We start from the raw sequence: 461,373 nt of genomic DNA, 5'->3' as shown, positions 1-461,373 counted from the left end.
GTCAACAGGTCCCGGACTCTGAATCGGTTCAGAGCCACTCCAACCCGCATCGTGATCCGTAGCTGCGACAGCGTCTCCCACGAGGGATGTGCCTCAATCCGTGTCATCCATGGTGCTTCCGGAGGCGTCCTCACCAATTCAAGATTCGTCTTCCCCGAACCCTCTGCACCGAGCACCGCAAGCTCCGTCCCCGTCATCGTCTCTCCCTCCCTCTTCTTATCTGCAACGAGTTAGATCTCGTGTTAGCGCTGAACCAGAAAATCTGTAAAGAACACATCCATCACCTTCAAATCAGCGTTATGTTCTGCCAATGCAGCTTTCAGTTCGGTCTTCAACTGTTCCTTTCCATCGACAGCCAGCAGACGATCCGCCGTCTGTCTTCCCAGTACCGTCAGCATCGTGTCTCGCACCGACGCCACCGCGTCACTGGCCTCCTTGTCCTCTTTAGGCTTCTTTTCCTTGGGCTTGGCTTCTTTGCCTTCTGCAGCGTCAGCCACACGCAGGGTCATAGCCACCCGCAGGTACGAGCTCCCACCCGCATCCGCCAGGTTCACCAGTAGCGGTTCCAGCACCATGGCGTGTGTCGTAGTCGGGGCGCCGACCTCCGCCTTACGGGCCGAGCCTTCGCGCCCCGGCAGCCGGCCTGTCCGCACCAGGTAGTACACAGCGCCGCCAACACCCAACGTAGCGACAAGAACTCCCACCACCACAGCGATCAATAAAGGAATGAGTGGAAACTTAGCTGCCACCGGAGCCGCCGCCAAAGCGGGAGAGGAATCCGGAACAACCGTAGAAGAGGCACCGGCAAGAACTGTAGGTGAAGTAGCCATGATGCCTGGAGAGATTGCAAGCGGGTGGCCAGTCCAACGTCCGCAAACATTAGCGATTCTTCAGGATCGCCACCGTAAGGCTCAGCCCGGAGCCCGCGATCTATGTAAATACAGAAAAAGATCAGTCGAGGCGGCCAGCCGGTAGAACCCATCTTCCAGGTCCCGCACCCGCTAAGCCGCCTCAACACGCTTTGAAAAATACTATCGAACCATCGCAATCACGTCCTGCGAGATCGTATCGAAGGTCGTCACCGTCTTCGAATTGGCCTCGAACGCTCTCTGCGCAACAATCAGATTAGAGAACTCTGTCGAGATATTGACGTTGGACTGCTCGAGCGTACTGTCATCCACGACACCGCGCCCACCAGTTCCGGCAACACCGGCAACCGCCTGCCCCGAGGCCCCAGTCGTCTGGAAGTTATTGCCCCCCACCGATACCAATCCCTGCACGTTGGCAACATTCGCCACCGCAACCTGGCCTATCGTCTGAGTATTGCCGTTGCTGAACTGGGCCTGAATCACGCCGCTAGGGTCGACAATAAAGCCCGTATAGTTCCCGCTCGGAAATCCATCATTAGTTTGCGCTCCATTGCTGTTCGCGGACGCCAACTGGCTAATCAGCGGGCTTGTACCACCGCCATTCAGGTTCCAGTTGAAGCTGAGATTGCTGGCTCCATCCGCCAACCCAGTAAACGTAATTGGACCCGGAACCGTGCTCACGGGACCAAGGTTAGTCCAGACAACCTGATTGGCTCCCGCGTTATCGGTAGTAGTCGCCCCTGGTGCTACACCCCAGACCGGAGCGGCACCTCCGGTAGTGCCAGTACCCGAGATAGAGGTCACCTTCTCCAGATTGCCGTTCGAATCAACGACAGTGCTTCCAACCGTAACTGCAGTAGAAGTCGGCCAGGTTGGCGTCGTCGGCGTCTGCGGCGGAATGAGATTGCCCGATGTATCGAAGCTTAGAGTGCCGGTGGCATTCGCTGATCCGGCGGCATCGCCAGCGGGCAGTGCCACAGAGTAGCTCCAGGTGTTCGTACCGGTCTTGTCATAGGTAATTGTTGCCTGATGGCTCTGACCAAGCGAGTCAAAGATCTTCACCGGCGTCGTAAACGTTGTGCCTACCGTAGCTCCCGAGTTCAGGTTTGCGGTCACCGAGATATTCTGCGTTGCTTGAGCTCCTTCAGTAGCGCCAACAGGAAGCGTGATCGGCTGCGGATTGGTGTTCGTGTTCACCACGCCGGCCGTCGCCGGATAGCCCAGCACAAACTGACCGTCCTGCGTAGTCAAACTGCCGTTGTTGGCCACGGTGAAGTTCCCCGCTCTGGTCAGAGACTGCTGACCGTTCTGCTCCACCAGGAAAAAGCCATTTCCGTCCAGAGCCATATCGCTCGAGTTCCCATTGGCATCCGGCAGAAGCGTTCCCTCACTGAAGTTCGTAGTCGTCGAACCGACCTTCGTTCCCGATCCAACCTGAATCGGATCGCCCGCTCCGGACTCTCCAATCTGCTGATGAAACAGGTCTTCAAAAGAAGTTGTCTGCCCTTTGTAGGCCGTCGTGTTAAGGTTCGCCAGATTGTTTCCAATCGTGTTCAGCGCCGTTGAATCAGCTTCCAATCCTGACAGTGCAATCGAAAAATTTCCCATCATCTTCTCCTTGATCTTGCCTGGTTACACTTCGCTTCATTGTCATATGCGGTCTGCTGCAGAGATGCGACCGCTCTACCAAGTTGTGCAGTTGATCCCCAACTGAGTTGTTATGAGCCCGAGCCAGACCCCGAAGACGAGGGAGCCGGAGACGAGGGAGCAGACGGAGACGAGGGCGCCGACGGAGACGCTACTGTCGAGCCTGGGTTGACGGTAAGATCGATGTCGTTGAGCAAAGCAACAGAGTCTCCATCTCCCAGTTGTGTCGTCTGGTTGAGCTGGATCAACTGCTGTAGGCTGTTTACCTGCGTCAACTGCGTAATGTATTGGTTTGGATCCGTCGGCTGCGTAGGATCCTGATTCTTCAACTCGCTGACCAGCAGAGTAAGAAAGTCCTGCGCTGTGATGTTCGACGAATCAGCGGAACTGCTGCTGGCCGATCCGCCATTTAAAGTTGGGCTGGATGCCGCAGCCTTCGGTGTCGCCTGTGTTGCCGTCTTCCCTGAAGCCATCGCCGACGATACCGCTCTTGCCGACGATCCTATAGGTGCAATCGAGTTCATCTGTGACCAATCCATCTCTCTATCTCCTAATCTCAATTAGTTTTTTGAAGTTAATCCCGCTTGTTTACGCTCTGACACTCAGCCAGCTTCCACCGCCTGGATATGCAGCCGGCGGCAACGTTGCATCTTCGCCAACTCCGTGCAACCCCTGGTAACCCGCAACATCGTCTGTTACTTCCGCTGTCGCTCTAAGAGGACCCCGTCCTTGCTCTCCTCCTTCATTACTTCTCTGTGGCGTCTGTCCGCTGCCACCACTCTCTGTTCCAGCCGGGTAGCCTCGTGGCTCCGCTCCCGCGCTCGCCGTTGGATGAACGACAACCGTATTCACCGCAACCTTCTCGGATTGGAGATAGGCAGTCAGCGACGGCAGCTCCCGATGCAACATCTCCTGGCTCGCCGCCGACGCCGCCGACACCGATGCGTTCACCACGCCGCCATCGGCCATCTCCGCCCGAACCTTCAACCACCCATGTGTTCCATCCGGAATACCAACCTCAAGCGCCGTCGGAGTCGCAGATAGTGTTCGCGGCATTGGCTCTGAGGATCGTGCCACACTACCCGAGCTGTCCTGTTCTCTCAGCCCATTCGACGAGCCACCGGTTGAGGTGCCGCCTCCGCCGCCAGACAGCTTCGTCAATCCCGTGACCACCGACGTCGCCGCTCCTGCCGTAGCGTCAGCTCCTGGTGCCGGTATATGAACCGTTGTCACAGGAGGTTCGCCAGTTAACCGCGTCTTCGCATCACTGTCACCTCCCGCATTCTCCGATACCGCCTGCAATCTCTCTTCCTTAGCATCAGGTTTAGCGGGCGCAGTCGGGTCGCCCGGAGCTGCCACCGTCTCACGATCGGAAACAGGGGTCTTCGTGCCATGCGCAGTATTCTTGCTGCTTGCCAAACCATCTGCAGCCGCAGGCGCGGCGCCAGACAATGTACCTCCAGACAAGGAACCAGCACCCGGGCCGACTACATTCTTGCCACCCTCAAGGTTGACTGCAACATTTGACGTCGCAACAGGCATAGCAGGCGCAGCGGTCGCAACCGGCAAAGCAGACGCCGCAACTATATGTGCCGGAATCGGATTGGCCGCCTGAACGACCACCTGGGCAGCAACTCCGTGCGTCGACTTCATCTCATCAGCTGTCGGAGACACTGTGGCTGCCCCGTTCTTCGCACTCACAGCCGGCTGGGTAGCATCTCCCGCTTGCGTCTTCGTTGCTGTCTTCTTCTCGGGAGCGACCTCTTGCGTCCGGGTCGTTGCCAACGCCTCTCTCTGACTCGCTGGCGTCTGGACCAGAGGCAGCTGAATCTGATTCCCTACCGCCTGCTCCGGTGGTATAGCTCTCTCCGTCTGCAAGCTGGCAGTCGGTGCAACCTGAGCGACTACCGCTGTCTCTGTCTGGTTCTCTTCCGTGTTCCCGACCGGTTCGACAACCTGCGTCTCTGCCTCTTCCGCCTTCTTCTGAACTTTTGTCCCCACCACTATCCCTGGATGCGATGGCGCAGCCTTTGCGACGTTGATGTCTTTGCTCTCGGCCTGGGCTGGCGTCAACTGGCCAGCGAATATCTTTGCCTTGGCACCGGCCGTTAGGTCAGGCGCATCAACCAGGTTCTTCGTAGTTGGTTCCGTCTTTACATTCGACGTCTCGGGCAGTGTCGCAACCTTGGAGTCTCTCCCTGGATCGAGGGAGAGATCTCCACACGAGCATCCAGAGTCTGCGCAAACGTAGGCCCCTCGAGTTTCTCTACGTCGTGGGCTGCCGGTTGCTTACTGGTCTGCTCTGCACCCATAGCCATCAGAATCGCCGTACTCATCATCTCGGTCCTCGTCCATCTTCTGCGATTGGTGCAAATGCAATCGACGTTCCAAACACGCCGCGAAATAATTAGGAGGCCTTCATCTGCTCGCTCTCTTCTGCTTTCTCGTTCGCGTCGGTCCATCGCCGTCGCGACAGAAAGAGATCATCGGAGGAGGATTGCACCCTTCTGCCCGCTTCAAGCTCCGCCCGCGCCTCCATCTCTTCAAAGACTCGTTTCATCTGCTCCTTCCTCAACCGGCTCGCGACATACTGTTCTCGAGCCGCATCACTCAGCTCCTGGCGCTCCACACGAATCTCTTCCAGCTTCCGCCGCCTCCAACCCGCGGTCTCCTGTTGGGTCTCGGACATCATCCAACCCACACGATCACCCGCGGTCAATGCTTCACGCCCATCGATACGGGCCGCCTGCGCCACACTTTGCTCGACCGAAACCGCCTGCTGCGCCTCGCGAACTGCTGTGGTCAACCGGTGCAACTCGGTCGAATGCATCTGTTCGACTGCGGTATACAGATTCATCAATCGCTGTAGGGTCTCTAAACGCGTCGACATTCTCTATAGCTCCATCGCATTCAGCCGTGCCAGACTCTCCTGCATCGTCACGCGCTCGTCGCTTCCCTGTTCAAGAAATGCGCGCAGCACAGGCATCGCCCGCATCGCCCGGTCTAGGTCCTCATCGGTCCCTGCCTTGTAAGCTCCAATGCGAATCAAATCCTCCGACCGAGCATGAGCCGCCAGCAGTCTTCGCACCGTCGAAGCCTGTGCCCGGTGCTCCGGCATAGTCACCGCGGGCATCAACCGGCTCAGTGAATCCAGCACGTTTACAGGCGGATACCATCCACTCGCCGCCATCGACCGCGACAGCACCACATGTCCATCCAGCAGCGATCGCACCGCATCCACCACCGGATCCTGCTGGTCATCGCCTTCCATCAACACCGTATAAAACGCCGTGATACTCCCATTGCGAAAGTTCCCTGCGCGCTCGACCAGCTTCGCCAGCTTTGCAAACACCGACGGCGTATACCCTTTACTCGCCGGAGGCTCTCCCGCCGCAAGCCCCAGCTCTCGTGCTGCCATGGCATACCGCGTCAACGAATCCAGCACAAGCAGTACATGCTTCCCTCGGGCCGCATAGAACTCCGCCACCGAAGTCGCCGCCATCGCCGCCCGCATGCGCAGCAACGGACTCTGATCAGACGTCGAAACCAGCACAACCGATTTTTACGCCCTTCCTCCCCCAGCGAATCCTCTACAAACTCCCGCACCTCACGCCCGCGCTCCCCTACCAGCCCGACCACCGTAAGGTCAGCCGCCGTGTTCCGCGTCATCATCCCGATCAACGTGCTCTTGCCCACACCCGAGCCGCCAAAGATCCCCACTCGCTGCCCGCGCCCAACCGTCAACATCCCGTCCAACACGCGAAGCCCCGTCTGCAGCGGCTCTCGAATTGGCTCACGCTCCATCGGGTGCGGCACCGTACCATCAAGAGGCCACATCTCTACCGCCCTCGGCGTCGGCAGACCATCAAGCGGAGCCCCCAACGCGTCGACGATCCTTCCCTCCATCTCCGTTCCCACGGCTATCTGCGGCGTCACACCCATCGCAAGTACAGCGTCACCGTATCGAATTCCCTGCGTCTCCTTCAAAGGCATCGCCAGCACATGCCGTCCGCGAAATCCGATTACCTCAGCTCTATGCCTCTGCCCCTCGCTGTCGACAATCTCGCAGCACTCTCCCACCGAACACAACGGACCCTCTGCCTCCACTGTCTGCCCATTCGCCTCCACCACGCGTCCACTCCAGCGCCAGGCCGGCCGATTTGCCAACTGGGTCATGTAAGTACCCAGACCGCTCGAAGCCATGTCCGCCGCTTTCTGTGCGTCATTATTCATGCCGGCCTCTGCTGCATCAGATCAAAAAGCCTCGCTCAATCTCCTCCAACTGCGCGCTCACGCCAAGCTCTACTCTGCCAACGTTGGTTTCGAGCACACATTCCCCATCTCCCAGCCGCTCATCTCCCACCAACTTCAGGGCGGACTCCTGATTCGCAGCAAACACTCCATGCCACATCTCGACCTCGCCCACCGGCACGCGCAGCACCACCGTACTGTCTTTTGCAACCTTCTCGAGCGCTACTCTCACCACACCTTTCAATAAAAGTGGATCCAGCTTCGCCTCACGATGCAGCACCCGTGCAGCGATAGCCAGCGCCAACCGAACGACCTCACCCTCGACTCCAGCAAAATACCTCGTCCGCTCCTGGAGAAACCCCTCTTCAACTTTTTTGAGTCGCGAGCGCTCCGTCGCAATCCTCTCCTCAAGCTCGGCCTCCCACAAAAGACGAGCCTCAATCATCGCCTCACTCCGCGCTGTTTCAACCTGTGCGGACATCTGCTCCGCCTGTGACCCCAGTTCCCCGTCCAATGCCTCCTCTTCCTTCAGCAAAGTCTGCGCGTCAGCGATCTTCTCCTCTACTACGACCTCTTCAACGGGCTCTGGCCGATCCAACGGATAAAACTCAAGCCGCGACACGCTCCTCGCACCCGACTTCATCAACCTCTCGGGCAACTGCATTCCAGCGCTGCGACCTGCATCTGCCCCAGCGTTCTCAGACGGCGAGATCATCATCCACCTCCATCTTCAAGATCATCCTGCCCTCGCTCTCGAGCTGCCTTGCCAGTGCCAACAGCTCCTGCTGCGCAGCGTTGACGTCTCTCATCCGCACCGGTCCCATCACCTCCATGTCTTCTTTCAGCATCTCGACCGCACGCGAACTCATCGCCTTGAACAGATGAGCCTTCACGTTGTCCTTTCCACCCTTCAGCGCCATCGCAAGCACCTTCTTGTCGGCAGAACTTACAAACTCGCGAATACTTTCAGCCGGCACCGTGCAAAGATCTTCGAAGACAAACATCAACTCACGTATTCCGATAGCCACCTTCGGCTCGTTCTGTTCGATCTCTTCCAAAATTCCGCGACTTTCGCCCTGGTCCAGCCGGTTCAACAGCTCTGCGACTGCCTTGAAGCCCGAGTAAGACTTCCGTCCACTCGAACCCATCTTCTCCATTCGCTTGTGCAACGCCATCGCGACCGTCTGTGCCATCTCCGGCGAGAACTGCCGCATCTCCGCCAGGCGCCGGACCACATCCACTCGCATCGCGCCCTGTAGATTCATCAACACCGTCGAGCCTCGCTTGGCATCCAAATGCGCCAGCACCAGCGCCACCGTCTGCGAGTGTTCATTCTCCAAGAACTTGCTCAGGTGTTGTGCGTCCATATTCTGCAACATCGCCATGTCGCCATTCGTACGCTCGCGAATCTTCTTTACCTGCTGCAGCAGCTCTTCCGCTCTGGTCGCCCCAAACGCCTCTGTCAGCAACTTGAGCGCGTAGTCCGGACCGCCGCGAACCATGTACTGCTGCGTCTCCAGCAGGCCGTAAAACTCCGTCAGCACCTGCGTCAACTGGGCTGCCGGAACGTCTCCCAGCCGTGTAATCTCCTCGGTCACCCGGCGCACATCGTTCTCAGAGAGACTCTGAAAGAGCGTCTTCGCCAGCTCATCTCCGATCGCGACCATAAGGATTGCGGCCTTCCGCAGCCCTGGAATATCCGCCGGAACAAACCCCGACTCCGGTGTCAACAGCAACGGATTCTGCCGCGTCGTCTCTGCCCCTGCAAACTGCATCGCTGTCCCCATTACGACCTCTCCTCAGACGTTCCAATCCATGCCTCAATCAACCGCGTACTCTGTCCCGGTTCCCGTCGAATGTGCTCCGAAACCTGCTCAAAGATTCCCTGCTGCAGCTGGTAAGTCTTGTTTCTCGCCCGCGGCAGCTCTTCCGGCGCTTCACTCGATGCCAATAGTTGCTCCTGGTCGGCCGCGCTCATCCCAGCGTGCCCGGTCTCGGCGGGTAGCAACATCGGTTCACGCAAGGTCGCAGTCATCTGGGTCGCCACTGGACGCAAAACAAACAGCACCAGCAGTACGCCGCAAAGCCCAATGACCCCCGTTCGCATTAGTCCTGGCTGCGTGTGCAGCAACCCGCGCACCTGCTCCATCAACCTGTCCATCGTGGGCGGCTTCACCTCGGGCGCGTTCGTGCTGAAGCTAACGTTCTGCATCACCACCTGGTCACCGCGCCGCGCGTCGTATCCAACTGCGGCCTGTGCCAGTTCCTCCAGCCGATGCATCTCCTCCGCGCTCCGCGGCTTCCACACCATATGCTCCAGCTTGCCCGCACCTTCGGTCATGCTTCGATCGTTCACTACCACCGCAGCCGACACACGTCGCACCCGGCCCGGCCCCTGCTCCGTATGCACCAGATGTTTTGTAACCCCGTAGGTTCCATTCTCTTGATGGATGCTCTGTCCCTGAGCTCCGTTCTGCTGCGGATACACCGGCAGCGACTGAGCCTGTTTCTGCAGCAGCGGAGGCGTTCCCGGTGCAACCGCCGCCTGCGATCCGGCCACCGCACCCTCAGGCGACGCGCCCGGCGAATTACTTGCTGTTCCAGGAACACCCGAAGGCCCTCCCCGTCCTGTCGATACCTGTTCGCTCTTTTGCATACTCAAGGTCGCCACTTCGGTCGGATCGTAGACCTCATCGGTCCGCTCTTCGCTGCCTTCGTCGTAACTCACATTCACCGTAGCCCGCACATTGTCGCGTCCAGCAAGCGGCTCAAGCATGGCGACCAGCTTCGCCTCCATCGCCTGCTCCGCATCGGCCTCGGCCGCACTGCTCGAACGCGGCTTGAAGTTCACTCGCCCATCGGCATCCACCAGCGTCACCTGGTCCGGACTCAGATTCTCCACCGAACCGGCAACCAGACTGCGAATCGCATCGGCCTGCTCCGGATCAAGCGCATCGCGCTTCAACTTCAACACCACCGAGGCCTTCGCCACCTTCTCTTCCGCTGTAAACAAGGAAGGCTGCGGCAGCACCAGGTGCACACGGGCCGACTTCACCACTCCCAGCGTTCCAATCGTGTGTTCGAGCTCGCCTTCCAAAGCGCGCTGATAGTTCACCCGCTCATCGAACTCGCTACCTACCCAGTTCGGCTTATCAAACAACTCAAAGCCAAGTCTCCCTGTCTGCGGCATTCCTTTCGCAGCAACCTCCATCCGAGCCTTATCCAACATATCCGCCGGGACCTGTATCCCTGCACCATCCGCTGTTGTCTCATACGGGATTCCCGCGGCCGCAAGCTCCTGCGAGACCTGCTGCACGTCCTTCCCATCGAGTCCGCTGAACAGCACCCGCCAATCCGGACGCCCCGCGAACCAGACCATCCCAGCGCACACAGCCGCCAGAAAAACTCCAGCCGCAATCAGCCACGTCCTCTTCGCGGCCGGCATCGCCATCAGCCGCTCGCGCATCGCCGACGCCATCGCCTGCGCCTTCTCGAGTGGAGTCCCGGCAGCCACACCAGCGCCGGCTTGTCCTGCTCGTTGAATTCCCGACCCGCCAACCTGTTCTGTCTCAGCCATCTCGCTCCAGCGTCTCTCTGAACCCTAAGTTCTTAAAACTGCATGCCCATCATCTGCTGATAAGCGCCTACTGCCTTGTTTCGCACCTGCAGCGCCAGTTCAAATGCCATATTCGCCTTCTGCGTTGCAATCATTGCGTCGTGAACCTCAACACCGGAGCCATTCAACAATCCGGTCACGGCCTCAGACGCCTTCTGGTCGAGCTTCGTCGTCTCCTTCACCATCGACTGCAACACCCCCGCAAAAGGCACGCTGCCCGCGCCGCCTGCGTTCGACGTCGCGACACCCGCATCACTCAGGAAGCCATCATCGAGGCCTCCGATCCCTACTCCGCTCATCACTCCGGAACCAACAGGCAATCCGACCACAATCCCTCCTCCGCTTCTTATCTCTTCTATGTCTTCGTGCCGTGCACGATCGCTTTACTTCAAAAGATCAAGCGAAGAGTTGAAGATGCTCTTCTCCGCCGTAATCGCCGACGCATTCATCCCATACGCCCGCGTCGCTCCCATCAGATCCACCATCTCTGTCAACGGGTTGATATCCGGATACGCCACGAATCCATCTGGCCCTGCATCTGGATGCGCCGGGTCATACCGTTGCAACGGCTTACTTGCATCTGCGATCACACCAGTCACTTCAACTCCGCCTGGTGTCGGATTAGCAGCCGTCAGATCATTGCTCAAGCCACCGCTGATCCCGCCGGTGTAGATATTTTTGAAGCCGCTCCCAGCGCCAATGCTCGATCCGCCACTCAACTGGCTCGCCATCGAGTTCTGAAATGTTCCCCCACCCTGGGCTTCGAACACCACATGGTGACGCTGATATGGCCCGCCCTCAGGCGTCCGTGTCGTCTCGGCGTTGGCCATATTCGAAGCCACCACCTCAGCTCGCACTCGCTCGGCCTTCAGCGCCGAACCACTTACATCCATCACTCCGAAGATATTCATGGCTTATTTCGAATCCATATGAATTGCACTCATCACCGACGAAAACTCGCCCTTCAGAAGCTGCGTCCCCAGCTTGAACTGCATCTGCGCCTTGGCCAGCTGCAAGCCCTCGCGGTCCATCGACACGTTATTTCCATCCGGCCGTGCCACCAGGCCGTCCACGTCCTGCATCGGAGCCTGCACTCCCTCAAGACCAGCCGCGCCCGCGCTGTCGTTCAACTGCTGCGCAAACACCTCTTCGAAATCGAACCCCTGCGTCTTGAACCCAGGCGTATCGACATTCGCCATATTCCTGGCAGTCACCTGCATCTGCTGACTGGTCAGATCCAGATACCGTCCCAACGCATCGCCCATCGCTGTCGTCGTCTGCATATGTGCTGCACCTCCACGCCATGACATATGCAGTCGTACGACCAAACAAAAGCGCTCTCAAATGAGAGCGCTCTTATCAATCTCCAACTCCGAATTGTCCTTCAACTCAAGTCTGCCTGGAAACTGTACGCAATCGCGATTACCTAAGAACACAGTTCGAAATCGTAGCTTATCTTCTACCGCGCAAAAAGTGGCTGCTAAAAAGCCACGTTCACCACGCCTCTCACCGCGTCTTCACCACCAAAACAGCACAGCGAAAAACCTATATTTTCCCAGAAACCCTTAAAAACAAGGGTCCCCAGCTACAAAAAAATATTCACCTTACTCTCCCGATCCAGCGCAACCACCACCAACTCCGAGCTGCTCTTTCTAACTCCAAGCCTCTGGACCTAGCTTCGAGTAGCTCGTCGAAAGCGAATCTCGTCCTCCCCAATCTCCATCTTGTCCCCTGACAGAATCGCGCCACGCTCGAGCACATGCATCAACTCCCGCACATTGCCTGGCCAGTTATGCTCATACAGCTTCGCCTCCGCCTCGGCTGTCAGCCGCTTGCGTGGCATCTCCTGACCCATCTGTTCCAGAATGTGCTCAGCAAGCAACCGAAGATCCTCCATCCGATCCCGCAGCGCTGGCACCTCCACCGGAAAGACAGCCAGCCGATGGTAGAGGTCCAACCGAAACGTTCTCTCCGCGCCAGTGCTCGTAGCCAGCTTCTCCAAAGGTTGATGCGTCGCCGCGATCACTCTCACATCCACACGCATCGTCTCGTTATCGCCAACCCGCTGCAACTCGCCACACTCCAGGAACCGCAGCATCTTCGCCTGAAGCGCCATCGGCATTTCACCAATCTCATCCAGAAAGAGCGTTCCCCCATGCGCTGCTTCAATCCGTCCGGTTCGCGACTGCACTGCCCCCGTAAACGCACCGCGCGTATGCCCAAACAGTTCAGCTTCCAGCAGAGCCTCAGGGATCGCGGCGCAGTTCAACACAGCAAACGGCTTCCCGGCGCGCTCACTCAAGCGATGCAAAGCTCGCGCCACAACTTCCTTCCCGGTTCCCGTCTCTCCTTCGATCAGCACCGTCGTTGACCGGGGAGCCACCAGCCGAATCAACCGCGTCAGTTCGCGCATCGGCTCGCTCGCACCGATCATCTCGGGCAACATCGCCTCGTTCTTCGCTGCAGGGCGCGTTGTCTCTTCCCGTCCAAGCAAAACCGCAAGCGCCTGCCGCGTCGACTCTAACCGAACCTGCTCTTCTCTCTCCCGCGCCTCATCCTGGTCAATGTCTTTTTTCATCGGGGACGGCATCCGAATCGGCGCTTTCGTTGCCGCACCAGATGCAGCTGCCGAAGCCGGCGAAGGCACCGAAACCGGAGCGGCTGCCCACGCCGCCGTATCGTTCAACGGAGCGTTTTGTGCCTCCCTCAGCGCATGGAGCAGCTCATTACGCCGCGGACTCCGGGCTCCCCCATCCACACCACCGTCCACCCGGAGCAGTTCCATCGCCGGATACATCATTCGGATGACGCTCGCAAACTCGCCCACCTCAAGATCCGGCAGCCAGCTATCCACCAGCAGCGCCTCCGACCGCGCGTCCTCGAGCTGCGCCATCGCTTCCGCTCCTCCACTCGCCTCGCGAACCTGCCACCGCAGTCCCGTCAGAGAAGTACGAAGCCGTTGCCGCAACCCCGCATCCGCACTGGCCAATACCACCGTTCGCACCGCAGCCACCTCGGCCGCATCCATGTTCAACACCGACTCCCGTCCCATACCCATCGCCGTCACCCTATCCTCTCGTCGTTCGTCTCCGCCTTCACCTGTTGCAACACAGTCCGCATCGTTCCAACCGTCTGGTTCAATCGCACACACTCTTTCAACGCCTCACGAATCGCCTCCAGCATCGCATCCGGCTCTCCGATCATCTCGCCCATCGCCAGCCTGCATTGCAACACCGTCAGCGGCTGGCAAAGGCCGTGCAACGCGACATCAAGGCGCTCCACAAGCTCCGCGCGACCTGCCTCTTGCACTAGCTCACGCACCGGCATACGCCGCACTCACCGGAAGCACGCCAACCCGGCCGACACTCTTGCGACCGCCACTCATCCGGTAGCCTTCTCCACGCACGGTCTCGATGACCGAGTTCCCAAGGTCGCCATCTGCGCTCGCCGCCGCCAGCTTACGCCGCAGATAGTTGATATACACATCCACCACATTCGTCCCGGCATCGGGAGACATCTGCCACACATCCCGCAGCAACTCACTCCGGCTGCAACACTGCCCTCCCCGCTTCAGTAAAAACTCCAGCAGGCTGAACTCCTTCACGGTGAGATCCACCAGCTGTCCGTTGCGCATCACCTTGCGCTCCATCCGGTTCAGTTCGACGTCGCCATGGCGCAGTACCGGATCGGCAAATTGCTCTCGCCGTCGCATCAGCGCCCGGCAGCGCGCCGTCAGTTCATGAAAGCTGAAAGGCTTCAGCAGGCAATCGTCCGCTCCAAGGTTCAAACATTTAATCCGCTCCTCGACAGTGCTGCGACCAGTCAGCACCAGCACCGAGGTCTCATCGAAGCGCCCGCGCATCTCAGCCAGCACCTCGATCCCATCTTTTCGCGGAAGACTCAGGTCCAGCACGATCAAGTCCGGACGATGTTCTTCCGCATGCCTCAACCCCGCCTCACCATCACCCACCCAATCCACCTGGTGTCCCTCCAGCTTCAGACCCTTCTGGAGGAACAATCCCAGTGCTGCGTCATCTTCCACAATCAAAACTCGCATTTCGTATCTCCCAAGGCACAGTCAAGGTGTTCAGGTCATCCACGCCAACCGAAATCACATTACTGTTTCGGTGTCGTGTTATTACCTTGGTGTATCCGGCTCGTCCTGACAAGACTTCTTCGCGATCTTTTGTGTGGCCAATTTCAAAACGGGAATCCCCGTATTACCTCGACAAAAATCGCTCCACCCGTGACGACACAGCTTCCGCGTCACAGTTCATAATCAAGTGCGCGCAGCTTCCCGCCGAAATATACGTCTCCGCCCCCGCAGCCTTCGCCCACTCCAGTGCAGGCTGCGGAGTCACCATCCGATCCTCGGCCGCAACAACCACTAGAAACTTCACCCCCACTTTTCGCGCAACCTCCTCAATCGTTCTTCCATGTAGCACATCGTGATGCATAATCGCCTTCGCCTGCCACACTCTGTCATTTGCATCCTGTCGTTGCGGCGACTCCACCATCTTCATCCACTCAGCAAACCGCCCCCGCGGCACCTCGGCGTTCCTATACTGTGGTGCGCTCACCATCAGCGTCCCGATCGCATTAGCAAGCTTCAACTGTGGCTCTGTCGCATACCGCCCATGCATGTACTCGGGGTCCGCCTCAATCGCGTCGATCACGATCTGTTTCGACAGCAAATCAAAACTGGTCACCTGCGGCGTCCCCACAATCGGCACCGCAAGATCCACAAACTTCGGAAACAGTACCGCCCAGGCAAACACCTGCTCTCCGCCCATCGACAGACCCACCGCCGCATGCACATGCCGCACATGCAAAACCTCTGTCAACACGCGATACTGCGCCCGCACCATATCCTCCATCGTGAAAACCGGAAACTCCGGCCCATGCTGCCGCTTGCTATTGGACGGCGACGAAGAAACCCCATCCCCGAAAGCATCGAACGCCACGCCGAAGAACCGCGACGTGTCCACCAATCGATGTCCCGTCTCCTTTTCCCCGAAGAGCGGCACCAGATCTTCACTTCGCCCATTCAGCCAGGACGGCATCACCACGACATTTGATCCATCAGCGTTCATCGCACCGAATGTGCGGTATCCAACCCGACAATCCAGCACCACCTTTCCGCTCTCTAGAGGACACCTTCCCAGCTCCGCAATCCTCTGCGCACCCTCCTGCGACCACCCCACCGAGACCATCAGCGCCCACACCATCGCTAACCCAAAGATTCGAGTCCAACCTTCCTTAATCTTCATGAAAGCAGCATATCTCTCGCTCTTGCCTCAAGCCGCGTGCGACCGCTTCGAATACCTGCCGAAATAAATCTTCAAACCACCTTGCAATTCGCTTTTTATTCGCTACAATCATCGGCATGGCAATTACACGGCGACAAAAAGAGGTTATCGACTTCCTCTCCAGCTTTACTCAGAAGAACGGCTACTCGCCCTCCTACGAGGAGATCGCCAGCGGCCTGGGTCTCAGCTCACTCGCCACCGTCCACAAACACATCACCAATCTCCAGAACAAAGGCCTCCTCCAGCGCGCGCACAACCGCAGCCGCTCCATTGATGTGCTCCCTGTTCGAAGCGGCAGAAAGGGCTCAGACCGTCTGCCTTTGCTCGGCCGCATCGCCGCCGGCAAACCCGTCGAGGCTATCGAAAGCGCCGAGAGCATCTCCCTCTCGGACATCATCGGCAACCGCGAAGTCTTCGCCCTCGAAGTACGAGGCGACTCCATGCGCGATGAACACATCGTCTCCGGCGACTACGTTCTCGTCGAGCGCACCCGCACCGCGCGCGAGGGCGAGATCATCGTCGCTCTCATCGACGGCTCCGACGCAACCCTCAAGCGCTTTTACCGTGAAGGCAGCATGATCCGCCTCCAGCCATCCAACACCGAGATGTCCCCCATCTACGCCCCGGCCGCCAATGTCAGCATCCAGGGCAAGGTTCTCGGCGTCCTCCGAAAGTACGCATAAATTCACAGACGCCCTCCTGCCACACTGCTTCCTCCCTCTCAGATCCCCCGTCTAAACGTCGACTCTGCCCCACCGCCACGTCTTTACCGTAAACTTTTTCCTGGTCGACGGAACCGCGCAGCGTATCCCTGCGTAACCACACTTCGAAGACTCATATCACCGGCACCAACGGGAGCAAGCAATTGGCTACGCAGCGTAAAAACAAACGAAAAACATGGCTTTGGGTCGGCCTCAGCGTCGTCCTCCTGGTCGTCGTTCTCGGGGTGGTCGCAGCTGCCCGCGGCAACACCACCAAGTTCGAGCCCTCGCAATTAGCCAAAGCAGAGCGTGGAGACATCGCCCGCTCCGTCGTCGCCACCGGCAAGGTCCAGCCCATCACCAAAGTCGAAGTCAAATCCAAAGCCTCGGGCATCGTCACTCGCCTCGACACCGACATCAATGCCCACGTCCACCAGGGCCAGGTTCTCGCCCAACTCGACCAGCAGGAGATCCTCGACCAGGTGGCCGCCCAGAAAGCCCAGCTCGCCGCAGCGGAATCAAACGCCCGCGCCGCAGAGGCCTCCATCCAGTACGACAAGGTCAACGCCGAAGCGCCCGACCTCCCCATGTACAAGCACACCTACGATCGCAACCTGCAGATGTCCAAGGAAGGCGTAGTCTCACAGCAAGCACTCGACGACGCCCAGCAAAAGTACCTCTCTGCCGCCAACACCCGCGACAAGGCCGTCTCCCAAATCACCGTGGATGCCTCTAAACTCCGCCAGGCAGAAGCACAGGTAGCCCAGAACAAGGCGTCTCTGAAGCAACTCGAAGAGCAACTCGGCTACACCACCGTCATCTCGCCAATGGAAGGCACCATCCTCTCCCGCGACGTCGAGATCGGCGACGCCGTAAGCTCCATCCTCGTCCTCGGCTCTACCGCCACTCTCGTCATGACCATCGGCGACACCACTCAGGTCTACGTGCAGGGCAAGGTCGACGAGTCCGACATCGGCAAGGTCTACATGGGCCAGGCCGCCCGCATCAAAGTCGAGTCCTTCAAAGACAAGACCTTTCTAGGCAAAGTCACCAAGATCGCGCCCCTCGGCGTCGAAAAAGATAACGTCACCACCTTCGAGGTCCGCGTCTCCATCGACAACCCCGGCGGCGAACTCAAAGCCAACATGACTGCGAACGCAGAGATCCTCCTCGAAGAGCACAAAAACGTCCTCACCGTCCCCGAGCAGGCCGTCCTCTACGACAAAGACCGCAATGCCTCCGTCGAGATCCCAGATCCCAAACAAAAGAACGGCCGCAGAAAGGTCGATATCAAGGCCGGCATCTCGAACGGCACCAAAACCGAGATTCTCGCCGGCCTCAATCCTGGCGACACTGTCATCCTTCAGCAATAAGCCATAAGGCCAGCGACACCAACTCAAGATCGCCACCGAGCGAACAAAGATCTGTAACGAGGCACCATCTAAACCACATGACCCAGAGTCGACCAAAAGGAACGCCCATGAAGATCACAGTCTTCGCCTCCACCGCCGCAATGCTCACTCTCGCCGCAGCGACCGCCTTCGCTGCCGACGGCAACTTCGAGCGCACCCTCAGCGCCGGCAGCTCTCCCAACGTCTCAGTCTCCACTGGCTCCGGCCAGATCCGTCTCCATCCCGGCTCTGGAGATCAGGTCCACATCGTCGCACACCTCCACTCCAGCCACGGTTGGATGAGTGGCGGCTCCGACACCGACAGCCGCATCCAGCAGATCATCAGCAACCCGCCCATCGTCCAAAGCGGCAACGACATCACCATCGGCGAGCGCCACAACAACGACCTCTTCCGCAACATCTCCATCGACTACGACATCATCCTCCCCCGCGCCTCCACCATCAACTCCACCACCGGCTCCGGCGATGTCGACATTCAGGACGTGGGAGCCTCCGTCAAAGCGCAGAGTGGATCCGGCAACGTCCACGTCCATGGCGTACAGGGCATGACCACCCTCGGCACCGGCTCCGGAGACATCGAACTTCAACAGACTGGCCCCGGTGACGTCAAGGCCGAGACCGGCTCAGGCAACATCCAGCTCCACGGCCTCAACGGAGCCCTCAAAGCCAGCACCGGCTCCGGCGACATCACCGCCGAAGGCCAGCCCACCAGCGACTGGAAGCTCTCCACCGGCAGCGGCAACGTTCATCTCACCGTCGGAAACGCCCACTTCAACCTAGACGCCGACACCGGCTCCGGAAATATCAGCGTCGCTCAACCCATGACGATGCAGGGCAGCCTCAACCGCCACCACGTCAGTGCGGTCGTAGGCGGCGGTGGCCCCACTCTCCGCATTGGCACCGGCTCCGGCGACATCCAGATCAAGTAGTCCTCCCAAAAAACAAAAGACGGTGGCCGCGAACCCAACCACGGCCACCGTCTTCTTATTTAACACAATCGTCTGTTAAGCGATGATCGCCACCCGCCCTGTCTCCAGATCATAGACCCCACCCGCTACCCTCACTCCGTTCTCCTTCACCGCCTTCGCGATCAACGTAGAACTCTCCCGCACCAGCCTCGTCTGAAACACAACATTCGCCTTCACTGCCTGAACCACGTCTCCATGCGCATCACGCACCGCCGGCATCAGGTGTTGGTAGAGCACACTGATCTGCCCCGGCACCTCTTTGCCCTGCACTGCAGCACTGATGGCCCCGCAGTTCGAGTGCCCCAGTATCAAAACCGCCTTCAGCCCCAGCACGGCAACGCCGTACTCCAAACTAGCCATAATCTCCGGTGTCACGACATTCCCCGCCACCCGCGTCACGAACACATGCCCAATGCTCTGATCGAACAGTATCTCCACCGGCACACGCGAATCGGCGCACGAAAGCACTGCGGCAAACGGCTCCTGCTTCAGCACAGTCTTCTCCTGCAGGATCTTCAGGTCCTCCGGAAACGACGTGATCTTCCCAGCCATGAACCGCTCGTTCCCCGCCATCAACTCATGCATTGCCGTCTCGCCCGTCATTCCCGTCTGCGCTGACGCCGCCCTGCCAATCCCCGCTAGCTCCGCCATCAGGCCAGCCGCAGTCACTCCCGCAACAAACTGCCTGCGCGTCCACTCTCCATCAATCGCTCGTCGCATAGTGCCTCCCAATGCCAGAAAGCTTATACCATCGGCATCGTTTACCCTTAAACCATGCCCCTAGCATCCCCTCCCCGCCTCATCGTCTTCGATCTCGACGGCACCCTCATCGACTCCCGCGTCGATCTCTGCAACTCCGTCAACGCCACTCTCGCCCACCTCGGCAAGCCCACCCTTCCCGAAGCCGTCATCTCCGGCTACATCGGCGACGGTGCCTCCATGCTCGTCCGCCGAGCCATCGGCGACCCCGAAGGCGACCCTACCGATGAGCAATACGTAACCAATGCACTTACATTCTTCCTCGACTACTACCGCATCCACAAACTCGACCACACCTACGTCTACCCCGGCGTCTTCGGAGCCATCGAAGCCATCCGCGCCACACACCCAAAGCTCCTCATGGCCGTCCTCACCAACAAACCCGTTCATCCCTCCCGCGCCATCTGCGATCACTTCGACCTCTCCCGCTTCTTCTTCCAGAACTACGGCGGCAACAGCTTCCACACCAAGAAGCCCGACCCCCACGGCCTCGAAGCTCTCATCTCCGAGGCCTCCAGGCTCGCCGGCCAAACCATCACCCCCGCCGAAACCATCATGGTCGGCGACACCGACATCGACGTCCTCACCGCCCGCAACTGCGGCGCCCGCAGCATCGGCTGCACCTTCGGCCTCAAGCCCCACTCCCTCGAGGACGCTCCACCCGATCACCTCGCCCACTCCCCCGCCGACTGGCTCTCCTACATCCTCACAAATTCTCAGCAAACCTTTTGACGCCCTCCCCGCGGCTTGCTACTCTCATCACCACCCATGGCTGCCGCCGCAAACCCGCTCGCCACCACCTGCTGCATCATCGGTGGCGGCCCCGCAGGCATCATGCTGGGCTTTCTCCTCGCCCGCGCCGACGTGCAAGTCACAGTCCTCGAAAAGCACAAGGACTTCTTCCGCGACTTCCGCGGAGACACCATCCACCCCTCCACGCTTGACCTTCTCCACGAACTCGGCCTGCTCGAAAAGTTCCTCACGATTCCACACTCCCAGGTCGCGGCACTCTCCGCCACCATCGGCGGCCAGCGCTTCCCAATCGCCGACTTCTCCCACGTTCCGACCCGCTGTAAGTTCATCGCCCTCATGCCGCAGTGGGACTTCCTCAACTTTCTCTCGAGCGAAGCCAGCCACCTTCCCGCCTTCACCCTGCGCATGGGCTGGGAAGCCACCGGCCTCATCCAGCAAGACGGCGCCACCATCGGTGTCCGCGCCAACACACCCGACGGCCCGGTCGAAATTCCAGCCACCCTCACCGTTGGCTGCGACGGCCGCCACGCCATCTCCCGCGAAGCCGGTCATCTGCAACTCCAGGACGTCGGCGTCCCCGTCGATGTTCTCTGGCTCAAGATCGCACGCCAACCCTCCGACCCCGAAAATGCACTCGGTTACATCAACTACGGCCGCCTCATCATCCTCATCAACCGCAACGACTACTTCCAGGTCGGCTACATCATCGCCAAAGGCACCTTCCCCGCCATCCAACAGGAAGGTCTAGCCGCCTTCCAACAAAGCATCGAGCGCATTGTGCCCTTCCTCGCCGGCCGCACCGCCGAGATCGACTCCTGGGACAAGGTCAAGCTACTCACCATTCAGGTCAACCGCCTTTGGGAGTGGTCCTCGCCCGGCCTCCTCTGCATCGGCGACGCGGCCCACGCCATGTCTCCCGTCGGAGGCATCGGCATCAACATCGCCATACAGGACGCCGTAGCCACCGCCAACATCCTCACCGAAGCGCTGCTCTCCAACACCCTTAGCCCGCACAATCTCGCCCAGGTGCAGCACTACCGCCAAAACGCAGTGCGCAACACCCAGCGTGTACAAGTCGCCGCCCACCGCATCCTGAACCGAGTCCTTCGCAACCCCGGCCCCATCCAGCCGCCACTCGCTCTGCGCATCCTCACCGGCATCCCAGGCTTCCAAAGCCTCCCGGCCCGCTTCGTCGGAGTAGGACTACAACCCCAGCACATCAAAAACTTCTAACGCCCCTCCTGATGAAGCAGACGAACCCTGACCAGGCAAAATTGCGGATGCCCCCATGTCTCGATTTTGAGACATGGGTTTCAGCCACGCTCATATCTCTCACCTCAAGCAGGAACCCAAACCCAACCTCTATTCAAACCCGCGATTCCAACTCGAAATCACACGCGTCTCCCGCTCCCACCCCATCACACTCACGCTGCCTGTCCCCAACGCCAGCAGACTCCCACCCGTAGCAGCCAACCCAACCCATCGCGCCGCCAGAATCCGCAAAATATGCGCATGCGCGAACAGCGCCACCTTCCCCCTTGCGGAGCAGCCGCCAACGCACGAGCAATCACTCCATCCGCACGCTCCCCCACATGCTCCACCGCCTCGCCGTCAACAATCTCGTTCTTCCACACCGACCACCCCGGAATCTCCGCCTGAATCTCCTTCGTCGTCTTCCCTTCATACACGCCGTAGTCCCACTCCTTCAAACCGTTCTCCACTACAGCCCGATCTCCAAATCCGGCAATGGCGCAGGTCTCCCGCGCCCTCTGCATCGGGCTTTCAAACACCGCATCGAACTTCGTCCCCTTCAAATAATCCCGCAACTCCTCCGCCCGCTTTCGTCCATGGTCGGTCAGCGGAATATCCGTCCGGCTCGTATGCGCCCCACTCAAACTCCACTCCGTCTCTCCATGCCGCACCAGCCACAACTCAGTTCCCACACTCATCCCAGCCTCCATTTGCTCCTAAAAAATTTACCTTCCCGAATCAAGCGTCATCTCGACCGAAGCGGCGGACAGTCTCACCGTCCGCTGCGAAGTGGAGAGACCCCCGTATTTCGCCTTTGTCTTTGTTGCTCTTCTCACTCTTCACAACCTGCCCTCTCAATAAACTATCCTATAAAGATGGACTTCCAGCTCTCGACCACCTACAAGCCCCAGGGCGACCAGCCCCGCGCCATCGCCGAGCTCATCTCCGGCATTCACGCCGGAGAAAAGATCAAGTCCTCCTCGGCGTCACCGGCTCCGGCAAGACCTTCACCATGGCCAAGGTCATCGAAGACCTGCAACGCCCCGCCCTCATCCTCGCGCACAACAAAACCCTCGCCGCCCAGCTCTACCACGAGTTCAAAACCTTCTTCCCCAACAACGCCGTCGAGTACTTCGTCTCCTACTACGACTACTACCAACCCGAAGCCTACATCCCCGCCGGCGATCTCTTCATTGAGAAGGAATCAACCATCAATGAAGAGTTGGATAAACTTCGCCTCGCCGCCACCCGCAGCCTCTTCGAGCGTCGCGACGCCATCATCGTCTCCTCCGTCTCCTGCATCTACGGCCTCGGCTCGCCCGAAGCCTACTACGGCATGTTGATGCTCCTCGAAAAAGGCCAAAAGATAAAGCGCGAAGACATCACCCGCCGCCTCGTCGAAATCCTCTACGACCGCAACGACGTCGACTTCCGTCGCGGCACCTTCCGAGTTCGCGGCGACATCATCGAGGTCTATCCCACCTACGACGAGAACGCCTACCGTATAGAGCTCTTCGGCGACGAAATCGATTCACTCTCCCAAATCGACCCCCTCTTCGGCACCGTCAAACAAAAATACTCCCGCCTCCCCATCTATCCCAAGTCCCACTACGTCGTCCAACCCGAGCGCAAAACCACCGCCATCGCCTCCATTCTCGAAGAGATGGAGTGGTGGGAAAAGAATTGGAAAATCAAGGCCGCCTAGTCGAATCACAGCGCATCCACCAGCGCACCCGCTTCGACCTCGAGATGATCAAATCCGTAGGCTTCTGCCACGGCATCGAAAACTACTCTCGCCACTTCTCCGCCCGTCTCCCCGGCGAACCCCCACCCACGCTCCTCGACTACTTCCCGCAGGACTATCTCCTCTTCATCGACGAGTCCCACGTCACCGTCCCACAACTCCACGGCATGTGGCACGGCGATCGCAGCCGCAAACAAAATCTCGTCGACTACGGCTTCCGCCTCCCCTCCGCAATGGACAACCGCCCCCTCCGCTTCGAAGAGTTCGAATCCCGCACCGGCCAGATCATCTACGTCTCCGCCACCCCCGGCCCCTACGAGCTCACAAAATCCGCAGGCGTCGTGGTCGAACAGATCATCCGCCCCACCGGCCTCATCGACCCCGTCGTAGAAATCCGCCCCATCAAAGGCCAGATCGACGACCTACTCGCCGAGATCCGCGACCGCACCGAAAAAATCAGCGCGTCCTCGTCACCACCCTCACCAAGCGCATGTCCGAAGACCTCGCCAGCTACTACACCGAAGTCGGCGTCCGCTGCCGCTACATGCACTCCGAGATCGAAACCCTCGAACGCATCAAGCTCCTCCGCGACCTCCGCAAAGGCGAGTACGACGTCCTCATCGGCATCAACCTCCTACGCGAAGGACTCGATCTCCCCGAAGTCTCCCTCGTAGCCATCCTCGACGCCGACAAAGAAGGCTTCCTCCGCTCGCAGGGCTCTCTCATCCAGACCATCGGACGAGCCGCCCGCCACATCGAAGGCCGCGCCATCCTCTACGCCGACAAGATGACCGACTCCATGCAGCGCGCCATCAACGAAACCGACCGCCGCCGCGAAAAGCAAGTCGCCTACAACGAAGAAAACGGCATCACCCCCGCCAGCATCATCCGCCCCATCGAGATGGGCCTCGCCGGCATCCTCAAAGCGGACTACGCCGACCTCACCGACGAAGCCGAAGGCATGCCCGACTTCGCCACCCAACAAGAACTAGACGTCTACATCGGCAAACTAGAATCCGACATGCGCGAAGCCGCCAAAAAATTCGAATTCGAAAAAGCCGCCAAGCTCCGCGACACCGTCAAAGAACTCCGCACCAAAGAGTTCCTCTTCAGCTAATCCCTAACCATAAACTTTTGACATTGGACAGACCTGGTACACCACAACTTTTGCTCCCAGTGAAACGTCCATCACTGTGCGGGAGAAATCATCTGCAACAAGAAGCATGCACCCTCTCGAGCATCGAAACCTGCCGCCTTCGCTTCGAAAGAAAGAGTCTATGAAAAAACTCGCCCACGCCCTGGTTAGCGCCTTGTTCGTAACTACTCTGTCAGCGTCCGCATTCGCGCAAGCCCCCATCGAGCGTCAGCCGCCGCCGCCTCTCCCAGACCAGCAGCAGGCGCAGCCTAATCAGCAAAACCAACCATCCTATCCGCAGCAAAACGATCCGCAGCAGGGCGACCCCCAGTACCAGCAGCAGCCCGGCCCCCTGACCAACAACAAGGCCCGCCGCCCACCATTGCGCCCCAGCAGCTCGACCAGCTCGTCCAGCGCATCGCCCTCTACCCCGATCCGCTCCTGGCCCAGGTCCTCACCGCCTCTACCTTCTGGAACGAGATCCCCGACGCCGCCACCTGGGCCCAGCAGCACAACTTCATGACCGGCGACGACCTCGCCCAGGCCATCCAGGCCGACAACCTCTCCTGGGACCCCAGCCTCCTCGCCCTTCTGCCCTTCCCAAACGTCCTCGACATGATGGCCCGCGACCCTCAATGGACCGGCACCCTCGGCAACGCCGTGCTCAGCCAGCGCCCCGACGTCATGGATGCCGTCCAGCGCCAGCGCCACCTCGCCCACGACTACGGCTACCTCGTCCCCAACTCCTACGACAACGTCGCCGACAACGGCGGCTACCTCGAAATCCAACCCATCAACCCCGCCTACTACTACGTGCCCGTCTACAGTCCCGCAGTCGTCTTCTACCGGCCCCGCCCCGGCTTCATCATCAGCACAGGAATCCGTTTCGGCCCCGTTGTCACCATCGGCCCTGCCCTAGGAGCCTACGGCTGGTACGGCGCAGGCTTCGGTTGGGGCGGCCACGCCATCATAATCGACCACCACCCCTGGACCCGCACCTACTACAACCGTAACGCCTACGTTCACCCCTATGCACATCCCTACGTGCACCCATCATCCGCTCGCGTAGAAAACCACGCCCACTACGAAGAGCACGGCGGCGAACACCACCACTAAACTCCACCAGCTAAAAAACATGTCCGGCAGCCATCCTCTGCCGGACATGACTTTTGCAATTGTTTGCCTTTGTTTTTGCTTTCACTCTACCCCAACCAAAAAATGTCATCTCGACCGAAGCTGGTCACAGTCTCACCGTAAACAGCGCAGTGGAGAGACCCCCATATTTCTCCTTGCCGTTGCCTCTTTAATTTCCAATCAGCAATTCCTTGCTACTCTATTCTCCAGTTCCGAACCCAAAGCAGCAAAGAGCCAACCGAGGGAAATATGATCATCGTCAACGACGAGTACGTCACACTCGACACCCCCAAAGGCCCGATGCGGACCCACATCGTCCGCCCCGCCGCGCCCGGCCGTTACCCCGGCATCGTCTTCTACTCCGAAATCTTCCAGATCACCGCGCCCATCCGCCGCACCGCCGCCATGCTCGCCGGCCACGGCTACATCGTCGCCATGCCCGAGATCTACCACGAGTTCGAACCCGCCGGCACCATCCTCGCCTACGATCAGACCGGCTCCGACCGCGGCAACGTCCTCAAGACCACCAAAGAGCTCTCCAGCTACGACGCCGACGCCCGCGCCGCACTCGACCACCTCAAATCCCGCCCCGACTGCACCGGCCATCTAGGAGCCATGGGCATCTGCATCGGCGGCCACCTCGCCTTCCGCGCCGCCATGAACCCCGACGTCCTCGCCACCGCCTGCTTCTACGCCACCGACATCCACAAAGGCTCGCTCAGCAAAGGCGGTGACGACTCCCTCCAGCGCACCGCCGACATCAAAGGCGAGCTCCTCATGATCTGGGGCCGTCAGGACCCGCACATTCCCCTCGAAGGCCGCATGGCCGTTCTCGCCCGCCTCAACGAACTCGAAAAGAAGTTCAGCTGGCACGAGGTCAACGGAGCCCACGCCTTCATGCGCGACGAGGGCATCCGCTACGACCCCGAACTCGCACACAGCCTCTACGGCCTCGTCTTCAACTTCTTCCACCGCAAACTAGGCGAAGGCGACCAGTCCGCACAACCCACCGCCTCCACCGAAACCCGCCACTAACAAGTCTCGAGGAAACCTACAGCCCAAACCTCTGCCGATAAGTACTGGGAGAGACCCCGTGTGCCGCTGGAAGACCTCGCGAAAAAAGCAAGATCCTGATACCCCACAGCATCACTGACCTCTCGCATCGAGCGATGTCCTCCCTCAAGCAGGCGCTTGGCTGCGGCGATTCGCAGCTTCTGCAGGTAGATCAAAGGCGTATCACCCGTAGCTTGCTTAAACCGCCGAACAAAATTCCGCAAGCTCATCCCGACGCTCTTCGCTGGATCCTCAAGCGGAAAGTCCTTATGAAAATTTCGGTGCAGCCACTCTTGCGCATCGGAGATCGTTCCATCGGAGTGTTCCGTCTTCAGATGAACGATCGCGTAGCCAGACTGCCATGCGCGCGGTGTCTCGATCAACATCGCTTTCGCGCTCTGCATCGCGACCTCATGCCCGCAGAATCGCTCCACCAAATAGAGGCTAAGATCAAGCGCAGCGTTCAGGCCGCCGCCGCAGTAAAAGTTGTGGTCCTCCGTGACCATCAACTCCGGCATCCATCGCACCTTGGGATACTTCACACGGAACCGTTCCGCGAGGCTCCAGTGTGTCGTGGCACGCTTGTCGTCAAGTAGCCCCGAGGCCGCGACCAGACCCACACCCGAGCACACACTCGCAATAGCAGCTCCACGCTTATGCCACTGTTGCAACCACGGCACCACTACTGCATTGCGCTCAACCACGTCCTCTACGCTGAGTCCTGTCGACGGAATGAAGATCAGGTCGGTCTTGCGGATCTGTTTGATCGATACAGCTGGCGTGATGTGGATCGGCCCATCGCAACGGACCGCGCGTCCATCGACCGACGCCGTCGTCACTCGAAAGCGAGAGACTTGTTTCTGTCCCGCGAATCCATTCCACAACGTTCCCGCGTGACGAAAGACCTCCATCGGACCAGTAGCGGTAGAGGAAAATGTTTCGTCGAGAAACAAAACCGTGACATCTTTGAGACCAGTCATTTGCAACCACCTCTCGGATGGCCGAATCACCTACGTAGAATGGCATATATGCCGCCTTGTAGCAAGGCGCATTCCCCCGTACCTTGAGAACATCCAAAGCAACTTCCTGCTGAGGATCTTAAGGAGAAGAGTATGAAACGTTACGTCATTGAACGTGAGATCCCACAGGTTGGAACTCTCGAGCCGGAACAGTTGAAGCAAGCTGCCGCCAGGTCAAACGACGTACTACGCAAGCTTGCACCGGACATTCAGTGGGTCGAATCCTTTGTTGCGGCAGACAAGACGTTCTGTATCTACCTCGCCAAAGATGAGGCAGTCATCCATCGGCATGCAGAGCTAAGTGGCTTCCCTGCTTCTAGGATCACCGAGATTAGCAAAGAGTTCGACCCCACAACTGCTTCGCAAAGTTAGCAAAATTCAAAAGTGTAGATGTAGATGCAGAGTAATCATTACCTTCGTGTCCGCTCGTTACTATCCCTATTTGGGGATTCGCAATCACTGCCACACTCGCACCAATCTCTTCATTTTAAATTCTGCAGCATTGCCCAGGGCCAATGAGTCAAATGACTAAGTCGAAGGACTGAAACGAAATGAATCGCTATCAACCCATCAACGTTTTGCAGGTACAGCTTGTCGAGATGGCACGCTTGTCACAACGCGTTCTCGACTATTCGATCAAAGGGTATCAGCTAGGCTCTCCGGAGTTCAGCCGCTCCGTACGCACCACCGAGCGCGAACTGGAACAGCATCACCAAAGAATCAAAGAGATCTGCCGCAAGCTCGCGACTCGAAAGGTGACCGATTCTTCAGACTGCCGTTTCGTGCTCATTGCGCTGCGTCTCAGCAGCGCTCTTCTCACTACCTCCCGTGCAGCGGTTCAGATCGCACAAGACACGCCTTCCTTCTTCGAATGCAGTCGCATGCCCAAACACGCGGCACTGTGCAATCTCGGAGACCTTGTGAACTCCCTGATGCGGTTGTGCATCGTCGCTCTGTTCAAGCAGGAACTCAGATACGCCGAAGCAGTTCTTCAAAGTCAGGCGGTATGGCGACGGTGCGAGCTGGTCTTCGATAGCATGTGCGAGGCCGACCATCAGACCACCGACGAACAAGATATCTTCGAGCCCGCCATCGCACGCAGCCTTGGCACAGTCGCAAGACAAACTCACGACATGGCCGATGCAATCCTGTTCTGGCTCAAAGAGAGCGATCGCGAACTCTCCTTCGAAGCCAATGGGCACGACACCCTGAACTCTCTGTTTCTTGGTAGTTGGATCGCCGCCGAGAGCCTCCCCAGACTGCCACGACTCTCGCTGCTCAACTGAAGGGCCGATTTCAACCGACCGAAATCCTGTCAAGCCCCTGAACCGCCAAACCCCGCGTCAATCCAGCACTTTCGCGTGGCGTATGAGTTATAGTCAAACCGCTATACTGGATACAGAACATAGCGAAAGCCCCGGGCACCCACCGGGGCTTTCGACTTTAAGCTCCTAACTGCTTTAGAAAGACGATTTTGCCTCTAACCTGTTTGGAATGAATAGTTTGCAGCCTGTGGAAATCGCATGTACTTGAAACAAAGTAGTTTACCTAGACCACCCCCAGGGGTACCCCGCGTGAAAGGAAGATCACCCAGAACTAACGCCAACTCACCGCCAGATGCCAGCGCATCTTCCGGTCCTGCGTCTTCTCGAGCACGCACGCATACTCCAGCAACTCCGAGAGAACTTGCTCCCCTCGGTCCCCAATTGCTGCGGATCAGCCTCCAGCGTTCGAAGCAGCGCACGTACGGTCTTCAGTCCATCAGCAGGCGAGTACCACTGCGGCGGAGGCAGCCGGCGAAGCAGCTCCTGGTTCCCCGCACCCTCTTCGATCAGCAGGGACATCGAGTTCTCATCCGCCGAAAAGAATTCAATCAGCGGCCGAACTCCAAGTCGCAGAGCCAGACATTCCAGAGCATCCTCATGCCGTGCCAGCAAGCGCCCGTTCACGAAGATATCGAAGCCAGGGTCTTCGCCCTCGACCACAATGTACATGGAAGCAGCCATTCACCCAAGTGTACCCTGCAAAATCCCAGCAGAAAAGTATCAGCGAAGAGACAGCATCGTCTCTTCCTCGCCCATCTTCAAAGCGAGAAGCATCCCCGCACCAGCCGCAAGCAGCACCACTCCGCTCACAACCCGAACCGTCAGCTCAGGCCGCATCAGCGCATAACTTTCCAGCAAAGTCAGCAGCGAAATCACCAGATACCGCGCAGCAAACCGTACCGGAATCATCTCCCTCAGCAACCAAACCAGCAACACCACCTCCGCCACATCCAACAGAGACGAAGGCGACACCACCGACGCCAGCCCGCTCAATCTCCAGACCAACTCCTTCCGAACCGCACTACAAACCACCAGAAACACACCATTGCTCAGACAGACAACCGCAAGCGCCTCCGCCAAACCCATCTCACGGAACAAACGATAGAGCCACACGCTCGACAACCCAACCAAAACCACCGCAAGACACACCGCCCCCTGCATCAACCGCCCACGAAGCGATCCAGAGAACTCAAGCGGCAACAGCAGCAGCAACCCACCGAGTCCCACCAAAGCCGGAACAAGAAACCTCCGAGCCCCGCGCTCCTCGTCTCCAGCCGCAACCACCATCACCACAACCACAGGAACCATCGCAAACAACGCCGACCTGCTGATCTCCGGCACACCCACTCGAGCCCACTCCCCAACCACCATGGGAACCCCAAAGAACCCCAGCCCAGCCGCCGCCACCCGCAGCCCAGCCCTCCCAAACCGAACCCGGCCCCGCACAAACAAAAACGCAACCAACCCAATCAACCCATAACGAACCCCTTGCAACTCAAGCGCAGGCAGACCGTCGGCTCGAGGAACGACCCAGGACGTAGCCGACAAGATACAAACCGCTGCAAACGCAATCCACACGCGTCCAATCATCTCGCCTCTCACCCAGAGACAGAAAGACCGCGCGAAGTGCGCGGTCTCTCCGTCCGTTACGAAGCCTTACCGATTGCCGCCGCCCGAAGGTGGTGCACCGGAACCAGAGCCCGGCCGACGACCGCCGCGACGACGTCTTCCGCCACCCGGCCGCCTCTGTCCACCAGGTCCATTCGGCCCCGGTCCTGCGCCCGCCTGAACCGGAACAGCGCCCTCCGCGCGATTGAAGTTAGGCTCGTCCGTCGACTCGTCACCATCATCGTCGAACTCCTCACCCTCATCGTCGCTCCCGTCAGCATCCCCGACAACAGCATCCTGACGACCCTGTCCGCCGGCGGCACCGGCAGCCACGCTGCCCCCATCCGTACCAATCTGACCAGGCTCAGGAAGACCAAGCTTCGCGCGCTGCTCCCGCAACACAGCCTTCCGCGAAAGTTTGATCCGGTTCCCTTCGATCGCCAGAACCTTCACCAGGATCTGATCGCCTTCGCGAAGTTCATCTTTCACTTCCTTCACGCGATGCTCTGCAATTTCGGAGACATGAAGCAGGCCATCGGTTCCGGGGAAGATTTCGACAAACGCTCCAAACTCAGCCAGACGAACAACCTTACCCAGATAGGTCTTCCCAATCTCAGGCACAGCAGTCAGATCGCTGATCATCTGGATCGCGCGAGCAAGACCATCCGCATCGCTCGACGCCACATTCACGCGCCCAGTATCGTCCACGTCGATCTTCACGCCCGTAGCATCAATGATGCCGCGAATCACCTTGCCTCCCGGTCCAATCAGATCGCGGATCTTATCGGTAGGAATCTGCAACGTATGAATGCGCGGAGCGAACTGCGACTTCTCCTGATTTGCACCCGAGATCACAGCATCCATCGTATCCAGCAGGAAGAGCCGCCCCTTACGCGCCTGCTCCAGTGCCTCGCGCATAATCTGCGGAGTGATCCCCATGATCTTGATATCCATCTGCAGCGCGGTGATTCCGTTACGCGTACCCGCGACCTTGAAGTCCATATCGCCATAGTGATCTTCCGCGCCGGCGATATCCGTCAGAATGGCGTAGTTATCGCCTTCCTTCACGAGACCCATCGCAACGCCCGCGACCGATCCCTTGATCGCGATACCAGCCTGCATCAGCGCAAGCGACGCACCGCACACCGTAGCCATCGAGGACGATCCATTCGACTCCAGGATGTCTGAAACGACACGCAGCGTATAAGGCGACTCATCCTCAGCCGGCAGCACAGCTTCAATCGCGCGCGAAGCCAACGCACCGTGACCGATCTCGCGCCGGCCCACACCAGACATACGACCGACTTCACCAACCGAGAACGGAGGGAAGTTGTAGTGGAGCATAAAGCGGCGCTTCTGCTCTCCCTCATAACTCTCAAGCCGCTGCGCATCGTCTGTAGTACCCAGCGTCGCACTCACCAGCGCCTGCGTCTCACCGCGAGTAAACAGAGCCGAACCGTGGACACGCGGAAGCACGCCAACCTCGATGTTCAGGTCGCGAATCTTATCGAAGGCACGATGATCCGGACGAATCCGATCCTTCAAAACCTGGTCTCGGAAGATCTTCTCGCGCAAAAGCTCATAGTACTTGCTGAGCTTCTTCGCAGCGGCTGCATCACCCTCAGGCAGATCCTTCTTCAGGTCATCCTTGATCGTCTTGACCAGAGCATAGCTCTCGAACTTCGGATGCTTCTCCGTATCGAGGGCGTCTTTCAACTGCGAACCAACCTTTGCAGTCAGCTCATTCAAATACTCGTGATCGACTTCCACCTCGCTGACGGTGCGTTTGGTCTTACCGGCGCGAGCAACAAGGTCTTCAATCGCCGCACAGATCTTCTTGATCTGCTCATGAGCAAACTCAATCGCATCCACCACACGGTTTTCAGCGACTTCCTTTGCGCCCGACTCGATCATCACAATGCCGTCCTTCGTCCCGACGACCATAATGTTCAACTTGCTCTGCGCCCGCTCGGCATATGTAGGATTCACTACAAACTGATCGTCGATCAGACCAATTCGCACCGCACCAACCGGGCCGTGAAAAGGAATATCGCTCAACGCCAACGCGCAACTGGCACCATTGATGCCAAGCACATCGGGATCATTCTCTTTATCCGCAGAGTAGACGAAGGCAACAACCTGGGTCTCATTGCGAAACGCCTCAGGGAATAGCGGGCGAATAGGGCGGTCGATCTGACGGCTCGTCAAAATCTCCTTCTCACTCGGGCGCCCTTCGCGCTTGATGAACCCACCAGGGATGCGGCCGCCAGCGTAGGTAAACTCGCGGTATTCAACTGTGAGCGGGAAGAAATCGATTCCCTCTTTCGGATCGGGGAGGCGGTTGCCGTCGCCAGAACTACGTTATCGCCGCTTGAGGTGAGCGCCGCGCCGGGGCTTGCTTCGCCATGCGTCCGGTCTCGAATTTAATTTGCTTGCCGCCGGCAAGCTCAACTGTCACATCCTGTTTCATGTTGCCTCTCTTCTCTCGTGTTCTGTCGAATAAATAAGCTTGAATCGCGTCATCCGCTGATCGGGCGCGAAAAAGCGCAGCTCGACGCTGGCGACTAGGAAGCCGCCAGCAAGCTGCGCTGGAATAGGTTGTTCATGGACCAACACCCGCGTGAGTGCAAAATCATGAGTGCGGCACCGCGGCGTCCCATCGTCAGCAACCCCACCGACAAGGTCTTGCGAGACCTTGCACGAAGTTGGCAGCCGAATGAGAACGGGCCGTGTATGCTCCCATAGTTTGAACGGTTTCTCCGGGGATGGTGCGGTTACTTGCGGATTCCGAGTTTGCCGATGACCTCGCGATATCGGTCCGCGTCACACTTCTTCAGATAATCAAGCAAGCGACGACGCTTGCTCACCAGCATCAGAAGCCCGCGACGTGATCCGTGGTCCTTCTTGTGTGCCTTGAAGTGTTCCGTCAACTCGCCAATACGCTCGCTCAAAATAGCGATCTGAACCTCTGGACTCCCGGTATCTGAGTCGTGCGTGCGGAACTTCTCAATAATGTCTGTCTTTTTAGCGGATGCCAACACAGCTGTTTCTACTCCTAATCTTCTTTCTAATTCACTCTTAGTGTCCACATAAGGATAGCACCGCTGGCGAAACCGGGCAATCGAGGGCCGCCAGCGATGCGAAACGATTTTGGAGGAACTTTAGGCGATATGTTTCTTCAAAAACTCGACCGAACGCTCCCGTGCCGGCTTTGCCGACGCGGCGTGGTAACTGCTCGGATCAACGTCACGGTTAAAGGCGTGCCCCGCACCTTCATAGACGAAGATCTCCACCTCAGGATGAGACGAACGAACTGCCTCTACCTGATCCTGCCCAATATGGCTATCGTTCGCTCCAAAGTGCAACATCACCGGGCAGCTGGGATCTTCTTTCGCTACCGATCCAATCCCACCCGCATAGTAGCCGACGCAGCCGGAAGGCTGCATTTCATAGTCTTTGCCGCGCGTTGCCACCAGCCAGCTAGTCAACCCGCCGTAACAATAGCCGATAACACCAATCTTCTTGCCCGCCTGCTTCGCCCACTGATACGCCGCAGCCACATCCATCAGCGTCGTCTCGGGCTTCAACATGCCATAGAAGTTATAGGCCCGCTTCATATCCTCCGGCTGGTACGTCAGCTGTACGCCAGGCTCGAACCGGTCAAAGATCGCAGGCGCAACCACGAGAAATCCATCTTTGGCATACCCATCCGCCACGCTGCGGATATGGGCATTGACGCCAAATATCTCCTGCACAAGAATCAAAGCCCCGATTGCTTCCCCGCTGGGCCTTGCAACGTACGCTCCCAGCTCATGACCGTCTTTTGCTTTTAGCTTGATCCACTCACTCATAACTCCATCATATCCAATCCATCGAGCTACCTTGCCATCGTGGGTTGTCAAATAAAGGTAAAAGTCACTCTTTAGAGCTACGGAATCTTCAAGAGAGATCCTGCTGCTTCCCGTCTTCTATTTGCTCTTGGATTCTGCGTAGCTTTTGATCTCTCGCGTCCAACGAAGAAATCGAAACAGTTGTTTTTTTCTTTCCAGAACAGGTTCCAGAAATCGAGCGCGCGCACGGTATCCGCACGTTGGCCCGAATAGGTCTCCAGTCTCCATCGCAGATAGGGACTTCGCCACGGTCTCAATCTGTTACCGCGCGTCGCGTTCCAAAGAAATCTAACCTCTTCGCCCATCGGAGTCCTCAAACTAAAGTATAGGCACTCCCCCAAAGATGTTCTGTCGTTGCCTGTTCTTTTTGCTGTCACCCCGAAGATGTTCTGTCGTTGCCTGTTCTTTTTGCTGTCATTCCCGAAGGGACCTGCGGTTGCGGCTGCGGTTGTCGTAAACATTTGCCGTTGCCTGTTCTTGTTCTGTCGTTGCCTGTTATTTTGTTGTCATCCCCGAAGGGATCTGCGGTTGTACTAAGCATTTACCGTTGCCTGTTCTTTTCTGTCGTTGCCTGTTCTTTTGTTGTCATCCCCGAAGGGATCTGCGGTTGTCGTAAGCATTTACCGTTGCCGATTCTTTTGTCTTCTCTACCGTCCAACCCCCGGCCATGACAACTACTTTTGAACTCAGGCAAAACTCAGGCAAAAGCGACAGTTGCACAGCTCAAGAGCAATCACAGGCAACCGAGGAGCCCTGCAGCTTCTGTCAAGCCCAAAAACTCCCAACTCCAGCCTACACAGTCACATACGCGTGGCGCACTAGTCATACCATTCAGCTATACTTAACTAAGAGACATTGTGCGAAGCCCGACAGGATCCGGGCTTCATCTCTCCGACGCGTTCTGGCACCCAGGGCCTACTCTTCGGGATAGAGGAAAGTCCAGACCTAACCTTCCTCGATGGAAGACTTTAGCACTAAATCAGTACCCCGGGGGTGGCAGTACAAAGGCCGGCCCGAACTCGAAGCCGAGAGGAGTCAGTAAGACGTGACAGCACAAATCGCTCTACCCGCGACCTTCAACGACTTCCTCGGCAACAGCACCGCCATCGAACACCTCCGCACCGCCATCGCCGCCGGTCGCCTCCCTCACTCCCTCATCCTCGCCGGCCCCAGCGGAGCAGGAAAGTACACCCTCGCCCTCATGCTCGCCATGGCCGTCGACTGCCAGCGTCAGCCCCGTGATCTCTGGTCCAACGGTCAGTCGCTCGCCAGCTTCTGCGGCGTCTGCCACAACTGCACCCGCATCGCCTCCGCCGCCAACCTCGAAGAAGAGATCGACAAGGCCGTAGCCGCCCGCGAAGAACTCCGCGAGACAGACAAAAAAGACACCCGCGTTCTCGTCCAGCCACACCCCGACGTCCTCATCGTTCCACCCGACCCCCGCAGCTGCTCATCAAACTCGGCCAGATCCGCACCGTCATCCAGCGCTCCCACTACCTCCCCAACGAGGCTCCGCGCAAGATCTTCATCCTCACCGCCGCGAACATGATGAAAGAAGCCGCCAACTCCCTGCTCAAAGTCCTCGAGGAGCCGCCCGAGACCGTCCACATCATCATCCTCGCCGAGAACCCCGGCGAACTCCTCCCCACCATTCGCTCCCGCTGCGCCACAGTACGCCTGGGTGCTCTACCAGTCGAGCAGATAGAGATGCTCCTCACCGACCGCCGCCCCGACGTGCCGTCAAAGCAGCGCACCCTCATCGCGCGCCTCGCCCAGGGAGCCGCCGGCAAAGCCCTCGGATTCGACATCGAAGCCTACACCGCCTCCCGCGCCGATGCCCTCCTCTTCCTGCGCAACGCCGCCGCAGCCAGCTCCGGCTCCGCAGAACCCGACCACACCGCCCTCTTCAAGATGACCGAGACCTACCGTGCCGGAGCCGAGGGCCAGCAAAAACCTCAGCCCTCCTCCGCAGCCTCTCCCTCCTCCTCGAAGACCTTCTGCTCCTCGGCGCAGGCACGCCGGAACTGCTCCGCAACACCGATCTCCGTCCCGAGCTCGACCGCCTAAGCTCCACCCTCAACTTCGCCTGGATCGAATCCGCCTCCCGTGCTCTCGATCAAGTACAAAGCGGTATGCGCCGCAACCTCCTCCGCAGCCTCTCCCTCGACGCCTTCGCCGGGCAACTCGCTGCAAGATGAACTATCCCATCCCTCCCCGAACAACCGAGCGCCTCACCTCGAGCCCAAAGGACATATCCCGCGCAGCCGAGATCCTCCGCAACGGCGGCACCGTAGCCTTCCCCACCGAAACCGTCTACGGCCTCGGCGCCAACGCGCTGGACGCCTCCGCAGTCGAGCGTATCTTCCTCGCAAAAGACCGCCCCCAGTGGGACCCCCTCATCATCCACGTAAGCAATCGCACCATGCTCGACGAAGTAGCCACCGTCTCCGCAAAGGCAGAGCGCCTCATCGAAGCCTTCTGGCCCGGCCCCCTCACGCTCCTCCTCCCACGCACCAGAAAAATCTCAGACGCCGTCACCGCTGGCCGCCCTCTCGTAGGCGTCCGGATGCCTGCCCATCCCCTCGCCCACGCGCTCATCGAATCCACTGGCCATCCCCTCGCCGCCCCAAGCGCCAATCGCTTCGGCCGCATCAGCCCCACCACCGCAGCTCACGTCCTTCAGGATCTCGACCACCGCATCGACGCAGTACTCGACGGTGGCGCAACCAGAGTCGGCGTCGAATCCACAGTCCTTGACCCCGACCAATCCCCGATGGTCCTCTACCGTCCTGGAGCCATCACCCCCGCAATGCTCGAACCCATCGCCGGTCCCGTTACCATCTATCAGCCGCCACAGCAGACAACCTCCGAACCTCAAAGCCAGCCCTCCCCTGGTGTCGGCATCCGCCACTACGCCCCCGCGCCCGTCTCATCCTGGCCGACAACGAAAACGATCTGCAATCCCAACTCGCCGCAACCCTCGCAACCAACAGCGAACGCATCGGCGTCATGCTCCCCCTGGGCTGGACCCTCACCAACACCTCCGTAGAGATCTTCCGCTGGAATCTGATCGAAGACACCACGTCTCTCGCTCAAACTCTCTTCGCCGGCCTGCATGAACTGGACGCCCGCGGCGTAGCCATCATCCTCTGCCCCATGCCGAAACCTGAAGGACTTGGCCTCGCCATCCGCGACCGTCTGAAAAAAGCCGCAAAATCAGAGTAGAGTCCTCGTTTTACACCGCACACCAGCCGTATACTCCATCCATGCAGAACTCGGAGATCGAACTAAAGTTTCCCGTCCCTGATCCAGAAGCTCTCCAGACCCGCCTCTCCCAACTCGGTTTTCATCTCGTCACCCCCGCACCTTCGAGCACAACACCCTCTACGACACCCCCAACCGCGAACTACGCGCCCGCAAAGAGATCCTCCGCCTCCGCCAGTACGGCAGCCTCTGCACCCTCACCCACAAGCGTCTCCCCGACCAGCAGGACCCCGTCGACACCACCCGCTACAAGATTCGCGTCGAGACCGAAACCATCGTGGCCGAATGCGAGGCCATGGCCGAAATCTTCAAGCAGCTAGGCTACCTTCCAGCCTTCATCTACGAAAAGTACCGCACCGAGTGGTCTCATTCCGCAGACCCCGGCTCCGACATCACTGCCCATCTCGTCCTCGACGAAACCCCCATCGGCACCTACGCCGAACTCGAAGGCCCCACCGCCTGGATCGACCAGACCCTCGCCGCACTCAGCATAGACCCGGACACCTGCCTCACCGACAGCTACGGCAAGCTGTTCCTCGACTGGAAACAGCGCACCGCCAGCCCCGCCGAACATCTCACATTCGCCGAAATCAGCTCTCCCGTACTCTCCTTCCACTAAAGCCTCTCCCGCCTCCGCCGATACAACCTCTGTACCCGGAGGTTCTCCTTGGCAATCCCACTTCGCTATTCGCGCCCCCTTCTTCTTGCCGGAAGCGTCGCCCTCTGCGTTGGCACTGCCTTCGCAGGCGATGTCCACCGCGCAATCCTCTCCCGCACATCCCCAGCCTATCCAGAGCTGGCACGCCGCATGCACGTCGGCGGCAAGGTCGTCCTTCTCGTCTCCATCAAAGCTGACGGCTCGGTTTCAGGCACCAAGGTAGAGTCAGGCCACGCGCTCCTCGCTCCCGCCGCACAAGACGCCGTCACTCACTGGCGCTTCGCTCCGAACCCGGAGGCTTCCGAGTCCGAGATCGAAGTGAACTTCAACATCGACGGACAGTAGACGAAAGCTTCATCGCGGCCGAACCGCCGTCGGGATCAAATCCTGGCGGTGACACTTAACCCTGAAAATAATCTCTCCTTCAACTTTGCTCCGAGGTCCTCATGCAACTGCAGTCGAAGATGTTCCTGATGACTGGCGCTATCGTCGCCACTACCGTTCTCAGCGCATGTATCGCCCACCGATACATCGAAGAGGCCAACGCTCTCTCGAACATGGTCACGGAGAACCGCATCCCCGTCATCATGTCCAGTCGCGACATCCGCTCCCACTTCACGGACACCGTTCGTCTGCTTGAGTCCTACATGCTCTTCGGCATCGACGCGAACGCTTCGGCTACCTACCGCAACGCCCGGCGCAAAGAGTTCGAGCAGGCCGAAGCATCGCTGGTCCAGCTCCACCAGCAGACCTCGCACTTCGACCTGGGCTCCGATGCCCCGCGGCTGATCGCCCTCGACACCGACCTCGCAGCGCTCAAGACCCTTGAAGAGAAGGTCGAAACTCTGAACGAATCGAAGACCCCGCAGGGCTCGGCCGCAGCCTACGACACGCTGCAGAACCAGATCCTGCCCCTCGAAAATACCCTCTTCTCCAACATCACCGAGATCGCCCAGTCCCAAACCCGCCTCGCCAACGAGGAGCAGGCCCACCTCCGCGAAGCCAACCACTTCACCCTCATCATCCTCTGGCTCGGCACCATCATCGCCTCTCTCATCGGCATCTCGGTATCGGTCTATCTTGCCCGCAAGATCACCTATGCCCTCAACATGGTCATGCACCGCGCCGATGCCATCGCCGCCGGCGACCTCAGCGGTCAGCCACTGGTTCTGGACGCTACCGATCAGACCGGTGCCCTCGCCAACGCCGTCCAGAAGATGCAATCGAACCTCGCCGGCATCATCGGCACACTCGCTCAAACCGTCGGCACCATCACCGGCAGCGCCGCCACCATGGGCACAGCCAGCGATCAGATCCATCGCCGCATGGACCAGCAAAGTCAGCAGACCCAACAGGCCGCTACCGCAATGCAGGAGATGTCCGCCTCCATCGCCGAGGTCTCCCGCCACACCCAGTCCGCCGCCGAGACCGCCCGCAGCGCCGCCGAAACCGCCCGCGAAGGCGGAACCATCGTCAAGCAGGTCCTCGGCAGCATGCACTCCATCGCAACCGCCGTCAGCGACACCTCCGCCACCGTCGGCCTCCTCGGCGACGACTCGCGCCGCATCTCTCAGATCGTCACCGTCATCGATGAGATCGCCCGCAAGACCAACCTGCTCGCCCTCAACGCAGCCATCGAAGCCGCGCGCGCCGGCGACCAGGGCCGTGGCTTCGCCGTAGTCGCCGGAGAGGTCCGTCGTCTCGCCGAATCCACCGCCCAGGCCACCGGCGAGATCGCCAGCATGATCCAGGGCATTCAGGACCGCACCCTCACCGCCATCGCCAGCATGGAGAGTGGCACCGGAACCGTGCAGCAGGGCGTCATCACCACCAACCAGGCCGGCGAGGCTCTCGAGCGCATCATCGGCATGGCCGAACGCGTCGATCGCATGATCGCACAGATCGCGATAGCCGCCTCCCAGCAGACCGCCGCGGCCGACCAGTCCAGCGCCAGCCTGCATTCGATCCACTCCCTCAGCCACGAAAATCTCACCGAGATGGCCACAACCGCAGCCGGAATTGAATCGCTCCGCTCCACAGCAGTCACACTCGAACAGCAGGTCGACCGATTCAGCCTCAGATCAGCACCCGACTCCAGGCTCGTTCGCGTCGGCAACAACTCCGAGCGTCACGCCACCTTTCAACCCGCATAGCCAAAACGTCGCTCTCCAAAAAGAAAGGCCCGCCAACAGCGGGCCTCTTCTTTGAAGCACCATCACTAGAAGATCTGGAAATTCACCTCAACGTTCAGCTCAACCAGAACAGGCCTGCCGTTCTCCATCGCCGGCTTGAACTTGTACTGCCTCACCGCTTCCATCGCCTTCTCATCCAAACCCATACCGACGCCGCGAATCACGTGAACGTGGCTAGGATTGCCATTCGTATCAACCCAGAGATTAACCAGAACATTCCCTGCAACCTTAGCCTTCCGGGCCTCTTCAGAGAACTCCGGTTCAACCGAGAAGATCAGCACCGGAGCAGAAACACCACCGCCAATCCGTCTCGGTCCTCCTCCCGTATTGCCGCCTGACCCCGGCCCGATCCCCGATCCGTTGCCTGAACCAAGTCCCGTGCCGCTCCCATTTCCCATCGACATACCTACCAGCGGCGAGTTCGCCACACCAATCTGGGGAATGCTGGTTGCCATCTTAATGTCTTTCTGCATCTCGATCGTCGGGTCAATCTTGATCTTCGGCTCGACCAGTGGAGGCTTGCTCGGCGGCACAATCTGCGTATCCGCAGCCTTCGGCGGCGTTCCCTTCGTCACCGGGGTAGGCCCACGCTGTCCGCCGCCTCCACCCATCGCCTGAGCTCTCGGCGGTGCCTGCGGCGGTACGGAAAGGTCGGTCAACTGAACCATCCTCACCGGTGCGGCGAACTGAACCTTCTTCGCCAGCAGAAACGCGATCAGCAGAATGATCAGTCCATAGATCACCACTGCAGATGTAGTCGCGATAGGGTTCTGCTTGGTCTTCATCCTATCAACAACAGCAATCGGCTTCGACTCAAGCACCAACGGCGGCAGCTTTACCGGGAAAAACACATCCCGCACGCTGTTCCAAAGAGAAGCAAAGACGCCCTCTTGCTCGATAATCAGATCGTTCTCTGCCGGCCTCGAATCAAGGTGCAGAGGTGTTTGGTCCGACCTGCTGAAAGCATCCCGCAGGTTCGCGAAAAACGAGGACCACATGGACCCATCGGTCTCTTCGTTCAAATTCGGGGCATTTGCCGGCCGCAGTGTCGGGCCTTTTTTCTCCGGATCTATCTGCGGTGGTGGTGTCAATAAACTATTCGCCATAAGCTTGCTTCGCCTCGGTGCAGTAAGCCGCGGCCTCCGCACACCACTTCCAAAATATTGCCCGCCTCAACCTGCTTCTTTTCTTACGTGCCAGATGCCAGGTCGGTTCTCTTCCCGGCTCTGGCTAACATCGCCTGGTCATTAAACATTCTACAAACATTCACCAACCGGCGCTCATTCTCTTGGACGCACGCCACCATGCGAATGTCTCCCTGGCATCCTATGTACCATCCCTCCTCGCCGTCTACAATAGAGGTTTGCCACAAACCGCAACTTTGTTATCAGTAACCAAGAGGACCGAATGTCGGAAGCAACCCAGGCAAAACCCGAGCTCAAAGCGTCGAAGTCGACGCCGAACCTCCCCAATGGCGGGAGAGGCGACGCACCAGATCCGGCATCGAAAGCGCTGAAGTCCACGTTGAATCTGCCACAGACGACCTTCCCCATGAAGGCCAATCTGCCCCAGAACGAGCCCGCCCGCCTCCAAGCGTGGCAGCAGAGTGACTTATACGCGCAGATCCGTGCCGCCCGCACCGGCCAGCCAAAGTACATCCTCCACGACGGCCCTCCCTACGCCAACGGAGCCATTCACCTCGGCCACGCCCTCAACAAGTGCATCAAGGACTTCGTCGTCAAAACCAAGACCATGGCCGGCTTCGACGCCCCCTACGTCCCCGGCTGGGACTGCCACGGCCTCCCCATCGAGATCAAGGTCGACGAGCAGCTGGGCCGCAAAAACTCGAGATGGACCCCATCGCCGTCCGTCGCGCCTGCCGCGAGTACGCGCAAAAGTACGTCGACCTCCAGCGCAGCCAGTTCGAGCGCATCGGCGTCTTCGGCCGCTGGAACGACCCCTACCTCACCATGAGCTTCGGCTACGAAGCCAGCATCGTCGAAACCTTCTACGACTTCTTCGAGAAAAAATTCGTCTACAAGGGCCTCAAGCCCGTCTACTGGTGCATCCACGACCGCACCGCGCTCGCCGAAGCAGAGGTCGAATACGAGCAGCACACCTCGCCCAGCGTCTACGTCCGCTACGCCCTCACCAGCGACCCGGCCCAGATCGACCCGCGCCTCGCGGGATCTGACGTCTACACCGTTATTTGGACCACGACACCCTGGACCCTCCCAGCATCCCAGGGCGTAGCCTTCAACCCGCACCTCGAATACGTCGCACTCAGAGCGAGAATCTCCGGTCGGGAAGAAACCCACTCGTCCATCTACATCGTCGCCGCTGATCTTGCAATGCAAGTCGCAGTTGCATGCAACCTCACTGATCTCGAAACTCTCGCCAATTTCAATGGCAGCAAACTCGAGCACGCCACCTTCCAGCACCCATTCCTCGATCGCTCGATCCTGGGCGTAAACGCCGACTACGTCACCGCCGAGCAAGGCACGGGCGCCGTCCACACCTCACCAGCCCACGGTGTCGACGACTTCTACACCGGCCAGCGCTACCACCTCCCCGAGATCCAGTACGTCGACAACGCCGGCCGCCAGCGCCACACCGGCACAAACGGCGGAGGCGGAGCCGCCCAACCCTACGAAGACCTCACCGTCTTCAAATCCAATCCCGTCATCATCGAGCTCCTCAAAGAAAAAGGCGCACTCCTCAGCGACACCACCTTCGAGCACTCCTACCCCCATTGCTGGCGCTGCCACAACCCCGTCATCGTCCGCGCCACCGAGCAGTGGTTCATCGGCATGGAAACCCCGATGATCACCGACGAAGGCACCCTCACCACCTTCCGCCAGCGCGCCCTCGACGAGATCAAAAAGTCGTCTGGGATCCCGCTTGGGGCGAAGAGCGAATCTCCAACATGATCGCCACTCGGCCCGACTGGTGCATCTCCCGCCAACGCATCTGGGGCGTTCCCATCGCCGTCTTCCTCTGCGACAAATGCGGCGAGCCACTCAACGAACCCGCCGTCAATCAAAGCATCGTCGAGCTCTTCAAAAAGAGGGTGCCGACGCCTGGTACAGCCACGAACCCGCATCTCTTCTCCCTGCCGGAACCGCCTGCGCAAGCTGCCATCACCATGAGTTCCGCAAAGAGATGGACATCCTCGACGTCTGGTTCGAATCCGGCGCAAGCTGGCACGCCGTCCTCGACCTCGAACCCGAACTCCACTCCCCGCCGACCTCTACACCGAAGGCGGCGACCAGCATCGCGGCTGGTTCCATTCCTCACTCCTCACCTCCGTCGCCGTCCGCAACCACGCCCCCTACAAGATGGTCGCAACCTCCGGCTGGACCCTCGACGAGCAAGGCCGCGCCTTCTCCAAATCCCTCGGCAACGGCGTCGATCCCGTAGACATCGCCAAGCGCCTCGGTGGCGAGATCATCCGTCTCTGGGTAGCCTCCGTCGACTTCCGCGAAGACGTAGCCGCCAGCGAAAACCTCATGCAGCGCGTCAGCGACAACTACCGCAAGCTGCGCAACACGCTGCGCTTCCTCCTCGGCAACATCCACGACTTCAACCCCGCGACCGACGCCATCGCCTTCGCGCAGCTACAGCCGCTAGACCAGTACATCCTCGCCCGCACCGCCGAGCTCGACGCAAAGATCCGCGCCGCCTACGACGACTTCGAGTTCCACCGCGCCTATCACGCCCTCAACGAGTACGTGAACACCGACCTCAGCGCGCTCTACCTCGACGTCCTCAAAGATCGCCTCTACACCTTCGCCCCAAACCACCCCGGACGCCGTAGCGCGCAAACCGCACTCTGGCGCATCGCCGAAACTCTCACTCGCCTCATCGCCCCTATCCTCAGCTTCACCGCCGACGAGGTCTGGGCTCTCCTTCCGCAATCAGCAACGCGTGAGCCCAGCGTCCACCTCGCGCTCTTCCCCAATCTCACCGACCTCGTCCCAGGCAGCACGCGCCAGATCGAAGAAGACTGGGACCAACTCCTCACCCTCCGCGACGAAGTCCTCAAAGTCCTCGAAGAGGCGCGCACCGCGAAGACCATCAGCAACAAACCCTCCGAGACTCAGATCGTCCTCGGCTGGCTTAATAGCGTCGCAGAAAAACCCAACCCAGTCTTCGAGCAATACAAATCCATCCTCCCCGAGCTCTTCGGCGTAGCCCAGGTCGAAATCTCGAACGCCATCGTCACCGAAGGCAACGTAGAAAAGGGAGCCTTCTACGTTCAGGCCAAACCCGCCGCAGGCTCGAAGTGCGAACGCTGCTGGCGCTTCACCGAAGACGTAGGCCACGAAGCCAACTACCCCACCGTCTGCCTTCGCTGCGCCGACGCTCTCGAAGCCATCCACTTCCCACCCTACGACGCACCACCCAGCAACTCAACGGAGCCGCAAGCCTGATGTCCTCACCGAACAAGACGACCTACGAAGCCGCAACGCCGGCCACCGCGAACGAACCACGCGACCGACGCAGCGTTGCGCTCGCTATTGCCGCAGCAGTCGTCATCCTAGACCGCATCACCAAACGAATTGTCGTCCAGCAACTCCCCAACGGCCAGGCCCACACCGTTATCCCCGGCATCTTCCGCATCACCGACGTCCACAACACAGGCGCCGCCTTCAGCATGTTCGCCGAATCCGCCTCGCCCACCACAGTCCGCAACATCCTCGTCGCCTTCTCCGTCATCGCCGCCATCGTCCTCATCGGAATGCTCTGGCGAGCCGGCCGCGCCCTCACACTCAGTTCCGTCGCTCTCGCACTCATCCTCGGCGGAGCCGTCGGCAATCTCTACGACCGCATCCGTTACAGCTACGTCGTCGACTTCCTTGAAGTCCACATCGGCAACTACCACTGGCCCGACTTCAACCTCGCCGACAGCTGCATCGTCATCGGCGCCTGCCTCCTCCTGATAGAAATCTTCCGCCCGCAACCAACCGACTCCTAAGCCCCACCCCTATCCCCACTCCCTATGAATGACCAGATCACAATTCGCGGCGCACGAACCCACAACCTCAAGGGCATCGACGTCGACATTCCGCACAACGCCCTCACCGTCGTCTCCGGCGTTAGCGGTTCCGGAAAATCCTCGCTCGCCTTCGACACCGTCTACGCCGAAGGCCAGCGCCGTTACGTCGAATCCCTCTCCGCCTACGCCCGTCAGTTCCTCGAGCGCATCGAAAAACCCGACGTCGACCACATGGACGGCCTCGCTCCTGCCATCGCCATCAAACAAAAAATCAGACTCGCAACCCCCGCTCCACCGTCGCCACCGCAACCGAGATTTACGACTACCTCCGCCTCCTCTACGCCCGCTGCGGCACCGTCACCTGCCTCCACTGCGGCGGCATCGTCAAGCACGACACCGTAGACGAGATCATCACCACTCTCTTCGCCCTGCCCGAAGGCACCCGCACCTACGTTATCTTCCCCATCATCCGCGCCGAACTCAAACTCGAGCCGATGCAGATCGCCACCCCCGACGTCGAGGTCGAAGCCCCCAAGCCCAAAAAGACCGCCGCAAAGAAATCCGCGAAGTCCACAAAGCCCGCAGCCATCGAGACCCTCACCCTCACCGACGCACTCAAAGACCGCCTCACCGAACTGCGCCGCCGAGGCTACAACCGCCTCTACCAGCCCTCGGCACTTGAGCCTGACCAGCCCGGCAAAATAGTAGAGTTCTCCACCCCCGAATCCCTCCTCGAACTCGACTTCACCCAACCCATCTTCGTCCTCATCGACCGCCTCACCATCACCCCCGAAAGCCGCGCCAGAATCGTCGACGCCATCGAAACCGGCTACCGCGAATCCGGCGAAGTCCAGTTCCACACCCTCCCCTCCCCTAAAGCCGTCATCTCGACCGAAGCGCAGCGAAGTGGAGAGACCCCCGCATCTTCTCTGAATACCTCACCCAACTTCCGTTTTTCCGCCGCCTTCGAGTGCACCACCTGCCACCGCGCCTATCGCGAACCAGAACCACGCCTTTTCTCCTTCAACAACCCCTACGGCGCATGCCCACGCTGCCAGGGCTTCGGCAACACCATCGACTTCGACCCCAACCTCATCATCCCCGACAAATCGAAGACCCTCGACGAAGGCGCCATCGCCCCCTGGACCACCACAAAATACCGCCCCCACCACGGCGAGATGAAGCGAGCCGCCAAAGCCGCCGGCATCCCCACCGACGTCCCCTGGTACGACCTCACACCCGCCCAACAATCCTTCATCGAAGACGGCAACGCCACCTTCCCCGGCATTCGCGGCTTCTTCGCTGCCCTCGAGCGCAAAAATACAAGCTCCACGTCCGCGTCTTCCTCTCGAAATACCGCGGCTACGCCCTCTGCCCCGACTGCCGCGGCCAGCGCCTCCGCGCCGAAGCTCGCGCCGTCTTAATCAACAATCAGAACATCTGTGAAACGAGCGCCCTCACCATCGCCGCCGCGCAAACCTTCTTCGACAATTTGCAACTCTCACCGGCACAATTAGAAGTAGCCGGAAAGATCCTCGAAGAAGTCCGCCAACGCGTCCACTTCCTCCATCAGGTAGGCCTCGACTACCTCACCCTCGACCGCCTCAGCTCCACCCTCTCCGGCGGCGAAGCACAGCGCATCCAACTCGCCACTTCCCTAGGCTCCCGACTCGTCGGAGCCCTCTACGTCCTCGACGAGCCCAGCATCGGCCTCCACACACGAGACACCGCCAAGCTCATCGGCATCATGAAAGACCTACGCGACCTCGGCAACACCATCCTCGTCGTCGAACACGACCCCGACGTCATCCGCGCTGCCGACCATCTCCTCGACCTGGGCCCCGGAGCCGGCGAACTAGGCGGCCAGCTCCTCGCCGCCGGCACCGTCGCCGAAGTCACCGCAAACCCAAACTCCATCACCGGAAAATATCTCTCCGGCCGCCTCACCATCCCCGTGCCCAAACACCGCCGCGAACCCGGCCGCGAGCACCTCAAACTCACCGGCGCCCGCATCCATAACCTCCGCGGCGTCGACATCGACATCCCCCTCGGCCTCCTCTGCTGCGTCACCGGCGTCAGCGGCTCCGGCAAATCCACCATTGTCCATCAGGTCCTCTATCGCGCTCTCATGCAGTCGCTCGGCCAGACCGAAGGCGCAGACCCCGCGCACCTCTACCGCGAGCTCACCGGCACCCACCACCTCAACGACGTTATCCTCGTCGACCAGTCCCCCATCGGCCGCACCCCGCGATCCAATCCAGTTACATATATCAAAGCCTTCGACGACATCCGCGCCCTCTTCGCCGCCCAGCCCGACGCCAAGCGCCGAGGCTTCGGCCCCGGACACTTCTCCTTCAATGTCCCTGGCGGCCGCTGCGACGTCTGCGAAGGCGACGGCACCGTCACCGTCGAGATGCAGTTCCTCGCCGACATCGAACTTCCCTGCGAAGAATGTAACGGAACACGCTACAAATCCTCCATCCTCGACATCCGCTACAAAGGCAAGAACATCCACGACGTCCTCAACATGACCGTCAAGGAAGCCCTCGTCTACTTCGCCGGCCACCCCAAGATCGTCGACAAGCTCTACGTCCTCGACGAAGTCGGCCTAGGCTACGTCCGTCTCGGCCAATCCGCCACCACTCTCTCCGGCGGCGAAGCCCAGCGCGTCAAGCTCGCCTCCCACCTCGCCACCGCACGCAGCATTACTACGCGCAGCACCAACGACACTGCCGCTAAAGCCCGCAGCCGCACCCTCTATATCCTCGACGAGCCCACTACCGGCCTCCACTTCGACGACGTCGCCAAGCTCCTCGCAGCCTTCCGCAAGCTCATCGAAGGCGGCGGCTCCCTCCTAGTCATCGAGCACAATCTCGACGTCATCAAATCCGCCGACTGGGTCATCGACATGGGTCCCGAAGGCGGCTCTGGCGGCGGCCAGATCGTAGCCACCGGCGCCCCCGAAGAGATCGCCGCCAACCCGCGAAGCCACACTGGCCACTGGCTCGCCCCCGTACTCGACCTCGCCACGCCAAGACCCGAACCAGAGCTCCAGACCACCGCCTAACCCACAAAACAAACTTGACGTACGCGCAATCCTAGGAGACATTTGTTCCCTTCGACAAACTTTGCTTTCTTGCGGACCCAACGAAACACAATCTCAGCAGCAGTCCCTCGGAAAGCAGTCGAAGAGAAGCTTTCGAATCGAGGGACCACGAATGCCCAAATCGACAAAAGCCTCGTCCGCTAAGATTCCAACCAACAGCAAAAGGCTCGCCGATCACTTCACGGAGCCTCGTCCATCCGTAGCCGACCGTGAGGACGCCGGAAAACGCCTGCGAACCACCGTGCCAAGGGCCAACCTCGCGGAGCATCAACTCCCGAAGAACCGCAAAGATCCTGTCGCAATCCTCGAGGCCCAGGCAAAGACTCGGCTCCAGGAGCTCATCCCCGTCCGTTACGCACGGATGCTGCAGTCGCCCTTCGCGTTTCTGCGTGGCACAGCGGCCGTCATGGCTCAGGATCTCGCTCCATCGCAAGTCACTGGCCTTCAGGTACAGCTCTGCGGCGACATGCATGTTTCAAACTTCGGCGTCTTTGCCTCTGCCGAACGCAGCCTCGTCTTCGGCATCAACGACTTCGACGAAACGATTCCCGGGCCGTGGGAATGGGACTTGAACGGCTCGTAACCAGCGCCGTCGTCGCCGGTCAGTTTATAGGAAAAGACCATCCAAGCTGCGAAGCCTACAGCCGAGCAATCGTCAGCTCCTATCGCCAACGGATTCGCGAATTCGCAGAGATGGGCTATCTGCCACATGGTATTCCGTCATCCACGAGGACGACATCCTGGCCGCAGCGCCACCAAGCCGGCTGGACAAATGGAAGAAAGGCATTGAGAAGGCGAAAAAGGGTCACACCTCCAGGTGCTGGAGAAGATGACCGACCTGGTCGACAACAAGCAGCGAATCGTCGAAAACGCTCCGTTCGTAGTACGCGAGACAAAGACAGAGAACGGCATGCCTATCAGCGAAGCTCTTGGAGTATTTCTGGAACAATATCTCGCCTCATTGACCGAGGACCGAAGACAACTCGTCTCGCGCTATCAGGTGGTAGATGTCGCCCGAAAGGTGGTCGGTGTTGGCAGCGTCGGGACACGTTGCTGGATAGGCTTCATGCGAGGCAAGGACGAAGGCGATCCCCTCTTCCTCCAATATAAGGAAGCCCAGGAGTCCGTACTCGCGCCCTACCTGAAGGGACCTAAATTCCACAACGAGGGCCTCCGCGTAGTCTCCGGACAGCACTTGATCCAGGGCTCTCCAGACATTCTTCTGGGATGGGGATTCTTCAACAAAACCAGCTTCTACGTTCGTCAGCTACGGGACATGAAGGGCAGTTACGAGTTCGACCCCGCGACCACGAGCCACAAAGGGATGGAAGCGTACTGCGGTTTGTGTGGTTGGGCCCTTGCCCTGGCGCACGCCAAATCGGGAGATGCCGCAACCATCGCAGGCTATCTGGGCAAGACCGACGAGATCGATGAAGCGCTGACAAAATTCGCCTTTGCTTACAGCGAACAAAATGAACGCGACTTCGACAAATTCAAAGAAGCAGCGCGCACCAAGCGAATCAAAGTCTCTGACGTCGCCTGACCGCTCTAACTTCTTCGTCTTTTCGCACCCAAACCGTGATTCGCCTGCTATCGTGAGCCGATGAGAAAGAAGAAAACGACAACCGCCAACGCGATTCGGCAAGCCGAACTGATCCTGAAGCTGTATGAACTGCGGCGAGAGACGGTCATGCGGGAGGCGCGCTCCTATGTAGGCGGCGAGTTTCTGCCCGCATCCGCCAGTGAATTTATTCAAATCGTCAGCGCAGGAGACAGGCACAGTAGCTTCGTTCTCCAAGTGTATGGATACTGGCAGATGGTCGCCGCCTTCGTAACAAGCGGCGCTCTCGATGCGGACCTGCTCTACAACACCTGCCCCGAGATGTACTTCCAATACGCCAAAGTTCAACCCTACTTGGCCCAGTTTCGCGAAGAGATGAACCTACCCGAGTTCTTGATAGACGTCGAACACCTTATAGAAGGGTCACGAACGGGCCGCAAGCGCCTCGAAGCCATGCAAAAGAACCTGGCAGCCCTCGCCGAGGCACGAAGCCGTCCTCCAATAAAGCCACGCGCGAAGAAATAGCTCCAACCCCAAAAAGCACTGTCCAACAACGAAGAACCCTTCATGAGGACAGCAGCAGCAACCTCTATGCCGAGGCATAGCAGTTATCGCAAGCAGCCTTTACTTGAGCGCCCGAGAGACTTCCAAGTTGCCCGAGATTCGGAAGCTACTGCACGATGGCTGAGTTTTGACAATATGACGTTATGATGTTTTTATGTCGGTCGCACGGGATTCTCTTCTCTATTCACGCGTCGAGACGGTCCTGGCTAGCGAGATCGTTGATGGAGCCCTGAGGGTCGGCGACCAGTTGCCAACTGAAGACAGTCTCATCGCCCGATTTGAGGTCAGCCGCATTACGGTTCGTCGGGCTATTCAGAATCTTGTGAGCCGGGGTCTCGTCGAGATTCGCCGTGGCAAAGGCACGTTCGTCGCTGCGCCCAAGTTCACGCAGGAGCTTACAGAGCTGAGCGGATTTGTCGAGGATATGCACGCACTTGGCCGCAAACCAACCGCCCGCGTGCTCGGTAGTGAGATCGTGGCTGCCGATACGACCGTGGCAAGTCATCTCGCGCTGACTAAGGGTGAGCGCGTCGTCAGAATCCGTCGGGTGCGACTGGCGGATGGCGTCCCCATCTCCTTCGATGAGACCTACCTTCCTTTGGAGATCGGCAAGAAGATCATCACCAACAATTTGAAGGTCGAGCCTATCTTTTCGCTCCTTGAACGCAAATATGATGTTCCTCTGATCGAGGCCGAGTACAAGTTGGAAGCCGTGGCAGCCGAAGCCGAGGTCGCCGCCGCGCTACGCGTGAAGCAAGGTAGCCCGATCTTCCGCATTGAACGAACCTCGTACTCGACGGGCAATCGGCCGGTCGATTACGAGAAGCTGTACTACCGAGGCGATCTCGTCCGCTTCGTCACACGCCTGGCCCGAAAGATTTCGGGATGAGCCAGCCTATGACGGCTCATCCCGCGATCCTGCACTGCACTCGAAAACCGCTAGCTCTTCCTCCTGAGATAACCGTCGATCGCCAACGGCCCCGAACCACCGAGGACGAGCGCCGCGAGGCAGGCAAGGTAGAGCAGGTTAGTCTCGTAGCCCGGTGGTCCGAGCTGGGCATGACCGGAGGTCACGTTTATGAGCTTGATTGAACTGAACCCATAGGGCAGATGGACGGTAAAGATTGCGACGAGCAGAACTGCAGCCATCGGCAAACTAGCAAGCGGGACGAGAGCTCCTAGTAGAACGGCGAGTCCTCCGAAGACTTCGACCAGAATGGTAAGCCATGCCATGAGATGAGGCGCGGGCACACCGATTGCATGCAGGATTGCGGCGAAGACTTCAGGTCCCCTGGACAGCTTGGCGAAGCCGTGCTGCATGAAGCCATACCCAACAATCAGCCGGAGCGGAATGGGTGACCAGCGAGATACCGAAGTTCTATTTAGGAAAACAAAACGGTCGCTGTGTGCCTGTTCCCGTGGTTTGCGAATGTCATTCATGTTCAATTGCTCCTTTTTCTGAAAATCACCGCTGTGGGCTGGACCACGCAAAAGAAGATTGCGGGTGGGGCGAGATCTCCCCTACGTCATTATGACGTTATAATGTTATGATGGTTACACAGATGAATGCAAAATTCTTCTATCGACGTATCGGCCTCGCTCTCTGCAACCTGGAATCTGCAAGATGAACGATTCGGCTAAGGTGCATCGACCTTCCTTCAAGGAAGCACTGCGTTTCTGGTTCAAGTTGGGATGGATTAGCTTCGGTGGCACAGCGGCTCACATCGCCATCATGCACGACGACCTGGTTGAGAAGAAGCGGTGGATCAGCAACGCCAGCTTCCTCCATGCGTTGAGCCATTGCATGATCCTGCCCGGACCAGAGGCGCAACAGCTCGCCATCTATATCGGCTGGAAGCTGCACGGCAAGCGAGGCGGAATTGTTGCGGGGACGCTCTTCGTTCTGCCCTCCATGTTCGTGCTGCTGGCGCTGAGTGTGATCTATGTCAAATTTGGCAACCTGGCGTGGATAGCTGCAATGTTCAACGGCCTGAAGCCCGCCGTCATTGCTCTGGTGGTGATCGCTCTCCAACGAGTTGGCAAAAGAGCTCTGAAAGGACCTGTGCAAAGTGCCGTCGCTACGGTTGCGTTTGCGGGCATGTTTTTTTGATATTTCGCTGTTACTCGTGATGCTCAGCGCTGTTGTTCTTGGAATCGTCCTGGGGAAAATGTGGCCCGGCCTTCTTCACAGACCGAGGGAAGCAGCCGGCGAAGAGAACGACGAAGCGGGCTACTATATCAGCCTAAACTCGGAGACCCTAGAGGCTGGGCCTCTGCTGAAGCCAGCCGCGAAGCTGACTGCAATCGTCCTGCTGCTGTGGCTTCTGCCGCTGCCAGCCTTCTACTTCTTTGTTGAGGACTTCCGCTTTTGGAAGAGCTTGGGGCTGTTCTTTACGAAGACCGCATTCGTGACCATCGGCGGCTCGTACACGGTCATTCCGTACATAGCACAGGTTACCGTGTTGAAGCTGCACTGGCTGACCAGGCTGCAGATGATGGACGGCTTCGCGTTGGCCGAGACGACTCCGGGCCCTCTGATCATCGTGGTGGCTTTTGTTGGATTCATGGCCGGGTACAACCAATTCCACGGCTCACTCTGGATGGGCACGTTGGGCCTGCTGCTAACAACGTACTACACCTTTCTACCGTGTTTTCTCTTCGTATTTGCCGGCGCGCCGCTAGTGGAGCGAACGCAAGGCAAGCCGACGATTCAGGGCGTCTTGGGATTAATCACTAGTGTCGTAGTCGGTGCGATCCTTGCCCTGACACTCTTCCTGGGGAAGGCTGTCATCTTTCCCTCAGGAATCGTGGCACTCAGACGGCTTGATGCAATCTCTCTGGGCTGGGTGATCCTTTCGTTTGCACTACTCTGGAGATTTAAACTTAATGTCATTCACCTGATCCTGCTGAGCGTTGGGTTCGGCTTGATCCGCTATTTGCTCGGTCTATAACAGGATCGTGCATTGTTCCCAGTTTGGTCGACAACTCGGAGTTTACACCAGCGATGAGAGGCGTCCGCCCATAAAGTTTCGTAGCAGTATCCAGCCGCACCCCTCTTGACTCGTCTGTTATCCTTAATTCAGAGAAAGCTGTCGAAGCCCGGCCATTCCAGGTCGGGCTTCCGCGCTTAAGCAGACATACAAAGTCCAGACCTAAACCATCAGGATCGAAGACTTTGCACACTTTCAGGGTAGGAGGGAGAGTACCACCGATGCACCAGACAAGGCACAACCAGCGAACGGCCGCCGGTCCACTCCAGCGAAGCTCTACTGCCATCCCCCAACTAATATCTCGACTGATACTTTGCGCTCTAGTCCTCGCATCCGGGTCCGCCCACGCACAACTGCCGGCAGGCTCCATCGACACCACCGCCGCTCCCAAAACCGCACCCATCGACCCCGCCCGCGCCCAGGCCAACGACGCCCTCGACAAGCAGGACTACCCCACCGCCCTCAAAATCCTAACCCCACTCGCCGACAAGAATCCCAACGACGCCCACCTCCTCTACGACCTCGCCTTCACCCAGGACGCGCTCGCCGAAACTCCAGCCCAGACCACCGCCGCCGAGCAAACCTACCGCCGCGCCATCGCCGCCGACCCCAACTACTTCGACCCCCACCTCGCCCTCGGCCTCCTCCTCGCCCGCGGTGGCCGCCTCACCGACGCCCACAGCGAACTCCTCAAAGCCACCACCCTCACCACCGACAACCCAGCCCTCAAAGGCCGTGCCTACAGAGCCCTCGCTCGCATCGACCAGGCCGCCAACCCCTCCGCCGCCAGCGACGAACTCCTCTCCGCGATCAAAATCACCCCGGAAAGCCCCGACGACATCCTCCTCTCTGGCGAACTCGCCGAGGCCTCGGGCGACGCCACCGCCGCCGAACTCGCCTACCGCCGCCTCCTCGCCGTCGACCCTCAGAATCACGACGCCACAGCCGCCCTAACCCATCTCCTCCTGCACCAGCAGCACCCCGACCAGGCCGAATCCCTCCTCACCGGCGCCCTGGCCAAGGATCCCGACAACCCCACCCTAAACGCCCAGCTCGCCAGCCTCTACGAGCAGCAGGGCAAAACCACCCAGGCCATCCCTCTCGCCGCCAAACTCCACGCAACCCATCCCGATGACGCCGCTCTCACCCGTCTCCTGGCCCGGCTCTACAGCCGAAATCAGCAGTACGACCAGGCCGCCCCCTCTACGCCTCGCTTTTAGCCAAATCCACGCAAGACCCCACCCTGCTCGACGACAGCGCCGACGTCCAGATTCACCTTAAAAACTACGCCGAAGCCGAAGCCCTCCTCAAGCGCGCCATCGCCCACCCCGAAGCCTTCCCGAATCAGGACGATCTAGCCCAGGCCGCCAGCCATCTCGCCTTCGCCGCCTCGGCTAACAACGATCCCACCAGCACCTTGCAAGCTCTCGCGATTCGTGATAAAGTGCTGCCACAGTCGCCGTCATCCTTGTTCCTGGCGGCAACTGCGCACGACAAGTTGCACCATACCAAACAGGCGACCGACCTGTATAAACAGTTCCTCTCCGTGGCAAACGGCCAGTTTCCGGACGAGGAGTGGGAGGCCCGCCACCGTCTCCTCACCCTCGATCACATGAAGTAGGCAAGCGCTCCCTTCGAGGTGCGTTATGAAATCGATCCTTCGTTTCGCTCTCCTTCTCTCTCTGCCATTGCTTCTATCGTTTCCCACTACCTCCCGAGCCGCCTCCGTCGACGACAATCTTCCCAATGCCCAGGCCCTCATGCAGCTCGAGCTGCGAGCCCAGCAAGCCAATCCCCGCGATCAGTGCTTCCTCTATACCGAACTGGTCCACGTCATGACCGAGATGGCGGGCAAACAGATGCTCAACGGCGACGTCGATCAGGCGACGGCGACCCTCAAGAAGGTCAACGCCTACGCGATGCTCATCCACATGGATATGGCCAGCAACTCCAAGCGCCTCAAGAACGCCGAAGAGTTGATGCATCACACCTCCTACCGCCTCGGCGAGTATCTCCATAAAGCCTCCAATGAAGATCGTGACACGCTGCAAGCCACCCTCAAGCAGCTCGACCAGGTCCACGAAGAACTTCTCGCTCAGGTCTTCAAACACTAGGAACAAAACACTAGGAACCGATGCTCCGCAGACTCTCGTTCGTTCTCCTCCTGCTCTTGCCTGCTCCGCACCTTCACGCTCAGCGCACCGAGACCGCCCTCTCGGAGGGCGAAGTCGAGCAGCTCCGAGAGGTCGCCTATTACCCCAGCGACCGCGTTCTCGTCTTCATCAAACTCCTCGACGCCCGTAACAAATCCATCCAGGATCTCTTCGCCCACCCCCGTAAACCCGGTCGCGAACAAGACACCCATAATCTCCTCGAGGAGTTCACCTCCATCGCCGACGAGCTCAATGACAACCTCGACGACTACGGTCCTCGCCACCGCGACATCCGCAAGGCCCTTCCCAAGCTCGTCGACGCCACAGAGCGCTGGTCCTCCAACCTGAAGTCTCCACCTGACAACGAAACCTATAACGTCTCCCGTAGACTCGCCCTCGAAGCTATCCGCGACCTCCACGACCAGGCCACGCAACTCATCGAAGAGCAAAAAGCCTGGTTCCTCGCGCATCCTCCGCCCAAAGAAAACAAAAACGCTCCCATCGACCTGCCTCGCTGATAACCGGTGTGGTCTGCTTCCTTGCCGATCGTCCGCACCCCTTATCTCGCAGGAGCCTGCGCAACCGCACTCGAGCAAGAAATATCGTGTGTGTCGCGTGGTCGTTCTGGCATAATTCACTGACTTTCCCGTCCCACATTCAGAGTGTCGAATCATTCTGGAGCCACGCGGGAGAACACACCGGGCCCATGCACCGAACAAAGACGATCTCTGCATCGGAGCCCTATGAGCAACATCAACGGCAAAGTCTACGCGATGAACATAGTCACTCCCATGAAGCCATGGAAGACGTGGCTGCTTCGCTTGCTGTTCTTCATTCTCTGGAATATCAAACCTCTGCAAAAAGACCTCATCAATCTCTCTTCATCGAGTTCGCTCGTTGGGTCATCGTCCCGCGTCGTCGTTTTCCCTTCCTCGAACACGGACAAGCACAGGAAGATCTTCAGTACGACTACCTGCTCTTCTTCAGCAACTTCAACGGCACCTGGAACCAGTACATCGACGCCTTCTCTTCTGTGCTCAGTCGCGGACTAAACCTCATCTGGCGATGGAGCGAGAAGTTTCCAGGCTCCGTCCCCGTCACACCCTTCAAGGAATACATCGCGCAAGTCCAGTTCGACACCGACTACTACTACACCGCCTATCCCTACGCCACCGCGAACGATCTCAAGGCCGCTCACATCGTCCAATCTTCTCTCGATCAACTAGCCGCCCAGACACAAACTTGCACCCCACAACAGTTCGCCGAAGCCTACCTCCGATTCGTCCTGCAGGTCCAGGCACATCTCGGAAATACGGGCGAGGCGCCGGTCGTCTCATAACAAAAGCGAGAGCAAGCACCATGCCCAACCAGAACGGCAAAGTCTACGGACTCACGATCCTTTCGCCCATCATTGACGACGAAGAGGCAACGCCCTCTCACGACCTGCAAATCCGAAACTACCTCGCCAAACTTCCCACCGACGAAAGAAGCCCATTCGCCCTCGCACCCGCAACTCATCTAGCCCGGCTCGTCGTCATGGACGACGTCATCTACGTCGGCATGCCCGCCTGCGAGGAGCACCTCAAGTCGAAGTACCTCATCTTAGAATCGAACTGCGACGGTGATCTCACCAGCTATCTCACCGGCCTCGCCACCGCCATCCCCGAGCACCTCGACGCCATCTGGAGCCACTGCATCGGCTACCCCGGCGCAGCGAACCTCCAGGCCTTCCTCGACTACATGAAGTCCTGCCAGATAGAAACCACTTTTTCTTCGCCGCAGTCAACGACAAATCAGTTCCCGAAACCCTCCGGGCCTTGCAAACCCAACACGCCGCCGCAGACTTCATCGCGAACCATCAGGGCGCCGACCCCGCACTCCTCCAATCGGACTTCAATAAACTCCTAGCCGACCTCAAGGCGTTGCCAGTTCAAAAGCCCGGCGCAATGGCTCCCGACCGGGACATCAAGACCGGAGGCCGCAATGAGTAACCTCAACGAAACCGACATCCAGGGCTTCGTTCTGCGCGGCTACAACATGCCCTTCGCGCGATACCTCTTCCTGCACTTCGAAGACGCGACCCGCGCTGCCACCTTCATTCACCGCCTCATGAGCGAAGTCACAACCGGTCAGCGTTGGGATGCCGGCAAACCTCCCAGTACTGTCAACGTAGCCTTCACCCACCGCGGCCTCTCCGCTCTCGAACTGCCCGATGCCACCCTCCTCAGCTTTCCCGTCGAGTTCCAGCAAGGCATGAAGAAGCGCGCAGCCATCCTCGGAGACACCGGGCGCAACTCTCCCGACTCCTGGGACGAAATCTGGCGCGACGATCGTGTCCACGCATGGCTCGGCGTCAACTCATCATCTCCCGAAGCCCTCAACGCCCGCTGCGCCGACATGCTCACCGTGATGCGCGAGACCAACGGAGCCATCCTCCTCGACGCGCAGGACGCAGCTTCATTGGTCGTCAACGGCGTCTCCACCACGAAAGAGCATTTCGGTTACACAGACGGATTCGGCAACCCCGACTATCTCGGCGTCGAGCGCAAATCCCAGCCTGGCCAGGGCAAGCTGACCTCGAACGGCGCTTGGGCTCCTCTCGCTACAGGAGAACTCCTCCTGGGCTACGCCGACGAAGCAGGCGAACTCCCCGTAGCGCCCGTGCCCCACATCCTCGCCAGCAACGGAACCTTCATGGTCTACCGCAAGCTCCACCAGAACCTCGCCACCTTCCGCGCCTACCTCGACGAGCACGCCGCTCTCTACGCAGGAGGCAAAGAAAAACTAGCAGCGAAGTTCATCGGTCGCTGGCGAGACGGCACGCCCATCGAACTCTCTCCCGATACCCAGGACCAATCCATCACTCAGGACCCCACCCGGAGCACGAACTTCACGTTCGCCGCAGACCCCGAAGGCACCCGCTGCCCAGTCGGAGCGCACATCCGTCGCGTCAATCCACGCGACGCCTTCGGCTTCGATGGCAAACTCATCAATCGCCGCCGCATCACCAGACGCGGCCTTCCTTACGGAACATGGACCCCCGAAGATCAGCACGTCACCGACACCGAAGAGCGCGGCGTCATCTTCATCGCCCTCAACGCAAACATCTCGCGACAGTTCGAGTTCGTCCAGCAGCAGTGGATCAACTACGGCAACGACGCGCGTCTCGGCAACGAGAAGGATCTGCTCATAGGCAATCACACCGGCCACGGCAGATTCTTCGTACAGGGAGACACCACCCCAGCCAATCCGCCATTCATCTGCAGCGACCTGCCCAACTTCGTAGAGCTGCGCGGCGGCGACTACTTCTTTCTTCCCAGCATCACCGCACTCGGAATGATCGGCATGGGCCTCGTCGATCCCCGTTAGTCCCACACTCCACCTCCCATCGAGAGATCTTTGCGCTTGTCTGTTTTGCGCCGCCATCCTGAGCAAAGTGGCTCACGGCAATTTGTGAGCCACGCAGTCGAAGGAGCCCTGTTCTTGTCTTTGCTCTTGCCTTTGCTTGTTCATAATCCCTCTCACCTGTGCAAATCCGTGTAAAGCTTTTCGTTCTTGGACGGGAGTGCTTATAAAATCGTTCCTGTGCGGAGGGTTCGTCTCCACACAAAGGACAAGCCCTGAACCCACCGAAGCATCCCGGCCCCTCACCCCTGCGACAGTTTCTGCAGATCTTCTCATCGTCCGCAACTCCCTCCCTCTTCCCCCCACACGAGATTCACCAATCCCTCGCACCTCCTCTCAAACCTCGCCTTCCCAGAAAGCCGCGCACAGCAAAATCAAACTCCGCCGCCACCAACTCGCTCGTGGCCGTCTTCGAAGAGCAGTACCGCGAACTCCGCCCCCGCGCTCCCATTCCACCGCTCGACATCCGCTTCCGCCGCTTCACCTCCCTCAATACCACCATCCGCCTTCGCGAAGGCCGCCTGCACGTCCGCCTCTCAGACCTCCTCGAGTCCGCACCCGACTCCATCCACCACGCTATCGCCCACATCCTCCTCGCCAAGCTTTACAAGAAGCCCATCGCCCCCGCCCACGCCGACCGCTACCGCCGCCACGTCTCCTCCGAAACCATCTCGCGCCAGGCCGAACACATCCGCCAGACACGCGGTCGCAAGCGCCTCTCCACCCCCACCGGCCATCACTACGACCTCAACGAAGTCTTCGAGTCCCTCAACACTCGCTTCTTCCACGGTCTGCTCGGCCGACCCACTCTCACCTGGTCAGCACACCACGCCCGCCGGATGCTCGGCCACTACGACGCCGCCCACAACACCATCGTCGTCAGCCGGGTCTTCGACCGCCCCGACACACCCCGCTGCGCCATCGAGTATCTCCTCTACCACGAGATGCTGCACCTCAAGCACCCCGTCCGCGTCAAAGCCGGTCGCCGCTGCGTACACTCCCGCGAGTTCCAGGCCGAAGAGCGCCTCTTCCCCGAGCTCGATGCCGCCAAAGCCTACCTCAAGCGCCTGTAAACAAAACTCGATCTTCACGCAGCCGCAGCCCACCGGCACAGCCAGATCGAATCAGTCCTTGCACGCCTGAGCCAACAATCGCGGCGGAAACGGACTATCCGGTTTTGCAACGATCTTCGTTGCGGTAATCACCTTCTTATCGAGCACCGCTACAACAAAATTCCAGCCCCCTTTGGACATATCGTTCAACCACACCGCTACCAGCGTGTCCGTCTCATGCAACACCGGCAATGGCAGCGTGACATTGCTTTGGCCGGAAACAAACGGTATGCCAAGCTGTTGCAACTGGCATAAATCGTCTTTTCCAACCACGACGTTCTCAAAGTAAGGCTGTCCTCCTCCAAACTCCTGCGGAATCACCGAATAGAAAGTATTCGTGAAGACACAGATGTATCCGATCGTCGCCACCACGAAGACCGCAACTGCCATCACCAGGGAGAATCGTCTCAAACTGATCTGCGGCGCAGGCCGCTCCGCCGTCTCGCGGTCGAACAATCGTGCCGCCACATAGACCGACACAGCCGCAATCAGAACAGGAAGGTAAACCGCCAACGTCACAAGCAGCGACGCAAGCAACCGCTTGGAGACGCTGCCTCCCGGATTCGTGATTCTCCATACCTGCCAAACCGTGCTCTGCCCCATGCTCGGATGTGTCTGGAAGCAGGAAAAAATCGAAGCGCTGAGAAGCAACATCAGAGAACCAACAAACAAGATCGCAATATGTCCGAGCGAAGACAGCCTCCGCACCGTCTGCTCATGGCGCGTCGCCATCGACCACGCGACAAAAAACGCTGGAGACGCCAATAGCAGATACGTGAACAGCACCACGATCCCAGTCAGCAGCAGCTTGGGTTTGGCAAAGGAAAAATCCACGATCCCAAGCCCATGCAGATACGTGTTAATCGCGATCGCACCCGTCGCATACGCGAACGCGGCCAGAATCGTGATGACCTTGGTCGCCTCGCCAAGATCGAAGTGACTCCATATCTCTCCCACCGCCGGTATCTTCTCAGGCTCCGTCATCCACTCCGTCGCAAACAACTCACTCTGCAAGATTCTAACCCGGAAATTACCGCCCTATGCTAGACTTCCGCCCTCTCCACAATCCGGCCCCAGCACCTGCGTTAAGCCACATCAACATGAGATCAACGGTGAATTCACCAGCAAGAAAGGCTATCCGTGGATCTTTCAAAACGCGCAACAGCTGAGTTCTTCGGTACCTTCTGGCTCGTCTTCGGCGGCTGCGGCAGCGCCGTCCTCGCAGCGGCGTTCCCCAACCTTGGAATCGGCTTCGTCGGCGTCGCTTTAGCCTTCGGTCTCACCGTCCTCACCATGGCCTTCGCCATCGGCCACGTCTCCGGCTGCCATCTCAACCCGGCAGTCTCCATTGGCCTGGTCGTCGGCAAACGCTTCGCCCCCTCTGATCTCCTGCCCTACATCATCGCGCAGGTCCTCGGCGCCATCGCCGGCTCCGGCGTCCTCTACCTCATTGCAAGCGGCAAACCGGGCTTCTCTCTCGCAGCCGGCTTTGCCTCCAACGGCTACGCCGACCACTCTCCCGGCGGCTACTCGCTCCTGGCGTGCTTCATCGCCGAGGTCGTCCTCACCGCCTTCTTCCTTCTCGTCATCCTCGGAGCCACCGACGAGCGCGCGCCCAAAGGCTTCGCCCCCATCGCCATCGGCCTCTGTCTCACGCTGATCCACCTCATCAGCATCCCCGTCACCAACACCTCGGTAAACCCCGCCCGGAGCACCGGCCCCGCCATCTTCGTCGGAGGCTGGGCGCTAAGCCAACTCTGGCTCTTCTGGGTAGCGCCGATTCTAGGAGCGATCCTGGGCGGCCTGATCTCCACCGCCTTCTTCGCCGCCCCGCAACCACCCCTCCGCGACGAGATGGCCCGCGACAAACCCTAGATGCCCACTGCGCGTGGAGCGGGCGTTCGCACGCCTCTTAAAGCTTCGCGTGGCCCTCCCGCTGATCGGAATCATTGTCCCCGACCAACGGGAGGACCACGCGAAGCGGTATACAAGTCACGAAGTGACCGCCCCGCGCGCAGCGGGCCCGTCCGGCAGGACACAAACTCCTACCAACTCACCGTTTCGCCTTTCAGATCAGGTTCGAGGATCGGCAGCCAGCTCAGGAGCCCACTGCACCTTCTTCGCCTTCGCCACACCCATAAGCACAAATCCAACTACGACTGACCCCAGCGCAGCCACCTGCGCATTGCTCATGCCCCAGTACAGTCGAGGATTCACCCGCACAAACTCCACCAAAAACCGCCCTATTCCACTCAGCATTAAATACTCGCCAGTGATCGTGCCTACCGACAGGTTCTTCGTGCCGCGCCGCCACAACCACCATGCCATTACCAACGAGAAAATCAGTTCATACACAGGCGTCGGTTGTACCAAAGCATCTGGCGGAGTAGGCAGCACCAGCGCATTCTTCGCCATATGCACGCCCCACGGCAGGGTCGTATTGATTCCGTAGTCACCATCGCCTGAGAGCAGACAGCCTATCCGTCCCACGCCATAACCAATCGCAGCCGCCGGAGCAGCAAGATCGAGCATCCGCAGCGGCCCCACCACTGCGCCCTGTGTGCCTTCAAGAGGCCCCTTGAACCTCGCCATCCTGCCCTGCCACATCAACATCGCGATCCCGGCCAGCATCCCGCCAAACCAAGCAAACCCAGCCTGAAACCAGTGCAGAAAGTCCATCACCACTGCAAACGGACGATGCCACCCCGGCGCAATAATCTGCCGATACGCCGCATAAAGATCAGCCGGATTCTGCAGCTCATGCCAGGCCTTCGCACCCAGCACTCCAGCGATCACCACTAACGCCACCACGTTCAGCGCATCGGCATCCACAGTGTTCCGAACAAAATTTTTATGCAGCACCACCGTCGCCGCCACCGCCGCCAGCCACAACAACAGCCCAAACGTACCCAGATGAATCGGGCCAATATCGATATAGGGAAACATAATCCTCGCTCTATAAAAGTATAGCGGCCTTTGCCTCAGCCCCTATTCGCGTTAGCCTATCCCTTATGTCCTCAAGCACGCCCGTCTTCCCCCCGCCGCAGAGATGGAGATTCTCTTCACCAAACAACAGATCGCCGAACGCACCCGCGAAATTGGAGCCAAGATCTCCGCCGACTACAAAGGCCAATCCATCGTCCTCATCGGCGTACTCAAAGGCGCAGCCATCTTCCTCGCCGACCTCGCCCGCGCCATCCAGGTCGACAACACCTTCGACTTCGTCGCCGTCTCCAGCTACGGTCGCGCCCGCGTCTCCTCCGGCGCCGTTAAGCTCATCAAAGACATCGACAACCCCATCGAAGGCAAGCACGTCATCATCGTCGAAGACATTCTCGACACCGGCCTCACCCTCAGCTACCTCCGCGGCCTCATGCTCCAGCACAAACCGGCCTCGCTAAAGATCGCATCCTGCCTCGACAAACCCGAGCGCCGCCTCGTCCCCATCGAAGCCGACTACGTAGCCTTCAAGATCCCCAACCAGTTCGTCATCGGCTACGGCATGGACTACGCCGAGCGCTACCGCGGAGTAGAAGACATTCGCATCTTCCCCGCCGAAGTAGCCGGCCACTAGCCACAAAATCCCCGAACGGCTGACGATCCCAGCCATTTGGGCCTTCTCTTCACTACAAAGACAGCCGCACGGGTCAGCGCCGTAGCAGAATCTCCCTTCCGCGCCCTACTCCCGATCCAGCGTCCAGATAGTCAACGTCGCAGTGTTGTCATCGACCGCCGCCAGGATCGCCTTGTCTTCGGTCGTGCGCACAGCTAAGCCGAACGACCCGCCCTGGGCCGGATCCACCGGGATCTGCTTCACAAACCTCCCGTCCTTCGTAAACTCCACGATCTCGCTCGGCTGATTGGGATCAGGATTGATGCCATCGTTGTTCGTCACCAGCAGGTGGCCATTCGGAGCCATCGCCAGTCCCAGCGCCCCATGCAGATGAACATTGTCCTGGTAAACGATCGTTCCCAGTCCACCATCCGTGTGACGATCCGCGGCGTCCCGCACTGCAAAGACGGCGTTGTCTCCCGTCGAAGCAACGTACAGCACGTCGCGCCGGTCGTCATACACCAGACCCGTAGGCGACACAAACAGAGTCACCGGATCACCGCGATGGATATACCCCGAAGCAATCGTCTTCGCACTCAGCAGCGTCAGGCCGCTCGAGCTTACTTTGAAGTCCAACCGGACCACCGTCCCGGTCAGATCATTGGAGACAAATGCAATTGCCGTGTCTCCACCATCGACCAGAGCCATGTCCCACGGCCCCTGTATCTCCGCATTCGTTATTGTCTGTATCAGCTTGCCCTGATTATTGATGACCAGCAGGGACCCCGGCCCTGCCGTTGCTGCCGTGCCATCCACCGTCGGCGAGTTCCCGACAACTACAAACCCATATCGCAGCGTTCCCAGCGCCGTAGAAAGCCCCAGCGGTTTTTTACCCTGGAAGAACAGCGTCGGAGATCCACTCTTCGGTACCCTGACGATCGTCGTTCCCGTACCCTGCTGGTTCATGCTGTTGTTGAAGTTCGAGACCAGAATGTCCCCACGCTTCAACGGTCCGGACCCTGTCTGAAAATCGTCCCCAACAAACGCAACCCCGTACGGATTCACATCCCCATTACTCGGTACCGTCGAAACACTTCTCACTGGGCTGGGCAGAAAGGCGTCCTCGCTGTCACGATGTTGCGCGAGTCCCATTCCAGTCGCGCAGACCAGCAGCGTAACGGCGGTAAGAGTTTTGCTCCAACCAGTCACACTTCCCTGGCGAAGCGGCGGCGCATCGGTTTCACGGTGCGAGAAAGATTCGTAGATTCGCATTTCGTTGTACCTCGAAGCGAGATAGTTCTGCCTCGAGTGAGACCATCTCTCAGCAGCAAACGAAACGATAGCCCACCCACATCAGCAATGTCCGTCGACAGCATAACTAATGACAAACTCTTTACAGCTCCATGACACATGGAACCTTTGCGTTTGTGTAAACGCCTCCTCAAAGAACATTTACCCAGGCACCCCACAGTCGCAGTGCTGTTCAAGACACTCGAGAAGGGCGTTGATCCTCAGGGTGCATCCTCACAGCTGTGAAGGCTTCAATTGGGAGAGTAAACGAACCGGACAACCCGATTCTTACTCCAGCATTCATGATCGCGTTCGGTGCAAGTCGGATACAACTGTCCCCACGGCACCGCCAGCGCAATCCGATTCTCCGCTATGCCCTTGCGTATCAGCACTCGTCTCACCCACTCCGCTCGCTGTCTTGAAAGATTCAGATTGTAGCCCTCCTGTCCGTCCGAGGAGGCGTAGCCGTCAATGTAAAAGCGAGCGCTCGGATGATCCTTCAACCATTGAACATTCTCATTTAGGGTGTTCGAGTCCAAAGGACGATCAAAGACATTCACCGGGAACATGATCTCGTGCACGTTCTGGTTGAAGGTCTGTTCGTCGGGGCCAAACAGAGCCACTCTCGGCTTTCCCCAGTAGTCAACCCAAAAGGCAACATCAGCGGACGAGGTACCTCTCTGTGCAAAGATCGCGATACTGCTCCAAAGCAGCATCGTGACCGGGACGAGAACAAGTCGGCATTTCATGGGTAAACCTCCATTCGGTTGTGATGCGCCTGTTGTGGTGCTCTTTGCCAAACTAGGTCGGTGGGGATTATCGACGCCCGTTATTGCGAAACTAATCAATCGGAACGACCGCGTATATTAGCAAAAATAACAGCGGCGTCTCCGAGACAAAATAACAGCGGTGTTTCCGGGACAAGAAATTCTCGCCGACACCGAGTCCCTGGCGGAGACGCTAAACACCACTGTTCAACCACCGAACGCCTAGCCCGGTTCCCTTCATTCACAATCTCGCCAATCTCGAGAGCGGCCAGGAGTGTCGTTCACAGATCTTTTACCAACGTCAGCGTTACTTGGCGCAGTGCCAGGTCAAGATACAGAAGACCCAGCGAGATCGCAGATGCCCTCGAACGCTGCAATCGCTCAAATCAATCCCGCAAAGTCAGCTTATAGGTGAGGCGTCTTTCAGCTCACCCTCAAGTGAGCTCAAGCGAACTAAACCATCCCAAATTCCCTCGCCAGCAACTCATAACTCCGCAGTCGCTTCTTCTGCTCCCACACAATCGTATTCAGGATCAGCTCCCCGATCCCCAACTCCACAGCCATCGCCTCCAGCTGTTCCCGCACCAACGCAGGCGTCCCCACAAAGTACCGCGGCCACTCGCCCTCCTCCTGCGGCATATCGTCTAACAAGTACAACTCACGCGCCGCATCCTCGGGCGACGCCACCGGTCTCCGGTCCCCCTGCCGAATCCGCCGCTGCAGCAGCCGCACGCTCGAAAACAGAAACTCCGCCTCCTCCTGCGTCTCCGCGCAGATCGCGCCCACCGCCACCGTAGCCTCCGCCTCATTCCGATAAGTACTAGCAGTAAAGCCCCGCCGATAGGTCTCAATCGCCGGTCGCGTATTTACCGGACTGAAGAAATGCGCAAACGAATAAGGCAGCCCAAACTCCACCGCCGCCGCCGCGCTCCACATACTCGACCCCAGCATCCACACATCCGGCCCACCCGGCATCTCCGGCGAAACCCGAATCCCCGCAAACGGATGCGCCTCTGGAAACCGACGCCCTAGAAACGCCAGCAGCTCGCTCACCTGATCCGGAAAATCATCCAGCATCTTTGTCTTCCTGTCCCGCTTCAGCGCCAGCGCCTCTATCGGCCCACCACCCGGAGCACGCCCGATCCCAAGATCCACCCTATCCGGATACAGCGCATGCAACATCCGAAAACACTCCGCCACCTTCAGCGAAGTGTAATGCGGCAACATAATCCCACCCGACCCAATCCGTATCCGCTTGGTCTCCGCGCCAATCCGAGCCAGCATCACCTCCGGAGCCGTACACGCCAGCGTATCCATCGCATGGTGCTCCGACATCCAGAATCGCCCATACCCCAGCCCATCCACCAGCCGAGCCAGCTCAATCGAATTCGCCAATGCCTGCCCCGGAGAACTTCCCGCCGGAACCGGCGACTGATCCAACACCGAAAGACTCAATCTCTTCTTTTCATGACCCATCTCTATTGGATGATCCCACAGCAGCCCGAGAACCACCCCGCTCAGAAGAGTGCTCCTGATTTTGACATCGTCTCAGCCAACTCTGCCATCATTTGCGCGAGATTTTGCGGCATCTCAAGGCTCCTTTCAAGTTAGGAGCCTCCTGTGAGCGTAGCCACGAACGCGATCCAGCTTGTCGGAGATCTTTCCTCGAACTCTTCGGCCCTCGGCCCCCAGACGAAACGTCCTCCTTCGATGCGTCCTTCAAACGCCTGCGCATCCCTCTATCACTCTGCCGGATCGCATTCGAAGACGCTGCCCAGCAACGCGAACTGCCTATTCTAAACTGGTGGGAAAGGCTGGGAGAGCACGCCATCTCTTCCTCCCGTCAACGCACTCACCGGCCCAACCCGATTAAGAGAATCTCCTCAAACCCACCTTTGACCCCTCTACCCGCCGGGATCGGCGACTGATCCAACACCGAAAGTCGAAGTTTTTCTACCTTGCCTACACTCCCCGCCTTTGATGTTGAACCGCTCAAATCGAATCCATCCCCCGAAAATCTATTTCGCCTTTTATTCGCTAAAATAAGGCATCGAATCACCCAGCGATTCGACCTCGTCCTGAATGAACATCCAGCAAAAACTCGAGATCCTCGCCGACGCCGCAAAGTACGACGCCTCCTGCGCCAGCAGCGGAGCCAAACGGAGCGGCAACGGCCAGGGCATCGGCCACTCCGACGGCATGGGCATCTGCCACTCGTACACCCCCGATGGCCGCTGCGTCTCTCTCTCAAAATCCTCCTCACCAACTTCTGCACCTACGACTGCGTCTTCTGCGTCAACCGCATCTCCTCCGACATCCAGCGCGCCCGCTTCACCCCCGAAGAGGTCATCACCCTCACCCTCGACTTCTACAAGCGCAACTACATCGAGGGTCTCTTCCTCTCCTCCGGCATCATTCAGTCGCCTGACTACACCATGGAGCAGCTCATCCAGGTCGCCAAAACCCTCCGCCTCACCCACCACTTCGGCGGCTATATCCATCTCAAAGCAATCCCCGGAGCCAGCCAGCTACTCATCGAACAAGCCGGCCTCTACGCCGACCGCCTCAGCGCCAACATCGAACTCCCCACTCAGCAGGATCTCATCCAGCTCGCTCCCGAAAAACTCCACCATCATCGAATCCACCATGAACCAGATCGCCACGCGCAAAGACGAGGCCGACGAAGACCGCCGCAAATCCCCCAGGCCCCAAAGTTCGCATCCGCCGGTCAATCCACCCAGATGGTCATCGGCGCCACCCCTGCAACCGACCGCGAAATCCTCACCACCGCCACCCACCTCTACGGCCACTACAAACTCCGTCGCATCTACTACACCGGCTTCAGCCCATACCCCGCCGCCGACGCCCGTCTTCCATTAAAACCAGCACCCATGATGCGCGAACATCGCCTCTATCAATCCGACTGGCTCATGCGCTTCTACGGCTTCAACGCCGCCGAGCTAACTTCCGAAGAAAGCCCCTCCCTCTCCCTCACCGAAGACCCCAAAACCACCTGGGCCAAACTCCACCCCGAGTTCTTTCCCGTCGACGTCAACGCCGCCCCCGCGAATCCCTCCTCCGCGTTCCCGGCATCGGTTACCGCAACGTAGAACGCATCCTCAGCATTCGCAAATATCACCAACTCCTTCTCGACGACCTGAAGAAGCTCCACGTCCGCACAAAAAACGCCCTGCCTTATCTCATTACCATCGATCACATTCCTCGGCAGCAACCTGCAACCGAAGAATCGCAACTCACCACACAGCTCGACCTCTTCACCCCCATCAGCGCACTCACCGGCTCCGTCTAATGAAGCGAATCCCCCTCGAGCTCGACTTCAACGCCTGGCGCGAAGCCGCTCGCGAAGCCCTCCACCTCGGCTATCGCCCCGAAGAACTCGACCTCCAGGACTCCACCGTCCCCACCACGCTCGACCTCACTCTTGAGTTCTCCGAATCCCCAACCGGCACCCCAATCCCCGCACCACACACCTCCAAAGCCTTCCTCGAATCCGCCAGCATCGCCGCCGTCCACCGCGATCCCCATCGCTGGAACCTCCTCTACCGAATCCTCTATCGCCTTCAGACCAACCGCAACCTCCTCAAAATCTCCGTCGACCCCGACATCGCCGAACTCGACCGCCTCGAATCCCAGGTCCGTCGCGACCTCCACAAGATGCACGCCTTCGTTCGCTTCCGCATGGTGCTCGAACCCGGCGACCCCAGCGGCCGCCCCATCGTCGTAGACGAGTCCCTGCCCAACGAACCAGGACCACATCACCTTATCCTCGCCACGCCCACCCCCTTCGGCCTCAATCACACCGAACTCCCACACTGCGACCCCGATCCGCACGCAACCCCCACGCCCTCCCAGCCCGACACCTGCGAGCACTTCATCGCCTGGTACCAGCCCGACCATCGCATCCTCCCGCTCGCCGCACCCTTCTTCGCCGAACGCTTCAGCATCATGCGCTGGACCATACTCACCCCTGACGCCTCCGTCTCCTGGGACCCCTCCACAAAACAACTCGCCTTCGCCCCCGGCCTTCCCCGCGAATCCGCCCCCGCCGAAGACGAGCTCGAGGACCTCTGGCGCTCCTACTACTCCAGCATCTACAACCCCGCGCGCCTCAACCCCGAAGCCATGCGCAGCGAGATGCCCGTACGCTATTGGAAGAACCTCCCCGAGATCTCGCTCCTCCCCGACCTCATCACAAAATCTCAGACCCGAGTCTCCGCCATGGTCACTACGCAAAAACAGCAACCCTCCGCCCAGCCCTTCGTCCCCGAAGACCACACCCTCCCCGCCCTGCGAGCCGCCCTCCCCACCTGCAAAGGGTGCGACCTCTACAAACACGCCACTCAGGCCGTTCCCGGCAGAGGCGGCGCCCACGCCAGGCTCCTCCTCGTCGGCGAGCAGCCCGGCGATCAGGAAGATCAACAAGGCGAGCCCTTCGTCGGCCCCGCCGGCAAGATCCTCGACCGCGTCCTCGCCGAACTCAACATCGACCGCTCCAAAATCTACCTCACCAACGCCGTCAAGCACTTCAAATTCGTCCAGCGCGGCAAACTCCGTCTCCACCAGAACCCCCGCATGTCCGAGATCAACGCCTGCCGCCCCTGGCTACTCGCCGAACTCGACTCCATTCACCCCCACGTCATCCTCTGCCTCGGAGCCTCGGCCTCCAAGTCTTTACTTGGCGGCACCTTCACCCTCATGCGCGACCACGGTAAGATCCTCCAAACGCCATACGCCAATCAGGTCATCGCCACCATTCATCCCAGTGCCGTCCTCAGAGCCCGCGACAAAGACTCCGGCGAGCAACTTTACAACTTCCTCCGCGACGACCTCGCGCTAGCCTGGCACATCTCCCTCAAAACCAACTAACTCCTCAGCACCACCAAAACCACGCTCGTCAGCACCACTAAAACCATCCCTCGTCAGCACCACGAAAACCATCCTCGTCAGCACGACAAAAAACACGTCATCTCGACCGAAGGCGGCGCACTTTGCCGCCGTAGTGGAGAGACCCCGGTATTTCGCCGTTGCAGCCGTCGAAGGGCCCCGAGCCTCCCTTAAACCAGCCCCAACCCCCGTATGATAGAAAGTAACCCGGCGCGATCACCGTCCCCCGCCGAAGGAGTACTTTTTGAACACGCTGTCCATCACCGATCCCCTTCCCCGCGGCCCAGAGCACTTCGACGCCGAAGCCTTCGCCGCCCACACCCTCTCCTCCCCTCACAACCTCGCCGCCGTCCTCGACCACACCCTCCTCAAGCCCGACGCCACCCGCACCCAGGTCCTTCAGCTCTGCAACGAAGCCGCCCAACACCGCTTCGCCTGTGTCATGATCAACCCCACCTGGGTCTCGCTCGCCGCCGCCGCCCTCCAGGGCACCGGCATTCCCGTCGGCGTAGTCATTGGCTTCCCCTCGGCGCCACCCTCTCCGTCTCCAAGCGCGAAGAGACCGCGCACATGCTCAAACACGGTGCCCACGACATCGACATGGTCCTCAACGTCGGCCTCCTGAAATCCGGTCAAACCTCTGACTACGAAGCCATCCGCCAGGACATCCACGGCGTCGTCGAGATCGCCCATGCCGCCGGAGCCATCGTCAAGGTCATCCTCGAAACCTGCCTCCTCACCTTCGAGGAGAAGCTCCGCGCCTCCGAGCTAGCCCTCTCCGCCGGAGCCGACTTCCTCAAAACCAGCACCGGCTTCTCCACCGGAGGCGCCACCGCCGACGATATCGGTCTACTCCGCGGTGTAGCCGGCATCCGCGCCGGGGTCAAAGCCTCTGGAGGCATTCGCTCCCTGGCCGACACCACCACTATGCTCCGCGCCGGCGCATCCCGCATCGGAGCCAGCGCCAGCGTCAAAATCGTCAACGAACTCGCCGGACACGTCACCGACCCCGCCACCTCAACACCCACCTACTAAATCCATCGCGTCTCATAGCAACGGAACCCCTGAAGACGTAGCATGGGGATCCCTAATGAGGCGTCTAAGGAAAGGCGTCATCTCGACCGGAGCAACGAACAGCCTCATCGTTCGTTGCGCAGTGGAGAGATCCCCGTATTTGCCTTTGCAGTTGCAGCTGCTGTTGGAGTTGCACTTGCAGCTGCAGTTGTCGTTGCCCTTGCACCCGCTGTTGCAGTTGCAGTTGCGGCTGCTGTTGCACCTGCAGCTGCCGTCGTTGCCCGTGCCTTTGCCGTTGTCCGCCCTTCGCCGTCATCCTGAACGAAGTGAAGGATCCCGACACAATCCACCCACCCCTACCGTTCGAACCTTCCAGCCAGAACACTCAACGTCTCCCCTGCCACCACAGAAAACCTCCTCGCGACCGCCGAGGGAGGCCCCAATCCACTGTCAAGCCCCTAAACGTCCCATCCCATTCAAAATCATAAACATAGACGTGGCGTATCAGTTCTATCATCTCCGTTATAATGGAGATAGTATTCAAAAACACGACCCCGGTCACCGGGGTCATCTCGTTCTACACACAAAGGAGGATCAACCCCTAACCCTTTTGGAATGACGATTCTGCAGCTAAACCTCCTGCAATGAAGTTTTTGCGAGTAGCGTGTCTTTGCAAATCAAACAAAAATAAACTACTTCCACAGCAAGAATGTGGGGGTACCCCTCACCGCCAGAAGCGGAGGAACAACTCGAAAGAAGCCGCAAGAGACAGCACACTACCCGCCTCCGGCAGAACAATCCACACCATTCAGGCTGGTCGTCAACATCGACTCGCAATCCCAATCGTGCACTCCCCAAACTCAACCTCACCCGGTAATATCAACGCAAAGCAGAATGCCTTCCCCCATCAAACCGAACGCTCCACCGGCCGGCCAGGAAGCGCCCGCACCCCAGCACCCCTACGAAGGTGACTACCGCCCCCGACCCCGCAGCTCTTCCATTCCCACGCCGCCGACCCCAAAATCCGCGTCGAGCCCCTCCAGGTCGAGTTCCTCCACAACCTCGCCGACGCCCTCAACACCACCCTCGACCTCAACACCCTCATGCACCGCGTCGCCGACCTCGTTCGAGCCGTCATCGATTACAAAATCTTCGCTATCCTCCTGCTCAATGACCGCTCCGCCGACCTCCGCATGCGCTTCCAGATCGGCCACTCCAGCGAGATCGAACGCATGCGCATCAAACTCGGCCGCGGCGTCTCCGGTCAGGCCGCACTCCAGCGCAAATCGCTCCTGGTAGAAGACGTCACCACCCAGGAGAACTACATCGACGCCAACCCCATCGTCCGCTCCGAGCTCGCAGTCCCACTCGTAGTCAAGAACAAGGTCATCGGCGTCCTTGACCTGCAGTCCGAAACCATCGGCTACTTCACCATGGAGCATCAGCGCCTCCTTGAACTAACAGCCTCCCGCATGGCCATCGCCATCGAGAACGCCCGCCTCTACACCCGCGTCTCACGCCAGGCGCAAACGCTCTCGGTCCTCAACGACATCTCGCGCGAGATTACCAGCATCCTCGATACCGACGACCTGCTCGAACGCATCGGTCAGCTCCTAAAACGCGTCATCGACTTCCACATGTTCAGCATCCTACTGTGGAACGACCGCACTCAGCTCTTCGAGCACCGATTCTCCTCCCGCTACGGGGAACGCGTCACCCGCGGACGAACCATCGCCCTCGGCGAAGGCCTCATCGGCACCGCCGCCGTGCTCCGCGAGCCCATCCTCGCTCCCGACGTCCGCAAGGATTCCCGCTACGTAGAAGCCAATCCCGAGGTCCGCTCCGAACTCGCCATCCCCCTCGTCTACAAGGGCGAGGTCATCGGCGTCCTCGACCTCGAGCACACCCGCGTCAACTACTACAACGATGACCACCAGCGCACCCTCTCCACCCTCGCCTCGCAGGTCGCCATCAGCATCGCCAACGCTCGCCTCTACCAGCGAATCCACGAGGAAGAACAGCGCATGGAGCGCGACCTCGACATGGCCCGCCAGGTCCAGCTCCGCCTCATGCCCTCGCACCCACCAAAGCTCGAGCGCGCCGAGATCGCCTCCCGCTTCGTCGCCGCCCGCTCTATCGGGGGCGATGTCTTCGACTACCTCGACTATGGCTCCGGCCGCATCGCCATCGCCGTAGGAGATGTCAGCGGCAAAGCAGCGCCAGCCGCACTTTACGCCGCACTGGTCAGCGGAATCCTCCGTTCCCTCGCCCCACAACATCTCTCACCCGCGGCCATGCTCGCCGCCCTCAACGACCAACTCCAGGAGCGCAAGCTCGACTCGCAATACGTCACTATGCTCATGGCCGTGTGGGATGACAACAATCAGACTCTCCAGATCGCCAACGCCGGCTCCGTTCAGCCTCTCTTCGTCGCCGCCAACTCAGACATCAACAAACCTCCCAGCGTCCGCACCATCCAGGCCGAAGGCTTTCCCTCGGCCTCTTCCCCAACGCCGAGTACGAAGAGTTCACCCTCTCCACCCGTCCCGGCGACCTCATCGTCTTCTTCTCCGACGGCATCGTCGACGCCATCAACGGCACCGGCGAGATGTTCGGCGACGAACGCCTCACTCAACTCCTCAAGTCCCAGCACCAGCCCACCGCGCAGTTCACGGTCGACGCCATCCTGCAGGCCGTCACCGATTTTCAGGCCGGCACTGCCCATTTTGACGACGAGACCATCGTCGTCCTCCGCGCCACCGAGCAAACCACCTGAAGCCGACCAGAAAAGGTATACCCGTCACGAAGTGACCGCCCTCCGCGCAGGAGGCCCGTCCGGCAGGACAAACAATCAAACAGGAAAGAGGCCTGCATCGAGCAGACCTCCCATCCTCTCTTCAATCACGCTGCATTTCAGGCAAAGCTACTGTCGTCTCCACCGCCCGACCCATCATCGCCAAGGTCGCCGCCATCGTCGAATGAAGCGTCATCACTCGAACTATCCGAATCGAAGCTGGCATCATCGCCAGAACCAGAGTCATCAGACCCATACAGCGAATCCCGATCGTTTGAGGACGCATCCGAACCGCCACGCGATCCAAAGTCCCGATCCTCCCGCTGCCCGAGCGATCTCTCATCCGCCGAGACATCGCGCCCGCCACGATCATCGCCATAGTAGTTATTGACGATCTCCTCGGTCGGACGCTGCCCTCCATCGAAGCCGCCCAATCCCTGGCCGCCGCCGTAGCCCCCTCATGCCCGAATCCATGCATAAGCGACTCCACGCCCTCGAACGCCAGCGCGCCCGCTGCAACACCAGCAGCGGTCTGCAGCGCGCCACGCATAAACCCGCCGCCCTGCGGAGCACCATATTGAGCCGGTGGAGCCCCATATTGCACCGGAGCAGAACCATACCCGCCCCCACCGGAGCGTACGGCGGATAAGCCGGCCCTCCCTGTTGCGAATAAGCCTGCTGTGGCGGAGGCGGCGGTGGAGGCACCGGCTCCTCATTTCGCCCCAACAAACTTCCCAAAAAACTCGTCGCATGCTTTGGCTCAGGATGCTGTTGCATCTGCTCGATCTGCGCCTTCGCCTGCGTCAGTTGTGCCTGCGCCTGCTCCAACGCATACTTCTGCACCAACACCGTCTGGGCCAGAATGTACAACGCGTCCGGATTCCGTCCCAATCCCTGCTGCAGCATCTGCTCAGCGTCTGTATCTTTCTCTGTAAGCTGTGTCTTCTGAATGCGATCGATTAGACCACCAATCATGTCCTGTTCTTGAGGAGTCATCTCTAGTCCTTTTCCGTTATCCTGCACAAACTGCCTTCAGCGCTGCAAAACCAGGCGCCGCTCAACGCTATCGACTGATGGACGAACAAATACGACGAAGGTCGTTGTCGCACATCGATTCACCTCTCACATGGGATGCTCCGCAATCCTCTCGAGTCATCGGTACGCAAAACAATTCATCCTAGTTCCCCTCGCACCTGGCCCACTACGAGGATGATGAGCGAAATGTCAGAGACGAACCTCGCGTCCAGCTAGGTCCGCGATATGGCTTGAGGGTTCAACATCCAAGGAAACCAGCCCGATTGCGGCAAACAACGGCAATTCTCTGGATCTTGCTTCGGACTCCTCATCGATGGTCTCCCACGGCACAAACCCGGTTCGTTTCTGAAGGTTGCTGCTCAAGCGGAAGAGGCATGCCCCGTACTAAGAAGTTGCTCCTTAGCACCTCGTTATGGATCGTGTGTCCACTTCTTCGTCTCACGACTCCCAAAAGCATTTAAGCTAGAGCAAATGTCCTCCTCATCGACCACGCAAACGATCCGCCCAGCCCGCACCCTGCAAGGATCCCTCCTCCTGCCCGGCGACAAATCCATCTCACATCGCTACGCCATGCTGGCCGGCATTGCAGAAGGCACCACACGCCTCTCCAACTTCTCCACCGGCGCCGACCCACACTCCTCCCTCGCATGTATGGAAGCCCTCGGTGCGAAAGTTGTCCACAAAGAAGACAAGACCATCGAGATCACTGGCACCGCCGGCAAATTCCGACAACCCTCCGCACCCCTCGATTGCGGCAACTCCGGCTCGACCATGCGTATGCTCGCCGGCCTCATTGCTCCTCATCCTCACACATTCACCCTCATCGGCGACCACTCCCTGACCCTCCGTCCAATGGAACGCATCCGCAAACCCCTCAGCCAAATGGGAGCTAAGATCGATCTCGTTGAAGGCCACGCTCCTATCACCATCCACGGCGGCCCGCTCCACGCAATCGACTTCGACACGCCCATCCCCAGCGCGCAGGTTAAGACCGCCGTCCTCTTCGCCGGCCTCCAAGCCAACGGCACCACCAGCCTCACCGAATCTATCCGCACTCGCGATCACTCCGAACACGCCCTCCGAGCCTTCGGCGCTGCGCTCAACCGGGAGACCGCAGCTTCAGGAGATGTCGCGAAGCTAAGCATCCCCGGCAATCAAACCCTGAAAGCGATCGACGCCACCATCCCTGGCGACATCTCCTCCGCGGCCTTCTTCCTCTGCGCCGCACTTCTCTTCCCGACTCCAACCTCATCCTGGACGGAGTCGGCATGAACCCCACTCGCGCCTCCCTGCTGGACGTCATCACCTCTCTTGGCGGCAAAATCAAGGTCCTCAACGTCGAAGAGCACCACGGCGAACTCGTCGGCACCGTTCAGGTCAACGTCTCGCCCAACGGGCTCCGAGGCATGCACATCGGCGGAGCCCTCGCCGCACAGATCATCGACGAACTCCCCGTGCTCGCCGCCATCGCCCCCTACACCAGCGACGGCATCACCATCCGCGACGCCAAAGAACTCCGCGTCAAAGAGTCCGACCGCATCGCGCTGGTCGCCAAAAACCTCCGCGCCATGGGAGCCGAACTCACCGAACACGAGGACGGACTGGTCATTCCCGGCAACCAACGGCTTCACGGAGCACAAATCGACTCCGGCACTGATCATCGCATCGCCATGGCCTTCTCCATCGCCGCCCTTCGCGCCACCGGAGACACCGAAATCCAGGGCGCTGAATCCGCTGCCATCAGCTTTCCCGAGTTCTTCGCTCACCTCAACGATCTCTGCAAGCGCTGAGCCATCGTCAAAACGGCAACTTGCTAAGCCGACTTCAATCCTCCAACAGGTCCATGCAAACATCCCCAGGCGACTCCCGCGCCATCATCATCACCGAGATCGAGCAGTTCGGAGGTGCCGAGCGCAGCGTCCTCGCGCTCTCCCGCTGGCTTTATCAACGCCACCGCCGAAATCACATCGTCACCTACTTCGATCGCTGCAACTTCGCACAATACGCCACCCATCCTCTGCAGGTCATCGAGCTCAAACCCTCATCTGGAGCACGCAACAAGATCGCCGCCCTTCGCACTTACTTCAACCAGCACCCACCAAACTCACCCAAACCACTCGCATCCGGCTATCAACCTGCCCTTCACGCAACCCTCGCTGGACAGCGCGCATTTCACACCCTCATGCACGACACGCCCTCACTCTTCGGAGATCAGGACAACCGTAGCCTCTCCACAAAGCTTCGCATCGCAATCTCGAATCGCATCATCGGCTACGGCCTGCGCACCGGCGGCAACACAATCGTTACCAGCGAATACCTTCGAAGCGAATGTCATAAGGACTTCAACATCGACGCAAAGATCGCTCGCATGGGTGGTCTCAGCACCCAGACTCAATCCCCTCCTTCCCACCCCGTAAACGACCAACTCCGGATGTTCTCCGTCTGCCGCATCGAGCCCAACAAGCGAATCGACTGGATCATCCGCGCCCTCGCCGAACTGGAGCGCGCCGACCAACCGCTCTCAACTATCATCGATTGGAGACTCGATCTCGCAGGCATGGGCTCTCTCCTCCCCGCCCTGCGCAACATGGCGCAGACTCTCGGTATCGGCGACCGCATCCACTTCCACGGCTTCGTCCCCGATGACGATCTCGAGCGTCTCTTCGCACAGACTCACCTCTTCCTCATGCCCGCCGTTCAGGGCTACGGAATCCCCGCCATTGAGTCGCTACACCGCGGCATCCCTGTCCTGCTCCATCGCGAATCAGGCGTCAGCGACATTCTGCTCGACACCCCTTGGGCAACCGTCTTCAGCGGAGGTGAAGAAAATATGACCCCCGCTCTGCGCTCTGCGATCGACGGCATCCTTCAAGGCAAACATCACGCGGTCATGCAGCCGCATCTTCCCTCAGAAGACGAGTGGGCCGAACGCGTTGCGAAACTTTGCAATTGGCTGTAACTGAAACCGTTACATTTTGTAGCGGCCCATATCATCGTCGTTCAGATTCTCGAGCCACCGCCGCATCTCCTCAGCGTTCACATTCGGCGAGCCGCTGGCAGCCTGCTTCGAGTTCTCGAGCACTGTACGGTTGACAAAGATTGGGCAATCCCATCGCAGTGCCAGCGCAATAGCATCCGACGGCCTCGCATCTATCGCAACAGTCTCGCCCTCATGATCCATCCAGATGACCGCAAAAAACGTATCATCCCGAAGCTCCGACACTACAACCTTACGTACCTCAGCATTCAGCCCACGAGCCATGTTTTGCAACAGGTCGTGCGTCATCGGGCGCGGCGTAGCGGTCTTCTCCAACTCCAGCGCGATCGCATTGGCCTCGAAGATTCCCACCCAGATCGGTAGAACCAGATCGCTCCCCACATCTTTCAGCACAATGATGGGCATATTTGTGACCGGGTCCATCATGAGCCCGCGAATCTGCATCTCCACTTCATCTGGAGCCTGTACGGCGGATTGAACCGAAGAAGGATTCATCAGTTAAGCACCACAAAATCCGAAGCCCGTTGTATCGGCATAAAAGGCACAGAATCCGCATCCGCGATCGCCTCGCCCACGAGGCAATTGGGCAGCGTCTGCGTAATCCGGACAGGCAGATAGCTCCCAATCGGAGGCTGAGCCTGCACGATCTGCGCCGTCGAAAAGTTTACAGTCTTGTTCTGCGAGCTGCGTCCGACTACCTGGTTCCGTGAAGGGTTATAGCTCTCCACCATCACCTCCTGCACCTCACCCAAGTGCCGTCCATAGTGCTCTCGCTGAATCTCCCGCTGCCGATCCATCAAAATCCGCAGCCGCTGCGACTTCACCTCATCCGGGATACTATCCGCCATCGTCACTGCCGGAGTATTCGGCCTCGGCGAAAACTTGAACGCAAACACCGCGTCATACTTCACCTCGCCCACCAGCGTGATGGTCTCCTCGAAGTCCGCGTCCGTCTCGCCCGGAAAGCCCACAATCATGTCGCTTGTAATGCTGATGTCGCGCTTGGCCGCCTTGATCCAGCTCATCCGCTCGAGATACCACTCCCGCGTATACTCCCTCGCCATCGCCTTCAACACCGCAGTCGAACCCGACTGCACCGGCAGATGAATATGATCGCAGAGCGTCGGCGTATCGTCGATCGCCTGCACAATATCTCGCGTAAAATCCCGCGGATGTGACGTCGTAAACCGCACTCGCCGAATCCCCGCAAGCTCTCCCACCGCAACCAGCAGCTCTGCAAACGACATCCGCCCCGAAGGATCACGATAAGAGTTCACATTCTGCCCAAGAAACTGAATCTCCGTGAACCCAAGATCCACCATCTTCTGCGCCTCGACCAGCACAGAAGCCGCGGTCCGGCTACGCTCCTTGCCACGCGTATAGGGCACCACGCAATAAGCGCAAAACTTGTCGCAACCTTCGATGATCGTGATATATCCACGATGCGGATTCGACCGCGCCGTAAACTCCGTCTCAAACGTCAGCTCTGTTTGCCGGTCATCGAGCCCTGTAATCCGCTCCTCCCCCGCCTCCAGCCGCCGCAACATCTCCGGCAGATTCCGATAAGACGCCGACCCCGCCACCATCGACACATACGGAGCCTTCTCGAAGATCTTCTCGCCCTCCTGCTGAGCGACGCACCCCAGCACAGCGAACTTCTTCCCCTCACCCTGCAGCTTTTTGTACTCATTCAGCCGGTGAAACACCTTCTGCTCCGCCTTATCGCGAATCGAGCAGGTGTTATACAGGATCAACCCAGCCGCATCCTCGTCCTGAACGCGGGCGTAGCCCTGCTGCTCCAGCGTCCCGATGACCTTCTCCGAGTCATGGGCATTCATCTGGCAGCCAAACGTCTCAATATAAAAAGTCTTACTCACCCCTACAGTATAGCCGTTCGCTAAGTCTCGACTGACAAGGGTTTGGTAGGGCGCGCCAGGTACACCCGAACCTTCAATCCCGCTTGCCGCCAGGAGATTTGAAGTTTTGTGAAACGGCCTGCTACTTAAGCGTCAATGGGCACCTCGCCGTGTGCCCATCTCGCCTCTCGAAATCGAATCAGAGGAATCAGATCTCGCTACACTTCTTACAACTGTCGCTATGCTGCACCATCGCGTTATAGGTCCACAAAAGGTCCGCACGGCTGCCGCTTGTCCTGCCCTTCCCTAACGTGATTACGCACTCACGGGCGGCCTTCAGAAAACTACGCGCAAGCTCCATGCCTTCAGCGCACGCCGATCTCTTCTCAAGATTTGGCCAGGAGGAGAGGAGTTGACTTTGGTTGAGTGACATCTGCTATAACCTACCCTTTCAATTTGCATTACCATTCTGTCGTTAGCGGAGCCACGATGGCCCTCTACCTATGGTGAGTGTCGACCGCAGAACGTTTCCTCGATCTTTTCTTAGACGCAAGCGCTCATCCAATTTCCGAATTTTTCAGAGCTCACGATCCTGACTTTTCACGTCGGATTCATTCAACGACGGAGCGTGTCATCGGCTTTGCTCGACCGCCTGCGCAGCCCCAAACAGGTGCCAACTAACATGCGGAAGCTAAGTCCGCTTTCTACGTCTAAGTTGTTGAAAGTTTGGTAGCGCCAACGGGGATCGAACCCGTACTCTCAGCCTTGAAAGGGCCGCGTGTTAACCAGTTACACCATGGCGCCAAAACACGAAGTTGCAGAAGGAAAGGATTGGTAGCGTCAACGGGGATCGAACCCGTACTCTCCGCCTTGAGAGGGCGGCGTGTTAACCAGTTACACCATGACGCCAGAAACCAGACAGGAGAGGAACTTCTCCACTGCGATATACAGATTATATCAGCTAACGACGCTGCTGAGCGACCCCCGCCCCTCTGAAAAAGAAGCCCTTACAGCCCCAGCTTCTTGACCTCGTCGTTGTAGTACTTGCGGTACAGGATGTCCCACTCCTGCGACCCTTCCACGATGATCTTCCGCTGCGAAGCGATCTTCTGCCGTGCCGCTGCATCGATCTTCGTCTCCTCCATCAACAGCTTCTCCAGGGCCTTCCGAGCCTCCTGCCGAATCGTATTTCGATCCTCCAGAAAGTCGACCTCGGGAATCTCCGCCAGAGTATCGGCCACTGTGTGGGCCAGCTTATTCAGCTTGTCGCGCGAGATTCTCACAGCACCGCCTTGTACTTGCGGGCGAGTTCGTTCTTCACCTTCTTGAACATCTCCGGATAGCTCGCGCCGGTCTTGCGCATATCATCCTGAAAGGCCTCAAGGATCACGCGAACTTCATCGTTGATCCGGTCTTCCAACGCCAACTCCTCCACCATTCCCGCAGCGACCCGTTCGTTGACCAAAGCCGGCTTGTCGGTGTGGATCATCTTCTCGGCGACCAAATGCTTAACCGTCTGGCGCGCCAGGTATCCAACGTAATCTTTTGAAAAAATCATTTGACTTTCCTTCGAATATACCACGCGACACGTCGTATCCAGCGTCGATACTTCACTTACGTTTGGGTGCCGGCTTATGCGGACAACTCTCTGTATTCAGACATGTATCCGCCAGCCGCAGCCGCTCCACCGGGCGCCCATGGAGCAGATGTTTGTTCACAATCTCCTCCATATCTTTCGCATGAACAGACCCATACCAGACCCCGTCCGGATAGACCACCACCACCGGACCGTGCTCGCACTGGTCAAGACAACCAAGCTCGTTGGCGCGAACCTGCCCCTTCAACCCGGCATCCTTCACCGCTTCTTTGAAAGCCGATTTCAGCTTCCCACCTCCCCCGTTGCTGCAGCTTGGTCGCGAAGCGCTCTCGTCCCGCTCATTGGTACAAATAAAAACGTGGTGCTTGAACTTTGCCAATCCCGAATCCCTTCCAGAAGCCCTTTGCCGAGCGTGCCGTGGAGTCTTTCCCGTGCGATACACCGGCGTTTCTGAGACAATAACTATCGAATGCAACCTGACAATCTTATCTCGCTCAAAGACGACATGGTGGCCTTCATCGCCGGCCACGGCATGCGTCGCCTCAACGCCTACGTCACCGAAGACGTCCCGACCGTCATCTTCGAAGAAGAAAACCCCGACGGCTGGAAGGACTTCGTCGAGCACGCCAAGGCGGCCGGCTCCCCTTCGTCACCATGAGCGAAGTCATCCTCGAAAAATCCGACGTTGCCATCCTGCTCGAACAGCTCCGCGACCAGACCTTCCCCGACGAGAACTCCGAAGAGATGGACGACGCCGAGTATCTCGTCAACCACGTCGGCAAAGTTGGCTACCTCCAGCTCGGCTTCGCCCACCAGGGCGTCATGTTCATCTTCGAGGTCGCGACCGACTGGTACGACAGCTTCCAGAACCTCATGGAGACCGTCACCGACCTCGGCGGCATCGTAGTCGACGACAGCGACGAGTAAACAAAACCAATGTCCACCGCCCAGCTTGGGCTGCCAGCCTGGAGTACTCGCTCCGCAGACGAGACTGCCGTTCAAAAGCTCGTTCACGCCCTTGGCTGCCCGCAGGCAATCGCTCAGATACTCGTCTCACGCGCCATCTCCGATACCGCAGCTGCCCAAACATTCTTCACCCCAACCCTCGACGATCTCCTGGATCCCATGCTCATGCTCGGTATGGAGACCGCCGTCGCCCGCATCCAGCGCGCCGTCCGCTCGAGCGAGCCCATCCTCATCTATGGCGACTATGACGTCGACGGCACCACCGCCACTGTCCTGCTCAAGACCGCCATCGAGCGCATCGCCCCCAAAGAGACCCCCGCCACCGTCACCTATCACGTCCCCCACCGCATCCGCGAGGGCTACGGCATGCAGAACGGCGTCCTCGGCCAGGCCGCAGCCTCCGGCGTCCGCCTCGTCATCAGCGTAGACACCGGCATCCGCGCCTTCGCAGCAGCCGAAGAAGCAAAGGCTCTCGGCATGGACCTCATCGTCACCGACCACCACCTCCCCGACGGCGCCATCGGCATTCCGGACGCAGTCGCCGTACTGAATCCCGCACAACAAAACTGTCCCTACCCCTTCAAACATCTCTGCGGAGCAGCAGTAGCCTTCAAACTCGCCCATGCTCTTCTGCTCGCCGCAACGGAGACCGAAGAGCAGCGCACTAAGCTGAAACGCGGCCTGATTCCCTCGTTTCTGAAGCTGGTCGCCATCGCCACCATCGCCGACTCAGTCCCCTCGAAGGCGAAAACCGGGTCATCGCGGCTCTTGGCCTCAAAGAACTTCGTAACCCTGTACAGCCTGGCCTCCGCGCACTCATGCAAGTGGCGGAGATCCCCATCAATCGCCCCCCACCGCCACCGAAGTAGGCTTTCGACTCGCCCCACGCATCAACGCAGCCGGACGCATGGACATCGCCGGCGATGTCGTCGAGCTCTTCCTCACCAAAGATGCAGCCCGCGCCACCCATCTTGCAGAGAAGCTCAACCGCCTCAACGACGAGCGCCGCGCTACCGAAGCAAAGGCTCTCGAAGCCATCGAAATTCAACTCGCCGCCCTGCGTGACACCCTCGGAGAATACCTCGCCGAGTGCATCATCCTCGACGATCCCGAGTGGCATCGGGGCGTCCTCGGCATCCTCGCATCCCGCGTCGTCGACCGCACCGGCAGACCCGCCATCGTCATGACGCACGAAGACGGACACGCCCACGGATCCGGCCGCTCCATCGCCGGTTTCCATCTGCTCGATGCCCTCAGCGCTGTTCACGAACCAGTGTCTGAATCAGACGCCCCGCTCTTCACACGATTCGGAGGCCATGCTCACGCCGTCGGCTTCTCCATGCCCTCCGACCGCACGAACCTCCTCCGGGAGCGCATGCAGCGCTACGGAGTCTCCCGGCTCACCGCTGAAATCATGACGCCTCCGCTCGAATGCGACGCCGAACTGCTCCTCAGCGACCTCACGCAGAGCTTCTATGACTGGCTCACCCGCTGCGAACCCTTCGGCATCGGCAACCGCGAACCCATCTTCCTCACCCGCGCACTGACCCTCTGCGCACCAGTGCGATTCATCAAAGAAAGACACATCTGTCTGCAACTCCACAGGCCTGGCCATACCACGCGCATCAGCGCCCTTGGCTGGAGCCGTACCACCGATTGGCCTGCCCGCTGCACTGAAATGGCTCTCGACACAGGCTCACTGGTGGACGTCGCCTACAGGCTGAAGGCTAAAACCAACCCCCGGTTCCCTGGACTGGAGCTCGAATTAGTCGATCTCCGACTCACCTGATTCGCTGCGTCGTGCCCGTTAACTACCTTATCCTCAAAAGTTTCTGGTCCGATCTGACTCCATGCAGCGTCTTATATACTGAACCTTCGACTGATGCCTACTACCGAGACAAGACGCCTGAATCCTGTAATGCTGTGGGGCATCTTCCTCGCCATCATTATTATCGGTTTCATCATCGTGCGCTCGTCGACCCGCGACCTGATCGGAGTCCGCGTCGCAGTCGTTGACCACCAGAACATCGTCAGCTCCGTCTCAAACCTCGGCAAGGTCGAGCCCATCGAAGAGTTCCCTGCCTCCGCGGCTGCCCCAGGCGTCGTCGAAAAGATTTACGTCCATGTCGGCCAGCAGGTCAAAGCAGGCCAGTTGCTCCTCAAGATGGATGACGCCGACGCCGTCGCCAAAATCGCAGCCGCGAACGCCGCAGTTCACACTGCCGAAGCGACTCTCCACGACATCAGCCAGGGAGGCTCGCAGGACGAGCGCATAGGACTCTCCGGCGATCTCAGGCACGCCGAGCAGCAGCAGCAGCAGGCCGCAAAAGATCTTGCAGCATTCAAGGCCCTCCAGGAGAAGGGAGCCGCCTCCGCCAGCGAGGTAGCCTCCGCCGAACAGCGTCTTCTCACCGCCGAAAGCTCCGTCACAGGCCTCCAGGCACGCAGCACCCAGCGCTACGGTGCCACGGACCGTACTCGTGCACAAGCCCAGCTTGCAGATGCACGCGCTGCACTTGCCGCCGCCCAGGCCGCTTATGCTAACGACAACATCCGCGCTCCATTCGCCGGAACCGTATACTCGATTCCGGTCTCCGCCTACGACTTCGTTCCTGCTGGAGAAAATCTACTCGATCTCGCCGACCTCAACAGAATCCAGGTCCGCGCCTACTTCGACGAGCCCGAGATCGGCAAACTCGCAGTAGGCCAACCCGTCAAAATTGTCTGGGATGCAAAGCCCACTCAGACCTGGCACGGCCACATCAGTCGCGCTCCCTCTACCGTCATCACCTACGGCACACGCAACGTAGGCGAGTGCATCATCGCCGTCGACGACGCACGCGGCGACCTCCTCCCCAACACCAACGTCACCGTCACCGTTACCACCTCGCAGCGCTTCAACGTCCTCAGCGTCCCCCGCGAGGCCCTCCACACAGAGGGCGGAGATTTTGTCTTTCGCGTAGTCAACAACAGGCTGGTCCGCACCCCGTTCAGGTAGGAGCAGGAGTCAATCTCACTCGCCTCGAGATCGTCAGCGGACTCACCGAAAAAGATACGGTCGCCCTCAGCGCTGTCAACAACCGTGAACTTACCAATGGGCTTCCCGTCAAAATAGTCGAGTAGCCATGTCACTGTCACCTTCGAGACGCTTGTTTCGTCTTCACTACGCCCTTCTATTCACTCTCCTCTTCTCGACATCTTTTCTCGTCGCCGACGAGACGCAGGCCAACGCTCTGCTCCAGCAAGGTCGCGTCGATGACGCAGCCGCCATGCTCCAGGACCTTCTCGCCTCCCAACCCGACAACGCCCACGCCCACCAGCTCTTCTGTCGCGTCTACTATGCCCAGGACAAGGCCGACCAAGCCATCCACGAGTGCGAACTAGCCGTAGCCAATGCGCCTGACAGTAGCGAAGACCACATGTGGCTCGCCCGCGCCTACGGAATAAAAGCTGCCCACGCCAGTCCCTTCTCAGCGCTGGGCCTCGCCATCAAAGTCCACAACGAGTTTGAGCGCGCCGTACAGCTAGACCCCGAAAACTTTCAAGCCATGAGCGACCTTGGCGAATACTACGTTGCAGCCCCCTCCTTGATCGGTGGCGGCCTCGATAAAGCCCAGGCTCTCGCCGCAAGAATGCAGCCCAACTTCCCTGCTCAGGCTCACCGTCTGCTGGCCCTTGTCGCCGAAAAGAAAAAGGACATCCCAGCCGCTGAGGCCGAATTTCAGGCGGCCGTCGCCGCAGGCAAAACAACCGAGGCTTACATCAACCTAGGCGACTTCTACAAACGTCAGAATCAGCCAGACAAGATGCTCCAGGCCATCCAATCGGCCCTCGCCGCTGACCATCGCAGGGCCCTCCCTGGTCGATGCTGCCAGCACCCTCTCGGAAGCCCATAGTTCGCCGCAGCTCGCCATCAGTCTGCTTCGCACCTATCTCGCTTCCTCTGGAAAGACCGATGGCGCCCCCGCATTCAAAGTTCACCTCCAGCTGGGTGGGCTTCTTGCTCAGGATGGAGACGCCGCCGGAGCGCATGACGAATACCTCGCAGCTCTATCCCTCGCATCGAACTATGTACCCGCCCGCAAAGCATTACAGGGATCATAGAAAAAAGGCGATACCATGATCTCTAATCGGTCCTAAGGAATCTCTCAGCAAGTATGATCCGTCTTCTTCGCCTATTGATCGCGTGCTCTGCTCTGGCCGTTGTGGTAACGCCTGCCATGGCGCAGATTTCGTTTACCAGCGCGATAGGTCTGGCACTGAAGAACAGCCCCAAAGTCCTGACCGCCCAGGCAGACGTCGACAAGGCAAGAGCCGCCCTGGAAGAACTCAAAGACGCCTACATCCCGAATGTTGTCGGCGCATCGTCCATCGGCCCTCCCTCTTACGGATTCCCTCTCGGCCAACCATCCATCTACAACCTCGCAACGCAGTCTCTCGTCTTCAGTTACTCGCAACGCGACTTGGTTCGCGGCGCCAAGGCCTCGCTCGATGCAGCAACCCTCTCCCTGAAGGACGTTCGCGAGGCTGTCGCGGAGGATGCGGCCGTCACTTACCTCGCACTCAATCGCGACCTTCAGCGTCAGGCCGTCCTCCATCAGCAACAAGGCTTCGCGGACCATCTCGTAACGATCGTTCAGGACCGTCTCGCCGCCGGTCAGGACACTCCCATCGATCTCACCACAGCCCGCATCACCGCCGCTCAGATCCATCTCGCCCGTCTTCGTATGGACGACGATGCCGCCGCAGATCAGGCTCATCTGGCACGCCTTCTAGGTTTACCTCCGCAAGGGATTGCAACCTCCGGCAGCAGCATTCCAGCACTGGACGAGGACAAGCCCGCCGACATCACCGCAACGCTGGTCGGAACCAGCCCCGCGGTCGAATCCGCCTACGCGAATGCACGTGCGAAACGCGAAATTGCATTCGGCGAAAACCGTTACCTCTGGCGACCGCAGATCGTTCTCGAGGGCCAGTACAGCCGCTACGCGAAGTTCAACAACCTGCAGGACTACTACTTCCGCTTCCAGCAGAACAACGCCGCCATCGGCGTCCAGATCACTATTCCCTTCTTTGACGCCGCCCACAAAGCTAAAGCCCGTGAGGCAGACGCAGACGCAGCCCACGCCGAGCACGAAGCCGACTCGATCCGCGATCAATTCTTCGACTCCCGGCTCAGGATCCAGCACGCCGTCGCAGAGCTAGTCGTCCGCGCAGAGATCGCCACCCTCGATCAGCAGCTGGCCCAGCAGAATCTCGACGTCCTCACCGTTCAACTGAGCACCGGCAATGGAAACCTGGCTGGCACGCAGATGACTCCCAAAGACGAGCAGACCTCGCGCATCGCCGAACGGGAAAAGTTTCTCGCGGTTCTAAATGCCAACTTCGAACTGCAACAAGCTCGGATCAACCTCATGCGAGAGAGTGGCGAATTGGAGAGCTGGATCTCCGCCGCCCTTCAGGCCCAACCCGTCACTCCTGCGAAGCCCTAAGCGAAATTCGCGAATATCTTTTTGTAATGAATCGTCTGGCTGCCTCCGGCATCGTCGCAGATACCTCGCATCAAACACAGAAAAGCCACTTAACCCTTAACTGAATGGTAAAATCGAGTTATTATTATGCCTCTCAAGACACTGTTCCTGAACCCGCCCTCCTTCGAGAAATTTGACGGTGGCGCCAGCTCCCGCTGGCCCGCAACCCGCGAGATTGAGTCCTACTGGTATCCCGTCTGGCTCACCTATCCTGCAGGCATGCTGGAAGGCTCCCGTCTCATCGACGCCCCGCCCCACCACATCAAGTGGCAGGAAGTCGTCGAAATCCTCAAGGACTACGAGTTCCTGGTGCTCTTCACCAGCACCATGGGCTGGGACGGCGACCAGAAGATGGCCGAGGTCATCAAGCAGACCTACCCCAGCATCAAGATCTCCTTCGTCGGCCCCCGGTGACCACCTCCCCCGACAAAGCCCTCAACGAGTGCCCCGCCATCGACTTCATCTGCCGCCGCGAGTTCGACTTCTCCGTCGTCGAGTACGCCAACGGCAAGCCGCTCAACGAGATCCTCGGCGTAAGCTACAAGGACAAGGCCACCGGTAAGATCCTCCACAATCCGGACCGTGCACAGGTCACCCCGAGCAGCTCGACGAGATGCCCTGGGCCACCGAGATCTACCACCGCGACCTCGACGTCACCAAATACAACGTCCCCTTCCTTCTCCACCCTTACGTAGCCCTCTACTCCACCCGTGGCTGCCCCGCCCAGTGCACCTTCTGCCTCTGGCCCCAGACCCTATCCGGCCACGCCTGGCGCAAACGCTCCACCGACGACGTAGCTGCCGAGATGAAGCAGGCCAAAGAGCTCTTCCCCCACGTCAAGGAGTTCTTCTTCGACGACGACACCTTCAACATCCAAAAAGCTCGCACCATCGAACTCTGCGAAAAGCTCAAGCCCCTCGGCCTCACCTGGTCCTGCACCTCGCGCGTCACCACCGACTACGACACCCTCAAAGCCATGAAGGAAGCCGGCTGCCGTCTCCTCATCGTAGGTTACGAGTCCGGCGACCCCCAGATCCTCAAGAACATCAAGAAGGGTGCCACCGTCCAGCGCGCGCTCGACTTCACCCGCGACTGCCACAAGCTCGGCCTCGTCATCCACGGCGACTTCATCCTCGGCCTTCCCGGCGAGACCCGCGAATCCATCCGCAACACCATCGACTTCGCCAAGCAGCTCGACTGCGAGACCATTCAGGTCTCCATCGCGCACGCCTTCCCCGGCACCGAGTTCTTCGACTACGCCAAGGACAACGGCTTCATCACCAACGAAGCCATGAACGACGACGGTGGCCACCAGATGGCGCACATCGAGTACCCCGGCCTGCCCGTCGAGTACGTCATGGAGATGGTGCACAAGTTCTACGACGAGTACTACTTCCGCCCCAAGGCTGCCTTCCGCGTAGTCTGGCAGGCCATCGTCAACCGCGACGTGCCCCGCCTCTACACTGAAGCCAAGTCCTTCATGGAGCTTCGTTCCAAGCGCAACAAAGCCGTTCGCGCCGTCAAGGAAGCCAACGCCGCCAAGGCCCAGGAATCCGTCAGCATGAACGCGTAACCATCCTGTCTTCGCAGCATCTAAAAAGGCGGTCAGCATACTAATGCTGGCCGTTTTCTCTTAGCCTTTTACCAAACGGATCGCCCAGGAATGCAACACACCCTCACTCCCCGCCGCTGGCTCGTCCTCATAGCCGTCATGCTAGGCGCCTCCATCGGCGACGCTCTCCTCGGCATCGGCATGAAACAACTTGGCCCCGTCTCCCTGAATCATCTCGGCGCGCTCTTCTTCGCCCTCAAAAGCCCCTGGATTATCTCCGGCATCCTGGTCCTGCTCGGCTTCATGGCCTGTTACATGACCGCTCTCAGCTGGGCCGACATCACCTTCGTCCTCCCCGCCACCGCCTTTGGCAACGTCATCGTCACCATCCTCTCCCGCTTCTGGCTCCACGAGCATGTCTCCCGCTCTCGCTGGCTCGGCGTAGCCCTCATCGTCATCGGCGTAGGCTTTGTCGCCAACGGCCCCTCCCGCACCGAATACGCCGCAGTAGAAGTGGAGGTCCTCCCATGAACCCCGCCACCCTCCACACCTGGGCCACCATCTTCACCGTCGTCCTCACCGCCACCGCAGGCGACATCCTCATTGCAGGCGGCATGCGCAAGCTAGGCGACCTCGACGACATCCGAGCAAAGTCCGGCTTGATCGGCGCGGTCAAAGCGGTCCTCTCGAGTGGCATGTTCCTGCTTGGAATCACCTGCATGGCACTCAGCTTCTTCTCGCTCCTCTTCGCGCTCTCCGGAGCAGATCTCAGCCTCATCGCACCCGCAACGGCCTCCCTCACCTTCATCACCACAGCCGCGGCAGCAAAGTTCTTCCTCAAGGAAAACGTAGACCGCCGCCGCTGGATCGCCGCGCTCTTCGTCTGCGCCGGCGTAGCCCTCCTCGCAAAATAGCCCCTTCTAAAAGCGTGCAAAGTAGTATGTCCCATCCGACCAACGGGAGGCCATCGAACTCTCCCTGGCCGAGAAAAGGTACACGAGTCACGAAGTGACCGCCCCACGCGCAGTGGGCCCGTCCGGCGACATCTCGTTGACAGTTACTCCCGGCCAAACCACCGCATCAACCCACTAGCCGGGATCTCCGGCGCCATAAACCGCATCGCATCCCCCACCACCGCCCCCGCCGCCAGCCGCCCACTCCGAACCCCACCCTCCATCGTCGAAGGCCACTCCGTCGCAGTCCAATCCCCCGCAAGAAAAAGCCCCGGCCACTCCGTCTCCTGCTTCGGACGAAACTGATCCAGCCCCGTCGTAACCGAGAACGTAGCGCGAGCCTCCTTCAACACCCCACTCTTCACCAGCTTCGCCTGCCTCACCGCAGGAAAGAACATCTCCAACTCCCGCAAAGCCGAAGAAAGAATCTCCTCCCGCGACATGCTCAATTGCGCCTTCGACCCCGCAATCACCAACTCGACATAGCTTCCCTTCTCCTTCGCATACCGCCTAATTCGCGACTTGTGAAAGAACCACTCAATCGTCGTATCCAACAGCCAGGCATGGTCAAGGTCGGTAATCTCACGGTCATACCAAAGCAGAATCGACGTAAACGGAGAGTGCATCTGCCGAGCCATCTTCAACTCAAGATCGCCCTTGGTCTCCTCAAACCGTCCAGCGTACTCCTCGTTTACTCGAACCGCCGGCAGCAGCTTCTGCGTCTGCTCGAACGGAAGCGCCAGAATCACCGAGTCTGCGGTATAACCCACATCCGCCGTGTTGACGCGCCAACGTTCGTCCCCCTCCTGCAGCAACCCCTCCACGCTCGCCCGAAGCCGCACCGTTCCCCCATGCGCCTCGATCATCCGCGCCTCAGCCGCATAAAACTCACTCAGCGGAACCGTAGGTATCCCCAGCCGTCCACCCGTAGACGACTTCACAAACAGCTCATGAAACACCTTCCCCGCGTACCGCGTCGAGCAATGGGCCGGACGATCATTCAACGTCGCCATCACAATCGGACTCCAGAAATGCCGAATCGAAAGCTCCGTCTGCTTTGTTCGCTTCATCCAATGCTCGACGCTCTCCGCATCCTCAGCCGGATACCCGCGAAAAAACTCCATCAGTCCACGCGCAACCCCGATCTTGTCCTTCCATCCCAGCATCGACATACTTGCAAAGCTGGGCGCGAAGTGGAACGGCGCTGGCAGATCGCTCGTCACAATCGTGCTGGCGTTACCATTCGGTTCCAGAAACGTCTGCTCGTCATACCAGCGAATCTTGCCGGCAATCCCAGCCTGCTCACAAAGCTCAATCAGGTTCGTACAACATCCCAGCAACACATGCTGCGAGTCCACTACCTCCTCGAGCGCAGGATGTTCATAGGAGTAGGCCCTGCCACCCACGTAAGGCTTACGCTCCAGTACGGTTACAGACTTACCCGCCAGGGCCAACGCACTCCCCGCAGCTAAGCCGGCGGCCCCGGCTCCAACTACAATCACATCGCTATGTTCCGCGTCCTTCACGAGACCATCCGGTTGCGCACAGCCATCCCCATCCCCCGTGCCAGAATCAAGAGCTTCTTGGAGGTCGGCATACTGACGCGTTCCGAAAACACATCGTAGTTCTTCGCCATAATCCGCTCAAGCAGTCCCCTGTAAATCGTTACCAGCACCCAAAGCGCCGCGCGGCTATCCTTATCGATCAGGGGCATCAACTCCTCCGCCGCAGCGTAATAAACCAGCGCCCGCGCAGCCTCCTGCGCCAGCAAACTCCGCACCGCCTTCGTCTCAGCCTCTCGGCGAACCACCTGCAGCAGCTGCTTCACCTCAACCCTGCCCGCAGTCAGATCCTGCAGCGGAAGGTAGATCCGCCCACGTTCCGCATCCTCGCTCACGTCCCGCAGAATATTGGTCAGCTGAAACGCAACGCCGGTCTTCTCCGCCAGCAACTCGGCCCGAGGATCGCTATACCCAAAGATGCGAATGCAAACTAGCCCCACCACCGAAGCCACCAGGTAGCAGTAGCGATACAACCCCTCAAAGTCCTCGTACACCTGCAGCGTCTGCGTCTTATCTGCAACCGTTTCGGTTACAAGCACTACATCGGCCTGCGACTCCTCAAGATCCATCGTCGTGCCCCGCACCAGGTCCTCCAACAGCGCATCCGGAATCGCAAACTTCTTCTGCGTATCGTTCAACGCCACAAAGACCGGATCATCCGACACTCCGCTCCGCCGCGCCTCCCGCCACGCGCCCAGCCACTCCGACATCACCACGCGCCGCTCCACCACCGGCATCGTCTCCTCATCGGAGATATCATCAGCCCGACGCATAAACGCATACACCGCGCACATCGCATTCCGCTTGTTCTCCGGCAGCACGCGAAACGAGTAGTAAAAGTTCTTCGCCTCCCGCTGCGCAATCCCCGTGCACACTGCATAAGCCTCAACAATCGTCACGAAGCCATCCCCGCGCTCAGCTTGCCCACAAGCGCCTCGATCAGCAGACCAGCCTTCCGCGTCTTCGACACCACCGGCCTTCCGCGCAGCACATCGAAATCCTGCCTCGCAATGCCGTTCAGAATCGCCTCTCCCCCTTGCGAAACAGATCCAGCACCACCTTCAACTCCTTATCCACATGCTCGCTGATCTCCCCACCCTCCAGCAGCATCGCCCGCGTACGCACCACCAGCTCCTGCATCATCCCGCGAAACTCCGGCGTAAACACCCGCCCTTCGATCTGCCCCTCCTCCACCCCAAACCGCAGCATCGACTCTGCGGGAACGTACCGCCTCCCGCGCTCCTTATCCTCCACCACGTCCTGCCAGAAGTTTGCCAGCTGCAGCGCCGTACAGACCTTGTCCGACATCAACGCCCGTGCCTCATCCGTATACCCGCACACCCAAAGCACAAGCCTTCCCACCGGATTCGCCGAGTAGTGCGAATACTCCAGCAACTCCCCCAGCTCTCGTACTCCGTCTTGTACTGATCCATTCGAAACGCATGCAGCAGATCCAGAAAGAGCTGCCGCGGCGGATCGCATTCGCGAATCGTCTCACGCAGTGCCACAAACACCGGATGCATCGACCGCTCCGGCGCGTCGTAGCACTCCTCCAACATCGTCCCCCAGCTATTCAGCAACCGAGTCGCCACCGCGCGATCCTCCACCTCGTCCCCCAGGTCATCCGCCACCCGGCAATACGCGTAGATGCTCTCAAAGTGCGGCCTCACCTTCGCCGGAAGAAAAATGTCGCCACATGAAAGTTCTCGTAGTGCGATGTCGCCAGCTCCCTGCACCAGGCTCGCGCCTCCGCGAGCGTCGGCCTCTCCAGCGGCGTCAGGTACTCTAGCGGAGCCCCCAGCAGCGCGTGCTGTGTCGCAGTCGTCTCGCTCACCGCGGCCCCCTTCCGGAATCACCGCCGTCTTGATATCCCTTGCGCTTCCATTCCGCTGCATCATCCTCGCAAAGACCGCCGGCACCTCTTCCAGCCCCGCCCGCCCAGTAATGTACTCCGCGCACTTGAACCGCCCACTCGTCACCAGCTCAAACGCCGTCCTGCAGGTCGCCGGCGTGTGGTGAAAACTTGCCTTCAAGGTAATGTCCCCATAGTGCAGCCGGTTCGTATCCAGCTTCACCTTGGTCCCGCTCGGTGGACCACCAAAAAATTCACGACTCCGCCCTTCCTCACCATATCCACCGCCCACTCCCACGTCCCCGGAACCGCTACGGCCTCGATAACGATATCCGCGCCTCTTCCCGCGGGAGTCAGGGCGCGTGTAGCCGCCACCACATCCTGCACCGCACCCACATGAACCACCTTGCGCGCGCCAAACAACTTCGCCGCCCCTATCTGGTCCTCGCGCTTCGCCACCGCAATCACCTCTACCCCTGCGATCTCCGCGGCGTTCATAAACATCAGCCCAATCGGCCCCGCTCCGATCACCACCATCGTGTCCCCGGCCTTCGCTCCACTCTCCTCCAGCCCGCGCACCACACACGCCAGCGGCTCCGTCAGCGCGGCAAACTCCAGCGGAACCCCTCCGGCACTATCAACGTATTTTTTTCGACGATCCGCGCCGGAATCCGAATAAACTCCGCGTAAGCCCCGTTATTGAACAAAAGATCTTCACACAGATTCTGCTGCCCATGCCTGCAAAAAAACAGACATCGCACGGAGCCGAGTTCAAAGCCACCACCCGGTCCCCGACCTTGAACGCCCCCACCCCTGCCCCAACCTGCTCCACCACACCCGCCAGCTCATGCCCAAACAGAATAGGCGGGTTCAGCATCTTGGCATGATAGCCTCGCCTGTAGACCTTCAAATCCGTCCCACAGGTCAGCGCAGCGCCCACCCGCACCACCAGTTCTCCGGCGCCAGCCTGCGGTATAGCCACGCGTTCCAGCCGCAGATCTTCCTTGCCGTACAACACCGCCGCCGTCATCTCAGCTTTCACTCTTCTATCTTCTCATTCCCACCTGATCGGTGCACATTAAGCTATTCCTCAAATCCTTCAAGAACATGCAATCCTCCCTGTAACCTCTGCATCTGATAATCTGAGCCACATAAACATGCCCTTTGTCTCCCCAGAGATCTTCGCCAAGCAAAGACTTGCCTCGATCCAGGACTACTCCATCCTGTCCTGGCGCGCCGTCGTCAATCTCTTCACACGCCCCCGCTATCTCGCCGACATCTACACCCAGATGGACTACATCGGCGTGGGCTCCATGCCAATCGTCGTTCTCACCGGCTTCTTTACCGGCTGCGTCCTCGCCCTCCAGTCCGCCACCTCACTTGAGGCCTTCGGCTCCGTCAGCCTCACCGGCAACCTCGTCGCCCTCTCCATGGTCAAGGAGCTGGGCCCCGTCCTCACCGGCCTCATGGTCTCCGGCCGCAACGCCTCCGGTATGGCCTCCGAGATTGGCTCCATGAAGGTCACCGAGCAGATCGACGCCATGCGCGCCCTCGGCACCGACCCCGTCCGAAAACTTGTCACCCCGCGCCTCTACGCCACCATCTTCATGCTCTTCTTCCTCACCATCATGTCGGACGCGTGCGGCATCGCTGGCGGCGCTCTCATCAGCATCGCCCTGCTCGGACTCAACGGCTCATCCTATTTTCACAACTCCTACCGTGCTCTCCAATACGGTGACGTCGTCCAGGGTCTCGCCAAGCCCCTCTTTTCCGGCTTCATCATCGCAACCGTCGGCTGCTACTTCGGTATGAACACCAAAGGCGGCACCCAGGGCGTCGGTAAAGCCACCACCCAGGCCGTCGTCGTCTCCTCGGTCTTCATCATCGTCGTCGACCTCCTCGTCACTCGAGCCATGATCGGCGTCTTCGGCAGGTAAAAGGCGGAAATCCCACATCATGACGGCATACCTCGCCCAATCCGGCTCCGCAACCCTCCAGGAATCAGACTCGCAGGAGCCCATCGTAGTCGTCGACGACGTCTCCATCATCTTCGACGTAAAGCCCGTCCTCCAGAACATCTCCTTCACCGTCCAGCGCGGCGAAACCCGCATCATCCTCGGCCCCGCCGGCGGCGGCAAATCCGTCCTCATGAAGCTCGTCAACGGCCTCCTCAAGCCCGACACCGGCTCCATTAAAGTCTTCGGCGAAGACGTCTCCACCATGCCCGAGACCGATCTCTTCAAACTCCGCAGCCGCATCGGCATGGTCTTCCAGGAGTCAGCTCTCTTCGACTCGCTCTCCGTAGGAGACAACGTCTCCTACCGCCTCCACGAAGATCACGTCCCCGAAGAAGAAGCTCACACTCGCGTCCTCGAGGCCCTCCGCTTCGTGGCCCTCGAAAACACCATCGAAAAGTTCCCCCCGAACTCTCCGGAGGAATGCGCCGCCGCGTCTCCATCGCCCGCGCCATCATCACCAACCCCGACCTCATCCTCTACGACTCCCCCACCGGCGGCCTCGACCCTATCACCTCCACCACCATCATCGACCTCGTCATCAAGCAGCGCGACGTCACCCAAACCACCTCCCTCGTCATCACCCACCGCATTCAAGACGCCTACCTCCTCGCCAGAAGCCGCTTCAATACCAAAACCGGCAAGGTCGAACAGATCCCCGACAACGGCATCGACGACAGCACAAAATTCCTCGTCATCAACGAGGGCAAAGTAGTCTTCGACGGCACCACCGAAGAGCTCGTCCACTCTAACGACCCCTGGCTCAAGGAGTACCTCTCCTGATCTGCCTTTGATCGAGCGGACCTTAGAAGCGACTACCGTTCAACCGTTGTCCTGGTGAGCCGCCTTCGGAATCAGCATCTTATTCTCCGCAAACACCGCATCATGCGCCACTGAGCACGCAATCGCCGCACGAAACCCACAGTGCACATCGGCAAAGATCGTATGCTCCCCACGCACCGCTTCAATGAAGGAGCGAGCCGACGCGAGCGTTGGGTCCTCCGAATGAGCAACCACAACCTTCTCGCCCGGGCCACGATACGGCATCTCGCCCTGAGTGGAGTACGACGCCCCCGTCACCACACCACGCTCAACGACGGTCTTACCCTCAGCTTGATCGACAGCCGGTTTCTTCAATCGATTCTTCTCGTAGTAAATCGTAGCGTCTTCGATCGTGATCTGCACGCTGCCCTCCGTGCCATAGATCCAGAACTCACACCCAACCTTCGCATTATCCGTGATCGAGGAGAACACCAGCCGCCGCCCCTGAGAGTAGTTAAAAACCGATTGCACATTATCCCCAACCGTACGTCCATCGTGATACCGGCAGATGCTGTTGGTCCCGATCACACTCTCCGGCTGTTCGCCAAAGATCCAGTTCGCCATATCAATATGATGCGAACCGAGTTCTGTGCCCAACCCTCCGGAGCTCTCGCGATACAAACGCCAGTTGATCAGCCGCTCCAGCTTTCCATCAGGATCAGGCGAAGGAACGCTGCGCCGCCAATCGCCGTTGCGATGCCAGTAGGCGTAAACGTGCGTCGGCGTTCCAATCTCGCCTGCTTGCACACGGCGTATCGCCTCCCGCACCCACGAGGCGTAGCGATACTCGTGGCCGATCTGGAAGAGAACCTTATTGCGCACCACCGCGTCGAGAATGTTCTGATTGTCTTCCACCGTAAAGCCCAGCGCCTTCTCTCCATAGATCGCTCGACCTGTCTTTGCAGTAGCAATCACATGTTCCGCGTGGCATGCCACCGGCGAGGCGATCATCACGGCGTCGATATCGTTGCGCGCCAGCAACTCGTTGTAGTCGGTTGTATGTCGCACCTCTTTGCCAGCCAGGCGATTCACCTGCTCGTAGCGCGGAGGATAGATATCGCAGATTGCCTCAACGGAAACTCCGGGCACACGCAGGAACTGGCGAAGATTCTCCTGCCCTCTGCTGCCCGCGCCAATGACGCCGAGTCGAACAGCTTTGACCGCCGGCGCCGCAGCGCGGGCGATCGTGGTTGAGGCAAGAGCGGCAGCAGAGGCGGATTGCAGAAAATCACGACGGTTCATAGTTGGCCTTGGAGCGAGTTCAATTTAGAGAGCACAATGCGTTCGGTCCACCGGGCTTGTCCAATGAAAGGTGGTGCAACGGGCAGCTTCCGCGTCGCCGGACACGATCAGTGCGTGAGCATCCGGTGCAAAGGTCTTGAGCGTGGCAACACTCTGCTCCGGTCTTTCGACAAAGACAACGTTCGAGAGCGCGTCGCTGACAGTCGCCGAAGGAGCTACAACGCTCACCTGTATCCTGCCTTCCACCGGGCGCATCGTGCGTGGATCCATGATGTGGCAATAACGATGACCACCCAGCGTGAAGTTCTTCTGACTGCAATCTGCGCTCGAGAGAGAGGTATCACGCAGCATAATCACCGATAGCGTCTTCTTCGAAGGCAAAGGCCCCGGAACGACGATACGCCATCCAGTCTTATGCGGCGGGGCGCCCAACGCGTACACGGTGCTGCTGCCCGCCGAAAGCATCGCTGCCGTAATGTGATCGGCACGCAGAATGCGAACCGCCGCATCCACAGCAAAACCCTTGCCGATGCCGCCTGGATCAAGCTCGATCCCCGGTGAGGTGAACTGCACGGTGCGGGCAGCCGCATCTACCTTCACCTTCTCCCAACCCGTTACAGCACGAAGATCTTCAAGCTCTGCGTCCATCGGAATACGTCCATCGTAACGGAAAAACCCCCAGGCTTTCATCAGGCGACCCACCGTAATATCGAAAGCCCCGTCGCTGGCTCGGCTCCAGTGCTCGGACTGCTGCAAAAATCCAGCATCTCCGGGTCGGTGGTCACCGCGCCAGCCCCGGCGTTCTGATTGATCCGCGACAACTCGCTGGAATCGCGATAGTTCGAGAGCAGTTGCTCAATACGGTCGATCTCGTCGAAGACCTCCTCGGACGTAGTAGCCGCAACCGTAGGGCTCGCGCTGTAAAGGTACAAAGTGAACTCTGTCCCCATGGCAGGGTGCGTGGTTCGAAACAACCTGGGCTGCGCGGGCGCAGCCTCAACCGTCAGTGGTGTCAAGCTCAGAGTTATCGCAAGCCACGCGATCGCCAACCGGCACTTCATCTCTTGCCCTTCTTCCACTCCTCGTAAGGGATCCTCGGAATATTCAAGAACGAATCCCGCGTCTTCACATAGGCTCCCAGCCCATTCATCCGGCCAATCGCATGCAACTCCTCCGACAACACATAAGGCCCAGCCGGGTCGACAAACTTGTCCTCGATATAAATCGATACCACCCGCCCCAGCACAATACGCGACCGCCCAATCTCCATCGTCGTAAACTCTCTGCACTCGAGCGCCGCATGAGCCTGCGCAATCCTCGGCACCTTCACCACCTGCGACGGTACCGTAGTAAACCCGGCCATCTCCAGCTCATCAAACTCCGCCGGAAAATCCGTTGCGCAGATGTTCATCTGCTGCGCGATATCCTCGGTCACCACATTCACCACAAACTCCCCGTTCGCCGGATATTTCGCGCCGTATCCTTCGCCACAAAATGCTCCGAAGGACGATTCGTCACACCCATCCCGATGATCGGCGGATCAGTGCAGAGGTAGTTGTACGAGCTATAAGGCGCAGCATTCATCCTGCCCTCTTCATTCATGCTCGTCACCAGCGCAATAGGCCGAGGCGCAACCAAACCGATCAGCAGGTTATAGGTCTCACGCGCCTTTATCTTCTCAATATCAAAAATCATCTTTACTCCCTGTACCCTTCAGCAGCCTAGCACCGTCGCCATCCGCTGTACTCACAATGGCCGCTCTTCGTCCTTGCGGCCGCCGTTGCTGTGTCTTTTGACTTTGTCGTTCTGGTTGTCATGCCCGAAGGGATCTGCGTTGACTTTGCAGTTGCCGTTGCTGACCCTGAGCGGTCTTGCCCTCCTTGTTGTCATCCCCGAAGGAAATCTGCTGTTACCTTGGCCTTTCCACACCAAAAACGTCATCTCGACCGAAGCTGTTCACAGCCTCATCGTGAACAGCGCAGTGGAGAGACCCCGCATTTGCCCTTGTCTTTGCTCTTGCTTTTTGCCTTTACGCATCAAAAGCGGCATCTCGGCACTGGCAACTGTCGTTGCATTTGCCTTTCTGGTTGTCATCCCCGAAGGGGATCTGCGGTGCCTCTGCTGTTGTTATTGTCGTTGTCGCTGTTGTTTCAGTTGCTCCTTTTTGCCGCACGCCAAAATAGCCGAGTCATCCTGAACGTAGTTGCTCACGGCACTTTATGAGCAACGCAGTCGAAGAACCCCCGCATTTCGCCTTTGTCTTTGTCGTTGCGCGTTCTCTCCCACCCCCAATAGTTGTCATCCTGAGCGTAGTTGCTCACGGCACTTTGTGAGCAACGAAGTCGAAGGATCCCTGTATTCGTCTTTGCCTTTGCTGTTGTTCTTCGTCATAAGCCTGTAGCGGACCGCTGGGCAGCCGACTTCCGATTCCCTGCCTAAACCGAAAGAACCCAAACTGAATCCCGCCTATCCCAACGAAAACCTGTCAAGCCCCGAAACAACGAAACCCCGCGCCAGACAAGGAGATTCGCGTGGCGTATGAGTTACCTCAAACCAGATAAACTTGAAGTAGAGATTTGAAAGAGCAGGAGGCGACACGCGGCCATACCTTCATCTCTTCGACCGACTGCAACTCATTTATAATCAATATTTTGCAAGTAAGTCCTTTCGTTGGAATATTTTACAGACAGTACCCCTGTCCAAACTATTCCAAATAATAGACTTACGCCCAAGATACCCCCGAGGGGGAGGGGAGGGTCGTCGCTTCAAGAAGGAACTTCGGCCGCCAGCGCACGAGCCTGCATGGAAAACACCACAGCAGCCACGCTCCGCACCACAAATTCACCACAACATGCGCTCGGCCCACTCGCAACCCACACAAGAAACGCCCGTAAACCAGCCGAAGCTGCTTCACGGGCGTGCCAAATCTGCGATGAAAAAGTGGAGAGAACCACCAGACAGCCCTCTCCCAACGACAACTTAGTAAGGCCGATAGTAACCAGGACCGTAGTAGTAGCCTGGAGGCGGCGGAGGAGGAGGGTACCGACGACGGAACTGTGGACCCGCTCCCACCGGCACTCCGGCACCCAGCCGATTCAACTCAGCCTGGGACACAGTCGTAATATCCGCCGGCTGCGTCAGATGGAAGACAAGAATAGCCTCAGGCGGCAACGCAGCCTCGCCACGGCCCGAAGCTGCCGACACGCCAAGGCCAGCCACGCCGCCAACGCCGGCACCAACCGCAGCCCCAACGCCGCCGCCGGCAACACCACCGATCAGCGCGCCAACCGCGCCCAACCCAACCGTGTTCCCTACCGTACTCCCGGTCTTATCCACCCCCTGGTGCCACCAGAAATCCGTAGCTATCGGGTACACCCTGCCCCCCAACGAAACAGAATTGAGCTGCAACTTCAACTCGCCCTTGCCCTTCAACTCGCCCGCAGTATGCACCGCAACCACGGTTCCCTGAATAGAAGCACCCCGGGGAATCGCAATCGCACCGCCAGCCACAACGTCGTTCAGAACTACTCCATCAAACGCGGTCCCCACCGTCGTGCTCTTGCTATTCATCCCCTGGTTGATCCGAACCCGGAGGTTGGTTCCAATCGGCACCACCACAGCGTCTCCACCCTTCTGCGCCACATACGGTCGCGGCGGAGGATACTGCGAGGGGTATGGCTGACCATACCCCTGATACTGTCCAGGCTGCTGCTGTCCCTGATAAGGCGGTGGATATTGGCCGCCCTGCTGCGGAGCGCCATAAGCGGGCGGATACTGACCACCCTGTCCCCCCTGATAAGGGGAGGGTACGGACCGGCCTGCTGCGAACCCTGCGGCGCAGCAGGCGCATTCGGACTGGTCGGTGCGGTAGCCCTCTGCGGCTGCGGAGGAGCAATCGAGCCATCGGATTGGAGATTCGGATTCGTGCCCAAGGACAGGTCCTGCTGCTGCGAAGAATTGCTGTCAGCAACCGCCGGCACCGCACCGACGATCAACTGATCCACAACCTTTTGAACCCCGGCCGTGTTCGAAACCAAGTGGTCCGCCAGATCACGCAACGGCTCATCCCGGACCGTGCCACTCAGCGTCACTACACCGTAAACAGTGGTCGAAGTAATCGCCTGATCGGCCAACTCCGGCGCGCCGGCCAAAGCCTTCAAAACGTTTGCTTCAATTTGGGCGTCGGGTACGGTCGCCGGCTTGGCCTGCGCTAACCCTACACCCCCTCCAACGCCAGAGTCGTCATCAAAAATACCGTCATCGCGAACTTGGAAAAAACTTGCGCTGAATCCCCTGACACATACGCCCCTCCGCTCCTCCGGCGCGGCACTTATCGCCACGCGAATATCCTATTGATGCAGACTCAGTTTTCGGAAAAAGTTACGCTGAATCCCTCGATGCAGATGGGGGAGGCGTTCTTAAGTGCCAATTCGAGCCTGTTTGACCTTGGATAAAAGTAACGGTATATTCAAAGAGCGGGGTGGAGCAGCCCGGTAGCTCGTTGGGCTCATAACCCAAAGGTCGTAGGTTCAAATCCTACCCCCGCAACCAAAGAACTTATTGATGTCCAAAGGCTTAGGAGATGATGACTCCCGAGCCTTTTCTTTGAATAGCCAATAAGCTGCCAACAATTTCCGCATTAGTCTCTTTTTCGAGCTTCGCAACTGCTTCGTTGACGGCTCTCTCAATCTCCGCACCTACATTCTGTGCAGCCTCAAGGTTCCGACCCCATTCAGGTTGACCGCCGTACACGTCCAAGGTGAAGGAACCCGTGAGCGCGTGTCCTATCCGCTCTTGGATCGTCTTCAGTGGGACGCGGAGGGCGTCGAGCACTGCCACGTTGAAATGACGGAAGGCATGGAACCCTGCCTGCGGTATTCCCAGAGACTTGAGTAGCGCCGTCATCTTCCGACCGCGATACACGTTCATGTCCCAAGGTCTGCCGCTGCTCGAGGAGAACAGGAAATCATGCCCCTTCCCTCTCTGCCGTGCGATCTGCTCCCACAGAAGAGAGATAAGCTGCGGTGATAGCGCCAAGCTACGAACAGAGTTGTTCGTCTTCGGTGCCTGTTCCTTGCCGAGCCAAACGGACTGATTGACGGTCAAACGTTCGCCGTCGATATCAGTCAGCCGTAACCCCGCAAGTTCGCCAGACCGCAATCCAGTCTCCGCAGCCAACCAGTAGAAGACACGGTGCTCACCTTCGGACGTCACAATGATTCTTGCGACATCAGCCAAGGTGAAAAACTTCGCCCTCTTCTTTGGTCTGCGGGGTAGCTTTGGTTTCGGGAGCAGAGCATCCACGTACTTCTGTGCAAGAGCGGCGTTCCATATAAGGCTCACCGTTCCCCAGTAGTTGCGGATGGTCTTAGGGTCAAGACCTTCTGCCATGCTTGCCGCGACGAAGCGTTGGAGATCGCCCGCGTCGATTGCCCGCATGTCCTTCCGCCCGAAAGCTGCCTTAAGTCTTTTCAACGTACTCCGTGCGCCTGATCTGGTTGAGGGCTTCGACAGGGATAAGTAATCACGTTCCCATATCTCCGCGAATGCCTCGAACGTTGCTGACTTCCGTTCACTGATCGGTGACGATAGGGGCATGGAGCTGTGGAAACCGCTTCGCGCTTCCCACAGCGCCATGCCCCCGACGGCGACTATCTGAACTCAGAGATGCTGATGGGCCCCGGTAATTTTGAGCCAGGAGAAATGTTAGTCTTCGACCAAATCTAACCCTATGGCTGAGGAGGATTTGGATGAGGAAGAGACGGTTCACGGTAGAGCAGATGATTGGTGTGCTGAAGCAGGCGCAAGTAGGCGTTCCTGTCGCGGAGGTGATCCGCAAGGCGGGGATTAGCGAGCAGACGTACTACCGGTGGAAGGCGAAGTACGCTGGCCTAGAGGTGGACGAAGTTCGCAAGATGGCTCAGTTACAAGAAGAGAACCTGCGTTTGAAGCAGCTTGTTGCAGAGCTAACGCTGGACAAGACGATGCTGCAGGATGTGCTCTCAAAAAAATGGTGAAGCCTTCGCGGCGTGGGCCGATGGTGGAGCGGCTGGTTGGAAGCTACCTGGTAAGCGAACGGCATGCCTGTCGTGTTCTACGCGTCCCTCGAGCGACCTACCGCTACCGAAGCTGTCTCGATCCACGGACTGAACTGCGGATGAGGATCCGCGAGATCGCTCAGGCAAGAGTGCGTTATGGATACCGCAAGATCCGCGTGCTGTTGAACCGCGAAGGCTGGGATGTGGGCAAGTACTTGGTGTACCGGCTGTACAAGGAAGAAGGACTGACGCTGAAGAGGATGAAGCCTGCCGGGAAGCGGAAGGCATCTCGAACTCGTGAGGATCGGATCAAGCCTACGGCTCCGAACGAAGCCTGGAGTATGGACTTCGTGATGGATCAGCTGCAGGATGGAACGCGGTTCCGCGCCTTGACGATCGTGGATGTGCATACGAGAGAAGCTGTAGCGATTCAAGTAGGACAGAGCCTGAAAGGAGACGATGTTGTGCGGACACTGAACCAGTTGAAGCTAGACCGTGGCGTGCCGAAGGTGCTGTTCTGTGACAACGGCAGCGAGTTCACCAGTCAGGCGATGGATCTATGGGCTTATCGCAACAGCGCTAAGATCGACTTCTCCAGACCAGGCAAGCCAACAGACAACGCCTTCGTTGAAAGCTTCAACGGAACCCTGCGAAGTGAATGTCTGAATATCCACTGGTTCCTCGATTTGAAGGAGGCAAGACACCTGATCGAAGCATGGCGGCAGGAATATAATGAGAGTCGTCCTCACGCAGCTCTCGATGACAGGACGCCGAGCGAGTTCGCCAGCCAGATCGCGGCTAGCCGCGATCTGGCTGGAACCTAAACAGGTCGAAGACTAACTCTGACCTTGGTACAGGAAAATTAGGCCCTTCACAGAACGCGCTACACTAACTCCTCACTGGCACAAAAGATCGGGCAATCCAAATAGTTCGGCTGCCAGCGTCCGTTATCTCCCTTGCAGATAAACGGCGTAGAGAGAGCGTGGAGCATGCGTGATTTCTTTGTGCCTGTACCTTGGTAAAAGTAGCGCGGATCCTGATGCAGGATGGTGGGCAGGATAGCGCCGCCGACCATGATGTCGATCAAACCGTTGGCATAGTGGGCGCCGAAACGCTGAGCATATGCTTCCCCGCCCTGCCTGAAGTGGTGGGCGTTGTCCGCCTGGTCGAGGCCCGCCAAGAAGGCGGACCCGAGGACAGTGATGGGTCCGTCGTGGTCTTGAGAGCGAGTCTGAACTTCAGCTTCGGGGTGAGTGGCACGGCGTTGCGATCATAGACCGTGTAGAAGTTGGGGATGAAACCCAGGACGCGCTGCTTCTCCTCAGCCTTTTCCTGCTCTCCGGCGAGCTCTTCAGTCGAGAGAACTGCGTTTACCGACGTTACCGCTGCTGCAATCCGCAGCCGGATGCCCGTCAGGTCCATATATTGACCTGGCTGGAGGATGACTTCAGGCGAGTTCCAGTCGGCGAATCCGCTGGCGCTGACGGTGATACGGTACGGCATTTCCGGATTGAGATGGTCGAGTTGAAAGAAACCGCTATCGTTAGTCTCCACGCGTTGGGGATCGGAGAGCGACGGGCCTTCAAGAGCGACCGTAGCGCCCGGAACGGTGCCATCATTCACATCGGTCACTGTACCGATGATCGTTCCAGTCTGCGGTTCGGGTGCGGAGATCTGCGGGGTTCCCGCTACGCTGGTGACAGAAACACCGAGAATAAGGAAAAACAGGTAATGCTTGACAATCAACTGGCATCTCCAGTCTTTTTGACATCGTGTTAGTGCAGGTGCTCGATTTTTCACGCGCGGCTCGAGTCTTGTGGACGTCTTCAGCACATTTCTTCCTCTCGCGGCGCACGACACTACCTTTGCGAGTTAACGCTGTTTGCGACGCATCATTGAGGCGCCACTAAAAGCGTCGAGCGGCCGAACACGCGAATGGTCCGTCTCGTGCCAAATACTGCACTTCTTGACCGCAGATCTGCCGAACATCAGGTTGATCGATGTCATGATCTGCAGCGATATGGCCACGAATGCGACGATCAATACTTGCCAGTCCAGTGTCATCATTTCTCGATACCTCACGACGCCGTATTGCAAGGCAAGGGTCACTTGCGACTGATTGAAACCAGAGACGACCAGCCGACGAGGACTCACAGCATTTGAACTGCATGCTGTCAGAAAGCTGACGGTGCCAAATGGAAACCCCTTCGCGTCGTCTTCGACTTCTCGTGATAGTAGTCCACGAACGCAAGTGCGCCAATTACATAAAGCTAGTAGCTACGAGGTTAAGAGCATCTGACAGAGGCTATCTTTCGCGAGTTAACCGCTCCTGCAATTCCTCATTGGGACCAGCTAAAGGAAACATCGAGTAACCAACAGGTCTTGGGTGAGAGAGATTCTTTGCCTGGTTGCAGAACTTCCATCGTCTGGTCGTCCGATATGAGCATCGCATCGAGAACTTTCTTGCAATGCTCTACCTAACCTCGTCTGATCCTGCTAAGGAATTTATGAAAAATGTCAAACTGCTACAGCCTCCCCGGCAGTGCTGCTGGCACTGAGTGAAAATTTATGCTGCCACCGAGTACGATGAAATCCTCGCGTCCGGTGCAACCCATGTTGCCACTTGAATGACGCGGTCTCGGTTGCCAAATCCCGCTGTCCGAGGCGGCATCGCGACTCCGATCGGGGCAACGGGTCGTCAGGTGCGGTTTGCCCGTCATCCGACCGCAACCCAGGGAGTCGGATTCATTCACAGGCTCACCGAGTGCCTCGGCTATGAAGCTCTCATTGAGATTCGCGGTAGCTGAAACTTCTCGATGGAACCGTAAAAGGACCTCGGGTTCGTGTAGCGACCTCATGCCTCCGTGGGGAGGCGCATAGGGACAAGAAAGTTGCTGGCGAGAAGGTAGGCGAATAGATGTCCGAGAGGTGGCGCGCGACGCAGCTCACTTGCCGAAACCCATCCATTGGTCTCATTCCACTCCCACCCGTTAACGGAAGCACTCTTCAACCATTCCCGCAGATCCGCAGCGGTCATCGGATAAACGTAGATGCGAACATTCTGGGCGAAGAGACGTGAGAGAGCCTCCAGAAGTTTGCCTTCGAGATTGCCGTAAAGGTCTTCGAACGCTCGAATCACCAGGGAAAGACCTCCGACGAAGCGTACAGGGGCCTGCGTATGACGGTTTACGAGAGCTGTCATGTGGTAGAGCTCGGGTTTACGAAAAAGCAGTACGTCGCCGCCAGCGGCGAGAAGCGAATCGATGCGACGAAGCAATTCGGGAGTTTCCGGGGCTGGTTCTTCCGGCGTGAGCGGAGCAACGGTTAGGCAAAAAAACCAGCGGGCGCCGATTTTGTTTCGCTAAGGTCCCCTTGAAGCTCTTGAGATGCCGAAGCCAATAATCGCAAATGAACGTGCGAGTGAACGGAATCGGTGTGGCCAAAGGATCCCGGTGCAAGCACAATGGCTTTCTTGTAGAGAACCTCGGTCGGGGGAACAGCGGGGCCCTTGGTTGGGAAAAATACTGCCTCGGCGAGTCCGTCACGAACCAACTGGACTAGCAGGGCTCGGTGATCCCAACTCTCAAATGCCGGCCCGTGAAGATCCACGTAGTCGATCTCGATTCGCTCTGCGACGACATCTTGTGCCAGGCATTCCAAAAATGATTCTTTGATTTGTACTTCATAGAACGCGGCATAGATGAGGTTGACTCCCAGAATACCGATGGCTTGCTGCTGGAGGACATTGGAAGGATCGCGCATATTGATGTGCAGCAGGACGTCGTTCGGAGGACCACCGGGCTGCAACTGGAACCGGAGACCGATCCAACCATGTGCGTCGTTGGTTCCGGCGAAGTTACGGGCGGAGACGGTATCAACAAAGCAGAAGAACCGAGTCTGTGGCCCACGAGTCTTGCTTAATTGCGTGAGAAGCTGGGTCCATTCGTTATCCAGCATCGCCTCGAGTCTCTGTTTAGATACGTAGCGCGACCCGGAGCCGTAGAGGTCATCGCTGACTTCCTTATCGTAAGCGGAGATGGTTTTAGCCACGGTGCCGGAAGCTCCTCCCACGAGAAGGAACCAACGCGCGACTTCCTGTCCGGCGCCGATTTCGGCGAAAGAACCGAAGGTGGATGTATCAAGATTAATAGTGAGCGCTTTGTGGTGAGTGTCGAGTTTTTGAGTGGAGGGCATAGCCATCACCTCGTTGAATTGGGCTACCTAGAGAAATGAAAGAATGCGTTTTTACACATCAATGACAAGAGGCTTATCCCAACTGAAGGCCACTCTTAGGGTGGACTGGATTCGGCCGACGAGGACTGAGGCTGAGGAACTTCGGCGGATGATCTCGTTTTTGAACAGGCAGCTTAGAAAGAAGCATCCTTATGTTACCTCGTGGTTTTTATCCCGGGGCGTCGCGCGTGTGCAACCTAAGGCCGCTCTTTTTAGCCTTTTCTCAAGCGACTTGGCCATAGATCTGGGAACCTCCAATACACTAGTTTATGTTCATGGCAAGGGGATCGTGGTGAACGAGCCGTCCATCGTAGCCATTAACAAGCGGTTCACGGAGGATTGTTATCACATCGAGACCTCGCAACATCTTCTTGGCGAAAGGTGGCCGCGTGATGCCAACGTCGATCTCATCTTGCGAAAATGCCGCTTCTGTTGAGGCGGACTTGAAAGAGCAGTCTTACTCCAGGAAGAAGCTCCTTGTACTGCCTTACGATGCTCGGAAGGAACTAGCGGTGGCAACGCTGCAGAATCCGAGGGTCAGAGTCCCAATTTCTCCGTGGGCTGCAAGTTGTGCAGCCTCAGCTGCATGATCGGACTGTTTCAGTGTCCGCAAGGTCTCATGACAGAAGACCGCTCCCTGAGGGGTCAGTCGTACCGTCCTGCCTGAAAGCGCAAGGAGTTCGATGCCAAGCTCCCGCTCCAGTTGAGTCAGTGTTTTGCTGATCGCAGGCTGCGAGATGTGCAGGAAACAGGATGCTTCCCGAAATCCCTTCTGTTCAGCTACAGCAGCAAAGTAGCGAAGATGCCTTAGCTCCATTGATAACCCTTGAATATCATTGCGATGATTTGTGGTGATAGATGGAATCACCATCTCGACGACTTTACTCCTCCAAGGAACTGGCAACAAAAGGCATGAGACACGCCAACAATTTCAGCAACGAAAAACGCGCTAGTGTTTCCTAATCTCCAGTGAGTGACTTTCCACTTGGACGGATAGCCGGTTTTACGTCTAGGTGGACTGGATTTGTAAACACTGGCCGACTTCACATTACGTTTAGAAGCATGTTCCAATCGTGCATTTGCGCGATCAGAGTATTCTCGATCCGCGCCGTGAGGTGCTGAAGAGGGCGCGTAAGGGCCAGAGGATTGTCGAGCAGACTCGCGGATCACTTCCGCTGTACTCGCTTTGCGGAAGTAATCCGCACGCCGGTTACAGTGAGTTGGCTTGGCTATTCGTGTCAGCGCCATGCCAACAAAATACAGGAACCGAGCATACCGCTCTCCAGCGGGGCCGGTCCTAGGAAGCCTCTCTTCGCGGCACAATCGGCAGCCTCGTTGCGCGCCACGCATGAAATTCATCAACCAGGTCCGTCGCGCGCCAGAGTCCGAGTCCGAGATCCTGCAGAGCTGCGGCTGCGAGGCTTGAGATATAGTCTTCGGAACAGAACACGATTACCCGGAGATCATGATCGGTCGCGACCGGCAGCCGCGCGCTGGAGGCCGGGTTGAACCGCCACTCGAGCACGTTACGCTCGACAATCAACGCGCCCGGAATACTAACCCTCGATCGCGCTGGCCCTCGGGACGAATATCGACGAGTATCGCCTCTGTCTTGGCCGCGTCATACGCCTCATCCGGAGATAGCCGTCGCAGTCGGCCAAACGAGCCGCCGCCAGCATTTGCTCAACGCTCAAGGTACCGGGCCGGTTTGTGGGTTTACCTCTCTGCACGTTCCACTCTTGATGAACTCTACGCCTTCCGCTCCGCGGGCTCCAAACATAAATTCATCGTGCCTTAAGGCTGGATGTGCTATCGTGTCTCGATAACGAGGTTCGATAATGAAAGGCGATACGGATAACCGCGATCTCTACTCCGGCATGATCCGTCTTCACATCCTGCATCACGCCGAGCATGAAGCCATCTTCGGAGCAGGCATGGCAGAAGAGCTTGCCCGGCACGGATACAAGATCAGCCCTGGGACTCTCTATCCGATCCTCCATGGCTTAGAAAAGCGCGGCTATCTGAAGTCCGAGGAAGAACGGTTCGGCAGGACTGCCCGACGCCTCTACCGGATCACGGCTTCCGGTCGCCGAGCGCTCAAAACAGCGAAGCTTCGGGTTCGCGAGCTTTTGGAGAGCTCATTGAAGGCAAATAGTCCATTCATTCGAGATTCCCGGTGGATCCGTGGGATTGGTATTGGCAGCTTCCTCGTAATTAGTGCGTCGGCTTTGGTTTTGGCCCAGTCCCCGGTCGCAGCTACTTCCGTGGCAGACCCTGATCTCACGATCGTTCAAGTTGTTCAGGATGCCCAGCAGAACTACCCCGCGATCCATGTCTCCGAACAGGAGCTCAACGCGGCTGTGGCAAATATTCGGTTAGCGAGAACTTCCTATCTTCCACGCCTCGATGGGATTGTGGAGATCAACAGGGCCACGCGAAACAACGTCTTCGGTACGCTCCTCCCTCAGAGTATTTTGCCAAGCATGTCCGGGCCGGTCATCGGGACCAACAATGCCGGGTCCGTCTGGGGAAGCGCCACTGGACTCTTGGTCAATTGGCAACCGTTCGACTTCGGCCTGCGACACGCCAAAGTGGAATCGGCGGCGGCAGCGCGTGACCGGGCAAATGCAATTGTGCAAAGAAGCCAGCTTGAGGTCTCAAGCGCAGCGGCGGATGCCTTCTTGACGGTTCTCGCGGCTGGTCACGCTCAAAATGCTGCCCAGGTTGCCGTCGATAACTGGGAAACCCTTCGGAAGAGTATCCATGCACTTACGACGTCGGAGTTGCGTCCCGGCGCTGACGAATCGAGAATCGAGGCTGAGAAGGCGGCTGCGAATACTCAACTGGCCCTCGCGACCGAGGCGGTCGAAATGGGCCAGGCGACCCTCTCCAAGTTTCTCTCGAAGCCCGATGGCATAGCGAGACCACTCAGCTCCTCCCACCTCGTTGGCGAGGTTCCTTTGGGCGCAGAGGACGATGCGGATTTTCATCCAGAAAATACTCCCGCCAGGTTGGAGCAACATGCGGTCGTCTCTCAGTCGGCTTCGGAGCTTCACGCCACGGACCGAAGCTGGGTTCCGCAGTTCAACCTTGAAGCAGCGGGTTATGGGAGAGGCACCGGCGCAGAGACAACCGGACAGCGCTTGGGTGGTGCAAATGGTCTCGCTCCAACTGTAGGAAACTACGCTGTCGGTCTGAACATTACCTTTGGCTTTCTCGATTTCGCCAGCATCCACGCTCGCGAAGTTTCCCAGGCTGCCACCTTAAAGCGGAGCAATCTCGCGAGACGTTGGTGGGACGGCAACTCCAGGAGCGGTTCGCCCAGGCACGAGCCGCCCTGCGTGCGACGCGCAGCATTGCGAAGAACACTCCCATTCAGGCGGCGGCGGCTCGAACCGCTCTCGCGCAGGCCACTGCTCGTTATAAGGCTGGTCTCACTTCGATCGATGATGTGGCGCAGGCGCAACGGCTTTTGGTGCAGGCAGAAATGGACGATTCGATCGCACGCCTGAATGTCTGGCGCGCGTTTCTTCAATTGCAGTCTATACGTGGCGATCTTCAGCCTTTCCTTCAGGCAGCTCAGTAATTCAGGTGGTCATTTGACATGCGTCTTGTCCTCGCAGCTCTGGGTCGTCCTCTCACCGTCATCGTGGCGTTGATCGCAATCATCGCCGGGTTCTTCATGGCGGTTGGGAGAATGCGCATGGACATATTTCCAGAAGTGGGAAATCCTGTGATCTACGTCGCGCAGCCCTACGGCGGCATGACACCCGCTCAGATGGAAGGGTTCCTTACCTACTATTACGAGTACCACTTCCTCTACATCACCGGCATTCAAGCGGTAGACAGCAAGAGCGTCCAGGGCGCTGCTCTGATGAAGCTCACCTTCCGTGAAGGCACAAATATGCAGCAGGCGATTGCCGAGACCGTTGGCTACGTCAATCGCGCTCGTGCCTTCATGCCGCCCGGTACGGTGCCGCCCTTTATCACCCGCTTCGATCCTGGGAGTGTTGCCGTTGGTCTCCTCTTATTCACGAGCAATAACCACACGCAAGGCGAATTGCAGAACATCGCTCTGAATCAGGTGCGCCCGCTGTTTGCGACGCTTCCCGGAGTATCTGCACCGCCTCCTTTTGGTGGCAACCAGCGAACGATAGTCGTTACGCTCGATCCCGACAGGCTCAAGCAGTATGGTGTGTCGCCTGAACAGGCAATCGCAGCAGTAACTAGCGGCACGGTCGTATCGCCCTCCGGCAATCTCTACGACGGAACCCTGAACCGCATCGTTCGGACGAACTCCACACTGGGGCCCGAGCTGAACGACTTGATGGCGGCTCCCATTCATCCGCGTTCTGGAGCCAACATTTACTTGCGCGACATCGGAACCATCGAGAATGGGACGGATATCGTGACGGCCTACGCTCATGTCGACGGCCGCCGTACCGTCTACATCCCGGTGACGAAGCGGTCGGATGCATCTACGCTGGCGGTCATTCAAGCCGTAAAAGCGGCAATCCCCAGCTTAAGAAAGTGATGCCGGATGATGTCGATGTGCAACTGGCGTTCGACCAATCCGGTTATGTATCGAACGCAATCAATGGCCTCGTCAGAGAAGCGGCACTCGGCGCGATCCTGACAGGACTCGTTGTCCTCTTGTTCCTAAGAGATTGGCGCGGCGCATTGATCGTCGTAGCCAACATCCCCTTCGCTCTTTTCACGGCTGTACTCCTCTTATGGGCCACAGGCCAGACGATCAACATCATGACCCTCGGTGGACTCGCATTGGGGGTAGGTGTCCTCGTGGATGAAGCAACGGTCGAAGTAGAGAACATCCATACGCAGCTCCTGCCAGGTGTCTCTCGGGCACGAGCTGTTCTCGAAGCCTGCCGCCGTACCGTGCTGGCCCGTCTGCTTTCGATGCTCTGCGTTCTGGCGGTATTCGTTCCATCTTTCTTCATGAATGGAGTCGGACGGCAGCTCTTCGTTCCGCTGTCTCTTGCTGTCGGCTTCGCTATGGTCGCGTCATACTTTCTGTCGAGCAGCCTGGTTCCGGTCTTTGCCACCTGGATCATGAAGGAATCGCATAAGGGAGAAGAGAGAGAAGGCAGCTTCGGCAGGTTGAGAACACGTTATGAGCGGTATCTAAACTTTGTGCTGGATCGTCGGTGGCCCGTTATCCTTGGCTACTTCGCGATCTCTGCACTCATTCTCATTTTGGTTGCGCCCCGCATCGGGAGCGAGATATTCCCGGACTCCAACGGACCTGTCCTGCGAATGCGGCTGAAAGCGCCTATTGGCACGAGGATTGAAGAGACGGAGCCTATGGTGATTCAGGCTCTGGATTTGATCCGCAATACAGTCGGCAAAGATAATGTAGAGATTACCTCTGACTACGTTGGCGTTCAACCTTCAAGCTACCCGGTGAATCTCATTCATCTCTTTACGAGTGGCCCGGAAGAGGCTCTGGTACAGGTCCAGCTTCGGCCCGGCCATCCCGACGATGAGAGGTTACGAGAGGATCTTCGCGCCGCATTCCACAAGGAGATGCCAAACCTGACGATTGCATTTGAAGGGGGAGACATAATCTCGCAGGTCATGAGCTTCGGGTCGCCGACACCCATTCAGATCGATGTGCAAGGTGTCGACATCGATCAGGACTACGCCTATCTGGCAAAGGTCGAAGCCGAATTACGGAAGCTCGACTTCCTGCGGGATATTTCCATCGTTCAGCCCCATCTTTACCCTACTGTCGAGGTGATGGTAAACCGCGATTATGCCGGGCAGTTCGGTCTAACGATGGCTGATGTAACGAACTCTCTGACACCAGCGACTGGCTCCTCGCGATTCACAGCGCCGAACTACTGGCGCGATCCCAGGACGGGGAATGCATTTCAGATCCAAGTACAGCTACCTTCAAATCGAATGCAAGGTCTAGGAGCACTCTCTGCGTTGCCGCTGATGCGCGATGGACAAACTCAGCCGCAGCTCGATCAGGTTGCCAAACTTGAGTATGGAACCATGCCTGAGATGATTGAACGATTGAGCGGACAGCGGATCGTGAGCGTAACGGCAAACCTTCACAGGATACCCCTTGGCGAGGCTGAGAAGCGCATCAGTGCGGCGTTGAAGAATCTGCCCGCAGCTCCGAAAGGCTCGGTCGTTGCGGTGCGCGGGCAAATCCCCGCCCTCGAAGAGACAACCTCTGGTCTCCGCACCGGACTTCTTCTTGCCATCGCTGCAATCTTCCTGCTGCTCATGGCAAACTTTCAGTCTCTGCGACTACCTCTCGCGATACTTTCCACGATTCCTGGTGTCCTCTGCGGTGTGGTCCTGATGCTCCTGTTAACAGGAACCACACTCAACATCCAGTCCTTCATGGGCGCGATCATGGCAGTCGGCATTTCGGTCGCCAATTCCATTCTTCTTGTCAGCTTTGCAGAGCAGGCAAGACACCAGAATCAAGATGTCGAGACAGCGACCCGGACAGGAGCGACAAGCCGCATCCGGGCCATTCTCATGACAGCAACGGCAATGATATGCGGCATGATTCCTATGGCAATTGGTTTTGGAGAAGGAAGCGCGCAATTGGCTCCTCTGGCTCGGGCCGTGATCGGTGGACTCACCTTCTCTACGTTGACGACTCTCACTGTCCTACCGGCCGTCTACGCGCTGCTACAACGTAAAGCGTCTACCACGTCGAATTCACTCAATCCCGAAGATCCATCGAGTCGATACTATGTCCATCCATAAACGCGTGTGCTTTTTGCTTCCGCTGGTGTGCTGCCTGCCTGCCTTCTCCCAAAGTTCTGCGCATGTGGAGATGGCGAAGGTGGAGAGCCGCTCCTCGGCTCGAACGGTTCCTCTGACTGCGAAACTCGCTCCGTTCTTGCAGACCGATATTGAAGGCCGCTCCCCTGGCTATGTGGAAAAGGTGCTAGTTGACCGGGGCAGCCCGGTCCACCGGGGTCAACTGCTGGTTCAGCTCTCTGCGCCGGAGATCAACTCGCAAACTTCTGCCTCGGAAGCGAACCTCCATCAAGCCGAAGCTGAGGCAGCACAGGCGGAGGCTCAGGCGGCCGCAGCCGAAAGCACAGCAGCGAAGCTTCAAGAGGCAGCCAAGACCCCCGGTGCTGTTGCCGGCAACGAATTGCTGCAGGCTGAAAAGCAGCGGGATGCGGCACTGGCTCTGGTCGATAGCCGGAAGGCTGCGGTACGAACCGCAAAAGACCGTCTCCAGGCGAGTCAGGCAACGGAGTCATATCTCCGCGTGACCGCCCCATTCGACGGAATGATTACCGATCGATTTGTTAATCCGGGAATGCTCATCGATGGTGGTCACACTCCGATGCTCAAGCTCCAGCAGGTCGCCCATCTGCGGTTGATAGTGCCCGTGCCTGAGACCTATACCGGCTCGGTCGTGAAGGGTATGTCGGCGGTCTTTCATGTTCCGGCACGTCCCGGAAGAAGCTACACAGCAAAGGTGGCACGCATCCCGAATGCGCTCGATCAGCAGAGCCGGGCAATGATGGTCGAGCTAGATGTGTACAACAAAGACGGGAGCCTGGCTCCTGGCATGTATCCGACGGTCGATTGGCCGGTCAGTGCTGGAGAGAATCTTCTGTTTGTTCCTGCCACGAGCGTCGTTACAACGACCGAACGAACCTTCGTTATTACTCAAATCAACGGTAGAGCGCACTGGGTTGATGTGCGAAAGGGGCCAACTGCTGGAGAGAACGTTTCTATTCGAGGGCAAATCGCTGTTGGCCAGGAGGTCGCCAAGCGGGCTTCTGATGAGATTCGCGAAGGAACGCCACTCAGATAGCTGAATCTCACTTCGATGAGCGAGAGGTATGGAAAATGGGCTTGGCAGAGATTTCCCGACGCAGGTTTCTTGTAACAGCGGGTGCCGTAGCGGGAGTCTCGGTTGTGCGCCCGCAGTCGCTCTACGGTTCGTCGCCCTCACCGCTCGCCCAACCCGATATGCCTGCTGACTACACGCTCAACATCGCGACGAAACCAATCGAATTAGCTCCCAAGCACATCGTGTCAGTAACTACCTACAACGGTCAGTTTCCGGGTCCTCTCCTGCGCTTGAAAGAAGGCCGGCGGGTCACGGTCGATGTACACAACGACACCGACGTTCCAGAGCAGCTTCATGGCATGGGCAGGCTATTCCGCCAGACGCAGACGGTGCGGCAGAGGAAGGAACGCCATTCATCCCTCCTCATGGAAGCCGCAGAATTTCGTTCGTTCCAAAGCACTCTGGCTTTCGCTTCTATTTAGGCAACGCCGCGCCTGCCGTAGCGGTCGTTACTGCACTTGCCAGTCTGGCTTGCTGTCTTCCCGTGGGCATTGCGGCTTTGCTCGGAAGCGTGGGCCTTGGCCTTGCGTTTGAGCGCCACCGCCCCTGGCTCATCGCATTGAGCGTGGTGTTTCTTGTCTTGGGTGCCTATAGCCTCACCCACACAGGCCGAAGCTGTAGACGATTCCCCAAAGCCCTCACAATTCTTTTCTCGGTCGCTGTAGTTGTCGTATTTGTTATCGCTGCGTTTCCTGAGTGGGTGGCCAGCATGATGCTGAACCTGAGATAGACTTCGCATCATGGTACCGACTCCTGGAGGTAGGCGACCCTGGCGAGTTGCCGGCGTCCATACTGACGGGATGCAGATGAGCTAGAACGCTTTCTCTGGGCGGTTCACGCGTAATCGAACAGGGACATGAAGCCATAATCCATGTGAAGCTGCTGGTGGCAGTGGAACAGGGTTAAGCCAGGGTTATCCGCGGTGAAGTCTATCTCGGCTTCCTGATATCCCCCAACCATCACTACGTCTTTCAGGACTCCCGAAGTCGGTTGCCCGGCAATCTTCGTCAACTCAAGCGTGTGGCGATGAAGATGAATTTACGTCGGATGGTCTTCACGCTGGGACTCCCACGTTTGCCATGACCTCACGAATCGTATCTTCAATCCACTGTTGCGGTGGGAGACCCTGTCTTTTACCTAGCACAACATATGTCCTGCATCCGACGCCGAAGTGCGGCGAGTGGCGCGCCGCAACTTCTACGTCCAGGCCGTTCACTCGAATGGATGGTGATCCCAGGAAACGAGTCTGCGTCGCCAACTCGTCACTGTTGACTTGAAGCAGTTCTACCGCGGACTGTACGCCGATATTTTCCAGTGTTGCCTGCACCTGCCTCAGAGCAGGCAGGTAGTTTGGACAACCTGCAAATCCCAATACCTCGACTTCATCCGGGCTTCTTTCTACCGGAGAGCGTTGTTGATACACAGCAAAACACGGGGCATCCAGGTTCCGTGCCTCCAGTCTCGCTCAACGATCGTTCGCACCTCCCGCGCAACGAAAGAAGCTATCTTTTCTGGACCGCTTTCTTACACTCTGGATATCCCTCGCAATGGCTGTCGGCGTAAGCATCGGCCACTTCGTTCCTAACTCGGCGGCCTTCGTCAATCGATTTCAGACCGGCACGACCAATATCCCCATCGCCATCGGGCTCATCATCATGATGGAGGGTGCTGGCGAGGGTGCTGAAACTGGATTTCGCGTATTTCCCAGTGTTTTTGAATGCCTAAGGGTCCTGTAGTTAGCCACCAACGCCAATAAACCATTTAGTTACAATTACTTAGCATAACTGTCACGACGGGGGTCAGCGGACATATTGGTAACGAGAAACGCGCTACTGTTTACTGATTTCCAGTGGGTGACCTTCCACGTGGACGTGTAGTCGGGTTTCTATGAGCAGTCATTTACGTCAGGGGTTTTTTGTTTTTTTCTTCATAGCGTTATTGTCTCTTTGTCTTTGCTGCTGTTGGTTATGGTTGTTCCGCGTTGTTGTTCTCCGCCGTGTTTCTATTCGTACTTTGAGTGAGCCGTTTGGCTCTGTGTCGGTTGGAGTCAGTCGGAGAAGTCGATGCTGCCAGTTTTCGGACGGCCTTACGAAGGCCCACGCCGACACGCAGTCACCGCGATGCGGGGTTCAGCAACAGGGAACATGATTCGGATCCTCAGGCAGCTACTGCATAGAACGGGAGGTATGGCTCTTGCGTGACCCAGATGCGATGAAGCAGTACTGCCAACTTGCCGGCGACGGCGACGATGGCACGATTACGGGACTGTTTGCCTCCGCGCGAAGCCAGATGCAGGCCCCACTGACGTAAGGTCGAGTCTCTTCCATGCGGCCCGAGAACATGATTGGCGCACTCGACCAGCAGAGACCTGAGGTAGATATTGCCAGCCTTGGTGATGCCGAGTTGCGGGTCGTGGTCCCCGGATTGGCTGCGTCTCGGCCGCAGGCCGAGGTAACAGCCGACATCCCGACTTCGCTCGAAGCGTTCCTTGCTGCCCAGCGTCAGAACGTACGTCAGTGCCGTGAGCTGGCCGACGCCATAGACCTGGATCAGCGCCTGCGTCTCTGGGTACTCCATCTGCGTGAGTCGCTTGATGGTACGGTCGTACTGCTTGATCTTTACCGTCATCGCAGCGATCTGTTGGAGAACCGGGCCGAGTGCCTGAGCCAGACCTGGCGGCAGCACGGCCATGCAACGCTTGGCGAAACACAAGGTGGACGACGCTGGCAGAGGGTAGCCGCAGGGTTTCGCCAGCCCGCGCACTGAGTTCACCGCCGCCATCCGCAGACCAACGATCAGGTTGCGGGCACGGATCAAGGTCAGAGCTTCCTGTTGAGCAACCGTGCGATGACAGATCGGGCGCAGGATCTTCGGATCGAGCCGTGCGTAGCGAGCGATCTTCTCGGCGTCCACTGTGTCGCTCTTCCGATCACTGTGCGAGATCGCCCGCAGCTCCCTCACGTTCGCCACGATCACCTCGTGGCCCATCTCCTGAAGTTGTTCGCTGACCCAGATCGAGTACGTTCCAGCCTCCATTGCGATCCGGGCCTTAGCTAAATCGGTAAACCACTTATTGACCCCCGAGGGTGTCGTTCGAAACCGCCCCGGTCAACCACTTCTCCATCTTCGTTGAGCGTGCAGTAATGGCTCCAGACATCCCCAAGATCGATCCCGATCGTCATCCCTACCTTGGTGATGCTGCGTGGAACTTCCGCGATGAAGTGTTGCGATGGCTTTTTCATGGCATAGTCTCTCCGATTCGAAGGACCTGCTCATCCCATCTGTGGGACAAGTGCAACCGGCACCCACAATCCTCGGGAACCACTTCTCCTAGTAGCCGGTTGTTCGTCCAAGTGGACTGGATTTGTACACACTGGCCGACATTTCGGTACTAATCGGCTCTTTGTTGAGCGCATTGGCGATTTATCACTCCCGGAGATTCAGGTGCACTACTTCATGGTGCCGGTCGGTACGGTTGGAGAAATTTCCTGTAATCGGTCCCATAATGGACCTTCGAAACCTCAGGATTCCGAGCCACGGGGTGTCTTGGCAGAGAGAAGTAAATGCTGGAGGCCGCACGCCATGAGCGGCAGTACGGCCGCCTCTCCCTAATTGGAGAATCGCTCTACGCCATACTTAGTTTCCCTGCATCTGCATCTGATGCACCTTGTAGTCGCTCTCGACACTGAGGCGTCTTACAACCGTAAGCCCGTTGGGGCCAAGTAGAAACGTGGTGCCTGTTTCATTGTTAGTCACCCGATGTCTCACGTCCTTGACTGTGGCGAGTTGAGTCGGAGCAGAAGCGGCGATATCGATCACCTGGTAGTCACGCCCAACTGCAGAGACGTACTTGAAGGGTTGGCCTGTGACGAGAAGGCCGCTTTCTCCCAAGGTTTCAGCCGAACTGAGATCTGTCAATGTCGAGATCACGCGAAACACAGGCCTCTTGGCCTTCCGTAGATCGAGCACGGCTTCCTTCTGACCGTCACGAAAATACACGAGTTCAGCATTGTTGCCGAGAGGACGAATGAAATCAAAAGCGCCCTCTCCTGATAAAGGCGTGCTCAACACCAGCTTGATGCGAGCCGGATCCGTAACATCGAAGACTGATAAGCGAGCGCCTTGCTGCTGCTCGACATAAAGATACGTGCTTCCTGCATTGTCGGAGTGAAGAAAGAGTGAATTGCCCGGTGCCTGCGCCTGCTCCGGAAGATCACGGGCCTGCATGACTACCAGTTCCTTCGACCTCGAGTGGATCTCTGCCTCTGCTGTTGATGTTAGGACTGCTGCCGCGACAACTAAGCCAATTGCGAGTGTGGATTTGATGGTGTTGTTCATGGTGTTTCTCCTTTTCGAAATTCAGTGTCGAACCTCAGAGGCCGTCATGTCCAAGTAGTAAAAGTGATGCGGTATAAGCGTGGGGATTTTTCGGAATCGATGTCGAAACGCTGCTTATACGGCATAACAATTAGCGAATTCCGTTGGCGCAAGTTTCGCCCTAATGTCGAAACATGACTACACGGAACGTACCAATCACGACAATCGCAATCATCGGCGGAGGGGTAAGTGGAACCCTCACGGCATTTCACCTAGTTCGGCAGAAAACGCCGGCACGTGTGATTCTCATCGACCAGCGGCCTGATTTCGGGCTTGGCCTGGCTTATTCCACTCCGAGCCTCCGCCACCTGTTGAATGTTCCCGCGGGGAAGATCAGCGCACTTCCCGATCAGCCAGATCACTTCCTCAATTGGCTTCGTAAGAATCATGATCCGGCAGCAACTGAGAAGACTTTTGCTCCACGAGCGGTATTTGGGCGGTACATCCAGTCTCTCCTGAAATCTACGAGGCAGCTAGAACAGGAGATCGCAACAGTCGTTGATGTCCGTCAGCAAGACTCCGGCGCCGTGCTTACGTTGGATAACGGATGCGAGCTACGGGCCGACCTGATCGTTCTGGCAACCGGAAACTTCGACCCCGCTCCTCTTCCGGGAATCACGAAGGCCGCCTCCGATTCGGGTTTGTATCGCCACAATGCATGGGCCGCGGAAACGTACGAGGGATTGCATCCCGAGGCGCCTGTTGCTCTCATCGGAACAGGTCTGACCGGGGTCGATGTCGTGCTGAGGCTGCGTGAACTCGGACACCGCGGAAGGATCATTGCCATGTCTCGTCACGGCATCTTTCCGAATCGGCATGACGATTACATACCCCTGAGTTCAACTGCAATTCCGTCAGATACGCCGACCACCTGTGTCGCGTATCTCCGCGCTCTGCGCGCTGCAATTCGCGGAGGTGCGGAGTGGAGACCCGCTATCGATAGCCTCCGGGAGACGACCAACGAACTGTGGCTTCGCCTGCCGATCGAGGAAAAGAAGCGCTTTCGCCGCCACTTGCAGCGCAGATGGGATGTTGTACGCCACCGCATGGCGCCGCCGATTGCCGACGTCATCGAATCCGAGCTTCGGAACGGCACTCTGGAGATCCGCGAAGGCCATCTGAAAGCCGTCGATGCCTCTCCTGCAGGCGCCTGCATAACTGTTCTTGCACACAATGACAGTGAGAGCTTCTATGCAGATCGAGTGATCAACTGCACTGGACCGAGCATGAACTACCGCAGCATCCCTTCAACTCTTCTCCAAAACATGTTCAACAAAGGACTCGTAGCCTCCGGTCCTTTAGGAACTGGATTCCATTGCTCGAAGGATGGAGCGGTCATCGACGCCGGTGGTCACCCTTCAGAAATCATCTTCAACCTTGGCCCGGGCCGCCTCGGCGATCTTATTGAGTCCATCGCGGTTCCTGAAATCCGTCAGCAGGCCGTTGAGCTTGCCTCGACACTTGCTGATCGCATCAGGTCGAAATACATAATTACTGAAAAGACGAAGACAGGATGTGCAACACCGGAGTCAACCGGAGAGTTGGTAGCAGCATGACCACCGCAGCGGTCACCAACGTCAGAGGCACTGAGCGGGCGGTGACATCGTGGCTGGCATCCACTGGTTGGGCTATCGTTCTCGGAGCAGCCAGCGGCTCGGCCTGTGTCGCAATAAGGCTCTTCTTTCGCCTTCTTCAGTGGGTCTTTGTTCAGCAGACGGGAATGTTACCCATCGCGGCAGCAACGTTGCCTCCCGCGCGTCGTATCTTGACCCCGATCATCGGAGCGGCGTTAGCGACTCTTGTGGGCTGGATGATGCGGAGGTCGGCACCGGATTTGCACTTTGAAGAATATGTGGAAGCCATTCGTCTCAGAAATGGCCGAATTCCTCTTCTTTCGACGGTTTGGCGGACTGCCTCCTCTGCCTTTTCCGTAGCCACCGGCGCGGCGATCGGGCGGGAAGGATCGATGATCCAATTTGCCGCTGCAATCTCCTCATGGGTAGGAGAGCGATCTCCCTTACGGAATCTGTCGTTGTCGCGGCAGGTAGCCTACGGGGCTGCAGCCGCGGTCGCGGCAGCTTATCAAGCGCCGATCGCCGGAATATTCTTCGTCACAGAGATTGTCCTGGGTGAGTGGGCCTGGAGCGACATTCCTCAACTGCTCTTGGCCTCAAGCACTGGTTGGCTCATTAGCCGCCTTTTGCTGGGTGCTGGCCCTCTCTTCCCGGTAAGGGGATCATTGCCGATTACGCACGATCTGCTTTGGGTTCTCCCTCTGGCTCTTGTTCTGGGTGCAGTTGGCCCGGCCTATCAAAAGCTTCTTCATTTCTCTGGAGTAGCGAAACGTCTGCCCTTCGCACTGCTATGGAGCGGCCTTGCAGTGGGTGTTCTCGCTCTAATCGACCCCAAGGTTTGGGGAAACGGGGACGCCGCACTCCTCGGAATTTTGCAGGATAAAACAATGCTCCTTGGAATCGCCGGTGTGCTTGCCTGTCGCCTGATCGCTACAACGTTCTGCGTGGGAACAGGCACGGTGGGAGGAGTCTTCACTCCTACCCTCTTTGCCGGTGCTGCTCTCGGTCTCGCGGCAGGTCACTTATTGCACAATCCGGAGCCGTCGATATTGGCTATCTGCGGCATGGGATTCCTGATGGCTGCTGTGACGCACGCCCCTTTAATGGCAGCTCTGATGGCGGTAGAACTTACCGGGCAATGGCACCTTCTGGCGATCATTCTGCCGTGCAATCTGTTCGCCTCGTTGATTGCTCGTACAATCTCGCGTGAGTCCCTCTACGCCATTGCCAGCCCGAAGCCAGCGCAATGAAAGATTAGGTTTCGGCATAGACTCTGGTCCTCGCGCAGATGCCGGCTTGGTTGGAATGTGAGGGGAAACAGGAGGCGAATAGGTCATGATAGAGAATTTCCGCATTCGAGTATTCAGGGCAGTCGGACAGCATTTAAACTTCAGCCGGGCCGCAGAAGAACTGTTGCTCACGCAACCTGCAATCACCCAGCAGATCAAGGCGCTTGAAGAGGAGTTCGGCGTACCTCTATTCGATCGCGGGGGTGGACATATCGCGCTGACAGCCGGGGAAAGGCGCTGATGCCCTTTGCAGAGAGAATGAAGGAGCTCTCCGACGAAGCCTTTGCCGCGGTGGCGGAGGCATTTGGACAACATGCGGGCGAACTGGCTCTGGGGGCCTCCCAGACCATCGGTCAATACCTCCTACCAACGTTCGTGGCTGCATTTCGGCGCTCAAACCCTAAGGTTAAAGTCACGGCTCGCAGCGGAAATACAGATGAGATGCTCGAAGCCCTCCTCGCGCGAGAGATTCAGCTGGCGCTCATCGAAGGTCCGGAACAGCGGAAAGATCTCCATATAGAACCGTTCATGGAGGATCACATGGTACTGGTCGTCCCCGCAACTCATGGATGGGCCAATCACGATATTAAGGTGGAGGATCTGAAGAGCGAACCTTTACTAATGCGTGAATTTGGCTCCGGCTCAAGAAGAGTGGTGGAGCAAGCGCTTTCGAAGGCCGGAGTGAAGACGAAGGATCTGACGATTAGCATGGAGCTCGACTCGACCGAAGGTCTGCTGAACGCGGTAGAAGCCGGCCTTGGAATCACCTTCGTCTCGAGGTGGGCGGTCCGAAATCAGCTCTCTCTAGGAACGCTAAAGGTCGCTAGAGTGCAGGGGTTGAAACTGTCGAGGCGATTCTCGATGGCATATCCTGCGGGTCCAGAACCAACAGGTATCGTCGGTATCTTCCGAACATTCTTGCTCTCTCAGGCAATTGAAATGGCGCCAAAAAGGATAGCCAGAACAAATGCCTAGTTACAACAGGCCAAGCGCTCACTGACCTTGAGCTGGGCTACGCTTTGAGGGATCCCATACACGCGCTAGTGCTACTGATTTCCGGTGGGTGGCTTTTCACTTGGGCGAAAAGTCGGCAACTTGGACACTTGCCGGTTTTTCGTCCCCTTGGCTGAGAATACTGACTAGGAATGATTCAACTCGGATCCACGTTGATTCTCCTAGACATTTATGACTACATTTCTGCTTTTCTTGCGCAAGGGAAGCGTGACGATATCAGCAACGCGAGGCTGCAAAGTGACGACAGTACGACGGAAAAAGCGAGAGCCAAGAAGACGGAGAGCCTTAGGGTTATCGAGCCTAACGTTGCACCAGCAAACATCGCCACCACCGCTGCAATTCGCCGCTGCAAATGGGGATTGGTTCCGCGCGCCAGGGACGAATCCGCAGCAATGCCCGTGATGGTCAACGTCAACACTGTCGTTGTCAGGTCTGGGACGGCTAACTTACGTACGGCGGCATTTCTCATCCCCATCGCTATGGCAGTGAAAGCGATCATCGCGTAAAGCCGCAGGAGATGCGGAGATGAAACGGCATTATAGCCAAGTGCGGCCAGAGTTGCCCCGACTAAGAAAACAATCTCCAACGCAAAAACCAAACTCGCCGCACGAAACTGCGCCACTGCGTTTGCGCCAGCCATGATGCGACCGCCAACCGCGGCGCCTGCAAGAAACCCGCAGAGAGCAGTGATTGAACGGGCCAAGGACACCTGAGGTACGCCCGTACTCGCAAATGCAAGAAGAACGATGTTTCCCGTCATGTTTGCTGTGAATACGTGACCGAGAGAAAGGAAGCTCACTGCATCGACAAGACCGGTAACGGCGGTCATCCCAAGCAGCGCATATGGGAGGATTGAGTCTGCAGTCAGCGCTTTCCACATAAATCAACACCTCTGCTCGTCAGACTAAAACTTGTAACCGGTCCACAAAGCCCAGTAGTTGAGGTTGCGCCCAGGTTGCGTCTCCTTCAGGAAACTGCCCGCATAAAAGATTCCGTAGTCGCCTTGAAACCATAGGTGACGAGTCTTCTGCCAGCGAATCTGCGTGCCCGGCCTATGTCCAACATAACGCGCCTCGCTTGCATTGCCGGCACGGATCAGGCTTCCCGGTACGTTGTAGACGCCATCGTCAAGACTCTCTCGCCACTGCACGATCCAATCAAAAGAGGCAGCGACGTTGTGAGGCAGTGCCATCTCGACGTGAGGATGAACATCTATAAAGTTGATTGGGCCGGGTCCGGTCGTAGCCAAGACGCCGAAGTAGTCACCCTTTGGGAAGAGAGGATTGAACGTGCCCAAAGTACTCGTGGATGGATGATCGCCGCTTGAGACGTCGGCCTTCACGCTAAGACGCGGCTTCAATGGCGTACTTGTAAATCGATAGCCGGTTTCTGTAGCAACCGTCCACGCTCGAATATTTCCCGAACCAAACGTGCCGAACTGCCACAGAGCTTCATTGTCAAAATCCCAACCGGGCCGCTCGGTCGCAATGGGATGCGAGAGTCGCCCGCCGAAGGAGTGACGTACTTCCTGAGCGATGCCCCGTTGAAATGTGGCTTGCTTTCTATCCAACCCCAGGTAGTAGAGTTCTACTGACGTTTTCGGCGCGGGTCGCGAAGCATAAACGCCCCAGAAACCTACCTGGTGGTTTGGCTGATCGTCAAAAAACCCAAATTTGTCCAGGCGTGGACGCATGGCGAATCCATCCACCAGCCATTCATTGATTTTGCTTTTGACCAGGAAACCAGCAAAACTCAGGCGGACATTCGGTCCCTCGCGAACGTCGATAAGCCGTCCGGATCCGTACTCGAGCTCCTGTATTCCGGCCCTCACCTCGACCGAGTTCTGACCTTCTGCGGTTCCAACCTGCAGGAAGGCGGCTTGAAAGTCGAGCTTCTTTTCGTCGATCGGACGCGGGCCACCATTCCGGAAGGAATTGATACCGCTCTTAAAGTCGACAAACGTGCGAACGTGCTTTCCGGAATGGATATCGAAACCCAGCATGTACCTTTCATTCAGGTATTCATTCCAGTAAGGAGCCTGTCCCCAATAATCGTTGCCTATCTGCTCCCAAACTTCCCTGGCTTCTCCGCTGATCGTCATGAACCAATCATTGCTATCGCCTCGAAGCCGGATAAATTTGAGCGGGTCCCAGAAATCCTGACGGTTGGCGGGATTAGCCAGAAAGCTCCAGTCTTCGTCCTCACGCAATAACTTGATGCTCCTGTCAGGCGAGTCCGGGATGGCAGAAGATACGGACTGTGCCACTACAGGAGTTCGTGTTACGAGCAACACAACTGCCGCCAGCATGGGAAAAATCGCATCAAGGTGTTTGCTCAACATCATTATTTCGGTTTTTCCGCGACCGAGTGGATCTCAGCAATGTATCCGCCTGGGAATTGGACAACTGCAGAGGTTCGCTGATCGGCTGTGTAGGGAGCAACCAGAATCTCGACCCCGGCAGCCTTGGCCTTCGTTAGCGTATCGGTTAGGTTCGGCACCTCATACCCCGTGATTTCCCGCCCATATGGATACGGAAGATGGCCGTCCGTCACGAACACGACTAGCTTCTCGAAACCCGATTCGATCCGAATGCGCCGATAGGTTTCGCCCGGCTTCCCGATCTCAATGCCGCGAGCATGTCTATCATCAGAGACAACCCTGCCGTGACTGAACGCAACATAGCTTGCCACGAATGCAGTTGCACGATCGGCGGACACATAGACACGGTTTTCCGGAATGGTTTGAAGCGCTTTATAGGACGGCGCGGTCGTGTGCCAATAGAGCTGCGTGTTCACGCCGCCCGGCCACTGGATAATGGCATCTCGTCCGATTGGGTCATTGAATGAAGTCACAAGAACGTCGGCGCCTGTCGTGCGAGCGGCCTGGACCGCGGCATCGAGATCGGTCACGAGGTAACCCGTTCGCTCTGCGCCAAACGGATACGGAACCGGAGTCTTGAACCCGAAAACCGACAGGGTTCCTACGGGTGTCAGCACCAACTGGGACATGGTGCTGCTCGGAGTTGGCGTCACGGTGAAGACGCCCTGTTTGGATGTGGTCCCGCCGAAGGTAGCTACGAGGCTGGCAACGAAGCGATCGAAATCCTCGGGCGCGACGTAGACGTGGGCCGTATCGTATTGCGGCTCCACGGTCACGTTGGGTGTCACCGTAGCCGCGTCGGCGACTGCCAGGGCGGTGCCACGCATCGGGAACAGACGAGCACTTCCTGTACTCAGAAAAATCGCGATAGCAATCACGCCAAAGGATCTAGTGATACGCATTGTGTTTCCTTTCACGAGGGGTCAATATCACACGATGTTGGCTCGAAGCTCTTATGGCACGGTGAGAACTCTTTCAGTCCGCGTGAGGCTGGTCCGCGTGAGGCTGAATTGATACAGATTGCACATTCGCTCGCTGATCCCAATGCTTACCCACGAGACAAACGGATGCAGCATGTGTCACGCTGACATTTTTCGTAAGAACCCAACCGCCGAGCTGTTCTCCGAGCACCATTCCCAGGAGGCCGAGCAGAGCGACGATTGGCGGGGCCGGACTCTTTACGCGAATCACTCCGTACAGAATGCCGACAAACAAACCCGCAGCAAATGAAATGAGCAGTACCTTCATCAGTTGCTCTCCCTTCCAGTTCTTCAGGCCATTCTTTCGTCCGGTTGTGATTTAGAATGCGAAACAGTCGCAGCCGAGACTCCAAAGCCCGGATTTTCCGAAAACACGGACGTGCCCACTTGGGCCCTCCTCCGCGTGACTCAGCCCCGAGTGCTGGCAAAAGGCGGAATGAGAGGCTCCAGCCAGTGATTTTGAAGCCTTGGCATAGCCGCCATAGTGCGCGACGGGCGACCAGTCAGGACTGACTGGAAGCTCGGGAGGAGCAAGGCTTGCGTGCTCTTCAGTGGCGTACACAACCCTGCCACCGACAATGGTCAGCAGCGATTCGAGATCTTTGATTTCTTCCTCCGGGATCGAAAAATAATCGGCAGAGAGAACGGCCAGATCAGCGAGCTGCCCAGGAGCAAGCGCTCCCTTCTTACCATCTTCTGTTGAAAACCAACTGCTGCCCATCGTGTAGAGCTTGAGTGCTTCCTCCCGATCGAGCCGATTTTCTTCTGGATACAGACCAAGACCGCCTATGGTCTTGCCAGTTATAAGCCAATACAGGGAAAGGTACGGGTTGTAGCTTGAGACACGCGTTGCGTCCGTACCCGCCCCAACTGGAACACCCATCTCGAGCATTCTCCGAATTGGTGGTGTGCGTTTGGCTTGCTGCGCCCCGTATCGCTCGACAAAGTACTCACCTTGGAACGCCATACGGTTCTGCACCGCGATGCCGCCGCCAAGCGCTTTCACACGTTCGATATTGCGATCAGTAATCGTCTCGCAGTGATCGAAGAACCAGTGCAGGCCGTCAAACGGAATCTCTCGATTCACTTCTTCATAAACGTTCAATGCTCGCTCGATCGTCTCGTTGTATGTCGCATGTATGCGAAATGGCCAGCGATTCTCTACGAGATGTTTAATGACTGCTCTCAGCTCGCTTTCCATCACGGGAACCATGTCCGGCCGCGGGACAAGAAAGTCCTCGAAATCTGCGGCGGAAAAAACGAGCATTTCCCCGGCGCCATTGACGCGATAGAAATCATCGCCATCCCCGGGCTTTGTCATTTTGGTCCAGCTCTGGAAGTCGGCCAGTTCCTGTTTCGGTTTCTGCGTGAAGAGGTTGTAAGCAAGCCGGACGGAAAGTTCTCCATTTCGGTGCAGTTCGTTCACAACGCCGTAGTCGTCGGGATAGTTCTGAAAACCGCCGCCCGCATCGATCACACTGGTAATTCCAAAGCGGTTTAGCTCACGGAAAAATAGCCTTGAAGAGTTGAGTTGGTTATCGCGTGATAGCTTCGGACCCTTCGCGAGAGTGGAGTAGAGAATATTTGCATTCGGGTTCGCGATAAGAAGACCTGTGGGGTTCCCGTGACGGTCGCGTTGAACTTCACCGGCCGGAAAGTCCGGGGCATTCTTGTCATAGCCCACAGCACGAAGCGCCGCTCCATTCAACAGCGCTCTGTCGTACAAATGCATCACGAAGACCGGTGTGTCCGGTGCAACTGAGTTGATCTCATCCAGCGTTGGCATGCGGCGTTCAGCGAATTGAAACTCCGTCCACCCGCCGATAACTCGGACCCACTGCGGAGCGGGCGTCCGCTCCGCTTGATCCTTCAGCATGCGCAGAGCATCGGAGAGCGAAGGTACACCATCCCAGCGCAGCTCCATGTTGTAATTGAGGCCGCCGCGGATCGGATGCATGTGGGAATCGTTGAGGCCTGGAATGATGGTTCGGCTCTTTGCATCAATCACTTTGGTCGCAGGGCCACGCAGCCGTAAGATATCTTGCTCGTTGCCCGTGGCGATGATCTTTCCGTCAGTAATCGCGAGAGCTTCAACAAATGAAGGAGTGGAATTCGTCGCGATCTTTGCATTGTGCAGGATAGTGTCCGTTGCCATAAGATTTTCCTCACAGAATTTTGGTGCCAGAGGGCAAGAAGACTTTTGCCCTCTGCACGCTCCTACTTGTGCGCGCCAGCGGGCGCCGCGGGAATTACGTATTCAGGGAATTTCGTGGCGGGAGCGCCGTGCACCATCGTGTATGCGTACTCAACGCCTATCCCATAAGCTCCGTAATGGTTCTTCACAATGTCCATCACGGCATCGTAAGTATCCCTGTTAGCCCAGTCCCGCTGCCACTCCAGCATGGTTGAGAGTGACGTCACGGGCTTCGCTCCCGCCTGGATTACACGCTTCATAGCATTGTCATGAGCGAGTTGACTCACGTCGCCGCAGCAATCCTCCAGCACGTAGACCTCGTAGCCGTCGTGGATCGCTTGTATCGTGGGAAGCGCCACGCAAGTCTCCGTCCACAGCCCGGCAAGCACGATCTTCTTGCGTCCTGTCTTTTCAATGGCGGCTACGAAGTTCTTGTCGTCCCAGGAGTTCATAAATGAACGCTCGATAGGCTCCTGGTCGGGAAAGACGGCTCGAATCTGCGGCCACAAGTTGCCACTGAAGGACTTTGTTTCAACTGTCGACAGTACGACTGGAACATCAAACACTCTGGCGGCCTTCGAAAGCGCCACAGTGTTGTTGATGATTCCCTGACGATCGAAATTGCTTGTTCCAAATAGCATTTGGCCCTGATGGTCGATCAGCGCCACGACGCAATTGTCAGGAGTCAAGAGTCCCTTTTCACTCAGTTTTGGACGACCGTTGTTCTGAACCATGACTTTTCTCTCCTCTTAGAGGTAAATGGATTATGTAAGACGTCTCCGCCTTCAACACATCCGAAAGGTGGTTACGCCGCAGCTAAACGTGTTGTTGTGTTGAAGAAATTTCGCTTTCTTCGATATAAGATCGAAATCACTTTGTACTTTGTACTACGAAGGGGATACCAGGAACCAAATGGATACCTGGTCACCAAAACTGAAATGAGCGCTAAACAAATTGTCAGCAAGTGTCCGATCGAGGAACTGCTCGTCCTGATTGGCGGCCGCTGGAAACCGGTCATTCTCTGGTGGCTTATGGGCAGCGAAAAGCCGTTCCGGTTCACAATCCTCCGGCAAAGCATGCCTCGAATCTCGCAGAAGGTATTGACGCAGCAGTTGCGAGAACTTGAGCGGGACGGACTTGTCAAAAGAGAGATGTTCTCCGAAATGCCTGTACGCGTCGAATACTCGCTGACCGCGTTCGGACGAAAGCTCCTGCCTGTTCTGCAGGAGCTCGATTCCTGGGCTCGGAAGCATCTGCTTTAGACAAGAATGAAGGCAAGCAGATTGCCCAGGGGAGGCCATTGCCTCGGAAAATCTAACCCCATGAGCGTTGGTATGCATGCAGACTCCTGCACAAGGGGGTAGTTTACCGCTTTACGGTCGCACCGGGCAAGTGGGCGTTCCATACAGCTCCAGCTTGGTCGCCTCGGGAGGAGTTCCACCTTACACTTACGGGGGCACTCCGGTGGAGTGCCTGGCGTTTTCTCTGAACACCGCAACAGGAGTCGTTACTGGAACGCCAACCCAGGATGGAAAATTCGACTGGGACTTTACAGTGACCGACTCCGTGGGCGACACGACCAACCCGGAAGCGGGTGTATGGTTACCGTCACGTCGCCGCTGCCGACTGCTTGTGTAATTCCGCCAGCGGAACCGCGATATCCGGAAGCCAGTTTCGTGGAACGGCTTTATTGCGCCGGACGGCAGCGTGGTTTGGATTAATGCGCACCTCGACGCGAAGAACGGGTGCCCCGCTGAACCCGGCTGTTGAGGAAGATCTGATTCAGGTCCACGCGGTGGCGGAGGATCTAACTTCACACAGGTTCCTGGAGCGGCACTGGGCAGGGAACCTGTCTTCAGTAACCGCGAACCGGGAAAGCCGGCATTGACACCTGGAGCGCTTTCGACCCTATCGGACGCGCTCCATTCTTTTGTTACAGCTTGGAAAGTGATATTTGGTCTGGGTTGATCCGTCGGGAGCGGTGGTGCAGTGGCTCATCACAACTCTTCTTCTAGTCCCGCTTCATAGTGGTGAGTGACCTTAGCTCCGCCAGTTCCGAAATTGGCGGAAAACGGGGTTACTGAGATGGGTACGCGCGTATCTCATCATGGCCAGGAGACACCCTTCCACACTACAGGCCGGATACAATGACGCAGACTTCTTCATCCACCAACTTTTCCCTTGAAGTCAGACGGCGGACCATACATTTGAGCAACTGAATCAAATTTGCCGAAACCTGTTTTTCAAAGAGTCTACCCCGGAATGCTATCCCATCCTCTTCTGTCCCAAACTGCTGGCGGGGGCCAGATATTGGAGCAATGGTCGACGCTGCCGCCAGCCCCATGGAAGAGGATGAGGGCAGCGGTCCCGGGACGGGTAGGCATACGAGGAGGGTTTCAGTCGCTTGTGAGCCTCAAGACTGAAGGGATCCATCAGTTCTTACAGCGAAGGACCGGATTTCCTCAGTCGCCGTTCTTCTGAACACCGGGCCGTGTAAAAGGCCAATCTCTCGAAGGATATACGCAAGCACAAATCCATCAGCTCCACAGGTGTAATATCGCTATTCTTCTCAGCACTTTACTTTGGGTTCGAGCCGGCATGGCTGCCGCCACCGCTCGAACCTCCCGATGCTGAAGCGGCTCCGCTGTGCGAATGCGCCCCTTCCTGCGACGAAGACCCTGTGTAAGGCCCCGATCGCGACGCGGAAGAGAAAGACGAACTGCCGCTCAGGACAGGCGATCCGGCCTTCAGAGTTACCGGCCCAACGTTCGCACCATGGGCGGACGCGCCCGGCGATAGAGAAGGCGAAGAAGCATACACTGGCATGCTTGCGGATCCATGCTGATCCACATGATTCGAAATCTTGTTCAGGTTCCCAAGCGATCCCCTCGGAACCCCCAACCCTGCTGAGTTCTTTTGAAACACAAAGTTTCCTGGCTTGTCTTCTTTGGAAAAAACTATCGGCTTGTCACCGGCGAGCACCAGCGAAGATGGAGCTGCGCCGTCTCCAGGCTTCTGCGGAGGAGCAGGCCGCAGCGGCGAGCGCCCAGGATTTTGAGCGAGTGTACCAGCCGTCTGCCCACTAGTGACCACTATGTTGTTCAACCCGTTCCAAACGCCGCCCGGCTGCCAGCCCCAACCGTACCCCGGGTAGAAGGACCACGTGCCCGAATGATATGGCAACCATCCCCATGGATAGGGCGAGACCCAGGAGTAACCCGCCCCAGGATATAGCGCCCACACCCCGTTTTGATAGGGATTCCAGCCTGCGCTAACAAGATAAGGCTGCCAGAAACTACCATACCCCCGCCGTTGATAAAGCTCCCATAGTAGTTGAGGTCGCTCAGACCATAAGAGGATCCTGAACCGGCGAATGTATTGGCTCGCGAATATCGCGAGTGGTAGTCGTTCGACTCCTTATCCCAAGCGTCATAGAGATCTTGATCGATCTTCTTCGCGACAGTGACCTGATCGGCGCTTAGCGTCAGCGATTGTTTTTTGGTGATCAAAGTTGTCTCTGAACCGCGCTCCACCTCGACGCTCCCATTGAAGACGGACAATACCGTTTTCTCCCCTCGACAGTCATCCGCAGATGTGTCGCCGGCGCAACCGTCATCTTCATGTCGCAAGCCCAGAGCAGAAACTCATTGCCCTTGGTACTTTCGAGATTCACATAGACTGTCCCCCTTGCCACGTTAACCTTTGAGGCTTTCGCTCCAGAACTGCGCAGCGCCAGCAGCGGGAACTCGACCAGCGAATTTGGGGTTACGTGCAAAGTGCTGTTGTCTTCGAACTCCACCTCCGCGTAACCCTCGCCCGTCCGCAGTTTCTCGCCTTCGACAATAGGCATATTTGGCATCGTCGCCTCAAAGCCATTGCCCGTCTTGCGATCCAGTTGCAGCGTGCCTTTCACATCGCTCAGTCGGACGATCCTCACATGCGAATCACCAGGAAGCGCCCCGTTGCTGTCCCCCACTATTTTCGCCCCCGGCACGGAACTCGAAACTGCAGTTTCACTAGCCTGTGTCCCAACCACTCCACTTTGCGCTCCTGCCGCAACGCAGACTGCCATTGAAGAGCCCATTGCGAGGAGTAACCGGCATCCGGATCGGATCTTCATAAACCGCCTCCAAACCCACACCATTTGCAACACCAGATGCCCGAAAGTATACGTCCGCAGGGCCACAATAGCTTCATCATTCTTCAAAGGAACCTGCACTTTTCAATGCGGGAGCACATGTCGAATCCCGCATGAACTAGCACAGCAAAATCCAACAATGGAGGAAAGGGGGAACCCCTAGAATGAGCAAAAGATCATAATTGAGTTGCATCGATTGAGATCATACGTCCCCCCAATGGAGTTTTGAGCAATCTCTACCAAACCGGACACCGGACTTGCCGAGAGGCTGACTTTGCCGGAGCTTCGTTCAAGTCGCCATTAGCCTAGCTTCCGCCTCGTAGAGCATTGGTGTAGCTTGACAGCTGAAGCTTTGACGTCGCTGGGAGAAAAAGTAGTGTTTGGCGCCGAACCACAGGTTACATGGACACTAGGAGAGAAGAAGGAGTTCGAGGAGCATGCATCTGCTCGGTTGCGAGCCTACATCTCGTCAGCCCTAGAGCAGCGGCGGCCCTCTGGATCAACATCTTGATCATCATTCCGTTCCTTGCTGGTCATCGGCTTCACAATCACTGGAACTTCGCCCGATATCTACTCTTCACAGCGATGGCTCTTTTCCTTTGGTTCGTACTCAAAGCTGGCTCGGTGTGGGCTTCTTGGCAGAGTTCTCGTGAGACAAGACGGGAGTTCGAGGATTCGGACAAAAGTGCTCGGAAGCGTTGACTAGGGAAGGTCACTGCCTCAGGTGAAGTGCCCTGGAAACGGGGTTTCCGGAAACTACAGGTACAGTCCACTCTGTTGCTCATCAATTGCCTCCAAATCGCCTTGTCACTCGTCAAGGCATGGCCTAGGGAGAGTCTGCACAAGTTCTGCATCGCTTGCCTGATTGATTAATCTGATAGCTGCGAGGAGATTGCGATGAAGCAGCAGAGTCTGTCGAGTCAGGGTGTGTTTGAGAAGTACGGGCGGAAGAGTCGGCGGGAGTTGTTTCTGGACGAGATGGAGCAGGTGGTTCCATGGTCTGCGCTGGAAGCCCTGGTACGACCGCACTATGCGAAGGCGGGCAAGGGACGGCAGCCGGTAGGGTTGGCGATCATGCTGCGGACTTACTTTGTGCAGCAGTGGTTCAATCTGTCGGACCCTGGGGTGGAAGAGGCGTTGTACGAGTCTGCGGCGCTGCGGCGGTTCGTTGGCGTGGACCTTGGGATTGCGCCTGCGCCGGATGAGACGACCATCCTGCGGTTCCGTCATCTGCTGGAGAGGCACGAGCTGGGCGGGTTGATGCTGGATGCGGTGAACGTGCATCTGGATGCCAGGGGCATCCGGATCGCGACGGGCACGATTGTCGATGCGACCATCCTGCATGCGCCTTCGTCGACCCAGAACGCGAGTGGCGAGCGCGACCCGGCGATGCACCAGACCAGGAAGGGCAACCAGTGGTACTTCGGCCTGAAGGCGCATATCGGCGTGGACGCGAGGGAGGGCATCGTCCACTCTGTGGCGACGAGCGCAGCCAGCGTGGCGGACTGCCACATGTTACCGGAACTGCTGCACGGCCAAGAGCGTAAGGTGTGGGGCGACGGCGGCTATCAGGGCCAGACCGACGCCATCCAAGAGGCCGCTCCGAAGGCACAGGACATGACCTGCAAGCGGACGAAGTTCAAAAACTATGTCGACGAGTTACAGAAAAAGAAGAACCGGAGTAAGTCGAGGGTGCGGGCCAAGGTAGAACATCCGTTCCGGATCCTGAAGCGCATCTTCGGCTTCGACAAAGTGAGATACAGAGGCATCGCGAAGAACCATCACCGCCTGTGCGCGAACTTCGCGCTGGTGAACCTGTACCTGCACCGCAAACGTCTGGCAGTCCTTGGGCAGTAGTGCGCCTGGAAGCCCCGGAAAACGGGCGGATGCGCGTTCCAATTAGCCCTCCAACAGCATCAAACCAACCAAAACCCGCGCATCTTCCATGCCCACTCCCTGACCCCAGAAAGTCAGACGCCTACGCAGAGGTTCCCTAGGTTAGATCCATGACGCCACAAGCCGATCCGTTCGTTCGTCGCGTCAATTGGCCGCGTGTCATAGGGGCAGGCCTGGCGGCAGGCCTCTTCATCAACATCTTTGTGTATGTCGTCACCGTGTGCTGTTGAATGACGCCTGGATGGCGGCATTTGGCGCATTGGGAAAAGTTCACACGGGCTGGAGAGCGTTCATCCCTGCGAATTTCTTCCTGGACTCCTGATGGTATGGTTTTTCGCGCGACTCCGATTGCGTTACGACGAAGTACCAAGGTGCGCCTTGAAGTCGGGGTCAGCAATGTGGGCAGTCTTCTGGTTCATTCCTATGATGTCGATTATCCCAATGAATCTTTTCCCAACAGGTAGCTGGTCTTTGTCATCGCCTTAGGCTTTGTTGAGGTGAATCTGGCAGCGTCGCTTGGCTCGTGGCTTTACGATAAAGCGTAAGCTAGGTTGCCTCGCGAACTCAGCGGTCTGCATTCGTTTGATCGGGCAGGAGCGAAAGTTTTCTGCAACTCGCACGATCCTCGGAAATCCCATGAACCCCTCAACCCGCCTCGATGAGTGACTCGTCCATCGAACGGAATGCCCTACGTAGCGCATTTGCCTCATCACACGGAGCTATACCTGGTTATGCCAGCGCGGCAATGGGATGAATGACGGGCGGCTACAGAGATCTCGCGCAATGAGAACTTTTCGTTCAGCGGAAGAACGACAAGAGGAGGACACACAATATGGGTAATCCAGGAATGCTTGGAAGACGTACATATTGAAGGCGGCTGCAGCCTTCGGCGGACTATAAACATTGGCTGTGATCGCACCCGCTGTTTCAGAAGCAGTTCAAGAGAGTGAGATTCGGGCTGTCGCATCGCCGGATCTAAGACTTGAGGATATTCCAGCCGGTCCAAATACCAAGCTCACGATCGAGCGCCTCGGGCAGATCGCCCTTTTTGGCATCAATCTTCCTTGCATCCAGAACCGCATCGACCCTGAGACTTTTGAAAAACTGGCCGAAGGATATTACAAATATGACCACGATCCCCCCGCTGCGTGGCGCGATTCTATTTGGCCACGTGAGAACTTTTCAAGAGGGATCGACGTTGAAGGATTTAAGCCGCTCGCAGGGACGGGCAAGCCGTGGATCGCGAGGACTGGGACTATTGACCCTCTTGCAAAGCGTGGTCCACACTCACCAAGCCTCTGATCGTCGTTACGCACGGCGATACGGAATATGGCCCATGAGCTTTTTCTCTTTGCAGATATTCGGATTGCTTCAGCCGACACTCGCTTCGTTTTACGATGAGAATACACGTGGACGCCTTCCCGGAGGAGGGTAGGCTGGGGAATGCCATGCGCTACATCCTGACCGGAGATCATTGGAGCGCCGAAGAAGCATACCGTATCGGAGAAGTGCAGAGGGCAGGTCCGAATGCAACGGAAGCGCTCGAGGCTGACATTCGAATCGCGAACAATATTGCCGATGCGGGCCGCTTGGCATCAAGACCTCGTTGGCGTCTGCTCACCTGGCGATTGATCAGACTGAGGAAGAGGTTTTGTCAAAACTCGATGCGCACCTTTTCCCACACGCAGGACTTTCTAGAAGGCCGGAAGGCCCGAAAGCCGGTCTACCAGGGAAAATGAGGACGAACTTAAAAACATGCGACCGCTCGGTCTCATACGCTTCCAGTCCTATGGCTGATCAATCGCTTGGCAAAACTGCATATCTTCCATGGGGACTTCGATTATCACTTTATTCGAATATCGATGGTTATCATTTACTTCTTTTTCGGGTATCAGGTCCTGATCCCAGTTGTTGACTTCGAATGTCAGCTCGAGCGTGACCGGCAGGCCCAGAGGCAAACTTATTACTCCTATGACGGACCGCACGGAAATCTTGTTCTCTCCAAACACATCTCGAAGAAGCGCCGATGCTGCATCCGCGACGATGGGCTGGTTAACATCAGTGTGTGCGGATGCAGCCAGGTAGACTCTTACGACAATGCCCAGCGTCACGCGATCCAGAGATCCCAGATGCTCTTTCGCAGCGGATAGAGCATTCAGGGTCGCGGTTCGCAGAGCATCACGGCCAGCATCTGCATCGAGCTCCTTGCCCAGGCGCCCGACGTATGGAGGCTTGCCATCCTTGATCGGCAGCATTCCACTAAAAAAGCAGGCTGCCTGACTGGACCGCCTCGACGTATGCACCAAGCGGGTGGGGAACACTAGGAGCGCAATCCCAAGTTGCTGCAGGCGACGCTCCGCGCTGTCCGGCTGCGGATCTGCCCCTCGGATACTGAGTTCGTGTGCAAGGGCAATACGTGTATTGTGCATTCTTGTGTTGAGGCCGTTGCCGGCACTTCGGACGTCTTTCGAGGCGAACTCGATACGTCCCTGCGATCGCACCATCTTCATCGTCAATCCCTAGACTGGCGCTCGCTAGCGCGCTCTGTGCAGCCGGGGGCACCGAGATTTCCTTAGCTCCCTCTGCCGTTGCCTCCACCAAGAAGTGTCGCGTGAATTGGGCGCGATCGCGGTCTATGTACAAAGTGTTTCCCACCCAAGCGATCGCGAATCATAGGCGACATCTTTGGGACAGGTGTCTCTGTAGCAGCAAAGAGCTTTTTGTCTGCAGGTTATAAAGCCAGACCTGCTCAGGATCGCCGGTGGCAATGCCGTTGGTCACAATCGCAAGGGTTCCATCCGCAGAAAAGCGGCCATAGTGCGCGCCGAGATCGACAAGGTTTTGCGGATAGGTAGTGGCTATTGCCTCATTTGACATCTCCCCAACAGGCGGCGACGTGCGCAGGCCGAAAGCGATCTCATCAGAGAAAGGCTGTGATCGTGTATCCGCCCGGCTCCAAACGGGCAAAGGCGTCACGGCCGTCTTGCGAGGTGAGCTCGTGTTGATCATTTAGATTGCCTTGGGCCGAACCTATCGTGACAATGACCCATGGAAGAGGCTGGCCATCTGGACTGTAGACGTGGCCACCGATCCTTGCATCTCCGGTGTCGCTCTGCCCCGCGGCGATAAAAACGGCAGAGACCAAACGGAGCACAAACAGAGTTTTTATCGTCATCATAGTGCGACCCCTCAGCACAATAAAGCTGATCTGCGAATTCACTCGATCTACCGTTTTGTTCACTGTAGGGCCTGCCTCAATCCTTCTCCCGGATGACGGGCAACACGGAACTTACCAGACAAATCCGCTGCCGCCGAATGGCAAGGAAGCGCGTCGCTTGGACCGTGAAGTCCCGCAGAAATATTAGATAGGCGTGATTCTGTCTTTCCACGATTGCGATTAGGCACCTTTGGAGGGGCCAGCAATCGTAAAGCCTCCGGCTCTGCCGGAGGATACTTACTTTGTAAATTTCGAAGCCGCACTTTTCCGATACTTCACTCGTTCGAGATGTGGCATGATTTCACCGGAGGTGTCTTGTGAACAAAAAGCTTTGTTTCTTGTTTACTGTAGTGACGGCTGTTCCCGTTGCTCTACTCGGACAGGAGAAATCGCAAGCTCCGGCCGCTCCACCAGTGAATCCGATTACCGCAAGCGAAAAAGGTCTCTATTCGTTTGTGAGCAACGCGGTAATCGGTGCGGCTCAGAAAATGCCGGAAGAAAATTACTCCTTTAAACCAACACCGGACGTGCGCAATTTTGGCCAACTGGTTGGTCATGTGGCCGACGCTTCTTACATGTTCTGCTCGCAAGCCTTAGGTAAACCGAACCCCATGAAGGACATCGAAAAAACGAAGACATCAAAGGCCGATCTCGTGGCAGCAGTAAAGGACGCGGTTGCGTACTGCAACAAGGCGTTTGACAGCATGACCGATGTCAAGGGCAGCCAGATGGTGAAACTGTTCAACTTAGACATAGCGAAGCTCACTTTGTTCTCGCTAAATACGGCGCACACGGATGAGCACTATGGGAACATGGTGACCTATTTGCGGCTCAAAGGAATTGTGCCGCCGACCAGCGAAAATCCGCCCGCACAAAGGCCAAAGTAGATATTCACCATCGCCTCTGCGCCTATTAGCTCTCGATTGGAGTAGGAACATAGGCTGGCCAGATGCTGCTGGCGACGTAGGGGACATAGAGTGCTCTACTGAGGGGCTCGGTAAGAGCAGTGCCATAGTGTAGTGCGAGAGCGGGAGCGGGAGCCGAAGTGTTGCGCCGCCCGCGTATGGACTAGGCGGAACGGCTCACCATCCCTGTCCTTGAATTTTGAGAATTCGACTGGTGACCTGACCGCCGCGATTCGTGAATGTGAATCGGTGAAGCTCGTTTTCCACTGTTGTCAGCCATTCTGCGGGTGCGACTATATGTGTTTCAAGTGAACGAAAAGGCAACTTTTCGGACATCCATGATAATCGCGGCCGGCCAAGTCAGTTTGGTCGATACTGCCGCCAGTTCTACGCCAGTTGCATCTGCACCTCTGTCCAATAACGTTGCTACGATCAGCGTATCAACGCTCTCGGCCGGGACTCACAATCTTGTGGTGACCTTTGGCGGAGACAGCCAGAATGCGGCAGTCACAAGTACCCCTTTGCGCTAACTGTCACTCCATTACCGGTCACGGCAAGCGTCATCGGCCTGTCGTTGCAGTATGGGCAAACCATACCGACCATTACTGGAACACTGAGTGGCGTCCTCCCTCAGGACGCAAACAACGTAACGGCTGTCTTCACGACAACCGCGACCGCAGCCTCTCCAGTAAGCCAATATCCAATTTCGGTAACCCTTATAGGGTCGGCGGCAGCCGACTACACTGTTACGCTTGCCGCCGGTCCGGGCAGCATCACAATTGGAAAAGCCGCCAGCACCGTCACGCTTACCTCATCCAGCCTCACGCCATTCCTCGGGACACCCGTCACATTTACAGCGCTGGCGGCTTCGTCCACCACGGGCACGCCTAGCGGAACCATTAGCTTCTACGATGGCACCGCTCTGCTGAACACGACTCCGATCGCCAACGGTTCGGCCCCTATACATCCTCTGGCTTGGCAGCAGGTGCTCATAGCATCACCGCCGTCTACAGTGGAGATACCAACTTCACAACCAGCACCTCCACAGCAGTAGTCGAGACCATCGCCTCCTCGCCGGACTTCACTCTGACGCCGACCGGAGCATTGGCACAATCCGTCACCTCTGGGAAGTCTGCAACCTATACCTTTGCGCTGCAATCACAAGGTGGAACCTTTACCTCCCCAATCACGCTGACGGCTTCGGGTTTGCCGGCCGGTGCGACGGCTGTCTTCACACCTGCCACGATCGCTCCTGGAGGCAGTTCGGCCACCGCCAGCTTGACGATTCAAACCGCTACGCTCAATTCCACAAGCACAGCAACGTCTCCGCCTGCACGAGAGCAATTACTCCCAATCAGCGCCGCGTTATTTTTGCTGCCATTCCTGCGAAATAAGCGTGTCCGAGCGAGATTTGGGCCGATGCCACGTACACTGCTTAGCGTGCTGATTCTCCTGATTGCAGGTGCAGCTGCCCTGGGCCTGACTGGCTGCGGCAGTGGCAACCACGATCCGGACTCGACTTACATAATCACTGTGACGGCATCTGCGGCCGGCACCCCCAACACAACCTTGCAACACACGGCCACTGTCACGCTCATAGTTCAATAGTGTCGTCATAAAGGCCTGTTATGCAACTCTGCTGCTGTCTTCCACCCCGGCTTCTGGTCCGATAAGCCATAAAGGAGACTCGAGTGAGCCATACCCGAGGAACTGTTCGAAGAGGTCCAATAGCGTTTGCTCATCAAGAAAACGATGCAGGGGGACTGAGAGATTCCGCGTACTGCTCGCATAGGCTTCATCGAATCACTCATCTGTTGCTCCTCTTTCTTTTGCAACGCTCTGGTCTGGTCGTTCGGGATCGTTCGTGGAGATATCAGAGCGTCAGATACATGATTTGGACCCACCGCTTCGCTGTTGATGATGCCATTGCCCCATACGGCGCCGAGATCGGCAAACGGCTCTCCGCGACGGCCTCTTGGGCGGATTTTCCCGCGGACTTCAATTCTCAACGCGATCGCGCGAAGTGACCAGCATGTCCCGAAATTTTCGTGAGGTCCGCTTTGTTGCCGGGCGGGCCGTGCCCCCAACAATCTTGGTGTCATTGCCGGCCAGCAATAGGATTTTGTCGGCGGCAATCTTGCCGCCGATTTTGCCGGACCGTACTGGGGTCGTCGAGATAGGGATTTATCCAGTTGAAAACAGGTCACCCATCTGAACCACGTTGGCCCTTTCAAAATGAATGTACATGTCAGTGTCCGTATGCGCGGCAGGAACGTTGACCTCGTGCCCTGCAGGTAAGAGATTGTTTGAGGAAGGCCTGGATCTCGAGTTCCTAAAAGCAGGATTCTGCTCTGGACAGTGGACCTCGGCCAAATCAAGCGCCAAAGTCCATTAATGAATAGTCATCTTTGGCTACGCCTTCACAGTGCTATCAAAAGACATAGGTAGTCGTCTTAAAGGAGTAGAGACAACTAACTCGTCAGTAAACCGCAGCCCTTAGTCGTCCCGACGAAGAGGTAGCATAATGTCCAACTGTATATTACCGCTGAAATTTATGACCAAGCAGGACAGAAGACAATTGAACAGCTTATCTACTGCTGTCTGTGGAATCTGGAGGCTTACTTGAGAGAGGGTTGCTGCGCTCGGCAGTGTATGGCTGGTTCGTCGACGAGGCCTGTCCTTTGTGCTCGGCCTTTCCGTTCTTGTATTCGCCGTCGCCTGTCTGCTCCTGTGGCCGGGTGCTCGTTAGGTCCGCACTCTCCACATCGAACGCGGCAGTCAGGGGCGCCGCGCCGCCGAGTTCATAAACAAATGATCAAGCCATCTCTGGAGAAAATCGATGAACGCCCTTATCCGTCCGCTCGTTGTTGCACTTTCACTGTTCTTCGCGTCATCCACTTTCGCCCAGCACCAAACCTTCACCGCTAGCCCCAAAACGAGTGACGTGAGCTTCACGCTCGGTGGCTCTGAGCACGAAACACATGGCACGTTCCGCGTGCAGAACGGATCGATCGACTTCGACCGCACCAATCCGAAGTTATCAGGTTCTGTAATCGTAGCGGCTGGAAGCGGAAGAACCGGAAACGATTCACGTGACAAAAAAATGACGGACACCGTGCTTGATGCGCCTCACTTCGCCGATGTCTCCTTTACTCCCCAGAGCTACCAGGGCACGATCGCTCCTGCTGGCGATTCGACGATACAGGTCACCGGCACCTTTATTCTGCACGGCACAGCCCACCAATTAACGGTTCCAATACAGATCCACATCGATGGAGCAAACTGCACCGCCAAAACTCACTTCATCGTCCCTTATGTCAAATGGGGATTGAAGGACCCGAGCGTCTTCATCCTCAAGGTTGCGAAAGAAGTTGACGTCAATCTGACGCTTGTCGGACAACTTTCAAACTGAACCGCTACGCTAAGAATACGAACTCTTGGAGAGAACATCCCACCTAACGACTAGGCGGGCTCGCCTCGCTATCAGAACCGTGTGTACTTGCGCCGCTCACCTCGCAAATATCGACGTTATTACCAAGCAAGGATATTCGACAATGATGACTCGAAGACGCTTCACACAGCTTACAGGCTTGGCCGCGGGGTCCGTCCTTCTGGACGCGAGGTCCGGAGCGACGGCCCCGGACGTAACGATTGAGATCGCTCCGTACACGCTCGAGGCCTCGCCTAAACACCACTTCCGCACCATCGCGTACAACAGTCAGATTCCCGGCCCGCTTCTTCGCATGCGCCAAGGGCAGGAACAGACAGTCGAGGTGCGCAACCTCACTGCCGATCCCGAAGTGCTCCACTGGCACGGTCTGTTTCTTCCTTCTCAGATTGACGGAGCCATGGAAGAAGGTACCCCAATGATCGCTCCAGGAGACACGGTCCGATACACCTTCAAGCCCGATCCGCCCGGATTTCGTTGGTTCCATACCCATACCTTCGCCGGCAAGAACCTTAGCAAAGCGCAGTATGGAGGTCAGCACGGCTTTCTCATGATCGAGTCGCGCGAGAATGCGGGAAACTACGACCGCGAGGTCTTTATCGGACTCCATGATTGGGGGGGCATTTTGCCGGAGGCGACGACGGCTACATGAATCCCGTCTACGATGTGTCGACCATCAATGGGAAGATGCTGGGAGCCGGCGATCCGGTGCGCGTAAAGCAGGGCGAACGTGTTCTGATACACGTTCTCAACTCGAGCCCAACGGAGGTCCATTGGATTGCGCTTCCGAGTCATAGCTTCCATGTGATTTCGCTCGATGGCAATTCGGTACCTCAGCCGCACACCGTCTCAATGCTGCGTCTCGCGCCCGCTGAAAGGGTAAGCGCTGTTGTCGAGATGAATGCGCCAGGCGTTTGGGTGCTTGGAGAAGTGCGAAAACATGTTCAGGAAGCCGGCATGGGAATTGTGATCGAGTACGCTAGCGCCGCTGGTGAGCCAGTCTGGACACAGCCCAACGACCTCATCTGGGACTATCACCAGTTCTCAGCTTTGGGCGGGGCCAACCAGAGCGGAGACGAGGTCGTTCCCATCGCTCTCGATTTTGACTCAAAGTTCCAGGGGCACGGCAACGAGGAACTTTGGAGGATCAATGGGAAGTCATACCCGAATACCGACGAACCAATCCTCAAAACGGGGCAACGCTATCGACTCCAACTGAAGAATTTGAGTGCAGACGATCATCCGATGCATCTGCACCGCCACACCTTTGAGGTGCGTAAGGTCGGTGGAACCTCCGAGATGCACGGCTTGAGGAAGGATGTTTTGCTTGTCCCGGCGAAGAGCACAGCTGAGGTCGAGTTTGTCGCGGACAATCCGGGAAGGACACTTTTCCACTGTCATCAACAGGATCACATGGATCGAGGTTTCATGATGGTATTTCGATATGCGTAGCTCTTTGCAAGTCGTTCAGAGAACTTCTTACTGGTGTAGCCTTCTACTAATCCTGGCTGTTTGCTTGTTTTCAAGTGAAAGGGTTGCACACGCTCAGGGGAACTACGAGATTCAAGTGTACGGTGCGGACACGGTCCCTGCAAAGAACCTGATGGTGGAGTTGCACTCGAACTATACCGTGTCCGGCCAAACCAAGACGATCGACGGGGTGTACCCAACCAACCACCAGGAACACGAGACGCTTGAGTTGACAGAAGGGATCACCGACTGGTCGGAGATCGGTTTCTACGTCTTCACCAGCGAGCAGGATGGACGCGGAGTCCAATGGGTAGGAGACCATATCCGACCGCGAGTGAGGGCGCCCGATAGCTGGCATCTCCCTGTAGGCCTCAGTCTTTCGACCGAGGTTGGCTATCAGAGAGCGGTCTATTCGCCGGACACCTGGACCTGGGAGATCCGCCCTATCATCGATAAAACCTTAGGGCGCTGGTATCTTGCCTTCAACCCGGCGCTTGAGCGTACATGGCACGGTCCTGACATAAAACAGGGACTCGCCTTCTCGCCCGCCGTCAAAGTTGGTTACGACTTAACTCGTCAGATCAGTGGCGGTCTCGAATACTACGCCGATTACGGCCGCATTGGAGCCTTCGATGCTCTGCACTACCAACAGCAGCAGATCTTTGCAGTGACCGACCTAAACATCTCTCCAAAGTGGGAGGTCAACTTTGGCATCGGCGTAGGTTCTACCGCCGGAACCGACCATCTAATCGTAAAAGGAATCCTCGGAAGACGCTTCAACTGGGGAAGAAAATCAGCGGTTGAGTAGACAATCAGATACGGACCTCCTCATAGAAGGAACCGACCTTCGTACCGTAATGCGTGAAGAGATGCGATTAGCAGGTCTCGCTCTTAAAATTACCCTATTGAAGTTCGCAATTTGGAATCCAATGGTCCATCATAAAAACTGAGCACTCAAGGTCGTCGTGCCGAAGGATTACGAAGTAGATAGGTGTCCATCACCCACCCATTTTTCTCCCGTGCCGCGCTTCGAGCCATCTCGATGCTCTCCACCTTTTCGGTGAGTCTTCCAGATAAAAGGATCTCTTTATCGCTACCGACGTATGCCCCCAGTAGATCTCCACCTCCTCGTTTGGCACGTCCTTGAACGAGCACTTTCCGTCCAGCATCACAACAACGTTCTCAGTGTCGGAGAATAAACCAGCCGATAGCTGACGCCCCGTCGTAATACAAATTGACTCCCCTATACCATTCAGACTGATCTTGTGGCGTGCTGCCAAAGCTTGAATGCTGGTAATCCCAGGGATAACTTCGTAATCGAAATGAACTCGCCCTCGACTAATAATCTGATCAACTACCCGAAGTGTGCTGTCGTAAAGTGACGGATCTCCCCAGATGAGAAAAGCGCCACACTCATCCTCTTGCAACTCATTTTTGATCAGCGCTTCATATGTTAGCGCCCGCTGCTTGTGCCACGCTTCGACTCGCGAGGTGTAAGAAGCGATGGACGGATCGCGTTCCGAGTCCACGATTTCGATGGTTCTATACGATGGCTCGTCGATATATCGGTCGCATATATCTTTTCGAAGCTGCATAAGATCGTTCTTCGCTTCCCCTTGCTGGTAACAAAGAACACGTCAACCTGGTTCATAGCCTTGATCGCCTGGACTGTAACGTGTTCTGGGTTGCCTGCGCCGATTCCAATGATGTATAGCTTTCGCATATTGACATTCCTTTACTAATTGATAAAGTGCGATCGACGAACAACGCGCTCCACCCATCGATAATGGGCGCCCAAGCTCAGAACGTGTTATCGCGTTGTTCGATTGCGATGAACCAAACGATCAATTTCCACAATCACATCTTCAACCGTCTCGACGGTTCGAACGAGGTGTTTGACGGGGTGCTTCACCATGATCACCGGGATTTTAAGCAATTGTGCGGCTTGAATTTTGCTATATGTTGCGGCCCCACCACTATTTTTGGAAATTATGTAGTTGATCGAATAGTCCCGCAATAACTGCAGCTCTTCGTCAAGACTGTATGGTCCGCGTCGCAGGAGAATCTCATGAAGGTCGGGCAGCGGCCCTGTCGGCTCCTCGATGGCGCGAATCAAAAACCAAGCGTTGTGACATGCAGCAAACCGATCTACCTCTTGCCGTCCAATCGACAGGAATACGCGTCCCTTCTTAGAATCAACAACTCTAGCCGCTTCCTCAAAATCTACGACTTCATGCCAAATATCTTTCTTGGTTTGCACCCAAGGCGGACGGGTGAAAGCAACCAACGGTACGCCTAAGCTGGCACACGCAAGCTCAGCGTTACGGCTGATCCGGGTGGCAAAAGGATGGGTCGAATCAACTACCATCCTGATGTCCTCTTTCACCAGGTAAGCGCCGAGACCATCAACACCGCCAAATCCTCCAACTCTGACAATGCCTTCAGGACGCTTAGGCGCGCTCACACGTCCGGCCAGTGAATAGATCGCCAATAGGTCCATTCTCTGTGCGAGACGCGAAGCAAGCTCATTTCCCTCTCCGGTTCCTCCAAGAATCAGGACACGCAGTACGGGATTTTGAGATCGACCGAGCGCGCTCTCTATTCCATCCGATGTTGGATTAACTCCAGTCAAGTTCCGCATCCCATCTTTCGAGCCGCGATTGATCAATCCATGTCCGAGGACACTTGACTCGCGCCCCGGTCTGTCTCCGAATTGCGCTCCCTGGAGAAAGAATAGAGATAACTCTCCCCAAAATCAGGGCGGCTAAGAGATCGCCCAACCAAGATCAGAGCGTTTTTATCTACCCCTGATTTGGCAACAATTTTTTGGATAGTGCATAGCGTCCCTCGCAATATCATTTCGTCCGGCCAGCTGGCACGGAACACGACAACTACTGGGCAGTCTGCACCGTAGAGCGGTGATAGCTGAGACGTTACTATATCAAGGTTCATGATGGAGAGGTGAATCGCCATTGTTGCGCCTGATCGACCAAGAGTTACGAGATCTTCGCCATGGGGCATTGCAGTAGACCGAGTCGAGGTCCTTGTCAGAATTAAGGTTTGGGCTACCTCAGGAAGCGTCAGTTCTTGGTTGAGCGCAGCGGCGGCGGCGGCGAATGACGGAACGCCGGGGGTGACGTCGTAAGGAATTCCAAGGGCAGTGAGACGACGGATCTGTTCCGCCATCGTGCTCCAGATCGAAAGATCGCCTGAGTGGATTCGAGCGACGTCGAGTCCCTTCTCATGAGCTGAGGATATCTCCGCGATTATCTCATCTAGGTTCATCTCTGCCGAGTCAACGATAAGAGCGTCAGGTGGTGCATGTGCCAGTATCTCTTTCGGCACTAGAGAGCCTGCATATAGGCATACCGGGGAACGACGAATTAGATCCCTTCCCCGCAGCGTCAGTAAGTCGGGCGCGCCCGGACCTGCTCCAATAAAATGAACTGTCATGGCAGAACCGCCACCGCACACGTGCAAAAACGTCCCGTTTGGCGGGGCAAAATAAGACGAGCCATGGGTCCCAGAGAAGCCAACGCAGAGGCCTCCGCAACACTGGCGGTCCCAACTTTTGATGCAGCCAAGGGCGACCGGCTTTTTATTCCGCGAACCTGCGCAAGAACGGTCGCTGGAAACAGCATAAGCCGCAGTTTCAGAGCGGCGGCGACATCCTCCCCGATACTTGAGCAACGATCCAACGTTGCTAGGATGCTGCAGGGAGCGATTTCACCCACACACCGTTGGATGAGCTGAATCACATCCGAGGCTGTCGCACGAGAGGAGCAGCCAATCCCGATCGAACAACACAAATTCATCATTTCACCACCGACCATTGGGTAATAGGCATCATATGTCGCCATCCAAGCACGCCGCCGACGGGCTCTGCTCGAGCTACGAGGATTCGCACAAGTTCGCCGCCGTACAGTCTTTGCTGGGCCGCTACTGCCGTCTCACTTTCGATAGTTACCGCGTTCGCAACGATTCGGCCGCCTTTGGAGAGTTTGTCCCAGCAAGCTTGGAACAAGCCGTCCCCACTGATGCCGCCTCCGATAAAGATCGCGTCTGGTGATTGCAAGTCTCCGAAAGTTTCGGGCGCACTTCCCTGGATTACCTTTAAGCCCGGCACACCAAGCCTCTTGGCATTGGTTAAAATTCTAGCGGCCCTATCTTCGCGTTCTTCAAAGGAAATGCACGAGCATGAAGGGTGAGAACGCATCCATTCGATACCAATCGTTCCAGTGCCGGCACCCACATCCCATAACTGTTGCCCCGGTAGCGGGGCGAGATGTGCAAGCGTAACGGCACGAACTTCACGCTTTGTCAGTTGCCCGTCTGTTACATAAAAATCGTCGGAGAGTCCCGGAACAATCGATAAAGCTCTCGTCTCAGGATCCGCGACACAGACGACCGCAATCAGGTTCAAATCATGGCACTGTTCTACCGACCACGCTTCTGCCCGGTCGTCGCGACGTTTCTCTGCAGAGCCGCCCAGATATTCGAAGACGGTGAACTTACTCGATCCATAACCACTGTCGGTTAGAAGTTGCGCGACAGCCGAAGGAGTGGTGCCATCTTCAGAGAAAAGCACCAACCGCTGGCCCGGATGGAGGTATCTGTAAATTTGCTCGATCGGGCGATTGACCAGTGATACCAGGACCGTCTCGGAAATTGGCCAGCCGAGACGGGCACAGGCAAGGGAAAACGCGGAGACGTGCGGTATAACGAGAAATTCGGCGGGATCCAACTCCCGGGTGAGCGTCACACCAACCCCAAACAACATAGGATCGCCACTGGCTAAAACCGCTACTTTACTCCACCTTCGATGGTGTGTCAGAATCTCGTGCACCGCCGGGGCCATAGGGGATGGCCACGCCACCTGCATTGCACGCACCGACGGAACATGGGCAAGATGGCGAACTCCGCCATAAAGGACCTCTGCAGACTCTACAGCTTGTTTCGCTGCTGGACTGAGGCCACCCCAACCATCTTCGCCGATCCCGACGATCGATAACCAGCGCTCCCTAACATCTGATCTCGCAGTTCCAAGTCGAGTAAGCAGCATGGTTGGCTAAACTCCATAGGTTCGCGGAGTGTAGATCATCTCCCGATGATCCGACAACGCAAGGTTGCGAGTGGTAGAGGAGCCTACGAGAATGAGCGTCTGCATATCAGCCAGGTCGGGGTCGAATCGTGCGAGATCTGTAATCACGATTTTCTCATCAGGCCTGCCGACAGCGTGGGCGAACACCACCGGCGTCTCGAGAGATCTGTACTTTGAGAGAATTGCTTGTGCTTCTGCCAACTGCCACTTTCGCTCAGAAGAGATTGGGTTGTAGATAGCCAACGCAAAATCAGCGGAAGCCACTGCGTGCAGCCTCTTCACAATAACTTCCCAAGGTTTCAAACGGTCCGACAGCGAAAGAACGCAAAAGTCGTGGCCGAGGGGAGCACCAACTCTGGCTGCCACCGCCTGCATAGCCGATACCCCAGGAACGATGCGGATGTCTAGAGAACGCCAAGCCTCCGGCCCCTGATCGACCGACTCCAACACAGCAGTGGCCATTGCAAAGATGCCTGGATCGCCAGACGAAACTACGCATACGCGGCCGCCAGACTCGGCGAGGGAAAGTGCATGCTGTGCGCGCTCCGCCTCTACCTTGTTGTCAGATCCGAAGCGACGTTGACCGGATCGAAGTGGAACGCGATCCAGATATCGCTGATACCCTACCAGATCGGTTGCCTCAGCCAATACTTGCTGCGCCTCCGGCGTAATCCAATCGGTTGAACCAGGTCCTAGTCCAACCACCGTTATCTGTCCGGGACCAGCCACTGCCTTATCGGTTTCATCCGGTCGCGAATCAGGAACGAGGATAAGCGAAAAATAAGGAACATTAGCAGAATCCACATCACTGAGTTGAACTATCTGTTCCTGCCTCATCGTTGCGCGTTCAATATAGAGGGCCTTATTTAGGATCCCAGCTCTGGACAAGGCGTTTTTCACCTTCGTGAAGTTGCGTCCTAACTTCATTATCGCGAATGCGCTCCAAGGATTTAGCCGGGCGACCAACGCATCTTCTGAAAGGGTTGCAGGCAGTATAGTCAGATCTGAATCCCTTCTGACGAGAGGAGTCGAGAGCCTCGCCGCAGCCGCCATCACGGACGGGATTCCGGGAATCACCTCGGTAGAGAAACGGTGAGCTAGCCGGTCGTGAAGATACATGAAAGAGCCATAGAAAAATGGATCGCCCTCACAAAGAACCGCGACGTCTCGACCATTATGAAGATGAGCGGCGATTTGCTCAGCCATGTCGTCATAGAACTGAGCGATGATTGCCTCGTACCCGCCTGGGTGGTCGGTCGTCTGCGTTGTGATCGGGTAGATCATCGGCAACTCAATCTGCTCGAGCGTCAACTCTGAACTTACGATACAACGCGCGTAGCTCTGGCCGTGCTTGGCCGTCGGATAAGCAACAACGTGAGCTTGCCTGATGATGCGTAGAGCTTTGAGAGTAATAAGCTCTGGATCGCCAGGTCCGAGTCCAACACCGAATAGTTGTCCTGGCATTGTGCTCTCGATCATTCTTCCTCACTTGCCAAAGCGTTAACTGCTGCCGCGGCGATAGCGCTTCCACCGCGACGTCCTCGAATAGTCAAATAAGGGAGATTCAGGTGATTAGTCTCGAGCGCCATTTTCGACTCCGCAGCGCCGACGAAGCCGACTGGGACACCTATGATAAGGGCGGGAGCCGCCGCGCCCGCTTCGAGCATTTCGAGCAGGTGGAACAAAGCCGTCGGTGCATTTCCGATCACGACGACAGAACCGTCAAGTTTGTCGCGCCAAAGCTCCAGCGCTGCGGCGCTGCGCGTAGTCTCGAGTTTCCTTGCTAGTTCGACCGTACGCGGATCACTCAGCATGCAGATCACTTCATTGTCCTTTGGAAGTCTTGATCGGGTGATTCCATTTGCCACCATATTTGCGTCACAAAATATGGGCTTTCCAGCTAATAGCGCCCGCACTCCCACTTCAGTTGCGGTCGGTGATGCGGAGACATATTGCGGCAGATCCGTCATCCCACATGCGTGAATCATCCTTGCGACAACGCGAGCGAGGTCTGGTGTAAAAGCGGATAGATCGGACTCAGCCCTGATAATCTCAAAGGATTCTCGATAGATATCCTGGGCGTCTTTCTTATAAATCATCTTCACGAAAAAACCTCAGTGGGCATTTCTGCCTGATATGCCGCCACATTGTCGACGGCAGACTCAAGCGAACAGTTTGAAGCAATAAATTGCCCGTTGATCCGCAAACTGTAGCCCAAGGAACTCGCTATCAGTTCAGCGGTCGCACCATTTCGCATCGCGCATTGTTTTTCACATCCTGAAATGTTGACCGTCCAGCCTGGTTGTGCGCAGCGGCCGGCTAGGCGACGCGCCAATAAAGATGCATCGCGTCTCACATCAGCCAAAGAAGCATCACAGCCGGTACTGCCCGCACAAGCAGCGACCCCCCGATATCCATCTTTACCATCACACGATAGACCAACGGCCGCAAGCTTCGCAGTAATCTGACTGATCGAACTTTCAGGAATAGATCCAAAAACGACACCTCGCCATGGAGCCAACCTAATATCTCCATCCCATCTCTTTGCGATTGAGGCCATAGACTGTGTCTGTTCTGCGGTTAGTCGTCCAAGAGGAACCGAAGGAACCAAGTTTACGAAACTCCCTAGCTCGCATGTGTAGACTCCTACCGGCATTCCGCCAACGTCGCTTAAACCGTGGGGAAGGGGGCATGCCACGAGAAAATCAGATAACGCGTCGAGCAATCGATTCACTGCTCTTGGGACTGACGCGATTTTCCTTCCCCTTGCAGGCATCTCAAATTCTTTTGCGATCTCGACGCACATCTTTGCAGCCTCGAGGATGCAGTCCACGGCCCCGTCGACTCTTACGCCGAAGCCGGACAGGGTACCTCCGATAGCGAAATGAAACAGAGGCGTGTTGTCGACGTTCATCGCTCGTACGGCGAGATCATCGCAGTCGCGACCAAACCAGCGCCCTCCCCCATCTATGGCAAAACTGAACTTGGGAGGTAGACAGGCCATCACCTGATCTGCGACGAGACGACGGTCTAATTCTCGAACGAACGGCTGAGTATCCAAGATCTCGCCTAAGCCTAATCCGGCGAAGGGGCTTGCCACTATATTTCGGACCCGGTCATGCAGGGGCGATGGAATAAAGCCGGCGAGTTCGAGACCGTCAACTAAGGATCTGAGATCTTTAGCCTGAATGGCCCGCAGTTGAATATTTGATCGTGAAGTGATTTCGACGTTCCCGTCCGCGAACGAGGCGGAAAGTTCTGCGACAGCGGCAAGTTGGCTTGGAGTAATCATTCCTCCCGGCACTCTTATCCGAATAAGTAGACCGTCTTTGGCCTGGACGGCGTGAAGAATTCCAGGGCAGAAACTCTCTCCAACTCTCATCATGCGACTTTCTTTCTTGACTCGCCGTCGCAAGGATCGTCGGGAAACACAGCCGTAGCGAATAGGCTGTGGCCACCCGGCCTTCCCTCGGAGGCGTGTGCATTGTGCCCGACTTGGGCACTGTTTTCGGCAGGTCTTCGGACTTACAGGCTGCCTAATCGCTCCAGCTTCCCAGTCAATTACCAGACCAGTGCTCTTGTTGGAGCTTTCGTTCCTGATTACCGCTGCGGGGCAGCTCCGGGTTCTCACCGGATTCCCTTTTGGTTTGCTTCTCTGAAGCAACCACCGGAAACAGTTCGAGTATAGATCAGATAAATATTCCGGACAACGCGATGAATTTGCGTAAAGCAACAGATGTCAACGCTTTGTTGGGGTTGTGTTTGGGGTTGGTGGCCCGGGGCAGAGTCCAACTGCCGACCTTCGCGTTAGGAGTGCGCTGCTCTATGCAACTGAGCTACCGGGCCACGTTTCGGTAGTGTATCGCGTAGGTTGTTGGTGCTGCAGTGGTAAACTTGAGGGTGGAGAGTTTATGCCTGAGATACAGCGTCGACGTGCGGTAACGGTGAACATTGGTGGAGTTCGGGTTGGGTCGGATTCTCCGGTTGTAGTGCAGTCGATGACTAACACGGATACGGCCGATGTCGAGAGTTCGGTGCAGCAGATTGCGGCGCTGGCGCGTGCCGGCTCGGAGATGGTGCGTGTGACGGTCAACAACGACGAGGCGGCGAAGGCTGTGCCTGCGATCGTTGGGGAGCTGGCGAAGAAGGGCTGGTCGACTCCGATCATTGGCGACTTTCACTACAACGGTCACCTGCTGCTGAAGAAGTATCCCGAGACCGCGAAAGCGCTTGCGAAGTACAGGATCAATCCTGGCAATGTGTCGATCGGGCGGAAGGATGATGACAACTTCCGGACGATGGTTGAGGTTGCAGTCGAGCATCAGAAGCCGGTTCGGATCGGTGTGAATTGGGGTTCACTCGACCAGGCGCTGCTGACGAAGATGATGGATGAAAATTCGAAGAGTGCCAGTCCCCTTCCCGCTCGCGACGTGATGATGGAGGCGATGGTGGTGTCGGCTCTGGATAACGCGGCGGCCGCGGAGCGCTACGGGTTACGGCGAGATCAGATTATTTTGTCGGCGAAGGTGTCGGGGGTGCGGGATCTGATCGATGTTTATACCGAGTTGGCGAAGCGTTGCGACTATGCGCTGCATCTTGGGCTGACTGAGGCGGGGATGGGGATGAAGGGCGTGGTGGCTTCGGCTGCGGGTCTGGCTCCTTTACTGCTTTCGGGGATCGGGGATACGATCCGGGTTAGTTTAACTCCGACTCCAGGTGGGGACCGGTCGGAGGAGGTTCGTTGTGGACAGCAGATTCTGCAGTCGCTCGGGATTCGCAGCTTCATGCCACAGGTGACCAGTTGCCCGGGGTGCGGCCGAACTACTTCGACCTACTTCCAAGAGCTTGCGGAACGGATTCAGGGCTATCTTGTGGCCTCGATGCCGGAGTGGAAGAAGCAGTACCCGGGCGTCGAGGAGTTGAAACTTGCGGTGATGGGTTGCATCGTCAACGGGCCGGGTGAGTCGAAGCATGCCAACATCGGGATCTCACTGCCGGGTACGTTTGAGGAGCCTAAGGCTCCGGTTTATGTGGACGGCAAGCTGTTCACCACGTTGAAGGGCGATCAGATCGTCGAAGAGTTTCAAGTGATTCTCGATGAGTACGTCGAGAAGCGTTACGGCCGGGTTCTGGTCGAGGTCTAAACTCCTTCTTTTCTGGTCGATAGCTGCTTCCGGCGACTTACCACTTCAGCGTCTTCGAGGGCTGGGTACCCCTCCCCGGGTGGGTATTTTGTACGTAAAATATTTGTATTGAATAACTTGCAAGGTGGCGGTGTCTGCAAAATATTCATAACAAATGGCTTGCGCCTAAAATACTCATTATCAATAGATTAGCCCCGGATAGTCCCGGGCTAATGTGCTTTTGCTCTTCGCAATCCTTCTTCTAATCAGTATAGCTTTGGGGACGGAACTAATGTGCTACGGGTAAGTCTATGTTTTCACACGGCTTATGGAGTTTGAGGGCTTGACAGCTATTGATGGCCGGTCGGAACAGATGCTCCGGTCACAGATTTGCTTTTACGATGCCGCTCGCCCACTGACTATTCCAGTCGATCGACTAGCTCATGCTGGTCACGTGTGAGCAACGGCGCCATTGTTTCGAAGATACCGTCGTTTCTGACCAGTTTATGAAAGAGTATGCCGGCGACATGCGCCAGGATGACCCCGAAAAAGGCAAAGGCCAGGTAGTGGTGTGCACGCCATAGTAGTGTATGCAGGCTGGGACTGACCGGCAGGATTGGCGGCAGATGCACACCGCCGAAGAGTACGACAGGATAGGCTGCAGCGGACAACATAGCCCAGCCGATCAGCGGCATGCCGATCATCAGCAGGTAAAAGATGTACTGCGAGGAGATCGCAGCCAGCTTTAGCGGCTCCGGCAGGTCGGCGGGCAGTGAGGGCGCACCGTAAATGATGCGCAGTGTCAGACGAATAAGTGCCAGCACCAGGATGGCGATACCGAGCGGCTTATGAATCTGGACCAACGTCAGGTACTTGCTGGTAATGGTCGAGACCATACCTACACCGATAAACAGCATGGACAGAATGCAGATTGCCATGAGCCAGTGAAGTAATCTCTGCGGCGCGGTGAAGCGTGTGCGGCTTGTTGTCATTGCCTGGCTCCTGTCGCGTTTCGCGGGTAATCCGAAGCTTCGGCGGTACGGCTGTTGTACGACCGGGAATACGCTGCCGAGCGGGCAGCCGGGAATGGGTCATCCGAAGTAGTGATTCCGTCCGGCAGTACTGTCGGGTCGTAGTTGATGTCGCGGCACGGGCCGTCGGGCTCTGGCTCGATCTGCTGTACCGTCATTGTTCCAACATTGACCGTACGACGATCAGCAGGCCATGCGTTGTTGGGGTCCGCAGTTGGGTCGCCCGGGCTGGCAACGGTGACTATGAGGTTCCAGTGTTGAGCGCCGGCGGCCACACGCTGCGTGATCTCCTGCTCAAGAAAATCGAGACCGCGCTTGGCCAACTCCTCAGGCGTAATAGAAACAGGTTGTGCTGCTGGGATCAACGACCAGCGGATCGGATGCTTCGCGCCGGATCCATCGACGAACAGAAAGGAGTTGAGACTGTTGTAGCGCTCCTCCGCATAGCTCTCGGTCCATTGGTCACTCTTTGCCCAGGGCAGAAACGTAGTGAACTCCGGATTTGCGCCGATGAAATTCTTCATTGCATCGGGGTCCTTGCTCCCGGAGGCAGTCAGGAGATCGTAGAAGGCCTGCGGAGTCGAAACGGGAAAGATCGGCGCATTGATCATGGCGCTGCGCCATTGCTGCCCATCCGGCGTGGTGATGAGGATGCCGAGGCCGCGCACACGTACCATTGCGTCCGCAGCATCTGGATGCGGAGTGCCAAGGTTGAACCGCCCCACAACCGGATATTGGCCCCGGACGAAGACCGGTGCTTTGGAGAGTGCCGAGCCTTCGCCGTTTGCCTCAAACGTGCCGGTGAAGCAGATACCTTTGGCGTGGTTGCGGCGATGACCCAATGCCGGGCCGCCCGGAGGAGCCAACCCCGCTACCAACTTTTCGGGCGTCAGCCGGTGCGGTGACAGCCATCCAGCCGTGTATGCGAAACCAATCGCGGCGATTCCCACCACCGCGGCAATGAATACGAACGGCCAAAGCCGAAAAGCCTTCGGCGATTCAGAAGACTGAACCATTCGAACCTCGTTTCTTGCAGCTATGTTCTCAAAATCAATACCATCACGATGTTGCCGGAGACCTCACGCACTTGACGAAGTGCGTACGGCTCGTCGTCTGGCTCTGGCGATTTGAGACACGAATTGAGAACTAGGATACAAGCCGCGGGAACCCCCTCAAAATGGACTTCTTGCCTGGACAAAGTAAAAGGGGCAGCCCATAAAGCACGTCACCGCTTTTTCGGTCGCTAAAAACTTTGAGAGAGAACCGTCGATTAATGATTCCTTAATTTACTGATATTTTTGTGCTACTTCGCGATGCAGACTTAGCTCGAGGCCCTCTTTGTAGCGACGATCAAAGCGGTGGAATAAAATCGGCTCCTTCTGGCGCAGGAGCGGGTGCTCGTCTGCGTCGAGAAGGGCCTTTCGCTTAGCGAGGTCGTACCGGGAGCCCGCTGGTTTGGGCGAGGGTAGACTGCCTGATCTTCCATGACAGCTCAGCGTAGATGGTGTATTTCAGGACAACAGCCTGCCGGAGTGAGAAGTTTGGGTCATGCATACGTTAGCTCCCGGTGTCAGTGAGGCGCTGTTTCTTGCGGAGCTCGGATAGCGGGTAGAAGGTGCCGCGCCAGATGACGCCGCCTTGCTTGAGGGTGGTGAGCATGGAACGGACGATGGAGGACACGATGAGTGCCGCGCTGACTGGAAAGAGGACGGCGTACGCAGGGGACACTCTGCTCTTGCGACTGGATAGGACGTAGAGCAGTGCTACGGAGGCGAGAGTAAGGATCGCCGAAGCGCGGGTATTTGGGAGGGTGAGGAAGACGACGGGAGCTATGCAGAAGACTGTGATCCAGAGGCAGGAGAGAAGGACGACAGCGGGGTTGTAGCGGAAGATGGCGAAGAAGTTTTTCGTCATGCCGTTGAGAATGCCGGAGACGCCGCTGGCCCAGTGAACGCTGACCAGTCCTGGGCCGCTGGCGATGCGCTGACGGAAGCCTTCGCGTTTGATTCGGGTGCCGAGGGCGATGTCTTCGACGATCTCCATGCGGAGGGCTTCGTAGCCGCCCAGTTGTTGATAGACGGGGGTGCGGAGAAGGTTGAAGGCTCCGACGCCGACTGCATCGCGGAGGGCCTTTGGGTCCGAAACGCGCCAGAGACGGACTGCCCATAGGCCCATGACCTGAAGGTAGCTGAGGAGCATGCCTTCGCCTGCGGATTTGACGATGGCGGTGGGGAGAATGACGAAGTGGTCGGCCTGGGTGGCGACGGTGTGGGCGAGAGCGAGGCGGAGGGCGTGGGGGTGGAAGAGGATGTCGGCGTCGGTGAAGAGGAGATAGCCTGGCTGGTGGAGGGAGATGGCGTGGCGCGCGGCGAAGGCCATGGCGTGGGTTTTGCCTAGCCATTCCGGGGGAGTTCGGTGATGTGGAGGGCCGTGAGTCTGTCTGGGTGTTGCGTAGCCAGGGCGTTGATGGATGAGGCGGTGTTGTCGGACGAACGGTCGTCGACGGCGATGATGTGGAGGTTGGTGTAGTCCTGCTGAAGAAGAGAGTTCAGGCATGCGCCGATATGTTTTTCTTCGTTGCGGGCGGGAACGATGACGGTGATGGATGGGTTGTTGGGCGGGGTTAGATTGTGCTCGGGCGCGGTGAGATCCGGGATTCGGCGGAGACCGAGGGCCGCGGTGAGGGCCTTCCAAAGCCAAGCGAGGGCGATGAGCCAGGCGGAAAGGGTAAGAGTGTAGTGGAATGCTTGGGTCACCTGTTCTCATGCTACTTGATGGATTGGCTCAGAAGGAGAGTGAGGCGATCTCGCTTCGCGCGGCTGTTGGGTCAGGTTGCGACTGCGGTCTGTTCGGAGTGGAGGGGAGGGGCGTAGCGCGAGCCGATGGAGAAGATGACTGCGGCGAGGAGCAGGGTGATAAGGGTGGAGCCGAGGCCGAGGTTGAGGGTGGAGCGGTCGCTGACGGCGCCGATGATGCGCGGGGAGATGGCGTCGCCGAGGGCGTGGATGATGAAGAGCTGGCCGGCCATGGCGGTGGCGCGGATCTCCGGACGGACGGCGTTGAGGGTGGCCGCGTTGACGGGGCCGGTGCCGAGGAAGATGAGGAAGATGGCTGCGCCGAGGCCGTAGAGCGTGAGGGAGTGGGGGCCGAAGAAGCAGAGGAGAGCGGGTGGGACGGCGATGGCCGCGCTGATGGCGGGGACGAGGTAGAGGGCCTTGGAGTTGGTGCGGGACCAGCGTTGGGCGATGGTGCCGCCGGTGATGGTGCCGCCGAGGCCAGCGGCTACGGTGATGGCTCCCATGATGTACGCGGCGGACGATTGACTGCGGCCGTCGATGCGCTGGAGGAAGGAGGGCATCCACCAGGAGATGCCTCCCAGGGAGAAGGTGACGGCCGCGTAGCCGAGGATGGAACACAGGTAGGCGGGGTTTTTGATGAGGGAGAGGATGGTTCCCTTTTCTAACTTTGCCTTGCTGTGTTCGCTTGCGGCTGAGTCTCCGCTGGCGCCGCGTGCGGGCTCCTTCATGAAGAGGGCTATGAGGATTGCGAGAAGGGCGGCGGGGATGGCGGAGACGATGAAGGACATGCGCCAGCCGTAGTGTTCGCCTATGGTGCCGCCGACGAGGTAGCCGAGGGCTGCGCCTACGGGGATGGCTACGTTGAAGATGGTGAGAACGCGGTTGCGCTGGTCGGGCGCATAGTAGTCGGCGAGGAGGGAGGGGGCGAAGATGCCGAAGCTGGCTTCGCCTACGCCGAGGGCAGCGTGGCGGAGGTTGAGCGAGTCGTAGGAGTGAACGGTGGCGGTGAGGAAGTTGATGGCGGCCCAGAAGAGGGCGGCGATGACGATCATGGGCTTGCGGGGAAGCGGTCACCTAGCCATCCGGTGATGGGCGAGGTGAACATGTAGGCGATCATGAACCAGAAGGTGAGGGTGCCGATGTGTTCGTCGGTGAGATGGAACTCGTGTTTGACCTGCTCCTGAACGCCGGGGAGGATGTAGCGGTCGATGTAGTTGACGAAGTTGAGGGCGGTGAGGAGGACGAGGGCGGTGGTGGCTCCGGCGACGGAGGGCGCGCGGGCGGGTTTGGTGGTGGAGGCCATCTGGTGTCCGCTTCTCCGCTGGGAATCTTTCTCTCGGGAAGGATAGCAGGTGGGTTTTGGTGAATTTTTTTGGCGTGGTGGAGGGTGGTTTTGTTTGGGGATATGGGGAATTTTGGGTGTTTTGTGGTGGTGAATTGATGGTGAGGATGTGGTGTTTTGTGTGGCTGATGTGGTGTTTTGGCTGGCGCTTTTTCGGGGGTGAAAAATGCGCCAGCTTTGCGAGATTTATTTTTGCGGGGTTACTTCGGGCGGGACTCTTCGCGGGGATAGGTGGCGGTGACTACGGTGGAGATGCCGCCGCGGGGGCGGAAGTCGCCGACGATGACGGCCCAGACGGGGTTGCAGGCTTTGACGACGTCGTCGAGGACCTGGTTGACGATGTTCTCCTGAAAGATGCCGAGGTTGCGGTAGGTGAAGAGGTATTCCTTGAGGCTCTTGAGCTCGAGGCAGCTCTCGCGGGGCATGTAGCGGATGGTGAGGCGGCCGAAGTCGGGGAGGCCGGTCTTGGGGCAGACGGAGGTGAACTCGGGGTCGTCGACGAGGATCTCGTAGGCCTTGAACTGGTTCTGCCAGGTCTCGATGGGGGGAAGGTGACGTCGAGGCCGGACTTGGCGTGGTCGTCGGTGTAGCCGGTGGTGTGCGGGTTCGGGAGGGTCGCGGTGCTCATGGTTCTATTTTAGCTTGTTTGGCGCGGGTTTTTGTTGGGTTTGGTGCTAGTCAGCGTCGGCTGGATTGTGTTGCGTGAGAGGGGTTGCGGTGGAGCGGAGGGTCCAGGTGCGGCCGTTGTGGCGGAGGTCGGTGAGGGTGAGGGGGCTATGTCGATGCGCCAGAAGGAATGGAGTGGGGCGTTGAGGGTGTGGAGGATGGCTGCACGGATGACGGCGGGGTGGGTGATCGCTATGGTGTGGGTTTGCGTGTCGGCTGCTTCGGGTAGGAGAGTCGTTAGCCAGTTCGTAATGCGCGTTATGAGATCGGCGATGGATTCGCCGTTGTGCGGGGTGGAGTTGGGGTCGGAGAGCCATTGGGCGATGGAGGCGGGGTCTTCGGCGTAGAGGTCGGCGAGTGTGCGGCCTTGCCAGGTGCCGTAGGCGATGTCTCGGAGTTCGTTGGTTGGGGTTGCGGCGAGGTTCAGGGCTTTGGCGGTTTGCTGGGTGCGGAGTTCGGGGGCGGTGAGGATGTGGTGGGCGCGGGGTGGTTGCCAGTTGATTGCGGCTAGTTTAGTGAGGGCGGATTGTTCGAGAGGCTCGTCTGCGGGAAAGGCGGAGTGGCGCTGTGCGGAGGTGGGAGCGTGGCTGATGAGGGTGAGGCGAGCGGGCACGTTTTCAGATTCTCCATAAATGATGGTAGTGGGTCAGTTTGAATCTGCCCTGAGATATGCCAAGAATCGCCAAATTCGCACTTGACATTGACCGAAAACCCACTACCATTTGGTTGTGGATAATCTGGGTACAACATTTGCGGCTCTGTCTGATCCAACCCGACGGGCGATGATCGAACGACTCTCCCATGGGCCTGCATCTGTGCATGGATTGACGGAACCGTTTGCACTCTCGCAGCAGATGATTTCAAAACATATTGCCTACCTGGTGCGGGCGCGGATTGTGATCAAGACGAAGCGTGGACGAGAGAGTGTGTGCAAGCTTAGGCCAGAGGCGATCAAGACAGTCAGCGACTGGGCGATTAGCTATCGCCGATTCTGGGAAGAGAGTTTCGACAAACTGGATGTAGTTGTAAATCAAATGAAGAAAGAGGAGGTCAGAGATGACACAAAACACGGTTAACGAAATTGAGCGGATGGTTGTCACACGAGTTTTTGATGCCCCACGCGAGTTGGTTTGGAAGGCGTGGACAGACCCGAAATACATCATGCAGTGGTGGGGACCGAAGGGCTTTACTGCGCCGGTTTGTCAGATGGATTTTCGCGTTGGAGGAAAATTGCTCTGCTGCATGAAGGCGCCGGATGGGCAGGAGTTCTGGAATGCAGTTGAATACCACGAGATTGTTCTGCACGAGAAGATTGTTTCCGACATGTACTTTTCGGACTCGAAGGGAAACAAGGTTGACCCTGCGACATTCGGAATAGAACATGAGGCCATAGACGGTGCGCACGACGTGACCATCTTTGAGGATCTCGGGAACGGCCAGACGAAACTCACCTTCATTGGAAACGAACCCATGGAGAGCGCGAAAAATAGCGGTCAAATGGAGGGCTGGATCCAGATACTCGATAAACTTGCTGCGATTGTTGCGGAGCTAGCGCAGGCGAAATAAGAAGTTGAAGTTCTGACGATCGTCATGCGCGAGATACAGCTGAGGCTAGCGGCGAAGGCTTTGTTAGAACAGGCTTCTCGCCGCTCGCCCGAATAGTCGCATTTCGGATAAGTGATACTTGGCTCAACTGTTGACTTCAGGCCAATGCACGCAATATAAAAGGCGCCCACTTTGCTGTAGGTTGTGGTTATTCGTATCACCACCCACCGAAAGGAGCGGCGTTATGAGCCAAGAGAAATATATCGGCATGGACGTCCACCAAGCAACGATCTCGGCTGCAGTCACAGATTCCCGGGGAAGTTGATCATGGAAAGTATTCTGGAGACGAAAGCGGCCACGATCCTTGAGTTCCTCCAAGGGCTACACGGAAGTTTATCGGTGACCTTCGAAGAAGGAGTCTCTGCGGCCTGGTTACATGACCTGCTGAAACCTCACGTCACCCATCTCGTGGTCTGCGATCCGCGCAAGAACGCCCTGTTGAAAGACGGCAGCAAGAGTGACCGAATCGATGCGCGAAAGCTGGCGGAGCTGCTGCGTGGCAACCAGCTCACGTCGGTTTACCATGGCGAGCACGGGATGCGCACCATAAAAGAATTAGGTCGCAGCTACCTAACCATTACGAAGGATCTCACACGAGTCATGAATCGGATCAAAGCCCTCTACCGAAGCTGGGCCATTCCCTGTAGCGGTACCAGCGTCTATGCACCGCGGCATCGCACAGAATGGTTAGACAAGATCCGGAACCCGGAGTTCGTCTCCGGGCCGAACGGCTCTATCAGCAACTGGATCTGCTGCAACCAGTGCGTCAGCAAGCGCGACGCGACTTGCTGACCGAGAGCCGCAAGCATCATGCCGTGAAATTGCTTCGCCAGATTCCTTCGATCGGTCCGATTCGTGCAGCCTTGCTGGTTGCGCAGCTGCAGACGCCCCACCGTTTCCGTAGCAAGCGCCAGCTGTGGGCTTACAGTGGTTTCGCGCTGGAGACCCACGACAGCGGCGAGTATCGCTACGTCCGAGGGAAACTGCAACGAAACCGGGAGCGCATGACCGTGCGTGGCCTGAGTAACAACCATAATCCCGATGTGAAGAATCTCTTCAAAGGGGCTGCGATCTCCGCTAGCACTCACCCTGGCCCCCTGTACGATTTCTATGTTGCTCTTCTTGAAAAAGGAATGCGACCGACGATGGCGCGTCTCACCCTGGCACGCAAGATTGCCAGCATCACTCTAACGATTTGGAAGAAAGGAGTGGATTTCGACGCCACACAATTGCATCGGCAAGAAGCTTGAGCGTCTCTGATAAGGAGGCCTTTCCATCTCCGGCCATTCTCTTAGGTGGTGGTCGGTCGGGTTCTCGAGACGCTCGGTTCGAGGTGAGTATCAGTCAATGAGTTCGGCCTTGTGTGCTTCGGCACCGAGTCACTAATGCACGCTATGCCTCCTCGGATAACCAGAAATAGCGATAGGCCACGAGCCTCAAATAGAACCATGGTTGACATTCAAATACCAGGTCCGCTTGCCCAAGTCTAAGACTCGATTGGCGTCGTCACCACCGGAAGATGCAAGCCACGGAATGGCAAACAAGCCAAGACAAACCTCTCGAGCGAATCGAGGGGCACGTTCACAGGCAGTGGGCTGGATCTCGAGACAAAAATCTTCTCGGCGTCCGGTCGAGGGAGAAACTTTTTCTTGACATCCCTTTTTATAGAACTCATCGAGCGCTCGCTCAGACAGCATGGACGGAATTAGTACCGAGAAACGCCGTTGTTGTCATATGCCCGTAAGGAATGAGCAGCAATGAAGCGCAGGTAAGGTTTTAAATTAGATTCGTCCGTAGCATGCGCTTGACTTTGGGGATAGTGGGACATAGGGTTGAGGTAGATTTTGATGAGGATGGAAGAAGCCGGTGAGAGTCCGGTGCGGTCGCGCCACTGTGATTGACCTGTGGTTTCGGGTTGAGAGCCAGACGTTCCTTCCTCGTTCGAATAAGCAGTGCGTGGGACGCACGATCCCTGGAGGTTTTACGATGGCTCAATCCGTATTTGGTTCCGTCTCTCAACCGGTCTCGCTTCCTGTTGTTCCGCTGCGTGAGATTTTGCCGTATGCGGTGTTTGGCGGGCTGGTGTTGTTGCTGGCGATTTACTTTGTCGGCGCGGAGCAGGGTGCGACGTCGATGTTCCGTGGGACGGCGGTGCATGAGTTTTTGCATGATGGGCGCCATCTTCTCGGCTTTCCCTGCCACTAGAGCGGGTTTTGCGTTGAAGGAAAGCGCAGGCAATCGCAGATACAAAGACGAAATGCGGGGGTCTCTCCACTGCGCTGTTCACGGTGAGACTGTGAACAGCTTCGGTCGAGATGACGAGTCACAAGGGTTTGTCGATGTTCAAAATGCCTGTCTACAACTGCAGGGGAACCGCTCTGGGTAACAGACCGCGATGACTCGAACTCTGCTGCTGCGCGGGATGGTGGTGGGCGTTGTTGCGGGCCTGCTGGTCTTCGCGTTTGCACGTTGGATCGGCGAACCGCAGGTGGAGCGCGCGATTGCGTTTGAGACCAGCATGGATAAGGCGCGAGGCGAGGCTCCTGAGCCGGAGATGGTGAGCCGTCGCGTGCAGAAGAGTGCTGGTTTGCTGACCGGTGCGGTGGTGTACGGTGCGGCGGTAGGCGGATTGTTTGGGCTGGTGTTTGCGTTTGCGTATGGAAGGCTTGGGGAGTTGAAGCCTCGGGCGCTGTCGGCGGTGCTGGCTGGGCTTGGGTTCGTGGCGATTGTGCTGGTGCCGAATTTGAAGTATCCGGCGAATCCTCCGGCGGTGGGGAGTGCGGAGACGATTGGAGTGCGGACGGGGGCTTACTTTTTGCTGATTGCGGTTTCGATTGCTGCGATGGTGTTTTCTTTGCAGATGAGGCGGCGATTTGCGAAGAGGTTTGGAGAGTGGAACGGTTCCCTGCTGGCGGCTGCGTTGTTTGTTGTGGTGGTGAGTGTGGTGGCGCACTTTTTGCCGGAGGTGGATGAGGTTCCGGCGGGTTTTCCGGTGACGCTGATGTGGAAGTTTCGAGTGGCGGCACTGGAGATTCAGGCGGTGTTGTGGGGGGCGCTGGGGTTGGGGTTTGGGTGGTGGGTCGAGCGGGAGCAGGGACGCTCTCGACTAGAGTGATCGAGGCGTTGAGTAGTTTTCTGAAGCGGATATTGCGTGGCACAGAACTCAGGTTGTTCGAATCGGCGCCGCGGGGACGACGATCTCAACGAGTCCGGTCGCGACGTCGTAGACCAAACCGGAGATAAGCCACTTGGCTGGCAGTGCGGGAATTGTCCGGAGCAAGGCTACATCGCCAGCGACTGCAGCGCGGGGATCTGTGACCGCTTTTGCCTGCAGGTCCCCTTCTTGAATCTGAAAAAAATGCGCGAGCCTGGCAGGGTCGCCGGTAAGGCGGGTGATGCCGCAGTCGGTGTGCTGAAGGACGATGAGGTGAAACTCGCCGCCCGCTGCAGGACTCTGTCTGATAACCTCACCGATTCGTCCGAGGAGACCCAACTCCTCTAATACGGCCGGAGTGATTCGACCGCCGATATTACGAATCACGAGAGCCTCGCCTGGCTTGAGTCCAAGGATATGGACAGGATCGACACGCATATCCACGCAACCGATGATGGTTGCCTTTAAATTCGGCGTAGCCTGCGGGAGTGAGGGCATCAGCGTGCCCGCAGCAGACTGCTGAGCAGCAAACTCTTTGTTGCGTTCCAGCATGGAGTCGAGAGTGTTCATGCTGCTTCTCCTTGAGTGGGCGCGCGGTGGAGTGCGCTGATTGGCGAGGTGACGGCGAACGAGAATCCTACGGAGAAGGACGCTTATGACACGCGCGCTCCGTATGTGCCGCTGAAGGTAGCTTGGTTGAAGCCGGAGGATCTGGCGCCGGTTGCGGTGTTTCTGTCTTCGGATCTGGCGGCTATGGTGACGGGTGCTACTTATGATTTGACGGGTGGGGATAACGCTAATAATCAGAACTGAGGCGGGTGTCCCGCCGGACGGGCCTCCTGCGCGGAGGGCGGTCACTTCGTGACTTTTATACCGGTCTGGGAGGATTAGGTGCGCTGGTCCTCCCGTTGGTCGGGTGAGGGTCTAGTTGCGGCGGCCGAGGGTTGGGCGGTCGTCGGTGCTGGTGGATGGGTTGTTCGGGTTGTTGGGGTCGTTGTTGCCGTTGCCGCTGGCGGTGCGGCGGAGCGTGGGCTTGTTGCCGCCTTTGCCGTCGTTGATCTTGCGCTTGTTCTCGAGACGGGCGAGGCGGGCCTTGACGTCGTCAAACTCAGAGGTGGTGACCATGTAGTCGGGCCGCGCGGGGAGGATGGTGGCGATCTCTTCTTCAGAGTGGCCGATGCGGTCGGGGGTCTGGGGGTGGTCGGCGAAGACCTTGGCGAGGGTGCCGGGTTTGTGCTTCTCGAGGGCGTCGAGTTTTTCGAAGAACTGGACGAAGGCCTGGGGGTCGTAGCCGGACTTGTACATGTACTGGACGCCGAGCCAGTCGGCTTCGGCCTCGTCCATGCGGGAGAACTGGAGGAAGCTGAGGGGAATGGCGAGCTGGACGGCCTCGTAGATGCCGTAGCCGGTCCAGGAGCCCTGGGTGAAGATGATGAGCGGGATCGAGCCGATCTGCGCATAGTTCATCTTGGTCATCTGGCGGGCGGCGTGGTGGGCACAGACGTGGGCGGTCTCGTGGGCCATGACGCCGGCTAGCTCGGCTTCCTCGTCGGCGGCGAGGATGAGGCCGGAGTTGACGTAGAAGAAGCCGCCGGGAAGGGCCATGGCGTTGATCTCGTCGGAGTCGATGACCTTGATGGTGAACGGGACTTTGCAGTCGGAGTTTTTGACGATGTTCTGGCCGACGCGGTTGACGTACTCGACGATGACGGGATCGTTGACCATGTGAGCGGATTTTTCGATCTCCATGGAGTACTGCTTGCCGGTGCGGATCTCCCAGTCGGTGGAGTACCAGTTGGCGAGGCCGCGGCCGCCGATGTTGCGGGCGCCTACGGCGTTGACGTCATCTTCGCTGCCGGGCTTGATGTTGGTCTTCATGTCCTCGCCGGGGGATGGGAGGCGGTCGGTCTTGTTTGCGGCCTTGACGGCAGCCGCGGCGTCTTTGCTCTCTTTGGGGGTGGCGGTGGGGTGGCCGGGGATGGGCTTTTCGACGGGGACGTCGGAGGGGATGGTGGCCGTGACGGGTGGAGTAGATGTGGTGTCGGGCGCGGTTTGGGGCGCGGTCTGGGGCGATGGAGTGGAGGGAGCCTGGCTGGCGGGGGTGGTCGTCTGAGTCTGAGCGTACGCCGCAACGGAGAGGGTAAGGAAGGCGGTTAGGCCAAGGTGCGTGACGGAACGCATTGGGGGTCTCCTGGTGGGCCGCTTCCCTGCTGACCGGACGCAGCTCGACGTGTCTTAGACCATAGTATGCGCCTTTTGGTGAGCGGAGGCGAGGGTCAAAGGTAGATCAGACAGCCTCGGGCTTCCAGGTCTTTGAACCAGGATGGAGTGGTGAGGGTTGTGACCCAGCGGAGGTCCAGTTTTTCCAGCTTTGGCAGGTGGGCGAGGGATTGGGGCAGGGTTTGGAGGGGTTGCCTCGGAGATCGATCTGGCGTAGCTCCCGAAGGTGGCCGATGGTGGTGGGGAGGCTGTTGAGATGGTTGTTCCGGAGGTGGAGTTCGCGGAGATGGGAGAGGTTGCCGATTGAGGCGGGGAGTTCGGTGAGGGCGTTGTCGGTGGTGCGGAGTTCGACCAGGCCGGGTAGGTGGGAGACGCAGTAGGGGAGGAGCGTGAAGGCGTTTTGGCTTACGTTGAGGTACCGGAGTTTTTTGAGATTTTCGAGGGAACGAGGGAGGGAGGTCAGGCGGTTGTCGTGGAGGTAGAGGAAGTCAGAGAGGCTGACAAGCTCGCCGAGGGTGTCGGGTAGGCTTGTGAGTTGATTGTGGCCGAGATCGAGGGTGCGGAGGTGTTTGAGGTTGCCGATTTTGTCGGAGACTTCGGCGAGATCATTGTCGGCGAGGATCAGGGTTTCGAGGTTGGTTTGTTCCCACACGTGCTCGGGTACGGAGCCTAGGTGTTTTTTCCAGAGATTGAGATGTGGCGCGGAGGTGCGGGGCACGGAGATCATGATAGCTCTCGTACCCATGCCACAACGACGGATTCTTCTAGAACATGGCGGATTTCGGGGACCAAAAACGATAGAGGCAACAGCAGATTCCTCCCCCGTTCGACTACGTTCAGGGTGCGGAGTGACAACAACAGGACTGGCCAGAGACGAAATACGGGGATCTCTCCACTGCGCGGTTCACGATGAGACCGTGAACCGCTCCGGTCGAGATGACGATTCTTTTTGGGGGAGTGTTGGGGGAGTGTATGAGAACAAACAACGGCAAAAACAAGAACAACAGCAAACGAGATGCCGGTTCTCGGATATGCGGGTTCTTCTGGTTCGACAAGTTCGGGCAGAAGGACAAGCTGCTATTTTGCAGGGTCGAATAGTTCCTTCAAAAACTCGAGGATGACGCCTTTTGTCTTACCAGGTGTTGTAGGATGTGCCGTCGGAGGCGGTTTGCTGGGCTCCGCTGTGGACGTCGTCGATGCCGGTTTCGGTCTGGTCGAGGCTGATGTTGGTGTCCTCCTGGACGGGGAGCCAGGTGTCGGAGCGGTGGGTGAAGGGGTCAACGGGCATGGACTTGAGATAGCCGGCCTGGACGAGGTCGTCGAGAGCTTGGGGGCTTTGGCTTTGTCGACGGTGTAGGAGTCGATGGCCTGGCGCATGGTGTGGAGGTCCTCTTTGAGGACGGCCTCTTTGGCGTTGCGGATGTTGCTGGTGTAGGCGGGGATGGCGATGGCGGCGAGCAGGCCGATGACGACCATGACGATCATCAGTTCGAGGAGGGTGAAGCCTTGTTCGGAGGAGACGGGGGCGGCACCCGGTGTGGCTTCGTCGATCCCACCCTTCGCGGTGAGACTGCGAAGGATGGGGCACCCGGACTGGTGTGGGAGAGAAGCAGATTGCTCCCCTTCGACTACGCTCAGGGTGCGGAATGACAAGAAAAATGCCTGGCGCGATGACAACGATAAACCGTCGCGCGATGACAACGACAAGGTACGGCGGCGTGACGGCCGGGGAGTGCGGGTGGTACGGATTGGGGGAGTGGCTACCATGTGGAGTACTTCGTTCCGTCGAGTGCGGTTCCGGTGCTTTTGCTGTGGACGTCAAAGACGTTCTGGCCGCCGAAAGAGTCGGAGTCCGTGTCGTCCTGGTTGGAGCGCAGGCCCCAATCGGTGTTGTTGGTCATGGGGTCGGTGGGGATCTTACGTAGAAATTTTACCTTTTTCCCCTGGGCGGCGGTGACTTCGACTCCGTCGACGAGGGTTTGCAGGTCGGGCGGGTAGCCGAGAGAGTCAGCTTTGATCTGGAAGGCTCCTTTGTCGGCGGCGTCTTTGTAGTGGTCGATGGCGTCGCGCATCTCCCAGAGGTCTCGGCGGAGTTCGCGCTCCTTGGTGCGTTTGACCTGGAAGCGGGCGATGGGGATGGCGGCGGAGGCGAGGAGGGCCACGATGGCTACGCAGATGATGAGTTCGACGAGTGTGAGGCCAGACTGGGAGGTAAGCGGCTGGCGGGCTGCCGAGGTTAGAGCCCACGTCCGAGATTCAGGACGTGGGGCAACCGCGTTGGTACAGAGTCTCACTTGACATGCACCGTGGCCTGCGAACCGACGGCCGGAAGATTGGCCTGCGCGCTGTTGAGAGCGCCGACTTTGACGAGCGAAAGGGTGGAGTCTCCAGGGGCAATGGCCTTGAAGGTGAGTGTGCAGAGGCTGCCGGTTCCGCTGACTCCTGCCGTGTTCGGAGGACGAATGGAGGAGATGGCGACGAGGCCTTTGTCCTCGCGGTGGACGAGAGAGACGGCCTGGCCATCTTTGCTGAGAAAGTCTCCGGCGTCTACGTTGACGAGTTGGAGCAGAGCCGGATTGAACTGGAGTTGGAGGGGCACGGAGAAGACGTCGTGCCCGTTGCCGAGCATGACGGCGACCTGGAAGGTGCTGCCTACGGGCTGGGTGGACTCGGGCGGTACGACGGTGAAGCTGATGGGGGGTCCGCCCGTGGTTGGGGGTGCTGGTGTCTGGGCTGCAGGAGCCGGCGCTGGCGTTGGTGCTGCAGGAGTGGTCTGCGTCCCCGGGACATAGTTGGGAGGGGGAGGCGTGGGCGCGGCCTGCTGGCTTAGCTGCTGGACCATAGCGCTGGCGGCGTTGGCAGCGCTGGTTGGTGTCGGGGCGTTATGCGGTTTGATTCCGTTGACCGGCTCGGAGTCGCCATCGTTCATGGACGCATCGCGGCGCAGCTCGATCGACTGACCGGTGCCGGTGTCGATGGGGCGGACGTTGGCGCGGGTGAGGACGGACTCGCGGACGATGTGCGGGATGATGATGAAGACGATCTCGGTCTTGTCGTTGATCTTGTCGCGGGAGGTGAAGAAGTACTTGAGGATGGGCAGCTCACCGACGCCTGGGGTGCCGTTGATGTTGAGGCTGTCCTGCTTGGTAATGATGCCGGCGAGGAGGCTGGGTTCTCCGTCCTTGAGGGTGATGACCTGTTCACTGGAGCGCTGGCCGATGACGGGCTCTGTGACGCCCGAGATGGTGACGTCGGAGGCGTGAGAGAGCACCTCGATCTTCATCTTGAGGGTGACTTCGCGGTCGTAGTGGACGGTGGGTGTCATATCGATGTTGACGCCGACGTCGAGGTAGGTGAACTGGGTTTGGACGCCGATGCTGGCTACGCCGGTGGAGACGCCTGCGTTATAGGAGCCGGTCGCGACGGGGATCTTCTGGCCGATCTTCATGGTGGCGCGCTGTCCGTCGGTGGCGCGGATGCTGGGGTTTTGAAGGATGCGGGTGTCCGCATCGTTGAGCAGGGCGTTGAGGGTGCCACCGCTGATGCTTACCGCGAAGTTGTTGGCGTTGAGGTGGGCGAGAGTGTTGAGGGTGAAGTTGGAGGTGGTAGTGGTTCCGGTGGTGGTGGTGGTGCTGGTACTGCCGCTGGTCGTGGTGTTGGGATTGGCTTGCGGGGTTATGGTGATCGACTGTGGAAGGGTGATGCCGAGGTTGTGTTCGACGTTCTTGTTGACTTCGAGGACTGCTACATCGACGACCACTTCGGGGCGGGCACGATCGAGGTCGTTCAGGAGCTTTTGCGCGAGGAGGAGCTGGTCGGGCGTGGCGCGCATGACGATGGCGTTCTGGCTGGGAACGAGGTAGATCTTGACGCTGGGGTCGAGCAGATTGCGGATGGCGATGACGACTTCGTTGGCGTCGTTCTGCTGACTGGCGTTGGTGAGATAGAAGGTCTGGACGGCCTGCTCGTCGAGGTCGGTGCGCTTGGTGCGCGAGTTGGTGGCGACGAAGATGGTGTTCGGCGTGATGGCCTTGTAGAAGGTGCCGGAGATGGTGCCGACGATGCGGAGGGCGTCCGAGAGGGTGACGTTGGTGAGGTCGACGGGGATACGCTTGGAGCTGTAGTCGGGGTCGAAGAGGACGTTGAGGCCGGCTGCCTTGCCGATGGCCTCGTAGATAACTTTCACGTCCTCAACCATGTGGAGGGTGATGGGATCGTTGGAGACGGGTTTGAGTTCGACGGGACCGGCGATGGAGCTGAGGGTGCTGAGGGTCTCGTTCTGCCGCGACATCTGCTCTTTTGCCTGCGGGGTGTTGTCGCGGTCCGATTGTTGTTGCCTTTGAATGCCATCGATCTCCTGCTGCGCGGCCTGATTGCCGGAGTCGATCTGGAGGGCGCGGGTGAACTGGGCCATCGCACCGGTGATGTCACCGCTCTGCCGGAGGACGCGACCGCGATCGACGTGGGCTACGGCGGCCTGGAATCGCATGCGATCGAAGTGCTCTGTGAAGCGGAGGTCTTTTGGCTTTTTGAGTACGGCTTTGTGATAGTCCTCGTAGGCGGTGTCGAAGTCCTGGCGCGCCTCGGCGTCCTGGCCGCGCTTGTCCCAGGTTGAGGCTGACTGGGCGTGGACGGCTGTAGCGCTGAAGCTCGCAATGCCACAGAGGAGCAGAGCAGGGAGCACGCGACGAAGAGAGTTGGATAGTTTGCTGATTGATTTGTACACGCGACCCATGCTGCTTCCGTTTTCGTCCTTTACACCGTGAAGAATATGGCGTTTGCCGGAGATAACGCCCGCCGGGAAGATTTTTCCGGCTTCGGCGCTGCCTGTGGGGGCCGTGCCTGCCAGGCTGCTGCGCTCGGGTGAGTATAGCATTCGCTCCAAAGTCGACCTCGTCAATAAGTGGGTGGGTATCGGGGATGGTCCACGGTCGTTTTGCGGCACGGCTCGCGGCTGGAAGACTGGGCAGAACTCATGACGTCAAAGCAGGACTGACGGACAAGACTGTGGTTAGACGCGCGTGGCTTCGGCGGGTGAGGGCTGCGTATGAACCGAAAGTTGCACGCGTGTTAAAGTAAGAGATTGCATGGCACGTTCTATGTCCAACACGACAGCCGCCCACCAGCCAAAGCCGGTGGTGAAGGAGAAAGACCGCGACCCGGTGGCGGCGGGGAAAAGAGATGCCGCGTTCAACCGGTCGGCAAGTTTTAACTACTTTTTGACGGACAAGTTCGAGGCTGGGGTCGCTCTGCGTGGGACCGAGGTGAAGTCGATCCGCGAGGGGAAGGCTAATCTGAAGGACGCGTATGGGCTGCTGAAGGACGGCGAGTGTTTTCTGTTGAATGCGCACATCGGACCGTTCTCTCATGGAAATGCGATGAACCATGATTCGCTGCGTACCCGGAAGTTGCTGCTGCATAAGAGCGAAGTGCGGAAGCTTGAGGGTATGACGAAGCAGAAGGGATTTACGTTGATCCCGACACGACTTTATTTTCGTAATGGGCGTGTGAAGTGCGAGATTGCGCTGGCCAAGGGCAAGCAGGAGTGGGATAAACGGGCCACCGAACGCAAGCGCGAGGCCGATAGCGAGGCCAAGGCCGCGGTCGCGAGGAGCCAGCGAAGGTAGTTCTACTTTCGTTGTAGTTTTACTTCCAAAGTGATCAACATGCAGTCGGGTTACGATAGACGCATGGACACTAAGCTGATTTTTCAGGATGCCGCCGGGTTTCAAACGCCGATGCTGGCTGTCTTTGCCGTGGATATCGCAGTCGGCAAAGATGCGGAGCCCTTGGTGGCTTTATTGACGACCTCGGATGCGGTAGCAGATGCGGTGGCGAAGGTTCTGGCTTCGGGCGAGTTCAAAGGGACGATGGGCGAGACGTTGTTGCTGCATGCTCCGAACGGGTTGAAGGCGGAGCGGCTGCTGGTAGTGGGGCTGGGAAAGGCCAAGGGGCTCTCTGTCGATGCGGTTCGGAAGGGTGCAGGGACGGCTGTGCGTGCGGCCAAGCCGCTGGCGGTTCGGGAGCTGGCGATTGCATTTCCTGAGGACCATGCGCTGGACGACGAGCATCTGGAGACGCTGCCCTGTACGCTGCTTTCGCGCGTGCTGGTAGAGGGCGCGGAGCTGGCGGAGATGGACTGGGATACTTACCGGAGCGAACGAAAAGATCGTTCGGTGAGGTTGCTCTCGGTGGTCGCGAAGGAGGCGGAGAAGTCGACCCGGGCGGAGATTCAGGAGGGCTTCGATGCGGGCGTAGTTGTGGCAGCGGCGCAGAACTTTACGCGGTCGCTGGTGAACGAGCCGGGCAACGTGCTGACGCCGACGGAGCTGGGCAAGCGCGCGGCGGCGATGTGCGCGGAGGTCGGACTGCAGTGCGAGGTGCATTCGACGGCGAAGCTGCTGGAGTTGAAGATGGGTGCGTTTGCCGCGGTGGCGCAGGGTTCCGAGCAGCCTCCGGCGTTGATTGTGATGACGTATGAGCCGAAGCTGGCAAAGGGTGAGGCGTTGGCGAAAGATGCTCCGGTGCTGGGGCTGGTGGGGAAAGGGATCACCTTCGATACGGGCGGGATTTCGATCAAGCCGGGCGATGGCATGGAGAAGATGAAGTACGACATGGCGGGGGCAGCGGCGATGATCGGCGCGATGCGGGCAATTGCGCAGATGAAGCCGAAGGTGAAGGTGATTGGAGTGGTGTGCTCGGCGGAGAATATGCCGGATGGCAAGGCTTATCGGCCGGGCGATGTGGTGACTGCGATGTCGGGTAAGACGATTGAGGTGATTAATACCGACGCTGAGGGCAGGCTGGTGTTGGCGGATGGTCTGCACTATGCGAAGACGCTGGGCTGCACGCATCTGATTGATGCGGCGACGCTGACTGGCGCTTGTGTGGTGGCGTTGGGGACTTTGAATGTGGGATTGTTTTCAAACGATGAGGCGACGTGGCAGAAGTTTACGGATGCGACGAAGATCTCTGGGGAAAAGTTCTGGCGGCTTCCCTGCACCGATGATTACAAGGACCAGATCAAGAGCCATATCGCGGATATGAGGAATACTGGCGCTAATCGGTGGGGCGGGGCTATCTCGGCGGCGATGTTCTTGAAGGAGTTTGTGGGGGAGACGCCGTGGGTGCATCTGGATATCGCTGGGTGTGCGTGGAATGATGAGAGTAAGCCCTGGATTGCCAATGGGCCTAGTGGGGTTGCAGTGCGGTCTATTTTGGAGTGGGTAAGAGGGTATTCAAACTAGGAAACGATTCTACGCTGCCTCACCACCCGAAAATGGTAGAGTCCTGCTCCTCAAGTGCGAATGCGCTTGCGAAAGGATTCAATGAATGTATTTGATTAAAACAAACTGTGCGCATGGTCATCGTATGACTGTGCTCGTTCCTACTCCCCCGCAAACTATTCAGTGCGCGGTTTGTCCGCTAATCGTTCCGTTGAGACTGCACTCTTCCGCCGAGCCATGGCGCTTGAAGTTTGAGTTGAAAAGACAAATACGGGGTCTCTCCACTGCGCTGCTCACGATGAGACCGTGAGCAGCTTCGGTCGAGATGACGATCTCTTGAGGTTCGTTGGGGAGAAGAAGACAATAAGGAGAACAAGGCAATAAGGGAGAACAAGGCAATTTGTGTGAATTGCAGTTACATAACTGGTGGGGCTTCGATGCCCAGGTAGTCCAGGGCGCGGGTCATCTCGCGTTGGGCTACTGCGGCGGTGGCCAGGAGGAGGGATTTGCGGGTGGGGTCGGGCTCGTTGAGGACGTGGTGGCGGTGGTAGAAGTTGTTGAACTGCTGGGCTAGCTGGAAGGCGTACTTGGCCAGGTAGGCTGGCTCGGCGGTGGCGATGCATTGTTCGATCAACAGGGTGAGTTTGGAGGCGAGGAGCCAGGTCTCCCAGAGGCTGCTTCCATCTTCGGTGTCGAGGATGTTCGACAAGTCTAGTGTCGCGATTGCGGCCAGGGATGCGGCTTCGGTGGTGTTGGCTTTGCGGAAGATGTTGGCCGCGCGGACGATGGCGTACTGGACGTAAGGGCCGGTCTCGCCTTCGAAGCTGAGGGCGTCTTTGAAGTCGAAGGCGATGGTGGTGTTGCGGGTGAAGCGGAGCATGAAGTAGCGGAGTGCGCCGACTGCGATCTGTGTGGCGATGGTGAGGCGCTCGGCGGGTTCGATCTCGGGGTGGCGGGTGTCTACCTCGGACTTTGCGGCGGCGATGAGGCGGTCGAGGAGGTCGTCGGCTTTGACGCCGAAGCCCTTGCGGCCACTGACTTCGATGAAGGGCTTTTTTGATCTTCTTCGCTAATGGTGTAGCCGAGTTCGACGGCGCATCGGGGGTGAGGGCGACCATCTCGTAGCTGAAGTGGGTGTAGCGGTCGGCGGCTTCGGTGTAGCCCATGCCGCGAAGGGCGGCGATGACGTTGTTCTGCGGGTCGTTCTGGCGGGAGTCGATGACGTTGTAGATGGCGTCGGCTTTGCCGAAGGTGGGGTGCGGAGTATCGCCGTGGGTGGTGGAGATCCAGCAACAACGATCGGGATATTCGCGAAATTTTGTGTAGCCGAAGTCCTTGCCGGGGAGGAGGCCGAACTTCCAGAGGTGATAGGCGATGTCCTTGCCGACGTAGGTGACGGTGCCGTTGGAGCGGACGATGACCTTGGCGTCTTCGTCGGGGAGGCTGGAGGCAGAGGGGGTGGTATTTGTGGAATCCGACATCTCAGAGTCGAGATGTGGGGCACCCGTTTCATTGCCGGCGCGGCGCATGACGTAACAGCCTTTGTTTTTGCCGGCGGTCTCGAGGTAGAGGACACCTTTTTCGAGCATGAGTGTGCGGGCCGCGTCCCAGAAGTGGAGGGACAGGATCTCGCTCTCGCGGGGGAGGAAGTCGTACTCGATGTTGAGGCGCTGCATGGTCTCGAGGTGACGGCGAAGGACGGCGGTGGAGATGAGGTCGGCTATGTCTGCGGTGTCGTTCTTGCCGAGCTCGAGGGCGTGGAGGGTGTCGAGGCGGATCTGCTTGCGTGCGTCGACGTGTTCGGCATCGGCGGCGTACCACTGGGAGACTCGGGCGTAGAGATCCCAGCAGTAGAAGTCGATGCGCTGGTTGGTCTCGAGGAGCTCGGTGAGGAGTTCGCGGGTGCTGGTGAGTGTTTTGCCTTCGAGGTAGACGAGGCCTACGACTACGTCTGCGACCTGGACGCCGGTGTTGTCGATGTAATTTTGAACGCCGACTTCGTAGCCGGTTTTGAAGCGGTCGGGACGGAGGAGGCGCTGGAAGGTGTCGCCGAGGATGGCGTTGCGGAGGTGGCCAATGTGAGCGGCTTTGTTGGGGTTGATGCTGGTGTGCTCGACGAGGCGGAAGCCTGGGCCGCCGATGTCGGCGTGCTGGTCGTCGGCGATGCGGCGGACGGCGGCGGTGCGGTCGAGGCGGATGTTGAGGTAGCCTGCGCCGGCTACTTCTACGCTTGCTACGCCTTCGAGCGTGGGGAGGACGGTGGTGAGTTCGGCGGCTAGCTCGGTGGCGATGGCGCGGGGGCTTTGCGGAGGCGCTTGGCTAACTCGAAGGCTACGGGCAGGGCTAGTTCGCCGAGGGCGATGCTGGGGGGCTGCTCGACTGCGAGGTTCGTCAGGGTGACGTCGTATTTTGCGAGGAGGATGGCCTGGATGCGGGCCAACAGGGATTGCTGGATTGTGCGGTACATGCTTTGAGGGTCACCACTTCGGAAGATGGTGCCAGTTTACTAGAAGCGTGTCCTGCCGGACGGGCCCACTGCGCGTGGAGCGGCCACTTCGTGGCGGGTATACCGCTTTGCGTGGTGCTCCCGTTGGTCGCGAGTTGATCTCGTGCCGACCAGCGGGAGGATCTGGGAAGCTCATGCTGCCAAGGCCGGTATACATGTTACGAAGTGACCGCCCTCCGCGCAGGAGGCCCGTCAGGCAGGACACTCGTCTCTATGGCATTTCGACGGGTAGATCTTCGATCTCCTCGAGAAGGGGCTTGTGGTTGTGGATGCGGATGCGATGGGTGAGGAAGACGATGCCGCCTGCTCCAGTAACCGAAAGAAGCATCCAGACGTGGATGGCAAGACCGAAGACAGCGGACTGCGACATGGAGGCGCCGTGATTGACGAGCGAGGTCTTGACGGCGAGTTCGAAGGGGCCGATGGCTCCGGGAGAGCTGGGAATGAGGTAGGAAAGGTTTGCGAAGGAGACCGAGAGCCATGCGGCGATGTCGTCGACGGTGAGACCGAGGAGACGGATGGCGGAGAGAAAGATCATGCCTTCGCAGGTCCAGATGACGACAGACTGGAAGAGCAGGAGGAGCGAGCCGGCGACACCGAGGCGGCCGGTGGCGTCGAGGGCGAGGGTGATCCAGTGTTCGACTTTTTGAGCAGCGGGCCAGCCGGGAAACGGGCGAAGAGGCGTTGCACTGGAGACTGCAGGCTGCGGGCAGCTACGAGGAGGATGAGCAGGCCGATGGCTGAGACGGCCAGCGAGATATTTGCGATGAGGCGAAGGCGCGGCGTGGCGATGCTGCCTACGGTCGAGACAAAGAGGAGGACGAGGACGAAGATGTCGAGGAGCTTTTCGAGGATGACAGTGCTGAGGATGACGGAGGGCGCGGTGCCGAGGTCGTCGGAGTAGGTGAAGATGCGCATGATGTCGCCGATGCGCAAGGGGAGGATGTTGTTGGCGGCGAGCGAGGTCATGAGGACGCGGGCGCAGACGGCAAGGTGGGCATGGAGCGAGCGGCCGTTGCGTGGCATCATCTGGCTCCAGCGAACGCAGCGCAGGGTGTAGCTGGCGGCGGTGAAGCCGAGGACTCCGAGGATCCACACCGGGTGCACGGCGCGGAGGGCTCGGAACCCGTGCAGTGGAATGTTATGGAAGGTATACCAGAGGAAAAAGGCGCTGATGAGCAGGCCGGGGATGGTCTTCAACAGATTGCGGCTGTTGGCGGCTGCGCTCATGCGGGCAACCAGAGGGACGGCAGGCGAAGGCTCGTCGCGAGGGAGAGATGAGAGGGAAAGGGACGATGAAGCATGCAGCTTCGATTGTATCGTCTGTGTTATCGATCTCTTACGATGTCGCAGGAACAATGCGTCCGGTTGGAATGGTTAGACGGAGACGGAAACGAAGACACTGCGGAAGGCTTCTTCGTCCTGCTGTGAATTCTTCCTGCGTTGAGGGTCGGGTTCGGCATGCGCCTCGACGCGGGAGATCACATCGCCATCATCGCTGGCTGCGAAGCTGCTGAGCTTGCGGCGCACTGCGGCCGCGGCTTTCCTGGCTTCCTGGGTTTGCAGGGTGGATTGAGTAGAGCCCAAAGCAAGCTGGCTGACCGGATTGCTGTGAATGTGCATGACGTGCTCCCTCTTTGAATTGTTCCCTTCGTTCGGGCTGACGACCTTGCCCTTGTAGTGCAATCGGAGGACCAACTCGCAGGAAGGCGTGATGAGCGCTTTCTAAGAATGTGTTTGGCGTTTATTTCTTTTGAGTTGGGAGAGATGTAGGCTGAATCGATGTTCTGACGTCTAAACCTGGAGGGAGTTGACCTCGTTGAGAGATGGGTGAATCTACTTCGCGATGAACTGCATACCTTTGGGCCAGGGCTTCGCAGAACGCAAAAATTGATGGCATGCGATAGAAATAAGACCGCGGCGGGAGCAAGAGGTATTTGGCTACATCACTAGCATCACAGCTCTCTTCGGTAGAACTAGAACTCGAGCAGTACCGGCGGGAACGAAGCCTTGCGGCGGCGCTGGTGACTGTGCTGACGTTGTTTGCGTTATTGATCCATGGCTATCATCCGTATGCCGAGGACGGCGGTATTTATCTGCCGGAGATCAAGCGACTGCTCGATCCGAGGCTGTATCCGTACGGGGCCGAGTTTGTGGTGGGGCACCTTCGGTACTCCGTGTTTGCGCCGTTTGTGGCTGGCCTGGTGCGCGAGTCGCGCTTGAGCCTTGAGATGGTTCTGCTGCTGGTGCACCTGGCGAGCTTCTGGGTGACTTTGTTTGCGGCGTGGCTGCTGGCAGCTCGTTGCTATGGGTCGCGTGAGGCGAGAGGCGGTGCGGTGGCGCTGCTGGCGGTGTGGCTGACGATTCCGATTGCCGGGACGTCGCTGATGCTGATGGATCCGTACGTGACGGCGCGAAGTATCTCGACCCCCTGTGCGCTGCTGGCGCTGGTGGGAGCGCTGCAGTTTTTGTCGCCGCAGTTTGAGACGGAGGGAGAGCGGCGGCTCGGGTTGACGCTTTGTTGCGGAGCGCTGGTTGGGGCGGGGATGATGCATGCGCTGATGGGCGCGTATGCGCTGGGATCGGTGCTGGTTCTGGGCGCAGCGCTGTCTGTGAGCCGACTGGTGCGGGTGTGGGGGACGGTGGGACTGGGTCTGGCGGCGGTGTTAGCGGCGGCGGTGGTGCAGTTGTTGGCTCCGGTGGAGAGCGCGGCCTACCAGAGGGTGATGCTGACACGGAGTTACTGGTTTCTTAGCCAATGGCACTGGTACGAATGGGCCGGGCTGGTGGCGCCGCTGATGATTCTTGCAATCGTAGCCATGGGACGAAGCCGTACGGTGGATAGTGTGGGTGTGGGGCTGGCGCGTGCTTCGATGGTGTCCGGAGGGACGGCGATCGCGGTGGTGCTGCTGTTTGCGCGGGAAGGAGCGGTGGTGCACCAGGTGGCGAGACTGCAGCCCTTGCGGATCTTTCAACTGGTGTACGTGGTGATGATTCTGGTGGCGGGCGCGACGCTGGGGGAACGGGTGTTGCGGCGACGAGCGTGGCGGTGGGTTGGTGTGTTCTCTGTGCTGGCGGCGGTGATGGTGCTGGCCGACCGTGAGACGTTCCCGGGTTCAAAGCACCTTGAGCTTCCGGAGGCTCTAGTGCGGGCGGCTGGGGGCGAGGGAAATGGATGGGAGCAGGCGTTTCTCTGGATCCGAGAGAATACGCCGAAGGATGCGGTGTTTGCTCTGGACGCGTACTACACGGTCAGGGATGGCGAAGATGCGCAGAGCTTTCGCGCGATTGCGGAGCGGAGTTCGCTGCCGGATTCCAAAGATGGAGGAACGGCTTCGAACAGACCGGAGCTTACGGAGGAGTGGTCACAGGGAATGGCTCTGCAAACCGGGCTGGGCAGGGGTGTGGATAGGAGCCGGTTTGCGGCGTTGAAGGCGATTGGCGCGACCTGGGTGGTCCTTGCGAGAGATGTTGCGACGGGGTTTGGTTGTGCTTACGAAGATGAGGCGGTGAAGGTGTGCCGCCTGCCGTGACGAGTGGCAGGCGGCTACGGCTTCAGTTCCCTGCCGGGGTTGGTTTGGCGGGGGTGGGTGCGGTGGTGAGGACGACCGTCTCCTGGTCTTTGTTTTCGAATTTGGAGTAAAAGCTGCGAAGGCCGGCGTACTCGTCAGGCATGAAGACGATCTCTGCGAGGAAGTAGTCGCGACGGATGGTAAAGCTATTCGGGGTGGACTCTGAATTCAAGCTATACAGAGCAAACTTCTGGAAGCCCTCCTTGTCGGTGGCAGGGAGAGATTCTATTTTGAAAGATGGTGGGAACTTGATGCGAACAGCATCTTGATTGGTGCGGGAGTATGGGAAGTAGACGGGAATCTCTCGTTTCTCGTGGGGGAATGCGGGTTTTGCGTTGACTTCGAAGATATCTGCAGGAATGAGCAGGCGTTTGCCGGTGGCGGATCCGACGGCTCCCTTGAAGGAAAGGTTAACCACGAGGGGCTGTTCGTAGTCTTCGAGCTTGTCGATGGAGGTAACTTTGATGTCGGCTCCGGCAGGCATGAGGCGTTCGACGTTGGTGCGGAGCTCGCGTTTGAGGCTTTCGTCGTCGCCAGTGAGGGCGCGCTGTCGCCAATGAAGAGCGGGAGATCCCAGGTAGGTCATCTTTAGAGTGCCGGAGACTTCGCCGTGTTCGTCCATGGTCAGGTCGGCTATTCGTGTGGTCTTCGAGTAGAGATAGGTCTCACCCGGAGTCTCCACTGAACCTGCGCCACTGTCCATTTGCCGAAGGCCACTTGTCTGGCTGTGCTTCCACTCGAGATGCTGGTAGGGGCAGTAGCGAGAGCCTGGGTCGAAGAACTGGTCCTTGCCGTCTACGTTGACGATTGCTAGGTCGTCGTCAAGCTGCGACATGCTGAGGTAAGCACGGTAGAAGAGACTGCGGTCGCGGCTGGTGACGACGGCGAGATAGGCTTTCATGCCGGCAGCACGGGCCATGGCGACGAACAATGCGGTGAGCTGATCTTTATTGCCACGCTTGCGCGTCCAGATGTCGTCGGTGGAGTGCACCTCTTTGAGGCCGAGGGACTTCTCTTCGGTGCTGGAGTGCTCGCGGGTGAAGCTGGTGTTTTCGATCTTCATTACGGCGGCGTAGATCTTGTGGAGCTTCTGATCCTGCGAGTCCGCGGGGAGGACGAGGTCGTGAACGGCCGCGGTGACGATGGGTCCGGGCCCGATGAACTTGTCGCGAAGCTTCGCCCAGTGCTTGCCTTCGTTCTTCCAATACTCGTCGCCGGTGCGATAGGGGAGTAGTAGAAGAGGACGCGATAGGTGAAGCTGGAGATGGGCGGCATGTAGTCCTCCTCAGGGGTGGGAGGAACATCATGCACGTTGAGATCGAAGATGTACTGGCCTTCGTCGAAGGATCTGGCGGGAAGCTGAGTTTCTTTTAAATCGGCGCCTGGCGGAAGAATCTTGGTCCAGGAGATGGTGTTGGTGAGTTGCCCACCGTCTTCCGACGAGACGAGTTGTTGGCCGGTCGGCCTCCAGGAGTAGTGGGCTTTGCGGGTGTAGAGGCCGGATTGGATGTACCACTGGGGGGCTCTGAACCAGTTGTCGTCGAGACGCAGCTTGTAACGGTATTCGATGATGCTGCCAACTTCGACGTCTGGCAGGGTGAAGACCTTGGCCATGAAACGAACGCCCTGGGTCTTTTCTACGAGCTTCTCGTAGGGTTTGCCTGTGAAAGGGATGATGGTGCCGTCGGGGTGAATGGTGCGACCCTGGATGTCGTCGATGACCGTGGAGGCTCCTTCGCTGGCGTGGGCGTAGGCGAGTTCGACGTTGGCGTGTTCCTTGCCGCGCTCGGTGAGGACCTTGAGCCGGACGTAGGTGCTGAACATGTGCAGCTTGTCTTCGGTGGTCTCTTCGCGAAAGAGGTAGACGGCGGCGGCTCCGGGGACCTGGGGCTGCGAGGTCATGGAGAGCTCTTCAGCGGTGGGAACGGTCCACTGTGCGCGAGCGATGGGTGTAGCCAGGAGAGCCAAGGCAGAGAGAAGAGTGATGCAGAGAGTGCGGCGTGAAGTGTAGTTCATGATCGAAGTAGTCCTTGTTCGATTGCTTCGTTGTGCGGTAGCTGGGCGTGTTGCTTGATCGTTTTCAGTTGCGATTTTTTACTGCTTCTTGAGTACGGCTTTGTTTTGTTCGTCGGCTGCTATGACGCCGGAGAGCTTTTGGACGTCGGGATATTTGTCAGCGGGAAGAGTGACTTCGCGGACGGTGTAGGTGCGGGTGTAGCGGAGGGTGTGATCTTTGACGATGCTGGAGCTTTCGTAGGAGGCAAAGCCCAGGTCGAGCTTGACGGGATCGGGAATCTCGTCGACGGCGTAGCCTGAGGGCAGCTCAATGGTGTAGTCGTCCTGCTCCTGCATGGTCTCGCTGAGGTTGATGGGGATGTCGTGGCGTTCTTTGCGGTCGGCGTAGAGATGCTCGCCGCCGAGGACGCGGGGACGGATCATGAGCAGAGGACCCATGGGCTTTCCGAAGCGATCGGCGGTGAGGAGTAAGTGGTCGTGAGGTCTTTGTTGAGAGCCTCGGCGTTCTGCACCTTGAAGTCGGAGACGGTGAAGGTGGTAAAGTCCTGGCCGAGGAGGCGGTCGAGGAATTGGGTCTGCTCCTTGGCGTCGCCGCTGGTGTAGAGATCGCGGCGATGTTCGGAGAGGTCGCCAAAGCGCTTCTCGGTGACGGTGCCCTTGAGCGAGCCGTCGGGTTGCAGTTGGAAGGTGCCGGTGCGACGGATGGTGTTGAGATCGGGAGAGAGGACCGGAAACTGAATGATCTGGCTGTCGGGGCCTTCCATCAGGACGCCGTAGCCTCCCTGGAGGTTGTGCTCGAGCTGGCCGAAGGCAGTCTTTTCCCAGGTGGGGTCGAAGATGAGATAGCGGCGGCCGGACTTGGCGGTGACGACGCTTCGGAGTTTTGGCGAGTTGTAGCCCTTGGGAATTTCAATGCCGGCGATCATGTGGTCGCCGAAGATCGAGGGTGCATTTGGGTCGACGACTCCTCGACGATGGTCGACCATGACGAGAGCGCCGTGGACGCCCACGGTAGAGAGCATGGAGACGAGCAGGGTGGCTTTGTCTTTGCAGTCGCCGTAGCGGTTGCGGAAGATGTCGGCGGCGTAGTGGGGCTGGTAGCCGCCGATGCCCATCTCGATGACGAAGTAGCGGACCTGTTTTTGAACGAACTCGGCGATGGCCTCGGTCTTGTCGTAGAAGTCGGTCTTGTCGCCGGCTAGTTCTTTGGCTTTGGCGGTGATCTCGGGTGTGGCTACGAGGCGATCCTTCGAGAGTGTCTGGTACCACTCGCCGATGCTTTGCCAGGTGCCTTCGGTCGGGGCGGGGATGGTTGGGCCAGTGTAGTGGACGGTCATCCGGCCCTCGAGGGAGTACTCTGACGGGCGGAGCTCAACCTGATCGAGGTCGATGGGCGGGACATCCTTCATCTCCCAGCGCCAGCGTTGATGTTCGAGGTCGATCGGAGGGAGTTCCCTGCTATGCGCCCAGACGGTACCGTGAGTGAATCCGGGTGGGAGCTCGAGGGTGAAGCTCTGGTTGAGGCGGGGGAGTTCGCTTTGGAAGAGCCAGGTCTTCTCGGTGAGGTAGGGATGGGTGCGCTGCTCGTACTCGTAGGCGACGACCCCGCCGGGATCGCGGCCGGGAGCCTCTGCGGCCCGGACCTTGAGGTCCATGAAGAGGTTGCCCTGGCCGGGATAGCCGAACTCAACCTGCTCGTTGTCTTTGACGGCGTACTCGTGACCGTCGCGGCCGATGCTCCAGACGTGCATGGAGAGAATTTTGGTGTCCTTGTCGAAGGGGACGGCGATCCTGCCCTCGTCGCGACCTTGGGGGCGAAGGATTTTAACGACGCTGCGGAAGTGTTCGGTGGCGCTGCCGTCGGCCGCTACGGTGTAAGTAGTGTCTTCGAGGAGAACGACTGCGTTGGTTTCAGGCGGATAGGCGGGGATCTTTTGCTGGGCGGCGGTGCGAACCCAGTCCGGGACGGTGTCCGGCCGGGAGGCTAGCGCTGGGATCGCGCTGAATGGGAGGAGGCTCAAAGCTGAGATTTGGAGAAGGAGTTTACGCAATTGCTCTGCTCGCGGGTTCGTTCGTCGTATCGTTCGTAAGGTCACGGGTCTTCGATACACCATTTCGCCCCACCGTCGTTGTAGCAAACTCCGGCTGTGTGACAGGAATTATGTATGTTCGAGAGTTATACGTGGGCCCGAGAAGCAGTTCAAGGGAATTCAGAGATTTATACGGTACGTCGAATGGGTGATATTCGATTCGGCATTGGCCCAAAGAAGCTGTCCTGAAACTGAAGAAGGGGCACGCGAGGTGCAACAGCAGAGTCCTTCCCTTCGACTACGCTCAGGGTGCGGAATGACAAGAAAAGAACAGACAACGGCAAGAAAAGCTTGCGGCGCTGGTTGCTGGCTGGTTCTTCGTTCGTTCGTATCAGGCGGGGTGGGTGTAGCTGTTTCCCTGCAGGCGGGCGCGTGCTCTTCGGCGCAGAGCAGAACGAAGGATGACGGCGAGGAGGAAACAGACGACAAGGGTGGAGATGACCATGAGCCATTGGTAGTCGGCGAAGAGCATGTTGAGCTGGAGCCACAAGGAGAGCGAGCCAACACGGTAGACGTCGTTGCCGATGCGGTAGGACGAGAAGTGCGAACTGTGCAGGACGCTTACTGACTGGGAGATGTCGGAGGATTGGGATGCCTGGAGGAAGGTGGAGATGAAGTTGGGGATGACGTCTTTGTCGTGCAGGGCGATGACGACGACGGATTGCTTTGAGCCGCTGGGCCACTCGACGCCTTCGATGAGTGCGTCGGGGAGGCTGCCGGCGGTTTCGAGCTGGCCGGACTGAATGTGGTCGGAGCTGCGGACCTTCCACCAGGCGTGCTGGAGTTGGGCGAAGAAATCCTGGGTGTCCTGGATGTGAAGGCCGCTGCCGTCGACGCTGACGGGGAGTGAGGGATTGAGCCGGTTGATGGCGGATTGATCGTCGACCGTGCCGAGGACGAGGTAGTCCTTGTGGGCGTCGGGCCGCATGCCCTCGGCGTTGGTGACGGTGACGTTGGGAACCGGGTAGCCGGTTTGAGCGCCGAAGTGGGCCATGAGAGTGAGGTAGAGCTCGATCTCTTCGGGGCCTGGGGTGTCGGGCAGGACGACGGCGGTGTCGGAGAGGTCGGCTTTGCGGGTGAAGGGGTAGCCGGCGTTGGCGAAGATCTCGAGATTTGGCAGGACAGCTAAGTGAGGAATGTCCTTGAGGTCGAGGTAGGAGTCTTTGAGGATGGAGCCTTGCAGGTTCGAGGCGGTGGGGTCGGGGCAGTCGGGTCTTTTGGCTAGTTGGAAGAAAAAGCGCAAAAGGATTGAGTTCGAGAAGGGACGCATGTCCGAGACGGGGAAAGGGACGATGCGCGTGGGAGAGGCTTTGTCGCTGTGCGATAGCGGGGTTGAGTTGACGTAGGCGTCGTTGAGATAGACCTGGAGCGAGCTTTCCTGTGAGAGGGGGATGCCGTTGTAGCGATATCCGAGATGAAAGCCGAGGTTTTGGCGGGTGCCGTAGAAGAGGTCGGGCGGGAGGCGCAGGTAGATGGCCACGGGATCGGAGCCGTCAGTCTGGAGGCTGGAGGTTTGGAGGTCTCCGATGGGTGTGTTCTTGTCGGTGCTGAGCCAGCGGGGTGCGTCGTCGGCTTCGCGGGGCGCAGGCATTTTGATGGCAGCGATGCGGACGCGATCGCCAGTGAGGAGATCGCGCTGGAGGGTGAGCGCGAGGGCTGCGCTGAGGACGTCGGCGTCGGTCTCGCCGGTAAGAATGAGGAGCTTTGAGTAGGGGTCCGAGGGATTGGGCCGCATGAGGATGGTGGGGCCGGCGATGGAGTTGATCTGGAGGGAGGCGGGAAGAGACGAGGCGCTCTGGCTAATGACGATGGCGTTACCGGCGGGGATGGCTCCGACTGAGATTGGGAAGCGGATGGGGCGCGAGTCTGCGAGGATGCCGAACCATGAGGCCAGGATGCCAGCGGCTTGAAGCGCCTTCGGAGATGGTTGACCGAGGAAGACGATGGGGATGACCGGATGAGGATTGACGAGTGGCTCGTAGAACGGCGCGGGGAGGAGCTTGAGATCGTCGTGTAGCTGACTGAGCGTTCCGGTGAACTCGATGGTGGAGTTGTTGTCGATGTGAGTCCAAAGGGTGGAGTGCGTGGGGTCTTCGCACTGAGAGGCGTAATGGCCTACGAACTCAAAGGTGAGCTGGTTGTCTCGTGTCAGAGCGTCGACCGGCAGCGTGACGGTTGATTCGAGCAGGTCGCTGCTCTTGGCGGGAGCGGTATTTGTAACTGTTGCGGTGGCTTGAGTAACCTCGGTTGAGTGTGGGTCAACGACGGGAAGAGTTGCGAAGAGGTTTCCGTTCAGGCTCACTTTGAGATGGCTGAGCGATGGGATGAGGCCTGGAGAGGGGTGGTAGCGAAGATGCATTGTTGCTGTCCTGACGACCTGCGTCCGGGGTAAGGAGAAGTGAATCGTGTTGAAGGCGTCGAGGCCCTGCATAACGATGGCTCGGGGGACGCCCAGGTCAGAGAAGTTGACGACGTTGTCGAAGGTGTCGGGCGGGGGTGAGGCCGGTGGTGCGGCAACTCTTCGAATGAAAGGTGGCTTTGGCGGCGGAGTGGGCTCCGGGGCTGCACTTCGGGTGTGGATTGTGGAGTGCTTGAGTCGTTCTGGAAGGAGAATCGAACGGCATGAAACGGGTGGACTTGGGCGGAGAGGACCGACGAGCTCAGCAGGATCGCCAGGACGAGAAATGGCGCGACACTGGGTGCTAACTCTCGGTTGGAGGATGGCTCCTTGGCCTTTGCGCCGCTGCGAAATGTTCGGGCGAAGCCGTGGCCGGCGAGTTGGACGATGTGGCGCAGGCTGGTCAGTGGCCTGTCGGCCTCGCGGGCCTCGTTCAATCCAAGCCAGGTGTCGGCGCGGGAGTAGAGGACCATGGTGAGAGCCTCTTCCTGCTGGAGGGTGAGCGGGTCGAACTGCGCACGGAGGGTGCTGCCTTCGATTCCGACGACTGTTGCGGGCAGGGTGGCGTTGCCGTCGAGAACCGGCAGGGTCAGTTTGAGGGCGTCGCCGACGTGGGCGGTGAAGGCGCGCTCCATGCGGACACTGAGACCGCCGCTGGACATGTCGCTGGTGACACCGCGGACGATGGCTCCGCTGGGGAGTTCGACGTCTGCGGGGACAGACATGGGGAGGCGGACGGCCTGACGGCGCTGGCGGCTCTCCCATGCGACGGAGGTGGCGACGCCGAGGATGACCATGTTGAAGCAGGCCCAGAGCAGGTTCATCAGGATGGTGCCGGCGTGGCCTCCGTCGTACATGTCCGCGATGAAATGGAGGGGCGATGGCGTTCCGGCGCCGGGAAACTGAATGAATCTGGGGATGGCGCAGAGGATCCCCAAGGCGTTGAGCGCTGAGAGAAAGAGGAAGGGCTGGGCGATGCGCGAGTCGAAGAACCTACGCGTGACGACGCCCCCTTCGCGGTTACGTCGAAGTTGCCGAATTTGGGATTGATGAGCGCGAGCACAGTGGGGAGAAAGATGTAAGGCGCGAGGACTGTCTCGTAGATCTGGTTCCAGAAGGAGTGGCGATGCTGGCCCTGGATGCGGGAGTTGGCGATGTTCGCAAGGACAAGGTGCGGGAGGGCGTAGGCGAAGATGAGCAGCCAGTAGCCGGGGAGATTGACGTGTCCGAAGATGAGATAGACGAGCGGCGCGGTGAGAAAGATGAGTCGAGGCAGAGCGTAGAGGAAGTGCGTCATCGCGTTGAAGTAGCAGAGACGCTGGGCTGCGCTGAGTCCGCGGGCGAAGAGTGGGTTTTCGGTGCGGAGGATCTGGACCATGCCGCGGGCCCAGCGAATGCGCTGGCGGATGTGGCCGCTGAGGCGTTCGGTGGCCAGGCCTGCTGCCTGTGGGATGTTGATGTAGGCGGTGTTCCAGCCGTTCCTCTGCATGCGGAGGGAGGTGTGGGCGTCCTCGGTGACGGTTTCGACGGCGATACCGCCGATCTGGTCGAGAGCGGAGCGGCGGAGGACGGCGCATGAGCCACAGAAGAAGGTCGCATTCCAGAAGTCGTTGCCGTCCTGGACGATGCCGTTGAAGAGCTCGCCTTCGTTGGGGATGGTGCGGAACTGGTCCAGATTCCGCTCGAAGGGGTCGGGCGAATAGAAGTGGTGCGGAGTCTGCAGCATTCCGAGCTTTTTGTCGCGCAGGAACCAACCCATGGTGATCTGCAGGAAGCTTCGGGTGGGTACGTGGTCGCAGTCAAAGATTACGACATAGGGTGCGTTGAGTTGGGCGAGGGCGTGATTGATGTTGCCTGCCTTCGCATGCTGATTGTCGTCGCGCGTGATGTAGCCGATGCATGCGTCTTCGGCGAACTGACGAAACTCTTCGCGTTTGCCGTCATCGAGGATGTAGACGTTGAGTCTGTCTGCGGGCCAGTCGATGTTGATGGCGGCGAGGGCCGTGTACTTTACGAGGCTGAGCGGCTCATTGAAGGTGGGGATGAGGAGATCGACGGCGGGCCACTGAGTGATTTCGTCGGGCAACGAGACAGGCGTGCGGCGCAACGGCCACAGCGTTTGGAAGTAGCCGAGAAAGAGGACGACGAAGGCGTAGATTTCGGCGAAGAGCAGGAGGCAGATGAAGAAGCCGTCGAGAACGCTCCAGGTCGAACCGGGATCGAGGAAGAATTTGAGGGTGGTGGAGACTCTCCAGAAGCCGTAGCGGAAGGTGGAGAACATGGAGGCCAGCATCAGCGTTAGCGTGACGAGGTAGGAGCCCGAGCTGCGGTCCATCCAGATGACCAGAGCTACTGTGAGAATGCCGAGCACGATCTGCTGGGGCCAGGTGAGTTCGAGGATGCCGGTGAATGCTAGAAGAAATACTCCACTGACAAGGATGAGAAAGCGTAGGGCTTTGTAGAAGAGAGCGTCACCTGATTGAAGTTGATCGAAGAGAGGACCCTCCCTCATCGTTCGCTCCAACGAACGTTACGGAAGCCGGCGGTTGCCGGTGCGGCGACGGTGCGGAGCCAGGTGGCGAGGTTCAGATAGTCTTCGGCGACGGGTGCGTCAGGCGCGTAGTCCACTACGGTCATGCCCTCGGCCAGAGCTTCGCTGACGGACTGTGCGCGGCGGATGACGAAGGGGAGGAGGCGGTCTCCTAACTGCCGGCGCATCACCTCACGGACGTCGAGGTGCAGCGGCAGCGAGGTGTCGAACTGATTGAGCACGTAGAAGGGCTGGAGAGGGCGACCGTCGCCGTCGTTGACACCGCCGAAGAACTTTTCGACGGTTTGCAGGCTGATGACGGAGTTCATGTCAGGTGCGACGGGAACGAGGATGGTCGGGCTCATGCGGGACATGCGCCGGACGATCCAACTGGAACCCACGGTGAGGTCGAGCAGAATGCGGTGGGCGCCGCGGCCGTTGCTGATGATCTCCTCGGCGAGCAGCTCCTGCGCCTCGTCGTCGGTGGTCTTGTGGTCCACGTCGTAGCTGACGAGGTAGATGGGAGCGTCGGTGCTGCCGCTGGGTGGGGAAAACGTGCGGACGGTTCCGTGACGAAGTTCGCTGGCGCCGAAGTAGAACGGAAGCAGGCCGTGAGAGGTGGTGTCGGTGAGCAAAACTTTCTCTCCCATGGAGGAGAGCGCTCGGCCTACTGTTGCCACGAGGCTGGTTTTGCCGACTCCGCCAGCGAGAGAGAAGACGGCGAGGACGGGGTGCGGGTCTCCTTCTGACGCACGGGTGCGGCCTCGGGTTGATCCTGTCCGGGCTGCTCGAAGACGCCCTTGAGGGCGTACCAGCGGGCGGCCACGCGCTCCCTAGAGTGTTGGAGAGTGTCGGCTACGGAGGATTGAGAGGTTGGCGGCTGTGGGGCGAGCGGCTTTGGAGTGACGGGCTGAGCTGGTGGAGCGTAGAGCCAGGCCGGGCCGGCAGGATCCGATTGGAAGGCTGGGCGTGCAGAGGCCAATGGCGCGGGCTCAGGCGACGGATCTGCGGAGGGCCGGCGGGGCGGTTCGGATGGATCGTGCGGCTGCTGATAGTCGAAGTCGTCCTGGGCTCGACGACCACGTGTGGAGTCGGAGGGTACCAGCGCTTGAGAGAACGGCGAGACGGGTCTTGGGGGTGTAGCAGAGATCGGCGGCGCAGACCGAAAGGCTCCCGATAGCCTGGGGCGGGCGGGTGTACCTGGGGAAAGATTTGACGAAGAATCCCGTGGGGAATCGAGGGGCTGATCGACCGATGGCTTCGGAAGATCCTTGGTAGACGGAATGCGGGGATCCGGGTTGGGTGACGACGCAGGTTCACTTTGAGAGGTCGGTGACTCGGCGCGTTGCTGAGGATCGGTGCGACGTTGACCCAGGAGTGGGGCCGCGCCTTCGTTTGAGGACGAAAGAGGCGATGGAGCGGGCTGTTCGGAGATCGGCTTCATGTCCTGGGATAAAAGAGGTGCAGGCACAGCTCGGTTTTGCGCAGGAATCGAATGTCTGATTGGATCAGGAGTAGTGTACTCGGCTTGAGAGTCATCGGGGCCGCGATAAATCTGGCGGACACCTGATGCTTCGTCTGGGCGATAGCCCTGGGGGCGGCGTGGGGTCATATTTTGCTTAACGAAAACCCGCGGTTCTGGCTGTGTTGGATCGCTGCTCAAGGGCGATTCCTGGGAAGAACCAGTCGGTTGGCGCAGTGCCGCGTCAGTGGCCTGGCGAAGATTTGGCTGGGGGCCGGCGGGTTTGAGGATTGAGCGTGAGGAGAATAGGGGTCCGAGATTCGGCCGGGAAGCTCTGGACTGTCTTCGGCTCTGCGTCGAATCTCGGAGTCTGCGTATCGAGCAGCCTGTCGCTGGGCGGAGGCGTGGGCCTCTGCGATCTCACGTTCTTCGCGTCGGGCGGCCGCTTCGGCAACGGCGGCGACTTCAGCGCGGCGAGCGGCTTCCAGGCGTTCGGCTGCGGCTGTCCGAGCGGCTTCTTCAGCCTCGCGCAGCGCGCGCCGCCTGTGGGAGTCGGAGTCTTCGGAATAAGGATCGAGTGCGACCTTCGATGCGTTGCGTGCAGCTGCATCTGCGGTTGCAGCTGCGTCTTCGGCTTCGGCCTGAGCCAGTAAGGCCTGCTCCCGCACTTGCTCGGCGGCGCGATGTCTGAGCTGCGCACGGTACTCACGACGGGAGGCCGAGAAGTCGCGATACTTGGCCCCGTGAAGATTTGCCCAGGAATAAAGTACAGCAACATCTTCAGGTGTTTCTGTTACTGCGAGATCCTCGACCTTGTCGGTGATCTTGTCTGTGCCGCGAGAGTCCATAGCTCTTGGTCCTGTGAGTTCGGTGAAGCGGTTTCTTTTGGTTTGAACTGCGCCGGTTCGCTGCCAGCTCAATAATGTGGTTGCACCTGTTCCGATGCAATAGCCTGAGGCTACTGTGGGTGGTACCCCAAGTCAATGAAACCATTGTGCGACTTAAGTGTGAGAATCCAATGGTGGCGCGGGTTTTCAGCATCAGTCTTGGCCAGATCTGGGTGAAAACTGTCTTCCCGAAATGGAACTTTCGGTTTCAATTCCGAAAAAGTCACTAACGGAACGTGATGTGCTTGGGGACCGTGGCCGGGGTAATCGAGTCGTGGCTCTGGCGGGAGTGTCTCCTTTTGCTTCAGACGCTGTGACGAGAGCCGGTAAAAGCTTGCGCTGGTGCTGGTTGAAGGCAATGTCCACCCGTCTATTTATTGGTCCAAATGTGCTAACTTGGTAGTGTGGTTTGAGAGCGTAGCTCAGTTGGTAGAGCATCGCCCTTTTAAGGCGTTGGTCCTGGGTTCGAGCCCCAGCGCTCTCACCATAAATATCCTATAATCAGATATCTAACCTTTTCTGGATGGTCGAACTCAAGAGATCGTTCCAAACCATGAAGAAAGAGTTCGGTGGCTCCCAAGGACCGGGGCCCCTGGGTCGTGGCGAGTTCTGGGCGATCCGCAGAATTTTCCAGCGTCAACAACTTTCAATCCTCGACTTTTTCGGTAGAAGGGCTCAAGTAAGTTGTTGAAACACCCGGTTACAACCGCCTTCGGCGCAAGCACAATCGTCCTGCTGACCCTGCTGGAACCATTAGCGTCCCCTTTGCACACCGAGTTTTACCACTTGACGGGATCAGTCAGTGCGTTGCTCGTCCCAGTATTGCTAAACTTCGCCGGGGTGTGGCTGGTGTTGTCTCTCCTGCTCGTGTGGGGAAGCAAACATCCACGATTCAACACATGGGTGTGGAGCTGTTTAGGGATTGCCCTCAGCTGGATGGTGTTGAAAGACTGGTGTGCCTTGCGAGGAGGAGATCCTGTTCCGGGCATTGCCAACCTTGCCTTTGCCGTTGTGGTTTGCATGATCGTTGTTGCGGCAGCGGCCTGGCGTTCTCGCGTTCAACCGATTCTGCATCATGCGAAGCAATTGGCGATACCGATACTCGGATTTGTAGCGCTGAGCGGGATAGTGATTCTTGCGCAGGCGATGTTGTTCTCATGGCAGGCTCGTCATCTGAACGCCCCTCGCCCCCTGCATCAGCGAACGGGAAGCACCTCTTCTTCTCATCATCACGGGCGAATCATCTGGATTCTCTTTGATGAACTTTCTTATCGGCAAGTCTACGAGCATCGTTATCCTGGCCTCGAGTTGCCTGCGTTCACCCAATTGGCTCGTACCTCAACCGTTTTCACACATACTGTCCCTAGCGGACTGTATACCGAACAGGTACTTCCTTCCCTGATCGCAGGACAACGATACGATGGCGTGCGGGTCTCTGTTGCCGGCTGGCCTCTTGAGGTGCATGACCGATCTACGGAGACGTGGGGTACTTTAGATCCTCACAAAACAGTCTTTCAGGACGCGCTTGATGCGGGTTACACCACGGCGGTGGCGGGGTGGTACAACCCCTATTGCCGCATTCTGCCTGAGGTTCTCGACCGGTGTTTCTCGATTAGTCATATAGCTTTGCCCGGCGGTATGTATCCGGACCAAAGCATCGGCTGGAATAGCGAGCAGCCGATAATAAATCATTTTGTAAATCTTGCCAGGCTTGTGCATCTGCTTCCGCGTCAGAACGCTCCTTCGGCCGAGCTCAGACTCCATCAACAGGACTACCAAGAGATTGTAGCTGCGGGAGACGAACTTCTCCGAGACCCATCGGTCGACTTCATTCTGCTACATATGCCTATCCCGCATCCGGGAGGAATCTACAATCGGCATACGGGTAGTTTCGAGGTATCTCGCCCAAGCTACCTTGACAACCTTGCACTGTGCGATGTGTACCTGGCGCATGTCCGGCATGAACTGGAAGAGAATGGCAGCTGGAACGACTCGACGCTGGTGATTATGGGTGATCACTCGTGGCGAGTCAGCTTGTTCTGGGCGAAGGCCGCGGGGTGGACGGAGGAGGAACGCATTGCTTCAGACAATGTTCGATTTGACGACAGGCCTGCTTATATCGTGAAGCTTCCTTCACAAACTACTCCTGCACGAATTGACGAGCCGTTTGATTCAATACGAACTCGAGAGCTCTTCGACAAGTTATTTACGGGACAGATCACTACACCCGAGCAGCTTAAGTGATCGATGATGTCCTCTATCAGTATCGGCAAACGCTTACCTCTACTGATCGGAAGACTTGATGATTGCCGGTGATCCACGTAATGCCGTTCGATGAACGCTGCTGGGCTTGCTCCGCCGATGGTCCCACGGGCAACGTGAATCAATACAACTCAAATGTTTCCTGAGAGAGTTCTCAATGACCGGCGAGACGGCAGACACAACAATTCTTTAGATCACACATGCCGCCGCACCTGTTGGACGACGGGAGAAGCAGGAGTGTACTCTTTCTGCAAGCACAAGGAGGTCTATGCAGCGTCGTGAATTCGTTCGTGCTGTCATCTCGGTAGGACTTTTGCCGAAGGCACTGCTTGCCCAGCAGACAGCGACGCCTGACCCGCCACCTCCGGCCCCCGTCCCGTGGACGTTGGGGCTGAATCCCAAGACCCCCTGCCTGTCACGGAAGGGGCCGATGGAATCGCAGAGATTGAGGCGAACTTTTTACTCCGGCTCAACTTGCGACGTTCACGCGGCTCTGCGATTTACTGCTGCCACCGCTCGGTAATAAACCCGGCGCGCTTCAAGCAGGAACACCGATGTTCCTCGACTTCCTGATTGGCAGCTCGCCCGAGGCGCGCAAGAAGCTGTATCGCGACGGCCTGGACTGGCTAAACGCAGAGGCAAAGGCCAGGTACAAGATGACGTTCGCGAAGTTGAACGCGACCCAGGCGGATGCGCTCATCAAGCCTTGGCTGCGCACCTGGATGACGGACCATCCTCCGACGGAGCCGCACGCAGACTTTATCAACATCGCACATGAAGACATCCGGACTGCGACCATGAACTCGAAGGCCTGGGACGACGCCGGCGCGGCTGCCGGGCAGGACTGGGTGACGGGAGGACTCTACTGGTCTCCAATCGAGCCGGATATGGCGGGCCTGGGCGCAACTTCTACACACCTTCCGCCGCACGTATTGGCCGTCCCCAAGGCCGCGCACACCATGCCTACCTACCCGCGTTAGAAGTGAGTGACTCCTAGAAAACATAATGACAGACACAACATTCGATGTACTAATTGTCGGGTCGGGACACGCTGGAGGCATGGCTGCCAAGATCCTGACGGAGAAGGGCATGCGGTGCCTAATGCTGAACGCGGGCCCCGTGGCCGACGTAGCGAGAGACTCACAGCGCAAGCCAGCATACGATCTGCCGTATCGCGGCTTCAAACCACCAGGGCGGCTGGAGCACGTCTTCCAGGCAAACGAGTTCAACGCGAACGTCTGGGTGGATGAAGAAGAAGTTCCATACACGTTCGATCCCGCTACTCCGTACAACTGGGTGCGGGTGCGATTGTTTGGCGGCCGGTCACTCTTCTGGTCGCGTCAGTCGTTCCGTTTGAGCGACTACGAGTTCAAGGCCAAGTCGCATGACGGGTTCGGCGAAGACTGGCCTATCAGTCTCGCCGACCTGGCGCCTTACTATTCGCGTGTGGAGGAGATCTTCCAGGTGGAGGGTGCGCAGGACGGTCCGCCACAGATGCCGAATGGCAACTTCGTTCCTGTTGACGATGCGTGGTCGGGCTCCATGCAGCGGTTTATCAAGGCTTCGCAGACGTATAACATGGCGGTCTGCCAGCAACGCCGCGCCCGAGGCCGCGACGGTCTGGCGAGTTCTGTGAATCTTCTGCTGCCAGACGCGGAGCGAACCGACAAACTGACCTCAATCGCCAATGCGGTAGTTCGGCAGATTACGGTTGATCCGAACACCGGCCGACCAAATGGGTGCCACTTCGTTGACCGTCTCTCGCGCCGGGAGATGCATGTGAAGGCGCGCGTGGTTGTGTTGGCCGCGGGGACGCTTGAGAGCACGCGCCTCCTGTTGAACTCCAATCTCTGCAATTCGAGCGGCGTAATGGGGCACTTCCTGATGGACCAGATCTACGGACCGGGCGTCACCTGCTCGGTGCCTGAGGCGCGGAACGGTAAGGCAAGCGAACAGTTGATGGGCGGCTCAGCAATCGTGCCGCGTTTCCGAAACATCACGACGAAGTATGACAAGTTTTTGCGCGGCTACGCGTTGAATGTGACCAGCCGCATGGGTGGGGTCGACCCACGCAACTTCGCGGCCTATGGAGCGGAGCTGCAGCAGAAGGTGCACGAATACAACGGAAGCGGCTTCTACATTACCGTGATGGGCGAGGTACTCGGGCGCTACGAGAATCACGTCCGCATCGACAAGGAAAAGGTGGACGCGTGGGGTATTCCGGTGTTGCGTATTGAGACCAGGTATACCGACAACGAGTTCAACATGGCGAAGGATGCAGTCGAAGTTGGCTGTTCAATCGCAGACGCGGCTGGATTCGAAGTGCTTTCGAAGAATGTCGTTCCCAATCCGCCGGGATACAGCATTCACGAGGTCGGCACCTGTCGCATGGGCGATGATCCAAAGAAGAGCGTGCTGAACAAGTGGTGCCAGAGCCACGATCATAAGAATCTGTTCGTCGTCGATGGAGCCAGCTTTGTGAGTGGGGGTTGGCAGAACCCTACGATGACTATCCTGGCGCTCTCGATGCGCGCTTCCGAGTATCTCGCGAACGAGATGAGCAGAGGAGATGTCTAAAGGAGACACCAGCGGCGGGCAGGCTTAGGCCGTTGGTTTATCTGGAGGCGGAACGACGGCACAGAAGTCTTCGAGGAAGCGGTGCGTGTATTGGCCGATGAGTTGTTCGATGCGTTCGGCTGAGTCGGCGCGAACGATGAGGCCGGCATGGTGATGGCGATTGAGACGGTAAACGATCTCGGGCGCGTCGTAGCTGCCGGTGTCGGGGTGCTCCTGTCGCGCGAGGCAGATGACGCTGCCGGCGTACTGGTGTTTTAGATTTGGCAGGGTGTACTCCATCTTGAGAAGCGTCGCCACTTCGATTCTCGCCCACTCGACCCAAGGGTTGATGCCGGAGGCAAACTCGACGACATCGGCGATGTGTGCGCCGCCCACGCGGGCTGCGGTTTCGAGGAAGTAGAAGCTGCCGTCGGCATGCGACTTGATGAATTCGGTGTGGGTGACGCCGGAGACGAGACCGAGGGATTCAATCACCTGTTGGTGGATTGCGTCTAGAGCCAGCGCGTCGCTTGATTCCCTGTCCAGGGCACGTGTGCTGAAGATGCCTCCGTGGTGCATCGTCTGCATGGGAGGCTTGCCGTATTTGTAGGGTGCGCCGAAGAGTATCTTGCCGTTCCAGGTGATGCCTTCCATGTGAAAGATCTCGCCAGGGACAAAGCGCTCGAGGACGTAGTGGGACTGGAGGTCGCCTAGTTCGTCGAGGATGGGCCAGAGGTCGTCAGGCGAATCGACCTTGCGGATGCCGATGGCAGAGGCGTTGGTGCGGGGCTTGAGCAACCATGGTCCGGGAACGCTGCGGAGGAAGGAGTGAAGATCGTCGTAGTTGAAGACTCCTGTGAACTCAGGAACGGGAACGCCGTTTTGCTTCGCGCTTACGCGCATGGCCAGCTTGTCGCGGAAGTTTCGGGTAAGTGATTCTCCCATGCCGGGGAGGCGCAAGTGTTCGCGCAGAAGGGCTGCGACTTCGAGGTCGAATTCGTCGAGCGCAACGATCCGGTCGATGTGGTTCGTGCGTGCCAGGTACGTGACGGTGTTCAGGACCTGCTCGGGAGTGAGCTTCTCCGGCATGGTGATGAGCTTTGTCAGTGAATCGCGGGGCCAGTCGGCGTGTTCGAGGCTGTCGACGGTGAGAAGGAGAACGTCCGCGCCGAGACGCGCAGCCTCTTTCATGAAGAGCTGCCCTTTTTCGTAGGTGCTGATGCAGAGAATCGTGGGGTTCCGTTGCGTATCAGTCACACTGGGCTCCTGTGATCGGTAGGAACAGATGCCGGTCGAACAGTCTGCGGTTCGGTTAGACTACCTGCTTTTTTGATGCGAGGAACTAGTTTGCGGCGGGCTCCTCGGCGAAGGTTTGTTTTATACCGTCCTCAAGCCCTGTGAAGGGCGCGGTGTATCCCGCGGCGCGGAGACCGGAGATGTCGGCCTGGGTGTAGTGCTGGTAGCGATCTTTCAGGTCACCCGGAAAGGGGATGTATTCGATGTTTCCCTGGCCGTGAACCTGCATGAGCGACTCGGCGACGGCCTTGAAGGTGCGGGCTTGGCCGGTGCCTGCGTTGACGACAGCGTGGATGGTTTTTTTGGGGCTTTCCGGGAGGAGGCCAGCGAAGAACATGTTGATGCGGGCGAGGTCTTTGACGAAGACGAAGTCGCGACGCTGTTCGCCATCGGCATAGCCGCCTGAGCCCTCAAACATGCGGATGGTTCCGGTATCTTTGAGCTGGCGGGTGAAGTGGTGGATGACGCTGGCCATGCGGCCTTTGTGCTGTTCGCGCGGGCCGTAGACGTTGAAGTAGCGCAGGCCGACGACGGTGCACTTCATATCGTGAAGATGACGGCGGACATAGTTGTCGAAGACGAGCTTCGAGTAACCGTAGACGTTGAGGGGCCGCTCGTTGGCCGGGAGTTCGGTGAAGTTTGTGCTGGCGCCGTAGACCGCGGCCGTCGAGGCGTAGACCAGTGGAACCTTACGGTCGACGGCAAAGTGCAACAACTCTTTGGAATAGGTGAAGTTGTTGTCCATCATGTAGCGGCCGTCGTCTTCGAGGGTGTTCGAACAGGCGCCCTGATGGAGGATGGCGCGAACTCTGGTGTTCTCAAAGTCGCCGGCTTTGAGTGCGGCGCGGAACTCACGCTTGTCCATGTAGTCGGCGTATTCAGCTCCGGCGAGGTTGAGGAACTTGGGGCCGGTGAGGTTGGGGGCGGGAGCGAAGTTGTCCACGAGCAGGATGTTGCGCTCGCCTGCGCGGTTGAGTTGATGGATGAGATTGCTGCCGATGAAGCCTGCTCCGCCGGTGACAATGATCACTTCTGGGTCTCCTCGCTCCCGGCTGGGTTTGCCGTGAGCTTTTTTACGATGTTGGTAGTGGAGAAGCCTTCGACGGTGGGGACGATCTCGACTCGTCCTCCGTAGGCGATCACATCTTCGTGACCGACCACGGTCTCGACGGTGTAGTCGCCGCCTTTGACGAGGACGTTGGGCCGCAGTGCGCGGATGAGTTCGAGGGGTGTGTCTTCTTCGAAGAGGACCACGGCGTCGACTGCGGCTAGGGCAGCCATGACGCGAGCGCGTTCTCGTTCCGAGACGATGGGACGGGTTGGGCCTTTGAGGCGGCAGACCGAGGCGTCCGCGTTGAGGCCAAGGACGAGCTTGGAACCGAAGCGGCGGCAATCTTCGAGCAGGGTGATGTGGCCGACATGGAGGAGGTCAAAGCAGCCGTTGGTGAAGACGATGGTCTCGCCGGAGGAACGCCACTCCGCTACGCGGAGTTTGATGCGATCGAGGTTGAGGATCTTTTCTCCGGCGGTGAGTCCGGAGCTGGGAGTGAGGGTCGCCACTAATTCGTGGGCGGCGATGGGTACTGTGCCTACTTTGCTGACCACGATCCCGGCGGCGAGGTTAGCGAGTTCTACTGCGGTTTCGATCTGCAGTCCGCCTGCGATGCCGGCTGTGAGGGTTGCAATGACGGTGTCGCCAGCTCCTGAGACGTCGAATACCTCGCGGGCTCGCGCGGGCGAGTGATACACGCCTGTACTGCCTTCCGACGGCAGGCGCAGGACCGTGATTCCCTTCTCGCTCATGGTGACGGTAAGGAATTTGAAGTCGTGTTCGGTGACTAAGGCCTGGGCTGCGGCGAGGAGTTCGTCGGTGTGGTGAGAGGGGATGCCGGTTGCTGCGGAGAGTTCGCCGAGATTCGGACAGACAGTGGTCGCGCCAGAGTATTTGCTGAAGTCCGGGGTCTTGGGGTCGACGAAGACGGGGATGCCGGCGGTGCGTGCGGCGCGGATGACGGACTCGCAGAGCGAACGGGTGAGGGCCCCCTTGGCGTAGTCGGAAAGGATGACCGCGTGGACCTTGGCGACGAGCTCGATGGCGCGTTCCTGAAGCCGCTGGGCTTCGACTGCGGGGACAGGGTCGCGGCTCTCGATGTCGAGCCGGAGGAGCTGCTGCATACGGCCTACGATGCGGGTCTTCGAGATGGTGGGGAGTGAGCTTGTGACGACTCCGACGGCGTTGATGCGGGCGCGTTCGAGGATTGCGGCTAACTCTGTCTGCTCGGAGTCGCTGCCCCAGAAGCCTGCGAGAAAGGTCTGACAGCCGAGTCCGGCGAGGTTCATGGCTACATTGGCGGCTCCGCCGGCGCGCTCGTACCGCTGAGCGTGGCGGATGACCGGAACCGGGGCCTCGGGGAGATGCGCTCGACCTCACCGTGGATGTAGCGGTCGAGCATGATGTCGCCAACGACGAGCACTTTGAGTTGGCTGAAGCCGCCCTCAAGCAGGTTCAGGATCGAATGAAGTTCCGGCAGCATGAACGAAAAAGATCTCCCGCGAACATCATCGCATCTTTGCGAAGTTGAGTGCTCTCGGTTAACCAAGGATGGCGCGAACCTCGGTGATCACCTCGTCGACCGTGATGGAGGTGAGGCACTTCTTTTTCGACGATGCAGGTTTCGAGGCCGCAGCCCCAGCAGTCGGTCTGATGGTAGATGACGCGGTGTTGTTTGCCATAGGGGAACCAGACGCGGGGCTTGTTGCGGGCGGCGAAGATGGCGACGCACGGGGTTTGGACGGCTGCCGCGAGGTGCATGGGGCCGCTGTCGTGACCGATGAAGATTTGAGACTGGGCGAAGACAGCTGCGCTCTCGCGCGGGGTGAGGATTCCGCAGAGATTGATGACGGGTTTCGAGGAGTTTTGCTTCCAGCCGTTGGCCGCGAAGTTGCTGGCTTCGGCCTCTTCAGGGGCTCCGCAGAGGGCGAGTGCATGGTTGGGATAGAGACCGGCGGCGTGTTGCAGGAGTGCACGCCAGTTTTCCCGGCCCCAGTCCTTCGATTGGACTTTGGTGCCTACGCTGACCGCTATGACGGGCAGGCCTGCGGCTAGGGCGAGAGCTTCAGTGGCGCGGGCGCGCTCGGCTGAGGTGAGGCGGAGGTCCCAGCTTGCGGGATCGTCGAGTTGAGGGTCTCCGAGTTCGGCGAGATTGCGGGTGAGGCGCGCTCCCTCTGGTTCGAGAGTCTGGGTTTGCTGGTCCCAGCGGCTTTGCTGCATGTCTTCGGTGAGGGGGACGCCGATGAATCGCTTTATTCCGCAGAGACGGAAGAACTTTTCGTCGCGGCGTGCCGACTCTACTCCTCGCGCAGACCCCATGTAGACCAAGACCTCTGGACGCCAGCGCAGGAGTTGCCACCATAAGGCAACTAGCTGGCTTGGGTTGCGCATCCCGACGGCGTAGCGGAAGTAGCCTTGGACGAGGCCGCTGTTGTCGAGGATGGCAGCGGCAGGTGGGGCCTTGACGTTGACGGGAAAGTTGGTGAGGATGCGTCGTTCGGCCTGCGGGAAGGCACGGGCTGCGAGGTGCAGGGCGGGAAGTGCGATGAGGGTGTCTCCGAGACTGCCGAGGCGGTAGATCAGGACCCGTTTTGGGGAGGTTGCCATTGTCTCTGTCTAGTCTGCTTGGTTCCGGGAGTTACGGCAAATAGAACGAAAGGGGAGGAGGAGCCTGTTAGCCTGTTCGAGCGAGGAACGCCGGTTTGAACGAAGCGAATCACTTGATTTTTGTCTCGATTGCTGCGTATCGCGATCCGCAGCTGGTTCCTACGATCGAGGACTGCATCGCAAAGGCTCGGCACCCCGAACGGCTGCGATTTGGTATTTGTTGGCAACACGACCCGAATAGCGACACGCTTCCCTTTCGTAACGATGACTGCTTCAGGATACTTGCCGTTGACTGGCGCGAGAGTAAGGGAGCCTGCTGTGCGCGCTCCGAGGTGATGAAGCTGTGGCGAGGCGAAGAATGGTTTTTGCAAGTGGATTCGCACTGCCGCTTTGCGTGGGATTGGGATGCGAAGCTGCTCGACGAGGTAGTGCAGACAGAGAGTGCGAAGCCTATTTTGAGTACGTACGCTTCGCCGTTTACGCCTGGAGGCGATGAGGTTTTGGTCGAAGGGCCGCTGCAGATGGCCTTTCAGGGCTTTACCGAGGATGGCATTCCGCATATGAAGCCCATGGCGATTGCGGATTGGCAGAACCTGACGAGGCCGCGACGGGCGCGTTTTTTGTCGGCGGGTTTCTTGTTTGCCCAAGGCCCTTTTGTGGAAGAGATTGGATACGATCCCGAGTTGTACTTTCTAGGGGAGGAGGCGGCGATGACGGTGCGCGCCTTCACCAGCGGATATGACCTGTTTCACCCGCAGGAGACCATCGTATGGCACGACTACGGCAGGCCGGCGGCGCCGAAGCACTGGGGCGATCACGTCGAGGATAAGGCCCTTCGTCCGTGGCATGAGCTGGACTTGCGCAGTAGGGAGAAGGTGCGGGGTCTGCTTGCGGGACAGCCTGTGGAGAGCTATGGATTGGGATCGACGCGAAGCCTTGAGGAGTATGAGGCTTATGCAGGACTCTCGTTCAAGCTGCGAAAGGCTCAGGATTACACGGTGCGGGGTGGAGAGCCGCCTAATCCCGAGGCTGCCGCCGACTGGGCCGGGCAGATATTTCCGTGGATGGTCCGGATCACGCTTGACCGCGCGGCGCTGCCGCCTGCGGCACTGGACGATCCCGAGTTCTGGTACCTCGGGGTCCGAGATGAGAGTCGCGTTGAGATCTATCGTCAGGATATTCCGCAGTCGCAGCTCGCTACGCTTCCGGGCGGCGAGCCGAAGATTGTTCTTGTCTGTGAGTTCGAATCCGGGACGATTCCGGCATTCTGGACCGTTTGGCCGGTGAGCCGATCACTGGGATGGCTGAGCAGGATTGAAGGCGATCTGGATGAGGAGGACTACACGATCGTCCTCAAAGACGACACTGAATAGAATATGTGGCATACCTGTTGCAGGGCCGTTGAAGGTTGGCGATCCTGAATGCGGCAAGTCTTTTGTTGGTAGGAGGGCCTATGCTCGACGCACTTTTGATAACCCGGATGCAGGACGAGATGACCGCGGCCCTGCATGAGACAGAGAGCGAAGTGGCGATCCAAACAGGCGCTGATGGGTTGATGGCGCTGGCGATGGGGCAGCACCGGGCTAACTTCGAGCTCTGGCATGAGGAGGATAAGGCTCGGGTTCCTGGCGTACCGGACGCGGAGATCGTGAGGGTAAAGCATGCGATCGATGCATTGAACCAGCGACGGAACGATCTGGTGGAGAAGATGGATCTGTGGCTTATTGACCGGCTTGAGCAAGATCCGGTTGCCCCCTGCATTCGGAGACGCCGGGGTTGATGATTGATCGACTCTCCATTCTGGCGTTGAAGATCTATCACACGCGGGAGGAGGCGCGCCGGACGAGCGCGACCGCGGAGCATCGTTCCCGCAACGTGGAACGTCTGGCTCTACTCGAGCAGCAGCGGGAGGATCTGGCGGGCTGCCTGGATGTGTTCTGGAGTGAAGTGTTAGGGGGCAAGCGACGGTTTAAACTCTATCGGCAGATGAAGATGTATAACGACCCTGAGTTGAATCCTGCGGTCTATGGTCGAGGGTAGAGGTTGCAATAGGTTCAGAGAACATGGACGGTTTCAGTTGCAATGTACTGACGTGGGGTTGACCTTACGGCCAGGTCTGCGTATAAAACCGACACGAGAACAAACCAAATTGAGCACCCGTTAGAATGGGAGAGCTCAGAAACGCCTTAGGCGACAGGAATGACGATGGCTCAGATAAAGACCGCAACTGCACCCGCAACAAAGCGTGCTCCACGCACACTCGCTGGAACCATCCCTCAGACGAACGATACTGCCCGCGCGCAAGTGGTGGCGCACTATGAGGCTGCGCTGCGGCTGATGCAGGATGGTAAGTATGATAAGGCCCATGCAGCGTTCGACAAGATGCTGGCTGCAGGCGCAGGCGAGCTGAGCGACCGGGTCCGCATGTACTCAATGGCTTGTGCGCAGCAGATGACCAAGGGAAAGAATGCCTTTTCCAACTGCGAAGAACAATATGACTACGCCGTCTCTCTGCTGAACGATGGACACTACGAAGATGCCCGGGAGCACTTCAACCTGATCCTGAAGGAAAATGAGAAGGCGGACTATGCCTTTTACGGTCTGGCGGTGCTGGCGAGCATGACGGGGGATTCGCATCACTGCCTGGAACATCTGACCGAGGCGATCCGACAGAATCCGCGGAACCGAATCCAGGCGCGGGCTGACTCGGACTTTCAGGATATGGCCGACGATCCGCGCTTTACGGAGTTGCTCTATCCCGAGGTATAACCACGAACTGCTCCAGGCCTACAGCGCTTCGTTTAAACTTGTGTAGGAGAACCTGCGCATGTCGTTGCGAAAGTTGACCGAATCGAAAGAGAAAGACCTCCGGGTGGTTGCCATTGGCGGCGGCACTGGGTTATCGACCCTGCTGCGGGGACTGAAGCGGTACGTGATCACTCCGGAGCGCAGGAAAGGGATTCGGCTGGAAGATTCCCGTGGGGTTGTGAGACCTCAAGTGGCGCCCTGCCCCGATGCGGGTTGCATGATCCGGGAGCTTTCGGCTGTGGTCACTGTGACTGACGATGGCGGCTCGTCGGGGCGACTGCGCGAGGACTTCAAGATGCTTCCTCCAGGGGACATCCGGAACTGCATGGTCGCGCTCTCCGAGGATGAGCACCTGCTGTCGAAGCTGTTTCAGTATCGATTCGAACATGGCGATCTGGAGGGGCATAGCTTCGGCAATCTCTTTGTGGCCGCGCTGTCGCACATCACCGGAGACTTTGCCCAGGCGGTGCAGATGTCGTCGCAGATTCTTGCTGCGAGGGGAAAGATCTTCCCTTCTACGAACACAAACGTAACCTTGGCGGCGGATATGGACGATGGGTCCCTGGTGCGGGGAGAGACCAATATCACGGCGAGTAAGCACAGAATCGTGGAGCTGCGGCTGGAGCCGGAGACGGCAGACCCACTACCACAGACGCTGGAGGCGATTGCGAACGCAGACCTGATTACTCTCGGCCCAGGGTCGCTCTATACGTCGCTGATTACGAATCTGCTGGTTCGGGGCATTCCGGAAGCGCTGGCGGCATCGCGTGGGACTAAGGTCTTCGTCTGCAATCTGATGACACAGGCGAATGAGTCGCTGGGGCTGACCGCTTCGCAGCACATCGAGAAGATCATGCAGCATGCGGGTGGGCTTAATGCCCCTATCTTCGACTATGCACTGATCAATACGGGTCATATCTCGCCGCTGCGGCTTGAACAGTACGCGCGTGAGGGGCAGCAGCCCATCGAAGCCGATCTGGAGGGGGTGAGGGCGCTGGGAGTGGAGCCGGTAACGGGTAACTTTGTTCATGAGGGAGACGTGCTGCGGCATGACTACGACCTTCTGGCTGAGGGGCTGCTCACGCTGGGGCTGGAGCGCTCGGTGGCGGTTGCGGGGCGTTAGGCAGGCACCCCTCCCCATACCTAAAAGTATGCAAAGTCTTGAAAGATAAAGATTTGTGGCTGGACTTCGATCTCGTTTTGTCCTCCTCAGGTTTTGAAAATGAAATGCCCCGGCTTGTCGCCGGGGCATTTTTCGTTCTATATCCAATATAGCGAGTGGAAGGAAACTCGTGCGCCACGCGCATGTTCCTGTCTGGCAAGGAGTTAGGGTGCTTTGGGGGTTGACAGGAAAACGGTGCTTAGGCCTCGGCCATCTACGCGGAACAGGCTAAAGAAGCTGTCCTGCCGGACGGGCCTCCTGCGCGGAGGGCGGTCACTTCGTGACTCGTTTACCTTGTTGTGGTTAGTGAACGATGCTGGTCCTCCCGTTGGTGGGAGAAAGAGGCTCCCGACTAACGGGAGGGCCAGCATAGATCGTAGCTGCAACAACAGGTCGACCCGTCCCGTCCGGCAGGACATAGTCTTCAGACAGCTTCTTAGAGGGTGGCGATCTCGACCAGGGGGCTGCCGGTGGCGACTCGAGGGTTCGTTTGAGTTGGCCGCAGGCGGCGTAGATGTCGCGGCCGCGGGGCTTGCGGATGAAGGCGGGGATGCCTGCATCGCGGAGACGCTTCTGGAACGAACCGACGTCTTGTGGTGTGGGTTCGTGGAAGGGCATGTCGGGGCCGGAGTTCCAGACGATGAGGTTGATTTTGGCACGAAGATTTTTCAGTAGCGCGATCAGCTCGTCGGCGTGTTGGCGCTGGTCGTTGACGCCTCCCAGGAGAACGTACTCGAAGGTGACGCGCTCGCGGGGGCGCAGCGGGACGGTGGAGATGGCTTCGAGGAGCGCGGCGATGTTCCATTTGCGGGTGATGGGCATGATGGACTCGCGGACGACGTCGTTGGAGGCGTTGAGGCTGACGGCGAGCTTGGGGCGGACCGTTTCTTGCGCGAACTGTTCTATACCGGGGAGGATGCCGGAGGTGCTGACAGTCATGCGGGATTCGGGGATGCTCATGGCACCGGCGAGGAGGCGTACGGCGTCCATGAAGGCGGTGTAGTTCAGGAAGGGTTCGCCCATGCCCATGAAGACCAGATTGATTCGGTCGCGGCCGACTTCAACGTTGTGTCGGTTGAGGACAGCGGCGACCTGGCCCGCGATCTCACCGGGGGTGAGGTTGCGGCGGATGCCGAGTTTAGCGGTGAGGCAGAATTGGCAGTTGACGGCACAGCCTACCTGGCTGGAGATACAGATGGTGGCACGCTTGTAGTCGTCATCATCGTGGGCTGGGTGCTCCTCTTCCTCGGCGGCCTGGGTGCCGTCGCCGCGTTCGCCTCCGTCTCCCCCGGGCATCCAGACGGTTTCGACGGTTTCGCCGTCGGCCATGCGGACCAGGTAGCGCTCGGTGCCGTCGATGGAGCGGGCGGTCTGGAGGAGTTCGGGAAGACCTGCGGTGTAGCCAGCGGACCTGAGAGCGGAGCGGAGGGATGCCGGGAGGGTGGTGATTTGGTCAAGCGAAGGGGTGCGCTGGGCGTAGAGGGCGTCATAGATCTGGCGTGCCCGATAGGCGGGCTGGCCTAGGTTCTCCACCAGACCGGTCAGCTCCTGGAGGGAGGCGCCAAAGAGCGGTTTTTTCTCAAGTTTTGGATTAGAAAGTGCTTTTATATTATTCATTTGTAATTACTTGAATATCGCGGCGGTTCCAGCACCCATGGATTTGGGCTGAAAGGGACGAGCGTTTTGGGCAGGATCGAGTTCGTCGGGATCCTTCGCTCCGCTCAGGATGACAGCAAAAACTGTTTGTTCCGCTCAGGATGACAGCAAAACTGTTTGTTCCGCTTAGGATGACGGCAAAAACTGTTCGCTCCTCGCTAGGATGACTGCAACGACGGTTTGCTCAGGGTCAAGAAGACGGCGCTCCGCCTGGATTGATAGCAAAGGGTTTAGGTGTCTCGAACCCTTGTGGCGGGCCGGAGCATCTATATAAGTCTACTCCGATAGATAGCAAGGATGGCGCAGGTGGCGCTGTGAAACAATGGAGTCTGAAGGAGTCTCATGTCTGTAACGTTAGTAGATGATGCCGCAATTACGAAGACTGCCACTCGCAACATCAGGAAGACTGTGTTGTCGAATGGCCTGTTGGTTTTGACCGAGAGCATGCCGCATGTGCGGAGCGTCTCGATGGGAGCCTGGGTGGGCTCTGGTTCGCGAGACGAGACGGCTGGGGTCAATGGGATCTCGCACTTCGTCGAACATATGGTTTTCAAGGGCACGACCTCGCGGTCGGCGCAGCAGATTGCCCGGGAGGTAGACACGATCGGAGGCAATCTCGACGCGTTTACCGGGAAGGAGACGGTCTGCTTCAACATCAAGGTGCTGGATGAGAATGTGCCACCGGCGCTGGATGTGCTGTCGGACCTGGTGCTACACCCGACCTTTGCTCCTGACGATGTTGAGCGCGAGAAGGGTGTGATTCTGGAAGAGATCAAGATGGACGAGGATAACCCGGACTATCTGGTGCATGAGGTGTGGACGCAGAACTTCTGGAAGGGCGATGCGCTGGGACGGCCGATTCTGGGAACGGTGAAGACGGTTTCGAGCTTCGATCAGCAGACGCTGCTGAACTTTTATGCGGGGCAGTTTACTCCGCGCAATATGGTCTTTTCGGCTGCGGGAAACCTGGAGCATGATGCCTTTGTGGCCCAGGTGGAGAGGGAGTTCGGCTCGCTGGCCGCCAGCGGGGACGCTGTACCGGAGAAGGTCGACGCTCCTCGGGCGACGCCGCACATTACGTTGAAGAGGAAGAAATCGCTGGAGCAGGTGCAGTTGTGTCTTGGGATGCCGGCGCCTCCGGTGAATGATTCGCGGCGGTATGTGGTCTACCTGATGAATACGATGCTGGGCGGCGGGATGAGTTCGCGGCTGTTCCAGACGATTCGCGAGGACCGGGGATTGGCTTATTCGATCTACTCGGAGATGAACCCGTTCCGGGATACCGGATCGCTCTGCGTGTACGCTGGGACCTCGGTGGACAAGACGCAAGAGGTGTTGCAGCTTACCCTGCAGGAGTTGCGACGTCTGAAGGAAGAGACAGTCAGCGAGGTGGAGTTGAAGCGGGCCAAGGACCAACTGAAGAGCAATATGGTGATCGGGCTCGAGAGCTCCGGCAGCAGGATGGCGAATCTTGCGCGTCAGCAGATGTACTTCGGACGATTTTCCGGCGTGGACGAGATCATGCATGAGATCGAAGCGGTATCCACGGTGGAGGTGCAGGAGTTGGCGCAAGAGTTGTTCAAGCCGGAGACGATGGCATTGACGCTGTTGGGGAATCTTGGCACGATGAAGATCGAGCGGGAAGATTTGGCCTGCTAGGTCTCTCTCCTGATAGAGTTTGTTCGGTGGTCGAGATACAGAATTTGCCGAAGTTTGAGGAAGACGATGAACGCACGGGACCGATTGCGCGCAGGGCTAGAGGGACGAACCAAGGAAGATGGATTTACGCTGATCGAACTGCTGATCGTGATGTCGGTGATGCTGATCCTGATGACGCTGGCAGTGCCGCAGCTGCTGAAGCTGAGGAAGCAGGCACAGGAGACCTCGGCGGTGCAATCGCTGCGGACGATCGGACAGGCAGAGCTGCAGTACAACTCGGCTTATCCGGCGAATGGATTCTCCTGCTCGCTGGCTACGCTGGGTGGGGATCCGAAGTCGGGTGCTCCGACGGCACAGGCGGCACAGCTGATTACGCCGGATCTGGCGAGCGGACAGAAGGCCGGGTATACGTTCGCAATCACCAACTGCACGAAGGTGACGGTGAACAATCAGGACATGTATACGTCGTTTGAGATTACGGCGGTTCCGAACTCGATTGGAAAGACGGGTGACCGCGGCTTCTGCACGGACGAGAACAATACGATCCGCTATGACCCCGCAGGCGGCACTAACTGCACACAGCCCATTCAGTAATGCTGGCGAAGGCTGTTTTGTTCGCGTCGTTCTGCTGCGCTCCGCTGCTGTTTGCGCAGGAGAACGACGCGTTGGTGCGTAAGGTCGATGATCACTATAACCATCTCAGTTCCCTGCGCGCTCATTACACAGAGAGCTACGCGGGGATGGGCATGAACCGCACGGAAGAGGGCACGTTGCTGCTGAAGAAGCCGGGGCGGATGCGGTGGAGTTACGCTGCGCCGGTGGGTAAGGTGTTTGTGCTGGATGGTAAATTTGCGTGGTTCTATACGCCTGGCGATGCGCAGGCAACGCGGGTGCCTGCGAAACAGTTGGATGACCTGCGGTCGCCGTTGCGGTTTTTGCTGGGGCATACACAGCTGAAGAAGGAGTTGGATGACCTGGCTGTGGTGGCGGATGGAGCGGGGTTTCGGATCTCGGGTGTGCCGAAGGGGATGGCGCAGAGGGTGAAGCTGCTGTCTCTTTGGGTGACGGCGGCGGGGGCGATTGAGCGGATGAAGCTGGAAGAGGTGGATGGGGCGGTGACGGAGTTTACTTTTTCCGGGATGCAGGAGAACGTACGTGTGAAGGACGCTGACTTTGCTTTCGTTCCGCCGGATGGGGTGAGTGTGGTGGAGGGGCTGCCGCCGATCTAGTGATGGCGTGGATGTCCTGCCGGACGGGCCTCCTGCGCTCAGTCACCCCGCAAACGAAGACCTGTTTGCGGGGACCCCGATTCGGCGGTCACTTCGTGACGGGTATACCCCTGCGGTTGGCGCTCCCGTTGGTCGCGACTTGAGATTCGCGTGGGATCAAAAAAGCAGATTAAAACCAGATGTAAATCGAGTTAGCGAAGCGGGACAACACGGGTTTCCCTGAGCAGACGGTAGTAAAATCATGACAATCTTCAAGTCGAATTTGTCGTTGAACGCGCATGCGAGATGCGCAGAAAAGTAGAGATAGATTGTGAGCCATGCTGTTTCAGTGAGTCGCCTGAGTACCTCGGATTTTCATTCGGCTGTTGCTTCGCTCTCTCCTTCGGTTGCAGTCTTTGATTGCGATGGGACCCTGTGGTCTGGCGATGCCGGCTCTTCGTTTATGAAGTGGACGATCGAGACGGGGCTGGTTTCGCGTGAGATGACGGACTGGATCGACTCCCGGTATCGCGGGTATCTGAAGGGCGAGGTCTCTGAGGTGGCCATCTGTGGGGAGATGGTGCAGATGTACCAGCGCCTGCGCGAAGACGAGATGCGGCGGGCGGCGAAGAACTTCTTTGCCGGGCAGATCGAGCGGAATATCTTTGCCGAGATGAAGGAGCTGGTGGAGGAGCTGCGTGGGAAGGGTGTGGAGATCTGGGCGGTGAGTTCGACCAATAACTGGGTCATTGAAGAGGGAGTCAAACGCTTTGGGATTCCGGCGGAGCGGGTACTGGCGGCGCGCGTGCAGGTGAAGGACGGCGTGGTGACGGATGTGATTCTGGATGTCCCGACGGATGAAGGCAAGGTTGCGTCGCTCAAGCGGGCCGGAGTGACGGCGCCGGATGCGGTGTTTGGGAACTCGGTCCATGACGCGGCGATGCTGGCTATTGCGAAGCGGGCGTTTCCGGTGAATCCGAGTGCTGCTTTGGTGGAACGGAGCGCGCGGGAGGGCTGGCCGGTTTACTATCCGGCGACGGTTCGACCGGCCTAAGTAAAGTGAATGGAAGCTTTTGTGCCGCGAATGTCGTCTAATCTGTAGTCAGGTGAGAGAGCCGATTCGCAAACTCGAGGAGCATGTTGAGGCCGCGGTGCAGAAACCACTCCGATTGGTGGTGGCGGCGTTGATCTTGCGTGGGGATGCGGGCGAAGGCGGACGTGGGGTGGAGGTACTGATCTGTCAACGCAAGCCGGACCAGCCGATGAGCCTGAAGTGGGAGTTTCCCGGGGAAAGATCGAAGCCGGTGAGACCTCAGAGGATGCCTTGGCTCGCGAGCTGAATGAGGAGTTGGGAATCACCGCTGTTATCGGCCGGCGGGTGGCGCGGGTGAGGCACAAATACCGCAATGGTGGGGCGATCGATCTTCAGTTCTTTGTGGTGCGGGAGTTCGATGGGGCGCTGGAGAATCGAATCTTCAATGACATGCGTTGGACGCCTTTGACGGATCTGCCGGGATACGATTTTCTGGCTGCCGATTTGGGGTTGATTCGGGATTTGTCTGAAGGGAAGTTGTTGTAGGGTGGCCAGTGCTCGATTCGTGTCGAACGCGGAAGGGATACTACGAGTACAAGCAACACCAAAGCCAGGAACAAAAGCAAAATGCGGGGTCTCTCCGCTGCGGCGGCAAAAGCGCCGCCTCCGGTCGAGATGACGTAGTTTTAGGGCTGGATAGGAAAAACAAAACCGGCGTCCATAGCCGTGGAGCGTATTCCAGACCAGGATGAGCGTCTGAGGGGAAGTTGTTGTAGGGTGGTCAGTTCTCAATTGGTGTCGAACGCGGAAGAGATACTACGAGTACAAGCAACACCAAAGCCAGGAACAAAAGCAAAATGCGGGGTCTCTCCGCTGCGGCGGCAAGAGCGCCGCCTCCGGTCGAGATGACGTAGTTTTAGCGCTGGATAAGAAAGACAAAAGCGACAGCAGCGGTTGATGCCGCGATTCAGCCGTGGAGCGTATTCCAGACCAGGGTGAGCGTCTGAGGGGAAGTTGTTGTAGGGTGGTCAGTGCTCGATTGGTGTCGAACGCGGAAGAGATACTACGAGAACAAGCAACACCAAAGCCAGGAACAAAAGCGAAATGCGGGGTCTCTCCGCTGCGGCGGCAAAAGCGCCGCCTCCGGTCGAGATGACGTAGTTTTAGGGCTGGATAAGAAAGACAAAAGCGACAGCAGCGGTTGATGCCGCGTCCTAGCCGTGGAGAGTGTTCCAGACCAGGATGAGCGAGAGCGATGTGACGATAATGACGGTCGTCCAGGCGATCACGTTGAACCATCGCTTGTTGGTGTATTTGCCCATGAGGTCGTGCTTGTTGATCAACTTCAACATGAAGACGAGGACCAGGGGCAAAAGAACGCCGTTGAGTACCTGAGAGAGGATGCTGAACTTCACCAACGGGAAGTTCGGGATCAGGACGATGGCGGCGCCGGCGAAGAGCAGCAGGCTATAGAGCCAGTAGAAGAACTTTGCTTCGTTGAAGCTCTTGTCCACACCACTCTCGAAGCCGAGGCCTTCGCAGACGGTGTATGCGGTCGATAGGGGCAGGATGGAGGCGGCGAAGAGGGACGCGTTGAAGAGGCCAGCCGCGAAGAGGATGAACGCGTATTGACCGGCTAGAGGCTTCATCGCTCCGGCGGCGTCCGAGGGATCGGCGATGTGGCGGATGCCGTGGGTGTAGAGGGTTGCGGCGCATGCAACGACGATGAACCAGGCCACGATGTCGGTGAAGATGGAGCCTACAATCACGTCCAGCCGTGAGGCCTTGTACTTGCGAACGCTGACTCCTTTTTCGACGATGGAGGACTGCAGGTAGAACTGCATCCAGGGGGTGATGGTGGTGCCGATGACCGCGACTGTGGTGTAGACGTAGTCCTTGTTTGACCAGACGCTGCGCGGGGGCAGCTTGACGGTTTCGACGAGGGCAAGGTGCCAGTCCGGACCGCTGAGTACTCCGGTGATGATGTAGGCGATGTAGAAGACGCTGGCGATGAGGAAGATCTTTTCGACGCTCTTGTAGTCGCCTTTGACGACCAGTATCCAGACGATGAAGGCGCAGACGGGAACGCTCGCGTATTTGGAGATGTGGAAGAGCTGCATGCTGCCCGCGATGCCAGAGAACTCGGTGACGACGTTGGTGAAGTTCACCGCGATCAGCAGGATCATGATGACGAAGGTGATGCGGAGGCCAAACTCCTCGCGGATAAGGTCGCTGAGGCCTTTGCCAGTGACGACGCCCATGCGGGCGCACATCTCCTGCACGACGATGAGGGCGAGGGTGATCGGGATCATCGTCCACAGGAGTGAGTAACCAAACTGCGCCCCGGCTGCGGAGTAGGTGAGGATGCCGCCGGCGTCGTTGTCCACGTTGGCGGTGATGAAGCCAGGGCCGAGCACGGCAAAGATGAGAATGAGTCGGGTTCTCCAGGTGCGCCAGGGGCTCATTACCGATCCTTGTGGATGAGTTTGGTGGAAGTATGTGTTGGTCGGGAGAACCTACGCGCCACTCTTATCAGGCTAACTCATCCTGATGCTCGTCGTTGAGGGAGTGGCGATCCTTTTGAACCTGGTATCTAGCTTGCACCTGCTTGTGATAGCTGGTTTCGTTCGGTTTGCACCAGGCGGTGGAGCTCTCTTGCAGGGGCTTCAAGGGAGCTGTCTTCTGCCGTTTTCACGTTGAACCGAATGTGGCGAGGGTTTTTTGAGGAGAAGAGGATGACGCTCTTGGGATTCATGACGAGCGCGGCCTTTAGCATGAGGTGGGCGAGATCCTCGGGGTTACTGAGGTCTGCGTTCGTCGCTGCAGACCAACGCTGGCGGAGCTGTTCGTCTTCAGCCAGGGTGCGATGAAGCGAACGGAAGTTGTCGGTAAGGGCGCGGTGATGGATGCGGAAGGGCGATGCCGTGCCAGCGTCTACTTCGGGGTCGAGAACGGACCACTCGTACTGCAGTGTGTGGCAGTAGGCGGGATGTTCGGCGAGGAGGGACGGAATCTTGTCGGCGCTGCTGCCTATGCCGAAGGAGCCGATGGTTCCTCTTCGCACCTGCTCTTCGAGAAGGCCTAGGAGGACTTCATCGCGCAGGTCGGCTGCTGTGACCTCGTGAAGCAGCCATAGGTCAATGTGATCGGTGCGCAGCGCGGCAAGGCTCTGTTCGAGTGAGGCTTTGGCTTGCTGCGGCGTGAAGGTGGCCTTCTCGCTGGTGCGCGTGGCGGCGTTTGCGGCTTGCGCGAGACGATGCTTCACGCTGGGAAGATTTTTGATGAGAGGGCCGGCTACGCGACGGGCGAGCGATATCAGGGGCGATTTTTTTGCGGGGGAATTCCGTACTTGGTGGTGACGGTGATCTGGTGGCGATGACGTTGGAGGAACTCGCCGAGGCAGCCTTCGGCTTCCCCATAGCCGTACATGGGAGCAACGTCAAAGTGGCGAATGCCCGCGTCGTAGGCTGATTCCAGGATGGCGAGGGAGGCGCGGCGTCCCATCGCCCCCATCAAGCTCGAGCAGCCGAAGCCCAGGCGAGTTGTGGTGCGACCGGTGTCTCCGAGTGGGATCTGCGCCATTGTTCTCCGTTTGTTGTTTGCTGAAGAGCTTAGCTGAGATGATCGCTGAGCCGCAGGGCCAGGGCGAGGACAGTGTGGGTTGGGTTCGAGAAGCCGGAGTTGGGAAAGACGGCCGAACTGCAGATGTAGGTGTTGGTGAGTCCGAAGAGTCGGAGATCTGTGTCGACGATGCCGGTGGCGTCCGAGGTGGACATGCGCATGCCGCCCATGTGGTGGTTGCTGTCGTCGCAACGGGCGAGGAAGTTTGGGTTGCCGGACATCAGGTCTTCGTTGGGGATGATGCGGGCGACGTCGGCGAAGACGCGCTGGGCGATGAGGACGTACTGCCGGATGGTGTTCAGTTCCCTCTCGGAGATCTGCCAGTCGAAACGGATTCGCAGAAGGCCGAGGGGGTCTCGCTGGTCGGTGAGGGTGATGCTGCTGCGGGAGGTTGGCTCCTGCTCGCAGTGGACGCGAAGGAAGATTCGGACCTCGGGGGGCTGTAGGCGCGATGCTGAACCTTGTAGCGCCAGGCCTGGTGCGCGAGCATTGGCAGATGGTTGGTTGTATGACGGAGGTTGTCGCGGGTGACATCGCTCAAACGTCCACGCATGAGGTTTCGGACGGTTGTTTTCGCCTGGCCGCGGGCTTTTCCAGTGTCCTCAAACGACATGGTCGACCCGATGTTGAGGGTGCCGTGCGCGGCCTGCGCCTGCGGCAAGAGGCGTAGCTTGGGGAGATATTTGAAGCCGTGCGCGAAGATGGGATCGAAGGTGTCGTGGAAGCGCTTCGGGTCGAGCGGTTCGACGGCGGCGGCGTTGCAGTCGATGTGATCCTGAAAATGTTGACCAAGTAGGCCGGAACGATTCCAGGGGAGGCCGTCGGGTCGAGGTTGGAGGAAGAAGCGCGAACTTTCGATTCCGCCAAGCGCGAAGATGAAATGCGGGGCGCGGAAGATGGCTTCGATGCCGGTGAGGGTGCTCGTGCGAAGGCCGATGGCGGAGGTGCCTTCGGTGATCAACTCGACTGCGCTGGCGTGGAGCCAGAGATGGATGTTGGGGTGCTCGCGGAGTGTCTTGTGATGGAGGCGGGCGAAGTTCGGCTCGGGACACCAGCGCGAGAGGTAGGCTTCGAGATCATCGAACTGGGTGAAGGGGAGGCGGAGATCTTTCCAGACCTCGGCGTCGCTGCGTTCGACTTTGGCTAGTCCCTCGAGGGCGAGGGCGCGCTCGTAGAAGGAGGTCAAGGTGGACTTATGGAATGGCCAGCCGCTTTCGGGAACGCCGGGACGGGGAGTGAAGTCGAGGGCGTCGAGCTCGAGAATCTGGCCTCCCCAGCGGACGGTGGTGCCTCCCTTACGCGGATGCGGCCGGTGTGGATGCCACGATGCGGAAGACCTGCGATCTCGCTTTCATAGAGGGACTGGGAGGAGTCTTCGCGGGTTGCGCCGCCGCCTTCGAGGAGGAGGACTGTCTTGCCCTTGCGGGCTGACTCTACGGCGAGCGTGATGCCTGCGGCTCCGGCGCCGACGATGCAGAGGTCCGCAGTGAGAACCCTGGGCGACTCGTGAAGAAGATCGAAGATCACCGACTGCCCGCGTGCGCTGTTCTGGCAGAAGGCTTGATTTTTTCCTTGATCTTTTCCTTGATCTTTTCAAGGATCGATTGTGCTCGCTCTACGATCAGTTCGACCTGCCGGTCGTTATAGTAGCCGTCGCGTGCAGCGCGAATGCAACCGGCGGCTGCGATGCGTTGACGCGCTGCCTCGTCGGGCAGGTAACGGCGGATCTTCGCGGCTAACTCCTCGAAGCCGGTGAAGAAGACGGCCTCTTCGTCTTCCTTGAATCGCTGCATGTGCCCGTCGGAACGCTCGGCGAGCAGGAAGCCTCCGCAGCCGGCGATCTCGAAACTCTTATGAACGAATTCGTCGCAGTTGGAGTGAGTGATGAAGCTGAGGTTGATTTTGGATTTCCAGATGCCTTCGCGGTACTCGTCGCGAAAGAGTTCGCCGCCGTTGAAGAGGGCTTTGTAGGCGCTGGGCTCCATTGCGCGGCCCCACTGCCGGGGGTTGCCGGAGATTACGACCGAAAAGCCGCATTCGCGCCATAGCCGGGTCAGGGTCTGGGCGCGGTCATCGTAGGGAGTGCCGATAAAGGAGACCTCGCGGTTTCTGTCGGCGTCGGACCAGCCCTCGGGCGGCGGGAATTGCAGCGTGGGTTCGTAGGCGGTTTGAATTTTGATGACGTCGCGCGCGCCTCGTGATTTGTAGTCGAGGATGTTCTTGTCGCGCTGGACGACGTGAAGGTCGTAGTGGGGGATGTCCTTCATGTACATGCGCCAGCCTGGATCCTGGCGGGTTCCGAAGGGGTTGTCGATCATGTAGCTCACAGTCACGATGTTTATGGCGCGCATGCGATCGAGCGTCGCAGGACGTATGTAGAGGAGCTTATCGGTCCAGAGAAGGTCCGGCTTTTCCGCTTGTGCGACCTGTATGAGTTCTCGGTTCAGCCGGGCAACTGAAGGCCCGATGACAAGGCGTTGATTTACTTTGCGAAGGATCGGATTACTGGATTCGTAGTCGAAGACGTTGAACGGAATGACCTGATGGCCGAGGCGTTCAAGGGCCCAGAGGCGATAGAGAGACGTATCGTTTGGTGAGAGGCCGGTAGCGTACAGAATCTTCATGCGGCACTGCGTTTCCTTTAGATTTGCCTGCTGTCTGTTCTAGTGACTTGCTCTTAAAAGAGCAATCACCTGTTCGGCGTGGATGACACCGGCGAGATGCTTCTCGTTGTCTATGACCGGCAGGGAGCGCAGATTGTACTTGTCAAAGAGCTCGGCTACTTTGCGGCCGTTGGCATCTACGTTGCAGGTGACGAGATGGCTGTGGGGCAGATCCGTCAGGGGAGTGCCGGCCGCGGCAAGCAGGAGTTGGACCAGAGGAACTAACGCGGTGATTTTCTCGTCTTCGTCGAGCAGGTAGATATCGGTGATCATGTCGACATCTCCTTCGAAGTCACGTAACGCTGCAATCGCCTGATCGATGAGAGCTGCCGACGGCAGGGCGATGTACTCGGTCGTCATTCGGCCCGCGGCAGAGTCGCCGGAGAACTCGAGTAAGTCTTCGACCTCCTGGCGCTCCTCCGGGTCCATCTCTCCGAGGATGGCTTCGGAGCGCTCGTCGGTGAGCTCTGAGAGGAGGTCGGCAGCGGCGCCGGGATCCATCTCTTCAACGATGCCTGCGATCTGTTCGGAGTCGAGCGACTCGATCAGTGCCTGCTGCATCTTCGGCTTGACCTCCTCGAGGGCCTCAGCCGCAACCTCCTCATCGAGCGAGACAAAGAGAGCGTGGCGCTCGGCAGGGGCGAGCTCTTCGAGGATGTCCGCGATGTCGGAGGGGTGCATCTTCGAGAGGCGATCCTCCTCGATTTTGAGGCGGACACGGCGAGCGGGGTCGCGATCGATGAGGTCGACGAAGTCCCACGGGATGACGCTCGCGCCGAAGCGAGAGGCGATACGGTCCACCGAGGATGACGGGAGTCCTTTCAGCAGACGGCGGACGGCTCCGCGCATACCCACCTCGACCTCCGCAATGCGCAGGGAGAGATCGGGAGTGTCTTCCTGGCAGTTCTCCCACACCAGATCAACGTCGTTGACACGGACAACTTTGTGGCCGTGTACATCGATAATCTGCTGATCCAGCAAATCGCGTTCGAGCAGAAGAAAGCTCTCATCCTCCGGTAGTGGAGTGGGTTGCGCGGATTCGCGGAGCTGCATGACGCCGTCGGGACTGAGTTCGAGTTGAGAGATCAGGACCAGGGAGGGCTTGTCACTGCGCCTCGACGATGCTAGTTTCAGGACGATACCGTGAACGTGCGCGGCGTCGACAGAGGGCGCCACGGCTAACTCGCGGACGTGGCCAAAGGTGCCCCCTTGGGCGTCCGCAACGGCCGACCCCATTAGGGCTGAAACGCTCGTCCTTTGGTTAGCATGCTTGGTCATAACGAGTTACGGGATGCGTTCTCAAACATACCTTGTAATCGCATGTTAGCCCACCTTGCGGTCGATAGTTTGTCGGAAAGAGTCAGCCTGGTCAACCCCGGAGGCCGAAAATGAGTCTGAAATTACACAGAAGATTCGGGGTAACCTTGACATTCAAGAATTCCACAAGCAAACTGCCATCATCGCTGTTGTCTGACGTTGACGACTGGCATACCAGCACTGCAAGGACTGCTTTGGCCGATTCAACGACAAGCCGTGTCAGCTTCACCCTGGATTCGTCTCTTGACAGCGTTAACAAGATTGAGCAGACCGCCGAGCAGTGCGCGCAACGGGCTGGCTTCGACGAAGATACTGTTCCCCACATCGCCATGGCGGTGCGCGAAGCAGCGGTTAACGCGGTGCTGCATGGCAACTCGTACGATACCAGCAAGCATGTGGTGGCGTCGTTTGAAACGACTTCAGACTCACTGATTATCCGTATCTCGGACCAGGGCCCCGGGCTCGATCCAGACAAGATTCCCGACCCCTCGCCCCGGAAAATATCCTCCGCGGCTCTGGTCGCGGTATCTTTCTCATCAGGGCTTTCATGGATGAGGTAAACTTTCGGCAGTTACATCCGGGCACGGAACTGACACTGATCAAACACCGACCACCCGCGCAGTCGGGGATCTAAGGAGAACACTAGACATGAGCATGAAAGTAAAAACTCGCCAGGTAGATGGCATCACCATTCTGGATCTCAGCGGCCGCATCACTCTTGGCGAAGGCAGTGTGACGATCCGCGACGCCGTGCGCGATGTTCTGGCGAAGGGTTCCAATAAGATTCTGCTCAACCTTGGCGACATCAGCTACATCGACAGTTCGGGCATCGGCGAGCTGGTCAGCGCTTTTACTACCGTCAAGAACAGCGGCGGCGAGTTGAAGCTGCTGAACCTGACGAAGAAGGTACACGACCTTCTACAGATCACCAAGCTCTACACGGTATTCGACGTCAAGGATGACGAGGCAACTGCAATCTCTTCCTTCACCAAGTAACTAACATTGGCTGCACTAAAAAGCCGTCGCGAGATGCGACGGCTTTTTTGTTGGGCCAGGTCAGTTCGCTTCGTCTACTTCGAGAAGTCGACCTTCGGCGCCACACTGTTCTCTGGGTTGCCCTTGAAGTACTCGTCGCGATAATGAAAGCCCGCGATATTGGCCCAGATACTTTGAGGAAACTGTCGAACGTAAACATTGTAATCCTCAAGTGTCTTGTTGTATCGCTGACGTTCGATGGCGATGCGATTTTCCGTGCCGGCCAGCTCATCTGTGAGGCGAATGAATTGTTCGTTGCCCTTCAGGTTGGGGTATTGCTCCTGGAGTCGAAAGAATGGTCCCAGGGCCACGTCGAGCTTGGCGTTGGCGTTGATGTTGCTCGCGTGGTCGCTACCGGCAGCGAGAACACCGGCGCGGGCGTTGGCGATGTTGGTCAAAATCGTCGATTCTTCGGCGACATATCCCTTCACTGATGCGACAAGATTGGGAATCAGGTCAAGTCGGCGCTGCTGTACGACGTTAACCTGTGAGAACGCCTGATTGACGGCCTCATTCTTCTGGACCAGCGTGTTTTTGGCGCCGATGTAGCTGCCTCCTACAAAGAGCAAAACGACGATGAGAAGAGCTACAACACCAAGTACAACCCATAAAGATTTCATGTTTCCTCAATTTCCCTTCGTCTGAAATTTCGATGTCCCGTCAGATGGCGTCTCCGGCTGTACTTTATCACTGGAACCGGCCTCTTTTGCCTTTCTTTACAGCTAGCTGTTTCCATTTGCGTTCTTAAAAGTCTCCGCTGGCTCCGCCACCTCCCGAACTGCCGCCTCCGAAGCCACCAAAGCCTCCGCCACCACGGTCGTCGTCGCGTCCCCGGCCACCGCCAAAACCGCCCCCTCCGCCTCCCATCAGATTGCCCAGGAGAAAGAAGATCAAGCCCGTGTTGCCGGTCTTGACCAGAAAGAAGAGGATCAGCAGGATAGCGCCTCCGCCGATAATGACCTGCGTGAGGCTTATTTGAACAGGTTGCTGTTGACGATGGTACTGATGAACGGGTTGAGCGAGATTCAGGGTGACCCCGGCGTCCGTCGCGATAATGCCGGCGATCTGCGTCACTCCGAGCGGGATTGCCGTGTTGTAGTCGCCCTGCTGAGCCGCTGGAACCATCGAACGGCCTATGTCTCCAACTTTGGCGTCGTTGAGGATGCCCTCGAGACCATAGCCAACTTCGATGCGTCCGCGTCGCGGGGTCATCACGAAGATCATCAGAACGCCACGGTCTGTTCCCTTTGCACCGACCTTCCATTTATCTTCAAGCGCTGTAGCAAACTCTTCGATCGGCTGGTCGCCGTCGAGGCTTTTGACGGTAACAACTGCGATTTGGGCATGGGCCTGACGATCAACCTGGGTGCAGAGGTTCTCAAGGCTGGATTTGGTCGAGGGAGACAGAACGCTGGCAAAGTCGTTGACGTAGCCGGTCGGCGCCGGCAGCGTGTTCACTGACTCCGCTGTCCCCACGACCGACGGCGCGAAGATTATGAGAACGACGGCCAGCCATCGCGAAAGATAGTTCATCGATCGTCATTCTACCTCGTGACGGTTCATACCGTTGATGAGTGCGGAACGACAATTCAGGTTACTTGCGTAAAAAGAGGGTGCACATGGCACCCTCCACCGCCAGAACCGAAAAACAACCGTTATGACGCGGGACTAGCTGATTTGTTGGCGCCGTGTTGCGGCATGGGAACACCTTTTTCACGGGCGAGCTTATCGACCATCATGCTGTGCTCATGAATTACTTTCGTTGCGTTATTGACCGCATTCTGAAGTGTCGGATCCGTTGTGCTGGCGGCTTCCTGACGAAACTCGTGCAGGTCCTTATGATAGTCCTTCACCATAAAAGACAGGTACTCCATATCGAAGTCATTCCCTGACAGTCCATTAAGTTTGTCATATTCCGCTTGGTCTTCCTTGTTCAGGTTTGTCGGGAGTCTCACGCCCATGGAGTCAGCGATCGGTGCCATATCGTTGTTCAATTTGGTGTGATCGTCAACCATCTTTTGGCCGAAGGCCTTCACATCGTCGCTGCTTCCCTTCTCAGCCGCAAGCTGGCCAAGCTTCACCTCGGCCATACCTCCCTGTGCAGCCTTCCGTAGGAAGATCTTGTCCTTCATCGTCTGGCCGACATCTCCGGAGTTCGTAGCTGAATCCTGCATGGCGGTGGCGGCGGCAGGCGCTTGCTGAGCTCGATTCGGCTGCGTCTGTGACGCTGGGGGACTCATAGGATCGGACTGCGCTGGAAGAGTTGCGGGATAGAGAATTGCTGCACTCAGGACCAGGGTTTGAGGGAGTAGGTTGCAAGCTGAATTGAGTTTCATGATTCTGCTCCAGGAGCGGACGATTATTTCACTCGCGCCGCAGATGCCATTGTTGTGTTGGGTGTATACGGCGGATTTATGGTTGCCTCTCCAGGCGCGGGGACGCTGTATCCTGTCAATGGAGCTTCAAATTAATGACGCAAAGTACCATCCAGCCTCCCCATGCTCGTCAAGAACCTACGCCCACAACGCTGCATGGACAGACCCTCGAAGACAACTATCGATGGATGAGGGATAAGTCTTCGCCCGAGGTGCTGGCTCACCTCGAGGCGGAAAACGCTTACACGCTCTCTGTGATGGCGGGAACCGAAGGCCTGCAGAAAAAGCTTTATGACGAGATGCTGTCGCACATCAAAGAGACGGATGTGTCCGTGCCCTATCTGCAGCGTGGGTGGTTCTACTACGTGCGGACAGTGGAAGGGAGTCAGTACCCGATTCATTGCCGGAGACGAGCGACGGGACCGAAGTTCGACGAGTCTCAACCGGAAGAGATTGTGTTGGATGTGAATCTGCTTGCGGTGGGTCAGCCGTTTATGTCCGTGGGCGGGATGAGTGTGAGTCCGGATGGATTCAAGCTGGCGTACTCCACTGACAACACCGGCTTCCGTCAGTACACGCTGCATGTCCGGGATTTGAAAACCGGCCTGGATTTGCCAGGTACTACGGAGCGAGTTGGGTCGATCGTCTGGGCAACGGACACGATACTCTTCTACACGACCGAGGATGAAGTCACCAAGCGGCAGGATCATCTTTTTCGGCACTACCTGGGGGACGCGGCGACGAAGGATGTAGTTGTCCACGAGGAAAAAGACGAGCGCTTCAACCTGGGAGTAGGTAAAACCCGAGACGGAAAATATCTGCTGATGGAGGCCGGGAGCCACACCACCAGTGAGTGCCGCTTCCTCGCAGCTGACTTGCCCGTCGGGGAGTTACAGATGATCGCTCCACGTATCGACGAGCAGGAGTATTCGGTCGATCATCGCGACGGACTTTTCTACATTCGGACGAATGATGTTGGGAAGAATTTTCGAGTTGTGACTGCATCTGTCGAAAAACCTGGGCGCGAAGACTGGAAAGAATTTATCTCACTAGATGCGGAAGCTCCGCTTGAAGATTTTGAGGTATTTCATTCATTCTACGCCTCTTCGCGAAGAAAGATCGGTCTACCGACTTTGGCCGTGACCAAATTTACGGCCGGAGGAGGTGTTCAGGAATCCAAGGAGATTGAATTTCCTGAGCCGGTGTATTCGGCGGGAGCCCATGCGAATCGTGAGTTCGAGACAGAGGCTTTTCGATACAGTTACACGTCGCTGGTTTCGCCAGCCTCGGTGTATGAGTATGACGTTCGGCTGGGCACTACGGAGTTGCTAAAGCAACAGGAGGTTCCGGGAGGATTCGATTCGGCTCGCTATGCTTCGGAGCGAGTCTGGGTCGAGGCGCCAGACGGGGTGAAGATTCCGGTATCTGTTGTTTACCGACGCGAGTCGTTTGCCCGGAATTCGACGAATCCTGTCTACATTTATGGGTATGGATCGTATGGCTATCCGCTTCCGATCGGGTTCAGTTCGTCGCGTTTGTCGCTGCTGGACCGCGGTGTGGTGATCGCATATGCCCACATTCGTGGTGGTGGCGAGATGGGAGATTCATGGCACGATGCTGGCAAGATGATGGTGAAACGCAACACATTTAACGACTTCATCGCTGTGACCGAGCAGTTGGTGGCGAAGGGGTATGGGGCGAAGGGCCGTGTTGCTATTGAGGGGGAGCGCGGGCGGATTGCTGATGGGAGCGGTGGTCAATGAGCGGCCCGAGCTCTTTCGGGTGGTTCTGTCGCATGTTCCCTTTGTAGACGTGATGAACACGATGCTCGACGCTAGCTTGCCGCTGACTGTGGCGGAGTATGAGGAGTGGGGAAATCCGAACGAGGCGGAGGCTTTCGAGTACATGCGATCTTACTCGCCGTATGACAACCTCAGGGTCGGAGAATACCCCGCGATGTTGGTTAAAACGAGCCTGAACGACTCTCAGGTGATGTACTGGGAGCCGGCGAAGTATGTTGCCAGATTGCGAACGCTGAAGACGAATGACACCCCGCTGCTGCTGCACATCAACATGGATGCGGGACACGGCGGTGCTTCGGGGCGATACGACTATCTGAAAGAGATTGCGTTCGACTATGCGTTTTTACTTAAGCAGCTTGGAGTGGCGGACTAGGCTCCGTCTTTTCCGTGAAGTCGATTCGAGCGTTTGCGCAGCACCCAGGTGGTCATGCACCGGTAGTCCTGCACGATGGTAGTTTTGAGTGGATCCACCATGACGGCGTCCAACTGCTGCGTCAACTGCATCAGCATGGCCTCGTCGACCAGGAACCACTCGGATCCGTCGTTGATGCGGTAGATGTGGGGTCGCAGCTGCTTGAAGTCCATGCCGATGCGCGAGCCCAGGCGACAGAAGAGCATGCCCCCTGGACGAAGAACTCGCCATAGCTCCTTGAGCATCGCGAGAAAATGAGATTCGTCGTGCGCGAAGTGGAGCACCGAGCTACAGATGACCACGTCAAAAAGGTTATCTGGAAGGTTTATCTGTTCGAGTTCTCCCACCACGAAGTTGCTTGCTGGAAGGGTTGGGGCTAGTTCGGCTGCAAGCGCTCGCACGTGCGCTACCGCTTCGGCATTTGCGTCTATTGCAAAGATCTCGCAACCCTCTCTCAGGAGATGCACGAGATTCCTGCCGTATCCGCAGCCGGCGTCGAGGACACGCATATCGGGAGCAATGTTGCCTCGCAGGATCTGGTCAAAGACATAGATATCGATCTGTCCGAACTGCTCCTGCACGTTCATTGCAACTTTCGCAGCTTCCACTTTTTCTCCGGCCGTCAGGATCTTGAATTGTTCGTGGTTGTGAACATCAACCTTTTTACCTTGCGGTTTACACGTGGATGACGCTACGACTCTGCCGAAACAGACTCTTCGATTTTGTCGCCTTCTCCGGGGGCGAGGAAGAGATTTGTTTCGAGGCCGTGTTGGCGGGTGTAGAGGTCGTAGTAGCGGCCTTGCAGCTTGTATAAGGAGTCGTGGGTGCCGCGTTCCACGATCCTTCCCTGTTCAATGACGAGGATCTGGTCGGCGCGGCGAATGGTGGAGAGGCGGTGGGCGATCACGAAGGTGGTGCGGCCCTGCATGAGGAAGTTGAGACCACTCTGGATGAGGGCTTCGGACTCTGAGTCGAGCGAGCTGGTGGCTTCGTCGAGGATGAGGATTCGCGGATCGGCAAGGATGGCGCGGGCAATCGAGATACGCTGGCGCTGACCGCCGGAGAGCTTGACGCCGCGTTCCCCGACGATCGTGTCGTACTGTTCCGGAAAGCGCTCGGCGAACTCGTCGACGCGGGCGATGCGACTGGCCTCCATCAGCTGTTCTTGAGTAGCCTGTGGGCGGCTGAAGAGGATGTTCTCTCGGATGGTGCCGTCGAAGAGGAAGGTCTCTTGCAGGACGACTCCGAGCTGCTGGCGATAGCTGCTTAGGCGGATGGTCGCCAGATCGATTCCGTCGATAAGGACCTGGCCACCGACTGCGCTGTGAAAGCCGCAGATGAGCGAGATGATGGTGGACTTGCCTGAACCTGAGGAGCCTACAAGTGCCGTGACCGTCCCGGGCTTTGACTCGAAGCTGATGCCGTGGAGAACTGGCTTGTCGGTCTCGTAGGCGAAGGTGACATTTTGAAAGGCCACGTCGCCGTGGATGGGATTGATGACGACGGTGCGGCTGGGTTCGCTGTCTTCTTCGCGTTCGTTCAGGATCTCGGTGGTACGGTCGAGGCCTGCGAGGGCTTCGGTGAGTTGGGTGCCGATAGAGACAAGCTGAACGACGGGCGCCACCATGAAGGCGAGCAGCATGGTGTATTCCACGTAACCGCCGACATCGAGGCGATGGGAAGCGATCTCTTTTGCGCCGAGGTACATGATGAGACCACCGACAACTCCCAACACCATTGTGGAGGATAGGGTCATTAGAGATTGAGCGGTGATGGAGCTGATGACATTCTTGAGAAGCCGTTCGACGCCGCGAGCAAAGACACGGGCTTCGCTTTCTTCGGCGTGGTAACCCTTGACGACGCGCACGCCGCCAAGCGATTCGGTGAGTCGGCCGGTGACCTCGGCGTTGATCTTAGAACGTTCGCGGAAGATCGGCCGAATCGTCTTAAAGGCCTTCTGCAGGATGAGGCCAAAGACGAGCAGGATGCAGACAGTGAGCAATGTCATCCGTCCGCTGATGCGAATCAGGATGCAGAAGGCGATGATTGCGGTGAGAATTCCGCCGACGAACTCGAGCAACCCTGTGCCAACCAGATTGCGGACGCCTTCGACGTCGGTCATGATGCGGGCGACTAAGGTGCCTGTTCGGTTCTCGTCATAAAAGGCTACAGGGAGACGTCCGATGTGTTGTTGAACACGGGTTCGAAGCTCTGAGATGAGCCGCTGGCCGGCTGTGGAGAGAAGTTGCGTGAGGGTGTAAGAGGTGACTCCCTGCAGGAAGGTGGCGGTGGCGACGATCCCGATTATCCAAGGCAGCAGGTTCAACTGATGCTTGTACATGACGTTGTTGATGAGATAACGCGAGGAGACCGGCAGAGCAAAACTGCAGAGACGGTTGACGATCATCAGCAAAAAACTGCCAGCCAACAGCCACCGACGCGGCTTGACGAGCTTCCACACCTCTGGCATCACTTTGGTCAGCTTGGGCTTGGGACGCGATGCTGTGAGATCGGCCGTGGTAGCTCTGCCGGTGCCGCGGGAGGGGCGATCTACGGCTTTCATACCGCCGCCAAAGCTGGATGGACCGAAGGAGGAGGACATAGCTAAGTTGAGTTTACGCTGGAGGGGATGCTATACGAGGCGAGCGCGTCGAGCTGAGATGAAAGAACGGACACAGAACAGCACGTAGATGAGGCAGAAAAGACAAAGTGCGCCCTTCTCTTCGACCGCGACAGGGTGAGGAAACGAGGCTCCACGGGAGAGCCTGATCGTATCGATGGCGGAGGGGATCATTCCCAGAAAGACCAACAACGCTACCGTGACGGAGATGTGCATCCAGAGCATTCGCCTTTTGGAGTCTTCAGTATTCGCCATGACTCCGAAGAGGACAAAGAAGATGCCGATGCCGCTCGGAATCAGCGCTGTAGGATGAGCGCTACCCGTGGTGACGTAGCCGGTGATACCAAGCAAAATGAGCAGGACGCCAAATGCGATAGTAAGCTTTGCCATGAGGTGGAACTCCTTGATAGAACGCAATATCAGGATACTCGAATGGCTTGGCTGATCGTCCACGACGGGCCGTAGGGCATTATTAGGCACCCAGAACGGAGCTGAGCACCAGTCCGTGAATCGCGAATTCGTATTTAAGGGGAAGCTGGATAGAGAAAGATACCCAACCTTAACGGCTGGGTATCGTTGGCGAGGGTATTTCCACTATCTTGGACCATTCATCAGGTGCGAGGTTGCGGTTTCATATCCACGGCGGAAACCCTCGCGATATTCATTCCGCGCGCTCGAGGGCACGTGCGGATGACGATACTCGTCGCGATTATTTACGTCGGGACGACGATGATTGTCGAAATCCTTATGGGCTCCCTCAATGCCATCATGGTAGCCCTGACGTTGAATATCGCGGAACTCCTGCGGTGGAGCGTCCCATCCGCCCGGTCCCTGACCGTAGCCTGGTGCCGGTTGGGGGTACGACTGAGCAAACACGAAACCCGGAGCCACAAGTGCAATAGCAAGTGCTGGAATAGCGAATCGACTAATCTTCATTTGAACTTTACCTCCGTGCGTATTACGCACAGATATTCAGATGAGGAATCTCGATCTCTTGTTGTCTGTGGGCTAGGCGGCACTCTTTCTGATTGCAGCCAATACATCTTCCGGCTTCCAATCGTTGGTGGGGTACCAGTCGACAATCTTGCCATCTTTACCAATGAGGACTGTTGATAGCGAGTGAGTAAGAGATTTGTTGTCACCGGGAGTGACACCGACGTTGAAAAACTGCGTCATCGCCGGCAACTCTTTTTCTGGTGGGGCAGCGAAGTCCCAATGAAGAAACTTTTCGTTGGTGTAGTTGCCGGTGTAAGCGCCGCCGTAGCTGCGAAGAACCCTGGGTGTGTCGTAAGTGGGATCGAAACTGACGCTGATGAGATGGGTCTGTTTGTAGAGGGCTGGGTCAGCGGCAAGAGCCTTGTCGATGTCGGCGAAGTTGTGGCTCATGCGGGGACAAAAATCTGCGAGCTGGCAACGAGTGTAGATGAAGGTCATCAGCACGACCTTGCCCTTGAACTGGCCGAGGCTAATTGTACGGTCGCTCTGGTTGAGAAGCTTGAAGTCGGGAACAACATCGCCCGCGGTAGGAACGTGGTAGGAGATGGGAGGTTTGTAGTCGGGGCGGCCCTGCGCGATGACGACGATATCCGCGAGACGAACATTTCCATAGCTGTCGCCCTGCTTGTCGGCCAGGACCTTGGCTGTGATACGGTCGCCGGCGTGGAGCTCATTGACGATGCTGGGATCTGCGAGCTTGTAGTCCATGATCATCGCCTCCATGAAGCCGGGAACCTGCTCGCCATCGAGTGTGACGTGCGTGGCGTCGGTGGAGACGACTCTGCCGCGAATGGTGAAGGTGTTTGCGGCAGAAGCTGGTTTGGGTGCCGTGGACGACATGTCTTGATGACAGCCAGAGAAGAGAACAAGGAAGATAGGGAGAAATAGCGACTTGCGGGACACGGGCAAACTCCTGAGTCAATGATAATGGCTGAACTGTGAGATGACGCAGGGGGCGATAGATGGAGCGAACTGAACAGCCGGCGCCTTCTCTCAAGTTGATGCACTTCGGGCTGATGCTTGCTGGTCTTGGGACAGCATTGCTGGGACCGATTCTTCCTTTGCTGGCGAAGCAATGGGAGATGGTGGACTCTCAAAGCGGGCTTCTGATGACGGCGAAGTTCTGCGGCGCGTTTCTTGGTGGAGTGACGGTGTCACAAAGGTTAAGGTGGAGTCTGCTGGTGGGGCTGTTTGCGGGCGCAGCAGGATTCGGCGGCTTCGCGCTGTCTCCGTCGATGATCCTCGGGTGCATGGGTTTGTTTGTGGGTGGATTTGGGCTGGGGCAGATCATTACTTCGATCAACATTCTGGCTGGCCGCAGATTCACGGCGCATCGGGGTTCCGCTTTGTCGCTGTTGAACTTCTCGTTCAGCCTGGGAGCGATGCTTTCTGCGCTTCTGGCGGCATGGCTGTTGCCACACTTCGCGCTGAGGGAAGTGCTCATGGGATTCGCAGGACTGTTTGTGATGGGCCTGCTGGCGCTTTGGATGCAGATGCGTGGAGAAGTTTCGGGTGATGAAAACTTCGACGCTGTGTCGATAGAGACTGGGCCGCCGCAAATTGGATTGGGCGGAAGAGTCTATCTCTACTTCGCTGGGTTGCTTGTGCTCTACGGCGGGTTGGAGACGTGCTTGAGCGGATGGCTGACGACGTTCGCACTGCGGTATGGCAATAAAACGCTGGCGGTTAGCGAGTATACGACGCTGCTGCTTTGGATGGGACTCACCTTCGGGCGTCTCGGGGCCGCGGCCGTGATGTTACGTGTGGGAGAGAAGACCGCGCAGCGATGGAGCTTAGGCCTGGCTGCGATGTTTACGGCAGCGCTAGCGATGGCGCATTCTGCCGGGTCCATTGCGGGATTTGCTGTGGTTCTCGGGCTCAGTCTGGCACCGTTTTTTCCAGCCACCTTTGCGCTGCTGATCGCGGAGCGGCCAACGGCGCGGCAGGCGGGAATCGTGGTTGCGGTTTCGGGGCTGGGGGCGGCGGCGTTGCCATGGACAATGGGGGTAATTTCCACACGGAAGGGATCGCTGCAGCTAGCGCTTGCCCTGCCTTTTGTGGCGGCCCTGGTTCTGCTCGCGATGAGTCGGTTTCCACCACGGACGCGGCAGGGTGCGGACTGATTCCGGATCTGCTTTTCCTGTGACGGTGGGCGTATAACCGAAGGATGGATGGTCGTGGACTGCTGCCGGATGGGATTGCTGAGGCGTTGGAACAGGGTGCAGTCGTGGTGACGGGTAACCAGCGGGCAGCACGCGCTATTCGGCGTGGATGGGATCGGCACAACAGTGCTTTGGGACTTACAAGCTGGACGTCCGCAGCTGTGATGTCGTGGGACGCATGGCTTGCGACCATGTGGCATCGACTGTTGGTAGACGGCCAGGTCGCGGAGATGATGTTGAATCGGTCACAGGAACACGTGGTGTGGCGAACCATTCTTGAGGCCGACGATGAGCTGGCAAGTCTGCGAACTGTAGACTCGCTGGCAGTAATGGCGGCTGAGGCTTGGCGCCTGATATGCGATTACGATGGACAACTACGCCTGCAGGAAGCTGTCGGCAACTCGGATACACGGTCGTTTCAGCGATGGGCGCACACGTTCGAACGTCTTTGCCAGGCTGAGAGGTTCATCGCACAGGCCCAGCTAGAAGACAAGCTGCGTGAGGAACTCGAAAAGGGTGTCGCGAGAATCGGGTTCTCGGAGCTCACTGCGGGCAGGGTTGCCCTGGTGGGATTTGATCAGATGACTCCGTCACAAAGTGTGCTGGTGGAGGCCCTACTCTCGACAGGAATCCACGTGGAGGAGCTGCGGCTAGCCATTCCTGCGGAGCGACGCTTACTGGTAGAAGCAGAAGATGACCAGGAGGAGTTGTTTATCGCGGCTCGCTGGGTGCGGAGATTTCTCGAAGAGAATGCCGGGGCTACTGTCGCTGTAGTCGTGCCTGGGCTCGAGAGCGAGCGCAGACAGATTGATCGGGTGCTTCAGGAAGTATTGGCGCCAGAGCTCGAAGACATTCGGGCGGACAACCAGATTGGACCTTATGAGTTTTCACTTGGCGTTGCGCTGATCGAGATCCCAATGATTTCCATCGCTTTCGATCTATTGCGGTGGTCATCCGAGCCGTTGCCGGTGGAGAGGGTGAGTGGCTTGCTGCTGTCGCCTTACTTCGCGATGCGCAGTGGAGAGCGAAGTGCACGCGCGGAGTTCGATGCCTTTGAACTCCGTAAGGCGCGAATGCTGCGACCAGAGGTCTCGCTGCATGGACTGCTCGAGTTGATGGGTCGATCAAAACGCAGGTCTAAATTTCCGCAACTGCTCGGTACATTGCGAGCGACAGAGAGACTTGCGGATCGACTGCAAGGGCTCGATGCACGTTCGCATGCGGAGTGGGCAGAAAAGATGCGGGAGGTTCTGACAACGGCTGCGTGGGGCTCTTGGGGCAAAGACTCCAGTGTCGAGTTTCAGACGCGGCGCAAGTGGGAGAGTGCCCTCGATGAACTCGCGACACTGGACTTCGATGGCGTACCTGTAGACTTTGCGCAAGCACTGGGAGCTCTTGAAAGAATCGCTCGCCAGACCATGTTTGCGCCAGAGTCACGACAAGCTCCCGTGCAGGTGATGGGTCCGCTTGAGGCTGCAGGAAGCACATTTGACGCGGTGTGGTTCTTACATGCGGGCGAGCTTAGCTGGCCAATGCCAACCGTCAGTAGTTCCCTGCTTCCCTGGCATCTGCAACGTGAATTGGAGATGCCGGGAACAGATGCACGGCTGGACAGCGAACGCACGCGTAGGATCACGGAGCGGATTGCGGCGAGTGCGAGCACTATCGTGTTCAGTTACGCAAAGGAGTTGGCGGAGGGGAACCAGCGGCCTTCGCCGTTGCTGCTCGGGCTCAGTCAGGAGACCATTAGAGCTGCGGAGCTTGTAGAGCGTGAGCCGCAGCGCTTAATTGTTGAGTTGGAGGAGATCGCGGATACTGCTCAGGTTCAGGCATTGCCGGACCGAGTGCTTCGCGGCGGCGCAAAAGTTTTGGAACTGCAGGCGGCATGCGGCTTTAGGGCGTTTGCTGAGAAGCGATTGTGGGCGACAGAGCTTGAGTCGATCGAACCCGGCATGGATGCGAGAGAGAGCGGTACGGCGGTACATAAGGCGCTCGAGATATTTTGGGACGAGGTGAAGACGCAGGACAATCTGCGTTCGATGTCCACGGAGGAACGCAATGAGGCGCTGGCGTGGTGTGTCGCTCAGGCATTAAAGAAGCCAGCAGAAGCGAGCGCGACCGATTGGGACGAGGCCTATATGGAGGTCCAGAGCGAGAGGTTGCACAGACTTCTGTCAGGGTGGCTTGAGCTGGAGTTGGAGCGAGGACTGCCCTTCGAAGTGAAGCTCAGCGAGAAAGAGCTTAAGGATGTCCGCGTTGGCCCGCTACGCCTGAGTGTGCGGATGGACCGGGTCGATTTAGTAGAAGGCGGCGAGGTGCTGATCGACTACAAAACGGGTCACGCTTCGCCCAGTGACTGGCTGACGCCAAGGCCCGACGCTCCACAGCTTCCGCTCTACGCCATTCTCACGGAAGCGGATAAGTTGCAGGGGGTCGCATTTGGCCTGGTCAGGGCAGGTGAAGGTCGGGGTCTAAAGGGCTACGCGGTAGGTGACGGTGTTCTACCCAAGCCAAGCAAACTAAAAGACGCCCCCACACTCGAAGATCAGGTGGATCGGTGGAGAGAGGTGCTGGTGGCGTTAGCAGAGGAGTTTTATTCAGGCGACGCGCGCGTGAGTCCAAAAACGTATCCGGGAACCTGCGCTCACTGCGAACAGAGGATCTTGTGCAGACTTGACGTCTCGCTACTTGAGGAGGAAGACGAACAAGAGGAGGGCTCTGGGGCGGGGGTGAGCCGTGGCTGATCTGTTTGTGGTTGCAAAGAGTGACGATCTTCGAGGGGACACTAGCACCAGCAGGCGAACACCAGACTGGCAGGAGCGAGAGCGAGCCCTCGATATTCGACGATCGTGGATCGTAGAGGCGCCGGCCGGGTCGGGCAAGACGGGTCTGCTGATTCAACGCCTCCTGAAGCTGCTGGCCGATGAGAGTGTCGAAGATCCTAGTCAGGTTATGGCCATCACGTTCACGGTAAAGGCGACGGCAGAGATGCGGGAGCGCGTAATCGCTCAATTGGGGAGCGCTTCTCAAGGCGAGCCCCTGACGAGCGATCCCGACTTCGATCGCGAGACCCGTGCCTTGGCAGAGATGGTGCTCCGCCGCGACGCTTCCCTGGGATGGGAGTTGCTGCAACATCCACGCAGATTGAATATTCGCACGATCGATTCAGTATGCGGTGAGGTGGCGCGATTATTGCCGGTCCTCTCAGGCGCTGGAGGACGGCAGATCCCGGTCGAAGATCCGACGTTGATGTATCGCGAAGCGGCGAGAACGACATTGATGCAACTGGGTGGCAATGATGCGGAGTTGGACGCTGCACTGCGCACAGTGTTGTTGCATCGCGATGGCAGTCTTCGCGACTGTGAGCGGCTATTGATGGAGATGCTTCCGTTGCGCAACCAGTGGGGAGAGTTGGTACCGCTGGGAAGAGAGCAACTGGACGACGTTTTTCTGGATCAAGCGGTGCTGCCCAAGCTTGAGCTGGCGCTGGAGCAGGCTGTCTGTGCCGGACTAACGCGGTTGTCGCTTAGTGTGCCGGCGGACATTCTGCAGGAACTGGCCTCGCTTGCGGGTGAGATGGGGCATGCGGAAGGTTATAGGGGCACTCCTTCTCCGATTGCCATGTGCGCCGGGTTACACACCATGCCGCAGGAGACTGCTGAAGATCTCGAACACTGGCGGGCCCTGATTCATCTACTCACGACACAGGAATCGAAGTGGAGGGCAACCGCAGCTCGAAACCATTTAGGCTTCAAAATTGAAAAAATCATGCCGAGCGGTTGAAGCTTCTGGTGCAGCAGCTGCGGGATCGCGATGACGTGCTCGAAGCGATCAAGAGGGTGAGGAACCTGCCGCCCGTTCGATATCCGCAAGAGCAGTGGGTCGTGGCGAAGGCGCTGTTTCGTGTTTTGAGCAGGGCGCTGGTTGAGTTGCAGCTAATCTTTGCGCGACGAGGAGAGTGCGATTTTACGGAGCCTGGACTGCTGGCGAAAGTCGCACTGCAACGGGATGGTGCCGTCTCTGATTTGAACAAAGCATTGGGAATGAGTTTGCAGCACCTGCTCGTAGATGAGATGCAGGACACCTCCACAGGTCAGTACGAACTGATTCAGCTACTCACACAGAGATGGGACGGGCACAGTCAGACGGTATTTCTCGTAGGGGACCCAAAGCAATCGATCTACCTCTTCCGACAGGCGCGAGTAGAGCGGTTTGTGAAGACGATGCAGACGGGACTTCTGGGCGATCTTCCGGTTGGAAGACTCCGATTGACGGCGAACTTCCGTTCGGAGAGCGACCTTGTCGAAGCATTCAACGATGATTTCTCTTTGCTGTTTCCCCGGACGATCAATACCGCGAACCCCGAGGATGTGCCATATGTCGAGGCACAGGCTGTACGCGGACCTTCGCGAAGTGGCTCGCCTAGTCTGGCGTGGCATGCGCGTGTGTTGAGCTCGGAAACTTCGGCTGAAACGACAAAGAAAACAAAGCGGCGGCAAGCCAAGCTGGAGGCACAACAGGTCCGAGCGATCATCGAGGATTGGAGAGGCAGGCCGCTGCCTCAGGGGCGTAGTGAGCCATGGAAGTTGGCGGTACTGGTGCGAAGTCGCAATCTACTCGCCGACATCGTGACGGAACTCCAGGATGAGTCGAAGGGAGCTATTCCGTTTCGTGCCGTGGATATAGAAGCACTGGGTCAGAGGCAGGAGGTTCTCGACCTCTTTGCGCTGACCAGAGCCCTGATGCACCCGGCCGATCGCGTGGCGTGGCTCGCAGTCCTGCATGCCCCGTGGTGCGGCCTTGGGCGTGGCGATCTTCATATGCTCTCGGGCGCGGATGATCCCGACTACTCTGAGCGATGCATCGGAGATCTAATCGCAGAGAGACTTGACCTGCTGAATGATCAGAGTCGTGCAAGGCTGATGCGCGTCTGGCCTGTGTTGCAGGCAGCAGAGGAGAAGCGGTCGGGGTTGAGTGCAGCGCAATGGGTAGAGAGGACCTGGCGATCGTTAGGCGGAGATGTGTGTTTGAAGCCCGGCGAGCTGGCCAATGCACGAAGGTATTTACAGCTTCTAGATGAGATGGAAGAGGACACCGGAACGTTTGACATCAGTCTGCTGAAGCGCCGGCTCGATAAATTGTTTGCTCAACCAGCGGCCGGAGGTTGGGCGGTCGATTTGATGACCATCCATAAGTCGAAGGGCCTGGAGTGGGACGTCGTGATGGTGCCGGGACTTCAAAAGAAAGATCCTGCGGATCGTGAGAAGTTGCTGACGTGGAGTGAGATCGATTCCGGCGATTCAGAAGCTGCGCACATCATGCTCGCGCCGATTGTGGGTCGCGGTGAGGGTTCAAGGGAGCTGAATCTCTGGTTGAAGGGGATCGGTAAGGCAAAGGAGGCCGCGGAGAGAAAGCGACTCTTCTATGTCGCATGCACGCGAGCACGGGAGGAGTTGCATCTGTTCGCTTCTCCCGAAGCAACGGCGAGGGGGAGGTTATGCGTCCTCATGGGAGTCTGCTGGCTACTGCGTGGCCCGCAGCGGAGCGACACTTTACTGCGAATGCGCCATACTCGAAGAGCCCCGGCGAGATATTCATGATGCTTCCGCAGTCTCAAGAAGAAAGCTTCATCGGTGAAATTGCAGCAGGCGCTGACGAAGTTGTGCGACCCGTGATGCTCCAACGCTTTCCAATGAAATTCAGCCCAGAATCACGATTTTCGGTGAACCAAACGCTCTCCTACGGTGAGGATGCGATCAAACCAGGACCTGCGCACTTCGAAAGACCCGAAGGCTCGTTCGAGGCTCGCGCATTTGGCAACGCCGTCCATGCGTTCTTGGAGATGGTTGCAAAGAGGCTAGCTGGTACGAGCGTTGAGACCATACTGCCCGAAGTGGCGGGATGGACGCAGCGAATTGCGGCTGTGCTACGGGGAGATGGGCTCCAGCCGGACGTCGTCCAGCGGCTTGTCCCACGGGTGAAGACAGCGCTCACCAATATGCTGCAGGACGACGAGGGACGGTGGGTGCTGAGCCAGCACAATCAAGCGTCGAACGAACTCTCGCTGAGCTCGTGGAGCGGTACTCGCAACAGTGTGCGATTGGATCGGGTATTTCAGGGTGGGGCAAAACCAATGGAGACTGGAGCCGGCTATCTTTGGATCATCGACTACAAAACAACGACGCACGGCCGCGAAGGAATTGACGAGTTTCTTGCCGAAGAGCGGATGAAGTACGCGGACCAGATGAAAGTATATGCACGAATGATGAGCAACCTCGTTCAGAGCGGAGAGCTGCGAGTTGGCCTCTACTATCCGATGATGCCAAAACTCGTCTGGTGGGAACCTGACAAAGACTGACACTGGATTTTATGGACTAGGGGATGCTGGTCGCGGGCAGAACCGGATCTCTCGAAATCAAATGTAGGTGAGAGGCGTGGAAATTCTGTCCATCGCCCAAACCTAGAGTGCGGTGCTGTTATGACGGACGTCGGCTCCGCGAACCCAGAAGATGACGTCTTCTGCAATATTAGTGGCGTGGTCGCCGACACGTTCCAGGTTGCGAGCGATGATCAACGCGTTCAGCGACTGGGGAGTGAGTTCGGGTTTTTCTTTGATGAGCGAACTGAGCGCGTAGAAGGCTGCATCATTCATCTCGTCAACTTGATCGTCGAGTCGGAGAACGGATTCAGCTAGTTCAGCATCGCCTTCGATGAAAGCCTGTAACGATTTGCGAACCATTGCGGAAGAGAGCGACGCAAGCTTGGGAATATCGACCGGAAGATCGATGTTGGCGAAAGCACCCATCTCTCTTACGCGCACTGCAATGTTGACAGCCTGGTCGCCTACGCGTTCGAGGTCGGCGTTAATCCTGATTACTGAGAGGATAAAGCGAAGGTCGATGGCCATTGGTTGCTCCATAGCCAGCAAGTCTAGCGCCATCTGATCGATCTCGCGTTCGAGACGGTTGATGGAGGGCTCGGCGCGGAAGACAAGTTCGCAGATCGAAAGATCGCGCGACCGGTAGGCTTCAATGGAGCGTTGAATCGCTTGCTCCGCCATTCCGGCCATGACTAACAGTTTTTCCTTAAGTTCGTCGAGGCTCTGATGAAATTTGACTCGCATCAACCGAACCTCCCGGTGATGTAGTCCTCTGTTCGCTTGTCCCTCGGATTTGTAAAGATCTTATGGGTGGAGTCGAACTCGACCATCTTACCGTTGAGGAAGAAGCCGGTGTTTTCGGCAACGCGGGCTGCCTGCTGCATGTTGTGCGTCACAATGACGATCGTGTATTGACTCTTGAGCTGGAAGATTAGATCTTCGATCTTGGAGGTTGAGACGGGGTCCAGTGCAGAGGCGGGTTCGTCCATCAGCAGAACCTCTGGATCGACAGCAAGTGCGCGTGCGATGCACATGCGCTGTTGTTGGCCTCCGGAGAGAGAGGCGCCGGATTTCTTTTTGAGATCGTCCTTGACCTCTTCCCAAAGCGCGGCCTGCTTGAGCGAACGCTCAACTGTCTCATCGAGTATGCGGCGGTTGCGGAAGCCATTGAGTTTGAGGCCACTGACGACGTTGTCGTAGATGGACATGGTCGGGAAGGGATTGGGGCGCTGAAAGACCATGCCGACGCGGCGGCGGATCTCAACCGGCGAGGCATCGTTGTAAATGTCGATGTCGCCCATCTTGACCGTGCCAGTGGCGCGGGCGATGGGATTGGTCTCGTGCATGCGGTTGAGGCAACGGACGAAGGTGGATTTGCCACAGCCGGAAGGACCGATGAGCGCGGTGGCGTGGTTGGCCGGTATATGCAGATTGATGTCCTGCAAGGTATGCGTCGTTCCGTACCACGCGTTCAAATCCTCAACTAAAATGCCGACTCCCACTAGCTTCCTCCCTTGAGTACGCCGCGGTTGGCAAAGATGCGGACGAGCGTGACCGAGACCATGATTAAGACGATGAGAACGAGCGAACCGGCCCAGGCAAGACGATGCCATTCGTCATACGGCGAGATCGCGTAGACGTAGATCTGCAGAGGCAGGGCGGCGATAGGTTCGCTGAGTTTGAAGTTCCAGAATTGGTTGCCGAAGGCCGTGAAGAGTAATGGAGCAGTCTCTCCGGCAACGCGGGCGAAGGCGAGCATGCAGCCGGTGATGATGCCAGGCGAGGCAGTGCGCAGGCTGACCGAGATCGCGGTCCGCCATTTGGGAACGCCGAGGCCAAGAGCTGCCTCGCGAATTGCGTGCGGCACCGTGGCCAGCATCTCCTCTGTCGTGCGCGTAATGGTCGGGACCATCATGATGGCGAGGGCCACTCCGCCCGCCAGAGCGGAGAAGTGTTTTTGCTGAATCACGATCAACGAATAGATCGAGATGCCCATGACGATCGACGGAACGCCATTTAGTACGTCGGCGGTGAAACGGACTGCGGTGGCGAGAGTTTTGCCGCGACCGAACTCTGCAAGATAAACGCCAGCCGCGATGCCGATGGGGATACCCATCAGACTCGCAAGGAAGAGGATGATGCCCGAACCAACGATGGAGTTGGCCATGCCGCCGCCTGCCTCACCAACCGGAGCAGGAATGTGGGTGAAGAAGGCAACATTCAGCGAACTCGCGCCCTTATAGATCAGGTAAAAAAGGATAGCGACGAGCGGGAGGATCACCAGGACAGTTGCGAGGATGCAAAGGCCGGTGACGAAGTAGTTAGTCGCGGTGCGCCGTGCCTTATTCCTGCGCATGGATTTCGACTCAAAGTCCATGGGGCGGGGCGGATTGCTCAAGGGTTGAGTACTCATGTCAGTTCACCCGCGCCGGTGCGTTGCGTGTGACCGCCCAAACCATCAGCCGTGCGATGGCGTTCACGACGATGGTTACCAGGAAGAGAGCAAGGCCGATTTCGATGAGGGCGCTGAGATAAAGATCGCCGGTGGCCTCGGAGAACTCGTTGGCGATGACGCTGGCCAGCGTGTAGCCGGGAGCGAAGAGCGATTTGCTGATATCAGGGTGATTGCCGATGACCATGGTGACGGCCATCGTCTCCCCGAGAGCACGGCCGAGACCCAACATGACGGCGCCGACGATGCCGATGCGGGAGTTACGCAGGACGCCAATGCGAATCATCTCCCAGCGGGTGGCTCCCAGGGCAAGTGCAGCCTCGCGCTGGCTATTGGGAACCGCGTTCATGATGTCGCGGGTCAGCGAGGAGATGATCGGAAGGATCATGATGGCGAGGATCATGCTGGCGGTCAGAAGGCCGACGCCGAAGTTGGTGCCTTCGAAGAAGCCGGTCCATCCCAGGATTTTATAGAGAAAGGGGCCGATGAGATCACGCATGAGCGGGACAAGGACGAAGACCGCCCAAAGACCGTAGACGACACTGGGTATGGCTGCCAGCAGTTCGGTCAGGAAAGAGATCGGGGCTCGAAGCGGACGAGGGCACAGCTCCGTAAGGAAGACCGCTACGCCAAGTGCCAAAGGGACAGCCATACATAGAGCAAGGAGCGAAGTAGCAAGTGTGCCATAGATGAAGGGCAGCGCACCAAAGTCGCCCGAAACCGGATCCCACGCCTGACGCGTGAAGAACTTCCAGCCGAACTGGATGAGGCTCAACCGGGAGTGAATGACCAGAATGACGAAGATGAAGAGGACGATCGCGAAGATGCTGCAGGCGCAGAGAAGCATAACCGCGGCGAAGCTATTATCAGCGAAGCTGCCGCTTCCCCGCTTGCTGAGGAAGTCTCGAATCGGAGACAGGGTCGTACCAACCGGAGTTGGCGTCGCATCCGCTGCAGATGCCGCAGGAGGCTCTGGCAGGGGCGACGGCACAGGCAGCGGAGAGCTTGATTCTCTTTCGGGAGTCATACGAGTAGAAGACACAATCCTATTTTCCTGACGGTTGACTCTACGGATCGACTGTATCGAGCTTACTATCCTGAAGCTGGGAGAAAAAGATGCCGCACGTATCTCGATGCGAAACCCGTGCGGCAGAGTAACTATTTTACGTTCGCGATGCTTTTGCGAACCATATCCTGCACTTGCTTTGGCAACGGAGCATAGGTCAGCGCAGCCGCTTCGCTTTCGCCATGGTCCAGCATCCAGCCCAGAAAGTCAGCCAGCGCTTTCGCTTTGTTCGGGTCGGTGGAGTGAGTCGGGATCAGCAGCCAGGTAAAGCTGGCGATTGGGTAGGAATCGGCGCCTGCAGCGTTCGTGATGGAGACACGATAGTCGGCCGGCATCGTCTTGGAAGTGGCGGCAGCAGCAGCGGTCACACCAGCAGTCGACGCCTTGAGAAACTTGCCTGAGGCATTACGTACTGCGCCAAAGCTCATCTTGTTCGTCTCGGCGTAGATCAGTTCGACATAACCAAAAGAGTAAGGCGATTGGCGAACCATGCCTGCAACGCCCTCATTTCCCTTTTGGCCAATACCAGTCGGCCACTTTACCGAGGTGCTATGGCCTACCTTGCTCGACCAGTCGGGGCTCACCTTTGAGAGGAAGTCAGTGAAAATAAATGTTGTTCCACTTCCGTCCGAACGATAGACGGGCAGAATCGATTTGTCCGGCAAACTGATTCCCGGATTATCTTTCGTGATGCGCGGGTCGTTCCACTTGCTGATTTTGCCGAGATAGATATCGGCAATCACGTCTGAAGAGAAGTTGAGTTCCTTGGCAACGCCCGGGAGATTGTAGACCGGTACTACCGCACCAAGCACCGTGGGGATGTGTATCACCTTGATCTTGGCATCCTTCAGCTGTTGATCGGTCATTGGTCCGTCGGTAGCGCCAAAATCGACCGTGCCTTCCGACACCTGGCGAATACCGCCGCCGGAGCCGATAGACTGATAGTTAATTTTCACGTCTGGGTGCAGCGCGCTGTACTCACTAAACCACTTGGAGTAGATGGGATACGGGAAGGTCGCCCCGGCTCCGTTGATGTTCTGTGCGTTGGCTCCGATAGTTACAAGTGCCAGTACGCCTGTTGCGATGACTTTCAGTTTCACTCGTCCCCCTAGGCTTAAGTGCATCGATCTATCAATCAGTCAATACATCTCATAATGAGTGTGAGCGGGAATTGTTACGGGGAGGTTACATCGTAGTGAAAACGGCATTATTCCACTAAATTCTGAGCCTTAGGGAGTGTGAATATAAAGTTGCTGCCGGCGTTGAGCTCGCTTTCTGCTCGAATGGATCCACCATGAGTCTGCACCATGTGTCGTGCAATCGCGAGGCCCAGGCCAGTCCCCCCAGACTCCCTCGAACGCGCTTTGTCTACTCGATAGAAGCGCTCGAAGATGCGGGCGAGATGTTCCGAGGCAATTCCAGGGCCAAAATCCCGCACACTGAACTCGACCGCCTCAATCGGATCCGACACTTCCCGGGACGAGACGACAACCTTGCAAACGGGCGCGTTCCTAGCCTGGCCATACTTGATGCCATTCTCAATGAGGTTGCTGAGAACCTGGAGGATCGCATCGGTGTCGGCAAAGACCTCGGCGGTGGAAACACTGCCGATCTCAAGAATCGACTCGGTATCCTGGACCAGGCCGCTCATCGCCTGCACGGCATCCCGCACTAAAATGTCGGCTGGGATCGGGGCCGGGTGGAGTTCCTGTTCAGAAGATTCGACCCGTGCCATCACCAATAGATCTTCAGTCAGGCGGTTCATGCGAGTTGCGTTCTTCAAAATGATGGTCAGAAACTCTCGCGCCGACTGACTAAGCGAAGCCTCGTGGTCAAGCAGTGTTTCGACGTAACCCGTGATCGACGTTAGAGGGGTACGCAGTTCGTGCGAAACATTGGCCACGAAGTCGCGCTGGGTTCGTTCGACCTGTTCGATGCGGGTAATGTCGTGCAGAACGGCTACGGCTCCGCCACCGGGCATCGGAGAGACGTTCACTTCAAAGATCCGCCCGGGCAGAAGTGAGGTCGAGCGGCCATCGCTCACCACCCGCTGTTCGAGGGCGGTCCGAACGCAATCCAGAATCTCCGGGTCGCGGATCGTCTGGACCAGCGCATGTCCGATACGGATCGCGCTGCTAAAGGACGCGCCTGGAATCAGTTTCTGCATCCGTTGATTGGTCCACTGAATGCGGCCTGCGGGATCGACGGCGACCACCGCATCCTGCATACTATCGATCATTGCTTCGAGTTCGTGTCGACTTTCGGAGGCCTCGCTGAGCGAACGGTTCACGAGATCGGAGGAAACCGAAATGGCACGTGCCAGGCCATCGAAATCGCTGAAGGCGGGTTTGATCTCTCCGACCTGGCGCTCGGGAATCGCCGCGGCCGAATTTTGCAGGAGCGTGACGTCCTGCCGAACCGAACGTGCCAGAAAGAATGCACTGCTGCCGGCCCATGCAGTAACAAGTACACCGGCGATTAACCAGTGATGTGGGAGCGAGGAGATCCCCGCTAGCGCAACAAGTAGCAATGCGGCCGCAATGCGAAGGAAGACCGAAAGAAAGACACCACGCCTCACGAGTTGCCCCCCGATTAAGCCTGTGCCGCCTTCGGAATCTCGAATCGATAGCCCGCGCCACGCATGGTCTTCAGATAGCGTGGCGTCTCGGCGTCGGCCTCGATCTTTTCGCGAATACGCCGGACATAGACGTCGACCGAACGCGGCGTCACGAAACGAGCGTCGCCCCATACTGCGTCAAGAAGATGATCGCGGCTAAAAACTCGCCCTGGATGGCGGGCGAGATAATCCAGAAGCCGAAACTCCGTAGCGGTCGTCGTTACCAGTTCACCGTTGACACGTAGCTGCATAGCGCTGGCGTCGATCTCCACGTTCTCGAACTTCAGGACGGAAGGGGAACTCGGCCGTTCGAAGCGCCTTAGCACCGCTTTTACCCTGGCTACAAGCTCGCGGGTGGCGAAGGGCTTGGTGATGTAATCGTCGGCGCCCATCTCCAGACCGTGGACGCGATCGTTCTCGGCCGCACGTGCCGTCAGGAAGATGATCGGAACCACGCTGAGGGTAGGATTCTGACGGAGCCGTCGGCACAGGTCGAGACCGTCGCCGCCGGGTACCATGATATCCAACAGAAAAAGTGCGGGCGGCTGCCGTTCGGCGTCTGCAAGTATTTGATTGATAGCAAGATACGGGCGAACTGTGAAACCTGCACTCTCGAGATGGTACTGCACCAGGCGAGAGATATCCGCATCGTCTTCCAAAACAAAAATCGTCTGACTCACTTCGTAAACCCCTGTCAACTCGCGACTTGATTAACGTCAGGTTAGCGCACCCCGGTCGGGGGATTGCTAACGTACGATGAATCATCCACAGTAAACCGTATGAAGAGTACGTTCGTATACTCTAGAGTAATTCTACGTGTCGTCGACGGTCACAACTCCATGAAGCAGAACTCCAATCTCGTCCTTTGCGTGGATGACGAACGAATCGGGCTCGAGGTTCGGAAGATCCTGCTGGAACGGGCTGGATATCGCGTATTGACCGCATCGGATGGACCGACTGGGCTCGCTCTCTTCTCCACCGAACCCGTGGAAGCGGTTGTGCTGGATTATTCGATGCCGGGCATGCACGGCGGCGAGATCGCTATGCAGATGCGTCAGGTCAAGCCCCAGGTTCCTATTCTTCTGCTCTCGGCCTACATTGGGCTGGCTCCCGAGGTGACTGCTGTCGTCGATCTGTATATGACCAAGGGAGAGGGTGCGCCAGTTCTCCTGGAAAAACTGGGCAGCCTGCTGCAACCAGTCAGTTGACCTACCCCTCAAAGCAAGGTACGAGATGAGAGGACTGTGAATCTAAGTCAGTTCAACAATATTTTGAGGCAGGTATTCGTTTTGCCTGTCGTGGCGTTGCTGGTGGTCGCCGGTGCGCTCTATGTTCAGATCCGCGGATCGAATGTCACCGTTAACTTGATCCAGGAATCGGATGCCAGAATCTCCCAGGCGACTCTTCTTTCGAAGCTGATTGTGGACGAGGAGTCGGGCCTGCGCGGATACGAAACCACGGGCGACACGAGGTTTTTACAGCCGTTTTATGAGGCTGAATCCCATCTGCAGACCGAGATTCAAAACCTCGACAACATGGCCGGCGCAGACGCCGATCAGAAGCATGACATCGCCGACTTGAAAGACGAACATCAGACTTGGCAGGACGCGTTTGCCCTTCCCGTGATTGCGACAGTCCGTGGAGGAGGACAGACCAACGACGTGGATCTGAATCTTCACGGAAAGGTGCTGATGGACAACGTTCGTCACGACCTTACCGACATCATTCAGAAGGCTGAGGCCAGTCGCGCCCGGCGCATCGCACTGTGGCATCGCCAGGTTCATTCTCTGCTGCTGGTGTTGCTCGCGCTGGCCCTTGGAATGGGGGTGTTGATTGGGCTTTTCACGCGAAGCCGTCTCCATGCCGTCTCCGCAGCCTATCGGGGTTCGCTCGATATTCTTGGACGCCGCGCGGAAGAGCTCTACCAATCTGAACAGCAGCTCCGGACCACCTTGGAATCGATCGGCGACGGGGTCATCACCTGCGATGCTGAAGGCCGCATCCAGATGATGAATCCCGTAGCAAGGGAGTTGACCGGCTGGAGTCAGACCGAGGCCGATGGACGACGACTCGAAGAGATCTTCCGCATCGTCAACGAGACGACGCGTGAACCGGTAGAAACACCCGTCGCGAAGGTGAGACGACTCGACAGAATCGTCGGCATGGCGAACCATCACACCATTCTCCTGCGCAAGGACGGCTCTGAACTCGATATCTCCGACAGCGGCGCGCCCATCCGCGACAAAGCCGGGAACACGATCGGCATCGTCCTCGTATTTCGCGATATCACCATGGAGCGCAAGACGCAGGAGGCCCTGATTGCGAACGAGAAGCTGGCCGTTGCGGGCCGCCTCGCCGCCACCATCGCGCACGAGATCCATAACCCGCTCGACTCCGTCTCGAATCTGCTGTATCTCATGCGCAACGGCGCGTCTCCAGAGGAATCGGTCCACTTCATGGATATGGCCGAGCAGGAGCTGACGCGAGTCACTCAGATCAGCCGCGCCATGCTTGGGCTGTATCGTGAATCGAAGGCTCCTGTCGTCGTCGACCTCAAAGAGATGCTCGAGGAGATTCTGCTTTTGATGGAAAGGCGCTTAAGCGACCTTGGCGTCACGACGACAACCGAGATGCCCGAACCCATCGAAGTATGCGCCTTCCCCGCCGAACTGCGCCAAGTCTTCACCAACCTCATCACCAATGCAGCCGAAGCCGCTGGTCAGGGCGGCCAGGTAAAAGTCAGCATCGTACCGCAATGCGCAAGTGTCGGAGCGAACGGACAAAAGCTGCAACCTGGGGCGATCATCACGATAGCCGACGATGGAATGGGCATTCCAGACCATGTACAGCCACACCTGTTCCAGCCTTTTTTCACCACTAAAGGAGAGCACGGGACTGGGCTCGGCCTTTGGGTCAGTCGCGGAATCATCAATAAACATGGGGGCGCCATCTCCGTCGCCAGCGACACGAGCGACGCGTCGCATGGCACCAGAGTTAGCGTCTTCTTGGCAACCGATCCCATCATCAACGCTGGCGGGGATTAGCCTCGCGGTCGAGGCCACGACAAGAGGACCGATCCGGTCACTAGAGCGCCCGCAACTCCTCTGACACGACGGCCCCGGCCCTGGCGCACGCGGCATGATCGACATCGTAGTGTGTCACGAATCGTACCGAGTGCGGCCCAATGGCGCTGGCCAGCACTCCTTTCTGCTTCAGACCCGCAACGAAACCCGCGGCATCGCCGCCGTTAGCCTGATCTATGCCACGCAGCTTGAAGATCACTATGTTGGTCTGGACCGCATCCAGATCGATCTCCGCCTTACTTGGCTCCGCGGCCACCGCATCTGCTAGAAGGCGAGCATTCGCGTGATCTTCCTGCAAGCGCTTAGGCATCTCATGCAAAGCGATCAGCCCTGCAGCCGCAATAATACCCGCTTGCCGCATGCCTCCGCCCAACGCCTTGCGATAGATCCGCGCTTCTTCAATCGCCTTCTTGCTGCCGAGCAACATGGAGCCGACCGGAGCACCCAAACCCTTCGACAGGCAGAACATCACGGTATCGAATCCGCTGGTGAGCTTCGCCACGCTGAGTCCCAGCGCAGTCGCTGCGTTGAACACTCTCGCCCCATCGAGATGGACTGGTAAGCCGACTTCGCGAGCGCCTGCCCATACCTCTTCGAGCACAGACAGCGGCGTCACCGTACCGCCGGCCATGTTGTGTGAGTTCTCCAAGCTGATCAACGCAGTTTGAGCGCGATAGTAGATCTTCGCGCCAATCGCTGGCTTGATGTGGTCCCACGTCAGGATGCCTCGCTCTGCTGCGACTGTCCGCGCCTGGCAGCCCGAGAACGCCGCCATCATCGCCATCTCCCAATCCAGCACGTGCGATCGCGCCTCGCAGATGACCTCCTGTCCATGCTGCGTGTGCAGTCGAATCGCAATCTGATTTCCCATCGTTCCCGTCGGCACGAAGATGGAAGCCTCGCGACCAAAGACCTCCGCGGCCTCCTGCTCGAGGCGGTTGACGGTTGGGTCTTCACTGTAGACATCATCGCCGACCTCCGCGGAGGCCATCGCCTCGCGCATGGCTGCGGTGGGGCGGGTAACGGTGTCGCTGCGCAGATCGATCATGATCTTCGTTCTCTCCTCTATTTGTGTGCTTTGATTTGTTATGCCGCCGTAGGATCTAGCAGCCGGCTAAAGACTTCGTTGGAGATTAGGCGGCCCCGCGGAGTCAACCGAATCCTGCCAGTGTCGAGTTCGAGCAGACCTGCATCGCGAACCTCTATCAAGGCAGGCATCGTCTGCTCCAATAAGCTTTCACCAAACTGACTCTGTAATATGCCGAGATCGACCCCTTCGTTAAGACGCAAGCCGAGAAAGAGCGACTCCTCAAAAGCCTCGCCAGGCCCGACGACATCGACCTGACCGTTCGTCGCGTCCTGCTCCGATTCAAAAAGACGAAGTGGCTTCGCCGCCGATCCTTGTCCGAGGTAACGTTCCAGATCGCTGGTGTTGGCAAATCTCACCGCATCAGGACCAGCAAGCAGCATCGAGTGAGCATCGAGCCCAAAACCGATATAAGGCTGACGCTTCCAATACTTTAGATTGTGACGGGACGGATATCCAGGCCGTGCAAAGTTCGAGATCTCGTACTGTTGCACACCTGCCTCTCGCAGCATGTCGCACGCATGCTGATACCACTCCGCAGCCTGATCCTCGTCAGGCACGGCCGACGCACTATAACGACTTCCCTGCTCCAGCATCTCGCGTCCAAGCCGCGAATCCTCATCCACCTCAAGCAGATAAACGCTGATATGTGGCGCCCCGCTCGCGATCGCCTGCTCCACCGAGTACTGCCAGCTCTGCGCTGTCTGGTGTGGCAGTCCTGCGATCAGGTCAACATTGATGTCGCGAACGCCAGCAGCTGTCACCCTCGCAATCTCTGCGTAGCACTGCTGCCGCGTGTGGAGCCGGCCAACGGCTGTCGTCTCCCGGTCAACAAACGATTGAACCCCAAAACTGATTCTGTTCATCCCCTGCCGCAATAGCTCGTCCAGGGTCCCATCCGCGAGCTGCCCCGGAGCACATTCCAGAGTGATCTCCGCATCAGTGTCGAGGTCGAACTCACCGCGCAAATGCTGAAATATCTCCCTAAACTGTTGTGCCGAAAGCAGGCTAGGCGTCCCTCCGCCAAAGTAGAGCGTGTCCACAGCGCTGGGCAGCGACGCTCCGATCCTTTCTGCAGCCGCATGTGCCCCGCGAATCTCTACGCAAAGGCGATCCACATAATGCTGCATCCGTTCTGTGCCGAATGCATCCGAAGCGAAGTTGCAGAATGTGCACTTTGCCTTGCAGAACGGAACCGAAATGTAGACGCCGACAGGTCCAGCCATTAGTGCGGAATACCCTCGCTCCAATTGTTTCATGCTTGGTCCTTCTCGTGGACGTAACCAAACGAGCACAAATGGCTCTAACGTTACAGAGGTTCAGTACCATGTCGCAGATTCGATCCTTCGCCACCTCCGTCCTTTCGCTTTTCGTCCTCGCCACTCCGATCTCCGCTCTCTCGCAGGCTGCTCCGTCGAACCGCACGCCGGTTTTGGTGGAGCTCTTCACTTCGGAGGGTTGTTCCAGTTGTCCCCCGGCAGATGCGCTGCTGGCCAAGCTTGACCGCGATCAACCCATTCAAAACGCTGAGATCATCGTCCTCGGCGAGCACGTCGACTACTTGGACAACCTCGGTTGGCACGACCGTTTCTCATCGCACCAGTACACGGAGCGTCAAAGCCAGTACAGCGCCCGCCTCGGCGTTGACGGCGTCTATACCCCGCAGATGGTCGTCGACGGAACCGACCAGTTCGTCGGCAACGACACCACCCGCGCCCACCGTTCGATCGCAAGCGCTGCACAGAAATCCAAACTAAACCTGTCGCTCTCCCGCCCCGTTGTAGACGCCCGAAAGATTTCAGCCTCTGTCTCGTTGCCCGCATCCTCGGCATCTTCATCGCACGGCGAACTCTACGCCGCCCTGGTCGATCCGACGGACATCACCGACGTTCGCAAGGGCGAAAATGGTGGTCGCAGACTTCAGCACGTCGGCGTCGTGCGGACCCTGCAGCGTATCGGCTCTTTGAAAGATCTGGGCGCCGCCCCTCTTAACTTCAGCCTCAACGCACCCGTAGATGCGAACCTGGGCAACATGCGTGTGGTGGTCTTCGCCCAGCAGAACAATCAGGGCAATGTTCTGGGCGCAGTGGTAACAGACCTAAAACCCTAATGGAACGTACACTTCCCGAATCTGCGGATGACCTTTAGCATCTAAAATAGAAATTGCACATGGCCGACGAGCAGAAACCGAAGGATTCGCAGGAACAGACCGCGAAAAAACCGTCCCAGGACGATGAGGTCGCAGGCAAAGCCTACGACGCGCGTCTGATGCGCCGCCTTCTGACATACCTCAAGCCCTACAAGCTACAGACCGGCCTCTCCGCTCTCACCATCTTCTTCAAGGCTTCGACCGACGTCATGGGGCCGTATCTGGTCAAGGTCGCCGTTGACACCTACATGACCGACACCCCTCCGGCGAAGCTCTCCTGGCTCGCGCGCCATCTCAGCTCGCGACCCATGACTGGTATCACGCAGATCGGTTGTCTCTACCTCGGGGCGCTGCTTCTCACCTACGTGCTGGAGTTCGCGCAGACTTACATGATGCAGTGGACCGGCCAGAAGATCATGTTCGATCTACGTAGCCAGATCTTCCGACACCTACAGCGAATGCAACCCTCCTTCTTCGATCACAACCCCGTCGGCAAGCTCGTCACCCGCGTCACCTCGGATGTTGACGCGCTCAACGAGATGTTCACATCCGGCGTGCTCGCCATCTTCGAGGACATCTTCGTACTTCTCTTCATCGTTCTCATTATGCTGCGAATGAGCTGGCCGCTCGCCCTGCTGGCGCTCTCAGTCATCCCGGCGATTCTCTACGTCACAAAGATCTTCCGCCGCCACGTCCGCGACAGCTACCGCCGCCAGCGCGCCGCCACCGCGCGCATCAACTCCTTCACGCAGGAGTACGTGTCCGGCATGTCTATCGTGCAGCTCTTCAACCGCGAACGCCGCGCCTTCAACGACTACTCCTCCGTCAATGCGGAGAACAAGCAAGCCTGGACCGATGCTATCTTTGCCTACGCGGTCTACTACCCGGTGGTCGAGTTCCTCAGCTCTACCGCAATCGCCCTGGTCATCTGGCGGGGTGGCACCTCAGCCCTCCATTATCTTCAGGCGACACAACTCCACGAACTTCAGCCTCTCCTCCACGCTCTGCCAAAGAGTGGCAGCGTCGTGACCGTCGGCGTTCTCATCGCATTCATCCAGTACGCGCAGCGCTTCTTCCGGCCTATTCAAGATCTCAGCGAGAAGTACAACATTTTGCAAGCCGCCATGGCAGCCAGCGAACGCGTCTTCAATCTGTTGGATACCCAACCCACCATCGTCTCCCCAGCTTCTCCAATCGCTGGCGATGACTCTGGACGCGTCGAGTTTCGCAACGTCTGGTTCACCTACCAAAAGCTCGATGAAGCGCAATGCGTCCGCGTCTCAAGCGCCACCGAGAATGAACTTAACACCTTCGCCGATATCGAATGGATCCTTCGCGGCGTCAGCTTCACCGTCGAACCAGACGAAACCGCAGCCATCGTCGGCCACACCGGCGCCGGTAAAACAACCATCACTGGCCTCATGATGCGCTTCTATGACATCCAGCGTGGCAGCATTCTGGTCGATGGCGTCGACGTTCGCGAACAGGACCTGAAGAAGCTTCGCCAGCGCTTCGGCGTCGTCCTGCAGGATCCATTCCTCTTCACCGGCACCATCGCGGACAATATTCGCCTCGGCTCTAAGTGGATCACCGACGAACATCTCGAGCTCGCCGCGGACGAGGTTAACGTAGGCGACTTTATCCGCTCGCTGCCCTTGCAATTTGCCGAGCCAGTGCGCGAACGGGGCGCCACGCTCTCCACCGGCCAGAAGCAGCTCATCAGCTTCGCCCGCGCCCTCGCCCACTCGCCCCGCATCCTCATCCTGGACGAAGCCACCTCCTCCGTCGATACGGACACCGAACTCCGAGTCCGCCTCGCGCTCTCCCGCATGATCACCGGGCGGACCTCGATTCTCATCGCGCACCGTCTCTCTACTATTCAACGCGCCGACACCATCCTGGTCATGCACAAAGGCCAGCTCCGCGAACGCGGCACCCACCAGCAGCTTCTCACCGAACGCGGCCTGTACTGGAAACTCTATCAACTCCAGTATCGCGATCAGGAGCTAGGCACAGGCAGCGACTCGGTTCCGCTCGAACCACTCAGCGCTGACTAGTCTCCAGCGGGCAACTCCTCTGCAAGGATCTTTGTAGACATCCGGTTTGCCCACTCGACAACCGGTCGCCAGTACGCCTCTGTCGGAAAGTAGACCGGCCCATCGTGTGCAAATCCAGAGACGATGATCAGTTCCCCACTCTCTCCACAAGCCTTATGGACTCGCTTCGCCATGGCCACCGGAAACAGCTGATCCCTATCACTGTGGACTACCAGAACCGGCATCGTTATTTCATTCAACTGACGAAGGTTGTGCCAGACATCGGGCATCGCATAAGTCATCCAACGCCGAAAGCCCATCGCGAGCGCCGCCTCGCGAAGCGTCGAATACCCCTGGCAAAGAATCACACCATCAATCTTGAGCCGTGGTGCAACAGCCAAAACCACGCCGCTTCCAAGAGAAAAGCCCAGCAAGAATATGCACCGGTGCCCGCGATCCTTCAACTCCCGGTAAGCCGCAATCGCATCTTCTTCGCAATGCGCCACGCTCACTCTGCCGGAGCTAGCGCCATACCCGGAGTAATTGAACACGAGCGATGAAATTTCCATTGCCTTCAATAGCTCCTGAACGCCACTCCAGTACTCGACCTGCTCCCCGATCCCGTGGCAGATCAGAAACACAGGTGCGTCATCGCTCGCTCGAACATACACAGCGGACAGTTTTCTGCCGCCGCTTCGAATAGTCAGACGCCCCTGGTCGAAGGCAAACGCATCGAGCAAACGTTTCATCGAGCCATTCAGGCGGTCTCTTCGAAGAAACACCAGTCCGACAAGATCCAGCGCAAAAGAAAGAATTCGGTCTCTCATCTTTCCGCCGCCTTCAAGCAATCCTCCACCAACTTCTTCACCCGTCTCTCTCGCGCCTCTGGGCTTTGATATAAAAGATCGCCAGCAAGCTGCTTCGGCGCTGGGTCGCCGTCAGAGCCTCCCATCCGCGCCGCGCCGCCGGACAGCTTCGAAACGCCACCTCTACCACCGGCGGCAACACCTTCTCTCCCTCCATCGCCAACATAAGCCGCTCGCCCATCTGCTCCGCCCGTCTCTGCCGCGCCTCGTGACTCTTCACCGCATTCAACCACTTGCCCACCTCGTATTGCATCGACTCACTCTGTTCCCCATACCACTTCGCCAGCCTCTTCTCCCGCTTCAACAGCTTCTCGAACTCCGCAGTGGCCGCCGGCTCACGTTCCTCAAGATCAGGTTCGATCGCAACCTCCACCATCCCGCCGACGGTTGCGCGTGCAGCCTTCTGCATCTTCTTGTTCACCAGAACGTAATGCCCACCCCTCACCGCATCGCCAAACAAAGAAGTTCGAAAGATCTCGCCCCCAATCTCCACCTTAACCCGCAGCCGGACCATCTTCTTCCATGCCTTCTCAACGTCGAACGGCAGCCACACGATCACCCATCCCAGCCCGTTACTGGCCAGCTCCAGCACCGCCTGAAACCTCTTGGTTGCACTTAAAGCCATGCAAACGCCTCCAGAAAAATCTACACTGTATCCATCGTCACGAACCCCAACCCGACCATCTTGCTCACCGCAGGCGAAGCCAGTGGCGACCACTACGGAGCCCAGCTCCTCAACGAACTTCGCAGACGTCGCCCCCGGCTCGCCAGTTTCGGCCTTGGCGGTAAAGAGATGGAGGCCGCCGGCTTCAACCGCATCGTCCGCGCCGAGGACGTCGCTCACATGGGCATCACCGAAGTCATTCGGCACATGCCATACATCTACGGCGAGTACCGACGCCTCGTCGACGCTATCAAAGAGCGCCGCCCCGACGTCGCCATCCTCATCGACTTCCCTGACGTCAACCTCCGCCTGGCCCGCGAACTGAAAAAACTCGACATCCCAGTCCTCTACTTCGTAAGCCCACAACTCTGGGCCTGGAAGCGTCGTCGCCTCCGTTGGGTCCAGCAGCGCGTCGACCGTATGCTGGTCATCTTCCCGTTTGAAGAGAAGTTCTACCGTGCCCGAGGAGTCGACGCCGCCTTTGTCGGTCATCCCCTGGCGGAACTTCCCTCCCCACCATCACACGTGAAGATTATGCCAGGCAACATGGGTTGAATCCTGACAAACTATGGATCGCTTTGCTGCCCGGCTCACGAACGAAGGAGGTTAGGCTGAACCTGCCGACCATGCTCGACGCAGCCGCCGCCCTCGGCAACGGCTACGAGTACATCGTCCCTGTCGCCTCCACGCTCAAACGCGAATGGATCGAACGACTCATGACTTCGGGAGGACAACGGAGAGAGCGTATCGGTGGCCCAGGTCGGCTAGCACTCCAACACCTCGTCCCTGACGCCCGCGAAGCCCTTCATCATGCCCGCGCCGGGGTCGTCGCCAGCGGCACGGCTACCATCCAGGCCGCCTTAGTCGGAAACCCCTTCCTCGTCGTCTACCGTGTCTCCCCGCTCACCTTTCGGCTGGCGAGACGCCTCATCCATTACCCCCGGAGATCCCCGCCCCACCTGACGCGGACGGCAACCTTCCCATCGCCATGGTCAACCTTATCGCCGGCCGCCGCATCGTGCCGGAGCTCCTGCAGAACCGCTTCACCGCGGAAAACGTGGCGGCCGCCCTACGCCCCCTGCTTCCCGACACGCCCCAGCGCCAGCAGATGATCGCAGACCTCGCAGAAATTCGTCACATCCTCCGTCCAGACTTGAATTCAAGCTCGATGCGGCAGGTTTGCGATGCCGTCGAAGAACTTTTGTCTCGAAAAATGCCCGTTGGTGGCCCAAACGTAACTGCAAGCGTCTAATCAATCGATCGCTGTACCATGATGTTTTGAGGAATCTTAGCCCGCATGTCCTCCCTCTTCCGCATCCTTCGAACGACACCCATGAGAGTGCTCTCTCTCTGTCTTCTCACGGCGGCAGCCTGGGCTGCTCCGGTAAAGCCGCAGCTGCAGATTACCGGCTACCTCATCAGCGCGGACCTTGACCCCTCCGTCAACCGCCTTAGCGCCACCGCCGACGTCACCTTCACCGCCCTCGAAGACCTCACAACCCCCACCTTCGAGCTGAACAACGGCCTGCAGATCACCAAGGTCACCGACGCCCAGGGCCATTCCCTCGAATCCGAGCGCCTCACCAACAACAGTACCGTTCGCTTCACGCTCTCCACGCCGCTCGCAAAGGGCGCCAGCACCACGTATCACTTCGAATACTCCGGGACCCTCAAAGGCGCGGACACGAGCCCGGTTGAAGGCATCAAGCTCGCCTCCGTCGAAGATCCCATCAGCATCCTGCTCTACGCCGGGCGCTGGTTCCCCATGACGGGCCTCTTCACCAACCGCTTCACCGCCGAGATGCACATCCGAGTCCCCTCCGATGAGCGCGTCGTGGGGTCCGGCAGCGGGGTCGCCGCATCGAAGAGCCTCCCCGGCAACCGCACCGAGCACACCTTCAAGTGGGCAAAACCCGGCTTCCCCGGCACGATCATCGCAGGCAGGTTCCTTGAGCCCATAACCGCGGGCAACATGCGCGTGTACGTAACAGAAAAACACAAAGAGCATGCCCATGACTTCGCCAGCCTGGCAGAGCGCGAATATCTCTTCATGTCGGGCACCTTCGGCCAACCCGAATCTACCCACATGAACCTGGTGGAACTTCCCGACGACGCAGTCTCCGCCGCCTGGGCCCCCGAGATAGCCGCCATCGCCGGCAGCCGCATCGCTGCCCGTAACGAGCAGCGCCTGCTCTCCAACACCCTCGCCCACCAGTGGTGGGGCAGCCAGGTCTCGCCCGCAACGATGAACGATGCCTGGATCACGAACGGCATGTCTCGTTACGCTGAGCTGATGTATCTCGAGGACTCCTCAGGCAAAAACGCCTTCCAGTCTGCCATCACCGACGTTTCCGCCGGCGCTCTGGCCTACGACACCGAGCCCCTCACAACCATCGGCCGCCTCGACCCCTTCTCCCCGCAGTTCCAGTCCATGACCCTCGAGAAAGGCGCCATGGTATTTCACATGCTTCGCTGGGAGATGGGTGACGACGTCTTCACCAAATTTCTCCGCACTATCCTTTCGCAGTACACCGACAAATCCATCCATACCTCCAACGTGAAAGCCATAGCCGAAAAGGAATCCAGCCTCCAACTGGAACCCTTCTTCGCCCAGTGGCTTGACGGAACCGGAGCCCGGCCTTCGCCGACAAATACTCTGTCTTCCGCCTCGGCGACAACAAGGGCTTCCGCACCATTGGCGCCATCACTCAGGACCTGGACCTCTTCCGCATGCCGATCGAACTTCGCATCGAAACCGACGGTAAAACAGAGATTCGTCGCGTCGACGTCTCCGGCTCTGACTCGCAATATTCCATCGAAACCTTCGGTCGTCCCCGCCGCATCAGCATCGACCCAGACAATTGGCTCCTCAAGAGCACGCCCGATCTAGCGGTGCGAGTCGCTGTCCTCCGTGGGCAGGAGCAGGTCGCACAGGGAGACCTCACGGCCGCCCTCATCGAATATCAAAAGGCTCTCGACGCCAACAAGAACAGCTCGCTCGCGGCCTACCGTATCGGCGAAATCTTCTTCATGCAGCGCAACTACCAGTCCGCCGCCAACAGCTTCCGCGACGCCCTTCGCGGCGACGGCGATCCCAAATGGGTTGAGGTGTGGAGCCACATCGAACTGGGCCGCATCTTTGACGTTACCGGACAACGCGACCGCGCTGTCAACGAGTACCGCCTCGCCGTCCAGACCAACGACAACACCCAGGGTGCGGTTAACGAAGCCCGCGCTTCCATGCAAAAACCCTACAAACGAGAACAGACCGAAAACTAGCGGAGCGAATAACATCGCTTGGGAAGCATCGACCGCTGCGCCCCTGATGAGCTCCGCATTTTATCTGCACTCATCGGGCACGGAGCCTCGAAGATCAGCATCGACAAGCCTATTCGTACCGCAGCGCCTCGATAGGATCCAGAGCAGCTGCCTTCATCGCCGGAATCATACCGCTGATCGTGCCGACGATGATGAGAATTACCGTTGCGACTAATACTGTGTTTGGAGAGATCAGGAGATGGATATCTCCGGCTTCCGCATTTGACGCCAGGGCACTATAGAACGTAATCCGCCCGACTCCTTTTGCCACCGCATAAGCCAGTGCGATTCCGCCAACGCCACCAATCCCGGAGATTACTAACGCTTCGGCGAGAAACTGTAACAGGATATGACGCTTGCGTGCGCCAAGAGCTTTCTCAACGCCAATCTCACGCGTTCTCTGCTGCACACTCACCAGCATGATGTTCATCAAACCGATGCCTGCAATTCCCAGCGTCAGCGCGCCGATAAATGACAGCAGGACTTGCAGCCCCAAAGAGATAATTCGGAACTGCGTCAGTTGTTCCATGATATTGGCCACGAACACAGCGCGCCGATCGCTCGGCCTGTAACCGTGCGCGACCGCGAGGGTCTTGCGTAGCGCCTCCTCCACCATCTTTGGGTCGCCTTTGTAGTCCAGCCAGATGCCGTCGAGGTATTTCGTGTCCTTGATATCGCTCATCGTCGTCAGCGGGACGTTCACTTGACGGTTGATGTCGCTGTCGTCGCCCTCCTGCATCTTCGGCGTCATCACCCCGACTACTTCAAAACTCACGCCATTTAGCCGGATCTTCTCGCCAATCGGGTATAGCCCCGAGAATAACTTTGTTTTCGCCTCCGACCCGATTACGGTAACGTGCGCCCGCTGCTGCACATCAGCTTCCGTAATGGGCCGCCCCTCGGCCAGGTCCAGCCTTTGAATCGACTGCAAATCCGGCGTGATTCCGGTTACATCCCAGCTAAAGCTATGCAGATCGTTCTGCACCGGCACAGTTTTATCCACTGTAGGCGCGACGCGCATCACCCCTGGAACCGTCTCCTGAATTTTTTCTACATCCTCCTGTGTGAGCCGAACCTGCACCCCCGCCTTCGAGCCGCCCGCCTGCTCGCTGGTTCGTCCCGGAATACGCCGATCATGTTCGTACCAAACTGAGCGAAGATATTCTCGAACGCCTGTCCGAAGCCGGCGCCGTACGCCAGCAGTAACACTACCGTGGCGATGCCCCATGCCATACCCACAATCGTGATCGTCGTCCGTCGGCGATTGTGTCTCATCGCCTCGATAGCCTGTCCCAGGATGTCACTCAGCATGGTCTTATTCCTTTCGCAGGGCTTCCACAGGAGCTAGCATCGCGGCCTGTCTCGCCGGATAGAGTCCAGCCACAATTCCGCACAAGGTCAACGTGCCCATCGCCATCGCCGCCGACCAGGGCACAAGGCGCGGGGGATCGAACCCCATGTCATTATTTCCGACTACCGAACCGAGCGCTGCCATCAACGCCGCGGCGCCGATAATTCCAATGAACCCGCTCAGTGCCGTCAGCGTCAGGCCCTCAAGAAAGAACTGGAAGAGGATGCTTCGATTTGTTGCACCCAGTGCCTTTCGGAGGCCAATCTCTTTCGTTCGCTCAGTCACCGTCACCAGCATGATATTGATAATCCCCACAGCTCCAAGTGCAAGCGTCACAATGCCGACCCCACCCAGAAAAACATCCATCGCAGTAAAGATCAACCCCACCATGCGGTTCGATTTGATAGTGTCCCACTCCTCGAAGCCCTCTTTCCGGACAGGATCAAAGCCATGCCGAGTCGCGATGATCCTGTGCACCTCAGACTTCGCCGTCTCGTTCAACTCTTCTGTCAGCGGCTGGTACTGGATTTGAGAGATCGAATCCTGCGGGATATTATCTCCAGTAATCGGAAAGAACTCCTGCATCGTTGTCATTGGAATGTAAATCCGCTGATTCGGTCCATCGTTGTTGCCGCGCCCTACCTTCTTCGCCACCCCAATCACTTGAAACCGGTATCCATTCAATGTGATCACTGCGCCGAGCGGGGCCGCCCCGGAAACAGAAGTCCAACCATCCTCTGTCCCAACACAACCACCTGCCGTCGCTCGGCCAGATCCTGCTGGTTCAAAAATCGTCCCTGAGCGATGGGCAGATTCGCGATCTGCGGATAGTTCAGTTCAACCCCCAACACCTGTCCGCCCGCACTCGAAAAATCGCTTACCTGCTTCAGATCGCTGCGATTGATGATCGAGGTCACATTCCGAACGTCGGGGGCCTGGGCGCGAATCGCCGCCACATCGCTCATCGTCAGCTTGTATGGCCGCATACCCACATGCTGCTCTGGCAGCACCGGAATCGTTCCGCCCCACATCATGATTACATCAGTGCCAAGCTCTGCGAGCCCTCTACGCTGCCCTGAGCGAAACCCCTCGCCCAGTCCAATCAGCAGCAAAAGCGAGGCCACCCCCATGCAATGCCAAACATCGTCAGGAAGGAACGAAGCTTGTTGGCACCAATGGACCGGAGTACCTGAGCGAAGATATTGAAAAGAGCGCGCATAGCTATGGTTGGACGAAGACTACCCGTAGTTGTCTACGTAAAGTCGAGCAAACCAGTTCCCTTCCAGTAACGAATAACCGTGGCAATCTTCGCTCACACAGAAAGGGATAACTGCAACAAAAAGCAAACTACCGCGCTGCCGGAATATTTTTAATGAGCGCAGGCTCATCGGGATCCGCCTCCGCCTCTGCTGCAAGTCCAAGCATAGATAGAAACCGACTGACAGCCTCTACAATGGGCTTCAGGGCAGCCGCCGGATACAACAGGCGTACCGTCGGAGCTACTACCGCATCACCCCTAACAAGGTCGCCCCGCAACGCAACGCACCGTTCCGGCCTATAAACGCAGGACGCTAGATCGGTAATACTCAGCGCATAACTGGGCGTACATAAAATCGTCCTGGGCGGCGCCATCCGATCAATCATGCTGAAGATCTCAAGCTTCGACTCCAGTTCATCTGGCACAAAGTCCACCGCAATATCAGCTGTGCGGACAGCGTCCTCGACCGTCGAGGCCAACTCCAGACTGCCTGCCGCGAAGCGTTTGCTCAGATCGGAGTACTCGGCCTCAGCCCGCCACAGATTGGCCGGCATCACATCTTCCAACACAACGTCGAACCCTGCGGCAGCACAAGCTAAAGCGAAGCTGCGGCCAGCCGCGCCGGCCCCGATGATCGCAACCCTGCGAATCTCGAGCAACGACTGGCCCGCAGCCTCTTGTGTCACTTCTTGCTCGCGACAGCGGTGATCACAGACTCATAGCTCGGCTCTGCGCCTTTGATATGGTCGGACACGCGCTGGCGCTCTTCCTCTGTCAAGGACGGCAGCACCGCGAGAATGCGGCGCAACGTTACTGAGATGTCGTCAACATAGTTCATAGTGCGGATTGCTTCGCCGGAGAGAGGCATGCTTTGGTGCTCCTGAGAATTTAGATACCCTCCCAGTCTAAACGTTCGCGCCGAGCTCTGCCCGTTTCGAACCCTCTTCCACCGGCTTTCCCGCCTCAACACCCTCCGTTGGCTTCTCCCATCCATCGCGATCGGTCATCGCCATCAACTCCGCAAGCTGATTCGCAAAGTCCGGATGCACCGCGTTCAGGCCATACCGCCAACTCCAGTTGCCCGCGCCAGCCGAAGGAGTGTTCATCCTTGCCTCGCTGCCGAGATGCAACACATCCTGCATCGGAAATACACAAAGATTCGCCACAGAACGAGCCGCCGCACGGATCATTGCCCACACAATATCTTCGTCGTGATCCATCTTTTGCAGATAAGTTTGCACATTGGTACGCTCGACATTGCTCACATCATCCCGCCACCAACCCAGGGTCGTGTTATTGTCGTGCGTCCCCGTGTAAACCACCGTGTTCGGGACATAGCGGTGGGGCAGGTAGAGATGTGCCCCGCGATCCGAAAACCCAAATTGAAGAATCCGCATCCCCGGCATGCTGAAGTGCTCCCGCAACTCGTCCACCTCAGGGGTGATTAGCCCAAGATCCTCCGCGACAAATGGGAGATCGCCAAAGACCTCCTTCAGCCGCTGAAACAGTTCATGCCCCGGAGCCTTCACCCACTGCCCGTTGATTGCCGTCTCTTCCTCTGCCGGAATGGACCAGAACGCCTCAAATCCGCGAAAGTGGTCCAGCCGAATCACATCGTATAGAGTCAGCGATCGCCGAATCCGTGCCACCCACCAATCGAATCCGCGCTCCTTCAGCAGACCCCACTTGTAAAGAGGATTCCCCCACCGCTGTCCAGTCACCGAAAAGTAGTCCGGCGGTACACCCGACACCCGGATCGGCCTCAGCTCTTCATCCAACTCGAACATCTCAGGATGCGTCCACACGTCGGCGCTGTCGTAGTTCACAAAGATCGCAACATCACCCATGATGCGAATTTTCCGCTCCGCACAATATCCCCGTAGCCCGCACCATTGCTCGTTGAAAAAAACTGAATGACCTGTTCAACCGCGAGTTCGCGTCCGTACTCGTTCATCAACTTGCTCAACGCATCGCCGTTACGCCGCGCATACTCCGCCGGCCACTCATGCCAGCTCTCATACTCATGCACACGCCGCAGCACGTTGAACATCGCGTAGTCCTGCAGCCATGAGCTATTGTGCTCGCAGAACCTCTGAAAGCTTGCGCGCCTGTCATCCGGCGCATGATCCAGAAAATTACCCGCCGCCTCTTCAATCAGCGGCAGCTTCAACCGGAACGCCGCGTCAAAGTCCGCAGGCCCATCATGCCCCGGCAAGCCCACGATCCGTTCCCTCGCAATCCACCCGTCATGCACCAGCATCTCCAGGCTAATCAGCAGTGGATTTCCCGCAAACGCCGACAGCGCCGAATACGGAGAACTCCCGTATCCTGTCGGACTCAGCGGCAGTACCTGCCACATCCTCTGCTTCGCCGCGGCCAGAAAATCCACAAACGCATACGCGGCCGGCCCAAAGTCCCCTATCCCGCCGTAAGAGGGCAACGACGTAACATGCAGCAAGACTCCCGACAACCGTTCCTGATTGCTCACTTCCCCACTCATCCAGGCCCCCTGTTGTAGCTCCAACCTATGATGCCAGAAACCTATACGCCGACGTAATCGACAGCACAAGACCTAAAAGGTGTTCGATCGAAATATTCGGCGCGGCACGATGAGCATGGCCGCCACCAGGCCGACCACACCTCCGATCATTGTCTCCCAAGCCCTCGACACACGCATGGGCAAACGAGTGATCTCCCGTTGCGGCCATCGTCACGATAAGCGTAAAGGCGAAGGCTGCACACGCAATGTCGTACCACTCCGGGAGCGCCACGGCATAGATGATCATGGCCACCGCCGTCGCCACCCAGATCATAATCGGCAGATGATCGGCCGACGGAAGACACGCCAGCCCTGACGGAACCCCTGTGATCGTTCCAACGATTCGCCCTCGAACCCGCTCGATCGTGCCAGCCCTCGAACTCGCTACAACGTAGGTTGATGCCGTGATCGCGACGACGCGGTCTGTCGCGGCGATTGGCCAGCGTACCATTGCACAGATTCGGTCGAAAGCACCATAGTGCAAAACACAAATGCCCCAGAGGTTCTTCTCCCTGGGGCATCTCAAGTATTGACTAAGAGGCTAGTTTCCAGCTGGCAAACCCGGCTCAGCCTGCCTCTTCGAGAGCCGGACCGCGCCGCCCTTCTCGTACTTTTGTGTCAGCTCGCCGATGTACACGCGGAAGATCTCCTCCCGCTGCTCGTTGAGCAGCTTATCTCTCGTTGCATTGAAGTTCTTAGCGATGTCGTCGGCTGTCGGTTCCTGCTTGTCGATCACGCTAAGAACAACTACAACCCGTCCCGCATTGATCGGTCCTGAGATAGCGCCCTTCGGCAGCGAGAACGCTACCGAACCCGCGCCACTCATCGCGCCGAGATCCGGAACCTGACCATCCTTGCCGACCAGATCGCTCGTCTTCAACGGAACGTTCATCTCGGCCGCGGCCTTCTTCAGATCGTTAAGCACCTTCGCCCGTTCGTCCAGTTTGTTCAACTGAGCGCTCAGCAACTGAGGTACCTGCTGTTCGCGATAGTCTTCAAGAACGTGCGACTTGTAATCCGCAAACTCCGGGGCATGCGCGGGCTTCACATCAGTTACCTGGAACACCGCAAATCCATCGCCTGTGGCAACCGGAGCGGGATCCGCACCCTTCACCACCGAGAACGCCTGCGTCAGCAACGCCGAACCATCCGCCAGTCCGGCAATCACGCCATCTTTGGCAACATAATCAGTCGTCACCGCGTGCAGTCCCTTGGAGGCAGCCGCCTTCTCCAAACCATTTTTCTTCGCATCCGCAGCCAGTGTCGAAGCGAATGTTTGCTCGGCCGCGCCCGCCCTCTGCTGTTCAAGCACCGGCACAATCTCGGGCTTCACCTCGTCCAATGGACGGAGATGCGCCGTCTTCTTCTCCTCTACTTGTAGGATGTGATACCCGAACTGCGTCTTGATCAGATCCGAAGTCTGTCCCGGCGCGAGTGTGAACGCCGCCTTATCAAACTCCGGTACCGTCTTGCCGCGATCCAGCCATCCCAGCTCCCCGCCCTGCGTCTTACTGCCCGGGTCGTCCGAATTCTTGCTCGCGAGATCCGCGAAGTTTCCGCCGCCTTTGATCTGCTTGAGAATGTCCTCAGCCTTCGCCTTTGCAGCGGCATCCGTCTTCGCATCAGAGCCGGCAGGAACGGCGATCAGGATATGGCGAACCTTCACCTGCTCCTTCACCTGGTATTGGTCCTTGTGCGCGTTGTAGTAAGCCAATACATCCGCATCTGAAATCTGAGGCTTGCCACCGGGCAGATTCGACGTGTCGAACGAGACATACTCAATCTTCCGCGTCTCCGGAACAGCATTCGCATAGCGCGCTGCGTTTGTCTTGAAGAACGCCTGCAACTCCGAGTCCGACGGGTTGATCGTCTTGCGCACATCATCCGACGAGATCACAGCGTAGTCGAACTTCACTTTGGTCCCATCGACTTTGTAGGCTTCGCGCACTGCGTTATCCGAGACCGAAACCCCTCCCGTGATCAGCGCCTGGAGACGGTTCAGCTCCATATCGCTCTTCACCTGCGACTCAAAATCCCCACGAGTCGTCTGGAACGCGCTCTGTACGAAGTTAATGTAAGCGTCATCGCCAATATATTGGCCGTTGGGAAACAGATACTGAGCAAATGGTCCTGTCTGCAACTCGCGGCGCAGATCCTCGTCGCTCACCTGAAGGTTCATCCTGTCCGCTTCATGCTTCAGGATCGCCCGCTGCACCAGGATCTGCCCGGCTCGCGGCAAAAAGTAAGGCAGCAACGCATCAGGAAAATGCTGCTGCTGCAGCTGTCGGCTCGCCAGCTGATTTACCTCAACCGTCTTAATCGGCGTGCTCTCCCCAAAGACACGTCCAAAGACCCCAGGCTGTTTGACCGTCGCATACACCGAAGCATCGTTCGTCGTGGCGTTGTCAAAGATGCCCGGCACCAGCGTAATCACCATCGTGATCACGGCAAATCCAATAATGACGGCGAAGATAATCTTCGTGATGCGGTTGTCCTGCTGCAGAATACGAATCATGCTTGACTAAAACCTTCACTTCGCGCGAAAGCCGCTTCCCTGCTGGGAATCGGCTGCGTGCCCGGATTTTGCGTGACCTTGCGGGAGGTCTTTCGACCAGCGCCACGCCGGTTGCAGGGCAAGCGACAAGTATAAATCACCAGCCTTCGGAATTCATCTCCCTTCCCCACCTAGGCCACTTTGTGTCCACCCTTGGACAATCTTTCCACTCGTGGACACCCGCACGTCGGGAGAGGGCATCCACAGCCCAATGAAATGATAAAAACAGGCATTTTCTCCCGTTTCTCCTCTGGCAAGACAATTGCTAAGTCCCTCATAATCATCTCTCCGAGGATCCCGCATGAGCTCGTTCTTTCAAGATCTGAAGATTGCCGTTCGCCACCTGTCAAAGTCGCCCGGATTCGCCGCCACCGCCATTCTGATGCTTGCTTTAGCGATCGGTGCAACCACAGCAATCTTCTCTCTCGTCGAAGGGGTCCTCTTGCGCCCACTTCCCTTTCCAGAACCCAGCCGCCTTGTCGTCCTCTCGGACATCCTCAAAGGCCTGGACGTCGGCGGTAACGGCGAAGCCGGTGTCACTGCCCCCGATATTCGCAACTACACCCGCGACACTCACAGCTTCATCAGCCTCGGCGGATACCAGTCCACCAGCTACGAGCTCTCCGGCGGAGGCGAACCCGCCAATGTAAACGCAGCAAGAATGAGCAGCGGCGTCTTCCCCGCCCTCGCGGTCCAGCCACTCCTCGGGCGGGTCTTCACCCAACAGGAGGACGAGCAGCACCAGCAGGTCATGGTGCTCAGTTACGCAACCTGGCAAAGCCGTTTTCAGGGCGACCCCAATATCCTTGGCCGCAAAGTCCTCCTCGATCGTAAGCCTTACCTGGTTATTGGCGTGATGCCCCGCAACTTCGAATTTCCCCTCGTTCCCGGCCACCTCAACCGTAGCGAACTGTGGGCTCCCATCAGCTTCGAACCGCAAGAGCTCGGAATCGGCGCTATCCCGCCTTCATGGCAGGATTCAGCATCATCTCAATCATCAGGCCACTCAACGACGAGATCGTCGAGGAGGCTCGCCCTCTCATCCGAACCCTCTTCCTCGCCGTCACAGTCGTTCTATTGATAGCCTGCGCCAACCTCGCCGGTCTTCTTCTGGTGCGCTCCATTCGACGCCGCCGCGAGATTGCCGTCCGTCTCGCACTTGGCGCTTCGTCTTCCACCCTGCTCTGGCAGGCCATCCTCGAAAGCCTGGTCCTCAGCGTATCCGGAGGCGTCATTGGGCTTATTCTCGCCGCCGTCGCCCTCCATCTAGGCATTCAAGCATTACCCGAGACGCTGCCACGCATCAATGAGATCGGCCTTGACTGGCCGGTCGTCGCCTTCGCCCTCGGCCTTGCAGTCGTCACCGGCATTCTCTGCGGCCTCGCCCCAGCCTTCGCCGCCATCCGCACCAGCGTCAACGACACCCTCAAAGAAGGCGGCCGAACCGGCACCTCAGGCGGCGGCCACGCCAGGCTCCGCTCAGCTCTGGTCATCTCGGAGATCGCCGTCGCGCTTGTCCTCCTCGCTGCATCCGGGCTGCTGCTCCGCAGCTTCGAGAAGATGCGTCAGGTAGATCTGGGCTTTCAGCCGGATCATACTCTGGTGGCCAATTACAGCCTCCCCAAAAAACAATATGGAAACCAGACAGCCGTCAATGAGTTCGGTCATCAGCTTTTGGCGCGTCTGCAGGCCCTCCCCGGTGTCAAAGCCGTCGGCTTTACTACCTTCCTCCCAGCAAGCGGAAACAATTCCAGCAGCGCCTTTGTCGCTGAAGGACATGTTCTACCAGCAACTGCGGGAGGGCTCGATCTAGGAACCTCAATCGGGTTGCGAGGTGATTACTTCCGGGCGATGGGGATTCCACTCCTCCATGGCAGATTTTTCACACCGGATGACAACGCCAACCAGCCACCCGTCGTCATCGTCAACCACATGCTGGCCCAGCAGTCCTGGCCAAACCAAAACCCCTCGGTAAGAGGTTTCGCATCGGCACAGAGACGATGAAGACACCGTGGGCGGTGGTAGTCGGCGAAGTTGCAGATGTGAAGGAGAACTCCCCCGACCTTCCCCTGAAGCAGCAGTACTACATACCGGACGAGCAGGAGGCAGAGATGGCCGGATCACTCGGATCTCCCACCGACATCGCTGATAATGGCGGATACATTGTATTGCGAACAGCGATGGCACCCGAGCAGATGGAAAACCTGCTGCGTTCCACGGTGCACTCTATCGACCCGCAGCTTCCTCTCACCCAGGTTCAAAGCATGGAGCACGCCATCTCGGACTCTGAAGCTCCGCGCCGCTTCAACACTGCGCTGATCACGTCGTTCGCCTCGATCGCCGTTTTACTTGCCATCCTCGGTATCTACAGCGTCATCGCGTTCTCGGTCGCACTGCGGGTACAGGAGATGGCCATTCGCATGGCCCTCGGCTCGCAGCGCTCCGGTATCTTCCGACTCGTCGTTCTCTCCGGCGCGAAGCTCGCACTCTTCGGTTGCGGAATAGGTCTCGCAGGAGCTGTTGCTGCCTCTAGGTTACTGCGGTCCTTCCTCTTCGGTGTGAGCCCCTTCGATCCGCTTGTCCTTACCCTCGCCACAATCTCACTTCTGCTGCTCGCCTTGGTGGCCTCACTGCTTCCCGCCAGTCGCGCAGCATCCGTAGACCTCACCGAGGCTCTACGATCTGAGTAGCTCAAATGGCCCTCTCTTCAATGGAGAAGGCCGTTGAACACCTTGCAGCGCATAGCAATGACAAACGTCATGACGTCGAGCGATGTGACTGACGTAACTACTGCTTGGCCACGTTAGCGGGACTCGATCCGGCCGTGGCAGGCATATACACGATCACTTCACCGGGCCGCGTGTAGTGCAGCTCTTCGCGCGCCTGATGTTCAATCGCGTTCGGATCACTTTGCAGTCTGCCTACATGCCCCTTCAACAGATCGTTCTCCCGTTGCAGGCTACGCAGCTGGCCGTCCAGGCTCTGGGCATCATTACGCTTCTGCTGATACACCGTCAGCCCGTTCTGCCCAAAGATAACGTGGTATCCCATCGCCACCGCGAGCACCGCCGCCGCGCCGGTAGCGACCTTCCGCCACCCCACTCGGGCAGATTTCGACAGGGGCACGATCGCACCTGACCGCTTCGCACCCATACCTGTTGTATTCAAACGAGCCATCTCAAATTCCAGTACAAACTTCACATCATTTACCGTCAAGCGGAAAACCTAATTTCAACCAGCACGTACCTACTTCATTATGCTTCGCCTGCAAGACATCTCAAAAGAAAGCAAATCGTCCCATAACAACCTGAACCGAAAAACTGCACGAACCTGAGCCTCCTTGTTATCCTTCTGATGGAGCATGCGGATTCTTTTTGCCATCTCGACCCATCGTTTCCTTGCTCACGACACAACCAGTACCTCGGTCTTTCACCTCCAACTGGCTTACAATCGAAGAGCCGAGATCGCCTCTCACCGGCCTTACAACGTGTCAACCGGGCTCACACAGAATCCGTCATAAGGGCCTGATCTAAAAATTCGACATCGCCGGGACGAGCATCAAAGCAACTTCATCAAGCATCACCAGCGCGAAAGGACCCTCCAGCATGCAATCCGCTACATCCTCTCAACTCGATCTCACTCGCCACTCCGGATCGCTTCAGGAGTCCCTCTCCGGCAATGTCATCCTCACTGTCGCAGCTAGCGCCTTCGTCGGCATCTGCGCTCACATCTCTCTGCCGCTCCCCTTCACGCCCGTGCCGCTCACTCTGCAGAACATCGCGGTCATCCTCGTCGGCATGCTGCTTGGCCCCGTCGCTGGCTTCTCCGCGATGGTCCTCTATCTTGCCGAAGGAGCCATGGGCCTTCCCGTCTTCACCCCCACAGCGTCGGCGGCATCGCGCATCTGCTCGGCCCCAACGCGGGCTACCTCTTCTCCTACCCTCTCGCCGCTGCCACCGCCGGTTGGGCCGTCCGCGCCATGCAACGCATCACAACACGCTTCCGCGCCGGCCTCGTAGCCGCCACCATCGCAAGTGCACCCATCTTCCTCCTCGGAGCAGGCTGGCTCTCGCATCTCCTCCACACCAGCGCCGCAGCCACCTGGACCATGGCCGTCGCCCCGTTCCTTCCCGGTGAAGTCGTCAAGATCACCGCTGCCGCCGGCATCTTCAGCTCGCTCCAACGCTGGCGTCAGTCGTAACCTTAGCGACCCAGCCGCAAGCATCCAACCGCAGCGCAACGCCTCTTTACTCCCCTTGCGCATCACACAGGCATCACGAACACCGAAGGAAGCATCATGACCACCGCCACCACCGCAATCCAGGAAATCAGCATCGCCCACAGCCCCGACTCCGACGACGCCTTCATGTTCTACGGCCTCGCTACCAACAAGGTTCGAGTCCCCGGCTTCAAGTTCACCCATACCCTCACCGACATCGAGACCCTTAATCACCGAGCTATCAACGAGGCCTTCTACGACGTCACCGCCATCTCCTTCCACGCCTACCCCTACTTGCAAGATAACTACACCCTCATGTCCTGCGGTGGCAGCGTCGGCGAAGGCTACGGCCCCATGATCGTCGCGCCCCGCAAGCTCTCTCTCGACGACGTGAAGAAGACCCGCATCGCCGTCCCCGGCACCCTCACCACCGCCTACCTCACCCTCAAGCTCCTCGCCCCCGAGATCGAAACCGTCACCGTCCCCTTCGACAAGATCATCCCCTCTGTTGTCGCGGGCGAGTTCGACGCCGGCCTCATCATCCACGAAGGCCAGCTCACCTACGCCAACGACGGCCTCATCAAGCTGCTCGATCTCGGCCAGTGGTGGCGCGAACAGACCGGCCTCCTCTCCCCTCGGCGGCAACGCCATCCGCCGCTCCCTCGGAGCCGAAACCCTCCTCACCACCACCAACGCCCTGCGCGATAGCATCCAGCACGCGCTCGACCACCGCGAAGAGGCTCTGACCTACGCGATGCAGTTCGCCCGCGACCTCGATCCCACCCTCGCCAACCGCTTCGTCGGCATGTACGTCAATGAGCGCACCCTCAACTACGGCGAAGACGGCAAAGAAGCTATTCGCAAGCTCCTCGCCATGGGCTACGATCGCGGCATCATCCCCCACCGCGCCAAAGTAGACTTCGTCGGCTAGTCTAAGGTTTGTAGCCGCTCGAGCACCAACCGCGGCGAAAATACTTTCGACCAACTCACAGCTTGCAGCCAGTGTTTTACGCTGCAAGCTGTGCTATCTTTAACAAGTCGGCTGATTGAGTCCTGCCTGAAATACCCATGCAAAGACTCTCACCGATCTCCTCTCCAGGAGCAAAAAACAAAAGGACGCGTAGCTCAGTTGGTAGAGCATTCGACTCTTAATCGACTGGTCGTAGGTTCGATCCCTACCGCGTCCACCATTTTTCTCCCAACCTTTCAAGATGCATAAGCCTTATAGCAATATGAAATAGCTCTGTCTTGAATTTCGGTCAAATTGCCCCAAATAACCCGGGCTCTTCGCATTCCGGCATGGATCTCGATAGAATTCGCGACCTCCTTCAGCCCTGCAATCACATTTCTGACCAATTGCGATCAAACGGATTGTGAGATCGCGATCGGTTGAGGCCGCGAGTCGCACAGACTCTCCATATTTCCAGGAGAAGTCGATCTTTGCCTCTTCAAACGAAGTGAAGAGTGGCTTGCGGACAACCTGAAAAGCGATCGTGTCCTCGGGTTTCGGTGGGACTGACGCTTCTTGCGTTCTGACAGGCTTGAACTCAGCCGAACCAAGCGCCACGCGTGCCGACTTGTTTCGCCACGTCGTCGTGGAAAGGCACTTCGGGTGCCACTGGAAGGAAACTGGCCGAAGCTACCACGCACGTTCACAACCCGAACGCAACGCCTTACGCCATCGCGAGAGGCGCGATAGTCCTTGCAGGGACTTCTATTGTCCCGTTGTCCTATAGGCGAGAATCGAGGAGCCTGAGGCGCTTCCGTTCATATTATTCGACTGTAAAAGAAGTTCGAAGTAGGGCAACGATCCATTTTTCTGCCTGATCTTTTCTAGGAATGGCGAGAGGCGGGAATCGTCAAAGATAAAGTCGGCGGCTGACTCAGTTCCTGCCATCGAAGTTCCTTCGAGGAGCAGAACGGATCCCGAACCCTCGATGTTCGGACGTAAGGCAATCAAACCGTAGATACGATGAACCGGGCCAGTCAGATCCGCTTCGTAGCGAGACAGTTCATTGTTCTGAGGAAGACGATTCAGAACCAGGAAGCGTTGATTCTGATGATCGTGAACAAAGATGAAGTTCATCTTGTCCTCGAAGAGCTGTACCCAAGGTGTTCCCTCTTTTGAGCCGAGCAGGATGACTGGTCTGTTCTTCAGATCGTTTGGACGGAGGTCGCGGGCGTAGCGCAGCTGTATGCGATTGGGCGCAGCGCCAGGAAGTTGATAGAGCTTGGTGACGATGTCGAGATCCACGATGGACGTGTAGCGCCTGGACGCTAACACCTTTGCGATCTCTACCGTCGTGCCGGCGGGAGGAGCGACGTGGGTGCGGTAGTCGCCGCTTAGATATTCGGCGAGATTGACATTTGTACTGGTGAGTGTCTGAAGACTGGTGAGCCCTGTGTCCGACGCGACGACCAGAGGCGACTGATCGGGTCCGAAGAAAGCGCTCCAAAGAGGGTGCTTCGGTACACTCAATGCGACCGCGGGAGCGGAGTGTGCGCGAAACAGAAGAAAGACGATAAACATGCATGCCACCAGCAGAGCGCTGCCAGTTGACCAGAATAGAGGACGGTACCATTCCGATACCGGTGCCGAGCACATGAGCGCGGAGCGATCATCGGCGCTTGACGAAGACGCAGAGACTACGCGAGATTGCTCGGGCGCGGTTACTGATTGAACTTCGAAGAGAGGCGTGTAGCCACCCTTCGGAATCGACAACCGTATGGGCTCGCGAGCACCCTCTTCGTTGAAGTACTGCTCCAGCCTTTGACGAAGCCGGCTCGCGTGAGAGCGCACAATACCGTCAATGGATGGGTCATAGTTGGGAGGTCGCTCGAAGAGTGCTTCTCCGATACTCTGCTCATTGATCTCGTCGGATCGTCCCTTCAGCGCCAGCTCACAGAGGTGTGTCAGGAGACTGCAGAGCCGGGGCGATCGTAGGAACGCGGGAGAGCCAACGATGCGCTCGACCAACTCCCATCGCGGATCGTTTTCAAGCGTTTGATTAACTTCGAGTTGAAGAGGTTGGTTGCGCAATTCACCGGCCAGTCGAAGCTTTGACTCAAGTACACACACGCGCGATGAATACGATGTAAACGCGAGTTCTGGCGTTGGAATTGCGGAAAGGTCTGTTAAACCGACTCCCTGGAAACCATCTTTAATAGAATGTAAATCGTTCAAAACATTGCGCATGCGCCGTTTAACATTTGCTGTTGCGGCGAATTGACTGAGAGAGTGCCAAAAACTTGGCTAGAGTTCGGGTCATCGGCCCGACCGAGCATCCCTGACCTGCCCCACTTAGGAGCCAATCGCATGTGCAGCAATTTTTCCCACTCTCAGAGTCGAAGACAGTCGCCCTCTTCCCACAAAAGATCATGGTTAGACGGAGCAATGTTCCGTTACGCCCTGGTGATATTCCTGCTGCTGTCTGTGTTGCCGGCGATGGCGCAGTTTGACTCTGCAAGTGTGCTGGGGGTGATCAAGGATCCCAGCGGAGCAGGCGTCGGATCGGCTTCGGTGACGCTTCTTAGTCCGTCGAAGGGTGTTGGAACGACTCGGCAGACGGATGAGAACGGAAATTATGAGTTCACGAACGTGCAGGCTGGCGAGTACACGATTTCAGTGAAGGCTTCTGGATTCGAGAAATCGGACACGGACCGATTTACGGTTACGGTGGGAGCAAGACAGCGCGTTGATCTCTCGTTGAAGATAGGTGCGGACAGCCAGACGGTTACGGTGTCGGATGCCGCGACCCTTCTTGAAACCGACACCAGCGATCGCGGCGAGACGGTTCAAACTCGTGAGGCAGTCACTCTTCCGTTGAACGGCCGCTCCTACGCTGACCTGTCGACGCTGGTTCCGGGTGTGCGCAAGTCGCTACTTGAGACCTTGTCCGCTCCGCCCCGCGATGCCTCCTACAACGTCAACGGCCAGAACTCGATGACGAATAACTTCCAGCTCGACGGAATCGACAACAACGCGTACCAGACTGCGAACCAGGGCTTTTCCAATGAAGCTGTCATTCCCTCACCTGACGCGGTGCAGGAGTTCAAGGTGCAGACCGACAACTACAGCGCGGAGTACGGCCGGGCTGGAGGCGCAATCATCAACGCAACGATTCGCAGCGGAACAAACAACTTCCATGGAGTCATCTACGACTATCTCCGCAATACTGATCTAAACGCATACGGCCCATTCATCGGATCCGGCGTGAAGCCGACGCTGGTGCAGAACCAGTTCGGCGCTACGCTGGGTGGTCCGATCAAGCGCGACAAACTGTTCTTCTTCGCTGACTATGAGGGACTGCGCGTTGTGAATCGTGCAATCCAGACCGCCGTTGTCCCCACCGTAGCGCAGGCAAAGGGAGTCTTTACCGACGCGGCAGGCAATCCGATTGCTCTGAGCAACCCCATCACTGGTGTGAAGTACCCGAACGGCGTGATCCCAGCCTCGGACCAGAGTCCGTTCGCAGCAAAGGTGCTGAGCATCCTGCAGGCAGATGCAGCCCCCAACACACCCGTCGCCCCCGGCGGCCAGAACTTCACCTCGACACCCGCCAATACCAACAATGGAAACAAGGGTGATGTCCGCGTGGATGCGTACATCAGTCCGCGGTCGACCGCCTTTGCACGCTATAGTCAGAGTTCGTCGGTCGTCTTCCTGGCGCCGAATATTCCTGGACTGGCTGGAGGAAACAGCAACGGAACCCTATACGCCTATACGCGCCAGATAGCCGGCGGCTATAACTTCTCGCCCACCTCGAACTCAATTCTGCAGCTTCGGCTGGGCCTTACCTGGACGAAGAGCGGCAAGGCACCCGTCAACATCGGCGCCGACAATCTCTTGGCAGACTTCAACATCCCTAATATCCCAAGCGATCCCAGCGTAAACGGCGGTCTGAACAGCCAGGCTGTCACGGGGTTCTCGCAGTTCGGGCGGCAGACCACGAATCCGCAGTTCACCAGTCCTTACGTCGCCAATCCAAAAGTCAACTACGGCTTTCTCAAAGGGCGCAACAGCTTCAAGGTGGGCGCCGAATACGGCTACCTCAACGAGGCTATCTCAGACTTCCATCCGCAGGACGGAGAAGACTTCTACGCGGGCCAATTCAGCCGTAACGCTCCAGGCACTGCGAACGGCAGTTGCCCCCTCCTTCCCCAACCCCAACCAACCCCCATCCCGTTCCGCCGCTAGTATGCCCCACCGATTTCTCGCATCTGCAGGCATATAACCTTGCCGACTTCCTCGTCGGTGCACGCAACAGCTATCAGCTCAACAACCTCGCAACCATTCAATATGAGCGTCGCTGGTATATGGGTTACATGCAGGACGACTTCAAGTTCAGCAACCGGCTCACCTTCAACCTCGGTCTACGCTACGAATTGGTAACGCCGAACTGGGAGCAACACAATCACCTGGCGAACTTCGATCCCACCAACAACACTCTGGTACAGGCATCTGGTGGTTCGCTGTACAACAAATCTCTCATCAATCTGGATAAGAAAGATCTGGCGCCCCGCTTCGGCTTTGCCTTCCAGGTCGATCCGAAGACAGTCATCCGCGGCGGCTATGGAATCGGGTACATGCACTACTTCCGTTTTGGCGGTGAGAGCACGCTTGGCTACAACGGTCCCTACATCGTCGATGCAACGATCAACCAGACTCCGCCAAATCTAGCGGCTGGCAAGACGCAACCGCTCTGCACGTCGCTGACGCAGAACCCCAGTACCTGCTTCCGCACCACGCAGTCGGGCTACCAGACCAACTTCGCTTCGGCGCAGAACTTTTCCACGCTGGCTGCGCAGACCCGTTACATCCCACGCAACTTCGAGGCGGCTTACATGCAGGCCTACCACCTCACCGTGCAACGAGAGCTGATGAAGGACACGACCCTTGAGGTCTCCTATGTCGGAAGTCATGGAGTCCATATTCCCGTCCTCGCTGACTTCAACCAGGGTTCGACTGAGCCGGTAAGCTGCAACACGATTGCTGCAGACTGTCTCTCGCAGCAGGCTCGGCGGCCAATCGCAAACTTCACCAACATCCTGACCGCACTCCCGCAGGGTTACCTCATCTACAACTCACTCCAGACGAAGCTCGAGCGGCGGTACAGCAACGGAGTCTACCTGATCAACTCCTTCACCTGGTCGAGGGCGTTCAACAATGCTTCAGCCGATCTTGAGACCTTCGGTGGTGACTCGGCGGTGGTCAATCTCTACAATCCGGCGGCAGATCGTGGACCGTCGAGCTACGACCAGCCTTTCAATGACATCTTATCCATCATCGCGGACCTTCCCTTTGGCAAAGGTCGGATGTTCGGCCAGGGTGCTCCCGCGTGGCAGCAGGCGACCCTGGGCGGCTGGCAGGTGTCGGCGATCAATGTGGTCACAAGCGGCCTACCGATCAACCTGACCTACGCTCCAACGTCACAAGTTGTGGTCTCGAGCACCAGCGCGGCGTATGCAGTACGCCCAAACCTGGTCAGCACAGAGAAGGCAGTGTATGCGCCGAAGTCGAATTGGAAGAAGGGAGCCAGCACGCTCACTGGAACGCTGCTCGCGAGTCAGGTGACTGTGCCAACACCGAGCCAGTACTTCGGCAACTCGGGACGCAATAGCCTGAGAGGACCTGCCTTCGCCCAGATGGACCTCGCTCTTCACAAAACCCTTCCCCTCTGGTCGGAGTCGAGCAAGCTTGAGTTCCGCGTCGAAGCCTTCAACGTCTTCAACTCAACGAACTTTGAGTATCCCGACAGCGCCGTCACCGATGGCGGAAGCTTCGGGGCTTACAGTTCAGCCGTCGTCTACCCCTCCCGTCAGGTGCAGCTCGCACTGCGCCTCTCCTTCTAAATTCCTCCTCAGGAAAGATCCGGTCCAGCACCTACGACCCGCTGGACCGGACGCCCTTCTTCAAAACACAATGGAGACACCTCTTTAATGAACGCTCATCGATCCACTGCCCTGTGTCTTACAGCTCTCGTCATGGGACTGCAGACGTTCGCCTACGCACAGACTGCCTCTGACAACAGCATCCGCATGAACCAGGTTCAGATCGTCGGCTCGCACAACAGCTACCACGCAGGAATCGCTCCCAGCGAATCCAAGCTTGTGAAGGAAAAGAACCCCAAGCTCTATCAAGCCTTTGAATACCGCCATCGTCCTCTCGATCAGCAGTTGAACTCAGGCATTCGCCAGATCGAATTGGACATCTATGCCGACAGCGCAGGCGGACGCTATGCCCATCCGGGAGGTCCGGCAGCTGTTGCTGCGGCTGGTCTACCGGCTGATCCCGCGTTCGACCCACAGGGAATCATGAGTAAGCCCGGCTTCAAGGTGATGCATGTGCAGGACCTCGATTACCGCAGCACCTGCCAGCCGTTCGTCGCATGTCTGCAGATCGTTCGCACGTGGTCAAAGGCCCATCCGAAGCACGTGCCCATCTACATCCTGCTCGAGACCAAACAGACCGATCTCCCCCGCAGTATCACGCTCTCCCCACCGAGAAGTTCACGTCATCGACCTTCGACGCGCTGGATGCCGAGATCCGTTCCGTCTTCTCTTCCGGCGAGATCATTACGCCTGATCAGGTTCGAGGAAGACACAAGACGCTGGAAGAGGCGGTACTCCAGAACCAATGGCCCACGCTCGCGAAGGCACGTGGAATGGTTGTCTTCTTGATGGACCAGCGTCCCGTAGGCCCTGTATATCTCGAAGGGCACGACTCCCTCCGTGGCCGTGTGATCTTCACGAACGCAGTGCCTGGTCAGACGGACTGCGCATTCACCGAAGAGAACGACGGAACACAAGAGACCATCACAGAGCTAGTCCGCAAAGGCTACCTCGTTCGCACTCGCACCGACGCCGACACGAAGGAGGCTCGAACCGGAGAGACAGCTCGTCGCGATGCGGCACTGGCAAGCGGCGCACAACTGCTCAGCACAGACTATCCTGCGTCTGAACCTTCGCAGTGGACCCAGTACTCCGTGAGCCTTCCCAACGATGCAATCGCTCGCTGCAACCCGGTGAATGCACGAACTGCATGCTCTGACGCAGCTCTAACCAGTGCGAACGACAACTAAAACCAAACGTATATGGCAGAGCGAGACGATGGAGGTATCAAGAAAACCCTTGCTGTCTTTTCGCTCTGCTATGAAGGGACGTTCTCCCCGGCTGTTTAATGGAGGTAGTCTTTCAGCTGGCAGCATCGCGCAGCAGTCGCACTAGCGTTCTTCGCGATGCAGCAGTACCCACAAAGTGGACACCAACGCCATCGCAGCGAAGGTGCGAGGGACTTTGCCGCTGAAGAGAAGGCGAAGAAGATATCGCAGCCTCAATCGGTCCGAAATGCCTTTGTAAGTAGCCCTAACGAAGGAACCTCAGGCCGACAAACAATTGGTGGCTGTGTGGACGCCATTTCCCCAGCCTTTGATCACTCCCTCTTCCCGCATGCGAGGGAGTCCGGGGAGTGCCCTTTTCGACCGATTTATGCAACCGGGTAAAGTGGCAGATCCGGATGTATAACTTCTGACCTCTCAGTATTCTTGATCGAAGTGAATAAGACTACAGTCTGTTGTTCCTGAACACATCCGGGGTCAAACTCATTAGCGGGTCCGAAACGCCAATGCAGGTCACGACCACATGCGGGCACGACCACAACAGTCCAACCCCGTTTGAGTCCGTCGTTGTGACGAAGAGTCGTGAACAATTCATCCTGCCCGATGCAGCTATTATGTCGGCTACATGTAAGCTACCGATCCATCAATTCCAATGTAAAAGCTGCTGCTTGAAAATCTCCACGCAGGTCGACATCAACGCCATGCTGCATCCAAAAGGCGCCACTGGCAACTGCCGGGGAATTTCCGGACAGTTTCCCGTCGAGCGCCTCGATGCGATACATTGCGTCGATCTTCAATCCACGAAGATAAATTCTTGGAAAGGGATATAGCATCTGGCTGGAGTGCAGAAAAGCGAAAACGACGGCATGTCGTTGATCTTCCGACACCGATTCAGTCACGGACTGCTCACTTCCATTCTGTGGTGAGATCAAGCGGTAGAGCGAGCCTCGCTGCACGATCTCCCGAATCTGTTTGTACTGGGTCACCATCTTTTTCGCAGTTGCAAAATCCTCCGGCTTCCAGTTGTTCAGATTTGAACCGACACCGAGCGATCCCTGCATGGAGGAGAGAAAACGGTATTCGAGTGACACAGTTCTCTGATTGACCCAGGTCGGCGAGTCCGTGACCCACGCCATCATCACGCCTGGAGCATAAGCGTAAGTGAATCCATCCTGTATCAAGAGACGATCAAACGCATCGGTATTATCGGACGGCCAAACTTCGTCCGTGTAATGCATGATTCCAAGGTCCACCCGACTGCCACCTCCGGAGCAACTTTCAATCTCAACATGGGGATGTTTCGTGCGAAGCTCATCGAGGATGGAGTATAGATTTTGAATATAGGCGATGTAGACCTTCTTCTCGTCCTCGGGCGCCACCGCGGGCCAGCCCGGTTCGGACCAGTTACGGTTGTAATCCCACTTCAGAAATGCAATGTCGTTTTCCCTTAGCAGCTTATCGAGAAACTCGAAGACATATTCGCGCACATCCGGACGAGCCAGGTTGAGCATCAACTGATTCCGTCCCTCGGTTCGCGGCCGACCGGTGAAGTTCAACACCCAGTCAGAATGTTTGCGATAGAGATCGCTATTCGGATTGACCATTTCTGGCTCAACCCATAGCCCAAAATCCATATGGAGAGAGTGGACCTTGTCGATCAGCGGCTTGAGGCCATGCGGAAACTTCTCCGGATTCACGTACCAGTCTCCGAGACCGGCGCGGTCGGTAGAGCGTTGACCAAACCAGCCGTCATCTACGACAAAGCGCTCGACGCCGATGCTCGCTGCTTTCTCCGCGAGAGCTTCCTGTCCAGCCTCATCCACCTTGAACTCCGTCGCCTCCCAGGAGTTGTACAAAACGGGACGAAGCTTCGGACCAGGTGCGTGCGGCAAGATGCTCGAGATCTCGAAGCGGTGTAGAAGTCTTGAAGCCCCTCCGATGCCGTCATGCGAGTACCCAGCATAAAAGTCGGGTGACTGCAGGTGCTCCCCAGGGGCCAGAAGATAGCCAAAATCAAAGCGATTGGGGCCTCCTGTCACACGAACTTGCTGTGCAGCATCCTGTTCAATGCTGATCTGCCAGGAGCCACTCCACCCCAGAGCGCCAAACCAAACCTCGCCGTGGTCCTGATCATTTGAGCCGTTCCGATCGATAGCAAACCATGGGTTGTTCTGGGCACCCGTCGATCCGCGACGGCTCTCGAGAATTGTTTTTCCCGGCTGAATGATTTGCTCGCGGAGGTTCCATTCCCCTGCCCAACGACCGGTGAGGTAACGCAAGCGGTAATCAGTGCCGCGCGGCAGGTTCCACGTGCCCGAAGCAATCTCCTCAACTGTGAGCGGAGCGGAAGTTCTGTTCTGTACTTGTGCCGACCGCCTCAAAACGCCCGTAGTTGCCTCGATCTGATACTGCAATTCGACATAGACCTCCCGCGAGACATCCTTCAACAGAATAGTGAGTTGGCTTCCGTCTATCCGATGCGAGACATACTGCAGAACCACGTCTCTATTTCCATCCGGGAAAGTAACCTTCAGGTCAGGCTCAACGTAAAGTCCTCCTCCCCAGCCAACGAACTCTTGTTGCGTCGTGTTGCTCGAAGACTCGAAGGAAGATAGGCCAGGATCAGAATGCGGCATTGCGAAGGCATCCGCAGTACTCAGACGTTTTCCCCAATAAATCGCCTGTAGTTGTTTCTTTTCGTTAATTCCGAGCACATAGGATATATCGCCCGCATCAATGCGAAAGACCTGCGTCTGCCCATCAAAATGAATCAAAGCTGCATTCGATTGCCCTGCCGCAAACAGGGGACGGAGCGCGCCCACAAATACCATGCAAAACAAGACGATGAAGCGAAGCCTGAGTTCGGGCATTGCCCCACCACAGAGAGGTTCCGTTTTAGTCCCTCGTCCAATCTTCGCCGTTATCGCAGCATTCATTCGTCGCTCCATCCAATTGTTTGAACAGTTGTATTACAAAGACACTATCGCTTTGTGTCTTCCTAAGCTCTCTTTGCTTCGGAAGGACAACTCCGTCAACCGCACTATATGGCCTTGCTCTACCCGGATCGACAGCACGGTTCTTCCGTAACGGACGTCGCAAGTCCCACCCATTTTGCTCGAAATCGCCGCAGAGATTAGTCGGTTCGAACGCCAACGCATGTCCACCTGGAAGCCTCCCCGAGCACAAAGTCCGCTGACCCGTCCATCTGGCCACGCTATCGGCAGGGCTGGTAAAAGATGTAGGAAGTCACCTTGCGATTGCAGCAGCATCTCGGCAAGACCGGCAGCTCCAGCAGTATTGCCGTCGATTGCGAAGATATTTTCTGTAGCGCCGGCAACGCCACCGCGAGAGTAGGTCAGGAGATTGTCCTCGGTCGCTTTGCCGATGAGGCCAACCAAGTGAAGATGTGCCGCCTCTCCATCCCAAAGTCTGGCATAGTAGTTCACGAGATTGGCGCGGCTCCACTCTGTGTCCTCCCAATCCGGTTGATTGATACGCCTCTCCAGAGTGACGCGCGCAGCCTTGGCGAGCGCAGGGGTCTTTTCTGGGGAGATTTGGTTCTCCGGATAGAGGGCAATCAGGTGTGAGGTGTGCCTATGATTCGGCTCAGCCTCTTCAAAGTCTTCCAACCACTCCTGCAACTGACCATAACGCCCAATCTGGAATGGAGGAAGCCTCTCTTTCGCCCGTCGAAGCTCCATGCCGAAGCTAGAGTCGACTGAGAGCCTCGCTTGAATTTCCAGGCAGATACTAAAGAGCGCATAGACGAGGACACGGTCACAAGTAGGTCCCATCGATTCGCTGCAGTCAGCGCCTGATGGAGTGCGAAATGCATTCTCCGGTGAGTCGGATGGTCCAGTCACCAGCCAGCCATGTTTCGGATGTTCCACCATATATGCAGTGAAGAACTCAGCGGCCTCCTTAAATACCGGATACACGCGTTCGCGAAGGAACTTCAGGTCCTGCGTAAAACGGAAGTGCTCCCACATCTGGAGCGCGATCCAGATGCCTGACGTGACGAAGATTCCCCATCCCAACCCCCAGCCGGGTGCGGTATAGCCCCAGGGATTTGTAACCACATGACTGACCCACCCATGCACGCCGTAAAGACTCCGTGCAGTGCGCCTGCCTGACCCGACCATCTGCTCGATCAGGGCGAAGAGTGGAAGCTGTGACTCCGTGAGGTTGCCGACCTCGGCTAACCAATAGTTTTGCTCGGTATTGATGTCCAAGTGAAAGTCGTCAGTCCACCCCATACTCGAAGCAAGTCCATCGTTCCAGATTCCCTGCAACGCAAGTGGAAGAGATGAGTTCGCTCGCGAACCGGCAATCGTCAGGTAGCGCCCATATTGAAAAAAGAGCGCACACAATCCAGGATCGCTGACCCCTGCCTCCAACGACCGCCGCCTCTGGTCGGTTGGAATTCTTTTAGCTCCCGCTCGAGATCCCAGATCGATCTGAACACGACGGAATAGGTTCTGATGGTCCGCGATATGATTTCGACGGAGTTCTCCATAACTCTTCGAAGTGGCTCCCTGTATCGCCTCAGCGCAGTCCATCTCCGGAACGTGCCCACCATAGCTGGTGGCAATTGCGACGATTAGCGTCACGGCATCTGCGTTGTCGATCTGAAGATGCTCTTCTCCGCACGCGACCACCCCTCCCACAGGAAGCAGACGGACGCAGCATTCCACCTCAACGCCTTGCTCCCCGTCACTGTGCATCAATTCGAATGCATGACCTCGAAAGATAAGCGTGTCAGATCCGGACCGAGTGACCTTTCCTGGTAACTTGATACTCTCGAACATCATTTTGAAACTGACTTGCCCAGGGGTTTCGCTTCGGAGGTTTACGACAAGTACACCGTCTGGATTTGAAGAGAACGTCTCTCGCATAAAACGATTCCCATCAGCCCGATACTCTACACGAGCAACTCCCTCGTCCAGATCGAGGGAACGCCTGTACTGACTTGGATCACCGCGATGAGCCACTTCTAAAATGAGATCGAGCAGCGGGAGGTTAGTGCCAAACGAACTCGGGTGGCTGAGAAGACACTCTTCACAGAGCTTTCGCCCCTGAACATAGTCCCCTTGGAACAGGAGTGCGCGTATCTCATCAAGATGTGTCGCTCCCCGTGGATTAATATCGGATACGCCTGGCGCGCCGGACCAAACCGTTGACTCAGTCAAAGCGATCCGCTCCTTCGTGACGCCCCCGTAGACCATCCCGCCAATCCTTCCGTTCCCGATAGGAAGGGCCTCGAGCCAACGTCTCGCTTCGCCGCGGTACCAGAGGACCTGATCAGTCACCGCCTCCTCTCCGAATGCAAGGCGCGCGTTGACCGGAACGGCCGCGAGAGCCAGACCGCCCCGGACAAATTCCCGTCTAGTAGGAGACATGGGCTCTCTCCGCAGAGCTACTAAAGCCTCTGCCCGCTCGGGTACCTGCTCGATCAGAATCGGCAAATCCGATGCCTCTCATCAATTGTGGGATTGACTGACCACGTGAGTCTCGGTAGCCTCGGCATGAGCGCAAGACAAAAGGCCTGTGCGGCGAATGCGAAACCACCGTAAGATGAGCCTTGTGGTTTGTGGCACAACTTCTGACCCGATGAATAGCGCACCCAGATCTGCCGGAATCAAAGACATAGCTCGAGCACTCGGGATCTCGATTGGCACGGTCGATCGAGTCCTGCATAACCGAACTGGCGTCAGTTTGAAGACCAAAGCCCGTGTGCTTGAGACGGCCGAGAAATTGGGCTACAAACCCAATCTTGCCGCGCAGGCGCTGAAGCTCAACCGTACGATCGAAATTGCAGTCGTTCTTCCCAAGCAGATCTCTCATTTTTTTGATCCTTTGCGCGCAGGGATACGCTCCGCTGCCGAAGCCACCGTCGGCATGCGCGTCAAGGTCACCTTCCATGAGTATCCGCGTTTGGGACAGGGGGATCGTGAGTTGCTCGAGAGCAGGCTCAAGGAAAAATGCGACGGCATCATCTTTACCCCAGGAAATCCGAGGAAGCTTGATCCGATCATCAATCGCTTGACCGCGCATGGCACCGCGATGCTCTGTGTTGCCAGCGATGCTCCCTCCAGCGAGCGTATCGGTCTCGTTTCTGCGCACGCCTATACCAGCGGTGCGTTGGCGGCGGAACTCCTGGCTCACAAGCTCGCGCGGAAAGCGCATGTAGCGACCATCACTGGCGAACTTACGACTCTCGACCACGCTGACAAACTTCGCGGCTTCGCAGCTACCCTTGCCATGCTTGCTCCTCATCTCAGCTTGCTTCCGGCGATCGAGTCGCATGAACGTCCCAGGGAAGCGTATCGCCAAACAATTGCGCTGCTCCGCGGTGAAACGAAGCCGCAAGGCCTGTACATCAGCACGGCGAACAGCCTTCCGGTTCTCCAGGCGCTGGAAGAGGAAGGCCTGCTTGGGAAGATTCAGGTCGTCACAACCGATCTGTTCCAGGAGTTGGTCCCTCTGATCGAGACGGGCAAAATTCTCGCAACGCTCTATCAGCGCCCTTTCACTCAAGGAAAGGTCGCATTTGAAAGCCTCGTCGCCTATCTTCTCGAAGAGAAAAAGGCCTCTCCTATGATCCGTCTCGCACCGCATATTATCTTTCGCAGCAACCTTCCTCTCTTCACCGACCGTTTGGACGACCTGACAGACACGTCGCAGTCTTAGGCCCGGTAACTGTTGTTTCCCGCTGTCCAGGCCTATTCTATTTCCCGCTCTCGGGAATGAAACGAATCGCGCATCCTCCACCCGCGGCCAAATGCAAGATCAGCTGATCCGCTCTGTGCACAATCTGTTTTTTGATCGTGACATGCTCGGGATGATCCCCTGCATCAGCCCCGTCCTGATAAATCTCGGCGATATATCGTCCGCTACCGAGAAAGTTTAGGGGCACATGGAGGTCGCGTGATGTCCAGTTGGTAATGCTGCCGAGATACCATTCGTTGCCGTGACTCCGCGCGATCGTCACGAACTCTCCTGGCTCGCCATTGAGAACATGCATCGAGTCCCATTGCGTCGGAACTTCACGAATAAATTGAAAAGCAGGCTGATCAGCGTAAGCCTGAGGGCTGTCCGACACCATTTGAAATGGAGTCTGGAAGACGACATAGAGCGCGAGTTGCTGCGCTCGAGTGCCCATCACCATAGGGCTCTCATCGCGGGCAAGAAAATCGTCTTCTGTGGCATTAGTGAAACCGCCAGGTGTGTAATCTAAGGGACCGGCAATCAAGCGGGTAAATGGAAAGACGGTTCGATCCACAGGACTATCGCGTCTGCCGACTTTGTTGTTCTCGGCTCCCAGGACGGCTTCGTAGCTAAGCACATTCGGATAAGTTCTTTCGATACCCCAGGGTTTGCTGGCTCCATGGAAGTCCACCATCAGGTGATGTTCCGCGGCTTCGCGAGCAACGTCATAGTAGAACTTTATTCCTTCCTGATCGTCTCGATTGATGAAATCGATCTTCACGCCGGCGACTCCCCAGCTCTCAAAAAGCGGGAACGCTTCCTTCATCTGATCCATCACCGAGGTGGAGTAGAGCCAGATCCAAACCCTGACGTGCTTTGCGGCGGCGTAGCGCACCAATTCGGGCACATCGACGTTACCGCGCAGCTTGGTGATGTCGCGTCCGTCGGCCCAACCTGCGTCAAGCAGCATGTAAGGAAAGCCCGACTGTGCAGCAAAATCTACGTAGTACTCCATATTCTTCGTGCTATATGCCGACTTTCCATCCGGTCCGATGTCCCCTGCCCACCAATTCCAGGACGCTTTTCCAGGGTGAATCCAGCTTGTATCCTCTACCCGATTCTGTGGGTTTAGGTCTGAAATGACATTAGATTCCATGAGCTTGCCAGGTTTGTCCGCCACTAGCAGGACGCGCCACGCAGAGTGATGTGGCAAGCTCGCTATCAGCGCTAGGCTCGGATCATCAAATCGCGGTGAGAGTTTCGAGACAAACCAATGGCCTGCCCAATTTCCAGAAGGATTCGTCACGTACATCCCGGGATTGCCTTCAAGATCTGCCTCAGTTAACGTTACCCATGCCACACCAGGCAGGTGCATGAGCAACGGCATACCGATCAGAAAGCTACTTGATACCCCTCCCTGGTTACTAAAGGCTGTAGTGGGCAACTTCACGTATTCGCTCTCATAACTACTGCGATAGTTTGGAAGCGCAAGCGCCCAGGTAGTGGCATCAGTACTAACGCGAAACTCTGTGTCCTCCTGTTTCACACGCAGGTCTTTGATCGTGTCTTGCGCAGGTAGAACATACCGAAAAGCAATTCCATCGTTATAGGCTCGCGCTTCAATCACGAGGGACCTCTTCGGTTCGCTCCCTTCGACCGCGCGCAACTGCACACTGTTATATAAGTCGTGAACGTGGCTGACCTTGCCTCCGATCAGGCTATAGTCATCACTTCCCTTTGAGGGAGTGCTTTCGGCGATCTCTACCTCGCTTCCCAGAGCAGGCTGCCCGGCCAGTTCCAGCGCAAGTGAGGATGCATCAATTACATGTTTTCCTCGAAAGTCGACAGAGTAAACCAGCTTGCCACTCGATCCCTTGGATTCCTTTCCGGCAACTGTCGCGAACCGAATAGCGAGCTGCTGATCGGGAGAAGAAAGAATAACCGGGTCCGAGTCCGCAAATCCTTCAAGATTGCAAATCAACATGAGGGTTGACAAAACGAGAGACCCGCTTTTCAAACACCGACGCATAAGGAATAGCCTTTCCAGAAGAAGACGAGATCGCGTCAGTATCGAACTCGATCGCATTACAGAGGGTTGAGGTAAATCAAGGTGAAGGAAGCTACGAGTTGTAGCTCCCTTCACCCTTTGGAAAACAGGATTTACGTGCGCTGTCGCGATGAGCCTAGAAGGCGTATTTCAATGACAACTGGAAGAAACGGGCGTCCGGTGTATTGTTTTGGAACGTCTTCTGGCCAGTGATCTGCCCACCACTCGGATTGTTGCTGGTTGTCGCTGGATTGGCGAACGTCGGATGGTTTAGGACATTGAACCCGTCAGCGCGAAACTGGAGGTACTGCTCGCGCCAGATCGCAAAATTCTTGAAGATAGACATATTTACACCGTAGTATCCAGGCCCGTAGATCTGGTTGGACTTGCCGCCCAGATACTGAATTGCGGTCGCAGTATCTGTAACCGGCGCAGTGATATGGCTCCCGGACAACGGGTTCGCAAATGCGCAAGGGTTGTACCAGTTTGTGCGATTCTTTACCGATTTCGGACATGGAATAGGAAGCCCATTGGCGTCCGTAAATGCAGCAATATTTGAAGCATCTGGAGACCCTCCGGACGAGAAGGCATCACGCACTACGTTTGCCCGCCTACCATCCGTCGCGCCGGCCGGTCCAGTGTTGTTCGCATAGACAGTGAAAGGCGTTCCGCTCTGAGCGACCCAGGTCAAGCTTGACGACCAGCCACCGACTATCTCATCGGCCCATAGGGAATGGTTCAAATAGGCGCGTCCTCTACCGAATGGGAGAGCATAGTTGCCGTTCAGAGTGAAGCGATTGCGGACGTCATAGACCGAGTTCGTGAGCTCATCGATGATCGGGATGAGAGCTCGTTGCCGATCGCCGATGCCACTTGAGAGACCACCGGCAGACCCAGTGTCATCCATCGTGTGCGCCCAGGTGTATGTGGTGAGAAAGCTCAGGCCGTGTGAAACGCGCTTTTCTGCTTTCGCCTGCAGCGAGTTGTATGTGCTTACGCCACCGTAATGGATTGTCCCTATCCCACCTAGATCGGGGAAAGGCTGGAACTGCTGCGTGCTAATACCTGCCGGATAGAGCGCACGAACCGCATTTGGGTCGACGTACGTACCCAGATGCCGCGAGGAGTTTCCGACGTAACTGATGGTCGCTGCCAGATTCGGAGTCATCTGACGTTGAAACGACAGGTTGTAGTTCATCGTGTACGGCGTCTTGATCTTGCTATCCACAGCGTGGAAGCCGGGCGAACTGACAGCGTTCAGAATGCCGTTCCCAAGATAGGCTGACATGCCGCTTTCCAAAGTGATTCCGTTCGAAGGGCAATTCCCCAAAGAGCATGATTTGGGGTTGATATTGATCTGGCCTCGGAAGGGAAAGTTATCGCCTATGTTAGTACCGCCATTGCTCTCCAACCCTCCATAGAAGATACCGTAGCCCGCACGGACCACCGTCAGTGGATCCAGTTGGAACGCAACACCTACTCGCGGCGCGAAGTTGGTCAACTGAGCGCTCGTCAGCCGCGGATTATCTACATACTGAATTCCTATACCGTCTTTCGCCAAAATACCTGGGTATGCGTTACCGAGTGCGACCGTATTTTGGATCTTTTTGGGTAAGATCACCGTACCGGACCCGGTCCCGATTCCGAGCGAACCAGGAATGAAGTTCTCCTGACTTCCGGAGTTCTCCTTTAGCGGTTCGTAGTAGTCGTACCTTACGCCCAGATTAAGCGTCAACCTTGGATTAAGTTTCCAGTCATCCTGAAAATATACGGAGTCGTACCACTGCGCGTCATTCACATTGGGCGCGCTCGAGATCGCCCCGGTGTTCATCTGGTCGGCGAGAAAATCTGCGATACCAGAACCGGTTGGATTGCTCACCGTAGGATCACTGGTGTACAGCCCGGTAAAGTAGTAGTTTCCAAGATTGGATGGTGCGTATCTGTAGAAAAACCGGATAGCCTGAAACGAAACTCCTACCTTCAGGGAATGATTTCCTAGCGTCTTTGAGACGTTATCGAGTATCTGGTAGACATTCTGAGACTCGTTCGACGTGCCCTGAGATCCCCAATTGGCAATGCCGTAGACTATCCCCAATGGCAGCCCGCCTTCATTCGGCGTGAAGGGGATGCCCCCAAGACCGAGAGTGGGCGACAGGTCAACATTCGCATTAGGCTGCAGGAAAGAGAATCTGCCTGCATTGAAACTGAACCGGAACTCGTTGGTAAGAGTCGGACTGAAGATATGAGTCTCGCTCCCTACAAAGTTCTGGGCCAGGTTCACATCGTATTCGCCGCCGTATCCGCTTCCGTCCAATGGATTGCCAAGCGGAAGACCGTTCTGAGCAATCTGGTGCACATAGCTGTATCGAACGTACGCCTGGTCTTTTGCACTGATGTTCCAATCAAGGCGCTGGTCCCACTGAAACGTGTCGTTGTGGGTGGGCACATTGACAACGTAATTGTTGAACGTCTTCCCGCCGTTAGCATTTGGCGATGGATAGAGCTTAAGAATATTTTGCGCGACTGGATTGATCTGGTTGGCACAAAACACATTGTTCTGGCCGTTGCACGACAACTTGTTGGCTGCTCCTCCTCCTGAGTTCGGCTGATAAAGCTGAACGCTTTGTCCGTTAAGATTTGCGTTGAGTAATTCGGAGAAATTACCTTGCCGCATCAGCGCAGTGGGCACGCTAGATGTGCCAGGATTGCTCTTGGCGATGCGGTTCGCCTCGAGATCACCGAAGTAAAAGAGTTTATTCTTCCAGATTGGAAACCCGAGCGTCGCTCCGAATTGGTTTTCGTGGTAGACCGGAATCGTCAACGCATTCCAATCTTTGGCATCGAAGATCGTGTTGCGGACGTACTCCCAAACGCTTCCATGAATCTGATTCGTCCCGGACTTAATGCTCGCACTTAGGACCGCGCCGGCCGAATGTCCAAATTCAGCGCTGAAATTACTCGTCTGAAGGCTGAATTCCGACAAAGCATCCGGCGGAGGTCGAATGATGTAGCTCGATCCGTTCAGAAAGTCGACAAGATTAGTGTTGTTATCGACTCCATCCAGGATGAAGTTATTCTGTTCCGCGCGCTGTCCGTTCGCCACAAAGTCGCCCGTGCCTGAACCCCTGGTATTCCCAAGTGGTGGGGCGACGCCGGCAGTCAATTGAGCGATGTATACAAAGTTGCGACCGTTCAGAGGGGTATTGTTGATGGTCTCGCTGCTGATGACCTGAGCGACTCCGCTTGTCTGCGTCTCAAGGAGAGGCGGGGCCTCCGTTACCGTCACAACCTCGGATACTGAACCAAGCTTGAGAGATATGGCCACGTTCAACCGCTGCTGCGCGTCAAGGTGGAGATTCTCCTGTTTGGTCGTCTGAAATCCCTTCGCAGTCGCGCTAACGATGTAATTGCCAATCTTCAGAGGAGAGAACACATAAACACCGCTGCCATTCGCTGCTCCTTGCAGCACCAGCCCTGTGTCGATGTTCGTCACGGTAACCCGTGCACCCGGAACGGCCGCTCCTGAACTATCTTGTACGACTCCGGTAATCGCCCCCTGATCGACCTGGCCTATTGCGCTTCGTGCGCAGCATACGAGCGCACAAAAACTTAGGAGCAGAATCAAATAATGTGCACCCCGTTCAAGAATCTTATGGAATCCGGTCATCGTTTTAGTGTCCTTTCTAGCTATAAATCTCTCTGTTCCTGCTTCCATTGGCCCCTCAAAAGCGGAACGCGTCACAGATACATTTGCATTCATAAGTTCGAAGCAAAACTCTATTGTGTACGTTACCGGAAAACACACTATTCCTCATTTCTAAACGCTGTCAAGAACTATTTTCACATCTATGCTTCGGTCGCTGTTTGTCGGACGTTATCGCATATTTTGGATTTCATTGCTGTCACTGCGTGTACGTTAGCCTCAATGCACCATCACTTCAGTTAAGGCTAATCGCTGCGCGGGTCAGAATCCAGCGTCCAAACGCTGGTACCCCGCAGGTTTCGATTCGGGATTGATTCAGATTGAATACAGGGTCCATCGCGAGGCGGGATCATTTAAGCCCGCTTGAATCAAGTGCCGTCTTACTCCCTGGGGACAGTAAACTCGCTTCAATCTTTTCGAGCGTCCGCCCCTTTGTCTCAGGCACGAATGCTAAAACAAAGATCGCCCCCAACATGCAGATTCCCCCATAGCCCAAGAAGGTACCAGAGCTCCCAAGTTTTCGATTGATCAAAGGGAACGTATAGGTCAGCGCAAATGACGCGATCCACAGTGCGCACACAGCGACAGACACCGCTTGTGAGCGTATCCGGTTCGGAAAAATCTCGGAGATCAAAACCCAGGTGACGGGAGCCAGTGTCAACGCATAACACGCAATCGCACTGAGAGTGAGAACAAGAATAGCGCTACTGTGCCATCTTGCGTGGTACGCCATTGCGGAGAGCAAATGTGAAAGACCGATGCCGATACACCCGAATAACATCATAGGTCGGCGCCCAACGCGATCGACAATCAGCATTGCCAAAACCGTGAAGACCAGGTTTATGGCTCCTGTGATCACGATGTTCAGAAGGATGTCGTTGTCACCGTAACCTGCACTCCGATACACCTCGGCAGCGTAGTTGAATAGGATGTTGATGCCTGTCCACTGCTGGAGTACGGCAAGAGCTACGCCGATTAAGACAATCCTGCGCATTCCTGCCAGATAGAGTTCCTTCCAGGAGGTTTGCATGCCTGCTTCCAACTGCAGGTTCTTCTTGATGGCAGGAACTTCACTCAACGCATAGGGTAACCCTCCAACACGTTTCAAAACCTCATATGCTTCGTCGTCGCGCCCCCTCGCCAGCAACCAGCGAGGGCTCTCAGGAATAAAGAGCGACATGACTGTAAACACAACTGCGGGCACTACGACGGCACAGAACATCCAGCGCCAACCATACTGCACATTCCAGGTTTGCAGAAAGGCAGTGCGGCTTATGTGGTCAGGAATCGGTCTCGAAATCTGCCAGTTCGCAACTTGTGCTAGCAAAATGCCTACAACGATCGCGAATTGATTCAGACTGACGAGTCGGCCTCGTACGGAGGCCGGGCTGATCTCAGCAATATATAGAGGTGAAATATTGGAACTGAGCCCGATTGCAATACCGCCAACGATTCGCCAAAAAATAAACGTCGAAAAAGAGTACGACCAACCAGTCAGCCCTGAAGAGATGGAAAATAGGATCGCGGAGACCAAAAGCAAACGCCTACGGCCAAAGGGGTTTCCCAGATACCCGGCAGCCAATGACCCCAGAAAGCAGCCGACAAGCGCGCTGCTGTTAGCCCACCCAACAAGTTGTTCCGAGTTAAGGTGAAAATACGCTTCGTAGAACTGACGCGCCCCACCGATCACGACCCAGTCATATCCGAACAGTAACCCGCCCATCGCGGCGACAAGTGTGATGGTCCACAGATATGGAGTTTGTTCCGCCGGCGATATCGGAGCGGCTGCATCGAGAGGGACATGGGCGGTCTGCATGGCTTAATTCACTGCCGCTTCCAGAGCTGCCAACAGATCTGCAGCCCCGGCGTGATTTTCATCGAGGCGGCGCACTTCGGTCAATAACCTGAATCCCTGCTCTGTCTGTTCGAGTCCGAGTAACGCCTGGGCGCGAAGAAACTTCGCTGAAATCTCCTGCCGTCTTAACAAGTCTTCTTCAAAAAGCAGCATAGTAGGCAATGAGGTAGCGAAGTAGTCGATCTTAGGAACTTGATGTTCCAGGTCCACTGAGTAGTCGTAAATGCTCTTTAATATCTTCCGCGCCTCTTCGTGTCGCCCGAGACTGACAAGAGCCTGCGCGCTCCAATAGGTTATATCCGAGATCGAGTGGACCTGCATCTGTTGAAAGTCCCCGCGGTGCCTCGCAGCGCGCTCCCAGTGCAATTTCGCTTTGGTTTCGTCGAGATTTGACGCATGCGCTACACCGAGCCAATAGTCAATCATGCTCAGATTCATCAACAGATGCTTGGCCTCACTGAGGCTATGTGGGATGTTCCACGCTGCCTCAAATCTCCGAATCGCCGTGGATGTCTCTCTCTCCGCCAAGGCCTTCTGGCCAAGCAGTACATTTGCGCGCACATACTGCGTCAGCACTGATCCTTCTCCGCCCTCCCAAGGCTGAAATCTACGCGATAGCAGAACCTTCAAGGCGTCTTCAGGGCGACCAACCTGGTTATAGAGAGAGGCTAGTTCGACGGATAGATCATCTCGCCACGCCACTAGCTCCGGCACTTCTTCGAGAGCAGCGAGCCGATGCTCAGGACTTTCACCCGTTCGTTTCAGCAACTGATCTTGTTCATAGACGATACGGGCGTCTGTAGGAGCAAATCGTCGTGCTTGAGAGAAGGCAGCACGCGACTTCTTCTCATCTTTGCAAACGTTGTAATATGCGAATCCAAGGTTGCGCCAGACAGTAGGGAAGGTAGGATCAAGCTCCGACGCCCGCTCCCAATGGGATTTGGCGTCTTCATGACGTTTCTTGTCGTACAGCAAATTCCCCAAATAGTACGGCGCTCTCGCGTCGTTCGAATTCTGCACAACTGCGGCTTCAAGGAGCGCGATCTCCTCCAGGCGGCTGGGAAACACATATGCTGCATCCGCGGTGGAGGCTAACTGATATGTCTCGGCACTATCTTCGTTGCGGCCAAGAAGAGCAAAGGTGTGGGCGAGCGCATAAAGCAGGATAGCGAATGATCCGTCCTTCGCTTTTGTAGAACAGGCGGAAAAGGCAACTACCGCATCCTCCAGCAGACCGCTGCGCAGCATGTCGAAGCCCAGGTCCAATCGTTGATGACCATCTGACGGGACAATGCCCGTTGCAAGATACCGACTCCAGTTATCGAGGGGATCGAGTTCACAAGTTAGTTTGAGGAATGCTTCAGCTTCCGCCTTCCTACCCAATCGCCGCAGTACGACAACTTTAAGATTACGCGCGTTCAGGTTGTCCACGTCTGCTTGGAGTGAGCGCTCAATATGATCCAACGCCTGCGTCCACACCCGACGACTACTATCGATCTCGGCCAGCCTGTGGTAGCCCGGCCCTCGCCAGGCAACATTCCACGTCGACTTGTAGAAAGCCTCGTATGCTTCAGAAATCCTTCCTTGATAGCTAAGCGCCAGTCCAAGGTTGTAGTGCGGCTCGCCATCATAGGGGTTCGGGTTGCGAGCAGTCAGACGGGTAATCGCAGTGCGGAAGCAGTGCTCTGCCGTCTTAAACTCACCACGCCTCAGGTGCCAACGCCCCAACGCAAGGTTCGACCGGCTATCCCCGGAGTCTCGCCGGATTGCCTCACGCCAATATCCTTCAGGGCTTCTTGTAGCGTGACGATACTGCTCTAGATGCAGCCCTGTCAGGTAAAGTTCATCGCTTGATTGAATCTCTTCTGGCAGAGGAGGCTCCTCGGCAACAGTGGGCGAAGGAGCCGCAACAATCTCTGAGGGAGCATATCGCAGGACTACATTCTCGCCAGTTTCGTCGTTGACAATAAGCAAAAGCTCCAAGTCTTGTTGATCATCGGCAACAGAGAAACCCGTGTGCAGCGCAGACACAGGGTTCAATGCGCCTGACCAGGATGAAATCTCCTTCCCATCAATTCTTAGAGAGACTATCGCCTTGGGCAACTCGCGAGTGACGAGGAGATGGACCAGCACCTTGCCACACTCTCTCTCCACGCGAACCGCTGCATCGAGATTCGCCAGATCAGGCACTCCGATTTCGCGAAGAGGATACCAATACTGACTGAAGACCTTCGTCTCCCCCGGGGCCAGGAAAGAGAAGTCAGGCTGGTTATCGGTATAGACTCCGGCCATCAACTCAATGTAAGGTCCATCGGAATCAGTAAGGCTGCGATCCCATGCGTAGCCAAACTCATGATTCCCCCATGTCCACTGCTTCTTTCCAGGAGCGATGTGGTGATTGGCCACATGAACCATTCCGGCTTTGGCAGCGTGGTCATATCCGCCAGCAAAGTCCCCTTTCGAGCTTGCGACCATATAACTCGTCGGAACAGGGATGTTCGAATACCAGCTCAAATCGTTTGGCGGATATGACCCATCCGGCACAAAATTCGTGGGCTTCTCGTCTTCGGGAACTCCATGGGCAGCGCGCAGCTCATAGTCAATTCCGTAGTAACAACCCTCGCTGAGCGGAAACTCGGTGACTGCCCGCTTGGCATGGTCGGCTACAAATCGCACATCTTTTGGGAAAAAGGATTGATACTTCTCGTGCACTCGTGTCGCAACGTTGGCCCACCATAGAAAGGTCTGAGTATCTTGCGTCCGATTGTAGAGACGGACGCGGAGCTCGAGGTAGGCTTTGCCTGGTCTCAGGCATACTCCGTGCATCCCCTTCATTCGCGCCATGGGATCATGGTCGCTACACCAGATCGTTACAGATCCATCCGGATCACGCTCAATTGTTACTTCAACCGGCATGAACGTCGCGGGCCGATGGTGCTGAGGCCAGTTGAACTCTACGCCTCCCGAGATCCAGGGGCCTGCGAGACCAACCAAAGCTGGCTTAATCACATTCTGACGATAGAAGAAATCGTAGCCAGTGAGTTTGTCCAAGCCGACATGAATGCGACCGCCAATCTCGGGCATAATCATGAGCCGTATAAACTCATTCTCGATGTGAACTGCCTTCCACTCGCGGAGTTGTGGCTCTGTGTCAACGCGATCAATGACAGGCAAAGGATACACACGCCCGCTGCTGCCCTGATACACACGCTTTTCGAGGAACAGAGGATTGAGGTCCGGTGCGGCTGGCATGTAAGACTGGATCATCACTGGCTCTTCCCATGCCTTTACAGCATCTTTTTCCGTCAGCGGCGCGTCTGGTAACTGCAACCGCACAGAACCCTGCCCTTCGCCAGTGATGTCTCCGTCCACAGTAGAAGCTTTCTGTTCTGCCATATCCTATTCCCCGATAACGTGCCGACTGCGTAACCGGAGTGCGGATCAAAATCCGGCTAGCGCGTTATGAATCTTACTTTATAAAATACGTTTACGTTACCGCAACTCAAACTCTAGGCAGCTAATTCTGCATTGTCAAGAAGAGATGTCGCCATCCGGCGTGTCTGAACATTATTCGATTGAACTCTGAGCAACATAGGAATTTGGCGTAGTCGGATCTACGAATCAAAGTCGACCTGTAAATGAGGTCACTGGACCTGTGGCTTTCGTGCTCGTACACGCTATTTAGCATCTTTATTCGTGACACAGACCGTTGAGGACGTACTTCTGACTCGTTACCTGGGAACCCGCGCCCCCGGTTTGCCCCAACACCTCCGCGGCCGCTCCGGCGAAATGTCCCGCTGCGGACTGCCCAGCAGCTCAAACCCGACCATTAACTTCCGGATTGTCGCCGGTCTCAGCAGCGGAGGACAGAAGTGCGCGTGGAACTGCTATTCACGGTGCTCCTTCCCATCGCATGGCGATGGATGTAGTCCCATCGAATATGGAAACGGGAATCGAACACTTGGTCATAAGTTGCGGTCACCATCTGCAAAATAGACGCGAACTCTGACCGCTCCCCATCAGTCAAATCCTGCACTCGAGCCACATGCCTGCGGGCAGAACCATCACTTCAGATCGCTTCCCTCTCGCCCGAAGCGCTGCAGATGACTCTGCAGCGCTTCCTTGGCATTTTGCAGCATGCAGCCCACTTCTGTTGATCGACTCGAAAACGAAATGCTTTCGGTCGCTATCGCGGCTCCGCTATTCCCACTAAATCTCCGACATCAGCGCCATTGTTGGCGGAGAAGACTAGGTTCACGTTGAACGTTGCAGATTTGGCGCATTTGGAGAAATCAATCGGAACATCAACAACAGCATGACCACCGGGTGCGATTCCGTTCAGTTCAATCGGCAGCTGGCCATTCACCTTTGGATGACAAGTACCGTCTCCACTCGCTTGTGTCACCGAGAAGGCATTGATCCGGCTGTCTGCAGCGCGGCCAGTGCCCGAATTGGTGAATGCAATCTTCCAGACGCGCAGATTCTCTCCACCTGTTTTGCTTGCAATCACTCCCGTCAGCGTTGGGGATTCTACGGTTGGCGCAATAGCAATGCGATCCAGAGCCGGCGCATAACCAGAATCGTTGCCGAATTGGATCGTATTGGATCCAGCCTGCAACTGGACAGGAATCACCGTGCTGGCTGGCAGACTCCAGCTACTTCCATTCAAATCCAACTCCGTGTTGGCACCACCGTTGACCGAGATGAAGAACGAGCGCGGCGCGGCTGTGAGATAGTCAACTTCCATCAGATAGGTACCAGTCTTGGAGACGTTGACTTGAGTAAAGGTCACAGTGTTCCCGGTGCCGCCACCGATGTTTCCCGCCTCGCCCGCGCCGGAACAGTACTCGCAATAGGGCGGAGTGACAGTGCCTGCCAGCGTGGCGTTTTCCGCCTCAAAAGTCGTCGAGTTCGGAAGCGGAGGAGCTCCAGAACCATCTCCACTAATGACGATGCGGTCCATGTCCGGCGGATAGCTAGCCGGACTTCCGAATCTAATACTGTTCATCCCTTGATTCAGAGCAACTGAGACTGTCGTGCTGGACGGGAGAAAAAAGCTGCCACCGCCCGCATTAAGAGTTTGAAGAGGTCCTCCGTTCACTTGGTAGATCAGCGACCGTGGACCCTGGGTCAACGAGTCGATCTGCATCTGATAGACGCCCGTTTTGTTCACTGCGACGTTATTGAAAGTCACCGCATTATTCCAACCCAGCGCAAGACCACCCACCTTTTCTCCGCCGGAGCAGGCTGAACAAGCCGCAATAACAGCAGTGCCACTCAATGTCGCTGCCTCGGCCTCATAGCTTTGCGATGCAGTTGGTCTGGCGTGTCCTTCACCTGTAACCTTCAGAAGTCGCACACCGTGACCCAGGATCGTCGTATCGAAGCCGCGATCTGGGCTTCCCAGTTCGATGTGGTTCCACAAGTCGCGAACCCGGCTCGCGTGAGCGAAGCCGATACTGTTCCACGGGACGGCAACTCGGGATGGGAACGCGTTCAAGTTGAACACGGCCACGTAGTAGCTCCCATCCCCCATGTCCGACACCCACACTGGTGTATCACCACCCAAAACCTGCTTGGCTGGGTGCGCAGATTGATCGATAGCAATTACCTCGTCATTTGTCAGAAGCTGCTTCCCAAAAGCATCCAGAGTCGTCAGGTCGCCACCCAGATACATTGGCGCATTCGCCATCGCCCACAGGGTGGTTATCGATCGACGCTCCTCATAGCTCAAGCCTGAAGTCGTGTTGTTCATGACCTCCAGCGAATCAAGGTCATTCCACCCTACCAAGGGGCCAGCAGCATTCTGCCAACCCACAAGATCGTAAAAACGCCAGGAGGCCATGGCCCAGTTCGTAATTGTGGAGCAGTTTCCTTCGCAGTCGATATCGCCTTCAATTCTGCGTGCATTCGCGAACTGTTGCCAGATACTCAGGTAATCCTGGTCAAGTGCCCACGAGATAGTGAACCAGATTCGCCGACCGCTCTGTGCAATTGCCTTTGCCCAGGCCGCCACATCCGCCCGGTTGTCGATTGAAAGGTCATAGCTATACGAGCCCGGCGTCACGGCATCCAGTTTGATCGCGTCTATACCCCACGAAGCGAAGAGATCTACGACGGAATTGATATATTCCTGCGCTCCCGGCTTCGTGAAGTCGATCTTGTAGTGGTACGGCGAGGTTCCAGGAGCACCGAAGGCATTCCCGGCGGTGTAAGGGACGGCCAGAATGTCCTGAATATGGTAAGGCGTACCAAGAATTGGCGAGTTCGCAACCACCGCTGGATATTCCACCCCGGGAATCCAATAGATGCCGGCCTTCTGCCCGTTGGCATGGATGTGCGCGACGAGCGCAGTGATATCGGGGAAGATCGTGGAATTCGGAATCGGGCGCCCGTTTGCATCGAAGCTCCCCTGCCAGCCCGAATCCATGTTGATGTAGTTGAAGCCATGAGCCTGAAGCCCGGAAGCGAATAGTGCATCCGATTGAGCAGCCATATTTGCCTGAGTCAGAAAGTTGCTCGCGATCGTCTGCTGACTAAAGCTGCTCCAACCTTGGTAAGGCTTTTCGGCAATTCCAGGCGTCTGAGCGCGCCCATGTAAAGCACATCCGAAAAAGACTCCCACACAAATTGCAGCGCGGACAATCCGCGAGTATTTACTTCGTGCCACGCCGTACCGGCATTGCGGGTTCGATATCTTTGATTCAATCAACCGTGTCACTCTCGCCGTCATAACGTCTCTCCTTATTGCTCGATTGAAGCGCGAAGCTTCACGAGGGTGATCGCATCTCAGATGCGTATTCTCTGCAAAAGCGTTAAGCGCAATACAATGTGTAGGTACACGATGTAACGTTCACAATTACGTATTTACGTCGTAGTGTAAATAACGTGAACGTTACCGCTAAACAAAGTGTCACAGACGGTTCCTTTCTGTCAAGATATTTTTGAGTACGAGCTACGATGAAAGCTGAATGACTATACAGACGAACGCCGAACAAACACTTTCGCTTCAAAACGACGTCCTGCAGGTACGAATTCTTCCAGCCTTTGGCGGTAAGATCACGTCTCTGCGCAGTACGCTCACGGGAGAGGAGTTTTTATTACCACCGTTGAAGAGCTACCATCAAGTCAGGTCGGCAGCAAACTTCGACGAGAGTGACGGCGGTGGCTTTGACGAGTGCCTTCCGAGCGTTGCAAGTTGCGGGAGCATTGCGGACGAAGCCCCAGTACCCGACCACGGCGATCTATGGCGGATCAACTGGAATGTCGACTCTCACGACGAGAGCATTGTCCTTCGCGCCGGTGCGACGTCGAGGCCGTTAAGCCTAACCCGACGCGCCACCTTGCAGGACTCTTGTCTCGTTCTCGAGTACGACCTTTTAATTCGTCTGACTCCCCTACGACGTGGCTCTGGTCCGCCCATCCGCTATTCCGAGTCGACGCGGGAGACCGTATCGTCCTACCGAGCGAGATCGAAGAGGTCGCGGTTGAGTATTCAGCTGTCGATCTGGTCATGCGAAATAGTTCCGCCCCGTGGCCTCGAGCGCAGTCGTCCTTGGGAACTGTAGTGGACCTCAGCAGAGTTGGAGAGAAGGATGGAAGAACGGCACACAAACTCTTTGCCCGCATGGGAAAGTTTGGCTGGGGCGCACTCTACCGGGAAAAGGTCGGCCAAGGGCTCGTCGTTCGGTTCGATCCAAACACCCTCCCCTTCTTAGGCATGTGGATCTGTGCAGGAGCATGGCCCGCAACCGGAGTCGAGAAGCAATACACCGTGGCGCTCGAACCTACTACGTCAAACGTCGACTCCCTCGCGTCCGCTGTGCATAACGGCACCGCACGCAGCCTTGGACCTCGAGAGCGATGTAGCTGGAAACTCGAGATTCAGCTTATCGGAGCGTCTTTGTGTCTTAGTTTCGATGACTTCTGTGCAACCGTAAGCTCTATCTCATCCACTCCAGCACCTGCCACAAATTAGCCGAAGCCGTCGAGGTCGTTCCTCCAGCAAGCGTGGGTGAAATCGCACACGCATGCTGTTGCCCTTCGAGCCAGACCAGAAAACGTGACTGACTGGCACCTGCGAGCCGCGATTGATTGATCCACATGTAGTAGGCCCCCATGTTCGCGTCGATAAGTGAACCTTCCATCTCCCGTAGTAGTCAATGCCTGACCTGAAACTCGTAGACCTCGACCCCGGGAACTTCATTCACCTGTACGCTCGACCGCACGTCGTGGGTACAGGAGCATCATGATCGAAGACTTCGATGGTGAGATTGGAAACCTCTTGCTTACCGATAGTGTAGCGATCAGCGAATTTAAGTCTTAGCTTAGCGAGTTGCTGTCACTAAGACTTCCACTCCAGGAACGACCATATCAAGGAGGACAGCATGTGGCGCTTCCAGCAATTTTAGTGAGGAGAGCTGCTCTTGCCGAGCAGATGGGCTGACCGTCTCGTGGCTCTCAAGAGAACCTAGAGCCGACAAGCCAATAGTCGCAGCCATACTTAGATTGCGCGAAACCGACACAAGTTCCGCGGTCAATGCAGACTGCGGCAAGTATCGCTGCAGCACGGCATCGTTGTCACGCCAGAGAGTGAGCCACTGCTTCGCCTGTTGCCAGTCCGATGACGCGGCCTTTCCAATCGCGATGCGATTAGCCACGTCACGGAATTCGCGAGCGCAATCGCTCTCTGGGGGCACAGCGTCAACCATTCGATTCAACGGAGTAAAACTATCGTAGGTCCCCAACTCCTCGCGAGCGTATTCTTTTGGCGGTTCGACCGCACTAGCCAGCACCTTTAGCGAGGACAGATCCCCATCGCCTATCATGCGCTGTAGCATTCGCTCGCTGATGGAGCGGTAAGTTTGGCCATAATATTCGAGATCTCTTGAGACAATCGCAAGCCGTCGATACATCGAGTCGATGTCATTCGTTTCCTTCGGCGACCACAACCGCTCGGCGATGGCTGCGGTGCGGGGCCAGATGCGACTGCCTATCGTTTCCGGAGTCACGTACTCTGTCCACATAGCCGCCTCACCGCCCATGATGTTGCTTTGCTGCTCTGGAGTCAGTTTGACGGCCCCGCTCTCGAGTGGATCAACCGCATAGTGCTGAGATGCCGGCTCGTTGAGGTCGAGGTAATAACCCGCGGAAAGAATGCCACGATTGCCACGCAGCGCGGCCTGCGCAAGGGAATCCTGTCCGCGCCATGACTGGATCACGACGTCCTTGGGCGTATCCGGCTGCAGCACTTCATCCCAGCCGACTGCAATCTTCCCGCGCTTCGTGACCAACCTTTGAACACGACCAGTGAAGTAGGCCTGTAAGGCAGCAGTATCCTTGATTCCATGCGCGCGCATGTATTGCGTAATGCGTGAGTTTGCTTGCCATTCCTTGCCATTGCACTCATCGCCGCCTATATGGAAGTAGGCGTCCGGAAACAGCGCTGTCATCTCCGCGATGAAGCGGTCAAGAAACTCGTAGGTGGCTTCGCGAGTCGGGTCCATCGCCGGATCGAAGATGCCCCACTTACGCTCGATCCGATATGGGCCTTTGCCGCTCGCCAGATCCGGGTATCCGACGAACCACGAAGTGGCGTGGCCCGGCATATCGAACTCTGGGATGACGCGTATAGCACGGTCGCGCGCGTACTCGATGATGTCGCGGATCTGGGCCTGTGTGTAATAGAGGCCATCGGATCCCTTTTGTTGTAACAGTGGGAAGACTTTGCTCTCTACGCGAAAGCCCTGGTCTTCGGATAGATGCCAGTGAAAGACATTCAGCTTCACAGCCTCCATTCCATCCAGCGTCTGGCGGATTACATCGAGCGGCATGAAGTGCCGTCCTGCATCAATCATCAAACCGCGCCAAGCAAAACGCGGCCTGTCCTCGATCGTCATCGAGGCGACGACGAAACTCTGCGGCGACGTCTGCACCAGCTGAAGAAATGTTTGTAGCCCATGCAGAACGCCGAGCGGGGTCGGAGCGCTTAACAGCACTCTGGCTGGCGCGATCTCGAGGCGGTAGGACTCGTCCTCTCCGAGCTGTTCAACCTCTGCACTCGGTTCTGCTGTCCTTATGACGAACTGAGGCTGATTCACAGAGGAAGCGGGCCAATGAAGGATTCCGGTCTCGCGTGTGAGATTGATCAGGAAGCGGTCGCGCGCCCGCTCCAGTCGCGGTTCGGTGTGGCCCTGGAAGACAATCTGAAATCCGCCATCGATCGGAAAGCTGCCCGTACCCTCGACCACATGGGCTGGCAGCGGCATGATGGACAGTGGTGTGTCTGCTTGCAACGGTGAACCGCCAGCTAAAAATGCACAAGCAAGCACTACTAAGGACATCCGTGCTGACGGCATTCGTATCGCCTCCGGGTTTTTGTGATGCGGAGCTTGCGCCGGTCTGAGTCAAGCAGCCGGAGAAATACTGGCTGAACCGCACTGAGGGATTCCAACCAGCCTGTTTCCTTCTCTCATCTTGTTTAGAAGACAAATTTTCCGGCGAGTTGAAGGATGCGCGCGTTGTGCGCTGCCGTCGCGGTCAGGAAGGGGTCGGTCGAACAGCTCGATGGAGCGGTGTAGCAACTTGTGGACGAATTGATCGTACTCCACTGAGTATGGTTGAAGACGTTGAATGCCTCCGTACGAAACTCGAAGTGCATGGACTCTCGAATAGCAAAGTTCTTGAATAGCCCCATATCGAAGTTCGTGCGAGACGGGAGGTTGAGAACGTTGCGGCCGGCGTTGCCATAGGTGAGCCCTTGAGGAGCGGCAAAGGCTTCGCTGTTATAAAGCCGTGGCCCCTGCCCAGCGGGATACTTGACCGCGACTTTGCCGTGTATATTCCCAATGATATCCGGATAGGTTCCGGCATTATCCGTGTAGGCCTGATTGGTCAGGCTAAAGGGCGTGCCGGTTTGAAAGATGGTGAGGTCGGAGACCTGCCATCCTCCGAGAACCGAGTGCAGAAGTCCGGGTTGGGTGAAGAGGGGAATGTCATAGACCAGACTGACTGCAAGGCTGTGGCGTTCGTCGAAGTTTGAACTCGCCCTGCTCTGGCTAAGGTTGTAGCTGTTGATTACTTCAGTCCCTCCATACGCGCCGTTCGAACCTTCGTCGATGGAGTGACCGTAGGTATATGCCAGGCTGCCGTTCAGCCCACCAAAGTACCGGCTGACACCGATCTGGAGAGCGTTGTAGCTCGAACTGACGGAATTGGTCGAGTTATTGATTCCACTCAGGCCACCATAGGGCCGATAGGGAGCAGCGCCATCGAAGAGACCGCATGCGACGATCAGATGGTTCAGGACATTTCCGGTGACCGGCTGACCGTTCACTGTGCCGCTATAGGGGTGGGACCGGAGAAGCTACCCGTGATACTTCCACAATCTGCAGCAGAGATCGACTGGCCTGGGCCGTACGGGTTCTCAGCCGCTGACAGGGGCCTTAGCTGATTCAAGTCAGACCAGGTGGGCAGATGCCTGGCAACACTGCCGACATAGGCTACCTGCAATACCGTATGGCTTGGCAACTCACCCTGGACCGCCAGATTATATTGCTCGACGTACGGCCACACAGCGTGGGTTGGGATTGCGAACACGCTTAGCGGGAACTGTACTCCCCTCCGCCCGCGTTGGTGTAACCGGTGAAGTTGTACTTGTTCGGAGTTTGTACCACTGGGGCGGAACCCTCCAGAGACTCGGAGTTGCTCTCGTTGCCATTGGTGTGTTCGAAGAAGATGCCATAGCCGCCCCGGACTGACAGCTTTCCGTTGCCGAAGACGTCGTAAGCAAATCCAAGGCGCGGTGCAGGATTCAAGAGGTGCCCGCTCATACAGCCCGAATAGACCCCATTTTTGCCACAGGAGACCACGCCGTTGAAGATGTTTCCGGTGCCCGGCACAATCGCTCCCACCTGCTGTTGCGTGGATGTGAGTACCCCATCGACATCGATCGTTGGTGCGTTCGAAGGGCTCCATATCGAAGGCTCGAAGTTGCCGGACTGGTTACTGATGTCGTGATAAGTGCCGAAGAGACTCAACCGAAGACCAAGATTGAGGGTCAACTTCGGAGTCAGGCGCCAGTTGTCCTGGATGTAAGGCTCAACGATCTTGTACCGGTTGTAGTATTTCGGCTGAGCCGAGGTCTGGGAGAACTGGGCGATCTGGCCCGTCAGCAGGTCGGCGAAGGCATTCCCGGTGGTCACGGCCGTTGCAGAGGTGTTGAAGGTAAAGGTCCCCTGATTATTTCCTGTAGAGGGCTCGTTCTTTTGCGCAGCAATCGTGCTGACGCCGAAGATGAGGGTATGGCGGTTGAGAGTTTTGGTGAGGTCGTCGCGGTAGCTATAGGTGGGATTCGAGTTCTGCCACGGGAAGTAACCGGTATTGACTGTAAAGCCCCCGCCATAGGCGTTCCCAATGAGGATGATCGAAGGAAGCACTCCGCCGTAGCCATTGTTGAAGAAGCCATTGCCGGTGAAGCCGCTACGATCGATACCTTTGCTGACATTGGTGAGAGTGATGTGATCGGTGGTGTAGTCGGCCACAAACTCGTTGACCAGCGACGGCGTGGCAGCATAGGTAAGGCTGGCCACCATATCGATGCCGGGGCCGGCGAAGCTGTTTTGAACGGTGGGAAATGCGTTCGTCTGAAAGGTTGGAGAGGAACTCACCGTAGACCAGGAGTCGTAGATGAAGCGATAAAAGCCGCGCAATTTTTCGCTGAAGACCTGGTCGATGCGGAAAAGCTCTTCTCGGTTGGTGGTCAACTGAGCGGGAGATGCAACGTAGTACGGAGATCCGTTGACCGACGTGTTTGCCGCGGGGATGAGTGCCAGCAAGGCGTTCCCGTTGGGATCGACGGGCACCTGATTGTTCGGGTAGGGGTTGCCGGTTGCCGGATCGATCGGACAATCAGCGGATGGACAAAGGTCGGAAAAGTTTCCGGTACGCTCAGCATCGGAGGGGACGGCCTGATTAAAGTCAGTACCCGGCACATTCTCGTGGCGAAACTCCTGAGAGAAGAAGAAGAAGGTCTTCCTCACCGCGGGAGTGTAGAAGTGCGGTATGTAAACCGGCCCGCCGATGGTGTAGCCGTAGTCATGTTTTTTATAAGTTGGGACCGACGTTTGGAAGTAGTTGCGCGCATTGAAGGCATCGTTGCGGAGAAACTCGAATGCCTCGCCGTGAAGACGGTCTGTACCCGACTTTGTCTGGGCCTGCACAGTACCCGATGCGTTACGGCCATACTGAGCGCCGTAGTTCGAGGTCAACACCTGGGTCTCCGCAATGGCGTCGACGTTGGGGTAGACGTTCAGAGTAGCGTTGCTGCCGTTGTCCATGATGCTCGCGCCGTCGAGCTCCCAGTTGTTGTACTGAGGGCGGCCGCCATTCATGCTGTATTCGACGCTGCCGGCAACTCCGGTCTCACCTTCGTCCTGGTTGGTCTGGTTGACAACACCGGGGGACAGGGTGACGAGCTGGCTGAAGTTACGGCCGTTCAACACGAGCTGCGTAATCTGCTTGCCCGTGATCGTGAAGGAAATCTCAGGCGACTCCGTCTGCACGACGCCCAAGTCGCTGCCGCTTACCTGGATCTCGGCAGTTACGGCTCCAACCGTGAGTTGCGCGTCCACCCGCTCCTTACGCGCGACGCGGACGATGATCCCGTTGGCAGAATATTTCTCGAACCCCGGGGAGGTGACCTGCAGATTGTAGGTGCCGGCCTCAAGACCGGGCAGAGAGTACTCGCCAGCCGCGTTGGTGGCGGCCTCGACGCTGGTATTTTGGGCCACATTGGTGAGTGTCACCTTGGCATTCTGGATAGCCGCACCGCTCTTGTCCTTTAACCGAACCGTCGATGGAACTTGATTGCTGCGCAACCAGTAACGCTGGGAAGAGAAGGCACAGCGCAAAGAGCACATAGCGAGAGACATTCGACGGAGACGTCTTCCCTGACTTCCGGGCGGTGTCGAATGGCGAGTGAGAAAGAGCGAATAGCACGGTTTGATCACAGGAATGAGAACGTTGGGACCACATGACTAAATGCCTCCGTGAGCACTCAGGAAACGAAAAGAAGTGGCAGTTCTAGAAAAAGATTCCCTTTGCGATGCGTTGGCAGAACTGAATGTGCTTATATTAGAACGATTGAATACCTTGTCAAGAAAAAGTTTTTCATTTATTCATTTCCACCTGGATTGGCATGTGTCATAGGCAGGTCTTCAGTACACTGCCGCAGAAGGCAGAAACCCATTGAATCGCTGCAAAGGATTTCGATCTCTGTTGTTACTCTGCTTCCTGTATGCAGCACAGGCCCGCGCTCGCGGCACAGAGCAAGCTTCAATCGCGGCGACGCCAGAAGCTGTGCCCGCCTCCGTAGAAAACTCCGCCAGCACCACTGCAGATCCTGCATTGCTCTTCCGTCAAGGCATGCAGGCCATGCAAAGCGGCCAACTTGGTACCGCTGAACAGGACTTTCGACGAGTGATTGCTCTCGACCCTAAGTCGAGTGCGGCCCACGTCAATCTAGGCGTCGCCTATATGCGGGAGCGGCGATGGGATGATGCTCTGGTCGAACTGCATCAAGCGGAATTGCTCTCTCCTCACGTGCCCGGTATTCCACTGAACATCGGTCTTGCCCACTATCGCAAGAACGACTTCGACGCGGCCATCAAACCCTTCTCCGAAGCCCTACAGCGTGCGCCCGATTCGCTTCAGGCACGGTATTTGCTGGGGCTCTGTTATTTTTTTACGAACAAGTACAAGGAAGCCAGCAATACCCTCACGCCGCTGTGGGAGCAAGAATTCACGAATCTGAACTATCTCTATGTTCTGAGCATAGCGGCCAGTAAATCGTCCAACCCGCCCCTGCAAAAGAAGGCCTTCGATCAGATGTTGGCGATCGGCCAGAACACGCCAGAGTTCCATCTCTATGTCGGGAAGGCTTGGTTGGCCGAAAACAATACCGAAAAAGCGCTAGAGGAATTCCGCGCCGCCGTAGCCGCTCGCCCCGACCTTCCCCTGGTCCATTACTTTTTGGGGCGCACCTACCTCGAGCAGCATGCTTATCCTCAAGCCGAGACTGAATTACAAAAGGACGCAGCCCTCGAACCCGACTTTGCCTACAACTACGAAGATCTTGGTATTTTGTACACCCAACTCCATCAACCGGCCAAAGCCGAACGCAGTTTCCGACAAGCTATCGAACGTAACAGCGCGCTCGTAAACTCTTACTTCGGTCTCGCCAAGTTATATCGGGATGCCGCCCGCTACCAGGAAGCATTGGAGATGTTGGACCATGCCGAAGCGCTGGCGCCGCAAAGCGCCAGCGTGCATTACGCCAGGGGCAAGGTTCTGGCACGCCTGGGCCAGTCCGCGAACGCTCATCAAGAATTCGATACGGCTGCGCAGTTGCTGAAGTCGTTCAACGATCGCCTGCAACAAGACCCTTCGGGTGACCGGTCCGCCGACGCGCAGGATGCCGCGCAGCAATAATTTCTCCAGATTATGAGTCACGACAGGATTTCATTCCTGAGGAACGGTGCTGTAGTGTCAAGAAAATCGATTCGCCAATCACAAGGAGCGAAAGGATGCCATCCGCGGCTTCTACAGAGCGCGCTCGAACAACTTCCGTTACACTCGGCAACAGCTACCGCAGATTTTATAATCGTATGGGGTCGCGCCGTTTGCCAACTCAAAATCACTACACGAAGCGCATCACTCTCGCCGACGTTGCGCGCGTCAGCGGCTTCTCTATCTCCACCGTTTCCCTCGTGCTCAACGAAGCGCCACTCTCACGTTATGTTGCTGCTAGCACCAAAGAGCATATCCGCGCCGTCGCCAGCAAACTTGGCTACCGTCCAGACGCGGCGGCCCGCTCACTGCGCAGCCGCCGAAGCCACACTATCGGCATCCTGGTTTCCGACATCTCCGATCCGTTCTGCACGCTCATCCTGCAAGGCATCGAGAAGGCACTCCATCCGACGACCTACCTTCCAATCATTATGATCGCGCACAACCAGCGCAAGCAGTTTGGACGCCATCTTGAGATGATGATTGAGCACCGGGTCGAGGGGCTGATCCTTGTCGCCAACTGGCTTTTCGGTGAATTCGACCAGCTCGCCGACTTTCGGAAGAGCCAGATTCCCATGGTAGGTGTGGGCCGCGACCTCACTGCAAGCCGCGTTCGCTCTTTACAGGTAGACAACGAGGCTGGTGGATACGCCGCTGCGCAGCATCTTTATGATCTTGGCCATCGTAAGATCGCCGTTCTCCGTGGTCCTTCCGAACTGGCCGACAGTGATCGTCGCTGGAACGGAATCCAGCGCTTCGCGGCTGAAGTCGGACTACCGCTCGCTCGTGAACGCGTCGGACAACTTCCGGCAGCCGACGACCCCACATCCGGCTTCGAGGGAGGCTATCGGCTCATCTCAGCGATGATTGAACAGGGAGCCGAGTTCACTGCCGTCATCGCCTTCGACGATCTGACTGGACTGGGCGCAATTCGGGCGCTGCGCCAGACGGGACGGCACGTACCCGAGGACTGTTCCGTCATCGGCTTCGACGACATTCCCCACGCCGCCGTGAATACACCCGGCCTCACCACTATCCGCCAACCAATGGAGCAAATGGGAAGCCTGGCAGCCAGGTGGGTGCTCGACTCGCTCGCTGACACAAAGCCGTCCCATGCCGCAGTGGGGACCACTTCCCTCTCCGGCACTCTGCACTTGTTGCCTCCAGAGTTGGTCATCCGCCAATCGACGGCGAAACGGCTTGTGCGGTCGGTGCCTGGAAGGCGGGTCGCTGTTGCGGCTCAAGGGCGGACGCGAAGAAAAAAGAATAGCGCGGCTTTCTGTTTGATCCGATATCTTTATCTGATTGCAATTATTATTCAAACGTTCTAATATTCGTTCGTCGTCCGCATCGATGTCAGAGAGCGCGACTCCCTAATCGTCAATTTTCATTCGATCTCTTGCCTGAATCTCGTCTGAAGTGAGTCGCGGAAGCAGACGCAAGGAAAATTTCTGGAGGTAATAAGGAGCATGACTCTGCGAGCGCGCACGATTAATTGCCTTAAGGTGTTGAGCCGCCTATTGGTCATAGGCGTCTGGCTTGCTGCATCCCAGGGGCAGCACACGCCGCGGCAAGCAGTCCGCTCTCTGAGGTACTGCTTAAGTCTGGTTGGGCGGTTCAGTCGGATTGCAAGGTCCACGGCGTGGGCGCAGAACTCTCCATGCCGAATGCGCGAACCGAGGGTTGGTATCCCGCAAGTGTTCCTGCAACAGTGCTTGCGGTTCAGGTTACGGCAGGCGAATTTAAAGATCCCTTCGTAGGTACAAATTTGCGTTCGATCCCGGGAACGTCTTACCCACTGGGAGAAAACTTCTCGAACCTTGACATGCCAGCGGACAGCCCCTACCGCTGTGGCTGGTGGTATCGCAAGACCTTCCACGTTGCTGTTAGCGAACGAGGAAAGACGATCTGGCTACGCTTTGGCGGCATCAATTACCGCGCCGACATCTGGCTGAACGGCCGGAAGATCGCCGACTCAGTTCAGGTCCAGGGTGCCTATCGTACGTATGAATTCGACGCCACCAAAGCCATAAGGCCAGGTGAAGAAAATGTGCTAGCCGTGGAAACATTTGCCCCCACTCCGACCGACCTGGGCATCAACTGGGTCGACTGGAATCCGTGCCCGCCCGATAAAGACATGGGTCTCTGGGGGCCCGTTTCTTTGGCGACAAGTGGACCTGTAGCGGTCCGTTCGCCAATGGCGACGACCCACTTCACGGATGCCTCCTTGCAGACGGCGGAACTTACAGTCCGCGCCGAAGTCAGCAACGCGACAGACCATCCAGTCGAAGGCCGTCTCGAAGGAACGGCCGCCGGCATACCCATCTCGCAACTCGTGCGCCTGGCTGCGGGCGAAGAGAAGACAGTCTCGTTTGCGCCAAGCGACTTTCCACAACTCCGGATCGAACACCCGCGGGTATGGTGGCCGGCGGACCAGGGTGCGCATCCGCTCCAGACCCTGACTCTTCGCTTCCTTCTGGATGGCATGGTTTCCGATGAGCAGTCCAGCCGCTTCGGTATACGCGAGGTTAACTCTGAGCTGACCGCAAAGGGATACCGCTTGTTTCGCGTCAACCAGCGGCCCATTCTTATTCGTGGTGCAGGCTGGTCGCAGGATATGCTGCTTCGTCAACAGCCCGAGCGGCTTGCCGAAGAGTTTCGCATGGTGCATGACATGCACCTGAATACGATCCGTCTGGAAGGCAAGATGGAGACCGACGAGTTCTTTCGCCTGGCCGATGCGCAAGGAGTTCTGGTGATCGCGGGCTGGTGCTGCTGCGATCATTGGGAGCACTGGGATAAGTGGACGCCCGATACATTGAACGTCGCTACGGCTTCGCTGAAATCTCAAATCCTGCGCATCCGCAGCCATCCCAGCTTGATTGCGTGGTTGAACGGAAGCGACAATCCGCCGCCCGCGAACGTCGAGACGGCCTACCTGAAAGTTCTCGACCAGACGCATTGGCCAAATGCCATCGTGTCTTCGGCCAGCGCAACACCAACCAGCGTGAGCGGTCAGAGCGGCGTCAAGATGACTGGCCCGTATGATTTTGTTGCGCCTTCCTATTGGCTCGTCGATACCAAGTATGGCGGGGCCTATGGATTCAACACCGAGACCAGCCCAGGTCCAGCAATTCCCTCCCCGGATAGTCTGAAGAAGATGTTGCCGCCTGATCATCATTGGCCGCAGGACGCAGTGTGGGGATATCACGCGGGCGGCGAAGGCTTCCAGAATATTCACGTCTTCAACGACGCAATGTCCGCAACCTATGGCGAAGCAAAGACCGCGGCGCGCTATAACCAGGTCGCCCAGTCTATGGCCTTCGATGGCGAGCGTGCGATGTTCGAGGCCTATGGCCGCAACAAGTACAACTCAACCGGCGTTATTCAATGGATGCTCAACAACGCCTGGCCTTCGAGCATCTGGCACCTCTACGACTACTACCTCGATGCAGCAGGGGGATACTACGGGACAAAGAAAGCGTGCGAGTTGTTGCATGTGCAGTACTCCTATGATGATCACAGTATCTATGTCGTCAACAGCCTCTACAAGGCTGCGCCAGGTCTAACCGCAGTTGCTCATGTGTATGACATCAACTTGAAAGAGTTGTTCAGCAAATCCACCGCTCTGGATGTCGGCCCCGATAGCTCGATCAAAGCATTCGACATCCCGCAAGAGGTCTTTCAAACTCCATCCACCGTGTACTTTGTTCAGCTGGAGTTGAAGAATGCGAAGGATACGGTTGAGAGCAGAAACTTCTACTGGGTGCCGGCTAAGCTGACCGAGTTCGACTGGGCAAAGACTACTTACACACACACACCGACGAAGATATCTGAAGACATGACAGCGCTGCAGAGCCTGGCACCTTCACGCGTCACAGCGACCGCGCGAAGCTCGGGGACGATGGTTTATCTGCACGTATCGAATCCGTCGAAGGCACTGGCCTTTCAAGTTGCAGCTGAGCTCGATGATGCCAAAGGGGCGAAGCTGACACGCATTACCTGGAGCGATAACTACATCGAACTGATGCCGGGCGAAGAGCGTGACTTGACTGCACTGCTGCCTCCCGACATCCTCTCCCACGTCGATTTGAGCGGGAAGTCTGGATTGAAGGTGAAGATAGAAGGGTGGAATGTAGAACCGGTGAGCATCGGCCCTCAGCTTACTCCCGAGAAGCCCGAGCCGGCTTTGTAACCCCAGTGTGCGACGCTTCATCAATAAAGGGAACAAGAGCATGATCCCAACTGAGTTGCACCGCGACGAACAGACGGTCACGCTGAAGCGCAGTCTGCGCTATCGCGACCTCATCCTCTACGGCATCATTTTGATTCAACCGACAGCGCCGATGCCGGTCTTCGGCGTCATCTACCAGGAGTCGCGCGGGCACGTTGTGCTGGCTATTCTGTTTGCGCTAATCGCCATGCTGTTCACCGCGTACAGCTATGGCCGCATGGCGCGCGCCTATCCCAAGGGCGGCTCTGCGTTCACCTACGTGGGCGAAGAGCTGCATCCGGCTCTCGGCTACATGACCGGCTGGTGCATGGCCATGGATTACATTCTCAATCCATTGATCTGCACTATCTGGAGCAGTAAAGCCGCAATCAACTTCATTCCGGAAGTCCCTTACATTCTCTGGGTGCTCTTCTTCGCAGGACTCTTCACCATCCTCAACCTGCGAGGCGTCGAAACCTCGGCGCGCATCAACTCCGCTGTTGCAGCAGGATTAGGCGTTGTGATCATTCTTTTTGTGGTCGCCGCCGTGCGATACATCTTCCATCTGCATACGTCGTCATTCGCGTTCTATATGAACCCTATCTACGATAGAAGTACCTTCTCTACTCACGCCGTCTTCCGTGGCACCTCGATCGCTGTGCTTACCTACATTGGCTTCGACGGGATCTCGACCCTTAGCGACGAGGCCCACGATCCAGCCCGGACTATTCCGCGTGCAATCATTCTCACCTGCTTCATCACTGGTGTTCTCGCTTCCATCGAGGTCTATCTGGCACAGTTGGTGTGGCCACGCGGCGTAGCCTTCCCTGATCTTGACACGGCCTATGTAGCGATCGCGCAGCGCGCCGGAGGTCCCTTTCTATTCGCATTGATGAACGGTGCGCTTCTGATCGCAACCATCGGTTCCGGCATGGCGTCGCAATTAGGAGCGGCACGGCTCTTGTTCGCCATGGGGCAAGACGGAGCCTTGCCGCGCAGGTTCTTCGGCGCGCTCAATCCCATTCGTCGCATCCCACAGAACAACGTTCTGCTGATCGGCGCGATCGTCCTGGCGGGCGCGCTGGCCATGAGCTATCAACTCGGAACTGAACTGCTGAACTACGGCGCTCTACTGGCCTTCATGGGTGTGAACGCCGCATCTGCGGTACTAGCCTATCGCGCCTATCGTGACGATGGTACGAACCCATTCTTTCCCATTGTGCTTTCTCTCTCCGGCTTCGTAGTTTGCTTCTTTTTGTGGCTCAATCTCGGCGCAACGGCGCGATGGGCGGGCACCGTCTGGGCTACGCTGGGTATCGCTTTGTGGCTACTCCGCAGACAGCAGATGACCGGAAGCACGCAACTCCGCACGCGCTCATGAGGGATCGGATCTCAAAAACGGCAGGACAAAATCGCCTGGGAGGTAAGTTGGCACAGTTCGATATAACGTTGGCCGGCGAGATCACGATGGACTTGTTGATGTACGGTTTGCCGGAAGAGCTTCCCGTCGAGCGAGAATTTCTCGCCACCAGCATGGCTCTGACGCTCGGCGGTTCCTCTGCCATCACCGCACACAACCTCGCCATCCTCGGCAGTCACATCGGCTTCATCCCGCAGCTTGGTGCCGATCCGTTCACGGATCTTTGTCTGCAACCTCTTCTTCGTGCAGGCGTAGACCTGTCGCATGCCGTCGCTCCGAAACCAGAGATCGGCACCGGCTTGACCGTGCTGCTACAACATGAACGCAGTCGTCGCGCCCTTACCTACTCGGGCACAATTTCTGATCTCCGCTATGAAGATCTCGACCTTGCCTATCTTGCCTCTGGCAGACACTTTCACCTGTCGTCGTTCTTCCTCCAACGCGGACTACGCGACGACGTGCCAAAGCTTTTGGCCACAATGCGCCAAGCTGGCCTGACTACCTCGCTGGATACCAATGACGACCCGGAGAATTTATGGGAGGGTCCAATCACAGAGACCCTCGCCCATCTCGATATCCTGATGCCCAACGAACGAGAAGCCTGCCGGCTGGCGAATGAGTCCAATCTGGAAGATGCGATTAGCAAGCTGTCCGAGATGATTCCTATGCTGGTCATTAAACGCGGAGCCGCAGGTGCCTTGGTCATGCATCGAGGATTACGCTTCGAAGCCCCCGGGCATCCCACAGAGGTCGTTGATGTCATAGGCGCCGGCGACAGCTTCAACGCCGGATTTCTCCACGCGTTCGTCCACGGCGCCGGGGTGAGGGACTGCCTTGCATTGGGCAATGCATGCGGGGCCTACTCCACAACAGCAAGCGGAGGTGCCCAGGCGTTTTGCGTGCCACAACGTATGCAGGAATTTTTCGACGACCTCGGCGTCGCAGCGCAGATCGTTTCATGACACAAAAACGGACGATCGCAATGTCGAAGTGTCTCAGGTGACGTTATCGGTGAAGAAGGAGCGCTCGTGGGCCCTCTGGTCTCAGCGTACCTCATTTCAAGATGCTGCTATCAACTGTGACGATTCGCCCTCACTGCGTCCTCGGAGAAGCGTTCGGTAAAGATTGATCGTCTGCTCCGCGATCGCCGACCATGCAAAGGTCTCTTCCACACGTTTGCGGCCCGCCTCGCCGAACAGTTTCGCCTTCTCAGGATCAGCAAGAAGATCGGAGATCTTTTCCGCAAGATCACGCGAGAACTTCTCAGGATTCGAAGGAAACGTGGTCGCAGGGTCCTGCTCGAACGGCACAAGGTAGCCCGTCACACCGTCCACCACAACCTCCAGAATTCCGCCCGTAGCGCTCGCCACAACCGGGGCGTGGCATGCCATCGCCTCAAGATTGATAATGCCAAATGGCTCGTAGACAGATGGGCAACAAAAGACAGCTGCGTTGCTGTAAAGCTGAATCGCCTCCGGCTTTGTCACCATCTTCTCGATCCACACCACGCGCGAGTTTATCTTGCTGACCTCCTCAATCTTTTCGCGCATCTCGGCCGCAATCTCCGGTGTATCCGGCGCGCCGGCGCAAAGCACTACCTGTGTCCCCTTCGGAAGATGAGGAATCGCTTCGACAAGATGCGTGACGCCTTTTTGCCGCGTGATCCGACCAACGAACAGAACATAAGGCATAGCCGGATCAACTCCATACTTGATCAGCGCTGACGTATCCGCAGTTTTCTGATACTCCTTCAGATCTATACCGTTGTAGATAACGTGAATGAGTTCCGGCTTGATCTCAGGGTAGGCGCGGAGAATATCTTCTTTGGTGCCGTTTGAGACGGCGATCACCGCATCCGCATCCAGGATCGCGGTGCGTTCCATCCACGAACTCATCGCATACCCGCTACCAAGCTGCTCCGCCTTCCACGCACGCAGCGGCTCCAGACTGTGCGTTGTCAGTACAAACGGAACGTCAAAGAGTTTCTTTGCAAGAAAGCCCGCCATCGCCACGTACCAGGTATGCGTGTGCACGATATCGATGGTTGCAAGCGACTTCATTTGGACAAGATTGAGACTCAGCGTTTCGAGCGCCGTCTTGTACTTCTCGTTAGTTCCTCTGGCGATCTCCGACCACGGTTCCGCGCCGCGGACATGAAGGTTCCCTTCATCAAGGAACTGTTTGCCCCAGCAGTGAACTTCGACATCAATCGACTTGGCCAACTCCCGGCTGAGATATTCAACATGAACTCCGGCGCCCCCGTAGACATTGGGTGGATACTCTCGTGTCATTAGACCAACTCGCAAGCGAAGCCTCCTCGTTCGATCTCAGCCAAAACGTCGAATCGAACAGAGACACATCATACGCAAATGCATCCAAAAATTCTGCAGGATGCCTTCAACGCGGCGACCCGCCCGAGTGATTTTGCATTATCGCGCCGTCACAGTCGCCTACCTACATTCCCGTCCTTGATTGAGGGTCAAGATGCCCAACTCTTGGGAGACGGGTCGAGGTTTGATCGTGCTTCCTCAACCAGAGTTTCCGCTGTGCTCAATAGGGAGCCGAACTCCGGATGTCTCCTCAAAACGCTCAGCCAAGGGTCTGAAGTTAGAGTGGCGGGTGCGCAGACGAAGCCGGACTGCGCCGCCCGCCTCAAGGCTCTTACGGCGAAATCTGTCATCCTGAGCCGGGCGTAGTGACGTGCGAAATAAACGGCGATTTCGGGTTCGCGAGCCGTATCCGCCGCCTCCATAAGATGGACTGCCTCATCCGTTCTGCCTTCAAGAACGGCCAGCAGCGAACTCATGAGAGCGTTCATCAACTTGGATAACGGCATACTACCCAGCCGTTCACGCAGCAGGGTAATCGCCCGCTTTCGATTACCCAAGGCCGCCCAGGCCGCCGCGTCGAGATAGTATGCAGCGCGTCCGCTATAGTGCTCTATGGCAGACGCATATTCTCCAGCAAGGAACAACGTGTGAGCAATGCTTGTGACGAGAGCCGGATCTAACTCAACTCCTCGTCTGTGCGCTTCAACCGAATCTAGAAGCAATCCTCGAAAGCGAAACACCTGAACAAGGCTAGTGAACGATTCCGTCTCCCCAGGATGGCGCTCCAACCGTTCAAGGAGTCGACCCATAGCCTTATCCGCATGTCCAGTGTCTACCTGCACCAGGGTGTAGAACTGATGAGCGCACGCCAACTCCGGATCGAGGGTGAACGCTCGCTGAAATGCGGCATGTGCCAGCTCCGAATTCGCCGAAGAGTTGCCGCTGAATTTATCAAGGAACCAGCAGCACCGACCCAACCAAGCCCAGGCAGGGGCAAAGCTTGGATCTGCGGCCAGGCAGGTCCAGTACAGATCGCGCGCGAGATGCATTGACTCCAACGAGCGTTGAGCAGTCAACTCTTTCGCGCGCATAAATTTCTCATAGGTCGGTTGCGCAATGCCTGGCTCACCCGTCACTGCCAGTTCAAATCGATAGCCATGCTTCGAAACCGTGCGAATCGCGTCCCGCCCAACAATTTTTCTCAGGCTCACGATCGTGTTGGTAAGGTTCGTTTCACTCACATGGATAGATGGCCACAGAGTGTTGATCAACTCTTGTTTGCTTATAAGGCGTTCCGCCCTCCGGACCAGACAGAGGAGAGCATCGAAGGCTTTGGGCTGGAGTTCGACTGGAACCCGAGCTCTCTTCAGGAGCCGCTCCTTCGGGTGTAGCTCGAAATCGCCGAACCGGTAGAAATCGTCAACCGAACTTTGATTGTTCTTTGAAAATCCGTGTGTCATAAGTGGAATGTTCAACGTGGAAACAAGCCTACACTGCTCGCATGAGCGAGAACGGAACACCAATCATTCATTCTCTTCCCCGCCAGACCAGGATATTCGGGATGGCGAAACATCGGCGGCCCATAAACCAGCGGAGCATCAAGCTTCGCATTGTTGTCCTCTGTCTTCTGATGTGTGGATTTGGCTGGCGTCCGGATCTGGCGTCTCCCCTAACAGCCCAGGGAGTGTCAGACGCCGCGCCACAGCCCGCTTCGGTACGAGACGGACAACACGACTTCGACTTCAACATTGGCGTATGGCACACCCATATCAGGCGAGTCCTTGACCCATTCTCAGGCTCGTCCAAGTCGATCGAACTTAATGGAACGGTCACAGTAAGGAAGGTTTGGGATGGTCGTGCTCAATTGGAGGAGATCGAGGCCGACGGCCCGAATGGGCATTGGGAAGGGCTCACTCTGTTTCTTTATAACCCTCAGTCCCATCAATGGAGCCAGTCGTTCATCGATAGCAAGATGGGCGTCCTGACTGCGCCGTTGATCGGTTCGTTCAAAGACGGACGTGGCGAACTCTTTTCTCTAGACACCTTTCACGACAAATCAATCCTGGATCGAGGGGTGTGGTCTAACATCAAGCCTGGTTCCCATCGCTTCGAAGAGTCGTACTCGAACGATGGTGGTGCGACCTGGGTGCCTGCTTTCATTGCCGACCTGACACAGGAAACACAATCGGCGGCCCCGGACGTTCTCGACCCCGCTGCGAACAAAAATGAAAAAATCTCAACCGCCGCAGAGGACGGCCAACACGACTTCGACTTCGATTTCGGCACCTGGAAGACGCATTCTTCCCGTCTTCTCCATCCCCTGACGGGATCGACGACGTGGGTCGACATGGACGGTGCTACGGTCGTCAAGAAAGTCTGGGATGGCCGCGCCAATCTGGCGGAGTACAAGGCGGATGGTTCAGCCGGTCACATCGAACTCTTGTCCCTTCGTTGGTTCAACCCAACTACAAACGAGTGGAACTTGGACTTCGCAACCCCTACCGTTGGCACGCTGGGTATTCCCGGCGTTAGCGAATTCAAAAATGGGCGTGGCAACTTTTATGACTACGAGTTGATCAACGGCAGATCCGTAGTTGTACGATTTTCCATCTGGAAGATCACCCCTGACACAGCACAATCCGAACAAGCGTTTTCAGGCGACGGCGGAAAGACATGGGAGGTCAACTGGATCAATAAATACGAACGGGAAACTGAAAAATGAAGAAGCACTCGCCCGTCATCCGTCGTCTCACCAGCGCACTTCTCGACCGCAGGCCAAAACAGCACCGGAGTCACCCAACAGACTCAAATGGCTGGCAACCCACTGGATGTGGCTCGCCGCATCCAGATGGGGACACGAAGCGGGCTAGAACGTGAACGCAAGGCCAGCCTGAATCGTCCGAGGTGATTGTGCAAGGAACAGAGTTTGCCCATCCGCCGACAAGAATGGTCGATACCCTTGTGCTAGAAGATTTGTGACGTCAACGGTAGCCTCAAGCCCAGGCGGTAACAGACTTCCCAACCGTAATGTCTGCCGCAGATAGCAGCTGAGGTATGCCTGATCGCTGAACGGAGCATAGGGATCAACCGCAGTCACCAATCGTGTCGGCTGCCAGCGATATGCCGCTCGAACCGCTGTTCCACTGCGGAGCACCCGGCCCCTCAAAGCGACCGTCGCAGTCCGAGCGTTCACCGGCGCCAGATCAGATCCAGTTCCGGGCAGACCGACCGCAGCCCCATCTTTTGCGCCAAGCGCCGCACCGGTGCCGTACGCCACCGCAACCCAAAGATTCGTGGTCAGCGGTTCGGTCATCATTACATTCAGGCCCCTGACGTTGTAGCCAGCACTCAAAAATCTGAAGTTCCCCGTCGTCGAATCGGCGATGATCCCACTGGCGCCATTCTGTCCAGTCTGCGCAATATCAGCCGCTGTCAACGCACCGCCACCAGAAACCGCCACCCTATTCAGGGAATCACTGTAATACGCAACCTGGACCATTCCGCGGCCAGTCTTCCGACCAACCGTAAACTCCTGATGCAGTCCACTCTCGGTCTGGATCTTTCCCTGGTAGATCGCAGCAACAGGTAGCTCGCGCTTCACCGTATCGAGCCCAGCAAACGACTGCAGATCCTGCGACGTAGCCATTCGGTAGCCGAAGTTCCAGTTCTCGATCGGGTGCGCCGTAACCTTCAAGAACGGTCGCGATCCGGAGGCATAACCAGAGGTCCGGACAACGTATACTGTACCTCCAGCCTCCACGTCGATCAGGTCCCCAAACTGCATCTTCTGCCCGCTGGCCAGCTGCATCACTTCCAGCCCAGACGAGCCGCCCGGCCCCAGCACCTCCGGATGCACCTGATAACTCAACACCGTCCGTGCCGCGCCCCCATCCCAAGCTGCATTCCATATCCGGTCGCAACTTCAGTGGATTGCCCAACAGACGGCGCCCCCGGTTGGGTCCCGATATCCGCATGCAGTGTCAAACCAGCGCCGTCATCGAGTACTCGGTCGAACGCAAAAACATTGTGAATTCCGCTACTCCCGAAGCCGCCATCGCCGGCTGTAACCTCGGCGCGCACCCTTTCAGCACGCTTAGGCGTCTCTCGAGCGCTGGATGAGACCATGATCACGTCCCCATCTTCAGTCAGCCGAAGGATCGGACGATTAGCCACCGATCGCAAAGTCCACTTCCAATCGTCACCCGGTTCGTCCGCCTTACGACGCTCTGCCGGAAGCCACGCAGTCGATTCGAAGAGAGTACTTAGAGTTAGATTGACGACCGCCTGAGCTCCGGACTGAAGCTGCAAGTTGCCCCGCATTGCCGGAACAAACAGCGCCGCACTCGCGCGTACCTCATATTGGCCGGGAAGCAGATGCGCAATGAAATAGCGTCCATGCAGATCTGTAAACGCAGTCCCGGCCATAGCAGAATCCGCCGCTATGACTTGAACCAGAGCACCCAGCTGCGCCACACCCTGCGCGTCGCGAACCACCCCCGAGACGGCCGCACTTTGGCCCACAGCGACGCCGACGGCTGCAGACAGCAGCATCAGCGACAGAAGCGCGATCTTCACCTGGGGTCGTTGCACAGTAAAACCGTCCTGCGCGTCGAATGGCTGTCCAAATCATCCCGCACCCAGAAAAGTTAGGGGCGGCGTTACAGAGTGCGATGTAACCGGTTATTACGAATTGGCGTCTGTATAACCATGTTCCCGTTCTAAAGCCGCACCTGTCTAATCTACGTTGAACGGCGCAGATTCTGCGATCTGCTGCTTCGTTATTCCATCGTTTACTTTGATGTTGACCTTATACTTACCGGGCTGAAGACTCGCCAGCGGCAAACTCTTTTCAATCGTAACCTGATCCGCGTTGGGGTTGGTCTTTGACGTCAACTCCTGCGTCTCAAGAATGGACTTATTCGTCGCCACATCCAAAATCTGATACTCGATCGTCGCACCATTCTGCTTACTCTTCTCATCGATCCCCAGGTTATAGACCTGCATCCAGAAGTTCAGATTCTGCGCTCGATGAAACGTAACCGGCACCCCAATTCCAGTAGGAACGCGGGGAGTAATGTGTGTGTCGCCAATAATGAAGTTCCCAGCGCCAATATCCTTCGACGGCACTCTCTCCATGGAAGAAGCCAGAATCAGGGAAGACGAAGCAAGCCGGTCATCGTCGTAGGCTGGCACGTTCAAACTGCGTTGCCACCTGCCGATATGGTCTGGATTGTTAACGTCCTTGATCACAATATCGATCTTGTACAACCCAGGACGCAGCGGCAGCGACTTCCAATAGACCGACTGATCGGCTCGTTTGCGCGCAAGCAATTCGCTCGGCACCTGAACACTGACCGTATCTTCGAAGGTCTGTATTGCCTTGTGATTCAGATTCGAGACGCGTCCCAGGATGTTCACCGTGCCCATCGCGACGCCGTCTTTATTTGTGAACGTAATGTCGCCGTTTTTGATCTGCAACGTTACAGGAACCAGAATCGTATCGTTGGTAACTTTCACGTAGTCAGTCCGTACATCAAATAGAAATGGCGGCCCAGTCAAAATCTTCGAAGTCGTCATAAACGACTCCAGGTCCTTGAACTTGATCTCCGGAGGAGCCATTAGCTTTGCGAATCGATCCAATCGGTCGAACTGCTTGCTCTGGTTTTGAGAGGATAATGGTCCTGCACCAAGCTGCTCCAAACCACCACCTGAAAATCGGTCTGCCTGTTTCGACTGTCCGGTCTGCTCATAAAGTGTCGCGCCAGCACCTGGGGTGTGCTTCAGAGCATCTTTCTCGGAGCGATCAATCGTCATGTGATAGTCGCCGCACATGCAGGTATCGACAAATTCGATATCGATATTGTCCCCGATACCCGCCAGATAACGGTAGTGCCAAATCTCGAAAGGAAATGTAGAGGTATTTCCGCCGCCTTCTTCCATAGGGCGCTCGTAGCTTCCGCCGCTCGGATGCGAGTCGATATTATCGGGCTTCCCATAAGCAATGTAAATATGACCGCGATCAGTTCTCCAGCCAGGCTTGCCGGCGGCAAAGTGGTCGTTCGAATAAGCGATGCGCGCGTAGTGTTCCTCGCGAAACTCGTTCTCCGGCGAGTCAGGATTCGGATTGCGTCGTAACCAGAAGTTCTCAATAAACTGGTCGCGCTCCTCGTCGTTGCTCAAACTCTTGAAGGCCTGCAACTCCTGGTCGGTGATGATCCAGCGAACGTCCTCATCCACCCACTTCTTGTAAACACCCTTCAACTCGGCCTTCAGCGCCTTCTGCTGGTCACGCTTCTCTTTATCGCTCAGAGGACGCTTCAAAGGATCCGGCTTTTCTACCGTTACCGGTCCTTTCGTCACGCCGTCAGTCTGTGCGGGATCGCTAGGTGTTTCCTGGGCAGACAAAACATGCCCCCCATCAGAATCAACAAAAATAGGGCCGTGCTGGATACCAAGCGCCGTGAGGTCGTCATAAAAAAGGGGTGCACTCCTGTTACCAACCAACTTACCAACCAACATTGTAGAGCGGTTACATCTTCGTTACAAGAGGAGACTCCAGACCGCCCCTGATATCATCCTCGTGTTCCCGTGCAAGCCCATAAGTCTCGTCTACAGGATAGTTGCAGGCTTTTGCACAATTTCTCGTAAAGTGATCTCACTCAGGTTTTGGAAGGTTTACGGAACGCTATTTCTTGTGCTTCCGTACTATCTTTAGCAAGCACCGACTCCCAACCGCCTCTGCGCTGCCGCGGAGGTGCGATAGAAAGCGGCAATGAGCACAAAGAAAATCCTCTTGATCGTAGTTGCGGTCCTGGTTCTTGCAGGCATCGTCGTCGGCACCGTCCTTCATGGGCAGGCCAGCGTCACCAAGGTCTCCACCGGCAAGGCCGTGCATCAGGATCTGGTCTCCATCGTCAACGGCACCGGCCAGATCAAGCCGAAGACTTACGTCAACGTCGGCGCCACCGCCTTCGGGCGCATCACCCACCTCTATGTCAAAGAAGGCGATCACGTGAAGGCGGGTGCGACCCTCGCCACGGTCGAAAGTGTTCAGCCCCAGGCCACCGTCGCAGCCCAGCAAGCGACCATCGCCTCCTCCCGTACCGACATCACCAGCTACATCGCCGCGGAAAAGACCGCCGAAGCAAACATCGCCCAGGGAAAAGCCGATCTCGAGCAGAAGAAACTCGACTTCGGCCGCGCCGAGTCCTTGTACAACGAAAAACTGATCGCAAAACAGGACTTCGACGCTAAGAAAGCCGCATACGACATGGCTTCCGCCACCCTCGCCCAAAGACAGGCAGCCCTTGCGCAAGCTACCGCGCAGACTGAATCGCAACGCGGCCACATGAATCAGGCAGTCGCCAGTCAGCGTGCGAACTTCGACGCCCTCGACAAAACCATCAGCCGCGCTCCCTTCGACGGCCTCGTTACCAACGTTCCCGTGCGAGAGGGCGAAACCGTCGTCGTTGGGATTCAGAACGCTGGCGGATCCACCATCATGACCCTCGCCGACATGTCCGTCATCACAGCCGAGGTCAAGGTCGACGAAACAGACATCGTCAACGTCTCCCTGAATCAGCCCGCCGATGTCTCGGTCGACGCGCTGCCCGGTCGCGTCTTCAAAGGCCACGTCACCGAGGTCGGCGATCAGGCGCTGCTCCGAACCACCGGCCTCTCGACCACACAGAGCACAACAGGTACCGAGGAAGCCAAGGACTTCAAGGTCGTCGTCACCCTCGACCAGGCATCCGACGATCTTCGTCCAGGCCTCTCCGCTACAGCAAAGATCACCACCGCCCACAAGCCGAACGCGCTCATCATCCCCATTCAGGCACTTGTGCAGCGTGATCCTGCCACCGAAAAAGCGCTCGCAGCCAACGCAGGCAAATCCAGCGTAGTCTCCGCTTCCACCTCCAGCGCTCCTGATCGCAAACCTCAGCCGGTCCAGGGAGTCTACGTGCTCCAGACAGACCACAAAAAACGTCGTGCGGTCTTCGTTCCAATCACCATCGGGGTCACAGGAGCCACGGATATCGAGGTCCTCAGCGGTTTGAAAGACGGTGATGAAATCGTCACGGGACGCTATCGAATCCTGCGAACCCTAAAGAGTGGAACTTCCGTCAAAGTAGACAACAGCGTTGAAGCGCCTGGCGACTCCGAGAAATCATAAGAAAAAACCTGAAATACTGGAGAAAAGCCTTAAAATCGTTGTTCTCGGAGTGACTCAGTCAATACCGCGGAACCATCCCACCACACCAAACGTACTATCCTGAAAAACGTAGGAGCACGGAGAACCGGATGGCCATCGAAACTGCAGTCGAATCCAACCTAAGCACCAGCAACGCCTCCGGACCCACCCCGGAGACGTCATCGTCACCGACAATCTCTGGAAGACCTACGAGATGGGCGACCAGCAGGTGCACGCCCTCCGCGGCGTCAACCTCCGCATCCGCCACAATGAGTACGTTGCCATCATGGGCCCCTCCGGCTCCGGCAAGTCAACCCTGATGAATCTCATCGGTTGTCTCGACTCACCGTCCCAGGGCCGATACTGGCTCAACGGCCATGACGTCTCCGAGCTCAACGACGACGAACTCGCCCGAATTCGCAACAAAGAGATCGGTTTCGTCTTCCAGACCTTCAACCTGCTCGCCCGCGCCACCTCGCTCCACAACGTCGAGCTGCCTCTCATCTACAACGGCACACCAGCCGCTGCACGCACCGAGCGAGCAAAGAGTGTCCTCGAGTCGGTCGGCCTTGGCACTCGCATGATGCACAAGCCCAACGAACTCTCCGGCGGTCAGCGTCAGCGCGTCGCCATCGCCCGTGCTTTGGTCAACAAACCCTCCATCATCCTCGCCGACGAACCCACCGGCAACCTCGACTCCAAAACCGGTGACGAGATCATGGCCCTCTTCGACGACCTCCACGCCAAAGGCAACACCATCATCCTTGTCACCCACGAGCCCGACATCGCCGAATACGCCCATCGCATCGTCACCATCCGCGACGGCGTCATCGCCGGCGACCATCTCTCGACGCGCATCCGTAACTAACTGCAGCATCAGTTGCGACAAATATTCAAACCCGCACGCTGACATCCGCACCCAGCTCATTCCCCGTCTAAAATGGAATGATGGCAAAAGCGTTTCGTCGTTCGCGCTTCCTTGGAGCTCTCGCTGCCACTCTTCTGGCCGGTCCTCTGCTTCACGCGGACCCAGCGCGCTTCGACCTGGCTGGGCCAAAGGTAGACGTTCACGTCACCCGTTCCGGCAAAGTTCTGCCCATCGCCCAGGTTCCCAACCTGCAGCCTGGCGACAAGGTCTGGCTCCGCGCAGACCTGCCTCCAACGCAATCGGTTCACTACCTCCTGGTCGCCGCCTTTCTGCGCGGAACCACAAATCCTCCGCCAGACAACTGGTTTTTGAAATCCAGACCTGGAATAAAAAGTCCGCGAAGAGGGCGTCACCATTACCGTCCCCGCCGAGGCCCAGCAGGTAATCCTCTTCCTTGCGCCCGAAACCGGTGGCGACTTCAGCACCCTGCGCTCCGCCGTCCGCGGTCGCCCTGGCATCTTCGTCCGCGCGTCTCAAGACCTCATCGAGGCCGGCTTCGAGCAGGCCCGCATTGAAACCTATCTCGCCGCGATCCGCCGTGTGCCGCCCGAAGACTCCAAAGGTCTCGCCGAACACTCTGATCTTCTCTCCCGCACCCTCAATCTCAAGCCCAACGGAGACTGCTTCAAACGCCCCGTCGACATGCAGGCCGCCTGTCTCACTCAAGCCGGAAACCAAAGTCTCCTCGATGATGGCCATGGCCAGACCATCGCCGACGCGCTGAACGAGGGAACCAGTGCCGACCTCATCAACCAGGCGAGCTACACCAGGCTTGCAGGCGGCGGGAACTACAGCCCCTACGTCGGGGCCATCGTGGACCTCATCCGCATCACCAGCACCCTTCACACCGCCAAATATCAGTACATTCCCGCAATTGCCTTTCCTGATGGCGATGCTCTCAACCTTCGCCTCAACACCCCACCCTCCTTCAACAACCCCAAATCCGTCATCGTCATCGGCCTTCCTGCAATTCAGGCTTCGGTCCCCCCACCCCTCCGCGCCTCCAGTCCTGACAGCGTCTCCTGCCTGCTCAAACCCGCTGTCATTCTTCCTGTAGACGGCGCGCCTCTTGTCTACGCGACCACGCTGGCACACGATCTCGTCCTTCATATCGATGGGCCCAACGGCGGCACCGATATTCCGGTCAAGCCGGACGCATTTGAAGGCGGCCTCGTCCTCTCCCACGCCCCCGCGCGGAAGCCCCTGTCCCTCGAATCGAACCCAGACGCAAACTCCGACCCTGGACAAAACGTTAATTCCAACTCAACTCCTGAATCCCAACCGGCGGTAGCTGCCTCTGTACCCGCAGCGCATCAAAACACGAACACCGTCACCGGCACCATCACCGGCTTTTGGGGCTTCGACGCCTTCAAAGGCCCCACCCTTCAGCTTCAGGACACCCCGGGAAAAGATTGGAAGCTCCCCGACGATGACGTCTTGATCACAGGCCGCGAAAACCATCTCATGCTCAGTTCCACCGGCACCGCATGTGTCGACACCATCTCCCTCGACACCAGCGCCGGTAAATTGGTCGAAACCAAGTGGAAGCCAGCGGGCAAACCTGCCGCGGTCGACGTAACCATCCCACTCAAATCCATCGACCCCGGTGCCCTTCACCTCGCCATCAAGCAGTTTGGCGACTCGAAGGCGAGCACAGTCGCCGCAAAGACTTACTCAGAACCCGCCCGTCTAGCCTCGCTCGAGTTCCACGCCGGGGACACCACGGCAGACCTTACCGGTTCCAGTCTCGATCAGGTCAAGCAGCTAACCATCAACGACCTCACGTTTACCCCCGCTCCGCCAAGCACGCCTTCCAATCAGGACACCGCGACCCCAACTCCAGCACCTCCTAACTCCGACACTCAACTCCGTCTTACCCTGCCCCCTAACAGCCAGGCACCCAAGCTTCGCGTCGGCGAACACCTTACCGCCAGCTTGTCCCTCAAAGACGGTCGCACCCTCACCCTTCCCGTCACGGTCTCGCCACCACGGCCCTCCGTTACTCTCATCAGCAAGAACATCGGCCAATCGAGCACGACGCCCATCCACCTGGCCGACCAGGACGATCTGCCGGCCGACGAGCAACTCACCTTCTCCCTCAAGTCAGTTGTGCCCTTTCCCCGCTCCGGCAAGATCGAGATAGCGAACGCCGACGAAAGTCTGCACACCACCCTGAGTGTCTCCTCCGGCAACCTGGTACTGCAAAATCCGCACACCATCCTCGCCACCCTGGATCCCCTCAAGGACTTTGGCTCCTCCGCTTTTGGCCCACTCCGCCTTCGCCCCGTCTCCCTGGACGGAACCACAGGCGACTGGCTCCCGCTCGTCACTCTCGTCCGCCTCCCAACCTTCAAAGACCTTCACTGTCCCGCGGACACCACCCAACCCTGCACCGTCACCGGTTCCAGCCTCTATCTCGTAGACGCCATCGCCACCGACCCCGAGTTTACCTCTCCCACCACTGTCCCGGAAGGCTTTGTCGGTACCGCTCTCACGCTCCCCCGCCCTGCAAAGACCGGCTTCTTTCTCCGCCTGCGCGACGACCCCACGGCCGCGAACACCGTAACCCTTCCGATCCTGCCTCAATCGGCGCCCACCACCGCACCCAACTCCCCAACTGCCTCGGCCAGCCCTAGAGGCCCCATGAGAAATTAGCAGACAAGTTTGCCAGGGAAAATCTGTGTCAAGCCCCCAAATCAGGCAACCTCAGTCCCCACAACAACATGCGGCTGACGTATCAGTTTCACCCAAACCGCTATACTAACTACAGTGCATAAGAAAGCCCCGGCCACAACCGGGGCTTTTCCATTTAACACTCTAACTCTTTTATTTAGACATATTTGGCCGTAACCCATTTTTTTAGAATAATTTACAGAGAGCTAAAATCGCAAATACATGATTACAAATAACTTAAGATGGGTAATGGGGGAGGGGGCCCCCCAATTCCCTACTTGACCTCATCCCGCAGCGCCTTCTGCACCTTGCTATGTTTCACGCTGTACGTAAAGTAGATCACCAGCCCAAATGCGAGCCAACCCAGCACCACCACTTTGGTCAGCGTCGGCAGAGTCCACACCAGGTAAAGCGCACTGACAATGCCCAGGAACGGCACCAGCGGAACCAGCGGTGTCTTGAACGGTCGATGCAGAGTCGGATTACGCCTGCGCAGAATCCAGACTCCAGCGCAGACAATTGCAAACGCCAGCAGCGTTCCCATGTTCACCAGCTCGCTCAGCCGGCTGATCGGCAGCAGCGCGGGCATAAACGCGACGATCGCGCCCACCACGATGTTCGAGATCCACGGCGTACGGAACTTGGGATGGATCACCCCGGCCCACTTCCACAACAGGCCGTCCCGCGACATCGAATAGAACACCCGCGACTGACCCAGCAGCATCACCAGCATCACCGTAGACAGACCAAACACAGCACCAATCTTCACCAGAATGCTGCCCCACCGGACGCCGGTCACATCGATGCCGACGGCCACCGGATCGCCAACATTCAACGCCCTGTAGTTCACCAACCCGGTCAGCACACCCGACACTACGATGTAGAGCAGAGTACAGAACACCAGCGACCCCAGGATGCCGATCGGCATATCACGCTTCGGATTCTTCGCCTCCTGCGCCGCCGTCGACACCGCATCGAAGCCGATATACGCAAAGAAGATCGAAGCAGCACCAGCCGTAATACCCCCGATCCCAAAGGCCCCCGGCCCCTCGCTTGGCGGTATGAAAGGAGTCCAGTTCGCATGAGCCTGCGCAGGATGCTTCAGGATGTACCCAATCCCCAACACCAGAAAGACTCCGACAACACCCAGCTTCACGATCACAATCGCGGTGTTCAGATTCGCCGACTCCTGAATCCCGACGATCAGGATCGTCGTAATCACCGTGATCACCAGAAACGCTACCAGGTTGAACACGCCGGTGACATGCGGCAGCGCCGAAGCGTCGATTCCTGCAGGAAGTGCCATCAGAGTCTGCCAGCGATCGTGGTACAGGTACAGAACATTTCCCGGAGTAGTCGTCAGTTGCGGAGGAATATGAATATGGAAGTCCTGCAGCAGCCCCACAAAGTATCCGCTCCAGCCCGAAGCCACCGTCGCCGCGCCGAACGCGTACTCAAGCACCAGGTCCCAGCCAATGATCCAGGCCACAAACTCGCCCAGCGTAGCGTATCCATACGTATACGCCGAACCTGCGATGGGAATCAGCGAAGCAAACTCTGCATAGCAGAGACCTGCAAACGCGCAAGTGATACCGGCCACAATGAAGCTAAGCATCACCGCCGGCCCGGCATGTTTCGCAGCTGCCTGCCCGGTCAGAACAAAGATGCCCGCGCCAATGATCGCTCCGATTCCAAGCGTGATCAGGTTCAGTGGGCCCAAGGTACGTTTCAGTCCGCTTTCGCCCTCATCCTGCGCCTCATGCATCAGACGCGAGAGAGGTTTGGTTGCCAGCAACTTCGCCATTGATTCGAGTTCTCTACTTTCCTGAAACTTTCGCTACCCTTCGTTTGCCGTCATCTCAACCGGCTGAGACCGTGGCATCCGAGTCCATACCAGATAAACAGGTATCCCCAGCAGAACGAGCACAAGTCCTGGCCAGGTATATTGAGGTTTGTAACGCAATAGTACTGCACAAATCCAAAGCGCCATCACGATATAGAGCGCCGGCAGCACCGGATACCCAAACGCCTTGTACGGCCGCACCGCATCCGGCCGTGTCCGCCGCAGTACAAACAGACCCGCAATCGTCATCACATAGAACACCAGCACAGCAAAGATCACATAATCCAGAAGCTGCCCATAGCTGCCAGAGAGGCACAACAGGCAGGTCCACGCCCACTGCACCCACAGCGAGTTCACAGGCGTCTTCGACCTCTCGCTCAGCCTGCCAACCGATTTGAAAAACAGCCCATCCCGGCTCATCGCGTAGTACACCCGCGCGCCCGCCAAAAGCATCCCGTTCACACACCCGAAGGTCGAGATCAGAATCGCAGCCGCCATCAGCTTCGCGCCGTAGCCAGCAAACGCCTCCTCCATCACCGCGGTAGCAACTCTGTCTTCCGATGCAAACTGAATCCCCCGGCCCACAATCGTCGTCGCCGCCGCATCGCCCGCCAACGGCAGCACACTCAGATAAACGAAGTTGCACAGCACATACAGCAGCAGCACAACACCCGTGCCAATCGCCAGCGATAACGGCAGATTCCGCTTTGGATTCCTGATCTCTCCCGCCGTGAAGGTAACGTTGTTCCAGGCGTCCGAGCTAAACAGAGACCCCACCTGCACCACCGCCACCATCGTCAGCAGTCCAACATAAGCCGTCGGGCCACCCACACCGACCTGCACCGCATGCAACGTGTGCCATCCGGCCCCTGCCCAAAAATTATGCCACCCCGCACCAAAGTTCGCGGTCACCGCAACCGAATTCTTCGCGAGCACACCGACCAGCACCACCGCCGCCAACGCCAGCACCTTTGCAGACGTGAAGACATTCTGCACCGCTGCGCCCATCTTTACACCAAACGTATTCAGCAGCGTCAGCAGCGTGATTACCACAATTGCCGACAGGTTCGCCGTATTTAACCCAATGTCCATGTTGCCCAGCACCATCGGTCCCAAATGCCACGGTGGAACATGTCCGATATGCCAGATCCAGTTCTGCGCACTCACACTTGGAAAGAAGACTCCGAGAAACTTCCCGAACGCGACGCCCACGGCGGCAATCGTCCCCGTCTGAATCACGAGGAAAAGAGTCCACCCGTAAAGAAAGCCCCACAGCGGCCCAAGCGCCTCACGCAGATAAACGTACTGTCCACCGGCCTTCGGCATCATCGCCGCCAGTTCCCCGTAGCTTAGAGCGCCGATAATGGTCATCGCCGCGGTCACCAGCCAGGCCAAAATCAGCAACGCCGGCGATCCCAGCCCGCGCGACATATCTGCCGACACAATGAAGATTCCCGACCCGATCATCGAGCCCATCACAATAGCGGTCGCCGAAAACAATCCCATCCCCTGCACAAACTGAGGAGCCGACGACGACGTTCCCTCGCCTTCAGCCGTCAGCACAGGAGTGTCAAGTTCATTTTTTCACAAGATTCACGTTCGTCTGTTCTACCGCAAAACATCGAGAAAGTCTCTCGCCACTTTCTCAACCGACTCCCCTCAGCAATCAAAGCACTGATCACCGCAACCGAATCTGCCCCGGCATCGATCACACTTCGCGCATTTGCTCGCGTAACTCCACCAATCGCAACAATCGGCTTCTTCGTCAGCGTCCGCGCCAGACTCACACCCGCCAACCCAATCACCGGCTCCGCATTCAGCTTCGTCCCTGTAGCAAACACCGGCCCCACGGCAACATAATCCGCAGAACTCAGCTCCGCCTCTCGAACTTGCTCCTCCGTGTGCGTCGAAATTCCGACCCAACGCTGCGCCCCCACAACCCGGCGTGCATCCTGAGGCGACAGATCCTCCTGCCCTACATGAACTCCGTCCCATCCAGCAAGCAACGCAAGATCTGCCCGATCATTCAAAATCAATCGACACTCATGTCCAGCCATCGCGTCCCGAATCAACGCGGCAACCCGCAAAACCTCCTGCGCCCCCCCGTCTTGTTGCGATACTGAAGCAGTCCAACCCCAGCTGCCCCTAGCTCCTTCGCAAATCGCGCAGCCGTCAATCCGCGACCCACTAGGAAACCGTCGTCGACAATCGGATACAAGCGTGGCAGCCAGGTCCCCACCTAGCTGTCCTTCTGCCGCTCGAAGAACCGCTCCATAAACTTCGTATCGAACTGTCCTGACCTAAACTCTTTATCCGCAAAGATCTTTTCGTGCAGAGGAATCGTCGTATGAATTCCCCGAACCACAAACTGGCTCAGCGCCCTCTGCATCTTGTTCATCGCATCTTCGCGATCCGATCCATGGCAGATCAGCTTCGCAATCAAGGAGTCGTAGTAAGGAGGTACAAACCCTTCAGCATATTGAGCAGTATCCACCCGTACCCCGTTACCGCCAGGCAGGTTGAAAGCAGTAATCTTCCCGGCGCTGGGCGTAAACTTCTCCGGGTGCTCCGCATTGATCCGGCACTCAATCGCATGCCCGCGAATCTCCACCGGCCGCGTAATAATCGAAGACAACTTCTCGCCCGCCGCAATCCGCAGCTGCGCCTTCACCAAATCAATCCCCGTAACCATTTCGGTTACACAATGTTCCACCTGGATCCGCGTGTTCATTTCGATGAAGTAGATCTTGCCATCCTCATCCATCAAAAATTCGATCGTTCCGGCGTTCCAATAACCAATATTCTCCAGCGCCCGCTTGATCGTCTTACCCAGTTCCTCCCGCAACTTCGGAGTGATCATCAAACTAGGAGCCTCTTCAATCAGCTTCTGATGCCGACGCTGAATCGAACACTCACGCTCGCCCAGGCTCATTACATTCCCATGTTCATCCGCCAACACCTGGAACTCGATATGCCGGGGCCGTTCAATGAACTTCTCCATGTACATATCGCCGTTGCCGAATGCATTCGCTGCTTCAGTCGACGCTTGTTGATACATCCCCGGCAGCTCTTCTTTGTTGCGGCAGATGCGCATCCCGCGTCCACCACCACCCGCGACCGCCTTCAGAATCACCGGGTACCCCACATCCTTCGCCCACTCCAGCGCCTCATTTTCGTCGGCAATCACGCCATCCGAACCCGGCAGAATCGGCACCTTCGCTTTCTTCATGGTCTGCCGCGCCGTGGACTTCTCGCCCATCATCCGCGTCACCTCTGGCGGAGGCCCTATGAACTTGATATTCGAAGCCCGGCACACCTCAGCAAAGTTTGCATTTTCGCTTAGCAAGCCATATCCAGGATGAATCGCATCAACATCCGCAATCTCAGCCGCCGAGATCACCGCCGGCACATTCAGATAGCTATCAGCCGAACGCGGTGGTCCAATGCAGATCGCCTCATCCGCAAACCGCACATGCAGCGAATTCCGATCAGCCTCGCTATACACCGCAACCGTGCGGATACCCATCTCCTTGCAAGCGCTGATCACGCGCAGTGCAATCTCCCCACGATTGGCAATCAATACCTTACGAAACATAAACGCAGATGCCTTCCATCGAACTTTGCTGACGAATCGCCAATCTCCTACCGCGCCTTGATAGCAAACAGTGCCTGTCCGTACTCCACCGGCTGTCCGCTCGCCGCGATTCGCTTCACCACTTCGCCGGCCACATCGGCCTCAATCTCATTCATCAGCTTCATGGCCTCAACGATGCAGAGCACCTGCCCCACCTCCACCTGATCGCCAACCTTTACAAATGCAGGCGCCCCCGGCGACGGCGACTCATAGAACGTCCCCACAATTGGCGACTTCACCTCATGTAGCTTTTCCTCAACCTCAGCAGCCGGAGCAGCAGCGGCAGCTGCCACAGGGGCGGCCGCCGCGGGCGCAGCCGCAGCAGGCGCCAACGCCATCAATCGGCTCAACTGCGCCATGTCCAACCCACCGGCAGGAGCAGCAGCAGGCTCACCCGCAAACTTGATCCGCACCTTCAAGTCGTCCTGCTCCATATCGAACTCGGCGATCTCATTCGCCTTCAAAAACTCGACCAGTTCGCGCAGCTCATTCAGCTTATTTCCGTCCATCATGTCTCTTCCCGTGCCTCTTCCGGCACCATGTCTTTTTTAGAGCTCTATCCAGGCCTTCACACTGGGCGTCAAAACTTCTCCGCCATTAGCCGTCACCAAAACCATATCTTCGATGCGCAAACCGAACCGTCCCGGCATATACACACCAGGTTCGATTGTAATCACCATTCCCTGCTCTAACACCTGCGTCTGCTTCGCCGCAAGCCTCGGTCCTTCATGAATCTCTAACCCAACACCGTGCCCGGTAGAGTGGCTGAAGTACTTATCCAGCTTCACCCTCCGCAGAACACTCCTGGCCGCTTCGTCCACCTCTCCGGCAGTCACTCCCGGAGACACAGCGGCGACGGCAGCCTCCTGCGCTTCCAGCACAGAATCATACACGTCCCGCTCATCCGGCAACGCCTTGCCCATGTGTACAGTACGGGTCATATCGCTGCAATATCCGTCGAGAATAACACCGAAGTCCAACGTCACGAACCCCTGCTTCGGCAGCTTCGCCCCCGTCGCGTGACCATGCGGCAGCGCCGATCGCTGTCCACTCGCGACGATCGTATCGAACGACATCCTCTCCGCACCCGCGAGCCTCGCCGCATACTCCAGCGTCGCCGCCACCTCCACTTCGCTCAGGCCCGCTTCCAGATAGGTCAGCATGCCCTCAAACAAATCACAACCTACCAGCGCCGCGGCCCGTATCCGCTCTATCTCGTCAGCGTCTTTCACCTCACGCATCCCGGCCACCACTGGCCCAATCGCCACAAACATCCCCCGCCGCACCTTCGCCGAGAGCGCTTTTCGCATCGTCTCCAGAGCCGCCACCGTCGTATGCGTCGCGTCAAATCCGCAGCGCCTCACTTCTGTAGCCTCCAGCCACTCACAAGCCGCCACTACCGCCGGCTTCTTCGCGATCACGACCTTCGTCCCCGCCGCCTCCACCCGCGCCTGCACCGTGTACCGCCCATCGGTAAACAGCGTCGCGCGTCCGCCCACCAACGCCAGCACCGCGCTCGAACCAGTAAACCCGCACAAATAACGAACATCCGGCAGATGAGTGATCAAGATCCCATCAACGCCAGCTGCCTTCGCCGCAGCCCCGGCTCTTTTCTTTCTCAGACTAAAATTCATTACCTCTGATTCTACCCAACTCCAGATCGACCACCCGCCTTTGGTCATCCCCGCTCCACCCGGTATCATGGAGTATGCCCGGCTCTCAATCCGCTCAGCCGTCGCGCTTTACTCGACGCAATTTCCTCATAGGCTCAGGGACCACCGCCGCAGCTCTGGCTCTCTACTCCGGAGAGATCGCTCGCCACGAAGTCGACGTCGTTCAACGCCCCATCGCCATCGCGAATCTCCCCTCCGCCTTCCATGGCTACCGCATCGTTCAACTCAGCGACATCCACCTCGACGAGTACACCGAACCCTTCTTTCTCGAGCGCGTCATCCGCAAGGTGAACACACTCACCCCAGACCTCGTCCTTCTCACCGGCGACTTCATCACCCACGGCTCCATCACCTTCATAGCCGGCAAACACGCAGCCCACCGCTGCGCCGAGATCATCGCTACCCTCACCGCCCCTCTGCGCTACGCGATCCTCGGCAATCACGACGTAGCCGTCGACGCCCCAATGGTCATCCAGGCTCTCTCCACCCGTGGCACGCCAGTTCTGGTCAACCAATACCTTCCCCTGGAACGCAACGGCGCTCGTCTCTGGCTCTGCGGCGTCGACGACCCCGGCACCAGCACTCCCGACCTCGATCTCGCCATCCCCACAAAACCCGACGGTCCCGTCATTCTCATGGCCCATGAGCCCGACTACGCAGACACCGTCGTCGCCCATCCCCGCGGCCCGCTCGTCGATCTCATGCTCTCCGGCCACGCCCACGGCGGCCAGGTCCGTCTGCCCTTCCTCGGCCCGCTCATCCTGCCTCCACTAGGCGAAAAATATCCGGAAGGCCACTACCGCTTCAATCAGATGCAGCTTTACGTTAACCGCGGTATCGGCACCGTGGGTCTGCCCATCCGGCTAAACTGTCCTCCGGAGATCACGGTCATCACACTCCAGCCGGCCTGAGCCACAGGCGCCGTCCCGCACAGACGATTCGAAGTTTTTCAAGTCCCGAAGGCAGTAAAAAAGATCATCACGACTCCCAGTCCCACCAGTGCCAGCGCCCCCACGAGCCTCCCCACCACGCCATACCAACGCTTGCCCGCTGCCGACCAGCAAAGCTGGATCGCAAACCAGAACGCGGCCACCGCAACAGCGCCGAAGAGGATAACGTATCCATCGATGTGCAACGCCAGCAGTTTGATCAATCCGTCTACCGCGCCCTCGCAACTGGCTTCTTTGCTTTGGCATCACGGCAATCGGCGCCGGTGGCTTCACGCCGGACTTCTCATCCATCCAGGCGTCCAGCAGCGTCTTCTTGAATCGCCACCGATTCCCCAGCTTGAACGCGGGAATAAACCCTTCCGACGCATACCGGTACAACGTGTCCCCGCTGATCCCCAGGTACTCCGACGCCTGCCGGATGTCCATCACCTCACGCACCGTTGCCTGTACCGACACAGCCATCACAAGTCTCCGTTGACCAAAGCAGTGCAAAGTGGATGCCGGATGCAGAGCAACACCCAGCACCCTCTTTGTACCCCCTTTTGTCTACCGGCACAACAAAAATCTCCTTTGTTAACTGGAAGCTAACGGCTGTAACCCCTTCACCACCGCCAGTAAGTCCTCCCCGACCGTTCTCGTCTTGGCAATCGCGTCCGCCAGCGGAATATCCGTGATCTCGGTCCCCTTCAGCACCACCAGGCGGCCAAACTTACCCGCATGCACCAGATCAATCGCCGCCACGCCATATCGCGTAGCCAGCATCCGGTCGTAGGCCGACGGTGTTCCTCCCCGCTGCGTATGCCCCAGGTTCACGCTGCGCGTCTCATACCCCGTCCGCTTCTCAATCTCCTCCGCCAGCGCCTGCCCAATTCCACTCAGCCGCACATGGCCAAACGAGTCGACAGAAGTCCCGTGAGTCGCCTGCCCCGTCTCCGGAAACTGCGCGCCCTCGGCCGCGACCACAATCGAAAATTTCTTCCCATGCTCGCGCCGATACTTCACCAACCGGCAGACCTCTTCAATATCGATAGGCACCTCCGGCACTAGAATCACATCCGCGCCGCCGGCAATGCCCGCCGTAATCGCAATCCATCCAGCATCACGCCCCATCACCTCGCACACCATCACCCGGTTATGCGCCTCCGCGGTCGAGTGCAGTCGATCCACCGCTTCCGTAGCAATCCCCACAGCCGTATCAAACCCGAAGCAGGCATCGGTCCCGTTCAAATCATTATCGATCGTCTTCGGCACGCCAACGCACTTCACGCCCTTTTCGCTCAAAGCCAAACTGATCGACTGCGTATCGTCCCCGCCCAGCGCAATCAGAGCATCGAGCTTATGCTTTCCCAGTACCTCAAGACACTTCTCAAATCCACCTGGAATCTTCTTCACATTCGTTCTCGAAGACCGCAGAATCGTCCCGCCCCGATGCAGAATCCCGGAGGTCGTCTCGAGCGTAAGCGACATCGTCACATCATCCAACACGCCGCGCCACCCCTCCATGAAGCCGACAAACTCATCCCCATGATGCAGAATTCCCTTACGCACTGCAGCCCGAATCACCGCATTCAACCCAGGACAATCTCCGCCTCCCGTCAACATCCCAACCCGCATCGCAATCTCCTTTACACGTCAGCGAAATAATACCTCAGTTAGCCGCATATCCTGGCCAGACCATGGCGTCGTTGACCGCCGAAAACCTCCATTCGCCCATTTCCACACTTCCCGACAGGCAGGATCACCACTCCGCGTCAATCGGCATCAAAGTTACTGCCATGACCTTCTTCTCCGACTCGCAGGAAACAGTCTCTCGCTTCGGTGGCTACATCGACGAGCTACAAGATTTTTCCGGAGCAGTGGCGTCCCCTTCGGTGTACCGGACGACTTTTTCGCCTTCGCCCGCAGGGTCCAAAAGGACACCCAGCTTCGCGGCGACCTCTCCGTTCTGGCTAAATCGTTCATGGAGAGGGAGAGCCATGTCTCCCTCCGTACTGTCCTCACGATCCTTGCCGTAGCCAGCGGCGGCCCTGACGTCGCCACCTCGGACCGCGAGATCAGCACGCCGGTCAACCTCATCATCGACTTCCTCATCAGCGTGGGAGGCTGCAGTCGAATCAGCGCCGAACACCCCGACAGCCCCTGTTCAGAATCTGCTGTCGATCCTGAGGGACATTCTCTAGCGCTCGACCGCTCCTCCACGCGCCATCCACCCTTCGTAACACATCCCGACACCTTTATCTCCAACACCGCTCCGAGCGAAGGCGCTGAAGAACTGATCCTCCAGCCGATCTTTGCTTCCTCACTCGATCCGATACCTGCCGACTCCCACGACAGCGTGAACATTCTCACGGAATCGCTCACCCGGCTGGAACTCAATAGCCTTGAGGTCAAGTTCTACCTCGACTCCATCGACCAACGGATTAGCCGGATGGAGCCGCGACTCGAAAACATCCCGTCGCTTGTGCTGCCCGCTGCCCCGCAACACGCCAGCCAGAACCTCACCCCCCACATCAGAGACATCAATGATGCAAAGTTCTCCGCCGCCGTTCTGCCACCCGCACACCAAAACGATTCTGACCTGAACCAGGAGCCCGTCAAAGCAGCACCACAAAACGGGAAAGAAGTGGAGTCGAACCAGGCAAACGAGTCGAAATCAGAACCGGAGCCAAAGAGCGACAGGCAACCCAACAAACTTCCTGAAATTTTCACTCAGCCCTGGACGAGGTCCAGACAGCTGTTCTCCTCCGGCAAACCATACATGTTCCCCATTCTTCTTCTTTGCGCGGTGCTGATTCTTGCGGGTCTGGTCTACCGGCGTCTCGGGCGTGACACCGCCCAGGCAACCGCCGCCCCCGTCAGCGAGACTCTTCCATCCAGCGCAGATTCTCCACCTCTCGAGAACCAAAAACCTTCAGCAACCTTCACCACAGACCCTTCAAACGCCAACTCGAACCGCGCCGCGAAGAACGATCAGATCTGCAATCCGCAATCCGCAGTCACAGTCAGGCAGTCCGGCACAAGTACACCTGGCTCCTATGCCCCCTCACCGCCTTCAACCTCCCCGTATAACGAGAGCTCTGCAGCGGTAGCCACGAACACCACCTCTGCCCCCCGAAGCCCCCGAACCGGCTCCAGTAGCGGCAAGTCGCTTGAGTCCCACGGCGCTCTCCAATCGCCGGGTCAACGTATCGTCCGGGGTAATGGCGGCGAATCTGCTCTCCGCGCCAAAGCCCGCGTATCCAAAGCTCGCTAGTCTTACGCACACGCAGGGCAATGTCGTTATGCAGGCCATCATCTCGAAAAAAGGAACCGTCGAGAACCTGCGCGTTATCAAAGGACATCATCTTTTGCGAGGTGCTGCAACCAGCGCAGTGCGCACCTGGCGCTTCCGGCCCTACCTGATTAATGGAGTTCCAGTCGAAGTAGCAACTATCGTCAGTGTTGACTTCGCGCGGCAATAGGTCGCACTCACCGCCACCAATCCGACCGCACCTCTAACCCACTCACCACTTCAGTCGGTCTTCCTGGCTCAGGAGCCCACAACCGAATCCTTCGTTCCTCCGCAATCTCCAGCATCCGCGTAATCGGCTGCCGCCACGCATGCAGCGCAAGGTCGAATAACCCCCAGTGGATCGGCATCATCAATCCCCTGCCGCCGAGCGCTTCAAACGCTCGACCCGCCCCGTCGGGCCCAAGGTGAATCCCATCCCACAACGCATCAAACGCCCCAATCTCCAGCATCGTAAGATCAAACGGCCCATACGCCGCGCCAATCTTCGCAAAACCCTCCCACCACCCAGAATCCGCGCCAAAGTAAACGCTATGCTTCGCTCCCTTCAAGACAAACGCCGACCAAAGAGTCTCAAACCGATTGAATAGGCTTCTCCCGGAAAAATGACGCGACGGAACAGCCGTGATCTCCACTCCACCCACTGAGACACTCTGCGTCCAATCCAGCTCCGAGATTCGAGCAGAATCAACCCCAAACGCCTGCAACAGCTCTCCCACTCCGAGCGAAGTCACCCACCTCGCCTCACGCATCGACGCCAGCTGCGACAATCCTCGAATCGTAGCCTCCCCCAAGTGGTCATAGTGGTCGTGCGACACCAGCACCACGTCCATGGGCGGCAACTCTTCCAGACGCATGGGCGCAGCAAAAAATCTCTTTGGCCCCGCCCATCGCATAGGCGAAGCCCGCTCATCCCATACCGGATCCACCAGCACCCGCAGCCCATCAATCTCCAACAGCATCGAAGAGTGCCCCATCCAGGTCACCCGAAGCCCACTCGCGGGAGCCGCGTTATACACCGAAACATCAGTGTGGAACGGCCCAGGCGCCCTCACCGGCACCGTCTCCGCTTTGTTCATCAAATAATGTGGCAGCACCTTGAAGATCGTACTCAACCCACCGATCACCGTAGGCACCGGATTCAAAAACCTCCGCCCCGCCTTGTTCGCCCGCCGCAACACCGTCGTATCGCCGGATACTAAAGTCCCCAAATCAAGCCCCTCTCCAAACCCCTAAGGCAAATAGTAAAAGGGATTCGGCAGCTTCACGCTAATTTCCGCTCTGGGATCCCCATTCAAGTCACTCCACTGGTCCCCCACGCTCATCACAATCCGATACCCCGCGTCCACAATCTTCTTTCGCTCCTCGCTCTTGTATGCGACCGTAGCCATCGTCTTCTCGGCGCCCTCTCGCAGCGCAAGCCCCTTCCAACCAAGGTATCCCGCGGCCTCCAGATTCCTCGCCGTCGCAGCCTTCTGCTCCCCAGGCCTCCCAGTAATAAAGAAGACCTCCAGCCCCGCAGCCCGTGCTTCGTTGAACAGCCGAAGCGTCCCCGGTATCGCCATATCCGCCTGTGTTGAAACCGCCCACTCATTGAACGGCACCGAGATGAATCCGTAGTCCTCCCGCTTCATCTCGCAGTAGTTCGTCAGCGAAGTCTCATCAATGTCCAGCACCAATGCCAGCTTCTTTCCGTTCTTCTCCGCAGCGATCAGCCTCTTCAACTCAGCCTCCGCCCGCTTGGTCTGCGCATCCAGATCCGCCCAGTAGCACCCACCCGTCCCCACACAATCGGCGTAATCTTCCAGCCGATATCGCGCTACTCCAAAATTCTCCATCGGCTCAGCCGCGACCACCATCGTCGGATCAGCCGCCGCAGTCTCCGCCGTAGCCACTGCAGCCTCTACCGTTGGCCTGGGTCCCACCTGCGGCCGCAAACTGGCAACTTGCTTCCCCGCCGGCACCGCACAAACTGGTGGCCCCATCTGCGCCAGACAAACTCCACCGGCGAGCGCCACTACACCAACGACGCGCAACACGCCAGCTCCTACATCACCCAGCTCACACCTTCGATGCAGTCGCCTCATCCGCATAGAAATCTCCAATCTCCTTCGCGTACTTCTGCTCCACCACCCGCCGCTTCAACTTCATACTAGGCGTCAGCGTTCCGTCCTCCACGCTCCACTCCTCAGCAACCACGCTCATCCGCTTCATACTCTCAAAATTCGCCAGCCCCATATTCACCTTATCTACGATCTCCTGGTAAACCTTCACCACTTTCGCATCCTTCACCAGAGCCGCATGATCACCAGCCGTAATTCCCTGCCCCTTCGCCCATCCCTCAAGCGCCGCAAAGTTCGGCGAAATCAGCACACACGCAAATTTGTGCTTGTCTCCCACAAGAGCCGCCTGCGCCACCAGAGCATTCGCCTTCAACTTATTCTCAATCGGCTGCGGAGCAATCAGCTTCCCACCACTCGTCTTCAGCAGTTCCTTCTTCCTGTCCGTAATCGACAGATACCCATCCTTATCGATATTCCCAATATCACCCGTCTTGAACCACCCATCTGCTGTAAACGCCTCCTTCGTCTCCTTCTCCTTCTTCCAATACCCCACAAACACCGAAGGCCCCCGCACCTCCAGCTCGCCGTCCTCCGCAAACCGGCACTCCACATTCTTCAGCGCCTGCCCAACCGTCCCAATCCGATGAGCCTCCGGATAGTTCACCGCAATCACCGGCGAGGTCTCCGTCAACCCGTACCCCTCAAAGATCCGAATCCCCACATCCGCAAACCACCCCGCCGAATCCATCCCCAGCGGCGCGCCACCCGAGATAAACACCTCCGCCCGCCCGCCAAACGCCTCGCGAATCTTCGAGTACACCAGCTTGTTCGCAATCTTCCAGTTCAGCGAACCAGGCGTCTTCCCCACCAATATCTCCGCCCGATGCTTCTTCCCCACATCCACCGCCCAGCGCAGTATCTTCAACTTCGCAGGCGACGCTGCCGACTTCCCCTCCACTGCCTGCCGAATCTTTTCATACACCCTCGGCACCGCGAGAAGCACCGTCGGCCTCACGGCCTGCATCGCCGCAGCGAGTTGGTCGAACTTCGGACAATAAGCCAGCTTCACCCCATAACTCAGCAGCGCATAGTCCGTATGCCGTGCCGTCACATGCGACAGCGGCAGAAACGAGATGCAGCTATCCTTCTCCGAAAATCCCATCTTGCCCGTCGAGAAGTTCACATTGCTCGTCAGGTTTTCGTGCGTCAACATCACGCCCTTCGGCTCCCCGGTCGTTCCCGACGTATAGATAATCGTCGCTAGATCCTCCGGCTTCACCGTCTTCAACATCGCATCGAAGCCCGCATCCCGTTGCTGCTTCGCCTTCGCCCCCTCCATCAGCGCGCCAAAGCTCTCCGCATTCGGAAACTCGCCCGCATCCATCATCACCACATGCTGCAACTCCGGCAGTTCCCCCGCAGCCGACAACTTGTCATACTGCTCCCGCGACGACAGCACCGCCACCTTCGCTCCCGAGTCCCGCAACATATATCCAATCTGCTCCGGCGTCAGCGTCGGATAGAGCGGCACATCCACTCCTCCAATCGCCAGCGTCGCAAAATCCGTCACCGGCCACTCCCACCGGTTCTCCGACAGAATCGCCACGCGATCGCCCTTCCCCACCCCCATCCGCGAAGCACATCCGCCAGCGCCCGAACCCGCCCATAAAGCTCATCCGACGTAATCGGCTTCCATGCCCCATCCGCACCCTGCCCCATCATCACGGCCCGACTGCCCCGCCCCGTAGCCCGCTTCAAAACATCATTCAACGTCGAAAAATCAAACATCATTCATCTCCAAATCTCTTTTGTTGTCATTCCGCACCCTGAGCAAAGTCGAAGGGAGAGGAATCTGCTTTTGCCACCAGCCGCGACCTTTTCGCCGCAGTCGCCACAACCATGACAGACGTTCATCTCGCCTGAATTCCACTCAGCAGCACATCCATCACCTGCGCAGCTGTCGCCCTCGAATCATAGATCCGTCCCGTAAACACAGCCGAACTCAACAGCTCATCAATGGCCCCGAACATACAGTGCGCCACCACGCCATCGGAAACATCGCGCCGAAAGATCCCCTCCTGCTGCCCCCTCCGCACCACCTCGCGAACCACCTGGATGTACTTCACCAGATGATGATGCGAAAACTCCGCGATAAACCTCGCACTCTGCCGCACCTCGGTCTGCATCAACACCGCCATGCTGCGATTCACAGCATGGCTCTCCAGGTGAACCTGCGCGATGTACTCCAACTGCTCCCGGGGTCCGTGCAGCGTCTTAAACTCCTCCTCCACCTGCCGATGAAACTTATCAAAGGTTGAATCGATCGCCGTCCGCAGCACGTCATCTTTACTCTTGAAATAAAGATAGATCGTCCCATCCGCCACCCCGGCGCGTTTTGCGATCGCACTCACCGGCGAGCTGAAGTACCCATGCTCGGCGATGACCTCCACCGCCGCATCCAGAATGCGTTGATATTTTTCGCTTCCGGGTCCCGTTGCCGGCACCTCTGCCTTGATCGAATCAGGCCTCGTCTTCTTCGCTAATCGTTTCAGTCCAGGCCTCAAACCGGAAATCTCCGGTGCCGCCACTCTAATGAATCCACACGACTTTGCCAAGAATGAATTGCGATTCATTTACCTAAATGAATCTTTATGCATTCGCTTCTTTCGCTAGAAAAACTTCTTCAGATAGGTGCAGGTACCTGAGCTTCTTCGAACGCGTAACAAATATCAAAACAGCCCTCTGCCATTGTGCTTTCATGCTTTTACCCAAGCTCGCCGTTGCGCTCAGCATCGCCGTGGTCTCAGCGAACCCAGGCACGAATCCATTGCAATCTTCTGATCTGCATTTCAGCGCAGAGGATGTCGACGTAAAGGACGCCGTCCCAATCTCTGACGAGATCTGGTCACTTCTGAAAGAAGACATCGATGTACGAGACCAACTACAGCGTCAGAATGCTCCGCTAAAGGATCCAAAGAACTGGTTTTCCGCTGCAGTTGTTCACCTCCATAAAGCGAACGAATACGATCTTGTCGTGCAGGGCGAAGGTCCGATGATGGGAGCAAACGTGACCGAATTCTGGGTATTCGCGGAGACGAAACGCGGCCCTAAGCTAGTTCTCAAGGCCCCCGCTCATGACTTGTTGCTCCGAAACCATGTATCGAACGGCTACAGGATCATCGAAGCATCTGCGGTCACCGCCTTACGCGTCTCTACTTTGACCTACACATTCGATGGAAATCATTACGTGTTAATTCAGAAATAATCGCTGCTGCGGTGCCATCCTGATGTTCATACCCCAGCAGCCTAAACCTGCGGACGCGGAGTCAATCGGACGAACGCCGCCGCACGTGCAGGCCAATCCGCCAGCATGGCCTGCCCAAGCCCACTCCCCGACTCCTTCACATGCTCGACAATCAACGCACGCAGACTCTGCTGCGCCTCGGCTACAATTGCGCTAAACGGCTCTGCATCAATGAACTCCGGATGATACCTCAACCCCGACACGAAGGAACCATCAGCGTCACAAACCCAAGCCAGGCCGCCCGTCATTCCAGCACCAAAGTTGATCCCTACCCGGCCAAGAATCGCCACCACACCACCGGTCATATATTCGCACCCGTGATCTCCAACCCCCTCAACTACAGCAATCGCACCGGAGTTACGAACCGCAAACCGCTCTCCCGCTCGCCCCGCCGCAAACAACTTTCCAGACGTCGCGCCATAGAGAGCGACATTCCCAAGAATCACATGGTTCCCGCTATCCTTCGCCGCCAAACCCCGCGCCCGAATCACAAGCTCGCCGCCCGACAGACCCTTCCCGACAAAATCGTTCGCCTGTCCCTCGAGCACCAGCTTCATCCCATCCACCGCGAACGCGCCAAACGACTGTCCTGCCGTCCCCGTCAGGTTGAACGTGATATCCGCAGCAAGCTCTCCCTGCGCCCGACGCAAAGCCAACTCTCCAGCCAGCCGTGAACCAACCGCGCGATCAGAGTTAGCGATCTTCGAGTCCACCAAAAACGGCTCTCCAGCATCCACCGCCGCCATTGCTGGCGCAACCCACGCCTCATCCAGCGGAGGCCCCGCCACCGGCTGCGTATTCCGCACACCCATAAACCGGCTCGGCCCATCCGACACCCTCGCCAGCATCGGCTGCAGATCAAGATTCCCATCGAACCGAACCTGCTCCAACAGATCCGAGCGCCCGATCGCCGCCTCAATCGAAGGCAATCCATACCGAGCCAGCAGATGCTGCAGATCCCCCGACATCTGCTCGAAGAAGCGCACCACATGCTCCGGCTTGCCACGGAACTTCGCCCGCAGCTCCGGCTTCTGCGTCGCAATCCCCGTCGGACAAGTATTCAAATGACACTGCCGCGCCATATCGCAGCCCAGCACCACCAGCACCGCCGTGCCAAACGCATACTCATCCGCGCCCAGCAGCGCCGCAATCAAAATATCCCGCGCCGTAGCCAGGCCGCCATCGGTACGCAGTCTCACACGTCCGCGCATGCCATTCTGCATCAGCACCTGCTGCGCCTCTGCAAGTCCCAGCTCCCACGGGTTCCCCGCATACTTGATGCTCGAAAGCGCAGCCGCACCAGTCCCGCCAGTATTCCCAGCGATCACGATGTAGTCCGCATAAGCCTTCGCCACACCGGCAGCCACCGTACCCACGCCGCAGCCCGACACCAACTTCACGCCAATCGCAGCCCGCGGATTCACCCGCTTCAAGTCATAGATCAGCTGCGCCAGATCCTCAATCGAGTAAATATCATGATGCGGCGGAGGCGAGATCAACGCCACCCCCGGCTGCGCATGACGCAACCGCGCAATTAATCCACTCACCTTGTGTCCAGGCAGTTGTCCACCCTCGCCAGGCTTCGCCCCCTGCGCCACCTTGATCTCAATCTCCTCAGCGTGCGCCAGATACTCCGCCGTAACGCCAAACCGCCCCGACGCAATCTGCTTGATCTTGTTGTTCAGGTTATTGTTCCGATTACTACTGAAGGACACATGCACCGCAGGCGCTCCCACCGCAGCTTCAGCCACAGCAACTCCTCCGCCCGACCGCGCAGCAAGGCTCATCCCTCCACCCGCATCCACCCTCTCCGCGCCCTCAGGATGCAACCGATAGACCGCCGAGTCCTCGCCGCCCTCACCCGTATTCGACCGGCCGCCCAGCATATTCATCGCAGCCGTAATCGTCTGGTGAGCCTCCGGGCTCAAAGACCCAAGCGACATCGCACTAGCCACAAATCGTTTGCACAGACTCGCCGGCGTCTCCACATCACTCAACGCCAGCTCAGGCCCAGCCGGACGAATCTCCAACAGATCCCGCAACACCGCAGGATCACGAGCGATCACATCCCGCGTATAGATCGCAAAGGCACCCGCAGGGTCCGCAGGCTGCGGCACATTTCGCGCACTCCCCACCACCGACTGCAACGCCTTCACCGTAGGCGGCTGCCACGCATGAGGCTCCGAGACATCTGCCTTCCGGAATCGCACCCAGCCATAGTCCGGCAACTCAGCCGAAGCCACAGTGCCAGCCTCGCCCGGTGTCCACGTCTGCCGCAACTGCCGCTCCACCTCAGCGAATCCCACACCAGACAACGGAGCCGGCGTCCCGAAGAAGCACCTTGCCACCACACTCGAATGCAACCCCAGAATGTCGAACAGATGCGCCCCGCGGTAGCTGTCCACCACCGAGATCCCCATCTTCGACATCACCTTCGCAAGACCCGCATCAAGCGACTTCATCATCTTCCGCTCAGCATCCGCCGCATCGGTGCCAGCAGGCGCAAGACTCCTGCCTGTCTCGAGCGCAAGCCACGGACAAACCGCTCCCGCTCCATAACCAATCAGCACGGCAGCATGATGAATATCCCTGCAGTCTCCAGCCTCAACAGCAAGCCCAGCCAGCGTACGCAGCCCGGCATCCACCAGCGCATGATGCACCGCCCCCGTAGCCATCGCCATCGGAATCGGCAACCTCTCCGCACTCGCACTGCGATCGGAGAGCAACAGAATCCGAGCGCCCTCGCGCACCAGCTTGATCGCCTGCATGCACAGCTCATCAAGCCCCTGCGTCAGCGTCTTCTCCGCACTAAACACCGCCTGCAGCTCCGTCAGCTTCAGCTCTTCCTTATGCGGATATTCCCCTTCCGCAGCGCCTCCACATGCCCCAAAGTCAAAAAGGGAGAAGGCAGCGCAACTCCCGGCAGCGGCGCATTTTTATCCAGCAGGTGAGGCCATGGTCCAAGCCGCGTATGCAGCGACACCACGCAGGACTCGCGCAGCGAATCGATCGGCGGATTCGTCACCTGCGCAAACCTCTGTCGAAAGTACGCATAGATCGGACGCGGCGACCGGGCCAGAAACGCCAGCGGCGTATCATCCCCCATCGAGTACACCGCGTCCTTCCCCTCCAGCGCCATCGGCTGCAGAATCATCTTCACGTCTTCGCGCGTATACCCAAATCCACGCTGCACCGCAGCCAGCGCAGTTGAATCCACCACCGGCGCATCAACACCAATCAGCGGAGTATCTTCAACCAGCTTGGCGTACGTCGCCCCCGCATCGAACAACTCCAGCAACTCTTCATCCTCATAAACCTTGTGCTTCTCCAGATCCACCAGAAGCATCTGCCCCGGCCCCAGCCGTCCGCTATGCGTCACCTCTTCCGGATCGAGATCCACCAACCCCGCCTCCGACCCCGCAACCACCAGCCCCGCGCTCGTTATCGCAAATCGACAAGGCCGCAGCCCATTCCGATCCAGCGCCGCACCCACCACACGCCCGTCACTGAACGCAAGCGCCGCAGGGCCATCCCACGGCTCAGCACAATCCGTGTGGTATCTCAAAAGAAGACTCATGATGCCCATCCGTCGCCGGCGGCAGCAGCATGCGAACCGCCTCAGCCAACGTCCTGCCATTCTGCGACAGCAGCTCCACCGCCTCGTCAAGACTCGTAGAATCCGTCCCATCCTTCGTCAGCACCGGCTTGCACTCCACCGGCAGCGTCGAGTCGCGAGCGTCCATCCGCGCCCGGTTTCCCCACACCGTATTGATCTCGCCGTTATGTCCCAGCTTCCGCCCCGGTTGCGCCCGATGCCACGTCGGCAGCGTATTCGTAGCGTACCGCTGATGAAACACCGCGAACGGCGTAACGTAATCCTCCGAAGCCAGATCAGGATAGAAATCCCGCAGAAAAACGCCCGTACACATCGCCTTATAAACAATCGTCTGCGACGACATCGAGCACACATACCCCGTCACATCGCCCTGCTCATGCGCCCGCTCAAACTGCTTCCGCGCCAGATACAGCCGCCGCTCCATCGTCTCCGGTTCCGCATCCGCACCGTCGACAATCAGCACCTGCCGAATCTTCGGCATCGTCTCCAGCGCCGTCTCCCCCAGATACTCCGTCCGCACAGGCACATCGCGCCAACAAAGAATCTCGAAGTCATGCGAAAGCAGACAACGTCCAAGGACCTCCTCGGCACGCGTCTCCGCCATCGGAATCAGTAGCATCCCCACACCCAGCAGCTGCCTGTCGCCAAGCGATAGATTCGCAGACTTCACCAGCAACGACCGCGGAATCGCAGTCATCACCCCAACCCCGTCGCTGCTCTTCCCATCAGCCGCCGTCGCCCCACGATGCGCCAGCCTGCCCAGCGCCGTCAGCGCCTGCTCCAGAATCACATGCGAAGGCAAAGCCTCTACCGAAGCAACAAAACCCACACCACAAGAGTCATGGTCAAAACGCTCGTCAAGCAAGGACGGCGAAACCGGGGAAGACACACCCGCATCTCGGCGAGTTGGGTTCAAACTAGCTGCCAGGGACCGTTCCATGCTTCACTATACGTTGCACCCGGCACCGAAATCCCGGCTGCAACCCTTCCTTTTTGTGGGGCGCTCGTCAACGAGAGAGAAGACAAAGCATCGCATGTATAAATATACACAAATAATGTATATTTATACATACCGGTTCATCTAACAAATTGAGCCACAATTGACGACTTAACTACGGCAACACAGGTACAACAAAACTCATGAAACAACAGCGTCACGCCGTAATTCGAGAGTTGCTGGTAAAGACTGCGGTCACCAGCCAGGACGAGCTACGTCGAAAACTGGCCGGACGCGGATTTCATGTCACTCAAGCAACATTATCGCGCGATATTCACGAGTTAAAATTAAATAAAGGACCAACCGGCTACTCTCTTCCCAACGGCAACGACTCCGACGAAGACGCACTCCCCGGCATCCGCGAGGTTCTCGAAAGCTTCGGCCTCGAGGTGCGCCAGGCCATCAACCTCCTCGTCCTCGTCACCACCACCGGAAGCGCTCAACCCATCGCCGCCGGCATCGACTACGAGGACTGGCCCGAGGTCATAGGAACCATCGCAGGTGACGACACGGTCCTCATCATCTGCCCGGACGAAAAACAGGCCAGCCTGTTGAAGACAAGAATCGAAGGCTACCTTGGCTAACGCAACAGCCCACTCCACCATGCTCAACATACCCGAACGACCCGCCGTCCGCATCACCGCGCCTCGCACTGCCATCGCCGGTATCGGCGGCTACGCGGGCGGCGAGCTCGCGCGCCTGCTCCTGCATCATCCAAAGTTCCGCGAAACAGCGCCCACGTTTCTGGGTCGCGCCGGAGAACCAGAGTCGTCAAACGCCCTCTACCTCGAAGACATCCATCCTCAGCTTGCACTCGCAGGAAACCATCACGCACACGAGATCCTTCCCTTCACCTGGGAGCGCATCGTCGACGCCGGAATCGAAGTTTTATTCCTCGCCACCCCGCACGAGCAATCCCGCGAGTGGGCTCCCGAAGCGATCGAGCGCGGCATCAAGGTCATCGACCTCAGCGGCGCATGGCGTCTCCAGCACCACGCCAACCGCGAAGTCTACAAGCTCAAAGACACCAACGCAGACCACGCCGCACAGCTTCAATCAGAAGCCGTATACGGCTGCCCCGAGCTGCATCGCGACGACATCCGCAAAGCCCGTCTGGTCGCCAACCCAGGCTGCTACGCCACTTCCATCATCCTCGCGCTCGCACCGATGGTCCAGGCTGGCCTCGTCGACCTCGACCACGGCATCATCTGCGACGCCAAGTCCGGTGTCAGCGGCGCAGGCAAAGCACCCACCGCCAAAACTCACTTCATGTATGCAGCCGACAACCTCTCCGCCTACGCAGTCTTCGGCCACCGCCACACCGGCGAACTCCTCGAGCAGCTTCACATCACGTCAGATCAAATCCAGTTCACCCCGCATCTACTACCCATACCGCGCGGAATCCTATCCACGATCTACCTTCGCCTCAAAACCAAAACTGAAGCAGCCGCAATCAGCACCGTGCTCCAGAACTTCTATCGACATAGTCCGCTGGTTCGCCTACGCAACACACCGCACCTGCCGGAGATCCAACACATCGTGCGCACCAACTTCTGCGACCTCGGCTTCGCACTCGCCGCCGACGGTAGACGTCTCATCATGGTCTCCTGCCTCGACAATCTTTTAAAGGGCGCCTCCGGTCAGGCAGTCCAAAACCTCAACCTGATGTGCGGATGGAATGAAGAGGAGGGCTTGCTGTGAGATTTGTCGTCAAACTGGGCGGTGCCGCTCTCGAGGACAAGAAGATCCTCCACGCCTGCGGCAAAGCCATCGCCGACCTCGTCGCCGATGGAAATCAGGTCGCCGTCGTTCACGGTGGCGGCGTTCAGCTAACCCGCACCCTGGCCCTCATGGGCAAGAAGAGCGAGTTTATCTCCGGCCTGCGCATCACCGATGCCGAGACCCGCGACGCCGCCCTCATGGTCCTCGCCGGCCGCGTCAACAAATCGCTCGTAGCCGCCGTCGGCTCGCACGGCCAATCCGCAGTCGGCCTCTCCGGCGGCGATGGCCACGTCTTCCGCGCACGCAAGAAAAAACCAACCCCGACCTCGGCTTCGTCGGCGAGATCGCCGCCATGGACCCCAAGTGGCTCGAGGCCATCTGGACCATGGGCGCAGTCCCCGTCATCTCCTCCATCGCCCTCGGCTTCGACGGCGAGTACTACAACATCAACGCCGACGAGATGGCCGCCGCTTGCGCCATCGGCACCAAAGCCGACACCCTCGTCTTCCTCACCGACGTCCCCGGCGTCAAAGGCGCAGACGGCAACGTCATGCGCTGGCTCACCCTCGCCCAGATTCCAGCCATGGAAAAGGCGCAGGTCGTCTCCGGCGGCATGCTCCCAAAACTCAACGCCTGCCGCGACGCCCTCACTCACGGCGTCAAACGCGTACGTATTCTTCCCGCGGAAGCGGCATCTTTACTACCTGACCTCGTCTCCACACGGGTCAACGACGGAACGGAGGTCATGGTCGCATGAGCGCAGCACCCAACTTGCAATCCATCCAGGCAGCAGAGAAGAAGCTGCTCCTCAACACCTACGAGCGCAACCCTATCCTCTTCGTCAGCGGACAGGGCGTGCATCTGCGCGACGAAAACGGCAACGACTATCTCGACCTGCTCAGCGGCATCGGCGTCTGCGGCCTCGGCTACGCACACCCCGCCATCGAAGAGGCCATCGTTCGCCAGTCGAAGCGCCTCATCCACACCTCCAACCTCTTCTTCCACGAGCACACCGCGGAACTCGCCCTCCGCCTCACCGAGATTACAGGCCTCGACCGCGTCTTCTTAACCAACAGCGGCACCGAGGCCTGGGAAGCTGCCCTCAAGCTCTCCCGCGCCAACGCCGGCCGTCTCCGCGCAGCAGGCCGCAAGATCGGCACGCGCTTTCTCGCCCTCGAGCACGGCTTCCACGGCCGCACCATGGGCTCGGTCGCCACCACAGCGAAAGAAAAATACCGCGAGCCCTTCATGCCCGTCATGCCCGGCGTCGACTTCGTCCGCTTCAACGACGTAGCCGACCTCCGCGCAAAGTTCTCGAGCGAAGTCTGCGCCATCTGCATAGAACCCATTCAAGGTGAAGGCGGCATCCATCCCATCTCGCAAGAGTTCTTCGCCGCCGCACGCGAGCTCTGCGACACCACCGGCGCCCTCCTCATTGCCGACGAGATCCAGTCCGGCATGGGCCGCACCGGAAAATGGTTCGCCTACCAGCACTACAACATCCTCCCGGACATCACAACCGTCGCCAAGCCCATCGCAAACGGCATCCCCATGGGCGCAATGCTCTGCACCAACGCAGCCGCCGAGGCCATCACCCCCGGCATGCACGGCACCACCTTCGGCGGCAACCCACTTGCCTGCGCCGTAGCCATCGCCGTCATCGACACCATCAAGCGCGACAACCTCCTCGCCCACATTAACGAAGTCGGCGCATACTTCCACGACCAACTTACCCAACTAGCCAAACGCCACGACTGCATCACCGAAGTCCGCGGCAAAGGCCTCATGCTTGGCATCGAAATCAACTCCGCCGACCTCGCCCAGCGCGTCGCCGCCCAGATGCTCGAGCGCCGCATCATCATCAATCGCACCAGTGAGACCGTCCTCCGTCTCCTCCCGCCATTCCTCTTAGAGCGGCAACACGTCGACACCGCCATCAAAGCCTTCGACGAGATCTTCACCGCAGCACTCGCCGGCGCAGCACCGGCAGGAGACAAAGCCCATGGGTAGCAAAACCGTCATCATGAACACGAAGTCCGAAGCCGAAGACTTCGCCCCCACACGCGCACACGCTACCCTCGGCATCCAGTCCGACACCGCCTTCAGCGAAGCCTCCAAGCGTCTCCACGGCCGCGACCTCTGCTCCATCTCCGACCTCACCGTTCAGGAGATGGCCGCCATCATGGAGCTCGCCCACGCCGTCAAAGCCAACCCCGAAGACTTCCGCCACGCCCTCGACGCGCGCCAGATGGTCATGTTCTTCGAGAAGGCCTCCCTCCGCACCCGCCTCACCTTCGAGACCGCCATCAACACCCTCGGCGGCAACGCCATCTTCGTCGACCAGACCCAGTCCCCTCTCGGCGAGCGCGAGTCCCTCTCCGACATGGCTCACAACATCGAGCGCTGGATGTCCATCATGGTCCTCCGCACCTACGCCCACGACACCATCACCGAGCTCTCCGCCTGCTCCAAGATCCCCGTCATCAACGCCCTCTCCGACCTCGAGCACCCCTGCCAGGCCATCGCCGACTTCTTCACCCTCGAAGAGCGCTTCGGCTCCGCAGAAGGCCTCCACTTCACCTACGTCGGCGACGGCAACAACGTCTGCCACTCCCTCATGCTCACCGCCGCGCAACTCGGCTCCCACTGCACCGTAGCCACCCCCAAAGGCTTCGCCCCTAAACTCGAGATCATCCACAAAGCCCTTGAGATCGCCGAGACCACCGGCGGCAGCATCACCCTCATGCACGACCCCGTCAGAGCCGTCACCGGAGCCGACGCCGTCTACACCGACGTCTGCACCTCCATGGGCTTTGAGCACGAGGCCACCAAGCGCGCTCCCATCTTCAAGCCCTATCAGGTCAACGAAGGCCTCATGGCGCAAGCCCAGGCCGACGCCGTCTTCATGCACTGCCTCCCCGCGCACCGCAACGCCGAAGTCACCGACGCCGTCCTGGACGGCCCCCAATCCGTAGTCTTTGATCAAGCCGAAAACCGCATGCACGCACAAAAAGCCATCCTGCTCATGCTCCTCGGCGGAGCCAAGCGCACTTCCAGTAGCCGCAACCGCGGAACCCAACCCCGCAAACGCAGCTAAGCATGAGAAATGACATTCTCATCCATCACGTTTCATCTGTTTCATGGGCCGCATTCAGGCTACATCCTGTTTCTGGCTGTCTCTATTTTTCTTGCCGTTAGGTCGTGGTTTGTCGACATCTTCATCGATGAAAGTGAATCAGCTCCCTCCAATGTCGCTCGGGAGAGCCACGGACTAAAAGCAACTAAAGTGACTCGCCCAATAATGTGTGCGGTCTTTCTGCTTATGGCAGGCTTCGCTATTTGGAAAATGTGGCAACCATGATTCGAAAGTCTTTACGCCCTGTTCATGTCCACCGCCACCTAGAACTGATGAATAATTTTTCAGAGTATCTGCTCAACTATTGAGGTCTTCGATCACATGTCCGTAATACTGGAAACCCTCCCCCTCGGCCAAAAAGTCGGTATCGCCTTCTCCGGCGGCCTCGACACCAGCGCCGCCCTCCACTGGATGAAGCAAAAAGGCGCGCTCCCCTACGCCTACACCGCCAACCTCGGCCAGCCCGACGAAGCCGACTACGACGAGATCCCCCGCAAAGCCCTCGAGTACGGCGCCGAAAAAGCCCGCCTCATCGACTGCCGCGGCCCGCTCGTTCGCGAAGGCATCGCCGCCCTCCAATCCGGCGCCTTTCACATCACCACCGCCGGCGTCACCTACTTCAACACCACTCCCATCGGCCGAGCCGTCACCGGCACCATGCTCGTCACCGCCATGAAGGAGGACGACGTCAACATCTGGGGCGACGGCTCCACCTTCAAAGGCAACGACATCGAGCGCTTCTATCGCTACGGCCTCCTCGTCAACCCCGACCTCAAGGTCTACAAACCCTGGCTCGACGCTGCCTTCATCGACGAACTAGGCGGCCGCGCCGAGATGTCCGCCTTCATGACCAAGGCCGGCTTCGGCTACAAGATGTCCGCCGAAAAAGCCTACTCCACCGACTCCAACATCCTCGGCGCAACCCACGAAGCCAAGGACCTCGAACTCCTCACCACCAGCATGAAGATCGTCGCCCCCATCATGGGCACCGCCTTCTGGCGCGACGACGTAGCCATCAAACCCGAACAGATCACCGTCCGCTTCGAAGAAGGCTTCCCCGTCGCCCTCAACGGCAAAGAGCTCTCCGACCCCGTAGCCCTCATGCTCGAAGCCAACAGCATCGGCGGCCGCCACGGCCTCGGCATGAGCGACCAGATCGAAAACCGCATCATCGAAGCCAAGAGCCGCGGCATCTACGAGTCACCCGGCCTCGCTCTCCTCTTCATCGCCTACGAGCGCCTCATCACCGGCATCCACAACGAGGACACCATCGAGCAGTACCGCGAAAACGGCCGCAAGCTAGGCCGTCTCCTCTATCAGGGCCGCTGGTTCGACCCCCAGGCCATCATGCTCCGCGAAGCATCCCAACGCTGGGTCGCCAAACCTGTAACCGGAGAAGTTACAATCGAACTTCGCCGCGGCAACGACTACTCCATCCTCAACACGACCTCACCCAACCTGACCTTCCACCCCGAGCGCCTCACCATGGAAAAGGGCGAATCCACCTTCTCCCCCGCGACCGCATCGGCCAGCTCACCATGCGCAACCTGGACATCACCGACACCCGCGCCAAACTAATCACCTACGCCCAATCTGGCCTAATCACCCTAAGCAAAGGCTCCGAAATGCCCCAACTCAACAGCGGAAGCACCAAGGAGTAACTACCATCGCCGAGCTAGACAGCTCTTTATCCTTTGTAGTTATTCTTGCTTCTCGGTAACCCAAGGCTTCAGCCTTGGGCCTGTCGGAAACTCACCACAAACCGGGCTTTAGCCCCTGGGGTAAGCACTAAAAGATGCCCGGTCCACATCATTCCCGCACGATCTTTTCAACCATAGCCTTCGCGGCTCTGTTCATCTTGATTGCTGCAACGTATGCGCTCTTCCACGGCTATTTTGATCGAGGACACTTTGAAGTAAAACAAGCAGAATGGTCCTCCGCAAGACAGGTTGCTCTCGTGACGAAGCGCTCAGACAACGATGCGCTGAATGGAGATGAAATTTTCGTGGTGATCGAGAATCATCTCCTTTCTCTGTCCGAACTGAGGCGTGCGCTTCATAGTGACGCAGTCATTTTTGGAACTGACCGAGACTGTCTAAAAATCGAATGGCGAGATTCAACACACTTGCTTGTAAGGTGCGACGGCGGTTCGATCACGCAGGATCAAATAGACGTTCAAAAGCAAAAGAAAGACGGCATCATCATCTCTTACGCGAACATCGCCACCAAAACTGCAACGAATTAAGTGAGAGGTTTTAGTTTTCGCTACTGAGGCATTTTTAAAATGGCACAAGAGCAACAATCCGCAAAGATGTGGTCCGGCCGCTTCCGCGAACCACTCGACGCCACCTTCGAATCCTGGCAGCGCTCCTTCCCCTTCGACTGGCGCCTTGTCCCCTACGAAGTAGAAGCCAGCATAGCCCACGCCCGAGCCATCCAAGCCGCAGGCATCCTCACCAGCGAAGAGCTCCTGCAAATGGAAGAAGGCCTCCGCGCCGTAGCCAAACAGCAAGCCGAACAAGGCCAAGCCATCGTCACCGCAACCCCCAGGCCGAAGACGTCCACCACTACGTCGAACTCGAACTCACCAAACAAATCGGCGACCTCGCCCTAAAGCTCCACACCGGCCGCAGCCGCAACGAGCAGATCGCCACCGACATGCGCCTCTTCGTCCGCGAAGCCATCGACAACACCGTCGCGGGCCTCACCGCATGGCGCTCCCGCCTCGTCAACCTCGCCGAATCCGCAGGCGAAGCCACCATGCCCTCCTACACCCACCTCCAGCGCGCCGAACCCGTCCTCGTAGGCCACTGGCTCCTCGCCTACGTCAGCATGATCGAGCGCGACGCCTCCCGCCTCACCGACGCCCGCAAGCGCATGAACCTCTGCCCCCTCGGCTCCGGAGCAGTTGCAGGCGCAACCCTCTCCCTCGACCGCACCATCGCCGCCCGCGCCCTCGGCTTCGACGCCCCAACGCCCAACAGCATGGACGCCACCTCCGACCGCGACTTCGCCCTCGACTTCACACAAGCCCTCGCCACACTCGGCATCCACATCTCCCGCTTCGCCGAAGAGCTCACCCTCTACTCCACCGCCGAATTCGGTTTCCTCGACCTCCCCGAGCGCTTCTCCACCGGCTCCAGCGCGATGCCGCAAAAGAAAAACCCCGACCTCACCGAACTCATCCGCGGCAAATCCGGCCGACTCTTAGGCGCAGCCACCACACTAGCCACCCTCATCAAGGGACTCCCCCTTGCCTACAACAAAGACCTGCAGGAAGGCCAGGAGCCAGTCTTCGACGCAGCCGACACCATCGCCGGCATCCTAAGCGTCCTCCCTGCCTTCACCGCCTCCCTAAAATTCCGCTACGACACCATGAAGACCGCAGCCCACTCCGGCTACCTCAACGCCATGGCGGCCGCAACCTACCTCACCGACAAGGGCATTCCCTTCCGCAAAGCCCACGAGCACATCGGCAACGCCGTCCGCCTCGGGCTCGAAACCAACCGCGAACTCCAACAACTCACCCTCGACGAACTCCGCACCATCTCCCCCGCATTCGCCGAAGACTTCTTCTCCGCCATCACCCTGGAAGCCACACTGGACTGCCACGACGTCATCGGCGGCACCGCCCGCCCCCGCGTCCGCACTGCCCTGACCGAAGCAAAGACCCGACTCACGGAGCACGCGTGACGACGAAGCCGGTTCAATCTCTCGCTTCCCCAAAGATCCGTCATCTCGACCATCCAGAAGCCCGTCATCTCGACCATCCAGAAGCCCGTCATCTAGGCCATCCAGAAGCCCGTCATCTAGGCCATTCAAACCTCGTCATCTCGACCGAAGCGACTCACAGTCTCACCGTGAGTCGCGCAGTGGAGAGACCCCCGTATTCCGTCTTTGCCGGGTGCCCCAGATCTCGATTTTGAGATCTGGGCCTTCGCGCGAAGGCGCGAACCGCACTCCTCAATCCTCCGCACCGAACGTTTTGATCAAACCATCCAATACTCTGCGAAAATAAAGTAAGGAGCCGAACACAGTTGCCGACTACTCCCCTGATGACCGTGAGTGAATCCACCTCCTCATCCCGCCTCCGCGTAGGCGGCGCCACCGTGCGCAAAGCCAAGCTCCCCGACGCCGTCAACATCTTCGACCTCGTCAACTCCCTCTCCGGCGACGGCACCCTCCTCCGCCGCAACTACGCCGAAATCTGCGAGAACATCCGCGACTTCGCCGTAGCCGAATCCCCCATCGAGGGAGACTCAGGCGGTGTCTTCCTCGGCTGCGGCGCTCTCCACCTCTACGGCCCCCACCTCGCCGAGGTCCGCTCTATCGTCGTCAAGCCCGAAGCCAAGGGCCAGGGCGCAGGCGGCCGCCTCCTCCGCGCACTGCTCGAAGAAGCTGAGGAGCAAAAGTCACCGCCGTCTGCCTCTTCACCCGCATCCCCGATTTCTTCTTCCACTTCGGCTTTCGCGTAGTAGACCGCACCACTCTCCCCGACAAGATCTACAAAGATTGCCAGACCTGCCCCCGCCTCTACGCCTGCGACGAAGTCGCCATGGTCCGCGGCCCGTTGCCAAAGATCGCCGTCCTCGGCCCATCACGCATAGCCCAGCCAGAACTAGTCAAGCTCCAAACCGGCGTAATCCCACAAGCAGAATAGAGCGGTTCTCCTACTTCCGACCAACGGGAGGACCAAGCAATTTATCGCGCCCAGACCGGTACACGAGTCACGAAGTGACCGCTCCACGCGAAGTGGGCCCGTCCGGCAGGACATTTTTCGAGCATTCCAAAAATAAATCTCAAAAAGGTGGCGTATTTTCCAGCGCTCAAAAACGAACTGCTAATTCACCACGTTTACCACGCTTAAACACCACGTTTCACCACCCAAAGCACCACGCAACGCACCCGCTTTTCTCAAAATACCCTGTAAAAACCACAAATCACCATAGCCAAAAAAATCTCACCAGGCGTGATAAAAACCATCCCGCTCCGAAAGCTGAACCTCCGTCCTAAACAACTCACTCAGCCGCGAAGCGGTCAGTAATTCCTCCTTCGATCCATCCGCAATAATCCGCCCATCCCGCATCATCAAGATACGGTCGATCTCCGGTGGAATATCCGCAATATGGTGCGTAATCAGCATGATCCCAGTCCCCTGTTGCGCCAGCCTCCGCAACAATCCCCGCAACTCCGCCTGAGCCGCCAGATCCAGCGCATTCGAAGGCTCATCCAGCAGCAACATCCCCGCTGACCCCACCAATGCGCGGCCAATCATAATGCGCCTCTGCTGCCCCGCCGACATCTCCCCCACCAGCTTCTCCGCAAACTCCACCGCATCAATCTGCCGTAACACCTCCTGCGCATGAGTCCGCATAGCCTCCGTCACCACAAGGTTCGGCCACAGCGTACTACTCGAAAAAAACCCGTAACCACTGCATTGCGGCCCGTAGTCTGCAGCGTCTGCTTCCCCGGCAGCTCCGGCGAAACCACACCCAGCCGCTTCTTCAACTCCGTCAGATCCCAGCGCTCACGCCCAAAGATTCTAACCCTCATCTCCGGCTGCACCAGCGGATAACACTCGCACGTAATCGTCTTGATCAGCGTCGACTTCCCACACCCATTCGGGCCAAGAATCGCAATGTGCTCCCCTGCATTCACCGACAGATTTATATCGTGAAGGACAACATTCTCTCCGCGGGCCACATTAACATGGGCAAGATGCAGAAACGGCTCGGTTGAGTTCCCTGGCATAGCTCTAGAATATAGAGGACCGCGCACAACTTATGTCTCTCTCAACCAATCCTTATGTTCCACAGCAAGGTTCGTAACCCTGCATCCGTTTTGGCATCTGAGAAAAGAACGAATCCCGAATTCAACACACAGAAACAAGCGGAGAACCAATGGCCGAAGAATCGAAGCTTTCCGATGAGCGAATAGCGTACGCTCTGCTCCGTATCGCGGTCGGCGTTAACCTGATGATGCACGGCGTAAGCCGCATGATCACAGGCCCGGGAGAGTTCGCCGCGAAACTCGTGATGCAGTTCGGCCACGCCCAACTTCCCGCATGGAGCGTATGGTTCTTCGGTCTGATCCTACCCTCGATTGAAGGTCTTTTAGGCTTTCTCATTTTGACCGGCCTCAGAACACGAGCCGCACTCATTGCCGCAAGTCTCCTCATCGTCGTGCTGACGTTTGGATCCGCACTTCTGCAGGACTGGGCCACCGCGGGAACTCAACTGACCTATGCTTTGGTCTACTCCGTATTGATTTTCCTGCACCGGTACAACGGATGGTCGATCGACTCCTGGATGGAGCGGCGCTAGCCTCTTCTTTCCACCATCAATCGAACTCCATCTTTCGGCCGCAGGCTTATAGCAGGATTAACCGCGATCTGAGTCGGTGCTCCAGCTGGCAGGCCAAGTCTCCAGTCCCGCACTATCGTAGCCAGAGACAGCACTCCCTCCATCCAGGCCAATCCTTCGCCGATGCACTGACGGCTTCCCGCCGCAAACGGAAAGAACGCGAAGCGCGGACGCGACCTGACAGTCTCCTTCTTATCCACTGCAAAACGCTCAGGATCGAATCGGAGTGGATCGGGATAAAAACGCTCATCGCGGTGAACGACGAACTGAGGCGCGATAAGAACCGCTCCCTTGGCAATTGCATAGCCGGCGATTTCGTAGGATTCGACACAGCTGCGGGCGATCACCCAGACCGGCGGATAGAGCCGCATAGTCTCAGAAAACACCTGAGTAGTGTAAGGGAGACGAGAGTAGTCGGCTGCTGTCGGCGCACGATCTCCGAGAACCATACGCGCTTCTTCACACAGACGTGCCTGCACCTCCGGGTACTTGGCGAGCAGCCACAGCGCAAAGCTCAGTGCATTCGCAGTGGTCTCGTGCCCCGCAAGCATAATGGTCAGACACTCATCATGCACCTGCTGGTCCGACATGCGGCCGCTGGAGCCTTCCGTATCCACCGCCTCCATAAGCATCGAGAGTAGATCGCCGCGATCTCCCGGCGATCTGCGGCGTTCCTGGATCATTCCATAAATGATCGTGTCGAGGTCCGCCTGTCCCTTCCGGATCCGCTTCATAGCAGGCAGCGGTAATCGTTGAATCTGTTCGGAGAAGGGCAGAATCGCCAGCGGAAGAAAACCCATAAACGCATCTACCGCAGCCGAAACCTTCTTCACCTCTTCGTGCGACTGAACGTCTAGATCGAAGAGGCACTTGCCGACAATCCGCAACGCCAGCTCGAGCATATCGTCGTGCACATCACGAATCGAACCGTGCTTCCAACTCTGTGAAATCGCGGCAGCATTCTCTCCAATCACCTCTCCATAGTTCGCTATTCGATGACGTAAAAACGCCGGCTGTGCAAGCCTTCGCTGACGCATGTGCAGCGGCTCTTCACTGGTCAGCAGACCTTCTCCCAGAACAGTCTTTGACCGCTGCATTACGATCCCGCGATGATGCTTGCCCGCATCCTTGATTAGAAAATCCTCGATAAGCTCAGGATGATTCAGCTGATAGATATGCCGGCCAAAGACGGTGTAGTGAACAAGGTCTCCATAACGCCGCGCAGACTCCACCATTGACTCGACTGCCGTTTGCCGAAACATGCGGCCTGTCAGGAAGCGGGAGAGAAAGGAAGGGCCGGCAGGATACCTCTTCGAGCGCCCTGGATGAATATCGAGTGCAACTTCGGTCATTCGAGCCCCTGATCGAGTGTAGCCCCCAGCTAATCGGAACCGCGTCATCTGGCCGATAGGTCTTTGATCCGCCGGAATAAGCGGTTTTACGACTTTCTTATCCGTGACATGATCCACTCACATAAAGCTTTCCTCGAGACTCGTACACATAGAAACATGAGCCGCATCGCCACAGTTTTGATCTTGCTTGCCGCCGCCGCTCTCGAAGCAGGCGGCGACGCTCTCATTCGTGCAGGCCTTCATACGAACGCTTCCAGGCCCCGCATTCTAATGTTCGGAGCAGCCGCCATCGTCCTCTTTGCGTATGGCTGGACGGTCAATGCGCCCCCATGGGACTTTGGAAAACTCCTCGGCCTGTACGTTGTCTTCTTCTTCGCAATCGCCCAACTGCTCTCTTGGCTAGTCTTCAAACAGGCTCCCTCAACAACGATCCTTATAGGAGGAACGTTGATCGTTGCCGGAGGCATAGTCATCTCGCTTGCCAAAACCTAAACATCTCAGCCATCACGAACACGCAGAAGAAAGTAGTCGACTCAGCTAATCGCGACTACATCCCCTTCAGAATCGAACCCACGATACCACCAACCACACCACCCTCAGCAGCCTGCTGCGCGCGCTCCTTCGGCAGATACTCCTGAATCTGATGTGCGAGCCGCGAAATAGGCAGAGTCTGCAGCCACACGCGGCCAGGACCAGTTAGCGCCGCAAGAAAGACACCGTCTCCGCCAAAGATCATGTTCTTGATGCCAGGAACGCGCTGGATCTGAAACGCAACGGTCGACTGAAACGCGCCCACGTGGCCAGGATGAACGCGCAGCGTCTCGCCGGCAGCAAGATCTTTGATGACGAGCTCCCCAGATAGCTCAAGCCACGCAATGCCCTGTCCACTGATCTTCTGCAAAAGAAAGCCGTCGCCTCCGAAGATCCCGGCGCCAAGCGACTGCTGAAAACCAACCCCTAGCTCGATCGCGGCGGTGGCGCAGAGAAACCCATGACGATGAACGAGGTACTCATGCCCCGGACCAACCTCCACAGGTACGATGTGTCCCGGAACTCGTGTCGCGAACGCAACCTCGCCGGGACCGCCAATCGCTCTGTACTCAGTCATAAAAAGCGACCCACCGCCGGCGACGCGCGCGATAGCGCCAAAGAAGCCGCCGCCGCCCGCGTGCTGAGTATGTGTAGTCATCTGAACCGAAGCAGTTATCCACGAGAGCTCCCCTGCTTCCGAGATGACCGCGTCATTCGGGCCGAGGGCGAACTCGAGAACGGGCATAGTAGTGCCGAGAATACGACTTTGCATAAGGTCTCCTGATAACTTGACGCAACAAGTATACGTTGGAACCTTCCTTCGTCCGCGCAGTCCTAGCCTGGTTTAAGCGAAAGCCCGGCACGAAACAGGACCTTGAGAATGCGGATCGCAGCGCTCATACTCGCTCCGACATTCCCTGAAACTTTGGAGGTTCCCCCATGCGTTTACGGTAATCGACTGGAATCTCCCGAATGCGAAGTTTGTTCTGAGCAGCGCGAATCTGCATCTCAAGGTTCCATCCGTAGGTCAGCTCCGACATCTGTAACTCATCTAGTGACGTTCTACGAATCGCACGGAAGGGCCCCATGTCGGTATAGTGCACCTTATGAAAGAGACGCAAAAGAGTGCTGACCAGATGTGCAGCGAAGATCTGCGAACTAAGCATAGATCCCGCCTCACGCGTGCCGCGAATGCGCGAGCCGAGAACGAAGTCCGCATCATCGGCTTCTATCGGCGCCACCAGTCTCGGCAGGTCCGCGATAACGTCGGATCCATCGCCATCCATATAAACCAGAATAACGCTCGTGGAAAGTGCCGCCTCGCTGCCCGCTTTACACGCCGCGCCATATCCACGCGGAGATTGAACGACGCGCGCGCCTGCAGCCTCCGCAACCGCGGCAGTCTCATCTGAGCTCCCGTTATCGACTACGATGCATTCGGCAATGAGTTGCCAGGGCATCTCGGAGACAACGTGTCCGATCGACTCGGCTTCATTCAGCGCGGGAATGATGACAGAAATTGTTGGTGGCATCCTGATTCTTTACGTCAAGTCAATCCTGAACTGGAGTGCGTATGGATCCTTCTAACGAAGACCGACGTACACTTCGATCTGTGCCTTCTCCGGATCGGCCGAACGCTGGTCGTAAACCTCGTAATCGGCACGAAAGGAGCGCGCGCCACCTAATTCACCGGTGGACATCGACCCGATCCGCTCCCATATCTCCGGAACGATCTGCGTAACAAGCCCTCTGTTCGACGTGACAACTGCGTAGCGGCCTCCGGGAACATATTTCGCGACTAACTTCGCGGGTATGTTCTGGATGGAAGAAACAGGCAATCCAAGAAGGTAAGTGTAGTGGCCGTCACGGCCGGTTTCATAATCGGTATACACCGCGATCAGATCAATACCAAGCTTGTTTGGAATCTTCGCGGCAAGATTATCTCGCAGTAGGGTATGCCAGATCTCCCCGATCTTTCCCTTGCCATTCTTCTCAGCCGCATTATGCGTGCGCGCCGCTACGCCTATCACGTAGAAGCCGCAGTGGCGCTGGATATTCATCGCATCCTCTCTGTGTTTCGCAGGTGCGATTATAAGGGGTTGCCGCAAGGGTGCAAGATCAATCGTCAAAGACTCCAGCGAAGTCCGCAATTGACACACGCCGGCGGCGGAGCGCTGGTCAGAAGACCCTCGCGGAAATGTTGATATTCAGCCCCATTCCATATCTCCCGAAGGCCACTCTGCGTGGCGTCGCCTAGCGTGAAGCTGCCATAACCCTTCATGCTGAAAGGTGCAATGCAGCACGGCAGCACGCGGCCGTTAGCCGTGATGTACATCAGCGACCACGGCCGACGGCATAGGGACCACGGACTATCTGAGCGCTGCATCTTGATTGACTCGCCAGGATCGACTGCGCCTGATGCCGAGAACATCACGCCCAACTCGCGGGCAACCGATTCAGCCTCACGAATCAAAGCCTCCTCGCGCTCGGTAGTATGTTCAAACAGAGCCGATTCCGCACGCGCAAGAGAGTGTGCATCCATCGGAACATCGAAGAACACCAGCCGCTGCAAATAAACCTCGGTGACTCCTATCGAGTGGGCCAGGCGCACAAAGTTAGGAAGCTGATCCACCGTCTCCCGTAGACCGGTTAGCCATAACGACACGCGTGGCTTGGCAGCATCGAGCTCGCGCTGCAGCCGCGTGAAGTTCTTGACGTTCGCAACAATCTTGTCGAAGAAGTCCTTGCCCCGAACCATCTGAAAGACCTCGGATTCAGCGGCGTCAAGCGATACGCGAAGTTCATCCAGACCCGCTTCGATCAGCGCCCGCCCGTTTGCCTCCGTCAGCAAGGTTCCATTCGTGTTGAATAAAACATAGACGTTCCGGTCCTTCAAATACTTCACGCGCTGAGCAATGTCTTTGACCAGCATAGGCTCACCGATGCCATGCAGCACGACGCGCGCAATATTCGGATACTGATCGATCAGCGAAGTGAAAAGCTCCCACGGCATATCGGCCTCGGGCTCCAACTCTTCGTAGGTGCGTGGGCAGGTCGTGCACAGCAGATTGCATCGGTTCGTCGTCTCCAGATAAAGACAAACCGGATCCTGCGCAGCCACTGCAGCAAGATGTGCATCTGCCTCAGGCTTCTCGAAGTACCGGCGCATGCGGTTCTTCTCCTCCTCAGCTTGCTGAGCCGCTGGGCTAAGCCTCTCCCTGTCATGAAGCAGGTCGTCGGGAGGAAGAATCGGAAGGAGTGTACTCATAGAGATTCGCTCGCTACTACTGGTTGGACGAACAAGCGTCGATGAATAGGCCACCGTCTAAAAACTAGCTCGATTATGAACGCCGCAAAGACCGAAACGTAGATAATTTTATTAACAAGAAACATCTTAGGTCCAGGTTCTGCCAAAGCGGTCGTGTACAAGTAGAAGAAACCCAGAACGTAGGTAAGGATTGGCAGGTTCGGCATTAAAGTGAAAAACGGAACCAGCCAGACGATGTACCAGGCATAGTGCGGAGAGAACAAAAACATCAATGCTGAGGCGAGTCCAAACGCAGGTGGAAGAAAACCTGCAACCCCGTCAGAAGCGAACGGCCTTTTACGGTCGCTCCCGCGAGAACCCGCGATCCGCCAGCACCACCAGACGATCCCAGCGAACACCGCAGCACAAAAAACGAAGTAGGCCCTCGCGGAAATACCGTGCAGTCCAGGGACTTGTTGCGCAAGCTCTAGCAGGAAGTATCGCGCACCTGTCGCCAGGCCCTCTTCTGCTACATAACCTCCAAGAAATCCGAATACGAGAAGGCCAACGCTCGAATAAGCCGCATAGCCCAGCGCTACAACGGTAACGACAGCGGCAGGCATCTTGAAATCACCGCGACGATAGAGCGCAGGGAGCAGCACGAGCGGGTAAAGCTTCAGCAGAATAGCGACGCCGAGAAAAATCCCTGTCAGGACTGAATGTTTCCGAAAGCGCGCCAGCAAAGCGAGCCCAATGAACGCCATCGCCGCAGAATCAAGATGGCCCGAGCCGGCGATCTCCCACACCAGCACCGGACACCACGCATAAAGCAGCGTCTGCTCGCGACGAAAACCCAACGAGTGAAGCAGGGTCACGAGCGCATACATCGTAATCCCTTCGAACAGGACTACCACGACCTTCATGAATAGAACCGTCGGAGAGATCCAGGTAATCAAATAGAAGAGTGCCTGCGCCGCGGGTGGGTAGATAGTGTGGGCATAGTCGCGCCGGTTGATCTTGTTGAAGATGCTCTGATAAGGATCGCGCAGAAAAGCGAGTACAGCATCCCCAGGGACATAACGATACGGGCTGAGGTGGGCATGTTGGACCACACCATCCCACACATACCGGTAGACATCGCTCGAAAGAAAAGGCGGACCCAGCAGCGCAACCAGACGGCACGCAATCGCCACAATCACAATAATAGGAAACGTTAATCGATCCACCGGCCGGGTTAGTACTAGCAACGCCGCGCCGAGATAAAGAATGCAGGACCACCCTGACACGCCGGAAAACCCGATCGTAAAATGGTCGTACTCGCTGACCAATTGTCGCGTCAGGAAGAACAGAGCAATCCCTATCAGAATCAGTGCAGCGTTGGTCTGCCATGCGCGAGCAACGGACCAGTGCCCTCGAACACCAGGCCCGGCCGCAACGCTTGCGGCGGATTTCGCGGCACGGTCAGTCGTTGCAATCATCAACCTTCCTCTCCCTGCGATCGCAGCATACGAAGGTAAGCGCGAGTATGTTCAGCCCGATATCCTGAAACCGTGGCAAAAGCCGGCAAGGCGTCGCCAAGCAGTTCGGCACTCAGCAATTCAAGCGTCTCTCCGTCGTCTACGTCGTACCAAAGAGGCAGAACGACGACCTCCATGCCAGCCTCTTTCGCCGCAGCAACCGTCTCCGAAAAAACAGACGGAGTACTCCACGTAATCCCGGCGAAGAGTTCGGGATGAGCCCGCTTAAGTCCGATCAGATAGTAGCCACCGTCCACCGCCGGCCCAATGACAATGCGATCGCCCTCCCTCTGCAACTCCGCCATGGCCCGTTCAAATGCCGCCCTCGGCACGGTAGGCGAATCGGAGTCGATAAGACAAACACTGCCGTAGCCGCAGGAAAGAAGATCCTGTGCTGTCGCAACAAGACGTTCACCAAAACCGTCGCCCCGCTGCGGGATAAGGGCAAAGTCAGCAGGCAGGAGAGTGTCAAAGAGAGCTTCATCGCCCACCGGAGTATAAGAGATTACGCCAGCCGCACCACCCAACACAGCAACCGCAGCAATATTTTCGGCAGTGTCCTTCAGAAAACAGATGTTCAGATCTGCAGCCTGATCCGGCGTAAGAGGAGGCGAAAGGCGCGTCTTCACCTTACCGGCCCGCGGAGCCTTCGCCATCACTGCCAAAGCCGTCTGCCCGGCTCTTACGGCGAGCGGCTTCCCAGGATCGAGAATCGGGTAGGAAATCGTTGATGGAGTCATAGAACTAAACCGTCCCCATTTCGGCCGGCCGCGCCAGCCATTTGGAATCGATCAAGGTCAGCGCTTTTTCGCAGACCGCGTACTGATACCAGCCATCATATTGCAGGTCGACCTCGCCCCACGGTTGCGAATGAATCAATGAGGAAAAATCCGGCGCCGTCATCACATCAGCCTGTCGCGGTTCGCGATATCTTCCGGCGGGGCTGTTGGTCACCTTGGAGAGCAGCCACATGCAGCCAAGCGGTATGCGGGTGCGAAAGCCCGAGGTAGGTTCCGCAATAAAGCAGCGTCCTCCTGGCCGCAGAACCCGGAAGATTTCACCCAGCACAGCCGCCCGGTCCGCCACAATCAGAAAAAGCCGCGAGACAACAATTGCGTCGACAGAGTTGGAATCATCCGGAAGCGAGTGGGCGTCGCCGTGCGCGAAGCTGCAGTTCTGAAGACTGCGACTGGCAGCCCTGGACTTCGCTCTCGCCAGCAACCTGCGTGAAAGGTCGACACCGGTGGTATGAATCTGTGGATACTCCTGCGAGAGTCGACAGGCATAAAATCCTGGGCCGCAACCTAGCTCAAGAACCCTGGTATCAGGAGCCGGCTCTCCAGAAGGAAAAAGCGCTCGACTGATCTCCGGTGTGTGATCGCGAAACAGGTACTCGCGGCAAAGAGCGTAAAACCACGAGCAGCTCTCAAAAAGGCTGTCCGGCTGGTGCGCAGGAGGATGCGTAAAGGTTCGGCCGGGCATTTCGCAGTCGCTTGTTTCCATTCTTGGCCCTGTCATGGTTTGAACGTGCGCTTCGGTTGAGAACTCCCCGGTTGGTGATGGCTCAGATGACAGATGCTTAATCGCCCGGACAGCCCAACGTTCTGTTCCCGGGTGGTTTGATGCGCATCTCCCTCTAAGGTTACGGCCGCACGAAAGCAATAGATGCCCGATCCAGCTACAAACAGCAGCCACCTGGCAGACAACTGGTGCGGAAGCCCGCCCCACGCAATCGAAAATTGTATGAATTTTGTTGACCGCAGAGAACGTCAGACTCACAAATCCGGACATGGGCTCTCGGACCGACAGACCCATAACGCAGTTCCACCACGGCGCACCCTCTGAAGCCAAGGGCAAACCGTGGTGGGATGTGAGCTTTACCTCTACCGAGTTTTACTCCTACCTCAACTCAATTCCGCGCGGACAACCTAAGCAACATCGCTCCAATCGAGAATCACCTTCCCCGAATTTCCCGAGCGCATCGCCGCAAAGCCATCCTCATAGTCACGCCAGTTCATCCGATGCGTAATCACTCCCGAAATATCCAGCCCACTCTGAAGCATCACGGTCATCTTGTACCAGGTCTCATACATCTCTCGCCCGTAGATACCGCGAATCGTAAGCTGGTTGAACACCACTTGATTCCAGTTAATCGAAATGTCTTCCGAAGGAATCCCGAGCATCGCAATCTTCGCGCCGTGGCTCATGTTCGCGAGCATATCCCGGAACGCGTTAGGATTTCCCGACATCTCGAGCCCCACATCGAAGCCCTCCTGCATATGCAGCTTCTGCTGAATCTCCTTGAGCGGTGTAGCCCGAGGATCCACTGCAAGAGTCACCCCAACCTTCTCCGCCAGTGTCCTGCGATACTCATTCGGGTCGGAGATCACCACGTGACGAGCCCCCGCATGCCGAGCCACCGCCGCCGCCATAATCCCGATCGGCCCCGCCCCCGTAACCAAAACATCCTCGCCAAGCACCGGAAACGCCAGCGCAGTATGCACCGCATTACCCAGCGGATCGAAGATCGCCGCGATCTCATGCGGCACCCCTGCACTATGAATCCAGATATTCGACATCGGCAGCACGATGTACTCCGCGAACGCCCCATTGCGATTCACCCCGACACCCAGCGTAAAAGCGCAAAGATGCCGCCGCCCCGCAAGACAGTTGCGGCAGCGCCCGCAGACCACATGCCCCTCGCCGCTCACCAGCTGCCCAATCGGAATGTCGTTTACGTTCGACCCGACCGCCACAACTTCGCCGACAAACTCATGTCCAATCGTCAGCCCCTTCTTGATCGTCGAACGGGCCCACGCATCCCATTCGTAGATGTGCAGGTCGGTGCCGCAGATGCCGGTAGCCAGAACACGAATCTTAACGTCGTTGATGCCCATCTCAGGCTCGGGAACGTCTTCGAGCCAAAGGCCGCGCTCTTCGCGGCTTTTCACTAATGCCTTCACTTGGGGAACCTTTCCTGTTGCGTCTCAGTTAAATCGCAGCCTCGGCAATGACGGCCAGCAGCTACCATTCTAGTCTGCACCCGATCGCTCGCCAGCACACCACCAGCCATCAGGCTATAAGATTGAGGTGACGTGATACTTTCACAAGACTCACAGCGGAATGCCGCTCCATCTGATCCAACTCAAGCGAGACCCATGCTCTTTCCCACCGATGACCTTCGCATCACCTGGACCAAAGTCGTCCTCCCGCCCGTCGCCCTCGAAGAAGAACTCCCCATCACCGAAGCCGCCTCGGCCACCGTTTACAAGGCTCGCACCGAGATCATCAAAATCCTCCACGGCGAAGACCATCGCCTCCTCGTAGTCGTCGGCCCCTGCTCCATCCACGACACCGGAGCCGCCCGCGAGTACGCCGAGTTGCTCAAATCCGCCATAGTCGAGCACTCCCGCGAACTCTGCATCATCATGCGCGTCTACTTCGAGAAGCCCCGCACCACCCTCGGCTGGAAGGGCCTCATCAACGACCCCTACCTCGACGAATCCTTCAAGATCAACGACGGCCTCCGCAAAGCCCGCCACCTCCTTCTCGACCTCGCCGGGATGGGCGTCCCCGCCGGCACCGAGTTCCTCGACATGATCTCCCCCAGTACGTCTCCTCGCTCGTAAGCTGGGGAGCCATCGGAGCCCGCACCACCGAAAGCCAGGTCCACCGCGAACTCGTCTCCGGGCTCTCCTGTCCCGTCGGCTTCAAAAACGGAACCTCCGGCAACGTCCAGATCGCCATCGAAGCCATCCTCTCCGCCGGCCAGCCGCACAACTTCCTCGGCCACACCAAACACGGCCAGACCGCCATCTTCGTCACCAAAGGCAACCACGACACCCACATCATCCTGCGCGGCGGCCGCAACACCACCAACTACGACGCCGCCGCCGTAGAAGACACCTGCAAGCAGATGGAAAAAGGAGGCATCCGTCCCCAGGTCATGATCGACTGCAGCCACGCCAACAGCCACAAAGACCACACCCAGCAGTCAAGCGTCGCCAGCAACGTAGCCGGTCAGATCGCCGCAGGCGACAATCGCATCATGGGCGTCATGCTCGAAAGCAACCTCGTCGCGGGCGCGCAGAAATTAGTCCCCGGCAAACCCCTCGTCTACGGCCAATCCATCACAGACGCCTGCATCGACTGGCCCGAAACCAAACTCGCCCTCGCCGAACTGGCCGCCGCAGTCCGCTCCGCCCGCAACGTCTCCAACCCGGCCAAAGTATAAACTCTGTCACAAAACCCTCACGCAAAACCGCACACGAAGTCTTGCCGCGAATCCTGCTGCAAAAACATCCACCCAAAAAATATCTTTTCATCCTGAGTGCAGCGCCCCCATTTGTCTTTGCCGTTGCTTGTTCTTCCCTCGCACCCGCACAAAGAGGCGTCATCTCGACCGAAGCGGCTCACAGTCTTATCGTGAGGCGCGCAGTGGAGAGACCACCGTATTTCGCCTTTGACTTTGTTCCTGCTCTTGTATCTGCTTGTTCTCTCTTCCCACCCCAAACCCCATCCTTTCAACCAAAGAAGAGGAACCCGCTGCAACCCACAGATTGAGCGCGACCCGGATCTCGGTTAGCATTTGAAAAGAATCAACGAGGGAGTAGAGATGAGTCGCCGCTGCTGGTGATCCTCTTCGTCTCGGTCCTCGTGCCCTTTCATCCAACGACACAAAGAAAGGACACACCGCAGCACATGATCCGATCGAAGCTCCTAATCTCTGCAAACCTGATCGTCCTCGCCGCCTCCCTCTCCGCGCAACAGCCCGCCGCGCCGAAACATCAGGACACCGAAGTCTATGAACCGGTCCCTCCGATCGTCACACCGGGCATCACCGACTCCGCGCCTCCATCTGACGCGATCGTTCTCTTCGACGGCAAAAACCTCGACCAGTGGGTCTCCACCAAAGACAAATCGCCAGCAAATTGGACCATCGCCGACGGCATCCTCACCGTCAGCAAAGCGCCCGGCTCCGGCAACATCGAAACCAGGCGAACCTTCAGAAACTACCAGCTCCACATCGAGTGGAGAATCCCCGAGAACATCACCGGCACCGATCAGGCACGCGGCAACAGCGGCGTCTTCCTCGCCTCCACCGGCACCGGCGACGCCGGATACGAGCTCCAGATCCTCGACTCCTACAACAACAAGACCTACGTCAACGGCCAGGCCGGAAGCATCTACAAGCAAGCCATTCCCCTTGCCAACCCAAACCGCAAACCCGGCGAGTGGCAGACCTACGACATAATCTGGACCGCACCAACCTTCAACGCTGACGCCACCGTCAAGACTCCCGCCTACGCCACAGTTATCTTCAACGGCGTCCTCGTCGAAAATCACTTCCAACTAAAAGGCGAGACCCTCTACGTCGGCCAGCCCTTCTACAAAAAATACGACACCGCCCCCATCAAACTCCAGGCCCATGGCGACAAAAGCAAGCCTATCAGCTTCCGAAACATCTGGGTCCGCGACCTCAAATAGCTCTCTTACTTAGAACCGCGCCGCACCAGCGACACCGTTCATTCCTCCTCGTCGCAAACCCTCCTGTAGATTGCGCGGTCCTACCGGCATCCGTTTACCAACAAGCGACAACCCGCACATAGCCTCATGACAACTCCGCCTTTACGCCATCTATTTTTGGTTCTGAGCAGCAGACGTCCAATGACATTCCATGATGCCGTCACAATCAACCGTCGCGGCACACCAACATTCGTGCGGGTCTACGACATCCTTCTCCTGCTGACGATCCCTGCCTACCTCTTCCTGAACCTATTCACCCTGCACAACATTCCTCACTACATCGTCAGCGACGACGGCCTCTTCATCCTCGACGGGCTGCGCATGGGTGCAGGCCAATGGATATACCGCGACTTTTTTCAGTTCAACGCCCCCGGTATTGACTACGTCTTCTTCTTCGCCTTCAAACTATTCGGCGCACGAGCATGGGTTCCAAACCTCGTCACTCTTCTGCTCGGCACCTCTCTCTCCTGGATGACGCTTTATCTTGCCCGCCGCATCATGCCTCGTAGCTGGGCCGATCTCACAACCATCCTCTTCGTGGTCTTCCTCTACGGTAGATGGCTCGACGCCACCCATCACTGGTTCAGCCTCTTTGCCATCCTCCTTGCCATCACAGTAGTTCTGCCAGACTGCTCTCCATCACGCATAGCCATAGCAGGTGCCTTGATCGGAACGGCCGCCTTCTTCACTCAAACCGCCGGCGCTGCAGCATGGCTTGCCTTTGCGGTCACGCTCTTCTATGAGCACACATCCGCAGCCATGCAGCCATCGATGCTTCGAAAACAAGCCAGCCTGTTCCTCCCCGCCGCCCTCGTTTGGTATCTCCTGAGCGCACAAACTCTCAATCACGTCGGCTGGCATACGCTTTGGTACTTTCAATTCACCTTTCCACAACGCTACGAGCTTCGGGTGGATGACAACCCCATCGCAGTCGTCCTGCGCCTCTTCCCTCACAAAATCTCCTTCCTGCAAATTGAGAACGTCGTCTTCTATCTACTTCTTCTCTGTACAACGCCCGTGGCGCTCTGTGTCCTGCTCTGGAAACGCCTGCGAAACCAGGCAGAGCTCCAGGCAGGCCAAATGCCCATCCTCCTGCTCGCAACCGTAGGTTTCCTCCTCATGGCAGAGGTCGTCACCCGTCCCACGTGGATACGTCTTTACGCGGTGTTTCTGCCTTCTCTCATGGTCCTCTTCGCGATGCTTGCTTTACCGTTGCGCACGCGGCCTCGTCTAAACCGTCTCCTCATGCTGGTGTTGTTGTCTGCCGCCACCCTCTCTGCCTTCCGGCAGACAAGCATCAATCGCGCCATGTACAGCAGCATCACATCGCTGCCGGCCGGAGAAATCGCACTCCCGCAACTGGACACCGAAGAGCTCCGATTCCTGGCTCAACACACCCACCCGGGCGACATGTTTTTTCAGGCATTCGCCGTTTACCTCTACCTGCCTCTCGCACTCCACAGCCCCGTCTACATGGACTATCTCCGGCAGTCTTCCGTGACCAGACCCGAGTTCCTGGCAAACGCGGTCCGCGCGCTCGAGACAAACCACGTCCGGTACGTCGCACTCCGCCCGGCATCAGACATAACCTTTAGCCACGCCGAAAGCCATCATCTGGATCCGCTCTACTCCTGGGTGGAAGCACATTACACGTTCGTCCAACGCTTCCCTAACAATGAGGAGCTCTGGGAGCTGCGCCGCTAAGCCGCCTTCGAATCCAATCGGCAAGGCAGTCTGACTCCAGCGCCTCATCCACACGCCACATCTCCCATCTCATTCTGCTAGCATCGAAGTCTGGCCCACATAAATGACTGACTCCCCGAACTCCGAATCACCCGTACGCGTCCGCATCGCTCCCTCCCCCACAGGCGACCCCCACGTAGGCACCGCCTACATCGGCCTCATCAACTACCTCTACGCCCGCCAGCGCAACGGAAAATTCGTCCTCCGCATCGAGGACACCGACCGCGCCCGCTTCGTCGCCACCTCCGAGCAGGAGATCTTCAACTCCCTCCGCTGGCTTGGTCTCACCTGGGACGAAGGTCCCGACCTCGGCGGCCCCTACGGCCCCTATCGCCAGTCCGAGCGCACCGAAATCTATCGCGAGCACGTCGAGCTCCTCCTCGCCAACGGCACCGCCTACCGCTCCTTCGAAACTCCCGAAGAGCTCGAAGACCTGCGCCAGCGCCAGGTCGCCGCCAAGCTCCCACCACGCTACGACGGGGCCCATCGCGAACTCTCCCAGTCACAAATCGACGCCTACCTCGCCGAGGGCCGCGCCTACACCGTCCGCCTCAAAGTCCCCGCCGGCGACCCCGCCTTCACCGAGTTCCGCGACGAACTCCGCGGCGTCATCCGCTTCGAGCACTCCAACGTCGACGACCAGGTCCTAATGAAGTCCGACGGGTTCCCCACCTATCACCTCGCCAACGTCGTCGACGACCACCTCATGCGCATCACCGACGTCATCCGCGCCGAAGAGTGGATCTCCTCCACCCCCAAACACGTCCTCCTCTACAAAGCCTTCGGCTGGCAGATCCCGCGCTTCTGGCACATGCCTCTCCTGCGCAACCTCGACAAGTCAAAGATCTCCAAGCGCAAGAACCCCGTCTCCCTCATCTACTATCGCCAGGCCGGCTTCCTCCCCGAAGCCATGATCAACTTCCTCGGCCTCATGGGCGGCGGCATGCCCGCACCCACCACCGAATCCACTCCCACCCAGGCCGCCACCAAGCAAAGCGAGACCGACATCTTCACCCTCGCCGACATGGTCTCCCGCTTCGACGTCAAAAACATCCGCCTCGGCGGCCCCGTCTTCGACCTCACCAAACTCAAGTGGCTAAACGGCGAATACATCCGCGCCCTAACGCCAGAGTCCTTTTACACAACCCTACGCGAAACCATCCTCAGCGACGCGTACCTGCAACAAATAGCCCCACTCGTCCAAACCCGCATCGAAACCCTTGGCGAGTTCGGCAACCTCACCCACTTCCTCTTCGCCGACGACATCATGCCGCCAGCCGAAGTCTTCGTCCCCAAAAAGCGCACGCCCGAAGAAACTCTCGCCTTCGCCGCCGCGCAGCTTACCGTCCTCGAAGCCACCGACTGGACTCACGAAGCCCTCGAACCCGCCCTCAAAAAACTAGGCGAAGAAAAGCAGTGGTCCGTCAAAGAAAACTTCATGCTCCTCCGCGCGATCCTCACCGGCAGCACCATGTCCCCGCCCCTCCTAGAAAGCATGGTCGTCTTCGGCAAATCCCGCACTCTCGACCGTATCCGCCGCTTCCTCGAAACCCAAAAGAAGTTAGCCAACACAAGAAAATAAACAGAACCGCAAACTCCACACCCAATCGAGTTCCGCAGCCGCGCTTGCCGTTGCCTGTTCCTTTTTTGTTGCAACCGCGCTTGTCCTGGCCTTTGCCTGTCCTTTTGTTGCAGCCGCACTTGCCCTTGCCGTTGCCTGTCCTTTTGTTGTCATTCCGCAGCGAAGCGCAGGAATCTGCGGTTGTCTCTTTCTTTCCGATCCGCAATAAACAGTAGTCATCCTGAGCGAAGCGATTCACAGCTTCATCGTGAATCGCGCAGCCGAAGGATCCCTGGATTTCGCCTTTGCATCTGTACTGGGATAGGTTGCCAAAGCGCTCGAGAGAGCCAGTGAATCAACGTCGCCGTCACTCCTGAACTTCAGGAAAAATGATCCTCCCGCCGCTAAACCCCAAACTGCCGCAGATGATGATCCAGATGCTTATACATCCACGCCGACCACTCATTCGGCGTAAGCCGCCCAAAGAGCTATGCGGATGGTCCGTACATCCACCCGGCCCACCCGCAACAAAGCGATCAACTAACCCACAAAGCCGCTCCCGCCCTCGCACAAAGTCCGTCTCGTGCCACCTCAAGCCCCGGCACAGTCGGCGAATTCCTACGCATCGGCTCACCCTCCACGAATGCCTTTGGCTTTACCACCGGCCCAAGAATCCGCCCAATCAGCAGCCGCGGCGGACGCCGATCCCCAAGCGCCAACTCCATGCCCCTCGCACAATGCTCCATCGCCTGCCCCGCATTCATCTTGCCCCACTGCCGCGCGCTATCTGCCCTCAGCCGAGCCATCCGCCCTTTCACTTCTTCGACAGTCGCTACTTCAAAGAGATTTTTCACGCGAAAACGCCTCCTTTCGAAGCATTCACCTCTGCTCCGCCTGCTTCCCCGGCCCCGCCGTATCCGCCCAATAGCTTCCCCTCGCAGTAATCGCAACACCCGAATAATCCGGCAGCTTCAAGCTCAGCGCATGCAGCCCCGGATGCGGCGACTGCGGCTGAAAACTCAAAATATATCGATTCGGAATGTGATTCGAAATCACCGCAAGATCGCGCTCAAGCTTCCTCGGATCTGACAGATTGAAATATTCGCCGCCGGTCAAATGAGCCACCGTCTCAGGCACATTCTGCTTCAAACCATCCGTCGCAACAATCGCTGCCATCTTCGCCAACGCCAACGGAGGAGCAAGCTGCGTCATGCAGTCATACAACTGCACCGCCTTATTCTGCGAAGCATCCGGATCAGGCTTCGGGTCCTTCCCCATACAGCCAGTGGGAGGATTAGGGTGATGATTCTCCAGCGAGAGCAGGTTCCCGTGCGGCTTCCCCGGCTGCGTAGGAAGCTCCCTCGCTGCGTAGTGCGCCGCCTCGGACTTCCCTGTCGAAAAGCCGATACTGTAGATCGTCGTATTCGTATCGCTGACCGCCCGCAGCGCCTCTTCCAGCGTCGTATGGCTCCCCCGGTCGAGCGTCTCGCTGATCAGCAGAATAGCCCGGCGATATCCCACCGGCTGCTTACGAAGCAGATCGACGGAGAACCCCAAACTATCAAGGATTGCAGCCCCGTTATCTCCCAACCCAACATCATGAATCGCCAAAGGCGACGCACAATGCTCCAGATGATGTTGCCGCGTACAGTCAGGCTGCAGGCTCTCGATTGCGTCCGCAGCAACATCGATCTTTGTCGTGAAATCTTGGAGCAGCGTTGGCTGACTGTCGAACGTGACAACGGCAACCCGATGCGGCACATTCCCAACAATCGCCCCCAGCATCGGCCCCAAGCCGGGAGCCAGAGAATCGTACTTGTTGAACACACGAGCACCAGCGCCGCCAGTCTCAATCACAACCACAAGAGCAAGCGGCTCGCCCCCGGTATCCTCCTCCAGAGTGAGCTTTTGCGGAATCCCATCATCAGTGAGCTGAAAGTCACCGGCCGTAAGCGTAAAAACCAATTTCCCGTCCTTGCTGCGAACCAGAGCGGGAACCTGCACCAGAGTTGAGTAGGCATTCAACGCCGGTTCTTCCGACACATGAGAAGCAGAAGACTGCGCGAACCCCACCGGCGCCTGGGCAGTCAAAACGAGGTACACCACCGACGAAAAGACGAGACATCGCCAGACGCCACCCCGCCGTGTATTACCCTGCATGCTGAACAGTATGAATACAGCGGACCAACTCAGGCAACTAGAAGAACGTCTCCTCGACCCCGCCATCCGTCGAAACCCCGCACTCGTAGCGCCTCTCCTCGCCGACGACTTCATCGAATTCGGAGCCTCCGGACGAGTCTTCGACAAAGCCTCCATCCTCGAAGACCTGAAGAACGAACCACCCCGCCCAGCCTCCCGCCTCGCCGACTTCGCCACGCGAGAGCTATCCCCCAACATCATCCTCGCAACCTACCGCGCAACCAGATTCAATGCCAACGGAGAACCCATCAGCCAATCACGCCGCAGTTCCATCTGGGCGCACGTTAACGGCCAATGGCAGATAACCTTCCATCAGGGCACACCCATCCCGCCCCCACAAGACCAATCTGACCCACCCGAAAAATAAATCTCAAAACCGTGGCGTATTTTTGGCCCCCAAAACACGTTGCTAACCAACCACGTTACGACCACAATCCACCACGATCATCACCACAAAAAACCATCACCAAAACACCACATTTTCCAAAACACCCCTCAAAAACACCAGCAAAACACCAAAAAGCCCCGACTCTCACCGGGGCAAATATTTTCTCGCAAAACTCAATTTCAACCAGCCTTAAACATCTGCTTAATCCCCCGCAGCGCCTGCCGCGTCCGCTCCTCATTCTCAATCAACGAAAACCGCACATGCCCATCCCCATGCTCGCCAAAACCCACGCCAGGACTCACCGCAACCTTGGCCTCCAGCAGCAGCTTCTTCGAAAACTCAACAGATCCAAGCCCTCTGTACTGTTCAGGAATCTTCGCCCACGCAAACATCGTAGCCTTCGGCAGATCCACCGGCCACCCAAGCTTGTTCAGCCCAGGCACCAGAACATCCCGCCGTTCCTTATAAATATCGCGAATCGTCGCCACACACTCCTGTGGCCCATCGAGCGCACAGATCGCCGCCACCTGAATCGGAGTAAAAGTCCCATAGTCAAAGTAGCTCTTGATGCGCCCCAAAGCCGCGACCAGCTTGGTGTTTCCCACCATGAAGCCAACTCGCCACCCCGGCATATTGTAACTTTTCGAGAGCGTAAAGAACTCCACCGCAATATCCTTCGCGCCCGGAACTTCAAGTATGCTCGGCGCGCGGTACCCATCAAACACAATATCTGCGTAAGCAAGATCGTGAACGATGTAGATCCCTAACTCCTTGCAAAGCGCCACAAGTCGCTCGAAAAACGAAAGCTCCACGCACTGCGCCGTAGGGTTCGAAGGAAAGTTCAAAATCAGCAGCTTCGGCCGCGGCGACATACGCGGAAGATCATGCTCCAACTCCTCCAGCAGCGCCTCCGCAGTTCCGCCCCGCATAGGAATACTCTGTACCTTCGATCCCGCAATCACCGGCCCGAAGATATGAATCGGATAGCTGGGATTCGGCACCGCGACGGTATCCTCATCATCCAACACGGCCAAACAAAGATGCGCAATCCCCTCCTTCGAACCGATCGTTACAATCGCCTCAGTCTCAGGATCGAGATCCACGTCATAACGCCGCTTGTACCAGTTGCAAATCGCCCGGCGCAGTCGAGGTACTCCACGTGACAACGAGTAGCGATGCGTAGCCGTCCGCTGCGCGGCTTCAATCAACTTGTCGACAATGTGCTTCGGCGTCGCCCCATCAGGGTTTCCCATCCCGAAGTCAATGATGTCCTCGCCGCGTTTCCGCGCCGCAGCCTTCAGCTCACTTGTGATGTTGAATACATACGCCGGCAGCCGTGTCAGCCTTCGAAATTCTTCCATTCCCGTCCGCCCGCTCCTGTCGTTCCTGTTTCTCCATGATGCCACCACTTCATGAGAAAAACCGTCAGACGTATCGAGCCTACCAACAGAAATCTTCCCGCTTGATCCACAAGCCTGAAGCTACTTCGCCGTAAAGATCACTTCGACTGGCAGACTCTTCGGCGGATAGCACGCCGCATGATCGCATGCCTGATACCGAAGCGTTCCATCCACAGTATGCGTCCCAACCTCAGCCACCACAGGCAGCTTCACGGTAAACGTCCCTGTGTACACGTCAAGCTTCTCAGTCGGGTCAAAGCTGAAGCTATACGACGTACCAGTCGGATACTCAACCGCCTCAGCCTTCACTCCAGTCGCAGGCTGCAACTCCATCCTGGTCGGGATCAAAAGCTCGGACTTCGGCGTGTGCGAGTTCACGTGATAGCCATCCAGCACGCGAAAGTGCAGTTCCAACACGCTGCGCTTGCCTGCCGCGACATTCTGCTGCTCCGCACCATAGACCACATACGACTTCGGCTTCACGACAGGAGCATCAAGATTGCCGACCTGCTGCGCCTCCAACGCTACTGGTAACGCGACCAACAACCCCGCAAACAATCCCGTCAATCCCATCACTGGCCACCCGCCGCCGTCGTCGCTCCTGAAGCAACAATCTTCTTGATGTGCGCTTCAATCTCATCCTTGCTGCCAAGCCCAGCCGTCTCCTCGACGATCACGCCGTTCTTATCGACGTAAAACGACATCGGCAGATAGTCCATCCCATCCGGTCCGCCATATGCCTTCTGGATCTTCCCATCGGTCAGCAAAATGGGATAAGTCACCCCTGTCTTCTGCGCCACCTTCGCGATCGCATCCTTGCCCGCATCGACATCGTCTGCCAACCCGAGTATCTCAAATCCCTGCGCCGCATACTGTTTGCGAAACTCTTCAAACCACGGCATCTCCACCTTGCACGGTCCACACCACGTCGCCCAGAAGTTCACTAGAACCGGCCGGCCCTTGTAGTCGCTCAGCGAAACCTTCTTGCCATCCAAAGTCACGAGCGTAAAGGCTGGGGCCACCTTCCCCCGCATCTGCATCGCTTCCGCTTCCGGAGACTGAGAATCCGCTTGCGCCGCAGACCCCGCCTTCTCCGGCACCAGAACTACGTGGTTCTCCTGGACCTGCTGCATCGCAAGCCTGCGCTCGCGCAGATTGTGCCATCCCGCCCACAACAGCAGCGCAATCCCAACCACCATCACACCAAACACCAAACCACTACGCTTCACGTGAAATCCTTTCGCACACACATAGCGCTACATTAGCCCTTACAGTTTAGACGCAAAGGCCTCCTAAACGATGCAATGTCAGCATTCTCCACAAGTTGCGCCGCCGTCTCGGCCATTGACCTAACGCCCACATCGCCGCCTACCCAACGCGCAGCTCTGCTAGCATCGACATGGTTCAGCCACTATGTCCAGCAAAGCCACTACTCCATCCGACTCGCCGCGTCCTTCGCAGTTCGTCCGCATCGAGGCTGCCGCCCTCAACGAGCTCGCCCACCGCCTCGACACCACGATGCTCGCCCCCTTTACCCAGGCGATCAATCATTTGCTCCAAGCCGCTACCGATCAAAGCCGAGTCATCGTCACCGGCATCGGCAAAAGCGGCATCATCGCACGCAAAATCGCCGCCACTCTACGCTCCACCGGCACCCCGGCGCACTTTCTGCACGCTGCCGAAGCGATTCACGGCGACCTCGGCATGCTCACCACCGGCGGCGTCGTTCTAGCTCTCTCTTACAGCGGCGAAACGGAAGAGCTTCTCCGCCTCCTCCCCACGCTCAAGCGCCTCAACACCACACTGATCGCCATCAGCGGCTGCGGCACCTCCTCCCTCGCCCAGGCCAGCAACATCTTCCTCGACGCAAGCGTCTCCGCCGAAGCCTGCACCCTCAACCTCGCACCCACCGCTTCCACTGCCGTCATGCTCGCCCTCGGCGATGCCCTCGCCCTTGAAGTAAGCCGCCTCCGTCAATGGAAGGTCGAAGACTTCGCCGACCTGCATCCCGGCGGCCGCATCGGCAGACGGCTCGCCCGCGTCCGCGAGCTGATGCACACCGGCGATGCCCTCCCTCAGGTCAGCGAATCCACACCCATGCCGCAGGTCATCTACGAGATGTCTCGAAAAAACTCGGCATGACCACCGTCCTCAAAGACGGTCATTTAGCCGGTATGATCTCTGACGGTGACCTTCGCCGACTCCTCGAGCGCGACGGCTCCCACGCCCTCGAACACACCGCCGCCGAAATCATGAACTCCCATCCGCACACGATTGAAGGCAGCGCCCTGGCCTCCTCAGCCCTGGCAATCATGGAGGACAAAAAGATCACCTCACTCATAGTCCTGGCCCAAAATGGTCAGGTAGAAGGTGTCGTCCACCTCCACGACCTCTGGACACTGCAGCTCACCTGATTCCGAATCCGCATCGAACGAATTCAGAGCCTGGGCATCTCTGGACAATCAGGAAGCCGGCGTTGCCTCTCCATTGCCCTTCATCCACTGCGCACATTGGGTTATAGCCTGGTTATTTCGCACCCCTCGCGTCCTTTGCAGCAGAGACGAGTTGCCTACAGGGCGGGTGGATGCGATTGATTGGACTATAGGCTTTATCGGAATTGAAAGTCTATCGCATGAACGACATAGCAGCCCAGATAGGTGATATCCCTATCGCATGCCCCGTCAACCCCAACAAACCTCGTCCAGAAATAGACGTGCAAGCGCCGGTTTAGAATGAAAGCTAATCCTAAAATGTCCACGCAGCCTCGCGCGATGGGCCGGAAAGCGCCTTTTTTGACAATGCATCGCTGGTCCCAACTTTTTATCCCTACCCTCCGCGAAGCACCCGCAGACGCCGAAGTCGCCAGCCACAAGCTTCTCCTCCGCGCCGGCTACGTCCGCCAACTCGGCGCTGGCATCTACAGCTACCTCTTCCTCGGCAATCGGTCCGTCAACAAGATCGTCGCCATCGTGCGCGAGGAGATGGACCGCATCGGCCAGGAGTTCTTTCTCCCCGCCCTCAACCCGAAAGAGATCTGGGAAGCCAGCGGCCGTTGGTCCGGCATGGGCGAGAATATGTTCCGCCTCAAAGACCGCAAGGGTGCCGAGCTCTGCCTCGCCATGACCCACGAAGAAGTCATGACCTCCATCGCCCGTAACGAGCTCCGCAGCTACAAGCAACTCCCCCAGATCTGGTACCAGATCCAGACCAAATTCCGCGACGAGCCCCGCCCCAAGTCCGGTCTCCTTCGCGTCCGCCAGTTCCTCATGAAGGACGCCTACTCCTTCGACATAGACGAAGCCGGCCTCGACGTCTCCTACAACAAACACGATCAGGCCTACCGCCGCATCTTCACCCGCTGCGGCCTGCAGTTCGTCGCGGTCGACGCAGACTCCGGCGCTATGGGCGGCTCTGCCTCACAGGAGTTCATGGTCTACACCGACGCCGGCGAAGATCTCATCGCCAGCAGCCCCTCAGGCTACGCCGCCAACATCGAAAAGGCCACCTCGCAGCTGGCCCCCGTCGAAGACCTCGCCCCCACCGCTGACGCCCCTGAGCTCGTCCACACCCCCGACCAGCGCACCATCGACGAGGTCGGAGCCTTCCTCAAACTCGCGCCAGTCCACCAGATCAAGACCATGGCCTACATGGTCGAACTCCCCGCGGCCGATCACGCCAAACTCGGCAAGCTCCGCCCCGTCGTAGTCTTCCTCCGCGGCGACCACTCCCTCAACGAAGCCAAGCTCCTCGCCATCGCCGGCGGAGAACTCCGCCCCATGGTCGCCGAGGAGATCGAAGCAACCTTCAACGCTCCAGCAGGCTACCTCGGTCCCATCGGCCTCGAGGCCGCGCCTCACCCCAAAAGCCCGGCACCCTCGTCATCCTCGACAAGGCTCTCGAAGGCCGCACCAACCTCGTCGCCGGAGCCAACAAGGAGGAGTACCACCTCCGCAACGTCACACCCACTCGCGACTTCAAGCCTACCCTCGTCGCCGACGTCCGCAACATCGTCGAAGGCGAACTCGATCCCATCGGCGGCCAGCCCCTGCGCCTCGGCAAAGCCGTTGAGGTCGGCCACATCTTCAAACTCGGCAATAAGTACACCAAAAGCATGGGAGCCTCCGTCCTCAACCGTGACGGCAAAGAGGTCACCCCCATCATGGGCTGCTACGGCATCGGAATCGAGCGCATCCTCACCGCCGCAATCGAAAGCTCAGCAGCAGCCAACCAGGGCACCGCCTACGCCCTCCACCCAGCCATCGCCCCCTTCCAGGTCGTCGTCACCATCACCAACATCGGCGACCCGACCCTCCTCGCCGCCGGAGAAAAGATCGCCGCAGAACTCGAAGCCGCAGGCGTAGACGTTCTCCTCGACGACCGCGACGAACGCGCCGGAGTCAAGTTTAAAGACGCCGATCTCGTTGGAATCCCCTATCGAATCAATATTGGTCGCGGAGTCGCCGAGGGCAAGGTAGAATTTCTCGACCGCCTCCGAAGCGTCACCGAAGACGTCGCCATCAACGAGGTTACCGCGAAGGTATCCGGCCAGATAACCTCCACGCTGAACAACTCGCTCCCCGCAGCTGCCCTCTAAACGTCCAACGAAAGAGCATCTTGCCAGTCAAACTCAAATACGGCAGCAACGCCCGCACCGGCACCAAACCTCCAGCTCTGGAGTCGCGTCTTTTACGCATCGCACTCATCACGTTGCTCGCAATTCTGGTAGTCGGCTGCAGCGTCTTCGCCTACTTCTACTACCATTACCAACGCGTTGTGGATGACCGCATCGCCGCCGGCCCCATCTTCGCCAGCGTCTCGCAGATCTACGCCGCGCCGCGCGAGGTCCGCGCCGGACAAAAGCTCTCCGCCGCAGCCATCGCCGCCGATCTGCGTCAGGCAGGCTACAACGCCAACTCCCACCTCGGCACCTTCCAGCTCAACGCCGACAACATCTTCATCAAACCCGGCCCCGAGAGCTACCACAACACCGACGGCGCCACCATCAACACCTCCGGCGGAGTCGTCCAAAGCATCACTGCCGAAAACGGAGTCACTCTCAGCGCCTACGAGCTCGAGCCGCAGCTCATCACCGCCCTCTCCGAAGACAAAAACCGCACCAAGCGCCGCCTCGTCACCTACGACGAGATCCCTCCCCGCATGGTGCAGGCCGTCATCGCCATCGAAGATCGCGACTTCTTCAATCACGGCGGCATCAACTATCTCCGCATCGCCAAATGCGCCTTCTCCGACCTTGTCACTCACCATCGCACCTGCGGTGGCTCCACGCTCACCCAGCAGCTGGCAAAAAATCTCTTCCTCTCGCCCGAAAAACGCATCAAGCGCAAGATGATCGAGATTCTCATCACCTTTCAGCTCGAAGCCCGCTTCACCAAAAAGCAGATCTTCGAGATGTACGCGAATGAGATCAACCTGGGCCAGCGCGGCAGCTACGCCATCAACGGCTTCGGCGAGGCCGCCCAGACCTTCTTCGGCAAAAACCTTCAGCAGCTCGACCTCGCCGAGTGCGCTCTCCTCGCCGGCACCATCCAGTCGCCCACTCGCCTCAACCCCTACCGGCATCCCGAGCGCGCCATGGAGCGCCGCAACGTAGTCCTCGACTCCATGGTCGAAACCGGCGCCATCACCGCCAGTCAGGCACAAGCCGCAAAGGCTGAACCCCTCCGCCTCGCGCCGCCTAACATCGACGCCAGCGAGGCCCCTACTTCGTCGACCTCGTCCACGATCAGCTCGTCAAGCGCATCGGCGATCAGGACGTCGCTCACCAGAGTCTCCGCATCTACACCTCGCTTGACCCTGAACTTCAGCGCGCTGCCTCCGAGGCCGTCGAGATCGGCATGAAGAATGTAGACGAGCTCGTCCGCAAACAACACAAGACGCCCAAAGGGGAACAGCCCGGCCCCATCACTTACCCCCAGGTCTCGCTCGTAGCGATCAATCCCCACACCGGACAGATTCTCGCCCTCGTCGGCGGCCGCAACTACGGCCTCTCCCAGCTCAATCACGCCATCGCCGAGCGCCCAACCGGCTCCATCTTCAAACCTTTCGTCTACGCCGCGGCCTACAACAGCTCCCTCAACGGCCTCTCGCTTAGCAACGGCGACGGTGACGGCGGCAGAGTCTTCACCGCACTCACCCAACTCAACGATGAAGAGACCACCTTCACCTACGACAACGGCCGTCAAACCTACACCCCCAAGAACCTCATCAGCGGCTATAAAGGCGACGTGACCGCAGCGTATGCCCTCGCTCACTCACTCAACGCGGCCACTGTTCAGCTGGGCCAGATGGTAGGTTTCGACAACGTTGCCGCACTGGCCCGTTCTTCCGGAATTACCAACGCCCGCGGTACTCCTTCGGTCGCCATCGGCACCTACAATGCCACGCCCATCGACATGGCTGGCGCCTACACCGTCTTCGCCAACAATGGCGTCCACCTTACTCCCTGGATGCTCGCCTCCGTTCGCAACGCCAGCGGCGACATCGTCTCCGACTTCTCTCCCGAGGCCAAGCAGGTCATGGACCCTCGAGCAGCCTACCTCACCCAGTCGCTGCTCGAAGGCGTGATGAACTACGGTACCGCCGCCGCCGTCCGGGGCCATGGCTTCACTGCACCCGCCGCCGGCAAGACCGGAACCAGTCACGATGCCTGGTTCGCCGGCTACACCTCAAATCTCATCTGCATCATCTGGGTCGGCAACGACGACTACACCGACGTCAAGATCGAGGGCGCTCACGCCGCCGAACCGATCTGGACCGAGTTCATGAAGCGCGCCATCCAGCTCCCTCAGTACTCCGACGTCAAACCCTTCTCCGCGCCCGAAGGCATCACCACCGCCCGCATCGACAAGACCTCGAACCTCCTGGCCGACTCCACCTGCCCCGGCAACATCCTCTACGCTGCTTTCCTCGATGGCACTGCGCCAACCAACACCTGCAGCCAGATGAGCGAAAGCCCCCAGAACCTTATCCAGAGAATCCTCGGCATAGGCGGCAGCAAATCAGAGACACCTCCCCCAGCGCCCACCACCGGCGCACCCATCGTCCGCGTCCCACCCAACACCCCGCCCGACGGCAACGCCCCCGACACCACGCAGCAGCCAGCCCCCGCCAAGAAGAAAAACTTCTTCCAGAAGATCTTCGGCGGCGGCAAAGATAAAGACAAACAGCAGCCGCAACCAACCCCACCACCGCAGTAGATAAAATTCAAGCGCAACGAAAAGCTGTCATCCTCAGCCAGCGAAGAATCCCCGCGTTACTCCGACTATGCTGCGATCAAAGCGTCGCTAAAACCGGGTGCCTCATATCTCGATTTTGAGATGTGGGCCTTCGCGCGAAGGCGCGAACCGTTCTCACTCACCTTCGCAGCGATCCTAATCTCATAAATCCACAGATCTCATGAAGCATCAGAGTCATAGTCGATCTAGCACCCAATCTTCCCCCGCCGCACCACCAACGTCCTTCCCACCGGAGCAGCCGTCTCCCCCATCCCCAGCCAGGGCTGGCACTCCGGACACCAATACGTCGACCGAGCCTGCACCCCCTGCTTGCGCATCATCACGGTCGCTCCACACCGTCGGCACTCCTGCCCCTGCCGCCCATACACCCACAACCTCTCCTCACGATTCGACGAATGCGTCGTCCGCCGATTCCCCGAGTAAGTCACGATCCCATCTCCCGCTCCATCCACCACATTCGCCTTCATGTATCTCTGGGACACCTCCACCATCACCTCCATCTCTCGCGACGTAATCGTCCTCATCGCGCGAAATGGATTCACCCCGCCGCAAACGCCACCTCGCTCTTATAAACATTCCCCAGCCCCGCCAGCACCCGCTGATTCAACAACACCACCGCAACCTCCGCCTCAGGATTCTCTATCCCATACCCAGCCAGACGAGCCACCCCACCTTCCACCGTAAACTTATCCGACAAAATATCCGGCCCCAGCTTAGGCACCTGGCTCCTCCGTTCCAAAGATCGCGCCGTATGAAACTCGGCGACCGGAATATTGAATCCCACAGCCTCCCACTCCGCCGTCCGAACCACCGCCCGCATTCGATCCCTTCCCATTCGGGGTCCCCAGCGAGCGTTGTTTGCTCGTTGGGGTGACGTCCACCACTTCTCTCCCGTCCGATACAGATGCCAGCTCCCGCTCATCAACATATGCGTCACCAGAATCAAATCGCCCGAGAAGAAAATCAGACACCACTTTCCTCGCGACTCCACCTTCTCCACCGTTCTCCCCGCCAGCGGCGTATCGTCATTCACCCGAGCCAGCTTAGCCAACCCAGTCTCAAACCCCGTCACCACCTTGCCCCCAATCGCCCTTTGCAGCGCTCGCGCCGCGCGATAGATTGTGTCCCCTTCAGGCATCCTCTTCTCCGTTTCAACCCGCTTCTTCTCAGATGCACCAAACCTGCCGCGCAGAATATCCTTCACGCCAATCATTCTTCTAAGCGATAATGGCCACCAAAGTGTCCACAACTGTCAGATCCCCATCGCGTCTGCAGTCCATCGACGCTCTTCGCGGCGCCATCATGATCATCATGGCGCTCGATCACACTCGCGACTTCTTTCACGCCTCCGCGACGTTCTTTTCACCCACTGACCTCACACGCACCTACCCCTTGCTCTTCTTTACCCGCTGGATCACCCACTTCTGCGCTCCCGTCTTCACGTTTACAGCTGGGCTCGGAGCTTTCCTGTGGCTTCAACGCGACCGCACGAAAAATCAGCTATCAAATTTTCTTCTTTCGAGGGGAATCTGGCTGATCTTTCTCGAACTCACGGCCATGCGTCTCGCCTACAACTTCAACTTTGCTTCCCGCTTTCCAATCCTTCTTCTCGTCATGTGGGAGTTAGGCGCCTGCATGGTAGCGCTGGCCGTATTAGTCCAGCTTCCTTACCGCCTTCTTGTCGTCTTCACTATCGCGGTCATTGCACTGCACAATCTCCTCGATCCCATCAGCGCCGCATCATTCGGCCATTACGCCGCGATCTGGAACGTGATCCACCAGCCCGGCGCTTTCATCCTTCATGGACTAGTCATCGTCGTTGGCTACCCACTCGTGCCCTGGATCGCGGTCATGTCCGCAGGCTTCTGCTTTGGGCGCGTCTTTCTGCTTGAACCAGCTCGTCGCCAGAAGATCATTCTCCTCAGCGGTTGCGCATTGACAGTGGCTTTCATCATCCTGCGCGCGATCAATCTCTACGGCGATCCCGAACGGTGGACTAAGCAACGCTCCACCATCTTCACTCTTCTGTCTTTCCTGAACTGCACAAAGTACCCGCCATCGCTTCTATACCTCTCCATGACGCTCGGCCCGGCACTCATCGCTCTCGCCATCTTCGATCGTCACCGATTCAGCATTACCAATCCAGTCATCGTCTTCGGACGAGTCCCTCTCTTCTACTTCATCGCACACTTCTACCTCATTCACCTCTTGTCATTTCTCACAACCTGGATCCGCTACGGCGCACAATCCTATCCCATCCTCTTCAGCTCTCCTCCAGCGATGGGCGGCCCCGAAAAACTCTTTCCCCCAGACTTTGGATATTCGCTCTGGCTCGTCTATGCAATCTGGCTCTTCGTCGTAATCTCTCTCTACCCGCTGTGTCGCTGGTACGCAAACATCAAGGCGACACGATCTGATTGGTGGCTCAGCTACCTGTAGTCAGGCGTTCGCTCTCGCCTCACCACGCACCCCTGGTAGTGGCGGCAGCCCACGTCGGACGTTGAATCCCATTGCCCCCGCCGCAAATCCTGCATCCAGCAAAAACCGCGCCATCCAATGCTCCGCCACCGCAACCCCATTCACACTCGCAATCAACATCCCACCTCGTCCCTGCGTATCCTCCTGGTCCTGCACTCGCGACACCAGAAACTCCGCCAGACTCCGCGCCACCTGCGATCTCTGCGGTTCCTCCTCCGGCAGAAACACCTGCAGATTAGAATTTCCCCGCCGCAGATAAGTCACCAACGCCCCATCGCAAAGAATCACGCGAGCCCCGACACTCCGCGTCAAAGTAGTGCCCTCCTCGGGAGCCGCGGGCCACCGCATCAAAGCCCCATAAGGGTTCGCCGGATCGGTCGCCGCCAGCTGCAACATCTCCGTCCTGTCGCCCTGGTTCGAAACCCGCAGCGACCGCAGCAGATCCACCGCCGCCGGCAGTGCAAACTGCGTAGCCCCAAGATCCGCCGCAAAATATCCTCGCCGAATCTTCCCGCTTTCCTCCAGTGCCTTCATCACGTCATAGATCGCCGAGAACCCGCCCGGCAGATTCTCCGCATGCGCCGTCTCGCGAAACACCACCCCATAACGCGTCAGTAACTGCTGCGCAATCGCATGACTCCACTCCGTAGCCGATCTCTCCATGGCAAACGCAGCAAAATTCAGCGCCCACCGCCCTTGCGCCGTAGGCGGAGTCGTCCTCCTCGAACGAAATCCGGTCTGGTGGTGCATCCTCCGCGCTGGCTTCCTCGAACCACTCGGCGCCGGCCTCTCGCAGTACGCACGCAACGCCGCCAACCCATCATTGGTCAACATCCCCCGCCACACCAAACTCCAAAGCGCCTCCAGCGTCTCACCCGGATACCCCCACCAACTCCATCATGCAGATCCTGAAAAATGAAGCCCCGCGCCCCTTCAGATACTCAACGATCGCGAGCTCCTTTTCACTCAGCGCGGCAGAGTCGTCACTCTGAGTGGAACTAACTCCCCGCTCCTTCTGCTGCACCACCGACCGTCCAATCGGCCACAGCATCGGCAGCTTCTCCGCCAGATAAAGCCCAATCCGACCATCTCTCTCCCCAATCGGATCGAACCCAACCCAGACCACCTCACCCGCCGCAATCAACGTATCCAGATCCGAACTCTTATACCCCACCAATCGCGCCGGTAGAATCTCCGTCTCCAGAATCGAAGCCGGCAGCGGTGCGCCCTGCAGATTCTCGATCACATCTAGCAACGCATCCAGTCCTCGCCGCGGCTGCACCGCACCCTGCCACCGCGTAAACAGCCGCGCCAGCGTCTTCTGCTCCACTGGCTCGACCTCCTTCCGCAGCCGAGCCAGCGACCTCCGCCGAATCGAACGCAACACCTCGTTATCACACCACTCCCGATGAATCCCGCCCGGCCGAAACCCACCCTCCACCACCTTGCCACTCTGAATCAATCGCTGCAGAACAGCCTCCACACTGTCCATCGGCAGATCAAAACGCTCCGAAGCCTCAGGCGTTGTAAAAGGACCATGCGTCCGCGCAAATCTCCTCATCAAATCCAGCAGCGCATCCGGAGCCTCCTGCAAAAACGCACCCGGCAGCCCCGGCGGCAACGGCACGCCCAACGCGTCCCGATACCGCGCCGCATCTTCGACCGCGATCAACCGCTTCTCCCCAGCGATCTGCACCTCAAGAGCCCGCCGAGCCCTCATAAGTTTGCCAACCGACTCTGCAACCTCTTCAGTTACACATCGAACTCGTAGCTCATCCCGCGTCAAATCCCCAAGCCGCAGCAACAGATCATGTACTCCATCCATATTCCGCGCACTATACCCGTCCGCCACGCACTGCAGCTGCTCCTCCGTCTCCTCGATCGCATTGATATCCAGCAACTCACGAAGGTCCGCATCTCCCATCAACTCCCGCAGTTGATCCTGATCGATCGAAAGCGCCTGCGCTCGTCTCTCGGCCAACGGAGCGTCGCCGTCATAGATGTAGTTCGCCACATAGCTGAACAACAACGCCGAAGCAAACGGCGAAGGCGTCCTCGAATCCACCGTATGAACCCGCAACGAGCGGCTGCCAATATTCCGCAGCGTCTCCATCAACGCGGGCATATCGAAAACATCCCGCAGGCACTCCCGGTAAGCCTCGAGCACAATTGGAAACGAAGCATACCGGCTCGCCACACTCAACAAGTCATAAGCTCTCTTCCTCTGCTGCCACAGCGGAGTGCGTCCATCCGCTCTCCTCCTCGGCAGCAACAACGCCCGCGCCGCGCTCTCCCTGAACTTTGCCGCAAACAGAGCCGTCGACCCCAACTGCCGCAGCACCAGTTCCGCCGCCTCTTCTGGCTCCAGCAAAATCGGTTCAATCGCAGGAGCCTCTTCGGTCTCAGGAAAACGCAACACAAAACCATCCTCCGACCACATCGTCTCCACTTCCTGCCCGTTCCCCGCGCGGAGCTTCGCCGTCACCGCCATCGCCCAGGGCGCATGCACCCTGCTGCCAAACGGCGTCAACACACACACCCGCCAATCCCCGAGCTCGTCCCTCACTCGTTCAACCACAATATTCCGATCGTCAGGAACGACCACGGTAGCCAACTCCTGGTCCGCCAGATACCGCAACACGTTCTCCGCCGCCCCCGGCTCCAGATCATGCTCCGTCGTCAGCCGCGCCATCGCCACGCTCCGCGGAGCATCCCGCAACTCCCTCACCAGCGCGCCAATCCGCCTCCCAAACTCCAGCGGCCTCCCCGCCTGATCCCCATGCCAGAAGGGCATCTTCCCCGCCTCACCCGGAGCCGGCGTCACCAGCACACGGTCATGCGTAATCTCGTCGATCCGCCACGTCGAAGCCCCGAGAATAAACGTATCCCCCGTCCGGCTCTCGAAGACCATCTCCTCATCCAACTCCCCCACCCGCACGGGCTTCGAGCGCTGACCCGCCAGGAACACTCCATACGTTCCGCGATCAGGAATCGTCCCACCGTTCAAAATCGCAATCCGCTTCACCCCGGCGCGCGGTGTAATCCAGTTCCTCGTTCTGTCCCACGTAATCCGCGGACGCAGCTCCGCAAACTCATCCGAAGGATACCGCCCTGCCAGCATGTCCAACACTCCATCGAAGACGCTCTGGCTCAGTCCCGCAAACGGAGCCGCACCCCGCACCAGCGCAAACAGCGCAGCGTAGCTGATCCCCGGGCTCTCCTCCTCCTCCGTCTTGTGCTTCGTCCGGCGCTCCGCATCGGCAAAGTTCAACGGTGGATGAGCAATCACCGCTACCATCTGCTGTGCCAGCACATCCAGCGGATTCCGCAGAAACCGCGTCGACTCCACATGCCCCTCATGCATCGCCCGAGTCACCGCCGCACAGGCAATCAAATCAGCCCGGTACTTTGGAAAGATAATCCCATGCGACGGAGCTCCAACCTGGTGCCCCGCTCTCCCGATCCGCTGCATCCCACTGGCGACCGAAGGCGGAGCCTCAATCTGAATCACCAGATCAATCGCCCCCATATCAATTCCCAACTCCAACGAAGACGTAGCCACCAGAGCCTTGATGTTTCCCGCCTTCAGCAGCTCCTCAATCTCTGTCCTCTGCGTAGCCGCAAGCGAGCCATGATGCGCCCGCGCAATCTGCTCTCCCGCAAGCTCATTCAGCGCGCCGGCCAATCGCTCCGCCACCCGTCGAGCATTTACAAAGATCAACGTCGAAGTCCGCCCCTGAATAATCTCCAACAGTCGCGGATGAATCGACTGCCAGATCGAAGTCCTCTTCGGCCCCTGCGAAGCCGGCCCGCTAGGCTGCTCTTGAATCTCCCCCAGCCGCGCCATATCCTCAACCGGAACCTCGACCTTCAACTCCAGCAGCTTTCGGACCCCGGCGTTCACCACCGTCACCGGGCGAAATCTCGCCGCACCAGCCTCCGCGTCTGCCTGCGAATCCTCTTGACCAGCAACCTCCATCAGGACGCTAGCCGCCTCCGCATCAGCCTCCGCAGCGTGGCTCAAATTCGTGCCTTCTTTAGCTACATATCCAAAGGTATCCGCGCCGCCAAGAAATCGTGCCACCTCCTCAAGCGGCCTCTGCGTCGCAGACAGACCGATCCGCTGCAGCCTCCTCCCAGTCAAAGCCTCCAGCCGCTCCAGCGACAACGCCATATGCGCTCCACGCTTGCTCGGCACCAGCGCATGAATCTCATCCACAATGACCGTCTCCACCGACCGCAGCGCCTCCCCGCCTCCGAGGTCAGCATCAGGTACAGACTCTCCGGCGTAGTAATCAGAATGTCCCCGGGATGCCTGCGAAACCGCGCACGCTCCTTCTGCGACGTGTCCCCCGTGCGCACACTGATCTCCGGCATCCGCACCGCAACGCCCTCGCGCTTCGCCATGTTGGCAATCCCCACAAGAGGCGATCGAAGATTGCGCTCCACATCCGCCGCCAGCGCCTTCAGCGGCGAAAGATAAACCACCCTGCACCCTCTCTCAGCCTCGGGAGCCGTCCGCATCATCAACTTGTCGAGACACCACAGGAACGCCGTCAGCGTCTTCCCCGTGCCAGTCGGCGCCAGTATCAGCGTCGATTCTCCACGAGCGATCGCCGGCCAGCCCTCCACCTGCGGAGCCGTCGGCGCATCAAACACAGCCCGAAACCACTTCGCGGTAATCGGATGAAACAGCGCAAGCGCTCCCTCATCGCTGAGATTCCCAGGCGGCAACAGCTTCGTCTGCTCCGATACTATTTTCCTCTTCGGCTTAGCAGGCTTCGAAATCTTTGGTGGCATAGTCTATAGGTGCACTCTCAGCAGCATAACTGCCGCACACTATTGGATGCGCGCCTAAGCTTTCAAGTCCAGTTCGCTCGACCCACCATCTGGCCCCTCAGGCCAGGCTCACGGGACTATAGAAATAGCAGTCCGCGCCAAACTCCACCTCAAAAAGATTGGTCGAATCCTCCGCTTGCTCCGCATTCCCCAACACCAAATATCCGGCAGGAGACAGCTTCCGGTGAATCTCCCTGAAAAGCGTCCTTCGATCCTGCTGCGAAAAATAAAGCAGCACATTTCTCAACAACACCAAATCGAAGGTCGGCAGCAGAGGCAACGGAGCACACAAATTAGCATAGTGAAACTCGCACATCGACCGAATCTGCGGACTAACCTCCCACTCCTCGCCATGTCGAGTCATATACTTCAGCAGCATCCGCGCCGGCAGCCCGCGATTGACCTCCAGCCTCCGATACCGCCCCTTCTGGGCATAGTCGACAACATGCCGCGAGATATCGGTGCCAATGACCTTTACATCCCAGCTGGCCAGCTCCGGAAAATGCTCCGCTATCATCATCGCCAGACTGTAAGCCTCCTGTCCGGTCGAACTCGCCGCGCTCCATAGGCGCAGCCGCCGCTCCTCCGTTCGTCGTTCGATCAGTCGCGGAACAAGAATCTGCCGCAGCATCTCAAACGGCTTCATGTCGCGAAAGAAGCTCGTCTCGTTGATCGTCATCGCCTCAGCGACCGCGCGATGCAGATGAGCCGGCCTACCGGCCTTCAACATATTCACAAAATCCTCGAGACTATCCGCGCCCGACAACCGTGCGATCGGTGTCAGCCTCGTATCGAACAGAGCGTTGCGCGACGGATCAATCAGGTTCGCCGACTGCTCCAGCACGAGCTCACGAAGATAAGCGTAGTCCGTATCAGAACAGGCCATCGGTCACCTCGCGCCGGGGCGCCACCGCGGATGCCGCATGGCGGGCTATATCCATCTTCGTCAGCCTTCCCGCGTTGACTCTCTGCGTCAGCATGCCCGCAATCTCCGCTAGCGGAAGTGTTGCGCTCGCAATACCAGCCTCGGTCACCTTGGCAGGCATCCCCCACACCGCGGAGCTTGCCTCATCCTGCGCCAGCACCACTCCCCCGCGCTCATGCACGGCTCGCGCTCCATTCAACCCATCGGCCCCCATACCGGTCATCACTACCGCCAGCGCCGACGCACCATACATCCGTGCCGCAGAAAAAACAGATAGTCCACCGCCGGCCTGCAGTGGTTCAAAGGCTCCCGCTGATGCAGCCGGACCCTGCTGCTTCGCCCCGCAAGACTTCCGTCCCGCTTGTCCGTCAACCCGTTGCCTGGACCCACCTCCATATGCGCATCTCCCGGCGCCAGCCAGATTGTGCCAGGTCGAATCATCGCGTTCTCATAGGCTTCCTTCACGCGCAGCGAACAGCATCTGTCCAATCGCTCCGCCAGCGCACCGGTAAACAGCTTCGGCATATGCTGAACGATCAACACAGGAACAGGAAAATCTGCAGGCAGACTCGGCAGCAACTGCTCCAGCGCAGAGGGCCCTCCAGTAGACAATCCAATCACCACCACCTCAATCGGAGAGAACGTCTTTGCCGGCGCCGCACCAGCCGGAGCCTTAGGAGCATTGCCAGAGCCACTCGCGACAACCTTCTCTCCCTTACGTTTCGCCCCCTTGGCCAGCGCAGCAATCCGCGGCAGCAGCTGCTGCGACAGCGAAAGCATCGCCGAAGCAAAATCACGCTGCTCCGCTGGCTTGGTCACATAGTCTGCAGCACCACACGCCAGCGCCTCCAGCGTCGACCTCGCTCCCCTCTCCGTATGCGCACTGCACATGATCACCGGAAGGCGCGGATTCTCCACCTGCAAGCGACGCAAAACCTCCAGCCCATTCAGCCTCGGCATCTCAAGATCCAGGACCAGCACATCCGGTGACAGCCGCTTCACCGACTCCAGGCAATCCACCCCGTCCAACGCAACCCCGCACAACTCCATTCGAGGCAGCTCGCTCGACCGATCCTCCGCATGCATCTGAAACAGCTTCCACATCACCCCGCGCATCACCGCCGAGTCGTCCGCTGCAAGAATGCGGAGCGGCCGTTCCTCCATGGGTCCCATATCTGCTTTCCTCAGACTTTCTCTCTCACCCACAACCTCAGGCCGCGATCACACCAAGCAGAAGCATCTTCTCCCGAAGGCTCTCAGGGGTAAACGGCTTCATCAGAAACTCATCCGCACCATTGTCCAGCGCCGTCGTGATAAACGAGTGATCGGCTTCGGTCGTCACCATCATCACCTTCATCTCTGGCCCCAGCTTCGCCTCGCGCAGCTTCTTCACACACTCCAGCCCGTTCATCACCGGCATGTTCACATCCAGCAGCATCAGGTCGAACGACTCCTCCGCCCGAAGCACAGCCAGCGCATCGCTCCCATCCTTCGCCTCTTCACACACCACGTCCATGCGACCCAGCAGGTGCCGCAGGTACTCGCGGATAAAGCTCGAATCATCAACGATCAGGGCTCGCATCTGTGCCTCCATTCAAACTGTTTTTGAACAATCCCACCTCCGACAAACGCGACGGCGACAGCTTCTGCGGATCCAGGTGCACCATAAGACCCGACTCCATCTTGTAGGCTCCATCGAAGAGCCACTTACCCCTGGCCTCCAGGGTGCACGGATTGGCCTCCAACGCCCGCCGGCTCACCGTCACCACGCCGCCCACCGCATCCACCACCAGCCCAAACCGTTCCGCAGCCTCATCGTCCGCCATCACCAGCACGCAGCATTTGCCGGAGTGTGCCTCCATCCCCAGCAGAGCTCGAAGATTCACTGTCGTCAGCACCTCGCCGCGGTAAGGAACAACTCCCGCGATGAACGCAGGCGACATCGGCACTCGTTGCAGATCCCTCTCCCCAAGCACCTCCCGTATCTTCCTTGTATCGATGCCGAACATCTCACTGCCTGCGTACAGCGAACAGAGCGAGACTGCATCACTCTCGTCCTGAAGCTCGTCGACCTTCTCCTGACCGGCTATTCTCACGCGACCTCCTGCCATGCAGCCTTCGCCTTCACCCCAAACTCACGATGAACCTGCGTCAACTTCTCCTTCACCAGAGCAAGCTCCATTCCTTGGGTGGCCTCATCCTGATCAATCAACGTTCCGGTCGAAACATCGAGGACCTGCCGCACAATCATTCCTCCCCGCTGCGCTCCTCCAACGCTGGCGTCGCCACAGATCAGCACCGTCACCATCGTCTCTTCGCCAGCATGACGAACAGACTCCATCTCGATCAGCACATTCCCTTCATCCCTCAGCGGCAGCAGTTCGCCGCGATACTGCAGCAACGGCCGCCCGCCTGCATACTCGATCTGTCCCAGCGGAACGCTTTCAATCCGCTCCACCACATCCAGCGGCAGCGCCGTTCGTTCTCGCAACCGATCCTCAAAGATCAGGAACGATATACCCGTGGCCTCCTGCACCACATTCTCTCCAGCGCCGATTCCAGAGACCTCCTCTTCAATCGGCTTCACCCCAGCACGCGCAGCAGTTGCACCGATGTCCAGGATCAAAGCGAGCGTTCCATTGCCCAGCACAGTCGCGCCGGAAAACAAGCCGATCTCTCGCAGCACCGGCGAAAGCGGCTTCACCACAATCTCCTCGGGAGACATCAGGTCGTCAACCACAAGACCGTATCTGCAACCCTCCGCCTCTAACACCGCCAGATAATGTCCCTTCGACTGGTCCGGATTATCAGCTTCCAATCCCAGCAACCGGTCCAGCCACACCATCGGCAACAGACGCTCTCGCAGCCGGTACAGCTCCGACGAACCAATTCGCTGCACCACCTGCGCAAACTCTCGCTCCGGAATATCCACCAGCTCCACCAGAGTGCTCTGCGGCAGCGCGAAAGCCTGCCCTCCGCTCTTCACCACCAACGATGGAACAATCGCCAATGTCAACGGCACCCGAAGGCGCAGCGTAGTCCCCACGCCCCTGCGCGACTCGACCTCCACGCTGCCGCCAACCTTCTCTACATTGGCGCGCACCACATCCATGCCGACGCCGCGCCCGGAGACTGTAGTCACAGCAGCAGCTGTAGAAAATCCTGGAAGAAAGATCAGCTGCAAAGCCTCCCGCTCCGACATCCCCGCAGCATCTTCCGCCGTTACAAGATTCCGTTCAATTGCCTTCTGCAGCACTCGCTCGATCGGAATCCCCGCGCCATCATCTTCAATCTCGATCACCACCGATCCGCTCTGGTGGAACGCCTTCAACCGCAGACAACCCTCAGCCGACTTTCCTGCCAGCACGCGATCCGCAGGCGACTCGATCCCGTGATCGACTGCGTTCCTCACCGCATGAGTCAGCGGATCCTTGATCGCCTCCAGAAGACTCTTATCCAACCCCGTCTCCTGGCCGCTGAACTCGATCCGCACCTCGCGTCCGCACGTCCGCGCGAGATCCCTCACCATCCGCGGAAACTTCCCAAACAGATTCCCAACCGGCTGCATCCGAGCCTGCATCACCGTCTCGCGCAGATCCGCCGTAACGCTATCTAGTCGCCGCGCCAGCTCAGGAAAGTTCGCCGCCTCCATCCCGCTCTGCAGCATCTGGTTGCGTGTCAACACCAGCTCGCCCACCAGGTTCATCATGCGGTTGAGCACATCCACATCGATCCGCAGCGTCTTATCCGCGCTCGCCTTCTCAGTCACCACGGTCGGCTGCAAAGCGGGCGAGGCGCTACTGTTCGAAGCGACCTGCATAGCACCCTCTACCTTGGTCGTCTCCACCAGCGCGATCTGCGGAGACTCGATCTCCGGCAACTCCGCAGGCACCTGCCCGTTCAACATCGCCAGTTCCGCGATCAGCTCGCCATCTTCATCCCCGGCCCGCGTCCCTTCACTCCCCGTCTCTTCGATCAGCCCCAGAATCGCGCGCAGTCCATCCATCAGGCGAAGCAATCCGCTGATCAGATCCGAGGTCACCCCAAGTCTGCCGTCCCGCAGCGATCCCAGCAGGTGCTCTCCCGCATGCGCCAGCTTCTCCAGCCGGTCGAATCCCAGAAACCCCGTCGTCCCTTTGATCGTATGGACGGCGCGGAAGATCTCCCCCAGCAATCCGGTATCGTCAGGCCGCATCTCCAGCTCGGTCAGGCATCGTTCCATCCGGTCCAGACCCTCCTGGCTCTCCGCAATAAACTCTTTGGTTAGCTCGTCCACACCTCTTATATCGGGCGAGAGAGCGGTAACCATGAGGCACCCAGCCACTTGCTATCGCCCTCCGCACCCGATAGCCTCACTCACATCATGTCCTCTGAACTCTCCAAAGACCGTCCCAGCGAGCTGACATCCACGCAAATCGCCGATCTGCAGCAGCAAGCCACCACAGTCGCCCACCACGCCTACGCCCCCTACAGCAACTTCCGCGTAGGCGCCGCCCTCCTCCTCACGGACGGTACTATCGTAACCGGCTGCAACGTCGAAAACGCCTCCTACCGCCTCACCACCTGCGCCGAGCAGACCGCCATCGCCGCCGCCGTCGCCCTCCGCGGCCCGGGCATCCGCATCCGCGCCATCGCCGTCGCCAACCTCAACCAGACCGCCAGCCAACCCTGCGGTGCCTGCCGCCAGACCATCCACGAGTTCAGCACCCCCGACACCATCGTCTTCTTCCCCGCCGAAGACGGCACCATCGCCCAGGCCACCATCGCCGAGCTCTTACCCGCCGCCTTCTTACTCAACGAGTAGTCCGTCAAGTCGATTGATCAATTCTCTAGTTAAGGAAGATCGCTTTGATAATCCATGACACAAATGGCAACGTACTCTGCGATACGTCGTCTGACGCTTTCCTTGACCTGCGTGATCTGCGCAACGCAAACTTTCGCGGTCAACAATTGGAAGTCCTTGATCTCTCTGATGTGGATCTTAGAGGAGCTGATTTCACCGGAGCAGACCTTTACTGGACTTATCTCTTCAGGGCAAATTGTGAAGGAAGCATCTTTCGGAACTGCCGATTAAGTGGCGTGGTCCTCGATGGTGCGAATCTACGCAGAGCAGACTTCACGGGAGCATATATCTCCTACGACAACGTCTTCCATTCATCCTCTCTCATCGAAGCAGATTTGACAGATGCTCTCCTTGACAGAGTTGATTTGAAGGGGTCGCGTTATAACCGCTTGACCGTCTTCCCTCATGGATTCGATCCCAAGGCAAATGGCACGATTGAAGTCGACGAGGAACAAGGATTGGTCGTACCCACAGGTATCAAATCAGATAGAGAAGAGTAGATGACCCAAACCATTCATCCCATCGACGTAGTCCTCCACAAGCGCGACGGCCGCGTCCTCACCGACGACGAGATCCAGGCCTTCATCCACGCTGTCGTCCAACGCACGCCGCAAAAACAACTCGTCACCGACGCCCAGATCGCCGCCTTCCTCATGGCTGTCTTCCATCGCGGCCTCGCCCCGCAGGAACTCGCCACCCTCACCTCCGCAATGCGCTACTCCGGCGAGACCTTCGACGCCACCCCCTCCACACCTTCACCGTCGACAAGCACTCCACCGGCGGCGTCGGCGACAAGACCTCCCTCCTCATCGCCCCCATCCTCGCCGCCGCAGGCCTCGCCTCGCCAAACGCCGACGGCATCCCCTCCATCTGCGTCCCCATGATCTCCGGCCGCAGCCTCGGCCACACCGGCGGCACGCTCGACAAGCTCGAAACCATCCCCGGCTTCAACACCCAGCTCACCCTCGACCAACTCCTCCTCACGCTCGAAAAGTGCGGCGCCGCCCTCGTCGGCCAAACCCCGCGCCTCGTCCCCGCCGACCGCATCCTCTACGCCCTCCGCGACCACACCGGCACCGTCGAATCTCCCTACCTCATCTGCGCCAGCATCATGAGCAAAAAATTAGCCGAAGACCTCAACGCCCTGGTCCTCGACGTAAAAACCGGCAGCGGCGCCTTCATGCCCACCTACGATCAGTCAAAGCTCCTCGCCGAACTCATGGTCCAGACCGGCGAATCCTCCGGCACACGTACCATCGCTCTCCTCACCAACCACGACGAACCCCTCGGCCGCTTCTCCGGCAACTGGATTGAAGTATGGGAGTGCGTCGACATCCTGCGCGCCACCCGAATCCAGGATCGCCACCCCATGTCCTCCGACCTCATCCAACTCTCCAACCTGCTCGCCGGCTGGATGCTTCATCTCGCCGGCCACGCCGACACCCCCGAAGCAGGAGCAAAGCTCTCCGACGAGATCCTCCTCAGCGGTGCAGCCTTCAAAGCGTGGATCAGAGTCGTGGCCACCCAGTGCGGCGACGTCTCCCTCTTCCACGACCCCGCCGACCACCACCGATACACGGCCTCGCGCACCCTCACCGCCACCCACTCCGGATACCTCGCCGCCATGGACTGCAAACAAGTCGGCTGGGCCGTCCAACGACTCGGTGCAGGCCGAGCCAAACCCGGCGACCCCGTCAGCGCCCACGCCGGCATCGAGATGCACGCCAAGCTCGGCAACCAGATTAAAGCTGGCCAACCCCTCGTCACCCTCTTCAGCGAAGACATCTCACTCCTCGACGAACCCGAGAGCATGCTCCGCGAAACCATTCACATCGCCGCTAGCCCACCTGAACCCCAACCTCTCCTCCGCGAAGTCATCAAGAACACAACCTCTTCCTGAGTCACAACCAACGCAAAAAAGAAGACCCGGAGATCTCGTCTCCGGGTCCTACTCGCTCGAGTATCAAAACTAGTTGAGCGCGATCAGAACCTCGTGATTGTCAGGTACGGACGCTTCCTGCGTCTGAGACTTGGCCCACTTCTCCTGCTTCGACGTCGGCAGGTGGCATGTCGTCGCCTCGTTCGTAGTGCGAACCTCACTGAGGAAGTACTGCCCGCCATAACGGTGGAAGACCAGCTTATTGTCCGCGGAGGCGCCATAGTCAGGAACTGTGATAGCCATCACGGCAATGCCCTTCTCCCGATCCGAAATCGTAAGCATTCGGGGCGTGTTGACCTCGCTGCCGAGGGTGTAATGCCCGGCAGGCAGCGTGCGGCCATTCACCGTGAAGCTGAAGGGAACGTTTGCCGTGACCTTATGATCCTGGGCCAAAGCGCTACCAGCGGTGGCGATACCGGCGGCGACGAAGAGTGCGATTGCAGTAAGGTTTTTCATGACGATCTCCTTTGTGAGATACCTCTCTCAGGTCCCGATTGGTCTCTGGATTTCGTTCTCTCCCGAGCTTCCTGTTATGCCCGGAGATATTGCAAACGCATGGCCAAACCCAACCAAACTCCCGCCGATTGCGAGCCCACTTGTATTTGCAATGAGATAGAGTCCATGCATCCGTTCGTCATACGAAGTGGTCCGCTCAAACTCCGTCAAGCCGGTATCCGAATGGTTCCCCTCGGGTATCCGATCGGTTCCCGTCTACCCAGATCAGCTCCTGCATGACCTCTTTTTCCCCACACTCATTGACATACCTCAGTGAGCTGGAAGCCACAAAGCGCCTCGCTGAAGAGCCTTTCTCGTCCTTCTACCTTCTTCACCCGACACCCGATCCGCGACTCGACACAAAACGTTCCTTATTCTTCACGCCTTCGAGGGATCGTTCTTTTGTCTGCCGCATCAGATACACTTTGAATCAACGGAGGCCCCGATGAAACCGCGGCTCCTCGCCATCTCGGGCTCGCTAACCGGAACCGTTCGAGAGCTGATCGATAGTCCAATCTCTGTTGGCAGACTCGAAGCAAACCAGTTATGCCTCGCCGATCCCACGGTCTCGCGGAAACACTGCACCATTCAGCGTGTTGACCAAAAGAACGGCCAATATGAACTGGTCGATCTCGACAGCAGAAGCGGCACCTTTGTAAATGGAATGCCCATCCTGCGCCGATCCCTCGACCACGGAGACACCATCCGTATCGGCAACGCCGACTTCGTCTTCCTGATGCAGGAAGGCGAAGCGGTGGCCACTCCCAGAAGACGCGTGAGCGACTTTTCTTCAAGCTCCTCGTCAGAAACCGCGCCAACCGCGCCACCCGCGCGCCTCCCCACCTTCGGAGTCGAGGTCGGGCGCATGGCGCGAGACCTCACCGCCCTCTTCAGAATCAGCAATGTCATCAACTCCATCCGCGACTCGCAACTCCTCCAACGCGAGCTTCTGCAGCTTATCTTCGAGGTGGTCCCAGCCGACGAAGGTGCAGTCGTTCTGCTCACTGACTTTGAAGAAGAAACCCTCGAAATCTGTAGCTGGAACCGCCATACCGACGCACCTTCGAAGATCGAAGTTCAAAGAGAACTCGTTCACCGAGCCTTCTGGGAGCGTACCGCCGTCCAGATAGATGCCGATGCAAACGAAAGCCGGCTGAACAACATACTCTGCCTGCCGCTGGTCGCGATAGAACGAACCATCGGCGTAATCTATCTCACCTCCCTGTATCCCGCTCCACCCTTTCGCGAAGATCATATTTACTTCCTCGACTCGGCCTCCCGCATCGCAGCGGTGACCCTCGAAAACATTCTTGCCCTCGATGCGCTGCGCTCGGAAAACTCAAAGTTGAAACGCCAGCTCAACCCGGTCACCAACCTGGTCGGTGAAAGTCGGCAGATCCGTCAGGTCAGCGAGTTCATCTCACGCGTCGCACAGAGCGATTCCACCGTACTCATCCGAGGAGAGAGCGGCACCGGCAAAGAGGTCATCGCGCGCTCCATTCACCAAAGCAGCCCAAGAAGCGAACGCCCCTTCATCGCCATCAACTGCGCCGCCATCCCCGAGACCTTGCTCGAAAGCGAGCTCTTCGGCCACGAGAAGGGCGCATACACCGGAGCCCTCGGCATGAGGAAGGGAAAGCTCGAAGCCGCCGAAGATGGAACTCTCTTTCTCGATGAGATCGGCGAACTCGCTCCCGCAATGCAAGCCAAACTCCTGCGAGTCCTGCAGCAACGAGAGTTCGAACGAGTAGGAGGAACTCACCCCGTCGCCTTCAGAGCCCGCGTCCTCGCCGCCACCAACAAAAATCTCGAACAGGCCATCAAGTCCAACGAGTTTCGCCAGGACCTCTACTACCGTCTCAACGTCGTCTCGGTCTCCGTGCCGCCGCTGCGAGAACACTGCGAGGACATTCCTCTGCTCGCCCTTTACTTCGCCTCGAAGTACGCGCAAAAAACAAGCGACCCTTCAAAGGCATTGCCTCCGAAGCCCGCTCCGTCCTCCTGGGTTACAGTTGGCCAGGCAACGTCCGCGAACTCGAGAACGCTATCGAGCACGCCATCGTCCTCGGTCTCACCGAAGAGATCCTCGCCGAAGATCTCCCCAACGTCATCCTCGAGCAGCAGTCCGCAAAACTCGCAGGGGCAAAGTATCACGACGTCCTGAACGAGTCCAAGAAAGAGCTGATCCTCAACGCACTTCGAGACTCAAAAGGAAGTTATCCCGAAGCCGCACGCACCCTCGGCATTCACCCCAAATACCTCCACCGACTCGCACGAAACCTCAACCTGAAATCCGATTCCTAGCTCCGTTGAAGATCAAGCCGAGCATCAAACTGAGAGGCCCGTATCGAGCGTTTGCTGTCATCCTGAGCGCAGAGAAGGATCCCGACGAACTCCTCCCTGCCCAAACCGCTCGTCCCTTTCAACCCACACGCCCTTGCCTGTTCTTTATCGCCTGGGTTCATCCAGCCAACAAACCCGCCTCAGCCTAACCCCCAGCCACCGCAGCAATCACCAGAAACGGCTCAACGCCGCTCTGGACAGCCTCAGGCAACATCGCCTCCGCCGACTCATGCGACAGATCCTCCCCGCACGCAAAGAACCGCAGAAACGCCCTGCGCTTCATCGTTCCATGCTCCCGAATCGTCCCACACAACATCGGATACTTCGCCTCCAACGCGTCCAGCACAGACCGTTGCGTCGCCGCGCCCACAACCTCGAGCATCACCTCACCACTCACACCCGCCAGAGTGCGCAGATGCGTCGGCAGCAGCACGCGAATCATGCGAGCGTCTGCGACCCCGAAGGCAAAGCCTGCGACCCCGAGGGCAAAGCCTGCGACCCCGAAGGCAAAGTCTGCGACCCCGAAGACAAAGTCTGCACCTCGACCGACAACACCGCCGGCAGATCCCGCACAATCGGCGTCCAGCTATCGCCCCCATCGGAGGACCCATACACCTGCCCTCCCGTCGTCCCAAAGTACACCCCGCACTCGTCCAGCGTATCCACCGCCATCGCGTCGCGCAGTACATTCACATAACAATCCTTCTGCGGCAACCCCTTCGTCAGCGCCTCCCACTCATCTCCACCCGACCTGCTCCGATAAACCCGCAGCTTGCCATCCGGCGGAAAGTGCTCCGAATCGCTCTTGATCGGCACCACAAAGACCGTCTCCGGCTCATGGGCATGCACATCAATCACAAATCCAAAGTCGGTCGGCAGATTCCCACTCACCTCTCGCCACGAATCGCCTGCATTGTCGCTGCGCATCACATCCCAGTGCTTCTGCATAAACAGCACTCCGGGCCGCGACGGATGCATCGCAATGTGATGAACACAGTGCCCGACCTCCGCCGTCGGATCAGGAATATGTTCGGACCGAAGCCCCTGATTAATCGGCTTCCACGTCTTCCCGGCATCATCCGTCCGAAACGCACCGGCCGATGAAATAGCAATAAATATCCTCTCCGGATCACTCGGATCAAGAATGATCGTGTGCAGGCACATTCCACCCGCCCCCGGCTGCCAGTGCGGCCCCGACCCATGCCCACGCAACCCCGACAGCTCCTCCCAACTCCCTCCCCCATCCTTCGACCGAAACAGCGCCGCATCTTCCACCCCTGCGTACACCTCATCCACATTGCTCAGCGAAGGCTCCAGATGCCACACCCTCTTGAACTCCCACGGATGCGGAGTCCCGTCATACCATTGGTGGGTCCCCGGCACCCCCTCGTAAAGAAACTTGTTCCCCGCCTGCACCCACGTCGCCCCACCATCCTCCGACCGCTGAATCACCTGCCCGAACCATCCATTCGACTGCGACGCATACAAACGGTTCGGATCCACCGGCGATCCCTTCATGTGATAGATCTCCCAACCCGCAAAGTGCGGCCCCGTAATCTCCCACCTCTCCCGCTTCCCATCCGAAGTCATCACGAATGCGCCCTTGCGCGTGCCAACCAGCAATCTCACCCTACTCATCGTCCGCTCCTCTCAGCATCTGTCACCGGCAGCTTCTCTTTGGTGAATACGATCACGACCCCATTTTGTTCACGCCAATGTACCACCAACCCCGATCAGCTGAGGAAATCCCTAGGCCGCTCCTCTCCCACCCAGTACACTCAAACCAAAGCAATCAAACTGCCTCCATCTCGCAGCAGGAGCGAAGCCTTTGTCTCGATTCACCGGTCTGCTCGGCCTCATCACCTTCCTCGGCCTCGCCTACGCCTTCTCCACCAACCGCCGCGCCATTCGCTGGCGCACCGTGGCCTGGGGACTAGGCCTGCAGATCGTCTTCGCCTTCCTCGTCATCAAGTGGAACGCCGGCCAGGCCATCCTCCGCAACATTTCGAACGTCATCACCTCACTGCTCGCACACTCGGTCGACGGCTCCTCTCTCGTCTTCGGCCCTCTCGGCACCCCCGGCCGCCCCTTCGCCGTCCTCGCCTTCGCCGTCCTTCCCACCATCATCTTCGTCAGCGCCTTCTTCGCCATCATGTACCACATCGGCCTCATGCAGCACATCATCCGCGTCGTCGCCTGGATCATGCAGCGCACCATGGGAACCTCCGGCGCCGAATCCACCAACGTCGCCGCCAGCATCTTCATGGGCCAGACCGAAGCTCCCCTCACCATCCGACCATTCCTCGCCGGCGCCACCCGCAGCGAGCTCATGGTCATCATGACCTCCGGCATGGCCCACGTCTCCGGCGGCATCATGGCCGCCTACATCAGCTTCGGCATCAACGCGCAAGACCTCCTCTCCGCCGTCATCATGACCGCCCCCGGCACCATCCTCGTCGCAAAGATGCTCGTCCCCGAAACCGAAGTCCCCGCCACCATCGGCACCGTCCACATGCCGCCCAGCGAGGAGCACAAAAACGAAAACTTCATCGCCGCCGTCGCCCGCGGCACCATCGACGGCGGCCGCCTCGCCTTCAACGTAGCCATCATGCTCATCAGCTTCGTCGCGCTCGTCGGCCTCTTCAACGCAATCATGCTCGGCATCTCAAACTTCCTCTGGGCCCACGGCCACATCCCCTACCCGCACTCCCTCAACGCCATCCTCGGCGTCATCGGAGCGCCCATCGCCTGGCTCATCGGCGTACCCTGGCACGACGCCCACGCCATCGGAAACCTCCTCGGCACCCGCACCATGATCAACGAGTTCGTCGCCTTCACCCAGCTCGGCGCCATCAAATCCACCCTCGCCCCGCGCACCTTCTCCATCGCCACCTTCGCTCTCTGCGGCTTCGCCAACGTAGGCAGCATCGGCATGCAGATCGGTGGCATCGGCGCCCTCGTCCCCAACCGCCGCAACGACCTCGCTCAGCTAGGCCTTCGCGCCATGCTCGCCGGAACCATGGCCAACCTCATGTCCGCCAGCATCGTCTCCATGCTCATCAAATAGTTACGCGAACCTCAGCTCAGCGAAGCATGCCTACTTGAGAACAAAGGCGTGCTTATGCTCCGCGATCTCTGAATCGTACTCAAAACCTTTCTTCAATCGTAGGAACTTGACCTCTATCAGGTCATAGCTCAACTTCGAGACAAGAAAGGTGAGTGCAAAGTTGATCCCCAACGCCAATACTCCTGCAATCGCCCTCGAATGAAAGTAGTTGGTCAGCACAATAAGGAACTGAATCCACGCCCACACATACAAGCTGTGAAAGATATAAAAACCATAGCTGTACTTACCCAGAATCCGCAGCGGCTTTCGATAGAACACTCGGAATGCCGGCGACCCCGCTCGCAGGGTCATGCCAATCAGCCCCGCACTCGCCAGCGCGGTGAAACTCAAACCGATCGTCAGCAGCCACGGCGAATCATACGCAGGAGACAGGAAAAGAACTGTCAGACTCGCCAAACCCGCGACCAGCAGTAATGGCCGGCAAAGCCGCTGCCAGCGTTCAGCATTCGAACCACGCAGAAGCAAAGCGAGTATCCCGCCAATCAACAACGCGTCCATCCTGAAAGGTAGCGTTCGGATAATCCACGTCTCTGCCAAAACCGGCCCGGCCAACACCACCATCCCACAACGCAAAATGAGCGCCGACACGGCAAGACCGCCCGCAGTCCACAATAGCTTCGTCCGATCCCGCACCATCCACACAACCAGAGGCCAAAGCAAATAGAACTGCTCTTCCACGCACAACGACCAGAAGTGACCAATCTCTACTTTGAAAGTCGGATAGCTTCTGCTCAGGATCTCGTACAGCGTAAAGTCGTGGTTTGCCCAAAGATTACCGACGTAGACAAGAAACAGAAGGTGCCCTGCCCGCCACTGATAGTGCAGAACCGGCGTCAGCGCAAGCAGAATAGCCACCACTACGTAGAAAACCGGAAAGATTCTCAGGCTGCGCCGCACAAAAAGCGTTTGAAAAAATGACTGTCGTTCCGCGTATCGAAGAGAATGCCCGTGATGAGGAAGCCTGAGAGGACAAAAAACAAATCCACCCCAAGCCATCCACGGCCGCGAATCTCATTGAGAACCTGAAGTACCACTCCGCCGTGAGCACCCCCGCCGTAGTGATTCAGGAAAACCATGGTCACAGCAACGGCACGAATACCATCGAGCGCGGGAAAACGATCCTTGAAATTTATGGGTAGAAATTGCCGTGCTTTCTCTGACATAACCTTCTGGTTCGCGATTTTTCCCACCGCGATTCTGGTCTCACTTCAACGATCTCTAAGCTGCTTGATCCTAGCATGATGAGTTTCACAGAGGCACAAACTCATAGCTTCCCTCCCCGCCGCCGCACTCGAAACCACGCGTACGCTTATGACAGACTTCCAGCAGCGCTCAGAGCGCCGTCTGCTTGCCCTTTCCTGTCATCCCCCATCATCGCCGGGGAGGTCTACCCTCACTTAGCCTCGAGCGTTTACTCAGGCACCGGAGCAAACCGCCAAACAGATCTCATCCAACCAGCTTCAGATAATCCGGTTCATCCGCAATCGTTCGATACCGAAACTGTCTCACAATCTTCGGCCCCTTCAGAAAGAACAGGCCCTGTTTCTGATGGCCGTCTTCTTTGATCGCACCAATTCCATGTTCGAAGATCGCACCCTTCAACCACCCCGCCCACACCGACGGCTGCAGCAGCGTCAGCCAGGGATTTATCCTCGACAACTGAAACACCGGATCCTGATAGATCTTCGCCTCCGGATCGCTCACCCGCTCCACATCCCCGATCCCGTAGTAGTCGAAGAATGGCTTCGCTCGCTCCGGCGTACCCAGATGCACAAACACCGGCCGCACTCCGCGCCGCGCCAGTTCACCGCGAATCTCCGCAACATCACTGATCGCCTGGCGGCAAAAAGAGCATCCAAAGTGTCGCAGAAAGATCAGCAATACCGGCGAACCCTCCACCAGCGACAACAGGCTCGCACCCGACTCCGTATGAATCGAAGTCAGCAGCTGTGCGACCTCGTCCGTAGTACTCATACCCGCCTCTCCCTTCGGTTGCACCCAATCAAGCACTCTTTCAATCGAACCCCGGTGCTGAATCTCGCTCTCGCCATCATCTCTCCTGCACACTAAACCCGATGCCCGGCTTTTTTCTGTCAAGCCCCCGGCACTTCAAAAAAAAGAAAATAAATCCGCCTGCAACTCCACAAAACCCTCGTCAATCCAGAGATTCCACATCCTCTCCGAAGAAAAAATAAATCCTAAAAGCATGGCGTATTTACCCACTCCAACTCGATAGACTTATAACAGGTACGAATTCTCACGAGAACCGGATCCTGCCAACTCAGACGAAACAACTAAGTCCTTTGACTGGACGAATTTAGCCGTAACCCTTTTGCAATGAATATTTTGCAGGACCACATTTTTGCAAGTCATTCATTCTGGCTAATTTAGCCGTCGAATGGGGAGGGGGTACCCCACCCCGAACCCGGAGCTGCAAGGATCACGATGACCGAAACAAACAAGACGACCGACCTCTACGACAAGGCGCAAGCAGCCGCCAGTTACATTCGCAGCAAAACTCCGCTAGCACCCTCCCTCGGAATCATCCTCGGCTCCGGCCTCGGCAACTTCGCAACCCACGTCAAATCCCCGACCCGCATCCCCTACGCAGACATCCCTCACTTCCCCCAGTCCACCGTCGTCGGTCACTCCGGCCACCTCGTCCTCGGCACCATCGGCGGCGTGCCCGTAGCCGTCATGCAAGGCCGCGTCCACGCCTACGAGGGCTACAGCATGGAGCAGGTCACCTTCCCCACCCGTGTCCTCGGCCTCCTTGGCTGCAGGACACTCATCGTCACCAACGCCGCCGGCGGCATCCGCACCACGCTAGCGCAGGGCTCCATCGTCGCCATCTCCGACCACATCAACCTCACCGGCACCAACGCCGCCCTCGGCCCCAACGAGCCCCGCTTCACCGTCGTCCCCACGCCCGCCCAGCGCTTCTTCGACATGTCCACCGCTTACTCCCTCCGCCTCCGCACCCTCGCCCTCGAAGAGGCCACCCGCCAGGAGTTCCTCCTCCCCGAAGGCGTCTACCTCGCCGTCCTCGGCCCGAGCTTCGAGACCCCCGCCGAAATCCGCGCCTTCCGCACCCTCGGAGCCGATCTCGTCGGCATGTCCACCGTCCACGAGGTCATCGTCGCCCGTCACATGGGCATCGAAGTCCTCGGTCTCTCCCTGGTCACCAACATGGCCGCCGGTGTCCCCGCCTACGGACGCGAAACCGCCGACACCATCGACCACGAAGAGGTCATGGAAACCGGCCGCCGAGTCGAAAACCAGTTCACCAGCCTCCTCACTGCCCTCATCCCGCAGATCGCCCTAGAGCAACTCGTCAACAACAACAAATCGTAACCACTGTCGTTGAGGAGTCATTGCACTTGCTGTCGTCTGTTTTTCGCAGTTGCCCTTGACGCTGTTTTTTCGCAGTTGCGGTTGCCTGTTTTCGTACAGTTGCTGTTGTCTATTTTCGTGCCGTTGCTGTTGTCTGTTTTATTGGTTGTCATTCCGCAGCGCAGCGGAGGAATCTGCTGTTTTTGTCGTGGCTATTGCGCGCGGAGCGAATGACTCCAAAACACCAACTTGTAACCGATAAAGGAACATAATACTAACTCTACAGCGCCTCCACCAGCTCGGAGTCATGCTCCCAACTCGCGCTCGCCCCAGTCTCTAGCCCCAGATCCTCATACATCTCAGCCACCACGCCCTGCGCAGTCTCCGACAGCACAAACCGATCCGCCCGTTCGACGATCTCCTCCCCAAACCGTATCTTCGCCCTCAGCCCACGCAACCCGAGAAACCGGAACATGTGCGACGCGAACTCCATATCGCCCCACCAGCAGACATCTTCGCCCACGGTCGCACCGCCATTCACCGTATGCGATTCAAGCGTGTATCGCAGCGCCGCCACCCGCACCGCAACCCCACCATTCAACACCGAGTGAAACAACCCCCGCCGAAACGGCAACACCTCGGCTCCCTCCGTCGTAGTCCCCTCCGGAAAGAACAACACCGGCAACCCGCTCCGGTAAGCCTCCGCCATCGCCGCATTCACACCCGGATACGTCTTCGGCCCACCGCCTCGTTCCACATACACGGTCCCAGCCCGCGCCGTAAGCCAACCCAGCAGAGGCCAACCTCGCACCTCCGTCTTCGCCACCATCACAAACGGCTGCACCGAGCTGTACAGCAGAATATCCAGATAGCTCAGGTGATTCGACACCACCGCCCCACCGCGAGGTACATCGCCCTCAACGCTACACTCAAACCCCAGCACCCTCACAATGCGACTGCACCATCCATGAATCCATACCGCACCCTCAGCCCCAACCTTAGGCCGCCGCATCCAGCAGTCAACCACCGCCGCCACCAGCAATCCCACAAACAAAAAACCACGCAGTCCCGAACGCAAGAATCGCCACACTGCGATCACCCCACCCACCTCAGCACCCCTCAAGAAATCTCTTCGCCACCCTGGGATGCAGCGTCTGAAGATCCAGCAACGTCAGAAAATCGATCGTCTTGAAGTCGCGATCGATCGCAGGCTCACTGCAGATCTTCGCCCCAATCGTCAGGTAAGCCCGCAGCAGCTTCGGTGCGCGAACCTCGGTCATCTCGACCTTCGCCGCCGGCAATCGAAACGGAGCCGTGGCAACGGTCAACAGCGCAGGCTCTACCATGCAGTTCCGCAGCGACTGATACACCGCATGTCCCATCTCCGCGTCCTGCGACGTCAGCGAACAGCATCCCATCATGTACCGCCCGCCGTTCACCAGCGCATATCGCGCAATTCCCCGCCACAGCAGATGCAACACCTCCGACGACCTATGCTCCCGATGAATGCACGCCCGCCCCAACTCCACAATCTGTCCGCGCATAGCCTCGTACGGAGCAAAACAGAACTCCTGCTCGCTGTAATACCCAAAGTACTTCCCTGCCACATCCCCCATCTGCATCCGGTACGTTCCCACAATCGCACCCGTACTGCTCTGCTGAACAATCATGTGGTCACACACGTCATCGAAGTGATCTTTGTCATACCCATCTACATAGGCCGACTCAAGCCCTTCGTTCATCTCCAGGTTGAACACCAGAAAGCGCAGCCTGTACGCGGCAGCCCGCTCTCCCTCGCTCAACGCTAGCCGCACAATATAATCCCCAGCCTCCAGCCGAATATCCTTCTTCGACGGCAGCTCCGGAGACATAGCCCTATTCGGAAGAAGTGCGATAGATCGCGACTCAGTCACTGTGAGCATCGACTCTCCTTTACAACATCCAGGATGTGGTGCGTTCGATGTCAGTCTGCGTCGTCTTCTGTTACAGAATGTTCACGTCAAATGAACATTCGTTGAATCAAAAATGGTGCATCTGCCCCGCTACCTCTTCTTCGCCCCCAAACGTGTTAGCCATCCGAAGCGCAGCCACCGCCGCCCGAGCCTCCACTGCCGCTTGCTTCCTATGCAGTGCATCGCTGGAGAACTCCATCGGCCCCTCGGCAAACCGCACCTCCACCCGCACCCCGCGCAACCCGAGAAACGTAAAGATATGCCCCAGCATATTCCGATCTCCCCAATAGCAAACGTCATCCGCAACGCTTACACCAGGCCCATTGTCCTCCCGAAACCCATAGCGAAGATAAGCCGCCGTCACCGGAGCACCGCCATCGATTGCCTGCGCCAGCAGCCCGCTATGAAACTTCAACAAGCCGCTCCCATTGCTCGTCGTTCCCTCAGGAAAAAACACCACCGGCAATCCAGCGTCCACCGCCGCCTGCATCCCCTCCCTCGCCTTCATCGCCGACCCGCCATGGCCCCGCTCGACATAAACCGTTCCCGACATCGTCGTCATCCACCCCACCACCGGCCAGCTCCTGATCTCCGCCTTCGACACAAACACGCACGGATGCACCGCCGCAAACACCACGATATCCAGATAACTCAAGTGATTCGAGATCACCGCCCCACGCTCAGGAAACCTCCCCGAGACACTGATCTCGATCCCCATCCCGCGCATCGCTCGCGCACAAAATCGATGCAGCCAATCCGCTCGCTCCTCTCGTGTCTCCGGCTGCTTCACGGCCAGTTCGAAACCGGCCACCACAAACATCCCCATCAGCCGAACACTCCGCCCCGCAGCCCGAAAAAGTTCACCGGATCCAATCCTCACTCGCCTGAAGCCGCCCCCGCTCAACGAGGCCTCATCGCGCAGTCTATCCTGTCAGCAGTGCAGTCCAGCGAATCCAATCTCAGCGCCCGCAACGGAGTCCCCACTCCCGTCCATCACAACTGGCTCTACCGCCGCGCCGCCCTCCCCATCCTCGCCCTCCTCCGCATGGGAGCGTCTCCGGAAAAACTAGCCTGGAGCCTCGCCGTTGGCCTCCTCATCGGAATCAATCCCATCCTCGGCAGCACCAGCATTCTGTGCCTCGCTATAGCCTTCGTCCTGCGCCTCAACATTGCCGCCTCGCAGGTGGGAAATCACGTCGTCTACCCCCTCCAACTCATCCTCGTCATCCCGTTCATTCGGCTCGCCAGCCGCGTCTTCCATACCGCGCCCATGCCCCTCTCCGCAAACGAACTTCTTCACGCCGCGCGTGAGCATCCCATCGCCCTCTCCCGTCAGCTCTGGCTATGGGAGTGGCACGCCTTCGTCCTCTGGGCCCTCTTCGCAGCCATCGCGATCCCGCTCATCGCACTCGCACTAACGCCACTCCTCCGAAGACTCCTCAAGCGCGTCGAGCACCATCAGTACCCGCTTCTCTCATCCTCAACACCGGACAACAGCCCACACTAATCCGACCACTTCGAAGGCGGCAGCGGCTCCGCGCTCTTCACCCACGCCGAATAGATCATGTCCCGCAGCTCCGTCGCTCCCGCAGCCAGCCTCTCCTCGGCGAACGCCTTCCCCTCCGGCGTCCCCGCACCCGCAAACGCCCCCGTCTTCTCTAACTGATACGTCTTATCCACCAGCGAGTTCGTATGCCGCAAGTAAGCCATGTAGTCGGTAAACACATCCCCCAGCACCACCGGCTTTTCAGCAATCAACGGCGCCACCTCTGCCGGCTTCACATTCGCAGACACAAACGTCGACTCGAACAGCGCGTGAATCCTATGCTCCGTCGTATACCCCTTGGGATTCGGCCCCGTCCATCCGTTGTACTGAATCGTCGTATGCAGCGGCTGCGAGCCGTCCGCAACATAGTGCCCGAGCCACCCCGCCAGAAACACAATCTCGCACTCCGAAGGCTTCGTGTCCTTGTGGTCTTCCTTCAGCTTCCGGTAGTCCCGCATCGCGCTCTTCAGCCGCTCCCAGACCTCAACAGTTACATAAGGCTGCAACCCCACCTTCTCCGGCGTCAGCGCCAGATCCAGATGCGACTTCTGCGCAAACTCGAGCGCACGCACATAGTCATACCGCCGCCTCGGTAACTCCCCAACCAGGTCCGCCCACTCCAGATCAATATAGTGTTCCGGGAACCCGCCGCACTCAGTTCCGGCTCCAGTGGCGACTTCCACCGGTCCGGCTCCGGCCCGTAGTATTCCAGCGCGTCCAGCGCCTGCTTCGACCGCAAAAACTCGGGCACGTCCGATGGCAGCGCTGCTCCTGCCAATCGGTTAATCATCATGTGCCCAACGCGCCCCCACGCCACACTTTGCTGAACCGCCATCACCGGCAGCAAAGCCACTGCTGCCGCCACCCGAACCAAACCTATCCATCTCTTCATGCAAAAAGTATACGTGGCCCTGTTCACCAAAAATGACACCGGTCAGCTCTCCGAAGTGGAGAGAATCATCACCGAGCAACGCGAGGCCCACAAGTCTCGCGCCCAGCAAGTCAAGGTACAAAAGTCACGAAGTGACCGCCCCGCGCGCAGCGGGCCTGGCCGGCAGGCCATCTCAAACCGTAACCAAAGCGCCTTCGACAGCCACACTCCCAAACACCCGCCGATACCGCGCAATCTCCTCCGCCGGCCCGGTCGACTTCCGCGCATTGTCCGACAGCTTCACCGCCGGCCTTCCCTCCACCGTCATCAGCTTGCACACCAGGCTAATCGGATCAAGCGCAGTCTCCCCCTCGGATGGCACCCACGAAAATCATTCGTCAGCAACGTCCCCCAACCTGCGCTAAACCGGATCCGTCCATGAAAGTACTCATGCAGCCGCAGAATATCCTCCACATCCAACCCATCGGACGCGATCAGCCGTTTCTTCTTCGCATCTCTCCCCTCGCCGTCAGCCAGGCAACGTACTCATCCCCTGCAACAAAAGGATCTTTGCTGTCACATCGCTGCCCCGTCCAATCCGCCACCCAGTCCGGAGCTCCGTCTAAGAACTGCGTCGTACCAAACGTATCCGGCAACATAATCAACAACTCGCCGCCATAGCTCTTCTGCCAAAGCTCCAGCACGCGATACTGCGACGCATGCAACTCCTCATCATCGTTCGCAAGTGCTGCCACCGCCATCGGCAGCTCATGCGCATTGGTCCCCATGGCTTCCAAATCGTGCTTGTAGGCAAGAAAAGTATTCGAAGTTCCCGACAGACTAGCGCCCAACGCCACACGCATGACCTGCACGACATACTCCTGCCACAAAAAACTATGCCGCCGCCTTGTCCCGAACTCTGAGATCCTCACCTCCGGCACCGCCCGGAGACGTTCAATCTTCTCCCACAGCTTCGTCTTCGCCCTCGCATATAAAACATCCAGCTCCAGCTCGCTCAGTGTGCTCAACGCGGCCCGCGTCTTCATCTCACTCACCAGTGCCAGCCCATAGACCTCCCACATCGTCACCTCGGTCCACAGCCCTTCAAAGCACACAGCGAGTTGCCCATCCTGTTCCGTCACCGTGTAATCCGACAACCGAAAGTCCTTCTCCAGCCACTCCAGAAACGCCGGCTCGAAGATCGACCGGGTCCCATAAAACGTATTCCCCGCCAGCCAGATAATTTCCGACCGCCGAAACCGCAGCCCGCGGACATGCTCCATCTGGTCCACCAGCATCGCCATCGGGATCTCCTCCGACAGCCTCACCGACACCGTTCTGTTTGTAACCTCCGAGGTAACATGAACCTTAGGAAAGTTCTTCCAGATAAACTGCAGCATCAGCAACTTGTAAAAGTCGGTATCCAGCAGCGACCGCACAATCGGATCCAGCTTCCAATTATGGTTATGCGCCCGTTCCGCAAAGTTGACGTTCATCCCAACAGTCTCGCCCCCAACTCCGCTCAAAGCAACTCTCTTCCCAATGGCCTTTCGTTGAGTCGACAAGTGGACCTGTACATCGAATCGGCTAGGGTTGATGATGATCTCGCAAACCCAGGGACAGACCCGCGCAGCTGAAAGCCTCTAGACCTCCAAGGGAGCTACCACGTGAAGCCCGAACCTCAGGCAACCTCTTCCGCACGCATCTTCGCCGAACCGGCGGAGCGCGAATGTCCAGAGTGCCCCTATCTGCGTATCTTCAAATCCACCGTTTACGTCCGCGACCACGAAAAGAGCCTCAAGTTCTACATCGACCAGCTCGGCTTCAGCATCGTCGCCGACGCGCGCTTTGACTTCGACGGCCGCTGGGTCGCCATCGCTCCTCCCGACGGCTCTGCCGTCCTCGCCCTCATCGCGCCCAAGCCGGGCTCCGAGAACTACAAACTCATCGGCCGCAATACCCAGGTCGGCTTCATCTCTGAGGACATCAATACCACCTACGAGCTTTGGCAAAGACGCGGCGTCCGCTTCCATCACCCGCCCCAGCAAACCATCTTCGGCGCTACGGTAGCCGGCTTCTACGACATCGACGGCAACTCCTTCGAACTCCTCGGCTCCGACGAGATCAGCCGCGAGATCGAGCGCCAGCGCCGCAACGCCACCGAAAAGATCGAGGCCGAGCGCCGCGCCGCGCAAGAGCTCGAGATCGCCCGCCAGGTTCAGGCCCGTCTCTTTCCCCAGACACTACCCCCGCTCGAGACCCTCGACTACGCCGGCGTCTGCATCCAGGCCCGCCACGTCGGCGGCGACTACTACGACTTCCTCTCGCTCGGCCACGGCCGCCTCGGCCTCGTCATCGGCGACATAGCCGGCAAAGGCATCGCCGGCGCCCTTCTCATGGCAAACCTCCAGGCCAACCTCCGCAGCCAGTTCACCCTCGCCCGCGACGAGCCAGACACCTTCCTTCAATCCGTCAACCGCCTCTTCTTCCAGAACACCACCGACAGCGCCTACGCCACAGTCTTCTTCGCCGACTACGACGACACCGCCAGCCTCCTCCGCTACGCCAACTGCGGCCATCTATGCGCCATCGTCCTCCGTCGCAACGGCGACGTCGAACGCCTCCACTCCACCACAACCGTCCTCGGCCTCTTCGAAGAGTGGCACTCCCCCATCGAAGAATGCCAGCTAGCCCCAGGCGACCTCTTCACCCTCTACACCGACGGCGTCACCGAATCCTTCAACGACTCCGAAGAGGAGTTTGGCGAAGACCGCCTCATCGCCGCCCTCCAGCGAAACTCCGATCTCCCGCCCCAGGCCCTCCTATCCGCCATCGTGGACGAGATCAAAATCTTCAGCACCCACGAGCAGCACGACGACATCACACTCATCGTCGCAAAGTGCACTGCGGCACGACTAAAACAACATCAGATTCCGCCCACCGTCCGAGCGGCAACCCTTCCGAAAAATCGTTCCAAAGTACGAAGCCCGCAACTCATATAAAACTCGACATCCCTCCATCGGATCCTCATATCGTTTTGCCGTTGCCGATGTTTGTCTGTCATCTCACAGCGAAGCGAAGGATCCGCTGTTATACAACCCACACCGCACTATGACATCTGTCACCCCGCTTCCATGACGCAAAACACTGGCCGCAGCGCAACCCGCCCCCGCACACTGAGGTAGTTCCAATGGATCGTCCAAGGAGCCTCCTGATGACTGCATCCCGCACCGCTCTCCGCATCGTCGTTCTGCTGCTCCTCCTCGCCTGCGTCCTGCTGCTGCGAAGGCCGCTCTTCAGTCAGGCGATCACCGCCGCGCCCACCCGCTTCTCCGTCGTCATCGAAGGCGTAGCCCCCGGCAAAGGCCCAGACGTGCTTCTCATCCCCGGCCTCGCCAGCTCCCGAGAGGTCTACGACGCCGAAGCCAAGCTCCTCACCTCCACCTACCGCCTCCACCTCATCCAGCTGGCAGGCTTCGCCGGAGAGCCAGCCGGCCCCAACGCCACCGGCCCCATCTTCGCCCCCGTAGTCGAGCAGCTCCACCAGTACATCGTCCTCAACCACCTCCAGCCGATCCCCGTCATCGGCCACTCCATGGGCGGCCTTCTCGCCCTCATGCTCGCCCAGGCCCATCCCGAAGACGTCAGCAAACTCCTCATCATCGACACCCTCCCCTTCTACGGTCTCGTCTTCAACCCCGCCGCAACCGTCGAAAGCGTCGCGTCGCAAGCCAAAGCCACGCATGACCAGTTCATCGCCATTCCCAAGGAACAGTTCGCCGCATCCTCACCCACCTACACCAACCGCCTCGTCAAGGATCCCGAAGGCCAGCGCCTGGTCTCAGCCTCCTCCATCGCCTCCGACCGCACCGTCTTCGCCAACGCCATGCTCGAAGACCTCGGCACCGACCTACGCCCTCAGCTCGCTACTATCAAAACCCCGATGACGCTTCTCTATCCCTATGAAACCGCGCAAGGTCCAGCCGACCAGGTCACCGCCCTCTACACCACCGCCTACGCCGCCAAGCCAAACCTGAAGATCATCCGCATCGACGACTCGCGTCACTTCATCATGTACGACCAGCCCATCGCATTCGACAAAGCCGTCCAAGCCTTCCTCAAGCCCTGAAAAATCTCCCTCCGACCAAAGGGAGGACCCAGGCCCCCGATCACACCCGAGACCGGTACACAAGTCACGAAGTGACCGCCCCACGCGCAGTGGGCCCGTCCGGCAGGACACCAGCGTCTCATACAAAATTCATACAAAAACCCGCGTCAATCCTGACTAAAGTTGATATTCTGTAAAGGCCATGCCCACAAAAAAGAACTCCTCGCCCGCCCCATCCAGCACCTCGACCTCAAGCAACACAACGTCGTCCCCCTGGTCGACGCGATGTCCCAGATGGCCTACTCCGCGCGTGACACCGCCCGCGCCGCCAACATCTACGACATGATGCTCCGCGACACCGACTGCGGCGTCATCCTCTGCCTCGCCGGCTCGCTCATCTCTGCCGGACTTCAAAAATCTTCGTCGACCTCATCCGCAACAACATGGTCGATGCAATCGTCTCCACCGGCGCCAACATCGTCGATCAGGACTTCTTCGAGGCCCTCGGCTTCAACCACTACGTCGCCGGCGACGAGTACAAGTACGGCGCAGGCGATGCCGAGCTCCGCGAACTCATGATCGACCGCATCTACGACACCTTCATCGACGAAGAAGAACTCCGCCAGTGTGACGAGATCACCCACCAGATCACCAACTCCCTCGAGCCCAAGCCCCACAGCTCCCGCGAGTTCATCCGCGAGATGGGCGCCTACCTCAGCAAAAACGGCAAGACCCCCAGGCAGGCGGCCGCGACTCCATCGTCCTCGCCGCCTACGAGAAGAACGTCCCCATCTTCTGCCCCGCCTTCTCGGACTGCTCCGCCGGCTTCGGCCTCGTCGCCCATCAACACGCCCGTCAGGGCAAGCCCATGGTCTCCATCGACTCCGCCAAGGATTTCTACGAGATCACCCAGCTCAAGATCGCCAACCCCACCACCGGCCTCCTCATGATCGGCGGCGGCGTCCCCAAGAACTTCGCCCAGGACATAGTCGTAGCCGCTGACATCCTCGGAGTCGAAGCCTCCATGCACAAGTACGCCATCCAGATCACCGTAGCCGACGCCCGGGACGGCGCCCTCTCCGGCTCCACCCTCAAGGAAGCCTCAAGCTGGGGCAAAGTCGACCTCACCTACGAGCAAATGGTCTACTCCGAGGCCACCCTCGCTCTGCCCCTGATTACCGGTTATGCCTTCCACAAGAACGCCCACGCTTCCCGAAAAGGGAAAAAATGGACCAACGTTCTCGATCAAGTTGCCGTAACCGCCTAAAACCGATCAAACCCTATAAAAAGCCGCCTTTTCCCTGAGAGAAGGCGGCTTTTCAGGTCAATTATCGGCCTAAGTGCTTTGCCTCCAATGTTGTCATCTGTGATAACCCACCGACGTGTTATTCCCACTACAACTTACTTTCTGTCATCCTCAGCGTGAAATCAGAATTTTTACGCTAACGGACAGGGGTTCCTGAAATCTCCAACCGAGCCCCCACCCAAACTGCGCATTAACACCTACGTGCTATAAAGCTTCCAACGGTTACCAAATAAAGTTACCAACAAGTGGCATAAGAGTTACCATAGGTCACCGTCAAAATGCACATTCTTCCTCTACTTGGCTACCTCTCGCTCCTTACAACCTCAGCAGTCCTGCTCTACGCTTTTCTGCGTGTTCAACGCACCAACCGCGATCTGTCCGACCAGTTGATCCAGGCCCGCGAGCAGCAGCATCAGCACACGCTTCAACTCACCCATCGCTCCGAGCTCGACACCCTCAAAGACGAGTTCATCTCCACCGTCTCGCACGAACTCCGCACTCCCCTTACCAGCATTCGCGGCGCACTCGGCCTTCTCTCCTCCGGCATCATCGGCGACGTCGACGCCAAAGCACTCAACCTCCTTCGCATCGCCGTCACCAACACCGACCGCCTCATCCGCCTCATCAACGACATCCTCGACCTCGAGCGCATGGAGTCCGGCCGCGCTCCCCTGCAGATTCGCCGCTGCTCCCTGCGCGATCTCGCCCAGCAGGCCATTGACACCATGACCGCCATGGCCGACGCCAACACTGTCCATCTCGCGCTCGAGCCCTCCACCGTCGCCCAGGCCGCCTATCCCGAAGCCCTCTTCTTCGACGGTGACGCCGACCGCATCCTCCAGGTCCTCACGAATCTCCTCTCAAACGCAATCAAGTTCTCGCCTGCAGCTTCCACCGTTCGCATCCACACCGAAGCCGCCTCCGATTCCATCCTCCTCAAGGTCGTCGACGAAGGCCGCGGCATCCCAGCCGACAAGCTCGACACGATCTTCGACCGCTTCCAGCAGATCGAACCCTCCGACGCCCGCCAGAAGGGCGGAACCGGCCTCGGTCTCGCCATCTGCCGCAGCATCGTTCAGCAGCACAGCGGCTCCATCTGGGCCCAGCGCAACCTCGGCCCCGGCACCACGCTCTACATGATGCTCCCCCGCACCACTCGCGCCACCGACGTCGCCGTTCCCTCTCAACTACCCCCGCGCGGCGAAGGTTCCATCCTGGTCTGCGATGACGACGCCGGCATCCGCACGGTCGTCTCCGAGCACCTCACCCGTCAGGGCTACACCGTCGTCGAAGCCAGCTCCGGCGAACAGGCCCTCGTCCTCGCCGCCGAGCATCACGTCGAAGCCATCCTCCTCGACCTCTACATGCCCGGACTCAGCGGATGGGAGACCCTCCAGCGCCTCCGCAACAACCCCGTCACCGCCAACATCCCCGTCGTTGTGCTCAGCGTTCTCTCCTCAACTCTCCGCCCCCAACTCACCGGCGACGCACAGGGCTGGGTCCAGAAACCGTTCAACGAGAATCTTCTCTTCGCCGAACTAGGCCGCGTCCTGCACCAGGGCGAAGGCCCCGCCTACGTCCTCCTCGTCGAAGATGACGAAGACCTCGCCAGCGTTCTCACCGCCAGCTTCCACGACGCCGCGGTCCACGTCGATCACGCAGCCACCCGCCAGCAGGCCATCCGGCAGTGCATCACGCGCCCGCCCGACCTTCTCATCCTCGATCTCACCCTCCCCGACGGCGACGGCTTCTCCTCGTCGAGTGGCTCCGCCAGCAGCCCACCCTGCGCACCATGCCGCTGGTCGTCTACTCCGGCCGCGAGATGTCCGAGACCGAGATGGCCAAGCTCCGCCTCGGTCCCACCGAGTTCCTCACCAAAGCAAAGGTTCAACCACAAGAGGTGGAAGAACTCGTCCTCTCCATGGTCCACCGTCTCCGCACCAAGTTCCCCGACCTCGCCACCGCAGGCCCCGCCGCCTGACGAATCTCCCGAGCTGTGGCACCGAACAAAATCATTGTCGTTCTGACCCTTAGCTGAATCGGAAGGGAAGGTCCCCTCATTTTGCCTTTGCCTTTTCTTGTTTCATCCTCCCGATAAGAAGCGCCATCTGGAAAAAGCACCCTCGATAAAAAGCGTCATCTCGACCGGAGCTGTTCACGGTTTCATCGTGAACAGCGGAGCGGAGAGACCCCGCATTTCGCCGTTGCGGTTGCTTGTTCTTTTCTCTCCCCAACTCCGGCAGCCTACCCGCATCTTCGCAAGCGAAGCCACTAAGACAACTACACCAACTCGCGCCGCATGAGAGAATAAACTCGCTCATGCGACGCATTCTCATCATCGACGACGAAGATGACATACGCGAGGTAGCCGCGCTGTCCCTCGAAGCAACCGCAGGCTGGGAGATCCTCACCGCCAGCTCCGGCGCCGAAGGCATCGACATCGCCTCAGCCGAACAACCCGACGCCATCCTCATGGACGTTATGATGCCCGGCGTCGACGGCCCCACCACCTTCGCCAAAATGCAACAGACTCCCGCCATCTCCCACATCCCCGTCCTTCTGCTCACCGCCAAGGTGCAGGGAGTCGACCAGCGACGTTTCGCAGGCCTCGGTCTCGCCGGAATCCTCTTCAAGCCCTTCGATCCCCTCACCCTCGCCGAGCAGATCTCAACCGCCCTCGGCTGGTCCATCTAGCAACCCGCGCCTGAGAGACTCGCCGCACCTCTCCTCCCCATTACCTCCGAGTCATCAAGTGACTTTCGCTCCTCCCTGCTGCACAATCCGCAGTAAACTACCCGCATGCCCTGCCCGTCGAATCAATTCGACTCTATCCCCGAATCACGTCACCAAACCCATCCGCTCCGATGAAAAAACACGACCAGATCGACGATGTCCTTGCCAGCCTCTGGGAGAAAAATCTTCCGACCCTGCGCGAACGCCTCGACCTGCTCGATCGCACCGCCTCCATCGCCGCCTCCGGCAACCTCGCCGACGAGCCTCGCCTGGAGGCTTACAGCATCGCCCACAAACTCACCGGCTCTCTCGGCATGTTCGGCTACCAACAGGGCACCGACATCGCCCGCAAGATTGAGCAAATCTTAAAGGCCCCCACCCCCACTCAACTCACCACCCTCCCAGCCCTCGCGAAAGACCTTCGCACCTCTCTCGCCGCCGGTCTTTAAGAGTGTCCTGCCGGACGGACGCCCTGCGCGGGCAGCGGTCACTTCGTGACTTGTAATTGCTTCGCGAGGAGCTCCCGCTGGTCGCTGGTCAAAGTCTGTGCCGACCAACGGGAGGGTCTACGGGATTAGTCCACCCAAGACCAGTACACAAGTCACGAAGTGACCGCCCCGCGCAGCGGGCCCGTCCGGCAGGACACGAAAATCAGTTACAAGCCAGCGCCATCCACATCCCCGTCGCCGTCCCGCTCGCACCCGTCACCGTAAAGTCCACAAAGTTCCCCGGCGCCACCGTCACGTTGCCCTCCTGGGCACACGCCCCCCGGGGCAACCGAACAAACCAGAGACGTATTCGCCATACTCCCCGGGGTCCCCTGCCGCAAAATCACATTCACCGTATTGGTCGTCTCACGCGAAAACACACTCAACTGCGTGGCCGTGCACCCCGCCGGAACCCAGGTCAGCACAGCGTCGGTCTCCGTCGACGCATCCGTCGCACTATTCACCGAGTGAAACAGCAGATTGAACGACACCGAGTGATAGATCGAAGCAAATGGTATCCCACTCGTACCCGCGCCACCGCCGCCGCCACCCGTCCCATTCGTCCCCGCTGCTCCCTGCGGAATCGTGAAGTTGAACACCGCAGCACCCGCACTCCCCACATTGGTCACGCTCGCCTGCGTCCCCGCTGCGCCCGTCGTCACCGTTCCCACGCTCACCGTAGCCGCCGCGCCACCCGGCCCCGTGGCCCCCGCGCTTCCATCCTGTGCCAGCACCGCCCACACCGCCGGCGAAAGATCCGGCTCCGCACCAACCGACCCCGTAGCTGCCAGATACGTCGCCCCACCAAAGCTGACCACATCATTCACATGGTAAGTGGCCGCAATCCCCCACGGGCCGCGAAACGTCACTCCCACCGCCCCCGCCGCTCCAGCCGGACCGGCCACACCCTGCGGCCCCTGCAAACCCGCCGTACCCTGTGCCCCAGTCGCCCCTGTGGCTCCCGTCGGCCCAGCCGCACCCTGCGCCGCCAACAAACTCCACACCGAAGGGCTTACATTAGGAAGATTCCCCAAGTTACTAGATAACAATGAGATATAGCTCGATCCAAGATAGCTCACCGCATCGTTCAGCCCATAATTCGTGCTCGAAGAGTAGCTCCCCCGATAAACCATCCCCACCGGCCCTGCAACTCCAGCCGGTCCCGCAGCCCCCTGCGGCCCCACCGGCCCAGCAGCCCCGGTCAAACCCGCCGGCCCCGCCGAACCCGTAGCGCCGGTCAGTCCTGCAGGTCCCTGCGCTCCCGGAAATCCCGTCGGCCCCTGAAGACCGGTAGCGCCCGTAGCTCCCACCGGCCCCTGCGCTCCGGTCTGAGCCAGCACACCCCAAAACGTCGGACTCACATCCGGCTCTCTTCCACTGTTCGCCACCAGCGCAATGTAACTCGACCCGCCAAAGCTCACCGCACTGCCAACCGAATAAGCCGTGCCAACCAGCCATCCCCCCAGAAAACTAACCGGAGGCCCCTGCGGCCCAACCGCTCCATTGGCCCCCGCTGGCCCAGTCGCACCCGTCGGCCCCGCTGGCCCCGCAGCACCCGCCGGCCCAGCAACTCCTTGCCCCGCCAACACAGCCCACTGCCCCGGACTCAACGAAGGTGTATTCCCAACATTTCCCCCACCAGCGAAACATAAGTGGACCCATTGAAGCTCACCGCATCATGCAGCGCATAGTTCGTCGACGAGACATAGTTCCCCGTATAGTTCGCCACTGGAGGCCCCTGCGGCCCCGCAGCTCCCGTCGCTCCTTGTGGCCCCGCCGCACCCGCAACCCCGGCCGGTCCCTGCAAACCCTGCGGCCCCACTGGCCCGGCAGGCCCCTGCGTCCCCTGCGTCCCCGTCGCAAACAAAGACCACTCCGCCGGACTCAAATTCGGAGTATTCCCAATATTCCCCGCCACCAGCGAAACATAAGCCGACCCGCCAAACAGCACCCCATCCCCCAGCCCATAGTTCACCGCCGAAGAGTACGTCCCCCGAAACGTCATCCCCACCGGCCCGGCAGGCCCCTGCGGACCCATCGGCCCACTCACACCCTGCGCCCCCGCAGCTCCCGTCAACCCCTGCGCCCCAGCCTGCCCCGGAATCCCCTGCGACCCCTGAGGACCCTGCGGCCCGTTCGGCCCTACGGACCCCGGCAATCCCTGCGGACCCGCCACCCCCTGAGGACCCTGCGCTCCCGTAGTCCCCGCCGGTCCCTGCGCGGTCAACACACCCCACTGCCCAGGACTAGCGCTCGGAGTATTTCCGCGATTTCCATTCAGCAGCGAAGCATAACTAGCTCCCTGCCACAGCACCACATCCCCCAGGGCATAGTTCGTCGTCGAAACATACGCGCCCTGATACACCAACCCCGGCAGCCCCGGAGCACCCGCCGCCCCAGCAACCCCCGTCGGCCCCGCAGCCCCGGTCGGTCCAGCCGGTCCAGTCAACCCCGGCAGTCCCTGCGCACCGGCAGCCCCCGCCGGCCCTTGAATCCCAACCGCCCCCAGCGCCAGCACACCCCACTGCCCCGGGCTCACCCCCGGCGTATTGCCATGGTTCGCCACAATCAGCGAAACATAGCTCGACCCCTGATACGTCACCACATCATTCAGCGCATAGTTCGCGGCCACCGCATACGTCCCCTGGTACGCAAGCCCCACCGTCCCCCCGCTACCGCCCGAACCCGTCCCCCCTGCGCCAGCACCGCCCACTGCGCCGCGATCCCCGGCGTATTCCCCCGGTTCCCTCCCGTCAGTGAAACAAAACTCGATCCCGAATAAGTGACCACATCGTTCAGCGCATAAGTCGCCCCCGCCGCGTAAGCCCCTGAAAGCTCAATCCCGGTGCCCCCGCCGGCCCAACCGGTCCTGCGGTCCCCGTAGCTCCAGTCGGTCCCGCAGGCCCAGCCGGACCCGCCGGTCCAGTAGCTCCCGTCGCTCCCCCGAAGCCAGCGCCACATCCAGCACCGCCGCATGTCCCGTCAGGTCGTTCTCTTTGCTATCGAACTGCACCACCGCGGTCCCCGCCGTCAACGCCATCCCATTATTCGTCGCCGGAGCACTCACCCATCCCTGCACCAGCCCCGTCACATCCACCACCACATAAACCCCAGCCTGCCCCACCGACACCGTCTTCACCGCAGCCCCCAGCGACGGCAGCGTCCCATACGTCACGCTGTACTCCCCCAGCTTCCATTCACCGGCTGCACACTCACCGACCCCGCCGTATCCACCCGATTGCAGTACAGCCGCAGCGTCGCCCGCGACACCTGCGCCGCCGTAGTCCCCGCCGGCAGCGTCGACAGATCGAACTGCAGCAGCGCCGTATACCCGCCGCCCACATTCAAGTTTGAGATCGTCCCGCTATTCACCGCTGGTCGCGCGCTGTTCACATGAGCGTCCGCCACCAGCGTCGCCTCCACCGCAGACGCCGGCAAAGCCGCGGCCCACAGCCCCGCAAACCCCACCCCGTGCAGAAGAATCCGACGTACCAGGCCCATCCAACCCCTCATGAACAGGTTCTGCCGCGCACTCTGCGCCAACAAGACCAGCCATCGTTTCCACGATCAAAACTCAACAGCGCACGTCGAAGCCGGCTAAAAGCAGCCCAGCAGCGTTCCAAATCGAAACACACAACCCGGATCATTCCCGTTTTAGGCTAACCGCACCCAAAACACAAGCACCTTCCACTGCGACTTCCGTGTCAATCCGAGTCCTCCCTGCTCCCCAACGACCCCACACCCTAACGCCTTATGACTGACATTTCCCACACCACCCGCATCCCATATAGTGTCAAAGGGTCAGAGCAAAGGTCACACCAGTCAAAAGGCACTCGAAGAGGAACAAAACGGCATGAGCACCAATCCAACTCAGACTCCGAATCAGCCCGGCCAGCCCCCGCTCCCCGCCAACCTGGTCAATCTCTCTCGCCTCATCACCGGCTACTACACCCTCCACCCCGACCCCACCGTCCCTGCCCAGCGCGTAGCCTTCGGAACCTCCGGCCATCGCGGCAGCGCCTTCAAAACCGCCTTCAACGAAGACCACATCGCCGCCATCACCCAGGCCATCGTCGATTATCGTCGCGACCAAAAAACCACCGGCCCCTCTTCCTCGCCCAGGACACCCACGCCCTCTCCGAGCCCGCCTTCGCCACCGCCCTCGAGGTCCTCGCCGCCAACAACATCCACGTCATGGTCGACACCGACCTCGCCTACACCCCCACCCCCGCCCTCTCCCACGCCGTCCTCACCTACAACGCGCAGCACAAAGATCATCAGTCCGACGGCATCGTCATCACCCCCTCCCACAACCCACCCGAGGACGGCGGCTTCAAGTACAACCCACCCAACGGCGGCCCCGCCGACACCACCGCCACCAAGTGGATCGAGAACCGCGCCAACGACATCATCGCCGCCGGCCTCACCGCCGTAAAGCGCATCCCCTACACCCAGGCCCTCAACGCCTCCACCACCCACCGCCACGACTACATCTCCTCCTACGTCGACGACCTCGCCAACGTCATCGACTTCGAAGTCCTCGCCGGAACCACCCTCAAGCTCGCCGTAGACCCGCTAGGCGGAGCAGGCGTCCACTACTGGCCCCGCATCGCCGATAAGTATCACCTGCCGTTACAAATCATCAACCCCAACGTAGACGGCACCTTCCGCTTCATGACCACGGACTGGGACGGCCGCATCCGCATGGACTGCTCCTCCCCTACGCCATGGCCAGCATGATCGCCAACAAAGAAAAATACGACGTAGCCTTCGCCGCCGACACCGACCACGACCGCCACGGCATCGTCACCCGCACCACCGGCCTGCTCAACCCCAATCACTATCTCGCCGTCTGCATTCAATACCTCTTCACCAACCGCCCCCAGTGGTCAGCGAAAGTCGGCATAGGCAAAACCCTAGTCTCCTCCAGCATCATCGACCGCGTAGCCAAAGGCCTCAACCGCCCCATGTTAGAAGTGCCAGTGGGTTTCAAGTGGTTCGTCGACGGACTCATCGACGGCACCCTCGGCTTCGTCGGAGAAGAGTCCGCCGGAGCCACCTTCCTCCGCCGCAACGGCCAGGTCTGGACCACTGACAAGGACGGCCTCATCCCCGGCCTCCTCTCCGCCGAGATGACCGCCCGCACCGGCAAAGACCCCGGCCAGCTCTACGCCGAACTCACCGCCAGGTACGGCAACCCCGTCTACGAACGCATCGACGCCGCAGCTACCAAAGATCAAAAAGCCAAGCTAGCCAAACTCTCCCCCGCGCAGGTCACCGCGAAAACACTAGCCGGTGAACCCATCACCGCCATCCTCACCGAAGCCCCCGGCAATCACGCCGCCATCGGCGGCCTCAAGGTCACCACCGAAGACGGCTGGTTCGCCGCCCGCCCCTCCGGCACCGAAGACGTCTACAAGATCTACGCCGAAAGCTTCAAAGGCAGAGACCACCTCAAACAAATCCAGACCGAAGCCCAATCTCTCGTGACCGCCGCAATCTCGTGACCTACGCGCCCTTGCCCCACTGAACCCGCCGAACCGCAATTCACGAATCGCTAACATCAACCGACTAGAGTCTTCGTATCAGAATAAGCAAATCTCACTGATCCGGAGACACGAATGACTTCCCCCTTCACCAAAACAGGCAAGACAGGCTCTTGGCCTCTTCTCGCAAAAAGCCTCGCAGCCCTGTCCCTGAGCACCCTCGCCGCCAGCATTCCTGCCAGCGCACAGGACCACGACCGCGACGCTGATATTCACTTCTACCCCGGAAATCTCGTTGTCTCTCGCAGCGTCTACGACAACAACCCAAACAACGTGAAGGTAGGCGCCCTGCTCCCGCCAAACTGCGCCAAAACCACCGTCCCCTGCGTTGCCGCAACCAACGACGGCACCTTCCCCTTCGTCTTCAACAACGTCCTGGCCGATGGCAGCTTCGGCATCACTTCCAAGGTCTATCTCGACCAGATCACCCCCTTCGGCATCCTCCTCGACAGCCTCGAAGTGCCCAACAGCACCCAGCGCAACGTCCGTTCCGAGAGCAATCAGCTCGTCACCAGCTTCAGCTCGAAGTCTGAAGAAGCTCTCAACCTCTCCACCGACGGCAAGCTGCTCACCTTCATCGACTACGTCGCCCCCGTCAACACCATCGACGTCTCCAACTCCAACACCCCCGGCGTCATCGATCCCACCAACCCCGTCGGCGTCGCCTACTATCGTGCCGTCGCCACCGTCAACCGCTCCGGCAAGTTCACCTTCACCGAAACCAACGCCTACAGCGGCAACAACGGCCGCGCCGCCATCTTCAACAACACCAACGGAGCGAACTTCTTCTACACCTCCGGCAACGCGGGCAATGGCAGCAACCCCCAGCCCAACGGTGTAGTCCTCGGCGCCGGAGCCCAGATCATCGATCCTTCCAACGCCCCCGAGAGCTTTCAGACCCCCGGCACGCCCACCCCTGTCGCCAGCTTCTCCGTCACCCTGCTCGGCGACAAGGCCGACAAGATCGGCAAGGACGACAACTTCCGCGGCCTGACCGTCTTCAACAACGTCCTCTATCTCACCAAAGGCAGCGGAGGCAACGGCGTCAACACCGTCTACTTCGTCGACACCACAGGCACCGCATGCCCCAACGGCGTAGGCGTTCCCGCCGTCGGAGCAACCCTCCCCATCTCGCCCCTCGCCTTCGACCCAACCAAGCTCCAAACCTCCGGCCTGCCCAGCAACATGTGCATCCTCGCCGGCTTCCCCACCGCCCTGGCCAAAACCGCGAACCCACTCGCCTTTCCCTTCGGCATCTGGTTCGCCAACGCTGACACCCTCTACGTAGCCGACGAAGGCGACGGCTTCGCCAGCGACACCACCCTCTACACCCATGCCGCCGCGCAGACCACCGCAGGCATCCAGAAGTGGATCTTCAACTCCTCCACCAAAACCTGGAGCCGCGCCTACACCCTGCAGACCGGCCTCGAACTCGGCGTCCCCTACACCGTCAACCGATACCCCACCGGCAACAACTCCGCCACCAGCCTTCCCTGGTCGCCAGCCACCGACGGCGTCCGTAATCTCACCGGCAAAGTCGGCGACGACGGCAAAGTCACCCTCTACGCCATCACCTCCACCGTCAGCGGAAGCGGAGATCAGGGCGCCGATCCCAACCGCCTCGTAGCCGTCACCGACGATCTATCCAACACCGACGCCACCAGGGCCGCCAAGGAGAAGTTCACCATCGTCCGTAAAGCCGACTTCGCCGAGGTTCTTCGCGGCGTCTCCTTCACCCCCGGCACACGGCCGGATCACGATCGCTGGTAGTCGCACTTCACCCGAAACACCTGTCCAACCCCACAACGCATCGCGGCGGAGGTCCATCTCCCGTCGCGATGCGTTCGTGTTTAGACAATAAAGACTCAACCCCCTGCTTCCAGAACACAGCGAACCCAAGTCCCGGCTCAATAGGCGCATCGCGCTTGTTATCGCCAGGCAACAATTGAGACGCCCGGTCCCGTGGATGTCCGTCGATTTGGTTTTTACCCTCGACCCCGGCCAGCCCCGACGCATATCCTCGGGTTAGGAATGGCTCTCACGGCTAGCCTGTTACGTCTATCCAACTCGCGGTCCACCAGTATGCCTATCCGTCGAATTCTAGCTACGTTGGTCTCGCTGTTTCTGCTCGATCTCACCTGGCCCATGCTCGCTCAAGTGAACACCGGTGAGCTTCGCCTCAAAGTGACAGACCCAACCGGGCTAGGCATCAGCGCCGACATCACGATCTCCAGCAGCGTCACCCAATATCGCACCTCACTCCCGACCAGCAACACAGGCGAAGTTGACATCAAGATCCTGCCCTATGGCATCTATCTCGTACGCGCGGAAAGCCAGGGTTTTACGGCGACCACCGAAACAGTAGAAGTGAGATCGGCGCTCCCTTCCGAGCACACCGTCAAGCTCAACATCGAGACCGTAAATACATCGGTGCAGGTGAGCGACGTCGCACCCCTGGTCGATCCCCATCGTCCGTCATCGGTCATGCAGATCGGCGCGAAGCAGATTCAGGATCGCGAGGCCTCCCTGCCCGGCAGGTCCGTGCAGGACCTGGTCGACACGCAACCCGGCTGGCTCTACGAGGGGAACGCCGTTCTCCATCCACGAGGCTCCGAGTACCAGACCCAGTTCGTCATCGACGGCATCCCCCTCACCGACAACCGCTCCCCCAGCTTCGGCCCCGAGATCGGCGCCGACGATCTCGACTCCATCAGCATCCTTACCGCCGGCTTCCCCGCTGAGTACGGACGCAAGCTGGGCGGCATCGTCGAACTCAACACGCGCCGCCAAACCGCCGACGGCCTCCACGGACAAGTAGTCCTCTCCGGAGGCAGCTATGACACCGGAGCCGCCTACGCGCAACTGCAGGATGTACACGGCAGAAACACCTTCGGCGCAACCGCCTCCGGCAGCATGTCCGCGCACTATCTAAATCCCGTCGTGCCCGAAAACTACACCAACCGCGGAACCACCGGAGACTTCTCCGCCCACTACGAACGCGACCTGACCCAAAATGACCGCCTGCGCATGAGCGTCCGCCACGAACTCTCTCGCTTCGAGATTCCGAATGAACTCGTTCAGCAGCAGGCCGGCCAGCTACAGACCGGCGACAACTTTGAAACCATGGGCACAGTTCACTACCAGCACATCTTCTCGCCCAACAGCCTGGGCACGCTCGCGGGAATGGTGCGCGACAACGCGAACAATCTCAATTCAAACCTTTACTCGACTCCGATCCTCCCGTTTCAGCACAATTACTTCCGCGAAGGCTTCTTCAAAGCCACCTACTCCCTGCGCCACGGCCATCACGAACTCAAAGCCGGGGTCGAATCCGACAACGCCTTTCTGCACGAAAACTTCAGCTATCTCATCACCGACTCCACGCAATTCGACGACAACACTCCTCCAAGCCTCGCCTTCACCGGTCACCGGTCCGACCTTGAGCAATCCGCCTTCGTCGAAGACCTGATTCGCCTCGGCGAATGGACGATAAGCGCTGGCCTGCGATGGGACCACTATCAACTCCTCCTCAACCAGAACGCCTTCAGCCCCCGCATCTCTATCGGCCGTTACCTGCCCTCGCTCAACATGGTGCTGCACGCCTCCTACGACCGCATCTTCCAAACTCCGTCGTTTGAGAACATCCTCATCTCCAGTTCGCCGCAGATCGACGCGCTCAACAATAACTTCCTTCGCCTGCCCGTCCAGCCTTCCCGCGGAAACTATTACGAAGGCGGCCTCAGCCAGGCCTTCGCCCAGCACATGAGCATCGACATCAACGTCTTCCGGCGCAACGTCACCAACTTTGCCGACGACGATCAGCTGCTCAACACCGGCGTCAGTTATCCCATCTCTTTCAACAAAGCGATCGTCTACGGGGCGGAAGGCAAGCTCTCTCTCGTTCATCTCGGAAATCTCTCCGGCTATGCGAGCTACTCCTACATGGTGGCCAACGTCTGGTTCCCGGTCACCGGAGGACTCTTCCTCGGCGATGACGCAGCCGCTGCCGTCGCTCAGACCACCGGACACTTTCCCGCATCGCAGGACCAGCGCAACACACTCCGCACGCGCTTTCGGTATCAGGTCCTCCCCCACCTCTGGTTCGCCGCAGGCCTGAGCTACGGCTCTGGTCTGCCTTTCCAATTCGCCGGCGACCAGGCCGATGCCCTCGCCCAGTACGGCCCGCAGGTAATCAGCCGCATCAACTTCGACCGTGGTCGCATCCTGCCCATGCTCGCCATCGATGCCACCTTGGGTGCGGACCTCTATAAGAGTGACCGAATGACCATGCGCTTTCAGGCCGATGGCAGTAATCTGAACGACCGCCTCAACGTCATCGACTTCGGTGGCCTCTTCTCCGGTAACGCGATCGCCCCCGCCCGAAGCTACACACTCCGCCTCACCACGAATTTCTAAGCGTCCTTTCGGTGGCAGGAATAATGGAGCATCGGGAACGCCGCCATGCGCAGCGTCCTCTGAGATTCACTGCATCAACCTGTCATCCCGAGCGGAGCCAAAGGATCTGCGGTTTGGTTCGGCTGGCAATCATACGCTCCATGCCAACGTCCTGAACTTCCCAGAGCAGCCCCCGAAACCACCTCGCAACTCTCCAAAAGTTTTACACAGTCTTCCAGGCAAACCCTCAAAAAACTCGGCCACTTCGGCACACCATGCTGCGTCTAATCTCGCAGGTAAGAGAGAAGGAGCTTAACGAATGCAGATTCAGATCAGCAGCGATAAAAACATCTCCATGCACAAAAAACTCTCCAACTTGATCGAATCCGATCTTCAACGCATCCTGAACCGATTCAAACACCAACTCACTCGTATTGAAGTCCATCTCAGCGACGAAAACGGAGACAAATCAGGAGCGCAGGACAAACGCTGCCGCCTCGAAGTCCGTCACAAACATCACCAGGCACTCACCGTAACCAACGACTCCTCCGACATTCCAACCGCTGTCACAGGTGCCGCTGCCAAAATGCAACGACTTCTGGTAAGCACCTTTGGTCGGATCGAAGACAAAAACCGCTCCCTGACCACCAGAACAAGCGGACAGGGTCAAAATCTGGTCCTCAAGCCGGAACCCATCTAAATCTTGTCAAGCCCCCAAACCTCAAATCCCCGCGCCAGATAAGGACTTCCACTTGGCGCATTAGTTTCCACCAACAAGCTAGAATAGAAGCAGACCAGTAGAAAGCCCCGGGACACAAGACGGGGCTTTTCTACTGCGGCTATCTCATTGATTATAAGTATTTTGTGCGCAAGTCATTTATTTTCAATATTTTGTACCCGGCACCCTGCTGCAAATCATTGATAAAAAGCGACTTTCGTGCAAGATACCCTTGGGGGTACCCCGAGGCGTTGTTCGCAACCTCGTGGTACCCTTGCCGCCGAAGGGCTTCCAACACCATGGCCGTCACCCGCCGCACCTTCTGCTCCCGAGCCGCCACCCTCCTCCTCTCCCCCAGACTCCTCCGCGCCCAGGCCCAGGCCTCCTCCACCGTCCAGACCCCCCGACCCAGACCGGCCCGAACCAGACCGGCCCAATCCAGACCAAACCCACCGCCCGCCCAGACGTAGCCGCCATCGACCACGACCGCACCCTCGCCCTCGCCGCCCGCTATCTCACACAACCTCCCGTCCCACTCACCACGCTCCCCTCCCCCGCAGCCCCGGCACCCCAAACGACTTCTACTCCGAACCCGAAGACTACTTCCCCGACCCCGCCAACCCCACCGCACCCTGGGCCCAACACACCGACGGCACCCCAAACCCCGACGCCTTCACCGCCCACCGCGACGCCCTGCTCAACCTCAGCCTCTACGTCCCCGCCCTCACCGCCGCATTCCTCCTCACCAGCGACCCACGCTACGCCCAGCAAGCCGCCGCCCACCTCCGAGCCTGGTTCATCACCCCCGCCACCAGCATGACCCCCAGCCTCCAATACGCCCAGACCATCCCCCCTCAAAAAACGGACGCCTCGAAGGCATCGTCGAAGCAGTCCATCTCGCCGAGGTCGTCCAATCCCTCCCCTTCCTCATCAACTCCGAGGCCCTCACCACAGAAGAACTCACCGCCCTCACCAAGTGGTTCACCGACTACTTCGACTGGCTCAACACCTCACGCCTCGCCGGACTCGCCCGGGACAACAAGAGCCATCACGGAACCTCCTGGCTCCTTCAAGCCTCCGCCATCGCTCACCTCACTGAGCTAGCCGACGACCGCCCCCTCACCACACTCCGCCACCAGTACAAAACCTCCACCCTCCGCGCCCAGATCGTCGCCGACGGCACCTTCCCCCACGAACTCACCACACCAAACCCCTACCGCAACAGCCTCTTCAACCTCGACATGCTCGCCGCCATCTGCCTCCTCCTCTCCTCCCGCTTCGAGAGCGTCTGGGAGTACGAGCTGCAAGACGGCCCCGGCATGCACACCGTCATCGCCCGCCTCTATCCCTACATCCTCAACCGTGGCACCTGGCCGTACCGAGCCGACGCAGCCTACTTCACTGCTCTCCCCATCCGGCCCCCCAGCCTCCTCTTCGCCGCCCGCGCCTACGATCGCCCCGAGTACGCCGCCCTCTGGAAGACCCTCCCCCCGACCCGCCCAACACTGAACTCCAGCACACCTTCCCCATCCGCCAGCCCCTCCTCTGGATCACCCGCCCAAAGCCCTGGCTACCCCCCGGCACCCCTCGAAAAAACTAACCCTTCTGCTTCAAACGAAACGCCCGCACAATCTCCAGATACTTCCGCGCGATCTCGGTAATCACCTCGGGCCTTCCATCCGAGATCATCTTCGCCGCCACCAGATCCGAGCCCACACCAAGCGCAAACGCACCAGCCTCCAGAAACTCCGCAGCTGTTCCTAACATCACACCGCCAGTAGGAATCATCTCGATATGCGGCAACGGCCCTTTGAGCGAAGCAAGGTACTTCGGCCCGCCCATCGCACCCGCCGGAAAGACCTTCACCACATCCGCCCCCGCCTGCCACGCAGTCAAAATCTCCGTCGGAGTCAGCGCTCCCGGCAACACCGCCACCGAATACCGATGACACATCTCGATCGTCGCCACATTCAGCGCCGGGCTCACCACAAACTGCGCCCCCTCCAGAATGCACATCCGCGCCGTCTCCGCATCGAGCACCGTCCCCGCCCCTATCAGGATCTCCGGCCTCTGCTCCGCCAGCCGGCGCATCACCTGAATCGCCCCCGGCACCGTCATTGTCACCTCGAGCACCGTCACCCCACCTGCAGCAATCGCATCCGCCAGCGCCATCGCCTGATCGACTGAATCCGCCCGCAGCACCGGCACCAGCCCAATCTCCCGCAACTCCCGAAGTACCGCAGCCTTCTCCATAGCTCTCCTCAATCTCAGCCCTACCGATGCACCCCGGCCGCCCCACCCGCCATCAACCGCTCCACCTCACCCAGCGTCGCCATCGAACTATCCCCCGGAGTCGTCATCGCCAGAGCTCCATGCGCCACTCCGCAATCAAGCGCCCACTGCATTCCCTTCGCATCCAACAATCCGTAAATCAAACCGGCGGCAAAGGAATCCCCACCCCCAACACGGTCGAATACCTCAAGGTCATCCAATCGAATACTCTCGTAAACTTTTCCTTCGACATAACCAAAAGCCGCCCAGTCATTCCGGTTCGCGGTCTTTGGCCTCCGCGTAGTTGTAGCGATCACACTGAGATTTCCGAACTCCTGGCACACCCGAGCTGCCATCTCCCCATAGCTCTCATAGCTATGCCACGGCGCGCCATGCGAAGCGTCGCACAACACCGCCGCCAAATCCCCTCATGTCCAAACATCACATCGACAAACGGAGCAAGCATCCGATTCACATCGCTCGCCCCCTGCCGCCCACCGGCACTCTTCCACAGCGACGGCCGATAGTTACAGTCATACGACACAACCACCCCATGCCGCTTCGCCGCCACCATCGCCTCTCGAGCAACAGCAGGAGCCTCCGCCGACAGCGCACACATCACGCCGCCCGTGTGGAACCAGCGCACTCCTTCTCCACCAAAGATCTCATCCCAATTAACCTGCCCAACCTGAAGCTGAGAGATCGGAGTATGTCCTCGATCCATCATCCCCATAGCGCCGCGCAATCCAAACCCACGCTCCAGAAAGTAGATTCCATTACGCGCTTCACGCCCGATCCCGTCATACTCCACCCAACGCAGATGCGATAGATCGACGCCGCCTTGCAACATCAGATCTTCCAACAGCCGCCCCACCGGATTATCCGCAAGCGCCGTCACAATCGACGTCCGTTGCCCAAAGCATCGACGCAACCCCCGCGCCACGTTGTATTCGCCACCGCCCTCCCACACATGAAAGTTTCGTGCTCCCGCAATCCGTTCTTCGCCCGGATCAAACCGCAGCAACACTTCGCCGAGACTCACCAGGTCCCATCTACATTCGCTCGCTGCACGAATCGTCAAACCAGCCGAGGTGTCACTCATCGGAGGTCCGCGATCGTGACGGCGTCCATATCGTCGTAAGCCTGGTTCTCCCCGCCCATCCCCCAACAGAACGCATAGTTCTTAGTCCCAACTCCAGCATGAATCGACCACCCCGGCGACACCACCACTTCCTTATCCGCCACCACTAGGGAACCTCTGCGTAGGCGTCTGACTTTCTGGGGTCAGGGAGTGGGCATGGAAGATGCGCGGGTTTTGGTTGGTTTGATGCTGTTGGAGGGCTAATTGGAACGCGCATCCGCCCGTTTTCCGGGGCTTCCAGGCGCACTACTGCCCAAGGACTGCCAGACGTTTGCGGTGCAGGTACAGGTTCACCAGCGCGAAGTTCGCGCACAGGCGGTGATGGTTCTTCGCGATGCCTCTGTATCTCACTTTGTCGAAGCCGAAGATGCGCTTCAGGATCCGGAACGGATGTTCTACCTTGGCCCGCACCCTCGACTTACTCCGGTTCTTCTTTTTCTGTAACTCGTCGACATAGTTTTTGAACTTCGTCCGCTTGCAGGTCATGTCCTGTGCCTTCGGAGCGGCCTCTTGGATGGCGTCGGTCTGGCCCTGATAGCCGCCGTCGCCCCACACCTTACGCTCTTGGCCGTGCAGCAGTTCCGGTAACATGTGGCAGTCCGCCACGCTGGCTGCGCTCGTCGCCACAGAGTGGACGATGCCCTCCCTCGCGTCCACGCCGATATGCGCCTTCAGGCCGAAGTACCACTGGTTGCCCTTCCTGGTCTGGTGCATCGCCGGGTCGCGCTCGCCACTCGCGTTCTGGGTCGACGAAGGCGCATGCAGGATGGTCGCATCGACAATCGTGCCCGTCGCGATCCGGATGCCCCTGGCATCCAGATGCACGTTCACCGCATCCAGCATCAACCCGCCCAGCTCGTGCCTCTCCAGCAGATGACGGAACCGCAGGATGGTCGTCTCATCCGGCGCAGGCGCAATCCCAAGGTCCACGCCAACGAACCGCCGCAGCGCCGCAGACTCGTACAACGCCTCTTCCACCCCAGGGTCCGACAGATTGAACCACTGCTGCACAAAGTAAGTCCGCAGCATGATCGCCAACCCTACCGGCTGCCCTCCCTTGCCCGCCTTCGCATAGTGCGGTCGTACCAGGGCTTCCAGCGCAGACCATGGAACCACCTGCTCCATCTCGTCCAGAAACAACTCCCGCCGACTCTTCCGCCCGTACTTCTCAAACACACCCTGACTCGACAGACTCTGCTGCTTCATCGCAATCTCCTCGCAGCTATCAGATTAATCAATCAGGCAAGCGATGCAGAACTTGTGCAGACTCTCCCTAGATGACTCGTAGCATCAGGAGGTCCCATCAAATGCAGTACCCGATGCGCAGGATCCACATCGAAGTAAAAATACACCTCACTCCGTCTCATATGCGTATGCGGAGGCATAGTATTCCAGTTACTCCCTGGCTCCAACAAAGTAAAACCCATCACTAACTGGCAGCTATTAATTCCATCCTTATAAATAGCTTTGTAAATAGTCCGCTTGTTGCAAGTCTCCGCCGCCCCCAGCTGCAGCCCCTGAAGATCAGCGAACTTCGCCATCGCAGTCGGATACTCCGCGTGAGCCGGGTAACTCAATAAATAAAAATAAGCCGGATCATTCACATTCTTACTCGAGAAAGTAACCACTCTGCTTCCTCGACCTACATACAAGCAGTCCAGCTTGCCTACCTCAAAGCTCTTTCCATCCACTACAACCAAACCCGCTCCGCCTACATTCAAAACTCCAAGCTCACGCCTTTCCAGAAAATACTCCGCGCGCAGCTCTGGCTCCGTCTCAAGTGTCAACTCCTCGCTAACAGGAACCGCCGAACCAATCACAGTCCGGTCAAGATCCACATAAGCAAATTCGATCTCTCCAACTTCGAACATTCCCTCCAGCAGAAAGGTCTCGCGCAACTCCTCGGTGTTCATCAACCCATAGCGCACCGCATCTGCCATCTGATAAAGCCGCATTCCTATCTCCTGTCTCAATCGAATCTAATATAAAGTCCCTCGCGTTCTCTATTGAGCGCGCCGCGCCAGCTATCTCGCGGCGACACTTCCTTCTACCGGCTTCTGCACTTTGATGACGAAGATAGTAATGGTCTGTCCCGGAGCTTCGATCGCCTGATGCGGCGTCCCCGCCGTGATGTGCAGAATATCTCCCTTATGCAGCGAATGAGCCGTCGCACCCTCAAGACGCGCTCCCCGAGTCTCTCCATCTTCCCCTTCCTTAGGATCGACCACAGTCCCGCCAGTCAGTTCCGTTCCCTCGCCGTCCACAACAATCAGAAAGTCCGAAAAATTCGCATGCACCTCGGCGCCACCGCTCTTCGCCCGTGCCGTAATCATCGTGTAATGTCCCGGATACTTCGCCAGCGTAGCGCCAGAGCTTCCACTGGCGCTCGCCTTCGCCTTCTCAAGCTGTTCCGCCCCCTGGGCCGCGATATCCTTCGGCGACAGTAGATTCACCAACCCGATCTGCGCCTGCGTCGTCGCTCCCGGCGTCACTGCCTGCGACCACCCCAACGACGCTCCGCTCATCAACACCATCGCCGCCCAGTTCCTCATCAACCGCATATAGTTCTCTCCTCGAACAATCACCCAACCATACGAAACCATTTCTCTTCCAGTCAACATCGACAGCAGTTGTCTCAACAAGACCCTCCGCGTACATTGACCATAATGCCAATCACCTCAGCACACATCTTCGAGAGCTTCCGCCTCACCAACAAAGTAGCCCTGGTCACCGGCTCCGCCAGCGGTCTCGGCGCAGCCATTGCCATCGCACTCTCGCAAGCAGGAGCCGCTGTCGCCTGCCACGGCAATCGCCGAGCCGCCACCGAGACCGCCGAAGCCATAGGCAAAAACGCCGCAGCCTTTCGCGCCGATCTCTCCTCAACCAACAGTGCCGAAGATCTCTTCACCCAGGTTAAACAGAGGTTCGGACGGGTCGACATCCTCATCAACAACGCCGGAACCATCCTCCGCGCCGCTGCCGAAGAGGTCACTCTAGAGGACTGGCAACAGGTCCTTCAGGTCAATCTCACCAGCGTCTTTCAACTCTCTCAACTCGCCGCGCGCGACATGATCCCGCGCGGCGGCCTCGGCACAAACTGCGGCAAAATCGTCAACATCGCCTCCCTCCTCAGCTTTCAGGGAGGCATTCGCGTACCCGCCTACGCCGCCAGCAAAGGCGGAGTCGCCCAACTCACCAAGGCGCTCGCCAACGAGTGGGCCCCCAAAGGCATTCAGGTCAACGCCATCGCACCCGGCTACTTCGCCACCACCAATACCGAAGCCCTCCAGGCCGACGAAGCCCGCAACCGCCAGATCCTCGAGCGCATCCCTGCCGCACGCTGGGGTCAACCCGAAGACATCGCCGGCGCAGCCCTCTACCTCAGCTCTCCCGCCAGCAACTACGTCACCGGCACCGTCCTCACCGTGGACGGCGGATGGATGGGCAGATAGTATCTGCCTCGCCGTAACGCAAACACGCATCCAACAAATCAAGGAGCACATCATGCCGCAGAGTCCGCACGACCGCGCCGCCGAGTATCACAACAAAGCAGCCCACGCCCACCAGGCCGCAGCAACTGCGCACGGCAAAGGCGATCACCTTACCGCTCACGAACTATCCAAACAAGCCCACGAGCACTCCACCAAGGCCCTCGAGCACTCGAAAGAGGCTGCCGACCACGCCGCATCCAGCAAAAACTAAGCGCCTGATGCGTCGCCGAATTCTCCGCCATCTTTCATCGACTTAGACAAGCTAGACAAGCTCTAAACTAGAGCCATGCTCCGAGTCCCGTTCGACCAACTCCACGCGGCTCTCCGTCGCGCCATGCAGCAACTCGGCCTCACCGAAGACCGCGCCGCCCTATGCGCCCGTCTCTTCGCCGAAACCACACGCGACGGCGTATACACCCACGGCCTCAATCGATTTCCCCGCTTCGTTGAAACCATCCGCAACGGCAGTATCGACATCCATGCCGAACCCACCAAAACCACCGGCGTCGGAGCCATCGAGCGCTGGGAAGGCCATCGCGGCGTGGGCAATCTAAACGCCCACGCGTCCATGCAACGAGCCATCGCTCTCGCAACACAACACGGCATAGGAGCAGTAGCCCTCGCCAACACCAACCACTGGATGCGCGGCGGAACCTACGGCTGGCAGGCCGCCGAACAGGGCCTCTTCGCCATCTGCTGGACCAACACACTCGCCAACCTCCCTGCCTGGGGAGCCACCACACCCACCCTCGGCAATAACCCTCTCGTCATCGCAGTTCCCGCCCCGGCGGTCACATCGTACTCGACATGGCAATGTCGCAGTTCTCCTACGGCACGCTCGCCGCCTACAGCAAACTCGGAAAACCACTTCCCGTTGACGGCGGCTTCGACACCGCAGGCAATCTAACCCGCGACGCCTCAGCCATCGAGCATTCGCAACGCGCCCTCCCTGTCGGCTGCTGGAAAGGCTCCGGACTCTCGCTCGTCCTCGATATGCTCGCCGCCATGCTCTCCGGTGGCCTCGCAACCCATCAGATTCCGCGCGACCCCATCCGCGAGTCCGGCCTCTCCCAGGTCTTCCTCGCCATCGACCCCGCCGCCGTCGCCGATCCTCAGGAACTCTCCCACATCGCCGAAGGCGTCCTCCACTCGCTCCAACAGGCGACGCCAGCCGACCCCGGCAAACCCATCCGCTACCCCGGCGAACAGACCCTGCAACTCCGCGAGGAGAACACGCGCCTCGGCGTCCCGGTCGATCCAGAAATCTGGCACAACCTAAACGCCTCCCAACTTTCCTGACCACAGGCAAACGACCTCCGTCTCAGTCACTTGCCCCCGTTCCATATCCAACACCTGATAGCTTTACTGCATCCATTAAACGCAGCCTCTACTTCTATGTGACTCTTCCTTTCTCTTTGCAGTCTCACTTTAGGAGCGATTTGAAAGACCTTGTGAATGCTGAGAGTCCATGGCGTGACCGGATCAGCGCCCTTCGAAATATGCCAGCCGTCCTGCGCATCCTCTGGGAGTCAGGCCGTGCCGTCGTCACATGGGGGCTCTTCCTTCGGCTGATCGTCGCCACTCTTCCGTTTGGTATCGCGAAGATCGCCGCCTACATCCTGAATGACATCGCCGAGGTCATCCGCGGCCACGCTCTTGCCCCCAACTTCTGGAAGCTCGTCATCGCCGAGGTCGTTCTCAACGTCTCCCTCGGCCTAATCACTCGAGCCATCGACTACGCCGACTCGCTCCTTGCCAACCGCTACACCCAGTACGTCAGCGTTCGAGTCATGGAGCAGGCCGCGCGTCTCGACCTCACCACCTACGAAGATCCCGTCTTCTACGATCGCCTCGAGCGCGCCCGCGTACAGGCCACCGATCGCCTCGCAATGATCCAACAGCTCGGCCGGCTGGTCACCCAGATCATCACCACCCTGTCATTTTCAGCGGCATTGGCCTTCGCCTCTCCGTGGCTGGTTCTTCTACTCGCACTCGGCGTTCTTCCGTCGTTCCTCGGCGAAACCCACTACGCCTTCCTCGGTTACGCCAAAAACTTCCGCCAGACCCCCGCCAAACGTCAGATGGACTACCTCCGGCAAGTCGCCGGCAGCCGAGATGGCGCGAAAGAAGTAAAACTCTTCGGCCTGAACAAGTTCTTCACCAACCGATTTCAAGCCCTGGCCGATCAGATCTACCTCGAAGACGTCACGCTATCCCGATCCAAACTCATCGTCGGTGGATTGCTCGGCGTCATAGGCACACTCGGCTACTACGGAGCTTATGTCTACGTCATCTGGCGCACCCTGCACGGCGCCTACAACATCGGACAATTCGGATTCCTCACGACCGCCATCCAGCAGGCCAGCTCCAACCTCCAGCAGGTCTTCTCCACCGCCTCCGGAATCGCCGACCAGGCTCTCTTCCTCACTGACCTCATCGCCTTCTTCGATATGAAGCCAACCGTCCTATCCAAACCCGACGGCCTTCCCGCCCCGGTAAAAATTCAAAGCGGCTTCGAGTTCCGCAACGTCTCCTTCACCTACCCCGGCACCAACCGAACCGTCCTCAAGAACTTCAACCTCACGCTATCCCCGGGCGAAAGAATCGCCCTCATAGGCGAAAACGGCCAGGGAAAGACCACCGTCGTCAAGCTCATCACCCGTCTCTACGACCCCACCGAAGGACAGATCCTACTCGACGGCATCGACCTTCGCGAGTACGCCCTCGAAGACCTGCACCGCAACATCGGAGTCATCTTCCAGGACTTCATGCGCTTCGAGATGACCGCGCGCGAAAACATCGCCGTAGGCCGCGTCGATCAGCCCCATCAGGACAGCGACATCCAGATCGCCGCCCACAAAAGCCTCGCCGACACAGTCGTCACAAAGCTCGCCGGCGGCTACGATCAGATGCTCGGACGCCGCTTCGAAGGCGGTGTCGAACTCTCCGGGGAGAGTGGCAGAAGATTGCCCTCGCCCGCGCCTATCTCCGCGACGCTCAGCTCCTCATCCTCGACGAGCCTACCGCCGCCCTCGACGCTCGCAGCGAACTCCAGGTCTTCGAGCGCTTCGCAGAACTGACCCTCGGCAAGATGGCTCTACTGATCTCGCACCGCTTCTCCACCGTACGTATGGCTGATCGCATCGTCGTCCTCTCCGGCGGCCGGCTGATCGAAGAAGGCAACCACCAACAGCTCATAGACAAAAATGGGCTTTATGCGAGCATGTTTGAGATGCAGGCCGCAAGCTACAGGTAACCTCCGTCCCGCATCTCACCCAGTCAGCACCCGCGGATAAGTCAGCACCAGCGGATAAGTCAGCACAAGCAGATAATCGCAGTCAGCACCCGCCGCGGCGGGAAAATGGTTTGAGAAAGGCTCCATGGCACCGTCTTCAGAGAATCCTGTCACCGCAGAACACGCTCTGCCACCCACTGCTCCGGCACTGGAGATGCCGACTGCGGGTCTTCCCGAAAAACCCTCTGTCTCAGACGCAGAGCTGAGAGAGCGCGCCGATGCCATGAGCCGCCAGTGGGAGATGGTGCCGGCCAGCACAAAATCCGACGGGCTCTCGAAGCGGCTCGAAAGCCTCAAGCAGCGGCTTACCGAGGTCCTTCGCACATGCAAAAACCGCCTCCATCCACGAACTCACCCCGGAGCTCGAACTCCTCGAAAGCACTCGCATGCTGGAGTCCGCCCTCATCGCAGGAGACAACACAGCTGAAACCTTCGCCTCTCTTCCCCACGTCCGAGTCGACAAAGAAAGCGAGTTGCCACGAGCGATCAACCTCACCGAGGGATATCTAGTCGCAGCCCGCGGCATCTGGTCCGACGAGTCCCTCACCGTCTATGTCCAGCGAGCCCAGCAACGCGACGCGCTCCTGCTCGAAGAGATTACAGTCCTCCCCCAGGCCCTTAAGCTCGCCCAGCTCGAATACATCCTCGACCGCGCCGAAGAGGCCTTCGCGGCCGGCCCGCTGCCACCCATCGAGCAGTCTCCCTTCTCCGCAATCCTCCACAGCATGCGCCGCCTCAATCAGTTCGAATGGCGCAACGTCCTCGAACCGCTCATTGCCTTCGATTCCATCCTCCGCCAGGATCCCGCCTCCGTCTTCGCGCGCATGGAGGACGAAACCCGCCACAACTATCACATGCGGGTTGCTGAACTCGCTCACTACGCCGACGCCAGCGAGGTCGAAACCGCGCAGATCGCCCTCAACCTGGCACGCGAAGCCGCAGCAACCTCCGACCCCGATCCTCGCCTCGCCCTCAGAACAAGACACATCGGCTACTACCTCTTCGCCGAAGGCCTGCCCACGCTGAGCCAGCGCATCGGGTACCACCCCCGCCCATCGAACAGATCCGCCGCTTTCTCCGCCGCTACAACGAAGACTTCTACATCCTCGGCATCTTCACGCTCTCCTGTCTTCTCATCGTCGCCATCATCGCTCCGTTGGTTCCCCATCACGCCTTCTGGCCGGTCATGGGAGCACTCCTGCTAGCGCTCCTTCCCGCAACCCAGGGCGGTGTAGACCTCATCAACAACACAATCTCCGCGCTCATGCACGCGGAGGCGCTCCCGAAGATCGACCTCTCCAAAGGCGTCCCCGACGACGCCATCACCCTCGTCGTCGTCCCCACCCTCCTGCTCAACGAGATCCAGGTCCGCGAACTCTTCGACGAACTCGAAGCTCGCTACCTCTCCAACCAGGACCCCAACATCCACTTCGGCCTCCTCACCGATCTCCCCGACACCAAGGCCCGCCCCCTCGACGATGACTCCAACCCCTCGCCGCACTAGCCGTGCAATGCGTCGACCATCTCAATGCCAAGTACCCACGCACCAAAGGCGGAGCCTTCTTCCTCCTCCACCGCTACCGGGTCTTCAACTCCCGCCAGGGCGTCTGGATGGGATGGGAGCGCAAGCGCGGCAAGCTCCTCGACCTCAATAAATTCTTGCTGAATGAATTCGATAGCTTCCCTCTAAAGGCCGGTCCTCTCGACGCACTGCAACACGTCCGTTACGTCATCACCCTCGACTCCGACACACAACTCCCCCGCGGCACCGCAGCCCGCATGGTCGGCACCATGGCGCATCCGCTCAATCAGGCCATCGTCAACCCGCGCCTCCGCATCGTCACCCAGGGCTACGGCATCCTCCAGCCGCGCGTCGGGGTCAGCGTCGCCTCGGCCTCGCGCTCCCGTCTCGCCTCCCTCTACTCCGGCGAGACCGGCTTCGACATCTACACTCGCGCCGTCTCCGATGTCTATCAGGATCTCTTCGGCGAAGGCATCTTCGCCGGCAAGGGCATCTTCGAAGTCGCCATCCTCCACGAGGTGCTCGACCGCCGCTTCCCCCGCAACGCTCTCCTCTCGCACGACCTCATCGAAGGCTCCTACGCCCGCGCCGGCCTAGTCACTGACATCGAAATTATCGACGACTACCCCTCGCACTACTCCGCCCACACCCGACGCAAGCATCGCTGGGTGCGCGGCGACTGGCAGATCGCACGCTGGCTCTTCGCCGAAGTCCCCGACGAATCAGGCAAATCCGTCCCTAATCCCATCAACACCATCTCGCGCTGGAAGATCTTCGACAACCTCCGCCGCAGCCTCGTCGAACCCGTAACCTTCCTGCTCTTCCTCCTTGGCTGGTTCATGCTCCCCGGCGGCGCACTCTACTGGACCATGGCCGGCTTGGTTCTCCTCCTCCTCCCCGTCTTGGTCCAACTAGCCTTCAACCTCGGCCGAGCCCTACTCAAACTGAGCTTCGTCGGCGCACGCGAGGGCTTCCTCACCTTCGCCACCTCCTTCGGCTTCACCATGCTGAACCTCACCTTCCTCCCACACCACATGTTCCTCGCCATCGACGCCATCGTCCGCTCGCTGAGCCGCACGCTGGTATCAGGCAAACACCTGCTCGAGTGGGAGACCGCGGCGCAAGCCGAATCCGGCAAATCCCGAACTCCCCTCGACATCTACTTGCAGTTCTCCCCGTCGCGGCCGTACTCATAGCCATCGCCCTCGCCTTCCACAACATCTGGTCTCTCGTAGCAGCCTCGCCAGTTCTTCTTCTCTGGGCCATAGCGCCTCTCGTAGCCATTTGGCTTGACTCGCCGCCTCGTCGCGAGGAAGGCCCCCTCACCGCAGAAGACACCCACTTCCTGCAGCAGCAAGCGCTCCACATCTGGCGTTACTTCCACGACTTCGGCGACGAAACAAATCATTGGCTCATCCCCGACAACGTCGAAGAACAAAACACTCTTCAGATCCGGAAGCTCTCCCCCACAAATCTCGGCATGCTCTTCAACGCTCGCCAGGCAGCATACGAATTCGGCTTCACCACGCTGCCGGAGTTTGCCCAGGCCACGCTGGGAACCCTGGCCACCTACGACCGCCTTGAGAAACAACGCGGCCATATCTACAACTGGTACAACATCGAGACCCTGTGCCCCATCCCGCCACACATTGTCTCCGCAGTCGATAGCGGGAATCTCGCTGCCTCTCTCTATACGCTCCGCACCGGCGCCCTCGATCTTCTCAAGCGCCCAATACTTGCACCGGAGACCTTCACAGGACTGAAACAAACGCAGCAGCCACCCGTCAAAACGACAATCACCCTCACGTCCGCAGAGACTCCTTCGTCAGCCATCAGATCGCATCTTCGATCCATCGCCCAACAGACCAAACCCGCAGCTGCCCCTCCACCAAATCAAAATCAGGACAGCAAGCAATGGTTCGCCAACGAGATCTCAAACCGTCTCTCTGCGTTGTCTAACTTCGCCGAGCACTACACCCCATGGCTGCTTCCCCGCTTCGAATCCCTCTTCAATCCACCTCAACTTGACGGCTCCGAACACAAAGCAATTCCAACGCTCCTGGACGCCGCCGAATATGTAACAGAATTAGAATCAAAACTAACCGGCACATCCCGCGATCTGCCAAAAGACTCCACGCTTGCCACCTCCGCCGCCGAACTGCTGGCCCTCCTGCCTGCCACAAGGCAGCGTCTCGAGCAGCTAAAATCCGACGTCACAAAAATCGCCGCCGAGGCAGAGCGCCACGCCGACGCCATGGAGTATGGATTCCTTCTCGTCGAAGCCCGCCAACTCCTCTCCATCGGATACGACGGCATCACGCACGAACTCTACTCCTCCTGCTACGACCTCCTCGCCTCAGAGGCCCGCATCGCATCCTTCATCGCCGTTGCCAAAGGCGACATCCCCCAACAATCCTGGTTCCGCCTCGACCGCTCTCACGTCCTGGTCAACGGACGCGCTGCACTCCTCTCCTGGACCGGAACCATGTTCGAGTACATGATGCCGTCCCTATGGATGCGGACCTTCCCGGACACTCTCATCGCACGCTCTCTCGAGTCGGCGGTCCGCATACAAAAAGATCACGTCCGCAACATCCCTTGGGGAATCTCCGAGTCGGGCTTCTCTAAAAAGATCCTCAGGGGCGATACGGCTATCAGGCCTGGGGCATTCCAAAGCTAGCGCTGAAGTACGGCGCCGAAGACGGCCCTGTCATCTCCCCCTACTCCAGCTTTCTCGCTCTCCCTCTTCTTCGCAAAGACTCCATTGCAAACCTTCGACGCATGGCATCGATGGATTGGATGGGCACCTATGGCTTCTACGAAGCGGCCGACTACACCCAGGGCAATCAGCCAGAGCTGGTTCGCTCCTGGATGGCTCACCACCAGGGCATGTGCCTTCTCGCCGTTACCAATCTTCTCAAGAACAACATCGTGCAGGAGTGGTTCCACGGCACGCCTCGTGTCCGCGCAGCAGAACTCCTCCTCCACGAAAAAGCTCTGAGCAAGGAAACCCTCAAGGATCTCGAAAAACTCTCGAAGTCACAGGCAACCGAATAGCAAGCCACGTCGCAGCAAAAAAGATGGGCAGTGGATTCAATCCCACTGCCCATCTTTCTCTGCTCCGTGCTGCCGTTAGAAGTGGAAGCCAACCTCCGCAGTCAAAGCTCGCGGCGTCACATAGTGCGTACCGCTGAACGTCGAGAGGAAGTTGTACAGCGCCACCTTGTTGGCGAGGTTGACAGCCGTTAGACGGAGGCTCACCCGGTGCTTGTCACCGCCGAATAGATTGTCCTCACCGACCGCAGCATCGAAGAGGCTGCGTGGCTTTACCCGCGAGGGGTTCTTGTCGTCATTTTCTGTTCCTGGCGCTGGGATCGAAAGGAGGCTGGACGTGAGTTGAGTGGCGAGGCAAGGCGTCGGCAGCGGCGTTGTGGGCGTAGCTTTTACACCATTGCAGGAGAGTCCGGCTTCGAACTCCTGATCCGCGGTAAACCCGCTGAGATCGATCGCCGGCTGACCATTGAGCGTTGTCGAAACACCCGCGCAGTGGCTGTTAGGGTCGGTGATGTTGTAGCAAGGGGTAGAAGCCGCGTTGAGGCCGCTATCGTATCTCCAGTTGAAGCCGACCCAGGGACCGCGTTTGCCCGGAACCTGATACTGAACATGGGTCGTCTGGTTGAACTTCTCATCATGGTCGATGCGGAACGGAAACCCGCTCTGTCCCACAGTGGCTCCCGCACCGGCGCTCTGAGGCGGGAAGAATCGTGCAGACACCGAAGACATCGACACGAAGGCGGAGAAGTTGTGATAGTTCGGAAGATCGGCGTGGATTACGAAGCCCGGAATCTTCGAGTTGTGCCAGTCAATGGGGAAGAAGATGGGCGTGTTGCCAAGGATGGAGAAGTCGAACGCGCTATGGGTGTACTTCCAGATGTAGTCGCCGCCGACGACGAAGTTCTTTCCGAATCCCTGCTGGAATCCGGCATGAAACTCGTTCCGATATCCCGGCGTTACGACGTTCGATCCTCCCTGACAGTTGAGCAGAGGAGCCAGAATGTTACTCGCGCAACCTTGACTCGAAAGCACAAGATTTTCATTGAACGGTGACTCCAGCGTCCGAGCATAAGAGACACGAAGAACGGTTCCAGTCTGCTTCACGCTGTAGGATATGCCGAGACGAGGCTCCGCCTGCCGCGCGATAGCCAGCCCGTTGTACAGATCCCCGCGAATCCCAACGTTGAACAGCCAGTTGCCCGCTTTGATCTGATCCTGAACGTAAAGCGCAAGCTCTTTGATGTCCGTATGACCGAAGTAGTTGAAGCTTGTGCCGCCGCGGGTAAGGTCGAAGGGAAGCAGGACCGGATTGAAGCTTCCCCCGACTGAGGGATCATTGGAAAAGGCACCCGCCGCCGCACACTGTCCGGGATCCGTAAAGCCGGGAAGAGCCTTCCCGCTGCCATCCACGCACGGCGAATTGAACGTGGAGTTGATCACGGCAATCGGATCTCTCTCCCGCAGAAACGTCTGCTGATAAAGTGCGCCGATCTTGATGTTGTTTCTACCGTACTGAACGGAGTAGTCGGACCGGACGCCGGCGTTCAGCAGGCTTCGGTTCTGGCTGATCGTCTGGCTCTGGATTGGACCAAGATCCGCTAAGGGGTCATTGCTCGGATAGTAGTTGAAACCGTCTCTACGAACGAAGCCTCCGAAGTTGAAGATCGCATTCGAGCCGATCAGATGGGTGTAGAGCGGCGCGATGTCGAACGTCTGAATCTTCGCGCGCTGATCGGTGTTTCCTACGCTGCCAAACACAGGACTGCTGGTAGAGCCTCCACTGATCACATTCTGAACGTTCAGGTTGTCGAAGGTGTTCGGCGTCTGAAACCAGGAACGCGTGTAGTTGAAGTTGACGTGGATCGAATCCTTCGGTGTGAAGCTGCGGTCAACGCGATCGAAGAAGTTGAGTTCGTTGCCCTTGTCATGGAAGACGGCAAACTCAGGGCCATCAAGAAACCGGCCCGAGTTCAACCCGTCCGCCTCGAAAAATTTCCCCAGTTCGCGCCGCCGTAAGAGAGATCGAAGCCCCCGTCGCGGAGCCGAACGATCCATACGAGGAAGTTATGCTTCCATGCGGAGTGGTCGAACCCTGGCCCGAGCGGGTCGTCACATTAATGATGAGGCTGGTCTTGCCACCGTATTCGGCGGTCGGGGCTCCAGGGATCGCCTCAATCGACTGGATCGCGTTCGACGGGATCTGGTTGGAGAACACCTTGCTCTGCTGATCGGTGATCGGCTGTCCGTCAATCGAAAACGAGTTCGAGGCGTGATCGCCAAGACCGTGAAAGAGGCCGTTGGAATCGGCCGCCACACCCGGCGACGCTAGGGTAACCAGCGAGCTGAGTGAAGAAGACTGGCTCTCCAGCGGCAGCCTGTTGAACAAGTTGCGGTCCACATTCGTGTGTGCCAGCGGGTCATTGCTCACCAGGTCTTCGGCTTCAACGGTCACAGAGGTTGACGATCCCTCCACTTTCAAAGCGATTGTCATGGTCACAGGGATCGACGACGTAATACGGGCATCCTGCGCAACAGCACCGAAGCCATTAGCAGTTGCCGCCAAGTGATACGAGTTTAGCGGGAGATTCGTAAATTGGAAGTGCCCGCCGGAATCGGTCGCCATCGACCTGGAATAGCCGCTGACAGGATTTGAGATTGAAACGATCGCACCTGGGATCACGGCGCCGACAGGATCGGTTACCGTTCCACTAACGATGCCTGAGTTGGACTGTGCCAGAAGCGTCGAGACGGACGCGAGCATGGAAAAAGAAAAACCAATATATATACGGCACGACGTGAAGACGAGTGCATATCATGACCCCTGAATTGTTCAGTTACTTGCTTGTAAACGCAAACCTACGAGAGAGGAGCGTTGACAGGCGGGGGTCGGGTGAAGAGTGCAAACGTGAAAAAGTCTTCGTCCGCGTCAGCGGATCAAAACCTCTACAGCAGATACGACACAGGCGACAAACAGCGTCACCGGCGGATGCGCAACCTCCACAGCTACGTGGGCCGCAACGCAGAGCGCGCAGTCCGCATGCGAGATGTCGTCAACCGGGTGGGAGTGAACAGCCTGAATCGTTCCGGTCGCCAAAACCAGCAATACACAGATCAGCGCGAGGAAGATCCTCCACGAGCCCTGCATATTCGTCTTTGGCCTCAGGCTCAACACAATAAATCTAATATAGCGCAGTATCTTACGCGAAAAAACGCCGCAAACCCGCGTCCAAATCGTCTCAAACGCCGCCAGCTACTGCAGCACATTGAAAACTAAGGACAATCGCGCATTTTCGCTACTGCGAATTTATTCTTGATAATCTTCAGACCAGCTGCACGCCGACCTTCTTAGACTCGCGATCCAGCAGCGTAATCCGAAAGCTCCGAATCTGCCCCGCACGAACCGGTTCAGCCTTCGTCTCCTCAGCGCTCGGTCCATTCTTCCACCGCGCCGCCAGCATCGAGCTGAACGACGATAGATCCGCCACCGCCGACTTCGTCTCTTCCTTCGCCGCAGCCTCCACAACCAGCCGCGCCCTCGCGCGAATCCCCTCGCCCAGCTCCACCGTGCCCTGCTCACCCAAAACCTCGATCAGACGCCCCGTCACCACATCCCCTTCGTTGTGCTCCGCGATGTACTCGTCCAAACCCGTCGGCACCAACTGCTTCATACTCAACTTGATCTGCCTCTTCTCCCTGTCGAAATCGAGCAGCTTAGCCTTCACCACCTGCCCAACCCGCAGCACATCCTGTGGACGTTCAATCCTCTTCTCCGCGCTGATCTCGCTGACGTGAATCATCCCCTCAACTCCCTCGGTCAGCTGCACAAACGCGCCAAACTTCGTAAAGCTCGTAACCGGCCCCTCCACCTGCGAGCCCACCGTAAACTTCTCCGCAGCATCCACCCACGGATCCCCCAGCGTCTGCTTCAGTCCCAGCGACATCCGCTTCTCCGCCGCACTCACGCCAAGAATCATCACATCAACCACATCGCCCGGCTTCACCAGGTCCCCAGGCTTCCTCACCTTCTTCACCCACGACATCTCCGAGATATGCACCATCCCCTCAACCCCTGGCTCCAGCTCCACAAACGCGCCAAAGTCCGTCACCCGCGTCACCGCTCCACGCACCCTCTTTCCCGCAACATACTTCCCCGCCACCGCGTCCCAAGGATGCGCCATCAACTGCTTCATCCCCAGCGAAATCCTCTTCCCCGCCGCCTCAACCTTAAGTACCTTCGCGTCAATCTGCTGCCCCACCGTCAACACATCCGCCGGCTTCTCCACTCGCGCCCACGAAATATCGCTGATGTGCAGCAATCCATCCACTCCCCCGATATCAACGAACGCGCCATAGTTCATCAGGCTGCGCACCGTACCCGACACCACATCACCCTCGCTGATCTCCCCAAACCGCCGCTCCTTGGTCGAACGATCTTCCTCTTCCGCCACGGCCCGCCGATCGACAACCAGATCTTCCTCCGCAACATCCAGCTTGATAATGCGGCAGCGAATCTCCTGCCCCACCAGCTTCTCCATCTCCGCAGCATCCTTCGCCCCACTCCGCGACCCCGGCATAAACGCCCTCACGCCCACATCTACCGTCAAGCCGCCTTTCACCACGCCCGTCACCGTCCCCACGATGGTGGACTTATCCGCAAACGCCTGCTCCAGCGCGCTCCAGTCCTTCGGCTGCTCCACCCGCATCCGCGACAGCTCGTAGTACCCCTCTTCGTTCCGCCCCTTCACCGAAACCAGCAGCTTGCCGCCCGGCTCTACCGTCTCACCCGCGCTCTGGAACAGAGCAAGCGGCAACACACCCTCAGTCTTGTAGCCAATATCGACGAACACCGAATCAGCCGACACCGCAACCACAGTCCCCTCTAGCTGCTTTCCGCCATCACCCGACCGGTGCGAGTGCGTCTTCTCATACTGCGAAAGAATCGCGTCGAACGACTCTGTGGACTCGGGGGATTCGGTGGATTCGAAAGACTCGAAAGATGTGGGCTCTTTAGCGCTTGGGTTTGACATGAAAAGCTGGGGCCTCATTCCTACTGATTCTGGCTAGAATATCACCGCGTCGCGCTCCTCCGCCTCCGCTCTACACCCACAACGACACCACCATTTGCTTCTCCGCGAATCGGCTTTCTGCCATAAACTCTCATCTCATGCTCCGCACCTCTCAGAGAACTCTCCTGCAAGCCTTCACGCTCGCCCTGGCGACGATTCTCTTTGCCACGTATTCAGCACACGGCAGCATAACGCTCGATGACACCAACACCAACATCCTCATCACGCCCACGCCGCTGATGAACGGATCCCCCTGCCTTATCACCGTCACTCCGCCGAGCAATGCACTCTCCGTCACTGGAAACTGGCAAGCTCATCGCTTCTCCTTCTTCTCAAACTCCGATCACCGCACATGGTTCGCGCTCGCCGGCGTCGATGTCGAACTGAGCCCAGGCAACTACCCCTTGACCGTCGAAGTAGATCTCAAGAACGGAACCCACCAGACGATTCAACAGCAGCTGACGATCGAAAGTGCGCCCTATCTCCAGGTTCCTCTCACCGTGCCTGACAAGTTCGTCCAGCCCGACCCCAAAGCACTCAAGCAGATCGCCGCAGACAAGATCGTCAAAGACAAAGCCTTCGCCTCTTCAGCCTCCAGGCCGCAATGGACAGGCAACTTCCTTCCACCCCTCCGTCTCGCGCCCGAATCCGACTCCTTCGGCAACCAGCGCCTCTTCAACGGCAAAGTAGCCAGCGTCCATCGCGGCCTCGACTATCACGCCAAACTCCACACACCGGTCGCAGCGATCAACTCCGGCCGTGTCGTTCTGGCCCGGCCACTCTACTTTGAAGGCGGCTGCGTCGTCATCGATCACGGCCTCGGCCTCATGAGTGTCTACATGCACCTCTCGAAGATTGAAGTGTCCGTGGGCCGCCGCGTTCGACGAGGCCAGATCATCGCCCTGAGCGGCGCCTCCGGTCGCGCCACCGGCCCCCACCTCCATCTCGGAGTACGCTGGCAAGGCAGCTACCTCGATCCCGCAAAGCTATTCCAACTCCAGATGCCATCCTTCAAATAACCTGTCCTGCCGGACGGGCGCCCTGCGCGGGCGGCGGTCACTTCGTGACGCGTATACCGGTCTCGGCGAACCAGACAGCATTGCTCCTCCCGTTGGTCGGCACGAGCTCTTGCCTGCGACCAGCGGGAGCACCAAGCGAAGCGGTATACAAGTCACGAAGTGACCGCCGCCCGCGCAGGGCGCCCGTCCGGCAGGACAGAGAGCCTTGTCAAGCCCCTCCCGCATACAACCCAATCTTTTTCAATAACATACGAGTGGCGTATAAGTTATCACCCACCCGCTATACTGGAACCAGAACTAAGAAATCCCTCCGAACCCGGAGGGATTTTCACTTTAGCGGCATAACCCTTTTGTTTACACGAACCTGCAAGTAACCCTATTGGAATCAAATTTTTACCGGAGATGACGAGCCATAACTTAATGATAATAAGAGACTTACACGCTGGTAATAGGGGGTACCCCAGGCCCCTAAGGCAGCGGTTTAACCGGCCTCTGGGCCTCTTCCAAATCGGTGCCGAGCAGCCGCCGAAGCGGTCTCTGGATCGCCCGCAGCAGCGCCCTGGCAGCCAGTAAAGCCGCCGCCAGGCAAACCACGGCAATAGACGCAGCAACCACAGGATGATGTGTCGCAAACCAGGTCAGCCCCACCGCCGTAACATCCTCGGCTGAGCTAAGCGCTATATTCGACACCGGCTCCGGACTCGGCGTTACCGCGGCCCGCAAAGCAGTCTTCGATCCATGCGCCGCCAACGCCACCGCAGCGCCGATCGCCGTAGCCAGCACCTGCATCTGCGGTGACAGCTGCGAACTCGCCTGGTACGCCACCAGCGCAGCGATAGGAATTCGAACAAACGTATGCAAAGCGTTCCAGACCAGATCAAACGCCGGAATCTTGTCGGCCACGAACTCGATCGCGAACATAATCCCGCACACCACCAGAACCCAGGTGTGCCCCAACGAGTCCAGACCAGGAGGCAGCGCAACCCACTGTGTACGCGCAAGCAGCCCAAGCGTCAGCACCGTAGCATAGATATTCAGCCCAGCCGCAAAGCTGGCAGCAATCACAAGCGCCGTGATATTAGCCGCACTGAAGCTCATGTGGCTGAAAGTGTACCGCCTCTCGAAAGCAGCGGCTCACATTTATTAATCACCCGACGCTCTACCGGCGAACAGCTCGCTTGATCTGCGCATACTGCAGCAGAATGAAGCTGTCCGTCATCCCGGCAATATAGTCGGCCACCACGCGAGCCAGACCCTGGTTCTCCACCGACTCGAAGTGGCTCACCGGCAACTCCTCCGGATCGTTGATCCAGTAGTCGAAGAGCACCGTGACTACCTCTTCCGCCTTATCATGCTCGTGTTCGAGCGCCGGGCAGGTGTAAAGCGTGTCGTAAAGATACTGCTTCTCCTGCAGACGCTCCGCTTCAACCTCAGGCGAAAACAGCGCCAGCCGGCTGGAATGTCTGCGAACGTCGGCAAGCGTCTGGGCACCTATGGCCACCACGTTTCGCGCCGTATTTTCAATCAGATCGTCGGTAAGAACGTTCTGCATCAACTGCAACGCCTCGTTGAACAGGAACTTCTCGTCGACGCCAACATGTTCTCTCTCAACCGTCTTGTAGCACCGCGCGACGATCTCCACATGCTCGCAGATATGGCCGATCTCAAGCAGTCCCGACTCGACGCCGTCGTCAAGATCAGCCGTAAGATAGGCGATCTCGTCGGCTAGATCGATCAACTGCGCTTCCAGCGGCGGTCGCTGATCCAGCAGCAACCCTGTAAGATCCGGATGCTTCTCGATGCTGTAGTCACGAGAGTGTTTGATGATGCCCTCGCGAACGCCCAGCGTCAGATTCAGTCCGCGATGCGCCGCATATCGCTGCTCAAAGTGATCGACGATGCGCAGTGCATGAATGTTGTGGTCAAACCCACGGCCATGACGCTTCAGGCACTGATCCAGCGCCCGCTCCCCCGCATGTCCGAATGGCGGATGTCCGATGTCGTGAACCAGCGCCAGCGTCTCGGCCAGATCTTCCTGCAGACCAAGCGCCGCTGCTGCCGCCCGAGCGATCTGGGCGACTTCAATCGTGTGCGTCAGGCGACTCCGAAAGTGATCCGAGGCGCGACTGGTAAAGACCTGCGTCTTCCCCGCGAGTCGCCGGAAGGCGCGAGCCTGCACAATACGCTCCCGGTCGCGCTGGAACGGCGTCCGCGAAGGCCGAAAGGGTGCAGGGTACACACGAGTCAGCAGCTGGTCGCCCGGATCGGCAACGACCGCGCAGCGATGAAGATTGAGTGCCATAGTCAACTCTAGTGTAAACGGCGCGAGGCTCCTCGAGATTCGCTCGAGGAGCCTCACACGCTTGCCGCTAGGGCTCTATTTCACGGAGACGGTTCCGACCTTCGCCAGCTTTACGCGCGCGTTTTCGAGCTTATGCTGGACCTTCGCAACATCCGCGGGATCGGCATCCGCGGGCAGCGAACGAGCATATTCGGTCATCGAGCGCTCCCACTGCACCACCGCCATCTTCAGGTTCCCAGTCTTCTCATAGACCTCGCCGAGATGGTCATGCACGGTGGGGTCGGTGTTGATTCGCTCATTCGCCTTGCGCAAATTTTCCTCTGCCAAAGCATATTGACCGGATTTGTAATAAACCCAACCCAACGAATCCAGAAACGCGCCATTCTGCGGATCGAGCTCAACAGCCTTGCGGATGAGCGTCAGAGCTTCTGGAAGTCGAACCCCGCGATCAGCCAGCATGTAGCCAAGATAGTTCAGAACTGTCGCGTTCTGCGGATCAATCGCAAGAGCCTTGCGAAACTCTGCTTCGGCCAGATCGTACTGTTTCTGGCGGTCGTAAAGCGCACCTCGCAGAAACGCCACGTAGAGCTTCTCATCGGGCTTCGTCGCCAGTGCATCAGCGCTCGTCAGCTCCGCAGACGCTTCCTGGTAACGCTTCAGACGAGTATGAATCTGGGCCAAAGCCAGATGCGAGTCACGCTCGTCCGGAGTTCCCTTCGTCGCCGCCAACTGCGCATTCGCCAACGCGATACCTTCATCAACCGAACCTGTATCGGCAAGCTGGCCGGCATACATCAACTGGATCCCGTGATCGTTCGGCATCAGCTTCGCAACCTCCGCAGCACTCGCAGTGGCTTCCTTCCACTGATGAGCATCGCGATAGGCATCGATCTGGCCTTGATAACCAGTCTTGACGTAATCGCCACCAAGCGCAGCTACTTGCTTGTAGGCAGCAACAGCGTCTGCAGTCTTGTTCTCCTCACGATAGATGATCGCCAGCCGATCCAGGAAGATCGAGCGATTGGCCTTCTCTCCATCCGTGTACTTTCCATCGGGATGCGAAGTGTCAGCCACCAGCTTGACGAGCACCCCAATCGCATCGTCATAACGACCCAGCGAGTCGTAGATAAGAGCCTCATTGTAACTAAGCTCAAGCGAGTCCGGAGCCAGCGGCTTAGCCTTATCGAGTGTCTTCAGCGCGTCGTCATAATGCCCTTGTCTCCGCTCGATCTCGGAGATATGGATCTGCGACTGGGCGTCTTGCGGCTCAGCGGCGACAATCCCGTTCAACACCTTCAGCGCCTCATCCAACTGCCCATCGGCAAGCAACGCGTTCGCGAGGCCGCGTTCCGTGTCCAGATTATCCGGCTCAAGGTCCAGAGCCCGGTGATACGCAGCGATCGCATCCTTATTCCTCTTCAGCTGCTCATAGCTCGCACCCAACGCGAACTCGACACGCGGTGACCGATCGTCGACCGGAATAGCGCTGAGCACATCGGCGGCACGCTTCGGATCTCCCTGCTCGCTATAGAGGCGCGCCATATTAAGCGCAACCTCCTCCGAATTCGCATCAATCCCCTGCGCCGCCTTGAACTGAGCCTCGGCTTTTCCCGAGTCGTGATTCAGTCCATATAACTGACCCAGCAAGAGACGCGTCTCCACATCATTCGGCTTCAGCTGAGCAAGCTTTTCGTACTCTGCAATCGCGAGTTGAAGCATCTGTCCGGACTGAGAGCTTTGCATGTCTCCAAGCGAACGCAGATAAACCTTTCCCAGCAAGGTATGGGCTTCAATATCATCAGGGTTCTTGGTCACCTGGTCCTGCGCAGCCGTTACAGCCTCACGAATGCGACCGATCTTGAAGTAAAGATCGGCCAGACCATCCTGCAGAAGGCGCGAAGTCGGATCGGCATCCAAAGCCAACTTGTATTGCTCCACAGCCTGTGTTGCATAGTCCGACCGCCCCGCATTCACGGCCATATCTTCGTAGAGCCGCGCCAACCCGTAATGGTAGTACGAAGAGGCACGATCAGGTTGAACCGAAGTTGCAACCAAACCCTTCGCAGCGACTGGAGCCTGAGCGATCATCGTGTGCGAAACAAAAAAAGCGCCGCAGCGGGAATCAGCCGGAGATGGCGAATGGAGGAGGCACGTAAAAGAAGTGTCATGATGTAGTTTCCTGTGCCGACGGAATGGAAGTCGATACTGCGCGACTAGACACTGGTTAGACGACGCCGCCTGCGGATTGGATGCAGGAGGCCCAGACTAGCCGTTTGCGCAGCATGGCGGTGATTATATCCGTCATTAGCCCAAATCTGGAACATTATCCATGGCGAAAGTGCCTGACCCCTGTAAACGCCATCGCCACTCCCAGTCGGTCTGCAGCCTCGATCACCTCGGCATCCCGTACCGACCCCCGGGCTGAATCACCGCCGTAGCACCAGCCTGCGCTACAACTTCCAGGCCATCAGCGAAAGGAAAAAATGCGTCAGAGGCTGCAACTGAGCCGTTTAGCGGCAGCACGGCTTTCATTGCACCGAAGCGTGCCGCATCCACCCGGCTCATCTGGCCCGCCCCGATGCCGACCGTCTGGCCATGTCCGCCGCTGAAACGAGCGTAGACGATCGCGTTCGATTTGACGTGCTTGCATACACGCCAGGCAAAGAGCAAAGCACGCAACTCCTCGGCAGTGGGGGCTCGTTTGGAGACGACCTGAAGCCCCCTTCGCTGATACGCAACCGATCGGCATCCTGCACCAGCATCCCACCTGAAACCTGCTTCAAGACGCGTGGGGTATCAGCAGGCGAGATCTCGAGGAGCCTAAGATTCTTCTTCGCGCCAAAACGTTCCAGCGCCTCGCTGGTGAATGAGGGCGCGACGATCGCCTCCACGAACAGCTTGGCAATCTCCTCCGCTGCTGTTGCATCCACCTCACGGTTAACCCCAATTACTCCACCAAAGGCCGACACCGGATCGGCCTCAAGTGCCCGGCGGTAGGCTTCCGCAACGGTAGCTCCGGTCGAAGCTCCACAAGGATTCGTGTGTTTGATGATGACCACAGCCGGCTCATCGAACTCACTGACCAACTCCCAGCAGGCGTCCAGATCCACAATGTTGTTGTAGCTGAGTTCTTTCCCTTGCAACTGCTTGGCGTTCGCCACACCTTTTCCGCTGCCGTCTGTATAGAGCGCAGCCTTCTGGTGCGGATTTTCTCCGTAGCGAAGCGATTTGAGAAGCGGATCATTGACCCGAATAGTTGTAGGTAACTGCTCTCGCGAAAAGATAGCTTTGCCGCTCGGCGTCTCAATGCTTTCCAGCGCCGTCGCTATGCCTGCATCGTATGCCGCAGTCACCGCGAAGGCCGTCTTGGCGAGCCTCCAGCGTGTCGAGTGACTCAAACGACCGGAGTTCGCGGCCATCTCCTCCGCCAATCGAGAATAGTCCCCAACCGAGGTGACAATCGCGACGTCCGCGAAGTTCTTGGCTGCCGAACGAACCATCGACGGTCCACCAATATCAATATTTTCGATCACCTCCGCGAAAGCAACCCCGGACGATTCGCCGTGTTCTCGAACGCGTACAGGTTCACCACCACCATATCGATCGGTTCTATCTGGTGCTCAGCAACCGAAGCCATATGTTCCGCGTTATCACGAATATGCAGAATTCCACCGTGAACCTTCGGATGTAGGGTCTTCACACGGCCATCGAGCATCTCGGGAAATCCGGTCAAG

At 58.1% G+C, this 461,373-nt stretch carries 412 protein-coding genes, 6 tRNA genes, 43 pseudogenes and 1 riboswitch (2 of these 462 running past the window's edge); of the genes and pseudogenes, 209 read left to right on the top strand and 252 right to left on the bottom strand.

The window, feature by feature from the left end:
- The 18 genes and pseudogenes from RBB80_RS20365 to RBB80_RS20280 all read right to left on the bottom strand — a co-directional run.
- On the bottom strand, nucleotides 1-197 hold the 5' portion of the coding sequence (locus RBB80_RS20365) for a FliM/FliN family flagellar motor C-terminal domain-containing protein (RefSeq protein WP_433964242.1). Its footprint begins 142 nt before the window's first position; 197 of the gene's 339 nt are visible here — the first part of the coding sequence; it begins with the start codon at nucleotides 195-197; its stop codon lies beyond the left edge, outside the window.
- 45 nt (nucleotides 198-242) lie between these two features.
- The gene (locus tag RBB80_RS20360; protein ID WP_433964241.1) at nucleotides 243-830 is read right to left on the bottom strand and encodes a flagellar basal body-associated FliL family protein; all 588 of its coding nucleotides are present in this window, start codon (nucleotides 828-830) and stop codon (nucleotides 243-245) included.
- Nucleotides 831-1,031: 201 nt separating this feature from the next.
- Complete coding sequence (locus RBB80_RS20355; RefSeq protein ID WP_433964240.1) at nucleotides 1,032-2,480, bottom strand: flagellar hook protein FlgE; 1,449 nt, start codon at nucleotides 2,478-2,480, stop codon at nucleotides 1,032-1,034.
- A 107-nt stretch (nucleotides 2,481-2,587) separates the two neighbouring features.
- Nucleotides 2,588-3,055 (bottom strand): flagellar hook capping FlgD N-terminal domain-containing protein, encoded by a 468-nt coding sequence (locus tag RBB80_RS20350; RefSeq protein ID WP_433964239.1) that lies wholly within the window; start codon nucleotides 3,053-3,055, stop codon nucleotides 2,588-2,590.
- 49 nt (nucleotides 3,056-3,104) lie between these two features.
- Nucleotides 3,105-4,589, bottom strand: coding sequence for a hypothetical protein (locus RBB80_RS20345; RefSeq protein ID WP_433964238.1), 1,485 nt, complete (start codon nucleotides 4,587-4,589; stop codon nucleotides 3,105-3,107).
- An 80-nt stretch (nucleotides 4,590-4,669) separates the two neighbouring features.
- On the bottom strand, nucleotides 4,670-4,855 hold the full coding sequence (locus RBB80_RS20340) for a hypothetical protein (RefSeq protein ID WP_433964237.1): 186 nt from the start codon (nucleotides 4,853-4,855) through the stop codon (nucleotides 4,670-4,672).
- A 68-nt stretch (nucleotides 4,856-4,923) separates the two neighbouring features.
- Complete coding sequence (locus RBB80_RS20335) at nucleotides 4,924-5,406, bottom strand: hypothetical protein (protein ID WP_433964236.1); 483 nt, start codon at nucleotides 5,404-5,406, stop codon at nucleotides 4,924-4,926.
- Between the two features lie 6 nt (nucleotides 5,407-5,412).
- Nucleotides 5,413-6,588: pseudogene (locus RBB80_RS20330) on the bottom strand (ATP-binding cassette domain-containing protein); the annotation flags it as partial.
- Nucleotides 6,589-6,765: 177 nt separating this feature from the next.
- On the bottom strand, nucleotides 6,766-7,485 hold the full coding sequence (locus RBB80_RS20325; RefSeq protein ID WP_433964235.1) for a FliH/SctL family protein: 720 nt from the start codon (nucleotides 7,483-7,485) through the stop codon (nucleotides 6,766-6,768).
- Nucleotides 7,466-8,554, bottom strand: coding sequence for a flagellar motor switch protein FliG (fliG, locus tag RBB80_RS20320; RefSeq protein ID WP_433964234.1), 1,089 nt, complete (start codon nucleotides 8,552-8,554; stop codon nucleotides 7,466-7,468). The genes RBB80_RS20325 and fliG overlap by 20 nt, the downstream gene beginning before the upstream one ends.
- Entirely contained in the window at nucleotides 8,554-10,344 is a 1,791-nt protein-coding gene (gene fliF / locus RBB80_RS20315) for a flagellar basal-body MS-ring/collar protein FliF (RefSeq protein WP_433964233.1), read from the bottom strand. Before fliF ends, fliG begins: the two co-directional genes overlap by 1 nt.
- Before the next feature lie 32 nt (nucleotides 10,345-10,376).
- Nucleotides 10,377-10,712 carry a flagellar hook-basal body complex protein FliE gene (fliE, locus tag RBB80_RS20310; protein WP_433964232.1) on the bottom strand — a complete coding sequence of 112 codons (336 nt, stop codon included), beginning with the start codon at nucleotides 10,710-10,712 and terminating at the stop codon, nucleotides 10,377-10,379.
- A gap of 54 nt (nucleotides 10,713-10,766) precedes the next feature.
- On the bottom strand, nucleotides 10,767-11,294 hold the full coding sequence (gene flgC / locus RBB80_RS20305; RefSeq protein ID WP_433964231.1) for a flagellar basal body rod protein FlgC: 528 nt from the start codon (nucleotides 11,292-11,294) through the stop codon (nucleotides 10,767-10,769).
- A 3-nt stretch (nucleotides 11,295-11,297) separates the two neighbouring features.
- A complete protein-coding gene (flgB, locus tag RBB80_RS20300; RefSeq protein ID WP_433964230.1) occupies nucleotides 11,298-11,666 on the bottom strand; it encodes a flagellar basal body rod protein FlgB in 369 nt (122 codons plus the stop codon).
- Nucleotides 11,667-12,055: 389 nt separating this feature from the next.
- The gene (locus RBB80_RS20295; RefSeq protein ID WP_433969779.1) at nucleotides 12,056-13,441 is read right to left on the bottom strand and encodes a sigma-54 dependent transcriptional regulator; all 1,386 of its coding nucleotides are present in this window, start codon (nucleotides 13,439-13,441) and stop codon (nucleotides 12,056-12,058) included.
- Between the two features lie 5 nt (nucleotides 13,442-13,446).
- Complete coding sequence (locus RBB80_RS20290) at nucleotides 13,447-13,704, bottom strand: hypothetical protein (protein ID WP_433964229.1); 258 nt, start codon at nucleotides 13,702-13,704, stop codon at nucleotides 13,447-13,449.
- Nucleotides 13,697-14,440: a response regulator transcription factor gene (locus RBB80_RS20285; RefSeq protein WP_433964228.1), complete on the bottom strand. Its 744-nt coding sequence runs from the start codon at nucleotides 14,438-14,440 to the stop codon at nucleotides 13,697-13,699. Before RBB80_RS20285 ends, RBB80_RS20290 begins: the two co-directional genes overlap by 8 nt.
- 163 nt (nucleotides 14,441-14,603) lie before the next feature.
- Nucleotides 14,604-15,653, bottom strand: a complete 1,050-nt coding sequence (locus RBB80_RS20280) for an alpha/beta fold hydrolase (RefSeq protein ID WP_433964227.1) — start codon at nucleotides 15,651-15,653, stop codon at nucleotides 14,604-14,606.
- A gap of 116 nt (nucleotides 15,654-15,769) precedes the next feature.
- Here RBB80_RS20280 and lexA point away from each other — a divergent pair, with 116 nt between their 5' ends.
- From lexA to RBB80_RS20265, 3 genes are all read left to right on the top strand, one after another.
- On the top strand, nucleotides 15,770-16,375 hold the full coding sequence (gene lexA / locus RBB80_RS20275; RefSeq protein WP_179583881.1) for a transcriptional repressor LexA: 606 nt from the start codon (nucleotides 15,770-15,772) through the stop codon (nucleotides 16,373-16,375).
- A gap of 182 nt (nucleotides 16,376-16,557) precedes the next feature.
- Nucleotides 16,558-17,766 carry an efflux RND transporter periplasmic adaptor subunit gene (locus RBB80_RS20270; RefSeq protein WP_433964226.1) on the top strand — a complete coding sequence of 403 codons (1,209 nt, stop codon included), beginning with the start codon at nucleotides 16,558-16,560 and terminating at the stop codon, nucleotides 17,764-17,766.
- 107 nt (nucleotides 17,767-17,873) lie between these two features.
- Nucleotides 17,874-18,734 (top strand): DUF4097 family beta strand repeat-containing protein, encoded by an 861-nt coding sequence (locus RBB80_RS20265; RefSeq protein WP_433964225.1) that lies wholly within the window; start codon nucleotides 17,874-17,876, stop codon nucleotides 18,732-18,734.
- A 75-nt stretch (nucleotides 18,735-18,809) separates the two neighbouring features.
- Here the strand turns inward: RBB80_RS20265 and RBB80_RS20260 are convergent, their stop codons facing one another.
- Entirely contained in the window at nucleotides 18,810-19,493 is a 684-nt protein-coding gene (locus RBB80_RS20260; protein WP_433964224.1) for a carbonic anhydrase, read from the bottom strand.
- A 54-nt stretch (nucleotides 19,494-19,547) separates the two neighbouring features.
- Between RBB80_RS20260 and RBB80_RS20255 the strand changes: the two genes are divergently transcribed.
- Both RBB80_RS20255 and RBB80_RS20250 read left to right on the top strand, forming a co-directional pair.
- Complete coding sequence (locus RBB80_RS20255; protein WP_433964223.1) at nucleotides 19,548-20,264, top strand: HAD family hydrolase; 717 nt, start codon at nucleotides 19,548-19,550, stop codon at nucleotides 20,262-20,264.
- A 36-nt stretch (nucleotides 20,265-20,300) separates the two neighbouring features.
- Entirely contained in the window at nucleotides 20,301-21,518 is a 1,218-nt protein-coding gene (locus RBB80_RS20250; RefSeq protein ID WP_433964222.1) for an FAD-dependent oxidoreductase, read from the top strand.
- Nucleotides 21,519-21,647: 129 nt separating this feature from the next.
- Here RBB80_RS20250 and RBB80_RS20245 read toward each other — a convergent pair whose 3' ends face one another.
- Both RBB80_RS20245 and RBB80_RS20240 read right to left on the bottom strand, forming a co-directional pair.
- Nucleotides 21,648-21,815, bottom strand: a complete 168-nt coding sequence (locus RBB80_RS20245; RefSeq protein WP_433964221.1) for a histidine phosphatase family protein — start codon at nucleotides 21,813-21,815, stop codon at nucleotides 21,648-21,650.
- Between the two features lie 71 nt (nucleotides 21,816-21,886).
- Nucleotides 21,887-22,234 (bottom strand): annotated as a pseudogene (locus RBB80_RS20240) (histidine phosphatase family protein); the annotation flags it as partial.
- Nucleotides 22,235-22,411: 177 nt separating this feature from the next.
- Between RBB80_RS20240 and uvrB the strand changes: the two are divergent.
- From uvrB to RBB80_RS20220, 4 genes and pseudogenes are all read left to right on the top strand, one after another.
- Nucleotides 22,412-24,397: pseudogene (uvrB, locus tag RBB80_RS20235) on the top strand (excinuclease ABC subunit UvrB).
- 160 nt (nucleotides 24,398-24,557) lie between these two features.
- Nucleotides 24,558-24,938 (top strand): hypothetical protein, encoded by a 381-nt coding sequence (locus tag RBB80_RS20230; protein WP_433964220.1) that lies wholly within the window; start codon nucleotides 24,558-24,560, stop codon nucleotides 24,936-24,938.
- Nucleotides 24,833-25,531: a DUF3300 domain-containing protein gene (locus RBB80_RS20225; RefSeq protein ID WP_433969778.1), complete on the top strand. Its 699-nt coding sequence runs from the start codon at nucleotides 24,833-24,835 to the stop codon at nucleotides 25,529-25,531. The genes RBB80_RS20230 and RBB80_RS20225 overlap by 106 nt, the downstream gene beginning before the upstream one ends.
- A 267-nt stretch (nucleotides 25,532-25,798) precedes the next feature.
- Nucleotides 25,799-26,584: a dienelactone hydrolase family protein gene (locus tag RBB80_RS20220; RefSeq protein ID WP_433964219.1), complete on the top strand. Its 786-nt coding sequence runs from the start codon at nucleotides 25,799-25,801 to the stop codon at nucleotides 26,582-26,584.
- Here RBB80_RS20220 and RBB80_RS20215 read toward each other — a convergent pair.
- Nucleotides 26,581-27,582, bottom strand: a complete 1,002-nt coding sequence (locus RBB80_RS20215) for a GlxA family transcriptional regulator (RefSeq protein ID WP_433964218.1) — start codon at nucleotides 27,580-27,582, stop codon at nucleotides 26,581-26,583. The genes RBB80_RS20220 and RBB80_RS20215 overlap by 4 nt on opposite strands.
- Before the next feature lie 132 nt (nucleotides 27,583-27,714).
- On the opposite strand from RBB80_RS20215, the gene RBB80_RS20210 reads away from it, so the two are divergent.
- On the top strand, nucleotides 27,715-27,993 hold the full coding sequence (locus RBB80_RS20210; RefSeq protein WP_433964217.1) for a DUF4242 domain-containing protein: 279 nt from the start codon (nucleotides 27,715-27,717) through the stop codon (nucleotides 27,991-27,993).
- Between the two features lie 179 nt (nucleotides 27,994-28,172).
- Nucleotides 28,173-28,907 (top strand): PhoU domain-containing protein, encoded by a 735-nt coding sequence (locus tag RBB80_RS20205; RefSeq protein WP_433964216.1) that lies wholly within the window; start codon nucleotides 28,173-28,175, stop codon nucleotides 28,905-28,907.
- A gap of 321 nt (nucleotides 28,908-29,228) precedes the next feature.
- On the opposite strand, the gene RBB80_RS20200 is transcribed toward RBB80_RS20205, so the two are convergent.
- The 5 genes and pseudogenes from RBB80_RS20200 to RBB80_RS20180 form a co-directional block, all read right to left on the bottom strand.
- Nucleotides 29,229-29,615: a hypothetical protein gene (locus tag RBB80_RS20200; RefSeq protein WP_433964215.1), complete on the bottom strand. Its 387-nt coding sequence runs from the start codon at nucleotides 29,613-29,615 to the stop codon at nucleotides 29,229-29,231.
- Nucleotides 29,616-29,666: 51 nt separating this feature from the next.
- Nucleotides 29,667-30,536, bottom strand: coding sequence for a hypothetical protein (locus RBB80_RS20195; protein ID WP_433964214.1), 870 nt, complete (start codon nucleotides 30,534-30,536; stop codon nucleotides 29,667-29,669).
- A gap of 66 nt (nucleotides 30,537-30,602) precedes the next feature.
- Nucleotides 30,603-33,024, bottom strand: a pseudogene (gene pnp / locus RBB80_RS20190) (polyribonucleotide nucleotidyltransferase).
- 304 nt (nucleotides 33,025-33,328) lie between these two features.
- Nucleotides 33,329-33,595, bottom strand: a complete 267-nt coding sequence (gene rpsO / locus RBB80_RS20185; RefSeq protein ID WP_158944128.1) for a 30S ribosomal protein S15 — start codon at nucleotides 33,593-33,595, stop codon at nucleotides 33,329-33,331.
- 120 nt (nucleotides 33,596-33,715) lie between these two features.
- On the bottom strand, nucleotides 33,716-34,405 hold the full coding sequence (locus tag RBB80_RS20180) for a dienelactone hydrolase family protein (protein WP_433964213.1): 690 nt from the start codon (nucleotides 34,403-34,405) through the stop codon (nucleotides 33,716-33,718).
- Nucleotides 34,406-35,489: 1,084 nt separating this feature from the next.
- On the opposite strand from RBB80_RS20180, the gene RBB80_RS20175 reads away from it, so the two are divergent.
- From RBB80_RS20175 to RBB80_RS20145, 7 genes and pseudogenes are all read left to right on the top strand, one after another.
- Nucleotides 35,490-35,993 carry a hypothetical protein gene (locus RBB80_RS20175; RefSeq protein ID WP_433964212.1) on the top strand — a complete coding sequence of 168 codons (504 nt, stop codon included), beginning with the start codon at nucleotides 35,490-35,492 and terminating at the stop codon, nucleotides 35,991-35,993.
- Nucleotides 35,891-36,511: a hypothetical protein gene (locus RBB80_RS20170; protein WP_433969776.1), complete on the top strand. Its 621-nt coding sequence runs from the start codon at nucleotides 35,891-35,893 to the stop codon at nucleotides 36,509-36,511. The genes RBB80_RS20175 and RBB80_RS20170 overlap by 103 nt, the downstream gene beginning before the upstream one ends.
- Before the next feature lie 127 nt (nucleotides 36,512-36,638).
- Complete coding sequence (locus tag RBB80_RS20165; protein WP_433964211.1) at nucleotides 36,639-37,493, top strand: L-threonylcarbamoyladenylate synthase; 855 nt, start codon at nucleotides 36,639-36,641, stop codon at nucleotides 37,491-37,493.
- A complete protein-coding gene (locus RBB80_RS20160; protein WP_433969774.1) occupies nucleotides 37,376-37,669 on the top strand; it encodes a Sua5 family C-terminal domain-containing protein in 294 nt (97 codons plus the stop codon). The genes RBB80_RS20165 and RBB80_RS20160 overlap by 118 nt, the downstream gene beginning before the upstream one ends.
- Before the next feature lie 196 nt (nucleotides 37,670-37,865).
- Nucleotides 37,866-38,327: pseudogene (locus RBB80_RS20155) on the top strand (class IV adenylate cyclase); the annotation flags it as partial.
- A gap of 48 nt (nucleotides 38,328-38,375) precedes the next feature.
- Nucleotides 38,376-38,711, top strand: coding sequence for an energy transducer TonB (locus RBB80_RS20150; RefSeq protein ID WP_433964210.1), 336 nt, complete (start codon nucleotides 38,376-38,378; stop codon nucleotides 38,709-38,711).
- Between the two features lie 101 nt (nucleotides 38,712-38,812).
- On the top strand, nucleotides 38,813-40,519 hold the full coding sequence (locus RBB80_RS20145; RefSeq protein ID WP_433964209.1) for a methyl-accepting chemotaxis protein: 1,707 nt from the start codon (nucleotides 38,813-38,815) through the stop codon (nucleotides 40,517-40,519).
- A 65-nt stretch (nucleotides 40,520-40,584) separates the two neighbouring features.
- Here the strand turns inward: RBB80_RS20145 and RBB80_RS20140 are convergent, their stop codons facing one another.
- Nucleotides 40,585-41,664 (bottom strand): energy transducer TonB, encoded by a 1,080-nt coding sequence (locus tag RBB80_RS20140; RefSeq protein ID WP_433964208.1) that lies wholly within the window; start codon nucleotides 41,662-41,664, stop codon nucleotides 40,585-40,587.
- 301 nt (nucleotides 41,665-41,965) lie between these two features.
- Between RBB80_RS20140 and RBB80_RS20135 the strand changes: the two genes are divergently transcribed.
- From RBB80_RS20135 to RBB80_RS20095, 9 genes and pseudogenes are all read left to right on the top strand, one after another.
- Nucleotides 41,966-42,532 (top strand): class I tRNA ligase family protein, encoded by a 567-nt coding sequence (locus RBB80_RS20135; protein WP_433964207.1) that lies wholly within the window; start codon nucleotides 41,966-41,968, stop codon nucleotides 42,530-42,532.
- Nucleotides 42,418-43,720, top strand: a pseudogene (locus RBB80_RS20130) (class I tRNA ligase family protein); the annotation flags it as partial. The gene RBB80_RS20135 and the pseudogene RBB80_RS20130, both read left to right, overlap by 115 nt.
- Before the next feature lie 17 nt (nucleotides 43,721-43,737).
- Nucleotides 43,738-44,991 carry a class I tRNA ligase family protein gene (locus tag RBB80_RS20125; protein ID WP_433969772.1) on the top strand — a complete coding sequence of 418 codons (1,254 nt, stop codon included), beginning with the start codon at nucleotides 43,738-43,740 and terminating at the stop codon, nucleotides 44,989-44,991.
- The gene (lspA, locus tag RBB80_RS20120) at nucleotides 44,991-45,536 is read left to right on the top strand and encodes a signal peptidase II (protein WP_433964206.1); all 546 of its coding nucleotides are present in this window, start codon (nucleotides 44,991-44,993) and stop codon (nucleotides 45,534-45,536) included. Before RBB80_RS20125 ends, lspA begins: the two co-directional genes overlap by 1 nt.
- Before the next feature lie 24 nt (nucleotides 45,537-45,560).
- Nucleotides 45,561-48,624 (top strand): annotated as a pseudogene (uvrA, locus tag RBB80_RS20115) (excinuclease ABC subunit UvrA).
- A 151-nt stretch (nucleotides 48,625-48,775) separates the two neighbouring features.
- Nucleotides 48,776-49,246: a DUF2252 family protein gene (locus RBB80_RS20110; protein WP_433964205.1), complete on the top strand. Its 471-nt coding sequence runs from the start codon at nucleotides 48,776-48,778 to the stop codon at nucleotides 49,244-49,246.
- A gap of 234 nt (nucleotides 49,247-49,480) precedes the next feature.
- Nucleotides 49,481-50,206, top strand: coding sequence for a DUF2252 family protein (locus tag RBB80_RS20105; protein ID WP_433964204.1), 726 nt, complete (start codon nucleotides 49,481-49,483; stop codon nucleotides 50,204-50,206).
- A gap of 60 nt (nucleotides 50,207-50,266) precedes the next feature.
- Nucleotides 50,267-50,749 (top strand): DUF4760 domain-containing protein, encoded by a 483-nt coding sequence (locus RBB80_RS20100; RefSeq protein ID WP_433964203.1) that lies wholly within the window; start codon nucleotides 50,267-50,269, stop codon nucleotides 50,747-50,749.
- A 193-nt stretch (nucleotides 50,750-50,942) separates the two neighbouring features.
- On the top strand, nucleotides 50,943-51,677 hold the full coding sequence (locus RBB80_RS20095; protein ID WP_433964202.1) for a GntR family transcriptional regulator: 735 nt from the start codon (nucleotides 50,943-50,945) through the stop codon (nucleotides 51,675-51,677).
- A 50-nt stretch (nucleotides 51,678-51,727) separates the two neighbouring features.
- On the opposite strand, the gene RBB80_RS20090 is transcribed toward RBB80_RS20095, so the two are convergent.
- Complete coding sequence (locus tag RBB80_RS20090) at nucleotides 51,728-52,228, bottom strand: DoxX family protein (protein WP_433964201.1); 501 nt, start codon at nucleotides 52,226-52,228, stop codon at nucleotides 51,728-51,730.
- A gap of 184 nt (nucleotides 52,229-52,412) precedes the next feature.
- Between RBB80_RS20090 and RBB80_RS20085 the strand changes: the two genes are divergently transcribed.
- The 10 genes from RBB80_RS20085 (at nucleotide 52,413) to RBB80_RS20040 (ending at nucleotide 60,409) form a co-directional block, all read left to right on the top strand.
- Nucleotides 52,413-52,898: a chromate transporter gene (locus tag RBB80_RS20085; protein ID WP_433964200.1), complete on the top strand. Its 486-nt coding sequence runs from the start codon at nucleotides 52,413-52,415 to the stop codon at nucleotides 52,896-52,898.
- Between the two features lie 58 nt (nucleotides 52,899-52,956).
- A complete protein-coding gene (locus RBB80_RS20080) occupies nucleotides 52,957-53,739 on the top strand; it encodes a chromate transporter (RefSeq protein ID WP_433964199.1) in 783 nt (260 codons plus the stop codon).
- A 260-nt stretch (nucleotides 53,740-53,999) separates the two neighbouring features.
- On the top strand, nucleotides 54,000-54,998 hold the full coding sequence (locus RBB80_RS20075) for a tetratricopeptide repeat protein (protein ID WP_433964198.1): 999 nt from the start codon (nucleotides 54,000-54,002) through the stop codon (nucleotides 54,996-54,998).
- 197 nt (nucleotides 54,999-55,195) lie between these two features.
- A complete protein-coding gene (locus tag RBB80_RS20070; protein WP_433964197.1) occupies nucleotides 55,196-55,399 on the top strand; it encodes a hypothetical protein in 204 nt (67 codons plus the stop codon).
- 25 nt (nucleotides 55,400-55,424) lie between these two features.
- Complete coding sequence (locus RBB80_RS20065; protein ID WP_433964196.1) at nucleotides 55,425-55,892, top strand: hypothetical protein; 468 nt, start codon at nucleotides 55,425-55,427, stop codon at nucleotides 55,890-55,892.
- Between the two features lie 20 nt (nucleotides 55,893-55,912).
- On the top strand, nucleotides 55,913-56,449 hold the full coding sequence (locus tag RBB80_RS20060) for a hypothetical protein (RefSeq protein ID WP_433964195.1): 537 nt from the start codon (nucleotides 55,913-55,915) through the stop codon (nucleotides 56,447-56,449).
- A gap of 188 nt (nucleotides 56,450-56,637) precedes the next feature.
- Nucleotides 56,638-57,270: a hypothetical protein gene (locus RBB80_RS20055; RefSeq protein WP_433964194.1), complete on the top strand. Its 633-nt coding sequence runs from the start codon at nucleotides 56,638-56,640 to the stop codon at nucleotides 57,268-57,270.
- Nucleotides 57,271-57,290: 20 nt separating this feature from the next.
- Nucleotides 57,291-57,839 carry a hypothetical protein gene (locus RBB80_RS20050; RefSeq protein WP_433964193.1) on the top strand — a complete coding sequence of 183 codons (549 nt, stop codon included), beginning with the start codon at nucleotides 57,291-57,293 and terminating at the stop codon, nucleotides 57,837-57,839.
- A 75-nt stretch (nucleotides 57,840-57,914) separates the two neighbouring features.
- Nucleotides 57,915-59,300, top strand: coding sequence for a Dyp-type peroxidase (locus RBB80_RS20045; RefSeq protein WP_433964192.1), 1,386 nt, complete (start codon nucleotides 57,915-57,917; stop codon nucleotides 59,298-59,300).
- A 437-nt stretch (nucleotides 59,301-59,737) separates the two neighbouring features.
- The gene (locus RBB80_RS20040; RefSeq protein WP_433964191.1) at nucleotides 59,738-60,409 is read left to right on the top strand and encodes a M48 family peptidase; all 672 of its coding nucleotides are present in this window, start codon (nucleotides 59,738-59,740) and stop codon (nucleotides 60,407-60,409) included.
- A 51-nt stretch (nucleotides 60,410-60,460) separates the two neighbouring features.
- On the opposite strand, the gene RBB80_RS20035 is transcribed toward RBB80_RS20040, so the two are convergent.
- Nucleotides 60,461-61,432: a hypothetical protein gene (locus tag RBB80_RS20035; RefSeq protein ID WP_433964190.1), complete on the bottom strand. Its 972-nt coding sequence runs from the start codon at nucleotides 61,430-61,432 to the stop codon at nucleotides 60,461-60,463.
- 156 nt (nucleotides 61,433-61,588) lie between these two features.
- On the opposite strand from RBB80_RS20035, the gene aqpZ reads away from it, so the two are divergent.
- Nucleotides 61,589-62,323, top strand: a complete 735-nt coding sequence (aqpZ, locus tag RBB80_RS20030) for an aquaporin Z (protein WP_433964189.1) — start codon at nucleotides 61,589-61,591, stop codon at nucleotides 62,321-62,323.
- A 198-nt stretch (nucleotides 62,324-62,521) separates the two neighbouring features.
- On the opposite strand, the gene RBB80_RS20025 is transcribed toward aqpZ, so the two are convergent.
- Complete coding sequence (locus RBB80_RS20025) at nucleotides 62,522-63,394, bottom strand: prolipoprotein diacylglyceryl transferase (RefSeq protein ID WP_433964188.1); 873 nt, start codon at nucleotides 63,392-63,394, stop codon at nucleotides 62,522-62,524.
- Between the two features lie 103 nt (nucleotides 63,395-63,497).
- On the opposite strand from RBB80_RS20025, the gene hpt reads away from it, so the two are divergent.
- Complete coding sequence (hpt, locus tag RBB80_RS20020; protein ID WP_433964187.1) at nucleotides 63,498-64,022, top strand: hypoxanthine phosphoribosyltransferase; 525 nt, start codon at nucleotides 63,498-63,500, stop codon at nucleotides 64,020-64,022.
- Between the two features lie 105 nt (nucleotides 64,023-64,127).
- Here hpt and RBB80_RS20015 read toward each other — a convergent pair whose 3' ends face one another.
- From RBB80_RS20015 to RBB80_RS20005, 3 genes are all read right to left on the bottom strand, one after another.
- On the bottom strand, nucleotides 64,128-65,273 hold the full coding sequence (locus RBB80_RS20015; protein ID WP_433964186.1) for a YncE family protein: 1,146 nt from the start codon (nucleotides 65,271-65,273) through the stop codon (nucleotides 64,128-64,130).
- A 269-nt stretch (nucleotides 65,274-65,542) separates the two neighbouring features.
- A complete protein-coding gene (locus RBB80_RS20010; RefSeq protein ID WP_433964185.1) occupies nucleotides 65,543-66,040 on the bottom strand; it encodes an OmpA family protein in 498 nt (165 codons plus the stop codon).
- 471 nt (nucleotides 66,041-66,511) lie between these two features.
- Nucleotides 66,512-67,534, bottom strand: a complete 1,023-nt coding sequence (locus RBB80_RS20005; protein ID WP_433964184.1) for an LLM class flavin-dependent oxidoreductase — start codon at nucleotides 67,532-67,534, stop codon at nucleotides 66,512-66,514.
- A 144-nt stretch (nucleotides 67,535-67,678) separates the two neighbouring features.
- Here RBB80_RS20005 and RBB80_RS20000 point away from each other — a divergent pair, with 144 nt between their 5' ends.
- The 5 genes from RBB80_RS20000 to deoC all read left to right on the top strand — a co-directional run bounded on the left by RBB80_RS20000 (nucleotide 67,679) and on the right by deoC (nucleotide 71,998).
- On the top strand, nucleotides 67,679-67,858 hold the full coding sequence (locus tag RBB80_RS20000; RefSeq protein WP_433964183.1) for a hypothetical protein: 180 nt from the start codon (nucleotides 67,679-67,681) through the stop codon (nucleotides 67,856-67,858).
- Between the two features lie 158 nt (nucleotides 67,859-68,016).
- Nucleotides 68,017-69,168 carry a putative DNA modification/repair radical SAM protein gene (locus RBB80_RS19995; RefSeq protein WP_433964182.1) on the top strand — a complete coding sequence of 384 codons (1,152 nt, stop codon included), beginning with the start codon at nucleotides 68,017-68,019 and terminating at the stop codon, nucleotides 69,166-69,168.
- 199 nt (nucleotides 69,169-69,367) lie between these two features.
- Nucleotides 69,368-70,945, top strand: coding sequence for a UdgX family uracil-DNA binding protein (locus RBB80_RS19990; protein ID WP_433964181.1), 1,578 nt, complete (start codon nucleotides 69,368-69,370; stop codon nucleotides 70,943-70,945).
- Nucleotides 70,946-71,207: 262 nt separating this feature from the next.
- The gene (locus RBB80_RS19985; RefSeq protein ID WP_433964180.1) at nucleotides 71,208-71,588 is read left to right on the top strand and encodes a hypothetical protein; all 381 of its coding nucleotides are present in this window, start codon (nucleotides 71,208-71,210) and stop codon (nucleotides 71,586-71,588) included.
- Entirely contained in the window at nucleotides 71,534-71,998 is a 465-nt protein-coding gene (gene deoC / locus RBB80_RS19980) for a deoxyribose-phosphate aldolase (protein ID WP_433964179.1), read from the top strand. Before RBB80_RS19985 ends, deoC begins: the two co-directional genes overlap by 55 nt.
- A 950-nt stretch (nucleotides 71,999-72,948) precedes the next feature.
- On the opposite strand, the gene RBB80_RS19975 is transcribed toward deoC, so the two are convergent.
- Nucleotides 72,949-73,086, bottom strand: a complete 138-nt coding sequence (locus RBB80_RS19975; protein WP_433964178.1) for a hypothetical protein — start codon at nucleotides 73,084-73,086, stop codon at nucleotides 72,949-72,951.
- Between RBB80_RS19975 and RBB80_RS19970 the strand changes: the two are divergent.
- A pseudogene (locus tag RBB80_RS19970) lies at nucleotides 73,081-73,410 on the top strand (GAF domain-containing protein); the annotation flags it as partial. The gene RBB80_RS19975 and the pseudogene RBB80_RS19970 overlap by 6 nt on opposite strands.
- The gene (locus tag RBB80_RS19965) at nucleotides 73,411-75,162 is read left to right on the top strand and encodes a PP2C family protein-serine/threonine phosphatase (RefSeq protein ID WP_433969771.1); all 1,752 of its coding nucleotides are present in this window, start codon (nucleotides 73,411-73,413) and stop codon (nucleotides 75,160-75,162) included.
- Between the two features lie 96 nt (nucleotides 75,163-75,258).
- On the opposite strand, the pseudogene RBB80_RS19960 reads toward RBB80_RS19965, so the two are convergent.
- Nucleotides 75,259-75,375: pseudogene (locus tag RBB80_RS19960) on the bottom strand (hypothetical protein); the annotation flags it as partial.
- A gap of 50 nt (nucleotides 75,376-75,425) precedes the next feature.
- Nucleotides 75,426-75,767: pseudogene (locus tag RBB80_RS19955) on the bottom strand (DUF2076 domain-containing protein); the annotation flags it as partial.
- Between the two features lie 510 nt (nucleotides 75,768-76,277).
- On the opposite strand from RBB80_RS19955, the pseudogene aroA reads away from it, so the two are divergent.
- Nucleotides 76,278-77,596, top strand: a pseudogene (gene aroA, locus RBB80_RS19950) (3-phosphoshikimate 1-carboxyvinyltransferase).
- Between the two features lie 53 nt (nucleotides 77,597-77,649).
- The gene (locus tag RBB80_RS19945; RefSeq protein ID WP_433964177.1) at nucleotides 77,650-78,765 is read left to right on the top strand and encodes a glycosyltransferase family 4 protein; all 1,116 of its coding nucleotides are present in this window, start codon (nucleotides 77,650-77,652) and stop codon (nucleotides 78,763-78,765) included.
- 9 nt (nucleotides 78,766-78,774) lie between these two features.
- Here RBB80_RS19945 and RBB80_RS19940 read toward each other — a convergent pair whose 3' ends face one another.
- The 7 genes from RBB80_RS19940 to RBB80_RS19910 all read right to left on the bottom strand — a co-directional run bounded on the left by RBB80_RS19940 (nucleotide 78,775) and on the right by RBB80_RS19910 (nucleotide 82,636).
- Entirely contained in the window at nucleotides 78,775-79,299 is a 525-nt protein-coding gene (locus RBB80_RS19940) for a bifunctional nuclease family protein (protein ID WP_433964176.1), read from the bottom strand.
- Nucleotides 79,299-80,681 carry a tRNA (N6-isopentenyl adenosine(37)-C2)-methylthiotransferase MiaB gene (gene miaB / locus RBB80_RS19935; protein WP_433964175.1) on the bottom strand — a complete coding sequence of 461 codons (1,383 nt, stop codon included), beginning with the start codon at nucleotides 80,679-80,681 and terminating at the stop codon, nucleotides 79,299-79,301. Before miaB ends, RBB80_RS19940 begins: the two co-directional genes overlap by 1 nt.
- Nucleotides 80,682-81,387: 706 nt before the next feature.
- Nucleotides 81,388-81,464: transfer RNA gene (locus RBB80_RS19930), tRNA-Glu, on the bottom strand.
- Nucleotides 81,465-81,492: 28 nt separating this feature from the next.
- Nucleotides 81,493-81,569 (bottom strand) — tRNA-Glu (locus RBB80_RS19925).
- Between the two features lie 98 nt (nucleotides 81,570-81,667).
- Nucleotides 81,668-81,943 (bottom strand): DUF507 family protein, encoded by a 276-nt coding sequence (locus RBB80_RS19920; RefSeq protein WP_179582933.1) that lies wholly within the window; start codon nucleotides 81,941-81,943, stop codon nucleotides 81,668-81,670.
- Complete coding sequence (locus tag RBB80_RS19915) at nucleotides 81,940-82,218, bottom strand: DUF507 family protein (RefSeq protein WP_433964174.1); 279 nt, start codon at nucleotides 82,216-82,218, stop codon at nucleotides 81,940-81,942. The genes RBB80_RS19920 and RBB80_RS19915 overlap by 4 nt, the downstream gene beginning before the upstream one ends.
- A 52-nt stretch (nucleotides 82,219-82,270) precedes the next feature.
- Nucleotides 82,271-82,636, bottom strand: a complete 366-nt coding sequence (locus RBB80_RS19910; RefSeq protein WP_433964173.1) for a (2Fe-2S) ferredoxin domain-containing protein — start codon at nucleotides 82,634-82,636, stop codon at nucleotides 82,271-82,273.
- A 90-nt stretch (nucleotides 82,637-82,726) separates the two neighbouring features.
- Between RBB80_RS19910 and RBB80_RS19905 the strand changes: the two genes are divergently transcribed.
- The 10 genes and pseudogenes from RBB80_RS19905 to RBB80_RS19860 all read left to right on the top strand — a co-directional run bounded on the left by RBB80_RS19905 (nucleotide 82,727) and on the right by RBB80_RS19860 (nucleotide 91,220).
- Nucleotides 82,727-82,915, top strand: coding sequence for a hypothetical protein (locus tag RBB80_RS19905; RefSeq protein ID WP_433964172.1), 189 nt, complete (start codon nucleotides 82,727-82,729; stop codon nucleotides 82,913-82,915).
- Nucleotides 82,912-83,184, top strand: a complete 273-nt coding sequence (locus tag RBB80_RS19900) for a hypothetical protein (protein ID WP_433964171.1) — start codon at nucleotides 82,912-82,914, stop codon at nucleotides 83,182-83,184. The genes RBB80_RS19905 and RBB80_RS19900 overlap by 4 nt, the downstream gene beginning before the upstream one ends.
- A 9-nt stretch (nucleotides 83,185-83,193) precedes the next feature.
- Complete coding sequence (locus RBB80_RS19895) at nucleotides 83,194-84,288, top strand: DHH family phosphoesterase (protein ID WP_433964170.1); 1,095 nt, start codon at nucleotides 83,194-83,196, stop codon at nucleotides 84,286-84,288.
- Nucleotides 84,260-85,012 (top strand): DHHA1 domain-containing protein, encoded by a 753-nt coding sequence (locus tag RBB80_RS19890; protein ID WP_433969770.1) that lies wholly within the window; start codon nucleotides 84,260-84,262, stop codon nucleotides 85,010-85,012. The genes RBB80_RS19895 and RBB80_RS19890 overlap by 29 nt, the downstream gene beginning before the upstream one ends.
- Before the next feature lie 93 nt (nucleotides 85,013-85,105).
- On the top strand, nucleotides 85,106-86,221 hold the full coding sequence (locus tag RBB80_RS19885) for an efflux RND transporter periplasmic adaptor subunit (protein ID WP_433964169.1): 1,116 nt from the start codon (nucleotides 85,106-85,108) through the stop codon (nucleotides 86,219-86,221).
- A gap of 127 nt (nucleotides 86,222-86,348) precedes the next feature.
- A complete protein-coding gene (locus RBB80_RS19880) occupies nucleotides 86,349-87,119 on the top strand; it encodes a tetratricopeptide repeat protein (protein ID WP_433964168.1) in 771 nt (256 codons plus the stop codon).
- A gap of 261 nt (nucleotides 87,120-87,380) precedes the next feature.
- Nucleotides 87,381-88,715: a TolC family protein gene (locus tag RBB80_RS19875; protein ID WP_433964167.1), complete on the top strand. Its 1,335-nt coding sequence runs from the start codon at nucleotides 87,381-87,383 to the stop codon at nucleotides 88,713-88,715.
- 126 nt (nucleotides 88,716-88,841) lie between these two features.
- A pseudogene (gene hpnJ / locus RBB80_RS19870) lies at nucleotides 88,842-90,327 on the top strand (hopanoid biosynthesis associated radical SAM protein HpnJ).
- A 90-nt stretch (nucleotides 90,328-90,417) separates the two neighbouring features.
- The gene (locus tag RBB80_RS19865) at nucleotides 90,418-90,837 is read left to right on the top strand and encodes an EamA family transporter (RefSeq protein ID WP_433964166.1); all 420 of its coding nucleotides are present in this window, start codon (nucleotides 90,418-90,420) and stop codon (nucleotides 90,835-90,837) included.
- The gene (locus RBB80_RS19860) at nucleotides 90,834-91,220 is read left to right on the top strand and encodes an EamA family transporter (protein ID WP_433964165.1); all 387 of its coding nucleotides are present in this window, start codon (nucleotides 90,834-90,836) and stop codon (nucleotides 91,218-91,220) included. Before RBB80_RS19865 ends, RBB80_RS19860 begins: the two co-directional genes overlap by 4 nt.
- 143 nt (nucleotides 91,221-91,363) lie before the next feature.
- Here RBB80_RS19860 and hpnE read toward each other — a convergent pair whose 3' ends face one another.
- From hpnE to RBB80_RS19835, 5 genes and pseudogenes are all read right to left on the bottom strand, one after another.
- A complete protein-coding gene (gene hpnE / locus RBB80_RS19855) occupies nucleotides 91,364-92,785 on the bottom strand; it encodes a hydroxysqualene dehydroxylase HpnE (RefSeq protein ID WP_433964164.1) in 1,422 nt (473 codons plus the stop codon).
- A complete protein-coding gene (locus RBB80_RS19850; protein WP_433964163.1) occupies nucleotides 92,782-93,720 on the bottom strand; it encodes a phytoene/squalene synthase family protein in 939 nt (312 codons plus the stop codon). The genes hpnE and RBB80_RS19850 overlap by 4 nt, the downstream gene beginning before the upstream one ends.
- Before the next feature lie 118 nt (nucleotides 93,721-93,838).
- Nucleotides 93,839-94,716: pseudogene (locus RBB80_RS19845) on the bottom strand (squalene/phytoene synthase family protein).
- 176 nt (nucleotides 94,717-94,892) lie between these two features.
- Nucleotides 94,893-95,252: a zinc-binding dehydrogenase gene (locus RBB80_RS19840; RefSeq protein ID WP_433964162.1), complete on the bottom strand. Its 360-nt coding sequence runs from the start codon at nucleotides 95,250-95,252 to the stop codon at nucleotides 94,893-94,895.
- Between the two features lie 58 nt (nucleotides 95,253-95,310).
- Entirely contained in the window at nucleotides 95,311-95,715 is a 405-nt protein-coding gene (locus tag RBB80_RS19835) for an alcohol dehydrogenase catalytic domain-containing protein (protein ID WP_433964161.1), read from the bottom strand.
- Nucleotides 95,716-95,830: 115 nt separating this feature from the next.
- On the opposite strand from RBB80_RS19835, the gene RBB80_RS19830 reads away from it, so the two are divergent.
- On the top strand, nucleotides 95,831-96,610 hold the full coding sequence (locus tag RBB80_RS19830) for an MlaE family ABC transporter permease (protein WP_433964160.1): 780 nt from the start codon (nucleotides 95,831-95,833) through the stop codon (nucleotides 96,608-96,610).
- 19 nt (nucleotides 96,611-96,629) lie between these two features.
- A pseudogene (locus RBB80_RS19825) lies at nucleotides 96,630-97,471 on the top strand (ABC transporter ATP-binding protein).
- Between the two features lie 39 nt (nucleotides 97,472-97,510).
- On the opposite strand, the gene RBB80_RS19820 reads toward RBB80_RS19825, so the two are convergent.
- The 5 genes and pseudogenes from RBB80_RS19820 to RBB80_RS19800 form a co-directional block, all read right to left on the bottom strand.
- Nucleotides 97,511-98,752, bottom strand: coding sequence for a Gfo/Idh/MocA family protein (locus RBB80_RS19820; protein ID WP_433964159.1), 1,242 nt, complete (start codon nucleotides 98,750-98,752; stop codon nucleotides 97,511-97,513).
- 24 nt (nucleotides 98,753-98,776) lie between these two features.
- Nucleotides 98,777-99,702: pseudogene (locus RBB80_RS19815) on the bottom strand (FAD:protein FMN transferase).
- A 107-nt stretch (nucleotides 99,703-99,809) separates the two neighbouring features.
- Nucleotides 99,810-100,336: pseudogene (locus tag RBB80_RS19810) on the bottom strand (flavin reductase family protein).
- A gap of 1,395 nt (nucleotides 100,337-101,731) precedes the next feature.
- Nucleotides 101,732-102,322 carry a hypothetical protein gene (locus RBB80_RS19805; protein WP_433964158.1) on the bottom strand — a complete coding sequence of 197 codons (591 nt, stop codon included), beginning with the start codon at nucleotides 102,320-102,322 and terminating at the stop codon, nucleotides 101,732-101,734.
- A complete protein-coding gene (locus RBB80_RS19800; protein WP_433964157.1) occupies nucleotides 102,319-103,092 on the bottom strand; it encodes a BON domain-containing protein in 774 nt (257 codons plus the stop codon). Before RBB80_RS19800 ends, RBB80_RS19805 begins: the two co-directional genes overlap by 4 nt.
- 134 nt (nucleotides 103,093-103,226) lie before the next feature.
- Here RBB80_RS19800 and RBB80_RS19795 point away from each other — a divergent pair.
- Nucleotides 103,227-103,303, top strand: a tRNA-Met gene (locus RBB80_RS19795).
- A 24-nt stretch (nucleotides 103,304-103,327) separates the two neighbouring features.
- Here the strand turns inward: RBB80_RS19795 and RBB80_RS19790 are convergent.
- A complete protein-coding gene (locus RBB80_RS19790; protein WP_433964156.1) occupies nucleotides 103,328-104,350 on the bottom strand; it encodes a tyrosine-type recombinase/integrase in 1,023 nt (340 codons plus the stop codon).
- Between the two features lie 152 nt (nucleotides 104,351-104,502).
- Between RBB80_RS19790 and RBB80_RS19785 the strand changes: the two genes are divergently transcribed.
- Nucleotides 104,503-105,614 (top strand): IS3 family transposase gene (locus tag RBB80_RS19785; protein WP_433964155.1). Its coding sequence is split into 2 segments (ribosomal slippage): nucleotides 104,503-104,755 and nucleotides 104,755-105,614, totalling 1,113 coding nucleotides; the frame shifts between segments, so codons are not numbered across the junction.
- Between the two features lie 259 nt (nucleotides 105,615-105,873).
- Here the strand turns inward: RBB80_RS19785 and RBB80_RS19780 are convergent.
- The 4 genes from RBB80_RS19780 to RBB80_RS19765 all read right to left on the bottom strand — a co-directional run bounded on the left by RBB80_RS19780 (nucleotide 105,874) and on the right by RBB80_RS19765 (nucleotide 108,984).
- Nucleotides 105,874-106,536: a carboxypeptidase-like regulatory domain-containing protein gene (locus tag RBB80_RS19780; protein WP_433964154.1), complete on the bottom strand. Its 663-nt coding sequence runs from the start codon at nucleotides 106,534-106,536 to the stop codon at nucleotides 105,874-105,876.
- A gap of 126 nt (nucleotides 106,537-106,662) precedes the next feature.
- A complete protein-coding gene (locus RBB80_RS19775; protein ID WP_433964153.1) occupies nucleotides 106,663-106,857 on the bottom strand; it encodes a hypothetical protein in 195 nt (64 codons plus the stop codon).
- 787 nt (nucleotides 106,858-107,644) lie between these two features.
- On the bottom strand, nucleotides 107,645-108,067 hold the full coding sequence (locus RBB80_RS19770; RefSeq protein WP_433964152.1) for a hypothetical protein: 423 nt from the start codon (nucleotides 108,065-108,067) through the stop codon (nucleotides 107,645-107,647).
- A 47-nt stretch (nucleotides 108,068-108,114) separates the two neighbouring features.
- A complete protein-coding gene (locus RBB80_RS19765; RefSeq protein WP_433964151.1) occupies nucleotides 108,115-108,984 on the bottom strand; it encodes a hypothetical protein in 870 nt (289 codons plus the stop codon).
- Between the two features lie 191 nt (nucleotides 108,985-109,175).
- Here RBB80_RS19765 and RBB80_RS19760 point away from each other — a divergent pair.
- Nucleotides 109,176-109,348, top strand: a pseudogene (locus RBB80_RS19760) (rod shape-determining protein); the annotation flags it as partial.
- Between the two features lie 162 nt (nucleotides 109,349-109,510).
- Here the strand turns inward: RBB80_RS19760 and RBB80_RS19755 are convergent.
- Nucleotides 109,511-109,894 (bottom strand): LysR family transcriptional regulator, encoded by a 384-nt coding sequence (locus tag RBB80_RS19755; protein WP_433964150.1) that lies wholly within the window; start codon nucleotides 109,892-109,894, stop codon nucleotides 109,511-109,513.
- Between the two features lie 426 nt (nucleotides 109,895-110,320).
- Nucleotides 110,321-110,548, bottom strand: coding sequence for a hypothetical protein (locus tag RBB80_RS19750; protein WP_433964149.1), 228 nt, complete (start codon nucleotides 110,546-110,548; stop codon nucleotides 110,321-110,323).
- Nucleotides 110,549-110,861: 313 nt separating this feature from the next.
- On the opposite strand from RBB80_RS19750, the pseudogene RBB80_RS19745 reads away from it, so the two are divergent.
- The 6 genes and pseudogenes from RBB80_RS19745 to RBB80_RS19720 form a co-directional block, all read left to right on the top strand.
- Nucleotides 110,862-111,761 (top strand): annotated as a pseudogene (locus RBB80_RS19745) (helix-turn-helix transcriptional regulator); the annotation flags it as partial.
- A 554-nt stretch (nucleotides 111,762-112,315) separates the two neighbouring features.
- Entirely contained in the window at nucleotides 112,316-112,609 is a 294-nt protein-coding gene (locus tag RBB80_RS19740; protein WP_433964148.1) for a TolC family protein, read from the top strand.
- 18 nt (nucleotides 112,610-112,627) lie between these two features.
- Nucleotides 112,628-115,773, top strand: a pseudogene (locus RBB80_RS19735) (efflux RND transporter permease subunit).
- Complete coding sequence (locus tag RBB80_RS19730; protein WP_433964147.1) at nucleotides 115,760-116,845, top strand: efflux RND transporter periplasmic adaptor subunit; 1,086 nt, start codon at nucleotides 115,760-115,762, stop codon at nucleotides 116,843-116,845. The pseudogene RBB80_RS19735 and the gene RBB80_RS19730 overlap by 14 nt, the downstream one beginning before the upstream one ends.
- Before the next feature lie 41 nt (nucleotides 116,846-116,886).
- Entirely contained in the window at nucleotides 116,887-117,306 is a 420-nt protein-coding gene (locus RBB80_RS19725; RefSeq protein ID WP_433964146.1) for a multicopper oxidase domain-containing protein, read from the top strand.
- Between the two features lie 89 nt (nucleotides 117,307-117,395).
- Nucleotides 117,396-117,614 (top strand): hypothetical protein, encoded by a 219-nt coding sequence (locus RBB80_RS19720; RefSeq protein ID WP_433964145.1) that lies wholly within the window; start codon nucleotides 117,396-117,398, stop codon nucleotides 117,612-117,614.
- A 104-nt stretch (nucleotides 117,615-117,718) separates the two neighbouring features.
- Here RBB80_RS19720 and RBB80_RS19715 read toward each other — a convergent pair whose 3' ends face one another.
- Nucleotides 117,719-117,922 (bottom strand): multicopper oxidase domain-containing protein, encoded by a 204-nt coding sequence (locus tag RBB80_RS19715; RefSeq protein WP_433969769.1) that lies wholly within the window; start codon nucleotides 117,920-117,922, stop codon nucleotides 117,719-117,721.
- Nucleotides 117,923-117,938: 16 nt separating this feature from the next.
- Entirely contained in the window at nucleotides 117,939-118,307 is a 369-nt protein-coding gene (locus RBB80_RS19710) for a DF family (seleno)protein (protein WP_433964144.1), read from the bottom strand.
- 124 nt (nucleotides 118,308-118,431) lie between these two features.
- On the opposite strand from RBB80_RS19710, the gene RBB80_RS19705 reads away from it, so the two are divergent.
- Complete coding sequence (locus RBB80_RS19705) at nucleotides 118,432-118,620, top strand: hypothetical protein (RefSeq protein WP_433964143.1); 189 nt, start codon at nucleotides 118,432-118,434, stop codon at nucleotides 118,618-118,620.
- A gap of 421 nt (nucleotides 118,621-119,041) precedes the next feature.
- On the opposite strand, the pseudogene RBB80_RS19700 reads toward RBB80_RS19705, so the two are convergent.
- Nucleotides 119,042-119,965 (bottom strand): annotated as a pseudogene (locus RBB80_RS19700) (IS110 family transposase); the annotation flags it as partial.
- Nucleotides 119,966-120,520: 555 nt separating this feature from the next.
- Nucleotides 120,521-121,222 carry a hypothetical protein gene (locus tag RBB80_RS19695; RefSeq protein WP_433964142.1) on the bottom strand — a complete coding sequence of 234 codons (702 nt, stop codon included), beginning with the start codon at nucleotides 121,220-121,222 and terminating at the stop codon, nucleotides 120,521-120,523.
- 173 nt (nucleotides 121,223-121,395) lie between these two features.
- Here RBB80_RS19695 and RBB80_RS19690 point away from each other — a divergent pair, with 173 nt between their 5' ends.
- The 4 genes from RBB80_RS19690 to RBB80_RS19675 all read left to right on the top strand — a co-directional run bounded on the left by RBB80_RS19690 (nucleotide 121,396) and on the right by RBB80_RS19675 (nucleotide 125,099).
- The gene (locus RBB80_RS19690; protein WP_433964141.1) at nucleotides 121,396-122,817 is read left to right on the top strand and encodes an FAD/NAD(P)-binding protein; all 1,422 of its coding nucleotides are present in this window, start codon (nucleotides 121,396-121,398) and stop codon (nucleotides 122,815-122,817) included.
- Nucleotides 122,814-124,085 (top strand): chloride channel protein, encoded by a 1,272-nt coding sequence (locus RBB80_RS19685; protein WP_433964140.1) that lies wholly within the window; start codon nucleotides 122,814-122,816, stop codon nucleotides 124,083-124,085. Before RBB80_RS19690 ends, RBB80_RS19685 begins: the two co-directional genes overlap by 4 nt.
- A gap of 85 nt (nucleotides 124,086-124,170) precedes the next feature.
- Nucleotides 124,171-124,365 (top strand): helix-turn-helix domain-containing protein, encoded by a 195-nt coding sequence (locus tag RBB80_RS19680; RefSeq protein WP_433964139.1) that lies wholly within the window; start codon nucleotides 124,171-124,173, stop codon nucleotides 124,363-124,365.
- Nucleotides 124,365-125,099, top strand: coding sequence for a LysR substrate-binding domain-containing protein (locus RBB80_RS19675; RefSeq protein ID WP_433964138.1), 735 nt, complete (start codon nucleotides 124,365-124,367; stop codon nucleotides 125,097-125,099). The genes RBB80_RS19680 and RBB80_RS19675 overlap by 1 nt, the downstream gene beginning before the upstream one ends.
- 214 nt (nucleotides 125,100-125,313) lie before the next feature.
- Here the strand turns inward: RBB80_RS19675 and RBB80_RS19670 are convergent, their stop codons facing one another.
- The 6 genes from RBB80_RS19670 to RBB80_RS19645 form a co-directional block, all read right to left on the bottom strand.
- Nucleotides 125,314-126,018 (bottom strand): YoaK family protein, encoded by a 705-nt coding sequence (locus RBB80_RS19670; protein WP_433964137.1) that lies wholly within the window; start codon nucleotides 126,016-126,018, stop codon nucleotides 125,314-125,316.
- A 24-nt stretch (nucleotides 126,019-126,042) separates the two neighbouring features.
- Entirely contained in the window at nucleotides 126,043-127,482 is a 1,440-nt protein-coding gene (locus RBB80_RS19665; protein ID WP_433964136.1) for an alginate export family protein, read from the bottom strand.
- A complete protein-coding gene (locus RBB80_RS19660) occupies nucleotides 127,482-128,420 on the bottom strand; it encodes a VOC family protein (RefSeq protein ID WP_433964135.1) in 939 nt (312 codons plus the stop codon). The genes RBB80_RS19665 and RBB80_RS19660 overlap by 1 nt, the downstream gene beginning before the upstream one ends.
- Nucleotides 128,421-128,493: 73 nt before the next feature.
- Nucleotides 128,494-128,766, bottom strand: a complete 273-nt coding sequence (locus RBB80_RS19655; RefSeq protein WP_433964134.1) for a DUF1427 family protein — start codon at nucleotides 128,764-128,766, stop codon at nucleotides 128,494-128,496.
- A gap of 51 nt (nucleotides 128,767-128,817) precedes the next feature.
- Nucleotides 128,818-130,653 (bottom strand): amidohydrolase, encoded by a 1,836-nt coding sequence (locus tag RBB80_RS19650; protein ID WP_433964133.1) that lies wholly within the window; start codon nucleotides 130,651-130,653, stop codon nucleotides 128,818-128,820.
- A gap of 62 nt (nucleotides 130,654-130,715) precedes the next feature.
- On the bottom strand, nucleotides 130,716-131,426 hold the full coding sequence (locus tag RBB80_RS19645; RefSeq protein WP_433964132.1) for a hydrolase: 711 nt from the start codon (nucleotides 131,424-131,426) through the stop codon (nucleotides 130,716-130,718).
- Between the two features lie 204 nt (nucleotides 131,427-131,630).
- On the opposite strand from RBB80_RS19645, the gene RBB80_RS19640 reads away from it, so the two are divergent.
- Together RBB80_RS19640 and RBB80_RS19635 are read left to right on the top strand one after the other, a co-directional pair.
- The gene (locus RBB80_RS19640; RefSeq protein WP_433964131.1) at nucleotides 131,631-131,954 is read left to right on the top strand and encodes a winged helix-turn-helix transcriptional regulator; all 324 of its coding nucleotides are present in this window, start codon (nucleotides 131,631-131,633) and stop codon (nucleotides 131,952-131,954) included.
- 76 nt (nucleotides 131,955-132,030) lie between these two features.
- Complete coding sequence (locus RBB80_RS19635; protein ID WP_433964130.1) at nucleotides 132,031-132,330, top strand: hypothetical protein; 300 nt, start codon at nucleotides 132,031-132,033, stop codon at nucleotides 132,328-132,330.
- Nucleotides 132,331-133,269: 939 nt separating this feature from the next.
- Here the strand turns inward: RBB80_RS19635 and RBB80_RS19630 are convergent.
- From RBB80_RS19630 to RBB80_RS19620, 3 genes and pseudogenes are all read right to left on the bottom strand, one after another.
- Nucleotides 133,270-133,797 (bottom strand): hypothetical protein, encoded by a 528-nt coding sequence (locus RBB80_RS19630; protein WP_433964129.1) that lies wholly within the window; start codon nucleotides 133,795-133,797, stop codon nucleotides 133,270-133,272.
- A gap of 60 nt (nucleotides 133,798-133,857) precedes the next feature.
- Nucleotides 133,858-134,052 (bottom strand): annotated as a pseudogene (locus RBB80_RS19625) (DUF6600 domain-containing protein); the annotation flags it as partial.
- A gap of 145 nt (nucleotides 134,053-134,197) precedes the next feature.
- A complete protein-coding gene (locus tag RBB80_RS19620; RefSeq protein ID WP_433964128.1) occupies nucleotides 134,198-134,812 on the bottom strand; it encodes a FecR domain-containing protein in 615 nt (204 codons plus the stop codon).
- A 915-nt stretch (nucleotides 134,813-135,727) separates the two neighbouring features.
- Between RBB80_RS19620 and RBB80_RS19615 the strand changes: the two genes are divergently transcribed.
- Nucleotides 135,728-136,687: an IS5 family transposase gene (locus tag RBB80_RS19615; RefSeq protein WP_433964127.1), complete on the top strand. Its 960-nt coding sequence runs from the start codon at nucleotides 135,728-135,730 to the stop codon at nucleotides 136,685-136,687.
- 948 nt (nucleotides 136,688-137,635) lie between these two features.
- A complete protein-coding gene (locus RBB80_RS19610; RefSeq protein WP_433964126.1) occupies nucleotides 137,636-138,028 on the top strand; it encodes a hypothetical protein in 393 nt (130 codons plus the stop codon).
- 485 nt (nucleotides 138,029-138,513) lie between these two features.
- Here RBB80_RS19610 and RBB80_RS19605 read toward each other — a convergent pair whose 3' ends face one another.
- From RBB80_RS19605 to RBB80_RS19595, 3 genes are all read right to left on the bottom strand, one after another.
- On the bottom strand, nucleotides 138,514-139,236 hold the full coding sequence (locus tag RBB80_RS19605; RefSeq protein ID WP_433964125.1) for a RidA family protein: 723 nt from the start codon (nucleotides 139,234-139,236) through the stop codon (nucleotides 138,514-138,516).
- A 160-nt stretch (nucleotides 139,237-139,396) separates the two neighbouring features.
- Nucleotides 139,397-139,603, bottom strand: coding sequence for a hypothetical protein (locus tag RBB80_RS19600; RefSeq protein WP_433964124.1), 207 nt, complete (start codon nucleotides 139,601-139,603; stop codon nucleotides 139,397-139,399).
- 43 nt (nucleotides 139,604-139,646) lie between these two features.
- Nucleotides 139,647-139,904: a carboxypeptidase-like regulatory domain-containing protein gene (locus RBB80_RS19595; protein WP_433964123.1), complete on the bottom strand. Its 258-nt coding sequence runs from the start codon at nucleotides 139,902-139,904 to the stop codon at nucleotides 139,647-139,649.
- Between the two features lie 356 nt (nucleotides 139,905-140,260).
- Between RBB80_RS19595 and RBB80_RS19590 the strand changes: the two genes are divergently transcribed.
- From RBB80_RS19590 to RBB80_RS19555, 8 genes are all read left to right on the top strand, one after another.
- On the top strand, nucleotides 140,261-140,830 hold the full coding sequence (locus tag RBB80_RS19590) for a DinB family protein (RefSeq protein WP_433964122.1): 570 nt from the start codon (nucleotides 140,261-140,263) through the stop codon (nucleotides 140,828-140,830).
- Nucleotides 140,831-141,135: 305 nt separating this feature from the next.
- Nucleotides 141,136-141,378 (top strand): Ig-like domain-containing protein, encoded by a 243-nt coding sequence (locus RBB80_RS19585; RefSeq protein ID WP_433969768.1) that lies wholly within the window; start codon nucleotides 141,136-141,138, stop codon nucleotides 141,376-141,378.
- A gap of 44 nt (nucleotides 141,379-141,422) precedes the next feature.
- The gene (locus tag RBB80_RS19580; protein ID WP_433964121.1) at nucleotides 141,423-141,902 is read left to right on the top strand and encodes an MBG domain-containing protein; all 480 of its coding nucleotides are present in this window, start codon (nucleotides 141,423-141,425) and stop codon (nucleotides 141,900-141,902) included.
- A complete protein-coding gene (locus RBB80_RS19575; RefSeq protein ID WP_433964120.1) occupies nucleotides 141,824-142,456 on the top strand; it encodes a hypothetical protein in 633 nt (210 codons plus the stop codon). Before RBB80_RS19580 ends, RBB80_RS19575 begins: the two co-directional genes overlap by 79 nt.
- A 1,231-nt stretch (nucleotides 142,457-143,687) precedes the next feature.
- Complete coding sequence (locus RBB80_RS19570) at nucleotides 143,688-144,260, top strand: YceI family protein (RefSeq protein ID WP_433964119.1); 573 nt, start codon at nucleotides 143,688-143,690, stop codon at nucleotides 144,258-144,260.
- A 142-nt stretch (nucleotides 144,261-144,402) separates the two neighbouring features.
- Nucleotides 144,403-144,948, top strand: a complete 546-nt coding sequence (locus RBB80_RS19565) for a multicopper oxidase domain-containing protein (protein ID WP_433964118.1) — start codon at nucleotides 144,403-144,405, stop codon at nucleotides 144,946-144,948.
- Nucleotides 144,945-145,748, top strand: coding sequence for a multicopper oxidase domain-containing protein (locus RBB80_RS19560; protein ID WP_433964117.1), 804 nt, complete (start codon nucleotides 144,945-144,947; stop codon nucleotides 145,746-145,748). Before RBB80_RS19565 ends, RBB80_RS19560 begins: the two co-directional genes overlap by 4 nt.
- Before the next feature lie 115 nt (nucleotides 145,749-145,863).
- Nucleotides 145,864-146,574 carry a hypothetical protein gene (locus RBB80_RS19555; RefSeq protein WP_433964116.1) on the top strand — a complete coding sequence of 237 codons (711 nt, stop codon included), beginning with the start codon at nucleotides 145,864-145,866 and terminating at the stop codon, nucleotides 146,572-146,574.
- Nucleotides 146,575-146,764: 190 nt separating this feature from the next.
- Here the strand turns inward: RBB80_RS19555 and cobF are convergent, their stop codons facing one another.
- The 10 genes and pseudogenes from cobF to RBB80_RS19505 form a co-directional block, all read right to left on the bottom strand.
- A complete protein-coding gene (gene cobF / locus RBB80_RS19550; RefSeq protein WP_433964115.1) occupies nucleotides 146,765-147,361 on the bottom strand; it encodes a precorrin-6A synthase (deacetylating) in 597 nt (198 codons plus the stop codon).
- A gap of 56 nt (nucleotides 147,362-147,417) precedes the next feature.
- Nucleotides 147,418-147,489, bottom strand: a pseudogene (locus RBB80_RS19545) (hypothetical protein); the annotation flags it as partial.
- A gap of 87 nt (nucleotides 147,490-147,576) precedes the next feature.
- Nucleotides 147,577-148,434, bottom strand: coding sequence for a cobalt-precorrin-6A reductase (locus RBB80_RS19540; protein ID WP_433964114.1), 858 nt, complete (start codon nucleotides 148,432-148,434; stop codon nucleotides 147,577-147,579).
- Entirely contained in the window at nucleotides 148,431-149,219 is a 789-nt protein-coding gene (cobM, locus tag RBB80_RS19535; RefSeq protein WP_433964113.1) for a precorrin-4 C(11)-methyltransferase, read from the bottom strand. Before cobM ends, RBB80_RS19540 begins: the two co-directional genes overlap by 4 nt.
- A complete protein-coding gene (locus tag RBB80_RS19530; RefSeq protein ID WP_433969766.1) occupies nucleotides 149,216-149,581 on the bottom strand; it encodes a cobalamin biosynthesis protein in 366 nt (121 codons plus the stop codon). Before RBB80_RS19530 ends, cobM begins: the two co-directional genes overlap by 4 nt.
- Complete coding sequence (cbiE, locus tag RBB80_RS19525; RefSeq protein ID WP_433964112.1) at nucleotides 149,581-150,828, bottom strand: precorrin-6y C5,15-methyltransferase (decarboxylating) subunit CbiE; 1,248 nt, start codon at nucleotides 150,826-150,828, stop codon at nucleotides 149,581-149,583. Before cbiE ends, RBB80_RS19530 begins: the two co-directional genes overlap by 1 nt.
- 6 nt (nucleotides 150,829-150,834) lie before the next feature.
- A complete protein-coding gene (locus RBB80_RS19520) occupies nucleotides 150,835-152,346 on the bottom strand; it encodes a precorrin-2 C(20)-methyltransferase (protein WP_433964111.1) in 1,512 nt (503 codons plus the stop codon).
- Nucleotides 152,343-152,966, bottom strand: a complete 624-nt coding sequence (locus RBB80_RS19515) for a precorrin-8X methylmutase (RefSeq protein ID WP_433969764.1) — start codon at nucleotides 152,964-152,966, stop codon at nucleotides 152,343-152,345. The genes RBB80_RS19520 and RBB80_RS19515 overlap by 4 nt, the downstream gene beginning before the upstream one ends.
- 2 nt (nucleotides 152,967-152,968) lie before the next feature.
- Nucleotides 152,969-154,249, bottom strand: coding sequence for a precorrin-3B synthase (cobG, locus tag RBB80_RS19510; protein ID WP_433969763.1), 1,281 nt, complete (start codon nucleotides 154,247-154,249; stop codon nucleotides 152,969-152,971).
- A 111-nt stretch (nucleotides 154,250-154,360) separates the two neighbouring features.
- Nucleotides 154,361-154,554: riboswitch (cobalamin riboswitch) on the bottom strand.
- A gap of 82 nt (nucleotides 154,555-154,636) precedes the next feature.
- Nucleotides 154,637-154,713: transfer RNA gene (locus RBB80_RS19505), tRNA-Arg, on the bottom strand.
- A gap of 65 nt (nucleotides 154,714-154,778) precedes the next feature.
- Between RBB80_RS19505 and ispG the strand changes: the two genes are divergently transcribed.
- A complete protein-coding gene (ispG, locus tag RBB80_RS19500; RefSeq protein ID WP_433964110.1) occupies nucleotides 154,779-156,011 on the top strand; it encodes a flavodoxin-dependent (E)-4-hydroxy-3-methylbut-2-enyl-diphosphate synthase in 1,233 nt (410 codons plus the stop codon).
- A gap of 398 nt (nucleotides 156,012-156,409) precedes the next feature.
- Here ispG and RBB80_RS19495 read toward each other — a convergent pair whose 3' ends face one another.
- From RBB80_RS19495 to RBB80_RS19460, 8 genes and pseudogenes are all read right to left on the bottom strand, one after another.
- On the bottom strand, nucleotides 156,410-156,982 hold the full coding sequence (locus RBB80_RS19495; protein ID WP_433964109.1) for a cytochrome b: 573 nt from the start codon (nucleotides 156,980-156,982) through the stop codon (nucleotides 156,410-156,412).
- A complete protein-coding gene (locus RBB80_RS19490; protein WP_433964108.1) occupies nucleotides 156,979-158,037 on the bottom strand; it encodes a catalase family peroxidase in 1,059 nt (352 codons plus the stop codon). Before RBB80_RS19490 ends, RBB80_RS19495 begins: the two co-directional genes overlap by 4 nt.
- 541 nt (nucleotides 158,038-158,578) lie before the next feature.
- Complete coding sequence (locus tag RBB80_RS19485) at nucleotides 158,579-159,400, bottom strand: glycosyltransferase (RefSeq protein WP_433964107.1); 822 nt, start codon at nucleotides 159,398-159,400, stop codon at nucleotides 158,579-158,581.
- A gap of 14 nt (nucleotides 159,401-159,414) precedes the next feature.
- Nucleotides 159,415-159,777: a glycosyltransferase gene (locus tag RBB80_RS19480; protein ID WP_433964106.1), complete on the bottom strand. Its 363-nt coding sequence runs from the start codon at nucleotides 159,775-159,777 to the stop codon at nucleotides 159,415-159,417.
- A gap of 71 nt (nucleotides 159,778-159,848) precedes the next feature.
- Nucleotides 159,849-160,871, bottom strand: a complete 1,023-nt coding sequence (locus RBB80_RS19475) for a spinster family MFS transporter (RefSeq protein WP_433964105.1) — start codon at nucleotides 160,869-160,871, stop codon at nucleotides 159,849-159,851.
- Nucleotides 160,868-161,122, bottom strand: a complete 255-nt coding sequence (locus RBB80_RS19470) for an MFS transporter (protein ID WP_433964104.1) — start codon at nucleotides 161,120-161,122, stop codon at nucleotides 160,868-160,870. Before RBB80_RS19470 ends, RBB80_RS19475 begins: the two co-directional genes overlap by 4 nt.
- Before the next feature lie 239 nt (nucleotides 161,123-161,361).
- Nucleotides 161,362-161,789, bottom strand: a pseudogene (queF, locus tag RBB80_RS19465) (preQ(1) synthase).
- Between the two features lie 9 nt (nucleotides 161,790-161,798).
- On the bottom strand, nucleotides 161,799-162,440 hold the full coding sequence (locus tag RBB80_RS19460; RefSeq protein WP_433964103.1) for a histidine phosphatase family protein: 642 nt from the start codon (nucleotides 162,438-162,440) through the stop codon (nucleotides 161,799-161,801).
- Between the two features lie 115 nt (nucleotides 162,441-162,555).
- On the opposite strand from RBB80_RS19460, the gene RBB80_RS19455 reads away from it, so the two are divergent.
- The 6 genes from RBB80_RS19455 to RBB80_RS19430 all read left to right on the top strand — a co-directional run bounded on the left by RBB80_RS19455 (nucleotide 162,556) and on the right by RBB80_RS19430 (nucleotide 166,547).
- A complete protein-coding gene (locus RBB80_RS19455) occupies nucleotides 162,556-162,903 on the top strand; it encodes an ArsR/SmtB family transcription factor (RefSeq protein WP_433964102.1) in 348 nt (115 codons plus the stop codon).
- Nucleotides 162,884-163,393, top strand: a complete 510-nt coding sequence (locus RBB80_RS19450) for an SRPBCC family protein (protein WP_433964101.1) — start codon at nucleotides 162,884-162,886, stop codon at nucleotides 163,391-163,393. Before RBB80_RS19455 ends, RBB80_RS19450 begins: the two co-directional genes overlap by 20 nt.
- Nucleotides 163,394-163,699: 306 nt before the next feature.
- Complete coding sequence (locus tag RBB80_RS19445; RefSeq protein ID WP_433964100.1) at nucleotides 163,700-164,224, top strand: IS110 family transposase; 525 nt, start codon at nucleotides 163,700-163,702, stop codon at nucleotides 164,222-164,224.
- 23 nt (nucleotides 164,225-164,247) lie between these two features.
- A complete protein-coding gene (locus RBB80_RS19440) occupies nucleotides 164,248-164,682 on the top strand; it encodes a transposase (RefSeq protein WP_433964099.1) in 435 nt (144 codons plus the stop codon).
- 736 nt (nucleotides 164,683-165,418) lie between these two features.
- Entirely contained in the window at nucleotides 165,419-165,637 is a 219-nt protein-coding gene (locus tag RBB80_RS19435; protein WP_433964098.1) for a CbtB domain-containing protein, read from the top strand.
- Nucleotides 165,638-165,827: 190 nt separating this feature from the next.
- Nucleotides 165,828-166,547 carry a CbtA family protein gene (locus RBB80_RS19430; protein ID WP_433964097.1) on the top strand — a complete coding sequence of 240 codons (720 nt, stop codon included), beginning with the start codon at nucleotides 165,828-165,830 and terminating at the stop codon, nucleotides 166,545-166,547.
- 48 nt (nucleotides 166,548-166,595) lie between these two features.
- On the opposite strand, the gene RBB80_RS19425 is transcribed toward RBB80_RS19430, so the two are convergent.
- Complete coding sequence (locus RBB80_RS19425; RefSeq protein ID WP_433964096.1) at nucleotides 166,596-167,156, bottom strand: carbonic anhydrase; 561 nt, start codon at nucleotides 167,154-167,156, stop codon at nucleotides 166,596-166,598.
- Between the two features lie 15 nt (nucleotides 167,157-167,171).
- Here RBB80_RS19425 and RBB80_RS19420 point away from each other — a divergent pair, with 15 nt between their 5' ends.
- On the top strand, nucleotides 167,172-167,399 hold the full coding sequence (locus RBB80_RS19420) for a hypothetical protein (RefSeq protein ID WP_433964095.1): 228 nt from the start codon (nucleotides 167,172-167,174) through the stop codon (nucleotides 167,397-167,399).
- A gap of 111 nt (nucleotides 167,400-167,510) precedes the next feature.
- Here RBB80_RS19420 and RBB80_RS19415 read toward each other — a convergent pair whose 3' ends face one another.
- The 5 genes from RBB80_RS19415 to RBB80_RS19395 all read right to left on the bottom strand — a co-directional run bounded on the left by RBB80_RS19415 (nucleotide 167,511) and on the right by RBB80_RS19395 (nucleotide 173,682).
- Nucleotides 167,511-168,767, bottom strand: a complete 1,257-nt coding sequence (locus tag RBB80_RS19415) for a M48 family metalloprotease (protein ID WP_433964094.1) — start codon at nucleotides 168,765-168,767, stop codon at nucleotides 167,511-167,513.
- Between the two features lie 106 nt (nucleotides 168,768-168,873).
- Nucleotides 168,874-169,533 carry a leucine-rich repeat domain-containing protein gene (locus tag RBB80_RS19410; protein WP_433964093.1) on the bottom strand — a complete coding sequence of 220 codons (660 nt, stop codon included), beginning with the start codon at nucleotides 169,531-169,533 and terminating at the stop codon, nucleotides 168,874-168,876.
- Nucleotides 169,534-169,883: 350 nt separating this feature from the next.
- Nucleotides 169,884-170,459, bottom strand: coding sequence for a prepilin-type N-terminal cleavage/methylation domain-containing protein (locus RBB80_RS19405; protein ID WP_433964092.1), 576 nt, complete (start codon nucleotides 170,457-170,459; stop codon nucleotides 169,884-169,886).
- A gap of 107 nt (nucleotides 170,460-170,566) precedes the next feature.
- A complete protein-coding gene (locus RBB80_RS19400; RefSeq protein ID WP_433964091.1) occupies nucleotides 170,567-171,100 on the bottom strand; it encodes a type II secretion system protein in 534 nt (177 codons plus the stop codon).
- The gene (locus RBB80_RS19395) at nucleotides 171,097-173,682 is read right to left on the bottom strand and encodes a cohesin domain-containing protein (RefSeq protein WP_433964090.1); all 2,586 of its coding nucleotides are present in this window, start codon (nucleotides 173,680-173,682) and stop codon (nucleotides 171,097-171,099) included. Before RBB80_RS19395 ends, RBB80_RS19400 begins: the two co-directional genes overlap by 4 nt.
- Nucleotides 173,683-173,893: 211 nt before the next feature.
- On the opposite strand from RBB80_RS19395, the gene smpB reads away from it, so the two are divergent.
- Nucleotides 173,894-174,433, top strand: a complete 540-nt coding sequence (smpB, locus tag RBB80_RS19390; protein WP_433964089.1) for an SsrA-binding protein SmpB — start codon at nucleotides 173,894-173,896, stop codon at nucleotides 174,431-174,433.
- A 63-nt stretch (nucleotides 174,434-174,496) separates the two neighbouring features.
- Nucleotides 174,497-176,053: a leucyl aminopeptidase gene (locus RBB80_RS19385; RefSeq protein WP_433964088.1), complete on the top strand. Its 1,557-nt coding sequence runs from the start codon at nucleotides 174,497-174,499 to the stop codon at nucleotides 176,051-176,053.
- Between the two features lie 394 nt (nucleotides 176,054-176,447).
- On the opposite strand, the pseudogene RBB80_RS19380 reads toward RBB80_RS19385, so the two are convergent.
- The 4 genes and pseudogenes from RBB80_RS19380 to RBB80_RS19365 form a co-directional block, all read right to left on the bottom strand.
- A pseudogene (locus RBB80_RS19380) lies at nucleotides 176,448-178,499 on the bottom strand (arginine--tRNA ligase).
- Between the two features lie 250 nt (nucleotides 178,500-178,749).
- On the bottom strand, nucleotides 178,750-179,115 hold the full coding sequence (locus RBB80_RS19375) for a hypothetical protein (protein ID WP_433969761.1): 366 nt from the start codon (nucleotides 179,113-179,115) through the stop codon (nucleotides 178,750-178,752).
- Nucleotides 179,073-179,768 (bottom strand): lysylphosphatidylglycerol synthase transmembrane domain-containing protein, encoded by a 696-nt coding sequence (locus tag RBB80_RS19370; RefSeq protein WP_433964087.1) that lies wholly within the window; start codon nucleotides 179,766-179,768, stop codon nucleotides 179,073-179,075. The genes RBB80_RS19375 and RBB80_RS19370 overlap by 43 nt, the downstream gene beginning before the upstream one ends.
- A 147-nt stretch (nucleotides 179,769-179,915) precedes the next feature.
- Entirely contained in the window at nucleotides 179,916-180,161 is a 246-nt protein-coding gene (locus RBB80_RS19365; protein ID WP_433964086.1) for a hypothetical protein, read from the bottom strand.
- Between the two features lie 314 nt (nucleotides 180,162-180,475).
- On the opposite strand from RBB80_RS19365, the gene RBB80_RS19360 reads away from it, so the two are divergent.
- On the top strand, nucleotides 180,476-182,071 hold the full coding sequence (locus RBB80_RS19360) for a hypothetical protein (protein WP_433964085.1): 1,596 nt from the start codon (nucleotides 180,476-180,478) through the stop codon (nucleotides 182,069-182,071).
- Nucleotides 182,072-182,093: 22 nt separating this feature from the next.
- Here the strand turns inward: RBB80_RS19360 and RBB80_RS19355 are convergent, their stop codons facing one another.
- From RBB80_RS19355 to RBB80_RS19310, 10 genes and pseudogenes are all read right to left on the bottom strand, one after another.
- Nucleotides 182,094-183,173, bottom strand: a complete 1,080-nt coding sequence (locus RBB80_RS19355) for a hypothetical protein (protein ID WP_433964084.1) — start codon at nucleotides 183,171-183,173, stop codon at nucleotides 182,094-182,096.
- The gene (locus RBB80_RS19350) at nucleotides 183,173-184,126 is read right to left on the bottom strand and encodes a DUF3857 domain-containing protein (RefSeq protein ID WP_433964083.1); all 954 of its coding nucleotides are present in this window, start codon (nucleotides 184,124-184,126) and stop codon (nucleotides 183,173-183,175) included. The genes RBB80_RS19355 and RBB80_RS19350 overlap by 1 nt, the downstream gene beginning before the upstream one ends.
- A gap of 78 nt (nucleotides 184,127-184,204) precedes the next feature.
- Entirely contained in the window at nucleotides 184,205-184,564 is a 360-nt protein-coding gene (locus tag RBB80_RS19345; RefSeq protein WP_433964082.1) for a hypothetical protein, read from the bottom strand.
- Nucleotides 184,546-186,177, bottom strand: a complete 1,632-nt coding sequence (locus RBB80_RS19340; RefSeq protein ID WP_433964081.1) for a DUF3857 domain-containing transglutaminase family protein — start codon at nucleotides 186,175-186,177, stop codon at nucleotides 184,546-184,548. Before RBB80_RS19340 ends, RBB80_RS19345 begins: the two co-directional genes overlap by 19 nt.
- 370 nt (nucleotides 186,178-186,547) lie before the next feature.
- Nucleotides 186,548-188,647: a cellulose biosynthesis cyclic di-GMP-binding regulatory protein BcsB gene (locus RBB80_RS19335; protein WP_433964080.1), complete on the bottom strand. Its 2,100-nt coding sequence runs from the start codon at nucleotides 188,645-188,647 to the stop codon at nucleotides 186,548-186,550.
- 494 nt (nucleotides 188,648-189,141) lie between these two features.
- Nucleotides 189,142-189,339, bottom strand: a pseudogene (locus RBB80_RS19330) (PilZ domain-containing protein); the annotation flags it as partial.
- 98 nt (nucleotides 189,340-189,437) lie between these two features.
- Nucleotides 189,438-191,126, bottom strand: coding sequence for a glycosyltransferase family 2 protein (locus RBB80_RS19325; protein ID WP_433964079.1), 1,689 nt, complete (start codon nucleotides 191,124-191,126; stop codon nucleotides 189,438-189,440).
- Nucleotides 191,123-191,824: a cellulose synthase operon protein YhjQ/BcsQ gene (locus tag RBB80_RS19320; RefSeq protein WP_433964078.1), complete on the bottom strand. Its 702-nt coding sequence runs from the start codon at nucleotides 191,822-191,824 to the stop codon at nucleotides 191,123-191,125. The genes RBB80_RS19325 and RBB80_RS19320 overlap by 4 nt, the downstream gene beginning before the upstream one ends.
- Nucleotides 191,812-192,588, bottom strand: a complete 777-nt coding sequence (locus RBB80_RS19315) for a hypothetical protein (protein ID WP_433964077.1) — start codon at nucleotides 192,586-192,588, stop codon at nucleotides 191,812-191,814. The genes RBB80_RS19320 and RBB80_RS19315 overlap by 13 nt, the downstream gene beginning before the upstream one ends.
- Nucleotides 192,589-192,803: 215 nt before the next feature.
- Nucleotides 192,804-193,454, bottom strand: coding sequence for a hypothetical protein (locus RBB80_RS19310; protein ID WP_433964076.1), 651 nt, complete (start codon nucleotides 193,452-193,454; stop codon nucleotides 192,804-192,806).
- A 450-nt stretch (nucleotides 193,455-193,904) separates the two neighbouring features.
- On the opposite strand from RBB80_RS19310, the gene RBB80_RS19305 reads away from it, so the two are divergent.
- The 5 genes from RBB80_RS19305 (at nucleotide 193,905) to RBB80_RS19285 (ending at nucleotide 198,332) form a co-directional block, all read left to right on the top strand.
- Nucleotides 193,905-193,980 (top strand) — tRNA-Lys (locus RBB80_RS19305).
- Nucleotides 193,981-194,177: 197 nt separating this feature from the next.
- Nucleotides 194,178-195,737 carry a sulfatase-like hydrolase/transferase gene (locus RBB80_RS19300; protein WP_433964075.1) on the top strand — a complete coding sequence of 520 codons (1,560 nt, stop codon included), beginning with the start codon at nucleotides 194,178-194,180 and terminating at the stop codon, nucleotides 195,735-195,737.
- 286 nt (nucleotides 195,738-196,023) lie between these two features.
- Nucleotides 196,024-196,278 (top strand): hypothetical protein, encoded by a 255-nt coding sequence (locus RBB80_RS19295; protein WP_433964074.1) that lies wholly within the window; start codon nucleotides 196,024-196,026, stop codon nucleotides 196,276-196,278.
- On the top strand, nucleotides 196,259-196,735 hold the full coding sequence (locus tag RBB80_RS19290; protein WP_433969760.1) for a gluconate 2-dehydrogenase subunit 3 family protein: 477 nt from the start codon (nucleotides 196,259-196,261) through the stop codon (nucleotides 196,733-196,735). The genes RBB80_RS19295 and RBB80_RS19290 overlap by 20 nt, the downstream gene beginning before the upstream one ends.
- A gap of 25 nt (nucleotides 196,736-196,760) precedes the next feature.
- Nucleotides 196,761-198,332 carry a GMC oxidoreductase gene (locus RBB80_RS19285; protein WP_433964073.1) on the top strand — a complete coding sequence of 524 codons (1,572 nt, stop codon included), beginning with the start codon at nucleotides 196,761-196,763 and terminating at the stop codon, nucleotides 198,330-198,332.
- A gap of 24 nt (nucleotides 198,333-198,356) precedes the next feature.
- On the opposite strand, the gene RBB80_RS19280 is transcribed toward RBB80_RS19285, so the two are convergent.
- The 5 genes from RBB80_RS19280 to RBB80_RS19260 all read right to left on the bottom strand — a co-directional run bounded on the left by RBB80_RS19280 (nucleotide 198,357) and on the right by RBB80_RS19260 (nucleotide 203,265).
- Entirely contained in the window at nucleotides 198,357-199,568 is a 1,212-nt protein-coding gene (locus RBB80_RS19280; protein WP_433964072.1) for an ATPase, read from the bottom strand.
- Between the two features lie 85 nt (nucleotides 199,569-199,653).
- A complete protein-coding gene (gene rfaD / locus RBB80_RS19275) occupies nucleotides 199,654-200,637 on the bottom strand; it encodes an ADP-glyceromanno-heptose 6-epimerase (protein ID WP_433964071.1) in 984 nt (327 codons plus the stop codon).
- Nucleotides 200,634-201,947: a D-glycero-beta-D-manno-heptose 1-phosphate adenylyltransferase gene (gene rfaE2, locus RBB80_RS19270; protein ID WP_433964070.1), complete on the bottom strand. Its 1,314-nt coding sequence runs from the start codon at nucleotides 201,945-201,947 to the stop codon at nucleotides 200,634-200,636. The genes rfaD and rfaE2 overlap by 4 nt, the downstream gene beginning before the upstream one ends.
- 2 nt (nucleotides 201,948-201,949) lie before the next feature.
- Nucleotides 201,950-202,141 (bottom strand): hypothetical protein, encoded by a 192-nt coding sequence (locus RBB80_RS19265; protein ID WP_433964069.1) that lies wholly within the window; start codon nucleotides 202,139-202,141, stop codon nucleotides 201,950-201,952.
- A complete protein-coding gene (locus RBB80_RS19260; protein ID WP_433964068.1) occupies nucleotides 202,114-203,265 on the bottom strand; it encodes a glycosyltransferase family 9 protein in 1,152 nt (383 codons plus the stop codon). The genes RBB80_RS19265 and RBB80_RS19260 overlap by 28 nt, the downstream gene beginning before the upstream one ends.
- A 95-nt stretch (nucleotides 203,266-203,360) precedes the next feature.
- On the opposite strand from RBB80_RS19260, the gene RBB80_RS19255 reads away from it, so the two are divergent.
- The 5 genes from RBB80_RS19255 (at nucleotide 203,361) to RBB80_RS19235 (ending at nucleotide 207,196) form a co-directional block, all read left to right on the top strand.
- Complete coding sequence (locus RBB80_RS19255; RefSeq protein WP_433964067.1) at nucleotides 203,361-204,638, top strand: GlcNAc-transferase family protein; 1,278 nt, start codon at nucleotides 203,361-203,363, stop codon at nucleotides 204,636-204,638.
- 80 nt (nucleotides 204,639-204,718) lie between these two features.
- Nucleotides 204,719-205,045: a DUF4254 domain-containing protein gene (locus RBB80_RS19250; protein WP_433964066.1), complete on the top strand. Its 327-nt coding sequence runs from the start codon at nucleotides 204,719-204,721 to the stop codon at nucleotides 205,043-205,045.
- On the top strand, nucleotides 205,045-205,305 hold the full coding sequence (locus RBB80_RS19245) for a DUF4254 domain-containing protein (protein WP_433969759.1): 261 nt from the start codon (nucleotides 205,045-205,047) through the stop codon (nucleotides 205,303-205,305). The genes RBB80_RS19250 and RBB80_RS19245 overlap by 1 nt, the downstream gene beginning before the upstream one ends.
- 165 nt (nucleotides 205,306-205,470) lie before the next feature.
- Nucleotides 205,471-206,034, top strand: a complete 564-nt coding sequence (locus RBB80_RS19240) for a tetratricopeptide repeat protein (RefSeq protein WP_433964065.1) — start codon at nucleotides 205,471-205,473, stop codon at nucleotides 206,032-206,034.
- A gap of 58 nt (nucleotides 206,035-206,092) precedes the next feature.
- Complete coding sequence (locus tag RBB80_RS19235) at nucleotides 206,093-207,196, top strand: gluconeogenesis factor YvcK family protein (protein WP_433964064.1); 1,104 nt, start codon at nucleotides 206,093-206,095, stop codon at nucleotides 207,194-207,196.
- Between the two features lie 342 nt (nucleotides 207,197-207,538).
- Here the strand turns inward: RBB80_RS19235 and rlmN are convergent, their stop codons facing one another.
- Nucleotides 207,539-208,852: a 23S rRNA (adenine(2503)-C(2))-methyltransferase RlmN gene (gene rlmN, locus RBB80_RS19230; RefSeq protein WP_433964063.1), complete on the bottom strand. Its 1,314-nt coding sequence runs from the start codon at nucleotides 208,850-208,852 to the stop codon at nucleotides 207,539-207,541.
- A gap of 381 nt (nucleotides 208,853-209,233) precedes the next feature.
- Between rlmN and RBB80_RS19225 the strand changes: the two genes are divergently transcribed.
- From RBB80_RS19225 to RBB80_RS19210, 4 genes are all read left to right on the top strand, one after another.
- On the top strand, nucleotides 209,234-210,550 hold the full coding sequence (locus tag RBB80_RS19225) for a M16 family metallopeptidase (RefSeq protein WP_433964062.1): 1,317 nt from the start codon (nucleotides 209,234-209,236) through the stop codon (nucleotides 210,548-210,550).
- A 66-nt stretch (nucleotides 210,551-210,616) separates the two neighbouring features.
- A complete protein-coding gene (locus RBB80_RS19220; protein WP_433964061.1) occupies nucleotides 210,617-211,144 on the top strand; it encodes a type II secretion system protein in 528 nt (175 codons plus the stop codon).
- Nucleotides 211,144-211,779 (top strand): outer membrane lipoprotein chaperone LolA, encoded by a 636-nt coding sequence (gene lolA, locus RBB80_RS19215; protein ID WP_433964060.1) that lies wholly within the window; start codon nucleotides 211,144-211,146, stop codon nucleotides 211,777-211,779. The genes RBB80_RS19220 and lolA overlap by 1 nt, the downstream gene beginning before the upstream one ends.
- Nucleotides 211,780-212,107: 328 nt before the next feature.
- Nucleotides 212,108-212,812, top strand: a complete 705-nt coding sequence (locus RBB80_RS19210; RefSeq protein WP_433964059.1) for an HAD family hydrolase — start codon at nucleotides 212,108-212,110, stop codon at nucleotides 212,810-212,812.
- Between the two features lie 37 nt (nucleotides 212,813-212,849).
- Here the strand turns inward: RBB80_RS19210 and RBB80_RS19205 are convergent, their stop codons facing one another.
- A complete protein-coding gene (locus RBB80_RS19205) occupies nucleotides 212,850-213,002 on the bottom strand; it encodes a hypothetical protein (protein WP_433964058.1) in 153 nt (50 codons plus the stop codon).
- Nucleotides 213,003-213,031: 29 nt separating this feature from the next.
- On the opposite strand from RBB80_RS19205, the gene RBB80_RS19200 reads away from it, so the two are divergent.
- Nucleotides 213,032-213,337 carry an NUDIX domain-containing protein gene (locus RBB80_RS19200; RefSeq protein ID WP_433964057.1) on the top strand — a complete coding sequence of 102 codons (306 nt, stop codon included), beginning with the start codon at nucleotides 213,032-213,034 and terminating at the stop codon, nucleotides 213,335-213,337.
- A 668-nt stretch (nucleotides 213,338-214,005) separates the two neighbouring features.
- On the opposite strand, the gene RBB80_RS19195 is transcribed toward RBB80_RS19200, so the two are convergent.
- The 8 genes from RBB80_RS19195 to RBB80_RS19160 all read right to left on the bottom strand — a co-directional run bounded on the left by RBB80_RS19195 (nucleotide 214,006) and on the right by RBB80_RS19160 (nucleotide 220,311).
- Complete coding sequence (locus tag RBB80_RS19195; protein WP_433964056.1) at nucleotides 214,006-215,256, bottom strand: Nramp family divalent metal transporter; 1,251 nt, start codon at nucleotides 215,254-215,256, stop codon at nucleotides 214,006-214,008.
- 128 nt (nucleotides 215,257-215,384) lie between these two features.
- Entirely contained in the window at nucleotides 215,385-216,056 is a 672-nt protein-coding gene (locus RBB80_RS19190) for an aldo/keto reductase (protein ID WP_433964055.1), read from the bottom strand.
- A 50-nt stretch (nucleotides 216,057-216,106) separates the two neighbouring features.
- Nucleotides 216,107-216,373, bottom strand: a complete 267-nt coding sequence (locus tag RBB80_RS19185; RefSeq protein WP_433964054.1) for an aldo/keto reductase — start codon at nucleotides 216,371-216,373, stop codon at nucleotides 216,107-216,109.
- Between the two features lie 29 nt (nucleotides 216,374-216,402).
- A complete protein-coding gene (locus RBB80_RS19180) occupies nucleotides 216,403-216,747 on the bottom strand; it encodes a GMC family oxidoreductase (RefSeq protein WP_433969758.1) in 345 nt (114 codons plus the stop codon).
- Nucleotides 216,711-217,598 carry a hypothetical protein gene (locus tag RBB80_RS19175; protein WP_433964053.1) on the bottom strand — a complete coding sequence of 296 codons (888 nt, stop codon included), beginning with the start codon at nucleotides 217,596-217,598 and terminating at the stop codon, nucleotides 216,711-216,713. The genes RBB80_RS19180 and RBB80_RS19175 overlap by 37 nt, the downstream gene beginning before the upstream one ends.
- A complete protein-coding gene (locus RBB80_RS19170; RefSeq protein ID WP_433964052.1) occupies nucleotides 217,595-217,939 on the bottom strand; it encodes an FAD-binding protein in 345 nt (114 codons plus the stop codon). The genes RBB80_RS19175 and RBB80_RS19170 overlap by 4 nt, the downstream gene beginning before the upstream one ends.
- Nucleotides 217,936-219,036: a CgeB family protein gene (locus tag RBB80_RS19165; RefSeq protein WP_433964051.1), complete on the bottom strand. Its 1,101-nt coding sequence runs from the start codon at nucleotides 219,034-219,036 to the stop codon at nucleotides 217,936-217,938. The genes RBB80_RS19170 and RBB80_RS19165 overlap by 4 nt, the downstream gene beginning before the upstream one ends.
- 39 nt (nucleotides 219,037-219,075) lie before the next feature.
- Nucleotides 219,076-220,311: a magnesium transporter MgtE N-terminal domain-containing protein gene (locus tag RBB80_RS19160; RefSeq protein ID WP_433964050.1), complete on the bottom strand. Its 1,236-nt coding sequence runs from the start codon at nucleotides 220,309-220,311 to the stop codon at nucleotides 219,076-219,078.
- A gap of 152 nt (nucleotides 220,312-220,463) precedes the next feature.
- Between RBB80_RS19160 and RBB80_RS19155 the strand changes: the two are divergent.
- Together RBB80_RS19155 and RBB80_RS19150 are read left to right on the top strand one after the other, a co-directional pair.
- A pseudogene (locus RBB80_RS19155) lies at nucleotides 220,464-221,026 on the top strand (ATP-binding protein).
- A 14-nt stretch (nucleotides 221,027-221,040) separates the two neighbouring features.
- Entirely contained in the window at nucleotides 221,041-221,388 is a 348-nt protein-coding gene (locus RBB80_RS19150; RefSeq protein WP_158945525.1) for an STAS domain-containing protein, read from the top strand.
- Between the two features lie 74 nt (nucleotides 221,389-221,462).
- Here RBB80_RS19150 and RBB80_RS19145 read toward each other — a convergent pair whose 3' ends face one another.
- The 3 genes from RBB80_RS19145 to RBB80_RS19135 all read right to left on the bottom strand — a co-directional run bounded on the left by RBB80_RS19145 (nucleotide 221,463) and on the right by RBB80_RS19135 (nucleotide 223,763).
- Nucleotides 221,463-222,047: a LemA family protein gene (locus RBB80_RS19145; protein ID WP_433964049.1), complete on the bottom strand. Its 585-nt coding sequence runs from the start codon at nucleotides 222,045-222,047 to the stop codon at nucleotides 221,463-221,465.
- A 124-nt stretch (nucleotides 222,048-222,171) separates the two neighbouring features.
- Nucleotides 222,172-222,960: a TPM domain-containing protein gene (locus RBB80_RS19140; RefSeq protein WP_433964048.1), complete on the bottom strand. Its 789-nt coding sequence runs from the start codon at nucleotides 222,958-222,960 to the stop codon at nucleotides 222,172-222,174.
- 122 nt (nucleotides 222,961-223,082) lie between these two features.
- The gene (locus tag RBB80_RS19135) at nucleotides 223,083-223,763 is read right to left on the bottom strand and encodes a DUF4142 domain-containing protein (RefSeq protein ID WP_433964047.1); all 681 of its coding nucleotides are present in this window, start codon (nucleotides 223,761-223,763) and stop codon (nucleotides 223,083-223,085) included.
- A 134-nt stretch (nucleotides 223,764-223,897) separates the two neighbouring features.
- Here RBB80_RS19135 and RBB80_RS19130 point away from each other — a divergent pair.
- Nucleotides 223,898-225,977 (top strand): annotated as a pseudogene (locus tag RBB80_RS19130) (S9 family peptidase).
- On the opposite strand, the gene RBB80_RS19125 reads toward RBB80_RS19130, so the two are convergent.
- The 5 genes from RBB80_RS19125 to RBB80_RS19105 form a co-directional block, all read right to left on the bottom strand.
- On the bottom strand, nucleotides 225,974-226,624 hold the full coding sequence (locus tag RBB80_RS19125) for a class I SAM-dependent methyltransferase (RefSeq protein ID WP_433964046.1): 651 nt from the start codon (nucleotides 226,622-226,624) through the stop codon (nucleotides 225,974-225,976). The pseudogene RBB80_RS19130 and the gene RBB80_RS19125 overlap by 4 nt on opposite strands.
- Before the next feature lie 83 nt (nucleotides 226,625-226,707).
- Nucleotides 226,708-228,579, bottom strand: coding sequence for an ABC transporter ATP-binding protein (locus tag RBB80_RS19120; RefSeq protein WP_433964045.1), 1,872 nt, complete (start codon nucleotides 228,577-228,579; stop codon nucleotides 226,708-226,710).
- A gap of 69 nt (nucleotides 228,580-228,648) precedes the next feature.
- The gene (locus RBB80_RS19115) at nucleotides 228,649-229,026 is read right to left on the bottom strand and encodes a hypothetical protein (RefSeq protein ID WP_433964044.1); all 378 of its coding nucleotides are present in this window, start codon (nucleotides 229,024-229,026) and stop codon (nucleotides 228,649-228,651) included.
- A gap of 204 nt (nucleotides 229,027-229,230) precedes the next feature.
- Complete coding sequence (locus tag RBB80_RS19110; protein WP_433964043.1) at nucleotides 229,231-229,572, bottom strand: hypothetical protein; 342 nt, start codon at nucleotides 229,570-229,572, stop codon at nucleotides 229,231-229,233.
- 72 nt (nucleotides 229,573-229,644) lie between these two features.
- Nucleotides 229,645-230,535 carry an SCO family protein gene (locus RBB80_RS19105; protein ID WP_433964042.1) on the bottom strand — a complete coding sequence of 297 codons (891 nt, stop codon included), beginning with the start codon at nucleotides 230,533-230,535 and terminating at the stop codon, nucleotides 229,645-229,647.
- 59 nt (nucleotides 230,536-230,594) lie between these two features.
- Here RBB80_RS19105 and RBB80_RS19100 point away from each other — a divergent pair, with 59 nt between their 5' ends.
- The 5 genes from RBB80_RS19100 (at nucleotide 230,595) to RBB80_RS19080 (ending at nucleotide 238,152) form a co-directional block, all read left to right on the top strand.
- Complete coding sequence (locus tag RBB80_RS19100; protein ID WP_433964041.1) at nucleotides 230,595-231,755, top strand: MFS transporter; 1,161 nt, start codon at nucleotides 230,595-230,597, stop codon at nucleotides 231,753-231,755.
- 44 nt (nucleotides 231,756-231,799) lie between these two features.
- Nucleotides 231,800-234,538 carry a PD-(D/E)XK nuclease family protein gene (locus tag RBB80_RS19095; RefSeq protein ID WP_433964040.1) on the top strand — a complete coding sequence of 913 codons (2,739 nt, stop codon included), beginning with the start codon at nucleotides 231,800-231,802 and terminating at the stop codon, nucleotides 234,536-234,538.
- Nucleotides 234,531-235,577 (top strand): UvrD-helicase domain-containing protein, encoded by a 1,047-nt coding sequence (locus RBB80_RS19090; protein ID WP_433964039.1) that lies wholly within the window; start codon nucleotides 234,531-234,533, stop codon nucleotides 235,575-235,577. The genes RBB80_RS19095 and RBB80_RS19090 overlap by 8 nt, the downstream gene beginning before the upstream one ends.
- Nucleotides 235,574-237,394 carry a UvrD-helicase domain-containing protein gene (locus tag RBB80_RS19085; RefSeq protein WP_433964038.1) on the top strand — a complete coding sequence of 607 codons (1,821 nt, stop codon included), beginning with the start codon at nucleotides 235,574-235,576 and terminating at the stop codon, nucleotides 237,392-237,394. The genes RBB80_RS19090 and RBB80_RS19085 overlap by 4 nt, the downstream gene beginning before the upstream one ends.
- A 122-nt stretch (nucleotides 237,395-237,516) precedes the next feature.
- Nucleotides 237,517-238,152, top strand: a complete 636-nt coding sequence (locus RBB80_RS19080) for a PD-(D/E)XK nuclease family protein (RefSeq protein WP_433964037.1) — start codon at nucleotides 237,517-237,519, stop codon at nucleotides 238,150-238,152.
- Nucleotides 238,153-238,254: 102 nt separating this feature from the next.
- Here the strand turns inward: RBB80_RS19080 and phoU are convergent, their stop codons facing one another.
- From phoU to RBB80_RS19045, 7 genes are all read right to left on the bottom strand, one after another.
- Nucleotides 238,255-238,917, bottom strand: a complete 663-nt coding sequence (phoU, locus tag RBB80_RS19075; RefSeq protein WP_433964036.1) for a phosphate signaling complex protein PhoU — start codon at nucleotides 238,915-238,917, stop codon at nucleotides 238,255-238,257.
- Nucleotides 238,917-239,675, bottom strand: coding sequence for a phosphate ABC transporter ATP-binding protein PstB (gene pstB, locus RBB80_RS19070; RefSeq protein WP_433964035.1), 759 nt, complete (start codon nucleotides 239,673-239,675; stop codon nucleotides 238,917-238,919). The genes phoU and pstB overlap by 1 nt, the downstream gene beginning before the upstream one ends.
- Complete coding sequence (gene pstA / locus RBB80_RS19065) at nucleotides 239,675-240,586, bottom strand: phosphate ABC transporter permease PstA (RefSeq protein ID WP_433964034.1); 912 nt, start codon at nucleotides 240,584-240,586, stop codon at nucleotides 239,675-239,677. The genes pstB and pstA overlap by 1 nt, the downstream gene beginning before the upstream one ends.
- Before the next feature lies 1 nt (nucleotide 240,587).
- Complete coding sequence (gene pstC / locus RBB80_RS19060) at nucleotides 240,588-241,652, bottom strand: phosphate ABC transporter permease subunit PstC (RefSeq protein WP_433969756.1); 1,065 nt, start codon at nucleotides 241,650-241,652, stop codon at nucleotides 240,588-240,590.
- Nucleotides 241,653-241,783: 131 nt separating this feature from the next.
- Nucleotides 241,784-242,791: a phosphate ABC transporter substrate-binding protein PstS gene (gene pstS / locus RBB80_RS19055; protein ID WP_433964033.1), complete on the bottom strand. Its 1,008-nt coding sequence runs from the start codon at nucleotides 242,789-242,791 to the stop codon at nucleotides 241,784-241,786.
- Between the two features lie 107 nt (nucleotides 242,792-242,898).
- Nucleotides 242,899-244,269 (bottom strand): sensor histidine kinase, encoded by a 1,371-nt coding sequence (locus RBB80_RS19050; RefSeq protein WP_433964032.1) that lies wholly within the window; start codon nucleotides 244,267-244,269, stop codon nucleotides 242,899-242,901.
- Nucleotides 244,270-244,283: 14 nt separating this feature from the next.
- Nucleotides 244,284-244,988: a winged helix-turn-helix domain-containing protein gene (locus RBB80_RS19045; RefSeq protein WP_179584361.1), complete on the bottom strand. Its 705-nt coding sequence runs from the start codon at nucleotides 244,986-244,988 to the stop codon at nucleotides 244,284-244,286.
- Between the two features lie 159 nt (nucleotides 244,989-245,147).
- On the opposite strand from RBB80_RS19045, the gene RBB80_RS19040 reads away from it, so the two are divergent.
- Together RBB80_RS19040 and RBB80_RS19035 are read left to right on the top strand one after the other, a co-directional pair.
- Complete coding sequence (locus RBB80_RS19040) at nucleotides 245,148-245,516, top strand: response regulator transcription factor (protein WP_433964031.1); 369 nt, start codon at nucleotides 245,148-245,150, stop codon at nucleotides 245,514-245,516.
- A gap of 36 nt (nucleotides 245,517-245,552) precedes the next feature.
- On the top strand, nucleotides 245,553-247,352 hold the full coding sequence (locus tag RBB80_RS19035; RefSeq protein WP_433964030.1) for an ATP-binding protein: 1,800 nt from the start codon (nucleotides 245,553-245,555) through the stop codon (nucleotides 247,350-247,352).
- Nucleotides 247,353-247,392: 40 nt separating this feature from the next.
- Here the strand turns inward: RBB80_RS19035 and RBB80_RS19030 are convergent, their stop codons facing one another.
- The gene (locus RBB80_RS19030; RefSeq protein WP_433964029.1) at nucleotides 247,393-248,439 is read right to left on the bottom strand and encodes a threonine aldolase family protein; all 1,047 of its coding nucleotides are present in this window, start codon (nucleotides 248,437-248,439) and stop codon (nucleotides 247,393-247,395) included.
- 38 nt (nucleotides 248,440-248,477) lie between these two features.
- Nucleotides 248,478-249,737, bottom strand: coding sequence for a radical SAM family heme chaperone HemW (gene hemW, locus RBB80_RS19025; RefSeq protein ID WP_433964028.1), 1,260 nt, complete (start codon nucleotides 249,735-249,737; stop codon nucleotides 248,478-248,480).
- A gap of 68 nt (nucleotides 249,738-249,805) precedes the next feature.
- On the opposite strand from hemW, the gene RBB80_RS19020 reads away from it, so the two are divergent.
- Both RBB80_RS19020 and RBB80_RS19015 read left to right on the top strand, forming a co-directional pair.
- Nucleotides 249,806-250,588 carry a DUF1223 domain-containing protein gene (locus RBB80_RS19020; protein WP_433964027.1) on the top strand — a complete coding sequence of 261 codons (783 nt, stop codon included), beginning with the start codon at nucleotides 249,806-249,808 and terminating at the stop codon, nucleotides 250,586-250,588.
- Nucleotides 250,589-250,647: 59 nt separating this feature from the next.
- Entirely contained in the window at nucleotides 250,648-252,684 is a 2,037-nt protein-coding gene (locus RBB80_RS19015; RefSeq protein ID WP_433964026.1) for an ABC transporter ATP-binding protein, read from the top strand.
- Here the strand turns inward: RBB80_RS19015 and RBB80_RS19010 are convergent.
- Together RBB80_RS19010 and RBB80_RS19005 are read right to left on the bottom strand one after the other, a co-directional pair.
- A complete protein-coding gene (locus RBB80_RS19010) occupies nucleotides 252,681-253,490 on the bottom strand; it encodes an alpha/beta hydrolase (RefSeq protein WP_433964025.1) in 810 nt (269 codons plus the stop codon). The genes RBB80_RS19015 and RBB80_RS19010 overlap by 4 nt on opposite strands.
- Before the next feature lie 37 nt (nucleotides 253,491-253,527).
- Entirely contained in the window at nucleotides 253,528-254,154 is a 627-nt protein-coding gene (locus RBB80_RS19005) for a YdeI/OmpD-associated family protein (RefSeq protein WP_433964024.1), read from the bottom strand.
- Nucleotides 254,155-254,214: 60 nt separating this feature from the next.
- Between RBB80_RS19005 and RBB80_RS19000 the strand changes: the two genes are divergently transcribed.
- The 4 genes from RBB80_RS19000 to RBB80_RS18985 all read left to right on the top strand — a co-directional run bounded on the left by RBB80_RS19000 (nucleotide 254,215) and on the right by RBB80_RS18985 (nucleotide 257,472).
- A complete protein-coding gene (locus RBB80_RS19000) occupies nucleotides 254,215-254,748 on the top strand; it encodes a hypothetical protein (RefSeq protein ID WP_433964023.1) in 534 nt (177 codons plus the stop codon).
- Complete coding sequence (locus RBB80_RS18995; RefSeq protein WP_433964022.1) at nucleotides 254,745-255,305, top strand: hypothetical protein; 561 nt, start codon at nucleotides 254,745-254,747, stop codon at nucleotides 255,303-255,305. Before RBB80_RS19000 ends, RBB80_RS18995 begins: the two co-directional genes overlap by 4 nt.
- A gap of 185 nt (nucleotides 255,306-255,490) precedes the next feature.
- Nucleotides 255,491-257,083, top strand: coding sequence for a M1 family metallopeptidase (locus RBB80_RS18990; RefSeq protein WP_433964021.1), 1,593 nt, complete (start codon nucleotides 255,491-255,493; stop codon nucleotides 257,081-257,083).
- 2 nt (nucleotides 257,084-257,085) lie between these two features.
- Nucleotides 257,086-257,472: a tetratricopeptide repeat protein gene (locus RBB80_RS18985; RefSeq protein WP_433964020.1), complete on the top strand. Its 387-nt coding sequence runs from the start codon at nucleotides 257,086-257,088 to the stop codon at nucleotides 257,470-257,472.
- Between the two features lie 109 nt (nucleotides 257,473-257,581).
- On the opposite strand, the gene RBB80_RS18980 is transcribed toward RBB80_RS18985, so the two are convergent.
- The 9 genes and pseudogenes from RBB80_RS18980 to RBB80_RS18940 all read right to left on the bottom strand — a co-directional run bounded on the left by RBB80_RS18980 (nucleotide 257,582) and on the right by RBB80_RS18940 (nucleotide 265,174).
- Nucleotides 257,582-258,592 (bottom strand): ABC transporter permease, encoded by a 1,011-nt coding sequence (locus RBB80_RS18980; RefSeq protein ID WP_433964019.1) that lies wholly within the window; start codon nucleotides 258,590-258,592, stop codon nucleotides 257,582-257,584.
- Nucleotides 258,562-258,822: an ABC transporter permease gene (locus tag RBB80_RS18975; RefSeq protein WP_433964018.1), complete on the bottom strand. Its 261-nt coding sequence runs from the start codon at nucleotides 258,820-258,822 to the stop codon at nucleotides 258,562-258,564. The genes RBB80_RS18980 and RBB80_RS18975 overlap by 31 nt, the downstream gene beginning before the upstream one ends.
- Nucleotides 258,823-258,826: 4 nt before the next feature.
- The gene (locus tag RBB80_RS18970) at nucleotides 258,827-259,654 is read right to left on the bottom strand and encodes an ABC transporter permease (RefSeq protein WP_433969755.1); all 828 of its coding nucleotides are present in this window, start codon (nucleotides 259,652-259,654) and stop codon (nucleotides 258,827-258,829) included.
- Nucleotides 259,552-259,992: an ABC transporter permease gene (locus RBB80_RS18965; protein ID WP_433964017.1), complete on the bottom strand. Its 441-nt coding sequence runs from the start codon at nucleotides 259,990-259,992 to the stop codon at nucleotides 259,552-259,554. The genes RBB80_RS18970 and RBB80_RS18965 overlap by 103 nt, the downstream gene beginning before the upstream one ends.
- Nucleotides 259,993-260,209: 217 nt before the next feature.
- On the bottom strand, nucleotides 260,210-260,806 hold the full coding sequence (locus tag RBB80_RS18960) for a 3-hydroxyacyl-CoA dehydrogenase NAD-binding domain-containing protein (RefSeq protein WP_433964016.1): 597 nt from the start codon (nucleotides 260,804-260,806) through the stop codon (nucleotides 260,210-260,212).
- Nucleotides 260,803-260,988, bottom strand: coding sequence for a hypothetical protein (locus RBB80_RS18955; protein ID WP_433964015.1), 186 nt, complete (start codon nucleotides 260,986-260,988; stop codon nucleotides 260,803-260,805). Before RBB80_RS18955 ends, RBB80_RS18960 begins: the two co-directional genes overlap by 4 nt.
- Before the next feature lie 37 nt (nucleotides 260,989-261,025).
- A pseudogene (gene malQ, locus RBB80_RS18950) lies at nucleotides 261,026-262,620 on the bottom strand (4-alpha-glucanotransferase).
- A 25-nt stretch (nucleotides 262,621-262,645) separates the two neighbouring features.
- Nucleotides 262,646-263,110, bottom strand: a complete 465-nt coding sequence (locus RBB80_RS18945) for an FUSC family protein (protein WP_433964014.1) — start codon at nucleotides 263,108-263,110, stop codon at nucleotides 262,646-262,648.
- 90 nt (nucleotides 263,111-263,200) lie between these two features.
- A complete protein-coding gene (locus tag RBB80_RS18940) occupies nucleotides 263,201-265,174 on the bottom strand; it encodes a peptidyl-prolyl cis-trans isomerase (protein ID WP_433964013.1) in 1,974 nt (657 codons plus the stop codon).
- 340 nt (nucleotides 265,175-265,514) lie between these two features.
- Here RBB80_RS18940 and RBB80_RS18935 point away from each other — a divergent pair, with 340 nt between their 5' ends.
- Genes RBB80_RS18935 through RBB80_RS18925 form a run of 3 tightly spaced genes read left to right on the top strand, consistent with a single transcriptional unit; the run spans nucleotide 265,515 to nucleotide 267,903 of the window.
- On the top strand, nucleotides 265,515-266,294 hold the full coding sequence (locus RBB80_RS18935) for an ABC transporter permease (RefSeq protein ID WP_433964012.1): 780 nt from the start codon (nucleotides 265,515-265,517) through the stop codon (nucleotides 266,292-266,294).
- Nucleotides 266,183-267,217 carry an FtsX-like permease family protein gene (locus RBB80_RS18930; RefSeq protein ID WP_433964011.1) on the top strand — a complete coding sequence of 345 codons (1,035 nt, stop codon included), beginning with the start codon at nucleotides 266,183-266,185 and terminating at the stop codon, nucleotides 267,215-267,217. The genes RBB80_RS18935 and RBB80_RS18930 overlap by 112 nt, the downstream gene beginning before the upstream one ends.
- A complete protein-coding gene (locus RBB80_RS18925) occupies nucleotides 267,214-267,903 on the top strand; it encodes an FtsX-like permease family protein (protein ID WP_433964010.1) in 690 nt (229 codons plus the stop codon). The genes RBB80_RS18930 and RBB80_RS18925 overlap by 4 nt, the downstream gene beginning before the upstream one ends.
- A 97-nt stretch (nucleotides 267,904-268,000) precedes the next feature.
- Here RBB80_RS18925 and RBB80_RS18920 read toward each other — a convergent pair whose 3' ends face one another.
- Complete coding sequence (locus tag RBB80_RS18920; RefSeq protein WP_433964009.1) at nucleotides 268,001-268,429, bottom strand: FtsB family cell division protein; 429 nt, start codon at nucleotides 268,427-268,429, stop codon at nucleotides 268,001-268,003.
- 389 nt (nucleotides 268,430-268,818) lie between these two features.
- Between RBB80_RS18920 and RBB80_RS18915 the strand changes: the two genes are divergently transcribed.
- The 4 genes and pseudogenes from RBB80_RS18915 to RBB80_RS18900 all read left to right on the top strand — a co-directional run bounded on the left by RBB80_RS18915 (nucleotide 268,819) and on the right by RBB80_RS18900 (nucleotide 270,622).
- Nucleotides 268,819-269,232, top strand: coding sequence for a biotin transporter BioY (locus RBB80_RS18915; RefSeq protein ID WP_433964008.1), 414 nt, complete (start codon nucleotides 268,819-268,821; stop codon nucleotides 269,230-269,232).
- Nucleotides 269,118-269,414 carry a biotin transporter BioY gene (locus RBB80_RS18910; protein ID WP_433969754.1) on the top strand — a complete coding sequence of 99 codons (297 nt, stop codon included), beginning with the start codon at nucleotides 269,118-269,120 and terminating at the stop codon, nucleotides 269,412-269,414. Before RBB80_RS18915 ends, RBB80_RS18910 begins: the two co-directional genes overlap by 115 nt.
- Before the next feature lie 96 nt (nucleotides 269,415-269,510).
- Nucleotides 269,511-270,363 (top strand): annotated as a pseudogene (locus tag RBB80_RS18905) (menaquinone biosynthesis family protein).
- Between the two features lie 183 nt (nucleotides 270,364-270,546).
- Nucleotides 270,547-270,622 (top strand) — tRNA-Lys (locus RBB80_RS18900).
- 524 nt (nucleotides 270,623-271,146) lie between these two features.
- On the opposite strand, the gene RBB80_RS18895 is transcribed toward RBB80_RS18900, so the two are convergent.
- Nucleotides 271,147-272,409: a hypothetical protein gene (locus RBB80_RS18895; protein WP_433964007.1), complete on the bottom strand. Its 1,263-nt coding sequence runs from the start codon at nucleotides 272,407-272,409 to the stop codon at nucleotides 271,147-271,149.
- A gap of 417 nt (nucleotides 272,410-272,826) precedes the next feature.
- Between RBB80_RS18895 and RBB80_RS18890 the strand changes: the two genes are divergently transcribed.
- The 4 genes and pseudogenes from RBB80_RS18890 to RBB80_RS18875 all read left to right on the top strand — a co-directional run bounded on the left by RBB80_RS18890 (nucleotide 272,827) and on the right by RBB80_RS18875 (nucleotide 277,513).
- A complete protein-coding gene (locus tag RBB80_RS18890) occupies nucleotides 272,827-274,629 on the top strand; it encodes a carboxypeptidase regulatory-like domain-containing protein (RefSeq protein WP_433964006.1) in 1,803 nt (600 codons plus the stop codon).
- On the top strand, nucleotides 274,578-276,284 hold the full coding sequence (locus RBB80_RS18885; RefSeq protein WP_433964005.1) for a TonB-dependent receptor domain-containing protein: 1,707 nt from the start codon (nucleotides 274,578-274,580) through the stop codon (nucleotides 276,282-276,284). Before RBB80_RS18890 ends, RBB80_RS18885 begins: the two co-directional genes overlap by 52 nt.
- Nucleotides 276,285-276,371: 87 nt before the next feature.
- A pseudogene (locus RBB80_RS18880) lies at nucleotides 276,372-276,857 on the top strand (Ca2+-dependent phosphoinositide-specific phospholipase C); the annotation flags it as partial.
- On the top strand, nucleotides 276,821-277,513 hold the full coding sequence (locus RBB80_RS18875) for a Ca2+-dependent phosphoinositide-specific phospholipase C (RefSeq protein ID WP_433964004.1): 693 nt from the start codon (nucleotides 276,821-276,823) through the stop codon (nucleotides 277,511-277,513). The pseudogene RBB80_RS18880 and the gene RBB80_RS18875, both read left to right, overlap by 37 nt.
- A 668-nt stretch (nucleotides 277,514-278,181) precedes the next feature.
- On the opposite strand, the gene RBB80_RS18870 is transcribed toward RBB80_RS18875, so the two are convergent.
- Together RBB80_RS18870 and RBB80_RS18865 are read right to left on the bottom strand one after the other, a co-directional pair.
- Complete coding sequence (locus RBB80_RS18870) at nucleotides 278,182-280,380, bottom strand: alpha-galactosidase (protein WP_433969753.1); 2,199 nt, start codon at nucleotides 280,378-280,380, stop codon at nucleotides 278,182-278,184.
- Between the two features lie 138 nt (nucleotides 280,381-280,518).
- Nucleotides 280,519-282,948, bottom strand: coding sequence for a glycoside hydrolase family 95 protein (locus RBB80_RS18865; protein WP_433964003.1), 2,430 nt, complete (start codon nucleotides 282,946-282,948; stop codon nucleotides 280,519-280,521).
- 157 nt (nucleotides 282,949-283,105) lie between these two features.
- Between RBB80_RS18865 and RBB80_RS18860 the strand changes: the two genes are divergently transcribed.
- Entirely contained in the window at nucleotides 283,106-284,239 is a 1,134-nt protein-coding gene (locus RBB80_RS18860; protein WP_433964002.1) for a LacI family DNA-binding transcriptional regulator, read from the top strand.
- 37 nt (nucleotides 284,240-284,276) lie between these two features.
- Here the strand turns inward: RBB80_RS18860 and RBB80_RS18855 are convergent, their stop codons facing one another.
- From RBB80_RS18855 to RBB80_RS18830, 6 genes are all read right to left on the bottom strand, one after another.
- Entirely contained in the window at nucleotides 284,277-286,241 is a 1,965-nt protein-coding gene (locus RBB80_RS18855; RefSeq protein WP_433969751.1) for a glycoside hydrolase family 97 protein, read from the bottom strand.
- A 199-nt stretch (nucleotides 286,242-286,440) separates the two neighbouring features.
- Nucleotides 286,441-289,971 (bottom strand): TonB-dependent receptor domain-containing protein, encoded by a 3,531-nt coding sequence (locus RBB80_RS18850; protein WP_433964001.1) that lies wholly within the window; start codon nucleotides 289,969-289,971, stop codon nucleotides 286,441-286,443.
- Between the two features lie 385 nt (nucleotides 289,972-290,356).
- Entirely contained in the window at nucleotides 290,357-291,823 is a 1,467-nt protein-coding gene (locus RBB80_RS18845; RefSeq protein ID WP_433964000.1) for a sugar porter family MFS transporter, read from the bottom strand.
- A gap of 3 nt (nucleotides 291,824-291,826) precedes the next feature.
- Nucleotides 291,827-295,258, bottom strand: a complete 3,432-nt coding sequence (locus RBB80_RS18840; protein ID WP_433963999.1) for a DUF5107 domain-containing protein — start codon at nucleotides 295,256-295,258, stop codon at nucleotides 291,827-291,829.
- Between the two features lie 335 nt (nucleotides 295,259-295,593).
- The gene (locus RBB80_RS18835) at nucleotides 295,594-295,704 is read right to left on the bottom strand and encodes a hypothetical protein (RefSeq protein ID WP_433969749.1); all 111 of its coding nucleotides are present in this window, start codon (nucleotides 295,702-295,704) and stop codon (nucleotides 295,594-295,596) included.
- A gap of 344 nt (nucleotides 295,705-296,048) precedes the next feature.
- Nucleotides 296,049-298,595 (bottom strand): alpha-galactosidase D, encoded by a 2,547-nt coding sequence (locus RBB80_RS18830; RefSeq protein WP_433963998.1) that lies wholly within the window; start codon nucleotides 298,593-298,595, stop codon nucleotides 296,049-296,051.
- An 822-nt stretch (nucleotides 298,596-299,417) separates the two neighbouring features.
- Here RBB80_RS18830 and RBB80_RS18825 point away from each other — a divergent pair.
- On the top strand, nucleotides 299,418-299,840 hold the full coding sequence (locus RBB80_RS18825) for a hypothetical protein (RefSeq protein ID WP_433963997.1): 423 nt from the start codon (nucleotides 299,418-299,420) through the stop codon (nucleotides 299,838-299,840).
- On the opposite strand, the gene RBB80_RS18820 is transcribed toward RBB80_RS18825, so the two are convergent.
- The 4 genes from RBB80_RS18820 to RBB80_RS18805 all read right to left on the bottom strand — a co-directional run bounded on the left by RBB80_RS18820 (nucleotide 299,806) and on the right by RBB80_RS18805 (nucleotide 305,739).
- Nucleotides 299,806-300,009, bottom strand: a complete 204-nt coding sequence (locus RBB80_RS18820) for a hypothetical protein (RefSeq protein WP_433963996.1) — start codon at nucleotides 300,007-300,009, stop codon at nucleotides 299,806-299,808. The genes RBB80_RS18825 and RBB80_RS18820 overlap by 35 nt on opposite strands.
- A gap of 180 nt (nucleotides 300,010-300,189) precedes the next feature.
- On the bottom strand, nucleotides 300,190-302,220 hold the full coding sequence (locus RBB80_RS18815) for a beta-N-acetylhexosaminidase (RefSeq protein ID WP_433963995.1): 2,031 nt from the start codon (nucleotides 302,218-302,220) through the stop codon (nucleotides 300,190-300,192).
- 122 nt (nucleotides 302,221-302,342) lie between these two features.
- Nucleotides 302,343-303,197 (bottom strand): hypothetical protein, encoded by an 855-nt coding sequence (locus tag RBB80_RS18810; RefSeq protein ID WP_433963994.1) that lies wholly within the window; start codon nucleotides 303,195-303,197, stop codon nucleotides 302,343-302,345.
- A gap of 265 nt (nucleotides 303,198-303,462) precedes the next feature.
- Nucleotides 303,463-305,739: a carboxypeptidase regulatory-like domain-containing protein gene (locus RBB80_RS18805; protein WP_433963993.1), complete on the bottom strand. Its 2,277-nt coding sequence runs from the start codon at nucleotides 305,737-305,739 to the stop codon at nucleotides 303,463-303,465.
- 547 nt (nucleotides 305,740-306,286) lie between these two features.
- Between RBB80_RS18805 and RBB80_RS18800 the strand changes: the two genes are divergently transcribed.
- The 5 genes from RBB80_RS18800 to RBB80_RS18780 all read left to right on the top strand — a co-directional run bounded on the left by RBB80_RS18800 (nucleotide 306,287) and on the right by RBB80_RS18780 (nucleotide 314,024).
- Nucleotides 306,287-307,351, top strand: a complete 1,065-nt coding sequence (locus RBB80_RS18800) for a tetratricopeptide repeat protein (protein ID WP_433963992.1) — start codon at nucleotides 306,287-306,289, stop codon at nucleotides 307,349-307,351.
- A gap of 95 nt (nucleotides 307,352-307,446) precedes the next feature.
- Nucleotides 307,447-308,760: a LacI family DNA-binding transcriptional regulator gene (locus tag RBB80_RS18795; protein ID WP_433963991.1), complete on the top strand. Its 1,314-nt coding sequence runs from the start codon at nucleotides 307,447-307,449 to the stop codon at nucleotides 308,758-308,760.
- Between the two features lie 311 nt (nucleotides 308,761-309,071).
- Nucleotides 309,072-311,624, top strand: coding sequence for a glycoside hydrolase family 2 protein (locus RBB80_RS18790; protein WP_433963990.1), 2,553 nt, complete (start codon nucleotides 309,072-309,074; stop codon nucleotides 311,622-311,624).
- Nucleotides 311,625-311,664: 40 nt separating this feature from the next.
- Nucleotides 311,665-313,023 carry an APC family permease gene (locus tag RBB80_RS18785; protein WP_433963989.1) on the top strand — a complete coding sequence of 453 codons (1,359 nt, stop codon included), beginning with the start codon at nucleotides 311,665-311,667 and terminating at the stop codon, nucleotides 313,021-313,023.
- A 47-nt stretch (nucleotides 313,024-313,070) separates the two neighbouring features.
- Complete coding sequence (locus tag RBB80_RS18780) at nucleotides 313,071-314,024, top strand: carbohydrate kinase family protein (RefSeq protein WP_433963988.1); 954 nt, start codon at nucleotides 313,071-313,073, stop codon at nucleotides 314,022-314,024.
- Between the two features lie 96 nt (nucleotides 314,025-314,120).
- On the opposite strand, the gene glgA is transcribed toward RBB80_RS18780, so the two are convergent.
- Nucleotides 314,121-315,368 carry a glycogen synthase gene (gene glgA / locus RBB80_RS18775; RefSeq protein ID WP_433963987.1) on the bottom strand — a complete coding sequence of 416 codons (1,248 nt, stop codon included), beginning with the start codon at nucleotides 315,366-315,368 and terminating at the stop codon, nucleotides 314,121-314,123.
- Nucleotides 315,369-315,541: 173 nt separating this feature from the next.
- Nucleotides 315,542-316,852, bottom strand: a complete 1,311-nt coding sequence (locus tag RBB80_RS18770) for a winged helix-turn-helix domain-containing protein (protein ID WP_433963986.1) — start codon at nucleotides 316,850-316,852, stop codon at nucleotides 315,542-315,544.
- A 101-nt stretch (nucleotides 316,853-316,953) separates the two neighbouring features.
- Here RBB80_RS18770 and RBB80_RS18765 point away from each other — a divergent pair, with 101 nt between their 5' ends.
- Nucleotides 316,954-318,114 (top strand): hypothetical protein, encoded by a 1,161-nt coding sequence (locus RBB80_RS18765; RefSeq protein ID WP_433963985.1) that lies wholly within the window; start codon nucleotides 316,954-316,956, stop codon nucleotides 318,112-318,114.
- Nucleotides 318,115-318,258: 144 nt separating this feature from the next.
- Here the strand turns inward: RBB80_RS18765 and RBB80_RS18760 are convergent, their stop codons facing one another.
- The 3 genes from RBB80_RS18760 to RBB80_RS18750 all read right to left on the bottom strand — a co-directional run bounded on the left by RBB80_RS18760 (nucleotide 318,259) and on the right by RBB80_RS18750 (nucleotide 321,752).
- On the bottom strand, nucleotides 318,259-319,260 hold the full coding sequence (locus RBB80_RS18760; RefSeq protein WP_433963984.1) for a hypothetical protein: 1,002 nt from the start codon (nucleotides 319,258-319,260) through the stop codon (nucleotides 318,259-318,261).
- Nucleotides 319,257-319,982: a carboxypeptidase-like regulatory domain-containing protein gene (locus tag RBB80_RS18755; RefSeq protein WP_433963983.1), complete on the bottom strand. Its 726-nt coding sequence runs from the start codon at nucleotides 319,980-319,982 to the stop codon at nucleotides 319,257-319,259. Before RBB80_RS18755 ends, RBB80_RS18760 begins: the two co-directional genes overlap by 4 nt.
- A 144-nt stretch (nucleotides 319,983-320,126) precedes the next feature.
- Nucleotides 320,127-321,752 carry a GWxTD domain-containing protein gene (locus tag RBB80_RS18750; protein ID WP_433963982.1) on the bottom strand — a complete coding sequence of 542 codons (1,626 nt, stop codon included), beginning with the start codon at nucleotides 321,750-321,752 and terminating at the stop codon, nucleotides 320,127-320,129.
- A 412-nt stretch (nucleotides 321,753-322,164) separates the two neighbouring features.
- Between RBB80_RS18750 and RBB80_RS18745 the strand changes: the two genes are divergently transcribed.
- Together RBB80_RS18745 and RBB80_RS18740 are read left to right on the top strand one after the other, a co-directional pair.
- Nucleotides 322,165-323,565, top strand: coding sequence for an efflux RND transporter periplasmic adaptor subunit (locus RBB80_RS18745; RefSeq protein WP_433963981.1), 1,401 nt, complete (start codon nucleotides 322,165-322,167; stop codon nucleotides 323,563-323,565).
- A 128-nt stretch (nucleotides 323,566-323,693) separates the two neighbouring features.
- Nucleotides 323,694-324,451, top strand: a pseudogene (locus tag RBB80_RS18740) (ABC transporter ATP-binding protein).
- Between the two features lie 204 nt (nucleotides 324,452-324,655).
- Here the strand turns inward: RBB80_RS18740 and RBB80_RS18735 are convergent.
- Nucleotides 324,656-325,087 carry a hypothetical protein gene (locus tag RBB80_RS18735; RefSeq protein WP_433963980.1) on the bottom strand — a complete coding sequence of 144 codons (432 nt, stop codon included), beginning with the start codon at nucleotides 325,085-325,087 and terminating at the stop codon, nucleotides 324,656-324,658.
- On the opposite strand from RBB80_RS18735, the gene RBB80_RS18730 reads away from it, so the two are divergent.
- Nucleotides 325,052-327,166 (top strand): hypothetical protein, encoded by a 2,115-nt coding sequence (locus RBB80_RS18730; RefSeq protein WP_433963979.1) that lies wholly within the window; start codon nucleotides 325,052-325,054, stop codon nucleotides 327,164-327,166. The genes RBB80_RS18735 and RBB80_RS18730 overlap by 36 nt on opposite strands.
- 292 nt (nucleotides 327,167-327,458) lie before the next feature.
- Here the strand turns inward: RBB80_RS18730 and RBB80_RS18725 are convergent, their stop codons facing one another.
- From RBB80_RS18725 to RBB80_RS18700, 6 genes are all read right to left on the bottom strand, one after another.
- A complete protein-coding gene (locus tag RBB80_RS18725; protein ID WP_433963978.1) occupies nucleotides 327,459-328,988 on the bottom strand; it encodes an amino acid permease in 1,530 nt (509 codons plus the stop codon).
- A 33-nt stretch (nucleotides 328,989-329,021) separates the two neighbouring features.
- A complete protein-coding gene (locus RBB80_RS18720) occupies nucleotides 329,022-330,533 on the bottom strand; it encodes an APC family permease (RefSeq protein ID WP_433969747.1) in 1,512 nt (503 codons plus the stop codon).
- 50 nt (nucleotides 330,534-330,583) lie between these two features.
- On the bottom strand, nucleotides 330,584-331,114 hold the full coding sequence (locus RBB80_RS18715; RefSeq protein WP_433963977.1) for a thiamine phosphate synthase: 531 nt from the start codon (nucleotides 331,112-331,114) through the stop codon (nucleotides 330,584-330,586).
- Between the two features lie 152 nt (nucleotides 331,115-331,266).
- A complete protein-coding gene (accC, locus tag RBB80_RS18710; protein ID WP_433963976.1) occupies nucleotides 331,267-332,622 on the bottom strand; it encodes an acetyl-CoA carboxylase biotin carboxylase subunit in 1,356 nt (451 codons plus the stop codon).
- A 47-nt stretch (nucleotides 332,623-332,669) separates the two neighbouring features.
- Nucleotides 332,670-333,170 carry an acetyl-CoA carboxylase biotin carboxyl carrier protein gene (gene accB, locus RBB80_RS18705; protein ID WP_433969745.1) on the bottom strand — a complete coding sequence of 167 codons (501 nt, stop codon included), beginning with the start codon at nucleotides 333,168-333,170 and terminating at the stop codon, nucleotides 332,670-332,672.
- 39 nt (nucleotides 333,171-333,209) lie between these two features.
- Nucleotides 333,210-334,295, bottom strand: a complete 1,086-nt coding sequence (locus RBB80_RS18700; RefSeq protein WP_433963975.1) for a M24 family metallopeptidase — start codon at nucleotides 334,293-334,295, stop codon at nucleotides 333,210-333,212.
- Nucleotides 334,296-334,369: 74 nt separating this feature from the next.
- Here RBB80_RS18700 and RBB80_RS18695 point away from each other — a divergent pair, with 74 nt between their 5' ends.
- The gene (locus tag RBB80_RS18695; RefSeq protein WP_433963974.1) at nucleotides 334,370-335,245 is read left to right on the top strand and encodes a metallophosphoesterase; all 876 of its coding nucleotides are present in this window, start codon (nucleotides 334,370-334,372) and stop codon (nucleotides 335,243-335,245) included.
- Nucleotides 335,246-335,283: 38 nt separating this feature from the next.
- On the opposite strand, the gene RBB80_RS18690 is transcribed toward RBB80_RS18695, so the two are convergent.
- The 3 genes and pseudogenes from RBB80_RS18690 to RBB80_RS18680 all read right to left on the bottom strand — a co-directional run bounded on the left by RBB80_RS18690 (nucleotide 335,284) and on the right by RBB80_RS18680 (nucleotide 336,898).
- Nucleotides 335,284-335,487, bottom strand: a complete 204-nt coding sequence (locus RBB80_RS18690) for a hypothetical protein (protein ID WP_433970077.1) — start codon at nucleotides 335,485-335,487, stop codon at nucleotides 335,284-335,286.
- 136 nt (nucleotides 335,488-335,623) lie between these two features.
- Nucleotides 335,624-335,710 (bottom strand): annotated as a pseudogene (locus RBB80_RS18685) (helix-turn-helix domain-containing protein); the annotation flags it as partial.
- A 147-nt stretch (nucleotides 335,711-335,857) separates the two neighbouring features.
- The gene (locus RBB80_RS18680) at nucleotides 335,858-336,898 is read right to left on the bottom strand and encodes a 6-phosphofructokinase (protein ID WP_433963973.1); all 1,041 of its coding nucleotides are present in this window, start codon (nucleotides 336,896-336,898) and stop codon (nucleotides 335,858-335,860) included.
- Nucleotides 336,899-337,244: 346 nt separating this feature from the next.
- Between RBB80_RS18680 and RBB80_RS18675 the strand changes: the two genes are divergently transcribed.
- Nucleotides 337,245-338,537, top strand: a complete 1,293-nt coding sequence (locus tag RBB80_RS18675; RefSeq protein ID WP_433963972.1) for a hypothetical protein — start codon at nucleotides 337,245-337,247, stop codon at nucleotides 338,535-338,537.
- A 28-nt stretch (nucleotides 338,538-338,565) separates the two neighbouring features.
- Nucleotides 338,566-338,745, top strand: coding sequence for an energy transducer TonB (locus tag RBB80_RS18670; protein WP_433963971.1), 180 nt, complete (start codon nucleotides 338,566-338,568; stop codon nucleotides 338,743-338,745).
- Between the two features lie 7 nt (nucleotides 338,746-338,752).
- On the opposite strand, the gene RBB80_RS18665 is transcribed toward RBB80_RS18670, so the two are convergent.
- From RBB80_RS18665 to RBB80_RS18645, 5 genes are all read right to left on the bottom strand, one after another.
- Complete coding sequence (locus tag RBB80_RS18665) at nucleotides 338,753-339,784, bottom strand: MBL fold metallo-hydrolase (RefSeq protein ID WP_433963970.1); 1,032 nt, start codon at nucleotides 339,782-339,784, stop codon at nucleotides 338,753-338,755.
- Between the two features lie 21 nt (nucleotides 339,785-339,805).
- The gene (locus RBB80_RS18660; RefSeq protein ID WP_433963969.1) at nucleotides 339,806-340,612 is read right to left on the bottom strand and encodes an HAD family acid phosphatase; all 807 of its coding nucleotides are present in this window, start codon (nucleotides 340,610-340,612) and stop codon (nucleotides 339,806-339,808) included.
- 22 nt (nucleotides 340,613-340,634) lie between these two features.
- Nucleotides 340,635-342,260, bottom strand: a complete 1,626-nt coding sequence (locus RBB80_RS18655; RefSeq protein WP_433963968.1) for an AMP-dependent synthetase/ligase — start codon at nucleotides 342,258-342,260, stop codon at nucleotides 340,635-340,637.
- A complete protein-coding gene (locus RBB80_RS18650; protein WP_433963967.1) occupies nucleotides 342,203-342,427 on the bottom strand; it encodes a hypothetical protein in 225 nt (74 codons plus the stop codon). The genes RBB80_RS18655 and RBB80_RS18650 overlap by 58 nt, the downstream gene beginning before the upstream one ends.
- Nucleotides 342,428-342,546: 119 nt before the next feature.
- Entirely contained in the window at nucleotides 342,547-343,140 is a 594-nt protein-coding gene (locus RBB80_RS18645; RefSeq protein ID WP_433963966.1) for a TetR/AcrR family transcriptional regulator, read from the bottom strand.
- A 137-nt stretch (nucleotides 343,141-343,277) separates the two neighbouring features.
- Between RBB80_RS18645 and RBB80_RS18640 the strand changes: the two genes are divergently transcribed.
- Nucleotides 343,278-343,901 (top strand): hypothetical protein, encoded by a 624-nt coding sequence (locus RBB80_RS18640; protein ID WP_433963965.1) that lies wholly within the window; start codon nucleotides 343,278-343,280, stop codon nucleotides 343,899-343,901.
- Nucleotides 343,902-343,942: 41 nt separating this feature from the next.
- On the opposite strand, the gene RBB80_RS18635 is transcribed toward RBB80_RS18640, so the two are convergent.
- The 3 genes from RBB80_RS18635 to RBB80_RS18625 are packed head-to-tail and all read right to left on the bottom strand — an operon-like array spanning nucleotide 343,943 to nucleotide 348,496.
- Complete coding sequence (locus RBB80_RS18635; protein WP_433963964.1) at nucleotides 343,943-346,756, bottom strand: glutamate synthase-related protein; 2,814 nt, start codon at nucleotides 346,754-346,756, stop codon at nucleotides 343,943-343,945.
- A gap of 20 nt (nucleotides 346,757-346,776) precedes the next feature.
- Nucleotides 346,777-347,517 (bottom strand): glutamate synthase central domain-containing protein, encoded by a 741-nt coding sequence (locus tag RBB80_RS18630; RefSeq protein WP_433963963.1) that lies wholly within the window; start codon nucleotides 347,515-347,517, stop codon nucleotides 346,777-346,779.
- A complete protein-coding gene (locus RBB80_RS18625) occupies nucleotides 347,480-348,496 on the bottom strand; it encodes a hypothetical protein (protein WP_433963962.1) in 1,017 nt (338 codons plus the stop codon). The genes RBB80_RS18630 and RBB80_RS18625 overlap by 38 nt, the downstream gene beginning before the upstream one ends.
- A gap of 200 nt (nucleotides 348,497-348,696) precedes the next feature.
- On the opposite strand from RBB80_RS18625, the gene RBB80_RS18620 reads away from it, so the two are divergent.
- The 9 genes and pseudogenes from RBB80_RS18620 to RBB80_RS18580 all read left to right on the top strand — a co-directional run bounded on the left by RBB80_RS18620 (nucleotide 348,697) and on the right by RBB80_RS18580 (nucleotide 357,886).
- Nucleotides 348,697-349,137, top strand: coding sequence for an arginine repressor (locus RBB80_RS18620; protein WP_433963961.1), 441 nt, complete (start codon nucleotides 348,697-348,699; stop codon nucleotides 349,135-349,137).
- Entirely contained in the window at nucleotides 349,130-350,254 is a 1,125-nt protein-coding gene (gene argC, locus RBB80_RS18615) for an N-acetyl-gamma-glutamyl-phosphate reductase (RefSeq protein ID WP_433963960.1), read from the top strand. The genes RBB80_RS18620 and argC overlap by 8 nt, the downstream gene beginning before the upstream one ends.
- Nucleotides 350,251-351,032 (top strand): annotated as a pseudogene (gene argB / locus RBB80_RS18610) (acetylglutamate kinase). The gene argC and the pseudogene argB overlap by 4 nt, the downstream one beginning before the upstream one ends.
- Complete coding sequence (locus tag RBB80_RS18605; protein ID WP_433963959.1) at nucleotides 351,029-352,285, top strand: aspartate aminotransferase family protein; 1,257 nt, start codon at nucleotides 351,029-351,031, stop codon at nucleotides 352,283-352,285. The pseudogene argB and the gene RBB80_RS18605 overlap by 4 nt, the downstream one beginning before the upstream one ends.
- Nucleotides 352,278-353,372 (top strand): ornithine carbamoyltransferase, encoded by a 1,095-nt coding sequence (gene argF, locus RBB80_RS18600; RefSeq protein ID WP_433963958.1) that lies wholly within the window; start codon nucleotides 352,278-352,280, stop codon nucleotides 353,370-353,372. Before RBB80_RS18605 ends, argF begins: the two co-directional genes overlap by 8 nt.
- A 360-nt stretch (nucleotides 353,373-353,732) precedes the next feature.
- The gene (argG, locus tag RBB80_RS18595) at nucleotides 353,733-354,989 is read left to right on the top strand and encodes an argininosuccinate synthase (RefSeq protein WP_433963957.1); all 1,257 of its coding nucleotides are present in this window, start codon (nucleotides 353,733-353,735) and stop codon (nucleotides 354,987-354,989) included.
- A gap of 217 nt (nucleotides 354,990-355,206) precedes the next feature.
- Nucleotides 355,207-355,656 carry a hypothetical protein gene (locus RBB80_RS18590; protein WP_433963956.1) on the top strand — a complete coding sequence of 150 codons (450 nt, stop codon included), beginning with the start codon at nucleotides 355,207-355,209 and terminating at the stop codon, nucleotides 355,654-355,656.
- 39 nt (nucleotides 355,657-355,695) lie between these two features.
- Nucleotides 355,696-357,104 (top strand): annotated as a pseudogene (argH, locus tag RBB80_RS18585) (argininosuccinate lyase).
- A 344-nt stretch (nucleotides 357,105-357,448) separates the two neighbouring features.
- Nucleotides 357,449-357,886 (top strand): GNAT family N-acetyltransferase, encoded by a 438-nt coding sequence (locus RBB80_RS18580; protein WP_433963955.1) that lies wholly within the window; start codon nucleotides 357,449-357,451, stop codon nucleotides 357,884-357,886.
- A gap of 485 nt (nucleotides 357,887-358,371) precedes the next feature.
- Here RBB80_RS18580 and RBB80_RS18575 read toward each other — a convergent pair whose 3' ends face one another.
- Nucleotides 358,372-358,785 (bottom strand): ATP-binding cassette domain-containing protein, encoded by a 414-nt coding sequence (locus RBB80_RS18575; protein WP_433963954.1) that lies wholly within the window; start codon nucleotides 358,783-358,785, stop codon nucleotides 358,372-358,374.
- 8 nt (nucleotides 358,786-358,793) lie between these two features.
- The gene (locus RBB80_RS18570) at nucleotides 358,794-359,162 is read right to left on the bottom strand and encodes an ATP-binding cassette domain-containing protein (protein ID WP_433963953.1); all 369 of its coding nucleotides are present in this window, start codon (nucleotides 359,160-359,162) and stop codon (nucleotides 358,794-358,796) included.
- Between the two features lie 149 nt (nucleotides 359,163-359,311).
- Between RBB80_RS18570 and RBB80_RS18565 the strand changes: the two genes are divergently transcribed.
- On the top strand, nucleotides 359,312-359,734 hold the full coding sequence (locus RBB80_RS18565; protein ID WP_433963952.1) for a MauE/DoxX family redox-associated membrane protein: 423 nt from the start codon (nucleotides 359,312-359,314) through the stop codon (nucleotides 359,732-359,734).
- Here RBB80_RS18565 and RBB80_RS18560 read toward each other — a convergent pair.
- Entirely contained in the window at nucleotides 359,731-361,125 is a 1,395-nt protein-coding gene (locus RBB80_RS18560) for a cytochrome P450 (protein WP_433963951.1), read from the bottom strand. The genes RBB80_RS18565 and RBB80_RS18560 overlap by 4 nt on opposite strands.
- A 156-nt stretch (nucleotides 361,126-361,281) precedes the next feature.
- Here RBB80_RS18560 and RBB80_RS18555 point away from each other — a divergent pair, with 156 nt between their 5' ends.
- Entirely contained in the window at nucleotides 361,282-361,617 is a 336-nt protein-coding gene (locus RBB80_RS18555) for a hypothetical protein (RefSeq protein ID WP_433963950.1), read from the top strand.
- Nucleotides 361,618-361,672: 55 nt separating this feature from the next.
- Here the strand turns inward: RBB80_RS18555 and RBB80_RS18550 are convergent, their stop codons facing one another.
- The 8 genes from RBB80_RS18550 to tdh form a co-directional block, all read right to left on the bottom strand.
- Complete coding sequence (locus RBB80_RS18550) at nucleotides 361,673-362,428, bottom strand: TIGR00266 family protein (protein WP_433963949.1); 756 nt, start codon at nucleotides 362,426-362,428, stop codon at nucleotides 361,673-361,675.
- 124 nt (nucleotides 362,429-362,552) lie between these two features.
- Entirely contained in the window at nucleotides 362,553-363,188 is a 636-nt protein-coding gene (locus RBB80_RS18545) for a glycosyltransferase family 2 protein (RefSeq protein ID WP_433963948.1), read from the bottom strand.
- A 51-nt stretch (nucleotides 363,189-363,239) separates the two neighbouring features.
- Nucleotides 363,240-363,716: a GyrI-like domain-containing protein gene (locus tag RBB80_RS18540; protein WP_433963947.1), complete on the bottom strand. Its 477-nt coding sequence runs from the start codon at nucleotides 363,714-363,716 to the stop codon at nucleotides 363,240-363,242.
- 65 nt (nucleotides 363,717-363,781) lie between these two features.
- The gene (locus tag RBB80_RS18535) at nucleotides 363,782-364,924 is read right to left on the bottom strand and encodes a radical SAM/SPASM domain-containing protein (RefSeq protein WP_433963946.1); all 1,143 of its coding nucleotides are present in this window, start codon (nucleotides 364,922-364,924) and stop codon (nucleotides 363,782-363,784) included.
- On the bottom strand, nucleotides 364,921-366,381 hold the full coding sequence (locus RBB80_RS18530) for a glycosyltransferase 87 family protein (protein ID WP_433963945.1): 1,461 nt from the start codon (nucleotides 366,379-366,381) through the stop codon (nucleotides 364,921-364,923). Before RBB80_RS18530 ends, RBB80_RS18535 begins: the two co-directional genes overlap by 4 nt.
- Nucleotides 366,381-367,160, bottom strand: a complete 780-nt coding sequence (locus RBB80_RS18525) for a TIGR04282 family arsenosugar biosynthesis glycosyltransferase (protein WP_433963944.1) — start codon at nucleotides 367,158-367,160, stop codon at nucleotides 366,381-366,383. The genes RBB80_RS18530 and RBB80_RS18525 overlap by 1 nt, the downstream gene beginning before the upstream one ends.
- Before the next feature lie 4 nt (nucleotides 367,161-367,164).
- Nucleotides 367,165-367,902 carry a class I SAM-dependent methyltransferase gene (locus tag RBB80_RS18520; RefSeq protein ID WP_433963943.1) on the bottom strand — a complete coding sequence of 246 codons (738 nt, stop codon included), beginning with the start codon at nucleotides 367,900-367,902 and terminating at the stop codon, nucleotides 367,165-367,167.
- Nucleotides 367,903-368,348: 446 nt separating this feature from the next.
- Nucleotides 368,349-369,383, bottom strand: coding sequence for an L-threonine 3-dehydrogenase (tdh, locus tag RBB80_RS18515; RefSeq protein ID WP_433963942.1), 1,035 nt, complete (start codon nucleotides 369,381-369,383; stop codon nucleotides 368,349-368,351).
- 195 nt (nucleotides 369,384-369,578) lie between these two features.
- Here tdh and RBB80_RS18510 point away from each other — a divergent pair.
- The 4 genes and pseudogenes from RBB80_RS18510 to gltX all read left to right on the top strand — a co-directional run bounded on the left by RBB80_RS18510 (nucleotide 369,579) and on the right by gltX (nucleotide 375,271).
- Nucleotides 369,579-370,654 (top strand): annotated as a pseudogene (locus RBB80_RS18510) (3-deoxy-7-phosphoheptulonate synthase).
- Between the two features lie 467 nt (nucleotides 370,655-371,121).
- Entirely contained in the window at nucleotides 371,122-371,907 is a 786-nt protein-coding gene (locus tag RBB80_RS18505) for a 3-keto-disaccharide hydrolase (RefSeq protein WP_433963941.1), read from the top strand.
- A gap of 180 nt (nucleotides 371,908-372,087) precedes the next feature.
- Nucleotides 372,088-373,650, top strand: coding sequence for a hypothetical protein (locus tag RBB80_RS18500; RefSeq protein ID WP_433963940.1), 1,563 nt, complete (start codon nucleotides 372,088-372,090; stop codon nucleotides 373,648-373,650).
- 103 nt (nucleotides 373,651-373,753) lie between these two features.
- Nucleotides 373,754-375,271 carry a glutamate--tRNA ligase gene (gltX, locus tag RBB80_RS18495; protein WP_433963939.1) on the top strand — a complete coding sequence of 506 codons (1,518 nt, stop codon included), beginning with the start codon at nucleotides 373,754-373,756 and terminating at the stop codon, nucleotides 375,269-375,271.
- 515 nt (nucleotides 375,272-375,786) lie between these two features.
- Here the strand turns inward: gltX and RBB80_RS18490 are convergent.
- Nucleotides 375,787-376,104: a hypothetical protein gene (locus RBB80_RS18490; RefSeq protein WP_433963938.1), complete on the bottom strand. Its 318-nt coding sequence runs from the start codon at nucleotides 376,102-376,104 to the stop codon at nucleotides 375,787-375,789.
- A gap of 25 nt (nucleotides 376,105-376,129) precedes the next feature.
- On the bottom strand, nucleotides 376,130-377,410 hold the full coding sequence (locus RBB80_RS18485) for a VWA domain-containing protein (RefSeq protein WP_433963937.1): 1,281 nt from the start codon (nucleotides 377,408-377,410) through the stop codon (nucleotides 376,130-376,132).
- Between the two features lie 10 nt (nucleotides 377,411-377,420).
- Between RBB80_RS18485 and RBB80_RS18480 the strand changes: the two genes are divergently transcribed.
- Nucleotides 377,421-377,816, top strand: coding sequence for a DUF4440 domain-containing protein (locus RBB80_RS18480; RefSeq protein ID WP_433963936.1), 396 nt, complete (start codon nucleotides 377,421-377,423; stop codon nucleotides 377,814-377,816).
- Between the two features lie 200 nt (nucleotides 377,817-378,016).
- On the opposite strand, the gene alaC is transcribed toward RBB80_RS18480, so the two are convergent.
- From alaC to RBB80_RS18465, 3 genes are all read right to left on the bottom strand, one after another.
- Nucleotides 378,017-379,198 carry an alanine transaminase gene (alaC, locus tag RBB80_RS18475; RefSeq protein WP_433963935.1) on the bottom strand — a complete coding sequence of 394 codons (1,182 nt, stop codon included), beginning with the start codon at nucleotides 379,196-379,198 and terminating at the stop codon, nucleotides 378,017-378,019.
- Between the two features lie 120 nt (nucleotides 379,199-379,318).
- Entirely contained in the window at nucleotides 379,319-379,810 is a 492-nt protein-coding gene (locus tag RBB80_RS18470; RefSeq protein WP_433963934.1) for a protein-disulfide reductase DsbD N-terminal domain-containing protein, read from the bottom strand.
- Nucleotides 379,810-380,466 (bottom strand): TlpA family protein disulfide reductase, encoded by a 657-nt coding sequence (locus RBB80_RS18465; RefSeq protein WP_433963933.1) that lies wholly within the window; start codon nucleotides 380,464-380,466, stop codon nucleotides 379,810-379,812. Before RBB80_RS18465 ends, RBB80_RS18470 begins: the two co-directional genes overlap by 1 nt.
- Nucleotides 380,467-380,650: 184 nt before the next feature.
- On the opposite strand from RBB80_RS18465, the gene RBB80_RS18460 reads away from it, so the two are divergent.
- From RBB80_RS18460 to RBB80_RS18440, 5 genes and pseudogenes are all read left to right on the top strand, one after another.
- Complete coding sequence (locus RBB80_RS18460) at nucleotides 380,651-381,379, top strand: KpsF/GutQ family sugar-phosphate isomerase (protein ID WP_433963932.1); 729 nt, start codon at nucleotides 380,651-380,653, stop codon at nucleotides 381,377-381,379.
- A complete protein-coding gene (locus RBB80_RS18455; protein ID WP_433963931.1) occupies nucleotides 381,376-381,651 on the top strand; it encodes a CBS domain-containing protein in 276 nt (91 codons plus the stop codon). Before RBB80_RS18460 ends, RBB80_RS18455 begins: the two co-directional genes overlap by 4 nt.
- A gap of 384 nt (nucleotides 381,652-382,035) precedes the next feature.
- A pseudogene (locus RBB80_RS18450) lies at nucleotides 382,036-383,831 on the top strand (proline--tRNA ligase).
- Between the two features lie 20 nt (nucleotides 383,832-383,851).
- On the top strand, nucleotides 383,852-385,096 hold the full coding sequence (locus tag RBB80_RS18445) for a transglycosylase domain-containing protein (RefSeq protein WP_433963930.1): 1,245 nt from the start codon (nucleotides 383,852-383,854) through the stop codon (nucleotides 385,094-385,096).
- Nucleotides 385,093-386,454 carry a penicillin-binding transpeptidase domain-containing protein gene (locus tag RBB80_RS18440; RefSeq protein ID WP_433963929.1) on the top strand — a complete coding sequence of 454 codons (1,362 nt, stop codon included), beginning with the start codon at nucleotides 385,093-385,095 and terminating at the stop codon, nucleotides 386,452-386,454. Before RBB80_RS18445 ends, RBB80_RS18440 begins: the two co-directional genes overlap by 4 nt.
- A 224-nt stretch (nucleotides 386,455-386,678) precedes the next feature.
- Here RBB80_RS18440 and RBB80_RS18435 read toward each other — a convergent pair whose 3' ends face one another.
- Both RBB80_RS18435 and RBB80_RS18430 read right to left on the bottom strand, forming a co-directional pair.
- Entirely contained in the window at nucleotides 386,679-387,035 is a 357-nt protein-coding gene (locus tag RBB80_RS18435) for a hypothetical protein (protein ID WP_433963928.1), read from the bottom strand.
- A complete protein-coding gene (locus tag RBB80_RS18430; protein WP_433963927.1) occupies nucleotides 387,032-387,697 on the bottom strand; it encodes a DNA-formamidopyrimidine glycosylase family protein in 666 nt (221 codons plus the stop codon). The genes RBB80_RS18435 and RBB80_RS18430 overlap by 4 nt, the downstream gene beginning before the upstream one ends.
- A 23-nt stretch (nucleotides 387,698-387,720) precedes the next feature.
- Here RBB80_RS18430 and RBB80_RS18425 point away from each other — a divergent pair, with 23 nt between their 5' ends.
- Nucleotides 387,721-388,932 (top strand): DUF1624 domain-containing protein, encoded by a 1,212-nt coding sequence (locus RBB80_RS18425; RefSeq protein ID WP_433963926.1) that lies wholly within the window; start codon nucleotides 387,721-387,723, stop codon nucleotides 388,930-388,932.
- Here the strand turns inward: RBB80_RS18425 and RBB80_RS18420 are convergent.
- The 7 genes and pseudogenes from RBB80_RS18420 to RBB80_RS18390 all read right to left on the bottom strand — a co-directional run bounded on the left by RBB80_RS18420 (nucleotide 388,933) and on the right by RBB80_RS18390 (nucleotide 399,044).
- Nucleotides 388,933-393,771, bottom strand: a pseudogene (locus RBB80_RS18420) (Lhr family helicase).
- Between the two features lie 97 nt (nucleotides 393,772-393,868).
- Nucleotides 393,869-394,696 carry a CheR family methyltransferase gene (locus RBB80_RS18415; protein ID WP_433963925.1) on the bottom strand — a complete coding sequence of 276 codons (828 nt, stop codon included), beginning with the start codon at nucleotides 394,694-394,696 and terminating at the stop codon, nucleotides 393,869-393,871.
- Complete coding sequence (locus RBB80_RS18410; RefSeq protein WP_433963924.1) at nucleotides 394,683-394,958, bottom strand: chemotaxis protein CheB; 276 nt, start codon at nucleotides 394,956-394,958, stop codon at nucleotides 394,683-394,685. Before RBB80_RS18410 ends, RBB80_RS18415 begins: the two co-directional genes overlap by 14 nt.
- 2 nt (nucleotides 394,959-394,960) lie before the next feature.
- Nucleotides 394,961-395,908, bottom strand: coding sequence for a chemotaxis protein CheB (locus RBB80_RS18405; RefSeq protein WP_433963923.1), 948 nt, complete (start codon nucleotides 395,906-395,908; stop codon nucleotides 394,961-394,963).
- A gap of 37 nt (nucleotides 395,909-395,945) precedes the next feature.
- On the bottom strand, nucleotides 395,946-396,317 hold the full coding sequence (locus RBB80_RS18400) for a response regulator (RefSeq protein WP_179584514.1): 372 nt from the start codon (nucleotides 396,315-396,317) through the stop codon (nucleotides 395,946-395,948).
- The gene (locus RBB80_RS18395; RefSeq protein WP_433963922.1) at nucleotides 396,298-396,831 is read right to left on the bottom strand and encodes a chemotaxis protein CheW; all 534 of its coding nucleotides are present in this window, start codon (nucleotides 396,829-396,831) and stop codon (nucleotides 396,298-396,300) included. Before RBB80_RS18395 ends, RBB80_RS18400 begins: the two co-directional genes overlap by 20 nt.
- Nucleotides 396,828-399,044 (bottom strand): chemotaxis protein CheA, encoded by a 2,217-nt coding sequence (locus RBB80_RS18390; protein ID WP_433963921.1) that lies wholly within the window; start codon nucleotides 399,042-399,044, stop codon nucleotides 396,828-396,830. The genes RBB80_RS18395 and RBB80_RS18390 overlap by 4 nt, the downstream gene beginning before the upstream one ends.
- A 15-nt stretch (nucleotides 399,045-399,059) precedes the next feature.
- Between RBB80_RS18390 and cdd the strand changes: the two genes are divergently transcribed.
- The 4 genes from cdd to RBB80_RS18370 are packed head-to-tail and all read left to right on the top strand — an operon-like array spanning nucleotide 399,060 to nucleotide 401,478.
- A complete protein-coding gene (cdd, locus tag RBB80_RS18385) occupies nucleotides 399,060-399,539 on the top strand; it encodes a cytidine deaminase (RefSeq protein WP_433963920.1) in 480 nt (159 codons plus the stop codon).
- A gap of 44 nt (nucleotides 399,540-399,583) precedes the next feature.
- Nucleotides 399,584-400,078: a pentapeptide repeat-containing protein gene (locus tag RBB80_RS18380; RefSeq protein WP_433963919.1), complete on the top strand. Its 495-nt coding sequence runs from the start codon at nucleotides 399,584-399,586 to the stop codon at nucleotides 400,076-400,078.
- Complete coding sequence (locus tag RBB80_RS18375) at nucleotides 400,079-400,462, top strand: hypothetical protein (protein ID WP_433963918.1); 384 nt, start codon at nucleotides 400,079-400,081, stop codon at nucleotides 400,460-400,462.
- Nucleotides 400,387-401,478 (top strand): thymidine phosphorylase, encoded by a 1,092-nt coding sequence (locus RBB80_RS18370; RefSeq protein ID WP_433969743.1) that lies wholly within the window; start codon nucleotides 400,387-400,389, stop codon nucleotides 401,476-401,478. The genes RBB80_RS18375 and RBB80_RS18370 overlap by 76 nt, the downstream gene beginning before the upstream one ends.
- Before the next feature lie 69 nt (nucleotides 401,479-401,547).
- Here RBB80_RS18370 and RBB80_RS18365 read toward each other — a convergent pair whose 3' ends face one another.
- Nucleotides 401,548-401,973, bottom strand: a complete 426-nt coding sequence (locus RBB80_RS18365; protein ID WP_433963917.1) for a hypothetical protein — start codon at nucleotides 401,971-401,973, stop codon at nucleotides 401,548-401,550.
- Nucleotides 401,974-402,457: 484 nt separating this feature from the next.
- Between RBB80_RS18365 and RBB80_RS18360 the strand changes: the two genes are divergently transcribed.
- Together RBB80_RS18360 and RBB80_RS18355 are read left to right on the top strand one after the other, a co-directional pair.
- Nucleotides 402,458-404,176 (top strand): sigma 54-interacting transcriptional regulator, encoded by a 1,719-nt coding sequence (locus RBB80_RS18360; RefSeq protein WP_433963916.1) that lies wholly within the window; start codon nucleotides 402,458-402,460, stop codon nucleotides 404,174-404,176.
- Nucleotides 404,059-404,316 (top strand): helix-turn-helix domain-containing protein, encoded by a 258-nt coding sequence (locus RBB80_RS18355; protein ID WP_433969741.1) that lies wholly within the window; start codon nucleotides 404,059-404,061, stop codon nucleotides 404,314-404,316. The genes RBB80_RS18360 and RBB80_RS18355 overlap by 118 nt, the downstream gene beginning before the upstream one ends.
- A 184-nt stretch (nucleotides 404,317-404,500) precedes the next feature.
- Here the strand turns inward: RBB80_RS18355 and RBB80_RS18350 are convergent, their stop codons facing one another.
- Nucleotides 404,501-404,797, bottom strand: a complete 297-nt coding sequence (locus RBB80_RS18350) for a MoaD/ThiS family protein (protein ID WP_433963915.1) — start codon at nucleotides 404,795-404,797, stop codon at nucleotides 404,501-404,503.
- Nucleotides 404,794-405,993 carry a WD40/YVTN/BNR-like repeat-containing protein gene (locus RBB80_RS18345; RefSeq protein WP_433963914.1) on the bottom strand — a complete coding sequence of 400 codons (1,200 nt, stop codon included), beginning with the start codon at nucleotides 405,991-405,993 and terminating at the stop codon, nucleotides 404,794-404,796. The genes RBB80_RS18350 and RBB80_RS18345 overlap by 4 nt, the downstream gene beginning before the upstream one ends.
- Nucleotides 405,994-406,183: 190 nt before the next feature.
- Between RBB80_RS18345 and RBB80_RS18340 the strand changes: the two genes are divergently transcribed.
- Nucleotides 406,184-407,422, top strand: coding sequence for a NupC/NupG family nucleoside CNT transporter (locus RBB80_RS18340; protein ID WP_433963913.1), 1,239 nt, complete (start codon nucleotides 406,184-406,186; stop codon nucleotides 407,420-407,422).
- Between the two features lie 30 nt (nucleotides 407,423-407,452).
- Here RBB80_RS18340 and RBB80_RS18335 read toward each other — a convergent pair.
- Both RBB80_RS18335 and RBB80_RS18330 read right to left on the bottom strand, forming a co-directional pair.
- Nucleotides 407,453-408,558: pseudogene (locus RBB80_RS18335) on the bottom strand (acyltransferase family protein).
- Nucleotides 408,559-408,928: 370 nt separating this feature from the next.
- Nucleotides 408,929-409,456 (bottom strand): hypothetical protein, encoded by a 528-nt coding sequence (locus RBB80_RS18330; protein WP_433963912.1) that lies wholly within the window; start codon nucleotides 409,454-409,456, stop codon nucleotides 408,929-408,931.
- A 471-nt stretch (nucleotides 409,457-409,927) separates the two neighbouring features.
- On the opposite strand from RBB80_RS18330, the gene RBB80_RS18325 reads away from it, so the two are divergent.
- Nucleotides 409,928-410,836, top strand: coding sequence for a purine-nucleoside phosphorylase (locus RBB80_RS18325; protein WP_433963911.1), 909 nt, complete (start codon nucleotides 409,928-409,930; stop codon nucleotides 410,834-410,836).
- Nucleotides 410,837-411,095: 259 nt separating this feature from the next.
- Here the strand turns inward: RBB80_RS18325 and RBB80_RS18320 are convergent, their stop codons facing one another.
- From RBB80_RS18320 to RBB80_RS18310, 3 genes are all read right to left on the bottom strand, one after another.
- Entirely contained in the window at nucleotides 411,096-411,938 is an 843-nt protein-coding gene (locus RBB80_RS18320) for a lysophospholipid acyltransferase family protein (RefSeq protein WP_433963910.1), read from the bottom strand.
- Nucleotides 411,925-412,737, bottom strand: a complete 813-nt coding sequence (locus RBB80_RS18315; protein WP_433963909.1) for a GNAT family N-acetyltransferase — start codon at nucleotides 412,735-412,737, stop codon at nucleotides 411,925-411,927. Before RBB80_RS18315 ends, RBB80_RS18320 begins: the two co-directional genes overlap by 14 nt.
- Before the next feature lie 97 nt (nucleotides 412,738-412,834).
- Nucleotides 412,835-413,485, bottom strand: a complete 651-nt coding sequence (locus RBB80_RS18310) for a lysophospholipid acyltransferase family protein (RefSeq protein WP_433963908.1) — start codon at nucleotides 413,483-413,485, stop codon at nucleotides 412,835-412,837.
- Between the two features lie 27 nt (nucleotides 413,486-413,512).
- On the opposite strand from RBB80_RS18310, the gene RBB80_RS18305 reads away from it, so the two are divergent.
- Nucleotides 413,513-414,274 carry a DUF2062 domain-containing protein gene (locus RBB80_RS18305; protein ID WP_433963907.1) on the top strand — a complete coding sequence of 254 codons (762 nt, stop codon included), beginning with the start codon at nucleotides 413,513-413,515 and terminating at the stop codon, nucleotides 414,272-414,274.
- Here the strand turns inward: RBB80_RS18305 and RBB80_RS18300 are convergent.
- From RBB80_RS18300 to RBB80_RS18285, 4 genes are all read right to left on the bottom strand, one after another.
- A complete protein-coding gene (locus tag RBB80_RS18300) occupies nucleotides 414,271-414,996 on the bottom strand; it encodes a nuclease (RefSeq protein ID WP_433963906.1) in 726 nt (241 codons plus the stop codon). The genes RBB80_RS18305 and RBB80_RS18300 overlap by 4 nt on opposite strands.
- Before the next feature lie 381 nt (nucleotides 414,997-415,377).
- Nucleotides 415,378-415,566: a hypothetical protein gene (locus RBB80_RS18295; RefSeq protein ID WP_433970076.1), complete on the bottom strand. Its 189-nt coding sequence runs from the start codon at nucleotides 415,564-415,566 to the stop codon at nucleotides 415,378-415,380.
- On the bottom strand, nucleotides 415,512-415,658 hold the full coding sequence (locus RBB80_RS18290) for a hypothetical protein (RefSeq protein ID WP_433963905.1): 147 nt from the start codon (nucleotides 415,656-415,658) through the stop codon (nucleotides 415,512-415,514). Before RBB80_RS18290 ends, RBB80_RS18295 begins: the two co-directional genes overlap by 55 nt.
- Before the next feature lie 20 nt (nucleotides 415,659-415,678).
- Nucleotides 415,679-416,710: a nicotinate phosphoribosyltransferase gene (locus RBB80_RS18285; protein WP_433963904.1), complete on the bottom strand. Its 1,032-nt coding sequence runs from the start codon at nucleotides 416,708-416,710 to the stop codon at nucleotides 415,679-415,681.
- Nucleotides 416,711-416,851: 141 nt separating this feature from the next.
- Here RBB80_RS18285 and RBB80_RS18280 point away from each other — a divergent pair, with 141 nt between their 5' ends.
- From RBB80_RS18280 to RBB80_RS18255, 6 genes and pseudogenes are all read left to right on the top strand, one after another.
- Nucleotides 416,852-418,186 carry a PP2C family protein-serine/threonine phosphatase gene (locus RBB80_RS18280; RefSeq protein ID WP_433963903.1) on the top strand — a complete coding sequence of 445 codons (1,335 nt, stop codon included), beginning with the start codon at nucleotides 416,852-416,854 and terminating at the stop codon, nucleotides 418,184-418,186.
- Between the two features lie 212 nt (nucleotides 418,187-418,398).
- On the top strand, nucleotides 418,399-419,313 hold the full coding sequence (locus RBB80_RS18275; protein WP_433963902.1) for an alpha/beta fold hydrolase: 915 nt from the start codon (nucleotides 418,399-418,401) through the stop codon (nucleotides 419,311-419,313).
- Nucleotides 419,314-419,478: 165 nt separating this feature from the next.
- A pseudogene (locus RBB80_RS18270) lies at nucleotides 419,479-420,559 on the top strand (1,9-bis(guanidino)-5-aza-nonane synthase).
- A 317-nt stretch (nucleotides 420,560-420,876) separates the two neighbouring features.
- Nucleotides 420,877-422,625, top strand: coding sequence for a response regulator (locus RBB80_RS18265; protein ID WP_433963901.1), 1,749 nt, complete (start codon nucleotides 420,877-420,879; stop codon nucleotides 422,623-422,625).
- Between the two features lie 292 nt (nucleotides 422,626-422,917).
- Entirely contained in the window at nucleotides 422,918-423,292 is a 375-nt protein-coding gene (locus RBB80_RS18260; protein WP_433963900.1) for a response regulator, read from the top strand.
- Between the two features lie 170 nt (nucleotides 423,293-423,462).
- Nucleotides 423,463-423,780, top strand: coding sequence for an Hpt domain-containing protein (locus tag RBB80_RS18255; RefSeq protein WP_433963899.1), 318 nt, complete (start codon nucleotides 423,463-423,465; stop codon nucleotides 423,778-423,780).
- 206 nt (nucleotides 423,781-423,986) lie between these two features.
- Here RBB80_RS18255 and RBB80_RS18250 read toward each other — a convergent pair whose 3' ends face one another.
- From RBB80_RS18250 to RBB80_RS18235, 4 genes and pseudogenes are all read right to left on the bottom strand, one after another.
- Nucleotides 423,987-425,408 (bottom strand): hypothetical protein, encoded by a 1,422-nt coding sequence (locus tag RBB80_RS18250; RefSeq protein ID WP_433963898.1) that lies wholly within the window; start codon nucleotides 425,406-425,408, stop codon nucleotides 423,987-423,989.
- Between the two features lie 17 nt (nucleotides 425,409-425,425).
- Complete coding sequence (locus RBB80_RS18245; RefSeq protein ID WP_433963897.1) at nucleotides 425,426-426,532, bottom strand: hypothetical protein; 1,107 nt, start codon at nucleotides 426,530-426,532, stop codon at nucleotides 425,426-425,428.
- A gap of 123 nt (nucleotides 426,533-426,655) precedes the next feature.
- A pseudogene (locus RBB80_RS18240) lies at nucleotides 426,656-427,320 on the bottom strand (DNRLRE domain-containing protein).
- Nucleotides 427,321-427,612: 292 nt separating this feature from the next.
- Complete coding sequence (locus RBB80_RS18235) at nucleotides 427,613-427,912, bottom strand: hypothetical protein (protein ID WP_433970075.1); 300 nt, start codon at nucleotides 427,910-427,912, stop codon at nucleotides 427,613-427,615.
- Nucleotides 427,913-427,971: 59 nt separating this feature from the next.
- On the opposite strand from RBB80_RS18235, the pseudogene RBB80_RS18230 reads away from it, so the two are divergent.
- The 6 genes and pseudogenes from RBB80_RS18230 to RBB80_RS18205 form a co-directional block, all read left to right on the top strand.
- Nucleotides 427,972-428,559: pseudogene (locus tag RBB80_RS18230) on the top strand (phosphoglucomutase, alpha-D-glucose phosphate-specific); the annotation flags it as partial.
- Entirely contained in the window at nucleotides 428,556-429,326 is a 771-nt protein-coding gene (locus tag RBB80_RS18225; RefSeq protein ID WP_433963896.1) for a hypothetical protein, read from the top strand. The pseudogene RBB80_RS18230 and the gene RBB80_RS18225, both read left to right, overlap by 4 nt.
- A gap of 114 nt (nucleotides 429,327-429,440) precedes the next feature.
- The gene (locus RBB80_RS18220) at nucleotides 429,441-431,135 is read left to right on the top strand and encodes a hypothetical protein (RefSeq protein WP_433963895.1); all 1,695 of its coding nucleotides are present in this window, start codon (nucleotides 429,441-429,443) and stop codon (nucleotides 431,133-431,135) included.
- Nucleotides 431,136-431,447: 312 nt separating this feature from the next.
- Entirely contained in the window at nucleotides 431,448-433,781 is a 2,334-nt protein-coding gene (locus tag RBB80_RS18215) for a TonB-dependent receptor (RefSeq protein ID WP_433963894.1), read from the top strand.
- 298 nt (nucleotides 433,782-434,079) lie between these two features.
- Nucleotides 434,080-434,460 (top strand): HPF/RaiA family ribosome-associated protein, encoded by a 381-nt coding sequence (locus RBB80_RS18210; protein WP_433963893.1) that lies wholly within the window; start codon nucleotides 434,080-434,082, stop codon nucleotides 434,458-434,460.
- A gap of 237 nt (nucleotides 434,461-434,697) precedes the next feature.
- Nucleotides 434,698-436,139, top strand: a pseudogene (locus RBB80_RS18205) (alginate lyase family protein).
- Here the strand turns inward: RBB80_RS18205 and eda are convergent.
- From eda to RBB80_RS18170, 7 genes are all read right to left on the bottom strand, one after another.
- Nucleotides 436,075-436,731 carry a bifunctional 4-hydroxy-2-oxoglutarate aldolase/2-dehydro-3-deoxy-phosphogluconate aldolase gene (gene eda / locus RBB80_RS18200; protein ID WP_433963892.1) on the bottom strand — a complete coding sequence of 219 codons (657 nt, stop codon included), beginning with the start codon at nucleotides 436,729-436,731 and terminating at the stop codon, nucleotides 436,075-436,077. The pseudogene RBB80_RS18205 and the gene eda overlap by 65 nt on opposite strands.
- A gap of 20 nt (nucleotides 436,732-436,751) precedes the next feature.
- Nucleotides 436,752-437,066, bottom strand: a complete 315-nt coding sequence (locus RBB80_RS18195) for a PfkB family carbohydrate kinase (protein ID WP_433963891.1) — start codon at nucleotides 437,064-437,066, stop codon at nucleotides 436,752-436,754.
- Nucleotides 437,063-437,851 (bottom strand): hypothetical protein, encoded by a 789-nt coding sequence (locus RBB80_RS18190; RefSeq protein ID WP_433963890.1) that lies wholly within the window; start codon nucleotides 437,849-437,851, stop codon nucleotides 437,063-437,065. Before RBB80_RS18190 ends, RBB80_RS18195 begins: the two co-directional genes overlap by 4 nt.
- The gene (locus RBB80_RS18185) at nucleotides 437,848-437,994 is read right to left on the bottom strand and encodes a hypothetical protein (protein WP_433963889.1); all 147 of its coding nucleotides are present in this window, start codon (nucleotides 437,992-437,994) and stop codon (nucleotides 437,848-437,850) included. The genes RBB80_RS18190 and RBB80_RS18185 overlap by 4 nt, the downstream gene beginning before the upstream one ends.
- 142 nt (nucleotides 437,995-438,136) lie before the next feature.
- A complete protein-coding gene (locus RBB80_RS18180; protein ID WP_433963888.1) occupies nucleotides 438,137-439,096 on the bottom strand; it encodes an IS5 family transposase in 960 nt (319 codons plus the stop codon).
- Nucleotides 439,097-439,128: 32 nt separating this feature from the next.
- A complete protein-coding gene (kduI, locus tag RBB80_RS18175; protein ID WP_433963887.1) occupies nucleotides 439,129-439,845 on the bottom strand; it encodes a 5-dehydro-4-deoxy-D-glucuronate isomerase in 717 nt (238 codons plus the stop codon).
- 69 nt (nucleotides 439,846-439,914) lie between these two features.
- A complete protein-coding gene (locus tag RBB80_RS18170; RefSeq protein WP_433963886.1) occupies nucleotides 439,915-440,451 on the bottom strand; it encodes a hypothetical protein in 537 nt (178 codons plus the stop codon).
- A 105-nt stretch (nucleotides 440,452-440,556) separates the two neighbouring features.
- Between RBB80_RS18170 and RBB80_RS18165 the strand changes: the two genes are divergently transcribed.
- From RBB80_RS18165 to RBB80_RS18140, 6 genes are all read left to right on the top strand, one after another.
- Nucleotides 440,557-441,342 (top strand): glucose 1-dehydrogenase, encoded by a 786-nt coding sequence (locus RBB80_RS18165; protein ID WP_433963885.1) that lies wholly within the window; start codon nucleotides 440,557-440,559, stop codon nucleotides 441,340-441,342.
- A gap of 52 nt (nucleotides 441,343-441,394) precedes the next feature.
- On the top strand, nucleotides 441,395-441,592 hold the full coding sequence (locus RBB80_RS18160; RefSeq protein ID WP_433963884.1) for a DUF1771 domain-containing protein: 198 nt from the start codon (nucleotides 441,395-441,397) through the stop codon (nucleotides 441,590-441,592).
- A 75-nt stretch (nucleotides 441,593-441,667) separates the two neighbouring features.
- A complete protein-coding gene (locus RBB80_RS18155; RefSeq protein WP_433963883.1) occupies nucleotides 441,668-442,288 on the top strand; it encodes an Ldh family oxidoreductase in 621 nt (206 codons plus the stop codon).
- Nucleotides 442,195-442,680 carry an Ldh family oxidoreductase gene (locus RBB80_RS18150; protein ID WP_433963882.1) on the top strand — a complete coding sequence of 162 codons (486 nt, stop codon included), beginning with the start codon at nucleotides 442,195-442,197 and terminating at the stop codon, nucleotides 442,678-442,680. Before RBB80_RS18155 ends, RBB80_RS18150 begins: the two co-directional genes overlap by 94 nt.
- A 140-nt stretch (nucleotides 442,681-442,820) precedes the next feature.
- Complete coding sequence (locus RBB80_RS18145) at nucleotides 442,821-444,461, top strand: ABC transporter ATP-binding protein (protein ID WP_433963881.1); 1,641 nt, start codon at nucleotides 442,821-442,823, stop codon at nucleotides 444,459-444,461.
- On the top strand, nucleotides 444,347-444,637 hold the full coding sequence (locus RBB80_RS18140) for a hypothetical protein (RefSeq protein WP_433969739.1): 291 nt from the start codon (nucleotides 444,347-444,349) through the stop codon (nucleotides 444,635-444,637). Before RBB80_RS18145 ends, RBB80_RS18140 begins: the two co-directional genes overlap by 115 nt.
- Before the next feature lie 15 nt (nucleotides 444,638-444,652).
- On the opposite strand, the gene RBB80_RS18135 is transcribed toward RBB80_RS18140, so the two are convergent.
- Entirely contained in the window at nucleotides 444,653-445,006 is a 354-nt protein-coding gene (locus tag RBB80_RS18135; protein WP_433963880.1) for a hypothetical protein, read from the bottom strand.
- Between the two features lie 56 nt (nucleotides 445,007-445,062).
- On the opposite strand from RBB80_RS18135, the gene RBB80_RS18130 reads away from it, so the two are divergent.
- Genes RBB80_RS18130 through RBB80_RS18110 form a run of 5 tightly spaced genes read left to right on the top strand, consistent with a single transcriptional unit; the run spans nucleotide 445,063 to nucleotide 449,255 of the window.
- Nucleotides 445,063-445,881 (top strand): hypothetical protein, encoded by an 819-nt coding sequence (locus RBB80_RS18130; RefSeq protein WP_433963879.1) that lies wholly within the window; start codon nucleotides 445,063-445,065, stop codon nucleotides 445,879-445,881.
- Complete coding sequence (locus tag RBB80_RS18125; RefSeq protein ID WP_433963878.1) at nucleotides 445,863-446,180, top strand: hypothetical protein; 318 nt, start codon at nucleotides 445,863-445,865, stop codon at nucleotides 446,178-446,180. Before RBB80_RS18130 ends, RBB80_RS18125 begins: the two co-directional genes overlap by 19 nt.
- A 2-nt stretch (nucleotides 446,181-446,182) precedes the next feature.
- Nucleotides 446,183-447,394, top strand: coding sequence for a hypothetical protein (locus RBB80_RS18120; RefSeq protein WP_433963877.1), 1,212 nt, complete (start codon nucleotides 446,183-446,185; stop codon nucleotides 447,392-447,394).
- Nucleotides 447,304-448,878, top strand: coding sequence for a hypothetical protein (locus RBB80_RS18115; RefSeq protein WP_433963876.1), 1,575 nt, complete (start codon nucleotides 447,304-447,306; stop codon nucleotides 448,876-448,878). Before RBB80_RS18120 ends, RBB80_RS18115 begins: the two co-directional genes overlap by 91 nt.
- Nucleotides 448,866-449,255, top strand: coding sequence for a glucoamylase family protein (locus RBB80_RS18110; protein ID WP_433969738.1), 390 nt, complete (start codon nucleotides 448,866-448,868; stop codon nucleotides 449,253-449,255). Before RBB80_RS18115 ends, RBB80_RS18110 begins: the two co-directional genes overlap by 13 nt.
- Nucleotides 449,256-449,330: 75 nt before the next feature.
- Here RBB80_RS18110 and RBB80_RS18105 read toward each other — a convergent pair whose 3' ends face one another.
- From RBB80_RS18105 to RBB80_RS18090, 4 genes are all read right to left on the bottom strand, one after another.
- On the bottom strand, nucleotides 449,331-451,226 hold the full coding sequence (locus RBB80_RS18105; RefSeq protein WP_433963875.1) for a hypothetical protein: 1,896 nt from the start codon (nucleotides 451,224-451,226) through the stop codon (nucleotides 449,331-449,333).
- Nucleotides 451,204-452,013: a carboxypeptidase regulatory-like domain-containing protein gene (locus RBB80_RS18100; RefSeq protein WP_433963874.1), complete on the bottom strand. Its 810-nt coding sequence runs from the start codon at nucleotides 452,011-452,013 to the stop codon at nucleotides 451,204-451,206. The genes RBB80_RS18105 and RBB80_RS18100 overlap by 23 nt, the downstream gene beginning before the upstream one ends.
- A 165-nt stretch (nucleotides 452,014-452,178) precedes the next feature.
- Nucleotides 452,179-452,397 carry a hypothetical protein gene (locus RBB80_RS18095; protein WP_433963873.1) on the bottom strand — a complete coding sequence of 73 codons (219 nt, stop codon included), beginning with the start codon at nucleotides 452,395-452,397 and terminating at the stop codon, nucleotides 452,179-452,181.
- Nucleotides 452,398-452,572: 175 nt separating this feature from the next.
- Entirely contained in the window at nucleotides 452,573-454,279 is a 1,707-nt protein-coding gene (locus RBB80_RS18090; RefSeq protein ID WP_433963872.1) for a 30S ribosomal protein S1, read from the bottom strand.
- A 137-nt stretch (nucleotides 454,280-454,416) separates the two neighbouring features.
- Here RBB80_RS18090 and RBB80_RS18085 point away from each other — a divergent pair, with 137 nt between their 5' ends.
- Nucleotides 454,417-455,337 carry a M23 family metallopeptidase gene (locus RBB80_RS18085; protein ID WP_433963871.1) on the top strand — a complete coding sequence of 307 codons (921 nt, stop codon included), beginning with the start codon at nucleotides 454,417-454,419 and terminating at the stop codon, nucleotides 455,335-455,337.
- A 468-nt stretch (nucleotides 455,338-455,805) separates the two neighbouring features.
- Here RBB80_RS18085 and RBB80_RS18080 read toward each other — a convergent pair whose 3' ends face one another.
- The 4 genes and pseudogenes from RBB80_RS18080 to purH all read right to left on the bottom strand — a co-directional run.
- A complete protein-coding gene (locus RBB80_RS18080) occupies nucleotides 455,806-456,435 on the bottom strand; it encodes a DUF4126 domain-containing protein (protein ID WP_433963870.1) in 630 nt (209 codons plus the stop codon).
- A 61-nt stretch (nucleotides 456,436-456,496) separates the two neighbouring features.
- On the bottom strand, nucleotides 456,497-457,639 hold the full coding sequence (gene dgt, locus RBB80_RS18075) for a dGTP triphosphohydrolase (RefSeq protein ID WP_433963869.1): 1,143 nt from the start codon (nucleotides 457,637-457,639) through the stop codon (nucleotides 456,497-456,499).
- A 75-nt stretch (nucleotides 457,640-457,714) separates the two neighbouring features.
- Nucleotides 457,715-459,727 (bottom strand): tetratricopeptide repeat protein, encoded by a 2,013-nt coding sequence (locus RBB80_RS18070; RefSeq protein ID WP_433963868.1) that lies wholly within the window; start codon nucleotides 459,725-459,727, stop codon nucleotides 457,715-457,717.
- Between the two features lie 235 nt (nucleotides 459,728-459,962).
- Nucleotides 459,963-461,373: pseudogene (gene purH, locus RBB80_RS18065) on the bottom strand (bifunctional phosphoribosylaminoimidazolecarboxamide formyltransferase/IMP cyclohydrolase) (it continues 199 nt past the right edge of the window).

The organism is Tunturiibacter gelidiferens (genome assembly GCF_051013345.1).
GTDB lineage: Bacteria > Acidobacteriota > Terriglobia > Terriglobales > Acidobacteriaceae > Edaphobacter > Edaphobacter gelidiferens_A.
The sequence above is the reverse complement of the archived record's forward strand: the minus strand, read 5'-3'. Positions and strand labels throughout refer to the sequence as shown.

Coding starts and splice junctions, on each gene's coding strand:
- RBB80_RS20360 (WP_433964241.1), bottom strand. CDS start 830: ATGGCTACTTCACCTACAGTTCTTGCCGGTGCCTCTTCTACGGTTGTT.
- RBB80_RS20355 (WP_433964240.1), bottom strand. CDS start 2,480: ATGATGGGAAATTTTTCGATTGCACTGTCAGGATTGGAAGCTGATTCA.
- RBB80_RS20350 (WP_433964239.1), bottom strand. CDS start 3,055: ATGGATTGGTCACAGATGAACTCGATTGCACCTATAGGATCGTCGGCA.
- RBB80_RS20340 (WP_433964237.1), bottom strand. CDS start 4,855: ATGATGAGTACGGCGATTCTGATGGCTATGGGTGCAGAGCAGACCAGT.
- RBB80_RS20335 (WP_433964236.1), bottom strand. CDS start 5,406: ATGTCGACGCGTTTAGAGACCCTACAGCGATTGATGAATCTGTATACC.
- RBB80_RS20325 (WP_433964235.1), bottom strand. CDS start 7,485: ATGATGATCTCGCCGTCTGAGAACGCTGGGGCAGATGCAGGTCGCAGC.
- fliG (WP_433964234.1), bottom strand. CDS start 8,554: ATGGGGACAGCGATGCAGTTTGCAGGGGCAGAGACGACGCGGCAGAAT.
- fliF (WP_433964233.1), bottom strand. CDS start 10,344: ATGGCTGAGACAGAACAGGTTGGCGGGTCGGGAATTCAACGAGCAGGA.
- flgC (WP_433964231.1), bottom strand. CDS start 11,294: ATGAATATCTTCGGAGTGATGGATGTAAGTGGTTCGGCGCTGAAGGCC.
- flgB (WP_433964230.1), bottom strand. CDS start 11,666: ATGCAGACGACGACAGCGATGGGCGATGCGTTGGGACGGTATCTGGAT.
- RBB80_RS20295 (WP_433969779.1), bottom strand. CDS start 13,441: ATGGGTATGGGACGGGAGTCGGTGTTGAACATGGATGCGGCCGAGGTG.
- RBB80_RS20285 (WP_433964228.1), bottom strand. CDS start 14,440: ATGCGAGTTTTGATTGTGGAAGATGACGCAGCACTGGGATTGTTCCTC.
- RBB80_RS20280 (WP_433964227.1), bottom strand. CDS start 15,653: ATGAAGATTAAGGAAGGTTGGACTCGAATCTTTGGGTTAGCGATGGTG.
- lexA (WP_179583881.1), top strand. CDS start 15,770: ATGGCAATTACACGGCGACAAAAAGAGGTTATCGACTTCCTCTCCAGC.
- RBB80_RS20265 (WP_433964225.1), top strand. CDS start 17,874: ATGAAGATCACAGTCTTCGCCTCCACCGCCGCAATGCTCACTCTCGCC.
- RBB80_RS20260 (WP_433964224.1), bottom strand. CDS start 19,493: ATGCGACGAGCGATTGATGGAGAGTGGACGCGCAGGCAGTTTGTTGCG.
- RBB80_RS20255 (WP_433964223.1), top strand. CDS start 19,548: ATGCCCCTAGCATCCCCTCCCCGCCTCATCGTCTTCGATCTCGACGGC.
- RBB80_RS20250 (WP_433964222.1), top strand. CDS start 20,301: ATGGCTGCCGCCGCAAACCCGCTCGCCACCACCTGCTGCATCATCGGT.
- RBB80_RS20230 (WP_433964220.1), top strand. CDS start 24,558: ATGAAAAAACTCGCCCACGCCCTGGTTAGCGCCTTGTTCGTAACTACT.
- RBB80_RS20220 (WP_433964219.1), top strand. CDS start 25,799: ATGATCATCGTCAACGACGAGTACGTCACACTCGACACCCCCAAAGGC.
- RBB80_RS20215 (WP_433964218.1), bottom strand. CDS start 27,582: ATGACTGGTCTCAAAGATGTCACGGTTTTGTTTCTCGACGAAACATTT.
- RBB80_RS20210 (WP_433964217.1), top strand. CDS start 27,715: ATGAAACGTTACGTCATTGAACGTGAGATCCCACAGGTTGGAACTCTC.
- RBB80_RS20205 (WP_433964216.1), top strand. CDS start 28,173: ATGAATCGCTATCAACCCATCAACGTTTTGCAGGTACAGCTTGTCGAG.
- RBB80_RS20200 (WP_433964215.1), bottom strand. CDS start 29,615: ATGTACATTGTGGTCGAGGGCGAAGACCCTGGCTTCGATATCTTCGTG.
- RBB80_RS20195 (WP_433964214.1), bottom strand. CDS start 30,536: ATGATTGGACGCGTGTGGATTGCGTTTGCAGCGGTTTGTATCTTGTCG.
- RBB80_RS20180 (WP_433964213.1), bottom strand. CDS start 34,405: ATGAGTGAGTGGATCAAGCTAAAAGCAAAAGACGGTCATGAGCTGGGA.
- RBB80_RS20165 (WP_433964211.1), top strand. CDS start 36,639: ATGAACTATCCCATCCCTCCCCGAACAACCGAGCGCCTCACCTCGAGC.
- RBB80_RS20145 (WP_433964209.1), top strand. CDS start 38,813: ATGCAACTGCAGTCGAAGATGTTCCTGATGACTGGCGCTATCGTCGCC.
- RBB80_RS20140 (WP_433964208.1), bottom strand. CDS start 41,664: ATGGCGAATAGTTTATTGACACCACCACCGCAGATAGATCCGGAGAAA.
- RBB80_RS20135 (WP_433964207.1), top strand. CDS start 41,966: ATGTCGGAAGCAACCCAGGCAAAACCCGAGCTCAAAGCGTCGAAGTCG.
- lspA (WP_433964206.1), top strand. CDS start 44,991: ATGTCCTCACCGAACAAGACGACCTACGAAGCCGCAACGCCGGCCACC.
- RBB80_RS20110 (WP_433964205.1), top strand. CDS start 48,776: ATGCCCAAATCGACAAAAGCCTCGTCCGCTAAGATTCCAACCAACAGC.
- RBB80_RS20100 (WP_433964203.1), top strand. CDS start 50,267: ATGAGAAAGAAGAAAACGACAACCGCCAACGCGATTCGGCAAGCCGAA.
- RBB80_RS20095 (WP_433964202.1), top strand. CDS start 50,943: ATGTCGGTCGCACGGGATTCTCTTCTCTATTCACGCGTCGAGACGGTC.
- RBB80_RS20090 (WP_433964201.1), bottom strand. CDS start 52,228: ATGAATGACATTCGCAAACCACGGGAACAGGCACACAGCGACCGTTTT.
- RBB80_RS20085 (WP_433964200.1), top strand. CDS start 52,413: ATGAACGATTCGGCTAAGGTGCATCGACCTTCCTTCAAGGAAGCACTG.
- RBB80_RS20080 (WP_433964199.1), top strand. CDS start 52,957: ATGTGGCCCGGCCTTCTTCACAGACCGAGGGAAGCAGCCGGCGAAGAG.
- RBB80_RS20075 (WP_433964198.1), top strand. CDS start 54,000: ATGCACCAGACAAGGCACAACCAGCGAACGGCCGCCGGTCCACTCCAG.
- RBB80_RS20065 (WP_433964196.1), top strand. CDS start 55,425: ATGAAATCGATCCTTCGTTTCGCTCTCCTTCTCTCTCTGCCATTGCTT.
- RBB80_RS20060 (WP_433964195.1), top strand. CDS start 55,913: ATGCTCCGCAGACTCTCGTTCGTTCTCCTCCTGCTCTTGCCTGCTCCG.
- RBB80_RS20055 (WP_433964194.1), top strand. CDS start 56,638: ATGCACCGAACAAAGACGATCTCTGCATCGGAGCCCTATGAGCAACAT.
- RBB80_RS20050 (WP_433964193.1), top strand. CDS start 57,291: ATGCCCAACCAGAACGGCAAAGTCTACGGACTCACGATCCTTTCGCCC.
- RBB80_RS20045 (WP_433964192.1), top strand. CDS start 57,915: ATGAGTAACCTCAACGAAACCGACATCCAGGGCTTCGTTCTGCGCGGC.
- RBB80_RS20035 (WP_433964190.1), bottom strand. CDS start 61,432: ATGACGGAGCCTGAGAAGATACCGGCGGTGGGAGAGATATGGAGTCAC.
- RBB80_RS20025 (WP_433964188.1), bottom strand. CDS start 63,394: ATGTTTCCCTATATCGATATTGGCCCGATTCATCTGGGTACGTTTGGG.
- hpt (WP_433964187.1), top strand. CDS start 63,498: ATGGAGATTCTCTTCACCAAACAACAGATCGCCGAACGCACCCGCGAA.
- RBB80_RS20015 (WP_433964186.1), bottom strand. CDS start 65,273: ATGCGAATCTACGAATCTTTCTCGCACCGTGAAACCGATGCGCCGCCG.
- RBB80_RS20010 (WP_433964185.1), bottom strand. CDS start 66,040: ATGAAATGCCGACTTGTTCTCGTCCCGGTCACGATGCTGCTTTGGAGC.
- RBB80_RS20005 (WP_433964184.1), bottom strand. CDS start 67,534: ATGGGTCATGAAAAGAAGAGATTGAGTCTTTCGGTGTTGGATCAGTCG.
- RBB80_RS19990 (WP_433964181.1), top strand. CDS start 69,368: ATGAAGCGAATCCCCCTCGAGCTCGACTTCAACGCCTGGCGCGAAGCC.
- deoC (WP_433964179.1), top strand. CDS start 71,534: ATGCTCAAACACGGTGCCCACGACATCGACATGGTCCTCAACGTCGGC.
- RBB80_RS19965 (WP_433969771.1), top strand. CDS start 73,411: ATGGAGCATCAGCGCCTCCTTGAACTAACAGCCTCCCGCATGGCCATC.
- RBB80_RS19945 (WP_433964177.1), top strand. CDS start 77,650: ATGCAAACATCCCCAGGCGACTCCCGCGCCATCATCATCACCGAGATC.
- RBB80_RS19940 (WP_433964176.1), bottom strand. CDS start 79,299: ATGAATCCTTCTTCGGTTCAATCCGCCGTACAGGCTCCAGATGAAGTG.
- RBB80_RS19915 (WP_433964174.1), bottom strand. CDS start 82,218: ATGATTTTTTCAAAAGATTACGTTGGATACCTGGCGCGCCAGACGGTT.
- RBB80_RS19905 (WP_433964172.1), top strand. CDS start 82,727: ATGCAACCTGACAATCTTATCTCGCTCAAAGACGACATGGTGGCCTTC.
- RBB80_RS19900 (WP_433964171.1), top strand. CDS start 82,912: ATGAGCGAAGTCATCCTCGAAAAATCCGACGTTGCCATCCTGCTCGAA.
- RBB80_RS19895 (WP_433964170.1), top strand. CDS start 83,194: ATGTCCACCGCCCAGCTTGGGCTGCCAGCCTGGAGTACTCGCTCCGCA.
- RBB80_RS19885 (WP_433964169.1), top strand. CDS start 85,106: ATGCCTACTACCGAGACAAGACGCCTGAATCCTGTAATGCTGTGGGGC.
- RBB80_RS19880 (WP_433964168.1), top strand. CDS start 86,349: ATGTCACTGTCACCTTCGAGACGCTTGTTTCGTCTTCACTACGCCCTT.
- RBB80_RS19875 (WP_433964167.1), top strand. CDS start 87,381: ATGATCCGTCTTCTTCGCCTATTGATCGCGTGCTCTGCTCTGGCCGTT.
- RBB80_RS19865 (WP_433964166.1), top strand. CDS start 90,418: ATGCAACACACCCTCACTCCCCGCCGCTGGCTCGTCCTCATAGCCGTC.
- RBB80_RS19860 (WP_433964165.1), top strand. CDS start 90,834: ATGAACCCCGCCACCCTCCACACCTGGGCCACCATCTTCACCGTCGTC.
- RBB80_RS19830 (WP_433964160.1), top strand. CDS start 95,831: ATGCCCTTTGTCTCCCCAGAGATCTTCGCCAAGCAAAGACTTGCCTCG.
- RBB80_RS19820 (WP_433964159.1), bottom strand. CDS start 98,752: ATGAACCGTCGTGATTTTCTGCAATCCGCCTCTGCTGCCGCTCTTGCC.
- RBB80_RS19805 (WP_433964158.1), bottom strand. CDS start 102,322: ATGAATAGCAAGAGCACGACGGTGGGGACCGCGTTTGATGGAGTAGTT.
- RBB80_RS19790 (WP_433964156.1), bottom strand. CDS start 104,350: ATGCCCCTATCGTCACCGATCAGTGAACGGAAGTCAGCAACGTTCGAG.
- RBB80_RS19775 (WP_433964153.1), bottom strand. CDS start 106,857: ATGATGACACTGGACTGGCAAGTATTGATCGTCGCATTCGTGGCCATA.
- RBB80_RS19765 (WP_433964151.1), bottom strand. CDS start 108,984: ATGCCCTCCACTCAAAAACTCGACACTCACCACAAAGCGCTCACTATT.
- RBB80_RS19755 (WP_433964150.1), bottom strand. CDS start 109,894: ATGGTGATTCCATCTATCACCACAAATCATCGCAATGATATTCAAGGG.
- RBB80_RS19730 (WP_433964147.1), top strand. CDS start 115,760: ATGTCCATCCATAAACGCGTGTGCTTTTTGCTTCCGCTGGTGTGCTGC.
- RBB80_RS19705 (WP_433964143.1), top strand. CDS start 118,432: ATGGCTGTCGGCGTAAGCATCGGCCACTTCGTTCCTAACTCGGCGGCC.
- RBB80_RS19695 (WP_433964142.1), bottom strand. CDS start 121,222: ATGAACAACACCATCAAATCCACACTCGCAATTGGCTTAGTTGTCGCG.
- RBB80_RS19690 (WP_433964141.1), top strand. CDS start 121,396: ATGACTACACGGAACGTACCAATCACGACAATCGCAATCATCGGCGGA.
- RBB80_RS19685 (WP_433964140.1), top strand. CDS start 122,814: ATGACCACCGCAGCGGTCACCAACGTCAGAGGCACTGAGCGGGCGGTG.
- RBB80_RS19680 (WP_433964139.1), top strand. CDS start 124,171: ATGATAGAGAATTTCCGCATTCGAGTATTCAGGGCAGTCGGACAGCAT.
- RBB80_RS19675 (WP_433964138.1), top strand. CDS start 124,365: ATGCCCTTTGCAGAGAGAATGAAGGAGCTCTCCGACGAAGCCTTTGCC.
- RBB80_RS19670 (WP_433964137.1), bottom strand. CDS start 126,018: ATGTGGAAAGCGCTGACTGCAGACTCAATCCTCCCATATGCGCTGCTT.
- RBB80_RS19665 (WP_433964136.1), bottom strand. CDS start 127,482: ATGATGTTGAGCAAACACCTTGATGCGATTTTTCCCATGCTGGCGGCA.
- RBB80_RS19660 (WP_433964135.1), bottom strand. CDS start 128,420: ATGCGTATCACTAGATCCTTTGGCGTGATTGCTATCGCGATTTTTCTG.
- RBB80_RS19655 (WP_433964134.1), bottom strand. CDS start 128,766: ATGAAGGTACTGCTCATTTCATTTGCTGCGGGTTTGTTTGTCGGCATT.
- RBB80_RS19650 (WP_433964133.1), bottom strand. CDS start 130,653: ATGGCAACGGACACTATCCTGCACAATGCAAAGATCGCGACGAATTCC.
- RBB80_RS19645 (WP_433964132.1), bottom strand. CDS start 131,426: ATGGTTCAGAACAACGGTCGTCCAAAACTGAGTGAAAAGGGACTCTTG.
- RBB80_RS19640 (WP_433964131.1), top strand. CDS start 131,631: ATGAGCGCTAAACAAATTGTCAGCAAGTGTCCGATCGAGGAACTGCTC.
- RBB80_RS19635 (WP_433964130.1), top strand. CDS start 132,031: ATGCAGACTCCTGCACAAGGGGGTAGTTTACCGCTTTACGGTCGCACC.
- RBB80_RS19620 (WP_433964128.1), bottom strand. CDS start 134,812: ATGAAGATCCGATCCGGATGCCGGTTACTCCTCGCAATGGGCTCTTCA.
- RBB80_RS19615 (WP_433964127.1), top strand. CDS start 135,728: ATGAAGCAGCAGAGTCTGTCGAGTCAGGGTGTGTTTGAGAAGTACGGG.
- RBB80_RS19605 (WP_433964125.1), bottom strand. CDS start 139,236: ATGAAGATGGTGCGATCGCAGGGACGTATCGAGTTCGCCTCGAAAGAC.
- RBB80_RS19600 (WP_433964124.1), bottom strand. CDS start 139,603: ATGTCAAATGAGGCAATAGCCACTACCTATCCGCAAAACCTTGTCGAT.
- RBB80_RS19595 (WP_433964123.1), bottom strand. CDS start 139,904: ATGATGACGATAAAAACTCTGTTTGTGCTCCGTTTGGTCTCTGCCGTT.
- RBB80_RS19570 (WP_433964119.1), top strand. CDS start 143,688: ATGAACGCCCTTATCCGTCCGCTCGTTGTTGCACTTTCACTGTTCTTC.
- RBB80_RS19565 (WP_433964118.1), top strand. CDS start 144,403: ATGATGACTCGAAGACGCTTCACACAGCTTACAGGCTTGGCCGCGGGG.
- RBB80_RS19560 (WP_433964117.1), top strand. CDS start 144,945: ATGAATCCCGTCTACGATGTGTCGACCATCAATGGGAAGATGCTGGGA.
- cobF (WP_433964115.1), bottom strand. CDS start 147,361: ATGCAGCTTCGAAAAGATATATGCGACCGATATATCGACGAGCCATCG.
- cobM (WP_433964113.1), bottom strand. CDS start 149,219: ATGACAGTTCATTTTATTGGAGCAGGTCCGGGCGCGCCCGACTTACTG.
- RBB80_RS19530 (WP_433969766.1), bottom strand. CDS start 149,581: ATGAATTTGTGTTGTTCGATCGGGATTGGCTGCTCCTCTCGTGCGACA.
- cbiE (WP_433964112.1), bottom strand. CDS start 150,828: ATGCTGCTTACTCGACTTGGAACTGCGAGATCAGATGTTAGGGAGCGC.
- RBB80_RS19520 (WP_433964111.1), bottom strand. CDS start 152,346: ATGATCGAGAGCACAATGCCAGGACAACTATTCGGTGTTGGACTCGGA.
- RBB80_RS19515 (WP_433969764.1), bottom strand. CDS start 152,966: ATGATTTATAAGAAAGACGCCCAGGATATCTATCGAGAATCCTTTGAG.
- cobG (WP_433969763.1), bottom strand. CDS start 154,249: ATGAGAGTTGGAGAGAGTTTCTGCCCTGGAATTCTTCACGCCGTCCAG.
- ispG (WP_433964110.1), top strand. CDS start 154,779: ATGCCTGAGATACAGCGTCGACGTGCGGTAACGGTGAACATTGGTGGA.
- RBB80_RS19495 (WP_433964109.1), bottom strand. CDS start 156,982: ATGACAACAAGCCGCACACGCTTCACCGCGCCGCAGAGATTACTTCAC.
- RBB80_RS19490 (WP_433964108.1), bottom strand. CDS start 158,037: ATGGTTCAGTCTTCTGAATCGCCGAAGGCTTTTCGGCTTTGGCCGTTC.
- RBB80_RS19485 (WP_433964107.1), bottom strand. CDS start 159,400: ATGGCCTTCGCCGCGCGCCACGCCATCTCCCTCCACCAGCCAGGCTAT.
- RBB80_RS19475 (WP_433964105.1), bottom strand. CDS start 160,871: ATGATCGTCATCGCCGCCCTCTTCTGGGCCGCCATCAACTTCCTCACC.
- RBB80_RS19470 (WP_433964104.1), bottom strand. CDS start 161,122: ATGGCCTCCACCACCAAACCCGCCCGCGCGCCCTCCGTCGCCGGAGCC.
- RBB80_RS19450 (WP_433964101.1), top strand. CDS start 162,884: ATGACACAAAACACGGTTAACGAAATTGAGCGGATGGTTGTCACACGA.
- RBB80_RS19445 (WP_433964100.1), top strand. CDS start 163,700: ATGGAAAGTATTCTGGAGACGAAAGCGGCCACGATCCTTGAGTTCCTC.
- RBB80_RS19435 (WP_433964098.1), top strand. CDS start 165,419: ATGGCTCAATCCGTATTTGGTTCCGTCTCTCAACCGGTCTCGCTTCCT.
- RBB80_RS19430 (WP_433964097.1), top strand. CDS start 165,828: ATGACTCGAACTCTGCTGCTGCGCGGGATGGTGGTGGGCGTTGTTGCG.
- RBB80_RS19425 (WP_433964096.1), bottom strand. CDS start 167,156: ATGAACACTCTCGACTCCATGCTGGAACGCAACAAAGAGTTTGCTGCT.
- RBB80_RS19415 (WP_433964094.1), bottom strand. CDS start 168,767: ATGCGTTCCGTCACGCACCTTGGCCTAACCGCCTTCCTTACCCTCTCC.
- RBB80_RS19410 (WP_433964093.1), bottom strand. CDS start 169,533: ATGATCTCCGTGCCCCGCACCTCCGCGCCACATCTCAATCTCTGGAAA.
- RBB80_RS19395 (WP_433964090.1), bottom strand. CDS start 173,682: ATGCTATACTCACCCGAGCGCAGCAGCCTGGCAGGCACGGCCCCCACA.
- smpB (WP_433964089.1), top strand. CDS start 173,894: ATGGCACGTTCTATGTCCAACACGACAGCCGCCCACCAGCCAAAGCCG.
- RBB80_RS19385 (WP_433964088.1), top strand. CDS start 174,497: ATGGACACTAAGCTGATTTTTCAGGATGCCGCCGGGTTTCAAACGCCG.
- RBB80_RS19370 (WP_433964087.1), bottom strand. CDS start 179,768: ATGAGCGCAGCCGCCAACAGCCGCAATCTGTTGAAGACCATCCCCGGC.
- RBB80_RS19365 (WP_433964086.1), bottom strand. CDS start 180,161: ATGCACATTCACAGCAATCCGGTCAGCCAGCTTGCTTTGGGCTCTACT.
- RBB80_RS19355 (WP_433964084.1), bottom strand. CDS start 183,173: ATGAAGATCGAAAACACCAGCTTCACCCGCGAGCACTCCAGCACCGAA.
- RBB80_RS19350 (WP_433964083.1), bottom strand. CDS start 184,126: ATGAACTACACTTCACGCCGCACTCTCTGCATCACTCTTCTCTCTGCC.
- RBB80_RS19345 (WP_433964082.1), bottom strand. CDS start 184,564: ATGGGTCCTCTGCTCATGATCCGTCCCCGCGTCCTCGGCGGCGAGCAT.
- RBB80_RS19335 (WP_433964080.1), bottom strand. CDS start 188,647: ATGCAGGGCCTCGACGCCTTCAACACGATTCACTTCTCCTTACCCCGG.
- RBB80_RS19325 (WP_433964079.1), bottom strand. CDS start 191,126: ATGAGGGAGGGTCCTCTCTTCGATCAACTTCAATCAGGTGACGCTCTC.
- RBB80_RS19315 (WP_433964077.1), bottom strand. CDS start 192,588: ATGAAGCCGATCTCCGAACAGCCCGCTCCATCGCCTCTTTCGTCCTCA.
- RBB80_RS19310 (WP_433964076.1), bottom strand. CDS start 193,454: ATGGACTCTCGCGGCACAGACAAGATCACCGACAAGGTCGAGGATCTC.
- RBB80_RS19295 (WP_433964074.1), top strand. CDS start 196,024: ATGCAGCGTCGTGAATTCGTTCGTGCTGTCATCTCGGTAGGACTTTTG.
- RBB80_RS19285 (WP_433964073.1), top strand. CDS start 196,761: ATGACAGACACAACATTCGATGTACTAATTGTCGGGTCGGGACACGCT.
- rfaE2 (WP_433964070.1), bottom strand. CDS start 201,947: ATGAACCTCGCCGGACTCGGCTGTCAGACCTTTCTCGCAGGCTTCTGG.
- RBB80_RS19265 (WP_433964069.1), bottom strand. CDS start 202,141: ATGCTGCCGGAACTTCATTCGATCCTGAACCTGCTTGAGGGCGGCTTC.
- RBB80_RS19260 (WP_433964068.1), bottom strand. CDS start 203,265: ATGGCAACCTCCCCAAAACGGGTCCTGATCTACCGCCTCGGCAGTCTC.
- RBB80_RS19250 (WP_433964066.1), top strand. CDS start 204,719: ATGCTCGACGCACTTTTGATAACCCGGATGCAGGACGAGATGACCGCG.
- RBB80_RS19245 (WP_433969759.1), top strand. CDS start 205,045: ATGATTGATCGACTCTCCATTCTGGCGTTGAAGATCTATCACACGCGG.
- RBB80_RS19240 (WP_433964065.1), top strand. CDS start 205,471: ATGGCTCAGATAAAGACCGCAACTGCACCCGCAACAAAGCGTGCTCCA.
- RBB80_RS19235 (WP_433964064.1), top strand. CDS start 206,093: ATGTCGTTGCGAAAGTTGACCGAATCGAAAGAGAAAGACCTCCGGGTG.
- rlmN (WP_433964063.1), bottom strand. CDS start 208,852: ATGAATAATATAAAAGCACTTTCTAATCCAAAACTTGAGAAAAAACCG.
- RBB80_RS19225 (WP_433964062.1), top strand. CDS start 209,234: ATGTCTGTAACGTTAGTAGATGATGCCGCAATTACGAAGACTGCCACT.
- RBB80_RS19220 (WP_433964061.1), top strand. CDS start 210,617: ATGAACGCACGGGACCGATTGCGCGCAGGGCTAGAGGGACGAACCAAG.
- lolA (WP_433964060.1), top strand. CDS start 211,144: ATGCTGGCGAAGGCTGTTTTGTTCGCGTCGTTCTGCTGCGCTCCGCTG.
- RBB80_RS19195 (WP_433964056.1), bottom strand. CDS start 215,256: ATGAGCCCCTGGCGCACCTGGAGAACCCGACTCATTCTCATCTTTGCC.
- RBB80_RS19185 (WP_433964054.1), bottom strand. CDS start 216,373: ATGGCGCAGATCCCACTCGGAGACACCGGTCGCACCACAACTCGCCTG.
- RBB80_RS19165 (WP_433964051.1), bottom strand. CDS start 219,036: ATGAAGATTCTGTACGCTACCGGCCTCTCACCAAACGATACGTCTCTC.
- RBB80_RS19160 (WP_433964050.1), bottom strand. CDS start 220,311: ATGGGGTCGGCCGTTGCGGACGCCCAAGGGGGCACCTTTGGCCACGTC.
- RBB80_RS19150 (WP_158945525.1), top strand. CDS start 221,041: ATGAGCATGAAAGTAAAAACTCGCCAGGTAGATGGCATCACCATTCTG.
- RBB80_RS19145 (WP_433964049.1), bottom strand. CDS start 222,047: ATGAAATCTTTATGGGTTGTACTTGGTGTTGTAGCTCTTCTCATCGTC.
- RBB80_RS19140 (WP_433964048.1), bottom strand. CDS start 222,960: ATGAACTATCTTTCGCGATGGCTGGCCGTCGTTCTCATAATCTTCGCG.
- RBB80_RS19135 (WP_433964047.1), bottom strand. CDS start 223,763: ATGAAACTCAATTCAGCTTGCAACCTACTCCCTCAAACCCTGGTCCTG.
- RBB80_RS19120 (WP_433964045.1), bottom strand. CDS start 228,579: ATGAAAGCCGTAGATCGCCCCTCCCGCGGCACCGGCAGAGCTACCACG.
- RBB80_RS19115 (WP_433964044.1), bottom strand. CDS start 229,026: ATGGCAAAGCTTACTATCGCATTTGGCGTCCTGCTCATTTTGCTTGGT.
- RBB80_RS19110 (WP_433964043.1), bottom strand. CDS start 229,572: ATGAAGATTAGTCGATTCGCTATTCCAGCACTTGCTATTGCACTTGTG.
- RBB80_RS19100 (WP_433964041.1), top strand. CDS start 230,595: ATGGAGCGAACTGAACAGCCGGCGCCTTCTCTCAAGTTGATGCACTTC.
- RBB80_RS19095 (WP_433964040.1), top strand. CDS start 231,800: ATGGATGGTCGTGGACTGCTGCCGGATGGGATTGCTGAGGCGTTGGAA.
- phoU (WP_433964036.1), bottom strand. CDS start 238,917: ATGCGAGTCAAATTTCATCAGAGCCTCGACGAACTTAAGGAAAAACTG.
- pstA (WP_433964034.1), bottom strand. CDS start 240,586: ATGAGTACTCAACCCTTGAGCAATCCGCCCCGCCCCATGGACTTTGAG.
- pstC (WP_433969756.1), bottom strand. CDS start 241,652: ATGACTCCCGAAAGAGAATCAAGCTCTCCGCTGCCTGTGCCGTCGCCC.
- RBB80_RS19040 (WP_433964031.1), top strand. CDS start 245,148: ATGAAGCAGAACTCCAATCTCGTCCTTTGCGTGGATGACGAACGAATC.
- RBB80_RS19030 (WP_433964029.1), bottom strand. CDS start 248,439: ATGATCGATCTGCGCAGCGACACCGTTACCCGCCCCACCGCAGCCATG.
- hemW (WP_433964028.1), bottom strand. CDS start 249,737: ATGAAACAATTGGAGCGAGGGTATTCCGCACTAATGGCTGGACCTGTC.
- RBB80_RS19020 (WP_433964027.1), top strand. CDS start 249,806: ATGTCGCAGATTCGATCCTTCGCCACCTCCGTCCTTTCGCTTTTCGTC.
- RBB80_RS19015 (WP_433964026.1), top strand. CDS start 250,648: ATGGCCGACGAGCAGAAACCGAAGGATTCGCAGGAACAGACCGCGAAA.
- RBB80_RS19010 (WP_433964025.1), bottom strand. CDS start 253,490: ATGAGAGACCGAATTCTTTCTTTTGCGCTGGATCTTGTCGGACTGGTG.
- RBB80_RS19005 (WP_433964024.1), bottom strand. CDS start 254,154: ATGGCTTTAAGTGCAACCAAGAGGTTTCAGGCGGTGCTGGAGCTGGCC.
- RBB80_RS18990 (WP_433964021.1), top strand. CDS start 255,491: ATGTCCTCCCTCTTCCGCATCCTTCGAACGACACCCATGAGAGTGCTC.
- RBB80_RS18975 (WP_433964018.1), bottom strand. CDS start 258,822: ATGCTGAGTGACATCCTGGGACAGGCTATCGAGGCGATGAGACACAAT.
- RBB80_RS18965 (WP_433964017.1), bottom strand. CDS start 259,992: ATGGGGGTGGCCTCGCTTTTGCTGCTGATTGGACTGGGCGAGGGGTTT.
- RBB80_RS18955 (WP_433964015.1), bottom strand. CDS start 260,988: ATGCCTCTCTCCGGCGAAGCAATCCGCACTATGAACTATGTTGACGAC.
- RBB80_RS18945 (WP_433964014.1), bottom strand. CDS start 263,110: ATGGTACGCTGGCCAATCGCCGCGACAGACCGCGTCGTCGCGATCACG.
- RBB80_RS18940 (WP_433964013.1), bottom strand. CDS start 265,174: ATGATTCGTATTCTGCAGCAGGACAACCGCATCACGAAGATTATCTTC.
- RBB80_RS18935 (WP_433964012.1), top strand. CDS start 265,515: ATGAGCTCGTTCTTTCAAGATCTGAAGATTGCCGTTCGCCACCTGTCA.
- RBB80_RS18930 (WP_433964011.1), top strand. CDS start 266,183: ATGGCAGGATTCAGCATCATCTCAATCATCAGGCCACTCAACGACGAG.
- RBB80_RS18925 (WP_433964010.1), top strand. CDS start 267,214: ATGAAGACACCGTGGGCGGTGGTAGTCGGCGAAGTTGCAGATGTGAAG.
- RBB80_RS18915 (WP_433964008.1), top strand. CDS start 268,819: ATGCAATCCGCTACATCCTCTCAACTCGATCTCACTCGCCACTCCGGA.
- RBB80_RS18890 (WP_433964006.1), top strand. CDS start 272,827: ATGTTCCGTTACGCCCTGGTGATATTCCTGCTGCTGTCTGTGTTGCCG.
- RBB80_RS18875 (WP_433964004.1), top strand. CDS start 276,821: ATGTCTGCAGATCGTTCGCACGTGGTCAAAGGCCCATCCGAAGCACGT.
- RBB80_RS18870 (WP_433969753.1), bottom strand. CDS start 280,380: ATGGTATTTGTGGGCGCGCTCCGTCCCCTGTTTGCGGCAGGGCAATCG.
- RBB80_RS18865 (WP_433964003.1), bottom strand. CDS start 282,948: ATGTCTCCTACTAGACGGGAATTTGTCCGGGGCGGTCTGGCTCTCGCG.
- RBB80_RS18860 (WP_433964002.1), top strand. CDS start 283,106: ATGCGAAACCACCGTAAGATGAGCCTTGTGGTTTGTGGCACAACTTCT.
- RBB80_RS18855 (WP_433969751.1), bottom strand. CDS start 286,241: ATGTTGATTTGCAATCTTGAAGGATTTGCGGACTCGGACCCGGTTATT.
- RBB80_RS18850 (WP_433964001.1), bottom strand. CDS start 289,971: ATGACCGGATTCCATAAGATTCTTGAACGGGGTGCACATTATTTGATT.
- RBB80_RS18845 (WP_433964000.1), bottom strand. CDS start 291,823: ATGCAGACCGCCCATGTCCCTCTCGATGCAGCCGCTCCGATATCGCCG.
- RBB80_RS18840 (WP_433963999.1), bottom strand. CDS start 295,258: ATGGCAGAACAGAAAGCTTCTACTGTGGACGGAGACATCACTGGCGAA.
- RBB80_RS18830 (WP_433963998.1), bottom strand. CDS start 298,595: ATGACGGCGAGAGTGACACGGTTGATTGAATCAAAGATATCGAACCCG.
- RBB80_RS18820 (WP_433963996.1), bottom strand. CDS start 300,009: ATGGAAGGTTCACTTATCGACGCGAACATGGGGGCCTACTACATGTGG.
- RBB80_RS18815 (WP_433963995.1), bottom strand. CDS start 302,220: ATGCCGTCAGCACGGATGTCCTTAGTAGTGCTTGCTTGTGCATTTTTA.
- RBB80_RS18800 (WP_433963992.1), top strand. CDS start 306,287: ATGCAGGCCATGCAAAGCGGCCAACTTGGTACCGCTGAACAGGACTTT.
- RBB80_RS18795 (WP_433963991.1), top strand. CDS start 307,447: ATGCCATCCGCGGCTTCTACAGAGCGCGCTCGAACAACTTCCGTTACA.
- RBB80_RS18785 (WP_433963989.1), top strand. CDS start 311,665: ATGATCCCAACTGAGTTGCACCGCGACGAACAGACGGTCACGCTGAAG.
- RBB80_RS18770 (WP_433963986.1), bottom strand. CDS start 316,852: ATGACACACGGATTTTCAAAGAACAATCAAAGTTCGGTTGACGATTTC.
- RBB80_RS18765 (WP_433963985.1), top strand. CDS start 316,954: ATGGCGAAACATCGGCGGCCCATAAACCAGCGGAGCATCAAGCTTCGC.
- RBB80_RS18745 (WP_433963981.1), top strand. CDS start 322,165: ATGAGCACAAAGAAAATCCTCTTGATCGTAGTTGCGGTCCTGGTTCTT.
- RBB80_RS18725 (WP_433963978.1), bottom strand. CDS start 328,988: ATGGCGAAGTTGCTGGCAACCAAACCTCTCTCGCGTCTGATGCATGAG.
- RBB80_RS18720 (WP_433969747.1), bottom strand. CDS start 330,533: ATGGGATTGTTTTCGGCGACCGCTATTGTGATGGGCTCGATGATCGGG.
- accC (WP_433963976.1), bottom strand. CDS start 332,622: ATGTTTCGTAAGGTATTGATTGCCAATCGTGGGGAGATTGCACTGCGC.
- accB (WP_433969745.1), bottom strand. CDS start 333,170: ATGGACGGAAATAAGCTGAATGAGCTGCGCGAACTGGTCGAGTTTTTG.
- RBB80_RS18700 (WP_433963975.1), bottom strand. CDS start 334,295: ATGAATTTTAGTCTGAGAAAGAAAAGAGCCGGGGCTGCGGCGAAGGCA.
- RBB80_RS18695 (WP_433963974.1), top strand. CDS start 334,370: ATGCCCGGCTCTCAATCCGCTCAGCCGTCGCGCTTTACTCGACGCAAT.
- RBB80_RS18680 (WP_433963973.1), bottom strand. CDS start 336,898: ATGCGGGTTGGGATGTTGACGGGAGGCGGAGATTGTCCTGGGTTGAAT.
- RBB80_RS18675 (WP_433963972.1), top strand. CDS start 337,245: ATGGAGAGGGAGAGCCATGTCTCCCTCCGTACTGTCCTCACGATCCTT.
- RBB80_RS18670 (WP_433963971.1), top strand. CDS start 338,566: ATGCAGGCCATCATCTCGAAAAAAGGAACCGTCGAGAACCTGCGCGTT.
- RBB80_RS18650 (WP_433963967.1), bottom strand. CDS start 342,427: ATGATGTTTGATTTTTCGACGTTGAATGATGTTTTGAAGCGGGCTACG.
- RBB80_RS18640 (WP_433963965.1), top strand. CDS start 343,278: ATGAATCTTTATGCATTCGCTTCTTTCGCTAGAAAAACTTCTTCAGAT.
- RBB80_RS18630 (WP_433963963.1), bottom strand. CDS start 347,517: ATGAGTCTTCTTTTGAGATACCACACGGATTGTGCTGAGCCGTGGGAT.
- RBB80_RS18625 (WP_433963962.1), bottom strand. CDS start 348,496: ATGGAACGGTCCCTGGCAGCTAGTTTGAACCCAACTCGCCGAGATGCG.
- RBB80_RS18620 (WP_433963961.1), top strand. CDS start 348,697: ATGAAACAACAGCGTCACGCCGTAATTCGAGAGTTGCTGGTAAAGACT.
- RBB80_RS18605 (WP_433963959.1), top strand. CDS start 351,029: ATGAGCGCAGCACCCAACTTGCAATCCATCCAGGCAGCAGAGAAGAAG.
- argF (WP_433963958.1), top strand. CDS start 352,278: ATGGGTAGCAAAACCGTCATCATGAACACGAAGTCCGAAGCCGAAGAC.
- argG (WP_433963957.1), top strand. CDS start 353,733: ATGTCCGTAATACTGGAAACCCTCCCCCTCGGCCAAAAAGTCGGTATC.
- RBB80_RS18590 (WP_433963956.1), top strand. CDS start 355,207: ATGCCCGGTCCACATCATTCCCGCACGATCTTTTCAACCATAGCCTTC.
- RBB80_RS18575 (WP_433963954.1), bottom strand. CDS start 358,785: ATGCGGACTCATGCGCAGGAGGTGTTACGGCAGATTGATGCGGTGGAG.
- RBB80_RS18570 (WP_433963953.1), bottom strand. CDS start 359,162: ATGCCAGGGAACTCAACCGAGCCGTTTCTGCATCTTGCCCATGTTAAT.
- RBB80_RS18565 (WP_433963952.1), top strand. CDS start 359,312: ATGGCCGAAGAATCGAAGCTTTCCGATGAGCGAATAGCGTACGCTCTG.
- RBB80_RS18560 (WP_433963951.1), bottom strand. CDS start 361,125: ATGACCGAAGTTGCACTCGATATTCATCCAGGGCGCTCGAAGAGGTAT.
- RBB80_RS18555 (WP_433963950.1), top strand. CDS start 361,282: ATGAGCCGCATCGCCACAGTTTTGATCTTGCTTGCCGCCGCCGCTCTC.
- RBB80_RS18550 (WP_433963949.1), bottom strand. CDS start 362,428: ATGCAAAGTCGTATTCTCGGCACTACTATGCCCGTTCTCGAGTTCGCC.
- RBB80_RS18545 (WP_433963948.1), bottom strand. CDS start 363,188: ATGCCACCAACAATTTCTGTCATCATTCCCGCGCTGAATGAAGCCGAG.
- RBB80_RS18540 (WP_433963947.1), bottom strand. CDS start 363,716: ATGAATATCCAGCGCCACTGCGGCTTCTACGTGATAGGCGTAGCGGCG.
- RBB80_RS18535 (WP_433963946.1), bottom strand. CDS start 364,924: ATGAGTACACTCCTTCCGATTCTTCCTCCCGACGACCTGCTTCATGAC.
- RBB80_RS18530 (WP_433963945.1), bottom strand. CDS start 366,381: ATGATTGCAACGACTGACCGTGCCGCGAAATCCGCCGCAAGCGTTGCG.
- RBB80_RS18525 (WP_433963944.1), bottom strand. CDS start 367,160: ATGACTCCATCAACGATTTCCTACCCGATTCTCGATCCTGGGAAGCCG.
- RBB80_RS18520 (WP_433963943.1), bottom strand. CDS start 367,902: ATGCCCGGCCGAACCTTTACGCATCCTCCTGCGCACCAGCCGGACAGC.
- RBB80_RS18505 (WP_433963941.1), top strand. CDS start 371,122: ATGATCCGATCGAAGCTCCTAATCTCTGCAAACCTGATCGTCCTCGCC.
- RBB80_RS18500 (WP_433963940.1), top strand. CDS start 372,088: ATGACATTCCATGATGCCGTCACAATCAACCGTCGCGGCACACCAACA.
- gltX (WP_433963939.1), top strand. CDS start 373,754: ATGACTGACTCCCCGAACTCCGAATCACCCGTACGCGTCCGCATCGCT.
- RBB80_RS18485 (WP_433963937.1), bottom strand. CDS start 377,410: ATGCAGGGTAATACACGGCGGGGTGGCGTCTGGCGATGTCTCGTCTTT.
- RBB80_RS18480 (WP_433963936.1), top strand. CDS start 377,421: ATGAATACAGCGGACCAACTCAGGCAACTAGAAGAACGTCTCCTCGAC.
- alaC (WP_433963935.1), bottom strand. CDS start 379,198: ATGGAAGAATTTCGAAGGCTGACACGGCTGCCGGCGTATGTATTCAAC.
- RBB80_RS18470 (WP_433963934.1), bottom strand. CDS start 379,810: ATGGGATTGACGGGATTGTTTGCGGGGTTGTTGGTCGCGTTACCAGTA.
- RBB80_RS18460 (WP_433963932.1), top strand. CDS start 380,651: ATGTCCAGCAAAGCCACTACTCCATCCGACTCGCCGCGTCCTTCGCAG.
- RBB80_RS18455 (WP_433963931.1), top strand. CDS start 381,376: ATGACCACCGTCCTCAAAGACGGTCATTTAGCCGGTATGATCTCTGAC.
- RBB80_RS18440 (WP_433963929.1), top strand. CDS start 385,093: ATGAAGAATGTAGACGAGCTCGTCCGCAAACAACACAAGACGCCCAAA.
- RBB80_RS18425 (WP_433963926.1), top strand. CDS start 387,721: ATGGCCACCAAAGTGTCCACAACTGTCAGATCCCCATCGCGTCTGCAG.
- RBB80_RS18415 (WP_433963925.1), bottom strand. CDS start 394,696: ATGGCCTGTTCTGATACGGACTACGCTTATCTTCGTGAGCTCGTGCTG.
- RBB80_RS18410 (WP_433963924.1), bottom strand. CDS start 394,958: ATGACCGGTATGGGGGCCGATGGGTTGAATGGAGCGCGAGCCGTGCAT.
- RBB80_RS18405 (WP_433963923.1), bottom strand. CDS start 395,908: ATGGGACCCATGGAGGAACGGCCGCTCCGCATTCTTGCAGCGGACGAC.
- RBB80_RS18400 (WP_179584514.1), bottom strand. CDS start 396,317: ATGCGAGCCCTGATCGTTGATGATTCGAGCTTTATCCGCGAGTACCTG.
- RBB80_RS18390 (WP_433963921.1), bottom strand. CDS start 399,044: ATGGTTACCGCTCTCTCGCCCGATATAAGAGGTGTGGACGAGCTAACC.
- RBB80_RS18375 (WP_433963918.1), top strand. CDS start 400,079: ATGACCCAAACCATTCATCCCATCGACGTAGTCCTCCACAAGCGCGAC.
- RBB80_RS18365 (WP_433963917.1), bottom strand. CDS start 401,973: ATGAAAAACCTTACTGCAATCGCACTCTTCGTCGCCGCCGGTATCGCC.
- RBB80_RS18360 (WP_433963916.1), top strand. CDS start 402,458: ATGAAACCGCGGCTCCTCGCCATCTCGGGCTCGCTAACCGGAACCGTT.
- RBB80_RS18350 (WP_433963915.1), bottom strand. CDS start 404,797: ATGATTCGCGTGCTGCTGCCGACGCATCTGCGCACTCTGGCGGGTGTG.
- RBB80_RS18345 (WP_433963914.1), bottom strand. CDS start 405,993: ATGAGTAGGGTGAGATTGCTGGTTGGCACGCGCAAGGGCGCATTCGTG.
- RBB80_RS18330 (WP_433963912.1), bottom strand. CDS start 409,456: ATGAGTACTACGGACGAGGTCGCACAGCTGCTGACTTCGATTCATACG.
- RBB80_RS18325 (WP_433963911.1), top strand. CDS start 409,928: ATGACCGAAACAAACAAGACGACCGACCTCTACGACAAGGCGCAAGCA.
- RBB80_RS18315 (WP_433963909.1), bottom strand. CDS start 412,737: ATGCTCACAGTGACTGAGTCGCGATCTATCGCACTTCTTCCGAATAGG.
- RBB80_RS18310 (WP_433963908.1), bottom strand. CDS start 413,485: ATGGGGATCGAGATCAGTGTCTCGGGGAGGTTTCCTGAGCGTGGGGCG.
- RBB80_RS18305 (WP_433963907.1), top strand. CDS start 413,513: ATGCAGCCAATCCGCTCGCTCCTCTCGTGTCTCCGGCTGCTTCACGGC.
- RBB80_RS18275 (WP_433963902.1), top strand. CDS start 418,399: ATGACTGCATCCCGCACCGCTCTCCGCATCGTCGTTCTGCTGCTCCTC.
- RBB80_RS18265 (WP_433963901.1), top strand. CDS start 420,877: ATGCACATTCTTCCTCTACTTGGCTACCTCTCGCTCCTTACAACCTCA.
- RBB80_RS18260 (WP_433963900.1), top strand. CDS start 422,918: ATGCGACGCATTCTCATCATCGACGACGAAGATGACATACGCGAGGTA.
- RBB80_RS18255 (WP_433963899.1), top strand. CDS start 423,463: ATGAAAAAACACGACCAGATCGACGATGTCCTTGCCAGCCTCTGGGAG.
- RBB80_RS18225 (WP_433963896.1), top strand. CDS start 428,556: ATGATCGCCAACAAAGAAAAATACGACGTAGCCTTCGCCGCCGACACC.
- RBB80_RS18220 (WP_433963895.1), top strand. CDS start 429,441: ATGACTTCCCCCTTCACCAAAACAGGCAAGACAGGCTCTTGGCCTCTT.
- RBB80_RS18215 (WP_433963894.1), top strand. CDS start 431,448: ATGCCTATCCGTCGAATTCTAGCTACGTTGGTCTCGCTGTTTCTGCTC.
- RBB80_RS18210 (WP_433963893.1), top strand. CDS start 434,080: ATGCAGATTCAGATCAGCAGCGATAAAAACATCTCCATGCACAAAAAA.
- eda (WP_433963892.1), bottom strand. CDS start 436,731: ATGGAGAAGGCTGCGGTACTTCGGGAGTTGCGGGAGATTGGGCTGGTG.
- RBB80_RS18190 (WP_433963890.1), bottom strand. CDS start 437,851: ATGAGTGACACCTCGGCTGGTTTGACGATTCGTGCAGCGAGCGAATGT.
- RBB80_RS18180 (WP_433963888.1), bottom strand. CDS start 439,096: ATGAAGCAGCAGAGTCTGTCGAGTCAGGGTGTGTTTGAGAAGTACGGG.
- kduI (WP_433963887.1), bottom strand. CDS start 439,845: ATGCGGCTTTATCAGATGGCAGATGCGGTGCGCTATGGGTTGATGAAC.
- RBB80_RS18170 (WP_433963886.1), bottom strand. CDS start 440,451: ATGCGGTTGATGAGGAACTGGGCGGCGATGGTGTTGATGAGCGGAGCG.
- RBB80_RS18165 (WP_433963885.1), top strand. CDS start 440,557: ATGCCAATCACCTCAGCACACATCTTCGAGAGCTTCCGCCTCACCAAC.
- RBB80_RS18160 (WP_433963884.1), top strand. CDS start 441,395: ATGCCGCAGAGTCCGCACGACCGCGCCGCCGAGTATCACAACAAAGCA.
- RBB80_RS18155 (WP_433963883.1), top strand. CDS start 441,668: ATGCTCCGAGTCCCGTTCGACCAACTCCACGCGGCTCTCCGTCGCGCC.
- RBB80_RS18150 (WP_433963882.1), top strand. CDS start 442,195: ATGTCGCAGTTCTCCTACGGCACGCTCGCCGCCTACAGCAAACTCGGA.
- RBB80_RS18130 (WP_433963879.1), top strand. CDS start 445,063: ATGCTGGAGTCCGCCCTCATCGCAGGAGACAACACAGCTGAAACCTTC.
- RBB80_RS18125 (WP_433963878.1), top strand. CDS start 445,863: ATGGGAGCACTCCTGCTAGCGCTCCTTCCCGCAACCCAGGGCGGTGTA.
- RBB80_RS18100 (WP_433963874.1), bottom strand. CDS start 452,013: ATGCTCGCGTCCGTCTCGACGCTTCTGGCACAGTCCAACTCAGGCATC.
- RBB80_RS18095 (WP_433963873.1), bottom strand. CDS start 452,397: ATGCAGGGCTCGTGGAGGATCTTCCTCGCGCTGATCTGTGTATTGCTG.
- RBB80_RS18090 (WP_433963872.1), bottom strand. CDS start 454,279: ATGTCAAACCCAAGCGCTAAAGAGCCCACATCTTTCGAGTCTTTCGAA.
- RBB80_RS18085 (WP_433963871.1), top strand. CDS start 454,417: ATGCTCCGCACCTCTCAGAGAACTCTCCTGCAAGCCTTCACGCTCGCC.
- RBB80_RS18080 (WP_433963870.1), bottom strand. CDS start 456,435: ATGAGCTTCAGTGCGGCTAATATCACGGCGCTTGTGATTGCTGCCAGC.
- dgt (WP_433963869.1), bottom strand. CDS start 457,639: ATGGCACTCAATCTTCATCGCTGCGCGGTCGTTGCCGATCCGGGCGAC.
- RBB80_RS18070 (WP_433963868.1), bottom strand. CDS start 459,727: ATGATCGCTCAGGCTCCAGTCGCTGCGAAGGGTTTGGTTGCAACTTCG.